The organism is Ammoniphilus sp. YIM 78166 (assembly GCF_004522215.1).
In the GTDB taxonomy this organism is placed as follows: domain Bacteria; phylum Bacillota; class Bacilli; order Aneurinibacillales; family RAOX-1; genus YIM-78166.
Genome location: NZ_SDLR01000004.1, coordinates 115,344 through 576,716, shown reverse-complemented (window position 1 = coordinate 576,716; position 461,373 = coordinate 115,344). Strand labels below are relative to the sequence as shown.

462 protein-coding genes, 9 tRNA genes, 1 other RNA gene, 2 pseudogenes, 1 riboswitch and 2 other annotated features (2 of these 477 running past the window's edge) are annotated in these 461,373 nt (G+C 44.3%); of the genes and pseudogenes, 241 read left to right on the top strand and 233 right to left on the bottom strand.

What is annotated here, in order from left to right:
- Nucleotides 1–1,478 carry the 3' portion of an ABC transporter ATP-binding protein gene (locus EIZ58_RS19480; protein ID WP_167577800.1) on the top strand. 289 nt of this gene lie to the left of the window's left edge, so only the last 1,478 of its 1,767 coding nucleotides appear in the window; the start codon falls outside the window, past its left edge; the stop codon is at nucleotides 1,476–1,478.
- 680 nt (nucleotides 1,479–2,158) lie between these two features.
- Here EIZ58_RS19480 and EIZ58_RS19475 read toward each other — a convergent pair.
- The 12 genes from EIZ58_RS19475 to EIZ58_RS19420 all read right to left on the bottom strand — a co-directional run bounded on the left by EIZ58_RS19475 (nucleotide 2,159) and on the right by EIZ58_RS19420 (nucleotide 13,692).
- A complete protein-coding gene (locus EIZ58_RS19475) occupies nucleotides 2,159–2,959 on the bottom strand; it encodes a class I SAM-dependent methyltransferase (protein WP_134702532.1) in 801 nt (266 codons plus the stop codon).
- 323 nt (nucleotides 2,960–3,282) lie between these two features.
- Complete coding sequence (nuoN, locus tag EIZ58_RS19470; RefSeq protein WP_134702531.1) at nucleotides 3,283–4,803, bottom strand: NADH-quinone oxidoreductase subunit NuoN; 1,521 nt, start codon at nucleotides 4,801–4,803, stop codon at nucleotides 3,283–3,285.
- 4 nt (nucleotides 4,804–4,807) lie between these two features.
- Nucleotides 4,808–6,331, bottom strand: a complete 1,524-nt coding sequence (locus EIZ58_RS19465; RefSeq protein WP_134702530.1) for a complex I subunit 4 family protein — start codon at nucleotides 6,329–6,331, stop codon at nucleotides 4,808–4,810.
- On the bottom strand, nucleotides 6,332–8,203 hold the full coding sequence (gene nuoL, locus EIZ58_RS19460; protein ID WP_134702529.1) for an NADH-quinone oxidoreductase subunit L: 1,872 nt from the start codon (nucleotides 8,201–8,203) through the stop codon (nucleotides 6,332–6,334).
- Between the two features lie 13 nt (nucleotides 8,204–8,216).
- Nucleotides 8,217–8,528, bottom strand: a complete 312-nt coding sequence (nuoK, locus tag EIZ58_RS19455; RefSeq protein WP_134702528.1) for an NADH-quinone oxidoreductase subunit NuoK — start codon at nucleotides 8,526–8,528, stop codon at nucleotides 8,217–8,219.
- Nucleotides 8,525–9,028 (bottom strand): NADH-quinone oxidoreductase subunit J, encoded by a 504-nt coding sequence (locus EIZ58_RS19450; protein ID WP_134702527.1) that lies wholly within the window; start codon nucleotides 9,026–9,028, stop codon nucleotides 8,525–8,527. The genes nuoK and EIZ58_RS19450 overlap by 4 nt, the downstream gene beginning before the upstream one ends.
- Nucleotides 9,029–9,030: 2 nt before the next feature.
- Complete coding sequence (nuoI, locus tag EIZ58_RS19445; RefSeq protein ID WP_134702526.1) at nucleotides 9,031–9,450, bottom strand: NADH-quinone oxidoreductase subunit NuoI; 420 nt, start codon at nucleotides 9,448–9,450, stop codon at nucleotides 9,031–9,033.
- A 10-nt stretch (nucleotides 9,451–9,460) separates the two neighbouring features.
- A complete protein-coding gene (gene nuoH / locus EIZ58_RS19440; protein ID WP_134702525.1) occupies nucleotides 9,461–10,465 on the bottom strand; it encodes an NADH-quinone oxidoreductase subunit NuoH in 1,005 nt (334 codons plus the stop codon).
- A complete protein-coding gene (locus EIZ58_RS19435) occupies nucleotides 10,465–11,568 on the bottom strand; it encodes an NADH-quinone oxidoreductase subunit D (RefSeq protein WP_134702524.1) in 1,104 nt (367 codons plus the stop codon). Before EIZ58_RS19435 ends, nuoH begins: the two co-directional genes overlap by 1 nt.
- A gap of 5 nt (nucleotides 11,569–11,573) precedes the next feature.
- Nucleotides 11,574–12,812, bottom strand: a complete 1,239-nt coding sequence (locus EIZ58_RS35060) for an NADH-quinone oxidoreductase subunit C (protein WP_305034122.1) — start codon at nucleotides 12,810–12,812, stop codon at nucleotides 11,574–11,576.
- On the bottom strand, nucleotides 12,809–13,333 hold the full coding sequence (locus tag EIZ58_RS19425; protein WP_134702523.1) for a NuoB/complex I 20 kDa subunit family protein: 525 nt from the start codon (nucleotides 13,331–13,333) through the stop codon (nucleotides 12,809–12,811). Before EIZ58_RS19425 ends, EIZ58_RS35060 begins: the two co-directional genes overlap by 4 nt.
- The gene (locus EIZ58_RS19420) at nucleotides 13,324–13,692 is read right to left on the bottom strand and encodes an NADH-quinone oxidoreductase subunit A (protein WP_134702522.1); all 369 of its coding nucleotides are present in this window, start codon (nucleotides 13,690–13,692) and stop codon (nucleotides 13,324–13,326) included. The genes EIZ58_RS19425 and EIZ58_RS19420 overlap by 10 nt, the downstream gene beginning before the upstream one ends.
- 186 nt (nucleotides 13,693–13,878) lie before the next feature.
- Here EIZ58_RS19420 and EIZ58_RS19415 point away from each other — a divergent pair, with 186 nt between their 5' ends.
- Nucleotides 13,879–14,358, top strand: coding sequence for a low molecular weight protein-tyrosine-phosphatase (locus EIZ58_RS19415; protein ID WP_134702521.1), 480 nt, complete (start codon nucleotides 13,879–13,881; stop codon nucleotides 14,356–14,358).
- Nucleotides 14,359–14,501: 143 nt separating this feature from the next.
- On the top strand, nucleotides 14,502–15,179 hold the full coding sequence (locus tag EIZ58_RS19410) for an IS1/IS1595 family N-terminal zinc-binding domain-containing protein (protein ID WP_167577799.1): 678 nt from the start codon (nucleotides 14,502–14,504) through the stop codon (nucleotides 15,177–15,179).
- A 177-nt stretch (nucleotides 15,180–15,356) separates the two neighbouring features.
- On the opposite strand, the gene EIZ58_RS19405 is transcribed toward EIZ58_RS19410, so the two are convergent.
- The 21 genes from EIZ58_RS19405 to upp all read right to left on the bottom strand — a co-directional run bounded on the left by EIZ58_RS19405 (nucleotide 15,357) and on the right by upp (nucleotide 35,878).
- Nucleotides 15,357–15,695, bottom strand: a complete 339-nt coding sequence (locus EIZ58_RS19405) for a helix-turn-helix domain-containing protein (protein ID WP_134702519.1) — start codon at nucleotides 15,693–15,695, stop codon at nucleotides 15,357–15,359.
- 312 nt (nucleotides 15,696–16,007) lie between these two features.
- Nucleotides 16,008–16,457 carry a type II toxin-antitoxin system VapC family toxin gene (locus EIZ58_RS19400; protein ID WP_134702518.1) on the bottom strand — a complete coding sequence of 150 codons (450 nt, stop codon included), beginning with the start codon at nucleotides 16,455–16,457 and terminating at the stop codon, nucleotides 16,008–16,010.
- A complete protein-coding gene (locus EIZ58_RS19395) occupies nucleotides 16,448–16,705 on the bottom strand; it encodes an AbrB/MazE/SpoVT family DNA-binding domain-containing protein (protein ID WP_134702517.1) in 258 nt (85 codons plus the stop codon). The genes EIZ58_RS19400 and EIZ58_RS19395 overlap by 10 nt, the downstream gene beginning before the upstream one ends.
- 137 nt (nucleotides 16,706–16,842) lie before the next feature.
- Complete coding sequence (locus EIZ58_RS19390; RefSeq protein WP_134702516.1) at nucleotides 16,843–17,253, bottom strand: F0F1 ATP synthase subunit epsilon; 411 nt, start codon at nucleotides 17,251–17,253, stop codon at nucleotides 16,843–16,845.
- 35 nt (nucleotides 17,254–17,288) lie between these two features.
- Nucleotides 17,289–18,689 carry a F0F1 ATP synthase subunit beta gene (gene atpD / locus EIZ58_RS19385; protein WP_134702515.1) on the bottom strand — a complete coding sequence of 467 codons (1,401 nt, stop codon included), beginning with the start codon at nucleotides 18,687–18,689 and terminating at the stop codon, nucleotides 17,289–17,291.
- Between the two features lie 39 nt (nucleotides 18,690–18,728).
- Nucleotides 18,729–19,586: an ATP synthase F1 subunit gamma gene (gene atpG / locus EIZ58_RS19380; RefSeq protein ID WP_134702514.1), complete on the bottom strand. Its 858-nt coding sequence runs from the start codon at nucleotides 19,584–19,586 to the stop codon at nucleotides 18,729–18,731.
- Between the two features lie 52 nt (nucleotides 19,587–19,638).
- Nucleotides 19,639–21,150 carry a F0F1 ATP synthase subunit alpha gene (gene atpA / locus EIZ58_RS19375; protein WP_134702513.1) on the bottom strand — a complete coding sequence of 504 codons (1,512 nt, stop codon included), beginning with the start codon at nucleotides 21,148–21,150 and terminating at the stop codon, nucleotides 19,639–19,641.
- Nucleotides 21,151–21,166: 16 nt separating this feature from the next.
- Nucleotides 21,167–21,715, bottom strand: a complete 549-nt coding sequence (locus tag EIZ58_RS19370) for a F0F1 ATP synthase subunit delta (RefSeq protein ID WP_134702512.1) — start codon at nucleotides 21,713–21,715, stop codon at nucleotides 21,167–21,169.
- Nucleotides 21,712–22,200 (bottom strand): F0F1 ATP synthase subunit B, encoded by a 489-nt coding sequence (gene atpF / locus EIZ58_RS19365; protein WP_240689198.1) that lies wholly within the window; start codon nucleotides 22,198–22,200, stop codon nucleotides 21,712–21,714. The genes EIZ58_RS19370 and atpF overlap by 4 nt, the downstream gene beginning before the upstream one ends.
- 105 nt (nucleotides 22,201–22,305) lie before the next feature.
- Entirely contained in the window at nucleotides 22,306–22,521 is a 216-nt protein-coding gene (atpE, locus tag EIZ58_RS19360) for a F0F1 ATP synthase subunit C (protein WP_100523472.1), read from the bottom strand.
- Between the two features lie 91 nt (nucleotides 22,522–22,612).
- A complete protein-coding gene (atpB, locus tag EIZ58_RS19355; protein WP_134702510.1) occupies nucleotides 22,613–23,344 on the bottom strand; it encodes a F0F1 ATP synthase subunit A in 732 nt (243 codons plus the stop codon).
- Nucleotides 23,345–23,362: 18 nt separating this feature from the next.
- Nucleotides 23,363–23,755, bottom strand: a complete 393-nt coding sequence (locus EIZ58_RS19350) for an ATP synthase subunit I (protein ID WP_134702509.1) — start codon at nucleotides 23,753–23,755, stop codon at nucleotides 23,363–23,365.
- Between the two features lie 4 nt (nucleotides 23,756–23,759).
- Nucleotides 23,760–23,975 carry an AtpZ/AtpI family protein gene (locus tag EIZ58_RS19345; RefSeq protein WP_134702508.1) on the bottom strand — a complete coding sequence of 72 codons (216 nt, stop codon included), beginning with the start codon at nucleotides 23,973–23,975 and terminating at the stop codon, nucleotides 23,760–23,762.
- Between the two features lie 275 nt (nucleotides 23,976–24,250).
- Nucleotides 24,251–24,442 carry a hypothetical protein gene (locus tag EIZ58_RS19340; protein ID WP_167577798.1) on the bottom strand — a complete coding sequence of 64 codons (192 nt, stop codon included), beginning with the start codon at nucleotides 24,440–24,442 and terminating at the stop codon, nucleotides 24,251–24,253.
- Nucleotides 24,443–24,554: 112 nt separating this feature from the next.
- On the bottom strand, nucleotides 24,555–25,745 hold the full coding sequence (locus EIZ58_RS19335; protein WP_134702506.1) for an acetyl-CoA C-acetyltransferase: 1,191 nt from the start codon (nucleotides 25,743–25,745) through the stop codon (nucleotides 24,555–24,557).
- A gap of 105 nt (nucleotides 25,746–25,850) precedes the next feature.
- Entirely contained in the window at nucleotides 25,851–28,952 is a 3,102-nt protein-coding gene (locus tag EIZ58_RS19330) for an efflux RND transporter permease subunit (RefSeq protein WP_134702505.1), read from the bottom strand.
- Nucleotides 28,949–30,187, bottom strand: coding sequence for an efflux RND transporter periplasmic adaptor subunit (locus tag EIZ58_RS19325; protein ID WP_134702504.1), 1,239 nt, complete (start codon nucleotides 30,185–30,187; stop codon nucleotides 28,949–28,951). Before EIZ58_RS19325 ends, EIZ58_RS19330 begins: the two co-directional genes overlap by 4 nt.
- Nucleotides 30,184–30,774: a TetR family transcriptional regulator gene (locus tag EIZ58_RS19320; RefSeq protein WP_134702503.1), complete on the bottom strand. Its 591-nt coding sequence runs from the start codon at nucleotides 30,772–30,774 to the stop codon at nucleotides 30,184–30,186. Before EIZ58_RS19320 ends, EIZ58_RS19325 begins: the two co-directional genes overlap by 4 nt.
- Nucleotides 30,775–30,900: 126 nt before the next feature.
- Nucleotides 30,901–33,960 (bottom strand): phosphodiester glycosidase family protein, encoded by a 3,060-nt coding sequence (locus tag EIZ58_RS19315; protein ID WP_134702502.1) that lies wholly within the window; start codon nucleotides 33,958–33,960, stop codon nucleotides 30,901–30,903.
- A 139-nt stretch (nucleotides 33,961–34,099) separates the two neighbouring features.
- Complete coding sequence (wecB, locus tag EIZ58_RS19310; RefSeq protein ID WP_134702501.1) at nucleotides 34,100–35,230, bottom strand: non-hydrolyzing UDP-N-acetylglucosamine 2-epimerase; 1,131 nt, start codon at nucleotides 35,228–35,230, stop codon at nucleotides 34,100–34,102.
- An 18-nt stretch (nucleotides 35,231–35,248) separates the two neighbouring features.
- Nucleotides 35,249–35,878, bottom strand: coding sequence for a uracil phosphoribosyltransferase (gene upp / locus EIZ58_RS19305; protein WP_134702500.1), 630 nt, complete (start codon nucleotides 35,876–35,878; stop codon nucleotides 35,249–35,251).
- A 230-nt stretch (nucleotides 35,879–36,108) separates the two neighbouring features.
- Between upp and EIZ58_RS19300 the strand changes: the two genes are divergently transcribed.
- Complete coding sequence (locus tag EIZ58_RS19300; RefSeq protein ID WP_370297730.1) at nucleotides 36,109–37,731, top strand: Na/Pi cotransporter family protein; 1,623 nt, start codon at nucleotides 36,109–36,111, stop codon at nucleotides 37,729–37,731.
- Between the two features lie 210 nt (nucleotides 37,732–37,941).
- Here EIZ58_RS19300 and EIZ58_RS19295 read toward each other — a convergent pair whose 3' ends face one another.
- The 28 genes from EIZ58_RS19295 to rpoE form a co-directional block, all read right to left on the bottom strand.
- On the bottom strand, nucleotides 37,942–39,195 hold the full coding sequence (locus EIZ58_RS19295) for a serine hydroxymethyltransferase (protein ID WP_134702499.1): 1,254 nt from the start codon (nucleotides 39,193–39,195) through the stop codon (nucleotides 37,942–37,944).
- A gap of 29 nt (nucleotides 39,196–39,224) precedes the next feature.
- Nucleotides 39,225–39,797, bottom strand: coding sequence for a TIGR01440 family protein (locus EIZ58_RS19290; RefSeq protein WP_134702498.1), 573 nt, complete (start codon nucleotides 39,795–39,797; stop codon nucleotides 39,225–39,227).
- Nucleotides 39,790–40,236, bottom strand: coding sequence for a ribose 5-phosphate isomerase B (gene rpiB / locus EIZ58_RS19285; protein ID WP_134702497.1), 447 nt, complete (start codon nucleotides 40,234–40,236; stop codon nucleotides 39,790–39,792). Before rpiB ends, EIZ58_RS19290 begins: the two co-directional genes overlap by 8 nt.
- Nucleotides 40,237–40,359: 123 nt before the next feature.
- The gene (locus EIZ58_RS19280; RefSeq protein WP_134702496.1) at nucleotides 40,360–41,643 is read right to left on the bottom strand and encodes a methyl-accepting chemotaxis protein; all 1,284 of its coding nucleotides are present in this window, start codon (nucleotides 41,641–41,643) and stop codon (nucleotides 40,360–40,362) included.
- Nucleotides 41,644–41,708: 65 nt separating this feature from the next.
- Nucleotides 41,709–42,158 (bottom strand): low molecular weight protein arginine phosphatase, encoded by a 450-nt coding sequence (locus EIZ58_RS19275; protein WP_134702495.1) that lies wholly within the window; start codon nucleotides 42,156–42,158, stop codon nucleotides 41,709–41,711.
- 7 nt (nucleotides 42,159–42,165) lie between these two features.
- Nucleotides 42,166–42,894 carry a ZIP family metal transporter gene (locus EIZ58_RS19270; RefSeq protein ID WP_134702494.1) on the bottom strand — a complete coding sequence of 243 codons (729 nt, stop codon included), beginning with the start codon at nucleotides 42,892–42,894 and terminating at the stop codon, nucleotides 42,166–42,168.
- 12 nt (nucleotides 42,895–42,906) lie between these two features.
- Nucleotides 42,907–43,467: a manganese efflux pump MntP gene (locus EIZ58_RS19265; RefSeq protein ID WP_134702493.1), complete on the bottom strand. Its 561-nt coding sequence runs from the start codon at nucleotides 43,465–43,467 to the stop codon at nucleotides 42,907–42,909.
- A 77-nt stretch (nucleotides 43,468–43,544) separates the two neighbouring features.
- Nucleotides 43,545–44,612: an L-threonylcarbamoyladenylate synthase gene (locus EIZ58_RS19260; RefSeq protein WP_134702492.1), complete on the bottom strand. Its 1,068-nt coding sequence runs from the start codon at nucleotides 44,610–44,612 to the stop codon at nucleotides 43,545–43,547.
- A gap of 104 nt (nucleotides 44,613–44,716) precedes the next feature.
- Nucleotides 44,717–45,181 carry a GNAT family N-acetyltransferase gene (locus EIZ58_RS19255; RefSeq protein ID WP_167577797.1) on the bottom strand — a complete coding sequence of 155 codons (465 nt, stop codon included), beginning with the start codon at nucleotides 45,179–45,181 and terminating at the stop codon, nucleotides 44,717–44,719.
- Nucleotides 45,182–45,253: 72 nt separating this feature from the next.
- Complete coding sequence (locus EIZ58_RS19250; RefSeq protein ID WP_134702490.1) at nucleotides 45,254–47,086, bottom strand: bifunctional homocysteine S-methyltransferase/methylenetetrahydrofolate reductase; 1,833 nt, start codon at nucleotides 47,084–47,086, stop codon at nucleotides 45,254–45,256.
- A 103-nt stretch (nucleotides 47,087–47,189) separates the two neighbouring features.
- Nucleotides 47,190–47,312: riboswitch (SAM riboswitch) on the bottom strand.
- A gap of 81 nt (nucleotides 47,313–47,393) precedes the next feature.
- The gene (spoIIR, locus tag EIZ58_RS19245) at nucleotides 47,394–47,987 is read right to left on the bottom strand and encodes a stage II sporulation protein R (protein WP_240689196.1); all 594 of its coding nucleotides are present in this window, start codon (nucleotides 47,985–47,987) and stop codon (nucleotides 47,394–47,396) included.
- A gap of 98 nt (nucleotides 47,988–48,085) precedes the next feature.
- On the bottom strand, nucleotides 48,086–48,937 hold the full coding sequence (gene prmC, locus EIZ58_RS19240; RefSeq protein WP_134702488.1) for a peptide chain release factor N(5)-glutamine methyltransferase: 852 nt from the start codon (nucleotides 48,935–48,937) through the stop codon (nucleotides 48,086–48,088).
- 2 nt (nucleotides 48,938–48,939) lie between these two features.
- Nucleotides 48,940–50,013: a peptide chain release factor 1 gene (gene prfA / locus EIZ58_RS19235; RefSeq protein ID WP_134702487.1), complete on the bottom strand. Its 1,074-nt coding sequence runs from the start codon at nucleotides 50,011–50,013 to the stop codon at nucleotides 48,940–48,942.
- Between the two features lie 128 nt (nucleotides 50,014–50,141).
- Entirely contained in the window at nucleotides 50,142–50,585 is a 444-nt protein-coding gene (locus tag EIZ58_RS19230) for a hypothetical protein (protein ID WP_134702486.1), read from the bottom strand.
- Between the two features lie 68 nt (nucleotides 50,586–50,653).
- The gene (locus tag EIZ58_RS19225) at nucleotides 50,654–50,983 is read right to left on the bottom strand and encodes an AzlD domain-containing protein (RefSeq protein ID WP_134702485.1); all 330 of its coding nucleotides are present in this window, start codon (nucleotides 50,981–50,983) and stop codon (nucleotides 50,654–50,656) included.
- Nucleotides 50,980–51,687, bottom strand: a complete 708-nt coding sequence (locus EIZ58_RS19220; protein ID WP_240689194.1) for an AzlC family ABC transporter permease — start codon at nucleotides 51,685–51,687, stop codon at nucleotides 50,980–50,982. The genes EIZ58_RS19225 and EIZ58_RS19220 overlap by 4 nt, the downstream gene beginning before the upstream one ends.
- The gene (pdxR, locus tag EIZ58_RS19215) at nucleotides 51,684–53,288 is read right to left on the bottom strand and encodes a MocR-like pyridoxine biosynthesis transcription factor PdxR (RefSeq protein ID WP_240689193.1); all 1,605 of its coding nucleotides are present in this window, start codon (nucleotides 53,286–53,288) and stop codon (nucleotides 51,684–51,686) included. The genes EIZ58_RS19220 and pdxR overlap by 4 nt, the downstream gene beginning before the upstream one ends.
- Nucleotides 53,245–53,820, bottom strand: coding sequence for a thymidine kinase (locus EIZ58_RS19210; protein WP_134702484.1), 576 nt, complete (start codon nucleotides 53,818–53,820; stop codon nucleotides 53,245–53,247). Before EIZ58_RS19210 ends, pdxR begins: the two co-directional genes overlap by 44 nt.
- A gap of 63 nt (nucleotides 53,821–53,883) precedes the next feature.
- A complete protein-coding gene (gene rpmE, locus EIZ58_RS19205) occupies nucleotides 53,884–54,081 on the bottom strand; it encodes a 50S ribosomal protein L31 (RefSeq protein ID WP_134702483.1) in 198 nt (65 codons plus the stop codon).
- A 100-nt stretch (nucleotides 54,082–54,181) separates the two neighbouring features.
- Nucleotides 54,182–55,420: a radical SAM protein gene (locus tag EIZ58_RS19200; RefSeq protein WP_134702482.1), complete on the bottom strand. Its 1,239-nt coding sequence runs from the start codon at nucleotides 55,418–55,420 to the stop codon at nucleotides 54,182–54,184.
- A 192-nt stretch (nucleotides 55,421–55,612) separates the two neighbouring features.
- Nucleotides 55,613–56,893, bottom strand: a complete 1,281-nt coding sequence (rho, locus tag EIZ58_RS19195; protein ID WP_134702888.1) for a transcription termination factor Rho — start codon at nucleotides 56,891–56,893, stop codon at nucleotides 55,613–55,615.
- Between the two features lie 121 nt (nucleotides 56,894–57,014).
- The gene (glpX, locus tag EIZ58_RS19190) at nucleotides 57,015–57,986 is read right to left on the bottom strand and encodes a class II fructose-bisphosphatase (protein WP_134702481.1); all 972 of its coding nucleotides are present in this window, start codon (nucleotides 57,984–57,986) and stop codon (nucleotides 57,015–57,017) included.
- Between the two features lie 82 nt (nucleotides 57,987–58,068).
- A complete protein-coding gene (locus EIZ58_RS19185; protein ID WP_134702480.1) occupies nucleotides 58,069–59,334 on the bottom strand; it encodes a UDP-N-acetylglucosamine 1-carboxyvinyltransferase in 1,266 nt (421 codons plus the stop codon).
- Between the two features lie 99 nt (nucleotides 59,335–59,433).
- Nucleotides 59,434–60,081, bottom strand: coding sequence for a fructose-6-phosphate aldolase (gene fsa, locus EIZ58_RS19180; RefSeq protein WP_134702479.1), 648 nt, complete (start codon nucleotides 60,079–60,081; stop codon nucleotides 59,434–59,436).
- Between the two features lie 20 nt (nucleotides 60,082–60,101).
- Nucleotides 60,102–60,965, bottom strand: a complete 864-nt coding sequence (gene fba, locus EIZ58_RS19175) for a class II fructose-1,6-bisphosphate aldolase (protein WP_134702478.1) — start codon at nucleotides 60,963–60,965, stop codon at nucleotides 60,102–60,104.
- A 26-nt stretch (nucleotides 60,966–60,991) separates the two neighbouring features.
- Nucleotides 60,992–61,357, bottom strand: coding sequence for a response regulator (locus EIZ58_RS19170; protein ID WP_134702477.1), 366 nt, complete (start codon nucleotides 61,355–61,357; stop codon nucleotides 60,992–60,994).
- Nucleotides 61,358–61,494: 137 nt separating this feature from the next.
- Nucleotides 61,495–63,096, bottom strand: a complete 1,602-nt coding sequence (locus tag EIZ58_RS19165; RefSeq protein ID WP_134702476.1) for a CTP synthase — start codon at nucleotides 63,094–63,096, stop codon at nucleotides 61,495–61,497.
- 194 nt (nucleotides 63,097–63,290) lie between these two features.
- Complete coding sequence (gene rpoE / locus EIZ58_RS19160; protein ID WP_134702475.1) at nucleotides 63,291–63,824, bottom strand: DNA-directed RNA polymerase subunit delta; 534 nt, start codon at nucleotides 63,822–63,824, stop codon at nucleotides 63,291–63,293.
- Nucleotides 63,825–63,981: 157 nt separating this feature from the next.
- Between rpoE and EIZ58_RS19155 the strand changes: the two genes are divergently transcribed.
- Nucleotides 63,982–64,830: a hypothetical protein gene (locus EIZ58_RS19155; protein WP_134702474.1), complete on the top strand. Its 849-nt coding sequence runs from the start codon at nucleotides 63,982–63,984 to the stop codon at nucleotides 64,828–64,830.
- Nucleotides 64,831–64,924: 94 nt separating this feature from the next.
- On the opposite strand, the gene icmF is transcribed toward EIZ58_RS19155, so the two are convergent.
- The 7 genes from icmF to EIZ58_RS19120 form a co-directional block, all read right to left on the bottom strand.
- A complete protein-coding gene (icmF, locus tag EIZ58_RS19150; RefSeq protein ID WP_134702473.1) occupies nucleotides 64,925–68,170 on the bottom strand; it encodes a fused isobutyryl-CoA mutase/GTPase IcmF in 3,246 nt (1,081 codons plus the stop codon).
- Between the two features lie 27 nt (nucleotides 68,171–68,197).
- The gene (locus EIZ58_RS19145; RefSeq protein WP_134702472.1) at nucleotides 68,198–68,833 is read right to left on the bottom strand and encodes a TetR/AcrR family transcriptional regulator; all 636 of its coding nucleotides are present in this window, start codon (nucleotides 68,831–68,833) and stop codon (nucleotides 68,198–68,200) included.
- A gap of 155 nt (nucleotides 68,834–68,988) precedes the next feature.
- Nucleotides 68,989–70,131, bottom strand: coding sequence for an acyl-CoA dehydrogenase (locus EIZ58_RS19140; protein ID WP_134702471.1), 1,143 nt, complete (start codon nucleotides 70,129–70,131; stop codon nucleotides 68,989–68,991).
- 26 nt (nucleotides 70,132–70,157) lie between these two features.
- Complete coding sequence (locus EIZ58_RS19135; RefSeq protein WP_134702470.1) at nucleotides 70,158–71,300, bottom strand: acyl-CoA dehydrogenase; 1,143 nt, start codon at nucleotides 71,298–71,300, stop codon at nucleotides 70,158–70,160.
- A gap of 23 nt (nucleotides 71,301–71,323) precedes the next feature.
- Nucleotides 71,324–72,175, bottom strand: a complete 852-nt coding sequence (locus EIZ58_RS19130) for a 3-hydroxybutyryl-CoA dehydrogenase (RefSeq protein ID WP_134702469.1) — start codon at nucleotides 72,173–72,175, stop codon at nucleotides 71,324–71,326.
- 29 nt (nucleotides 72,176–72,204) lie between these two features.
- Nucleotides 72,205–73,386 carry an acetyl-CoA C-acetyltransferase gene (locus EIZ58_RS19125; protein WP_134702468.1) on the bottom strand — a complete coding sequence of 394 codons (1,182 nt, stop codon included), beginning with the start codon at nucleotides 73,384–73,386 and terminating at the stop codon, nucleotides 72,205–72,207.
- A 170-nt stretch (nucleotides 73,387–73,556) separates the two neighbouring features.
- Nucleotides 73,557–75,635, bottom strand: a complete 2,079-nt coding sequence (locus EIZ58_RS19120) for a heterodisulfide reductase-related iron-sulfur binding cluster (RefSeq protein WP_134702467.1) — start codon at nucleotides 75,633–75,635, stop codon at nucleotides 73,557–73,559.
- 188 nt (nucleotides 75,636–75,823) lie between these two features.
- Here EIZ58_RS19120 and EIZ58_RS19115 point away from each other — a divergent pair, with 188 nt between their 5' ends.
- Nucleotides 75,824–77,509: a methyl-accepting chemotaxis protein gene (locus tag EIZ58_RS19115; protein WP_134702466.1), complete on the top strand. Its 1,686-nt coding sequence runs from the start codon at nucleotides 75,824–75,826 to the stop codon at nucleotides 77,507–77,509.
- 58 nt (nucleotides 77,510–77,567) lie between these two features.
- On the opposite strand, the gene kamA is transcribed toward EIZ58_RS19115, so the two are convergent.
- The 3 genes from kamA to gltC form a co-directional block, all read right to left on the bottom strand.
- Entirely contained in the window at nucleotides 77,568–78,953 is a 1,386-nt protein-coding gene (gene kamA, locus EIZ58_RS19110; protein ID WP_134702465.1) for a lysine 2,3-aminomutase, read from the bottom strand.
- Nucleotides 78,954–79,154: 201 nt separating this feature from the next.
- Entirely contained in the window at nucleotides 79,155–80,585 is a 1,431-nt protein-coding gene (locus tag EIZ58_RS19105; protein WP_240689191.1) for a sigma-54 interaction domain-containing protein, read from the bottom strand.
- A 123-nt stretch (nucleotides 80,586–80,708) separates the two neighbouring features.
- Nucleotides 80,709–81,623 carry a glutamate biosynthesis transcriptional regulator GltC gene (gltC, locus tag EIZ58_RS19100; protein ID WP_134702464.1) on the bottom strand — a complete coding sequence of 305 codons (915 nt, stop codon included), beginning with the start codon at nucleotides 81,621–81,623 and terminating at the stop codon, nucleotides 80,709–80,711.
- Between the two features lie 150 nt (nucleotides 81,624–81,773).
- Between gltC and gdhA the strand changes: the two genes are divergently transcribed.
- Nucleotides 81,774–83,156 (top strand): NADP-specific glutamate dehydrogenase, encoded by a 1,383-nt coding sequence (gene gdhA, locus EIZ58_RS19095; RefSeq protein ID WP_134702463.1) that lies wholly within the window; start codon nucleotides 81,774–81,776, stop codon nucleotides 83,154–83,156.
- Nucleotides 83,157–83,570: 414 nt separating this feature from the next.
- On the opposite strand, the gene EIZ58_RS19090 is transcribed toward gdhA, so the two are convergent.
- From EIZ58_RS19090 to speE, 22 genes are all read right to left on the bottom strand, one after another.
- Nucleotides 83,571–84,356 (bottom strand): SDR family NAD(P)-dependent oxidoreductase, encoded by a 786-nt coding sequence (locus tag EIZ58_RS19090; protein WP_134702462.1) that lies wholly within the window; start codon nucleotides 84,354–84,356, stop codon nucleotides 83,571–83,573.
- Between the two features lie 24 nt (nucleotides 84,357–84,380).
- On the bottom strand, nucleotides 84,381–84,890 hold the full coding sequence (locus EIZ58_RS19085; protein WP_134702461.1) for an aromatic-ring-hydroxylating dioxygenase subunit beta: 510 nt from the start codon (nucleotides 84,888–84,890) through the stop codon (nucleotides 84,381–84,383).
- 22 nt (nucleotides 84,891–84,912) lie between these two features.
- Complete coding sequence (locus EIZ58_RS19080) at nucleotides 84,913–86,217, bottom strand: aromatic ring-hydroxylating oxygenase subunit alpha (protein ID WP_134702460.1); 1,305 nt, start codon at nucleotides 86,215–86,217, stop codon at nucleotides 84,913–84,915.
- A 21-nt stretch (nucleotides 86,218–86,238) separates the two neighbouring features.
- A complete protein-coding gene (locus EIZ58_RS19075; protein ID WP_134702459.1) occupies nucleotides 86,239–87,528 on the bottom strand; it encodes an MFS transporter in 1,290 nt (429 codons plus the stop codon).
- A 95-nt stretch (nucleotides 87,529–87,623) separates the two neighbouring features.
- Nucleotides 87,624–88,406, bottom strand: coding sequence for an aspartate dehydrogenase (locus EIZ58_RS19070; RefSeq protein WP_134702458.1), 783 nt, complete (start codon nucleotides 88,404–88,406; stop codon nucleotides 87,624–87,626).
- Between the two features lie 16 nt (nucleotides 88,407–88,422).
- Entirely contained in the window at nucleotides 88,423–89,868 is a 1,446-nt protein-coding gene (locus EIZ58_RS19065) for an aldehyde dehydrogenase family protein (RefSeq protein WP_134702457.1), read from the bottom strand.
- Nucleotides 89,869–89,882: 14 nt separating this feature from the next.
- Nucleotides 89,883–91,577, bottom strand: a complete 1,695-nt coding sequence (locus EIZ58_RS19060) for a thiamine pyrophosphate-binding protein (RefSeq protein WP_134702456.1) — start codon at nucleotides 91,575–91,577, stop codon at nucleotides 89,883–89,885.
- A gap of 34 nt (nucleotides 91,578–91,611) precedes the next feature.
- Nucleotides 91,612–92,403 (bottom strand): SDR family oxidoreductase, encoded by a 792-nt coding sequence (locus tag EIZ58_RS19055; protein WP_134702455.1) that lies wholly within the window; start codon nucleotides 92,401–92,403, stop codon nucleotides 91,612–91,614.
- 27 nt (nucleotides 92,404–92,430) lie between these two features.
- Nucleotides 92,431–93,348 carry a VOC family protein gene (locus EIZ58_RS19050; protein WP_134702454.1) on the bottom strand — a complete coding sequence of 306 codons (918 nt, stop codon included), beginning with the start codon at nucleotides 93,346–93,348 and terminating at the stop codon, nucleotides 92,431–92,433.
- Between the two features lie 74 nt (nucleotides 93,349–93,422).
- On the bottom strand, nucleotides 93,423–93,956 hold the full coding sequence (locus EIZ58_RS19045; protein WP_134702453.1) for a cupin domain-containing protein: 534 nt from the start codon (nucleotides 93,954–93,956) through the stop codon (nucleotides 93,423–93,425).
- 232 nt (nucleotides 93,957–94,188) lie between these two features.
- Nucleotides 94,189–94,980: an IclR family transcriptional regulator gene (locus EIZ58_RS19040; protein ID WP_134702452.1), complete on the bottom strand. Its 792-nt coding sequence runs from the start codon at nucleotides 94,978–94,980 to the stop codon at nucleotides 94,189–94,191.
- Between the two features lie 90 nt (nucleotides 94,981–95,070).
- Complete coding sequence (locus EIZ58_RS19035) at nucleotides 95,071–95,868, bottom strand: IclR family transcriptional regulator (RefSeq protein ID WP_134702451.1); 798 nt, start codon at nucleotides 95,866–95,868, stop codon at nucleotides 95,071–95,073.
- A complete protein-coding gene (locus EIZ58_RS19030) occupies nucleotides 95,858–96,685 on the bottom strand; it encodes an alpha/beta fold hydrolase (protein WP_134702450.1) in 828 nt (275 codons plus the stop codon). Before EIZ58_RS19030 ends, EIZ58_RS19035 begins: the two co-directional genes overlap by 11 nt.
- Before the next feature lie 26 nt (nucleotides 96,686–96,711).
- Nucleotides 96,712–97,464 carry an ABC transporter permease gene (locus EIZ58_RS19025; protein ID WP_167577796.1) on the bottom strand — a complete coding sequence of 251 codons (753 nt, stop codon included), beginning with the start codon at nucleotides 97,462–97,464 and terminating at the stop codon, nucleotides 96,712–96,714.
- Nucleotides 97,465–97,473: 9 nt separating this feature from the next.
- Nucleotides 97,474–98,229 (bottom strand): ABC transporter permease, encoded by a 756-nt coding sequence (locus tag EIZ58_RS19020; RefSeq protein WP_134702448.1) that lies wholly within the window; start codon nucleotides 98,227–98,229, stop codon nucleotides 97,474–97,476.
- Nucleotides 98,222–99,037 (bottom strand): ABC transporter ATP-binding protein, encoded by an 816-nt coding sequence (locus tag EIZ58_RS19015; protein ID WP_134702447.1) that lies wholly within the window; start codon nucleotides 99,035–99,037, stop codon nucleotides 98,222–98,224. The genes EIZ58_RS19020 and EIZ58_RS19015 overlap by 8 nt, the downstream gene beginning before the upstream one ends.
- A gap of 69 nt (nucleotides 99,038–99,106) precedes the next feature.
- Nucleotides 99,107–100,156 carry an ABC transporter substrate-binding protein gene (locus EIZ58_RS19010; protein WP_134702446.1) on the bottom strand — a complete coding sequence of 350 codons (1,050 nt, stop codon included), beginning with the start codon at nucleotides 100,154–100,156 and terminating at the stop codon, nucleotides 99,107–99,109.
- Nucleotides 100,157–100,449: 293 nt separating this feature from the next.
- Entirely contained in the window at nucleotides 100,450–102,120 is a 1,671-nt protein-coding gene (gene argS, locus EIZ58_RS19005; RefSeq protein ID WP_134702445.1) for an arginine--tRNA ligase, read from the bottom strand.
- Nucleotides 102,117–102,515 carry a YwiB family protein gene (locus EIZ58_RS19000; RefSeq protein WP_134702444.1) on the bottom strand — a complete coding sequence of 133 codons (399 nt, stop codon included), beginning with the start codon at nucleotides 102,513–102,515 and terminating at the stop codon, nucleotides 102,117–102,119. Before EIZ58_RS19000 ends, argS begins: the two co-directional genes overlap by 4 nt.
- A 110-nt stretch (nucleotides 102,516–102,625) precedes the next feature.
- Entirely contained in the window at nucleotides 102,626–103,831 is a 1,206-nt protein-coding gene (locus tag EIZ58_RS18995; protein ID WP_134702443.1) for an MFS transporter, read from the bottom strand.
- A gap of 160 nt (nucleotides 103,832–103,991) precedes the next feature.
- Nucleotides 103,992–104,861, bottom strand: coding sequence for an agmatinase (speB, locus tag EIZ58_RS18990; RefSeq protein ID WP_134702442.1), 870 nt, complete (start codon nucleotides 104,859–104,861; stop codon nucleotides 103,992–103,994).
- Between the two features lie 12 nt (nucleotides 104,862–104,873).
- Nucleotides 104,874–105,704 carry a polyamine aminopropyltransferase gene (gene speE, locus EIZ58_RS18985; protein ID WP_134702441.1) on the bottom strand — a complete coding sequence of 277 codons (831 nt, stop codon included), beginning with the start codon at nucleotides 105,702–105,704 and terminating at the stop codon, nucleotides 104,874–104,876.
- 200 nt (nucleotides 105,705–105,904) lie between these two features.
- Here speE and EIZ58_RS18980 point away from each other — a divergent pair, with 200 nt between their 5' ends.
- Nucleotides 105,905–107,950: a transglycosylase domain-containing protein gene (locus tag EIZ58_RS18980; protein ID WP_134702440.1), complete on the top strand. Its 2,046-nt coding sequence runs from the start codon at nucleotides 105,905–105,907 to the stop codon at nucleotides 107,948–107,950.
- A 128-nt stretch (nucleotides 107,951–108,078) separates the two neighbouring features.
- Here EIZ58_RS18980 and EIZ58_RS18975 read toward each other — a convergent pair whose 3' ends face one another.
- The 6 genes from EIZ58_RS18975 to EIZ58_RS18950 all read right to left on the bottom strand — a co-directional run bounded on the left by EIZ58_RS18975 (nucleotide 108,079) and on the right by EIZ58_RS18950 (nucleotide 112,446).
- Nucleotides 108,079–108,333: a hypothetical protein gene (locus EIZ58_RS18975; protein ID WP_240689183.1), complete on the bottom strand. Its 255-nt coding sequence runs from the start codon at nucleotides 108,331–108,333 to the stop codon at nucleotides 108,079–108,081.
- A 33-nt stretch (nucleotides 108,334–108,366) separates the two neighbouring features.
- A complete protein-coding gene (locus tag EIZ58_RS18970) occupies nucleotides 108,367–109,011 on the bottom strand; it encodes a GntR family transcriptional regulator (RefSeq protein ID WP_134702439.1) in 645 nt (214 codons plus the stop codon).
- A gap of 186 nt (nucleotides 109,012–109,197) precedes the next feature.
- Nucleotides 109,198–109,698 (bottom strand): YwhD family protein, encoded by a 501-nt coding sequence (locus EIZ58_RS18965; protein WP_134702438.1) that lies wholly within the window; start codon nucleotides 109,696–109,698, stop codon nucleotides 109,198–109,200.
- 17 nt (nucleotides 109,699–109,715) lie between these two features.
- The gene (locus EIZ58_RS18960; protein ID WP_134702437.1) at nucleotides 109,716–110,216 is read right to left on the bottom strand and encodes a YwgA family protein; all 501 of its coding nucleotides are present in this window, start codon (nucleotides 110,214–110,216) and stop codon (nucleotides 109,716–109,718) included.
- Between the two features lies 1 nt (nucleotide 110,217).
- On the bottom strand, nucleotides 110,218–111,474 hold the full coding sequence (locus tag EIZ58_RS18955) for an HD domain-containing protein (protein ID WP_134702436.1): 1,257 nt from the start codon (nucleotides 111,472–111,474) through the stop codon (nucleotides 110,218–110,220).
- Nucleotides 111,475–111,516: 42 nt separating this feature from the next.
- The gene (locus tag EIZ58_RS18950) at nucleotides 111,517–112,446 is read right to left on the bottom strand and encodes an RluA family pseudouridine synthase (RefSeq protein ID WP_134702435.1); all 930 of its coding nucleotides are present in this window, start codon (nucleotides 112,444–112,446) and stop codon (nucleotides 111,517–111,519) included.
- 161 nt (nucleotides 112,447–112,607) lie between these two features.
- Between EIZ58_RS18950 and EIZ58_RS33530 the strand changes: the two genes are divergently transcribed.
- Genes EIZ58_RS33530 through EIZ58_RS18940 form a run of 3 tightly spaced genes read left to right on the top strand, consistent with a single transcriptional unit; the run spans nucleotide 112,608 to nucleotide 114,209 of the window.
- A complete protein-coding gene (locus EIZ58_RS33530; RefSeq protein WP_167577795.1) occupies nucleotides 112,608–112,784 on the top strand; it encodes a hypothetical protein in 177 nt (58 codons plus the stop codon).
- Nucleotides 112,781–113,902 carry a phosphodiester glycosidase family protein gene (locus EIZ58_RS18945; protein WP_134702434.1) on the top strand — a complete coding sequence of 374 codons (1,122 nt, stop codon included), beginning with the start codon at nucleotides 112,781–112,783 and terminating at the stop codon, nucleotides 113,900–113,902. The genes EIZ58_RS33530 and EIZ58_RS18945 overlap by 4 nt, the downstream gene beginning before the upstream one ends.
- A complete protein-coding gene (locus EIZ58_RS18940) occupies nucleotides 113,874–114,209 on the top strand; it encodes a copper amine oxidase N-terminal domain-containing protein (RefSeq protein ID WP_134702433.1) in 336 nt (111 codons plus the stop codon). The genes EIZ58_RS18945 and EIZ58_RS18940 overlap by 29 nt, the downstream gene beginning before the upstream one ends.
- Nucleotides 114,210–114,453: 244 nt before the next feature.
- Here the strand turns inward: EIZ58_RS18940 and hutH are convergent, their stop codons facing one another.
- The 4 genes from hutH to EIZ58_RS18920 all read right to left on the bottom strand — a co-directional run bounded on the left by hutH (nucleotide 114,454) and on the right by EIZ58_RS18920 (nucleotide 118,680).
- Nucleotides 114,454–115,932 (bottom strand): histidine ammonia-lyase, encoded by a 1,479-nt coding sequence (hutH, locus tag EIZ58_RS18935; protein WP_134702432.1) that lies wholly within the window; start codon nucleotides 115,930–115,932, stop codon nucleotides 114,454–114,456.
- Between the two features lie 91 nt (nucleotides 115,933–116,023).
- Nucleotides 116,024–116,278 carry a YuzB family protein gene (locus tag EIZ58_RS18930; RefSeq protein ID WP_134702431.1) on the bottom strand — a complete coding sequence of 85 codons (255 nt, stop codon included), beginning with the start codon at nucleotides 116,276–116,278 and terminating at the stop codon, nucleotides 116,024–116,026.
- A 16-nt stretch (nucleotides 116,279–116,294) separates the two neighbouring features.
- A complete protein-coding gene (locus EIZ58_RS18925; RefSeq protein WP_134702430.1) occupies nucleotides 116,295–117,488 on the bottom strand; it encodes a M20 metallopeptidase family protein in 1,194 nt (397 codons plus the stop codon).
- A gap of 19 nt (nucleotides 117,489–117,507) precedes the next feature.
- Entirely contained in the window at nucleotides 117,508–118,680 is a 1,173-nt protein-coding gene (locus tag EIZ58_RS18920) for a M20 metallopeptidase family protein (protein WP_134702429.1), read from the bottom strand.
- A gap of 297 nt (nucleotides 118,681–118,977) precedes the next feature.
- On the opposite strand from EIZ58_RS18920, the gene pyrR reads away from it, so the two are divergent.
- Nucleotides 118,978–119,541 (top strand): bifunctional pyr operon transcriptional regulator/uracil phosphoribosyltransferase PyrR, encoded by a 564-nt coding sequence (pyrR, locus tag EIZ58_RS18915; protein WP_134702428.1) that lies wholly within the window; start codon nucleotides 118,978–118,980, stop codon nucleotides 119,539–119,541.
- 8 nt (nucleotides 119,542–119,549) lie between these two features.
- Nucleotides 119,550–120,902 carry a uracil-xanthine permease family protein gene (locus tag EIZ58_RS18910; protein WP_134702427.1) on the top strand — a complete coding sequence of 451 codons (1,353 nt, stop codon included), beginning with the start codon at nucleotides 119,550–119,552 and terminating at the stop codon, nucleotides 120,900–120,902.
- Between the two features lie 51 nt (nucleotides 120,903–120,953).
- On the opposite strand, the gene mnhG is transcribed toward EIZ58_RS18910, so the two are convergent.
- The 7 genes from mnhG to EIZ58_RS18875 are packed head-to-tail and all read right to left on the bottom strand — an operon-like array spanning nucleotide 120,954 to nucleotide 126,717.
- Nucleotides 120,954–121,334: a monovalent cation/H(+) antiporter subunit G gene (gene mnhG, locus EIZ58_RS18905; RefSeq protein WP_240689181.1), complete on the bottom strand. Its 381-nt coding sequence runs from the start codon at nucleotides 121,332–121,334 to the stop codon at nucleotides 120,954–120,956.
- Nucleotides 121,312–121,596, bottom strand: coding sequence for a Na(+)/H(+) antiporter subunit F1 (locus tag EIZ58_RS18900; RefSeq protein ID WP_134702882.1), 285 nt, complete (start codon nucleotides 121,594–121,596; stop codon nucleotides 121,312–121,314). Before EIZ58_RS18900 ends, mnhG begins: the two co-directional genes overlap by 23 nt.
- Nucleotides 121,596–122,072 carry a Na+/H+ antiporter subunit E gene (locus EIZ58_RS18895; protein WP_134702426.1) on the bottom strand — a complete coding sequence of 159 codons (477 nt, stop codon included), beginning with the start codon at nucleotides 122,070–122,072 and terminating at the stop codon, nucleotides 121,596–121,598. The genes EIZ58_RS18900 and EIZ58_RS18895 overlap by 1 nt, the downstream gene beginning before the upstream one ends.
- Nucleotides 122,073–122,078: 6 nt before the next feature.
- On the bottom strand, nucleotides 122,079–123,557 hold the full coding sequence (locus EIZ58_RS18890; RefSeq protein WP_134702425.1) for a Na+/H+ antiporter subunit D: 1,479 nt from the start codon (nucleotides 123,555–123,557) through the stop codon (nucleotides 122,079–122,081).
- Entirely contained in the window at nucleotides 123,550–123,888 is a 339-nt protein-coding gene (locus EIZ58_RS18885) for a Na(+)/H(+) antiporter subunit C (protein WP_134702424.1), read from the bottom strand. Before EIZ58_RS18885 ends, EIZ58_RS18890 begins: the two co-directional genes overlap by 8 nt.
- Nucleotides 123,888–124,313 carry a Na(+)/H(+) antiporter subunit B gene (locus EIZ58_RS18880; protein WP_134702423.1) on the bottom strand — a complete coding sequence of 142 codons (426 nt, stop codon included), beginning with the start codon at nucleotides 124,311–124,313 and terminating at the stop codon, nucleotides 123,888–123,890. The genes EIZ58_RS18885 and EIZ58_RS18880 overlap by 1 nt, the downstream gene beginning before the upstream one ends.
- Entirely contained in the window at nucleotides 124,300–126,717 is a 2,418-nt protein-coding gene (locus EIZ58_RS18875; RefSeq protein ID WP_134702422.1) for a Na+/H+ antiporter subunit A, read from the bottom strand. Before EIZ58_RS18875 ends, EIZ58_RS18880 begins: the two co-directional genes overlap by 14 nt.
- 225 nt (nucleotides 126,718–126,942) lie before the next feature.
- Between EIZ58_RS18875 and EIZ58_RS18870 the strand changes: the two genes are divergently transcribed.
- Nucleotides 126,943–127,155, top strand: a complete 213-nt coding sequence (locus tag EIZ58_RS18870) for a hypothetical protein (protein ID WP_134702421.1) — start codon at nucleotides 126,943–126,945, stop codon at nucleotides 127,153–127,155.
- Nucleotides 127,156–127,191: 36 nt separating this feature from the next.
- On the opposite strand, the gene tatC is transcribed toward EIZ58_RS18870, so the two are convergent.
- The 5 genes from tatC to EIZ58_RS18845 form a co-directional block, all read right to left on the bottom strand.
- Entirely contained in the window at nucleotides 127,192–127,911 is a 720-nt protein-coding gene (gene tatC, locus EIZ58_RS18865) for a twin-arginine translocase subunit TatC (RefSeq protein WP_134702420.1), read from the bottom strand.
- A 60-nt stretch (nucleotides 127,912–127,971) separates the two neighbouring features.
- On the bottom strand, nucleotides 127,972–128,199 hold the full coding sequence (gene tatA / locus EIZ58_RS18860; protein WP_134702419.1) for a twin-arginine translocase TatA/TatE family subunit: 228 nt from the start codon (nucleotides 128,197–128,199) through the stop codon (nucleotides 127,972–127,974).
- Between the two features lie 14 nt (nucleotides 128,200–128,213).
- A complete protein-coding gene (locus EIZ58_RS18855) occupies nucleotides 128,214–129,872 on the bottom strand; it encodes a PhoX family protein (RefSeq protein ID WP_134702418.1) in 1,659 nt (552 codons plus the stop codon).
- Between the two features lie 205 nt (nucleotides 129,873–130,077).
- Nucleotides 130,078–130,431, bottom strand: coding sequence for a toprim domain-containing protein (locus EIZ58_RS18850; protein WP_134702878.1), 354 nt, complete (start codon nucleotides 130,429–130,431; stop codon nucleotides 130,078–130,080).
- A gap of 55 nt (nucleotides 130,432–130,486) precedes the next feature.
- On the bottom strand, nucleotides 130,487–131,314 hold the full coding sequence (locus tag EIZ58_RS18845) for a sulfurtransferase (protein ID WP_134702417.1): 828 nt from the start codon (nucleotides 131,312–131,314) through the stop codon (nucleotides 130,487–130,489).
- 188 nt (nucleotides 131,315–131,502) lie between these two features.
- Here EIZ58_RS18845 and EIZ58_RS18840 point away from each other — a divergent pair, with 188 nt between their 5' ends.
- The gene (locus tag EIZ58_RS18840) at nucleotides 131,503–131,691 is read left to right on the top strand and encodes a hypothetical protein (protein WP_134702416.1); all 189 of its coding nucleotides are present in this window, start codon (nucleotides 131,503–131,505) and stop codon (nucleotides 131,689–131,691) included.
- A 183-nt stretch (nucleotides 131,692–131,874) separates the two neighbouring features.
- Here the strand turns inward: EIZ58_RS18840 and EIZ58_RS18835 are convergent, their stop codons facing one another.
- Genes EIZ58_RS18835 through EIZ58_RS18825 form a run of 3 tightly spaced genes read right to left on the bottom strand, consistent with a single transcriptional unit; the run spans nucleotide 131,875 to nucleotide 134,578 of the window.
- Complete coding sequence (locus EIZ58_RS18835; RefSeq protein ID WP_134702415.1) at nucleotides 131,875–132,405, bottom strand: chromate transporter; 531 nt, start codon at nucleotides 132,403–132,405, stop codon at nucleotides 131,875–131,877.
- Nucleotides 132,402–132,977, bottom strand: a complete 576-nt coding sequence (locus EIZ58_RS18830) for a chromate transporter (protein WP_134702414.1) — start codon at nucleotides 132,975–132,977, stop codon at nucleotides 132,402–132,404. Before EIZ58_RS18830 ends, EIZ58_RS18835 begins: the two co-directional genes overlap by 4 nt.
- Nucleotides 132,971–134,578, bottom strand: coding sequence for a gamma-glutamyltransferase family protein (locus EIZ58_RS18825; protein WP_134702413.1), 1,608 nt, complete (start codon nucleotides 134,576–134,578; stop codon nucleotides 132,971–132,973). Before EIZ58_RS18825 ends, EIZ58_RS18830 begins: the two co-directional genes overlap by 7 nt.
- 148 nt (nucleotides 134,579–134,726) lie before the next feature.
- On the opposite strand from EIZ58_RS18825, the gene EIZ58_RS18820 reads away from it, so the two are divergent.
- A complete protein-coding gene (locus tag EIZ58_RS18820; protein ID WP_134702412.1) occupies nucleotides 134,727–135,107 on the top strand; it encodes a 2Fe-2S iron-sulfur cluster-binding protein in 381 nt (126 codons plus the stop codon).
- Between the two features lie 429 nt (nucleotides 135,108–135,536).
- Here EIZ58_RS18820 and EIZ58_RS18815 read toward each other — a convergent pair whose 3' ends face one another.
- From EIZ58_RS18815 to EIZ58_RS18790, 6 genes are all read right to left on the bottom strand, one after another.
- Entirely contained in the window at nucleotides 135,537–137,060 is a 1,524-nt protein-coding gene (locus EIZ58_RS18815; RefSeq protein ID WP_134702411.1) for a solute symporter family protein, read from the bottom strand.
- A gap of 43 nt (nucleotides 137,061–137,103) precedes the next feature.
- Nucleotides 137,104–137,433 carry a DUF485 domain-containing protein gene (locus tag EIZ58_RS18810; RefSeq protein WP_370297725.1) on the bottom strand — a complete coding sequence of 110 codons (330 nt, stop codon included), beginning with the start codon at nucleotides 137,431–137,433 and terminating at the stop codon, nucleotides 137,104–137,106.
- Nucleotides 137,434–137,559: 126 nt separating this feature from the next.
- Nucleotides 137,560–138,312 carry a LytR/AlgR family response regulator transcription factor gene (locus EIZ58_RS18805; protein ID WP_134702409.1) on the bottom strand — a complete coding sequence of 251 codons (753 nt, stop codon included), beginning with the start codon at nucleotides 138,310–138,312 and terminating at the stop codon, nucleotides 137,560–137,562.
- 18 nt (nucleotides 138,313–138,330) lie between these two features.
- The gene (locus EIZ58_RS18800) at nucleotides 138,331–140,073 is read right to left on the bottom strand and encodes a LytS/YhcK type 5TM receptor domain-containing protein (protein ID WP_134702408.1); all 1,743 of its coding nucleotides are present in this window, start codon (nucleotides 140,071–140,073) and stop codon (nucleotides 138,331–138,333) included.
- Nucleotides 140,074–140,165: 92 nt separating this feature from the next.
- Nucleotides 140,166–141,734, bottom strand: coding sequence for an L-glutamate gamma-semialdehyde dehydrogenase (pruA, locus tag EIZ58_RS18795; protein ID WP_134702407.1), 1,569 nt, complete (start codon nucleotides 141,732–141,734; stop codon nucleotides 140,166–140,168).
- A gap of 43 nt (nucleotides 141,735–141,777) precedes the next feature.
- A complete protein-coding gene (locus EIZ58_RS18790; RefSeq protein WP_134702406.1) occupies nucleotides 141,778–142,968 on the bottom strand; it encodes an ornithine--oxo-acid transaminase in 1,191 nt (396 codons plus the stop codon).
- Between the two features lie 224 nt (nucleotides 142,969–143,192).
- Here EIZ58_RS18790 and EIZ58_RS18785 point away from each other — a divergent pair, with 224 nt between their 5' ends.
- Nucleotides 143,193–144,560, top strand: coding sequence for a sigma-54 interaction domain-containing protein (locus EIZ58_RS18785; RefSeq protein ID WP_134702405.1), 1,368 nt, complete (start codon nucleotides 143,193–143,195; stop codon nucleotides 144,558–144,560).
- Between the two features lie 17 nt (nucleotides 144,561–144,577).
- Here EIZ58_RS18785 and EIZ58_RS18780 read toward each other — a convergent pair whose 3' ends face one another.
- The 7 genes from EIZ58_RS18780 to EIZ58_RS18750 all read right to left on the bottom strand — a co-directional run bounded on the left by EIZ58_RS18780 (nucleotide 144,578) and on the right by EIZ58_RS18750 (nucleotide 152,725).
- On the bottom strand, nucleotides 144,578–145,672 hold the full coding sequence (locus tag EIZ58_RS18780) for a GerAB/ArcD/ProY family transporter (protein ID WP_167577794.1): 1,095 nt from the start codon (nucleotides 145,670–145,672) through the stop codon (nucleotides 144,578–144,580).
- Entirely contained in the window at nucleotides 145,659–146,828 is a 1,170-nt protein-coding gene (locus EIZ58_RS18775) for a GerAB/ArcD/ProY family transporter (RefSeq protein ID WP_134702403.1), read from the bottom strand. The genes EIZ58_RS18780 and EIZ58_RS18775 overlap by 14 nt, the downstream gene beginning before the upstream one ends.
- Nucleotides 146,803–147,912, bottom strand: a complete 1,110-nt coding sequence (locus tag EIZ58_RS18770; RefSeq protein WP_167577793.1) for a GerAB/ArcD/ProY family transporter — start codon at nucleotides 147,910–147,912, stop codon at nucleotides 146,803–146,805. Before EIZ58_RS18770 ends, EIZ58_RS18775 begins: the two co-directional genes overlap by 26 nt.
- Nucleotides 147,913–147,923: 11 nt before the next feature.
- Nucleotides 147,924–148,151: a hypothetical protein gene (locus EIZ58_RS18765; protein WP_134702401.1), complete on the bottom strand. Its 228-nt coding sequence runs from the start codon at nucleotides 148,149–148,151 to the stop codon at nucleotides 147,924–147,926.
- Between the two features lie 7 nt (nucleotides 148,152–148,158).
- Entirely contained in the window at nucleotides 148,159–149,379 is a 1,221-nt protein-coding gene (locus EIZ58_RS18760; RefSeq protein WP_134702400.1) for a Ger(x)C family spore germination protein, read from the bottom strand.
- A complete protein-coding gene (locus tag EIZ58_RS18755) occupies nucleotides 149,376–150,995 on the bottom strand; it encodes a spore germination protein (RefSeq protein ID WP_134702399.1) in 1,620 nt (539 codons plus the stop codon). Before EIZ58_RS18755 ends, EIZ58_RS18760 begins: the two co-directional genes overlap by 4 nt.
- Nucleotides 150,996–151,105: 110 nt before the next feature.
- Nucleotides 151,106–152,725: a M20/M25/M40 family metallo-hydrolase gene (locus tag EIZ58_RS18750; RefSeq protein ID WP_134702398.1), complete on the bottom strand. Its 1,620-nt coding sequence runs from the start codon at nucleotides 152,723–152,725 to the stop codon at nucleotides 151,106–151,108.
- Between the two features lie 149 nt (nucleotides 152,726–152,874).
- Between EIZ58_RS18750 and EIZ58_RS18745 the strand changes: the two genes are divergently transcribed.
- Complete coding sequence (locus EIZ58_RS18745; RefSeq protein WP_134702397.1) at nucleotides 152,875–153,921, top strand: YheC/YheD family endospore coat-associated protein; 1,047 nt, start codon at nucleotides 152,875–152,877, stop codon at nucleotides 153,919–153,921.
- 26 nt (nucleotides 153,922–153,947) lie between these two features.
- On the opposite strand, the gene EIZ58_RS18740 is transcribed toward EIZ58_RS18745, so the two are convergent.
- Nucleotides 153,948–154,646 (bottom strand): glycerophosphodiester phosphodiesterase, encoded by a 699-nt coding sequence (locus tag EIZ58_RS18740; RefSeq protein ID WP_134702396.1) that lies wholly within the window; start codon nucleotides 154,644–154,646, stop codon nucleotides 153,948–153,950.
- Between the two features lie 61 nt (nucleotides 154,647–154,707).
- On the opposite strand from EIZ58_RS18740, the gene EIZ58_RS18735 reads away from it, so the two are divergent.
- Nucleotides 154,708–156,576, top strand: coding sequence for a transglycosylase domain-containing protein (locus tag EIZ58_RS18735; RefSeq protein WP_134702395.1), 1,869 nt, complete (start codon nucleotides 154,708–154,710; stop codon nucleotides 156,574–156,576).
- On the opposite strand, the gene EIZ58_RS18730 is transcribed toward EIZ58_RS18735, so the two are convergent.
- Together EIZ58_RS18730 and EIZ58_RS18725 are read right to left on the bottom strand one after the other, a co-directional pair.
- Entirely contained in the window at nucleotides 156,565–157,146 is a 582-nt protein-coding gene (locus EIZ58_RS18730) for a DUF5366 family protein (RefSeq protein WP_134702394.1), read from the bottom strand. The two genes, EIZ58_RS18735 and EIZ58_RS18730, sit on opposite strands and share 12 nt — an antisense overlap.
- A gap of 99 nt (nucleotides 157,147–157,245) precedes the next feature.
- Nucleotides 157,246–157,533, bottom strand: a complete 288-nt coding sequence (locus tag EIZ58_RS18725; RefSeq protein ID WP_134702393.1) for a 2Fe-2S iron-sulfur cluster-binding protein — start codon at nucleotides 157,531–157,533, stop codon at nucleotides 157,246–157,248.
- 195 nt (nucleotides 157,534–157,728) lie between these two features.
- On the opposite strand from EIZ58_RS18725, the gene EIZ58_RS18720 reads away from it, so the two are divergent.
- Complete coding sequence (locus EIZ58_RS18720) at nucleotides 157,729–158,412, top strand: TerC family protein (protein ID WP_134702392.1); 684 nt, start codon at nucleotides 157,729–157,731, stop codon at nucleotides 158,410–158,412.
- A gap of 8 nt (nucleotides 158,413–158,420) precedes the next feature.
- Here EIZ58_RS18720 and EIZ58_RS18715 read toward each other — a convergent pair whose 3' ends face one another.
- Nucleotides 158,421–158,906 carry a hypothetical protein gene (locus EIZ58_RS18715; RefSeq protein ID WP_167577792.1) on the bottom strand — a complete coding sequence of 162 codons (486 nt, stop codon included), beginning with the start codon at nucleotides 158,904–158,906 and terminating at the stop codon, nucleotides 158,421–158,423.
- Between EIZ58_RS18715 and EIZ58_RS18710 the strand changes: the two genes are divergently transcribed.
- Nucleotides 158,884–159,399 carry a CBO0543 family protein gene (locus tag EIZ58_RS18710; RefSeq protein WP_370297722.1) on the top strand — a complete coding sequence of 172 codons (516 nt, stop codon included), beginning with the start codon at nucleotides 158,884–158,886 and terminating at the stop codon, nucleotides 159,397–159,399. The genes EIZ58_RS18715 and EIZ58_RS18710 overlap by 23 nt on opposite strands.
- Before the next feature lie 26 nt (nucleotides 159,400–159,425).
- Nucleotides 159,426–159,719 (top strand): 2Fe-2S iron-sulfur cluster binding domain-containing protein, encoded by a 294-nt coding sequence (locus tag EIZ58_RS18705; RefSeq protein ID WP_134702389.1) that lies wholly within the window; start codon nucleotides 159,426–159,428, stop codon nucleotides 159,717–159,719.
- A 31-nt stretch (nucleotides 159,720–159,750) separates the two neighbouring features.
- Here the strand turns inward: EIZ58_RS18705 and EIZ58_RS18700 are convergent, their stop codons facing one another.
- Nucleotides 159,751–161,520 carry a M3 family oligoendopeptidase gene (locus EIZ58_RS18700; RefSeq protein ID WP_134702388.1) on the bottom strand — a complete coding sequence of 590 codons (1,770 nt, stop codon included), beginning with the start codon at nucleotides 161,518–161,520 and terminating at the stop codon, nucleotides 159,751–159,753.
- A gap of 117 nt (nucleotides 161,521–161,637) precedes the next feature.
- Between EIZ58_RS18700 and fabF the strand changes: the two genes are divergently transcribed.
- Nucleotides 161,638–162,879: a beta-ketoacyl-ACP synthase II gene (gene fabF / locus EIZ58_RS18695; protein WP_134702387.1), complete on the top strand. Its 1,242-nt coding sequence runs from the start codon at nucleotides 161,638–161,640 to the stop codon at nucleotides 162,877–162,879.
- An 878-nt stretch (nucleotides 162,880–163,757) separates the two neighbouring features.
- Here the strand turns inward: fabF and EIZ58_RS18690 are convergent.
- Nucleotides 163,758–164,474 (bottom strand): iron-containing redox enzyme family protein, encoded by a 717-nt coding sequence (locus EIZ58_RS18690; RefSeq protein ID WP_240689180.1) that lies wholly within the window; start codon nucleotides 164,472–164,474, stop codon nucleotides 163,758–163,760.
- An 88-nt stretch (nucleotides 164,475–164,562) separates the two neighbouring features.
- Here EIZ58_RS18690 and EIZ58_RS18685 point away from each other — a divergent pair, with 88 nt between their 5' ends.
- Complete coding sequence (locus tag EIZ58_RS18685; protein ID WP_134702386.1) at nucleotides 164,563–165,207, top strand: thiamine diphosphokinase; 645 nt, start codon at nucleotides 164,563–164,565, stop codon at nucleotides 165,205–165,207.
- A gap of 18 nt (nucleotides 165,208–165,225) precedes the next feature.
- Here the strand turns inward: EIZ58_RS18685 and glgP are convergent, their stop codons facing one another.
- The 6 genes from glgP to EIZ58_RS18655 all read right to left on the bottom strand — a co-directional run bounded on the left by glgP (nucleotide 165,226) and on the right by EIZ58_RS18655 (nucleotide 171,068).
- The gene (glgP, locus tag EIZ58_RS18680; RefSeq protein ID WP_134702385.1) at nucleotides 165,226–167,352 is read right to left on the bottom strand and encodes an alpha-glucan family phosphorylase; all 2,127 of its coding nucleotides are present in this window, start codon (nucleotides 167,350–167,352) and stop codon (nucleotides 165,226–165,228) included.
- Nucleotides 167,353–167,868: 516 nt separating this feature from the next.
- A complete protein-coding gene (locus EIZ58_RS18675) occupies nucleotides 167,869–168,489 on the bottom strand; it encodes a hypothetical protein (protein ID WP_134702384.1) in 621 nt (206 codons plus the stop codon).
- A 256-nt stretch (nucleotides 168,490–168,745) separates the two neighbouring features.
- Nucleotides 168,746–169,162 (bottom strand): gamma-glutamylcyclotransferase family protein, encoded by a 417-nt coding sequence (locus tag EIZ58_RS18670; RefSeq protein ID WP_134702383.1) that lies wholly within the window; start codon nucleotides 169,160–169,162, stop codon nucleotides 168,746–168,748.
- A gap of 116 nt (nucleotides 169,163–169,278) precedes the next feature.
- A complete protein-coding gene (locus EIZ58_RS18665; RefSeq protein ID WP_134702382.1) occupies nucleotides 169,279–169,602 on the bottom strand; it encodes a hypothetical protein in 324 nt (107 codons plus the stop codon).
- A gap of 30 nt (nucleotides 169,603–169,632) precedes the next feature.
- The gene (gene ytvI, locus EIZ58_RS18660) at nucleotides 169,633–170,667 is read right to left on the bottom strand and encodes a sporulation integral membrane protein YtvI (protein WP_134702381.1); all 1,035 of its coding nucleotides are present in this window, start codon (nucleotides 170,665–170,667) and stop codon (nucleotides 169,633–169,635) included.
- Between the two features lie 110 nt (nucleotides 170,668–170,777).
- On the bottom strand, nucleotides 170,778–171,068 hold the full coding sequence (locus tag EIZ58_RS18655; protein WP_134702380.1) for a DUF2325 domain-containing protein: 291 nt from the start codon (nucleotides 171,066–171,068) through the stop codon (nucleotides 170,778–170,780).
- 226 nt (nucleotides 171,069–171,294) lie between these two features.
- Between EIZ58_RS18655 and EIZ58_RS18650 the strand changes: the two genes are divergently transcribed.
- The 4 genes from EIZ58_RS18650 (at nucleotide 171,295) to pstA (ending at nucleotide 175,138) form a co-directional block, all read left to right on the top strand.
- Nucleotides 171,295–172,332 (top strand): TolB-like translocation protein, encoded by a 1,038-nt coding sequence (locus EIZ58_RS18650; RefSeq protein ID WP_134702379.1) that lies wholly within the window; start codon nucleotides 171,295–171,297, stop codon nucleotides 172,330–172,332.
- Nucleotides 172,333–172,344: 12 nt separating this feature from the next.
- Entirely contained in the window at nucleotides 172,345–173,232 is an 888-nt protein-coding gene (locus EIZ58_RS18645; protein WP_134702378.1) for a phosphate ABC transporter substrate-binding protein, read from the top strand.
- A 71-nt stretch (nucleotides 173,233–173,303) separates the two neighbouring features.
- Nucleotides 173,304–174,257 carry a phosphate ABC transporter permease subunit PstC gene (gene pstC / locus EIZ58_RS18640; RefSeq protein WP_134702377.1) on the top strand — a complete coding sequence of 318 codons (954 nt, stop codon included), beginning with the start codon at nucleotides 173,304–173,306 and terminating at the stop codon, nucleotides 174,255–174,257.
- Nucleotides 174,257–175,138 carry a phosphate ABC transporter permease PstA gene (pstA, locus tag EIZ58_RS18635; protein ID WP_134702875.1) on the top strand — a complete coding sequence of 294 codons (882 nt, stop codon included), beginning with the start codon at nucleotides 174,257–174,259 and terminating at the stop codon, nucleotides 175,136–175,138. The genes pstC and pstA overlap by 1 nt, the downstream gene beginning before the upstream one ends.
- A gap of 40 nt (nucleotides 175,139–175,178) precedes the next feature.
- Here the strand turns inward: pstA and EIZ58_RS18630 are convergent, their stop codons facing one another.
- The 5 genes from EIZ58_RS18630 to EIZ58_RS18610 form a co-directional block, all read right to left on the bottom strand.
- Nucleotides 175,179–176,363, bottom strand: coding sequence for a class I SAM-dependent methyltransferase (locus EIZ58_RS18630; protein WP_134702376.1), 1,185 nt, complete (start codon nucleotides 176,361–176,363; stop codon nucleotides 175,179–175,181).
- Between the two features lie 7 nt (nucleotides 176,364–176,370).
- Nucleotides 176,371–176,631, bottom strand: coding sequence for an HPr family phosphocarrier protein (locus EIZ58_RS18625; protein ID WP_134702375.1), 261 nt, complete (start codon nucleotides 176,629–176,631; stop codon nucleotides 176,371–176,373).
- Between the two features lie 16 nt (nucleotides 176,632–176,647).
- Nucleotides 176,648–177,925: a TRAP transporter large permease gene (locus EIZ58_RS18620; protein WP_134702374.1), complete on the bottom strand. Its 1,278-nt coding sequence runs from the start codon at nucleotides 177,923–177,925 to the stop codon at nucleotides 176,648–176,650.
- Between the two features lie 2 nt (nucleotides 177,926–177,927).
- Entirely contained in the window at nucleotides 177,928–178,446 is a 519-nt protein-coding gene (locus tag EIZ58_RS18615; protein ID WP_134702373.1) for a TRAP transporter small permease, read from the bottom strand.
- Between the two features lie 76 nt (nucleotides 178,447–178,522).
- Nucleotides 178,523–179,572: a TRAP transporter substrate-binding protein gene (locus EIZ58_RS18610; RefSeq protein ID WP_134702372.1), complete on the bottom strand. Its 1,050-nt coding sequence runs from the start codon at nucleotides 179,570–179,572 to the stop codon at nucleotides 178,523–178,525.
- Between the two features lie 142 nt (nucleotides 179,573–179,714).
- Between EIZ58_RS18610 and EIZ58_RS18605 the strand changes: the two genes are divergently transcribed.
- Together EIZ58_RS18605 and EIZ58_RS18600 are read left to right on the top strand one after the other, a co-directional pair.
- Entirely contained in the window at nucleotides 179,715–180,557 is an 843-nt protein-coding gene (locus EIZ58_RS18605) for a MurR/RpiR family transcriptional regulator (RefSeq protein WP_134702371.1), read from the top strand.
- Between the two features lie 11 nt (nucleotides 180,558–180,568).
- A complete protein-coding gene (locus tag EIZ58_RS18600; RefSeq protein WP_134702370.1) occupies nucleotides 180,569–182,056 on the top strand; it encodes a gluconokinase in 1,488 nt (495 codons plus the stop codon).
- A 28-nt stretch (nucleotides 182,057–182,084) separates the two neighbouring features.
- Here EIZ58_RS18600 and gndA read toward each other — a convergent pair whose 3' ends face one another.
- The 12 genes and pseudogenes from gndA to EIZ58_RS18540 form a co-directional block, all read right to left on the bottom strand.
- Complete coding sequence (gene gndA / locus EIZ58_RS18595; protein ID WP_134702369.1) at nucleotides 182,085–183,491, bottom strand: NADP-dependent phosphogluconate dehydrogenase; 1,407 nt, start codon at nucleotides 183,489–183,491, stop codon at nucleotides 182,085–182,087.
- Nucleotides 183,492–183,649: 158 nt separating this feature from the next.
- Nucleotides 183,650–184,750 (bottom strand): M24 family metallopeptidase, encoded by a 1,101-nt coding sequence (locus EIZ58_RS18590; protein WP_134702368.1) that lies wholly within the window; start codon nucleotides 184,748–184,750, stop codon nucleotides 183,650–183,652.
- A gap of 15 nt (nucleotides 184,751–184,765) precedes the next feature.
- On the bottom strand, nucleotides 184,766–188,785 hold the full coding sequence (locus tag EIZ58_RS18585; RefSeq protein WP_134702367.1) for a 5'-nucleotidase C-terminal domain-containing protein: 4,020 nt from the start codon (nucleotides 188,783–188,785) through the stop codon (nucleotides 184,766–184,768).
- A gap of 150 nt (nucleotides 188,786–188,935) precedes the next feature.
- Nucleotides 188,936–190,588 (bottom strand): glutamine--tRNA ligase/YqeY domain fusion protein, encoded by a 1,653-nt coding sequence (locus tag EIZ58_RS18580; RefSeq protein WP_134702366.1) that lies wholly within the window; start codon nucleotides 190,586–190,588, stop codon nucleotides 188,936–188,938.
- A 172-nt stretch (nucleotides 190,589–190,760) separates the two neighbouring features.
- Entirely contained in the window at nucleotides 190,761–191,387 is a 627-nt protein-coding gene (locus EIZ58_RS18575; protein WP_134702365.1) for a hypothetical protein, read from the bottom strand.
- A gap of 5 nt (nucleotides 191,388–191,392) precedes the next feature.
- On the bottom strand, nucleotides 191,393–191,590 hold the full coding sequence (locus EIZ58_RS18570; protein ID WP_134702364.1) for a YwbE family protein: 198 nt from the start codon (nucleotides 191,588–191,590) through the stop codon (nucleotides 191,393–191,395).
- Nucleotides 191,571–192,782: pseudogene (locus tag EIZ58_RS18565) on the bottom strand (DEAD/DEAH box helicase); the annotation flags it as partial. The gene EIZ58_RS18570 and the pseudogene EIZ58_RS18565, both read right to left, overlap by 20 nt.
- Nucleotides 192,783–192,799: 17 nt before the next feature.
- Nucleotides 192,800–193,411, bottom strand: coding sequence for a class I SAM-dependent methyltransferase (locus EIZ58_RS18560; protein ID WP_134702362.1), 612 nt, complete (start codon nucleotides 193,409–193,411; stop codon nucleotides 192,800–192,802).
- A gap of 227 nt (nucleotides 193,412–193,638) precedes the next feature.
- The gene (locus EIZ58_RS35185) at nucleotides 193,639–194,412 is read right to left on the bottom strand and encodes an IS1/IS1595 family N-terminal zinc-binding domain-containing protein (RefSeq protein ID WP_134702361.1); all 774 of its coding nucleotides are present in this window, start codon (nucleotides 194,410–194,412) and stop codon (nucleotides 193,639–193,641) included.
- A gap of 134 nt (nucleotides 194,413–194,546) precedes the next feature.
- Entirely contained in the window at nucleotides 194,547–195,560 is a 1,014-nt protein-coding gene (locus tag EIZ58_RS18550; RefSeq protein ID WP_134702360.1) for a zinc-binding alcohol dehydrogenase family protein, read from the bottom strand.
- 31 nt (nucleotides 195,561–195,591) lie between these two features.
- Complete coding sequence (locus EIZ58_RS18545; protein ID WP_134702359.1) at nucleotides 195,592–197,085, bottom strand: UxaA family hydrolase; 1,494 nt, start codon at nucleotides 197,083–197,085, stop codon at nucleotides 195,592–195,594.
- Nucleotides 197,082–198,578: a tagaturonate reductase gene (locus EIZ58_RS18540; protein WP_134702358.1), complete on the bottom strand. Its 1,497-nt coding sequence runs from the start codon at nucleotides 198,576–198,578 to the stop codon at nucleotides 197,082–197,084. Before EIZ58_RS18540 ends, EIZ58_RS18545 begins: the two co-directional genes overlap by 4 nt.
- Nucleotides 198,579–198,695: 117 nt before the next feature.
- Here EIZ58_RS18540 and EIZ58_RS18535 point away from each other — a divergent pair, with 117 nt between their 5' ends.
- The gene (locus EIZ58_RS18535; protein WP_167577790.1) at nucleotides 198,696–199,571 is read left to right on the top strand and encodes an AraC family transcriptional regulator; all 876 of its coding nucleotides are present in this window, start codon (nucleotides 198,696–198,698) and stop codon (nucleotides 199,569–199,571) included.
- A gap of 39 nt (nucleotides 199,572–199,610) precedes the next feature.
- Here EIZ58_RS18535 and EIZ58_RS18530 read toward each other — a convergent pair whose 3' ends face one another.
- The 9 genes from EIZ58_RS18530 to EIZ58_RS18490 form a co-directional block, all read right to left on the bottom strand.
- Complete coding sequence (locus EIZ58_RS18530; protein WP_134702356.1) at nucleotides 199,611–200,894, bottom strand: TRAP transporter large permease; 1,284 nt, start codon at nucleotides 200,892–200,894, stop codon at nucleotides 199,611–199,613.
- Nucleotides 200,891–201,409, bottom strand: coding sequence for a TRAP transporter small permease (locus tag EIZ58_RS18525; protein WP_134702355.1), 519 nt, complete (start codon nucleotides 201,407–201,409; stop codon nucleotides 200,891–200,893). The genes EIZ58_RS18530 and EIZ58_RS18525 overlap by 4 nt, the downstream gene beginning before the upstream one ends.
- A 71-nt stretch (nucleotides 201,410–201,480) precedes the next feature.
- Nucleotides 201,481–202,512: a C4-dicarboxylate TRAP transporter substrate-binding protein gene (locus tag EIZ58_RS18520; RefSeq protein ID WP_134702354.1), complete on the bottom strand. Its 1,032-nt coding sequence runs from the start codon at nucleotides 202,510–202,512 to the stop codon at nucleotides 201,481–201,483.
- A gap of 256 nt (nucleotides 202,513–202,768) precedes the next feature.
- Entirely contained in the window at nucleotides 202,769–203,350 is a 582-nt protein-coding gene (locus tag EIZ58_RS18515) for a hypothetical protein (RefSeq protein WP_134702353.1), read from the bottom strand.
- A 9-nt stretch (nucleotides 203,351–203,359) separates the two neighbouring features.
- Nucleotides 203,360–204,541: a ParM/StbA family protein gene (locus EIZ58_RS18510; RefSeq protein ID WP_134702873.1), complete on the bottom strand. Its 1,182-nt coding sequence runs from the start codon at nucleotides 204,539–204,541 to the stop codon at nucleotides 203,360–203,362.
- 253 nt (nucleotides 204,542–204,794) lie between these two features.
- Nucleotides 204,795–205,358 (bottom strand): CBO0543 family protein, encoded by a 564-nt coding sequence (locus tag EIZ58_RS18505; protein WP_134702352.1) that lies wholly within the window; start codon nucleotides 205,356–205,358, stop codon nucleotides 204,795–204,797.
- Between the two features lie 338 nt (nucleotides 205,359–205,696).
- A complete protein-coding gene (locus EIZ58_RS18500; RefSeq protein ID WP_134702351.1) occupies nucleotides 205,697–207,130 on the bottom strand; it encodes a PAS domain-containing sensor histidine kinase in 1,434 nt (477 codons plus the stop codon).
- Nucleotides 207,127–207,948 carry an alpha/beta fold hydrolase gene (locus EIZ58_RS18495; RefSeq protein ID WP_134702350.1) on the bottom strand — a complete coding sequence of 274 codons (822 nt, stop codon included), beginning with the start codon at nucleotides 207,946–207,948 and terminating at the stop codon, nucleotides 207,127–207,129. The genes EIZ58_RS18500 and EIZ58_RS18495 overlap by 4 nt, the downstream gene beginning before the upstream one ends.
- A 628-nt stretch (nucleotides 207,949–208,576) precedes the next feature.
- The gene (locus EIZ58_RS18490; RefSeq protein ID WP_134702349.1) at nucleotides 208,577–208,918 is read right to left on the bottom strand and encodes a DoxX family protein; all 342 of its coding nucleotides are present in this window, start codon (nucleotides 208,916–208,918) and stop codon (nucleotides 208,577–208,579) included.
- A gap of 115 nt (nucleotides 208,919–209,033) precedes the next feature.
- Between EIZ58_RS18490 and EIZ58_RS18485 the strand changes: the two genes are divergently transcribed.
- Entirely contained in the window at nucleotides 209,034–209,747 is a 714-nt protein-coding gene (locus EIZ58_RS18485) for a Crp/Fnr family transcriptional regulator (RefSeq protein ID WP_134702348.1), read from the top strand.
- A gap of 350 nt (nucleotides 209,748–210,097) precedes the next feature.
- Here EIZ58_RS18485 and EIZ58_RS18480 read toward each other — a convergent pair whose 3' ends face one another.
- The 5 genes from EIZ58_RS18480 to EIZ58_RS18460 form a co-directional block, all read right to left on the bottom strand.
- Complete coding sequence (locus tag EIZ58_RS18480) at nucleotides 210,098–210,487, bottom strand: pepsin/retropepsin-like aspartic protease family protein (protein ID WP_134702347.1); 390 nt, start codon at nucleotides 210,485–210,487, stop codon at nucleotides 210,098–210,100.
- Nucleotides 210,484–210,747, bottom strand: a complete 264-nt coding sequence (locus EIZ58_RS18475) for a hypothetical protein (RefSeq protein ID WP_134702346.1) — start codon at nucleotides 210,745–210,747, stop codon at nucleotides 210,484–210,486. Before EIZ58_RS18475 ends, EIZ58_RS18480 begins: the two co-directional genes overlap by 4 nt.
- Nucleotides 210,748–210,822: 75 nt before the next feature.
- The gene (gene rlmH, locus EIZ58_RS18470; RefSeq protein WP_134702345.1) at nucleotides 210,823–211,302 is read right to left on the bottom strand and encodes a 23S rRNA (pseudouridine(1915)-N(3))-methyltransferase RlmH; all 480 of its coding nucleotides are present in this window, start codon (nucleotides 211,300–211,302) and stop codon (nucleotides 210,823–210,825) included.
- Between the two features lie 115 nt (nucleotides 211,303–211,417).
- Nucleotides 211,418–211,585 (bottom strand): CxxH/CxxC protein, encoded by a 168-nt coding sequence (locus EIZ58_RS18465; RefSeq protein WP_134702344.1) that lies wholly within the window; start codon nucleotides 211,583–211,585, stop codon nucleotides 211,418–211,420.
- A gap of 98 nt (nucleotides 211,586–211,683) precedes the next feature.
- A complete protein-coding gene (locus EIZ58_RS18460) occupies nucleotides 211,684–212,892 on the bottom strand; it encodes a S1C family serine protease (RefSeq protein ID WP_134702871.1) in 1,209 nt (402 codons plus the stop codon).
- 95 nt (nucleotides 212,893–212,987) lie between these two features.
- Here EIZ58_RS18460 and EIZ58_RS18455 point away from each other — a divergent pair, with 95 nt between their 5' ends.
- Nucleotides 212,988–213,200, top strand: coding sequence for a hypothetical protein (locus tag EIZ58_RS18455; RefSeq protein WP_134702343.1), 213 nt, complete (start codon nucleotides 212,988–212,990; stop codon nucleotides 213,198–213,200).
- Here EIZ58_RS18455 and EIZ58_RS18450 read toward each other — a convergent pair.
- The 6 genes from EIZ58_RS18450 to EIZ58_RS18425 all read right to left on the bottom strand — a co-directional run bounded on the left by EIZ58_RS18450 (nucleotide 213,197) and on the right by EIZ58_RS18425 (nucleotide 220,232).
- Nucleotides 213,197–213,985 carry an MBL fold metallo-hydrolase gene (locus EIZ58_RS18450; protein WP_134702342.1) on the bottom strand — a complete coding sequence of 263 codons (789 nt, stop codon included), beginning with the start codon at nucleotides 213,983–213,985 and terminating at the stop codon, nucleotides 213,197–213,199. The genes EIZ58_RS18455 and EIZ58_RS18450 overlap by 4 nt on opposite strands.
- Nucleotides 213,986–213,999: 14 nt before the next feature.
- A complete protein-coding gene (yycI, locus tag EIZ58_RS18445) occupies nucleotides 214,000–214,788 on the bottom strand; it encodes a two-component system regulatory protein YycI (protein ID WP_134702341.1) in 789 nt (262 codons plus the stop codon).
- Nucleotides 214,733–216,112, bottom strand: a complete 1,380-nt coding sequence (locus EIZ58_RS18440; protein ID WP_167577789.1) for a YycH family regulatory protein — start codon at nucleotides 216,110–216,112, stop codon at nucleotides 214,733–214,735. The genes yycI and EIZ58_RS18440 overlap by 56 nt, the downstream gene beginning before the upstream one ends.
- Nucleotides 216,102–217,967: a cell wall metabolism sensor histidine kinase WalK gene (gene walK, locus EIZ58_RS18435; protein ID WP_134702339.1), complete on the bottom strand. Its 1,866-nt coding sequence runs from the start codon at nucleotides 217,965–217,967 to the stop codon at nucleotides 216,102–216,104. The genes EIZ58_RS18440 and walK overlap by 11 nt, the downstream gene beginning before the upstream one ends.
- Nucleotides 217,968–217,970: 3 nt before the next feature.
- Nucleotides 217,971–218,678, bottom strand: coding sequence for a response regulator YycF (yycF, locus tag EIZ58_RS18430; protein ID WP_134702338.1), 708 nt, complete (start codon nucleotides 218,676–218,678; stop codon nucleotides 217,971–217,973).
- A gap of 99 nt (nucleotides 218,679–218,777) precedes the next feature.
- Nucleotides 218,778–220,232, bottom strand: coding sequence for a peptidoglycan DD-metalloendopeptidase family protein (locus tag EIZ58_RS18425; RefSeq protein WP_134702337.1), 1,455 nt, complete (start codon nucleotides 220,230–220,232; stop codon nucleotides 218,778–218,780).
- Nucleotides 220,233–220,417: 185 nt separating this feature from the next.
- On the opposite strand from EIZ58_RS18425, the gene EIZ58_RS18420 reads away from it, so the two are divergent.
- Complete coding sequence (locus EIZ58_RS18420; RefSeq protein WP_134702336.1) at nucleotides 220,418–220,792, top strand: hypothetical protein; 375 nt, start codon at nucleotides 220,418–220,420, stop codon at nucleotides 220,790–220,792.
- A gap of 54 nt (nucleotides 220,793–220,846) precedes the next feature.
- On the opposite strand, the gene EIZ58_RS18415 is transcribed toward EIZ58_RS18420, so the two are convergent.
- Nucleotides 220,847–222,136: an adenylosuccinate synthase gene (locus EIZ58_RS18415; protein ID WP_134702335.1), complete on the bottom strand. Its 1,290-nt coding sequence runs from the start codon at nucleotides 222,134–222,136 to the stop codon at nucleotides 220,847–220,849.
- Nucleotides 222,137–222,362: 226 nt separating this feature from the next.
- Here EIZ58_RS18415 and EIZ58_RS18410 point away from each other — a divergent pair, with 226 nt between their 5' ends.
- Nucleotides 222,363–223,505, top strand: coding sequence for a winged helix-turn-helix domain-containing protein (locus EIZ58_RS18410; protein WP_167577788.1), 1,143 nt, complete (start codon nucleotides 222,363–222,365; stop codon nucleotides 223,503–223,505).
- 27 nt (nucleotides 223,506–223,532) lie between these two features.
- On the opposite strand, the gene dnaB is transcribed toward EIZ58_RS18410, so the two are convergent.
- From dnaB to EIZ58_RS18350, 12 genes are all read right to left on the bottom strand, one after another.
- A complete protein-coding gene (dnaB, locus tag EIZ58_RS18405) occupies nucleotides 223,533–224,885 on the bottom strand; it encodes a replicative DNA helicase (protein ID WP_134702333.1) in 1,353 nt (450 codons plus the stop codon).
- 225 nt (nucleotides 224,886–225,110) lie between these two features.
- The gene (gene rplI / locus EIZ58_RS18400) at nucleotides 225,111–225,557 is read right to left on the bottom strand and encodes a 50S ribosomal protein L9 (RefSeq protein ID WP_134702332.1); all 447 of its coding nucleotides are present in this window, start codon (nucleotides 225,555–225,557) and stop codon (nucleotides 225,111–225,113) included.
- Nucleotides 225,557–227,518 (bottom strand): DHH family phosphoesterase, encoded by a 1,962-nt coding sequence (locus tag EIZ58_RS18395; RefSeq protein ID WP_134702331.1) that lies wholly within the window; start codon nucleotides 227,516–227,518, stop codon nucleotides 225,557–225,559. The genes rplI and EIZ58_RS18395 overlap by 1 nt, the downstream gene beginning before the upstream one ends.
- Before the next feature lie 12 nt (nucleotides 227,519–227,530).
- Nucleotides 227,531–228,466 (bottom strand): YybS family protein, encoded by a 936-nt coding sequence (locus EIZ58_RS18390; RefSeq protein WP_167577787.1) that lies wholly within the window; start codon nucleotides 228,464–228,466, stop codon nucleotides 227,531–227,533.
- Nucleotides 228,467–228,528: 62 nt separating this feature from the next.
- A complete protein-coding gene (rpsR, locus tag EIZ58_RS18385) occupies nucleotides 228,529–228,765 on the bottom strand; it encodes a 30S ribosomal protein S18 (protein WP_129199561.1) in 237 nt (78 codons plus the stop codon).
- Nucleotides 228,766–228,799: 34 nt separating this feature from the next.
- Entirely contained in the window at nucleotides 228,800–229,261 is a 462-nt protein-coding gene (gene ssb, locus EIZ58_RS18380) for a single-stranded DNA-binding protein (protein WP_134702329.1), read from the bottom strand.
- Between the two features lie 27 nt (nucleotides 229,262–229,288).
- The gene (gene rpsF / locus EIZ58_RS18375) at nucleotides 229,289–229,576 is read right to left on the bottom strand and encodes a 30S ribosomal protein S6 (protein ID WP_134702328.1); all 288 of its coding nucleotides are present in this window, start codon (nucleotides 229,574–229,576) and stop codon (nucleotides 229,289–229,291) included.
- A 132-nt stretch (nucleotides 229,577–229,708) separates the two neighbouring features.
- The gene (gene ychF / locus EIZ58_RS18370; protein WP_134702327.1) at nucleotides 229,709–230,809 is read right to left on the bottom strand and encodes a redox-regulated ATPase YchF; all 1,101 of its coding nucleotides are present in this window, start codon (nucleotides 230,807–230,809) and stop codon (nucleotides 229,709–229,711) included.
- Nucleotides 230,810–230,909: 100 nt separating this feature from the next.
- Complete coding sequence (locus EIZ58_RS18365) at nucleotides 230,910–231,104, bottom strand: DUF951 domain-containing protein (RefSeq protein WP_134702326.1); 195 nt, start codon at nucleotides 231,102–231,104, stop codon at nucleotides 230,910–230,912.
- Between the two features lie 12 nt (nucleotides 231,105–231,116).
- Entirely contained in the window at nucleotides 231,117–231,998 is an 882-nt protein-coding gene (locus EIZ58_RS18360; protein ID WP_134702869.1) for a mechanosensitive ion channel family protein, read from the bottom strand.
- Between the two features lie 18 nt (nucleotides 231,999–232,016).
- The gene (locus tag EIZ58_RS18355) at nucleotides 232,017–232,277 is read right to left on the bottom strand and encodes a putative Se/S carrier protein (RefSeq protein ID WP_134702325.1); all 261 of its coding nucleotides are present in this window, start codon (nucleotides 232,275–232,277) and stop codon (nucleotides 232,017–232,019) included.
- Between the two features lie 8 nt (nucleotides 232,278–232,285).
- On the bottom strand, nucleotides 232,286–233,326 hold the full coding sequence (locus tag EIZ58_RS18350) for a YkvI family membrane protein (protein ID WP_134702324.1): 1,041 nt from the start codon (nucleotides 233,324–233,326) through the stop codon (nucleotides 232,286–232,288).
- A gap of 114 nt (nucleotides 233,327–233,440) precedes the next feature.
- Here EIZ58_RS18350 and yyaC point away from each other — a divergent pair, with 114 nt between their 5' ends.
- The gene (yyaC, locus tag EIZ58_RS18345) at nucleotides 233,441–234,043 is read left to right on the top strand and encodes a spore protease YyaC (protein ID WP_134702323.1); all 603 of its coding nucleotides are present in this window, start codon (nucleotides 233,441–233,443) and stop codon (nucleotides 234,041–234,043) included.
- Between the two features lie 20 nt (nucleotides 234,044–234,063).
- Here the strand turns inward: yyaC and EIZ58_RS18340 are convergent, their stop codons facing one another.
- The 13 genes from EIZ58_RS18340 to rpmH form a co-directional block, all read right to left on the bottom strand.
- Nucleotides 234,064–234,786, bottom strand: coding sequence for a DUF554 domain-containing protein (locus EIZ58_RS18340; RefSeq protein ID WP_134702322.1), 723 nt, complete (start codon nucleotides 234,784–234,786; stop codon nucleotides 234,064–234,066).
- 30 nt (nucleotides 234,787–234,816) lie between these two features.
- Nucleotides 234,817–235,974, bottom strand: coding sequence for an aminotransferase class V-fold PLP-dependent enzyme (locus EIZ58_RS18335; protein WP_134702321.1), 1,158 nt, complete (start codon nucleotides 235,972–235,974; stop codon nucleotides 234,817–234,819).
- Nucleotides 235,975–236,043: 69 nt separating this feature from the next.
- Nucleotides 236,044–236,886, bottom strand: coding sequence for a ParB/RepB/Spo0J family partition protein (locus EIZ58_RS18330; protein WP_134702320.1), 843 nt, complete (start codon nucleotides 236,884–236,886; stop codon nucleotides 236,044–236,046).
- On the bottom strand, nucleotides 236,879–237,640 hold the full coding sequence (locus EIZ58_RS18325; RefSeq protein WP_134702319.1) for a ParA family protein: 762 nt from the start codon (nucleotides 237,638–237,640) through the stop codon (nucleotides 236,879–236,881). Before EIZ58_RS18325 ends, EIZ58_RS18330 begins: the two co-directional genes overlap by 8 nt.
- 100 nt (nucleotides 237,641–237,740) lie before the next feature.
- Complete coding sequence (gene noc, locus EIZ58_RS18320; protein ID WP_240689176.1) at nucleotides 237,741–238,562, bottom strand: nucleoid occlusion protein; 822 nt, start codon at nucleotides 238,560–238,562, stop codon at nucleotides 237,741–237,743.
- Between the two features lie 212 nt (nucleotides 238,563–238,774).
- The gene (gene rsmG, locus EIZ58_RS18315) at nucleotides 238,775–239,491 is read right to left on the bottom strand and encodes a 16S rRNA (guanine(527)-N(7))-methyltransferase RsmG (protein ID WP_134702317.1); all 717 of its coding nucleotides are present in this window, start codon (nucleotides 239,489–239,491) and stop codon (nucleotides 238,775–238,777) included.
- A gap of 10 nt (nucleotides 239,492–239,501) precedes the next feature.
- The gene (gene mnmG / locus EIZ58_RS18310; protein ID WP_134702316.1) at nucleotides 239,502–241,388 is read right to left on the bottom strand and encodes a tRNA uridine-5-carboxymethylaminomethyl(34) synthesis enzyme MnmG; all 1,887 of its coding nucleotides are present in this window, start codon (nucleotides 241,386–241,388) and stop codon (nucleotides 239,502–239,504) included.
- 13 nt (nucleotides 241,389–241,401) lie between these two features.
- Nucleotides 241,402–242,778: a tRNA uridine-5-carboxymethylaminomethyl(34) synthesis GTPase MnmE gene (gene mnmE, locus EIZ58_RS18305; protein ID WP_134702315.1), complete on the bottom strand. Its 1,377-nt coding sequence runs from the start codon at nucleotides 242,776–242,778 to the stop codon at nucleotides 241,402–241,404.
- Nucleotides 242,779–242,937: 159 nt separating this feature from the next.
- Nucleotides 242,938–243,558: an RNA-binding cell elongation regulator Jag/EloR gene (gene jag, locus EIZ58_RS18300; RefSeq protein ID WP_134702314.1), complete on the bottom strand. Its 621-nt coding sequence runs from the start codon at nucleotides 243,556–243,558 to the stop codon at nucleotides 242,938–242,940.
- Nucleotides 243,555–244,277, bottom strand: a complete 723-nt coding sequence (yidC, locus tag EIZ58_RS18295; RefSeq protein WP_205672282.1) for a membrane protein insertase YidC — start codon at nucleotides 244,275–244,277, stop codon at nucleotides 243,555–243,557. The genes jag and yidC overlap by 4 nt, the downstream gene beginning before the upstream one ends.
- A gap of 81 nt (nucleotides 244,278–244,358) precedes the next feature.
- A complete protein-coding gene (yidD, locus tag EIZ58_RS18290) occupies nucleotides 244,359–244,568 on the bottom strand; it encodes a membrane protein insertion efficiency factor YidD (protein ID WP_134702312.1) in 210 nt (69 codons plus the stop codon).
- Between the two features lie 22 nt (nucleotides 244,569–244,590).
- On the bottom strand, nucleotides 244,591–244,932 hold the full coding sequence (rnpA, locus tag EIZ58_RS18285; RefSeq protein ID WP_134702311.1) for a ribonuclease P protein component: 342 nt from the start codon (nucleotides 244,930–244,932) through the stop codon (nucleotides 244,591–244,593).
- 128 nt (nucleotides 244,933–245,060) lie between these two features.
- The gene (gene rpmH / locus EIZ58_RS18280; RefSeq protein WP_205668534.1) at nucleotides 245,061–245,198 is read right to left on the bottom strand and encodes a 50S ribosomal protein L34; all 138 of its coding nucleotides are present in this window, start codon (nucleotides 245,196–245,198) and stop codon (nucleotides 245,061–245,063) included.
- Nucleotides 245,199–245,789: 591 nt separating this feature from the next.
- On the opposite strand from rpmH, the gene dnaA reads away from it, so the two are divergent.
- From dnaA to EIZ58_RS18215, 13 genes are all read left to right on the top strand, one after another.
- Nucleotides 245,790–247,142: a chromosomal replication initiator protein DnaA gene (dnaA, locus tag EIZ58_RS18275; protein WP_134702310.1), complete on the top strand. Its 1,353-nt coding sequence runs from the start codon at nucleotides 245,790–245,792 to the stop codon at nucleotides 247,140–247,142.
- Nucleotides 247,143–247,387: 245 nt separating this feature from the next.
- Nucleotides 247,388–248,527 carry a DNA polymerase III subunit beta gene (gene dnaN, locus EIZ58_RS18270; RefSeq protein ID WP_134702309.1) on the top strand — a complete coding sequence of 380 codons (1,140 nt, stop codon included), beginning with the start codon at nucleotides 247,388–247,390 and terminating at the stop codon, nucleotides 248,525–248,527.
- 21 nt (nucleotides 248,528–248,548) lie between these two features.
- Nucleotides 248,549–248,773, top strand: coding sequence for a S4 domain-containing protein YaaA (yaaA, locus tag EIZ58_RS18265; RefSeq protein ID WP_134702308.1), 225 nt, complete (start codon nucleotides 248,549–248,551; stop codon nucleotides 248,771–248,773).
- A 24-nt stretch (nucleotides 248,774–248,797) separates the two neighbouring features.
- On the top strand, nucleotides 248,798–249,892 hold the full coding sequence (gene recF / locus EIZ58_RS18260) for a DNA replication/repair protein RecF (protein WP_134702307.1): 1,095 nt from the start codon (nucleotides 248,798–248,800) through the stop codon (nucleotides 249,890–249,892).
- Between the two features lie 10 nt (nucleotides 249,893–249,902).
- A complete protein-coding gene (remB, locus tag EIZ58_RS18255) occupies nucleotides 249,903–250,157 on the top strand; it encodes an extracellular matrix regulator RemB (protein ID WP_134702868.1) in 255 nt (84 codons plus the stop codon).
- A complete protein-coding gene (gene gyrB, locus EIZ58_RS18250) occupies nucleotides 250,157–252,076 on the top strand; it encodes a DNA topoisomerase (ATP-hydrolyzing) subunit B (protein WP_134702867.1) in 1,920 nt (639 codons plus the stop codon). Before remB ends, gyrB begins: the two co-directional genes overlap by 1 nt.
- 23 nt (nucleotides 252,077–252,099) lie before the next feature.
- Complete coding sequence (gyrA, locus tag EIZ58_RS18245) at nucleotides 252,100–254,580, top strand: DNA gyrase subunit A (protein ID WP_134702306.1); 2,481 nt, start codon at nucleotides 252,100–252,102, stop codon at nucleotides 254,578–254,580.
- Nucleotides 254,581–254,602: 22 nt separating this feature from the next.
- Complete coding sequence (locus EIZ58_RS18240; protein WP_134702305.1) at nucleotides 254,603–255,715, top strand: HD-GYP domain-containing protein; 1,113 nt, start codon at nucleotides 254,603–254,605, stop codon at nucleotides 255,713–255,715.
- Nucleotides 255,716–255,898: 183 nt separating this feature from the next.
- Nucleotides 255,899–257,059 (top strand): ABC transporter substrate-binding protein, encoded by a 1,161-nt coding sequence (locus EIZ58_RS18235; protein ID WP_134702866.1) that lies wholly within the window; start codon nucleotides 255,899–255,901, stop codon nucleotides 257,057–257,059.
- Between the two features lie 18 nt (nucleotides 257,060–257,077).
- Nucleotides 257,078–257,959: a branched-chain amino acid ABC transporter permease gene (locus EIZ58_RS18230; RefSeq protein WP_134702304.1), complete on the top strand. Its 882-nt coding sequence runs from the start codon at nucleotides 257,078–257,080 to the stop codon at nucleotides 257,957–257,959.
- A gap of 3 nt (nucleotides 257,960–257,962) precedes the next feature.
- Nucleotides 257,963–258,931 (top strand): branched-chain amino acid ABC transporter permease, encoded by a 969-nt coding sequence (locus tag EIZ58_RS18225; RefSeq protein WP_134702303.1) that lies wholly within the window; start codon nucleotides 257,963–257,965, stop codon nucleotides 258,929–258,931.
- A complete protein-coding gene (locus EIZ58_RS18220) occupies nucleotides 258,928–259,701 on the top strand; it encodes an ABC transporter ATP-binding protein (protein ID WP_134702302.1) in 774 nt (257 codons plus the stop codon). Before EIZ58_RS18225 ends, EIZ58_RS18220 begins: the two co-directional genes overlap by 4 nt.
- Nucleotides 259,695–260,402, top strand: a complete 708-nt coding sequence (locus tag EIZ58_RS18215) for an ABC transporter ATP-binding protein (RefSeq protein ID WP_134702301.1) — start codon at nucleotides 259,695–259,697, stop codon at nucleotides 260,400–260,402. The genes EIZ58_RS18220 and EIZ58_RS18215 overlap by 7 nt, the downstream gene beginning before the upstream one ends.
- A gap of 37 nt (nucleotides 260,403–260,439) precedes the next feature.
- Here the strand turns inward: EIZ58_RS18215 and EIZ58_RS18210 are convergent, their stop codons facing one another.
- Nucleotides 260,440–261,438, bottom strand: coding sequence for a YaaC family protein (locus tag EIZ58_RS18210; protein ID WP_167577786.1), 999 nt, complete (start codon nucleotides 261,436–261,438; stop codon nucleotides 260,440–260,442).
- 264 nt (nucleotides 261,439–261,702) lie between these two features.
- On the opposite strand from EIZ58_RS18210, the gene guaB reads away from it, so the two are divergent.
- The 34 genes from guaB to EIZ58_RS18060 all read left to right on the top strand — a co-directional run bounded on the left by guaB (nucleotide 261,703) and on the right by EIZ58_RS18060 (nucleotide 290,184).
- A complete protein-coding gene (gene guaB / locus EIZ58_RS18205) occupies nucleotides 261,703–263,160 on the top strand; it encodes an IMP dehydrogenase (protein ID WP_134702299.1) in 1,458 nt (485 codons plus the stop codon).
- Nucleotides 263,161–263,265: 105 nt separating this feature from the next.
- Nucleotides 263,266–264,564 carry a D-alanyl-D-alanine carboxypeptidase family protein gene (locus tag EIZ58_RS18200; RefSeq protein ID WP_240689172.1) on the top strand — a complete coding sequence of 433 codons (1,299 nt, stop codon included), beginning with the start codon at nucleotides 263,266–263,268 and terminating at the stop codon, nucleotides 264,562–264,564.
- 99 nt (nucleotides 264,565–264,663) lie between these two features.
- Nucleotides 264,664–265,548 carry a pyridoxal 5'-phosphate synthase lyase subunit PdxS gene (pdxS, locus tag EIZ58_RS18195; protein WP_134702298.1) on the top strand — a complete coding sequence of 295 codons (885 nt, stop codon included), beginning with the start codon at nucleotides 264,664–264,666 and terminating at the stop codon, nucleotides 265,546–265,548.
- Nucleotide 265,549: 1 nt separating this feature from the next.
- Nucleotides 265,550–266,143: a pyridoxal 5'-phosphate synthase glutaminase subunit PdxT gene (gene pdxT / locus EIZ58_RS18190; protein ID WP_134702297.1), complete on the top strand. Its 594-nt coding sequence runs from the start codon at nucleotides 265,550–265,552 to the stop codon at nucleotides 266,141–266,143.
- Nucleotides 266,144–266,204: 61 nt separating this feature from the next.
- The gene (locus EIZ58_RS33525; RefSeq protein ID WP_167577785.1) at nucleotides 266,205–266,411 is read left to right on the top strand and encodes a hypothetical protein; all 207 of its coding nucleotides are present in this window, start codon (nucleotides 266,205–266,207) and stop codon (nucleotides 266,409–266,411) included.
- A 13-nt stretch (nucleotides 266,412–266,424) separates the two neighbouring features.
- Nucleotides 266,425–267,699 (top strand): serine--tRNA ligase, encoded by a 1,275-nt coding sequence (serS, locus tag EIZ58_RS18185; RefSeq protein ID WP_134702296.1) that lies wholly within the window; start codon nucleotides 266,425–266,427, stop codon nucleotides 267,697–267,699.
- Nucleotides 267,700–267,870: 171 nt separating this feature from the next.
- The gene (locus tag EIZ58_RS18180) at nucleotides 267,871–268,917 is read left to right on the top strand and encodes a sulfite oxidase (RefSeq protein ID WP_240689170.1); all 1,047 of its coding nucleotides are present in this window, start codon (nucleotides 267,871–267,873) and stop codon (nucleotides 268,915–268,917) included.
- Between the two features lie 696 nt (nucleotides 268,918–269,613).
- Nucleotides 269,614–269,940, top strand: coding sequence for a cupin domain-containing protein (locus EIZ58_RS18175; protein WP_134702294.1), 327 nt, complete (start codon nucleotides 269,614–269,616; stop codon nucleotides 269,938–269,940).
- Between the two features lie 22 nt (nucleotides 269,941–269,962).
- Nucleotides 269,963–270,934: a Gfo/Idh/MocA family protein gene (locus EIZ58_RS18170; RefSeq protein WP_134702293.1), complete on the top strand. Its 972-nt coding sequence runs from the start codon at nucleotides 269,963–269,965 to the stop codon at nucleotides 270,932–270,934.
- 99 nt (nucleotides 270,935–271,033) lie between these two features.
- Entirely contained in the window at nucleotides 271,034–271,540 is a 507-nt protein-coding gene (locus EIZ58_RS18165; RefSeq protein WP_134702292.1) for a TRAP transporter small permease, read from the top strand.
- Nucleotides 271,537–272,832, top strand: a complete 1,296-nt coding sequence (locus EIZ58_RS18160; RefSeq protein WP_134702291.1) for a TRAP transporter large permease — start codon at nucleotides 271,537–271,539, stop codon at nucleotides 272,830–272,832. Before EIZ58_RS18165 ends, EIZ58_RS18160 begins: the two co-directional genes overlap by 4 nt.
- 112 nt (nucleotides 272,833–272,944) lie before the next feature.
- Nucleotides 272,945–273,973 carry a TRAP transporter substrate-binding protein gene (locus EIZ58_RS18155; protein WP_134702290.1) on the top strand — a complete coding sequence of 343 codons (1,029 nt, stop codon included), beginning with the start codon at nucleotides 272,945–272,947 and terminating at the stop codon, nucleotides 273,971–273,973.
- Between the two features lie 101 nt (nucleotides 273,974–274,074).
- The gene (locus EIZ58_RS18150) at nucleotides 274,075–275,895 is read left to right on the top strand and encodes a sensor histidine kinase (protein WP_134702289.1); all 1,821 of its coding nucleotides are present in this window, start codon (nucleotides 274,075–274,077) and stop codon (nucleotides 275,893–275,895) included.
- Between the two features lie 25 nt (nucleotides 275,896–275,920).
- Complete coding sequence (locus tag EIZ58_RS18145; protein WP_134702288.1) at nucleotides 275,921–276,670, top strand: response regulator transcription factor; 750 nt, start codon at nucleotides 275,921–275,923, stop codon at nucleotides 276,668–276,670.
- A 194-nt stretch (nucleotides 276,671–276,864) separates the two neighbouring features.
- Entirely contained in the window at nucleotides 276,865–277,539 is a 675-nt protein-coding gene (locus tag EIZ58_RS18140; protein WP_134702287.1) for a GntR family transcriptional regulator, read from the top strand.
- Between the two features lie 32 nt (nucleotides 277,540–277,571).
- Nucleotides 277,572–277,766, top strand: coding sequence for a hypothetical protein (locus tag EIZ58_RS18135; protein ID WP_134702286.1), 195 nt, complete (start codon nucleotides 277,572–277,574; stop codon nucleotides 277,764–277,766).
- Nucleotides 277,767–277,869: 103 nt separating this feature from the next.
- Nucleotides 277,870–277,946: transfer RNA gene (locus EIZ58_RS18130), tRNA-Arg, on the top strand.
- A 317-nt stretch (nucleotides 277,947–278,263) separates the two neighbouring features.
- On the top strand, nucleotides 278,264–278,818 hold the full coding sequence (locus EIZ58_RS18125) for a CBO0543 family protein (protein WP_134702285.1): 555 nt from the start codon (nucleotides 278,264–278,266) through the stop codon (nucleotides 278,816–278,818).
- Between the two features lie 195 nt (nucleotides 278,819–279,013).
- Complete coding sequence (locus EIZ58_RS33520) at nucleotides 279,014–279,172, top strand: hypothetical protein (protein ID WP_167577784.1); 159 nt, start codon at nucleotides 279,014–279,016, stop codon at nucleotides 279,170–279,172.
- The gene (locus EIZ58_RS18120) at nucleotides 279,169–279,747 is read left to right on the top strand and encodes a hypothetical protein (RefSeq protein WP_134702284.1); all 579 of its coding nucleotides are present in this window, start codon (nucleotides 279,169–279,171) and stop codon (nucleotides 279,745–279,747) included. The genes EIZ58_RS33520 and EIZ58_RS18120 overlap by 4 nt, the downstream gene beginning before the upstream one ends.
- Nucleotides 279,748–279,764: 17 nt before the next feature.
- The gene (locus tag EIZ58_RS33515; RefSeq protein WP_167577783.1) at nucleotides 279,765–279,926 is read left to right on the top strand and encodes a hypothetical protein; all 162 of its coding nucleotides are present in this window, start codon (nucleotides 279,765–279,767) and stop codon (nucleotides 279,924–279,926) included.
- 95 nt (nucleotides 279,927–280,021) lie between these two features.
- The gene (locus EIZ58_RS18115; RefSeq protein WP_134702283.1) at nucleotides 280,022–280,492 is read left to right on the top strand and encodes a hypothetical protein; all 471 of its coding nucleotides are present in this window, start codon (nucleotides 280,022–280,024) and stop codon (nucleotides 280,490–280,492) included.
- Nucleotides 280,493–280,713: 221 nt separating this feature from the next.
- Complete coding sequence (locus tag EIZ58_RS18110) at nucleotides 280,714–281,151, top strand: SRPBCC family protein (protein WP_134702282.1); 438 nt, start codon at nucleotides 280,714–280,716, stop codon at nucleotides 281,149–281,151.
- Nucleotides 281,152–281,338: 187 nt separating this feature from the next.
- On the top strand, nucleotides 281,339–281,806 hold the full coding sequence (locus tag EIZ58_RS18105) for an SRPBCC family protein (RefSeq protein ID WP_134702281.1): 468 nt from the start codon (nucleotides 281,339–281,341) through the stop codon (nucleotides 281,804–281,806).
- A gap of 325 nt (nucleotides 281,807–282,131) precedes the next feature.
- Nucleotides 282,132–282,410 carry a group II intron maturase-specific domain-containing protein gene (locus EIZ58_RS35180; RefSeq protein ID WP_370297720.1) on the top strand — a complete coding sequence of 93 codons (279 nt, stop codon included), beginning with the start codon at nucleotides 282,132–282,134 and terminating at the stop codon, nucleotides 282,408–282,410.
- Between the two features lie 377 nt (nucleotides 282,411–282,787).
- A complete protein-coding gene (locus EIZ58_RS35175; protein WP_134702863.1) occupies nucleotides 282,788–282,907 on the top strand; it encodes a hypothetical protein in 120 nt (39 codons plus the stop codon).
- Nucleotides 282,908–282,989: 82 nt separating this feature from the next.
- Nucleotides 282,990–283,124, top strand: a complete 135-nt coding sequence (locus EIZ58_RS34885) for a hypothetical protein (RefSeq protein WP_255438319.1) — start codon at nucleotides 282,990–282,992, stop codon at nucleotides 283,122–283,124.
- Nucleotides 283,125–283,614: 490 nt separating this feature from the next.
- Entirely contained in the window at nucleotides 283,615–284,334 is a 720-nt protein-coding gene (locus tag EIZ58_RS18090) for a GntR family transcriptional regulator (RefSeq protein ID WP_134702280.1), read from the top strand.
- An 86-nt stretch (nucleotides 284,335–284,420) separates the two neighbouring features.
- Nucleotides 284,421–285,602 carry a saccharopine dehydrogenase family protein gene (locus tag EIZ58_RS18085; protein ID WP_134702279.1) on the top strand — a complete coding sequence of 394 codons (1,182 nt, stop codon included), beginning with the start codon at nucleotides 284,421–284,423 and terminating at the stop codon, nucleotides 285,600–285,602.
- Between the two features lie 75 nt (nucleotides 285,603–285,677).
- Nucleotides 285,678–287,141, top strand: coding sequence for a CoA-acylating methylmalonate-semialdehyde dehydrogenase (locus EIZ58_RS18080; protein ID WP_205672259.1), 1,464 nt, complete (start codon nucleotides 285,678–285,680; stop codon nucleotides 287,139–287,141).
- A 29-nt stretch (nucleotides 287,142–287,170) separates the two neighbouring features.
- Nucleotides 287,171–287,998 carry a substrate-binding periplasmic protein gene (locus EIZ58_RS18075; RefSeq protein ID WP_167577782.1) on the top strand — a complete coding sequence of 276 codons (828 nt, stop codon included), beginning with the start codon at nucleotides 287,171–287,173 and terminating at the stop codon, nucleotides 287,996–287,998.
- A 67-nt stretch (nucleotides 287,999–288,065) separates the two neighbouring features.
- Nucleotides 288,066–288,722, top strand: coding sequence for an amino acid ABC transporter permease (locus EIZ58_RS18070; protein ID WP_205672257.1), 657 nt, complete (start codon nucleotides 288,066–288,068; stop codon nucleotides 288,720–288,722).
- Nucleotides 288,700–289,452 carry an amino acid ABC transporter ATP-binding protein gene (locus EIZ58_RS18065; RefSeq protein WP_134702277.1) on the top strand — a complete coding sequence of 251 codons (753 nt, stop codon included), beginning with the start codon at nucleotides 288,700–288,702 and terminating at the stop codon, nucleotides 289,450–289,452. The genes EIZ58_RS18070 and EIZ58_RS18065 overlap by 23 nt, the downstream gene beginning before the upstream one ends.
- A 36-nt stretch (nucleotides 289,453–289,488) precedes the next feature.
- Nucleotides 289,489–290,184 (top strand): SDR family NAD(P)-dependent oxidoreductase, encoded by a 696-nt coding sequence (locus EIZ58_RS18060; RefSeq protein ID WP_134702858.1) that lies wholly within the window; start codon nucleotides 289,489–289,491, stop codon nucleotides 290,182–290,184.
- Nucleotides 290,185–291,217: 1,033 nt separating this feature from the next.
- Here EIZ58_RS18060 and hprK read toward each other — a convergent pair.
- Nucleotides 291,218–292,150, bottom strand: a complete 933-nt coding sequence (gene hprK, locus EIZ58_RS18055; RefSeq protein WP_134702276.1) for an HPr(Ser) kinase/phosphatase — start codon at nucleotides 292,148–292,150, stop codon at nucleotides 291,218–291,220.
- Between the two features lie 175 nt (nucleotides 292,151–292,325).
- Between hprK and dcuS the strand changes: the two genes are divergently transcribed.
- The 4 genes from dcuS to EIZ58_RS18035 all read left to right on the top strand — a co-directional run bounded on the left by dcuS (nucleotide 292,326) and on the right by EIZ58_RS18035 (nucleotide 297,064).
- Nucleotides 292,326–293,924 (top strand): DcuS/MalK family sensor histidine kinase, encoded by a 1,599-nt coding sequence (dcuS, locus tag EIZ58_RS18050; protein ID WP_134702275.1) that lies wholly within the window; start codon nucleotides 292,326–292,328, stop codon nucleotides 293,922–293,924.
- Nucleotides 293,921–294,637, top strand: a complete 717-nt coding sequence (locus EIZ58_RS18045; protein WP_134702274.1) for a response regulator — start codon at nucleotides 293,921–293,923, stop codon at nucleotides 294,635–294,637. Before dcuS ends, EIZ58_RS18045 begins: the two co-directional genes overlap by 4 nt.
- 227 nt (nucleotides 294,638–294,864) lie before the next feature.
- Nucleotides 294,865–296,124, top strand: a complete 1,260-nt coding sequence (locus tag EIZ58_RS18040) for a dicarboxylate/amino acid:cation symporter (RefSeq protein WP_134702273.1) — start codon at nucleotides 294,865–294,867, stop codon at nucleotides 296,122–296,124.
- 142 nt (nucleotides 296,125–296,266) lie between these two features.
- Nucleotides 296,267–297,064, top strand: a complete 798-nt coding sequence (locus EIZ58_RS18035) for a fumarylacetoacetate hydrolase family protein (RefSeq protein ID WP_134702272.1) — start codon at nucleotides 296,267–296,269, stop codon at nucleotides 297,062–297,064.
- A gap of 62 nt (nucleotides 297,065–297,126) precedes the next feature.
- Here EIZ58_RS18035 and EIZ58_RS18030 read toward each other — a convergent pair whose 3' ends face one another.
- On the bottom strand, nucleotides 297,127–297,414 hold the full coding sequence (locus EIZ58_RS18030; protein WP_134702271.1) for a transposase: 288 nt from the start codon (nucleotides 297,412–297,414) through the stop codon (nucleotides 297,127–297,129).
- Nucleotides 297,415–297,597: 183 nt separating this feature from the next.
- Between EIZ58_RS18030 and EIZ58_RS18025 the strand changes: the two genes are divergently transcribed.
- The 6 genes from EIZ58_RS18025 to EIZ58_RS18000 all read left to right on the top strand — a co-directional run bounded on the left by EIZ58_RS18025 (nucleotide 297,598) and on the right by EIZ58_RS18000 (nucleotide 303,718).
- The gene (locus EIZ58_RS18025; protein ID WP_134702270.1) at nucleotides 297,598–298,440 is read left to right on the top strand and encodes an ABC transporter substrate-binding protein; all 843 of its coding nucleotides are present in this window, start codon (nucleotides 297,598–297,600) and stop codon (nucleotides 298,438–298,440) included.
- 104 nt (nucleotides 298,441–298,544) lie between these two features.
- Entirely contained in the window at nucleotides 298,545–299,525 is a 981-nt protein-coding gene (locus EIZ58_RS18020) for a quinone oxidoreductase family protein (RefSeq protein ID WP_134702269.1), read from the top strand.
- 217 nt (nucleotides 299,526–299,742) lie between these two features.
- The gene (locus EIZ58_RS18015) at nucleotides 299,743–300,972 is read left to right on the top strand and encodes a CaiB/BaiF CoA transferase family protein (protein ID WP_134702268.1); all 1,230 of its coding nucleotides are present in this window, start codon (nucleotides 299,743–299,745) and stop codon (nucleotides 300,970–300,972) included.
- A 67-nt stretch (nucleotides 300,973–301,039) separates the two neighbouring features.
- Nucleotides 301,040–302,314, top strand: a complete 1,275-nt coding sequence (locus tag EIZ58_RS18010; RefSeq protein WP_134702267.1) for a 3-isopropylmalate dehydratase large subunit — start codon at nucleotides 301,040–301,042, stop codon at nucleotides 302,312–302,314.
- Nucleotides 302,314–302,811 carry a LeuD/DmdB family oxidoreductase small subunit gene (locus EIZ58_RS18005; protein ID WP_134702266.1) on the top strand — a complete coding sequence of 166 codons (498 nt, stop codon included), beginning with the start codon at nucleotides 302,314–302,316 and terminating at the stop codon, nucleotides 302,809–302,811. The genes EIZ58_RS18010 and EIZ58_RS18005 overlap by 1 nt, the downstream gene beginning before the upstream one ends.
- 13 nt (nucleotides 302,812–302,824) lie before the next feature.
- Complete coding sequence (locus EIZ58_RS18000; protein WP_134702265.1) at nucleotides 302,825–303,718, top strand: hydroxymethylglutaryl-CoA lyase; 894 nt, start codon at nucleotides 302,825–302,827, stop codon at nucleotides 303,716–303,718.
- A gap of 15 nt (nucleotides 303,719–303,733) precedes the next feature.
- Here the strand turns inward: EIZ58_RS18000 and EIZ58_RS17995 are convergent, their stop codons facing one another.
- Nucleotides 303,734–304,384 carry a GntR family transcriptional regulator gene (locus EIZ58_RS17995; protein WP_167577781.1) on the bottom strand — a complete coding sequence of 217 codons (651 nt, stop codon included), beginning with the start codon at nucleotides 304,382–304,384 and terminating at the stop codon, nucleotides 303,734–303,736.
- Nucleotides 304,385–304,587: 203 nt separating this feature from the next.
- On the opposite strand from EIZ58_RS17995, the gene EIZ58_RS17990 reads away from it, so the two are divergent.
- The 6 genes from EIZ58_RS17990 to EIZ58_RS17965 all read left to right on the top strand — a co-directional run bounded on the left by EIZ58_RS17990 (nucleotide 304,588) and on the right by EIZ58_RS17965 (nucleotide 311,546).
- On the top strand, nucleotides 304,588–305,247 hold the full coding sequence (locus tag EIZ58_RS17990; protein WP_167577780.1) for a GntR family transcriptional regulator: 660 nt from the start codon (nucleotides 304,588–304,590) through the stop codon (nucleotides 305,245–305,247).
- A 60-nt stretch (nucleotides 305,248–305,307) separates the two neighbouring features.
- Nucleotides 305,308–306,336: a TAXI family TRAP transporter solute-binding subunit gene (locus tag EIZ58_RS17985; protein WP_134702262.1), complete on the top strand. Its 1,029-nt coding sequence runs from the start codon at nucleotides 305,308–305,310 to the stop codon at nucleotides 306,334–306,336.
- A gap of 57 nt (nucleotides 306,337–306,393) precedes the next feature.
- Nucleotides 306,394–308,394, top strand: a complete 2,001-nt coding sequence (locus tag EIZ58_RS17980; protein WP_167577779.1) for a TRAP transporter permease — start codon at nucleotides 306,394–306,396, stop codon at nucleotides 308,392–308,394.
- 67 nt (nucleotides 308,395–308,461) lie between these two features.
- A complete protein-coding gene (locus EIZ58_RS17975) occupies nucleotides 308,462–309,226 on the top strand; it encodes a maleate cis-trans isomerase family protein (RefSeq protein WP_134702260.1) in 765 nt (254 codons plus the stop codon).
- Between the two features lie 136 nt (nucleotides 309,227–309,362).
- Nucleotides 309,363–310,025: a GntR family transcriptional regulator gene (locus EIZ58_RS17970; protein WP_134702259.1), complete on the top strand. Its 663-nt coding sequence runs from the start codon at nucleotides 309,363–309,365 to the stop codon at nucleotides 310,023–310,025.
- Nucleotides 310,026–310,151: 126 nt separating this feature from the next.
- Nucleotides 310,152–311,546 carry an MFS transporter gene (locus EIZ58_RS17965; RefSeq protein WP_134702258.1) on the top strand — a complete coding sequence of 465 codons (1,395 nt, stop codon included), beginning with the start codon at nucleotides 310,152–310,154 and terminating at the stop codon, nucleotides 311,544–311,546.
- A gap of 37 nt (nucleotides 311,547–311,583) precedes the next feature.
- On the opposite strand, the gene EIZ58_RS17960 is transcribed toward EIZ58_RS17965, so the two are convergent.
- Nucleotides 311,584–311,799 carry a hypothetical protein gene (locus EIZ58_RS17960; protein ID WP_134702257.1) on the bottom strand — a complete coding sequence of 72 codons (216 nt, stop codon included), beginning with the start codon at nucleotides 311,797–311,799 and terminating at the stop codon, nucleotides 311,584–311,586.
- A 32-nt stretch (nucleotides 311,800–311,831) separates the two neighbouring features.
- Nucleotides 311,832–312,197, bottom strand: a complete 366-nt coding sequence (locus tag EIZ58_RS17955) for a PilZ domain-containing protein (RefSeq protein ID WP_134702256.1) — start codon at nucleotides 312,195–312,197, stop codon at nucleotides 311,832–311,834.
- A 170-nt stretch (nucleotides 312,198–312,367) separates the two neighbouring features.
- Here EIZ58_RS17955 and EIZ58_RS17950 point away from each other — a divergent pair, with 170 nt between their 5' ends.
- Nucleotides 312,368–313,096, top strand: a complete 729-nt coding sequence (locus EIZ58_RS17950; RefSeq protein ID WP_134702255.1) for a C40 family peptidase — start codon at nucleotides 312,368–312,370, stop codon at nucleotides 313,094–313,096.
- 43 nt (nucleotides 313,097–313,139) lie between these two features.
- On the opposite strand, the gene rluF is transcribed toward EIZ58_RS17950, so the two are convergent.
- Nucleotides 313,140–313,844 (bottom strand): 23S rRNA pseudouridine(2604) synthase RluF, encoded by a 705-nt coding sequence (gene rluF, locus EIZ58_RS17945; protein WP_134702254.1) that lies wholly within the window; start codon nucleotides 313,842–313,844, stop codon nucleotides 313,140–313,142.
- Nucleotides 313,845–314,101: 257 nt separating this feature from the next.
- On the opposite strand from rluF, the gene EIZ58_RS35345 reads away from it, so the two are divergent.
- The 8 genes from EIZ58_RS35345 (at nucleotide 314,102) to EIZ58_RS17905 (ending at nucleotide 315,284) form a co-directional block, all read left to right on the top strand.
- Nucleotides 314,102–314,371, top strand: a complete 270-nt coding sequence (locus tag EIZ58_RS35345; RefSeq protein ID WP_134702253.1) for an adhesin — start codon at nucleotides 314,102–314,104, stop codon at nucleotides 314,369–314,371.
- Between the two features lie 198 nt (nucleotides 314,372–314,569).
- A tRNA-Glu gene (locus EIZ58_RS17935) sits at nucleotides 314,570–314,646 on the top strand.
- A 7-nt stretch (nucleotides 314,647–314,653) separates the two neighbouring features.
- A tRNA-Gly gene (locus tag EIZ58_RS17930) sits at nucleotides 314,654–314,729 on the top strand.
- Nucleotides 314,730–314,737: 8 nt separating this feature from the next.
- Nucleotides 314,738–314,811, top strand: a tRNA-Gly gene (locus EIZ58_RS17925).
- 49 nt (nucleotides 314,812–314,860) lie between these two features.
- A tRNA-Ile gene (locus tag EIZ58_RS17920) sits at nucleotides 314,861–314,937 on the top strand.
- Between the two features lie 11 nt (nucleotides 314,938–314,948).
- Nucleotides 314,949–315,025 (top strand) — tRNA-Val (locus EIZ58_RS17915).
- A 4-nt stretch (nucleotides 315,026–315,029) separates the two neighbouring features.
- A tRNA-Thr gene (locus tag EIZ58_RS17910) sits at nucleotides 315,030–315,105 on the top strand.
- A gap of 103 nt (nucleotides 315,106–315,208) precedes the next feature.
- Nucleotides 315,209–315,284, top strand: a tRNA-Ala gene (locus tag EIZ58_RS17905).
- A 731-nt stretch (nucleotides 315,285–316,015) separates the two neighbouring features.
- Here the strand turns inward: EIZ58_RS17905 and ytvI (EIZ58_RS17900) are convergent.
- On the bottom strand, nucleotides 316,016–317,077 hold the full coding sequence (ytvI, locus tag EIZ58_RS17900) for a sporulation integral membrane protein YtvI (RefSeq protein WP_240689167.1): 1,062 nt from the start codon (nucleotides 317,075–317,077) through the stop codon (nucleotides 316,016–316,018).
- Between the two features lie 374 nt (nucleotides 317,078–317,451).
- Here ytvI (EIZ58_RS17900) and EIZ58_RS17895 point away from each other — a divergent pair, with 374 nt between their 5' ends.
- The 14 genes from EIZ58_RS17895 to EIZ58_RS17830 all read left to right on the top strand — a co-directional run bounded on the left by EIZ58_RS17895 (nucleotide 317,452) and on the right by EIZ58_RS17830 (nucleotide 331,668).
- The gene (locus EIZ58_RS17895; RefSeq protein ID WP_134702251.1) at nucleotides 317,452–318,867 is read left to right on the top strand and encodes a SpoIIE family protein phosphatase; all 1,416 of its coding nucleotides are present in this window, start codon (nucleotides 317,452–317,454) and stop codon (nucleotides 318,865–318,867) included.
- A gap of 36 nt (nucleotides 318,868–318,903) precedes the next feature.
- The gene (locus EIZ58_RS17890; RefSeq protein WP_134702250.1) at nucleotides 318,904–319,344 is read left to right on the top strand and encodes an ATP-binding protein; all 441 of its coding nucleotides are present in this window, start codon (nucleotides 318,904–318,906) and stop codon (nucleotides 319,342–319,344) included.
- Nucleotides 319,341–319,643, top strand: a complete 303-nt coding sequence (locus EIZ58_RS17885) for an STAS domain-containing protein (protein WP_134702249.1) — start codon at nucleotides 319,341–319,343, stop codon at nucleotides 319,641–319,643. Before EIZ58_RS17890 ends, EIZ58_RS17885 begins: the two co-directional genes overlap by 4 nt.
- 32 nt (nucleotides 319,644–319,675) lie before the next feature.
- The gene (locus EIZ58_RS17880; protein WP_134702248.1) at nucleotides 319,676–321,715 is read left to right on the top strand and encodes a sensor domain-containing protein; all 2,040 of its coding nucleotides are present in this window, start codon (nucleotides 319,676–319,678) and stop codon (nucleotides 321,713–321,715) included.
- A gap of 135 nt (nucleotides 321,716–321,850) precedes the next feature.
- Complete coding sequence (locus EIZ58_RS17875; RefSeq protein WP_134702247.1) at nucleotides 321,851–322,579, top strand: GntR family transcriptional regulator; 729 nt, start codon at nucleotides 321,851–321,853, stop codon at nucleotides 322,577–322,579.
- 13 nt (nucleotides 322,580–322,592) lie between these two features.
- Nucleotides 322,593–323,660, top strand: coding sequence for a BMP family lipoprotein (locus tag EIZ58_RS17870; RefSeq protein WP_134702246.1), 1,068 nt, complete (start codon nucleotides 322,593–322,595; stop codon nucleotides 323,658–323,660).
- Between the two features lie 174 nt (nucleotides 323,661–323,834).
- Entirely contained in the window at nucleotides 323,835–325,376 is a 1,542-nt protein-coding gene (locus EIZ58_RS17865) for an ABC transporter ATP-binding protein (RefSeq protein ID WP_134702245.1), read from the top strand.
- A complete protein-coding gene (locus tag EIZ58_RS17860) occupies nucleotides 325,357–326,442 on the top strand; it encodes an ABC transporter permease (RefSeq protein ID WP_370297718.1) in 1,086 nt (361 codons plus the stop codon). The genes EIZ58_RS17865 and EIZ58_RS17860 overlap by 20 nt, the downstream gene beginning before the upstream one ends.
- Nucleotides 326,429–327,394, top strand: a complete 966-nt coding sequence (locus tag EIZ58_RS17855; RefSeq protein ID WP_134702244.1) for an ABC transporter permease — start codon at nucleotides 326,429–326,431, stop codon at nucleotides 327,392–327,394. The genes EIZ58_RS17860 and EIZ58_RS17855 overlap by 14 nt, the downstream gene beginning before the upstream one ends.
- A gap of 148 nt (nucleotides 327,395–327,542) precedes the next feature.
- A complete protein-coding gene (locus EIZ58_RS17850) occupies nucleotides 327,543–329,813 on the top strand; it encodes a bifunctional 2',3'-cyclic-nucleotide 2'-phosphodiesterase/3'-nucleotidase (RefSeq protein ID WP_134702243.1) in 2,271 nt (756 codons plus the stop codon).
- A gap of 95 nt (nucleotides 329,814–329,908) precedes the next feature.
- Nucleotides 329,909–330,160, top strand: coding sequence for a hypothetical protein (locus EIZ58_RS17845; protein ID WP_167577778.1), 252 nt, complete (start codon nucleotides 329,909–329,911; stop codon nucleotides 330,158–330,160).
- Between the two features lie 18 nt (nucleotides 330,161–330,178).
- Nucleotides 330,179–330,643 (top strand): tRNA adenosine(34) deaminase TadA, encoded by a 465-nt coding sequence (gene tadA / locus EIZ58_RS17840; protein ID WP_134702856.1) that lies wholly within the window; start codon nucleotides 330,179–330,181, stop codon nucleotides 330,641–330,643.
- A 91-nt stretch (nucleotides 330,644–330,734) separates the two neighbouring features.
- Nucleotides 330,735–331,094, top strand: coding sequence for a protein YmzB (ymzB, locus tag EIZ58_RS17835; RefSeq protein ID WP_134702241.1), 360 nt, complete (start codon nucleotides 330,735–330,737; stop codon nucleotides 331,092–331,094).
- Nucleotides 331,095–331,577: 483 nt separating this feature from the next.
- Nucleotides 331,578–331,668 (top strand) — tRNA-Ser (locus EIZ58_RS17830).
- Between the two features lie 68 nt (nucleotides 331,669–331,736).
- Here the strand turns inward: EIZ58_RS17830 and EIZ58_RS17825 are convergent.
- Nucleotides 331,737–332,366: an HD-GYP domain-containing protein gene (locus EIZ58_RS17825; protein WP_134702240.1), complete on the bottom strand. Its 630-nt coding sequence runs from the start codon at nucleotides 332,364–332,366 to the stop codon at nucleotides 331,737–331,739.
- Between the two features lie 288 nt (nucleotides 332,367–332,654).
- On the opposite strand from EIZ58_RS17825, the gene EIZ58_RS17820 reads away from it, so the two are divergent.
- The 20 genes from EIZ58_RS17820 to rsmI all read left to right on the top strand — a co-directional run bounded on the left by EIZ58_RS17820 (nucleotide 332,655) and on the right by rsmI (nucleotide 350,021).
- Nucleotides 332,655–333,740 (top strand): HD-GYP domain-containing protein, encoded by a 1,086-nt coding sequence (locus EIZ58_RS17820; protein WP_240689164.1) that lies wholly within the window; start codon nucleotides 332,655–332,657, stop codon nucleotides 333,738–333,740.
- A 229-nt stretch (nucleotides 333,741–333,969) separates the two neighbouring features.
- Nucleotides 333,970–334,235, top strand: an RNA gene (ffs, locus tag EIZ58_RS17815) — signal recognition particle sRNA large type.
- Nucleotides 334,236–334,360: 125 nt separating this feature from the next.
- Nucleotides 334,361–336,058 (top strand): DNA polymerase III subunit gamma/tau, encoded by a 1,698-nt coding sequence (gene dnaX / locus EIZ58_RS17810; RefSeq protein WP_134702239.1) that lies wholly within the window; start codon nucleotides 334,361–334,363, stop codon nucleotides 336,056–336,058.
- A 15-nt stretch (nucleotides 336,059–336,073) separates the two neighbouring features.
- Nucleotides 336,074–336,397 (top strand): YbaB/EbfC family nucleoid-associated protein, encoded by a 324-nt coding sequence (locus tag EIZ58_RS17805; RefSeq protein WP_134702238.1) that lies wholly within the window; start codon nucleotides 336,074–336,076, stop codon nucleotides 336,395–336,397.
- Between the two features lie 9 nt (nucleotides 336,398–336,406).
- Nucleotides 336,407–337,003, top strand: coding sequence for a recombination mediator RecR (gene recR / locus EIZ58_RS17800; protein ID WP_134702237.1), 597 nt, complete (start codon nucleotides 336,407–336,409; stop codon nucleotides 337,001–337,003).
- A 70-nt stretch (nucleotides 337,004–337,073) separates the two neighbouring features.
- Entirely contained in the window at nucleotides 337,074–337,295 is a 222-nt protein-coding gene (locus EIZ58_RS17795) for a hypothetical protein (protein ID WP_134702236.1), read from the top strand.
- Between the two features lie 12 nt (nucleotides 337,296–337,307).
- Nucleotides 337,308–337,577: a pro-sigmaK processing inhibitor BofA family protein gene (locus tag EIZ58_RS17790; RefSeq protein ID WP_240689163.1), complete on the top strand. Its 270-nt coding sequence runs from the start codon at nucleotides 337,308–337,310 to the stop codon at nucleotides 337,575–337,577.
- A gap of 115 nt (nucleotides 337,578–337,692) precedes the next feature.
- Nucleotides 337,693–339,174 (top strand): hypothetical protein, encoded by a 1,482-nt coding sequence (locus tag EIZ58_RS17785; RefSeq protein WP_134702235.1) that lies wholly within the window; start codon nucleotides 337,693–337,695, stop codon nucleotides 339,172–339,174.
- Nucleotides 339,174–340,064 (top strand): lysylphosphatidylglycerol synthase transmembrane domain-containing protein, encoded by an 891-nt coding sequence (locus tag EIZ58_RS17780; RefSeq protein WP_134702234.1) that lies wholly within the window; start codon nucleotides 339,174–339,176, stop codon nucleotides 340,062–340,064. The genes EIZ58_RS17785 and EIZ58_RS17780 overlap by 1 nt, the downstream gene beginning before the upstream one ends.
- Nucleotides 340,061–341,554 (top strand): alkaline phosphatase family protein, encoded by a 1,494-nt coding sequence (locus EIZ58_RS17775; RefSeq protein ID WP_134702233.1) that lies wholly within the window; start codon nucleotides 340,061–340,063, stop codon nucleotides 341,552–341,554. The genes EIZ58_RS17780 and EIZ58_RS17775 overlap by 4 nt, the downstream gene beginning before the upstream one ends.
- Nucleotides 341,514–342,260: a glycosyltransferase family 2 protein gene (locus tag EIZ58_RS17770; RefSeq protein ID WP_134702232.1), complete on the top strand. Its 747-nt coding sequence runs from the start codon at nucleotides 341,514–341,516 to the stop codon at nucleotides 342,258–342,260. Before EIZ58_RS17775 ends, EIZ58_RS17770 begins: the two co-directional genes overlap by 41 nt.
- Nucleotides 342,257–343,579 (top strand): UDP-glucose dehydrogenase family protein, encoded by a 1,323-nt coding sequence (locus tag EIZ58_RS17765; RefSeq protein ID WP_134702231.1) that lies wholly within the window; start codon nucleotides 342,257–342,259, stop codon nucleotides 343,577–343,579. The genes EIZ58_RS17770 and EIZ58_RS17765 overlap by 4 nt, the downstream gene beginning before the upstream one ends.
- Nucleotides 343,580–343,643: 64 nt before the next feature.
- Complete coding sequence (locus EIZ58_RS17760) at nucleotides 343,644–343,826, top strand: sigma factor G inhibitor Gin (RefSeq protein ID WP_134702230.1); 183 nt, start codon at nucleotides 343,644–343,646, stop codon at nucleotides 343,824–343,826.
- Between the two features lie 167 nt (nucleotides 343,827–343,993).
- Nucleotides 343,994–345,421 (top strand): aminotransferase class I/II-fold pyridoxal phosphate-dependent enzyme, encoded by a 1,428-nt coding sequence (locus EIZ58_RS17755; protein WP_240689161.1) that lies wholly within the window; start codon nucleotides 343,994–343,996, stop codon nucleotides 345,419–345,421.
- 12 nt (nucleotides 345,422–345,433) lie between these two features.
- A complete protein-coding gene (tmk, locus tag EIZ58_RS17750) occupies nucleotides 345,434–346,063 on the top strand; it encodes a dTMP kinase (RefSeq protein WP_134702229.1) in 630 nt (209 codons plus the stop codon).
- Nucleotides 346,064–346,116: 53 nt separating this feature from the next.
- Nucleotides 346,117–347,097, top strand: a complete 981-nt coding sequence (gene holB, locus EIZ58_RS17745) for a DNA polymerase III subunit delta' (RefSeq protein WP_134702228.1) — start codon at nucleotides 346,117–346,119, stop codon at nucleotides 347,095–347,097.
- A gap of 3 nt (nucleotides 347,098–347,100) precedes the next feature.
- On the top strand, nucleotides 347,101–347,913 hold the full coding sequence (locus tag EIZ58_RS17740) for a PSP1 domain-containing protein (protein WP_134702227.1): 813 nt from the start codon (nucleotides 347,101–347,103) through the stop codon (nucleotides 347,911–347,913).
- Between the two features lie 21 nt (nucleotides 347,914–347,934).
- Entirely contained in the window at nucleotides 347,935–348,294 is a 360-nt protein-coding gene (gene yabA, locus EIZ58_RS17735; protein ID WP_134702226.1) for a DNA replication initiation control protein YabA, read from the top strand.
- A gap of 103 nt (nucleotides 348,295–348,397) precedes the next feature.
- On the top strand, nucleotides 348,398–349,144 hold the full coding sequence (locus EIZ58_RS17730; protein WP_205672278.1) for a tRNA1(Val) (adenine(37)-N6)-methyltransferase: 747 nt from the start codon (nucleotides 348,398–348,400) through the stop codon (nucleotides 349,142–349,144).
- A gap of 1 nt (nucleotide 349,145) precedes the next feature.
- Nucleotides 349,146–350,021, top strand: a complete 876-nt coding sequence (rsmI, locus tag EIZ58_RS17725; RefSeq protein WP_134702224.1) for a 16S rRNA (cytidine(1402)-2'-O)-methyltransferase — start codon at nucleotides 349,146–349,148, stop codon at nucleotides 350,019–350,021.
- Between the two features lie 55 nt (nucleotides 350,022–350,076).
- On the opposite strand, the gene EIZ58_RS17720 is transcribed toward rsmI, so the two are convergent.
- Nucleotides 350,077–350,343 (bottom strand): AbrB/MazE/SpoVT family DNA-binding domain-containing protein, encoded by a 267-nt coding sequence (locus EIZ58_RS17720; RefSeq protein ID WP_134702223.1) that lies wholly within the window; start codon nucleotides 350,341–350,343, stop codon nucleotides 350,077–350,079.
- A gap of 368 nt (nucleotides 350,344–350,711) precedes the next feature.
- On the opposite strand from EIZ58_RS17720, the pseudogene metG reads away from it, so the two are divergent.
- The 27 genes and pseudogenes from metG to EIZ58_RS17585 form a co-directional block, all read left to right on the top strand.
- Nucleotides 350,712–352,718: pseudogene (gene metG / locus EIZ58_RS17715) on the top strand (methionine--tRNA ligase); the annotation flags it as partial.
- 982 nt (nucleotides 352,719–353,700) lie between these two features.
- Nucleotides 353,701–354,468 carry a TatD family hydrolase gene (locus EIZ58_RS17710; RefSeq protein ID WP_134702852.1) on the top strand — a complete coding sequence of 256 codons (768 nt, stop codon included), beginning with the start codon at nucleotides 353,701–353,703 and terminating at the stop codon, nucleotides 354,466–354,468.
- Nucleotides 354,469–354,597: 129 nt separating this feature from the next.
- A complete protein-coding gene (locus EIZ58_RS17705; protein WP_134702221.1) occupies nucleotides 354,598–355,644 on the top strand; it encodes a resuscitation-promoting factor in 1,047 nt (348 codons plus the stop codon).
- A gap of 68 nt (nucleotides 355,645–355,712) precedes the next feature.
- Nucleotides 355,713–356,264 (top strand): ribonuclease M5, encoded by a 552-nt coding sequence (gene rnmV / locus EIZ58_RS17700; protein ID WP_134702220.1) that lies wholly within the window; start codon nucleotides 355,713–355,715, stop codon nucleotides 356,262–356,264.
- Nucleotides 356,257–357,132 carry a 16S rRNA (adenine(1518)-N(6)/adenine(1519)-N(6))-dimethyltransferase RsmA gene (gene rsmA, locus EIZ58_RS17695; protein ID WP_205672255.1) on the top strand — a complete coding sequence of 292 codons (876 nt, stop codon included), beginning with the start codon at nucleotides 356,257–356,259 and terminating at the stop codon, nucleotides 357,130–357,132. Before rnmV ends, rsmA begins: the two co-directional genes overlap by 8 nt.
- Before the next feature lie 39 nt (nucleotides 357,133–357,171).
- Complete coding sequence (locus tag EIZ58_RS17690; protein ID WP_134702218.1) at nucleotides 357,172–357,651, top strand: ribonuclease H-like YkuK family protein; 480 nt, start codon at nucleotides 357,172–357,174, stop codon at nucleotides 357,649–357,651.
- Nucleotides 357,652–357,707: 56 nt separating this feature from the next.
- Nucleotides 357,708–358,598 carry a sporulation peptidase YabG gene (gene yabG / locus EIZ58_RS17685; RefSeq protein ID WP_134702217.1) on the top strand — a complete coding sequence of 297 codons (891 nt, stop codon included), beginning with the start codon at nucleotides 357,708–357,710 and terminating at the stop codon, nucleotides 358,596–358,598.
- A gap of 203 nt (nucleotides 358,599–358,801) precedes the next feature.
- Nucleotides 358,802–359,077 (top strand): biofilm formation stimulator Veg, encoded by a 276-nt coding sequence (gene veg, locus EIZ58_RS17680; protein ID WP_134702216.1) that lies wholly within the window; start codon nucleotides 358,802–358,804, stop codon nucleotides 359,075–359,077.
- Nucleotides 359,078–359,188: 111 nt separating this feature from the next.
- On the top strand, nucleotides 359,189–359,371 hold the full coding sequence (locus tag EIZ58_RS17675; protein WP_134702215.1) for a small, acid-soluble spore protein, alpha/beta type: 183 nt from the start codon (nucleotides 359,189–359,191) through the stop codon (nucleotides 359,369–359,371).
- A 135-nt stretch (nucleotides 359,372–359,506) separates the two neighbouring features.
- Entirely contained in the window at nucleotides 359,507–360,403 is an 897-nt protein-coding gene (gene ispE / locus EIZ58_RS17670) for a 4-(cytidine 5'-diphospho)-2-C-methyl-D-erythritol kinase (RefSeq protein ID WP_134702214.1), read from the top strand.
- Between the two features lie 39 nt (nucleotides 360,404–360,442).
- Complete coding sequence (gene purR / locus EIZ58_RS17665; protein WP_134702213.1) at nucleotides 360,443–361,282, top strand: pur operon repressor; 840 nt, start codon at nucleotides 360,443–360,445, stop codon at nucleotides 361,280–361,282.
- Nucleotides 361,283–361,301: 19 nt separating this feature from the next.
- Complete coding sequence (locus EIZ58_RS17660) at nucleotides 361,302–361,673, top strand: RidA family protein (protein WP_134702212.1); 372 nt, start codon at nucleotides 361,302–361,304, stop codon at nucleotides 361,671–361,673.
- Nucleotides 361,674–361,799: 126 nt separating this feature from the next.
- Nucleotides 361,800–362,093, top strand: a complete 294-nt coding sequence (gene spoVG, locus EIZ58_RS17655) for a septation regulator SpoVG (protein ID WP_134702211.1) — start codon at nucleotides 361,800–361,802, stop codon at nucleotides 362,091–362,093.
- Nucleotides 362,094–362,261: 168 nt separating this feature from the next.
- Nucleotides 362,262–363,641, top strand: a complete 1,380-nt coding sequence (glmU, locus tag EIZ58_RS17650; RefSeq protein ID WP_134702210.1) for a bifunctional UDP-N-acetylglucosamine diphosphorylase/glucosamine-1-phosphate N-acetyltransferase GlmU — start codon at nucleotides 362,262–362,264, stop codon at nucleotides 363,639–363,641.
- 20 nt (nucleotides 363,642–363,661) lie between these two features.
- Complete coding sequence (locus EIZ58_RS17645) at nucleotides 363,662–364,612, top strand: ribose-phosphate diphosphokinase (protein ID WP_134702209.1); 951 nt, start codon at nucleotides 363,662–363,664, stop codon at nucleotides 364,610–364,612.
- A gap of 62 nt (nucleotides 364,613–364,674) precedes the next feature.
- Nucleotides 364,675–365,316 carry a 50S ribosomal protein L25/general stress protein Ctc gene (locus EIZ58_RS17640; RefSeq protein ID WP_134702208.1) on the top strand — a complete coding sequence of 214 codons (642 nt, stop codon included), beginning with the start codon at nucleotides 364,675–364,677 and terminating at the stop codon, nucleotides 365,314–365,316.
- 87 nt (nucleotides 365,317–365,403) lie between these two features.
- Nucleotides 365,404–365,961, top strand: coding sequence for an aminoacyl-tRNA hydrolase (gene pth / locus EIZ58_RS17635; protein ID WP_134702207.1), 558 nt, complete (start codon nucleotides 365,404–365,406; stop codon nucleotides 365,959–365,961).
- Nucleotides 365,962–366,034: 73 nt separating this feature from the next.
- On the top strand, nucleotides 366,035–366,253 hold the full coding sequence (locus EIZ58_RS17630; RefSeq protein ID WP_134702206.1) for an anti-sigma-F factor Fin: 219 nt from the start codon (nucleotides 366,035–366,037) through the stop codon (nucleotides 366,251–366,253).
- Nucleotides 366,254–366,348: 95 nt separating this feature from the next.
- Nucleotides 366,349–369,894, top strand: a complete 3,546-nt coding sequence (gene mfd, locus EIZ58_RS17625; protein ID WP_134702205.1) for a transcription-repair coupling factor — start codon at nucleotides 366,349–366,351, stop codon at nucleotides 369,892–369,894.
- The gene (locus EIZ58_RS17620; protein ID WP_134702204.1) at nucleotides 369,881–370,963 is read left to right on the top strand and encodes a peptidylprolyl isomerase; all 1,083 of its coding nucleotides are present in this window, start codon (nucleotides 369,881–369,883) and stop codon (nucleotides 370,961–370,963) included. Before mfd ends, EIZ58_RS17620 begins: the two co-directional genes overlap by 14 nt.
- A gap of 232 nt (nucleotides 370,964–371,195) precedes the next feature.
- Nucleotides 371,196–371,735, top strand: coding sequence for a stage V sporulation protein T (gene spoVT, locus EIZ58_RS17615; protein ID WP_134702203.1), 540 nt, complete (start codon nucleotides 371,196–371,198; stop codon nucleotides 371,733–371,735).
- Nucleotides 371,736–371,918: 183 nt separating this feature from the next.
- The gene (locus tag EIZ58_RS17610) at nucleotides 371,919–373,550 is read left to right on the top strand and encodes a putative polysaccharide biosynthesis protein (protein ID WP_134702202.1); all 1,632 of its coding nucleotides are present in this window, start codon (nucleotides 371,919–371,921) and stop codon (nucleotides 373,548–373,550) included.
- A gap of 13 nt (nucleotides 373,551–373,563) precedes the next feature.
- Nucleotides 373,564–375,027 carry a bifunctional methyltransferase/pyrophosphohydrolase YabN gene (gene yabN / locus EIZ58_RS17605; protein WP_134702201.1) on the top strand — a complete coding sequence of 488 codons (1,464 nt, stop codon included), beginning with the start codon at nucleotides 373,564–373,566 and terminating at the stop codon, nucleotides 375,025–375,027.
- 17 nt (nucleotides 375,028–375,044) lie between these two features.
- Nucleotides 375,045–375,338, top strand: a complete 294-nt coding sequence (locus EIZ58_RS17600) for an RNA-binding S4 domain-containing protein (protein WP_134702200.1) — start codon at nucleotides 375,045–375,047, stop codon at nucleotides 375,336–375,338.
- A gap of 73 nt (nucleotides 375,339–375,411) precedes the next feature.
- On the top strand, nucleotides 375,412–375,696 hold the full coding sequence (gene yabP / locus EIZ58_RS17595) for a sporulation protein YabP (RefSeq protein ID WP_134702199.1): 285 nt from the start codon (nucleotides 375,412–375,414) through the stop codon (nucleotides 375,694–375,696).
- Nucleotides 375,693–376,313 carry a spore cortex biosynthesis protein YabQ gene (yabQ, locus tag EIZ58_RS17590; RefSeq protein WP_134702198.1) on the top strand — a complete coding sequence of 207 codons (621 nt, stop codon included), beginning with the start codon at nucleotides 375,693–375,695 and terminating at the stop codon, nucleotides 376,311–376,313. The genes yabP and yabQ overlap by 4 nt, the downstream gene beginning before the upstream one ends.
- Before the next feature lie 12 nt (nucleotides 376,314–376,325).
- Nucleotides 376,326–376,634 (top strand): FtsB family cell division protein, encoded by a 309-nt coding sequence (locus tag EIZ58_RS17585; protein ID WP_134702197.1) that lies wholly within the window; start codon nucleotides 376,326–376,328, stop codon nucleotides 376,632–376,634.
- 441 nt (nucleotides 376,635–377,075) lie between these two features.
- On the opposite strand, the gene EIZ58_RS17580 is transcribed toward EIZ58_RS17585, so the two are convergent.
- Nucleotides 377,076–377,387 (bottom strand): hypothetical protein, encoded by a 312-nt coding sequence (locus tag EIZ58_RS17580; protein WP_134702196.1) that lies wholly within the window; start codon nucleotides 377,385–377,387, stop codon nucleotides 377,076–377,078.
- 343 nt (nucleotides 377,388–377,730) lie between these two features.
- Between EIZ58_RS17580 and spoIIE the strand changes: the two genes are divergently transcribed.
- The 26 genes from spoIIE to EIZ58_RS17450 all read left to right on the top strand — a co-directional run bounded on the left by spoIIE (nucleotide 377,731) and on the right by EIZ58_RS17450 (nucleotide 405,542).
- A complete protein-coding gene (gene spoIIE, locus EIZ58_RS17575; RefSeq protein WP_240689158.1) occupies nucleotides 377,731–380,217 on the top strand; it encodes a stage II sporulation protein E in 2,487 nt (828 codons plus the stop codon).
- 162 nt (nucleotides 380,218–380,379) lie between these two features.
- The gene (gene tilS, locus EIZ58_RS17570; RefSeq protein ID WP_134702195.1) at nucleotides 380,380–381,792 is read left to right on the top strand and encodes a tRNA lysidine(34) synthetase TilS; all 1,413 of its coding nucleotides are present in this window, start codon (nucleotides 380,380–380,382) and stop codon (nucleotides 381,790–381,792) included.
- A gap of 14 nt (nucleotides 381,793–381,806) precedes the next feature.
- Complete coding sequence (gene hpt / locus EIZ58_RS17565) at nucleotides 381,807–382,346, top strand: hypoxanthine phosphoribosyltransferase (RefSeq protein ID WP_134702194.1); 540 nt, start codon at nucleotides 381,807–381,809, stop codon at nucleotides 382,344–382,346.
- 70 nt (nucleotides 382,347–382,416) lie between these two features.
- On the top strand, nucleotides 382,417–384,291 hold the full coding sequence (gene ftsH / locus EIZ58_RS17560) for an ATP-dependent zinc metalloprotease FtsH (protein ID WP_134702193.1): 1,875 nt from the start codon (nucleotides 382,417–382,419) through the stop codon (nucleotides 384,289–384,291).
- Nucleotides 384,292–384,426: 135 nt separating this feature from the next.
- The gene (nadA, locus tag EIZ58_RS17555) at nucleotides 384,427–385,383 is read left to right on the top strand and encodes a quinolinate synthase NadA (RefSeq protein ID WP_134702192.1); all 957 of its coding nucleotides are present in this window, start codon (nucleotides 384,427–384,429) and stop codon (nucleotides 385,381–385,383) included.
- Nucleotides 385,384–385,477: 94 nt separating this feature from the next.
- On the top strand, nucleotides 385,478–387,097 hold the full coding sequence (gene nadB, locus EIZ58_RS17550) for an L-aspartate oxidase (RefSeq protein WP_134702191.1): 1,620 nt from the start codon (nucleotides 385,478–385,480) through the stop codon (nucleotides 387,095–387,097).
- The gene (gene nadC, locus EIZ58_RS17545) at nucleotides 387,087–387,941 is read left to right on the top strand and encodes a carboxylating nicotinate-nucleotide diphosphorylase (protein WP_134702190.1); all 855 of its coding nucleotides are present in this window, start codon (nucleotides 387,087–387,089) and stop codon (nucleotides 387,939–387,941) included. Before nadB ends, nadC begins: the two co-directional genes overlap by 11 nt.
- 25 nt (nucleotides 387,942–387,966) lie before the next feature.
- Nucleotides 387,967–388,740 (top strand): type III pantothenate kinase, encoded by a 774-nt coding sequence (locus EIZ58_RS17540; protein ID WP_134702850.1) that lies wholly within the window; start codon nucleotides 387,967–387,969, stop codon nucleotides 388,738–388,740.
- Nucleotides 388,741–388,750: 10 nt separating this feature from the next.
- Nucleotides 388,751–389,632, top strand: coding sequence for an Hsp33 family molecular chaperone HslO (gene hslO / locus EIZ58_RS17535; protein ID WP_134702189.1), 882 nt, complete (start codon nucleotides 388,751–388,753; stop codon nucleotides 389,630–389,632).
- A gap of 13 nt (nucleotides 389,633–389,645) precedes the next feature.
- Nucleotides 389,646–390,533 (top strand): peptidyl-prolyl cis-trans isomerase, encoded by an 888-nt coding sequence (locus tag EIZ58_RS17530; protein ID WP_134702188.1) that lies wholly within the window; start codon nucleotides 389,646–389,648, stop codon nucleotides 390,531–390,533.
- A gap of 80 nt (nucleotides 390,534–390,613) precedes the next feature.
- Nucleotides 390,614–391,543: a cysteine synthase A gene (cysK, locus tag EIZ58_RS17525; RefSeq protein ID WP_134702187.1), complete on the top strand. Its 930-nt coding sequence runs from the start codon at nucleotides 390,614–390,616 to the stop codon at nucleotides 391,541–391,543.
- 94 nt (nucleotides 391,544–391,637) lie between these two features.
- Nucleotides 391,638–393,116, top strand: a complete 1,479-nt coding sequence (locus EIZ58_RS17520) for an anthranilate synthase component I family protein (protein WP_134702186.1) — start codon at nucleotides 391,638–391,640, stop codon at nucleotides 393,114–393,116.
- Between the two features lie 16 nt (nucleotides 393,117–393,132).
- Complete coding sequence (gene pabA / locus EIZ58_RS17515; protein ID WP_134702185.1) at nucleotides 393,133–393,711, top strand: aminodeoxychorismate/anthranilate synthase component II; 579 nt, start codon at nucleotides 393,133–393,135, stop codon at nucleotides 393,709–393,711.
- A 2-nt stretch (nucleotides 393,712–393,713) separates the two neighbouring features.
- A complete protein-coding gene (locus tag EIZ58_RS17510) occupies nucleotides 393,714–394,574 on the top strand; it encodes an aminotransferase class IV (protein WP_134702184.1) in 861 nt (286 codons plus the stop codon).
- Nucleotides 394,575–394,596: 22 nt separating this feature from the next.
- Nucleotides 394,597–395,382: a dihydropteroate synthase gene (gene folP / locus EIZ58_RS17505; protein ID WP_134702849.1), complete on the top strand. Its 786-nt coding sequence runs from the start codon at nucleotides 394,597–394,599 to the stop codon at nucleotides 395,380–395,382.
- Nucleotides 395,363–395,722, top strand: a complete 360-nt coding sequence (gene folB, locus EIZ58_RS17500; RefSeq protein WP_134702183.1) for a dihydroneopterin aldolase — start codon at nucleotides 395,363–395,365, stop codon at nucleotides 395,720–395,722. Before folP ends, folB begins: the two co-directional genes overlap by 20 nt.
- A 4-nt stretch (nucleotides 395,723–395,726) precedes the next feature.
- The gene (gene folK, locus EIZ58_RS17495; RefSeq protein WP_134702182.1) at nucleotides 395,727–396,260 is read left to right on the top strand and encodes a 2-amino-4-hydroxy-6-hydroxymethyldihydropteridine diphosphokinase; all 534 of its coding nucleotides are present in this window, start codon (nucleotides 395,727–395,729) and stop codon (nucleotides 396,258–396,260) included.
- Complete coding sequence (locus EIZ58_RS17490; protein WP_134702181.1) at nucleotides 396,212–396,424, top strand: helix-turn-helix domain-containing protein; 213 nt, start codon at nucleotides 396,212–396,214, stop codon at nucleotides 396,422–396,424. The genes folK and EIZ58_RS17490 overlap by 49 nt, the downstream gene beginning before the upstream one ends.
- Nucleotides 396,425–396,445: 21 nt before the next feature.
- Nucleotides 396,446–397,453 (top strand): tRNA dihydrouridine synthase DusB, encoded by a 1,008-nt coding sequence (dusB, locus tag EIZ58_RS17485; RefSeq protein ID WP_134702180.1) that lies wholly within the window; start codon nucleotides 396,446–396,448, stop codon nucleotides 397,451–397,453.
- Nucleotides 397,454–397,605: 152 nt separating this feature from the next.
- Nucleotides 397,606–398,085: a transcription elongation factor GreA gene (greA, locus tag EIZ58_RS17480; protein WP_134702179.1), complete on the top strand. Its 480-nt coding sequence runs from the start codon at nucleotides 397,606–397,608 to the stop codon at nucleotides 398,083–398,085.
- 35 nt (nucleotides 398,086–398,120) lie between these two features.
- Nucleotides 398,121–399,632, top strand: coding sequence for a lysine--tRNA ligase (lysS, locus tag EIZ58_RS17475; protein ID WP_134702178.1), 1,512 nt, complete (start codon nucleotides 398,121–398,123; stop codon nucleotides 399,630–399,632).
- A 921-nt stretch (nucleotides 399,633–400,553) separates the two neighbouring features.
- Nucleotides 400,554–401,381: a transporter substrate-binding domain-containing protein gene (locus EIZ58_RS17470; protein WP_134702177.1), complete on the top strand. Its 828-nt coding sequence runs from the start codon at nucleotides 400,554–400,556 to the stop codon at nucleotides 401,379–401,381.
- 159 nt (nucleotides 401,382–401,540) lie between these two features.
- Nucleotides 401,541–402,629: a DctP family TRAP transporter solute-binding subunit gene (locus tag EIZ58_RS17465; RefSeq protein ID WP_167577777.1), complete on the top strand. Its 1,089-nt coding sequence runs from the start codon at nucleotides 401,541–401,543 to the stop codon at nucleotides 402,627–402,629.
- Between the two features lie 29 nt (nucleotides 402,630–402,658).
- Nucleotides 402,659–403,717 carry a DctP family TRAP transporter solute-binding subunit gene (locus EIZ58_RS17460; RefSeq protein WP_134702175.1) on the top strand — a complete coding sequence of 353 codons (1,059 nt, stop codon included), beginning with the start codon at nucleotides 402,659–402,661 and terminating at the stop codon, nucleotides 403,715–403,717.
- Between the two features lie 72 nt (nucleotides 403,718–403,789).
- Nucleotides 403,790–404,287 carry a TRAP transporter small permease gene (locus EIZ58_RS17455; protein ID WP_134702174.1) on the top strand — a complete coding sequence of 166 codons (498 nt, stop codon included), beginning with the start codon at nucleotides 403,790–403,792 and terminating at the stop codon, nucleotides 404,285–404,287.
- Complete coding sequence (locus EIZ58_RS17450) at nucleotides 404,268–405,542, top strand: TRAP transporter large permease (protein ID WP_134702173.1); 1,275 nt, start codon at nucleotides 404,268–404,270, stop codon at nucleotides 405,540–405,542. Before EIZ58_RS17455 ends, EIZ58_RS17450 begins: the two co-directional genes overlap by 20 nt.
- A 31-nt stretch (nucleotides 405,543–405,573) precedes the next feature.
- Here the strand turns inward: EIZ58_RS17450 and EIZ58_RS17445 are convergent, their stop codons facing one another.
- Together EIZ58_RS17445 and EIZ58_RS17440 are read right to left on the bottom strand one after the other, a co-directional pair.
- The gene (locus EIZ58_RS17445; RefSeq protein WP_134702172.1) at nucleotides 405,574–406,281 is read right to left on the bottom strand and encodes a response regulator; all 708 of its coding nucleotides are present in this window, start codon (nucleotides 406,279–406,281) and stop codon (nucleotides 405,574–405,576) included.
- Entirely contained in the window at nucleotides 406,274–407,890 is a 1,617-nt protein-coding gene (locus EIZ58_RS17440; protein ID WP_205672251.1) for an ATP-binding protein, read from the bottom strand. The genes EIZ58_RS17445 and EIZ58_RS17440 overlap by 8 nt, the downstream gene beginning before the upstream one ends.
- A gap of 117 nt (nucleotides 407,891–408,007) precedes the next feature.
- On the opposite strand from EIZ58_RS17440, the gene EIZ58_RS17435 reads away from it, so the two are divergent.
- From EIZ58_RS17435 to tuf, 33 genes are all read left to right on the top strand, one after another.
- A complete protein-coding gene (locus tag EIZ58_RS17435) occupies nucleotides 408,008–408,694 on the top strand; it encodes an HAD family hydrolase (protein WP_134702170.1) in 687 nt (228 codons plus the stop codon).
- Between the two features lie 101 nt (nucleotides 408,695–408,795).
- Nucleotides 408,796–409,272: a CtsR family transcriptional regulator gene (locus tag EIZ58_RS17430; RefSeq protein ID WP_134702169.1), complete on the top strand. Its 477-nt coding sequence runs from the start codon at nucleotides 408,796–408,798 to the stop codon at nucleotides 409,270–409,272.
- Nucleotides 409,269–409,790 carry a protein-arginine kinase activator protein McsA gene (gene mcsA, locus EIZ58_RS17425; RefSeq protein WP_134702168.1) on the top strand — a complete coding sequence of 174 codons (522 nt, stop codon included), beginning with the start codon at nucleotides 409,269–409,271 and terminating at the stop codon, nucleotides 409,788–409,790. The genes EIZ58_RS17430 and mcsA overlap by 4 nt, the downstream gene beginning before the upstream one ends.
- Nucleotides 409,791–409,810: 20 nt before the next feature.
- Nucleotides 409,811–410,887 carry a protein-arginine kinase McsB gene (mcsB, locus tag EIZ58_RS17420; protein WP_134702167.1) on the top strand — a complete coding sequence of 359 codons (1,077 nt, stop codon included), beginning with the start codon at nucleotides 409,811–409,813 and terminating at the stop codon, nucleotides 410,885–410,887.
- A 30-nt stretch (nucleotides 410,888–410,917) separates the two neighbouring features.
- The gene (gene clpC / locus EIZ58_RS17415; RefSeq protein WP_134702166.1) at nucleotides 410,918–413,362 is read left to right on the top strand and encodes an ATP-dependent protease ATP-binding subunit ClpC; all 2,445 of its coding nucleotides are present in this window, start codon (nucleotides 410,918–410,920) and stop codon (nucleotides 413,360–413,362) included.
- A 162-nt stretch (nucleotides 413,363–413,524) separates the two neighbouring features.
- Nucleotides 413,525–414,889, top strand: coding sequence for a DNA repair protein RadA (gene radA / locus EIZ58_RS17410; RefSeq protein WP_134702165.1), 1,365 nt, complete (start codon nucleotides 413,525–413,527; stop codon nucleotides 414,887–414,889).
- A gap of 3 nt (nucleotides 414,890–414,892) precedes the next feature.
- Nucleotides 414,893–415,972: a DNA integrity scanning diadenylate cyclase DisA gene (gene disA / locus EIZ58_RS17405; RefSeq protein WP_134702164.1), complete on the top strand. Its 1,080-nt coding sequence runs from the start codon at nucleotides 414,893–414,895 to the stop codon at nucleotides 415,970–415,972.
- A 68-nt stretch (nucleotides 415,973–416,040) separates the two neighbouring features.
- Nucleotides 416,041–416,781, top strand: a complete 741-nt coding sequence (pssA, locus tag EIZ58_RS17400) for a CDP-diacylglycerol--serine O-phosphatidyltransferase (RefSeq protein ID WP_134702163.1) — start codon at nucleotides 416,041–416,043, stop codon at nucleotides 416,779–416,781.
- A gap of 127 nt (nucleotides 416,782–416,908) precedes the next feature.
- Nucleotides 416,909–417,997 (top strand): PIN/TRAM domain-containing protein, encoded by a 1,089-nt coding sequence (locus EIZ58_RS17395; RefSeq protein WP_134702162.1) that lies wholly within the window; start codon nucleotides 416,909–416,911, stop codon nucleotides 417,995–417,997.
- 10 nt (nucleotides 417,998–418,007) lie between these two features.
- Nucleotides 418,008–418,688: a 2-C-methyl-D-erythritol 4-phosphate cytidylyltransferase gene (ispD, locus tag EIZ58_RS17390; RefSeq protein WP_134702161.1), complete on the top strand. Its 681-nt coding sequence runs from the start codon at nucleotides 418,008–418,010 to the stop codon at nucleotides 418,686–418,688.
- Nucleotides 418,689–418,690: 2 nt separating this feature from the next.
- On the top strand, nucleotides 418,691–419,167 hold the full coding sequence (gene ispF, locus EIZ58_RS17385; RefSeq protein WP_134702160.1) for a 2-C-methyl-D-erythritol 2,4-cyclodiphosphate synthase: 477 nt from the start codon (nucleotides 418,691–418,693) through the stop codon (nucleotides 419,165–419,167).
- Between the two features lie 67 nt (nucleotides 419,168–419,234).
- Entirely contained in the window at nucleotides 419,235–420,692 is a 1,458-nt protein-coding gene (gltX, locus tag EIZ58_RS17380; protein WP_134702159.1) for a glutamate--tRNA ligase, read from the top strand.
- A 4-nt stretch (nucleotides 420,693–420,696) separates the two neighbouring features.
- Nucleotides 420,697–420,926, top strand: a binding site (T-box leader).
- A 70-nt stretch (nucleotides 420,927–420,996) separates the two neighbouring features.
- Nucleotides 420,997–421,662 carry a serine O-acetyltransferase gene (gene cysE / locus EIZ58_RS17375; protein ID WP_134702158.1) on the top strand — a complete coding sequence of 222 codons (666 nt, stop codon included), beginning with the start codon at nucleotides 420,997–420,999 and terminating at the stop codon, nucleotides 421,660–421,662.
- On the top strand, nucleotides 421,643–423,037 hold the full coding sequence (gene cysS, locus EIZ58_RS17370) for a cysteine--tRNA ligase (protein ID WP_134702157.1): 1,395 nt from the start codon (nucleotides 421,643–421,645) through the stop codon (nucleotides 423,035–423,037). The genes cysE and cysS overlap by 20 nt, the downstream gene beginning before the upstream one ends.
- Before the next feature lies 1 nt (nucleotide 423,038).
- The gene (locus tag EIZ58_RS17365) at nucleotides 423,039–423,458 is read left to right on the top strand and encodes a Mini-ribonuclease 3 (RefSeq protein ID WP_134702156.1); all 420 of its coding nucleotides are present in this window, start codon (nucleotides 423,039–423,041) and stop codon (nucleotides 423,456–423,458) included.
- Nucleotides 423,451–424,203 carry a 23S rRNA (guanosine(2251)-2'-O)-methyltransferase RlmB gene (rlmB, locus tag EIZ58_RS17360; RefSeq protein ID WP_134702155.1) on the top strand — a complete coding sequence of 251 codons (753 nt, stop codon included), beginning with the start codon at nucleotides 423,451–423,453 and terminating at the stop codon, nucleotides 424,201–424,203. The genes EIZ58_RS17365 and rlmB overlap by 8 nt, the downstream gene beginning before the upstream one ends.
- 15 nt (nucleotides 424,204–424,218) lie before the next feature.
- Entirely contained in the window at nucleotides 424,219–424,725 is a 507-nt protein-coding gene (locus EIZ58_RS17355; RefSeq protein ID WP_134702154.1) for an NYN domain-containing protein, read from the top strand.
- A gap of 128 nt (nucleotides 424,726–424,853) precedes the next feature.
- A complete protein-coding gene (sigH, locus tag EIZ58_RS17350; RefSeq protein WP_134702153.1) occupies nucleotides 424,854–425,513 on the top strand; it encodes an RNA polymerase sporulation sigma factor SigH in 660 nt (219 codons plus the stop codon).
- A gap of 306 nt (nucleotides 425,514–425,819) precedes the next feature.
- Nucleotides 425,820–425,969, top strand: coding sequence for a 50S ribosomal protein L33 (gene rpmG / locus EIZ58_RS17345; protein ID WP_129199766.1), 150 nt, complete (start codon nucleotides 425,820–425,822; stop codon nucleotides 425,967–425,969).
- Nucleotides 425,970–425,999: 30 nt separating this feature from the next.
- Nucleotides 426,000–426,215, top strand: a complete 216-nt coding sequence (gene secE / locus EIZ58_RS17340) for a preprotein translocase subunit SecE (RefSeq protein ID WP_134702152.1) — start codon at nucleotides 426,000–426,002, stop codon at nucleotides 426,213–426,215.
- Nucleotides 426,216–426,251: 36 nt separating this feature from the next.
- Nucleotides 426,252–426,785, top strand: a complete 534-nt coding sequence (nusG, locus tag EIZ58_RS17335) for a transcription termination/antitermination protein NusG (protein ID WP_134702151.1) — start codon at nucleotides 426,252–426,254, stop codon at nucleotides 426,783–426,785.
- Between the two features lie 149 nt (nucleotides 426,786–426,934).
- The gene (rplK, locus tag EIZ58_RS17330) at nucleotides 426,935–427,360 is read left to right on the top strand and encodes a 50S ribosomal protein L11 (RefSeq protein WP_134702150.1); all 426 of its coding nucleotides are present in this window, start codon (nucleotides 426,935–426,937) and stop codon (nucleotides 427,358–427,360) included.
- Nucleotides 427,361–427,502: 142 nt separating this feature from the next.
- Nucleotides 427,503–428,204 (top strand): 50S ribosomal protein L1, encoded by a 702-nt coding sequence (gene rplA / locus EIZ58_RS17325; RefSeq protein ID WP_134702149.1) that lies wholly within the window; start codon nucleotides 427,503–427,505, stop codon nucleotides 428,202–428,204.
- 55 nt (nucleotides 428,205–428,259) lie between these two features.
- Nucleotides 428,260–428,386: a sequence feature (ribosomal protein L10 leader region), on the top strand.
- 28 nt (nucleotides 428,387–428,414) lie between these two features.
- Nucleotides 428,415–428,909: a 50S ribosomal protein L10 gene (gene rplJ, locus EIZ58_RS17320; protein ID WP_134702148.1), complete on the top strand. Its 495-nt coding sequence runs from the start codon at nucleotides 428,415–428,417 to the stop codon at nucleotides 428,907–428,909.
- A 57-nt stretch (nucleotides 428,910–428,966) separates the two neighbouring features.
- Nucleotides 428,967–429,329 carry a 50S ribosomal protein L7/L12 gene (gene rplL / locus EIZ58_RS17315; protein WP_134702147.1) on the top strand — a complete coding sequence of 121 codons (363 nt, stop codon included), beginning with the start codon at nucleotides 428,967–428,969 and terminating at the stop codon, nucleotides 429,327–429,329.
- A gap of 122 nt (nucleotides 429,330–429,451) precedes the next feature.
- Nucleotides 429,452–430,051 (top strand): class I SAM-dependent methyltransferase, encoded by a 600-nt coding sequence (locus EIZ58_RS17310; RefSeq protein ID WP_134702146.1) that lies wholly within the window; start codon nucleotides 429,452–429,454, stop codon nucleotides 430,049–430,051.
- Nucleotides 430,052–430,473: 422 nt separating this feature from the next.
- On the top strand, nucleotides 430,474–434,103 hold the full coding sequence (gene rpoB, locus EIZ58_RS17305; protein WP_134702145.1) for a DNA-directed RNA polymerase subunit beta: 3,630 nt from the start codon (nucleotides 430,474–430,476) through the stop codon (nucleotides 434,101–434,103).
- Nucleotides 434,104–434,135: 32 nt separating this feature from the next.
- A complete protein-coding gene (rpoC, locus tag EIZ58_RS17300) occupies nucleotides 434,136–437,774 on the top strand; it encodes a DNA-directed RNA polymerase subunit beta' (protein WP_134702144.1) in 3,639 nt (1,212 codons plus the stop codon).
- 77 nt (nucleotides 437,775–437,851) lie between these two features.
- Nucleotides 437,852–438,106, top strand: coding sequence for a 50S ribosomal protein L7ae-like protein (locus EIZ58_RS17295; protein WP_134702143.1), 255 nt, complete (start codon nucleotides 437,852–437,854; stop codon nucleotides 438,104–438,106).
- Nucleotides 438,107–438,256: 150 nt separating this feature from the next.
- Nucleotides 438,257–438,679 carry a 30S ribosomal protein S12 gene (gene rpsL / locus EIZ58_RS17290; protein ID WP_134702142.1) on the top strand — a complete coding sequence of 141 codons (423 nt, stop codon included), beginning with the start codon at nucleotides 438,257–438,259 and terminating at the stop codon, nucleotides 438,677–438,679.
- Nucleotides 438,680–438,742: 63 nt separating this feature from the next.
- On the top strand, nucleotides 438,743–439,213 hold the full coding sequence (rpsG, locus tag EIZ58_RS17285; RefSeq protein ID WP_134702141.1) for a 30S ribosomal protein S7: 471 nt from the start codon (nucleotides 438,743–438,745) through the stop codon (nucleotides 439,211–439,213).
- Nucleotides 439,214–439,483: 270 nt separating this feature from the next.
- A complete protein-coding gene (gene fusA / locus EIZ58_RS17280) occupies nucleotides 439,484–441,559 on the top strand; it encodes an elongation factor G (protein ID WP_134702140.1) in 2,076 nt (691 codons plus the stop codon).
- Between the two features lie 164 nt (nucleotides 441,560–441,723).
- Nucleotides 441,724–442,914: an elongation factor Tu gene (gene tuf, locus EIZ58_RS17275; RefSeq protein ID WP_134702139.1), complete on the top strand. Its 1,191-nt coding sequence runs from the start codon at nucleotides 441,724–441,726 to the stop codon at nucleotides 442,912–442,914.
- 58 nt (nucleotides 442,915–442,972) lie between these two features.
- Here the strand turns inward: tuf and mnmH are convergent, their stop codons facing one another.
- Nucleotides 442,973–444,043 (bottom strand): tRNA 2-selenouridine(34) synthase MnmH, encoded by a 1,071-nt coding sequence (gene mnmH, locus EIZ58_RS17270; protein WP_134702138.1) that lies wholly within the window; start codon nucleotides 444,041–444,043, stop codon nucleotides 442,973–442,975.
- Nucleotides 444,044–444,130: 87 nt separating this feature from the next.
- Here mnmH and selD point away from each other — a divergent pair, with 87 nt between their 5' ends.
- Nucleotides 444,131–445,186, top strand: coding sequence for a selenide, water dikinase SelD (selD, locus tag EIZ58_RS17265; protein WP_134702137.1), 1,056 nt, complete (start codon nucleotides 444,131–444,133; stop codon nucleotides 445,184–445,186).
- A gap of 42 nt (nucleotides 445,187–445,228) precedes the next feature.
- Here selD and EIZ58_RS17260 read toward each other — a convergent pair whose 3' ends face one another.
- Nucleotides 445,229–446,212, bottom strand: a complete 984-nt coding sequence (locus EIZ58_RS17260) for a glycosyltransferase (RefSeq protein ID WP_167577776.1) — start codon at nucleotides 446,210–446,212, stop codon at nucleotides 445,229–445,231.
- A 32-nt stretch (nucleotides 446,213–446,244) separates the two neighbouring features.
- On the opposite strand from EIZ58_RS17260, the gene selA reads away from it, so the two are divergent.
- Complete coding sequence (gene selA, locus EIZ58_RS17255) at nucleotides 446,245–447,639, top strand: L-seryl-tRNA(Sec) selenium transferase (protein ID WP_134702135.1); 1,395 nt, start codon at nucleotides 446,245–446,247, stop codon at nucleotides 447,637–447,639.
- 126 nt (nucleotides 447,640–447,765) lie between these two features.
- On the top strand, nucleotides 447,766–447,966 hold the full coding sequence (locus tag EIZ58_RS17250; RefSeq protein ID WP_134702134.1) for a hypothetical protein: 201 nt from the start codon (nucleotides 447,766–447,768) through the stop codon (nucleotides 447,964–447,966).
- Between the two features lie 50 nt (nucleotides 447,967–448,016).
- Here EIZ58_RS17250 and phoU read toward each other — a convergent pair whose 3' ends face one another.
- Nucleotides 448,017–448,676 (bottom strand): phosphate signaling complex protein PhoU, encoded by a 660-nt coding sequence (phoU, locus tag EIZ58_RS17245; RefSeq protein ID WP_134702133.1) that lies wholly within the window; start codon nucleotides 448,674–448,676, stop codon nucleotides 448,017–448,019.
- Nucleotides 448,677–448,840: 164 nt separating this feature from the next.
- On the opposite strand from phoU, the gene EIZ58_RS33510 reads away from it, so the two are divergent.
- Nucleotides 448,841–448,990, top strand: coding sequence for a hypothetical protein (locus tag EIZ58_RS33510; protein WP_167577775.1), 150 nt, complete (start codon nucleotides 448,841–448,843; stop codon nucleotides 448,988–448,990).
- A 53-nt stretch (nucleotides 448,991–449,043) separates the two neighbouring features.
- Here EIZ58_RS33510 and EIZ58_RS17240 read toward each other — a convergent pair whose 3' ends face one another.
- Nucleotides 449,044–449,541, bottom strand: coding sequence for a YhcN/YlaJ family sporulation lipoprotein (locus tag EIZ58_RS17240; protein WP_167577774.1), 498 nt, complete (start codon nucleotides 449,539–449,541; stop codon nucleotides 449,044–449,046).
- A 176-nt stretch (nucleotides 449,542–449,717) separates the two neighbouring features.
- Here EIZ58_RS17240 and EIZ58_RS34880 point away from each other — a divergent pair, with 176 nt between their 5' ends.
- From EIZ58_RS34880 to EIZ58_RS17215, 6 genes are all read left to right on the top strand, one after another.
- Entirely contained in the window at nucleotides 449,718–449,843 is a 126-nt protein-coding gene (locus EIZ58_RS34880; RefSeq protein ID WP_255438315.1) for a hypothetical protein, read from the top strand.
- A gap of 319 nt (nucleotides 449,844–450,162) precedes the next feature.
- Nucleotides 450,163–450,642: a stage V sporulation protein AC gene (gene spoVAC, locus EIZ58_RS17235; protein WP_134702131.1), complete on the top strand. Its 480-nt coding sequence runs from the start codon at nucleotides 450,163–450,165 to the stop codon at nucleotides 450,640–450,642.
- A 1-nt stretch (nucleotide 450,643) separates the two neighbouring features.
- Entirely contained in the window at nucleotides 450,644–451,651 is a 1,008-nt protein-coding gene (gene spoVAD, locus EIZ58_RS17230; protein WP_134702130.1) for a stage V sporulation protein AD, read from the top strand.
- A gap of 9 nt (nucleotides 451,652–451,660) precedes the next feature.
- The gene (gene spoVAE / locus EIZ58_RS17225) at nucleotides 451,661–452,014 is read left to right on the top strand and encodes a stage V sporulation protein AE (protein WP_134702129.1); all 354 of its coding nucleotides are present in this window, start codon (nucleotides 451,661–451,663) and stop codon (nucleotides 452,012–452,014) included.
- Between the two features lie 83 nt (nucleotides 452,015–452,097).
- The gene (locus EIZ58_RS17220) at nucleotides 452,098–452,298 is read left to right on the top strand and encodes an aspartyl-phosphate phosphatase Spo0E family protein (RefSeq protein WP_134702128.1); all 201 of its coding nucleotides are present in this window, start codon (nucleotides 452,098–452,100) and stop codon (nucleotides 452,296–452,298) included.
- A 117-nt stretch (nucleotides 452,299–452,415) separates the two neighbouring features.
- The gene (locus EIZ58_RS17215; RefSeq protein ID WP_240689157.1) at nucleotides 452,416–452,598 is read left to right on the top strand and encodes an aspartyl-phosphate phosphatase Spo0E family protein; all 183 of its coding nucleotides are present in this window, start codon (nucleotides 452,416–452,418) and stop codon (nucleotides 452,596–452,598) included.
- A 69-nt stretch (nucleotides 452,599–452,667) separates the two neighbouring features.
- On the opposite strand, the gene EIZ58_RS33505 is transcribed toward EIZ58_RS17215, so the two are convergent.
- From EIZ58_RS33505 to EIZ58_RS17200, 5 genes are all read right to left on the bottom strand, one after another.
- Complete coding sequence (locus tag EIZ58_RS33505; RefSeq protein ID WP_167577773.1) at nucleotides 452,668–452,817, bottom strand: hypothetical protein; 150 nt, start codon at nucleotides 452,815–452,817, stop codon at nucleotides 452,668–452,670.
- 121 nt (nucleotides 452,818–452,938) lie between these two features.
- Nucleotides 452,939–453,070 carry a hypothetical protein gene (locus tag EIZ58_RS34875; RefSeq protein ID WP_255438314.1) on the bottom strand — a complete coding sequence of 44 codons (132 nt, stop codon included), beginning with the start codon at nucleotides 453,068–453,070 and terminating at the stop codon, nucleotides 452,939–452,941.
- Between the two features lie 269 nt (nucleotides 453,071–453,339).
- The gene (locus EIZ58_RS17210; RefSeq protein ID WP_134702127.1) at nucleotides 453,340–453,918 is read right to left on the bottom strand and encodes a DUF421 domain-containing protein; all 579 of its coding nucleotides are present in this window, start codon (nucleotides 453,916–453,918) and stop codon (nucleotides 453,340–453,342) included.
- Between the two features lie 233 nt (nucleotides 453,919–454,151).
- Nucleotides 454,152–454,598 carry a hypothetical protein gene (locus EIZ58_RS17205; RefSeq protein WP_134702126.1) on the bottom strand — a complete coding sequence of 149 codons (447 nt, stop codon included), beginning with the start codon at nucleotides 454,596–454,598 and terminating at the stop codon, nucleotides 454,152–454,154.
- 204 nt (nucleotides 454,599–454,802) lie between these two features.
- Nucleotides 454,803–455,600 (bottom strand): DUF169 domain-containing protein, encoded by a 798-nt coding sequence (locus EIZ58_RS17200; RefSeq protein WP_240689155.1) that lies wholly within the window; start codon nucleotides 455,598–455,600, stop codon nucleotides 454,803–454,805.
- 181 nt (nucleotides 455,601–455,781) lie between these two features.
- Between EIZ58_RS17200 and EIZ58_RS33500 the strand changes: the two genes are divergently transcribed.
- Nucleotides 455,782–455,955: a hypothetical protein gene (locus EIZ58_RS33500; protein WP_167577772.1), complete on the top strand. Its 174-nt coding sequence runs from the start codon at nucleotides 455,782–455,784 to the stop codon at nucleotides 455,953–455,955.
- 31 nt (nucleotides 455,956–455,986) lie between these two features.
- Here the strand turns inward: EIZ58_RS33500 and EIZ58_RS17195 are convergent, their stop codons facing one another.
- A complete protein-coding gene (locus EIZ58_RS17195) occupies nucleotides 455,987–456,184 on the bottom strand; it encodes a hypothetical protein (protein WP_134702125.1) in 198 nt (65 codons plus the stop codon).
- A gap of 211 nt (nucleotides 456,185–456,395) precedes the next feature.
- Between EIZ58_RS17195 and EIZ58_RS17190 the strand changes: the two genes are divergently transcribed.
- Nucleotides 456,396–457,553 (top strand): citrate synthase, encoded by a 1,158-nt coding sequence (locus EIZ58_RS17190; protein WP_134702124.1) that lies wholly within the window; start codon nucleotides 456,396–456,398, stop codon nucleotides 457,551–457,553.
- A 205-nt stretch (nucleotides 457,554–457,758) separates the two neighbouring features.
- On the opposite strand, the gene EIZ58_RS17185 is transcribed toward EIZ58_RS17190, so the two are convergent.
- Nucleotides 457,759–457,950: a hypothetical protein gene (locus tag EIZ58_RS17185; RefSeq protein WP_134702123.1), complete on the bottom strand. Its 192-nt coding sequence runs from the start codon at nucleotides 457,948–457,950 to the stop codon at nucleotides 457,759–457,761.
- 701 nt (nucleotides 457,951–458,651) lie between these two features.
- Between EIZ58_RS17185 and EIZ58_RS17180 the strand changes: the two genes are divergently transcribed.
- Complete coding sequence (locus tag EIZ58_RS17180; RefSeq protein ID WP_134702122.1) at nucleotides 458,652–460,034, top strand: glycine--tRNA ligase; 1,383 nt, start codon at nucleotides 458,652–458,654, stop codon at nucleotides 460,032–460,034.
- A 34-nt stretch (nucleotides 460,035–460,068) separates the two neighbouring features.
- Here EIZ58_RS17180 and EIZ58_RS33495 read toward each other — a convergent pair whose 3' ends face one another.
- The 3 genes from EIZ58_RS33495 to EIZ58_RS17170 all read right to left on the bottom strand — a co-directional run.
- Entirely contained in the window at nucleotides 460,069–460,245 is a 177-nt protein-coding gene (locus tag EIZ58_RS33495) for a hypothetical protein (RefSeq protein ID WP_167577771.1), read from the bottom strand.
- Between the two features lie 97 nt (nucleotides 460,246–460,342).
- Nucleotides 460,343–461,029, bottom strand: coding sequence for a Na-translocating system protein MpsC family protein (locus tag EIZ58_RS17175; RefSeq protein ID WP_167577770.1), 687 nt, complete (start codon nucleotides 461,027–461,029; stop codon nucleotides 460,343–460,345).
- A 245-nt stretch (nucleotides 461,030–461,274) separates the two neighbouring features.
- On the bottom strand, nucleotides 461,275–461,373 hold the 3' portion of the coding sequence (locus tag EIZ58_RS17170; protein WP_167577769.1) for a C40 family peptidase. Its footprint extends 876 nt past the window's final position; the window shows 99 of its 975 coding nt (coding positions 877–975); the start codon falls outside the window, past its right edge; it ends in the stop codon at nucleotides 461,275–461,277.

The window sequence follows — 461,373 nt, the reverse complement described above, 5'->3', positions numbered from 1 at the left end:
GGGTGCGAAAAGATCTAAAGATAGCGTTATTTGACAGGACCCTTCGTACTCCCTCCAGTCAAATCATGAAATACCACTCGGGGGAGCTATTATCTCGTTTAACCAACGATATTAATAGTACCGCTGGACTCATTGGCGTCAATCTCATGGATCTGATTCGCTTTCCCTTCATGACAATGGCAGTCTTTGTTTATCTTGCCTCGATGAATTGGAAGCTAACTCTAGCCACGCTTTGTGTTGCTCCAATCCTGCTTGTCTCAGGGGCAGCGTTTGGCCTAATAATGAAGAAAAACAATAAGCTCATGCACGAAAATTATGCAAAGGTCAATAGCTTCCTCAATGATGTTTTTGGAGGATATACTGTTATCCGTTCCTTTGCTCTTGAACGCTTGATGCACAAAAAATATTCAAACTATAGTAATGAACTATTAAGTCTCGAGATGAAGGATACAAAGCTTTTTGGAATCATGCAAGCTGGAACAGCTGCTGTTGGCATGATCGCCTACTTTATTAATCTTGGCTTTGGAAGCTATCTTGTCGCTACAGGCGCATTATCCATTGGGTCTCTACTAGCGTTTCTTACGCTTATGCAATATCTTGTCTATCCCTTTACAGGAATGGCGAGCAGCTGGAGTCAATTCCAACGTTCAGTAGCCGCATTCGAAAGAGTTTGGGAGATCATGTGCTCTCCTCCTGAGTGGAAAAACATGCCGATACCCTCGCGCTCGATTCTTCCTTCATTATCCGTGGAGACGAAGAATCTCTCCTTCACCTATGAAGGAACGTTTCATGCCATTGAGAAATTAAATCTTTTCATACCAGCGGGCAAAGTGATCGCTATCGTAGGCCCTAGCGGAGCAGGCAAGAGCACGCTGCTAAAATTGCTTCTTGGCCTATATCGTTCCAGTGAAGGAACCATCTTGTATAATAATCAACCTATTGATCAGTTGGATCCAACCGAACTGAGGAGCCTCATTTCCTATGTTCCGCAAGAAACCTATCTGTTCGATGGAACGATACGTGAAAACTTGTTGCACGGATATCCAGAAGCTACGGAGTTTGAACTCATTAAGGCTGCAAAGGAAGCACAAATTCATGATTTCATTATGTCATTGCCGGATCAATATGCTGCTGAGATTGGTGAGAGAGGAGTAAACCTCTCTGGAGGGCAGAAGCAGCGGATCTCCATCGCTCGGGCTATCCTTAAAAAATCACCCTTGCTTCTCCTCGATGAAGCGACATCATCCTTGGACAACGAAAATGAGTATGCTGTCCAAGAATCTCTTAAATCTCTTATGAAAGGACGTACCACCATAGTCATTGCCCACCGATTGTCCACAATTCAAGAAGCCGACTGGATCTTAGTCATGGATAAAGGAAAACTTGTTGCTCAAGGCACTCATCAATCTTTGGTCATGGAGGACAATCCGTACTCTAGGATGTATCGTCTTCAATTCCGAAGTATTTCTCAGGTTTAACTAATCTCTTTTTAAAAATAAACACTTTTAAATGATTCGTTAAGACGGAACAGTATTAGTTCTTATAGTAGGAACAAAATGAGATCTTTTTAAAGAGGGATGTTATGAAAGATAAATACGAGAAGCCTACGATCCTAAATCATCAAAGGATTACATTTGAAACTTATATAAGTAGCAAAAAAGAGTGTGTTGAGTGGGTACATGGTGAAAAACAAGGAATATGCACACGATGGTTAGTACTCCATTGATATTTCAGCGTCCTTTATGGGCGCTTTTTTCTTGCCAAAAATTAAAGGAGGAGGGATCATAATGGCATTAAAGATTTTCAAGAACGCAGTGTTACTGCATTCAAAAATAGTGGGGTATCAACTTGGTCTAATACTGTATCTATACAGATCTTGCCAATGACATCAAATCTCATGTAGTAGCTATTATTTATTATGGTGCAACATTGACTGTAAATGGATCAAAAATAGAGGAAGCAATCGCGGCGAATATAACAATTACAAACCACGGCACACGTTGGTTTAGAGGTCACATTTACTGTACACGTATATGTGGTATGGGGGGAATGCATTTATCCATTGATGAGCTTTGTATTAAGATCGGACGCAATACCAAACGAATAAATTATAGGATAGATATATACCTACGTATAATCTATCCTGTTCTTGTTAGGATCAGTTATTTACTTTTATAAAAATTGAGCTCTGAGGCGGTGGACTAATGATTATCTCGCTATTTTTGTCAAATACAGGTGATAAGTAATCATTCTGATTATAATCACCTAAGGCTTCATATTTTGAGCACACCATGGTGTCTCTAAGCGAGTATTGTGTAAAGTGCACGACCAGTAATCCTTTCAGCTTAGTGTACTCATCAAGCTTCATTATTTGCTGTTCGAACTTTTCAAACGGATAGATATCCTTGAGACTTGAAATTCCTTTTTGTTCGATGTAATGCGGCTTTCGTTGCAAAACGGCCATGCAGAAAATAGCATCATAAGGTCCATACTTACTGATTTCATGATCTTTTGAGTATATAAATGTAATTTTATCATCTACTGGAAGTTGTCTACACTTTGCAAGGCTCGTTTTATTAATTTCAGCACCTACGATATGTGCATGAGGAAAGTACTTACGAAGGGTTATCACTTCCTCACCTGTGGAGCAACCATAAGAAAGTATCTTTAAATCTTGTTTGTCCTTGAAGTATTCACGACATGCCGAAAAAATGTCAGGATATCGATCCATATAAGTAAGCGATGTAGTCTGATGAACGTTTTTGGAGTTTAATAACTGCATTCGGAATATAGAACGAAAATTCTCATCAATACATATACGTTTTACAAATGTGATCGACTTCCATAAAAAATCCAAAACAGGAATTATAATTTTAATAATAGGATTTTGGGACGAGCGTTGCTTCCTATATCTTTTCTTAGCAACTCCGATTAATTGGAGACCAATTTTAACATTCATATTTAGCCATTCCTTCTTCCTCTACCATTTAAAAATCTGCCTCCTAGGCCTATTCCAAACCTTAATAAACCAAGACTTTGTTCCCACCTCCTTAAATACTCGAATGCCAATTATGGCTAAATCCATACTGGCTTAAAATGAAAATATGGCTTCTTTCTACCCCTTTTCGTCATTTTAAAGAACTATTATGTTCATTATAACGCACATTAAAGGATATTTATATTAAAACTTATCAATTAACACAAAACCCCCTCCCAAGCACTTCGCTTGAAAGGGGGTTTCTCTTTCCTCTCTTCTTCTACACACCTATCCTATCTTACCTCTTACTGAATCATCTCAATGAACGGGAAGTTCACATGGATAAAGTTCATTAGTGTATCAGGTACCAAACCTACTCCCACTGTACCCACAAACGCCACCACGATGATAATCGCTAGCGGAGCTGGAATACGCAGTGACGTTTCCGTTGCGCCTGGACGCATATACATCTGTCTGATGATCCCGAAATAGTAGTAGTAAGAAATGACGCTGGTTGCTACCATAATGCCTGCTAACCAGTACTTACCCACTACGAGGGCGCTCATAAAGATATAGAACTTACCGAAGAAGCCGGCGGTGATTGGAATTCCTGCAAGTGAAAGCAGGAAGATCGTCATAGCAAGTGCCGTCCATGGACTGCGATGATAGAGTCCAGCAAAGCTGACGATATCGTCGCTTTCACGGTCACGCGTTACGATCTGGATGATGGCGAAGGCTCCCATGGTCATCAGTAGATAAGCGAATAAGTAGAACACGGTTTGTTCAAATACTAACGATGTAATCGTAGCAAACGGTACGAAGATATACCCCGCTTGTGCGATGGATGAGTAAGCCATCATGCGCTTAACGTTGGTTTGACGTAAGGCTAAGGTATTTCCAACGATCATGGAGATCGCGGCTAGCACTCCGATTACAAACGTGATTTCATCGATGAGTACGGACTTCGGTCCTAAGGCATTATCGTAATCTACTACGTTGCGGAACACGGTGATCAATACGCGAATGATTAACGCAACACCAGCTGCTTTCGAAACGACGGATAAGAAAGCTGTAATCGGTGTCGGTGCTCCTTGATACACATCCGGTGCCCACATATGGTAAGGAACCGTGGCGACCTTGAAGCTTAAACCAACGACCAACAAGAAGAACGCCAAGTAGATAATAAACTGGTTGCCTGCTGCGTAAGCTTCACCTAGGTATTCCCCCATCAAGAAGATGTTGGTGGTACCGGTTAAGCCGTACAGGAAGCTGATTCCATACATCGTTGTGGCAAAGGCAATACTACCGCTTACCACGTATTTAAAGGCAGATTCGTTGGTTTGAAGGTTTTTCTTTCGGGTTCCTACTAGAATATAAGAAGAAATCGAGAGAAGCTCTAAACCTACAATTAACGTGATCAAATCTGCGGAAGACGACATGATCATCGCACCCAGTAATCCTGCGAGGATCAAGTAATAGAATTCGCCATGATAGGCGACTTCATCTTTTCGATCTAAGTACGAGATCGACATTAACAGAGTCAGAATGGTACCGCCGAGGAAAATGAGTTTAAAGACATTTCCGTAGGCGTCCACTCGGTAGGAACCGCCTAAGATTTCGACGACGCCGATCCCTACGTTTTGGAAAACAAACCATCCAGCGATGACGCTACCAAGGATTCCGAACCAAGCGAGGTAACGGCGATCCATGGTCTTCGGTGCAAAAAGATCTATGATCGAGATCAAGGTGAGCACTCCAAGGATGGTGAATTCGGGTGCCATGACCGACCAATCATATTGGGCTAAAGGACCCCATCTGCTTTCCATCGGCTCACCCTCCTATCCTAGGAACAATGTTGTGTAAGGTTGCTTGCATCGGATCACTCAGTACGGACGGATAGACACCGATCAGCAAGATAAATCCTAAAATGATCACCATCGGAAGAACTTCCAATGGACGAGCATCACTTAAGCTAGCCCAGCGCTCAGGCGTTGGTCCGTAAGTGGTACCTAGAACGGCACGAAGCAAGTAAACAGCCGTCAAGATAATTCCTAGCGTTCCGATGGCCGCATGAATCGGCATTTCACGGAATAACCCAAGGAAGGCCATAAATTCACTGATAAAGCCGGACATTCCTGGTAGTCCTGCAGAAGCCATCGCTGCCGCTAAAAACATGCCCGCTACGAACGGCATGGATTTGGCCAAGCCACCTAGGTCCTCCAGTTCCGCTGTGGAGGTACGCTCGAAAATCATACTCACGATAAAGAACATCAGCGCGGCGACTAAACCGTGGGATACCATTTGGAAGATTGCTCCCTGGAATCCAACCGCGTTCATCGAAGCCAAACCTAGTAACACAATCCCCATATGGCTTAAGCTAGAGTAAGCCAAGACCATCTTGAGGCTTTTTTGTACCAGAGCGAGCAACGCTCCATAAATAATGTTGATCAAACCAAGCACAGCCAACACTTGTGCCATATCCATGGCCACTTCCGGGAAGAACCCGATGTTAAAGCGGATCAATCCGTAAGCCCCAATCTTGATTAACACCCCTGAGGATACAAGCACTGCAGGAGCAGGAGACTCTTGGTACGCTTTAACCATCCACGTATGAAGCGGAGCAATCGGCATTTTGATGGCAAAAGCTATCAACAACGCCAAGAACAAGCCATAGCGTAAGGTTTCGTCGATGTAACCCGGGGCCTCCTGGATGTTGTAGGGAGACATAGGATTCGTCAACGCATCGGCAATTTCTTTAAAGCTTAAGGTCCATACATTCATGAACAAAGCTACGAACACGATCAGCATGATCGCCGATCCAACCCCGTTGTAAAGCAAGAACTTGAAGGCTGCTTTTTCTCTTTCCACGTAGCCCCAGATCCCCATAATGAAGAACATTGGAATCAAGGTGAACTCGAAGAAGATAAAGAACAAAAACAAGTTTTGCGATGTGAACACACCGATCATTCCGATCAGCATGATCAAGAACAAGATGTAAAACTCTTTCCAGCGCTTCTTGATAAAGATCGCTCCAGCTACGGATGCGAAAAACCCGATCAGGGCCGCAAGCATAACTAATGGCATGGATAAGCCGTCTACGCCCATCTCATAATAAATGGGAAATTCCACTTGATCGGCTGGAATCGCAAACCATCTGATCTGCTCATGAAATTGCAACGCCGCGAGGTTAAAGTCAAACCCGGCATACATTACAAAGGTTAAGAGCAACGGTAGGACCGTGGACAAGATCCCAATCAATTTAATCGTACCGGCTTGCGTACGCGGGATAAAGGCCAGCAAGACTAAACCAAGCAATGGAGAAAAGGTAATCAGTGTAAGCAACATGGTATCCATCTAACCTAAATACCCCCTAACGAACGTCATACCCAGTACCAAAAGCACAATCGCTAGGAAAGCAACGGCTCCATAGGTTTGAATCTGACCGTTTTGTACGCGGGCACCGGCGTGTCCAAGCTCCTTCGTAAAGGCGCCGACCAGACGGACCAGACCATCCACAATGTACACATCAACCATCGTTAAGAACGATCCGATGATACGAAGGGGACGAACAATAACCGCGTCATATAACTCATCGATAAAATACTTTCGGTAAGACAACTGATACAACCAAGGTAGTGGATTTGCCACTACATCTTGGGAAACGGATCTCTTCATGTACATCAAGTACGCCAGTCCAATCCCAAGTAACGAAACCAGTGTGGCTACAATCGCTAACCAGCCTGGCGCATGGTGCGCTTCGCCTGCCCCTGCCATGCCTTCGGTTAACCAGTGACCTAACACGGGGTTTCCAGGGGTGTTGATCCAACCTGCGACTACCGCTAAGACCGCGAGTAAAATCATCGGGATCGTCATCACCGCAGGAGATTCGTGAGCATGGTTGTTTTGGGCTTTTCCCGTAAAGGTCACAAAGAACAAGCGGAACATATAGAAAGCCGTAAAGAAGGCCGCCGTTAACGCGATGGCAAACAATCCATAATGTCCTTCATTGTATACCGCACCCAAAATCTCTTCTTTCGACCAGTATCCTGCGAACGGGAAGATCCCGGCAATTGCCAAGCAACCAATCAAGAAGACCGTTCCGGTTACTTTCATTTTGCTGAACAAGCCACCCATTTCAAAGATGTCTTGCGTATGAACCGCATGGATCACACTTCCTGCAGCCAAGAACAGCAGCGCTTTAAAAAATGCATGTGTCATTAAGTGGAACGTACCGGCTACATAACCGGCTACAGAAGCCATTCCAAGACCTAACATCATAAAGCCCAGCTGACTAACGGTAGAGTAAGCTAGTACGCGCTTGATGTCTCGTTGTGTCAAACCAATGGAAGCCGCGAAAATCGCGGTGAATCCACCAATATAAGCCACGACTAGACTTGCATCGGCTGAAGCTAAGTAGAGTGGGAACATCGTAGCGACTAAGTAAACCCCAGCTGCAACCATCGTAGCGGCGTGGATTAAAGCCGATACCGGTGTCGGACCTTCCATCGCATCCGGTAACCAGGTGTGAAGCGGGAACTGACCGGATTTACCCACAGCTCCAATAAAGATCAAGATCCCGATCAGGGTCAGTTGCCAAGATTCCATCGCTCCATTGGCGATCGCGGTAAAGATTTCTCCGAAGTTAAAGCTTCCGGTATACCAGAAGATGAGCGCAATCCCGATAAACAAACCCACGTCCCCGATACGGGTCACGATAAAGGCTTTTTTTGCGGCTGCGCGAGCTTCCGGCTTGAAGAAGTAGAAACCCACTAACAAGAACGAACATACCCCTACTAATTCCCAGAAAATATACACTTGCAACAAGTTCGGGGATATGACCAGCCCCAACATAGAAAAGGTAAACAAGGCCAAATAGGAATAGAAAACAGGGAAGCGCTCATCCCCATGCATATATCCTTTAGAATAAATATGAACCAGTAGACTGACAAAGGTCACGATGACGAGCATCATGGCATTGAGCGGGTTCACGACGAATCCCATATCAATCGCCTTGTCACCCAGTGTTAACCACTGGAACGCAAAATTATAATCCTCTGCTCCCGTCGCAAAACGCTCCAAGAACGCTCCCACGGAGATTACGAACGCAGCCAGCGTCGCCACAATACCGACATAGGCTGAACCTTCCTTTAACTGACGACCGAAAGCCAACAGGACAAGAAAGGACAGGAGGGGAAAGAGAGGAATCAGCCATGCGTTAGACATCATTTGATTTCACCCTCTATCTTTTTAATAAGTCCATTTCGTCAACATTCACTGTACTGCGGTTGCGGTATAAGGAAATGAGGATCGCAACTCCGATGGCCGCTTCTGCCGCCGCTAAGGTAATGCTGAACAGGGTAAAGATCTGCCCCGTCATATTTGGCATCACACCGTATTTAGAGAATGCAACCAGATTGATATTTACCGCATTTAACATCAATTCGATGGATAGGAGCACCACGACCGCATTGCGTTTCGTTAAAGCTCCGAATAGACCGATACAAAACAAAATCAACGCCACTAACAGATACGAAGCTAAAGGCACACTCATTCGTCTCCGGTCTCCTTTCTAGCCAAGATGATGGCTCCGACTAGAGCAACCAGCAGCAAGACTGATACCGTCTCAAAAGGAATGACATACTGGGAAAACATCAGCACGCCGATTTCCTTCACATTATTAGTCTCAGAATAGTTCGCTACATCCCCAGGGATGTTCATCGTCTGGATTCCCGTAAACATGAGAGCGAAAAATCCAGCCACGATCAGGAACACAAAAAACTTGAACTTCCCGCGTTTTTCTTGCTCTTGGGCGTTATGCTTCGTCAGCATGATTCCAAACAGCATTAACACGGAAATCGCACCGGAGTAAACCAAGATTTGCGTTACAGCTACAAATTCAGCTTCAAGCAAAACATACAGCCCTGCGATGCTTAAAAACGTAAAGGCCAATGCCACAACCTGATGAACCACTTTGGTAAAGCTGATCATGAACACGGCGCCGCCAATGGTCAGAAGGGACAGGATAAAGAAAGCAATAAATTCACCGCTCATATTTACGTTCCCTGATCCTTTCTGACGTTGGTGTTATTCTCATGAAGCCATTTCAAATCTTTAAATAAGTCATCACGGCTGAACGTAGCCAATTCGAAGTTATTGGTCATGACGATCGCTTCCGTCGGGCAAACCTCGGTACAGAGGTCGCAAAGAATGCAAATTTCAAAGTTGATATCGTACGTATCGATGACTTTTCCTTTTTTGTTCGGGTCGGTAGAAGCCTTCCCCGTTAAGTTGATGCAATTCGTCGGACAAATCCTTGCACATTGATTGCAGACGATGCATTTTTCCGGATCGAAATGCTGAATGCCACGGAACCGGTCCGGCATGATCACTTGCTCATCGGGATAACGGGAGGTTACCTTTTTCTGGGTTAACTGCTTCAACGTATAGGTCAACCCTTTGGCAAAACCTAGCATGTTTTCACCCCTATCTTAAGAACTCTTTCATCAAAGCGGTCAAGAAGATATTCAACAGCGCTAACGGCAGAAGCACCTTCCAGCCAAATTGCATCAACTGATCCACACGCAGACGCGGCATGGTGGCGCGCAACCAGAAGAGGAAGAATACAATGGTAGCAAATTTCAAAGCAAACCAGACGATGCCTGGAATAAAGCCTAAGAACGCAAACGGAGGCAACCATCCGCCCAAGAAGACGACGGTCGTCAAGCTCGCCATTCCAAATACATACACGTACTCTGCCAGCATGAAGAAGGCATAACGGAACCCGGAGTACTCCGTCATATAACCGGAAACCAACTCCGACTCAGCTTCAGATAAGTCAAACGGCGTACGGTTCAACTCTGCTAAGGAAGCGATGATGAAGATCACGAAGCCAATAAACTGTGGGATGATAAACCAAACGCCCATCTCCGCTTGCTTATTGACGATATCAATGAGGTTCAAGCTTCCCGTCCATAGGATGACCCCAACCAAAGACATGATCAATGGAATTTCATAACTGATCATCTGAGCAGCTGAACGCATACTTCCCATCAATGAGTATTTATTATTGGACGCCCATCCCCCTGTAATGACCCCAAGGGTGGTGATCCCAGCTACGGCAATGTAGTAAAGCAAACCGATGCCAAGGTCCGCGAAATGCAGCGTTTCGGTAAACGGAATGACCGCCAACACGGCAAAAGCCGGAACAAACGCAATCAGTGGAGCCAACAGGAACAACGGACGATCTGCCAGCTTAGGAATAATGTCTTCTTTTAACAAGAGCTTCAATACGTCGGCTACGGTCTGTAAAAGTCCAAGTGGACCAACGCGGTTCGGTCCAATACGCAATTGGATCCAACCAATGACTTTACGCTCGAAGTAAATCGCATAGGTTACGAATCCTAGTACAATCCCCAATAACGCTACAGCAGATAGGACAAAGACGGATCCGTTTACCCAGTTCAAAGGTTGTTGCAGAAACTCCAACATTACGCGTCAACCTCCCCTAGAACAATGTCTATGCTACCTAGGATGGCGATCATGTTTGCCATGTTCTCTCCTACTAAAATTTCCGGGAGAATCGAGAGGTTTACGAACGACGGGCGTCGGAATTTCAAACGGTACGGTTTATCCTTACCTTCACTTAAGATATAGGTACCAAGTTCTCCACGAGGAGCTTCAATGCGTGTATAGCACTCGCCTGCTGGCGGACGGATGACACGCGGTACTTTTGCCATAATCTCTCCTTCGTTCGGGAATTGCGCAAGTGCTTGTTCGACGATCCGTAAGGATTGCTTCATCTCTTCCATGCGAAGAAGATAACGAGCATAGCAATCTCCATCGGTTAGGACCGGTACGTCAAAGTCAAATCGATCATAGATCGAATACGGCTCATCTTTACGAATGTCCCACTTCACGCCGGTGCAACGTAGGTTTACCCCGCTCATGCCATAATTAATGGCCTGCTCGGCGTTATACGTTCCAACTCCGATAACCCGCTTAAGGAAAATCTCGTTACCGGAAACTAAGTTATGATAGCCTTCTAGCTCTTTTCTAAAGTAAGGGACAAACTCTCTGACTTTATCCAGCCAGCCTGGAGGGGTGTCCCACTTCAAGCCCCCTACACGCATATAGTTGTAGGTAAGTCTAGCACCACAGAGCTCGTTAAACATGCCTAGAATGGCTTCCCGATCACGGAAGGCATAAAGGAAAGGGCTCATCGCTCCGATGTCCAAAAGGTAGGTTCCGAACCACACCAAGTGACTGGCAATGCGGTTCATTTCCATTACGATGATGCGCAGGTATTCTGCTTTTTCCGGAATCTCTAAACCGAGTGCTGTTTCCACACAGTGTACGAGATTATAATTGTTCGTCATGGCAGCCAAATAGTCCATCCGATCCGTATAAGGGATAATCTGCGTGTAGTTGAGGTCTTCCGCTAGCTTTTCGGTCCCTCTATGCAAATATCCAACCACCGGATCGACATGCTTAATGGTTTCCCCATCGAGTGTAACTACCAATCGCAATACCCCGTGGGTACTCGGATGCTGAGGCCCGACGTTCAAGGTCATTTCTTCTGTTCTTAAGGTCATGACGATTACACCTCCTCGTCATATTGCTCGTAGTCTTTGCGAAGAGGATGCCCGACCCAATCGTCTGTCAGCATGATCCGGCGCAAGTCTGGATGGCCTTCATAAACGATTCCTAGCAAATCATAGCTTTCGCGTTCGTGCCAATTGGCTCCTGCCCAAAGGCTAGCCACGGAAGCTAGTTTGGTATCCTCTCGGTCTTTCGTTTTCACTCGGACAGCGAGTGAATGCTTGTTCGGATAAGAATATAGGTAGGTTACACTCTCTAAATGAGTTTTGTAATCCACACCAAGTAAATTGGAGACATAATCAAAGGATAAATCCGAATGATTTTTAAGAAGAGTGGCTGTTTCTAGCCATTTTTCCCGTTTCACAACGATCGTAGGCATGTGCTTGCTGTTTTCTTTGATGTAGGACTCTTCCACCACATCACTGCCTAACTCTTGCGTGAGGATGCTGACGATTCGATCCAGCACAGGCTGCTTCGGTGATGGCTCTTTCGGTGCGGCCGGGGCTTCTTCAGCTGCGGCTTTCGTTTTGGCAGCTGCTGCTGCAGCGGCCTTGGCTTTTGCTGCTGCAATCGCTTTCGCCTTCTCATCATCTGCTGATGCTGGAGCTCCGCCTTCCTTTTCCTTCATCGCGGCTGCAGCTTTGGCTTTGGCGGCAGCAACAGCAGCGGCTTTGGCGGCTTTTTTCTCTTCATCGGTCATTTCGCTTAGAGGTTTATCAGGAACGGCCGGCGGGGCGGCTTCCCCTTGCAACTTCGCTGCTGCCTTGGCCTTCGCTTCGGCGATCGCTTTGGCTTTGGCCGCTTTCTTCTCTTCATCCGTCATTTCGGAGAAAGGTTTCTCTGCTGCAGGGGCTGGGGCTTCCTCACCCTTCAGCTTGGCTTGGGCCTTGGCTTTGGCTTCTGCAATCGCCTTCGCTTTCGCCGCTTTCTTTTCTTCGTCCGTCATTTCGGAGAAAGGTTTTTCTGCGGTTGGAGCTGGCGCTGCGACTTCCTCACCCTTCAGCTTGGCTTGGGCCTTTGCCTTGGCTTCGGCAATTGCTTTAGCTTTGGCTGCCTTCTTCTCTTCTTCTGTCATTTCGGAGAAAGGCTTCTCCGCAGCTGGGGCTGGCGCTTCAGCTGCAGGCGGTTCTTCCCCTCTGAGCTTGGCCTGAGCTTTCGCTTTGGCTTCAGCAATTGCTTTGGCTTTCGCCGCTTTCTTCTCTTCTTCTGTCATTTCGTTGAATGGCTTGTCGCTCACTGACTGGTCACCTTCTTCCCAGTCTTCGCTTCCCAGCGAATCTTCTCCTGCAGCTTATTCACCCCGTAAATAAGCGCAGCAGGGTTCGGTGGACAGCCAGGGATATATACGTCAACAGGGACGATCTGGTCCACTCCCTTGACTACGGAATACGAATTTACATACGGACCCCCAGCGGTAGCACAGACTCCCATTGCAATTACATACTTCGGCTCAGGCATCTGGTCATACAAACGTCGTAGCGCAGGCGCCATTTTTTTCGTAACCGTACCCGCCACGATCATTAAGTCGGAATGACGCGGGGAGGCACGGAAAATAACCCCGAATCGGTCAAAGTCATAGTGAGCACCGCCAGTCGCCATCATTTCGATCGCACAGCAGGCCAGACCAAAACCGAGGGGCCATAGCGAGTTACTCCGAGACCATGCTTTCACTTGCTCAAGGGAAGTAACGAATACGTTACGATTGAGCTCTTCTTGTTCCTCAGGAGAGATGCCTTCTAAATTAAATTTTAGTTCCATTCTAGCACCTTCTTTTTCCAGGCATAGATTAAACCAATGAGCAACAGCACAACGAAGATAAGCATCTCAACAAGTGCAAAAAGTCCTAGTTCTTCGTAGGCAACGGCCCAAGGATATAAAAAGATCGTCTCAACATCAAATACTACAAACAAAAGAGCATACATGTAGTATTTTACGTTGAACTGTACCCAACTGCCTCCAATGGGATCTATCCCGCTCTCATACGTGGTCCGCTTGGCATCATGCGGGTTATGTGGACGCAAAAAACGCCCCGCAGTCAACGCTCCAACCGGAAGGGCTAACCCCAGGAATAAAAATATGGCGACAATCAGGTAATTATTGGAGTACAATTCAGCCATTTGCTTTTCCCTCCATTACCTCAAAAAAATTAATACATCACATTCCATAGAACAGTATAACAAATAGTTTACCGCCGTGTCTAACTTTCAACTTAAATGTTTTTCCTTTCCTTCCCCCTCCTCTTTAGATTGTATACTTATATTCCCGCATCTTTGATATAGTAACAAAAAAGGAGGTTACAAGTTGTGATAAAAGTCATATTCGTCTGCCTAGGCAACATCTGCCGATCGCCCTTAGGTGAAGGGATTTTCCGTGAGTTAGTCCGGGAAAAAGGTTGGGAGGATTGTTTTTACATTGACTCTGCCGGAACGGCAGCCTACCACGTAGGCAAACAGCCTGACCCGGGATCTCGACGAGTTGCCCTTCGCCATGGAATTTCTATTGACACTCAGCGGGCTCGTCAATTCACGGGGCAGGATCTTGATCAGTGGGATTACGTCATAGCCATGGATTCATCCAATCGGCGCAACATTACCAAACTCGGGGCATTAAAAGGAAAGCTATTCTTGATGCGTGACTTTGACGAGTTGGGGCTGGGTGAAGATGTCCCGGATCCATGGAGCTTAGGGGATGAAGCCTTTTTAGAAACCTATCATATTGTGCGGCGCTCCTGTGAGATGTTTTTAGATGAAATAGCAAAAGAGCATGGTCTAGGGGGGAAATAGGTCTTAGTGCCTTTCAGTTAAAGAACATTGTGGGTGGACGGCAAGAGAGGGATTGATTTATAATAAGAACATACGTTCCGAAAGGAGAGATGTCTGTGATAAAGTTCCCTCTTTCTTATAAGAGAGTTACTAATCGTAGCCTTATGCGTACGATACTTTCTACTAAGTATAATAAGCGACCTTCTCTTCGCCAGTCCTACATACGCTATACCGATGCAGAATCGATCAAAACTCTTTTTCAAAAACTTCTCGCCTCCAAACAAGCATCCACCATTGCCTGCCCCCATTGTTCAAGTTCCCATATCATTGGCCACGGCCGATATCGAGATCGCCAACGTTACAAATGCAAGTCTTGCTCACGTACCTTTAATGACTATACCAATACCCCTGTCCACCGCACTCATTACCCTGATAAATGGATCCCTTTCTTAAAATGCATGGTACAAGGAGAATCTCTTCGAGTTTCTGCCATTTGTGTGGGCATTTCCTATGTGACCCTTTTCTACTGGCGGCATAAACTCAGTCGCGCTATCCAACTCTTCCTAGACTACCAAATTCATACCCATACAGATGGATACCTTCCAGTTGGAATCCATCCTCCTAGATATGTCGTATCGGAAATGGAAAGCTCCCATTTTATCTTTTGGATTCGCCATTTTAATTGGATCAAAGAGAAGTACCTTGGACGCTATGTCAGTTGGTTCCGTTTTGTTTTCAGCAGGAGTAAAAATGTTCTAGTGGAGACCATGACCGATTTTCTTTTAATATCAAGCTCGATTTCAATTGATCAGACCTATAGGACTATTAAGTCCGTCTCGTAAACTTTTGTTTCTTCATTCCACATTCCATCTGCATACCATCTGCATACCATCTACATAACATCCACACATCACCCACAATGTTCTATAACTGAAAGCGATAAACACACTATCCCCTACACCCACATATAAAACAAAAAAAAAACAAAAAAGCGATGACCTCTTTCGCCATCGCCCTCGTTAACTGCTTTGTTTATGATCATCTGCCATAACATTACCTAGATGATTACCCATTTTATATACTTCTTCTTCCGCCCGTCGGTTTAGTTCCGTCCATATCCGCAATTCTTCTTCCGTTAATTCTTTTGCCGATTCTGCAATAAACTTTCTCAAGTAATCCATAGGGACATCGTAAATCTCTGAAATTCGATTCATAATGTCAAAGGAGGCCGACTTTCTTTGTCCTTTTTCAAGCATACTTAAATATTGTCTTGTAATTTCTACTCGATTCGATGCTTCTTCTAATGTTAATCCTCGTAATTCTCGTAACCGCTTTAACTCACGACCTAATGAAGACATCCTATTATCCCCCTTGATATCAAGTAGCTAGCTTATATATGTAATAAGAACTATCAAGTCCAACCTGATAGGTCTATCCGACTATCACTCTCCACTAACCTTAAGTTAATCCAAATTTGTCCACTTGTAAAGGTTTAACATAAAAGAAATTCTAAAGTTTTCCTAAACTTTTTAATTATGCGGTCAGCAGTTCGTTTATTTCGTTATTCATGTCCGTACACAGAGCGAAATGTGTTGGTTCTTAATATTTGTTCAAAAAAAAATCATCATTCATGATGATTTTAGGTTTACGTCATAATTGAGCCCCTTTAATTAAGACTCGATAATCTTACCAACCGAAAATACTGGAATTTCTTTTACTGCTTCCAGTCTAACATCGTTGCTTATAAATACATCTGAATTTGAAACCATTGCAGAAGCAACCTGTATGGCATCAGGAGTTTTCAGTCCATACTTACCTCTTAATAACGCTGCCTGCTCGCTTACCGCAATGTCTACATGCACTACTTCAAGATTTGGGAAATTATTTATTAAAAGTTTGTATCTTCTTTCTAACATGTTATTGCCTTCTTTGATAGGTTTAACAAGTATCTCAGTCAAAGTTAACGTTGATGTAGTACCAGTTAAATGACCTTGTTCAATCTTATCAAATATCCTTTTTACAACTTGACCATAAGTAGGATGCTGTTCGAACGCATAGATGAAAATGTTAGTGTCTAATGCCACTTTTTTATACCCTTCTAGAGCATTATCTATTCCCATCCTTTACGTTCCTTTCTAATATACTCATCAGTAGATTCGTTTTCCCACATTTCTTTGCCAAGTCCCCATATCGCATCGGAAAAACTTTTAGGTTTTCTAATGACGATAATTTCATCTCTTGTTTTGTCATACTTCCAAATTAAATTGTCACCGACATCTAATTTAGCTTGATCTCTAATTTCTTGTGGGATCGTTGTTTGATAACGCTGTCTTATTTCACTTTCAGATGCTTTTAAGGTGTTCTCCACTTTCTCACCACCTTGATAATTTTCTTACATATTTGCATTTTATCATACATATTTAGAAATTATCAAACACCATTAACAACGCCAAGCAACAAGAAAAACCCCTAACCAAAAGGTTAAGGGCTTCTCGACCTAAGCTCTTACTTCTTGCCTTTGCTTCCGACTTGAATACGGACAAGGGCGCGTTGTAGAGCCAATTGAGCACGTTTAAAATCTAAGTTATCCTGACGGCTTTCAGCCAAACGGCGTTCTGCGCGTTCTTTGGATGCTTGAGCACGGTTGACATCGATGTCCTGAGGAAGCTCAGCCGATTCAGCAAGAATCGTGATCTTATCCTTACGGACTTCCATGAAGCCGCCGCTCACCGCGATTAGATCTTCACTGCCTGCATTTTTCACCTGAACAGGTGCGATTTTTAACGGTGTAACGAAAGGAATGTGGTTCGGCAAAATACCGAGCTCCCCTTCAATACCCTTCACGACGACGATCTTGGCGTCTCCGCTATAAACTACCCGTTCAGGAGTCACTACTTCTACTTTTACAGTATCCATGTTTTCGCTCCTCCCCTTGAAAGGTCAGGGTCAGCTTATTTTGCTTCCGCCAACATCTTTTGTCCTTTTTCGCGAGCTTCTTCAATTGTACCCACGTACAAGAAGGCTACCTCTGGAAGGTCATCGTGCTTACCATCCAAGATTTCTTTAAAGCTGCGAACCGTTTCCTTAACAGGTACATACTTACCAGGGAACCCAGTAAACTGCTCTGCTACGTGGAAAGGCTGGGACAAGAAACGTTGAATCTTACGTGCACGAGCAACCAATTGCTTATCTTCATCAGACAACTCGTCCATACCAAGGATGGCGATGATGTCTTGCAATTCCTTATAACGTTGAAGAACAGCCTGAACTCCACGTGCTACTTGGTAATGCTCTTCACCCAAAGCTTCTGGCGTCAAAAGACGAGAAGTAGAAGCCAATGGATCTACCGCAGGGTAGATACCCAACTCGGAGATACCACGGTCAAGGTTCGTTGTTGCATCCAAGTGAGCAAATGTTGTTGCAGGAGCTGGATCCGTATAGTCATCCGCAGGAACGTAGATCGCTTGGATCGAAGTTACAGAACCCTTCTTCGTGGATGTGATACGCTCTTGTAATTGACCCATTTCCGTTGCAAGTGTAGGCTGGTAACCTACCGCAGATGGCATACGGCCAAGCAACGCGGATACCTCGGAACCTGCTTGCGTGAAACGGAAGATGTTATCTACGAATAATAATACGTCACGGCCTTCTGCATCACGGAAATACTCAGCCATCGTCAAGCCTGTCAAAGCAACACGCATACGTGCGCCTGGAGGCTCATTCATCTGACCGAATACCATGGTGGTTTTAGAAAGAACGCCGGAATCCTTCATTTCGTGGTAAAGGTCATTCCCCTCACGAGTACGCTCCCCTACACCAGCGAATATGGAGAATCCACCATGCTCTTGTGCGATGTTATTGATCAATTCCTGGATCAATACCGTTTTACCTACACCTGCTCCTCCGAACAACCCGATCTTACCACCCTTAGCGTAAGGAGCTAGCAAGTCGATAACCTTAATCCCTGTTTCAAGGATTTGGTCAGCTGGAGCTTGTTCATCGAAAGATGGAGCTGGACGGTGGATCGGCAACGTTTCAACGCCTTCTGGAGCGTCCATCAAGTCGATTGGCTCTCCTAATACGTTAAATACACGACCCAAAGTCTTTGTTCCTACAGGAACAGAGATTGGCTTTCCTAAGTCCGTCGCTTCCATTCCACGAACCAAACCGTCCGTAGAAGACATCGCGATGGCACGGACAAGATTATCTCCTAAGTGAATAGCAACCTCACAAGTAAGGTTGATATTTTGGCCTTCAATTCTAATAGCGTTATAGATCGCAGGCAGGTGTCCACGGTCGAACTGAACGTCAACAACCGGACCCATGACCGCAACTACGCGTCCTTTACTCATCGTATTCCCTCCTTCTCAAATTCCAATTGGGCGTACGAATTACGCATTCGCTCCAGCAACGATCTCGGAGATCTCTTGCGTAATCGCTGCCTGACGGGCACGGTTGAAGGTCAAGGTTAACTTGCCAATCATATCGCTTGCGTTATCGCTTGCGTTACCCATTGCCGTCATGCGCGCTCCTTGCTCACTCGCTTTGGAATCAAGCAGGGCGCTAAAGATTAAAGTTTCAGCATACTTTGGAAGCAAGTCGTTCAACACTTCTTCCGCAGAAGGCTCATATTCATAGCTCACTTTCGCAGCAGCATTAGCAGCTTCGACTTCACCCAATGGCAACAGACGAACTTCTGTTGGAATTTGAGTTAAAGCACTTTGGAATTTGCTGTAGACCAAGTTCAGTTCATCGATCTTCTCTTCAGCAAATAACGTAACTGCCTTGCTCGCGATTGATTTAATATCAGCAAAGTTCGGGGAGTCGGCGATTCCAGTTACTTCATCAATCAAGGAATAACCTAGCTTGTTGAAGAAATCACGACCTTTTTTCCCTACCGCAAAGATCACATATTCATCCTTGCTTGCATGACGTTCTTTAATTGTGTTAACCACCATACGCAACAAGTTACTGTTCAAACCGCCAGCTAGACCGCGATCAGATGTAATAACCAAGTATCCTGTTTTCCTAACCGGACGAGTTTGAAGCATCGGGTGCTTCACTGTCGTACCAGAAGCAATACTGGAGATGACATCCTTCATCTTCTCGGCATAGGGGCGGGAAGCCTGCGCGCGCTCTTGAGCGCGACGCAACTTCGCAGCAGCAACCATCTTCATCGCTTTGGTGATCTGTCTTGTATTTTTAACGCTCTTAATCCGGCGTTTAATCTCGCGTGTTCCTAAAGCCATTTGTTTTCACCACCTTTAACGATTCAGTTTATTCGCAGGCACTGTGGGAGGCTTACTTGGAAGGAGCAAAGCCCTTCTTGAACTCTTCAATCGCTGCTTTCAACTGATCATCAGAAGGAAGTTCCTTCGTGTTGCGGATGTGCTCAAGCAAGTCTTTCTTTTGAGCATCGAAGTACGCCAACATTTCTTTTTCGAAACGACGAACGTCTTCTACTGCGATATCATCGATGAAACCTTTAGTCAAAGCGTATAGAGAGATAACTTGCTTTTCAACAACCATCGGCTCGTTAACACCTTGCTTCAAGATTTCAACCGTACGCTCCCCGCGGTCCAAACGAGCACGAGTCGCTTTATCCAAGTCAGAACCAAACTGAGCAAACGCTTGAAGCTCACGATATTGGGCTAAGTCCAAACGAAGCGTACCCGCTACCTTCTTCATCGCCTTGATCTGAGCAGAACCCCCTACACGAGATACGGAAAGACCCGCATTGATCGCTGGACGAACCCCGGAGTAGAACAAGTCAGACTCAAGGAAGATCTGTCCATCCGTGATGGAGATAACGTTAGTAGGAATATAAGCAGATACGTCACCTGCTTGAGTTTCAATGAAAGGAAGAGCCGTTAAAGATCCTCCGCCAAGATCGTCATTCAACTTCGCTGCACGCTCTAATAAGCGGGAGTGAAGATAGAATACATCCCCTGGATAAGCTTCACGACCTGGAGGACGACGAAGCAACAAGGAAAGCTCACGGTAAGCAGCAGCTTGCTTAGACAAGTCGTCATATACGCAAAGTACATGCTTTCCGCTGTACATGAAGTACTCACCCATAGATACCCCAGCATAAGGAGCCAAGAACAACAATGGAGCTGGATCAGATGCTGTAGCGGATACTACGATGGTATATTCTAGTGCACCATGCTTGCGAAGAGTTTCCACAACACCAGAAACGGTAGATTGCTTCTGACCAATCGCCACATAGATACAAATCATGTTTTGACCTTTTTGGTTCAAGATCGTATCGATTGCCACAGTGGTTTTACCCGTTTGACGGTCACCGATGATCAACTCACGCTGTCCGCGTCCGATTGGAACCAAAGCGTCGATCGCTTTAAGACCCGTTTGCATTGGCTCATGAACGGATTTACGAGCCATAACGCCAGGAGCTGGAGACTCGATTGGACGGAAATGAGTCGTTTCGATTGGACCTAATCCATCAATCGGTTGTCCTAGAGGATTCACTACGCGGCCAAGCATCGCTTCTCCAACAGGAACCTCCATGATACGTCCTGTACGCTTTACTTGATCTCCTTCTTTAATACCAGTGAAAGGACCAAGAATTACAACCCCTACGTTGTCCTCTTCCAAGTTCAACGCCATACCCATTACGCCATTACCGAACTCTAAAAGTTCTCCAGACATGGCATTTTCCAAACCGTGTACACGCGCAATACCGTCACCCACCTGGATAACCGTACCTACGTCCACTACTTGTATATCAGCTTTATAGTTCTCTATCTGCTTCTTGATGAGAGAACTGATTTCTTCAGGTCTGATTGCACTCACGCCAGTACCCCCCAATCTAACGTACTTGAGCTTGTTTTAAGCTCTGCTGTAAACGATTCAATCTACCGGCAACGCTGCCGTCATATAAACGGTCGCCCACCTGGACTACCACTCCGCCCATAATGGCCTGATCGAGTTGGTTAGTCACACGAACTTCCTTATTTAAAAGCTTCTTAAATGAAGCTACAATCCCTTGCTTCTCTTCCTCTGTCAACGGCTTCACCGAAGTTACGATCGCATCAACCAATCCGCGAGCTTCGTTCGCTTTTTCCGTAAAGTACTTAGGAATCATAGGGAAAATATCTTCACGCTTCTTATCAATTAAAAGATTCAAGAAGTTAAAAGTTACTTCCGAAAGCTTCCCTTCGAAAATCGCCTTCACTTCTTGTTTCTTGGCGCTGTCCGCAATTTGCGGATGCTGCAAGAACTGCAAAAAGGCAGGGTTCTCATCAAAAAGCTGCTTCACTTGATCAAGCTCTTGCTCGACCGCATCAATTAGCTTTTTCTCCGAAGCGACCTCAAACAGAGCTTGGGCATAACGCTTTGCTACTACCGCGCTACTCATTTCGCTTCGCCTACCTCTTTAAGAAAGTCGGAAACCAACTTTTCTTGCTGCTGGCCATCCAGTTCTTTTTCGATAATTTTCGTTGCTAGCATAACAGATAAAGCTCCAACTTGCTCACGAAGGGCAGCCATCGCTTGCTCCTTCTCACGAGCGATGTCCGTTTGAGCGGTTTTCTTAAACTGCTCAGCTTCTTCTTTAGCTCTGGCAACAATATCTTCTGCTTGCTTCTCAGCGGATACGCGAGCAGTTTCCAATACTTTTTGTGCATCTTGACGAGCGGCTTTTAATTCAGCCTTTTGCTCTTCCATTAGTTTCAACGCTTCCTGGCGGTTCTTTTCCGCGGCAGTTATATCGTTAGCAATCTTCTCGCTGCGAGCATTCATTACTCCCATGATCGGGCCTAAAGCATACTTGCGCAACAACAGGAATAGAACGATAAATATAAAAAGCTGATAGAGGGCTGTTCCCCATTCTACATGTGGCACAGGATTCACTCCTTCCCGATTGTTATCCTTTGAGGATTCTCAATTAACATAAGGAATGGCGAGGTTCAATTTGGAACCATCGCCACTTCATAATTGTCCGGTCTCTTATTGACCAAGAGACATGAACGCGATAACAACCGCGATGATTGGAATCGCCTCAACAAGACCTACCCCGATAAACATTGTAGTTTGAAGAGTTCCTCTTAATTCTGGTTGACGCGCGATACTATTTACTGTGTTACTTACGATTAAACCGTTACCTACACCTGCTCCGATAGCTGCTAGTCCTACAGCGATAGCTGCTGCTAATGCTCCTGTCATAACAAGAGACCTCCCTTTTCATCCATTAGATTATAATTTAGTAAAATTAAATGTATTTAAATCTCAAAGATTAGGTTGAGATATTAAAACCTTAGTGATCGTGACTTACGCGGTGAGAAATGTAAACCATCGTAAGAATTAAGAATACAAACGTCTGAATAACCCCGACGAAGATACTGAACGCTTGCCATACTAACATTGGCAATGCCGCTCCAACTGCACCAAACACTCCAGCGTAAACGGCTGCGGCAAGTAAAGTCAATAGTACTTCACCCGCATAGATGTTACCGAACAAACGAAGACCTAATGTCAAGGTGTTTGCAATCTGCTCAATGATATTGAGCGGCAACATCCAAGCCTGTGGCTTAAGATAACTTCCCAAGAATCCTCCAACACCATGTTCCTTAATCCCAAAAATCTGCGTGAGAATAATAATGGCTACAGATAACGTCAATGTGACGTGCGGGTCAGCCGTTGGCGACTTCCACCACAATGTATGTTCTCCTCCAATTGCCGTATCGGCTACGATGGCAAAAGGCAGACCGAGCATATTGGAAATAAAGATATACATCACGATGGTAAATCCTAATCCGATATAGCGTTCACCTTGCTTTAAGCTCATGGTGCTAGCGATTGTATTTCGAATAAATTCAATAATATACTCCATGACGTTCTGCATACCAGACGGAGCGCCTTCAGTCACTGCCTTTGCTCCTGCTCTCGCAATAAGGAACGCAATTAGCGCAGCAATTGTAGACATCATCACTGTTGAAAGGTTAAAATCAATGCCCAAAAAAGTCACTATCGGATGGCCGTGCTCCATTATAATTCACCCCCTTCTTCAGCGTCGTTTTTGTAATCGTAGTTCTAAGTACAGGGAATCGATGAAAGCAATCAAAGACGGAATAACCAACCCTATAACCATAGCAATCACATGGAAATAGTCCGGATATCTTGTAGCGATTAAGGTCGCTAAGATGGCCAGAGCAAATCTTGTAGGCATCCCTAGAGAGGCTTTCTTTCGTTCACCTTTATATTGAATTGCAATCTCCCCAACACGATGGACCTTCCAAGCAGTGAAGACCGCACTCAATAACCCAAATGTAATTCCTAAAGCTAGACCTGCAAACCACGTCTTGTTAGCGCTAAATCCCCATCCAAGGATCGCCCCCGCCAGAACATAGACGGTCCATTGCACCAAACGGCGCATTCTGAAAATGTAGTCATCCCTCATCTGTTTAATCCCCTAAAAACCGCTTCATAACTGGTATGGTGACCAAGACCCCAACAGCCATGCCCAGCAACACACCCATCACGAGCATCCACGGAGCCGTACCCCATTGTTCGTCCAGTCTCCTACCGAGCCATACTCCTAAAAGAGTACAAATCACGAGGTTAGTTCCGATTAAACTGACCAAGGAAACCGCCTTCCAAGACGATTGCGGATTAGCCAAAATGGTTTACCCTCCAAATGTAAAGATGGGATTCATAACGGCTTCATGCTCATTATGAACAGAGGTAGAAAAGGCTACCCCTCAACAATATGCTTAGATCTCACCTTGTCCATGGCGGACAAAATTCTCAGTTGCATTCTCATTGTATAACTCCCTCACCCATAGTACTGATTTGACAAGGATTTGTCAATAATGCCGATAAAGTTTGTCATCATTTCGTCATATTTATACTATGAGGATGGTGATTAACGTATTTTTTTATTGATTTTTTCCATCTACTCACCAAATTGATCTTCGATTTGCTCTTGACGATACTCCGTAGCTGGATCGTTCATCATCTCGTCCTCACGCTCATCCATGAGCTCGGCTTGTCGCTCTTGCTGGATTCGAGTCCCTGCAGCACCGCACCCCATTGGAACCGTGAGTAAAGCACCTACTAGAATGAGTTTAATCCATTTACCTAACACCATAATCCCTCCTTTTTTTGTAAGCAGTATTATGGTGTTCCTTTTAAGAAACTTTATTCCAAATATTAAAAAGGACGCCCCCTCTCCTGGGACGTCCTCTCCATATTGCTTATTATTGCTCTCTCTCAATGATCGTAGCGACACCCATACCGCCGCCAACGCAAAGAGTAGCTAAACCGTACTTCGAATCACGCTTCGCCATCTCATGGATCAACGAAACAAGTACACGTGCCCCGCTTGCTCCGATCGGATGTCCAAGAGCGATCGCTCCGCCGTTAACATTCAACTTTTCTTTATCAAAGCTTAATTCACGATCCACGGAGATCGCTTGAGCAGCAAAAGCTTCATTGGCTTCAACCAAATCAATCTCAGGAAGAGACAATCCGGATAATTCCAATGCTTTCTTCGTAGCAGGAACAGGACCAATACCCATGATGCTTGGATCTACACCAGAAGTAGCGTTAGCCTTGATCACAGCCAATGGCTTCAATCCGAGTTCTTCCGCTTTCTCTCTGCTCATCACAAGCAACGCAGCTGCTCCGTCGTTAATACCGGAAGCATTCGCCGCAGATACGGATCCATCCTTTTTAAATGCAGGCTTCACCTTAGCAAGAGCTTCGACGGTTGCGCCTTTACGAGGGAATTCATCGACTTCGAATACGATAGGGTCTCCCTTGCGCTGTGGGATCACAACAGGAACGATCTCGTCCTTGAAACGGCCTTCTGTAATGGCCTTTTCCGCTTTTTGTTGGCTCCATGCAGCAAATTGATCTTGCTCTTCTTTCGTCACTTCATATTTTTCCGCTAGGTTCTCAGCGGTAATACCCATATGATAATTGTTCATGGCGCATGTTAATCCATCATGAATCATGCTGTCGATCACTTTTTGGTCGCCCATGCGGAAACCATTACGTGCATTCTGCAAAACGTAAGGAGCTTGAGTCATGCTCTCCATCCCACCTGCTAGAACCACGTCGGACTCTCCAACAGCAATCGCTTGTGCAGCTAGGTGAACGGCTCTTAGTCCAGATCCGCAAAGAATGTTAATCCCCATAGCTGGTACGCTTACGTCCAAGCCTGCCTTAATGGCCGCTTGACGTGTAGGGTTCTGGCCAGCACCCGCTTGAAGAACGTTCCCCATGATGACTTGATCTACTTGATCAGCACTTACTCCTGCCTTCTCTAAAGCACCCTTCAATACTACGGCACCTAGGTCAGCAGCAGACTGGCTGGCTAAGGATCCGTTAAAGCTTCCGATGGCTGTACGAACTGCGCTTACGATTACTGCATCTCTTTTACTCATTTGTCTCTCTAACCTCCGTCGAATGCACTATTTTTTTTACCACTTACTACTATTCGCTGGTTCTAGCAGAAATCCTCCCAAAAAACGAGGATCTACTATGGCGTTTTACAGACCAATTTCGACATTATTGTCGAATCGTTGTCGCTTTTTAGCCTGTTTTTTCACTTTCCGCTCCGCCATGACTACATAAAGAGACGGGACGATAATCAAGGTCAACAAGGTTGAAAAAGCTAAGCCAAAAATAATCGTAATCGCAAGCGGGCGGAATAAAACGTCCCCGATGGTAGCTAACGGAGTCAACCCGCTAATCGCGGTAGCTGAAGTCAATAGAATCGGACGGAATCTAGCTTCTCCAGCATGAATCACGGCTTCTAGCAAGGGGACACCCTCGCGTCGAGCCTCTTCAATAAACTCAACCAATACAATTCCATTCCGCACCACAATCCCTGCTAAACTAATGACACCCATCATGGTCATGAATCCTAGCGGCGTTTGCGTTACGAACAACCCAATTAAACTTCCGGCAAAAGCCAAATAGATCGTGCTCATTACCAGCAAAGGGATCGATAACGAGTAGAATTGCATAGCAATCAGAATAAGAATTAGGAATACGACAATCACCGAAAGCTTACCCATATCGATAAAGATTTCCGTCTGTTCCGAGGTTTCTCCAGCGATCTCGAAGCGATAGCCTTCCGGCCAGTCTACTTCTGCTAACTTCGGCTTAATTTCATTCATGACCTCTGTTGCTGTTCGACCTTGAACATCCGAGGTGATGGTAACGACCCTAGATAAATTGCGATGACCAATGCTCACCATGGCAAAACCAGGCTCCACCGAAGCAATTTGAGACAATTGGATTTGCTGCCCCATCGCATTCGGTACCGTAATTCGCTGGAAAACGGTGGACGGATCCTCTTCTTCTGTTTTCATCTTGAGGATCATCTCGACAAGCTCATCGCCGTCGTCGAACTCCGTAATCTTCATCCCTTCACTGACCAGTCGAATGGACTTGGACACATCGTTTGGGTTGACTATCAGCTTATCCATGACCTCTTTGTTCAATCGGAACTGAAGCGTATTCCGTTCTGCCCCGAAAGAATCTTTAATATCCTTTGTCCCCGCAACCTTGACTACTGAATCCTTGACGGTTTGGGACAGTGCTCTCAATTGTTCAATATCTTCACCGAAGATACGGATCACGACGGGTGCTCCTACAGGAGGTCCTGCCTCTAGTTCTTTGACTACAACAGACGCCCCGGGGAATATCCGTTTAAATTCTTCGTTCCATCTTATCACTAGGTCTGACGTTTGATATTGCTTGTGATCGACCTTCATAATAACCTGACCCACTCGTTCCCCTGAGCCATTGCCAGTATCTCCACCGAACATTTTCGGTGCACTGTTTCCGGCATAGGCCGCGACCAGGGTCACTTCCGGCTGTTCCTGCAACCAGTCCGAGACTTCGCGTACTAACTCATCCGTTTCGTTGATGTTACTGCCCACCGGAGCGGTAATATTTACATACATCTCCGGACGATTCGCCATGGGAAACAGCTCCACCGGAATCAGAGGAAGCAGTCCATAAGCGGAAGAACCAATCAGAATGCCGATTACTCCAGTAAGGAGTGGCTTTTTCAACAATCCCTTTAAAAGGGTATTGGCGTACCAATGGGTCAGCGACTGAATTTGTTTTCCTAATAAGCCTGCTGGCTTTCGATAGCTATCCGTTGAACTTGGCTTCCTCGATTCATGCCATTCTCGAAAAATCGGAATAATCGTTAAAGACATCACCATGGAAGCTAGCATCGATAAGGTGATAATAATCGGGATGGCCTTGATAAATTGTCCTGCATTCCCTTCTAGGAAAAAGAGTGGGCCGAACGAGGCAATCGTTGCTAGCGTAGCGGTTACTATCGAAATCGCCACTTCTTTACTTCCATTCACAGCTGCAACAAATGGTTTTTCGCCTAGTACACTCAACCGCCGTTCAATATTATCGTTCACCACGACCGCGTCATCTACTAATATCCCTAAAACGATGATTAAGCCCACTATTGAGATTTGATTTAAACTAATCCCCATATAAGGCAGAGGAATGAGTCCCACGGCAATCGAAATCGGGATCGCCAATGCCACGACAAAAGACGTAATCATGTTTAACCCAAGTGTACACACAAAAATAACGGCTGTGATGGCAATCAGCATTTCCTTCGTCAAATCCCCAAACAGATGGTTCACTCTTTCGTTTTGGGTATGAATGCTCTCTACCTTTAACCAAGTGGGCTTATCTTTGACCAAGTAAGCCATCTTCTCATCCACTCTGGCTTGGAGGGAAGGAACATCGGACCCAAACTCCGCATTTAAGCTGATCGATACGGCTGGTTTTCCGTTATGGTAGTAATACTCCTTCACCCGCTTCGTGGTCATTTCCACGGTGCCGACATCTTTCAGATAAACAGGGTAGCCTTCTCGACTGCGTGTAATCAAGGTATTGGCGAAATCATCCACCCTTTGCACTTCATCTAGTCGCAGCTCAAAGGTTCGATTTCCTACTTGATAATCCCCAAGAGGGGTTTTTTCATTTTCCTTTTGTATGGCATTCAGCACCATTCCCCAATGAATCCCGTATTGCTGCAGTTTTTGCGTATCGATTTCTACGGTGACCTGCTTATCCGGGAGACCATCAATGGTGACATCAGCCACCTTGGGAATGGTTCGGAGTTCATCCTTCCAATCCTTTATCAGCTCTCGCACGCTGTATAACTGCTCAAAGCTGTCTGCATACACGTTAAACGTTTGGATAAACGTTCGGTTCAAGTCGTCGTTGATGATCGGCTGGTGAGCATCCGCAGGAAGATTGGCTTCCGCATCTTTGACCTTTTTGCGGAGCTCTTCCCATTTGGCTTTCGGATCGATCCCATTCTCCGCTTCAATGACGATGGAGGATACACCGAGAGCGGAAGTCGAGGTAATGGACTTCAGCCCTTGAAGCTCATTGATTTTTACCTCTAGCTTTTTGGTAACGGTTTGCTCTACCTTTTCAGGTGAAGCTCCGGGAAAGATTGTCGTAACCGTGGCCATGTTAACAATAATCTCGGGCTGCTCTTGCTTAGGCAACTGGAAAAAGCTAAGGATCCCCAGTAGGGTCACCATGATAAAGAAGAGCACGGTTATTTTTCGTTTTCGGACGAGGTATTCAATCACTTCTGCTCACCTCGAACCTCGATGGCATCTCCGTCAAACAAGCGGTCTACGCCTTTCACCACAATGCTTTGACCAACTTGTAAACCAGAAATAATCTCGAGCTTGTCAATGGCTAACTGTCCGATTTCCACTTCGGTTTTCACCACACGTTCGCCCTCTACCACGAAAACATGAGGATTTTCTCCACCTGTTCGGATCACGGATGCCACGGGTACAAACAAGCCTTCTTTGCCTTTGATTTCATAGGAGCCTGTTACCACCTGTCCAACAATCCATTTGCCGTCCGCATTATCGACTAACACTTCTACGCCTACCGTACCTGTTCCCGCGTTGGTGGAAGGATAATTTTTGGATACCGTACCTTTGCGTTCTTGGTCATACAGCTTGAGCGTAACGGAAGAGCCAGGCTGCCATAGGGAAATTTCCCGGTCCGGTACAGGCAAAACCACCTTCAGCTGCTTCACGTTTCCTATCCGATAAGCTGGGGTTCCTCCTCCTACGAGCTGGCCTTGGTTGACCATTTTTCCGATGACCGTACCTCCCACCGGGGACACAAGCGTCGTTTTCTTTAATGCTAATTCGGCTTGTTGCTTCTGGATGACTTGCTGCTGAACGATCGACTCGGTTTGGGAAATATCTTCTTTCCTGGCTCCTTCTTCTGCCAAGGATAACGTAGCCCGAGCTGCTTCTACGTCTTTGATGGCTACCTGGGCACGTAAGGTGGCATTCTCCCATGTGTCTTTTGGAATCGCACCGTTAAGATAGAGTTCTTCCATCTTCACCAGATCCTCTTGCGCTTTATCGGCGTTCATCTGCGCTTTTTCTACCAAAAGTCGAGCTTGCGTCAGCTCTTGTTCCCGTGCTCCACTGCTGACTTTTTCCAAGCCCGCTTGTGCCTGAGCTACTCCCGTGGTGGCACGCTCGACTTGCAGCTTGTAATCCTGGTCTTCCAGCTTTCCTAACACCTCCCCCGCCTTCACCTGGTCTCCTTGCTCTTTATTCAAACGAATAATACGTCCCCCTAGTTCAAAAGAGATCAGGGTCTCCTCCACAGGCTCTAAGGTTCCAGAAGCCACCAATGTCCGTTGGATGGTATGTTTGGCGACAGGTAGCGCCTCTACGGTCTTGACCTCTGCTTCTGCTACTAAAGCTTCCTTCGCCCCTAAGCTGCAGCCTGTGGTTAAGCTCACCGCTAATATTGAAACCAAGATCCCTTGCATCAACCTATTTTTCATCCAACTCTCCCCACTCCCAAGCCTTGTAAAATAAAGTTTTCCGTATCCTCGATCAATTGCTCCAAGGACTGTTCCCCCTCCTGGAGCAACGGATCAATAAACGAATTGCATTGAGGATAGATCAAGGCACTCATTACAAACTGCAAGGTATTGTCCAAGGAACGAAAGTGAAACAGCCCTTGTTCTCTCCCGGTTTGGAGCACTTCTCTGAGCTTCTTCCAGACTGGAAAAACGTATCCCCCAATGCGTTCAATTCTTGGAGTCCTCATGTTGATTTCATGCTGCATAATCGCCGCAAGCTCTGGATCCTCCACCTTAAAACGGATGACTCCTTCAATCAAGATTCGTATCCCTTTCATCGGGTCTTTCATTTCTTCCTCAAACTCTGGCAACCGATTCCCAGGGAAGAGATGCTCAAAGAGGGCGTAAAACACATTCTCTTTCCCCCCAAAGTGATACGAAACAAGCGCTACATTGCCCCCAGCCTCTTCACAAATCTGACGCACCGATGTTCCTTCATACCCTTGCATTGCAAAAAGTTTTCTAGCTGCCAGTAAAATTCTCAACTTGATGTCTGCCTCGGTCAAAATCCGGCCCTCCAATTAAATGTTTGTTTAAATTAATCGTTTAATTGGATCGTAGTAGATTTCGGGATAGCTGTCAAGATGAAAAAAGGGCATATCCCCACGCATGGGATATGCCCTTCTTTGAAACTATTGATTCAATTGATAAATCAACGACGCGGCCTGCGCACGAGTTGCCGTGTCTTGAGGTTTGAACGATCCGTTCATCCCCTTAATGTATCCTTTTCCAGCCATCGTTTGAACGGCTTCAGAAGCCCATCCTGGGATGGCAGCTCGATCGACAAAAGTAACGCCTTCCCCTCCCGATAAGTCTGCTCCCTTGTCTTGTAGGGCGTTATATAGCATCACGGACATCTGAGCTCGGGTTAACGGAGCGTCTGACTTAAACAGGCCTCCTGGGAAGCCCTGCACGATTCCCTTGGATACCGCGACTTTTACCGCAGGTACGGCGTAGCCTGGTATGGAATCTTTAAAGTCTAGCTTTAGAGTAGGGTCATCTTTCCACCCCAACCAATTGCCTAGCAAGGTCACAAACTGAGCTCGAGTCAGCACCGCATTCGGTCCAAATTGATCCTTCGATAGCCCGTTGACAATCCCTTGTTGGTAAAGCTCAACTACCGCTTTTTCATACCAAGTGCCTGATTTTACATCCTTAAACGGATTCACGGCCGCTTGGCTGTAGTACGGTATATACATTCCCCAGCCTTGGAGCGGGAATAGGTTCTCACCTGATGCTAAACGTGTGCCCTTAACTTCAACCCAAGTATTCTGGCTCTCGTCTAGGTACAACAATCCCATTTGACTTCCGTTCAAAGCAGACATTGCCACCGTTTGAGGCTGCTGGACATTCCCGCTTAGACGGAAGCCTTGCAGGGATGGTTTATATCCCTTTATTTGCAATGGAATGGTGGAAACCGGCTCTATACGAGCGGCCCCATCAAGCTTAATCTCTACTTCTCCCGCCAAGCGAACTCCCTGTTGAGCAATAACGTCATTAGGTTTCGTGTCTTTCGACGGGTCATAAGGCTGGTAGAGGGTCAACTCATCAAAGTACAAGGTGCCTGACTCAGGACGCTGAGCCGTACCTTCTGGTGTATTCACGACGTACACGCTCTTAATGCTAACCGGATAGGTCACGGCAGACGGAATGGAAGCCATTAAGTATTTCCATCCGCTAAAATCAATTTCTTTGGCCCAATCCAAGTAATGCGTGGTTCCTTTCGCATCGACTAACTCCGAACGCAGCCAATGCTTGCTGTTATCTCCATATACCCATAGTCCTGCACTCAAGGGAGTTCCTGGCATGGCGAGAGGCTTGGCACCTAGGAGTCCATAGGCAAAGCGAATCTCGGTCTGTGGAGCTCCGGCAAAGTTATAAGTTAAGCGCGCCGCTTTTTTCGTACGGTAGACTTGATCTTCTACCAGGGTAAAGCTTCCTTTTGCCGCAAGGGTGTTCGGAAGGGCACTATAAGAAAGGCCTGTGAGTGCATCAAACGATTCGAACGCTTGCGGCAACGTGCCTACGTTAACTGGAATCCGCTTTTCGATGCCATCAAAGTTCACCACTAATTCTCCGCGGCCTTCCTCCTGACCCGCTGTAAAGGTAAAGCCGCTTACCGTTCCTAACGTGTCCGTCGATAGGGAAGTTGCAACCCCGCGAGGAGTGGCATCAACGATTTTGCCGTCCTTCGTTTGAACCTTTACGGTAAACGTTCTGGCTTGTCCCTTATTCACGGTAAGAACCGATGGTTCTACCAGGATTTGTGAGACTTTAGATGCTCCAATCACTTCAATCTGGCGAGTTAAACTGAATCCTCGATATTCCCCTTTGACCTCTTGTACTCCAGGAGACAAGACGTCTAATCCCGTCCACACGACCTCTTGTTGTGGAACGGCAAACGGATGATAGTGTATATCATAGCCTCTTACCCGAAACACGGCTTCATTTCCCTTCAGCACTTGTGCGGGTCCTTCGATCAGGAAGCCTTTAAAATCTCCTTTTGGAGCGGTATTAAAGATCCCGATTCCTGTCGGTACTTTTCGCTGCGTTCCACCTTGCGGCTGGTTCAGCAAACTAATCTCGGTATCGGCAAGCTTACGTGCCGCCATGGTAGTCGATCCGCCGCCGTCCAAGTTAAAGGCTCGATAGCTTCCTAACTCCTTCATGAGCTGCGCTAACTCCGCTAGCTCCATGCCCCGACTTTTCGAGGAGCTTTCGACCGCTACGAGTAACAACGTTTTTCCGTCTTGTGTAATTCCCGCAGCGGAACGTGCGACCGTTCCCCTAATCGAACTAACAGAAGGTGCTAAAGCCGTTCCGTTGTCTACAAGCAAGATGTGTCCAGCCATAGCGGAGTCTAGCACCAGACCATTGGTGGAGGTTAGGGTGCTAGAGGAAACCTGTACGGGATCTCCCACTTTGAACGCTTCTTGCAGGAACTTGCCTCCACCGCCATGCCCCCATAGCACATAGCCGTTCCGTGGTATGCTTGCCGCTGGCTGTTTGATCCGGATTTCTTTGACGATGTCATTTTCTACGACGACTTCCACATAGTCTTCATAACCCGCTAAGAGCCCCAAGCTTGTCGGGCCAAAAGCCGGCGTATACAAATTGACTTGATCCCGATGGCTCGCGTAGCCAGCGGATTGATATTCTTCTTTATTTACTCCTTGGATGACATAGGTAGACCCGTTGGGTGCTGTCACCTTTCCTTGATAGGTGAATCGCTCAATAATCGCTGTGCGGTCATTGGTGATTCCTAGACTCACCCAGTAAGGCATCCTTCCCATGGAGGAGACAAGTTCCCCTTTATCTAGGGCGATCCCAAAAGGCGTTCTATTTTTTAATGTAAAAAAGTCGGAGTTTATCGCCGCGATTGCTCCTGTTTCTTTGGCCATCTCGGTGATGGTTTGCTTCTCGGCAAAGGTTCCGCCTTTCCCGTAAATCGGCCGAACTTCAGCGTAAGGATTGTTCAAATCTACTTTCGTCACCGTAAGGATGACATCTTTGCCGCCTACTTTCTTTATGTACGTTTGTAGCACGACTCCTTCCCCTATGATCTGCTCCTCGGTCAAGCGAGCAGGAAGGGTGTCATTTGCCCTAACCCCTGAAGGCAGTACAGAACAAAACAGCATAGCCATGACTAATAGGCCTGCTGCCTGCGAGCGGTACTTTCTCCATAACCACATATGGTAAATCTCCTCTCCAAACTATCTTCTCTATCATCTTTATATTAGACGTTTTACAAGATTAAATAGTTTCAGGAAGGGATTACCAAAAGGACAAAAAAGAGGTTGTCCCAGTTGCGGGGTCAACCTCTCCTATTATTTAAAACGTATCCGGACGTTCCTGGCGCAAGCCGTAGTAAAAAAGAATCGCTTCAGCGATTCGTCGTGAAGCTTCCCCGTCTCCGTAAGGATTGGCGGCTTTGGACATGCTGGCATAGGCATCTTCGTCGGTTAAGAGCTCATGAGCGAGATCAAAAATCACTTGCTCATCGGTTCCTGCCAATTTTAGAGTGCCTGCTTCAATTCCTTCGGGGCGCTCTGTCGTATCTCGCAACACTAATACAGGTACCCCAAATGCAGGGGCTTCTTCCTGTACCCCACCGGAATCCGTAAGGATGAGATGAGATCGAGACATAAAGTTGTGGAAATCCACTACATCCAAGGGTTCGATGAGTCGAATGCGGGAATGGTCACCCAGTATCTCGGCAGCCGCCTCTTTTACCGCTGGGTTCAAGTGAACCGGATAGACGACTGCAATATCTTCATGTGTGTCCACTAGACGTCGTATGGCCCGGAACATGCCGCGCATTTTCTCCCCTAGGTTTTCTCTTCGGTGAGCGGTCATTAAGACTAAGCGCAGTCCAGACAGTTCTTCTAAAACAGGATGCTGATAATCTTCTCGTACCGTTGTTTTCTGCGCATCGATTACGGTATTTCCCGTGATAAAGATGCCTTCTTCCGGTTTGTTTTCTTTCCGGAGGTTGGCCGCAGAAACCTTGGTCGGTGCAAAATGAAGGTCTGCCATAACCCCTGTTAATTGACGGTTCATCTCCTCGGGATAGGGAGAAAACTTATTGTAGGTGCGAAGTCCAGCTTCCACATGGCCCACGGCCACTTGGTTATAGAGCGCTGCTAAACTAGCCACAAACGTGGTGGTTGTATCCCCGTGGACAAGGACCATATCTGGCTTTACTTCTTTCATGACTTCGTCTAATCCATGCAATGCCCGGGTGGTGACATCCACTAGCGTTTGGCGATCCTTCATAATGTTCAAGTCATGGTCAGGCTTGATTTCGAAAATTTCCAGAACCTGATCCAGCATTTGCCGATGCTGAGCGGTTACGCATACGATGGGTTCAAGCTCTTCATACTTTTTTAGTTCATGCACCAACGGAGCCATCTTAATGGCTTCCGGCCTCGTCCCAAAAATGGTCATGATTTTTTTCTTCATCTGTTTGTCCCCGCTTCCCTACTTGGTGCCAAATAATCGGTCACCCGCATCGCCCAGTCCTGGAACGATATACCCGTGGTCGTTGAGCATTTCATCAACCGCTGCTACAAAGATATCCACGTCAGGGTGTACTTCTTGCACCTTTTGAATTCCTTCCGGCGCTGCAATTAAGCACATGAGCTTCATGTTTCGAGCCCCGCGATTTTTTAGAGCGGTGATTGCAGCAACGGCGGAACCACCCGTGGCAAGCATAGGGTCAATGACAATGAAATCGCGTTCTTCAATATCGCTTGGCAATTTTACATAATACTCCACAGGTTCAAGTGTTTCAGGGTCGCGATATAGTCCCACATGGCCTACTTTAGCGGCGGGGATAAGCTTCAGTACCCCATCCACCATACCGATACCTGCACGAAGGATGGGAACAAGTCCTAATTTTTTTCCCGCAATCATCTTAGCTTTGCAACGTGTAACAGGTGTTTCTACTTCCACTTCCTGCAGAGGCAGGTCTCTGGTGATTTCATAAGCCATGAGCATGGCGACTTCATCTACGAGCTCACGAAATTCTTTGGTTCCTGTGCTTTTGTCTCTTATGTATGTAAGCTTATGCTGAATTAAAGGGTGGTCAAAAACGTATAAACTTCCCATGAATTCTTCCCTCCTATTGTTATTTTAGTATGTACTCCGAAAAACCTGTTCATGCCGGGGAATATTATACCACTTGTGTGGTAAAGTACCAATGTGGAATACAAAAAAGTTTTCTTTGAAATCAGTCCAAAAAAATATTATATTAAGAGATGTTTGTGTTTGTATGAATTTGTCGTTAAATTTCTGTTGATTTTTTGTTAAGTTTTTTAAAACTAAGGGGGCTCTTTTTAGTGGATGTTTCCATGCAGGATGTTTTGTTTAAATTCCTCGGAGGTCTAGGTATTTTTCTTTTTGGTATTAAGTACATGGGGGATGGCTTAGAAAAATCAGCTGGCGATAAGTTGCGCCAAATTCTTGAAAGGATGACGACTAATCCCATTAAAGGGGTCCTTGCTGGAATTATCGTTACGGTCTTGCTACAGACCAGTTCAGGAACAACGGTATTAGCTGTCGGTTTTGTTAATGCAGGTTTAATGACTTTGCGCCAAGCAATTGGAGTTATTATGGGGGCCAATATCGGGACCACCGTAACAGCCTTCATTATCGGTATAAAGATTGAAAACTATGCCCTTCCCATTATTGCAGCAGGTGCCATTTTACTTTTCTTCTTCAAGAAGAAGAAATTGCAATATCTGGGGCAAATTGTGTTTGGCTTTGGTATGCTCTTCTACGGACTAAAAACGATGGGAAGCGGACTCAAGCCATTAAAAGACTTGCAAGTCTTCCATGACTTGATGTTGAATCTAGGTCAAAACCCTATCCTAGGGGTTATCGTCGGTACTGTGTTTACCGTTATTGTTCAAAGTAGTAGTGCGACCATTGGTATTCTTCAGCAGTTGGCTAGTGAAGGCGGAATCTCGCTTAAAGCTGCCCTTCCTATTCTCTTTGGAGATAATATTGGGACGACGATAACCGCTATGCTGGCAGCGATTGGTGCCTCCATTGCCGCTAAACGTGCAGCTCTAACTCATGTCATCTTTAACCTTTTAGGTACATTTGTTGCCCTGCTTCTACTCCCGCTTTTCTATACTTTTGTGCTCTGGTTAGGGGAAGCGACTCAAGTGGACATTAGAATGCAAATTGCCTATGCCCACGGTGTTTTTAACTTTACCAACGTATTAATGCAATTGCCTTTCATTGGTGTATTGGCCTTTATTGTTACGAAGATCTACCGCGATCGTGAAGGTGAAATAGAATTCGGGGTAAAAAACCTAGACCCTCGTTTCTTGGATAATCCCTCTGTCGCAATAGGACAAGCCGAAAAAGAGCTCCTCCGTATGGCAAACTTAACGAGAGATATGCTACATGATTCGACTCAATATTTGTTTACAGGCAATGACAAGCTAGCAGAAAGCACGAAACAGCGTGAAGATCTAGTTGACCATTTAGAACAAAAGATTATCGACTATATGACAAAAGCAGCAACGGAGCATGAAATACCAGATACAGAAAAATATTCTTCTCTCATGTATGCTTTAAAGGATATTGAACGAATGGGTGACCACTCTATGAATATCGTAGAGCTGGCTGAATATCGCTATAACAACAAGCTTCATCTTTCTGATGAGGCAACGAATGAACTAAAGGAAATCATTGAGCTGACGAGCCAAACGATGGCAAAAGCGATCAAAGCTTTAGAACATAATGATCGCACTTTAGCTCTTGAAGTGGTAGAACTCGAGGAAAGAGTGGATAAGATGGAGCGTCAGCTTCGCAAAACTCACCTCAAGCGTTTGAATGAGGGAACCTGTTCTGGCGGTTCTGGCGTCGTCTTCTTGGATATTGTAAGTAACCTAGAACGTATGGCAGACCATAGCATGAATATTGCTCAGTATGTGTTAGGCGAGGTGTAAAAGGAAGGAGGATCTTCGGATCCTTTTTTTTGTTGTGTTTGGGTGGCATATAGTACTTTTTGCTTTATTTTTTAAAGAAAATTGTGGGTGATTAGCAAAGGTCATGCTACCCATACATTTTTGTAAGTTTGCCTAACGGAGGGCTTGCATATTTACAAAAAAAGAGCCAAACCCAATCAACACGGGGTTTAGCTCTTCGCATTCCAATACCTATACCAATTTCATTCCAGGATAAAGTGGGAACTTCTCGCATAGTGCCGCAACACGAGCACGAGCTTCTTCCTTTTTCGCTTCATCTTGTGGGTTTTTCAAGGTTAAAGCAATAATGGCTGCTACTTCCTTCATGGACTCAACATCAAATCCGCGAGAAGTTGCTGCTGGTGTACCAATGCGTACGCCACTTGTAACAAACGGGCTAGCTGGGTCGAATGGAATGGTATTCTTGTTCGTCGTAATTCCTACAGAGTCTAACAAATGCTCCGCCTCTTTACCCGTCAAGTTCACATTGCGAACATCAATCAACACCAAGTGATTGTCTGTTCCGTCGGAAACAACCTTTAATCCTTCTTCCTTCAAAGAAGCGGCAAGCTGAGCTGCGTTCGCAACCACATTCGCACTGTATTGCTTGAACTCAGGCTTCAAAGCTTCACCAAAAGCCACAGCTTTAGCGGCAATCACGTGCATCAAAGGACCACCTTGAACGCCAGGGAACATAGACTTGTCAATCGCTTTAGCAAATTCTTCTTTACACAAAATCATACCACCGCGTGGTCCGCGCAACGTCTTATGCGTAGTTGTAGTCACGAAGTGAGCATAAGGAACTGGGTTTGGATGATGGCCAGTTGCAACTAAACCAGCGATGTGAGCCATATCCACCATCAAGTAAGCTCCCACTTCGTCAGCGATTTCGCGTAATTTAGGGAAGTCAATCACTCGAGGGTAAGCACTAGCACCCGCAACGATAAGCTTTGGCTTGTTGGCCAACGCTTTAGCTCGTACATCTTCATAATCAATCACATTTGTATCTTCCGTTACACCGTACTCCACGAAGTTATAAAGCGTACCAGAGAAGTTTACAGGGCTTCCGTGCGTCAAGTGACCGCCATGGGACAAGTTCATGCCAAGCACCGTATCTCCTGGCTTTAAGATCGTGAAGTAAACCCCCATATTCGCTTGAGCACCGGAGTGAGGCTGAACATTAGCATGCTCCGCACCAAACAACTGCTTTGCACGGTCACGAGCCAAATCTTCCACCACATCCACGAACTCACATCCACCATAGTAACGACGACCAGGATAACCTTCCGCATATTTATTCGTCATCACCGTTCCAAGAGCTTCTAGAACCGCTTCACTTACAAAGTTTTCGGATGCAATCAATTCAATATTATTTCTTTGTCTTCCTAACTCCTGATTAATCGCCTCAGCTACTTGCGGATCGTTCTTTAATAAATGATTAAACATGTTTTTTCCTCCGATTTCTTTTTAAAATCTTACGTACAGCTTGAATTCATCTTTGTATTTTGATAAACGGCTCGAGCACCGCCAATCAGCTTGGGTCTAGTATAAGCCATCGTGACATGGGCATTGCCGACCTGTCGAATAGACGGCCGGACCGGAACAGCTACTGGGCGCAGATGCATCCCGATAAACGTATCTCCAATATCAATTCCTGCATGAGCTTGAATCGATTCCACCACAACAGGATCTGCCATATGATTAAAAGCATAAGAAGCCATCGAGCCCCCCGCCTTAGCCACAGGGACAACAGTGACTTCCTCTAGACGAAACATCTCTGCTGTCTCCCGTTCAACGACGAGGCCCCGATTTAAATGTTCACAACATTGAAAAGCAAGCTGGAACAAATGCTGAGACTGGAACTCCTTTAGCACCCGAAAAATCACCTCAGCGGCTTGCTCACTTCCCGAAGTCCCGATGCGCTCACCCAGCACTTCACTCGTACTTGTACCCAGAACCAGGATCTGCTTCGAACCCATGGGATAGGCAGCAAGCAATTCACCGAGTATCGTCCGAAGCTGTTGTTCCACCTCTTGAAGATTAAACATGCTTCGCCTCTATGTTTCCAATCTTCTCTAATCGCTGGCTATGGCGTCCACCCGTAAATTCCGTTCCCAACCAAATCTTCACGATCTCCTGAGCCACTCCCGGTCCAATAACACGTGCCCCCATGGCCAAAACATTGGAATCGTTATGTTCTCTCGTTGCCTTTGCCGAAAATAGATCATGTACAAGAGCACAACGAACACCCTTCACCTTATTCGCGGCAATCGACATTCCGATCCCCGTCCCACAAATTAAGATTCCGCGATCTAGCTCTCCACTCGCAACCTTCTCAGCAACTGGCAACGCGTAATCGGGATAATCCACCGATTGCTCACAGTCACAGCCCATATCGACCACTTCGTGGTCCATGGATTGAAGCATCGCTTTAATCTCTTCCTTGAGTTGGAAGCCGCCATGATCAGCACCTAGTGCGATTTTCAACGTGATCTCCTCCGTTTTTCACTAATAACATGCTTATTATACCCTATTATTCAAAATCCATATAGTCTTTTTTCTTAATAATAATCATAAAATATGTATATAATGTTCGTCTTTAGCTCAGACCTAGATTGTAAAACGTTGAATATGCTGCTGTAATTTTTCCGCCTGATCTCGAAGGATCTGCCCTGCTGCCGCAATCTCTTCCATTGAGGCCGTCTGATCCTGAGCAGCCACCGCCACACTTTGAGAACCCTCTGACGTCTCTTCCGCAATCTCAGCCACAGACCTCGCTTCTTCCATCGTGTGTCTCATAATTTCCGTTTGGTCACTGATTAACCTCACGATCGTATCTACCGCTCCGACAACCCCTTGAACCGAATTCGAAATATCATCTAGAGCCTGACTGGTTTCCTCTCCTCGCTTCGATTCCATAGTGGCCAAGCGAACCTGCTCATTGATTTGCTTAACAGCGAGGCCCACTTCCTGCTGGATCTCATGAATAAGCTGATCAATTGCTTGGACCGCCTTTTTACTTTCATCCGCGAGCTTACGAACTTCACCTGCAACCACAGCAAACCCTCTGCCATGCTCCCCTGCTCGTGCAGCTTCAATCGAGGCATTCAAGGCAAGCAAATTCGTTTGCTCCGCCATCGCGCCCACAAGCTTAGAAATATCCCCAATTTGCTTGGCTTGCTCATCAAGCTTGCCCACCACTTCGATGGAAGCCTCACTTTCCTTCGCTAAGTGGTGAAGCCCTTCAATTAACGTGCCAGCGACCTTCGAGCTGGTTTCTAGAGTTTGAACCATGTTGGAAGAAAGCTTCCTCGTTTGGTCCGCGGATTCATTCACATGCTCTATCATTTGATTCAGCTGCTCGAAGGAATGAACCATATGAAGCGTAGCAGCTGATTGAGACTTTGCTCCTTGGGCAATATCATCGATCGTCATCCCAATCTGCTCGGCTTGCATAGCCGCTGCATGAGAAGCATGGGTTAACTCTTGAACATGATCTCCGGTTTGACGGAAGTTTTCTTCAATATCCTTCACCATCGCCTTTAAGTTTCCTAACATCCGCTCAAAAGCCAGGGCTAGAGATTGAAGCTCGTCCTTTCCTTTTGGAATCTCAACCTGCACGCGCAGATCACCCGTTGAAACCTTTTCTGCGGTTTTCTCTAATAAAATAATAGGCTTAGTTAGCATCCGAGCGGCAATCCAGCCAAAAAACGAGGACCATCCCACCCCCATGAAAAGCACTGCCGCCTGGAATACAACAGGTGACACATACGCGCTAAAATCATCAGCTAGGAAAGCCAAAAAAACAAAGCTTGTCCCATATGTAACCATCGATAAAACCGCGATCCCCAGTACGATTTTTTTCTGAAGCCCAAAACGAATCTGATTCCCCATGTAAACTCCCCCATGACGTTACATTTCTTGCTTTATAAGATTCGTCTTTCCTCGACAAAAACCTCCTAATCCTGCTTGATTTTGTCTTTAAGCCTTTCTAATGCTTTATCCAAATCTCTTTCTGTTTCTCGATAGACCTCGAGCGAGCCACCATAAGGATCCATTACATCTAAATAACCCGTTTCCCCTATGTACTCCTTTAATGTGAACACCTTGTACTGAGCTTCAGGAAATTGCCGACAAACCACCTGCTTGTGGCTTCCTGTCATAGTCAGGATCACGTCAGCCCACTTAATGAGCTCTGGAGAAACCTGCTGCGAGGTATGCTGTAAATCCATACCTCGCTCCTGTAATATCGTCGTCGTATGAACCGAAGCCGGGGCTCCCTCGACAGCAGCAACACCGGCGGAACGCACCTCAATCGGAAGATTCTCCCGATGGGCCAGATGCTTCATTAGTCCCTCTGCCATGGGACTTCTGCAGGTATTCCCTGTACAGACAAATAACAGCCTCATGTGTACCTCACCTCAACAAATGAATTAAGTATACTAATACTAGGCTTACCCCCATGCCTAGCAAGGCAAACAAGCGATGATATCGAAAAGAGGCCGGGCCAATTTCCTTCCATACAATAAACCCCATAGCCCCTGCTGCAAACGACGTTCCCATGGCGACCAAGAAAGGAGAGCCTACAAAAAATTGTTGCCCCAGCCAAGCCCCTATCGGGATGCACAGACTTAACCCCAAACTGAGAAGCAAGATCCATCGCTTCTTCACGCCTGCCATCACCAAAGGAGCTGCCATCCCTAACCCTTCTGGTACATTATGAATGGCGATGGAGAGCGCTACTAGCACGCCGAGATGGTGATGGGTTTCAAACCCCGCTCCAATCGCAATCCCTTCAGGTATATTATGTAACCCAATCGCTAAAGCAATCAACGTCCCTACCCGGTAAGACTCTTTTTTATCCGGCGTGAGACTTACACCGTCACGAACTAAGTTTTGTAAAAAAGCGTGGATCACAATCAAGACCATCAATCCGAGTCCTAGCCCCATCCCTACCGCTTGAAAAGGTCCTTGGTTAAATGCAGCAGGCAGCAAGTCCACGAAAATAACAAGAACCATGATTCCCGCCGATAAACCTAAGTAAAACGCGAGAATGGGTTTACCAGGCGCTCCAAATAACAAAGCAAGCAGAGATCCGAATAAAGTCGTTAATCCTGTAAGCGTACTGAGGACAAGTAGTTCCATAGCTGGGACCTCCTACAGCATAAACTTAACGCCGAATGCTAGGATAATGATCCCGCCCAACGCTTCGCCGAAGCCGCCCAAACGATTTCCTACATGCTTGCCCAAAAGTAAACCACTGCCCGTCATCAACATCCCCAAGACCCCAAAGGTAACCACCGCAAGCCATACATCGGTTTTAAATAAACCAAAAGATAACCCTACCGACAAGGCATCGATGCTGACACTTAGCGCAAACAGGATAAGCCCCCAGCCTCTAGTCTGATAAGAGCGCTCCCCTTCTTCTCCGAAGATGGACCCCCAAAGCATATTGGCGCCTAAAAAACAAAGAATCACTCCACCAATGAAAGTCGCCACATCGCCTACCACAGAGGAAAGAAATTTCCCGCTGCCGATCCCCACCAGAGGCATCAAAATATGAAACAGGCCGATTATTAAGCTGATCTTAGCAATCGTGCGAAGGCGAATGCCTATCATCCCCATACCAATCCCCAGAGAAAAGGCATCCATGCCAAGCGCTAGTCCAATCATTAGGATCGTATAGAATTGCCCCCACTGGATAATGTCCCATTCCATCTCTTTCCCTCCAAACCTATCCATGTCGTCATCTCATGGATATGCGGACAGGTTAGGAAAGATGCCCAGGCTTCATTCTATGCGCGGAAAATTCGATGGCCTGCCGCCTTAACTAAGCGGTTCATCACAGCTAAGCCCACACCTTCGGTAGGAAAAGATTCTGCTAAAATGTAGTTCGCTCCTTGTTGATCAAAGGCTCGAAGACTATCATATAATTTTTGTGCGACTGTGGATAAGTCCCCCCGGCGACCGCAAGTGACCACCACATCCGCTTGTGGGTAAACCTCTTTTGACTCTTCCGTGGCAAGCACCCCTACAGTATGACCCAGTTGCTTGGCTTGTCCAACTAAACGGCGAATCGCCGCTTGTTGCTCCTCCGGTGTTGCGGCTTGGACAATCCACATCTCTCCCTTAGGAGCATAGTGCTGATATTTCATACCTGGGGATTTCGGCTGTTCCTCTAGCAGCGTGAGTCCCGGATCCACTTGGACTTCTCCAATAACCGCCTCGATCTGCTCTTTCGTCACCCCTCCAGGCCGAAGAATCATGGGAGGCTCTACCGTCACATCGAGGACCGTCGATTCCACTCCTACCCCTGTAGGACCGCCATCTACCACGCCGGCAATCCTTCCTTGCAAATCTTCTAGCACGTGAGCCGCCGTGGTTGGACTCGGACGACCCGATCGATTGGCACTTGGAGCCGCGACAGGTACGCCTGCTTGCTCAATTAAAGCCAAGGCTACAGGATGATCGGGCATCCGAATCCCTACACTCCCCAGCCCAGCCGTTACTTCCGGAGCAATCCCTTCCTTTTTGGGAAGGATTAAGGTCAATGGCCCTGGCCAAAAAGCATCCATTAACTTTTCGGCTTGAACTGGAAGCTCTGAAACCAACTTATCAAGATCCTTCCTGTTGGCAATGTGGACAATTAAAGGATTGTCACTCGGCCTGCCCTTGGCTTCAAAAATCTTGCGAACCGCTAGGGATGACAAGGCATTGGCCCCTAATCCATACACCGTCTCTGTTGGAAAAGCTACCGCCTCATTCGCGGCCAGCAGGCGAGCCGGCTCCTCAAGCTGTGGTAACCTCGCTGGTTTTTCCACAACACTATCCACATGCCAACATTTAGTTTGATAATCAATCATATAGGTTTCCATTCCTTTTTTCGTGTGTTTTTAGACGTATAGCAAAAAATAAACAAACAACTTATCAACAGTTTGTGGATAAGTTGTGGATAAATGGTTCGGTTTTAGTTCACTTCTTGGGGTTCTGTAGCGCGCTTATACACCATCGCTGTGGACAAGCCTGGAGAATACTGTTGAAAATGTGTGGATGACTTCACTTCTTTGGGGATATCCTCCCAATCCACTTCTTGAAACCCGCAAAATTGGAAAAAGGGTGCTGAACGTGTGAGCAAATAAACTTCTTGTAAGCCTTTTTGCCCCGCAGAAGAAAGAAGAATCCCCAGCAGCTCCACCCCCATTTTTTCATTGAAAAAAGCAGGTTCTACAGCTAAGGAACGAAGCAGGCCGTATTGATCCCCGAAGACCTCTAGACCTGCTGTTCCCACGATTCGTTCCCCATCTGGGTTTTCCACAACGATGAAATGCTCCAGATGAGCTTCTATTCCTTCTACATTCAGTTTACCCTTTTTTAACAAATTCACAATCGCTTCTAAGTCATTCTTCTTGGCTACCCGTACGGTAAGGTTCATTACAGGCCGCCTCCTCTCCTCTATCATTTCTACTATGTGTATGTAGAAGAATGATAGAGTATGACCGAAAGCTTAGCCTTTTCTAACAAAATGCGTTAATTCTGCCGTCATTTCATAACGCATAAACGGTGTAATTAAATAGATTCCATTAAAATGTCTTCGCGTCGTTTCAATCAGTTCCATGGCAATCTCAATGCCTTGCTTCTGCGCGTCTTTTCCTTCATAACGGGCCATCCGGGAGCGAACATCATCAGAAAGGCGAATACCCGGCACTTCATTATGAAGAAACTCGGCATTTCGCTGGCTTGTAAGGGGCATAATGCCAATAAAGATCGGAACCTTGATATGCTTCGTCGCTTCCGCTACCTGAAAAATCTGCTCATGGTCATACAGCGGCTGGCTCATGATATAATCCGCCCCGGCTTCTACCTTTTTTTCGAGACGCTCTACAGCCTTATGAAGATGGCGGGTATTCGGGTTAAAGGCAGCCGCTACCGTAAAGGAAGCTCTCTTCTTTAGAGGACGACCAGAAAAACCTACCCCTTCGTTTAACTGCTTTGTCATCCGAATCAAGTCAAAGGAAGTCATGTCATAGACGGAAGAAGCCCCCGGCAAATCACCATAACGAGTAGGGTCCCCTGTAATGGCCAATACATGGTCGATGCCCAAGGCATAGAGTCCCATCAAATGAGATTGCTGACCGATCGAGTTTCGATCACGGCAAGTTAAATGCACTAAAGGACGAATCCCCACTTGATTTTTCACCATCGCCCCTAAAGCCATATTGCTCATCCGTGTCATCGCCAGCGAGTTATCCGCTAGCGTAATGGCATCCGCTCCGGCTTCCTTCAGCACGGCTGCCCCTTCTAAAAAGGGCTGAAAGTCCAAGTCGCGTGGAGGATCCAATTCCACGATAATCGTGGGTCTATCTTTGACCAGCTCGGGCAAGGTTTTTTCTTGTTGTTCCTCTATCGAAGCAAACACCGTCGTCGGAATAGGAGACTCTTTTACCGTCAATTCTTGTTTAGCTACAGGCTTTTTATCTTTTAGCTTTTGAGCAATCGCTTGAATATGTTCTGGCATCGTTCCACAGCATCCGCCAATAATTCGAGCCCCTAGTTGATAGAGGGTTTCCGCTGATTGACCGAAGTATTCAGGAGAAGATGGATATAAAAACTGCCCGTCAACATACTCCGGAAGACCTGCATTCGGATAGACAGATAATAAAAGACCTTCTCTTGGTGGAAGAGATTCAAGAGAGCGAATAATGTTGGCAGGGCCACTGTAGCAGTTCAACCCTACCACCTGGGCTCCAGCTTCCGTGAGGAGACCAAAAGCCGACTCGAGAGAGTAGCCATCCTGCGTTCGATCAATGTCCTGAATCGTGAGCTGACAAATGACAGGGAGTGGAGCATATTGCTTGGCGACTTCTAACGCGATAAGCGCTTCGTCAACAAAGCAAAACGTTTCTAGTATCAGCCCATCAACACCCGCTTCCACAAGGCTCTGAATTTGTTCTTCAAACGCCAGCTTAAGCTCTGCGGCAGGAACATTGCGTCTTTTTCCCCCGAGAATCCCTCCCACAGCACCAACAACGAAGGCAGTGTCCCCAGCTGCTTCTCTGGCAATCTTCACAGCCGCCTGGTTGATCTCTTTAACCTGATCCTCTAAACCAAACTTGGATAGCTTCTCACGGTTCGCACCAAACGTATTCGTTTCAATCATATTTGCTCCGGCCTGAAGGTATCGAAGATGAATATCTTTTACAACATCAGGACGTGTCAGGTTAAGCTCTTCTCCGCACGTTCCTACGGGAATTCCATAACGGTGAAGGAGGGTGCCCATGGCGCCATCCCCGATTAACACCTGATCCTTTAATTTCTCTAGCAAACCTGCTTGGTTCATGCTTTTCACTCCTTTTGCATTAGTACCCCATAAAAACAAAAAAACCTTCAACGACACATCGTAGAAGGTTCTCATTATCTGCAACAAAATAGCGGTGAGTCCCTTCTTATCTCCCAGATTCTATGGAATCTGCAGGAATTAGCACCCTGACTCAAGACGTATCTGTTAGTCTTAACGGGTTGCCGGGTTTCATCGGGCCAGTCCCTCCACCTGCTCCAAATAAGAAAAGTGTAAGATTTGTTGGAACACTAAGAATTTATATTAACGTTATCATACGTGATGCCTTGGTTTCTGTCAATGGATAGCTCTATCCAAAAAGCTTTTGATAAAGCTGCTGAAACACCTCGACGAGGAAAAATTTCACCTTAATCTTGGGACCTTCCTCGTCCGTTGCCTCATCCTGCTTTACAGCATCTCCAGTATCTATATCCACAAAGCATAAAGGAGGAAACAAAACACACCACCAATTTTGCCCCTGCCCATGTCCTACAGTGATCCGAAGTGCCTCATATTCTCCAGCCGGATAAACATACGTACCGTACATTTTAGTTGGAAAAGGAACTTTGCCAATTTCTACGTGGCTATCGTACGTAAAACCAAGCTCCGCAATGGTACGATCTACAATTTGCTTTAGCTGCGGAAGCTCCTCTTGCATCTGTTCTCTAGCTTCTTCTAACGTAAGGGATTGGTCAACTCTATCATTAAGGTAGGCATTAATTTCATCACGAATTTCTTGCTTGAGCCATTGATCCTGAGGAGTATCGCTATTAGCGATAATTCGCAAGCGAATGGAATCTTGCGGAATTTGCTCTTCGTTTACGAGGGAAGCAACCGATCTCTGCCCTTCCCAGCTCATAATTAATATTATCAATGAGAATAAGACTAAGCTTACTTTTTTCATGTTTATTTCCCCTCTCTTTTCTATCTCCTTAGCCCACAGTCTAGCCAGAAAAGAGAGTCTTTAAACATGATTTGATATTTTAAGAATATTGTAGTCTATTACCCGCGACCACGCTCACCAATAACAATTCGCTCAATCCCTGCCAAATCGGCAATAACCTCGGTTTTCTCGATAACCCCACTTGCTAGCATCAATTGCTCGACGTCACGCGCTTGGCCCATGCCTACTTCAAAAGCCACTAAACCCCCTGGACGAAGAACAGCGGGCAACCCTTGACACAGGCGCCGATAAAAATCTAACCCATCCCGGCCACCATCCAATGCTCTCATCGGCTCATGATCCTTTACTTGAACATCGAGCTCCAAAATATCCTCGGAAGGAATATAAGGAGGATTGGATACTAAAATATCCACAGGTTCAGTCAAGGGAGCTAACAAATCACCTTGCAGGAACGTAATACGGTTGTCCACACCATGGATTTGACTGTTTGTTTGAGCGGTATCCAGTGATTCTTGAGCAATATCTACCGCATACATCTTCCATTGGGAATGAACGGCTAAGCTCACTACAATCGCTCCGCTTCCCGTGCCAATATCTGCACCTACCAGCGCAGCCTGTGGATTCCGACGCTTTAACACCTGTTCTACCAGAATCTCCGTTTCTGGACGAGGAATCAGCACCGAGGGATTCACTTGAAAACGAAGACCATAAAATTCTTGCTCACCAATTAAGTATTGGACAGGGATTCCCCTCAACCGGTCTTGGACCATCTGCTCAATGGCCAACCAATTCTCCTCACTTACAGGGTCATTCATTCCTAAGAAAAACTGAGTTCGATCCCATCCCAACTGATGCCGTATGATCATTTCCGCCAAAAACCTGCCATCATCTAATGACTCCATAAACGAAGAAGCCCTATTCAGGGCTTCTCTCACCGTTAAGCTATTCATGCTTACAGACCTTCTGCGTTCTGCATCAGTTCTGCTTGCTCTTGAACCACTAATGCATTAATGATTTCGTCTAATTCACCGTTCAAAATATAGTCTAGCTTGTGTAAAGTTAGACCAATGCGATGATCGGTTACACGGCTTTGCGGGAAGTTGTAGGTACGGATCCGTTCGCTGCGGTCTCCTGTTCCCACTTTACTCTTACGAATCTCTCCGTATTCAGCAGCCTTCTTCTGTTGCTCTAGATCATAAAGACGCGCTCTTAATACGCGAAGCGCCTTATCCTTATTGGAGTGCTGAGACTTCTCATCCTGGCAGCTCACCATAATGCCCGTAGGAACGTGCAATACGCGAACCGCTGATTTAGTCGTGTTAACACTCTGTCCACCCGCACCGCTGGAGCAGAAGGTATCGATCCGGATATCCTTGTCATGAATCTCCACTTCTAGCTCTTCTACTTCAGGCAGTACCGCAACGGTCGCCGTTGACGTGTGGATTCGTCCGCCGGATTCCGTAGTAGGGATCCGCTGTACCCGGTGAGCGCCACTTTCGAACTTCAGCTTGCTGTATGCTCCCTTGCCTTTTACCGCAAAGATCACTTCCTTAAATCCACCCAAATCATTGTAGCTGGCTTCCATGATCTCGGTCTTAAAGCCTGCCTTCTCCGCAAAACGGGTGTACATACGATAGAGGTCCCCAGCAAAAAGGGCCGCTTCGTCACCGCCTGCTGCACCGCGGATCTCCACAATGACGTTTTTGTCATCATTAGGATCCTTCGGCAGAAGAAGGACGTGCAAACGATCTTCGATTTCTTTTTTGCGCTCGTTCAACTCGTCAAGTTCCATCTTGACCATCTCGCGCATCTCATCGTCTAGCTTCTCATCTAGCATGGCTTTTGCATCCTTGAGCTGAGAAGTTACAGATTTATATTCACGGTAGGCTTGAACGGTTTCTTCCATATCGGACTGCTCTTTTGAATATTCCCGAAGCTTAGACGGATCGTTCATCACATCGGGATCACAGAGCAACTCGGTTAATTTCTCATATCGAACTTCTACTGCTTCCAAGCGATCAAACACAGCAGTTCACCTCAAATTTATTTTCACTCATTTGAACTTATAACAGTATAATTATAATGATTATTATATACATTGTCAAAGTAACCTGATACATCAAGAAAAGAAAATAACCCGGGATCCATACCGGGTTATTTTAAGTCAACATCAATCTGATATCGAGGCATTTTTAATTTGACTTGCTCATAGACAGCAGCCCTGACAGAGTCGACATCCACTCCGTTACGAATCCTAATGTTAACATGAGCCGTTCCGCCATTAATATTCACCCAGGCACGGTCTATGCCAGGAATTCCAGCGGCAATTTGGGCCATAATACGAGCGTCCCCATTGAGATTATATAGATCATTCACCCCTGTAACCATGTTAGGGTTGAGATCGGATGGGACAAAGTCGTTCTTAAATCCTTTATCATCATCATAAAAACCAGGTGGGTTGTGATACAAGTTATTCTTTTTCTGACCAAGCGTTCCAAATGGACGATTGGAATCCGGACCAGCGGCAGGAGAACAAGCAGCAGAAACGAGCATCACCAGGCAAAGCATGAAAGCATGAAATAGAGTTTTGCGTTGCAAAAGAGACACCTCCCTTTAATACTAGGGTATCCTTAGGTGCCTCCCTTCTTTCTGCAAACATTTTTCCATTACATCGGCCAAGGTAACCATTCTATCGTAACCAGTACGACAAACAGCAAGCTTAAACCAAAGCTGACAAACACGTTTTTCGTTAGTGCCATCAGAATTAAACAGATAATGCTTCCCGCAAAATATAAGGGTTGGATCACCATTTCTCCTTGTTGGACAAACAGCGAAGGAAAGATAAGACCTGCAAAAATGCCCAAAGGGATAAAGGTTAGCCCTTGCTTTAACCGGGGAGAAAGCCGATTATCCGGAATTCGCAGAAACGCGCGTCTTGCCAGATAGGTCACTACCGCCATACCAATCATCATTGTCAAACTAGCTGCAATACTCATGCTGCTTTTGCCCCTTTCGACTCCGACTTCCTTGCTGTGGCATAGCCTATGCCAAACGCCACACCACCAGCAAACAATAAATGTAATCCGTTTGGCAGAATGGTCGCTAAGCCCACAGCCACTACTCCGCACAGGATGAAGACTGCAGCACGTAACCAGGAGCTTAACTGATAGTAAGCAAGAGCTACAAACATCGCCGTAAAACTAAAGCCTAGCCCTAGCGCAGCTGGATCGGGAATCCAACTGCCAGCCATCACCCCTAGCCATGTTCCCAAATTCCAACTCGCATAAAGGGAAAGGGAAACAGCCAGAATATAAGATCTATGACTTGGATGATTGCGGAATCGGTTCAGCGTAATCGCATAAGACTCGTCAACTAGGAAAAAGGCAGAGGTATTAATAAATCTTTGGTCAAATTTCGCATAATGAGGCGCCATGGATAATCCCATAAGAAAATGCCTGGAATTGAGCAAGAAAGCGGCAAAAACAATCGACCAAACCTGGCTTTGCTCCATAATCATCGATAACGCTGTAAATTGAGCAGCCCCAGCATAGACCACCAAGGACATGAACATGGCTTCCCAGGACTTTAATCCGGCCTGTAAGGAGAGCATGCCAAAGATCGCCCCAAACAGGACAAAGCTGGCTACAATCGGGAGGGCATCCATCATTCCTTGTTTTAGTTCCTGCTGATTTTGATTCAATCCTGATCTCTCCTTCGCAATCGGCTAAACGCCGTCTCTAATTTCTCCATTCCTTCCCTGATCCGTTCCTCCGTTTCAAAACTAAAGGATAAACGGATATACGGCTGCTGAGTCTCCCGTGCCAAAAACATGTCCCCCGTCGCAAACAAGACCCCTTCTTTCATGGACTCTAAGAGCAGCTCCCTTACATCCAGGTTCTCCGGAAGAGAGATCCAATAGTAAAATCCCCCTCCCGCTTGATCATACGAAAGGCCAGAGGGCTTCATCCGTTGAAGGAACGACTCCATAAGAACAGCTTGTCGTTGATACACCTCGCGTGACTTTTTCAAGTGAGGCTCCATCGCCCCACTCTTCAAAAAAGAGAGAAGTGCATGCTGCCCCAATGAATTATTCGTTATGGTTAATTCCTTATAACGGGCAATTCGCTGAAGCAGCGAAGGCCTGGCGGCAATCCATCCTAACCTCAAACCGGGGAACAACATCTTGGAAAATGTATTAACATAAATGACTTGGCCCGTTTGATCCAAGGACTTAAGGGCTGGCGGGGCGGGCTCGCCAAAGTGCAAGTGTCGATACGCATCGTCCTCCACGATAGGAAAGCCTAGTCGTTCACTCAGCTGCAATAACTTCTTCCTCCTGTCTAAGGAGAGAGTCGTGCCTGTTGGATTGTGAAAGGTAGGAACCGTATATAAAAACTTCGGCTGATATCGATTCAGAACCCCCTCTAACACATCCACAACCATCCCTTGCCGATCCATAGGTATCGGGATGATGCGCATGCCTAAAGACTGAAATAGCTGCAGAGCCCCGAAATACGTAGGCATCTCCACCGCAATGGTATCACCTGGGTTTGCCAATACCGCTGTAATCAGCTGAAGCGCTTCTTGGGAGCCGCTTGTCATTAATACATCCTCGACAGATGCCACTTGATCAAACCCCATCCAATCTACCGCCCACTCCCGAAGCTCTGTATGCCCACTAATTGGTAAGAAATGATAGGAAGCAAAGTTGTCCGCAGCCTTCCGAACATACTCAGGAAATCCAGACATCGCCAGCATTTGCTTCCCCCCATGACCCAGAGAAAAGTTTATAGCCGAATCTTGGCCAAATGCAGATAGAAGATCTGCCATATAAGACGGGTAGGGCTGCAGCTGATCCTTGACCTCCAGCCACGGAGCATGAGACAAAGGGGGAAGCGGCTGAACAAACCGCCCACTGCCCATCTTACTCCAAATCAACCCTTCACTTTCGAGATCTTCATATGCTCGAACCACGGTGTTGCGACTGACCCCCCACTCCTCCGCAAGCCTTCTCTCAGATGGCAATGGGGTGCCAATTGGAGCTTCCCCGCTCAAAATTTGGTAACGCAGCCGATTATAAACCGTTTGATAAACCGTCTTACGTCCCATCTCATCACCATTTTCTCTGATTTCATCCTGTTTTTCACTATAGTAGGAAAACGGAGATAAAAAAAGAGCCAATTTTTTATTAAACGGTAGCCACCACAAAAAAGGATTATACGTACCGATTCCCCTGCGGTAGGTATAATCCTTTAATTTAAAGTTCTGCAGGCGGCTGATAATAGTGCTTTCTACAAACACTGCTATACGTTTCTTCTCCGCCAATTTCAATCGTCTCTCCGGTATAAACAGGATTGCCTTCTTTAAACTTTAAGATATGGGTTGCTTTTTTATTACAATAGACGCAAACCGTCTTAATTTCTTCGATCTTATCCGCTTCACAAAGCAGCGCTCGGGTTCCTTCGAAGAGCTGGTTTTTAAAGTCCTTTAATAGGCCATAAACAATAACTGGAATATTTAAATGATCAGCAATATGAGTTAATTGCGTCACATGATGAGCCCCTAAGAATTGTCCCTCATCCACCAGCACACAGTGGGGAGGGTACTCCTGGTTTTTGACCATGGAATACATATCCGTATCATCATGAATCGCAATCGCTTCTCGACTGATGCCTACTCGTGAGGCCACTCGACCTACACCATAGCGGTCATCAATCGCAGGAGTAAAGACCATCACTCGTTTTCCCGATTGCTCATAGTTGTGAGCTACCGTTAACAGCTGAATTGACTTGGATGCATTCATTGCACCGTAACGAAAATACAATTGGGCCATACTGCTGTCTCCTACTCCAAAATAAAAGCGGGCAGGAAATTCCTGCCCGCTTGCATCCGGTAATTAGATACCGTATTTTTTCTTGAACTTATCTACACGTCCACCTGCATCTACAAACTTCTGCTTACCTGTGTAGAAAGGATGGCATTCAGAGCAGATTTCCACTTTAAGTTCTGCTTTAACAGATCCCGTTTCGAACTGGTTTCCGCAAGCGCAAGTAACCTTTGTTGCATTATATTTTGGATGAATTGCTGGTTTCATTCTGTTCACCTCTTTCCGCCCTGATCCTATCTATAGGCCAGAGTTCTAATTCAAACACAATTGTCATTATAGCACGTGGCTATGACCTTTTCAACTGGGATTATCTCGGTGGTATGTGCGTGTAAGAACCAATGACAACATCCGGTAATTCTTCTTGGTAAATTTCAATCGCTTGCTTCATCCCGAAGATTTCCCCTTGTGGCTTAGGAATCATCGCGAGATAGCTGTCTGGGTCAATATTCAAGTTTCGAAGCTGGATTAAGCGAACACCCGAACGGCGAATAAATTCAATCATCGCTTCCATCTCTTCTTCCCGGTCAAAAACGCCAGGAAAACAAAGATAGTTAATCGACGTGTATACTCCTTTGTCCGCACAATAGCGCAGGGCTTTCTCCACATTCCGCAGATCATAGCCTCGAGGCTTATAATACGCATTATAATGCTCATCAATAGCACTAATGGTACTGACTCGAATCAAATCTAAGCCTGAATCCACAATCGCTTTAATATGGTCAGTCAAGCCGGCATTGGTGTTCATGTTGATATATCCCATCTTGTTCTGGGCGCGGACTCGACGAATCGATTCGGTGATTAGAGCCGCTTGGGTTGAAGGCTCTCCTTCGCAACCTTGCCCGAAGCTGATAATGCTCTCCGGCGTTTTCAGATGATTGTCCATCACCTGTACCAGCTCTTCGAGGGTCGGCTTGAAATTCATACGGGTTTGTGGAGCGACGAACCCGCTGTCGTCAGGTTGTTCCGAGATACATCCATAACAGCCTGCATTACAGGAGTAGGATACAGGGATACCGCCTTCCCAGCGGTTGAGGAAGGTATTCGAAGCCGTTAAGCATTCATATTCCAAGGCACAATTGGATAGATGCTTAAAAATTCGGTTGTCTGGGAATTGACCGAGTACATCGGCTACCTTCGTTTTCACCTCTTCGTAGGAACAATGAGCAGGGTTCCACTTGTAGTGCTCATCACTTTGGCGGGCGGCTACATAAAACCCGTCATCCTTCCATACCACCGCGGTGTAGCCAAACAAAGGGAATTTATAGTCTTTGTCTGTTTTCATATACCCTGGCAGAAGCAAGCGGGTAAATCCTTGGGGAAGAAGGGCACCCACTGCGCTAGAGTCCTCGAGGGCCTGCATTTCTCCCGTTTCTGGATCCATCCCAATCGGTCTGGTGTTTGGAAGACTGACCAGCGTGGCTCCCTCCGGAAGCGGGATCAACTCTTCTTCCAGTATTTCCATCAAGCTATCCCCACTGCGTGCGATAGCCACGTATTCAGGGTGATCAAATACTTGACCGTTTTTATCGGCATATACAAGATTCATTGCGTAGTACTCCTTTTACTAGAGGTGGGCGGGGGACCCAATAACCGGAATTTATCCGGTTAATATCCAAAAATGCTCCGGAACAGCCTAATTAAGCGGAGACATTCGGTTAATTTGCCGGCGAAGCCACTTTGTTGGGGTGTTTTATACATTTAGCCGGAGATTTTCCGGTTAATCCCCGCCCCCCGAAAATTAAGCTGTTGTTGATGCCGTCCTAGAGGAACGAGTAGAGGGCTGGAAGTTTTCGAGCGCTTCTAAGAACTCTTGATTCGTCTTCGTTTCGCCTATTTTCCTCAAGAACATATCGGTAAACTCAGGATGCTCTGACATGGTTTTGCGCATGCCCCAGATTTTCTCCAACTCAAACTTGGATAGAAGCAATTCTTCACGGCGAGTACCTGAACGGCGAATATCCATGGCAGGATAGATACGACGTTCAGCTAACTTGCGATCCAGGTGCAGCTCCATATTTCCTGTACCTTTAAATTCTTCATAAATGACGTCATCCATCCTGGAACCTGTCTCCACAAGCGCGGTAGCTAAGATCGTCAAGCTTCCGCCTTCCTCAATGTTTCGGGCCGAACCAAAGAAACGCTTCGGACGATGGAAGGCAGCGGGATCAATCCCTCCGGACAAGGTACGTCCGCTTGGCGGAATGACCAAATTGTACGCACGAGCTAAACGAGTAATACTGTCCATCAAAATGACGACATCTTTTTTGTGCTCGACCAGTCGCTGGGCACGCTCAAGGACAAGTTCAGCTACTTTAATATGATTTTCTGGAAGCTCATCGAAGGTGGACGCTACCACTTCCGCCTTTACTGATCTTTGCATATCGGTTACTTCCTCCGGACGTTCATCGATTAATAAAACAAACAGCTCGATATCCGGGTGGTTTTCTGCGATGCTATTGGCAATTTCCTTTAATAAAACCGTCTTCCCTGCCTTCGGAGGCGCTACGATTAATCCGCGCTGCCCTAGACCAACAGGGGCTAAAAGATCGATAACTCTTGAAGATAAACGATCAGGTGAGGTTTCTAAAACTAGCTTCTTTTGGGGATAGAGAGGTGTTAGAGCAGGGAAATGAAGTCTTTCGGATGCGATTTCCGGGTCTTCACCATTGACAGCCTCTACATGCAACAAGCCGAAGTAGCGCTCATTTTCTTTAGGTGGTCTTACTTTTCCTGAAACCTTGTCCCCGGTACGAAGATCAAAACGGCGGATTTGGGAGGCGGAGATATAGATATCCTCTGCACTAGGCAAGTAGTTAATTGGGCGAAGAAACCCGTAACCGTCTGCTAAGATCTCTAATACCCCTTCCATAAACATAAACCCGCTTTTTTCTGCTTGAGCGCGTAAGATAGCAAAGATCAATTCTTTCTTTTTCATATTCCCGTAATAAGGGATCTGAAACTGTTTGGCTAGCTTATACAGGTCCGTTAACTTTTTCTCTTCTAATTCTGCTAAATGCATGTCCATACGCTAGATATGACACCAACTTTCCTTACCAATTCTTATTTTATAGGGGATATGCTTAAAAAGCGCATAAACTATTTAACCATTATCCCCAAAAGTTTACCAAAATATTACAACCCTAGACATCTTTCATCACTAAGTTAGGCTTGAGCTCTAAACGATGCTGTCCTTCAACAAAACGTACGGTTCCTGTTTTCGCTCTCATCACAACAGAGTGAGTCGTAGCTCGGCTCCCTTGGAAACGAACACCACGTAAGAACTCTCCATCGGTCACACCTGTAGCAGCAAAGATCGCGTCGTCGCCCTTCACTAGATCATCCATTAGTAACACTTGATTCGGATCTAGTAGACCCATCTTAATGCAGCGTTCCACTTCTTCGTCATTCTGAGGAAGCAAGCGACCTTGAATTTCTCCTCCGAGGCACTTAAGGGCTACAGCAGAAATCACGCCTTCTGGCGCTCCGCCGGAGCCAAACAAAATATCCACACCCGTATCAGCAAAAGCCGTACTAATAGCGGCTGAAACGTCACCATCCGTAATTAATTTAATGCGTACGCCAGCTTCTCTGATTTCGTGGATCGTTTTTTCATGACGAGGACGATCCAAAAGAATGGCGGTTAGCTCTCTGAGATCTTTTCCTTTACATTTAGCTACCGCTTCTAAATTTTCTCGCACACTGCGATTAATATCAATAGCTCCAACACACTCTGGCCCTACGGCAATTTTATCCATATACATATCTGGTGCATGCAACAGGTTGCCTCGGTCTGCAACTGCGAGTACGCTCATGGCATTCCATTGTCCTTTGGCGACGATGTTCGTTCCCTCTAAAGGATCTACAGCGACATCAACAGACGGGCCTAAGCCAAGACCGAGCTTCTCTCCGATGTAAAGCATAGGAGCCTCGTCCATTTCACCTTCACCAATTACAACCGTTCCTACCATAGGAACACTGTTAAACTCTGCGCGCATCGCTGTTGTGGCGGCGTCATCCGCCTCATCCTTTTTCCCAAAACCCATCCAACGAGCAGAAGCCAAAGCAGCTGCTTCTGTGACCCGTACCAATTCCAATGTTAAACTTCGTTCCACTCTCCATCATTCCTTCCTAGGCTTCGTTCCATATTACTGTCCAGTTCAATATGATAGCACTTTTCTAGTTAGTATGTCATTATTAATCCGTATCAGCCGTTTGTACCCGCCAGATGTCAGCGCCTAAGCTTCTCAACTTCTCTTCTAAAATATCATAACCGCGATCAATATGCTCAACTCCCAAGATCTCTGTCACCCCTTCGGCTGTCAGAGCGGCCACAACCATGGCTGCTCCAGCTCGAAGGTCGGCAGCTTTTACCGTGGAGCCTTGGAGAGCGTTGACGCCTTTAATGATCGCAGAGCGACCTTCCACTTTAATTTGTGCTCCCATTCTAACCAATTCATCGACATGTCGAAAACGAGCCGTATAAATGTTATCGGTCACTACACTTGTCCCTTTTGCTAGTGTGAGTAAAGCCGTCATGGGCTGCTGAAGGTCGGTAGCGAACCCAGGATACGGTCCTGTTTTCACATCAACCGAGCGGTAAACCGTTTCTCCGATGACCCGAATCGATTCATCTTCTTCTATAACCCGTACACCCATTTCCTCTAGCTTGGCTGAGATCCCTTCCAGATGGCGAGGAATCACCTGATCGATAATAACATCCCCTCGAGTAGCGGCAGTAGCAATCATATACGTCCCGGCTTCTATGCGATCAGGAATAATGGAATGGCGACATCCTAGTAATTGCGGCTTCCCCGTGATGCGAATAACATCCGTGCCGGCTCCTTTAATGGACGCTCCCATTGAGGAAAGTAAAGTAGCTACATCAATAATTTCCGGCTCTTTCGCCGCGTTCTCGATAATCGTTGTACCATTCGCTCTACTAGCAGCTAGCATGATATTAATAGTGGCTCCCACGCTGATCACGTCAAGATACACTTTATTCCCTATTAGTTCCTCCGCTGCCAAAGAGAGGGCACCATCTCTCCACTCCACCTTGGTTCCAAGCGCCTCAAAGCCCTTGATATGCTGATCAATGGGACGTGGACCTAGATTACAACCTCCTGGCAGTCCGATCAACGCTTGTCCAAAGCGTCCTAGTAAAGCCCCCATTAAGTAATAGGATGCCCTGAGTTTTTTAACCTTCCCATTAGGAAGCGGCTTCGGCTGAATATGGGTAGGGTCTACATAAAGAGAATGTCCATCGAGTTCCACCTGAGCCCCTAGCTCTCTTAAGATTTCAATATATATCTGAACGTCGTTTATTTTCGGAACATTATCAATGATCGTAGGGGATTCAGCCAAGATGGTGGCAGGGATTAGCGCTACTGCACTATTCTTCGCTCCACTGATTGTAACCTTCCCCTTTAGCGGCGAACCGCCCCTAATGCAAAGTTTCTCCATAAGTGCCTCCCAAGCGAAATCTTCTCTGTTGTATTGTGGTGTGGATGTAGGTGATAGGATGGAGTGGAAAAAGCACCTTTTTAAGGTGCTTTTTTCGGATTATTTTTTCTGGGCACTCTCCCAGTCAGACAAAAACTTTTCAATTCCTGAATCCGTTAAAGGATGCTTGGTCAGTTGTTCAAACACCTTATAAGGAATTGTACCGATATGGGCTCCTAATTTAGCCGCTTCGGTTACATGAATCGGATGACGGATGCTTGCCGCAATGATCTCCGTCTCAATGCCATGAGCATTGAAGATATCTACGATATCCGAAATCAAGAGAAGCCCATCTTGACCAATGTCATCCAAGCGCCCTAAGAATGGAGAAACATAAGTAGCTCCTGCTCTTGCGGCAAGTAATGCTTGGTTGGCAGAAAACACAAGCGTAACATTGGTTTTGATTCCTTTGCTTGAAAAGTGCTTGGTAGCCTTCAAGCCTTCTGAAGTCATGGGAAGCTTGATGACAATATTCTTGGACAACGTGGCCAGCTTCTCTCCTTCCTCGATCATCCCTTCGGCTTGTGTACTAATCACTTCTGCACTGATGGGACCATCCACAATCTCAATGATTTCCTTCAGCGTCTCTACGAAGTCTCTTCCTTCCTTGGCGATGAGCGAAGGGTTCGTTGTAACCCCTGCTAGCACTCCCCAAGTGTTTATTTCACGAATTTCATTCACATTCGCTGTATCGATGAAAAATTTCATAGCGGGCCTCCTGTTTGCTCCTACGCTTGGTTGCTGCTTCCAAATTCGCGCATCTTCGCTTTCACGGTTTCCTTAATGGTTTCGCGAGCTGGACCTAAGTATTTGCGTGGGTCGTACTCATTCGGCTTCTCAGCCAGAACCTTGCGGACTGTCGCGGCAGATGTTATTTGATTTTCTGTATTCACGTTAATCTTAGCCGTACCAAGCGAGATCGCACGTTGAATATCCTTTGTAGGGATTCCTGTTCCTCCGTGAAGAACAAGAGGTACTCCCGTTAACTTCTGGATCTCTTCCATACGATCGAACCCAAGATTCGGCTCTCCTTTATACGGTCCATGTACAGAACCTAGAGCAGGCGCAAAACAATCTACCCCTGTTTCTCTCACCAATTGGTCGCATTCAGCAGGAACAGCATAAGCCGCTTCTGCATCGCTAACGATTAGATCGTCTTCTTGCCCTCCAATGCGTCCGAGCTCCGCTTCAACGGAGATTCCCAAAGCATGAGCAACTTCGACCACTTTCTTCGTCAGGGCGATGTTTTCTTCTAGAGGGTGATGCGAACCGTCAATCATAACCGAAGTAAATCCTGCATAGATGGCTTCCACACATTTTTCAAAAGAAGATCCGTGGTCAAGGTGAATCGCAACAGGAACGGTAACTTGATACTCCTCCATTAGGGCCTTAACCATAGCTACTACGGTCTTGAAGCCGCCCATATAACGAGCAGCACCCTCACTGACACCTAGAATGACAGGTGAGTTCTCTTCTTTAGCCGCTTGAAGGATGGCTTGGGTGAACTCTAGGTTGTTTAAGTTAAACTGTCCAACTGCGTATTTCCCTTCTACCGCTTTGATCAGCATTTCTCTCATGGAAACTAAAGGCATGAATGATCCTCCTATGAATTCTTTCTTTAGACGGCTAGCTGACTTCTAACCGCCAATCGCAATTCGTCAATGTCAAAGGGCTTCGTAAAGTGAGTGATGGCCCCTAATTCAGTGGCTTCCTTGATCATGTCAAGCTCACCATAAGCCGTCATCATAATGACCTTAATCTCTTTGTCGATTTTCTTAATTTCCTTTAAGATCTCGAGCCCATCCATTCCAGGAATCTTCATATCTAGAATGACCAGATCGGGCGATTGCTTCGTGACAATTTCAAGTGCTTCTTTCCCATTAGCGGCTTGGAAGGTTTCGTAGCCTTCCTTGCCAAACACTTCATAAAGTAGAACCCGGATTCCATACTGATCATCAACAATAAGCACCTTGTTCTGCGACATTGTTGCTACCCCCTCTATAACGTGAATTGGAAGCTTATCCATCATTGTTGGATTCGTTCCACGAATTTCATAACTCTTCCAAATACATTCGTCGCTGAGGAGATAAATTCCTGCTTATGGAATTGGAATTTATAGCTTTATTGCTTTAACTGCATAGAGGCTTGTACGAACTTACGGAACAATGGCTGCGGACGGTTCGGACGAGACGTGAACTCCGGATGGAACTGAGTCGCCACATACCATGGGTGATCGACTACCTCGATACATTCCACCAAACGTCCATCAGGAGATGTTCCACTGAATTTAAATCCAGCCTTCTTCATTTCCTCACGGTATTCGTTGTTAAATTCATAGCGGTGACGATGACGCTCGTAGATGAGGGTACTTTCATAAGCATGGTATACCAAACTATCTTCTTCGACCTTGCATGGAGATAGCCCCAGTCTCATGGTTCCACCTAAATTTTCAATGTCCTTTTGCTCAGGAAGCAAGTCAATGACCGGATACTTGGTTTGCGGATTAATCTCGGAACTGTTCGCTCCTTGATATCCCAGCACATGACGAGCAAATTCGATACACGCAATTTGCATTCCTAAGCAAATACCCAAGAATGGCACCTTGTTCTCTCTTGCATAACGGGAAGCTACAATCTTTCCTTCCACTCCACGATCTCCAAATCCACCAGGGACGAGAATGCCGTCCACATCTCCTAGCATGTCCCGAACATTCTCATCCGTTACCTCTTCTGCATCGACCCATTTGATATCAATATCTGTGCCATTATCGTAACCGGCATGATATAGGGCTTCGGCTACACTTAAGTAAGCATCGTGAAGAGAAACGTATTTTCCTACAATAGCAATTCGGGTAGTTTCTTTCAGGTTCTTGATTTTGTGGACTAACTGCTCCCACTCCGTCATGTCGGCTTCGCCAGCATGAAGTCCCAGGTGTTTGATCACATAATCATCTAGTCCTTGTTCCTTAAGCATCAAAGGAACTTCGTACAAGGTCTCAGCATCACTCGCTTCGATAACTCCCTTAGGGTCGATATCACAAAACAGTGCCAGCTTATCCTTCATGTCTTGAGAAAGCGGGTGCTCGGTTCGGCATACGACGACATTAGGCTGAATCCCTAAGCTTCGAAGTTCTTTCACACTGTGTTGAGTTGGCTTGGTCTTCAATTCCCCTGCAGCAGACAAATAAGGAATCAAGCTGCAGTGAATATACATCACATTTTCACGGCCGATATCACTCTTGATTTGGCGGATGGCTTCAAGGAAAGGCAAGCTCTCAATATCCCCAACCGTACCTCCAATTTCCGTTAACACCACATCCACATCGCCTGTTCGACCGGCACGAAATACTCTTTCTTTAATTTCATTCGTAATGTGTGGAATAACTTGGACGGTACCGCCTAGATAATCCCCGCGTCTTTCTTTATTTATCACTGAGGAATAAATTTTTCCAGTCGTAACGTTGCTGTTGGAGTTTAAGTTAACATCAATAAAACGCTCATAATGGCCCAAGTCCAGATCCGTTTCTGCACCATCATCGGTAACAAAAACCTCTCCATGCTGATATGGGCTCATGGTGCCTGGATCCACGTTGATATACGGATCTAACTTCTGCATCGTGACGCGGAGCCCTCGATTCTTAAGCAAGCGACCTAAAGATGCCGCCGTAATACCCTTACCTAGGGAAGAAACAACGCCTCCCGTAACGAAAATATACTTTGCCATAGCTACCCCTCTTTTCTGCCTAATCCAGTTTGTCATTAGTTTCTATCTTTTGCACATCGAACAAAAAAAAAACAAAAGCCGATCCCCTTCCTCCAATCAGGTGGGGGCACTTTTGTTTTTGGAATCCGTACTCAGCTTAAAATTAGCCCATCGAGAATTCTACAAAAGGAAGTAAGTTCTTGTCAAGACAAAATTTACAGTTCTTCCTCTTCATCCTCTAGCTCTTCGTCAGCCTCTTCTTCGTCTGTGAATTCTTCATCTACTTCTTCTTCGAATTCAGTATCTTCTTCATCAAATTCAAGCTCTTCTTCATCTTCTTCTACTTCTTCTTCTTCTTCATCTTCGTCCACGTTGTCGTAATCTTCTACATCTGTGAAGTCTTCATCGACGATCTCTTCATCCTCATAGCCATAATCATCATCATCGTCATCGATACCCTTCGCACGCGCCAGAGCTTCAATGGACTCTTCAATGGCTTCTGTCGTATACCATTTCTTCAGTCCCCACTGTCCCGGGCTGATACAAATAAAACGGCCGTCCAAATTCATCTCGGTATACACCTGTGGAAGCAGTTCCATGAGTTCTTCATCCGTTAATCCCTTAAGATTAGCAGCTTCTCTGAAAATTTCCTTATAGCTCATCTGCTTCGCAGAATTATCCAGTACTTCGTATGAAATATCAACAAGGGCAACTTCTTGCCATTTTTCTTGCTCTGCTTTGTTTGCCATAGGTCCGCACTTCCCTTCTAGAATAAATTCTATTCATCTAGTATTCCTATTTTTATATAAAATAGTACCAGTGTCAAACATTTCCTCACAAGTTTTTATCTTTTATCTATGGTAAAATAAAACCATCTATACTAATGATCATACAAAGGAGCAGCCTATGACGTACAGCATTTATTCTTCTATAGGCTCTACATTCGGAAAGCTACTAAGGGCCAAGCCCAAACCTATTATTGTCACCAAGACCCTTTCCCAGCGCAATATCCCCTTTCTCCAAGGCTTCAAGCCAGGCTCTACCTCCCTGAGGGCTCTTGAGGATGGTATCATTGACGAGATAGCGGAAGATATTTTTGAAACGATTTTTACCTTAAGCCTAGAGCATCGAGGATTGCAATATGTAGTAACGGTTGGTGAAGCCAAAGACTGCTGGATCCTTAAGGACATCCGTCCGGTGAGCCGGCCAGCTGCAGCCGCACCCCCCTCTTCTTCGAACAAAAAGAGAAAACCGCTTCTTACCCTCTCCTTTTTTGTTCTGATCCTTGTTTCTGTAGGAGGCTATATCCTTGAGTTTGGACTGAACAAGAGCTCAGAGCCTAGTTCCAACCTCTCCGTGTTTGAAGCCTATACGTCAGGTGAGCAAGAACAAAGCCCTGTGGCTGAATCTGTTGCTGACGCTGAACCAAAGGAAGAGGACAAGCGAGCCTCTCAGTGGGAAGAAGAAAAAGCCGAACTCGAAGCTAAAATTGCCTCCCTTTTACAAGAGAATGAAGAACTAAAACGCCAATTGGCTACTGCCACCCTTTTTGTAATTGAACCGGGAATGGACCTACTCCAAATCGCCCAAGCTGCTGAACAAGCGGGACTCGTAACGAGTGCCCAAGAGTTCAATGAAGCCATGATCCGCTTAGGAGCTAAGGAGCATCTAAGTCCTGGAACCTATCTGGTTGTTCCAGGTTCGACATATGAAGTTTTGATTGAAAAGTTCACCAAGGGTGTGGTGAAGAAGTAAGAGTCCACCCACCCTTACTTTCTTGCCTTTTCATCCCCATTTTATTCAAGCCACAAAGAAACAAGCCCCCCATCTGGGGAGCCCCAATACAACCCTACATATTTCTGCGGTACTGACCGCCCACTTCATAGAGCGCCTTGGTAATTTGCCCTAAGGAGGCTACTTTGACCGTCTCCATCAGCTCTTTAAACAAGTTGCCATTGTTCCGAGCGACTTCTTTCAATCGTTCTAGAGCAGCAGGTGCTTCGTCCTTATGCTCCTCCCAGAACGCACGCAGGTTGCGAATCTGAGTTTCCTTTTCTTCCTTCGTGGAACGAGCCAGTTCGATTTCATAAGCCGTCTCATCCACATTCGGATTGATGAAGGTGTTGACCCCGATAATCGGAAACTCACCCGTATGCTTCTTATGCTCATAATACAACGACTCTTCCTGGATTTTACCACGCTGATACTGCGTTTCCATTGCACCGAGAACCCCGCCCCGATGATTAATCCGCTCGAATTCAGCTAATACCGCTTCTTCTACTAGATCCGTTAACTCGTCAATAATAAAAGCACCTTGCAGTGGGTTTTCGTTTTTGGCCAAGCCTAGCTCTTTGTTAATGATCATTTGGATCGCCATCGCCCGGCGTACCGAATTCTCCGTTGGGGTCGTGATGGCTTCATCGTACGCGTTCGTATGCAAGGAGTTACAGTTATCATAAATGGCAACTAAGGCCTGCAGTGTCGTCCGAATATCATTAAAGTCCATCTCTTGTGCATGCAGGGAACGTCCCGAGGTCTGGATATGATACTTCAGCTTCTGGCTTCGATCGTTACCGCCATACTTATGCTTCATCACCGTGGACCAGATGCGCCGAGCCACCCGCCCCAAGACGGTATACTCCGGATCTAGACCGTTACTGAAGAAGAACGATAGATTCGGGGCAAAATCATCAATATGCATGCCGCGGCTCAGATAGTACTCTACGAAAGTAAATCCGTTGGCCAAGGTAAAGGCTAATTGAGAGATGGGGTTTGCTCCCGCTTCAGCAATATGGTAGCCGCTAATCGATACGGAATAGTAGTTTCGGACCTTTTTGTCAATAAAGTACTCTTGGATATCCCCCATCATCTTCAAGGCAAATTCGGTAGAGAAGATGCAAGTATTTTGCCCTTGGTCTTCCTTGAGAATGTCCGCCTGTACGGTGCCGCGAACGACACTAAGCGTATAGTCTTGAATCTTCTGATACTCAGCCGCATCCAGTTGGCGTCCGTTCTTCTCGACAAATCGCTCGACTTGCTGGGCGATAGCCGTATTCATGAACATCGCTAATATAATCGGAGCGGGACCATTAATGGTCATCGATACGCTAGTAGAAGGATGGCACAAGTCAAAGCCCGCATAAAGCTTCTTCATGTCATCTAAGGTACAGACGCTGACCCCACTGTTTCCAATCTTCCCGTAAATGTCGGGACGATAGTCTGGGTCTTGACCATATAAAGTCACACTGTCAAATGCTGTAGATAAACGTTTCGCATCTTCTCCTTCACAAAGGAAGTGAAAACGGCGATTCGTTCGATCCGGTGTTCCTTCTCCAGCGAACATGCGCTTCGGATCTTCATTGGCCCGCTTGAAAGGGAACACCCCTGCGGTGTACGGGAAGTAGCCTGGAAGATTTTCTTTCATCGCCCACTTCAACAACTCGCCTAGATCCTCGTACTTCGGCAAGCTGATCTTCGGAATCTTATTTCCAGAGAGGGTCTCCGTATAGAGTTCGGTAACCAACTCTTGATCTCGAATCTTGGTGATAAACTGATCCTTCGTGTAGGCTTCGCGTAGCTTCGGCCAGCTATCAAGGAACTGCTTGCACTCGGGGTGAAGCTTATTTTCATAGAAGGTAATCATCTCGTCTAGCTTCGTGGAGAAGTCTGTGTCTTTAGCAAACAATTCACGGGTACCTCGAAGCTGGAAAAGCTTGCGAGCATAGCTTACCTGCTCTTCCGTGAACTTCTTGTAGTTTCGAATCGTATAGACGATTTCCCCTAAGTAGTGGACACGCTCAGGAGGAATGATTAAATTTTTCTTCGTTACTTTACTAATCTTACCGTCGTAAGATGTTGTCCAGTTGCCGCCTGTTTTCTTTTCGACGGTTTTCATTAAGTTAGCAAACAGGATGTTGGTTCCCGGGTCGTTGAATTGGCTGGCAATGGTGCCGAATACGGGTAGCTCTTCATCGGCTGCATCAAATTGATTATGACTGCGCTTGTATTGCTTACGCACATCGCGAAGCGCGTCTTCTGAGCCCCTGCGCTCAAACTTATTGATAACAACAAGATCAGCATAGTCAATCATATCGATTTTTTCCAATTGAGTAGCGGCCCCGAACTCGCTCGTCATGACATACATGGAGATATCTACGAGGTTGACAATCTCTGAATCTCCTTGGCCAATCCCGCTCGTTTCCACGATCACAAAATCATAGCCTGCAGCCTTCACAATATGGACCGCTTCTTTAGTCGCCTTACTAAGCTCGCTCTTCGATCCACGGGTAGCCAGACTGCGCATATAGACACGTGGGCTGTTAATCGCATTCATGCGGATGCGGTCTCCAAGTAGAGCCCCGCCTGTCTTTTGCTTGGAAGGATCAACAGAGATAATCGCAATCGAACGATCCGGAAATTGCTCCAGATAGCGGCGTACGAGTTCATCGGTTAACGAACTTTTCCCTGCTCCGCCCGTCCCCGTAATCCCTAGCACAGGTACAGCAGGTGCTGCGGCTTGGAGCTTTTCTAAAGTGGCTGCCACAGCTTCATCTCTTGCCTCTGCCTCCGCATTTTCTTCCGCTAGCGTAATGAGCTTGGCAATCGCTCCCCAGTTTTGCTCTTTTAAGGCTTCAATCTCCTTTTCAACCTGCTTGGGTGTTGGGTGATCCGTTTCTCGCACCATATGGTTAATCATGCCTTGAAGACCTAGCTCGCGACCGTCATCAGGAGAAAAAACTTTAGCAATGCCGTAGGCATGCAAGTCTTTGATTTCCGAAGGAACAATAACCCCTCCACCGCCGGCAAAAATCTTAATATGTCCTGCTCCTTTTTCCTGGAGAAGGTCGTGCATATATTTCAAATATTCTACATGTCCTCCCTGGTAGGAGCTAATGGCAATCCCTTGAGCATCTTCTTGAATGGCTGCTGTCACAATCTCATCCACCGCGCGGTTATGTCCCAAGTGAATCACTTCTACACCTGAAGCCTGAAGGATCCGGCGCATGATATTAATCGATGCATCATGACCATCAAACAGAGCTGCAGCCGTTACGAAGCGAACATTATGTTTGGGGCGATAAACCTCTGTCTCCATGTTTTTGCCTCCTCAACCGTTACATCGTTATTTCTTTATCGGTTTAAATTCATTTAGGAGCAGGCTCGTTTGCATTTCTACGTACTGGTCAAGCGTGTAATGCTTGCGCAGTGCCCACCTGCGAAACGTCCACATTTCTCCGAAAACTACAATATTATGAGCCATAAGTTTGACGGACTCTGGATCCAGCTGCAATGAGCCGTCATCAATCCCTTTTTGCAGCATTCTCTCAAAGACCTGTGTGATATGTTCTTCCCGTCGCAGCACGTACTGCATCGGCTCACTTGGTAGAGATTTAATCTCCTGATAGATCAACAACACCTTGTCATCCACTTCATCCATCACTTTGAATAGGCCTTTAATGGCATGCCGCAAGGTTTCTGCTCCCGTACGGGATTCCACCATGGCCTCTTCCATCTTTTTCTCTACTTCCGTATGGATAGCATCACAAACCAGATACAGGACATCTTCCTTTGATTCGATATATTCATAAAGCGTACCGATACTAAAGCCCGATGCTCTAGCAATCTCACGTGTGGTTGTTTTATGAAAGCCCTTTGATATAAAAAGCTCAACAGCTGCCTCTACAATTTGTTCTCTGCGCTTTTCCACTAGTTTCTGATCCTTCACTAGGGAAGGAATGTTTTTTCTTCCGCTTGCCACTTCTTTTCCCCTCTTTCTTATTCCCCAGACTGAGCGTTAGGTCGTAGTTATACTATACTCTATTACTTAGTTGGGAATCAAAGAGGTTCTGATCGATCCCCTTGGTGAAAGGAAAACCGCATCGGCTTCACCGCAGCGATTTTCCTATCGTATCACTAATCCTTCAAAAGCAGACCCGAGATCACCAAACGTTGAATTTCGTTGGTTCCTTCATAGATTTGTGTAATCTTCGCATCTCGCATAAACCGCTCGACCGGATATTCTCGTGTATACCCATAGCCTCCGAAGACTTGCACCGCTTCTACCGTGACTTCCATGGCGATATCTCCTGCAAAAAGCTTAGACATGGCCGATTGAAGCCCATAAGAAATGTTTTGGTCCTCTCTCCAAGCGGCTTGATAAGTAAGCAAGCGGGCAGCCTCTACTTTAGTTGCCATATCCGCTATTTTGAATTGGATCGCTTGCTGTTTGGCAATCGGCTTGCCAAACTGATTGCGCTCTTTTGCATAAGCAATAGAGTGGTCTAAAGCGCCTTGCGCAATTCCCAACGCTTGAGCAGCGATTCCATTCCGCCCGCCATCTAAGGTCATCATGGCAATTTTAAATCCTTCTCCGATTTGACCTAGTAGATTTTCCTTCGGAACCCGACATTCTTCTAGAATCACTTCCGTTGTCGAGGAAGAACGGATCCCTAGCTTTTTCTCCTTCTTCCCTACACTAAATCCAGGGAAGCTTTTCTCTACGATAAAAGCCGCGATTCCTTTATGCTTGAGCTCTGGATTGGTTTGCGCAAATACGATAAAGATATCGGCATAGCTGCCGTTGGTAATAAAGATCTTGGATCCATTCAGTACCCACTCCTCGCCATCGAGAACCGCTGTGGTCTTCATTCCGGCTGCATCGGAACCTGATCCTGCCTCGGTTAAGCAGTACGCACCCATGCTGCGTCCTTCCGCCATCGCACGAAGGTATTTTTGCTTCTGCTCTTCGGTACCAAACTTATAAACCGGCCATCCCGCTAAGGAGGTATGAGCGGAAAGGGTTACACCCACCGAAGCATCGACACGAGAGAGCTCTTCTACCGCAATAACATAGCTTAAATAGTCAGCCCCCACCCCGCCATACTCCTCTGGCCATGGGATCCCACAAAGTCCAAGCTCAGCCATCTTGTTCCAAATTTCCATGTCCCAGCTTTCTTCTTCATCACGCTGTGCAGCAGTAGGTCCACACTCATTTTCCGCGAAATCACGGACCATTTTTTGCATCATCTGATGCTCTTCTGATAATAAGAAATTCATGGGTTTCCCTCTCCTTCAATAACGGTTTAGTCTTCTAATAGATATTTTGAGATGACGATGCGCTGAATCTCGTTCGTTCCTTCATAGATCTGAGTAATCTTAGCATCTCGGAATAAACGCTCTACGGGGTACTCTCGGGTATAACCATAGCCTCCGAACACTTGCACCGCTTCAATAGCTGCCTTCATCGCGGTATCGGTAGCAAACCGCTTCGCCATGGACGCTTCTTTTCCGCACTTGATACCGCGGCTTCGCAGGTCTGCTGCTCGGTAAACCAGCAGCTTCGCTGCTTCCACTTGCGTCGCCATATTAGCAATTTTAAAAGCAATCGCTTGTTGAGCCGAGATCGGCTTGCCGAACTGGACTCGTTCCTTGGCGTAGCGAACAGAGTACTCCAGCGCTGCTTCTGCAATCCCTAACCCTTGTGCCGCAATGCCAATTCTTCCGTTATCTAAATTAGCCATCGCAATCTTAAAGCCTTCCCCTTCAGCACCAAGCAGGTTTCCTACAGGCACCTCGGCGTTTTCAAAGATGAGCTCCGTTGTGTTTGAACCGTGTAAGCCCATTTTCTTTTCTTTTTTACCGACCGTAAATCCTGGAGTGTCCTTATCGACGATAAAAGCCGAAACTCCCTTGGCTCCTAAGCCAGGTTCGGTTACAGCAAACGTGATATACGTATCCGCTACACCGCCGTTGGTAATAAAAATTTTGGATCCGTTCAAAATGTATTTGTCGCCTTGCTTCACCGCCGTTGTACGTAGGTTGGAAGCGTCAGAGCCTGCTCCGGGCTCCGTTAAAGCAAAGGCACCGATAGATTCTCCTGAAGCCAGCTTGGGTATATATTTTTTCTTTTGCTCCTCTGTTCCGAAATAAAGAATGGGATTCGTTCCTACCGAAGTGTGAACAGAAAGAATCACACCTACGGTCGCACTGACTTTTGAAATTTCATGAATAGCGAGAATGTAGGAGGTGAAATCCATCCCCGCTCCACCGTATTCCTCCGGAATCGGAATGCCCATTAAACCGTATTCGCCCATCTTGCGAACAATCTTTATTGGATATTCATCCGTTTCTTCCATATGATCGACAGCCGGAGCAATCTCGTTCTGGGCAAAATCTCGAACCATCTTCCGCATCATCTCTTGTTCTTCTGTAAAGCGGAGTTCCATTGCACTCGTTCCTTTCTTAGGAATTATTCGTAGACGTAGAATCCGCGTCCGGACTTTTTGCCTAACCACCCGGCCTTCACGTACTTGCGTAGTAGTGGACAAGGACGGTATTTCGAGTCCCCTAGTCCTTCATGAAGAACTTCCATAATATATAAACAAGTATCTAAACCAATAAAGTCAGCTAAGGTTAAAGGACCCATCGGGTGATTCATTCCCAGCTTCATGACCTCATCTACGGCTTCCGGTGTAGCGACTCCCTCATACACGCAATAGATAGCTTCATTAATCATTGGTAGTAGAATACGGTTGGAAACAAAGCCAGGGAAGTCGTTGACTTCAACTGGGACTTTGCCCATTTTTTTGGACAAATCCTCTACTGCGCTGTAAGTATCGTCGGAAGTTGCCAACCCGCGAATGACTTCAATCAGCTTCATGACGGGTACGGGGTTCATAAAATGCATGCCAATAACTTTTTCAGGACGCTTCGTCACCGCCGCAATTTCCGTGATCGGAAGGGACGATGTATTACTGGCTAGAATCGTATGAGCCGGACAAATGTCGTCTAGCTTCTTAAACAGCTCGGTTTTGATCGCCATATGTTCGATTATAGCTTCCACCACAAAATCTACATCTTTGGCATCCGTTACATCCGTAGAGGCTGTCAATCTAGAAAGGATTCCATCCGCCTCTTCTTGCGTCTTTCTCCCTTTCTCCACATCACGAGCTAAGTTCTTTTTGATCCCTGCTAAACCTTTTTCCACGAATTCTGGCTTGATATCATTCAAGATGACTTGAAGACCGGCTTGAGCTGCTACTTGAGCAATTCCACTCCCCATTTGTCCTGCACCTATAACCATAAACTTTTGAATACTCATCCAAACCTCTCCCTTATTCCATTCATTAGTTAGACTACTTTTACTAGAATAGCATCTCCTTGGGCAGCTCCGCTGCAAATAGCGGCAATCCCTAGCCCACCGCCTCGGCGTTGCAACTCATAGACGAGAGTCATGATAATTCGTGCTCCACTTGCCCCAATCGGGTGGCCTAGAGCAATGGCTCCTCCATTGACATTCACCTTTTCAGGATCCCAGCCTACGATCTTACCGCTCGTGAGCGTTACCGCTGCGAAGGCCTCATTTACTTCAAATAAATCAATATCCTCTATGGAATATCCCATTTTATTTAATAGCTTCTGGATAGCCAAGCCAGGGGTTGTTGCAATATAGGGGGCATCCTGCCCCACAGCCGCATGACCTAAAATAGTCGCTAAAGGCTTCTTACCAAGCGCTTGGGCCTTTTCCTCTGACATGATGACCATGGCACCCGCCCCATCATTCACCCCAGGAGCGTTACCTGCCGTTACCGTACCGTCCTTCACAAAAATGGGGGAAAGCTTAGCCAACGATTCCAAGCTCGTATCTTTACGCGGTGCCTCATCCGTATCTACAACTCGAGGGTCCCCTTTTCGCTGGGGTATGATAACCGGGACAATTTCCTCCTTAAACCTTCCGCTCTCTATCGCTTGAACGGCTCGCTGATGGCTGCGCATCGCCCACGCATCTTGGTCCTCACGCGCAATTCCGTATTCCGCAGCTACGGTACTGCCATGGACCGCCATATGAACATTCTGAAAGGCACAAGTCAGTCCATCAAACACCATCAGGTCCTTCATGGTTGCATCCCCCATGCGAAGTCCCCAACGGCCGTGGGGCATCGCATAGGGTACATTGCTCATGCTTTCCATTCCGCCTGCAACGATAACGTCCGCATCCCCAGCACGAATAATTTGATCTGCAAGCGTCACCGCTCGAAGACCGGAAGCGCATACTTTATTGATCGTTTCGGATTGAACCTCCCATGGCAATCCTGCTTTTCGCGCGGCTTGGCGAGAGGGAATTTGTCCTGCGCCCGCTTGAACCACCATTCCCATAATCACTTCATCCACTTGATCCCCGTCTATCGCAGCACGTGACAAAGCTTCCTTCATCACAACGGCACCTAAGTCAACGGCTTGTAATTCCTTCAATGCTCCGCCGAACTTTCCGAAAGGTGTTCTAGCCGCGCTTACGATCACACTTTTCCCCATTGTCCTTGCCCCCTATCTTCTATTCATCAACATTACTGACTGACCGCTCATTCGTTGCAAGGTTGAAAAAAAAAGCTTCTAGAAGCTTAAGCGTCCAAACGGTTGGCCCGATGACGCTGCATCGGGCACCCCTTATTACCTATATTATACATCCAAATGGTTTCCATTTTCTATAGTGATTTTTCCACTATTTCTGCAATATCCAATGTTTTTACTTGTTCTTCCACTTCTTTTGCTTTGGTTCCGTCACTTAGCATGGTTAAGCAATATGGACAGTTGCTTCCAATCGTGGTTGGCTTCAAGCTAAGGGCTTGCTCTGTCCGCTCCACATTCACCCTTTTCCCTTGCGTTTCTTCCATCCACATCATCCCGCCGCCGGCTCCACAGCACATCGCATCCTCACGGTTTCGCTCCATCTCTAGCACTTGGACTCCCGGAATCGATTTTAGAATTTCACGCGGAATGTCGTAAACCTCGTTATAGCGTCCCATGTAACACGAATCATGGTAAGCGATAGCTTCTTTCACTTCTTTTGTCGGTTTGATTCGCCCTTCTTGAATCAATTGATGAATCAGTTCTGTATGATGATAGATCTCCGCTTCCAATCCGAATTCCGGATATTCATGCTTGAAGGTGTTGTAGGCATGAGGATCAATCGTCACAATTTTTTTCACTTCATAAGCCTGGAAATTAGCAATATTCTCTTGGGCAAGCTGCTGGAATAAGAATTCGTTCCCCATTCTGCGCGCTGTATCCCCTGAATTTCGCTCTTCATTACCTAGAATAGCAAATTTTACGCCCGCTACGTTTAGAATTTTCGCGAAAGATTGGGCAATTTTTTGGCTTCTCTTATCAAAGGATCCCATCGAACCGACCCAGAACAGGTAGTCAAATTCCTCTATCTCATTAACTGTAGGCACCTCAATATCTTCACGTTCCTCGCGCCACTTGATCCGTTCTTTACGGTTGATTCCCCACGGATTGCTCTGACGCTCAATGTTCTGGAAGTAACGAGTCGCTTCATGCGGCATGCTTCCTTCGGTTAACACGAGGTAACGTCTCATGTCTACAATCTTTTCTACATGCTCATTCGCTACCGGACATTGGTCCTCACAGTTGCGACAGGTCGTACAAGCCCAGAGTTCTTCTTCCGTAATGACATCCCCGATCAGATTCACATTATATTCAAGAGCTTCTATAGGAGATACTTCACTTGTGGCTGCGACTTCGGAGGCCTGCAAAGCCAGCTGGTTTCCTTTGGACCCAGGGAATACGAATCCAGGCATCCACGGTGTGCGGGAGGTCACGACAGCCCCTTTTTCCGTCAAGTGGTCTCTCATCTTTACAATTAAATCCATGGGTGAAAGCGTCTTGCCCGTACCTGAGGCCGGACACATATTCGTACAGCGACCACACTCTACGCAAGCGTATAGGTCAACGAGCTGGTTTTGGCGGAAATCTTCGATCTTTCCTACCCCGTAGGTTTCTTGCGTTTCGTCTTCAAAATCAATGGAGGTTAATTTCCCTACCGGCTTGGTATCTCGAATCGCTACATTAACGGGGGCAAAGAACAAGTGCGCATGCTTGGATTGAGGGACGTACACTAAGAACGTCAACAACGTCAATAAGTGTAACCACCAGGAAATATAAAACATGACGGCGGCTGCACCTGGGCTCATCCACGCGAACAGGCCAGCAATTGCAGAGGAAATCGGCGCATAAGCGACGAATCCAACGTATCCAACCCATAAATGTTCAAAAGCTAGCGTTAAAAACACGGAGATCATTAACGTAGTTAAAAAAATAATGACGAGTCCTGACTTTAATCCGCGTTTAAGGCGCTTTAATTTTTCAATGTAACGGCGGTAGTAAGCATAGAGGACGGCAAGGAGGACCAAGAAAGCTGTAACCTCTTGGCTGATGCTAAAAAAGGCATGGGCAGCTCCAAGCGGATATACAAAGCCTTTAAGAAAACCTTTGATAATCAGTTCAATGGCTCCAAGCTGAAGAATAATAAAACCATAGAACATAACCACGTGCATAATTCCGCTCTTGGGATCTTTCATCAGCTTTTTCTGTCCAAACACGTTCACGATGATTTCGTTTACCCTTTGCTTGGTATCTTCCTTTAGGTTGGATTTCTTGCCCAGCCTGATAAAGGTAACTCGACTGTAAACGAGATGGGCGAAAAGGTAGACAGCATAACCGGTAACAGCAAGAAAAGCAATAAAGTTCACTAGGTCCAACACGATCGCTCACTCCCTAAAATTTTCTGATTACCAATACTATACCAAATTCCGAGTAAAAAGTGAACGGTCGTTCATTCATTTTTATGTAAAATTGTTGAAAAGTTTTAACAAATAGCAGACCCTTCAATCTCTATAATGTAATCATATGGGGGATAGTTCTTTTTCATTACACAGGGGAGAGGTTACACATGGCCAAGATAACAAAGAAGTTGATCTTATCGTTTTTATTTATTGTGGCTATTATGTTGGGACTGGGAGTATATTCGATATATACCGCTTATACCATCAATAACAACGGGGAACAAATTTTTGCATACCAAATGCTTCCGATGTCCAAGCTAGGCAAGATGAGCAAGCTAGCGGAAAATACCCGCGTCCAGATGCTCCAAGCCGTTTTGAATCAAGATCATACTTTCACAGAGGCTGCTGAAAAAAACCTCGTTCAAATTCATGAACTAATTTCAGCTTATGAGCAGACCAAAATGTCGGCTAATGAACAAGCCCAATTTGAGGAATTTACAACGAGTTGGGACCAGTTTTCGGAGCGAGTGAAGTTAAACATTGGACTCATTCGCCAAGGAAATTATCCAGAAGCTCTAGAGGGGCTTAAAAAGGGACGCGAACCGTTCACTAAAGCTAGTGATGCACTGCTTGTCCTCATCGATATGAACGAAAAATACGCGATACAAGCCTTAGAAGCGAATCATCAAAAGTTCAACACTTCGGCTATTATTCTAGGTATTGTGATTTTAGTAGCCGCACTTGCAGCTGTCGTGATTGGCTGGATTGCGGGAAGAAAAATATCTATACCGATTGTCAGGCTGTCCGAAGAGGCCAATCGTATCTCCTTGGGTGATTTAACCATTGATGAGATTAAAACGAATAGTAAAGACGAAATCAGTGAACTTGCTGCTTCTTTTAACCAAATGGTTCATAATCTGCGGCACTTAGTTGGAACAACGAGAACATCAGCAGATGAACTCGCCGCAGCCTCGGAACAAATGGCTGCTTCCGCTGAACAGGTGACTTCAGCCGTGGGAGAAATCTCGCACAGTACGAGCGACGTAGCGGCTGCTGCCGAGAATGGGAACCATTCTGTACTAGATGCATCTAAGGTTTTACTAGAGTTGTCTTCTCTCATTCAAATTGCCAAACAAAAAGCAACAGACGCGCAAAAAAATTCAGAGTCTACCTTCCATACAGCAACCGAAGGGAAGAAGATTGTCGATCATACCGTCCAGAAGATGGACAGCATTCAGTCCCGAACCCTCCAAATGGAAGAACTCATTACAACCTTGAATCAATACACCAAGGAAATTCAGGCCATCACCAACATGATTACAAGCATTGCCGCGCAAACCAACCTTTTAGCGTTAAACGCTTCAATAGAGGCGGCTAGAGCGGGAGAGCATGGCCGAGGCTTTGCCGTAGTAGCCGAAGAAGTACGCAAGCTCGCGGAGCAATCTAATGATGGAGCTACTAAAGTTTCCGATCTCATTCATAAGATTTCCAAGAGTATGGTCGATGTCGTCGCCTCCATGCAAGAAAACCGCTTAGAGGTAGAAGAAGGCACCAACATCGTCGCACAGGCCGGAAACGCTTTAGAAAACATTTTAACTGCCGTAGGTCATGCACTTGAGCAGGTGAATAGCATTACGGATATTACCACCGCTGAAGTGGCCACCTCCGAGAAAATCGTAGAGTTGATTAATTCCTTAGCAAGCGTGATTGAGAATACAGCCGCAAACGCGGAAGAAGTATCGGCTGCGATCCAAGAAACTTCTGCTTCCATGCAGACCGTATCAGCAAGCGCTGAGGAAACAAGTGCCATGGCTTCTGAATTAAAGCGGGCTGTGGAGCATTTTAAAGTCTAAAAATAAAAGAGGGGCGTATGCCCCCCTTTTATTTCTCTAGCCACTCCTGGCAGCCTCTCTACGAAGACGCTTTTTCTTCATTATTATCATTAGCATTGACCAGTTTTTTTAACTTCATCTCATCTCGCTTCGCCCTGCGATCCTTCAAAGAACTGCTTCCTGCTGCTTGGTAATTTTCCCGCTTATTCATCCTTCTTAATCCCTCAGGAACGAGATTAAACTTCTCATCATTCATTAAGGCAGCAATGCCTACGGTCGATTTAGGCTGGTCGATCGCATAAATCTTATTAAAGTAAGCATCTGCTTTGCCAGGAACATAATTTTTCGGTTCGGGGTAGCTGGTAATTACCCCTTCAAAGTTACGTAGTACTACTTTATCGGGGCTTTGAGAAATTAAGTAGTTCGGCTGCAAGGTAATCTTCCCCCCGCCTCCTGGAGCATCTACGACAAAGGCCGGAACCGCATAGCCGGAAGTATGGCCGCGAAGATTCTCAATGATTTCTAACCCTTTAGAAACCGGTACACGGAAGTGACCAATGCCTTCGGATAAATCACACTGGTAGATATAGTATGGGCGTACTCGTATCTTGACCAGATCATGCATGAGCTTTTTCATAATATGAACACTATCGTTCACACCGGCTAAGATCACCGACTGGTTGCCTAGCGGAACCCCTGCGTTTGCGAGCATTTCACACGCCTTTTTTGCTTCTGGCGTGATCTCTAGCGAGGTATTGAAGTGTGTATTCAACCATACCGGATGATATTTTTTCAGCATAGTACAGAGATCTTCCGTAATTCGCTGTGGGAAAACAACTGGAGCACGCGTTCCAATCCGAATAATTTCGACATGTGGGATTTCTCGCAGGTTACGGATGACATATTCTAAAATCCGATCATTTACTAGCAGAGCATCTCCACCCGATAGCAAGACATCCCGTACTTCAGGGTTATTTCGGATATAGTCTACCGCTGCATCTAATTGTTTTTTAGGTACCCCCATTCCAACTTGGCCCGAGAATCGACGGCGCGTACAATATCGGCAGTACATCGAGCATTGATTGGTAATCAGAAATAATACGCGATCCGGGTAGCGATGAGTTAGTCCTGGAGTGGGGGAGTCTTCATCCTCATGAAGAGGATCTTCTAGATCATATCTCGTCTTCATAATCTCAGCTGAAATGGGAACGGATTGCTTGCGGATAGGGCATTCTGGATCATGAGGATCCATTAGTGAAGCGTAATAAGGGGTAATATTTAATGGAATGGTCTGGGTTGAGATACGTACCCCTTCTTCTTCCTCAGGGGTTAGATTCACGACTTTCTTTAACTGCTCTACGGTCCTTATGGTATTGGTCAATTGCCATAGCCAATCATTCCACTGCTCTTCTGTAACATCCTTCCAAAGCTCAACCTCACTCCAATGCCTTCTATTGATTAACATCTATCATCAACCTCCTCGGTCTTAGGTAAGGTAATGGACGGAACTTCAACACGATTGAAACTACACCACTAATTATTAATGCAAAAATGATGCCAATAAAAAAAACTGGATCCTCCACCTCTTTTTAGAGGTTAGAGTACCCAGGTTTCGCCGCCTTGCGAGTGACTATCCATTCAAATATTACCGTATCCTCCTAAATCCTCAAGAATCCAGCTTCGCTATCTTATACTGTAGGGTTTGTCTTGGAATCCCTAACCTTTTAGCCGCCTGCATGATATTTCCGTCTGTTTCCGCAAGCGCCTCTCGAATCATCTGTTCTTCTACTCGTTGTAAGGCTTCTGGAAGCGATACTCCCACGTATACGGGTGGGACCATTGGCTGTGCTTCTCGATGAATTCCCGATGGGACATGCTGCAAATAATACGGCAAATCGTCCACTTCAATGATATCACCTTCGACGAGATTCATAGCCGCCTCAATCGCATGCTCTAACTCACGTACATTACCTGGCCAGCTATGCTGGAACAAAACAGCCTCTGCATCAGGATGAAGACCTGTAACTAGTTTTCCGAAACGATAGTTAAACTTTTTGATAAAATGTTGGGTAAGGAGCGGAATATCTTCTATTCTTTCTCTTAGTGGAGGCAGTTCCAAAGCTACCACATTGAGACGGTAAAACAGATCCGATCGAAGCCGATTTTCCCTTACAGCTTGTTGAGGATCCTCATTTAGAGCTGCTATAATCCGCACATCTATAGGGGTTTCCTTAGATCCTCCTACACGCCGTACCTGGTTTTCCTGAATCACCCGCAAGAGCTTCGCTTGAAGCTCCAACGGCATGCTATTGATCTCATCTAAGAATAACGTTCCTTCATCTGCCAATTCAAACAACCCGGGACGATCCTCCGCTCCCGTAAAGCTTCCTTTAACCGTGCCAAAAAGAATACCTTCTAATAAAGTCGTTGGAAGGGCTGCACAATTCTGTGCAATAAATGGGGCATATCTGCGAGGAGAAGCATTATGAATCGATTGAACCAATAGTTCTTTCCCTGTCCCCGTTTCTCCCATGATCAAGATCGGGGAGGGAGTCTGGGCCGCCTTTTCCCCGGTTTTCTTTACTCGATCCATAGCACGGCTCCGAGATATAAGGTCTGTAAACGTATATTTCGCCGCCGTTTCTTCTTTTGAAGCCATTTTCTTTTTTTTAGGAAGTTGGTTTCGTTGAACAATCTGAGCTTGAAGGTCTACAAGCTTCTCTGAAAGCTCTTTTACTTTCGAGATGTCTTTCGCCACTTCCACCGCTCCTACCAATTCGCCGTCTACCCAGATGGGTAAGGACGTATTGACGGTAATCACTTGTTTTCCTTTCATATTGGTGTAGCGTTGGTGCTGGTGATAGATCGGCTCTTGACTCTCAATTACTTTTATCAATGTGCTGGTGTCATCATCCAACGACGGAAATACATCGAGAAGATGCTTGCCCATAACCTCCTCTACCGATAGTCCATCTAGCTTCGCCGCTACATGATTATAGTAGATCGTAATCCCTTGGCTATCCACCACGTGAATTCCTTCATCAATGGCTCCTAGAATGGCTTCCAACATCTCGTGCGTAACGGTTCTTTGCTTCATGTTATGACCTCCACTTGGACAAGCTGCTGAATCTCCATCCTCATGCCCATTTTCCGGCACAAATCCTTTACTCTACTATAATATGATGAGCTTGGCGTTTCAAGGTCTGTCTAAAGCAGTTCGCTACACAAAGTGATGATTTAACTTATCCACCCTTGTGAAAAAGCTTCTCAAAAAATCATAGAAAAGCTGTTCGGTCGGAGGTAGCGGACGATCCCGAGGAATGATGATTCCCACATTACGCTCAACCCTCGGTTCGCTAATCGGCAGTTTCACTGTTGAACGTGGAAGGCCATCCACTAGGGTAACCTCAGGAATCAAAGTAATCCCTAAGCCAGCAGAAACTAACCCTTTTATGGCATCAATATCTTCTCCCTCAAAGGAAATTTGAGGATGGTAACCTAGTTCTTTGAAAGCGTTTACTACCATTTCCCTTAAAACAAAACCTTCTGGAAACAAAATGAACGAATCGTCCTTCAAATCGCTTAGACGAACGGAAGAGTCACCAGCCAAAGGATGGCTTGCCGGGAGAAGGGCTACTATTCTTTCCATAAACAGAATTTCTCCCCTTATACTCCTTTCCTTTAATGGAACGGGACCGATTAAAGCCATATCAATCTCCCCTCTGGCTACCATTTCTATTAATTGATGATAGGATCCCTGTTTAAGCTGAAACTTGACTTCAGGGTGAATTTCACGAAAAGCCGATATCGCTATCGGAAGCGTATAGGCAGCTAAACTACTTGGGAAACCGATACGAATCGTCCCGCGTTCAGGATCCATATATTCTTCGACCTCTCGAAGGCCGCTTTCGATGACTTTCATCGCTTCCTTCATATGCCCTAAGAAGCTTCTCCCAATTGGGGTCAAATGGACATTCCGTCCTTCCCTTACGAATAAATCAACACCTAGCTCTTGTTCTAGTTTATATATTTGTCTGCTTACGGCAGATTGGGCTACATGAAGAGCATGAGCTGCCTCCGTTACATGCTCTCGCTTGGCAACTTCAATAAAATATTGGATTTGTCTGAGCTCCATGCTTACTTCCCCTTTCCAATTCATCTCGACTCGGCATTGATCTGATCTAATCTTTGTATTGTTTGGGGGTCTCATTCAATTATAGAATACCTATAGACGTAAAAAAAGTGGACCTTATATATATAAAGAAAAAAAGGAGCATGAGGGGAAATGGCGATCTTAACGGAAGTAAAACAAAAAGAATGGCAAGCGGCGGTAAACTATGTTACAGAAGTATATGAAACGGTGAAAAAACGCAACCCAGGAGAAAGTGAATTTCACCAAGCGGTGAAAGAAATTTTTGATTCTCTTGTACCCGTTTTTGCGAAACACCCTAAATATATGGAGCAGAGCATTCTTGAGAGAATCTCCGAGCCTGAAAGAATGATTACCTTTAGAGTTCCTTGGGTCGATGATCAAGGCAAACCACAAGTGAACCGCGGCTTCCGCGTTCAGTTTAACAGTGCTATTGGTCCATATAAAGGCGGTCTTAGATTTCATCCGTCTGTTAATGCTAGCATCATCCGATTCCTAGGATTTGAACAGATCTTTAAGAATTCTCTTACCGGCCAACCTATTGGGGGCGGAAAAGGCGGTTCCGACTTCGATCCAAAAGGTAAATCCGAAAGTGAAATCATGAAGTTTACGCAGAGCTTCATGACTGAGCTTGCCAAGCATATCGGACCGGACCTTGATGTACCTGCCGGTGATATTGGTGTAGGAGCAAGAGAGATCGGATATATGTTCGGACAATATAAGAGACTCCGCGGTGCTCATGAAGCCGGAGTATTAACTGGAAAAGGAATCGGATATGGCGGAAGCCTAGCTAGAACGGAAGCAACAGGCTTCGGTACCGTTTATTTCGTGGAAGAGATGCTAAAAGATCAAGGCCTCAGCTTTAACGGAAGCACGGTTGTCGTATCGGGCTCTGGCAATGTATCCATCTACGCGATCCAAAAAGCTACCCAGCTAGGCGCAAAAGTAGTGGCTTGCAGTGATTCTAACGGTTATATCTATGACAAAAACGGCATTAACCTTGATACCGTGAAGAGACTAAAAGAAGTAGAAAGAAAACGTATCAGCGAATATGTTACTGAACATCCAGAAGCTCGATATGTAGAAGGCTGCTCCGGCATTTGGACCATCCCATGTGATATCGCTCTTCCTTGCGCAACGCAAAACGAAATCAATGAAATCAACGCAAAAGTTCTAGTAGCTAATGGCGTAAAAGCAGTGGGAGAAGGAGCTAATATGCCATCTTCTTTGGAAGCTATCGAAGTCTTCCTAAACAACAAAGTCCTCTTCGCACCAGCTAAGGCTGCCAATGCAGGCGGAGTAGCCGTATCCGCACTTGAGATGGCCCAAAATAGCATGAGACTAGCATGGACCTTCGAAGAAGTAGACGCCAAGTTACATGAAATTATGGTTAACATCTATAAAAACAGCGTGAAAGCCGCAGAGGAATATGGATTCCCAGGAAACCTCGTAGTTGGAGCAAACATTGCCGGATTCCTCAAGGTAGCCGACAACATGATTGCTCAAGGTGTGGTTTAATATAAGAAGCTAACCCCCAAAGTTGACCTTTGGGGGTTTATTTTTGCAGCGGTCGATACCCTACCACCTATTTTGATCGGTTCGTATTTCTAGTTGCCGGTAAAGGGGCTTCAGTTGCCAGTAAGTGGACCTGAGTTGCTGATAAATAAGAAAAGTCGCCAGTATTTCTTTTCTGCTTAGTGACGGTGTGGAATAAATCTAACACGTGCTTTACTAATTTTACTTCCATCGATCAGATACCCCCTCCCTCCTCCCCTCGACCACCCTTTTTCCGTTTACTTGCCGGTATTTCTCTAAAAGTCGCCAGTAGACTGGCTAAAATTACCGGTGAACCCACCAAATTCGCCCGTAATAAATAAAACCCCAGAATGATACTCTGGGGGCACTTACTCAAAACTTTTCCAAAAGCTCTCCTTAACTCAAACCACGTACGGCCAAGCCGCCGTCGCTGGATATAATCTCTCCTGTAATGGCACGAGCACAATCCGAGGCTAACAACACGTACGCTCCTACATGATCTTCTGATTCCATGGCAATACGTAACGGGTTTCTCGTCTTAATACTTCGCGCTTTTGTCTCATTATCAACTGTTTTAACAAAAGGAGCCAACGGAGGAATCACGTGCAGCGCAGTAAGAGTACCTCCCGGAGCCACGGCATTAACACGAATGTCAGGTGCCAGTTCAAAGGCCAGCTGGCGAAGCAAACCAATTTGAGCGTGCTTGCTTGCCGTATACCACACGCCGCCCCCGTCGGGATAGAAGCCAGCTCCCGAGACTGTAAAAATGATATTTCCTTTGGTCTTCTTCAATTCTTCGACAGCAGCTTTAGCAGCTAAAAAATATCCCTTAACATTAATTGAAAACAGCATCTCATAAGCATCCGACAAGGCCTCGGGACTTACTTGATCGAATTTTGCAAAACCATCGAATACCCCGGCATTGGCCACCAGCACATCAAGCTTTCCATACGCCTCAACGGCTGTACGGACGGCCCCAACATGATCCCCATAATTGGTTACGTCACCAGCGATACATTGAATTGCATCACCATACTGATTTTTCAATTCCTCTAACCGCTCCACCGAGCGGTCGAGAACGGTAACCCCTGCACCCTCGGCGATAAAAGCTTCTGTGACGGCTCTTCCGATGCCAGAGGCACCTCCCGTCAAATACACAGATTTCCCTTTTAGCTGTGTCATACCCGATCCCTTCCTTCACTTGAACTAAACAAAGATGGCCAGATTTCGGGTGTTTAATGTCGTTTGATCAACCACGAAGAAGCGATTTGATAACTTCCATTCCCCGTTAAGATACGTGAATTCATCCTTGCGTTCTCCCGATATCAAATCATGATGAATATCATTGCTGCGGCTGCGATAGATGAACAGATAACTGCTAACTACTGCTTTTTCTTCTGCTACGAACTCATCCACCCTTACATTGCTAACCACTCGCCGGGTACGAGAAGGCGGCAATTCTGCCCAGGCATAATCGGTTTTCAGCCGATCGACTCGCATTTTCAACAGCTCATAATCATCAAGGAACGCATACATATCCGTAGAGTAGTCAGGTCTCTCAATACCTTCCTTGTTCACTCGAACAGGCATTTGATATTGAATGTCCGGATGAATGAGACCAAACCAGCCGTCAAAATCTATATCGTCAAGCAGCTTCGCCTCACGGTAAAGCCATTGCTCAAATTCATATGTGATTAACATTTTCTCGATGCTCATCAGGCGTTTCCCCCTTCAATTCTTAGGCATTAAGTAAATCTAACCAATAACGATAGAAATTTCGAGAATTTGCCTCTGAAAATTTATCGCCATAAACGATGCCAGGGCCTGCAAAATCCCTTACCTGTTCACGATGCATTCCCATCGTATAATTGTAAGTAAGCTGTTTCATGAAAGGCATGGGTCCTGTGGCAGCTGCAGTGATATCTGTAAATACTTCGGTATCATCTTGCTCAAAAATACCAGAAGGGCTAAAGGTTAAGATGAACGATTCGCGTGAACGCTTCTTCCAATCATCTGATGCATGTTTCTCGACCAGCAACCAGGTAATAACCTCCATCTTATCAACATCAATCGGCCTCCAAAGACGGACGGATGTATTAGAAATCGCCTTACCCTTGATTTTGGTGTGGGAGATGAGGAAGGATAGGTTGGGAAAAATAGTTCCTATCATGTTCTTCACCTTTGACATCAGCTCAAACTGTTCGCTTGAGAGATTCGATTGAAATTCAGGAATAAGCTCTTCAGGGAAAGCAAACTCCTGATTGGGCATACCGATATTCAACCCGTGCCCATTGGAGGTCTGAACCTGATAGCCAATCTTTGAATAAGTAGGATTAGGGACCATCCCCAGTTTCGCTATAGAACCATGGGTGACCATCGTATGGTAGGAATCACTGATAAAGTTATCCGATCCAATCTTCCAGTTGGAATGCACAACAAAGCGTTGAGGAGGTCCTATGACTTCCATTTCTGCCCGCCCCACCACAATATCCAAATACCACTTGAAATCACCCAGAAAATCTGATAAAGGTTGAGGCTGATCACTCCAAGTTCCGAAAAGGAGACCTTTATATGAATCAATGGTCACCTTATGCAACCCCATTTTAGAAGTATCAAGCTCTCCTCCATATATGTCTTGCTGCAGTGGAACTCCAATCAGATCGCCATTATTTTTAAAGGTGAATCCATGATAGGAACAAGTAAACCTGCCAGCTTTTCCTCGATCCGCTCGGCAGAGCTTCATGCCCCGGTGTGTGCACATATTGTAGAATCCGCGGATGACTCCATCTTCTCCTCTTGAAACGATGACAGAGTAGCCTGCTAGATCCCGCGTAATGTAATCTCCATTGTTGGGAACCTCTGATTCATGGCCAATGAATACCCAAGTCTTCAGGAAGATCTTTTCATGCTCCAGCTTATAAATGGTAGGATCACTTAAAATGTAAGCAGGGATCTTCCCCTCTTCAGGCTGAGTCGTTTCATTGATATGGTCCAGTACACTCTCGCGAGTTCTTTCATCTAAAGGCAGTTGTTTCTTATTCATCTTTTTACCCCTTTCCGTTATCTATGCCGTACGATCATGCGCCATCGAGACTCCAGACTTAAAGGAACGTGCTTCCTCCGCCTCTTTCTTCAGTGTGAACAGATATGCTATCAAACCTAACAAGGCAGCTACAATTAGCATCATGATTGACGGACCAAAATCGCCTTGAAAAGAATCTCTCATCCACCCCATAATATAACTGGAGAATCCGCCAAGGATATTGGTGAAGCCCATTAAACCAGCTGCTCTTCCTGCCGTCTCCCTCGTCGAATATTTGACAATAAATAGATTGCTCAGATGAAACACGCCACCTTGTGTCCCCATTGCGAGTCCCAAGCACAAACCAGCAACCAGCGGACTTCCCGCATTAATAGCCGTTGTTAACAATATGGCACATAATCCAAACAAAAGAGTTGCAAGCAATCCTGGTCGCTTCCATTTATCTGCGAAATACCCGCAAAGGATAACAAAGCCCATGGCAAACAGCCAAGATAAGGAGGTTATTCCGGTCATGGCCTCACGAGCAAACCCTTTGCCTTGCACAAGATAGGTTGGCAGCCAGATACTCAAACCAAAAAATAAAAACGAAGACATCAGCATTCCAAACCACACAATCCAGTAACGATAGTCTTGTGTGAAGCTCTGCTTCACTTGTGCAGGTGCAGAAGGATCCGTATAGCGAATCTGGGCAAGCTCGTCTTTGCTGATTCCCGGATGGTGCTCTGGCTTATCTCGAGTCAGGAATAGGAACATTGGGATAATCATGAAGAAATTAAATGCGGCAAGAATATAGAAGGCTGCCTGCCAATGTACGCTAGCAATGATAACAGAAAGCATGACAGCTCCAATGGCCGGTCCTAAATAGTTTCCTGTAAGCCAAGTAGCCTGAGCTCTGCCAAGCTCCCGCTGATGAAACCAGTTCGAAATGAATTTTCCTGAAACAGGAATCATCATTCCTTCACCGATACCTAAAATGACCCGGCTAATTAAAAACATCTCATAGGAAGATGAAAGCCCTCCCATAATCATCGTCATGGTCCATACGCAGAGCCCCATGACCGCTGTTTTGCGCGCGCCGAGCTTATCAATAATAACCCCCCAGAAGAGGTTGGAAAGAGCATAAGCCACTGTAAAAGTTAGCGTTAAAAGGCCAAGTTTGGCGTTCTTATCCTCTCCTGTGAGGCCTAAGTCTTGGAGAAATTGCGGATCTGTCTGAATGACTGAGATCCCTAGTTTATCGATTTGCCCGAAAAACCAGAAAAAGAATATAGGAACTGCAATGTAAATCCAGCGCATTTGACCTTTTAACATAATGGCCCCCTAACTTTTCTACACTTTTCGAAAATCAGATATTGTTTCTATTAAACTACGAAATGAAAGGGGTTTCAACATCTTTATATGATGCTTTATCCGACTCGAATCATCTCATCTCTATTCTTTAAAGTGGATAACACACTCAATGCCGCCAAATAACTTGTTTTCGGATTATTAGGCATCGGGTCATTTTCCACATTCAGAGTGAGCTTCCCAAATGTACCTTTCGCTTCGATAGAATGAGTATTTTTATCCACTTTAGGATCAGCAATGATCTTTACGCTAGTTCTTTCAGGTCCAAGTCCCGCTAGAGATAAAATGATAGATACATTGATGTTTTGTGGGAACAATTGAATAGCTTCCCTCGCAGAGCCTTCGAATATAATACTCTCTGCATCCATAGTGTCTTGAGAAAGAGCCTTCGGCGGCTTTCTTGTCGTAATCGATACCGACTCTAGCTGACCAATCGTCATCGCCGCTTTTAAGACATCCAATCCACCAATAGCCCCTGAAGGCAGATAAACTTTCGTACCTTTCATCCGGCACAATTCTCTTAAATCATCATGCAAAGTTCTATCAGCTAATGCTCCGACACTAATGATCAGCATATCCTTTCCGCTTTCGAGGATCGGTCTGGCGTAATCCTCAACCACCTGAATGGTAGCCGCTTCGATGATTAAATCCAAATCGGAATGCAGGAAGGCTTCGAAATCAGTATAGGAATCTATTTGGTACTCCCTGGTGATGAGGGCAGCCGTTTCTTTTTTGGAACTATAAACAGCTGTTATCCTGCCATCCGGAAGAAAATTTTCGTTATTCAAAGAATGAAGAAGGAATTTTCCAATATTGCCGCAGCCTATCAATCCTATTTTCATCAAGCGATCCCCTCTCTCAGTCAGCTAGACCGTAAGAATCCGTAAAGTACTCCAAACCGCAATGTCTAGTTTCGCGCGATAACCCACTTTCTTTTAGACCCGGGAAATCCAGGTAAATATCCTGGAATACGGTATGATTATTGTGAAAGACCGCCCCTGCTTCCAATCGGTCAGCACATCCCGCTACCTTTCCTTCATTTTCCGTCCAAATTGATGCTCGCAGTCCAAATTCCGTATCATTCGCCAACTGTATCGCTTCTTCCTCGCTTGCAAATTTCAAAATGGGAATCACCGGACCAAACTGCTCAGCCCTAACAATTTCACTGTGCTGCTCCACTCCTGTAATGATGGAGGGTTGCATGAAATAGCCCTTGTCCCAGGTTTCAGGATCCATAATTTGTCCTGCTGTTATCACCTGCGCTCCGGACTTTTGGGCACGGTCTATCAAACCGTTCACAAAGTCAAATTGCACTTGATTGTTCAAAGGACCCATCGTCGCATCCGGATGAATGCCATTTCCGACAACAACCCGATGAAACTCTTTCGTTAGCTTCTGAACTAATTCATCATATCTCGATTCATGAACATAAATCCGTTTAATAGCGGAACACACCTGCCCAGCTGCCCTCAAAATCCCAAAGCGAAGTCTTTGTATAGCATGTTCGTTTAAGCTTGCATCCTCAAAAATCAAAGCAGGGTCGTTACCCCCTAGCTCCATATACAGCTTCTTGACTGTACTCGATGCCGTCCGCATGATATGTTTTCCGGTTTCCGTACTTCCGACAAAGGCGATGGTCTTGACCCTTGGATCGCTGCAAAGTATGTCTCCTACCACTCCCCCAGACCCCGGTACGATATTAATAACGCCTGGAGGAAAGCAAGAAGCTACAACTTTCAAACAGGTCATGACGGTTAGCGGACAATAAGTAGCCGGTTTTACCACTACTGTATTTCCTGCAAGCACAGCAGGGATGACCCTCTTAAAGGTCAGTAGCATGGGAGAGTTCCAGGGGGAAATCACCGCCGTCACCCCTCGCGGTCTTTTCCTAATTTGCACGTTTTGCGTTCCGGGAAGAGATTCGGGCTGCCACCATTTCAGCAGAGCCTCTGCACAATGGTGCATTACATCTATGGAACGCAGCAAATCCTTTTTGGCTTCCACTAGCGTTTTTCCATTTTCACGGACAAAAAGCGATACATTCTCCTCAATGATCGGTTTAAGAAGGTTAGCGGCTTCTACCATTAGGTTTGCCCGCTCTTCGGGTTTTGTCCTCGACCAGCTGGAAAAAGCCAAGCTTGCTGATTCTACCGCTTGTGCTACTGCTTCTTTTGAGGATAAGCCAACCTCCCCTACGACTTCTACTATATTGGCAGGATTCTTAACACCCGTAACATGGTCAGCCTGAATCCATTCACCATTAATAAGATACTTCCCTGACACAAAAGGGTATGTCGAGATCATGCCCAAAACCTCCATTATAATTTTTTCGGCTTAAATGCGTCCGCTGCTCCCGGAGGTCCTCCGAATGGCTTCGCCATGGGGCCCACTGCTTTCATATCGACGACGATCATGTATGGCTTTCGTTTGGCAACTGCCTTTTCCAGCTCTGTTACAAATTCTTCAGGCGAACCAATTCGTGCAGCTTCAAATCCCATGGATTGACTTAACTGAACGAAGTCAGGACTTAACAAGTCGACCGCTACCTGACGACCGTAAGCTGCATCTTGGATATTCCGCAAGACCCCGTACCCTGCATCATCGAATAACACAATAATAATCGGAAGATTTTCTTGGGCCGCTGTCGCCATTTCTCCGACATTGACCATGAATCCGCCATCCCCTGCCATTAAAGCAACCACGCGGTCTTTTCGTCCCGCTTGCGCTCCGATAGCCGTCGGCAGTCCCTGTCCGATCCCGCCGCCTGAAGCATGGATCGAGGTCCTTGGCTCATAAACTTCAAACAATCGGCTACCCCAAACATTCGCTTGGACTGTAACATCCCGAACTAAAATTGCATCACGCGGCAATATTCTTCGCATACCATCCAAAAATTGCTCATATGGCCCTAATGTCTTCCTTAATTGTACTCGCAACTCATTGCGCACCGTTTGGACTTCATCAAGATAGGCCGGGTCAGGAGTCACGGGGTCATGATCGAGTTCTCGAATCATAGATTGCAAGATCAACTTCGCATCTCCTACCAGCCCATGCGAAGCTGGGTAATTCCGGTTCATTGCGTTCCATTCCGCATCAATAGAGATATGCTCCTCTGGTACCGATACCTTCCAGTTAGAGGTTTCATTTCCGCGGAAACGCACCCCGATACTAATTAACAAATCTGATTTTTGTAGTAATTGTTTGGTGAGGTCTACGGCGGCGAAGTGTCCGATGCATTGCGGATGATCCTCCGGGATAGATCCCTTTCCGGATTGGCTGGTCACTACAGCCGCTCCGATCATCTCAGCCAGCTGTCGAACTTCCTCGGAAGCGCCTGAAGAAATGACTCCGCCCCCGCTCCAGATCACAGGTCTGCGAGCGTTTGCAATCTTCTTAACCAGCTCTACTGGAAGTTTCGGTAAGGTCTGCTCAGATGATGGCTGTACGTGTCCTCGGAAATCTTCTACTACGCTCTGAGGGATAATGGCAGATTGAAAATCGATAGGAATTTCTAATGTTACTGGCCCTGCAGGTGCCGTTATTGCTTCTTGGATCGCTTGCCTAACCACCCCGACGGCTTGCTCCGGCTTCCTTAAGCGCATGGCTTTCTTTGAGCACCCTTCCATCATTGATAGTTGATCCTTGCATTCATGGATATATCCTCTGCCCGTGCCTAAATACGGGGAAGCCACTTCACCAGTCAAATGAAGGAGGGGAACTCCAGCACTCCAAGCTTCAACTAGAGATCCGGCCGCATTTCCTGCACCGGTTCCGGTGCTGGTAATCACAACGCCTAATTTCCCAGTAGCTCTGGCATACCCATCTGCCATATTTACCGCACCGCTCTCGCCGCGTGAGCATACGAGGTGAATGCTTCCTTCACGGAGGATGGCATCATAGATGGGCATGTTATGAATACTTACGATTCCAAATGCAACTTCTACCCCTGCACGAACCAGCTCTTGCACAACGGCATCAGCTGTTGTAAACTCCATTTGTTCAAGTTGTCTCATGATCATGTACCTCTCATCTAAATTATTCAAACCTTTATAAAGCCTTGCCGAGCGCCCCAGCTGTCTCAATTGTCGATCCCGAAACATAGCTTGCTTGACGAGAAGCCAGGAAAAGAATCACGCTTGCCACCTCTTCCGGTTCTCCTACTCTCCCAAGTGGAATGTTTCTTTTCTTCGCCAGATCGCCGTAATACATATCCGGTTCTACATTCGGTGCATTCTGCAATCGGCGGCGTTCCCATTGATCTGTGCGGATTAAACCTAAACTCACCGAGTTGACGAGAATGTTATCAGGCGCTAGTTCCTGGGATAAGGTCTTGCTCAAATTCAGCAGTCCTGCTCTCGTTGCGGCTGTAGCGACCATATGTCTTTCAGGTTCTTTTGCCAGTGTAGCGTTAATGTTGATAATGCGGCCCCCGCCTTGTTTCACCAAATAAGGATGGGCTGCTCGGATGGCATAAATGACGGCAAAGTACTTTAATTGAATCTGCTCCTGCCATTGTTCATCCGTGATATCGAAAAAGTATCCCATGACGCTGTGGCCAGCTGCATTGACCAGGATATCAATACCACCCAAGGCTCCTGCCGTTCCGTTCATAAACGCATCCACATCCTGCTTGTTCGTTACATTGCAGGTTCCTGCATAAATTCGATCTGCAGAACCAAATTGCAGCAGATGGTTGCATGCTTTATCCAAACGTTCCTGATTTCTTCCGCAGACAGCTACTTTTGCTCCTTCTTGGAGAAACATTTCCGCTGCTTTTAGTCCAACCCCTGATGTTCCGCCCATTATCACAGCCACTTTATCTCTCAAGCCCAAGTCCATAATGGTACTCCCTTCTTCAATTCGCGCTTATTTACTTACGGCTTCAAGGTTTACCCAACCTTCATCCGGCTCTCCAGCCATCGCAGCCCTAGTCTCCGGCTTCGGCGGTCCAGCAATCTGCCACTGATCCATGAGATGAGGCACTCTCTTCCATACTCGTGCCTTCCATTCTGCTTCATCTTCGATCGTTTCCAGGTAACACGTATACTCCATAACGAAACCTGCTGGATCTTGAAAGTAACAGAAGATGTTATTTCCTGGGCCATGACGGCCAGGTCCCCAAATTTCCTTGTAACCTGCTTTTCTTACATTGCTAATGCCTCGCATTACTTCATCTACATTGTCCACTTCGTAAGCCATATGGTTGACTGAAGCATGGACATCCTGGTTGAAGGCAATCGAGTGATGCTTCTTGTTGCAGCGAAGGAAAGCCATCTGATGCTCGCTCCAGTCGGTCACTTTAAATCCCAAGACGTTTGTATAGAATTCAACCGCCTGATCCAGATCAACCGTATTCATGACCACGTGATTCAGCCTCACCGGATCTACGTTTTTCTTGTTCCAAATTGAAGTGTGAACTTCGACCCAAGCCGATAGTTCAATGCATCGATTCTCCGGATCAAGAAAGCGAAAGCCGTAACCTTTCCCCTCTTCATCCAAGTAAGCTGGCTCTGAAACGATGCGCACTCCCTTTTTGGCCAGTGTTTCCACTGCTTGATCTACAGCATTCTTATCCACCATTCCAAAACTGAGATGGTGTAAGCCTCTTTTCTCTCCTGCATGCAGGCTTAAGATATGATGTTCAGGACCCGACCCGCGAAAATAAGCTGTCTTATCATCTTGAAATACCTTATCTAATCCCCATACTTGCTCGTAAAATTCAGCTTGTTCCTTCAAGACAGGGGTAATTAAGCTAACATGTCTCAAATGTGTGATACCTAGCATATTGGCGCACCTCCATTATCGTTATGAGAGGTTTGGAGACTTTCTGTTAAGAAGCCTCCAAACAAGTCAACCTACTAGCCTTTAATTATTGCTTCTCTCTCTGCTGCACGCTGCTTGCGCAATTCCTCTAATTCGCTTCCTTCTGGATAGCTAGGCAAATTAGGCTTCGGAGAACCTAACATCACTAGCATTAGGGCTTCTTCATCGCCATCATTTCTTATTCCCCGATACACTCCGGGAGGGCTGCTGATGCAATCCCTCTCTCCCAATGAAATCTCATGGATCTCACTATAGCTATCTTGCTGAATAAGGGCTGTAACCTTCCCCTTCAAAACGAAGAATACTTCTTCTACATCATCATGCAAGTGCAGCGGGCCCACGCAGCCCGCAGGCAAGACCATCGTGCTCAATGTGAAATTAGATGCCGCAATGACATTTGAATCATTATTGGCAGTGGCGCCGCGGCCTATATATCTCTTCTGGGCACGTCGATAAGTCGGATCAACTTCTTCTTGAAATTTTAAAACGTTCCAATCCAATTTTCTTGTTTCAAGACGAGCCACATATTTTTTTTCAAATTCCTCGATTGAAAACTTTTGCTCTGTCATCTTTCCATCAGCCTCCTAAGTTCTTCACATTACCGTTGTGTTTTATATACAAAACTATGTTTTGTTTTATAACTACATTTTAAGAATTGTTGAGGATTATGTCAATAATAAATGTTTAGAATTTTTAATTGAATAAACAATGTTTTGTATTTGAAACAAAAAAATAAAAACGCAAGGATCTTGAAGCAACTTACATGCTTCGTTTCCTTACGTTTTTTCGCTTTTATATCCCCTAATTTCGATGTCCCGTAAAACCCATAAACTGCGATAGCGTTACAGCTGTTTCGCATACTCCTGGGATGACCACCTGTTCCATCGCCTCGTTGTTTAAGACAGCTGCGGAGGCTACTACACTAACCGATGCAATAACAAGTCCCAACCTGTTGAAAATGGGTGCAGCAACAGAACGAATCCCGCTCTCAAACTCCTGATCCCCGATTGCATAGCCTCTTTCTCGTATAATCTGAAGCTCGTTTAATAAATCGGCCAGCATCGTTTTAGTTTGCTGTGTATACGGCTTTAAATCAGAACCTAGAAATATCGCTTCGATCCGTTCCCTCGGCTGGTAAGCCAACAAGCATTTACCCATGGAAATGGCATGAGCAGGAAGCCTTGTCCCTATACTTACGGTTATTGCTGCTACCCCAGGTATTGGAACTCTGCCTACATAGACCACTTCATTCCCATCAAGGATGCCCATATGACTTGATGCACCTGTTTTATCCCTCAAGGCCTCCATATAGGGTCGCGCAATCTCAGGGAGTTGAAGGGTGTTGAGATAAGAAAAACCTAATTCCAATACTTTTGGAGTTAACTCGTATCGTTTCGTATGCTCATCTTGAATTAAATACCCATCAGCCTGAAGCGTATACAATAAACGGTAAGGCACCGTTCGGCTTACCCCTAAGTTTCCGGCAATCTCAGCCAATGATAAGGTAGGCTGATCTGCATTAAACATTCTTAGAATCTGCAAGCCCCTGATTAATGAATTTGATATATAACGATCTCCGTCTCCACTTGCCATACTAATCCTCACCCTTTATGCGAACTAAAAACTGACTAATGCGATTATAGCATATCTTTTCACGCTGAAAAAAAAATCACTCCCAATAATTCAGGAGTGAACAGTCGTTAGACGGTAACCAAAATATTCAGAAATCAATAAAGCTGTCTTGCAAACTTCATTTAAAGCCACAGCTGAAATGAATTCTTCATTTAAAAAGGACTTTGGCGCAGCAATGTTAATAGCCGCAACAGCAGTGCCACTCCGATCAAAAATCGGGGCTGCAATCGAGTGGATTCCGCTTTCGAATTCCCCTTTGCTCATAGCATAACCATTTTCCAATATAGACGTAAGTTCTGTTCTCAGCTCCAATACCTTCGTCTTGGTTTGATTGGTAAACGGCTGCAATTCTGACCCATATAGAAGCTCATTCAATCTTTCATTAGGTTGATAGGCAAGTAGACACTTGCCTATGGACGTAGCGTGCGCTGGCAACCGCGAACCAATGCTTACGTTTAATGACGTAATGCCTCGAGCGGCCACCCTTAATACATAGACGATCTCTTTTCCATCCAGGACACCTAAATGGGCAGAAGCACCCGTCCTATCCCTCAATTGTTCCAAGTAGGGCTTGGATATATCCGGAATTTGCAAAGTGGTTAGATACGAAAATCCCAAATTCAGCACCTTTGGAGACAACTCGTATCGTTTTGTGTTTTCATCCTGACTGATGAATCCCATCGCTTGAAGAGTATATAGCAATCGGTAGGGAACCGTCCGTCCTACATGGAGACGGGAAGAGATTTCTGCTAACGACAGAGTAGGAGTTTCCACATCAAACATTTGCAATATCTCTAGTCCCCTAACCAACGAATGGGAAAGGTATCGATCCTTTTCTTCACTGGGCACAAACATCTTCCCTTTCTCTATCCGAATGTTTCCCGGAAAGAAAATTCAAGATGTGCCGATTAAAGGTTGCCGAATCCTCCTGATAGCAAAGATGTCCTGTTTCAGGAATAATCACGAATTCAGATTGAGGCATGCTCTCATGAAAGATCCGGGATTCACTGACCGGTGTTACCTTATCTAACTCCCCGCAAATTACAAGAGTAGGAATGGAAATAGCAGAGAGGAGATCCATTTGATTGACATGATAGAGGGAATACGCCACAGACCGGTATCCGGCGGGCCTTACCTGCGCCATGATGCGCTCCGCTTCTCTCCTCACTTCATCAGAGGCTTGCGGAGCAAGCAGTTCCTTTACCCGCCGTTTCGCAATCTCCTGGGGATCCAGTGTTTCAATGGAATTCAGACGATTCTTTAGTCTTTTCTCATTTTCTTCTTGATCCAGTGCCGCTGCTCCTCTAGTGGCATCCGATATAATCAAGGATTTAACCTGAGACGGATAGCGGTGGCAAAAATCGATCGCAATCGCTGCCCCCATAGAATGGCCTAATAGGTTAACAGACTGATAAGGAAGCTTTTCCAAGAAACCCTTTAAGATATCAGCAAATTGACAAAAGCTTCTCAATTCATATTGCGGATCAGAGCTTGCCCCATATCCCGGAGCATCCCACGCAATAATCGTAAAATGTTCTTGTAATTCGCTGATTTGCTTTCGCCAAGACTGAGAATTATTCCCCATGCCATGGAGCAAAACCAATGGTTCACCACGTCCTGCAATCTCGTAATGGATCGATAGATCCCCCACCTCAACAAATGGCATATGATTATCCTCCTAAAAAGATAAGATTATTTCCAGAAAACAAAACGACGATGGACGGCTTCAAACAAGACGGTCACCATAAATCCAAGAATGGTAATAAAAATAACCCCAGCCATTACCTTCTCTTGCATAAGGGATGCAGACATATAACTTAACAAATATCCCATTCCATCTGTTGAGCCTATCATTTCGGTTAGTATCGTAATAACCAAGGCCAAAGGAATCGCTATCCTAAAGCCTGTAAAGATCGATGGAAGCGTAGCGGGGAACAATACCTTCCAAAATAATTGCATTTGGCTTGCCCCCATGTTCTGGGCAGCCCATACATAAAGATGATTGACTCGAAGAGAACCATAATACGTATTGATAACGATCGGAAAGATGCATTCCAGGAAGACAACCAGAATCTTAGAGCCCGATCCTATACCGAATATAAATACGAAAATGGGATAAAGCGCAACGCGGGGAATCGGATAGCCAATGGAGAACATTGGCTGCATCCAATCATTGAGCAAGTTATACCGGCTCATCATCAACCCCAATGGAACACCGACGAGCGCGGCCAATCCAAAACCGGCAAATAACCTGAACAAGGTCACCGAAAGATTTTCTCCAACCATCCCGGTTACAAGCAAATCATACGAGACATAAACCACCTTAAATAAGGAAGGGAATAGACGCTCAGGCATCACTCCGGACCAGACAATGATTTCCCATATAAGAACCAGCCAAATAATGACTTGATAGCTAACAATTTTTTCCCATACTTTTTTTAACATCATATCCCCCTATCTCTCTGCCCACCACAGTAATCTTCCACGCACAGCCAGCAGGATCCGGTCAAAGACAAAACCGAGGAGAGCAATGACAATGATGGAGGCAAACATCAAATCCGTTCGACCTGCAACATCAGCACTCAGGATCAAGAATCCAAGCCCCAAGCCATTGGAAGACCCGATCATTTCCGAAGAGAACATCATAATGAACGTCAGACCCAGTGATACCCGCAAACCATCGAATATTTTGGGCAAAGCAGCAGGGAATACGACCTTCCTTAAGATCTGAAAACGACTGGCTCCCATATTTTCTCCTGCCCAGATAAATACGTGGTTTACCCCATGAACGCCATCCCTTGTTGCAATAAAGCAAGGAAAAAATGCAGTCAAGAAAATAATTAGAATTCTCGTTACATCAGAAATGCCAAACCAGACCATCAGGATGGGAAGAAGCGCAATCTTAGGAACTGGGTTAACAATGGTAATTAAGGGTTCAAAAAACGCTCCAATTTTTCTGTAATATCCAGCGACGATCCCGAATGCCACTCCCGTTATCGCAACAATGAAAAAACCTATCAGCGATCGGTAGAGACTGACCCCTGCATTCATGAAAAGATCGCCAGTAACCAGCAGTCCCCATAATTGGGAGCCAATAATAGCCGGGTTTGCCAAATAAGAAGGGATAAGCTGCGCATAGGCGAGTCCTTGCCAAACGATGATGATGACAATCAGTTCAATGAACGCAATTTTTCTGAAGCGCTTATCCATTAACTACCTCCGATACTTTCAAATGTGGTTTCGCATGCTCCTGGTGAAGCAAATCCCAAATGTAGTTGCGGTAATCAGTGAATTCTTTTGTCTTGTGAATGTCAAGATTACGCGGTCTTGGAAAATCAATCTCAATGATTTCTTTAATGACTGCAGGCCTTCCTGTAAATACAACAACAATATCACTTAGGAAAACAGCTTCATCAATATCATGGGTAACGAAGAGTACGCTCTTTTGGGATTCCTTCCATATACGTTGCAGCTCCACTTGCATATTTTCCCTCGTTTGGGCATCCAGAGCGCCAAAGGGTTCATCCATCAATAAAACATCAGGGTTAAAAGCCAATACACGTGCAAGCGAAATTCGCTGTTTCATCCCTCCGGATAATTGAGAAGGCAAATGGTTTCTAAACTCCCACAGGTGGACGAGCTTCAGATAATTCTCTACGATCCCCTGACGCTCTTGTTTTGGAACTCCTTGAATCTCTAAACCCCAAGCTACATTTTCACTCACGGTTTTCCAAGGAAACAAAGCAGATTCCTGGAACATCATGCCTCTATCTGGCCCCGGTTTATCCACTTCCTTCCCTCGGATTCGAACCGTTCCTTTCGTCTTTGGAATAAAGCCCCCAACAATATGCAGGAATGTACTTTTTCCGCACCCACTTGGTCCAACGACGCTGACGAACTTTCCTTCCGGAATACTCAGGTTCACTTCCTTAATAGCAACTACCTCTTCATTCCTATCCGAGTAAACCTTGCTTAGGCTATCGATTTCAATCGCTGGAGTTTGCTTTCCCACAGTCATTTCCTCCTTCAACTTTTTTGAGAGTATGGATACGGGCAAGCAGACAGCCTGCCCCAAGAATATTCCTGCTTATGGATTGGGCAATAAGCTCGTGTCCAGGAGTTGCTCTAGATCGACCGCCTTGTCAATCCACTTTTCCTCAATGAGAATATCCTGGATTTTCTTCCAGCCCTCTTGATTGAGCGATGCAGTCTCTGACCTGTTAAAATCCTTCACATTCAAGTAAAATTCCGGTTCACTTTTTACCTTCCCTGCGTCAATCAGCTTCTGGCGCACTTCCTTTTCGTTTTCTAGATAATATTTAGTAGCAGCCACATAATCGGCCAGGAAGTCCTTAACCGCTTGCTGGTTTTTCTCCATAAATTCAGGATTCATAAACATGACATAAAAGTCCTCATCTACATTCACTCCCGTTTTTGAAGTGAATACTTGCGTGAATTCACCACTTTGTTCGGCTTTTACAGCATACTCAGAAGGAAACATCCCTACATCAATTTTCTTTGATTTAACCGCTTCCAACATAGAAGGAATTGGGATAATGGCATATTTCACATCCGCATCCGGATTAAGCCCCACAGACCTTACAGCTGCACGAGCCCACATATCCGTCGGCGATTTAAAATCCGGAATACCTATCGTTTTTCCCTTTAGATCTGCAGCAGAACTAATCCCTGAGTCTTTCAACGCTAAAAATTGCGCATTAAATCCTTTTCCAGGGGTTTCTTTTGCAATTCCTGCTACAACTTTAATTGGAACCCCTTGCGAAGCTGAAAGAATGGCTGCACCCTGACCGATTGATCCAGCATCGATCTGCCCTGCTTGATAGGCATTAAGACGGTCTGCATTGGCTCGAAATTGAGTCATTTCTAACGTATAGGTCTTGCCTTGATTCGGAGTCAGGGATGGATCGATTTGCATTAGCCAAAGATTCTCTTCCGTAGAGAAACCACCGCCATAACGGATCGCAACTGGTGCATTGCTGGTAGATGATTCTGTCGAAGCAGCCTCCGATCCGGTTCCTTGCGCAGTACCCCCAGATGAGTTCTGGGCCGTTCCACAGCCTATTAATCCCGCAAGCAATAATCCTGATAAGCAAAGATTGAATAGTCTTTTTTTCATTTTGCTTTTCCCCCTTGGATTGGTTTGTTCATTGAAATTATCGCTGATTTATTTCGAATTTTTAAAAAATAAAGATTAACTCTTAACTTTACCTTAACAACACTCCTTTCCATTGTTTTAAATACAAAACAATGTTTTAATATTGTTTATAGTGCTATATTATTATTTTTCAAAACTGTTTGTCAATATTTTAGCCCAAAAAATATTTATATACAAAAATATGTTTCTTATATAAAACACAAAAAATAAGACACAGTGGAATACCGTGTCTTTTATTAAATGGTGATATTTAATTACATCTTCTCTGGAGCACTAACTCCAATTACTCTCAACGCATTGCGCAGCGTGGTTTGCACCGCCAACATGAGGTTCAAACGCGCAATCGTCAACGCACGATCTTCTGTTACCACGTGTTCTGCATTATAGAAGCTATGGAACAGCGTAGCCAGTTCGTGAGCATAACGCACGATGCGGTGTGGAGCATATTGATCCGCAGCCACACTAATTTCCTCAGGGAATTGTCCAACCTTCTTCAGTAGTTCAACTTCCTTCTCCGAAGTAATCAAGCTAAGGTCAGCCTTCGCACCTTTCCACTCGATGCCCTCTTCTTCCGCCTTACGGAATATGCTAGCAATCCGAGCATGCGCGTATTGGACATAGAAAACAGGGTTTTCGTTAGACTTCGAGACAGCCAAATCCATATCGAAATCCAAGTGAGCATCTGAGCTTCTCATGGTGAAGAAATAACGAACTGCGTCTGTACCTACCTCTTCCATTAAATCTCTCATGGTAACGGCTTTTCCTGTCCGCTTGGACATCTTCACTTTTTCGCCGCCTTGGTACAAGCTCACCATTTGGTTGATGATCACATGAAGCTGGTCGGCATTATAGCCTAACGCTTGCATTGCTGCCTTCATTCTTGGAATATACCCGTGATGGTCAGCTCCCCAAATATTAATCAATTTCTCAAATCCGCGCGAAAACTTATCCTGGTGATAAGCAATGTCCGGGGTTAAATACGTATAGCTTCCATCATTCTTGATCAACACGCGATTTTTATCATCGCCAAAGTCCATAGATCTTAGCCAAGTTGCTCCTTCTTCCTCGAAGATAAAGCCTCTCTCGCGAAGCTTCTCTACAATCTTGACGACAGCCCCGGATTCATAGAGAGAGGTCTCGCTAAACCAAACATCAAATTCAACTCCGAAATCTTTGAGGTCCTTCTTTAGCTTCGCCAGCTCTTTTTCCAAGCCATATTCGCGGAAAAACTGAAATCTTTCTTCCTCACTCAACCGGGCGTACTTGTCTCCCGCTTCCTTAGCCAGTTCTTGTCCAAACTCAATAATGTCTTGCCCATGATACCCATCTTCCGGCATCGGCCAGTCTTTACCGAGTGCTTGCATATAACGAGCCTCGATGGAATACGCAAGATTAGCAATCTGATTCCCTGCATCATTAATATAGTACTCACGACTCACGTTAAAGCCAGCCATGTCCAGCACGTTGCAAAGCGCATCACCTACCGCCGCTCCGCGGGCATGTCCCAAATGAAGGCTCCCTGTCGGATTAGCACTGACAAACTCGACCTGGATCTTCATCTCCTGACCAAAGTTCGTGCGGCCAAACCCTTCCCCTGCAGCAATAACTTGTGGGATCACATCGGTTAGGTAGCTATTATTCATATAAAGGTTAATAAAGCCAGGGCCTGCAATCTCTACCTTAGAGATGTTTGCTTTCGCTTGATCTAAATTTTCTAGAATGGCTTCCGCGATTTGGCGAGGCGGCTTGCGAGCGATCTTAGTTAATTGCATGGCAATATTGGTGGCATAATCACCATGGGCTTTGTCTTTAGGAACTTCCAAAACGAAAGAGGGGATCTGCTCCGCCTCTACCACTCCCGATTTAACAGCCGCTTGTTTAATTTCTTCTATAATGGACTCTTTTACTTTCTCAACGATATTCATGATATACCCTCCATCTTCATATCCACTGCATAATGTCCTAAATGATCCCCATTCAACTTCAACTGATACTTCATGGAAACTCTGTGTTCACTTACTTCGATGGATTCCGTCCTCGTTTCCATCCACATGACACCAAAAGGTCCTTCGTACTTCCCTTCCGTCCACTGCCCCACGATGTATTCCTGTCTCATACGGATCGCACCGGTGCGTATAATCGTAACCATTTCTGCGGAGAGCTTCATCGTCGTCGATACCAGCTGATTCTCTCCCAAGTCTTCTTTATATACAAGATACCAACCCTCCCCTTTAGGAAACAGCTTGCCTGAGCAATTCTGCTCGAGAATTTGATTCTGCTCCTTCATATGGGTTCGAATATGTATTTTCACTAATTCCATGGAATCACCTAGATTTTTCTCATATTCTTCTTATTTTAGGTATTTTTCATAGCAAAAACAAGAAGACAAGAAAAAAACCTTCTAAAATGGATTCAGAAGGTTTTTATCATCTAGATACGTACAGAGTTCCCCTGCAGTTTCCACGTCTTCTTCCAGGAAGATTGGGCAGAAATCAAGATTAATAAAGCTACGATTCCCACACAGGAGTATGCGAGGAATCCCGTGGCATACGTTCCTGTAAGCTGTTTAAGTGTCCCAAGCAAGTTAGGGACAAAGAATCCACCAACGCCTCCAGCTGCTCCCACAATACCGGTGATCATGCCAATTTCCTTTTGAAAACGTTGTGGAACCAACTGGAATACAGCCCCATTTCCCATTCCTAAGCAACCCATTCCGATAAAAAGCAGCACCATGACGACTGCGAAGCTTGGCAGCTGACTCACACCAAACATCATCAGCGCTAGCCCGATAAACAGGAATGTAAGGACGCGAATTCCTCCAAACTTATCTGCCAGATAGCCGCCGACTGGACGCAAGAAGCTTCCTGCTGCCACGCATAGGGTAACGAAATCCCCAGCCGTAACTTTAGACACTTGATATTGATCTACGAAGAAGATGCTAAGAAAACTAGTTAGTCCAACAAAACCGCCAAAGGTTACACTATAAAGCAAGCAGAAATACCACGTATCTTTTAATTTGAACAAACCGAAGTATTCCTTAAGAGGCTTAGGTGCCGGTTGAGATGGTGCATCCTTAGCCATGAACAAATACGCAATAAAAACAAGAACTAGAGGAATAAGTGCAAAGCCGAAAACTGCGTGCCAGCCATAGGCTGTAGCAATCCTTGGCCCAAACAAGGTCGCAAATAGCGTTCCGCTGTTCCCTGCTCCAGCGATCCCCATCGCCAACCCTTGAAGATGCGGAGGGTACCAGCGACTAGCCATAGGAAGAGCTGCAGCAAAACTAGCTCCCGCAACACCTAATAAAATACCAATCGCATAAAGCTCACCTATATTCGCACCAAACTGCCAACCCCAAATCAGCGGAACCATCGTGACCACCATCCCGCCAATAGCGGTTTTTCTAGGTCCAATACGATCGGTTAAAATTCCGAGGACAATGCGGAAGATAGAACCACCTAGAATCGGAATAGCGACAATCATCCCTTTTTCTGCAGCCGAGAGACCAAAATCCTGAGTGATAAACACCCCTAGTGCTCCGAGCAATACCCAAATCATGAAACTAACATCAAAATACAAGAACGATGCAACTAACGACGGCGTGTGACCACTTTTTCTTAGATCCCCAAGTTTCATCCTCTACACCTACCCTTTATCATTCTTTTTTTCCCTGACTTCGTTGTCTAATATAGTTATATAACATTTTGTATTTTTGCATATTATTTGTGTTAAGTAATGTAACATGGATTTTAAATACAAAAAAAGATGACCTCGCTTAAGGTCATCTCATTATCCTCTATTTAATAAACGTAAGCAGCATTTCGCGAATGATCTTCGATGCTACAATTTGGGTTTGTTCGGATGGGTCATAAACTGGAGCCACTTCAACCAGGTCGCACCCTACAATGTTGATCCCCGCGTCTCCAATCGCATGAATGGAAGCCAACAATTCCTTAGAGGTAATTCCCCCCGCTTCAAGGGTTCCCGTTCCAGGAGCCGCTGAAGGATCCAACACGTCAATATCCACCGTTAGGTAAACAGGACGATTACCGATGGTAGGAAGCACTTGCTTTAACGGCTCCAGAACATCGAATTTAAACAAATTCATGTTTTCCTTCGCCCAAGCAAACTCTTCTCTTAATCCGGAACGAATACCAAAGGAATAGACATTTTTCCCACCCATCAGGTCGCATGCTTTTTTAATGGGCGTCGCATGGGATAAAGGCTCTCCTTCATAATGATCGCGCAAGTCTGTATGCGCGTCAAAATGGAAAAGCACCAAATCTGGGTACTTCTTATACATCTCCTGAATGATCGGCCAAGAGACTAAGTGCTCTCCGCCCAGTCCAATCGGGAACTTGCCGTCGGAAAGCAGCTTCCCTACATAATCCCCAATCAATTCTAAGCTTCGACCTGGGTTTCCAAATGCCAAAGGAATATCTCCCGCGTCGAAGTAATTAACTTCTTCCAGATGGCGATCTACGTAAGGGCTGTATTCCTCCAATCCAATGGAAACCTCGCGGATGCGTCCAGGGCCAAATCGAGAGCCCGGGCGGAAGCTTACCGTAAAGTCCATAGGCATGCCGTAGATCACAGCTTGCGCTTTTTCGTAATCTTGCTGAGCTCCAATAAAAATATTGCCGGAGTAAGCTTCATCAAATCTCATCGTAAGTTCCTCCTACTCAACCAAGGCTTTTACAAACTTAGGAAGCTTAAAGCTAGCATGGTGAAGCTCAGGAGAATAGTACTTCGTTGGTAGATCCTTAATATCTGCTTCATTAACGTTTAATGGATCATGCTTCTTGGATCCTAAAGTGAACGTCCACATGCCAGATGGATATGTTGGGATATTGGCAATATACGTGCGTGTAATGGGGAAAATTTCGCGAACATCTTTGTTGACCTTTTGGATTAGATCGGCCTTAAACCAAGGATTATCGGTTTGAGCAACAAAAATTCCGTCTTCCTTTAACGCTTCGAAGATCCCTTGGTAGAAACCACGCTCAAACAAAGGAGCTGCAGGTCCAACAGGCTCTGTAGAATCCACCATGATCACGTCATAAAGATCTTTGCTCTTAATAATGTGCATAAAGCCATCATCCACTTTAACTTCTACGCGTGGGTTGTCCAGCTCTCCTGCAATTTCAGGTAGATACTTCTTGGAGTATTCGATCACTTTTCCATCGATTTCAACCAGAACGGCTTTTTCTACGCTCTCATGCTTTAGGACTTCGCGAATTACTCCGCCGTCTCCACCACCGACAACCAAGACGGTCTTCGGATTCGGATGAGTGTGCAAAGCAGGATGTGCCACCATTTCATGGTATACGAATTCGTCGACTTGGCTGGTCATCACCATACCATCAAGCAACAGCATGTTGCCGAACTCTTCGGTTTCGACCATATCTAATTTTTGAAATTCGGTTTGCTCTGTATGTAAAGTCTTATTGATCTTAATGGTAATTCCGAAATTCTCTGTTTGCTTCTCCGTGAACCAAAGTCCTGCCATGATTCATTCCTCATTTCCTTTAATTTTCCACATTTATCGGTAGTGTTTGTCTATCTTGAGAAGAATATCCATACCTTTTCAAACAACAAATTACATTATATTCGGTCGGTCCTCTGGATGCAATAGAAGTATAAGAATTAATAGAATTCCCCATACTGGTGATAGATATGTTCATTGGAATGAGAAGGGGGGAGTTCTTTTTGGAAGTCATACGCAACATCCCGTTGCTTCGGATTTTTCGCTATTTTCGCAAGCTGTTTATGCTAGCTCTTGTTGCTCTTTTTGTTTCTGCCATTCTCTTAACTTTTACTCTTCTTTACCTGAGATCTCAGCCGCTTCCACCTTCTTTCATAGAGCAGACCACGTCCATCTATGCAGAAAACGGGGAAGTGATTGATACCTTGTTTGGCGGAGAAAATCGCACGGTGGTTCCGCTCGAGAGAATCCCCAACGAATTGATCCAGGCGACGATCGCCATTGAGGATAAAAACTTTTATAGCCACGTGGGCTTTGACTTTCTTCGCTTAGCTCGAGCGATCGTTGTGGACATCCAGCATATGGCCAAGGTTCAAGGCGCTAGTACCATTACCCAGCAGCTAGCCCGAAACCTCTACTTGACCCTAGATAAAACCTGGGAGCGTAAAATCAAGGAAGCCATTCTGACCATTCAGCTTGAACTGAATTACACCAAAGATCAATTAATGGCGCTATATTTAAACCAAATTTACTACGGACATGCAGCCTATGGCGTTCAAGCCGCCTCCAAAACTTATTTCGGCAAGGATGTGAGCGAGCTGACTCTAGCCGAAGCCTCCTTGCTTGCAGGAACGCCTAAAGGGCCTGGCATTTACTCGGCTTATCTGAATTTTGACCAAGCCAAGCTGCGTCAACGTCTTGTCTTAAATGCCATGGTAGACCAAGGCTTTATTACAAAAGAACAGGCCGATCAAGCCCATGCGCAAGAGCTTCACCTTGCGGGATTAGTCCCTTCTTCTCAAAGGGTGATGGCACCCTACTTTCGAGACTATATTACCTTTCTAGTCAAAGAAAAGTATAAGCTTTCTGAAGAGCAACTGATCCACGGGGGACTCAAAATTTACACGACGCTAGATCCGGTCATGCAGGAAAAAGCAGAACAAACGGTAGAGAAGTACTTGCCGAAGGATCGTCCCCTGCAAGCCGCCTTAGTCGCTATGGATCCTCACACAGGGGCGATCAAAGCGATGGTTGGGGGCCGTGATTACAAAGAAAGCCAATATAATCGAGTGTTTGCGAAACGTCAGCCTGGTTCAAGCTTCAAGCCTTTTTTGTACCTGGCTGCACTCGAGAATGGATTTACTCCTTTGTCTGAGCTCAAAAGTGAACCCACGGTATTTACCTACGGAAACAATCAGGAATACGTACCGCGAAACTTCGGGGATTCTTATCCTAACGGGTTTATTAATCTCCATCAAGCCATCGCTCGTTCAGATAACATTTATGCCGTCAAGACGCATATGCTGCTGGGTGAAGACAAGCTGGTGGAAACCGCCCAACGACTTGGCATCCAGAGTAAGATGACGGCCATCCCTTCTCTTGCTCTAGGAACCGTTCCCGTTTCACCAATGGAAATGGCTACTGCCTACTCCACGATTGCGAATCTAGGAGAAAAGGTCGAACCGATAGCTATCGTACGCATTGAAGATCAAGAGGGAAAAGTGATCGTCGAGGAAAAAGGCTTACGGACACCGGTCGCAGACTCTGTTTCCACGTTCTTGCTGACGCACCTCATGCAGGGGGTATTCGAGGAAGGGGGAACCGCTCACCGTGTTTCCGCGCAATTGAACCGTCCGGTGGCGGGAAAAACAGGAACCACCGACTATGACTCTTGGCTGGTTGGCTTTACACCTCAGCTTACGCTAGCCGTATGGACAGGTTATGACGAAGGAACCAAGATGGATCCCGTTGATGATTCTCGGTTAGCTGTCCCGTTGTGGGCGGAGTTTATGGAAAATGCTTTGGCCGATCGTCCACCGTCCTTGTTTGAAGTTCCAGATGGCGTCCAATCCGTTTATATCAATCCGCAGAATGGGAAATTGGCAACCGCTCACTGTCCGGTTCAAGAGCTCGTTTATTTCTCTACTGGAACGGAACCTACAGAATATTGTACGGAGCATTTACCACCTGGCGTGGACCCTGAGCAACCCGCGAATGAAGCTAGGAATGAGCCAGAAAAATCGTTCTGGAAAAGGTTGTTTGATTGGTAGGTTAGTTATATCCATCAAGTTTTGAGATTTATCCATCAAACTTCTGGATATATCCCTCAATCTCAACGATATATCAATCACTTATTTCTAAGTAGAAGAAAAGAGGGCTCATCAGCCCTCTTTTTCTTTTAACACTCTTCACTTCCACCCAAATTTCCTTCTCCATCTGTAAACACATGGTCATTATGGATGGTAATAAGGCCATTTTGCTGTAGCTGCTGCAATACCTCAAATAAACTTTCTCTCTTCCCCGCTGGAAGCTGGCGGACAAAGTCGTTAATTTGTTCAGGTGCGACATTATTAGAGAAATGGACGCCTCCATGGCGCGCAAAATGATCTTGATTATTGTTCATTGTTTTCACCTCACCGATCGGAATAACCATAGTGTTCCTCCTCGCGGTGAAAATATGTCAACCCTATTTTGTTACGTACTTAGAAATCCGAGGGAAGACCGTTCGGTTATGGGCATCTAACAGGGCTTTCGCTTCTTGGATGCGGTCGTCCTGCAGCAATTGGACAATTTCCCGATGCTCAGCTAAAGATCTTCTAATGTCTTGTTCTTCAATAAAGGCCATCGTTTGAACCGATAAGAGAGGCGTGCCTAAACGGGAGTACATATTTTTAATCACTTCACTCTCACAAGCGAGAATGAGTTGATAATGGAATTCATAATTTAACTTGGTATAATCACTCCCGACTTGACCCTCCATTTGACTCATAATTTCCCTCATTCTCTCTAGATAAGATGTAATATCTTTTCCTTCGAGCTTCTCGACGGCAAGATTCTCTAGAAAAATCCGAATTTCTAACAAATCCTTTATCTCTTCCGCCGTGTACCCGCGAACGACGGTCCCTTTTCTCGGGATTTTCTGGGCAAAGCCTTCTAGCGTGAGAAGGTAAAAAGCTTCACGGATCGGAGCTCTGCTTGTACCAAACTCTTCGGCATATTTCGTTTCAATCAGCTTTTCCCCTGGCTGAATCTTGCCTAAGATAATATCTTCTGTAATGCTTTGTTTGATCAAATTCGAGAGAGCGTTATTATCTATATGCTTCTTATTCATAAGCCGGACTCCTAACAGGTAGGTAGTATTTTAATTTTTTAGATAATAATAGTTAAATAAAAGGAGCAGAAACTCTGCTCCTTTTACTCGTCCTGTTGTTTCAGTGTGTAAACAACATATCTAAGTTTACAACTTTTTAGATCAGGAGACAATTCTCTCCCAAAAAAATTCATATTTTATTTTGTTTTAGCTTAAAGCTTCTTTTAGAAGGTCGGATGAATTCTCCCACATCGCCGGGTTGTTTTCGACAAGCAGCTTTTTGAGCGAAGCTTTTTCTTTTTCATCTAAATTTTCAAGAAGAATCTTGCGCTTCATGGCGCCATCCATTCGGTTGACGTGATCAGCGAGAATCTTCCATCCTCTGCGTGCTTCACGATCAACCAACATCTCACAAGAAGCTACTCCTGCATAATAAGCTCCCTTCTCATTACGATCAGCGGCCACCCAAACGATAAAGCATTTTTTCCCGTTGGGCACGTCATTCTTATCCGTAGAGAACTTGATTCCTTTTTCCACCTTACTTTTGGCATGAAGAGCGCCTATGTCAATGTAGGCCTCGTCGCCTTCAATGATCACAGCGGAAACATTGCTAAGATTAATCATCCCAGCACCGAATCCCCCATGCGTATTGGTGTTGCTGATAATATTTAAGTCGATCCCTTTTTTCTTATTATTCAACAAGTCCATTGATCCTCATCTCCTTTTTATACTAATGCTTGAAGCTCCGTGATCCATGTATAAGCCTCGTCAATCTCTTCATCCGAGTAGTTCGACTTCGCTTTTAACGTTTGAATTTTTTCTCTTACTTCCGCTTTACTTAATTTTTCAAAGAAAAGAACGGTAGAGACCAGTTCTAAAAACCGTGCGCTGGATTGGTTCATTTTATGCAAGACAGGCGAAAGATTCCCTACATCCGCCTTCACATGATGGAGAAATTCCTTGCCCTTATCCGTAATCCTATAGCGATAGACATTGTAATTTCCTTTATCCTCTAGGATCTCCTGTAAAAACCCAAATTGACATAACTCTTCGACTTCGAGCGTTAGTTCTTCTGAATAGGGGCCGTAAAAGTGGAACTGAAACTTCTGATTAAAATCATACTGCAGCTTCTGCGTAATATAAACGATCTTTTGCAGTTTTTTGCGCCCCACAACTTCCCCTGCCTGCTCCAGCAAGTAGAGCACCTTGGCATGTTCTTGCAACAACCTACTTCCCCCCTATACGCTTGCGGATCGCATCTGTCACCAGATCTTCTGGGTAATACAACTTATGGTCAAATCTGCGTTTCCCAGAAATGGCTTGTACAATCACTGACTTTCTTGAGAGCTCTTCTAAATCTCCGTTCGGCATAAGAAGAAGAATCGGCATTCTCTCTTCCTCTTCACTCTGACGATAGAAATCATAAGGCAAATCCGATGGGGAATCAAATTCAAGATAATAGCGAGGATCAATCCCATCCTTTACAAAGAGCGCCTCCAAGTCTGACCACATTCGGTAATCGTTCGGGTCATACTCTATGTATTTAAAAAGTCTCCGGTGAAGAAAGCGCTCGCACAAGTCGGACAATATCCTGTCTTTTTCCCTGCACCATTCATGAATATAGTATAATACCGTTGATTCATCAAAGTCCAAATACTGTTTCAGGGAAATCTTCCCTTCCTTAAAGAAGGGAAGCATAGGCTCGGGGAAAATGCGAAACGTATAATCTCCTTGGTAAAGCTCTTTGGCCCGTTGAAAAATTTTTCGCAAGATGACTTCCGCACTTCTTGTTACGGGGTGAAAGTAAACTTGCCAATACATCTGATAGCGTGACAGTATATAGTCCTCAACGGCATGCATCCCGCTGTACTTAATGACGACCTGATCGTCTACGATGCGCAACAAACGCAGAATCCGCTCAATATCAAAATTTCCGTAGTTAACCCCGGTATAATAAGCATCTCGAAGCAGGTAATCCATACGATCAGCGTCAATTTGACTCGTCACTAAGCTGACGACCAGCTTATTAGGATAGGTCTTGCCAATGACTTCGGACACCTTCTTGGGAAAATCATCGGAGAATCGTTTAAGAACCTGATTGATTTGAGTATTGCCTTCTACAATTTTTTGTGTCCACTCTTCGTGATCCGTCTTAAATACCTTCTCGAAGGAATGAGAAAAAGGACCATGTCCTACGTCGTGGAGTAAAGCCGAGCAAAGGCAAAGCAAGACCTCATCCTCGGATAAATGAAACTTAGAGATCATTCGCCTCATGATCTCATACACGCCTAATGAATGGTTAAACCGACTGTGCTCTGCTCCGTGAAACGTGTACAAGGATGTGCCCAATTGTCGGATGCGGCGAAGCCGCTGGAACTCTGGTGTATTGATAAGATCCCAAATAATCTGGTAGCGGACATGTACATATTTATGTACAGGGTCTTTAAACACTTTTTCTTCGTCTAAAAGAATGGGAGCTGTCATGGTCATCCTCCGTCCAGCTTGTCTTCCTATTCTTTAGTTTTTCTACACGCTGGGTATGGATTCCTTTAGCTTTTCCAGCAATTTCTTCATATCCTCAGGCACAGGCTGTTCAAAGCTTAGCTTCTCTTCCCGGAAAGGATGAAGAAACTCTAGTCGGTGGGCGTGAAGGGCCTGCCTTTGGATCCAAGGATGCTTTTTCCCATAGAGCGAATCTCCCAGCACCGGATGACCTAGATAATCAAAGTGAACGCGTATTTGATGCGTACGACCCGTTTCCAATTCCACGCTTACCAAGCTAGCCTCCTGAAACTCTTCTACCACTTCATAATGAGTAATGGCTTCTTCCCCTTTTGGCGTCACTTTTCTTTTCACGGGATGCTGTGGATCTTGTCCAATCGGCTCACGGATGGTTCCCTTCTTTTCCGCCAGGCGACCATGAACGATCGTTAAATAGGTCCGTTTGATGGTTTGCTCTCTCAATTGACGATCTAATAATTGATGAATGTAACTATTATTGGCCATCAACAGGAGACCTGAGGTGTCCTTATCTAGACGATGAACAGGCCGAACTTTACCTGTTACTCCCTTACTTAGCCAATAAAACGCAATTCCGTGTGCCAACGTTCCTGTTTGTCCAGGCTTAATCGGATGCACGATCAATCCAGCTTGTTTATTGACAACCAGGACCTCTTCATCCTCATACACCACATCGATAGGGATATTCTCCGGCACCAGGCTTCCTTCTTCCTTGTCTCCCACAAGCACCCGCAAGAAGTCACCTGTTTTTACTTTCTTCTTTAAAAATGGAACCTTACGATTTAAAAATAGCCCCTTCTGACGCGTTAACCGCTGAATCATCCGGCCGGAAATAAACAAGTCTTGTTTAAGTATATCTTCTAAAGTCTTTCCTTCTAATGGAGCTTCAATGGTAAGCTCCAGCCAATTCCCCTTGATCTTGGGCTTAATAGTCATGGCTTCCTCCTCTAGCAATAATGTAGCTATGTCTATTATCACCTGTTCGGCCAAGGATTACAAACTAGAGAAAAAAGTCGAATTTTCGCGCATATTGTCATTGCCTAAATTCGCCAACCGGGCTACAATATAGGTCTGACAGCAAATTTTGGAGGACATCTATGGATCCCTATACAAAAAGAATCAATAATATCGACGATTTTTCTAAGTTATATGCAGAACTAAAATCTCTAAATCGCTTAATGGAAAGTCATCCTGAACAAGAGTTTGAAATCAAGCAAAAGAAACAACTAGTCGAGCAGCGCCTCCAGCAGTTGATGTATATTGTTGCCATATGAAGAAGCTCATCCTCACCTGTATTCTCAGCTTATCCTTACTAGTGGCTTCCTCCCCTGTTTCAGCCCTAGAGTCCAAAACTACGTCCGTCACCCTATCAAGCGGGAAAAAGGCCGTCACCTATGTTTTGTTTCATCCCTCCGAACCGCTCGAACTAAAACCTGTCCTAGCCCATAATAAAGTAGGATTGACAGAAGAGTTAGCCAAGATGGCCCAGCGTAACCAAGCTGTCGCAGCGATTAATGGTACTTTCTTTAATCCTTATGATACCAAGGATCTTCAGCCGTTAGGTGCTCTTGCCATAAACCAAAGAATGGAGCACTTTCGAGGGGGACCCGTTGCGTTAGGCATTACTCAACAAAACGAATTATGGTTTGACGCAACGAAAAGTATCGCCATTCGAGGCAGCATCAATGGTTCAGAGGTATGGCCTCATAATTGGTATGCCTGGTTCATTAATCATGCACCAACATCTCAAGATGAAATTGTGATTTTTACACCTTCCTATCGGAGTGCCCAGCTTGATTTTCCTCAATTTTCGTTTGTGGTCGTAAATGATGGTAAGGTGACCTCGATCTCCAAAAATAAAGCAACCATTCCCGCCAAAGGATTTGTGATTGCTTACGGATCTAATCCAACAAACCAAGATCAGCTTCAACGTTTTCAAGTGGGAGATACCGTATCTTACCAAGTGGTCTATCCGGATGGGATCGGCTCTCCCCAGCATCTTTTGAGCGCGGGACCGAAGCTAGTGACGAACGGGAAAATATCGTTAGACTCTGCTGGGTTTACGGAAGACAAAATCACTAAAAACCCCGGTCAACGGAGCTTCATTGGGATGAAGGCAGACCAAACGATTCTCTTCGGGACCGTATCCAACGTGACGATGAAGGAATTAGCCCAACTGGTGATTAAACTAGGCTTAACAGAAGCAATGAATCTGGATGGTGGGGCATCTTCTGGGTTGTACTACAACGGAAAATACCTGACAAAGCCAGGTAGACTCCTAAGTAATAGCTTGGTGTTGGTGAAGAAAGAAAAGATACAAGCTCCAGCGATCCAAGTGATGATCAACGGAGTACCTCAGCGATATGATCAACGGAGTACCTCAGCGATATGATCAACCTCCGATGATGGTTCAAAACCGGACGCTCGTGCCATTGCGGGGAATATTCGAGGCCTTGGGAGCAGAGGTTCAGTGGCAGGCAGAAACCGAGACCGTTATAGCTACTAAAGGAGAACTCATGATCACCCTGAGAAAAGGGGCTAAAGAAGCGTTGGTCAATGATCAATGGGTACCGTTAGACGTGGCAGCTCAACCCGTAAATGGTCGAATGATGGTTCCTGCTCGTTTTGTCAGCGAAGCGATGGGAGCTAGAGTTGAGTGGGATAGTAAAGCTCTCCTAGTGAAGATTACAGCAGAGTGAACTAGCCGTAAGACTGCCCTTCAACTCGCCCTCCCAACAAGCTGAGGATTATAGTCGTAGATTTACGGTTATTTCCCAAATTGGCTCCTTTCAGGCCCATTTTAACCGTAGATTTACGACTAATTCAGCTGAAACCCTGCAATTTGAGGCTTTCCCGACCGATTAGTCGGAGCTACTCCGATTATTTCTCCCCTCAACTCACCCTCCAGTCCATTTAACCGGAATTTCACGACTATTGCTTCTTCTACCCCATCATCCTCTCCGCCAACTCTTCAATCTCTTTAGACAGCGATCGATCCTCCATCGATTTAGGCACCACTTCTCGAATTTGTTCATACCACTGTCGAGTCAGCGGGGCGAGTCGTTCAATTCCCCGGAAGTCACATGCCCTCGCTGCACAAATGGCTTCAATGGCTAACACGCGACGAACATTTTGAATGATTTCATAGGCATGTCGGGAAGCGATGGTTCCCATGCTGACATGATCTTCTTGATTAGCGGACGATGGGATCGAGTCCACACTGGCAGGGTGGGCGAGTGTTTTGTTTTCCGAAACAAGGGAGGCAGCGGTGTATTGAAGGATCATGAGTCCGGATTGCAAGCCAGGATCAGAACTCAAAAAGGGGGGTAAATCATTAAGCTGAGGATTAACAAGCCGTTCAATTCGCCTCTCCGAGATATTTCCTAGTTCCGCCATCCCTATTCCCAGGAAATCCATAGCAAACGCCATCGGTTGTCCATGGAAGTTCCCTCCGGAAATGACGGTACCATTGTGAGAAAAAATGAGGGGATTATCCGTTGCAGCATTCATTTCAACTAGCAATTTTTCTTTAACATAATGGAGCACTTGCCGAGTGGCACCATGAACCTGGGGGATACACCTTAGCGAATAAGCATCTTGTACTCTCAACTCTCCCTGCTTCGTCACGAGGCGGCTTCCTTCTAACAATTCTCTCATCCTTCTAGCCACTTCCACCTGTTCCGGATAAGGTCTGACCTGGTGAACCTCCTCTTGGAAAGCGTCCATAATCCCTCTCAGGGCTTCCATGGTTAGGGCTGCTGTCCGATCTGCATTATCAGCAAGCTTGACAGCTTCCAAATACGCAAGAAGGCCCACCGCAGTCATGGCCTGAGTTCCATTGATTAATGCCAAGCCTTCCTTAGCCGTTAAGCTAATAGGTTGTAAGCCTGCCACTTGCAAGGCATCCTTTCCACACATTACTTTCCCTTGTACATAAGCTTCTCCTTCTCCTATCAAAACAAGGGCAAGATGGGATAAAGGAGCCAAATCTCCACTCGCTCCCAATGAACCCTGAGAAGGAACTACAGGGTGAATCCCCCTATTTAAACAGCTCAACAACTGCTCCATCGTCTCCTTGCGGATGCCAGAAAACCCTTTCGCCAAAGCATTCGCACGGAGAAGCAGCATGGCCCGGCTAACCCTTTCATCAAAAGGTTTACCTACTCCCACGGCATGGCTTCGTATCAAATTCAGCTGAAGCTGCTCTAAGTATTCCCGGGAAATAATAACTTCGCTAAACTTGCCAAAACCTGTAGTCACTCCGTAGATAACCTGACCTTCCTCAATACTCCGTTCCACCACTCTGCGACTCTTGCCTAGATTCATCCAGGCCTGCTCCGTTAGCTCCACTTTCTCTCTGCCCAATATTACACGTTCCGCTTGATCTAAGGTTAATTGATTGCCGTCCAGGCGTACCGTCAATGTTGTCCTCTCCTTCAAAAGGATAAGAAAAGGGGCCTACTTCATAGAAACATGCGTTTCCGGTAGTCCCCCCTTACTCCATGGTATGCAATTAGGTTGTCGTACTTGCCTGTTTTCTTGCGGCTCGCTTGACGATTTTTTCGACTTTCTCAAGGAGTTCATCTTCACTTAGTGCGGTCACATGCTTGCCATTGACAATACAAAAACTTTTCTTATATCCAATTCCACAGTAGGATTGACAGCCCAATTTAATCTCGGCATCTGCATCAAGCTTTCTTAACTTGGGAAGCAGCGTTTTTACATTTGTCATTCGACATTCATCACAGACTCGAAATTCATTTGACATGTATATAACCCTTTCTCTATTGACCATCCGTGTTTCGATTTAAATAATTTAGGGCCGTGGCAGACAATAGGGCAATGCCTATTGGAAGGGCATCTTCATCTACATCGAATAAAGGATGGTGAAGTGGATAGGTTGTATTTTTTTCGGGATTACCAACCCCTAAACGGAAAAACACCCCTGGTACTTCGTGAGTGTAGTATGAAAAGTCCTCTCCCCCCATGGAAGGCTTCACCAGCGACCATTTCCCTTGCCCTAAAACTTGGTCCGCGGTTTGCAACACGAGTTCCACCATCTGGTCATCGTTAATGATGGAGGGATAGCCCATTTCATATGTAAACTCGTAGGTTGCCCCCATTGCTTCCGTTACGCCTTTAATCACTTGTTCTATTTTTCCTGGCATCTGCTCACGCAAAGCAGGATTAAGCGTGCGAACCGTCCCTGTCAAGGAGACCTCTTGTGCAATGATATTGTTTGCCGCTCCGCCGTTAATTGTCCCAATGGTAATGACAACTGAATCTAATGGATCGACCTGTCGGCTTGCGATGTGTTGCAGAGCCGTAATCACTTGAGCCGTGACGGTAATGGAATCTACGGCTGTATGTGGGTGCGCGGCATGGCCGCCTTTTCCCATGATCTTCATTCCAATAAAATCGGCTGCTGCACAGCCTACACCTTTAACTGCCGTAATGCTTCCAGTCGGAACAGCGGGAAAAACATGAAGACCCGCAATGGCATCAACCTTCGGGTTTTGCAGAACACCATCGTCCATCATGACGCGGGCTCCTCCTCCACCTTCTTCAGCAGGTTGAAAGATAAATTTAATATTCCCTTTTTGGGGCGGCATTACTTGGGTAAGAAATTGAGCTGCCCCCATTACTATACTGGTATGAGCATCATGGCCGCACGCGTGCATTTTACCGGGTACCGTTGACTGATACGCTACATTCTTCTGATCCTGCATCGGCAGGGCATCCATATCTGCACGCAAGGCAATGGTCGGACCAGGTTCCTTCCCTCGCAAGACACCCACCACTCCCGTGCGCCCTACTCCGGTTTGAACCTCCAAGCCCAAATTTTGCAGGTGTTTCGCCACGGCCTGGGAAGTCCGAACTTCCTCAAAGCTGAGCTCTGGATGCTGATGAAAATCACGACGCCAAGCAATCACTTGCTCTTTTAACCGGTTGGCTTGTTCTAGTAGGTTGTTCCCCATCTTTTTCTTTTGTCTCCTCTTACCCTACATGATGCAATACGGTTGATAAGAAGACTTGACCTGCCACCAGCATCGCCTTCTCATCCACGTCAAATTTAGGGTGATGATGCGGATATTCCGCTCCTATTTCTGGATTCGCTCCTCCCACGAAGAAAAAGGATCCCGGTACCTTCTGCAGATAATAGGCAAAGTCCTCCCCTCCCATGATCGGCTCCATGCGGAAGACTTGATCATCTCCTAATAACTCTTTGGCTTGGGACTCGACCACTCGAGTCGGCTCCTCGTGATTCCAAACGGCTGGATAGCCCCTGTGATAGTGAATCGTAGACGTTGCCCCTACAGCCTGGCAGGTGGCTTGCGTCACTGCCTTTAATTCCTCTTCCATAAGGTCGCGCACGTCTTCGTCAAAGGTACGAACCGTGCCCATTAACTTGGCTGTGTTGGGGATGACATTATAAGCATTTCCGCTCACAAAGGAACCAACGGTTAGAACGGCTGGTTTTAAAGGGTTTACCCGACGACTGACGATTTGTTGGAGATTAAGGACAAGCTGACTACCTGTAACCAGCGAATCTACCGTTAAATGAGGGGTCGCACCGTGCCCTCCTTTTCCTGTAATCTCGATTTCAAAGTCGTCTGTGGCCGCCATCATATAGCCGTAGGTCACGCCTACTTGTCCAATGGGAATTCCGGACCAGACATGGGCTCCGTAAATCACATCTACCCCATTCAAACAACCATCTTCGATCATAGGTATAGCACCGCCAGGGGCCACCTCTTCGGCAAATTGGTGAATAAAGACGACAGTACCGGCTAAGTGCTCACGAACTTCTGCCAAGACTTTAGCCACTCCCAATAGGGTGGTGGTATGTACATCGTGTCCACACGCATGCATCACGCCAGGAATACGAGATTTATAATCTACCTGCTTCTCATCCTGAATCGGCAAAGCGTCAAAATCAGCCCGCAGCGCAATGGTGGGACCTGGCTTGCCTCCGCGCAGGGTTCCTACTACTCCTCTTCCCCCTACACCCGTTCGTACTTCTAAACCCAAAGCCGACAGGAAGTTGGCTACTTTTCGAGGGGTATTCTCCTCCTGATAAGAAAGCTCAGGGTACATATGAAAATCTCGGCGTATCTCTACGAGGTCTGGATAGATCTCTTGAAGTCTTCTAGTCAAACGATCCAGCATACGTGATCATCCTTTTCCGTTCATGATTTTATTTTCATCATAGCATATTTCAATCTATTGACAACCTTTTCCCCACATGCCATAATAAATTGGTTTAAAGAGTGCCTTTAAATTCAGTCCCGTGAGGCTGACAAGGTAAGCGGATTGTAGGATGGGTTGATGATCCTTTATTTTTGTGCGCTTTCATTCCTTGTCATGTTGATGGCAAGGAATTTTTTTTGCGTTAAATGAAGCTTTTTATTAATCTCTCCGCAAATAGAACATAATAAAACCTGAATAACCTTAGGGGTGGAAACTATGAAAACACAGAAGCTTCAAGAAAAAAGTGTCCTTCTTGACGAAGCAGCGATGCGACGAGCTTTGACCCGGATTGCCCATGAGATTATCGAACGCAATAAAGGAATTCAAAATTGTGTGCTGATTGGGATACGTACCCGCGGTGTATATTTAGCTAATCGACTAGCGGAGCGCATTCAAGACATTGAAGGACAGGCTATTCCCGTGGGAGAGCTAGATATTACTCTTTACCGTGACGACCGCACTCCGTCCGAACTGCAACCTGATAGAAAAGATATCGTTTTTACTGAAGATATAACCGATAAAAAAGTGATTCTTGTAGATGATGTTCTGTTTACTGGGCGTACGGTTCGAGCTGCTCTTGATGCCCTCATGGACAACGGCCGACCACAAATGATACAACTCGCTGTGCTGATTGACAGAGGTCACCGTGAACTGCCCATTCGGCCTGATTTTGTAGGGAAGAACGCCCCTACTTCCCGAGCGGAAATCATTGTTGTCGAGCTGAAGGAAATTGATCAACAAGAGCGTGTCACGATCCAGGAAAAAATAGAGGAGGCTTAAACCAACCCATGGCTAAAGATTTTATTGACGTTCACGAAACCCCACCGATACAAAAGCTGGTTCCCTTAAGCTTGCAACACTTGTTCGCCATGTTCGGGGCGACCGTCTTAGTTCCCCTCATTACCGGGCTGGACATTCAAGCTGCTCTTTTGTCTAGTGGCCTTGGAACCTTGCTTTTTATCTTCCTAACCAAAGGACTTGTTCCCAACTATTTAGGGTCATCCTTTGCCTTTATTGGTCCCATCGTCACCGTATCCGCTAGTGAGGGACCTGGAGCAGCCATGCTCGGCTGTTTGCTGGCTGGTATCGTCTATGTGATCGTAGCAATAATTGTTTCAAAGGTAGGCATCGCCTGGCTTAACCGACTGTTACCTCCTATGGTGATCGGTTCCGTCATTATCGTCATCGGGCTCAGCTTATCTGGAGTCGCTGTGAATTGGGCGATTTACAATCCTTTAGTCCAAACACCGGAATATTCTGTTGCAGCTGTAGAAGTCGCGTTTATCACCTTAATCACGACAGTTGTAGCGACGATCTTCTTTAAAGGCTTCCTATCCGTTATTCCCATTCTTACTGGCATGATTACCGGCTATGTTTATACCTTGATTCGTTTCCCTGAATGGATTGATCTGGCTTCCATCGCCAACGCGCAGTGGTTTATCACTCCTGGTGACATGTTCACCAACCATCTTCTGACTACGCAGCTAATTGGAGCTTTTGGCTCTTCAAGCGCGTGGTTCGCAGCCTTAGTTATTGTACCCGTCGCTTTTGTGACCTTAGCGGAACACATTGGACACTTGCTTGTGACCGGTCGCGTCATGGACCGCGATCTCATGAAAGAACCAGGACTGCATCGCACCCTCTTAGGAGACGGTCTAGCGACTTCTTTAGCCGCCTTTATCGGTGGACCCCCTAACACAACCTACGGGGAAAACATCGGGGTATTAGCCATCACTCGTGTGTTTAGCCGTAATGTGATCGGACTAGCTGCCGTGTTCGCCATCATTTTCGCCTTTGTAGGAAAGATTGGCGCAGCCTTAATGACGATCCCTAAGCCTGTTCTCGGAGGAGTTACGATTATCTTGTTTGGTATCATAGCTGCCCAGGGAGTTCGGATGTATGTCGAGCATAAAGTAGAATTTGCGGACAAACGCAATATGGTGATTGCTGCTATCATCCTAGTTACCGGAATCGGTGGCTTTAAACTTGAAATTCACGATATTACGATTCATAATATCATTGCTAACCTCACCATCGATAATATTGCGATGGCGACCTTCCTCGGTATTTTGCTACACGCCATTCTGCCAGGGAAAGAAACCGCATTTGGTGAGATTGAGAAAGAAAATAAAGCTTCTTAACAACAAAAAACGAGCAATAGCCAGCTGGCTGATTGCTCGTTTTTTATTACGTTATTTCGCCTTCTTATTCAACTTCTTCGTCCTCTTCATATCATCACGCTTGAGGTCATCTTTAATCGACATCTCCCATAGCGGTACACCTGTCCTATAGGCCGCACGGCCAACCATATGTCCAGCTACTGGAGCGGTGATGAATACAAAGAGTATCCCCAGAAGAAGCTTGGCACTTACGATCCCATCTACGGCATAGAAGAATATAAACGCACCTACAAGAATAGATACTGTACCTAGGGTCGCGGCCTTCGTAGCCGCATGGGTTCGATTATAGATATCCGGTAGACGCAACAGTCCAAACGTACTCAGCAGGCTCAGCAATGAGCCGATCAGCAGAAGAACACCAACTACAATCTTAGCGATTTCGATCGCGCTCAATGACTTCACCTCTTTCTAAGAACTTTGCGAAGGATATGGTCCCAATAAAGCCGAGAATACCGATCAACAGGATAACTTCTAAAAAGGCTTGCGTATTTAACATAACGGATACGATCGCGACCAACCCAATAATATTAATCCCAACGGAATCTACAGCTATGACTCGGTCCGGCATCGAAGGACCCCAGAATAATCGATACAAAGTACCCAAAATCGAAAGGGAGATGAGGACGAGAGATAGGGTAATCAACGTCTCAAACATCACCGTGTCACCTCCTTGATCGCTTTTTCAAAAGTATCCTTGATCTGATTAATTGCTTCCGTTGTATCAGGTAAATCCATCGCGTGAATATACAGCACATTACCCTCCGGAGATACCTCTAAGGATAACGTTCCCGGCGTCAACGAGATCAGACTTGCCAGCAGCGTAATTTCCCAATCGCTCTTCAGATCCGTCGGTAAGGCAAAAATGCCTGGGCGAAAATCCATTTTTGGACGGAGAATCAGCTTGATGACACTTACACTCGATAAAATCAGTTCTCGAATAAATATCAAAATTAGTTTCGTGATGGCAATCACTTTTTGAAAATAAAACGGGGTTAACAGGAACCGACGAAGAACAAAAATCAGTGCCAGTCCTACGATATACCCCATGACAAAGTCCACCGGGGTCCAGCTTTGGTTCAAAAACATCCAGATGAAGGCGAGTGTGAAGTTGAGCAAGACTTGAACAGCCATAGTTATCTACTCCTTTAATACCGCTTGAATATAGATAGAAGGATCCATCAATGTTTCTGCTGCAACTTCAATATACGGATAGAGATAATCCGCTCCTAATCCTAGAGCGAAAGAAAGAAACACGAGGACCGCGCAAGGAGCCAATAACCCTTTTTCTGAACCCTTTTCCTCTTTTGGACTTAGCTTCGTTTCGCCCCAGAATGCGTGCATAAACACCTTGATGATCGAGTAGAGAATCAACAAGCTGGTTGCTAAACTAATCCCTGTGATCCAGTAGAATTCAGCCGTAAGACCTCCTTGAACAAGCAGCAGCTTCCCGATAAATCCGCTTAATGGAGGGACTCCAGCCAATGCGAGGCCGGCAATAAAAAACATCCAGCCAAGTGAAGGATGGTACTTAATGAGACCTCCCATTTGCTTGAGGTTGCTCGTTCCGGCAATGCCAATGACGGCTCCGCCTAGTAAAAACAGAAGGGCTTTTACAAGCATGTCATGAATAAGGTAGAAAATGGCACCTTGGAATGACGCTGAAGTAAAGGCAGCAAGACCAAATATGATGAAACCAACCCCAGCTACCACATTGAAAGCTAATACCTGGCGTATATCACTAAACGCAATGGCCCCAATCACACCCAATATCATCGTCGCCGCTGCCATCCAAGCCATGATCTCATGCGTAATCCCAGGCTGATGGTAGAAGATGAGCGTAAAGGTACGGAAAATGGCGTAGATCCCCACCTTCGTTAGAAGACCTGCGAACAGAGCAGCCACCGGGGTAGGAGGCGCACTATAAGAACCTGGCAGCCAGAAGTATAAAAATAATCCGGCCTTGAGTCCAAACACAATCAAGAACAGTAAGGCTACAACGTTTAACAGTCCAGTCTGTCCCACTTCAGCGACACGAACTGATAGGTCAGCCATGTTCAAGGTACCCGTGATGGCGTACAAAAAGGCAACAGAAGCTACGAATAAAGCGGAAGAAACGATATTAACCAAGAGATATTTCAGCGTCTCTCTCAGCTGTATTTTAGTTGCTCCCAAAACAATTAAAACATAGGAAGAAATCAGCATGACCTCAAAGAAAACAAAAAGGTTAAAAATATCGCCGGTTAAAAACGATCCGGATACCCCTGCAATCAAGAAATGAAAGAAGGGATAATAGTAATGCTTTTCCCGCTCGATTCCAATGGAACGAAACGAGAACCACAGACAGCTTAGCGCTACGATGGCCGTGGTCAAGACCAGTAAGCTAGCGAACATATCCGCTACCAAGACGATCCCGAAGGGAGGGAGCCAGCCCCCTAGGTAGAGGGTTTGAATGCCATCCACATAGACCAACTGTACCATATTTGCTGCCAGACCAATGAAAAACAATAAAGAAATAAAACTAATCCATCTTTGCAATCCGATTTGGTTTCGGAAAAAGATGAGAATGATACCTGTCATGATAGGAAGAACAATAGGCAGTACTACAAGGTTATTCATGATCATTTCCCCTTAACTTATCCATATCGTCTGTCCCCAGCTCTTTATATGCCCGGTAAGCCAAGACGAAAAAGAATCCTGTTACACCAAAGCTGATAACGATGGCCGTCAATATCAAAGCCTGCGGAAGTGGATCGGTATAAAGTGCTGCATTCTCTCCTAACAGAGGGGGTGCCCCTGTCTTGAGTCCAGCCATGGTAAGCAGCAATAAATGAACCCCGTGGCTGATAATTCCTGTTCCCAAAATAATGCGCAACAAACTTTTCGTTAAGATCAAATAGGTCCCAACCATAAATAAAATTCCAACAACAACGGACATTAAGATCTCCATTATTCATTGTCCTCCCCAATCGTTAGGATAATGGTCATGGTGACCCCTACAACCGTCAGATATACTCCTAAGTCAAACAGGACCGCTGTGGCAAGCTCTGTCTTCCCTAGAAAAGGCAGATAAAAGTAGCCGAACGAATGAGACAGGAAAGGAACGTTAAATAAGAAAGATCCTAACCCAGTCGAAACTCCAATCAGTAGTCCTAATGCGGTCATGTTTTTAAAATCGATCGGGAGAACTTTCGCCATGGTCTTAATATCATAAGCGATATAGAGCAATACAAGAGCCGCCCCCGTCATGAGTCCGCCGATGAATCCTCCGCCGGGATTATGGTGTCCGGCGAAGAACAAGTAAATGGAAAACAGCAAGATAATAAAGGAAACGGTGCGTGTTACCGTTTGTAGAATGACATCATTGGTTTTCAAGATCTTCCCTCCTTGCTAAACGCAGCTTAATGAGGGAGTACACACCCAGCGCTGCAATTCCTAATACTAACCCTTCCAGCATCGTATCGAACCCACGGAAGTCAACCAGGATAACGTTAACCACGTTCCTTCCCCCCGCCTCCGTATAGCTGGCTTCAAGGAAATATTCCGAGATCGGAGTAAATAGACGATTGCCGATGGCCGAGAAGGCAACCAACATCATCACCAATCCCACTCCCAAGGAGATCATGAAATTGGTGGCTCTAAAAGGAACGGGTGATATTTCCTTCTTTAGCTTTGGCAAGTGATAGAAGCAAAGCAAGAACAAGGCTACTGAAACCGTCTCAACGATAAGCTGGGTTAAAGCCAAGTCGGGTGCTCTAAATACAACAAAGAACATAGCCAACATAAACCCTACAATACCCACCGATAAGATCGCCGTGATCCGAGATTGAGCAAAGGGAACGGCAACAGCAGCTACCACCATGATGAGGGCCAAAATTACTTCATAAATACCAATCGGTGCCGTTGTAGATGAATCAAAGGTAAAGGCGTTAAGGGTAAACAATCCTCCACCAATCACGATGATAAGAAACGCAAAGATATAAACTAAATAGTCACGAATCAAGCCCGTCATGTGGAAACGAGTAATTTTGTTGGCTACTCTCTCCATCGAAATTAGACCATGATCATAAAAATGGTTCAGCGCGAGCTTTTTCGGGAACCAATTGTAGATGCCCGACCATTTGCTTAAGCTTAAATACAAGATCGTCCCTAATGCAATAACCCCAATCGTCATATACAATTCTGTAGTCAAGCCATGCCAGTGATAGATGTTGACGTAGAATTGTTGCTCTGGACCTAACACGCTTGGGATAATCGAGGCCATCGCTGGTTCGATGAGCGAATAGGATAACAAGTTCGGAAAAATCCCGAAAATCACGACAAGGGATGCCAAGATAATGGGAGGAATGAGCATTCCGATAGGAGCTTCGTGTGGCTTTTTGTCCAATTTTTCGGGCTGGTACTTCCCTGTAAAAGTCTTAAACACCAGCACCATACTGTAGATAAAAGTAAACACACTTGCTACCCATGCTAAAACAGGGAACAGCATCCCCCACGTCTGCATTTCAAATAGATTTAACTGGCTCGCATTTAAAACACCTGTGAAAAACAACTCTTTGCTGAGAAACCCATTGAAAGGCGGCAAGCCTGCCATGGAAAACGTTCCGATAATGGCAAGGGTAAAGGTGATCGGCATAAGGGACATGAGACCGCCTAGCTTGCGGATATCTCTTGTTCCTGTTTCATGATCTACAATCCCCACGACCATAAAGAGGGCACCTTTAAAGGTGGCATGATTAATTAAATGGAATACGGCTGCCAGAACAGCTGTGGTGTACAAAGCGGTTTCTTTGTCATAGCCAAAATGCACGGCTGCGGAACCTAATCCAAGTAGACACATAATTAAACCTAACTGACTTATGGTTGAAAAGGCGAGAATGGACTTTAAGTCCGTTTGCTTCACTGCGGAGAAGGAGCCCCAGAATAACGTCACAATCCCAAACCCAGCCACGAGCCAGAACCATTCTGCCTGCCCCGCAAAAATAGGACTTAATCTGGCAACTAAATAAATCCCCGCTTTAACCATGGTTGCTGAGTGCAAATAGGCACTTACAGGGGTGGGAGCTTCCATCGCATCAGGTAACCAGATATGGAAAGGAAACTGAGCTGATTTGGTGAAAGCGCCCAGCAAAATTAACAGCATAGCCGGAATAAACAACTCATGAGTCGATATCGTTGCGACTTGGGTGATAATTTCACGAATGCTATACGTACCCGTCATCAAAAAGAGCAAAATGAATCCTGCGAACATGGCAAATCCACCGAAAACAGTGATAAGCATAGATTTCTGCGCACCGTATCGGGATTTTTCACGTTGGTACCAATAGGCGATAAGCAAGAACGAAGCTAAACTCGTTAACTCCCAGAACACATACAACACCATCAAGTTGTCTGATAAAACAACCCCGAGCATCGCACCCATGAACATCAATAGGTACACATAAAAGGAATTTAGAGCTTCTTTTTCTTTAGACAGGTAGTAAATCGAGTAGAGCACGACCAAGGACCCGATACCTGTAATCAGTAGACCGAAAAGAAGACCTAATCCATCTACATAAGCGGTGAAGTTAATACCTAGTGAGGGTATCCACTCTATCGTGTGTTGAATACTCTCCCCCCTCGAAACCGTTGGAAGGAATTGTACAAGGTATGTGAAGAGAACAAGGGGCAAGATAAGAACAAACCACCCGGTATGAATTTGCCTTACATATTTATACAGAAAGGGTACAAATATAGCCAGCAAAAATGGTGATAAAATGGCAAGCTGCAACCACGCCAAAACGAAAACCTCCCTTTTCCGATGGAACATAATGCATACAATAGCATTATATACGAAAACCTCTGCTATTTCACCTTATCGTACGCTGAATCCTCCCCTTTTACTCGGATATTATAAATAGGTAGAAACACCTAAAATCGTATAAAAAAAATTTTTTCCAATCTGAAAAAACATGTATAAAAATGGTCTCCTTGCCTCATCTTATGAAGTGAAGGAGTGATTTTTATGATACTCAGGTCCGCCATTGTAGGTGGTCTAACCTTTATGGTGCTATTTTTAGTCGCTTGGTATACCCATGAACACGTAGATCGCTATAATGGACAACCCTGGAATAAAGCGGATGTACAGATTACAAGGGCCCAGCCTCTTGACGTTCATCTATTCGACCCTTTCCAGCCTAGAGAATATATTAAAATTCGGCAACGATTTATGGAATAAAAAATAGAGGCTGGAAAGATGACCAGCCTCTATTTTTTATTGTGCTTCAACCTTTAGTCGCTTCTTATAGACCACTTTGGATAATGTGACACTAATTTCATATAAGACGATGAGGGGGATTAACACTAAAATATCCGATATAAAATCGGGAGGCGTAATCAGTACCGATACGACGATGAGGCAGAAATAAGCCAGCTTTCTAGCTTTCGCTAATCGGATCGGATTTAAGATCCCTAACCGCGTTAGAAACATCACCACAAGAGGCATCTCGAATAGGAATCCAAAAGGCAAAGTCAGGTTGAGCATAAACCGAAAATACTTATCTGCTGTAAACATCGTTTCAAATTGCCCAGCAGATAGAGCGGTTAAGAACCCAAGAACACTGGGGAACAGCAGAAAATATCCAAAAGAAAGCCCGATGACGAACAAAATAAATAGACCCGGGATAAAACTTAACGTTACTTTCCGCTCTTCCTTGGATAAGGCCGGACATACAAACCGCCACGTTTGAAAGGCCGCTACAGGAATCGTAACGGTAATTGCAAATACTCCGGCAATCATCATATAGACCCATAGAATATCGCTAGGACCTAAGATTGCTAATTTGCCATCTAAATCTCTCACTAGCCAATTATAGATGTCTTTTACATAGATAAAGGATGCTACGAGTGCTACTAGAAAAGCTAGAGCTGTCTTTATTAGGCGACCTCTTAACTCTCCCAAATGTTCTACTAGATGCATGTCCTGTTGGCTCATGTACTTTCCCCCCTATAGAAAAGGGATGCAGACAGGAATTCCCGTCTGCATCCCCGTGTATTACACTGCAGGCTTGTCTTTCTTTTCAACCGCTACGAGCTCGGCCTTCTTTTCTTCACCTTTCTCTTCTTCCTTATCTCCGCCTACCAACTCTTTTGTCGCACTCTTAAACTCTGTTAACGTACGACCAAACGCGCGGCCAATCTCAGGAAGTTTGGAAGGTCCAAAAATAATCAACGCGATAACAAGGATCAGGATTAACCCGGGAATTCCGATGTTTGAGAACATATTCGATCAGCCTCCTAAAATTTGAATCCAGTGATTGCTACCACTGCAGGACGAGGGATATCATTTCCATATCTCGGCCATCTAGATGTTGGATTCGCAACATCTTCTGTTTCTTCACCTGGATGTTGAACAGCTAAGAATAATGTTTTTTCATCTGGAGTAAACCAAGGACCTGTTAACTCAGCTTCTACTGGACCAGAAGCAAATTGGAAGGCCTCTCCAGCGTTTGATCCTGTTGTAGGAATGACAAATAACCCATTGTTTCCGAATGATTTCCATGCATCCTTACCTAACTTGCTAGAAGAAATATCCGTAACCGTCCACAAGTTTCCATTACTATCGAAGGACAAGTTATCAGGTGCAGAGAACCCACTTTGGCGTCCACCAGCAGCGAAAATCTCAAAGTCAAAATCAAGAGAACCGTGGTCACCATCTTTTTCAAAGAATCTCGTAATATGTCCGTGTATGTTTCCATGCTTATCGTTGTTTGTGTGAGCAATAAAGATCGTTCCATCAAACGGGCTGATTTCCAAATCCTCCGGACGATCTGTCGGTGTTCCTCCAACAAGAATAGCCGCTTCTGCACAGTTTACAAGAACATCTGCTTGCGTTTGGAATTTTTGGAGCAACTCATCTTTCTTAGCTTTCTTAATAGCGTCTTGTACTGTTTCAATTGTTACTGGAATCCATTTTCCTTTAGCGAAGTTAGCCACATAAAGAATTCCATCTTCCAACAATTTACTATTTCCTCTTCCTGCAGACTCCACATACTTACCATTAGAAACATACTTGTACACACAGGCATCCGTTTTATCATCACCCATGTATACCACTACGCGTCCATCTTTAGATAATCCCATCGCTGTATTTTCATGGTGGAAGCGCCCAAGTGCTGTATGCTTGCGGACAGGGAAGGTTTGGTCATCTACGTCAAATGGGTCGACTTCAATAACCCATCCATAATGTGTTGTATCTAAACCTGCATCTGCTGCAGTATTTTCCCAGTTCTCTTCACAGGATAAAACGGTATTCCATAGAGTCATTCCACCCGAACAGTTAGCAAAAGTACCTTGAACTTTCGTTGCACCCTTTACTGCTGGGGATCCGGCAGCTGCTCCTGTTAATACAAATGGAGTTAATCCTGTGATACGTCGAGCATATTCCGAATCTGTAATCATCTTCCATTTTCCGCTTTTCTTATCAAGTTGTACACGGATAATAGATCCGCCTTGGTTGTAAAGCAACTTTTCTACCTGTTCCGCTGTGTATCCTTTTTCACCTTTTTTACCTTGGACGAAGACATCCTGTGTATATTCATGGTTTACCCATAACAACCCATCTTCGCTTGAACCATTGATAGGAAAATAAAGTGTGAAATCGGCGTTAAAACCAAAGGTATCACCCTTTTTGTTGATTACATCACCATAAGCCGCGACTACATCATACTTGAATCCTTCTGGCAACACTAGATCGTCCTTCATGGTAGGTTGAATTGGTTTAAAGAATCCATGAGCCTTTTTTGTTTTCTTTTGATTAGGAAACTTGAATAAGTGATCAGCAGGAGCAGCGCCCGCTACCGGAGCTAAAGTTCCAAGTCCTGCAGATGCTGCAGCCAATGCAGCTGCTCCAGTTCCTAAGTATCCTAAAAACTTGCGGCGATTCATGTTTTCCATTTCTACTCTCTCTCCCTTTTATGTCCATTTATATTGAAAGCTTGTCCGTACCAACAGTTTCAATATTAGTGTATAAATATAAACTCAGCATAAATACAGGGTTAACATTTTGTGGATATTGTTAAGAGATTATTAAAGTAGGAATATCAACCTTTACAATTAAAAAAAGCCGCAATAAGGTCTAGAGGACCTATTGCAGCATCTTTTAGATTTCCATATCCTGAAGGAGCTGTTCGTTGACTTCAAAGTGGGCGTCATGAAGGACTTTAGCTAGATGTTCTAAGGGAGTTGTGGCCACTTCTCGATACATTTTTCTCGTGTATAAATGCCTTGCGTTCGGGAGTTCTCTTTTCAATTGCTGTCTTAATTTATTCCCTGCATAGTCTGCATCTACCAAAACATAGACATCTTCTTCTTGTAAAGGGAGTATGATCTCCTCAAGTTTTTCTTCACTTAGTGTTCCATAGGTACAAATGATATTGACCTCTTCCTGTAAAATTTGGAGGAGCCTCACCCGATCGGTTTTTCCCTCTACAAGAATGATTTTAGGTCGGTCCATCATACCTGCTCCTTTGCTCATTTGGTTTCCACCATTATTACCAAGGAAGTAGTTTTTATCCCACCGGATTCTCCGGATAAGAACACCAATCACTCCAACTGCCTGCATAGAGCTTTACATTTTTAAAACCCGCTTCTTTTAGGGCCAATATATTGGGGCAAGCTGTTACTCCAGAACCGCAATAGACAATGACTTCTTTTGTTTGATCTAAACCTTGAAAATGCTTCTGAAGCTCCTCTGTGCTTTTCCAGTTCCCCTTCTCGTCCAATACACCCTTCCAGAAAAAATTTTGAGCACCAGGAATGTGTCCAGCCACTTTATCTATAGGTTCTTCCATTCCTAAATACCTCTTTTCTTCACGGGAATCGATTACGGTCACATCTTCCTGTGCTTTCTTCAGCTTTACAGTGTCCATGTCCACTGCCATTTCTGTTTGAACATTTGCGGTAAAGGAAGTCGGAGTGTATTTTGGAATTTCAGCTGTAACTGGAAGTTCACTGTCTCTCCATGCGCTGTATCCTTCGTTTAAGATGAAGACCTGTTCATGACCAACATACTGAAGTAGCCACCATAATCGAGCCGCCATCGCTCCTCCTTGATCGTCGTAAGCGACAACTTTTGTCGTGTTTCCTATCCCTGCTTGTTGGAGTTTAGAAGTAAAATCCTCAACCTGTGGGAGCGGATGCCTTCCTCCGTGAATTGCTTTTTGACCTGACATATCTTTTTCTAAATCAAAGTAAACCGCTCCTGGAACATGATCCTTCGCATAGGCCTCTTGACCGGCTGTTGGATTTCCTAGTATAAATCTACAATCTATAATCCTCACTTCGGGGTGGTGCAAATGCTGGTTTAACCACTCTTTTGTAATCAAGTATTTATGCATAAGTGCTCACTTCCTTATTTAAATATATCTCTATTCTATCCTCTCTAAATTGGAAAGTATAGGATGAGCCCATGGTTGTCGATAAAAATCGAAGATTATAACTTTAATTGAATGGAAGTTCATATTATAGTGTAACTTGGGAGTAGTTTATTTTGGTATACCACATAGAGAGGACTGGTGAAGAAAGCATGTCTGTTACTTATACGAGAGAAGAGATTTGTGAATCCTACAGCATCTCAGAACTAGATTCAAAGAGAAGAGATTTAATGGAGGCGCTAAGCCTAGCCGGTCTATCAGACTATGAAACGATGGAAGTCAACAACTTAATAAGCTTAATAAATCAGCGTATTCAGATCATGAATGAGATACTGGGATAAAATAAAGGCTAACTAGCAGGGGATTTATTGCTAGTTAGCCTTTTTGGAGCTGATCGAGGGCGGGCGGACGGGCTTGGGAGCTCGGATGAGGGCATCATTGAAGCTCAATGATTCACTCAAACCCGCCTCAAACCAAATTCAGTGAATCATATTAGGGCTGTACCCCCTCATGCCCTCAGCCTCCTACCCTAACACCACTCCCCCATACACTAATGTTCCCGCGATGACTATTGCCGGGTGGACCTTCCACTTTTCCATGAGCAGAAAGCTAATCACAATCAGGAAAATCGTATGCCAAATACCAGCTTTCATATAGCCTGCCTGGACAAATTGGAACGCAATGGTTCCCAACAATACCGCAATGGTGGGACGGATGAGTGCGGTCATTTTCTTCACGCGAGATGAATCTTTGAACTTGTACAATATTCCCATCATCAAAAGCATCGCTACCAGTGTTGGAGCGACTGTCGCGAACAAAGCAATGCTCGCTCCAGCTACACCACCCAGTTGATATCCAACAAACCCTGCCATTTTTGTAGTTATGGGACCTGGTAACGCGTTTCCGAGCGCCAACACTTTTCCGAATTCCTCTATTGAAAACCACCCGTAACGATCAACGACTTCATACTGAATCAGAGGGATAAAGGCGGGTCCTCCACCATAACCTACAATGCCTGGGATAAAGAAGGCCAGAAATAACTCCCAATAGATCATAGGGTGGACTCCTCCTCCTTTTTCTCATCCTCTGGCTTCTTTCCTCCCCCTATCAAGCCATATAGTAGAAGGGCACCTATTAAGATAGCCGGGTGCCAACCAAAAATCTGCAAAACTACCAGACTTACAGCCACTAGCAAAAGGGTTAGCAACCGTCCTTGGCTTTTCCATGAATCTTTGAAAAATGAGTAAGCCAAAACAAACATCATGACTCCGATAACGGGTTGAATCGCCGTTGTCATTCCTTTTACCCAAGAAGCATCTTGGATTTGATAGAGATACCCAAGCAATAAAACCATCAACAGAACGGTTGGGATGACGGTCGCAGCCACCGCAGCCAAACATCCAAGTAGGCCCGCTACCCGATAACCGATATAACCCGCTGTTTTGGTGACGATCGGCCCTGGCAAGGTATTGCCTAATGCTACAATATCCCCAAACTCTTCGTGGCTTACCCACTTGTAACGCTCTACCGCTTCTTTATAAAAGAGGGGAATAGAGGCAGGTCCTCCACCATAGCCGAGAATACCTGCCCGGGTAAAGCCTAAAAGCAACTCCCAATAAATCACCATACAGCAATAGCCCCATCCGTTCTTGGTTCAGTACCTCCAGCCAATACCCCTTGCTCTGAACGAATAATGATCTGCCCTCTTCCAAAGCCGCTTGATCCTAGTGCCCACTGAATTTGGTGCCCTTTTTCAGCCAGAGCCAAAGCAAGGTGCTCGGGAACGCTAGATTCAAGCTCAACTATTTTATCTTTAATCCATCGCCAGCGCGGGGCATCCAAGGCAGCTTGAGGATTCAGATGAAAGTCGATCATGTTCATCAACACTTGAACATGCCCTTGAGGCTGCATAAATGCACCCATCACGCCAAAAGGACCCACAGCTTTTCCATCCTTCGTTAAAAAGCCAGGAATAATGGTATGGTAGGTTTTCTTTCCAGGCTCTAACCGATTTACATGGTTTTCATCCAAGGTAAAGTTATGCCCTCGGTTATGTAGTGCGATCCCTGTTCCTGGGACAACGAGACCCGAACCAAATCCCATATAATTGCTTTGAATAAACGAAACCATGTTACCCTCCTGGTCCGCTGTAGCTAAATAAACCGTCCCTCCTTTTGGAGGCTCTCCGGCGACGGGCGTTAAAGCACGTTCATGAATGAGAGAACGACGTTCATCGGCATAGGCTGCAGAGAGTAGTCCATCAATAGGAATCTGCATTTTATCTGCCTGTGTAATCGCATGTAATCCATCTGCAAAAGCTAATTTAATAGCTTCCATCTGTTTGTGAAGAGTATCGACTGTATATCGAGAAGAGAATTCAAACCCTTGCAAAATATTCAAGGCCATCAACGCCACTAAGCCCTGTCCATTGGGTGGAATCTCCCAGACATCATATCCGCGATAATTCACCGATATGGGTGTAACCCATTCTGGCAAGAATCCTGCCAAGTCCTCTTTTCTTAGATAGCCTCCGCAGCTTCGAGAGAACTGATCGATCTTCTCCGCCAGCTCGCCTTGGTAAAACGACTTGCCATTGGACTCCGCAATTGATTTTAAGGTATTAGCATGATCAGCGGAGCGCCACAGCTCTCCTGCTTTAGGTGCTCTCCCCTCTGGGGCAAACGTGTCAAACCAAGCTTGGAAGTGCTCCTCTTTTAATTCCTTCTTATAGGTATCAAAAGCTACCTTCCAATGATGGGCCAAGGTTGGAGATACCGGGTACCCCTGTTCCGCATACTCAATCGCAGGCTGGAGCGTTTCGCTTAAAGGAAGATTCCCAAAACGCTCAGCTAAGGCCCCCCAAGCAGCAGGTGCACCTGGAACCGTGACAGGAATCCATCCATAGGCCTGGATTTGTTCATATCCGGCTTGCTTTACCTTGTCGATCGAAATGCCTTGTGGAGCGGGACCGCTGGCATTTAGACCATATAGCTTTTCCTTAACCCAAACGAGTGCAAACGCATCTCCGCCGATACCGTTAGAGGTGGGTTCTACGACTGTTAAACAGGCTGCAACAGCGATAGCTGCATCCACAGCGTTTCCCCCTTTTTTTAATATATCGATACCTGCTTGTGCGGCTAGCGGCTGTGATGTGGCAACCATTCCTTTCTGGGCATAAACGACATTTCGCTTGGATGCATAAGGATAAACATGGGGATCAAAATTCATAGGAACCTTCCTTCCGTAATTAAGATGACGAATCCAATCATGACGTGGTTATCGTACTCCAGATAGGTAATATTTTCAATCTGTTTGTGAGTTTTGATCCCTGCTCCAAACATGATATGATGGATGAAAAACGACCGGAGGTCCATACATGAAGAAACGGCCGTTTACCGTTGGTTCCTTGAAGCCGAATACCGTAAGCTCTGCTCCATTGAACCCAAGCCCAAGTCCAATCCCTAAAGCTCACCCTATTCCTAAGCTCCCCAATCCAAGTAAACCTAAAATACTGTTTAGCCAAAGCAAATCAAGCTTTTCTGTAGACCCCCAAAGGAACCGAACCCTTTTGGATGCTGCCCTCGAACAAGGCCAAAACGTGGAGTATAAATGTACAAAAGGGAGCTGTGGACGTTGTACGGTCCGTATATCAAATGGACAAGCCCTTTTATCCCGTCCAAATGAAAAAGAAAAAGAGAAACTGAAACAAGCCGTTGGGGAAGGCTATCGTTTAGCCTGCCAAGCCATCATTCTATAAGGGAAATTTGGAATCATTACTGATATGGGAGCAAGATAGTTAGTTTCGTGATCAAATGGCGTGTACTATTTGGAATCCTACCAGGTACGTGAGCAAACGGCATCTTTTCATGAGCATCCACCACTTTTCTGTGAGCATATCCAAAATTTTGTGAGCATCCAGACCTGAACAAGGGTAACGAGGCCCAGGGGCGGGGCCATGATGAAAATGAAAGACTAATTACTTAAAAAGTCAGCTTTAATGGGGAGCTCTAAACCTTAGTTTAGATTGCACCCGTAAAAAATCAGTCTAAAATTACACAAATCCTCAAAAAAAGGTAGCGAGGTGCGGGGCCCTGTCCGAACCCATCAAAAACAGGCTGTCTCTAAAAAGTCGGTATACGAACTTTTCCGAAGACAGCCTTCATTTTTGAAAACAACGGATACAGCCTTACTTCTCCTCCAACACCGCTCCCGTATGCGCCCGGAATAAAAGCTCGTCATACTTATCCTTGTGCTGCCATTTCCTCGATAGAATCGTTCCAAGATAAGCTCCTAGGAACCCAAGTGGGATGGTTACGACTCCGGGGTTTTTTAAAGGGAATAGGGCCTCCATCCGGATAAGTCCTGAAACTGGATCCATGACATTCGGGCTCAAAATGACGAGGATGATCGAAGACAGGAGTCCTGTCATAATGCCTGATATGGCGCCTATAGGGTTGAATTGGCGCCAGAATAAAGTCAATAGAATCAGAGGAAGATTAGCCGAGGCGGCAACGGCAAAAGCTAGAGATACAAGAAAAGCCACATTCCACTTTTGAACGGTAAGGGCAAGGAAGATTGAAACGAGCCCTACGGCTGCTGCGGATCCTTTGGCTACGACCATCTGCTCTTCGTCAGAGGCCTGGCCTTTGCGAATGAGCGTACTGTAAAAATCGTGGGCAAAGGCGGAAGATGCCGATAACGCGAGCCCTGTTACCACCGCAAGGATTGTCGTAAAGGCAACAGCGGATACGAAGGCCATCAGGAACTCCCCACCGAGGGCATTCGCTAATAGTGGAACCGCTAGATTTCCCCCTTCGATCTTCTCTGATCTCACAAAGGCTGCCGCACCAAAGCCAAGAAAAATAGTCATCAAGTAAAAGATTCCGACTACCCCGGTTGCCGTAACGACCGACCTGCGAATGGAAATCGCATCTTTTACGGTAAATAGACGGGTGATGATATGCGGCAAGCCCGCCGCACCCAGGACTAGGGCCAGATGAAAGGAAAAGGTCTCAATGGGGCTTGTCAGCTCGTTGCCCGGAAGCAGGAACCGCTCTCCTAGATGCGTTGCCGTGGTCACATGGGTAAACATCTCGAACACATTCCAGTGGAAGCGAGAAAGAACAATCATGCTAATAATAACCGTTGTAGACAAAAGAAGAATCGTCTTTATGATCTGTACCCATGAGGTAGCGATCATCCCGCCAAAAACCACGTAGATCACCATCAGTAATCCAGCAATAAATATGGAGAAGGAAACATCCAAATTGAGCAGCAAATGAATAACAGCTCCCGCCCCTACTAGCTGGGCGATCATGTAAAAGATCGAAATCACAATGGTATTAAAGGCAACGGTTCCACGAAGCCAGCGGTGATCGAATCGGACGGCAATCGTGTCCGCCAACGTAAACTTGCCTAGGTTATGCAAGGGTTCAGCCACAATTAACAATAAGACTAAATAAGAAACTAAGAATCCGACCGAATACAAAAAGCCATCAAACCCATAGAGGGCAATCGTACCGCTAATCCCTAAGAATGAGGCCGCACTCATATAGTCCCCAGCAATGGCTAGTCCATTTTGCGTTCCAGTCAATCGGTTGCCCGCTACGTAATATTCATTCGTGTTCGTCGTTCTTTTTACCGCAGAGTACGTAATCGCTAGTGTTCCTACCAAGATGGCAAGAAAAAAGATGACGCCTGATATATTCATGGAAATCCCATCTCCTAAAGCGAGCTATTTCCATTATACCATTTTATGGCCTCTCTTCATGTATACTAGACAAGATTTTCCTTGCTTTTTCGTCAAACTTATTGGCTCGTTTGGAATATAAGAAGCATAGCGTCCATGTCATGATAAATTGAGCAAAGGCGAATACCCAAGCCCATGTCACCGGTCCGAAGGCAGGCTGGTTAAGCACCGTCGTATAAGAAGTCATCAAGGGTAAACTAAAATAAAATAGGAAAAAGAATATCGTCAGCGGTATGATAAATGCTTTTTTGCTCCTCAACAGCTTCTTGAACTCGGAAGACTGCACAACATCCGTGTAACTCGTATCCAGTTTTTTCTCTTCGGATTGACTCATCTCATTTCCTCCCATCCACGTCCTTTAATCTTTATTATATATCCAAAAATTTCGGATTTTATCGTTATTGGTGTAAACGGTAACATCAGGCTTGCGAAAAGCAAAAAGCCAGCCTTGTCCGGCTAGCTAGCTTTGTAATCGTTGAAGCAATTCTTTGGCGGAAGAGCGTGAAACTGGAATCTGCGTCCGCTTCCCATCCTTGAGGATCAAGTTATAGGTTCCATTGAACCATGGAATCAACTCCAGCACGACGTTCATGTTGACTAAGAAACTACGGTGAGTACGATAAAAAGAATACGGGTTTAGCTTTTCCTCTAGCTGCTGTAAGGTCATTTTTGAAGTATAGATATGGTCCTTCGTATGAATCTGGATCACCCGCTCTTCTCGAACGGCATACAAAATCGTTTCAGGATCGACGACAATTAGACGCTCTCCATCATCCACCAGCAGCTTCGCCACTTTACTTGTAGACGTCCCCGCGCTTTGGACAGATTCGGCGGCTGCGCCCCCTTCGCGAATACGATTGCGTATCCGTTGCAAGGTTTGCTTTAAGCGGTGATGGTCGTACGGCTTTAATAAATAATCTACGGCATCTAGGTCAAAAGCTTCTACAGCATAGTCTTCATGCGCAGTGGAAAACACAATGAAAGGGGAATTTTTACGTGAGGAAAGCATCCTCGCTGCCTGTAACCCTTGCATTTCAGGCATATGAATATCTAAGAAAACAACGTCGGGTTCATGCTCTTCAACTAGCTGAAGAAGCTCTAAACCGTTGGAAGCGCTCGGCAATACTTCGATATCCTCTTCCTGCTCTAGTAAATATTTAAGTTCCTCTCTTGCCAATCGTTCATCTTCTGCAATGATAATACGAATCTTCACCTAAGTTACCTTCCCTTCTCACGATCCAGCATAAGGAATCGAAAATGAAATGCGACTTCCCCCATCTGTCTTGTTTTCAAAATGCAGTTTGGCTTCAGGACCAAATAAGCTGATGAGCCGTTGATTTACATTGTGAACGCCAATGCCATTTCCTTCTTGGCTCTGAACAGGGATATGACCAAGCTGGTCTATCATCTCCTCTGAAAAACCAGATCCATTATCTTCAATGACGATCTGAACCAGATCGTTTAAGCGCTTGAGTTGGATGAGGATCTCACCGCCGCTGGCCTTTCCCTTCAAGCCATGGTGAATGCTGTTTTCAACCAAAGGTTGAAGGATAACAGGCGGAATCAGCACTTCTTCTATTCCAGACTCAACTTGACATTGAATGGAAAACTGATCGGCAAAACGAATCTTAATAATCTCTAGATAGGCCTGCAGATGGCTTAGTTCCTGCTTAATTGGAACCAGCTTAGAGGAAACCATTTTCAAATTTAAGCGCATAAAGGTTCCTAGTTGAACCGTCACGTGGCGGGCCAATTGAGGATCCAGCCGAATCAGGGTATTAATTGAGTTTAAGGTGTTGAACAAGAAGTGTGGATTGATTTGGGCTTGCAGGATGCGGAGCTCCGCATCCTTCATCAGGCTGGCCATATTTTCTGCTAGAGCTAAATTAAGCTGATTAGAAATCAACGTACCTAACCCTCTAGCTAAGGCTTCCTCTACTTTCGTAATCTGTTGCGGTCGTTTAAAATAAAGGGCGATCAGCCCGGTTACTCTTCCTGCTTGTACAATCGGAACCTTAATGGACGCACCTAGCGGACACTTTGGATCGCGGCACTGAATTTGGTTCCGGTGGTAGGCAATCTGGACCTCTCCAGAGCGGATGGCCGTCCGAGCCATTTCCGTTTGAATGTTTTCCCCTGGTAAATGGTGATTGGAGGCGATTCCAACATGAGCCAGAATATGCTCGGTATCGGTTACGGCAACCGCTTCAGCTTTCAGTTCTTTCTTTAATAAGTGAGCGGTTGGCAGAGCGGTATCAGGGGTTAGCCCTTTTTTCAGATACGGTAGAATCAATTCAGCAATCTTAAGAGCTCGCTGCGTTTCAAAGGCAGCCGCCCGCTCCTCTTCATTCAAGGCTACACGAATCATGGTTGTAAAAATGGCAATCGACACACTATTCGTTAAGACCATGGGAATCCCTATGGTATTCACTAATTCAATCGCTTCTCTTGGCGGAGTAGAAAAAATAAGAATAATACCCATCAACAAAATAGGGGCAAACATCCCAATAAACAGAGCTTTGGACGGGGTAATGACTCGCTCATGGGAGAAAAATCGGGCAATCCAGCCTGCACATAATCCCGTAATCGGTGCAGAGAGACCGTTGGCTAATGCGGTAAATCCGCCCAGGCTGTAGAGGTGAATGCCGGTGATCATTCCAGCCCCAACACCCACAACGGGTCCTCCTAACAATCCTCCAATAACCACCCCAACCAAGGCGGAATGAGCTAGTCCTTCATGGGCTTCCAGCGAAGTAAGCCAAAACGAAGAGTTAAACTGTCCCTCTCCCACGACCACGCCAGCGTAAATACCGGCACTTCCAAATGTTCCAAAAATAATCGAGAAATAAAGCGAAGTCTGAAAGCTGACCTCTCGATCGAGCAGTTGTCTAAACAGGGGAATGCGCGTCAAAATAAACGTTAATATTAAGAGGATGCCTACCCTCTCAAACAAAAGCAAGGTTAACTGCTCCATATTCAGTCCCCCTTACATTACACTACCGTTATTATATCAATTTCCCCTACAAAGAAAAGACCAGAGAGTTTTGCTCCCTGGCCTTCCACCTTTTACTTTACTTTTCTTGAAGTTAGCTTCGCTTGCGTGAACAAAAGCAAATAATCATGTCCGCCTGCCTTTGAATCCGTACCAGACATATTAAAACCGCCAAATGGATGGACTCCCACTAGTGCTCCTGTACACTTACGGTTAATGTATAAATTCCCGCAATGCATGGTCTCTAGTGCGTAAGCAATACGCTCTTCGTCCTTGGAATAGAAAGATCCAGTTAATCCGAACTCGGTATCGTTATACATGTCGATTGCTTCTTTCCAATCCTTTGCTTTAGCTAAAGCCAGAACCGGTCCAAAGATCTCTTCTTGCATAATTTGAGCTTTACCCGCTACGTCAGCGATCACGGTAGGCTGTATATAGTAGCCGTTCCCCTCGGCTTTTCCTCCACCGGCGAGCAAACGACCTTCACCTTTACCCATTTCGATATACTCCAAGATTTTTTCATACGCGCTTTTATCCACTACAGGTCCCGCAGGATAGTTTTCTTCCGGCAAACCAATGGCTAGCTTTTTCGTGCGCTCCGCTACCTTCTCCACCACTTGATCGTACACGGATTCGACGATGATGGCGCGAGAGCCTGCTGAGCACTTTTGACCTTGGAATCCAAACGCTGAAGCTACGATGGCATCTGCTGCTTCATCCAGATCCACCGTCTCATCGACGACCACCCCGTCTTTTCCGCCCATCTCAGCAATAACTCGTTTAATCCAAATTTGCCCTTCAGCCGTTTCAGCAGCCAACCGGTTGATACGAAGACCCACTTCCTTCGAACCGGTAAAGCTAATAAAACGAGTCTTAGGATGAGTGGTTAGATAATCTCCCACTTCAGCTCCACTTCCAGGGATAAAGTTAATCACCCCAGCAGGCAGACCCACCTCTTCCATCAAGGCCACAAACTTATGAGCAATAACAGGAGTCGTGGAAGCAGGCTTAAGTAGAACAGTGTTACCGGAAACGACAGCGGCCGTTGTCATCCCTACGCAGATAGCCAACGGGAAATTCCAAGGCGGAATTACAACCCCTACTCCCAGTGGAATATAGCTGAGCTGATTGTCTTCCCCGGGGATCTTGACCAACGGCTGATGCGTATTCGTTTCACTTAAGCGAATCATTTCTCGTGCGTAATATTCCATGAAATCAATGGCTTCTGCCGTATCCGCATCTGCTTCAGCCCAGTTCTTCCCCGCCTCAAAGATCATCATTGCAGAGAATTCATGTTTACGCTGGCGCATGAGCTCCGCAGCTTTAAACAAATACTCCGCTCTTTCTCGAGCCGGAGCCTTCTTCCAGGTCTCAAAGGTATGCAACGCCACCTGCATTGCTCTTTCCGCTAGTTCCTGGCTCGCTTTGCTTACACGACCAATCACCTGATCCACGTTTCCAGGATTGATTGAAACAATTTTATCGTCTGTCATCACTTTATCACTGCCAATATGAAGCGCGATATCTTTCCCCAATTCTGCCTTTACTTTAGCTAAAGCAGCCTGCATGGCTTGCTTGTTTTCTTCTAAACCAAAGTTAGTAAAAGGCTCATTTACAAAAGCGGGTATGGTTCTTGTCGTCATTTTTTTCATTTCTCCTCTCAGCCTTGCATTTTTTATATCTTATTTAAGCTTGAAGTACTTCATTTATGCGCCCGATAGCCCAATCCAGATCTTCCTTGGATATATTAAGCGGCGGAGCAAAACGAATCGTAGTTTCATGCGTTTCTTTACATAATAGTCCTTTTTCTTTTAACTGCTCACAGTAAGGTCTTGCCTTCTCGTGAAGCTCTACTCCAATAAACAAGCCCCGACCGCGAATATCTTTAATCATCGGATTTTTAATTTCTTTTAATTTCCCCATAAAATACTGGCCCATCTCGAGAGAACGTGCCACGAGGTTTTCTTCTTCTAGCACTTCCATCGATGCGATCGCTACAGCACAGCCCAGCGGATTCCCCCCGAAAGTAGAACCATGAGAACCCGGCTCAAATACGCCTAGAATATCCGCATTAGCGGCTACAGCTGAGATAGGGAATACCCCTCCGCCAAGGGCTTTACCCATGATGTACATATCCGGCTTGAAGCCCTCCCAGTCGGAAGCAAACAGTTTTCCCGTTCGGCCAAATCCCGTTTGAATCTCATCCGCAATGAAAACCACCTGATTTTCTTTACACAGCTCATATGCCGCCTTGAGGAAGCCTTCTTCTGGAATCACAATGCCGGCTTCTCCTTGAATGGGCTCAATTAAGAAAGCAGCCGTGTTCGGAGTAATCGCGGCTTTAAGAGCTTCAATATCCCCGTAAGGAATAATTTTAAATCCTGGCGTAAACGGTCCGAACCCACGCTTGTAGGCTTCCTCTGAAGAGAAGGAGGTCACGGTAATCGTTCTTCCATGGAAGTTGCCCTCGGATACGATAATCTCGGCCTGATTCTCAGGTACCTTCTTTACTTCATACGCCCAACGACGCACCGCTTTAATGGCCGTTTCTACCGCTTCAGCTCCCGTATTCATCGGAAGAATCATATCCTTGCCGGTGAGAGCCGATAGCTTTTCGTAAAACTCTCCTAAGCGATCGTTATGAAATGCACGTGAGGTTAATGTTACGCGATCCGCTTGATCCTTTAACGCTTGGATAACCTTGGGATGACGGTGACCTTGGTTTAAGGCAGAATAAGCGCTAAGCATATCCATATAACGATTGCCTTCTGGATCCTCTACCCATACTCCCTCTGCTTTGGATATAACGATAGGCAGAGGATGATAATTTCTCGCGCCGAACTTCTCTGTTTTTTCTATGATATACCTTGTATCCATGTAAAAAGCCTCCTTTAATAAGAGCTTCGCCCAACCTTATTCTTCTCTCTTTTTATTTATGCAATTTATATGCCAACCCAAACTTTCGTTCTAAACACGATTTTTCAACCTCCAAACGCAAAATCATTTGGCTATGCCACATTTTTTTGCGCAATAGAAGCAAACATCTTTTGCACTTAAAGGATTCATGGTAAAATCCATTATAGAAGAAAGGTGGGATCAGCTTGGATAGGGAACTGATATTAGAAGAGATCCTCGATGAAATCAGTGAAGGAGTCCATGTCGTAGACGAACAGGGAAACTCCATTTTTTATAATAGAAAAATGGCCGAGATCGAAGCCATGAAAAAAGAAGATGTCATCAATAAAAACATCCTCGATGTGTTCCAATTTCCTAGCGAACAAGACAGCACACTACTACAAGCCTTGCGTAAAGGACTTTCCGTAAAGAATGTCCGGCAAACCTACCTCAATGCCAAGGGAAAAGAAATTACAACCATCAATCATACTTTTCCGATCATGCGGGAAGGGAAAATTTATGGTGCCATCGAGATTGCTAATGATGTGACCAAGGTAGAGCGAATGATTCGTGAAAACCTGTTTGATAAAGGAACCATTAAGTATACCTTTGACAGCATCATCGGTAAAAGCCCAGCCATTCAGGAAGTGATTCAAAATGCCAAAAGAGCCGCCCGAACCTCCTCTTCCGTTCTCATCGTAGGAGAAACGGGCACAGGAAAAGAGCTGTTTGCCCAGAGCATTCACTATGCAAGTATCCGTTCGGCCTCTCCTTTTCTATCGCAAAACTGTGCGGCTCTACCAGATACCCTTATTGAAGGTCTTCTGTTTGGCACGATGAAAGGAGCGTTCACCGGTGCCATTGAACGACCGGGCTTATTTGAACAAGCCGAGTCTGGAACCTTGTTTCTCGATGAAATGAACTCTCTTAGTCTCCCTCTTCAAGCGAAGCTGTTGCATGCCTTACAAGAAAAAGTAATACGAAGAATAGGGGATACTCGCGATCGAAAAATTGATGTTCGAATACTAGCTGCCGTTAACGAAGATCCGATCGAAGCGATTTCTAATCAGCGCATGCGCAAGGACTTGTTTTATCGCTTAGGTGTGGTGACGTTATTCATTCCGCCGTTACGTGATCGAAGGGAAGATATCTTCCTGCTTGTTGATCATTTTATTGAGAAATACAATCGTCTATTCCAATTGGAGGTACAGGGCATTAGCCGAGAGGTCTATCAGTTTTTTATGGAACACGATTGGCCCGGAAATGTGCGAGAACTACAGCATATGATTGAAGGGGCGATGAACCTCATTGGAGAGAGCACTCACATTGAATATGAGCATCTGCCTATCCACCATCTTCGTCGAAAAGCGAAGAGCATCGAACCCGTGGCTGCCGCTCTTTCATGGGAACCCACTAGCTATCAGCGGGACTTAAGAAGCCAAGTGGAGGAATTTGAGAAGTTTTATATCCAGAAAGTACTGCAGGAGTGCGGGGGGAACATTTCCAAAGCCGCCATTCAATTAGGCATGAGCCGCCAAAGCTTGCAGTATCGGTTGAGGAAATTTAAAGCGTAAGGGGCTCAGTTGTCCCCTTACGCTTGTTGTTTTTTCCTTTTTTTTAGAACCATGTGGACGACCAACAAACCCATTGGGATGTAGGCGCCAAATATGGGGTAGACATATCTAAGTATAAATTTACTTTGAGCCCAATGACCCACGATACTCCCTGTAAACAAAATGGATGTGGTCAATACAATAACTCCCATAGCTAGGATTAATTTATTTCTACTTAAAGGAAATAACTCTACAGCGACAATGGCTGCTGCAGACATATAAATACTGATTTTAAAAAAGACATTGATAATCAGGGTAACCATGACGAAGGCGTCTAAGCGTTGAATTACATCCCCCACATTGATTTTTTGGGACATTTCCATAAAAGGAAACACGGAGCGCCCGGTTAGATCCACACCTAGAACAGCTATCTCAAGAGCGTGCACCATAGCCAGATAAAGACCCGTTGCCACTATACCTAAGACACTTACTTTTAAGGCAGCCTTAGCAGAGTTAAGGTAAGGCAAGATCATCGCAAAGCAAATCATTTCCCCAAAGGGCCACATCCAGGTTTCCGATCTTGCGGTATGGAGAATGGCTCTCCAATCTGGATCCAAGACAGGAAGCAGATGATTTTCATTTATGACATCAGAGCCAGCCAAAGCAATAATGGCAAGGATCGTGATAACTACAAAGAGTATAAAATAGATTTCTCCAACCCTTGCAATCACTTCAATCCCTTTGGTTAGCCCATACATCACCACAGTAATCAGAATAATTCCCAAGGCTATATCCGGCGTTTCTGTATAGGACAGAGACACCAATTCGATCCCATCTCTTACATTCCGCGACGCGCCATATAGAAAAAAGGTAAAATAGGCAAATCCAAGGAGCAAACCCAAAGGATTACCTAGAATTCGTTTGCTATACTCTGTCAGGGGCAAATCAGGATACTGTCGATATAAAGAATAATAAATACCAAAAACCACCAGTCCACCAAGCATACCAATCAGAATGGCCAGCCAGGAAGCCTGTTTGGCCTCCCCTCCTAACGTAAACATCATAGCCGTCCCAATCCCAAAAAGAACCTTCAAGGTGAAGAATTGAAAAGCATTTAACTTAACTTTCTCCAAGTCGCTCACCCCTATCACGCTTGAACTTTTTGATCCATATTCCGATTAATATCAGGAAGGGAATCCCGATCTGGAGAGGGAGGTGAATCCAATATGTAACAAACTCTAATCCAGTCTCTATATGCTCAACAAAGCTGGATGTCATGAAGATCGAAGTCACAATCACGGTAAGACCTATTGGAACAATCATAACTCTCCCCTTCTTTACTCCAAACAACCCGGTTCCAGCGGCAACCGCAGCATAAAAAAACACAGTAATTTTAAAATAACCACAGATAATGAGCATGGACAGGGCAAAGGCATCCATCCCTTCTAAGAAATCTCCTACCTTTAATTTCTCAGCGGTTAGCAACAAGGGAAACGTTGCATTCGATGCTCGATAAAGTCCCAGCACGGCAATATCAATAGCCGTGGTGATGGCAATCAGCGTCCCAGCAATCAGCATACCTAAGATCCCTGTTTTCACCCGGAGTCCCGGGTTCGTTAGGAGAGGCATCATCATAAGAAAAACGACCATCTCGCCAAAAGGAAAGGTAAGCGCCGTTGGAAAAACGGTCTTTATTAAAGGCTGCAAACCATGTTCCAAAAAAGGTAAAAGGTTCTGGGGCTCTAAGACATCTGAAAAGAAAACCAGGCTGATTCCGCCACCTAGATAAATGGCAATCACCACAATTAAGATTTCCGCTGACTTGGCAATCGATTGAATTCCTAAGTAGGTCGCATACATAACCACCAAGAGCATAAATCCGATAACAACACTCAATGGCGTTTGGTCAAGAAAAGCCGTTAATAATAACTCTCCAAAATCCCTTAGAACCCGTGATGCCAAGTAGGCAAAATACCATACATAGGCCGCAACGAGCAGCTTGCCTAGGTATTTCCCAAAGACCTTTTCCAAGATGGCCGTAAGCGGGATATCCGGATACACCTTAAAGATGGGGCGATAGACAAAATAAAACAAACCGATTCCTACTCCCATAGCTATCAAGGCGGCTAGCCAGGCATCCTGCTTTGCCTCCATTCCGTATCCAATCACAATTGCACTGCCTAATTCAAATAAGATAATTAAATATAAGAGCTGGTTAGGACTAATTCTCACCTTCTCCATCTGCGAATCCTTTCCTACATCACTAGGCTTGATTTTTTCTGGCTTCATACCTTTTTTGCAATGACCCTACCGCCAAAAGCAACACAGGAATCCCCAATCCTACCGTAAGGGCATAGGGAACGAAAAAATGGCTATCCCAGTAATTCATATATACAGTATTCGGGTAAATGATTAACGAAAGGGTAATGAGGATCATGCCCATCGGATACGTTAAGGTCCTGTAACTCTGTAGCTTAAGGAGCTGTGCTACCGCTTTGATGCTGGCAAAGAAATAAAAAGTAGTCTTAAAATATAGAGTCAGAACCCACATGGCCGCAACCAGCGCTTCCACCCTCTGAAGAAAATCTCCGATCGAGATTTTCTTCGCTAGGGTATAGGTAGGGTATATTTGTCTTCCAGCCTGGTCAGGCCCCAGTATCAAAAGGGTGACTATAGTAATCGCGATGGTAAATAAACCGCCGACCCAAGCTGCATGAAGCAAAAATTTGGATTTTTTTCCTTCTCTATTGATATTGGCAGGGTAAAACATGAGCAAGACGACGACGGCAAACCCCGATATCGAAATATAAGAGAATGAAGCAAATACAATAGGTTTCATTCCATTCTCAAAAACGGGCTGAAAAAGATGGAGATCAACCTCAGGAAGTACACTCAAGACCGTAATCAGATACATCAACAGAAACCAAGGAACTAAGATTTCCGCTGCCCGTCCGATTGTCTCCAGCCCCAGGCGAATCCCCATTAGAACAATCAAGACAAACGATGCATTGATAAACTGAATCGGGGTCTCTTGCATGATTTGAGTTACCATAAAATTGCCGACATAGTACACTAAGGCAGATGCCATCAACAAACTAAAAAGAATAAACCATAGAGAAACCAATCCCCCAAACCATTTTCCCAGCACTTTTTGGCTATATTCTACAAGCGTATGCTCCTTCATTTGCTTAGCTAAGAAGATATACAGCCTCATTACCAGAAAGCTGACAATAACCCCCAGAATGACAGCCATCCAGGCATCCTGCTTCGCAATCGGTGCTGTCCAGGAAGGAACCGTCAAGATGGCGGTTCCAATGATAAAAAAGACGGACAGCAGAAAAAAATGCCTAGCATTAATCTTCCCGTTTTCCATCGTGATCCACCTCATTCCATCATAAACCAGCCGCTAATAGGAGAAAAAATGGCCGCTAACCCTTCCATCGGGTTAGGAATGGGAAGAGCCAATACCTCCGCAGCCATCATGCCTGTGGCAAGCAGCATGAAAAAGCAAAATGCCCATAAGTCCCTTTTCATGTTTTGCTTCCTTAAGATTTGTATCTCTCGGAAAGAGATGATGGCAGATACAGCAAGAATACCTAGCACACCAAACATGGCCTGTTCACTTCTCCTTTTTCATCTCATTAAGAAAAGAATCCCCAACCGTACCGGTACGCCTGAGCTTGATATCCACTTTGACTTCTGTTTCCATGCCGACAAAGACTTCATCCCAATGATCTTCGACTTTCTTCCAATACTTTGGGCTTTCCCGATGCACCACATCACCGAAACCAAATATATCTACTTTGTGTTTCTCTTGGGCTACTTGTATTGCTTGATTGATACGCTTTTCCACATTCTCGTTCGTCTTTTTTTCCAGTACCGTGATCGTCCCCGTCTTCGATAAATCCAGCTCGGAGCATTCAACCTCCGCCACATTGCCTTCCCCTTCGATTTCCACCCGAATTTTGGGCTTGCCGTTCTCCATGCGCGCTTTGAGTTTTTCCTTTACTCGGATGAGCTCCACAGCAACTGAATTTTGTTCCCCATTTTTTCCGCATGGCAAGGCTATGATCGTGCTGGTAACCCGTCCCGTTACATAGTTATGACCTTTTGACTCGTCTTCCGAAAGCCAACCGATCAGCTTATCTCCTTTAAAAACGGCCAAGTTGCCAACTGTAATCCGTGTGGGGACATCTATGGCCTCTAGGTTCGATGTCTCATTTCCATCCGGTTTATTTCCCATAATCTGAATCCCTGTCAGGAAAGGCTGTCTTCCTTTACTAACCAAGTCGTTAATTAACTCATCCAGCTGGATCGTACCCGCTGACGACCAAGCCCTTTCCGAGGTTTCTAGGGTATCAAATATTTCATTAGCTGGGATGGTCTCTAAGGGGGTCAAAACTCTCAAAGCATCTGCTGCCTTCCCGTCTCTAACAAGAAGGATATGGAAGTCCGTGCGAAACTCCTGCCCCCTAGATACGAAATCCAATGCCTTGGCCATGCCTTCCTTAGCAAATGCTTCCCCAATAACGAGAACCCGAATATGGGCAGCATAAATTTTCCGGGGGGCTTCTTTCGTGATCTTACGGCTCGCTTGAAAAACAGTTTTTCCTTTTCCTTGATATAAAGTTACAGGGGCACCGCCTGCTCCCCCCCCTTGGCTGCCGGCGACCTCACTGGGATTGACGACCTGATGGGTAACGACAAACTCATCTCCTTCCTTATCGATCCCCATCGCCAACGAGATCGATAACTCGTTTAATTCCCTGCGGTTCCAGCATCCCGACAAAAGGAGGGTACAAATCGCGACCAGAATGAGAAGCTGAACGATTTTCCTCATGATTGCTGTTCTCCTTCACTTTGGCGATTCTTGGGATTCGGCTTCTTGGTGGGTGGAGTTCCCTCACGCACAACATTCTTTTGGCTGATCAGCCGGGGACGCGAAAACATTCCCCACCAGGGTACTCTTAAGATCATATCCTTCTGATCCTCAGCGATCAGCGGGGCGAACGGAGACATATACGGAACGCCAAAGGAACGGAGGCTGCACAAATGCAAAACGAGGGCAATCAAACCAATCGTTATGCCGTATAACCCGAAGGATGCAGCCAACACCATCAGGCCAAATCGCAGAATCCGCACGGAAATGGCCATATTGAATGCCGGCATAACAAAGCTGGCAATGGCGGTAATCGAAACGACGATGACCATGGCAGCAGAGACAATGCCGGCTTCTACCGCAGCTTGTCCGATAACCAGCGCCCCCACGATTGAAACCGCCTGCCCCACGGCTCTTGGCATCCGCACGCCCGCTTCGCGCAGAATCTCAAACGTAACCTCCATCATGACAGCTTCCACGAAGGCAGGAAATGGAACTCCTTCGCGCTGGGCCGCTAGGTTGATCAGAAGCGGCGTTGGCAGCATCTCCTGATGAAAGGTCGTGACCGCGATGTAAAGAGAGGGACCCAATAGAGCAATAAAAAAGCATAGATAACGCAAGAGCCGCAGCAAGGTTCCGATATCCGCTCGCTGGTAATAGTCTTCGGATGCCTGGTAGAACTGCCCAAATAAAGCTGGAACAACCAATACAAAAGGGGTTCCGTCCACAATGATAGCGATTCGCCCCTCCAGAAGACACGCCGCTACTGTATCCGGACGTTCTGTATTATAAATGGTGGGAAATGGAGTGTATGTTTCATCCTGAATCAGCTCTTCGATATATCCGCTCTCGAAAATACCATCAATATCGATCCGGTCTATTCGGGTTCTGACTTCTTCAACGATCTTTTCATTGGCAATACCTTTAATATACATAAGGGCTACGTCCGTTTTTGTGATCCGTCCAATCTCCCTATTTTCCACCCAGAGGTTTGGGTCTTTGATTTTCCTCCGTATTAAAGCCGTGTTAGTCCGCAAGGTCTCGGTAAAGCCTTGCTTGGGCCCACGTATCACGGTCTGAGCCGTAGGCTCTTGAACTCCTCGATCTTCCCATCCCCTTAAGGAAACCACTAACGCTTCTTCATAGCCATCGACTAATACAAGGGTATCGCCGGAGAATATAGCGTTCAGGAGCCTTTCGAATTCCCGCTCTCTCTTCACCGAACCTACCGATACGGAATAATCCTGCAAGATCGTAAGGACATCCTTGCCTGCTGTCCCATTATGGCTGATATTGCTATGCCGAATGTCAATCATTAAGCTTTTAATTAATGATTCATTAACAGATTTAGAATCCGCCAATCCTTCCGTATAGACAACGGCTAGTTCGATATCACCCTCTCTTCCTAGCGGAAATTCACGTATCGAAATATCACTGCTATTTCCTGTTAGATCCCTTATTTTCTGTATGTTTTGCTTCAAGCTCGACTGTATGGGTTTGCTAGATTCCTTTTTCACCTGCGGTGTATGGGTTGAATCTTTTCGAAAGACCTTCTTCAAAGCATTGCGGAATCCCATCAATCATCACATCTCCTTAAAGATTATCCTTCTCTGGATGGAATGGGATTATGTACCAACAGCAGACAAAGAAAATGAAAAAAAGACCGCAAGGAAGCGGTCATTCATATTTATGTTAAAATTTTTCTAATCGCCACCTCCAATAAGCCGGGAAGCGTTTCAAACGCATATCGTTCATCTAATCGCTCTGTCCATTTATGCGCATCTCGCCCAACAGGACCAATATTGAGGACCGGTACGTCAAATAACGCGAGGGCATCGAGAGGCAAAGAATACCCTTTATCCCACAATGGCATGTTATCGACCAAGGGACTCATTTGATCGACAGGAAACTGAAGCCCTACATAACTAAGATCAGAGATCCCTCCAAAGTAATTTTGCTTTACCCAGTTCAAGCCTTCCTGTTCTTTCACGAAGTCAATCATCTCCTCGACCACACGGTGAATCAACGGATGGTTTCTCGAGCTGACTGCAGGGTAAAAAGGAGGGGCGAAAAAAACAATAATCATCGGAGACAAGTCCTTGCATAGGATAGCTAATTCATCAACTAAAGCAATGGTAGCGTCCCGATCGTCTTTGCTTCCTCGATTGGCCGCCACACGGGAAACGATCTCATCAACTTTGGCTTGTCCAAACGTGTTGATCGCGTACTCCATCAGTTCTCCAAACGTTTTGACCTTAACTTGTATGGTTCCTGGCGTAGACTTTTCCAATTGGGCAAAATACTCAGCCTGCTGGGCATAAGCCTGTTCGATTTTCTGAGCTGCACTTTGAGCTGCTGTCTTCAAACGCGCCAACAATTCATCCATCGAACGTTCATATAAGAATAAATTAAACAACGTTACAGCTCGATGGGGAATTTGAACCGAGTACTCCTCCTTCAGGTCGGTTTGAATCAAATTCGTAGGAGGAGGGGTGACATCGCCTTCCACGACTTCACAAAAATCAGTATTCAGCTCTATTTCACACGTTACTTGGGAAGCCATCCAATTGGCGTTTAATCCAGATAAAGGCTCGCCGACATGTGTTTCTTTTCCATAGCATAAGAAGCCAGGCAGTACCTTTCCAATGGAGCCCGAATAAATATATTGGGTTCTATCACCAGGAAAGCGCGCAAACATCGGTTCCGAATTCAACACCACTTGATACTCCAACCCATGCTTCTCGGCCAACTCTAGGAGAACAGGGACAGCCGCTCTCATCCCCACAGAATTCACTTCTTCATCAGGAACGGAGAGAAGCAAAAGGTTGCCATCAAACTCTCCATCTGCAGCTTGTTCGAGTAAAGACATATGAAGAGCTAGACCGCATTTCATATCCATGGTCCCTCTTCCGAACAGCCACTGCCCTTCCTTCATATCCTCCTGAACTTCTTTGGGCATATCTAATTGGTGCTGATAAAAGGTCTTTGTTATTTGATTGGCGTCAAACGCAAGATCTCTCCATTGCCCATAGTCTTGAATATCGACCACGTCAAAATGACTGACTAAAATCACCGTTTTCTTCCCAGAGGATTTACCCCGAACTAAAGCGGTTACGAAATAGCGATCATCACCTGTAGGGTTTAATTGAACATCATTCTCGTTTTCTCTGAAGTACGGGAGTTGTTTCAATTGTTGAACCACATACTCAGCAACCTCTACTTCTGCCTTACTCCCGGTTACACTGGGATGTTTAACAAGATTAAGTAACAACTGCCTTTTCTGTTCTTTTGTGCGCCATAAGCTCATGTAAGCATCTCCTTCATTTATCCTGCAAACCGAATATATCAACTATTCCTCTCTACCACAAGAACATCTGCTCATTTTCTAGCAATGGTCTTCCCGTTTCCGAAGTCCTAGAATATTGTATTGTAACCACTAATAGATAGGTGATCCCGATGAATAAACGAGTGTTTGGCATCATGACAGACACCAGGATGGACTTCTCACGCTTTCAGAAGTTCGTCCCTATCGCTCTAAACGAAGGCTTTTCAGAGGTCGTGCTATTTACGCCAAACGATGTAGACTTAAAAAAACAACGGGTGTTAGGCTACGTCAACCGCGGCCAGAGCTGGAAAAAAGAGTCGTGCCCCTTCCCTTCAATCTCTCATGATGTTGGCTATTATACTAGTCAAGCTGCCTTACAGAGAGTAAAAAGAGTCAAAGCTCATCCTAAGCTTCCTTTTCTCGGCTATGGTTTAGGTAATAAATGGACCATCCAACAACAACTATCCAAGTTCCCCTCATTACTTCCCCATTTACTCCCCACTATACTCCTTTCCTCCTCCAGTAGTGTCTTAGACATGTTAAAGAAGCATCGTTCTGTTATGCTCAAGCCCGTAAATGGAAAAGGGGGGCGCGGCATTATCCGCCTTACTTTACAAGGAGATGGATCGATCGTGGAGGAAACGGGCAACCAAGCAAAGAATTATCGTTCTTCTAACTGGAAACTTCCATCCCAGGTGAAAAAAGGGCGATACCTTGTGCAGAAGTGGATCGATATTCGCGATCGAAAAGGCACCGTCTATGATATTCGTGTGCTGATGCAAAAAGACGGGTCGGGTAAGTGGACGTTAACAGGCATGGGAGTTAGGCAAGGAAGCCAAGGAAAGATTACCTCTAACCTGAGCGGAGGAGGCCACGCCTTTCCAGTTTACCCCTTTCTTAAAGAGCAGTTTTCAGCCCAGGCCGCTAATCAATTAGAACGTAAAATTCGCGAGATTTCCTATGCTATACCAGACTATCTGGAGAAAGCCTATAATAAGAGACTAGTGGACCTCGGATTAGATATTGCTGTCGACCGGGATATGAAGGTGTGGATTATTGAAGTAAATATCAAGCCTGGCAAAACCCTCTACAAAAAAATCTCGGATTTTGAAGCCGATCGAATGAGTTTGGTCAACCCGATCAAATATGCTCGTTACCTTTTAGATCAGAAAAAGTAAAAACCGGATCTCTCCGGTTTCTTTTTTTACATAAATGGAAACATCCGATCTGGGTAATTCGTACAGATCTCAATCTGAGGGTGAATCTTCATCACCCGTTCAATCTCTTCTTGCTTATTCACCGTCCAAGCCACAATCTGGTACCCTTTTCCGATCATTTCCTCAGCGAATGGCTTCGTAATAAAGGGATATTCCATGGAAAGAATGGTGGCTCCCGTATACTTCAATTGGTCTTCTAGTAACGTCGGCATTCCGCTTAGAATGAGACCTGTTTGAATGTTGGTGGAATGATCCCTTACCTCTCGTATCACCTGATGATCAAAGGAGGTAAGACACACTTCCTGCTCCATTTGATATTTTTGAACGAGCTCCACTACTTTTTTCTCTATTCCTTGATATAAGCCTCCTGCGGTCTTTAATTCCAGGTTTAAACGACACTTCCCTCTCGCAGCCTGCAGAACCTCTTCTAAGGTCGGTATTCTTTCTGTATTCTCCACTTTTAACTGAGTGAGTTCTAAATAGGGAGTTTGATAGACAAATCCAGTTCCATTCGTAGTACGATCTAGGGTAAAATCATGTATGATGATAGGTACGCCATCCTTAGAGACCTGCACATCCATTTCAATCGAATGAATTCGAGGCTCTTGAAAGGCTAATTGAAAAGCAGCCATCGTATTTTCTGGGGCTCTTGAAGACCAGCCGCGATGAGCCATACATCTATTCATGCTTTTTGTCCTCCTTTTAATGATTGTGACCTAAGGCCAGCGAAATGAGGGAAGGTCTAACATGAGAAAAAGTCTAGGTTTTCTTGTGATGATTTTCTGTCTGCTGCTTTATACCACTCTGTTAAAGAATATAGCTGATGAGCTCAGGTTATCCCGAGAATTTTCACAGCAGCTCCAAGAGTGGGTCAAGCCAGAAGGAATCACCTTAATCACGAATAGCTTTATCTATGATCAGAATGGATCCCTGTTCGAGGAAATCATTGGTGAGCAAAATCGACGATATCTCCCGTGGCAGGAGATTCCTTTTAACGTGATTCATGCTTTTATCGCTACAGAGGATCAGCACTTTTTTGACCATAAAGGTTTTGATGTTTCCGGGATTACTCGGTCTTTTATCGTGAACTTGCAAAAGGATGGGATGGAACAAGGCGGGAGCACGATCACCCAGCAGCTGATTCGCCATCTGTATTTAAGCCATGAAAAAACCGTAGACCGCAAACTTAAGGAGATTATCCTTGCCTACCAATTGGAAAACAAACTGACCAAGCAAGAAATTCTAGAACTCTATATTAATGCTGTGTTTTTTCATAACGGAGTTTATGGGATCGAGGCCGCTAGTCAATTTTATTTTGGGCGCCCTTCCCATCAGCTTACGGTGGGTGAAGCTGCGTTTTTATGCGCGATTCCTAACAACCCGTCCTATTATAACCCCCTACAGCATTATGAGAATACAATTCAGCGTCAAAAGTGGATCCTCAAAAAAATGCTGGAGATGCAGTTTATCACCTCTGAGCAATATGAAGCCGCCGTCGGGCAACCGATTCAACTTCAAGTCCGAAAGCCGATCCACGCCTATCATGATTACACTTCCTATGTGTATCATGAGTTTACAGAGCTCATCTCTATACAGGAAGGGTATAAAGCAAGGCTCCTTCAGCTAGCTGGACCTGAGAAAGAACAGCTGCAAAAAGAGCTTGAGCAGCGAGTTCAACAGCTTCTCCATGAAGATGGAGTCATGATTCATACCGCCTTACAGCCTTCTATTCAGGAGAGAGCCAAACAGGTGTTAATCAAGCATGTTCCCCAAGCCCAGATTGAAGGGGCCATTGCTGTCATCGACCATCAGAACCATCAAATTGTGGCACTCGTAGGGGGAAAGGAAGTCGAGCGATTCGGCTTTAACCGGGCTTTCCAAAGCTATCGCCAACCGGGCTCCACCATTAAGCCGTTGCTTGTTTATGCCCCCTATCTAGAAAAGAACCAGGTACCGATTTCTTCCTTGATCCGTGCAGACCCTCTATGTATCGGCAATTACTGCCCACAGAATTACGGAGGACGTCAGTACGGGAAGGTCTCAATTGAGATGGCGTTAAAATACTCCTTGAACACCGCGGCTGTACGCGTTTTTAGGGAGATGGGACCTGAAACTGGATTTTCTTTTTTACAATCGTTTAACTTTGCCAAAGTAACCTCCAAAGACCATCGATTGCCGGCTGCTCTTGGCGGGTTTACCCATGGAATGTCGCCGCTTGAGCTGACCAATGCCTATACTACCTTTGCCCATCAAGGGCAGTATCTCCCTGCTCGTGCCATTACGAAGGTAACGGATCGCATGGGAAACCTCCTTTATGAATGGAAACAACAGCCCGTGACCGTTTGGAGCCCTTCCACCAATGAAAAAATGCGCGACATGCTGTCCAAAATAGTAAAAGAAGGCACCGCAAGGACGGTCGACTTCCCTAGCTCTTACCTTGGTGGAAAAACAGGCACAACGGATCAGGTGAAAGATCTCTGGTTCATTGGATTAACCCCTCGGTATACGGCCGGAATCTGGTTAGGAAGTGACCGTCCCACCAGCCTAGCCCGGGTAGAAAGAAACCAACCGCATCTTCGTGCTTGGAAGGAGCTTATGCAATCCCTAGACCCCTAGGCTACGCATAAATCCGTTATAGAGCTTAAGTCCGGCATAAAAGACGGTCGTGAAGAAAACCAACCAAAAGAAACCATGCATGAATAGGAGCCCTGCTTTTCCCATCCAGGTGAACTGGTCTTTGAGATGATATAAAATAAAGGAAAACACAATGAGATTTCCCAACAGATAAAGAAAGACCAGAATGGCAAACGATTGAACAAAGAAAACGGCTAGCACACTATGAATGAGGAAATAAAGTCCACCCGAATGGCGTGGAACGACAGGATGCCGATCCCCCTTAGAGAAAAAATAGAGGGAGAGCTCCAGCATCATATCAGAGATCAGCTTCATCGCCGAGAAGACCATAAAGTACAACAAAAATAAAACAAACCAGAGGGTTAATTTAATATGGCTCTCTGAGAAAACATCCATAAAGCTCTGATAGATGCCAAATTGATTTAATTTCTGCAGGATATATAATTCCGTATGAATAGAAAAGGCTGTACTAAATAGTAGAATAGAAAAAAAGGAAAGATAATGGGTAAAATAATAGATTCGTTTCACTTGTGGTTCGTCACGACCTAACATTGAAGGGTTATTCTTTTCTACTATACAAAGAAGCATCGCTTGTGTTCAAGGTGCAAACAAAAAACCGGGCCTCTATCTAGAAGAGATCCGGTTTTTCTATTACTCCTGTTTCATTTCAATATCGTCTTGGATATATAATTGGCAGCAGAGACGGTAGCCTTCTTGCAGCTTATCATTCAACATTTTTTCTTCCTTCCAATTCGGAGGGGCTAAATGCTCGGCTCCATCCAGAATTTGAACCTTACACTTGGTGCACTTCCCCATTCCACAGCCGTATTTTAAATGAGGAAATTTACGGATTCCTGCCAGAACCACCAAGTTGCTGTTTTCTTTTACTTCTTGCTCGTAGACCTCGCCATTTCCATAATGTAACTTCACCTGTGGCATACCTTCATCCTCCCTTTTCACTCTATATTGTAAACCTTTTTTCTATGTTTTAACTGTGTAAATACTAAAAATATTCTTGGTATACAATATACAATATCCAACAAGATAAATCAACACCGTTTTTTGGTAGCGTCTATTTGCCTTTTTTGGAGAACACTATCTCTACAAAGAGATCACACAGGGAGTGAAAGCCTTATGGATTTTTTTTCAACTCAATTCTTATCTGCTCTCGTCGCCATCATCATTATTGACTTGGTGTTAGCAGGCGACAACGCCATCGTAATTGGTATGGCTGCTCGAAATTTGCCTAAAGAAAATCAGAGGAAGGTCATTATCTGGGGAACAGCTGGTGCTATTGTGATCCGAGCTTTGGCCACCTTGGCCGTCGTATGGCTGCTGCGCATACCAGGCCTTCTGTTTGCCGGGGGACTTCTCCTCATATGGATCGCTTACAAGCTTCTTACCGAGGAAAAGGATCATGGAGAAGTTAAAGCCACCGCTAGCATAGGAGCCGCCATTCGAACCATTATCATCGCGGATACTGTGATGGGACTAGATAATGTCCTAGCTGTTGCAGGTGCTGCTCATGGAAGCTTCCTGCTCGTTGTATTAGGTTTAATTATCAGCGTACCTATCATGGTTTGGGGAAGTACCATGATTTTGAAATTGATTGATCGTTACCCCGCTATTATCTATATTGGAGCGGGTGTTCTTGCCTTGACCGCCGCCAAGATGATCGTTAAAGAACCCTTTGTCGCCGAAACGTTCTTAGGCACAAACCCCTTTTTCAAATGGGGCTTCACCCTTTTGGTTATCTTAGGAGTACTAGGCGTAGCTCGGATGAAAAAACGACAAAACGCTATGAAGCCTGCCGCATAAAAAAGAGACTAGCTTCGGCTAGTCTTTTTTATGGTGTAAGGCTTACGGAGCCATTTCCAGAATAAAAAGAGAAGACTAAAATAACTAAGCATAAAGAATGCAGAATAGATCGGAAGCCATCCTTTTTTAGCTGAGTATAAGTCAATCCAAAAAAGGACTCGAACGTAAACATACATAAGTACAGACCAAGACAATATATAGATCCACACCTTTATTTTGGGGAGGTATTGAATAAATAGATACGTCACCACAGGCCATATAGTAAGATCCGCACTCATGGGCAACCATAAAACGGAGTTCAATGTTCCATGGATATGCCACAACTCCAACCAATCAATTAGGATGTAATGATCTAGAAACCGAAGATAAACTCCTGTAAAGACGATAGGTAAGAGCTCTCTAAAGCGTTTAAGATCCGCTAATTTAAAGAAAATAAGAAGAGCCATCAGCTCAAAGAAAAATAACACCACCATGATATCCCGCCAAATAGTCATTTTATATTTAGTAATATACCCAAATATAAGGAGATTTCTCATGTACTTTATCCTGATATTTTTTCTTTCTTGGATATGGTTTTACAAAAAAGCGGATAAATCAAGGATACAGGAGCTTTACGGTGTGGTAGTATATACGTGTCTGCTTGCCATTTGGACTGATTTGATTATGGTTCACTACCAGCTGTGGTCGTATCATGGACTGCCTCAATCGGATTATTCCATTCCCTTACTTCTGGGATTTGGCATTTACCCTGTTGTCGCTTATCTTTTCATTCAAGGTGCTCCTCTACATTGGCTAGGGGTGATGAAACGAACCTTGGTTTGGACTTTTTTCTCTGTTATCTTTGAATGGGTTACCCTCATTACTGGGCATATCGAGCACCATAAATGGTGGAATTTGGGGCTCTCTTTAGGGGCGGATATCTTGATCTTCCTCTCGATTTGGGCTGTTTATCTGTATTATCGTCCAGCCTATGTCGCTAAAGCCTGAAATAAACACAAGGAGCGTTCTATTCTATGTTCATATCCATTACGGCTTATAACAATGACCAAAAGGCATTCCAGGTTCCTTGTGAACCGGATCGTTTAATTCTTGATGTTGTCAACGAGCACTACTCAGATCCTAAACGAGAAGGAATTCCATTTATCTGTAAAAAGGGAGTGTGCCGAAGCTGCGTGGTTCACGTGCTCGAAGGTGCTGAACAGTTGGTTCCACCTTCTCCATTAGAGCAACGCGCCCTCCAAGTGGGGAAAACGACCATCGCTCTTGGCTATCGACTGGCATGTATGACAAGGTTTAAAAAGGAATAGGCTGCCTACATTCACAGGCAGCCTCTCAACTTTATTTTAAGCTTACAAAGGTTTCTATATCTTTTTCGATGAGCTTCAGAGAGTTTCTCCAAAATTCCACAGAGCCCACATCCACACCCATAATCGACGCTACGCTGCGAATATCCATTTTCCCTGTGACGGATAATAAGTGGTCATATTCTGGAACGAACGCTTCTCCTCTCTTCAAGTACTCTGCGTACAGCCCTTTAGCAAACAGTAATCCAAAGGCATACGGGAAGTTGTAAAAATTATAATTGGCATAGTAGTAATGCGGCTTGCACACCCACATATAAGGATGTAAGAACTCCGGATCCAATCCTTCGCCATACGCTTCTTTTTGGCTTTGAAGCATGATGTCTTTCAATTCCTTTACCGATAACGAACTAGTTTCCCTTCTTCTAAAGAGCTCACTCTCGAACAAATATCGGCTATAGATATCTACGATCACTTGCCCTGCGTCGGTTAGTTCATTTTCTAAAATGACAAAAGCCTCTTCTTTGGTCGCCTTCTTTAATGCAGCATTCTTAATAATCGTTTCGCAGAAGATTGAAGCGGTCTCGGCAATGGGCATCGGATAATCGCTGTTTAAGTAGCTTTCTTCATTCAAGCAAGCCCCATGATAACCATGGCCGAGCTCATGGGCTAAGGTCGTTACATCGCTAAAGCTGCCTGTAAAATTAGTTAAGACCCTGCTTTCTTTGATAGCGTGAAGATTGGAACAAAAGGCTCCCCCACGTTTCCCTTCTCTCGGCTCGGCATCGATCCATTGCGCCTCAAACGCGTGATTCGCATAGTCCCCTAGCTTATCACTGAAAGTCCGGAAATGCCCTACAATAAAATCTCTTGCCTGCTCATAGGTAAACGTCATGTCCACCTCACCCATGGGAGCAAACAGATCATAAAAGGGAAGGCCGTGAGGATGGCCTAATAGCTCAGCTTTCTTGCGGAAAAAACGATGAAAAGCAGGCAAGCTTTCTCTCATGGCGGTGAGCATGGCATCCAGTGTTTCCTGATTCATTCGGGAGTCCATCAAGGTTTTCTCCAATGGAGAAGTATAACCGCGCAGCTTGGACTCCATGATCACTTCGCCCTTTACTCCATTCAAGGAAGCCGCTGAAGAATCCTGGATTTTCTCGTAGGCGCCCAATTCAGCTTCATAAGCTTTCCTTCGGATTTGAGGATCGGCTTCATAAGCCATATTCCGGACCACGGACAAAGGAAGCTGCTTCTTCTCTCCATCGACCACGATATCGACTAGTAACGTTGAAGTGAGAAGTTCTTGAAGCTTCGACCAAGCATTTGAGCCCGTATTTTTCATCTTAGCCATTAAGACTTCTTCTTTTTCGCTTAGAAGATACTGATTTTGCTTGACGGCTTCTTCAAGATAGAATTGATGTTCCGCGAGCTTCGGGCTTTGGTCAAAATAAGGCGACAGATCTCCTTGTGTCCCCAGCCATTTTTGAAACATGACCGTAGGTTCGACTAGTTCTGTCACTTTTTCTTCCAGTCTCTCCGACATCTGCATGGCTTTTTCATTCTTAGCGTTTACACTGAGATTTAATTCGGAGAAGCTGTGCAGCCGACTGTAAAGTGTATAGCAAGCATTTATTTTGGATAGGTAGGCCTCAATTACTTTTATAGGATCGTTCTTATCATGTAACTCATGCTGAGCCCAGCTCTTCAACTCCTCCATTTGCAAAAAGCAGGCTTCTAAATCATGATTGAACTGTTCGGATTCAAAGGAAGGGTATAAAGCATCAAGAGACCAATGCAAATTCATGGACTTCCCTACTTTCAGCGAATTTTAACTTATTCCTATATATTACCATAAATATAGCTGCTAGTCCCTTCGGATGGTATGATATAAAAAGAACATTGAACTATGGGAGAGTGAAACATGTTAAAGAAACGAGTGGTGATCACAGGTGTTGGCTGTATAACCCCTCTTGGGTTAGATGTCGAGACGACCTGGAATCAACTCTTAGCTGGAAAGAGTGGAATTGGCCGTCTAACGAGAAGAGACGCCTCTAAATTTCCTGTTAAAGTAGCAGGGGAAGTGAAGAACTTTGACATTAGCTTATTTATTGATGCCAAAGAAGGAAGAAGAATGGATCGCTTCACGCAATTCGCCGTCGCCTCATCCCTTATGGCGGTACAAGATGCCCAGTTGACGATCAACGAAAACAATGCCAATCGTGTAGGCGTATGGATTGGTTCGGGTAATGGTGGAATGGAAAGCTATGAAGAGCAGTTTCGAAACTTCGAAGCGAAAGGATATAAGAGGGTCAGTCCTTTTTTTGTCCCAATGATGATCCCGGATATGGCCGCGGGTCATGTCTCTATTGTTCTGGGCGCTAAAGGTATCAATGCTTGTACTGTAACGGCTTGCGCCTCCGGGGCAAACTCAATTGGGGATGCGTTCAAGGTCATCCAAAGAGGAGACGCGGATGTGATGATTACCGGGGGAAGTGAAGCGCCTATTACCGATATGGCCTTAGCCGGGTTTAGCTCCATGAAGGCCCTCTCGTTTAACGAAGATCCCCAAACGGCCAGCCGACCGTTTGATAAGGATCGAGATGGGTTTGTGATGGGCGAGGGCTGCGGTATCCTGATCTTAGAGGAATTAGAGCATGCCCTTTCTCGTGGAGCTCGCATCTATGCAGAAATCGTGGGATACGGCGCTACAGGGGATGCCCATCACATGACCACGCCGGCTCCTGATGGAGAAGGTGGAGCTCGGGCGATGCAGCTAGCCTTGCAAGACGGCTCACTTCGTCCTGAGGAAGTCGATTATATCAACGCACATGGGACAAGCACTCCCTATAATGACAAATATGAGACCGCTGCAATTAAAACCGTCTTCGGCCCTCATGCTTCTAAGCTGGCTATAAGCTCTACGAAATCCATGACGGGCCATCTGCTGGGAGCAGCAGGCGCGATTGAAGCCATTTTCTCAGTTAAGGCGATCACAGAAGGCGCCCTGCCTCCAACGATCAACTACCAAACGCCAGATGAAGAATGTGATCTGGATTATATCCCGAATCAATCCCGTACCGCTGCTGTTGACGTGGTGTTAAGCAATTCTCTTGGCTTTGGCGGTCATAATGTGACGCTAGCGTTTAAGAGATATCAGAAGTAGCGAGATCTCGGGTTTGAGCAGCTCTTCTACAAAGTAGACTTAAATCCTAAAAAACTTGAGCCAGGCGGTACCTCATCTGAGCAATCCGCCAGGTTCAGGGCACGATTCGCAGGCTTGCGGTACCTCATCCAGGCAATCCGCCAGGTTCAGGGCACGATTCGCGGGCTTGCGGTACCTCATCCAGGCAATCCGCCAGGTTCAGGGCACGATTCGCGGGCTTGCGGTACCTCATCCAGGCAATTCACTTGGTTCAGGGCACGAACCGCGAGCTTGCGGTACCTCATCCAGGCAATTCACTAGGTTCAGGGCACGATTTGCGGGCTTGCGGTACCTCATCTGAGCAATCCGCCAGGTTCAGGGCACGATTCGCGGGCTTGCGGTACCTCATCCGAGCAATCCACTAGGTTCAGGGCACGATTCGCAGGCTTGCGGTACCTCATCCAGGCAATTCACTAGGTTCAGGGCATGAATCGTGCGCTTGCGTTACCTCAGGTGTTTCACCTATTTAGAACCATTACCGCTTTGGAAGCAACTTACTGGGTTTCGTGATCAAAAGGCCTGTTTTATTTGGAATTGTACCAAGCACGTGAGCAAACGCACATTAATCGTGAGCATTCACCACTTTTCCGTGAGTATATTGGAATTTTTGTGAGCATCCGGAACCGAACTCTAACCATGCGGTCCCGACCCAGGCCATGATATAAAATAAAAGCCTAATTACCTCAAAAAGCAGCTGAAAATGGGTGGCTCTAAACCAAAGTTTAGATTGCTCTTCTAAAAGTAGACTTAAATTACTCAAGTCCTCAAAAAAATCCAACGAGGGAGCTCCACCAACTTGCCTACATAGAAAAAAGAAGAGGGACGCCCCTCTTCTTTCGCTATGCAAAACTCTTCATTCTATCATACAACCCTTGATAAAAACGGGCTTCAGATCTTGTGATGTAGGCCCCCGCTCGGTAGATCGCCTGTAACTCCTCTTCGGAAGGGAAGCGGACTAGCACGTCTTTACATAGTTGATAATGGCGAGGTTCATGATGGTCGGCATGAGCCTTCCAAAATGTCACGTTGATCTTTTCTTTTTGACTATAATTTGGATGACTTAATCCCTCACCGATCATTCCCATGACCTTCCCGGCAAACAGCTCTGAACCTAACCCCACCGCGGCCATGGCCTCCAATGGAGTAGCTGTGCGCAGATAAGAAATAAAGGTATCGACAGCCGTAACAGTCACCGGAGAAACCGGATAATCCGGAACGTATTTCTCATTTGTGGGAATATGAGGGGCTGCGGTCACGAGGAAGGAATGATACAGTTTGGAATGGTAGCCTTTTGGGTTTCCTCTTCCCCCCTCATCCCACAAGTTATCTACCAAGGGTACCCACCAATCATCTTCAGGCATAACAGCTGCAATGGCAGCCCCTAATACCCTAGGGAAATTGCGGCTATAGTAACTGTATTGTAAGGCAAACTCGCTTACTTGTGCGGGGTTCCACTCTCCAGCGAGTAAGGTCTGCATAAAATCGCCTTGGATTATTTCTTCATCGACAATTTTCCAGATCGCCTGCTCCACTTGCTCATAATGACTAAATGACAATTCATCTCACCCTATCTTCGATTTTTCACATAGTATCATATCACAGTTTATTGCTTTATAATAAGCAAAATGAATCCTGGAGGAGCTTATGGAGAAAGGAACTCGTATTTTAATTTTTACTGGGGGTACCCTAGACAGCTGGGCAACTCGCCATATTCGCAAGGGAGATGTATTGGTTGGTGTTGATCGGGGAGCTCTTTTTCTCGTCGAACACGGCTATAAGCCTGACTACGCTTTAGGCGACTTTGATTCGGTATCCGAAGAAGAAAAGAACAACATTATGAAGTATGCACAGACCTTCTCTGACTGTGATCCCGTTATGAAAGACCAAACGGATACGGAGATGGCTTTTGAATGGGCGCTTGAGCAACATCCGGGCGAAGTCCTCCTTCTCGGAGCGCTGGGAACCCGATTTGATCATTCGTTAGCCAATGTGCATTTATTGCGAAGAGGTCTGGATAAAGGCATCTCTTGCCGCATCATCGATCCCTATAATGAACTGCGGCTTACTAATCAGCAACTGCTAGTCCAAAAAGGGGCTTATCATCATGTTTCTTTACTTCCCCTTAGCCTCAAGGTTACAGGGATTACGCTGGATGGCTTTCAGTACCCGCTGCAAGATGCAACGCTGAATCTAGGAGATTCTCTAGGTATTAGCAATGTGTTGTTGGGAGAGTCTGGGAAGATTACCATTAGCGATGGATTGTTATTAGTTATTCAAAGTAAAGACTAAGGGTGCCCCTGGGCACCCTTATTTCCATTTCACTAGCTCCATTTCAAGATCATGGCTGAAGTCTTCGCTGATAGGTACAACTCTAATATTGGCGCCCGACCCCTGCCAATCTTCTATAGAACCGGGAAAGGTTCCCGCATATAAGTACAAGCCGCAATCCAGTTCTTTCACCCATTGCAATTCTTTACGATAAAGTCCTTGTTCTCCATTACCTCTAACCACTTCTACTTTTACATCCTTATGCCAAATCTCGCCTAATCTAACTTTGCATTGGATTGTGGCTACATCAGGGAACGCAGACAGAAATTCCATATCTTCAACCCCTACATAAGGCCAGTGATTGCGAATGAAAGACTTGTATTGAGCCACTCTCTCGGCAACCTCTAAGCCATTTTCGATGAACCTGCGTCCACGAATGGCCGTCGGGATGTACAATTTCCCCCAATATTCAGCCACCATACAGCTGGTGCTAAACACTGGCGTTAAGGATTCGATGGACTCCTTCATCTTCTCTACCCATGAGGTGTTCGACTGATAGTATAAAGGGACAATCTCTTCCTCTAGTAACTGATAGAGAGCCTGAGCGTCTAGACGGTCTTGCTCCTGCCATGTACCTCCCGTCCCCCCATCAATAGCCCAACCATTGTATCCGTTATACCCTTCTGCCCACCAGCCATCCAGGATACTACAATTGATCACCCCATTCACTGCTGCCTTTTGTCCAGAAGTTCCACTGGCCTCCATCGGCTTCATCGGTGTATTTAACCAAACATCTACTCCGGAAACTAGCTGCTTTGCTTTATCCATATCATAATTCTCAAGTAAAATAATTCGATTCTTAAATCTTTCTTGTTGAGACAGCTCCCAGATCTGGCGGATCAACTGCTGACCTGGGCCGTCAGCCGGGTGAGCTTTTCCAGCAAAAAGAATGGCTACAGGACGATCGACTTGGTTCAATATTCGCTCTAACCGCTCTACATCATGAAACAGAAGCAACGCCCTCTTATAAGTGGCGAAGCGTCGAGCAAACCCTATCGTTAGGACATTCGTTAGATCTGGTAAACCAAGCTTTTGTACCATTTCTCTTTTCGCCTGTTGATGCGCAGACCAAATTTCTTCGTTTGGTATGACCTTTACTTTCTCCCACACTTTCCGTTCTGCAATTCTATCCTTCCATTGAGGCTCTAAATAGCGATCGTAGACTTGTTCCATAGACGGAGAAAGCCATGTTTGGGTGTGAATGCCATTGGTAATGGATTCGACTTGAATATGCTCCTTAGGAATCTCGGGTGTCCAGCGATGAAATAATTCTTTGGTTACTTGCGCATGAAGTTTACTCACCCCGTTTACCTTGCTTGCCGTACTTACAGCTAATCGCGTCATATTGAAAAGCCCTTCATTTTTACCTAGCTCCAGGATGTTTTCCCTCGTTGTACCCAGTTGCCAGTAATAGTCTCCTAAGTAACGATCCATCTGTTCAAAGGAAAATTGATCATGGCCAGCCGGTACAGGGGTATGTGTCGTGAAAACGGTCGATGCCTTTACAGCCTCCAACGCCGTTTCAAAAGAGAAGCCCTGGGCTGAATATTCACGAATTCGTTCAAGTGCCATAAACGCGGAATGACCTTCATTCATGTGCCAGACATCCGGCTCTTCCCTTACTGCTCGAAGAACACGAACGCCCCCGATGCCTAGAATCATTTCCTGGGCTAATCTCGTGTCTGTATTTCCTCCATACAGATGATCCGTTAAACATCGGTCGGCTTCTGTATTCTGATCATGATGAGCGTCCATAAGATAGATGGGAACTGTCCCTACCTCAGCCTTCCAAATCTTTAAATGAACGAGTCTGCCTTCCAGTGGTACCGTTATCGTTTGGGGATGGCCCCTGTGATCCAGTACAGGCTGAACAGGCAAGTCTTCTGGACATATCTGGGGATATAAGGCTTTCTGGTTTCCCCACGCATCTACTTCTTGTTGAAAGTACCCTCTACGATACAATATACCTACAGCAACCAACGGAACACCCAGATCGTTTGCGGCCTTCACATGATCTCCCGCTAATACTCCCAGTCCACCTGAATAGATGGGTAATGCAGAATCGATTCCAAACTCAGCCGAAAAATAGGCGATCTTAGCCTCCATGTTTCCACCTCATCACGCCATGATATTTACCTACAGGATATGCATACAACCTAAGGGGGTTCCGAGTCTTATATTCTCTTAAACAAAAAAAGAAGGAGCACTAGGCTCCTTTAAAGGGAAAACTTATAAATAAGTGGGGGATATTTATAGTATGGACCATAAAACAAAATTTTATTCCTTAGCGGCAACTACTAAGTGAGGAGAATAATGGGATGGCCGGACTCGAAAGACTAGACTTTTGCTCTAGTATTCTTTTGGTTCACAATGATGATGCTTTTCACTTTAGAACTTCCACACCCCGGACACTTGGTTTGAACATGAAAAATTTTACAACAGCTCTCACACGTATATTTCATCATTTAAGACCTCCATCCATATTTTAACTATATTAACTATATCAGACCCTAGGCCAAAACGATTCAGAAATCCTTCAACAAACTTTGCTGTTGGTCGACATCATATGACAGGAAAAACAAAAAAAAAAAAAGACATAGCGACTCCCTATGTCTTCTAACATTATCCGTCCGCGATAAACGAGTTCCCGTGGGCACACTGATCCCTTGAATGGTAGTTCCGTGGTGATCCTCTCCCGTACATCGAGCCTTTTTTCAGAATATGAAATTCATGTCCCGTAATGGTGGGCGCAGCTAGTTGTCGTTTGAAAGCAAACTTTCCTCGTAATGCTGTCTCATGCTCGATGGTTGGATATTCTACTGCAGAAGCGCAATCTTGACGATAGAGCGAGAAAATCATACCTTCCATATAAAACGTAGATCCCAGATCTTCTTTTTCCACTAATTCTGCATATCCTCGTTCCATGTTTTCTCCTCCTTTAGTATCATCATTTTGTACTCCATTACGAATAGAAATGGGGCATCCTTCTTCCATATAGTAGTCTAACTCATCTCTTAAAGAATTTAGCACACGCATATAGTTTACTTCTTTAAACTCAAACTCAATATGAAGTGACTCGATCACATCATCTACACTCTGCTTCACCATCTCTAATACTTCCTGAATGCTTACCCATGGCTTGTCCAAGTCCGTCATTGCGCGGTGAAATTGAAGCTTCCCTTGTCCATCACAAAACATTGCTTGAGTGAATACCAAACCTACTTGTACGTTTAGCTTTTCCATTTAATACACTCTCCCTTTTAATGTTTGTTGGATGACTGACTGTGGGCCTTCCCGGGTGGCCTCGCCGTACGTTTGCTTTGTTACCTTTATTTTACATAGAATGGACAAGCCTGCAAAGAGGTGTAAATTGTAAGAATATGGCTATTTTTAATAAAAGGTTCGACAGGCTGCGAGCCTCCTCCCCCTGTTTCTAGGGAAAAGTGAAGAGGCTGCCTGTCGGCAGCCTCTCTTCTCGTCGAGATTTGGACTTTGGTACTTAGAATCCGTTCCCATTCGACGATTTCCACAGAACCCAATCTCCATGGGAGACGAAAATTCCTTTTTCTTTGATTAACGCTTCCTTACTCGCTGAATAGACATACATCTGGCAAGGTACATGTTGGCCTGTATCCAAGGTTGCCAAGGTTTCAATCCGTTCATATTCATTGTCTTTTCCTGGCCCATGATAGTCTTCAAGCTCGTCGAGGATGCACAGAGCTTGCTGGTGATTCTCAAACGTAAATAGCTCTCCGACAACCCTCCCGGTTCCTTCAATCACTGCGGGATAACCATAGGGCAGATCAAAAAGCAGCCCCTCAACGGTTGCTTTTTGGATCGACTGGATCTGCTTTTCGATGAGATGATGATAATACTGTCCGCTTCTGAGCGTACCATAAACGAATATATAGGCCATGGCGCTACCTAGATTTGCCTTTCCATCCATACTAAATAGGAAAATAAAGCAATCAAAACACTAAAAATAACGGTAAGTATAAGTATAACCCTCTGACGCTCCATAACGTACCTTCCTTATTGATCCTCTGCACGATGAAGTGCCTGAATGAAGCCTTCATCAAAATGCCCGCTCTCGATGATTTCTTCTCGGGTGAAGAAATCATAAAGAAAGTCAGCTTGAGCCATTTGCTTGGAGTATTGTTGAAATGCTTTACACAACTTGCGAAGATTCTCTTCTTTTTCCTCTTCTATCCCATAAACAAAGGATTCAAGCCGATCGCTGTGAAGTAGGATCCGACATCCTTCCCCAATTAATTTCTCATGAAAGCCAGATGCTTGCTGAGCGTATTCCTGGCGATCCAAATCGCTTACGTCAAACTGGGTGATTAAATATAACATGAGGAATCTCCTTCTCTTGCAGAGTTTGAATTAGAAATCAATCTTGATCCTTAGGAATCCCGCCTTGATTAAAGCATCAATGATAATAACGATAGCCGGACCTAAGATCATGCCAAAGAAACCGATTAGCTGAAAACCTATATACAAGCTCGCCAATGCCGCAAGGGCACTAATGCCTAAGCTCTCACCCAGAATCTTCGGTTCCACAATACGCCTTACGATGGTAATCACAAGAAATAAGATCATAAGCCCAATTCCCAGATGTGAATCTCCATGGATGAAAAATTGATAGGCTGCCCAAGGAACAATAAAGCTACCCGTGCCTAAAATAGGCAAGATATCCACCAGTACGATGATAAACGCAATGATAAAGGCATACTTGACATCCAAGAGCAGTAATCCAATGACAGCAAGAGTATAGGTCATCAAGCTTAAGATGATCTGCGCTCCTAAAAATCCGACTAATGCTCGAGAGAGCTTTTGCAAAACCAGATCCACCTTTTCTTTCGCCGATATCGTAAACAAATTCATGAAGCCATCCCTCAGGCCCGGCAAATCGAAGCTGATCAGAAACAAGCTGATGAGATACACAATGGAAATCAACAAGAGCTGAGGTAGTGCAGCGACAATGCTAAATACCCACTTCGTTAGGGTAGAAGCTGCTACCATAGCGGAATTTCTTAATGATTCCAATACTTGCTGGATCGTTGAGATGGTTTCGATCGGCAATAACGCATAATAGCCTTCCCAAACGATAATATACTTTTCAAGCGTCTCAAACAACTCACTCGATAGAACAGGCAGTTTTTCAGCGAGCTCTATACTTTGAACAATAAGTAAGGTAGAAATCCAGTAAGAGCCTAGGCCAAAAGAAGCTAAGAAAAGTAAAAACGTAACCGTCACCGCAGGTATCCGTTTCATTCCGAACCATCTTGTAAAAAGCTGAACAAGCGGCTCCAATAAGATGGCTGTAAGAAGTGCAAGTACCAAAGGAATGCCATGAAGGACAAGCACAACAGCCACTATTACAAACAATAAGGGTACAATCCATTTTCGTATCGCCATAAATTCCTCAGTTCCATCTAAATTATACTCCTATTCTACCCAAAATGAAGGCTAGTGGATATATGGCAGGTCACAAAAAGAAAAAAGTAATGCACTTTTTTGCATTACTCTTAGCTTAGATAAGTTTTATGTTCATTTAGTACTTGATGAATGCTGCTCCAGGAACGTTTGGCATAACAAATGGGCAGGGATTGATCTTTTGCTTTTTGTTTAATGACCTTCGACAAGTTGTGATTCACATAGTCCGTTAACACCAGAATTAAGTTAATCTTTTCTGGGATGTCTTTTTTCACTTCTTGCGGCTTTCTCCCGGTAATATGTAGGATATCATGAAAACCAAGCTGGGTAAGCTTATCTTCTATGTTGCCTAAGTGGTCCGCTCCAACGATCATTAATGACATATTATTTTCTTCCCTCCATCCTCTAATTGAGAACGATTTTTATTATCTTTATATTAACAGGTAATGATAATCGTTGTCAATTAAAAACATAGAGATAGGACAAATTTACTAATTGTTATCCATTGCTTAACCATTTGTTAATATTAGCAACATTTTCTGTTAACATTGCCAGCTTATACTTTGATTTGTACAAATTACCACACGAATTTTCCTAGGGGGAAAAAATATGAAGCGATCGATCAAAGGAATCATTCTAGCCTCTACTATTATCTCAGCTATCCCTTCCTTTCACTTGGCAAGCGCCGCAAGTTTAGAAGGTGTAAGCATCCATCCTCGCTGGGTAGATGCCGACCATTTACTGGTTACCAACGAAGGAGAGGAAAAAGCTGCGGAATACATTGTTAACATTCGAAATAAAGAAGCCAAAGCCATTCCTGGCGGTATAGCGATGGACATGAAGATGTCCCCTGTTGGATCAAAAGCGGTTTATCTAGATGAGCAAAACCATATTTGGCTGGCAACTGCTCCTTTATATCTCGCTACTAAAATCAGCCGTAACGACATCCCTAAATACGATCTTCAATGGTCTGCAGCTGGTGATAAGATCTACTTTATCCAAGGCGATAAATCGGAGCTGATCTCTGAAATGAGCATCAACAGTTCATACATTAGTAATCTTGTAAACGATAAGGTAGAGAACAAAGCCGATTTAAAGATCTCTCAAGACGGAAGATATGCTGTATATACTGCAATTAAAGCAGCCAAGGCATCTGGCGAAATTGATAAAGATACATTCAAGATTGATACGGCAGGAACAGAGCCTCAAATCTTTGTCGTGGATCTTACTAAAAAGGGAGATAAGCCTGTTCAAGTAACCAAGTCTACGGATAATAAGTCCTTTATCAACTTCCTTGCTGATGGCCGAGTTTTGTATGTTAGCTCAAACGTAGATAAGCCAGAAGAGCCTTCTTCTCTAAAGGTCATTAACCGTGATGGCAAAGGTGAAGTGACTCTAGTAAATGATATGGAAGTTTTACAAGCTACCGTAACCAATGACGGCAAGGTTTATATTCTTGGAATGCTTGCAGAAGGCAGCAAAGCTATTTATGAAGTAGACTCTACTTCCGGCAAGAAAACGAAATGGGTAGATGTTGAGGAAGATGTAACCGAAATGCAGCTTTCTGCTGATGGCAAGAATTTAGCCGTTATAGCTGGAGAAACCATTTCTGTATTAAAAGATGGCTCATTTATCAACTTAAACTAAGGAGACAAGAACATGAAACTACTAAAAAAACTATCGGTTATCGCGGTTGCCACTACACTAGCCTTTGGAGCATGCTTCGGAGCAGGATCGATGACTCAAACGGCGGATGCCAGTGCAGCAAAAGCCCCTGTATCAGGTAAGGTTGTTATCAACGGCTCTTCCGCCATGCTCCCTCTGCTTCTTCAAGCTTCTAAAGAGTTTAAGCAAAAAAATCCTAAAGTCACGATTTCCGTTTCCGGTTCTTCTTCCATCGTAGGACCTCAATCTGTGGCTAAAGGGGTTGCTACGATCGGTTCTGTCGATTGGGATGCTTCCAAGAAGGTTCCTGGATTCGATGCTTTCGCTGGCCAAGTCGGTCATAAAATTGCGATCATTCCTTTCGCTACAATTGTAAACAAAAGCGTCCAAGTGGATAACCTAACCACTCAACAGCTTCAAGATATCTTTTCTGGAAAAGTGACGAACTGGAAGCAAGTTGGCGGTCAAGATGCTGAAATTATCGTCATCAACCGGGCACACGGATCTGGTTCTCGCGTTAACTACCAAATGAACGCTCTTAAAAGCTCTGAGTTCATGAAGCCTGGAACGAGCAAAAACTACAAAGAAGTGAGCTCTAACGGAGTGATGGTAACTTCCGTACAAACTACGCCTAATTCCATTGGTTACACGGATCTTGTCTATGTAAAAGGCGATATTAAAGCTCTTAAATACAACGGTGTGGAAGCATCCGTAGAAAATGTAGTTAAAGGTACTTACCCTGTTATCGGTTATGGCTACCTGATGACAAAAGGAGCTGCATCAGGAGCTGACAAGGCGTTTATTGACTACGTATTAAGCAAAGAATTCCAACAAGGTTCTTTAAAGAAAATGAAATTCGTCCCTGCAGCGGCAGTAAAATAAGAAATGGTATTTAAAACAATCAGCCCACTTTGCGTATTTTACGGGCTGGTTGTTTTATGTAGGAGGATATTATGGCGAAATTAGCCGAAAAGATCTCAATAGAAGTCAACCCGCCTGTACTTTCACAAGGCAAAAAAGTAAGGCTGGATCGTGCGTTTCGAGTCCAGCTCGCGAACAAAGCATTTAAATGGTTCTGTTTAATTAGTGCATTTATCGTATGTATTGTATTATTTTCGATTATCTTCTTTATTGGGCAAACAGGCGTCCTTACCTTTAACGAAGTTAGTTTAATGGAATATTTCTTCTCTACGGACTGGTATCCAGAAGAAGGCTTCTATGGTGCAGCTACCTTAATTATTGGGACACTTGCTCTTACAGCTCTTACCCTTGTGATGGCTGCTCCGATATCCATTTGTATGGCGGTATTTTTATCCGAAGTCGCTCCTTCCTGGGTTCAACGTTTCATGCGTCCCGTATTAGACTTGCTTGTTGGTATTCCTTCTATTGTTTACGGATATCTCGGATTAACCATCCTTCTTCCATTCCTGCGAGAAGTGACGGGAAGCAATATGGGAGACGGCTTATTGGCCGCTGCCATAGTCTTAACAATTATGGTTCTTCCTACCATTACGAGAATTGCAGATGATGCGATCACTTTTGTCCCTAATTATTTACGTGAAGCTGCTTACGCTCTAGGATCTACCCGTCTGCAGGTGATTGGGAGAATCCTCATTCCTAGTGCTAAAAAAGGGATTCTAACGGCCATCATCCTTGGTATGGCACGAGCTATTGGGGAAACCATGGCCGTCGTTATGGTTATTGGAAACACGGTTCAGCTTCCAACAGATCTGGTTACTCCTACTGCTGTTTTAACGAGTAATATCGTCATGCAAATTACGAATGTACCCTTTGACTCCACTTGGAATTATGGCCTATATATGATGGCCTTCCTTTTACTGCTTATTTCTCTTTTCCTTATCGCCATTATCCGCATCATTAGTGCAAAAGGAGAAACGTCTGCATGATGAAAGAAAACCTTGAACGAAGCCTAAAGAAGAATCGGTTATTCAATCAAACCGCCAATGTCTTTTTCTGGGGCGTATCCGCGGGTGTCCTGCTTCTCATTGCCTCTATGCTGTTTGTTATTTTAAGTAAAGGGCTATCCGGGATTACCTTAGACTTTTTACTAGGGTTGCCAGACGAGCTGGAGGCGGGCGGCGGAATTGGCCCCGTATTATTCAACTCCTTCTATGTGTTGATCCTTTCCCTGATCTTTTCTTTGCCTATTGGGATTGGCGCTGGAATTTATCTCGCGGAGTTTGCTCCCCATAACAAGCTTACTTCTTTTATTCGCATGTGCGTAGAAGGTTTAGCTTCCGTACCTTCCATTGTCTTTGGTTTATTTGGTTTAGCCATATTTGTTTACTATTTTCAAATTGGCTTAACCATTTTAGGCGGAGCCGTTACTCTTTCATTCTTAAACCTTCCGGTTCTCGTCCGCGTCACGGAAGAAGCCGTTCGTGCGGTGCCTAAGGAGCTTCGAGAAGCCGCTTATGCTCTAGGCGCCACGAAATTCCAATGTGTCAGCAGAGTTGTGCTTCCCGCAGCCTTCAGCGGAATTGTAACGGGCATTAGCTTGGTCGTCGGGAGAGCGTATGGAGAATCTGCGGTCATCATTTTAACTGCTGGTACGAGTACATCTGGGGCAATGTGGGACTTTAATCTTTTCAGCCAAGGATCTACCTTAGCGGTTCACTTATGGTATGTTCAATCCGAAGCTATCGTGGAAGATGCCAAACATATTGCCGATCGATCGGCTGCTGTCCTCGTATTTGTGGTGTTAATGCTCAACTTTGTCATGCGCATCCCGGTTTGGCTTAATGAACGGAAATTTAAAATGAGATAATAAGAAAAGAAGAGACCAAGTAGTAGGTCTCTTCTTCTTATTATTTGTGGCTAAACAACGGCTGTAAACGATCTTCTAAAGCTTTTTCTAAGTACGGCTGAGCATGCAAGAAGCTCTTGAATTCCAGATAACTTTGTATAAGGCGATCTCTTTCCATCTCCGTAAATTTACCCTTCACCGCTCGAATTAAAAGATTCTTTGGGGTATGCTCCAGATCAATAAACTCTAAAATCTGTGTCTTATACCCCATGAGCTCCAATAACGTCGCTCGGACTGAATCCGTAGCCAGGGCAGCAAACCGTTCCTTGATGATCCCGTGCTTCAACATCGGGTGCAAGATCTCACTTTCCACTTGGTCATACATTTCATGCTGACAGCACGGGACGGATAAAATCACATCGGCTCCCCAACGGACAGCTTTCTCCAACGCTGCGTCTGTAGCGGTATCGCAAGCATGTAACGTCACGACCATATCTACGTGCTCGACCTCACTGTACTCCGCAATATCTCCAACAAGGAACTTCAAGTTTTCATAGTTCAATTTCTGAACCAGTTCGTTGCAATGGCAGATCACATCTTCCTTCAGGTCGAGACCGACCACCTGCAGATCAAGTCCTTCCACTTCACGAAGATAATGATACATCGCAAAGGTTAAGTAGGATTTTCCACAGCCAAAGTCCAAAATGGTCAGTTTACGATCTTTCTTCAGATGAGGCACAATATCCCGGATCATCTCTAGGAAGCGATTGATTTGCCTGAACTTATCATATTTCTTCGCTAGAACTTTACCTTCCGGGTTCATGACACCCAACTCAATCAAAAAAGGGACCGGAACCCCTTCTTCTAATAAGTAGTTTTTCTTCCGGTTATGCGTGAGTTCGACCTTCTTCATGGAAGCCGTTTTTTTCAAGATGGTGACCTTAAATTTTTTACTGATCAAGACTTGATAATCTGCTTCAGGGGTATAGAGAAGTCCCTGCTTAAAGGTCTCGGAAAACAAACCCTGCATCTTTTCCTCCGCTTCCTGGGGAGGAAGATTCTCATGCAACACCTTTTTTTCATAATGATAGCTAAATTGATACATCAACTCGCCTTTGATCTCTAACGGTTTCACAACCACCTTCTGAAAAGAGTCCGGCTCATTTTTTCGCACGTTGCTTAAAATTGCCTGATAAAGCAACTGATCTTTCATCAAGCTCGCTAGTAATGACTGCAACTTTTCCATTTCGCTCTTATGCTCCTCCACTTAAAAACGTGGCCACCGCTTGAACTGCCTGCTCTTCATCCTCTCCTGTTCCTTCAATGGTAATCTGGTCGCCGTTCTTTAACCGCAAGCTGATCAATCCTAGTATGCTTTTTAAATTGGCTTCCTTATAGAATGCACCCTCATACTTCTTAACGATGACCACAGAGCTAAATTGAGCAAGGATCTGACTCAATTCTAAGATCGTTCTATCTTCCGAAAGATTGATGATCGCCTTCGTAACCTTCATCTTAACCTCCCATGGATCAAAAGATATCCGGAATAACTAAAGTAAGCCAAGGAATAAACATCAGAATTAACATCCCTAAAATTAACGTAAGGACAAACGGCAAAATAGCCTTCGCGACACGCTCCATCGATAAGCCTGATATACCAGAGGCTACGAACAAGTTGACACCCAGAGGCGGCGTCATCATCCCAATCTCCGCCCCTACCACGAGCAGAATGCCAAAGTGAATCGGGTGAATGCCCATCTGAACAAGAACCGGCAAGAACAAGGGGGCAAAAATAATGATAATGGATAACGTCTCCATAAAGGTCCCGACAAATAAAATGATCAAGCTAATCAATAAGAGAATAACATACTTATTATCAGAAATCCCCATGATGGAATTAGCCAGCATATTTGGAATTTGGTACATGGTCACGAGCTTACCGAAAGCAGTGGCGGTACCCATAATCACCATGACCGTCCCCGTAATGATGGCAGATGTAATGAGGGTCTTCGGAATTTGCCGCCAGGAAAGCTCCCTGTATACAAACAACCCCACAACTAGACCATAAACCACTGCTATAACGGCGGATTCTGTAGGAGTAAATATTCCTGAATAAATCCCCCCAAGAATGATAACCGGGGCAAGCAAGGCCCATTTGGCATCCCAAACCGCACGCATGACTCGGCCAAAATTAAACTTCTCCCCTGTACCCTTATAGCCGCGTGTTTTCGCAGTCCAGTAGATGTAAAACATCATCATGGAGGCTAATAGCGCCCCTGGAACGAATCCCGCTAGAAACATATCGCCGATGGATACTCCGGCTACAATCCCGTAAATGATCATCGGAATGGAGGGAGGAATAATAATCCCCAGCCCTCCGCCTGATCCTGCTACAGCCGCGGCAAAATCCTTGCTATACCCTCTCTGTACCATAGCCGGGATCATAATCGAACCAATGGCCGCTACCGTTGCCGGGCTCGACCCAGAAATGGCGGCAAACAACAAACAGGCCAGAATCGTGACAATACCAAAGCCGCCTGTTATGTTCCCCATCAGTTCCTGTGCCACATTAATGATTCTTTTGGACAGTCCTCCCGTTTCCATTAAGGCCCCTGCAAGGATAAAATAAGGGACCGCCATCAAGGGAAAGGAATCTAGTGCTGTAAAAGATTGTTGTGCGATAAATGCCATCGGTATTCCGCCAACCCACAACGTCACGAGGGTTGCTATACCGATGGAAAAGGCAATGGGAACACCAATGAGCAAGCTTCCTATGAGCGTCAAACCCAGAACTAATGGTGGTGACATTTTTATCCCTCCTCAATAGCCTTTCGAAGTTTTTCTTCCTCCGTAAGCTCATCTTCTCCACGAAAACGAGCAACAATCCCCTGCGCTACCCGGAATGCTATGAGCACATAGCCAAAAGGAATGATCATGTAGATCCAACCCATGGGAAGCTGTACCGCAGGCGATAACTGACCATGTCCCATGATCATCATCGCGACGTTCCACCCAAAAAAGGATACAAACAGCGCATACGTGATCCACAAGAGATCTGACACCAATCCAGCCCACTTCGAAAACCTTCGAGGCAAGAATTGATCAATAAGCTCGACCCGAATATGTCTCCGATGCTTAGCTGCCATTGCGGCCGAAAGATAGACAAGCCAGACAAACATGAATCGGGAGATTTCTTCCGACCATCCCAGAGAAATATTAAACACAAACCGGGAAAGGACTTGGATAAAGGTGAGAATGACCATAATGGAGAATAAAACAACACAGAGAACTTCCTCAAAATTTCGGTCTATCCTTTTTAATAGGGACATTGATTTTCCTCCCTTCACGTTAGAAGGGAACAGACGGTAAGTCCGCACTGTTCCCTTCTTTAGAGACTCCTGTCTACTAACTTGCTGCCTCAATAGCTGCTCTTACTTTATCAATGGTCTCTTTTCCAATCTTGTCTGCAAACTGATCCAGGACCGTATCCGTTACCGCCTTCATTTCTGCACGAGCTTCTTCGGTTACTTCCGTCACGGTCATGCCAGCGGTCCTTAACTCCTCTAGATACTGGGAATTGGCTTCACGGTTAAGCTGGCGTTGCACTTGACCTGCTTCCACTGCGGCACGCTTCAGTATTTCTTGCTGCTCAGGAGTGGAAGCATCCCAAAATGCTTTGCTCAATAGAACAACAAATGGACTGTAGATATGCTTCGTGGTGGACACATGCTTCTGAACCTCAAAGTACTTTTGCAAATAAATAGTGGCTATCGGGTTTTCCTGTCCATCCACCGTCCCCTGCTGCATGGCCGTAAACAATTCACTGAAGGCCATCGGAGTAGGATTGGCACCCAATGCACGGAAGGCAGCCAAGTGCAGCTGATTTTCCATCGTTCTAATCTTTAAATCTTTAAAATCAGCTGCTGTCGCTACAGCCCGCTTATTATTGGTTAGGTTACGGAATCCATTCTCCCAGTAGGCTAATCCGATGAGGTTTTGTGCTGGGAGCTTGTCTAATAGCTGCTGGGAAATCTCACTTTCAAGCAGTACCTTATCTGCCACTTCTTCACTCGGCATTAAGAAAGGAATATCAAACACAGAGAAATCAGGAACAAAGTTTGCAATCGGAGCCGTGGAAGGGATTGTCATCTCTTGGGTTCCGAGCTGCAGAGCTTCCATCATCGTGCGGTCGTCGCCTAACTGTCCACTATGATAGGTTTCAACGACAATGGCTCCATTGGTTTCTGCCTCCACGATTTCTTTAAACTTCAAGAGACCCTTATATTGAGGGTGCTGATCGTTTAGCCCAATTCCTGCACGAATCGTCCGGACATCCGCAGGTGCCGCTTGCCCCGGTTGGCCAGCTGGCGGCTCGGCTTGTTGACCGCCACCGCAGCCTACTAGACCCGCAGATAGCATGGACGTGATCAGTAAGCCTGTAAATAATTTTTTCATAAGAAAACCTCCCTTATCTAGGTGCAAACTAGTTTTGATAGAAATTAGGATACCCAGCCCTTTATTTTCCATACTTTTCTTTATCAAGTCATTTTCTGATAAAATAGGGTAATGGATATACTTACGAGGAGATACTTTACTTATGCAGAATTGTTTAGCTTATATTCGTGCTTCTTTTCCTTCTCTGAGTGATAAAGAAAGGATCATTGCCAATTACATCATCGATCATCCTGAAAAAATCATCCATTTATCCATCAATGAATTGGCAGAAGAAACAGCCTGTGCCGAAGCCACGATCTTTCGTTTATGTAAACGCTTAGGGTTCAAGGGCTACCAAGCTCTTAAGATTTCGTTGGCCAAAGAGGTGGTTCATCCCATTCAGGACCTACATGAAGCCATTCAGGAAGGGGATAGCCTCCCCGTCATTGCCCATAAGGTATTTACCACGAATATTGAAGCCCTTCGTGATACCTTAGACATATTAGACGAAGCGACGCTGAGCGAAGCCATTACCCTTCTTGTTCAGGCTCGCCGGATTGATCTATTTGGAGTGGGAGGGTCTTCCTCTCTTATCTTGGACGCCTATCATAAATTTGTTCGTACAGGGATTCCGACCTTCTATCATTCGGATTCACACCTTCAAGCTATCCAAGCCTCGCTTCTGCAAAAAGGCGATGTCGTTCTAGGTGTATCTCACTCTGGGGTGAACAAAGATATCCTCGAGAACCTCAAGATCGCCAAAGAGGCAGGGGCCCATATTATTACGATTACCCGATATGGGAAAACGCCGATCAGCCAACTCGCGGATGTCAGCTTATTTACTGCCTCCCGAGAAACCATCTTTCGTTCAGAGGCCCTCTCCTCCAGGTTAGCTCAGTTATGCATTATTGATGCACTGTATGTCGGGATGGCCATGACCCGTTTTGATGAAACGATGTCAAACACAGAAAAAATCCGTGAAGCCATCTCTCAAAAAAGACTCTAGGAGATTAGATTATGCATGTAATTGGATTAGATATTGGCACGACGAGTACAAAAGCCGTCGTATTTACTTTGCAAGGGAAAGTCATCAGTGAACATGCCGTGGAATACCCTATTTTTACTCCTTCCCCCGCTTGGGCTGAGCAAGATCCAGAGCAAATTTTGCGTGCTGCGGAAGAAGCCATTCGGGTAGCCGTGGAGAAGTCAGCAACTACCGCATTTCTTGGGGTGGGCATCAGCTCAGCCATGCACTCTCTTCTGCTGATGGACGAACAAGGAAGCCCATTGACCCGCACCATCATTTGGGCGGATAACCGAAGCATTCATCAATCGGAAAAGCTTCTGTTAAGTCAAGGAAGAGAGATTTATCTTCGGACAGGGACTCCCATTCATCCTATGTCTCCCCTCAGCAAGATTTTATGGTTTAAGGAGGAACAACCAGAGCTCTTTACTCAGGTGCACAAGTTTATTTCCATTAAGGATTACTTGCTCTACCGCTGGTTCGGACGCTATGTAATTGATTATTCTTTAGCCTCAGCTACCGGTTTATTCAACTTGGAGCAACTAGACTATGATACGGAAGTACTGCAGCTTCTGGGTATCCATAAAGATCAGCTGCCTGATCCTGTGCCTACCACCCATGTGCTTCAAGGAATGAATCCTGAGCATGCGAGGGCCATGGGAATTGGAGAGGATATGCCTTTTGTTATTGGCGGAAGTGATGGGTGCTTAGCCAATCTCGGCATTGGGGCCATGGAAAAAGGGGATGTGGCGATTACGATTGGGACAAGTGGGGCCATTCGAACGGTAGTACCAGAACCTCTAACCGATACTCAGATGCGTACGTTTTGCTACGCTTTGGCTGACAAGCAATGGGTGATTGGAGGGCCTACGAATAACGGTGGGATCTTGCTGCGGTGGTTCCGAGATCAGTTCGCTCCAGGTGCTTCCTACGATGAATTGGCTGCAGAAGCGGCCATTGCGGGAATTGGAAGCGGAGGGCTGTTATGCCTTCCTTATCTGTCCGGCGAGCGAGCGCCGATTTGGAATGCGGATGCCAGGGGATGCTTTTTTGGAATGGCCTTGCATCATCAGCGAGGACACTTTGTACGTGCCGCTATGGAAGGCGTGATCTACAGTGTATATAGCGTGGGGAAAGCCCTACAGGATCTATCGGGAGACTTCCGATCAGTGCGTGCTTCCGGCGGTTTTGTCCAATCTCCGCTTTGGTGCCAGATCTTATCCGATATTTTTGGCGCGCCAGTTGAAATCCCAGAAAGCCATCAGAGCTCCAGCTGGGGTGCGGCTCTGCTGGTCCTATACGCATTAGGGGAAATGGATCGGTTAGATGCCTATAAGGATCAGGTCCCCATTAGACAAACTTATCTCCCCAATCCTCTGCATCATCAGCAGTACCAGAGTTTGTACGAAATCTATCAGGAAGTCTACACGTCATTAGAGGGCTCTTTTGGTAAGATCGCAACCTATCAAAGAAGGCTATGAGCATGGAAGCTCATAGCCTGTTTTTTGTTTAAAACCATTGGGTGTGGAAGGTTCCTTCTTTATCAATGCGCTGGTACGTATGGGCACCGAAGTAATCCCGCTGCGCCTGCAGAAGATTCGCTGGAAGCCTCTCGGAACGGTAGCTGTCAAAGTAAGCCAATGCACTGGAAAAAGCAGGTACTGGTACACCGATGGTAATCGCCGTGGAAACCACTCGTCTCCAGGCATCCTGATAGGTCTGTACGATATCTTGGAAGTAAGAATCGAGCAGTAAGTTCTTAAGCCCTGGATCACGATCGTATGCATCCTTAATGTTTTGCAGGAATTGCGCTCGAATAATACAACCGCCTCTAAAGATCATCGCGATCTCACCATAGTTTAAGTTCCAGTTGTATTCTTCCGATGCCGCTCTCATCTGAGCAAAACCTTGAGCATAAGAGCAGATCTTGCTTGCATACAACGCCTTGCGAACCGCTTCAATAAACTCTGCACGGTCAACCGAAGCTTGGGTTGTTTCCGGTCCTTTTAGGATCTGGCTGGCCTTGACCCGCTCATCCTTCATCGCGGAGAGGAATCGGGCAAATACGGACTCCGTAATAATGGACAGAGGTACTCCTAAATCGAGAGAGCTCTGGCTGGTCCATTTTCCTGTGCCCTTCTGGCCTGCCGTATCGAGAATCAAGTCCACCATCGGCTTGCCGGTTTCCTCATCTACCTTCGTGAAGATATCGGCAGTAATTTCGATCAGATAGCTGTCTAGTTCACCTTTATTCCACTCGGCAAACACCTCATGGAACTCCTGTGCACTCAGATTCAGGGTATGCTTCAGAAGATGGTAGGCTTCACAGATTAGTTGCATATCTCCGTACTCAATCCCATTGTGCACCATTTTCACATAGTGACCTGCACCATCTGGACCGATATAGGTACAGCAAGGATCGTCTCCTACTTTCGCGGAGATCGCGGTTAGAATGGGTTCCACCAGTCTGTAAGCATCTTCTTGTCCACCTGGCATGATCGCAGGGCCTTTCAATGCGCCTTCCTCACCACCTGAGACACCGGCTCCAATAAAGCGAATGCCTACGGATTCTAATTCCTTATTCCGGCGAAGAGTATCAGGGAAATAAGCATTACCGCCATCGATGAGAATGTCGCCCTTGGCTAGAAGCGGCTTTAACTGCTCGATGGTATCGTCCGTTGGCTTACCCGCTTTTACCATAATCATAATCTTTCTAGGGGTTTCAAGAGACTCTACAAACTCTTCCATAGAGTAAGTTCCCACGAGGTTTTTTCCTTTTGCTTCTTGAAGCAGCTCCTCCGTTTTTTCCGCGGAACGGTTATAAACCGATACGGTAAATCCTCGACTTTCAATATTAAGGGCCAAGTTCTTGCCCATGACAGCAAGCCCAATAACGCCGATTTGTTGTTTAGACATCGTGAGTGGTCCGCCTTCCATTGTATGGTTTAGATTTATTATACGAAATTTTTTTTCACATTACAAAGGGGGTGTGAAAATAATTTCAGTATGTGCCCAAGCTTCTCCATGAACATTTTCCCCTAAACCTGGAAAGGTTATCCGAAAATAAGCGACGACTATAGCTCCTTCAATTCTTTTGGATAGCTGGTCAGGACCTCTGCTTTCCCATCTTCACCAATGTAAACATCATCCTCAATACGTACGCCTCCCACACCTGGAATATAAACGCCCGGCTCAATGGTAAATAAAAATCCAGGCTGCATGAGCATCTCGTTCTGAGAATGAATGGAAGGTGCCTCGTGCACATCCAAACCAAGACCATGACCTACGCGGTGAATAAAGTACTGACCTAACCCTTCGGCTTCAATATGGGCCCGAGCGGCTTGGTCCAGCAATCCAATGGGCTTCCCATCCGCAACAGCTTGGATTGCCTTTTCATTTCCCACTCTGACCGCCTCATACATTTTTCGTTGTTCAGCCGTAGCTTCTCCTACCACAAAAGTACGCGTAATATCGGAGCAATAGCCATCAACGAATACTCCTAAATCAAACAGCAGCAGCTCCCCAGACTCGATCTTCTTGGTTCCCGGACGACCATGCGGGAGGGCGGACTGGGCTCCGGACAAAACAATGGTAGAAAAAGCAGGACGATCCGCTCCCAACACCTTCATTTGATACTCGAGCTCCGCGGTGATTTCCAGCTCCGTTACACCGGGAGCTACTTTAGAAACGCCATGCTGCAGCACGTTCTCTACCACCTCGATCGCTCGACGAACAATCTGGATGTCTTCTTTCGACTTAATCAATCGCATCGAGGTGATATACGCCTCGACATCGCTAAACTTAACACCAGGATAAACCTCTTGCAGACTCTCTGCTTGAAATAAGCTTAACCCCTTTTTCTCTACGCCAAGCTGGTTAAAACCACCTGCTATCTGTTCTCTTACAACCTGATATGGATTGTCAGTATCTGATACCGGAATGATCTGATCTACGCCTTGGGCCTTCGCCTCTGCACTTTCCAGATCTAAGCTAGGAACAAATAATTGCACATGTCCTTGGCTTGCGTTCAAAAATAGGGCCATAAATCGCTCATGTGGGTCCGCGTAAAAACCCGTTAGAAAATAAATATTGGTCGGTGAGGTAATCATCGCTGCTTGTAGCTTTTCTTTTTCTAAATAAGCAAGGAGTTGCTTCAGTCGCTCGTTGTAAATCATTGAACATCACCTTTTCTAATTTTTTACTATTATGATACAACGAAAAGAAGAGGATGTCTTGGTAGACATCCTCTGTTGAGCTTCTTGTATATCTTTTATTAGTTGGTTAGCAAGTTCCTTTTCGATGGATTTGCCGGATTGGGCTTTGATTTGGTTTTGTAAAGCTTCTAAAATGTTAGCTTTCGCTTTCTCATTTTCTGCTGACTGTGCCGCTTCCACCTTTTCAAGCAAACTCTTGCTAATATCATGGGTAATGGCGGTCTGAACTAATTCATCTAAATGCTGAACATCCATGATTACTTCTAGCGTAAATTCTTTCGTCACTTGATGGCCTGCATGATCCGTCGCCGTGACCGTGATCGTATGCTGGCCAACGCTGAGTTCCAGTGGTCCTATTTCCACCGAATTTGCTGCCGTCTTTACGCCATTCACGCGAATCACGACTTCTTTTACGCCACTTTCCTGGTCCGTCACCTCTGGAGTAAATGTAAAAGCCTCGTGGCGATAGATGGACCATTGATCTGGAGCTTCGATCACAGGGGCTGTTTTATCTAGTAGAATGACCAAGCTCTTGACCGCCTCTTGATTCCCTACACGATCAACAGAACGGTATTCGATCAGGTTTCTGCCTTCTTCGTTAACCGTCATACCTTCTTTCGCGAGCTTCCATTCTCCGTTATTTACACGGTACTCCATTCTCGCCACACCCACCCCGGCATCGGTTGCACTGAACGTGATTTGAACTTCCTTTTGATTGTAGCTTTCTTCACCGGATTGACCTTCCACTACCACTTCCGTTACAGGAGCAGTTAAATCTGTGCTAATTCGACCTTCAGCTTCGTGACGTACAGGTTCTCCTAAACTCATCACATAGTCTACGGAAGCCACAATATCTTCCGGCCCTTGCTCCACGTTCTTACCGTACAATCCAAGCAACCTGTATTTCGCAGAGGTCTGATAGTACATATAGTTATTTACAACCAAAGAATAGGTGGCAGCAAGGTCAAGGCTCTGACCATTTTCTAAAACCACTCGAACGACTTTATTCGTGACTGGGTCAAACGTATAGCTTGCACCAGAAATAAATGAATCCGGTCCATAAGCAGGATTGATCATCGCATTCAGGATCTCGATAAACTGCTGGCCTGTTACTTCAATCTTAACCAAGGTATTCCCAAACGGCTGAACATTGAATAACTCGCCCCAGGTAATCGGACCTACATCAATGTTATCACGCACACCTCCACCATTCATGAGGGCAAAATCGGCTTGCATCGACCATCTCATGCCATCTGCAATAAAATTGCCCAATGCCATATCACCAAATATCCCCTTCGTAGGATACCCCTTCAGCAACTCCACTTCCGAAGTCCCGACAATCTGATTGACCTTAGGTGCAATCTGTTCCAGGTATTTATTTAAAATAGCCCCTACCACCGGATCAGGCTGAATGTTTTGTTGAACCACATCCACGATTTCCGCGGACTTCTTAACGATATCTTTGCTTACAGGATCAATCTCGATGTCAATATCTGCAAACGCATTTCCATACTCCCAAGCCTGTACAATAAGCTTATTTCCAACCATAGCATTGACTTTTACATGATTATGGGCGGCCAAGATAATATCGACAGCATCATTAACCTTCTTGGCCATCTCAGCTACTTCACCTTTAGCTGTGGTCCCGTCTTGTTCTCCAGGAACATGGGCGAGCACCACAATGGCTTCGACCCCTCTGGCTTGAAGCTCAGGAACGAACTTATTGATGGCCGTCGCTTCATCTGTAAATCGGATGGTGGTAATCCCGGTTGGCATCACCATGCTTGGCGTTGCTTTCGTGGCTACTCCAATGAACCCAATCGGAACGCCACCAACTTCCTTAATTACATATGGATCTAATACGAGTTTTCCGGTGTCCTTATATTCCACATTGGCTGCTACAAGCGGAAAATTCATCCCTTGATAGTTCTCCGTTCCATTCGGGTGATCTCCACCGTGAATCAGTCGCAGCATTTCTTCTACACCTGCATCAAACTCATGATTCCCTACCGTACCTACGTCAAATCCCATCGCGTTCATTATTTGTACTGTAGGCTCTTCTTGCAGTAGCTTCGAAACGGGGGAGCTTCCCCCTACCATGTCCCCAGAATGAATGAGTAGTGTATTCGGGTTAGCCTCTTTTCTTTGACGTAAGTATGCAGCCAGATAATCCGCACGACCATACTGAATGCCTGAAATCGTGGACGTTACATCAATTTTCCCATGCCAATCATTCACACCCAGTAGCTTCACTTTCACAGCTTCCTGTGGAACAGGCTCTGGATTAGAATTAGCCGGAACATATCCATTGGCTTCAGCCTCTTGATTTGAATCAAAGAATACACGAGCTTCCACCGGAACAGAGGTCCACGCTTCTGGCGCAACATATTTTTTCGTAAAATAGTTCCCTACCGGACGCAATATCTCTCTTCCTTGCTCGCGAGCTCGAAAAACAAACGGCAATTCCATCAGAGGCTCCGTTTCATTCCAGATCCCCAATTTCGCATCAGAAGCACGTTTAACAGCTTGAGAATAGACTTCATAATCCTCGCCAATTGGCCAGATAAAGTATGTTACGGCATGTCCCTTTTCTACCATCTCTAGATTCGTATTTAATCCATCGGACTTCCTAATTACTTCAGCTAATAGGCGGCCATAGCTGTCCGTTGGCTCCGAACCTACCTTTAAGACAACCTGATCCCCTGCCTTCAGCAGCGTGTTTAGATATTGCTTGGCTTTTTCGCCTAGATCCTTTTGATTTTGATCCGCTTCATTTTTAGGCGTGTGATAGGTTTCTGCTGTATCAATATTCAAGAAACGAACGTTGCTAGCCCCGAGCACCGGAGCCGTTAGCCTAATGGTATCTCCATCCGTCACACTAGCAACGATAGCCTCGTACTCTCCCGCTGCGGATGGTTCCGGAAGCTGATGGTCCAATAAGACGAGATCAGAGGCTTTTCTAGGAATCAGCTGATAGCTATTATACTGACTTAAAATACCCGTAATCTCATACCATTTTCCCTTCTCAAGCAGCTCGATATCTAGGGAATTCACCATCACACGCAAGGTCGTAGATTGGAACTTGTCATCTACTAGTGTGACATTATAGCCTCCGCCAGCCGGAGAAGAAGGGATATTCTGTACGTAACCGGTAAGCTTAACAAGCTTACCTTCTAAAGGCTCAGCTTCACTAGATTGATTAAGTAGACTAATACTCGTTGCCTTCGCTTCCGGCAGTTCTTTTCCTTGTTCGAGTACTTCTACATCACCTGCTGCAGGAACAACCTCGGTTAACCCGTTGTAAACTTCTATTCTTCCTTTTACTTTAACGAGATCTCCTTCCTTCAAGTCAGGAAATCCAGCTAAGGAATGTGCAAAGAGGTTGATACCTGCCATTTCATCCTGGATATAAGTCGAAAGCCTACCGCCTCCAATCGCGGCATTGTCCGCTGTCACAACCCCTTGTATGATCACCGTCTGGCCCACTCGTCCTCTTGCCTCAGCAAGGGAGATGACGGAAGGCTCCTCAGGCGTTGGATCGGGATTGGTAGAGGATTCTATGAACTCGATGGAACTGGGTGATTGTAATCCAGGAACTGTAAAATAGGCTTTTAAATCCCCAGCTACGCGCACTTTTTTTCCAATATTCGTTGGGTTTGTTTGTAAAGCAAAAGTCGTTCTAAAGTTTGCTGGTATTTGGACAGGTAAAAGCTTCGCTTTGTCTCTTTCTGTTGGGGAATCCGCTAGGGCAAAATTAAAATCATTAGCAAAAGGAGCTTCAAATTTATACGAAGCAATCCCTCCACTACCGCTTGTGGTATGAGCAACAATATACCCTTCTACGGTTCCTTTTCCCGTATTGTTGGCAATCGCTTGTCCTACCGTCAAGACACTGTTGGCTTGTACCACTTGAAAAGGCAGACCCAGCATGACGGAAAACAGTAAAGCAAAGACCGTCAACACGTTGATCCATTTTCTTTTCCTTCGATCGAACACAAAAGTTCCTCCTTAGAGTATGAATAATTTCATACTCTATCTTAAAGGCACTGTGTTAAAGAAATATTAATTTGGTGAAAAATAAACATTTAGTCTTACTACACAAAGAAAAAGGATGTCTAAAGTCATAGACATCCTTTCATTCAATCTTTATATTTTAAACGAACTCTTCAACGAAACAATCCGATTAAAGACAAGCTTGTCCTTCGTTGTATACTTAGGATCGACATTGAAGTAGCCATGGCGGAAAAATTGATACTTATCTTGCGGTTTCGCTTCCGTCATATTCGCTTCCACATAGCCTTGCACGATTTCTAAGGAGTTTGGATTAATATGATCTAAGAAGGTTTCTCCTTCTTCTTGATCTTCATTCAAAATTAGAGGCTCGTACAATCTGAACTCAGCAGGTACAGCATTCGTTGCCTCTACCCAGTGAATGGTTCCTTTTACTTTTCGCCCGGTGAAGCCTGTACCGCTTTTGGTTTCAGGGTCATAGGTGCAATGAATCTCTGTGACTTCACCTTGGTCATTTTTAATGACTTCATTACATTTAATGAAGTAAGCATGCTTCAGACGCACTTCATTTCCCGGGAATAGTCGGTGATAGCCTTTAGGTGGCTCTTCCATAAAATCATCTTGCTCAATATAGATCTCACGGGAGAAAGGAATTTGACGATGTCCCATCTCGAGGTTCTCTGGATTATTTTCGGCTTCCAGCATTTCAACCTGGTCTTCAGGGTAATTCGTAATAATGACCTTTAATGGTCGTAAGATTCCCATGGTTCTTAAAGCCTTCAATTTAAGATCTTCACGAATAAAGTGCTCTAGCATCTGGGCATCTACCACACTGTAGCTTCTCGCCACCCCGATTTCTTTACAGAAATTACGGATAGCATCTGGTGTATAACCCTTTCGACGAAGTCCAGAAATGGTCGGCATGCGGGGATCATCCCAGCCGTCTACCACGGCTTCATCCACCAACTGCTTCAGCTTTCTCTTGCTCATGACCGTATTGGTCAGGTTAAGACGAGCAAATTCAATTTGCTTCGGCTTGCTCTCCATCTCACACTCTTCAATCACCCAGTTGTAGAGAGGACGATGATCCTCAAATTCTAAGGTACAAATCGAATGCGTCACATCTTCTACAGCATCCTCTAATGGATGGGCGAAGTCATACATCGGATAAATGCACCACTTATCGCCTGTATTATGATGGGTGGCATGAGCAATACGATACAAGACGGGGTCCCTCATGGTAATATTCGGAGAGGACATATCAATTTTCGCACGAAGAACCTTTTCTCCATCCTTGAATTCTCCGTTTCTCATGCGTTCGAATAAATCCAAGTTTTCTTCCACGCTGCGGTTACGATAAGGACTTTCTTTTCCCTTTTCCGTCAACGTTCCGCGATACGAACGAATCTCTTCTGCTGAAAGGTCATCCACATATGCTTTTCCCTTTTTAATCAGTAAAACGGCTCGATTATACATCTCTTCGAAATAGTCTGAAGCAAAGAAAAGCCCATCCCACTCATAGCCTAACCAGGCTACATCTTCCTTGATCGAATCCACAAATTCTTGATCTTCCTTCACCGGGTTCGTGTCATCAAAACGAAGATTGGTCTTCCCCTTAAATTCATCCGCTAGTTCGAAATTAAGCACGATAGATTTGGCATGTCCAATGTGTAAATATCCATTCGGCTCTGGCGGAAACCGTGTAATGACTTTTTCATACTTGCCGGATTCCAAGTCATCTATCACGATATTCTTAATAAAATTAGATGAGCTCTGTTTGTTCTCCATGTTTACCAACCTTTCTATATCTAGTCCACTCCGAATACGCATAATTACTAACATTTATATCATAAATGACGGAATATAGCTACGTCTCCATCATTGACCATATAAAGGAGGGTTTATTCAGCTTATACGGAAGAAGACACCTCTACTCTCAGGTAAACGTGTCTAGAACGAACTATCCAATTAACTTCAGTAAGGCTTTCGCTGCTTTTTTCACAACGCCTCGAGAATCTTCCAAATAATCTTGTGCAATCATTCGAATATCAATTGCGAATCCAGGATGAGCGTTCAGTATGAAAACAAGCCCCTGCAACACTCTTCCGCGATGCTTCCCTTCCCACACTGTTAGAGCTTCTCTTAGTATAGGAAAAGCCTCTTGAGCTTCTTTTTCTCCGGCCCTAGCATACTGACTTAGCGTATCAATGGTATAGTCTCGTACAATGGTGCTCGAGTCTTGATGAAGGATTTTTTCGAGAGCTAGCAGTATGGGATGAATCAGATGTGGAATCTGATAGGCAATTAAAGATATGGCATGCATCGCTTCCCAACGTACCTTGGTCGTCTTATGATCCAATAATGAAATCAGCTGCTCAGCAAAAGGAACGATGAGTTGAGGCTGGACTTCTGCCACTTTCGTCATCACCTCTGCGCAATCGGCTGCGAGGGCTGCTTTTTTCGCTTGTAGTCCTTCCGCTATCTCGGCAATGAACTCAGGATGTTGAATGCACTCCGCTGCAACTTGTCTATTCGCTTCTTCGGTTTTATCTCCGACTTCGGAGGATAGCTTCATTAATATACTCAAATCAATCACGTCCTCATAATCTCTTTCACCCTGCCTACCTGCCCGTCCTGTAAACGCACTTTAATACCATGGGGGTGATTCGGTGATTTGGTTAAGATATCTTTTACGATTCCCCTGGTCAATTTTCCTGTAGCTTGGTCTTTTTTTAAGACGATGTCCACTTCGATACCTGGACGAATATTACTTCGATTTTGTCCTTGCACGGTGTCTTCCCCTTCCCTTTCCACCGGAAAAACGGTGGCTTTGTTTTTCAGTAGGTTGTTCCTCCCAAGGCTTCTTCGGCTCATCTAATACTTTCCTTTTAATGGGTTGTTTGATGCCTTTTTCAATGCTCTCTAAATAGCCTCGGTCCTTCGGTGCCACTAAGGTAATCGCTAACCCTTTACCCCCCGCACGGCCCGTGCGGCCAATCCGGTGGATATAGCTTTCTGCATCATGGGGAATATCGTAATTGAATACGTGCGTGACCCCTTCCACATCTAATCCGCGAGCCGCCACGTCCGTAGCAACAAGAAGCTGGATCTTCGCTTCTCGAAATCGGGCCATGACCTCCTCGCGCTTGGCTTGGGACAAGTCGCCATGAAGCTCATCCGAGTCATAGCCCAGCGATTTCAAAGCCTCATTTAACTTGCTTGCTCTCCGCTTCGTACGACAAAAAATAATGGCCAGATAAGGACGATAGATATCAATTAACTTTCTCAAATTTTCCTGTTTGGCACGATCCGTCGTTTCCATTACGTATTGCTTAATGCCTTCGAGTGTGATCTGCTGCTTGCGAATTCGTATGTCTTCCGGTCGATTCATATACTGCGCAGCAAGGGAACGAATGGGCTCAGCCATGGTGGCTGAAAACAGCATGGTCTGCCGACTAACGGGGGTTTGCCGAATAATCTCTTCTACTTCATTGAGGAAGCCCATATGAAGCATTTGATCGGCTTCATCTAGCACAAGCATCGTAACTCCCGTAAGCTCGATGGTGCCTCTTCTTAAATGGTCCAGTAAACGTCCAGGCGTTGCAATGACAACGTGATTGGCTCCGTTTAATTTCCTTAGTTGCTGCTCTACATCTTGACCTCCATATACGGCAAGCACTTGAGCTCCTTCCACACCAGAGATGATCTTGTTGACTTCAGCCGTAATTTGCAAAGCCAGCTCTCGTGTAGGAGTCACGATCAAGGCTTGTACCTGCGCCTTTGCCGGATCGATCCTTTCTAATATAGGCAAGATGAAGGATAAAGTTTTCCCTGTCCCCGTCTGAGCTTGAGCGATCACATCCCTACCCGCGAGCAGAAGAGGGATGGTTCTTTCTTGAACCGGAGTCGGCTCATAGATTCCGTTGTTTCTGAGTGTTTCAATCAGGCTAGAGCGTATGCCCAATGTTAAGAAATCCGTCAATATAAACACCTATCCTTTTATTTTTTACATACTGCGATTCCAATAAAGTAGCGAACTCCTTCTCTCGGTTTTTCGAAGATGACACCCCGCTGATAATAGGTATCCACTTCTGAAAATGGCGTAAAAAGTTGCTCAAATTCTTCAGGCGTAAATTGATGATAATGAAAAGGTTCGCTTGTCGGCATCCCTCTCCCCCTTCCAAAAGGACTGGATAACACCAGAGTTCCACCTGGTTTTAGCATGCGATATAAATGGTTCATAAATAATTGATCATCCGGAACATGCTCAATCGTTTCAAAGCTAAGGATGGTATCAAACAGTCCTAGGCGATCAGGCAGCTGCGGGTCTAGGGCGTCCCCTTGTACATATCTAACCTTCTGATGATTGTATTCTCGATTCGCATAGAAAAGGGATTCCTCATCAATATCAACGCCAATGACCTCATGCACCTCACGTTTGCGGTCCTTCGCCACCATATGGCAGCCATAGCCGGTTCCGCAAGCGATATCTAACACTCTCCCTTGAATAAAGGGAAAAGCGAAATAGTATCGGGCAATATGCTCTAGCAGCATGCCATTGGTTGGCTTTAATAGTTTGGGAATAATCCTTTCCCCTGTCCACTCCAACATTTCATCACCGTTTCTCCAAGATCTTACTCTTATCTTACACTAAGTACACAGCAGATCAAAAACATCCTGCTTCTGGTTGCTGTGACTTAGCCTTTTTAGACAGGCGAGGTGTGGAGTGTTGAGGATCTTTGGGATTCTTCTTTTTTTACATTTTGCAAGGTGCAGAGAGAGGCCTATAGTACTTTTTGCTGGATTTTTTAAAGAAGTTTGTGGTTAAGTATCAAAGGTCAAGCTACCCCTATACTGTTGTACGTTTGTCTAATAGAGGGGTTACATACCTTTAATAATAGATCTTGCATAGCGTCTATCCCTTTTTCCTTTCTGGCTTCAGCTCGACTTACAAATCTAAACCAAGCCAGGTATCGATATAGATACTTTTTCCCAATAGAAAAGAACCCTGAAATCCAAAAGGCGAATTCCCTAGATTTATTGAAATCAACAGCTATTATGGGCGGATAAAAAATTACCCAAATATACTTTAAGTCCTCTGGATATTTTTCTCTTATATCATCGATGGGTGTATCTCCTAGCATATTAAGGACATGAATAATTTTGTGACGCCAGTAAAAAAGGGTTACATAGCTAACCCCAAGTATCATCGCACTATGTTGCAGGGAACGGCCTTCCATCATGCATTCTAAAAATTTTATCCACTTTTCCGGATAATGGGTAGCATGCAAAGGGGTATTCGTAAAATCGTTAAACGTTCTAAGGCAATCCTTACACTTATATCGTTGACGGTCACGATACATTCCATATCGCACAATAGAGGGGCTTTTACAGTGGGGACAATGTAACGCGGTGGTTTGTTTTTGTTCCTTTACTAGACCAAGGAGCCGTTCACACGAGTCCTTGTCCATAAATCGATTAAAAAAATTCTTAAGGCGAGATAAATTATACATGTTAGCCCTCCTTAAAACAAGAACGTTTGTTCTTATTTTAACACCTTGGTTTACTCCTGTCCATCCACAATCCTCTTTAAAAAATAAAGCCATAACCATTACCACCCCCTATATACCGATACTTTCCCGATACTCGAAGAAAGAAATCCTAATCCCAATAAGGGTATACATCCGGATCAAAACAAAAAACAACCTGGGCTAATTGACAACTCAGGTTGTTTTGAATAAATCAACTAAAGCTCCACAATCGCCTTAATCACTTTAGATTCAGGCTTCAGCCATCCTTCGAAGTGCTGGATCATGTCATCAAAGCGGCAGCGGTGGGAGATGTACGAATCAATGTCTACCCCTCCGCCTTTAACCGCGTGGATTACGTAATCAAAATCCTCTCGGGTAGCGTTACGGCTTCCCATAAGCGTGAGCTCTTTTTTATGGAAATCAGGATCAGAGAACGTAATATCCGATTTCACTAATCCTACATAGATTAATTTTCCTCCATGAGCCACATAGTTAAACGAATTGGACATGGATCTTACATTTCCCGTAGCGTCAAAAACAACGGTAGGAAAATCTCCTTGGGTAATGTCAGACAAAGCGTTCATTGGGTCTTCAAGAGCATTGACAGTATAGTCTACATCCGCCCAATTTCGGCAATAAGTAAGACGTTCTTCATTCACATCCATCGCAATAACCTTCGCGCCTTCCTTTTTGGCAAAGGCCATCACGCCCAAACCAATCGGCCCAGCCCCAATAACAAGGACAAATTCTCCTTGAAGAGACCCTGCGCGTCGAACGGCGTGAGCACCAATGCTCAGAGGCTCTAGGATAGCTGATTGATCTAGGGTAAGTCCTTCGGTTGGGATCAAATGACTGACAGGAACATTAAGATATTCCCTCATCCCTCCGTCCGTATGCACACCTAGCACCTTGATATCCGTACAGCAGTTCGTCTTCCCTTTGCGGCAAGCAATGCATTGGCCACATTCTAGATAAGGTATAACCGCTACTTGATCTCCTGCCTTTAACCCGGTTGCATTTTCGCCAATCGACTCCACCACGCCGGATAGCTCATGTCCAAGGATTCTTGGATAGCTGAAGAACGGCTGATTCCCTTTATAGGCATGAAGATCCGTTCCGCATATTCCAATTCTACGGATCCGCACAAGAGCCTCGCCGGGCTGAACCGTTGGGTGGTCTACCTCAACAAGGTTGAATTGATCAGGTTGTTCACAAACGATAGCTTTCATAATAATAATCTCCTTCTCCCTATAGGAACGATTAAAGGATAACTCCCTCTTTAAAAATGCTAATCTCTCTAAATCCATAGAATTCATTTTTCGTTTGTCGCTCTCCTGAGGCCAATTGAAGAATAAAGTCAAAGAAGTCCTGGCCAGTCTCTTCCATGGTTTTGCCCTCGATGAGCTGACCGGCATTATAGTCGATCCAATTCTTCTTGCGCTGGGCTAGCTCCGAATTGGTTGCTACTTTCACCGTCGGTACAGGACCGCCAAAGGGGGTTCCTCTACCCGTAGTAAATAACACGATATGAGCTCCCGCTGCCGCTAGAGCGGTCACAGAGACTAAGTCATTACCTGGGGCCTGAACCAGGTTCAACCCATTCTTCGTTACCCTTTCACCGTACGCACGAACATCGACTACTGTGGCATGACCGCCTTTTTGCGTGCATCCCAACGATTTTTCCTCAAGGGTACTAATTCCCCCCGCCTTATTGCCTGGGGATGGATTTTCATAGATCTCCTGATCATGACGGATAAAATACTGCTTAAAGTCATTCACCAGATCAACAATCTTTTCATAAACCTGTTGATCCGTAGCTCGGCTCATCAAAATTGTTTCGGCACCGAACATTTCCGGCACTTCTGTCAGGATGGTGGTTCCTCCCTCCGATACGATCCGATCGGAAACAGCACCTACGAGTGGATTGGCGGTAATGCCCGAGAACCCATCAGATCCCCCGCATTTTAACCCAATCTTTAACTTCGATACAGGAATCGGTTGGCGTTGAAACTGCTCCGCATACTCTACTAACTCGCTCATGAGCTCCAATCCGGTCTCTAGCTCATCCTCCACCTCTTGGGATTTCATGAAGCGAATTCGTCCTGGCGGATAGTCGCCCAACACTTCTTTAAAGGAATCGATTTGATTATTTTCACATCCCAACCCGACAATAAGAACACTCGCTGCGTTCGGATGAAGGGCTAGAGAAGCCAATAGCTTCTGGGTATTCGTTAGATCATCTCCCAGCTGAGAGCAACCGTATGGGTGGGGGAAATGGTAGACTCCATCAATCCCCCGGTTCTTGAATTTATCCGTAGCCAGTTTAGCTAAGGCTTCACATGTTTTATTAATGCATCCCACCGTATTGATCACCCAAATCTCATTACGGATACCTGCCTCACCATTCTCCCGAAGATAACCTTGGAATGTCCGACCCGACTCGGTTACCGAAACCAGAGGGTGAACCGGCTGATAGGTATAATCCAAGATTCCTTTTAATCCCGACTCCAAGTTATGGGTATGTACCCATTCCCCTGCGCTAAGATCCACTCTGGCTTTCCCAATGGAATAGCCGAATTTCAGTACATCGGCTCCTTTTTCTACCGGATAAACGAGAATCTTATGCCCCTTTTGAACGTCTTCCTTTAGCTCGACTCGGGTGTTCTCATTGATTTGAAGCACTTCTCCCTTCAGGATGGGCTCCAGAGCAATCGCTACATGATCTTTCTCATTGAGCTGTATAAAGCGACTCATTGGACATCCTCCATCTCTCTCAATTCCATGCATAACCTCTGCACAAGACCAGGGCAATGGGAAAGGTCCTCTCCCCATAACGCACTATTGCTTAACAAGTTTTCTACTAGCTCTTCTAATGAGACTTTGTTCGCTTCTAAACTTCCCCATTGTTCTGAGAAAAAAGCTAAGCTCTCTGCGTCATCCTTTACCTGATAGGCTTCGCCAGTAAAGCGATGCCCTACATACTCACTTTCAACCCTTCTTACACGGTAAAAACGAAGCAAATAAGCAAAGGATTTGACGATACGGTCTGGCAGCTGTCCTTGCTTGCTAACGTATTCTAATAGTGTAGGAAGCAAGCGAACTTTAAACTTAGAAAGGCTATTTAATGAAATATCCGCTAAGCGGTGGCAAATAAACGGGTTTTTAAAGCGTTCGATGACCGTCCCGGCATATTCCATCGTCGTTTTCACATCGTAATTCAAGGAAGGAACGATTTCATGTTCCATCGCTTCTTGTATAAAGGATCCCAAGTCAGGGTGTTCTACCGTTTCTCTAACTTCCTTCAAGCCATGGAGCATGGCCATGGGAGTCATCAACGTATGCAAGCCATTCAAGATCCGTACCTTACGAACCTGATACGGGGTTAGATCCTCCACCCAATGCACGTTCAATCCGGCTTTTTGTAAAGGAAGTCGTTCATCCAATGCTAAGTCTCCCTCAATCACCCACAAGTGATAAGGCTCTGTCACATTGAGCATGGCATCTTGATAGCCCCATTCCGAAAACCAGGTTTCAGCCTCCGCTGCGGGGTAGCCTGGTACAATCCGGTCGACAAGGGAATTTAAGAATAGGTTATGCTCATTCAACCACTCCACAAACGGGTCAGGCAGCTGCCAATCTTGGCTATGCTGAAGAACACATGCTTTTAAAGTATCGCCGTTTCGTGCTAGCAGTTCGCAAGGAAGCAGAACAAGCCCTTTCTTTGTATCCCCGTGAAAATGCTGATATCGTCGGTATAAGAAAGCGGTAAGCTTGCCCGGAAACGATTCAATGGGAACGCCTTCAACCAAGTCGCTCTTCTGGTAGGTAAGACCCGCCTCCGTCGTATTGGACACGACAAACTCCAGTGTAGGATTCTCCGCTAAAGCCATGAATTGCGACCACTCACTATACGGATCGATGGTCTCGGTGAATACCGAAATGATTTCGTTGGTATCCACTTTCTTTCCGTTCTGTAAACCTCGGGTCATAAGCGTATATAAACCATCTTGGTGTCTTAATTCGTCTAATTTCTTTTTACCTGAAGGCCGCGGTTGAGTGACGACAATTCCACCATCGAAAACCTCTTTTTTATAGCATTCATGAATCATCCAATCAAAAAATCCGCGTAAAAAGTTGCCCTCGCCGATCTGCAGCACCTTAATCTCTCTGGCGCTAGCTAGAGGCACATCTTTTGCAACAATATGTTCTAAACCTAAACGGTTCATTCGACTTGTTTGCGCTTCCACGTCACTCTCTCCCTCCGTAATCCTACCTTTATTCTACCAACAATAATGGGAATAAAAATGGTTGTTTTTGATGTTTTTATACCCTTTTTTGATATATAATAAAGAGGGGTGATGAACATGCAATCTATTACAAAAATTGACTACCGTTCCCTCTTTCCTTTTTCCTTCGTCTTCAAGGATCAAAAAAGTCCTCAGCGAGAGCTTCCAGATCATGTCCATGACTACTATGAGCTGGTTTTTGTTTATAGCGGCAAAGGAACTTTCTTCATCGATGATGTGTTTTATGACATGAACCCAGGGGATGTCTTTATCCTCCCTAACAATACCATTCACCGGGCGATGCCCGAAGGAACGGATCCGGTTACTTCATCTGTCATTTTCTTTAGTCCTACCTTGCTCTATGACGTCACCATTGATGAAACGTTCTCCTACATGAGTTTATTTGATAATGTAAAAAAGCAAAGAAACTATCAGATATCAATAGATTCCCAGCATTGGCCCCTGATTGAAGCCTACTTGCTGACCATTCAGCAGGAGGTGACCGAACCGCAGAAGGGCTCCAAGCACGCTACCCTCTTAGCCGTTCATCAGATTCTGCTTCAATTATCTCGAATAAGACAGCAAGATCAGGCGCCCGTTCAACCCTATCATTATGGCCCTAGCTGGATTAAGGAGATTCTGTCTTATATCGAAACCCATCTCGCTCAAGAGCTAAACCTGACCGACTTAGCCAAGGAAGCCTTGGTTAGCCCAGCTCACTTTAGTCGAGTTTTTAAGCAGACCACCGGAATGGGACTGACCGTCTATCTTAATACGAAGCGTATGGTGAAAGCAAAAGAGCTATTGATGGGGACTGATATGACGATCGCTCATATCGCGGAACAAACAGGGTATGACAGTTTAACTCACTTCCATCGGATATTTAAAAAATTCGTGGGAACCACTCCAGCGGACTTCCGCAAACAGTCCAAAATCTATCCTCAATGGAGATAGAAAAAAGCACAGGCTTTCCTGTGCTTTTTTTGTTTTTCGCTACATAAAGGTATTGGGCATCCACATAGAGATAAAAGGAACGAAGGTAATCAGCATTAAAGCGATGAAGAGCACCACGTAAAACGGAATCACCTCTTTGACGAATTCCTCAACCTTGACATTGGTTATCGAGCATACCGTAAAAATCGCTGTACCTAGTGGAGGTGATATGGTCCCAATTCCAAGATTAAAGAGAAGGATCATCCCAAAGTGGACAGGATCCACACCGTAGGCTTGAGCCATCGGAATTAATAGTGGCGTAAGAATGATAATGGCCACATTTCCTTCAATAAACATCCCAAGAATAATCAAAAAGAGATTTAGGACAAGGAGGAACGTGATCGGGCTATCCACTAATCCTGTCACAAATTCGGTTGCCATATGCGGAATCCGTTCATAGGTCAGGATCCAACCAAAACAAGCTCCCGCAGCAATAATCAACATAATAGAGGAAGTCGTTACGACCGTTTCGCCGATCGCCTCTTTTAAATGAGAAAGTTTCATTTCTCTATAGAAGACAATCCCTAGAATGAGGGCATACACAATGGCAATCGCACCGGCTTCCGTTGGCGTAAACACCCCGATGCGGATACCTCCAATAATGATGATAGGAAGCAATAGAGCCAGGAAGGCATCCTTGGAGGCCACCACGACTTCCTTTGGACTAGCCATTTTCTCTCTAATGGGTTTGTATCCTCTTTTCTTGGATACAAAATGGACAGCCAGCATCATAAGCAAACACGTCATAATCCCTGGAATGATCCCAGCCAAAAACAGTTTACCAATTGAAACGTTACCGATATAACCGTATAAAATCATGCCGATACCCGGAGGGATCAACGGAGTAATCAGGGAAGATGCTCCAATAACGGATGTTGAAAATCCCGGAGAATATCCTCGTTTTTGCATCTCTGGATACATCACCTTTGATTGCATCGCAGCGTCAGCCAAACCTGACCCTGATATTCCACCCATCATCGTACTCAATACGATACTCACTTGCGCTAAACCCCCAGGCAAATGCCCCGTAAGGGATTCTGCAAAAGTGGTCATTCTTCTCGTGATCCCCGTATAGTTCATTAACGTACCAGCCGCAATGAAAAAAGGGATCGCGAGTAAGGGAATGGATTCCGTTCCCGCAATCATTCGCTGAACTAAGACCATAGTCGGCATGTTTTGGGCAACTAGGAAGTAAAGTAATGAACTGGCAATAATGGCATAAGCAACAGGGATATTAGCAAGAAAAAGCCCAAATAAAGTCGCACTAGCTATGGCTATACTCATGATTCACACTCCTTTGCCGATGACTGTTCATAGTTGATTTCTCCCCATTTAGCTGCGAGCTTCTTCTTCAAGCGAATCAAAACATGAAGAACGGAAAAAATCCCGGATAAAACAACGGCTAAATCAATAAACACATAACTTATTCCTAAAACCGGTGTAATTTTATCTCCCGCTTGCATCGTCAACAGGCTTCCATAATAAATGAATACCGTTCCGAGGATGGCTAGAACCACCAGTTCTCTAAATAATAAAGCTACCACTTGTAGTTTGACAGGAAGCTTTAACACAAAATAATCAATACCTACGTGACCATCCTGCCGATTAACGCTACTTGCTCCCCAAAACGTTAACCACACAAACAAGGCTAAGCTCATTTCTTCCGTCCATTTCAGCGGCTCTCCTATGACAAATCTCATAAAAACACCTACCACGGTCACTAAAACAATCAATACCAACGCTAAGGAAGAAAAGAAATGATCTAGGTTTAAAAACCACTTTTTAACGGACTCACCCATGTGACCGCTCACCGCCTTATCTTAAGATTAATCAGATTCAGGCCTCCTAAGAGGAGACCTGAGAAATCCTATTATTGGTTAATAATTTCCTGAACTTTATCGTATAGACCTGGGGTCCATTCTTTCACATTGTTATACATAGGCTTCACGGCTTCTCTAAACAATGCTTTATCGACTTCTGTAACTGTTACTCCTGCTGCCTTCATTTCTTCCAAGGACTGCGCAGCCGCTTCTTCTACTTTTTGAGCACCAAATTCCCCAGCTTCGTCGCCCGCTTCCTTCAAGGCTTTAAGGATATCTTCAGGCAAGGTTTCAATGAAGCTTTGACCTGCTACCCATTGAGATACGTTTTGGATATGACCGGTCAGAGCAATATGCTTCGCACTCTCATACGCTTTTGAACCAACGATAACGGGCAGTGGGTTTTCCATACCATCAATAACCCCTTGAGCCAAAGCCGGATATACTTCCCCTAGAGGCATTGGAGTTGGCGTAGCTCCCATCGTTTCCATAGCTTGAATCATGAGTGGAATATTCGGTACACGTACCTTTAGACCCTTGAGATCCGCTGGCGTGGTTACAGGCTTCTTCGTAATCAAATGACGATCACCATACACCCATTTAGCTGTTACAATATGAAGTCCTTTTCCTTGCAACTCAGTTTCAAGGCCCTTAAAGAAATCGCTATCGATCAACTTAAACATCTGATCATAGCTATCCGTTAAGTAAGGAGCATAAAGAATTCCGAAGTCCGGAACATAATCCATGAAGAAAGCTCCATCCGCAATCGTGATCACGTTAGCCCCCATCTTCATTTGCTCGATCACGTCCGCTTTAGATCCTAACTGAGAGCTTGGATAAAGCTCAACCTTCAGCTTTCCGTTACTTTTTTCCTCAGCCAATCTCTTCCATTCTTGAACCGCTAAATCAATGGGCTCACCTGGCTGATTCTCATAGGCAATCTTAACCGTATATTCTTTCCCCTCAGCTGCCGGTTCAGCGGCGCCTGTTGGAGATTCAGAGTTCCCTCCGCCACAGGCTGTAAGCGTTACGGCCAAGGCCATCGTTGTGATCATGGATAAGAGCCAAGATTTTTTCTTCATCTTTATTTCCCCCTGATTTGTTTTTTTTGCAATCGTTATCAAGTTTACTTGTTGAATGGATTTATTAGATAAGCTTATTTTAAATAATAAATCTTGTAATAAGAATGACATTTTTAGCTGTATTTATACTCTTTTTTGATATTTTAGACAGTGTTAAATAAAAAAAAAGAGAAGGGTCGCTTCCCTTTCTCTTTAGGTATTATATAAAATCCCCTCATTTTTTCAATAGACCTAAATTCTCCAGCTTTATTTGGCTTTATTTATTCATTTGCGCCAGGAAATCACCTAGAAGGTCGTCTAGCTCTTCCACCTCTTCTACCTGTTCCTCTACTTCGATAACTGGTGTTTCCTCTCTCTTTGCTGTTTCCCAATCAAAATCATTTAAATCATCATCTTCTACTTCTTCCTTAACACTTGGGGGTAGAGAATCGATGACATCCCACGCTAATTCTTGACTAACCGCTGCTTCCTCCTGCAGATAAAGGGCCTCATCAATTTCCAACGCATTACTATTTAAGGAGGCAAATAGCGAAGCTGTTCGAACCGGGTTAGCTAGCAGTTGATAGACAATACTCCCTAATAGCGCTTCGGAGTGTTCATGCTTGAGCCAATCTCGTTGGGCTTTCGTGAGTCCTTGGGGCATGGGAATCGTTAGCGTTTCTCGTTGTCTGGATAGGGAACCACTTACCCCGCTCATCACAAATTCGGCAATTTTACTGGAAAAGTTTCTTCTTTCGGTTTTCTTCAGCTGTTGCAAAACCTTTAATACATGTTCAGGTGTATCCGAGGGAATTCGAAACGTAATAGGCTGCCCTCTCTTCATTTCCGTTTCCTTCATCACATCACCCTAGTTGGACTTTACCGTTTTTTGTTCTTCACTTTGCTTCGCTTTTGCCGTTCTTCTTTCAAAATCAGCAATCAGTTTATAGTAAGCATTCGCCATCATCCAGATGCTTTCTTTCTCATCCTCAAAGAAATCAATGTTATATCCATCTAAGTTATTATTTAACGTCTTCAAGTACTCTTTTAGGACAATAGCTCCCCCTCCAACAAAGTACCCGATTTCGGTTTGAGAGTTTTTTTGCCAGACATTTCGTAGATGACGATATTGTTTCTTTGCTAATTCAAGAAGAATGCGATCCACAATGTCATGGACGCTCGTCCGGCTACCTTTCACCATAATATGATTTCGATCATTTTTCTTCGTAATAATCTCCACCACATCTCTACGGCTATCCAGCTCAACGCCGTGTTTAGAACGAATCTCTTCACGAATCGCTTCAAGAGACTCTGAGACCCCTATATTAAAACCCTGAGCTTTATCATCATCTACCTTGCGATTTCTTATGACGGCAATATCGGTAGATAAACCTCCAATATCTTGAATGATAATTTTTTTGTCTATCAGATCTTTGTTAATGATATTTAACTGATTATCCATCACTAGATTAATATAAGCAGCAAAACCTTCTGGATAAACCTTAACCTCTTCAAACTTAATATTTACCTTGATCCCTTGATATTTAGGCGTCACTAAAAACTCAACCTGGTGAACGGAGCTAACTAGACTAGAACGATAGGCCACATCCTTGCCTTCTTTTACTTCTCTAAGCGGAAGGCCCGTCCCTAAAACGTAGGTCGCATCTACTACGTTATTTGTCCGTTTAAAAATTTCTTTATTCTCATCCCGAACGGCATCTAAAGCTAAGGCAGAGAGTAGCATAACAATGGTTTGATCTTCTTCAGACTTACTGCTTCCCGGATCCAATTCGGTCGAATTCGTCGTTTTAGTTGCTAAATGCCCCACACGATAAATCACATTATTGCTCTTTAAAGTAGGAGAGTGCAGACGGACATGAATCCCTTCGATCGGATCCTGGTTATCTAATTCCTCTATTCCAATAACAGGACGATCTGCTACATCTCTAGCGATCACATTGGGAATGTTGAGTTCAGACTCCATCTTCCCAAAAATAGCTTTTAACGAATCATTTCCAACATCTACAGCTGCAATTCGAGTTCTCGTCAACGAAACCATTCCTTTCACCTTGGCAATTTAAGTAAAAGCTTAACTTAAGTTTCGTGGTTTCGTCTATCCAACTTTCGTATTCATTTATTAGTAGATTTGCATACAAAATAGTACACATGTCACGGACAAAGGATGCAAACCACTTTGTGTACATGTATACTTTTCTGTGTACAAACGCAGACATTTTGTAAACTTGTATACGTTAATGTAAACACTCTTAAAGGGGCATAAATTTACTAGCTATCTTCTGCTATTAACCCCTTATTGGTGAAAAACTTTTGCTTGTTGTTAACCGGTTTGCAACAAGATAAATAACGACGTAGAAAGGAAAAGATGCAAGATAGTGCCAGTTTTTATAATCAAAGAAATCAAGCCAATTAAAAAATGGTTCCCCAACAAAAGCGGTAAAAGTTGAAAATAATAATGCTTTCACTATGGGTTTAACATTGGGTCTTATTTGTATTAAGAACATAATCGTTACAGGCAAGATGGAGAAATCCCAAGCAATAAAATCAGGGATAACGGGTACTAGCTTAACTTTATACTGCCACAGTCCTAATGTAACCCCTATATAATTCAAAAAATTAGCGATTAACGCTACCCATATTCCTGCAAGTAATAAGCGTGCTGTACTCTCTTTTTTGCGGTATTTAATCCAAATTATCCACGGAGCAAGAGCTAATAAAAGAACAACCCACCATCCGGGTGAAAAAAGAATATGCTCAATCCAAATATCAACAATTTCACTATTTGCCCCATCCACTTTTTCATATTGCCTTACTATTAGCCTATCTACCTCTTTAGATATCCACATCATATTCCTCTCCCCAGAAAGTCTATATTTATTTATCGCCTCATTTCTTTTAGAAAATACTCCAAACGTATCGCTCTAAGTTTAGAAAATAATTCGCATGCTCGTCATTATTGACGAGCTAATTACTATATCTTAGTCTCATTGGTCTGGTGAATTAGGGTCTTCACGGCTTCTTCAATGACCAATGATAAACGTAGCGTCAAGGACATTGAGTTCATTTTGCCGCTTCTCTAAAAGATAACTATGTGCTTACATATGCTACGGTTCACCGTAACAGGATTAACAACAAATTTTAAGGCCCCCGATTTGGATGGCCTCGTATTTATAACGGCATTAAAAAATCATTGCACAGCTTTCTCCCCTATTGGCAAAGTCACCTCCACCGTGGTTCCCTCATTCAATCTACTTGTGATGTTTAACGATCCTTGATGATCTTCAATGATGATTTTACGACAGACCATGAACCCTAACCCTGTTCCCTTTTCTTTTGTGGTATAGAAAGGTTCCCCAATTCTCTTCAGTTTGTCTTCGGGAATGCCCTCACCCTGGTCAATAATGCTTAAGAGAATGCTATCATCATCGTTATTGTTAACCGATAACATAATATGCCCGCCATTAGGCATCGCTTCTATCGCGTTTTTAAGAAAATTGATTAAAACTTGCTTTATTTGATTTTCATTACATTGTATAAAAGTCGGCACATTTTGTTCGTACTTTAGTTCCACTTCAATATTATGCAAATGCATCTGAGAATCCATAAGTGTGCAAACCTGCACAAGCAAGGCTCTTAAATCAACTTGCTTAAATTGTATAGCTTGCGGTTTTGCGAGGAGCAACAACTCATTTAAAATGAGTTCAATTCGATTCATTTCATCTGTTAAAATATCAAAATAGTAAGGCTTTCCATTACCCTCTGATTTCATCAATTGATGAAATCCCTTGATCGCCGTTAAAGGATTGCGAATTTCATGGGCGATGCTCGCAGCAAGCTGACCCGCTAGGCTCAGTTTCTCCGAATTCAAAAGCAGTTCCTGGGCCTTTTTCCTTTCCGTGATATCGCGTATAATGGCGCTCCAGTAATCTTCGCCATTCGTTTGCCAACAGTTAAGAGAAATCTCCGAAGGGAACTCCGTGCCGTCTTTTCGAAGTCCGCTCAATTCCACCATTCGTCCAATTGCCATGGATTGTCCTGTGGCACGTAGGCCCTCCACACCTTGGCGATATTTTTTTTTGAGACGCTCAGGGACAATGATCTCCATATCTTGTCCGATGGCTTCCTGTTCGTTATAGCCAAAGAGCGCTTCGGCCGCTTTGTTCCATGCTATAATCTTCATCCATTGATTTGCCAAAATAATGGCATCGCTAGCCGATTCAACGATCGATTGCTTGGCCTGCTGTGCTGCTTTCTTCGCAAGAAGGAGCTCATTTTCAAGTTTGTGTCTATTCACTGTTCTGATAAGGATACAATCAAAGACCATTGCTCCGTTACGTTCGCAGAATATTCCGTTAAAAAGGACGGGTACTTCAGACCCGTCGCCGGACTTCAAAGAGAAGTACATTTCCTCCACCTTGCCATGCAACTTCAACATAGGAAAAATGTAAATTTGGTAGAAGAGCTTGCTTGACTCCGTTAAAATGGCATCGACTTGACTACCCTCAGTACTGCTACGTTCTGCAATGATCCACTCCAAGAGCTTATCATTAATCGAAAGAATGACTCCATCTAGGGACAGTGATAAAAATCCGCATGGCAACTGATTTGCATGTATGTTCATATGTCTTGCGACTTTGAGAGGTAGTCTTTGATCAGTGCAATCGTTTCCTCAGGATGACTCAAATGAGGACAGTGCCCCGTTGCTTTCATAAATAGAATTTCGCTGCCAGGCATGCGGCGATGAATATATTCTCCTACTTGTCTCGGAGCGATCGCGTCATCAGCGCATTGTAAAACAAGCGATGGAACGGTCGCTTTTAGAAGATCCCCTCGGTTATCGGAGAAGAAGGTCGCCCTAGCAAAGTTGCCGGCAATAATCGGATCGGTCGAACAAAAACTCTCTTCCAATTCCTTGGACAAACTCTGGCGATCCGCATTTCCCATGATAATAGGGGCGAGATAGTTTGCCCACTGGATATAATTTTTCTCCATCAATTCAATGAGACCTTCGAGATCTCTTTTTTCAAAACCGCCCGCGTAGTCAGGAGGATCATTGATATAACAAGGGGAAGGTCCGATCATAATTAGACGTTCAAAAAATTGGGGGTCCTGTATAGAAGCAATCAGTCCGATCATGCTGCTGACGGAGTGTCCTACGAAAATAGCCTTTTGTAATTGGAGAGCAGCAAGAACATCTAATACGTCTTGGGCATAACCAGAGAGTTGACTGTATCTTGTAGGGTCATAGAATCGAAGATCGGTCTTTCCTGCACCTACGTAATCAAAGGTAATAATGCGATAATCTTTTTCAAAAGATGGAGCGACATACCTCCACATCCTCTGGTCACAGCCGAAGCCTGGAGCGAAAATGATGGGCTTATCACCAAATCCTGTTATCTTCACGTCGTTTCGCTTTAGAATATCGAAATTGTGACCCACACAAGGCACCTCCTTATAAATAAATGAGTAACACAACACTAAAAAATATTACTCTGAATTGTTGATTCTTTCAATTCTGTCAAGGATTTTGTGTAACACAAAGCTTACAAGTATTTTTTCAATAAGTCCAAGGCTGGTTTGTATTCCCCTGATGCCTTCTAATATTCTTCATCAAAACTCGATTTACTAAGAGCTCCCTTCTTATTTTCCGCCAATTCCGTGATGATGCAAGATTCTTCAGTGACTCTTTGCATCACATAAATAGGCTTTAAGTACTTTTGCACGCACGAGTAATTTCATCAAATTTACTGATATTCAAGCGAACAACCCCCATAACATAAAATATGCTCGTATATTGCGGCTATTCTCCTATATAAAATTCTAGAGGAACTATTCATTTCCTCTTCAAATGTTACATTACTCTTTCAATTGACCTCTCTGAAACGGCTAACGGGCTTCCTTCACGACAGCAGGATGCAAGGAATGTGGGGCAAAAATGAGTTTTTCTAAAATAGAGGGTGTCCTAGAACCCAATTTATAAGTTCCTTTTAGTTGCTAACAATTCTTCAAAATTAATAATTAACCCCGATTTCATCATAAAGCTACACCAAGAAACCCATTAATTAACTCAGATAATAATAAGAGTAATAGATAAAAGAAGCATTATCACAGCATTAATGGCCATCAGCGGGCTATGTTTTGCACGGAATAGGTGGGCATGTATTGCGCCAATCATCAAAATAATAAAAAGGATAGCTGCAAATATCACCATTCTTTGAAACCAAAATGCTGCTAATAAGCCTAATACACCTGTCAATTCTAATGTAGCAATGACAAACATAAACCACATAGGATACCTATACTCATTCCAATGATGCACCATCATTGGTTTACGTAAAAATTTGATGGACGCAGAAAATGTAAACATACATACTAAAATAACCTGAGTAATAATTAAAAGTATCTCCAATTAATAAACACTCCTTTTAAAAAAATTGAAAACTTCCACTTAAAATTACTATATTTGATAATGTAATAATAATCTGTAGTCTAACCTACCAATTATCGTATTAGGGGGGAATTGGGTGGACAAAATTAAATACTTATCGAGAATCAATTTATTCCAAGATTTGGACATAAGGGAATTACAGCAAATGGAATCCATTGCTCCAATCACTGTAACTAAGAAAGGTACTTTAATTACGGCTCCTAACAAGAGTCAAAAACGAGTGTATTTAATAAAATCGGGGAAAGTGCGTATGTACACCATATCTAACAACGGAAAAGAACTTACGATTGATGTATTGGGAGTGGGACATATATTTGGGGAAATTAGCCTGTTTGCCCCTGGGTCCCACCTTATATACGCAAAAGCTATAGAGGATTCTGTTATTTGTTCAATAGATAGGGTACAGTTTGAACAAATTATAATGGAAAAACCAGATATCGCACTAAAGATAATAAAAATCCTATCCACTCGTTTAAAGGAAATGGAAGAGATGATGGAGCAAATGGCATATGGAAGCGTACGAAACAAGCTGCTTTTTTTATTAAACAGATTATCAGAAAAATTTGGGCAACCTTTAAGCGAGCATGCTGGTGTGGAACCTGAGTGGATTCAATTAGGAGTGAAGGTTACACACCAAGAGTTAGCTAGCATGATGGGAAGCATTCGTGAAACTGTAACAGAATTATTCAATGAGTTAATTTCTGAAGGAGTGGTAAACAGAACAAGTACTCGTGGTTTTTTTATCATTCATCGTCAACGATTAAAGGAAACCATAGAAAGTACTATGTAAGAGAGAGATACAACTTTTGTTCTAATAATCATCAACCACTGGAGTTGAACAAATCAGTAAATGATTCAATTATTTACCTTATTAAATTTGTTAAAAAGACTCTAAGGATTGATACAAATAGTTGAACTGTCCCTAATTGTTAGGTGTGTCTAACTTTTAAGGTGCAGTTCATTCTTGTATCATAAAAATACTAAGTAAAAAATCACATGTTTCATGTATAATAAAACCTCATTTACTTATGGTACGGCTCACCGTAATAACACTATGCACAAACTTCAGTTTGATTATATAATCTTTATTAATATATAACTAAGGCACACTTATAAAAGTGTGCCCCAGGACCCAATTCATTATTTCCTTTTAGTTGCTAACAATTCTTCAAAATCAATAATTAACCCCGATTTCATCATAAAGTCTACACCAAGAATCCCATTAAATCCATATGTTTCTTTTGTGATACCGAGCTGTAATGGGAAACAATCTAGCAAATAATCATCGATTACTAGATCTGATACTATTTGTTCATAACACAGCTCACTTTCTCCACCAACACCATACATTCTTTTAGCTCTTCCATTGGCTCGGTCAATTACAAGCCCAATAGACTCGACTTCATCCGTATCGAAAATCGTAGTTGCACAACCGGTATCCAATAATATATTGTCTAAACAGATCTTATTCCCCAGATATGTCAGAGAAATAGTGACTATCGGCAACCCATCCTGCATAATGATCTTCATTGAAGTCGTCTCCTGACCCCAACAAATTTTTGTTCCTCAACTTCAATCGTTTTATGATCAGTATGAAAAATATAGTATTCACGCGAACGATCCGTTAAATGTAGTTTCTTGTATTCCTTCCAGGCATGGGTTGAGTCTGTAAAACTAGAAATCACGGCTACCTCTTCAATATGCCGAATAGAATCTTTTGAATAAGCAGAGATGGCTTCAACCAGTACCCACTGCTCTGGATATTGTTCCCGAACTTGCTCCCATTTCATAATGAACACCACCGTTCATACTTTTATATCCATTATATCACAGAAACAGTGTGCACCTCGCTCCCACTATTACCATTATTTATGATACGGTTCCCCCCTATTAATCTTAAACCCTCGATAAATCTGCTCTAATAGAATCAACCGAACCACCTGGTGAGGAAATGTCATTTTCGAGAGGGAGATCTGCTGATTGGATCTCTGGAGAACGGATGAAGACAGGCCAAGGGATCCGCCAATGATAAAGGCGATCGAGCTTTTTCCGTATGTAGCTAGTTGGTCTAACTGATTGGCTAGCTTTTCCGAAGACCACATCTCGCCCTCAATGGCTAGGGCAATGACATGGGTATCCGGCTTGATTTGCGCTAGGATCTTTTCTCCTTCTTTCTCCTTGACCTGGACCATCTCCGCCTCACTAAGGTTCTCTGGTGCTTTTTCATCGGGAACTTCAATCAGTTGAAGCTTGGCATATGGGGTTAATCGCTTGGCGTATTCATCGATTCCCATTTTCAGATATTTTTCTTTCAGCTTACCTACCGATAGGATTGAAATGTGCATAACTAACTCCTTTATCCTCACAGAGTACTCATTTATCCACAGAACTTATCCACATATACACAGAAATATGTAAATATCGATCAATTCTGGCATTTTACCCACAGGTGGATAACTTTTAGACCACTAAAAAGATGGGTTCTTTCTCGCAAAAGTCGCAGCGAGCCGGTACTGTCCAAGCTGTAAAATTCGTTTCTTTCAGTTTATAGATATCCGGTGCATCCTCATATTCATCGACAAAATCATCAATGGCGATTTCTACGTGTTCCATGCAGCAAACAAACATATCCTTAATCTCCTTTTATACTTTTTCCTAGTATAGACTCCAATGTTTAAACTTACGCTTCATCCGATAGAAAAAAGCAGAGCGCCTGCTCTGCTCCTCTATTCATAATAAAGCGTAATCGTCACGGTGGTCCGCTTGCCACCCCGATAGAGACCTACTTCTACACGGTCTCCGTCCTTTTTCCTGTTGAATAAGAATTTCCTCATGTCGGCTGAATCGGCAACTGGCTGACCATCTAAGGTAACGATCACATCATAGGTCTGAAGCTGCGATGCTCCCTTCACAACGTCCATCACGACCACACCGCTAGTTACATTCTTCGGCAGCTTTAACGTGTTTTCTCGGTGATGGCTTGGGATTTCCCGTAAATCTCGAGGTACAATGCCTAAATACGGTCTCTTTACTTTACCATATTGGATGAGATCATCAATGATCGGTTTCGCATCATCAATCGGAATGGCGAAGCCTAAGCCTTCGATCCCGGCTTGGGATATCTTTAAGCTGTTAATCCCGATGACTTTTCCCGTCATATTAATGAGGGCCCCACCGCTATTCCCCGGATTAATGGCGGCATCCGTTTGGATGACGTCCAGCTGCCAATCGGGCTGTCCATCTTCATTGACGTCCACTGGCATACTTCGTTCTAACGAGCTAATAATCCCCTGGGTCACGGTCCGAGAGAAATGCAATCCTAAAGGATTCCCAATGGCGATGGCCGGTTCTCCAACTTGGAGATTAGCGGACGTTCCAAACTCGGCCACGGATTCTACTTGATCGGCTGGGATCTCCAACACCGCGAGATCCGTGAGGGGATCGACTCCTACCACATGGCCTTTCACTCTTGCCCCATTAGCCAAAGACACCTCGACATCTACCGCTCCACGAATCACATGGTAATTAGTTACGACTAAGCCTTTTCCATTCTGCTTCGAGAAAATCACACCCGAACCCGTTCCCCGTTCAACCGCTTGTGTGCTGCGCGACCAAAAATCTCGCATTTCTTGAATATTGACGATGCCAACGACCGCTTTCTCCACTTGGCTTACGGCTCTCACGGTGTCCGTCTCTACCTTCACTTGAACGACTTGTTCAACGGCAGGCTTCGGTGGTTCAGGAGCTGGGGCGTAGGCCGGAGCACTTGCCGCAGGAAGGTCCAGCTCAACATAACCCGACTGCAGAAGATAGGGCAAGAGAGTTAAAACGACGAAGCCCCCTATCATGGATGACACCAACGATAAGGCAATCATTGAAAAAGCACCGAAACGCTTCTTACGTGGACTTCGTTTATAATACTCATCGATATCCATCTTTTCCAATCGAATCCCTCCTTCCTCATAGGGTATATAAATCTAGCAAAAGGGCTACTCTGGAACTATAACGTTCTAGAGAGGGGATCAAATACATGGGTCGTTTTAATCCGTTTAATGAAGTGGAAGTCATCGCCCAAATTGCTGATTTAAAAGAAGTAGATTACAAGAATACCTTAGTCATTACCGCCTTAGTTGAATTACTTGTGGAAAAAGGAGTCCTCTCCCGGCAAGAAATCCTAAGCAAGGCTCAACAGCTCGAAGTCGACTTGACCTTGGATTTACTTACTCCTGACCGCCTAAACTAAATTTCATCCATCGGGGTAGGCTTGATCGGTGACGTGTCCAAAAGCCTCACTTCCTCCATCGTGTCAAAGCCGTTCTCTTCCAGAATATTTTTCACCGTTAGCCGCGCTAGCTCCGTCATGTTATTATCTTGGCTTAGATGGGAGAGATACACTCTTTCTCCTGTTCCCTGCAGGATATCCGACAGGGCAAGCGCTGCATCTTCATTGGATAAATGACCGACATCGCTTAGAATCCGCCGCTTAATGTTCCATGGGTAATGACCCATCCTCAACATTTCTACATCATGATTGGATTCAAAGATGTACGCTTGTGAGCCTTGAATTTTATCTTTAATCCGCTGACTAACATAACCGAGATCGGTGGCAAGAGTCAGCTTTTTTTCTCCTTCATAAAAACAAAATCCCATCGGAAAGGCTGCATCATGGGAGATCCCGAAGCTCTCAATGGTTAGATCTCCGAAATGCTTGACCTCCCCTTCATCAAAAAGACATTTTTGTTCGAGAGGAACTTCTCCAATCAGCTTATCTAATTGCTCCCATGTTTTCTCATGGCTATGAACGGGAAGCTTATAGCGCCGTGCGAGTACGCCTACCCCTTTAATATGATCGGCGTGTTCATGGGTAACTAAAATGGCATCTAAGCTCTGCGGCTCTACCCCTACTTCCCGCAGTTGCGCTTCAACTTGTTTCCCGCTTAAACCTGCATCAATCAGAATCTTCGTTTGATCGGTTTCTACTAGAATGGAATTGCCGGTACTCCCACTTGCCAGTATACTAAATCTCATTTCTTTTCCTCCATTTAACTATCTTTCTTCGGAAGAGAAGGCGCCTTCTCCATCACTCCCGTAATGGCATTGACATAGTGCACCTGATTCGATCCATGGATGATGCGCCAGACGGGTACAATTACCTGAATATCAGCATCATACGTATGGCCGAAATACCCTAAGTCAATCGCATGAACCCTTTCCCCGTTCTCAATCAAGCCGTTTTCCACTAACGTTCGCAAGGCTGTGTGAGAAGAGATGACTTTTTTTCCGGAACCCTTGTTGACCACTTGGAAATGGACCTGGCGGTACCCCACAACCTTTTGATCCAAGATCGTAAGTTCCAACGTCGCCCCAAAGAAAGGATAGGATTCCCACTGCTGATGATACGACAGCTTACCTGGTTGTTGAACATAGGGGTCCATCTTGTACTCATCAAAATAAAGAATATACTCGGAGAACGTCTTGTTCACTTCGGCCCGGGCCATCGACCGAGGCGAGGGCAAGGACCGGATAAATCTCGATTCGAGTACATGCCCTTCCCACCGGATGTTTTGATTCGACAGACGACTAATCAAGCGGAACTCAAAATTATCGTGGCGAACGTTCAAATAATGCATCTCCGGCGCTTCACTGGGCAACTCCATAGCGAGGCTGATATTCCTCACCGTTAAAATATCTTGGAGACTTGAGGATGTCCCCATATTCTGCTGGGCTACTTCCACATCATGCCCACGGCTGGTCCAAAGTTGATACAGCAAGAAGCTATCTAGAAGCAGGAATGCTAGGATCAGTAATGTTTTCGCCCTTCTCCAGTCCATCGGCTTCCTCCTTTTTCACCGACCTGGCATCTATCATGACAAGAGGCTTTCCTTCCATTTTCACCATCCACTTGGCTGTCAGCATCAGATGATGATCGTTGGTACGTGCTTCATATCCAAGATAGATGTCTTCAATTTCCTCCAGGGAATATCCCAGTTCGGCAATTCGTTCCAATACCTCTTTCCCCGACATCACCGCTACATCCTGATGGTCGAAATACGTATCTAAGTTTAATAAGGAACGGTGATACTCAACAATATAAGATTGATTGGAGATCACCTCAATTTCTCCAAATGATTCCTTATTTCCCGAGTAAACGGGGTATGCCCCCACATATTGACGAAACAGATACGTTTTTTCCTGTTGATGGGGAAGATTCTTAAGGTCTTCCAATAGATACGTTCCGTTCCACCCTCCGTGCTCATTGATAAAATTAATCACACTATGATAATGGCCTTCTTTAGAAGGAGAGCTGACCATCTCGGTTAGAGGATCGTAGAAATGGATCAAAGAGTTGCCGGGTGGAATTTGCACTGCTTTGCTTCCGTCCGTATAGATCGTAGTGCCGTTACGTTCGGTGACTTGTCTTGTAATCGAAGGATCGACAAACAGGGTCTGTAGCATCTGGGCTATGGGGATCGGCTGATAAAAATAGCGAAATTCTTTCAGGGTCAATTCAGATGTAGGCAAATAAATATGCCCTCGCTGCCCCTTATTGCTAGCCGGGACGATCATCAGCTCCGTCAGCGAATTGCCCAAGGAAAGATAGAACTGATCCAGGTCTCTTGGGGTGATCGCGGTTCTAGCTTGGAGGATTCGCTTCCCCTCTGTATCCGTCAATAAGGCATACGCTTCTTTTTCCGAGTCATCGACGTAAATCATAATCCGCTTGGCAGAAGGAAGCATCGTGTTTACCTTACCGCGGAAGGTAAAAATTTCGGCCATCATCTCCATCGAGATGTCCGTTGGATAGATGATCTCAATGGCCTTCTTGTTCCTCACCACTTCATCCCAAGACGCATCAGGCATCTCGATCAGATTAAAATTATAGAAGTACCATTTCTCCATTTCTTTTAAGATCAATCGGTAGTGAATCGAATCCATGACCACCCCCGTATAACGATCGTTGCCATAATGGAGCACCATAGATTGTGGCTTGACTAATTGTCTGAGCTCTTTCTTTTCCCCTACAGGCAAGGGCTCTACATATTCAGCGGGGTGGAGATACTCATATTTAGGCTGGCTGTTGACTAACAGCCAAGTAAGAATCAAACTGGTTAAGACAAGGAAATTCAGCAGAATGGTTTTCCCTTTATCCCACATGATGATCCTCCCTAGATGTGACCTGTTGTCCATCCTTCATCGCAGCTAGTGGAAGGGTAAAGGTCACTTTAGTCCCTTGATTAACCTCGCTTTCAATGTAGATATCCCCTTGGTGAGCGAGCATAATTTCTCGGGCAATAGACAATCCCAGTCCTGTTCCTCCCATTTCTCGAGAGCGTGCCTTATCTACGCGATAAAATCGTTCAAAAATTTGAGAAAGGTCCCGTTTGGGGATCCCCATCCCCTCATCAATCATCTCGACAGCTAACGTTTTTTCGTCTTTCATCACGTATACTTTAATTGCCAAGCTGGTATCCGGATACGAATATTTCACCGCATTCGAAAGAAGATTATCTAATACTTGAGTGAGGCTATCCGGATCGCCATAGGCGGGAGGAAGAGAATCCGCGATCGAACGCTTCACCTGCAGCCCTTTCTGTTGAAATTGAACGGAAAATCGCTCGATGCCTTGAATGATGAACTCCTTCATTTCAATCGGCCTTTTTCTCATGACGGCCTTTCTGGAGTCCAAACGAGATAACTGCAGCAGATCGTTCACTAACCGAATCATTCTTTCCGTTTCGTTTAACGTAACATGGACAAACCTCGGTGCCACCTCTGGATCCTGAATCGCGCCATCCTCTAACGCTTCTAAGTAGCTCTTCAATGTCGTAAGAGGGGTTCTTAATTCATGGGATACGTTAGCCACGAAATCTTTTCTTTGCTTTTCGAGAAGCTCTTGCTCTGTTACGTCCTGTAAAACTGCGATAATCCCCTTGCTTGCTTGTTCCTCTTTCTTTAACTGCCGACAGGTGACTCTTACCACTCTGTCTGCTCCATTTCTCGTCGGTTGAATAAGAATCGACCCCACTCCTTGAAAAAGAGGAAGAATACGGTCTTCTTCTTGAGAGAGCTCAAGGACATCATAGATGGTCGTACCTAGGACGACTTCTTCCTCCACCTCCAGCATCTCACTCGCTCGAGAGTTGATAAGAATAACACGTCCTTCCCTGTCCGTGGCAATGACCCCATCACTCATGTTGGATAGAATGGAAGAGAGCTTTTGTTTTTCTTCTTCATTTTGAGATAAGGCCTCGCGTAGTCGTTTTGTCAGGTAATTGAAGGCTTCCGCCAACTGTCCGATCTCATCATTACTATACACTTTGACTCGCCGGTCAAAGTCTCCTTCCGCCATGGCGGCCGCTTGCTTGGTGATTTCCTTGACTGGTATGGTAATCGTTCGCGCAAGTAAGATGCCTAAGCTTCCCGTCATCAAGAGGGATATGACCGTGGCTGTAAACAAGATGCCATTAATCCTTCGCATCGTCTCGTACATGTCTTCCATGGAAGAAACCATGTAAAGCGCTCCGATGGTACGTACCCCACTCTTAATCGGAATAGCTAATACCCGAACGCGGTGTCCTGTCTGAGGCTGAATCTGTGTCACTTCAAAGCGGGTCCCGAGAAGCGCTAGATTCACTTCTTCCCGTGTGTTTTTCTGTCCAATGATGCCTTTTTCCTCTTCCGTGGTCGTTAAGACGACACCGTTTCGATCAATTACCTGTACGTCGGTTTCCCGCAGCGCTAATAAATTATTCACCAAATAATTAATATCCCCGGTCCGGCTTTCTTCTAGATCTTCTTGAGGGTTTTCCATATCCACATCCAAGTAGCGTTGTAAATTCACCGCTAGTAGGTTGGACTGGGTATTTAACGTTTCTGTAAAGTTGTTAATATAATAGTTTTCTACTTCCCGAATAAAGTAGGCACCAATCACTTGCATCGCCACCAAAATGAGCAAGAGATAAATAACAACGACTTTCCATTGAACGGACTTAAAGAATTTAAGCGTCATGTTTTACGCCTCAGACAAGGGATGTTTAAATACATACCCTAAACCTCGACGTGTAAGAATATACTGCGGGTTACTCGGATCATCTTCAATTTTTTCACGCAAACGGCGGATGGTCACATCCACGGTCCGCGCATCCCCGTAGTAGTCATATCCCCATACAGACTGCAGAAGATGATCTCGAGTAAGGACCTGCTCCGAATGAACCGCTAGAAAATGCAAAAGGGTAAATTCCCTTTGGGTAAGCTCAACTAGCTGCCCTTCTTTCTTCACGAGATAGGATACCGGGTCTACTTCGAGAGCCCCCACTTGCAGAATATGCTCAGTCCCTTTCTCTTTCTGGCTATTTCCCTCTGACCGGCGTAGATGGGCTTTTACCCTGGCTAACAGCTCCCGGGTCCCGAAGGGCTTGGTGACATAGTCATCTGCTCCTAGTTCTAACCCTAACACCTTGTCGATCTCCGAATCCTTGGCTGTAAGCATAATAATAGGCATATCTTGTTGTTTTCGAATCGCTTTGCATACTTCCATTCCATCCAGCTTAGGAAGCATAATATCTAATAAAAGCAAATCTGGATTGTGTTCCTCTGCCATACGTACAGCTTCTTCACCGTCGTAGGCACAGATTACCTGATAGCCTTCTTTCTCTAATGTAAACTTGAGAATATCGGCAATGGGTCGTTCATCATCTACAACTAGAATTAATTTAGCCACTACGCCTATACCTCCTCTTGTCCTTCCTTCTATGATACCATGTATCCCTTCTTTTTTTGGCAGAAAAAAACGGCAGCAGAAGATCTGCTACCGTTACGGCTACCCTCGGAAATACCTCATGGGATTGGTATTCGAACCATTTTTTATAATTTCAAAGTGTAAGTGGACGCCTGTAGATTCACCCGTCGAACCCATTACGCCAATCTTCTCTCCTTTTTGCACGACATCACCCACGGACACATCCACTGTACTTAGATGTCCATACAATGTCCGGTATCCGTTCCCGTGATCGATGATGACGCTTTTTCCATAATTCCCATTCCAACCAGCCTGTACGACTTTTCCGTTGTCCGAGGCCTTAATATTGCGGTTGCTTACCCCTGCAATATCCAGTCCTTGATGCATCTTCCCCCATCGTGGACCATAGCCGCTTGTAATCCTACCACCATTCGCTGGCCACGTAAAGGCACCGTCTCCACGGTCTGGCTTGACCTTGGTTCCTTTTTGAATGATACGGTTCACAGGTTCAGCCAAAATCTCTTCTTCAATAGCTTTCTTTTCCGTTTGCACGCCATTTTCTGTGATATATTGGTAAACCACTCGCTTGCGTCCTTCTTTACCTTCTTGAAGCACTCGTTGTTCTCCACGGAACAAGGCGTCTGACGCTTGAACTTCAATCTTGTAATGCAGCGTCTCTTCTACTTCTTTACGTTCAATCACCTGTACCGTCAGCTTGGGTCGCGCTGCGGTAACGGTAAGCTCTTGTCCTAATTGAAGCAAGGTATTTTCTGTAATCCCAGGGTTATTACGATAAATGTCTTCGGACGTAATGCCGTATTGCTTGGCAATACATCCGATACAATCACCCGCTTGAACCACATGCGTCATCTGTTCGAGGGTCCCTTTGACCAATAGTTCTTTTAGGTCTTCCTTATTGAGCAATTGTTTCGGATGGATCTTCTGCTCTTCAATCGAAACCGATTCCTTAAATCGCACTTCTTTTTCTGGGGCTGTTGCCGCCGCAGAAACAGTTTGCTCCTTATCTTGAGCTACAGGTAACGGTCCATATTCTCCCTTGATCTCTTCTAGGAGTTGGTCAACCGTGCCTCGGTTGGTCGTGTATCCAGCCGCTTTCCCATCAATGATTACGGCCTGGGCCGTTACCTTTAGCTCGATTTTGTCGTCTACCGCTTGGATGGATTCTTCGTTTGTCGCGTTGGCATTTCTTATCGTTTCTTCTTCAAATTCAATCTCATTCTCCACCTCAATGGCTAATGAGCCATGAAGAGATTGGTATTGCCTGATTTGCTTATCAATATGTCTCTGTATCACATCGGGATGATCGACCGTACCTACTTCTTGACCATCTATGTATACATGGTATAACGTCTTCGAGTTTGCATTATAATAATGGTTAGCTAAACCAGATCCTGTAATAAACAAGGAAGCCGTAACTAACCCAATGGCTGTTTTCCGTTTATTCTTCTTTGCTAAAGCGATCCCTTGGTTCCACTTCTCTGTGATCCAGTTTTTCGCTTTATGTAGTCGTTCCATTCTAACCTCCTGTGACCAACTGCGACATTTTCATGTATATGGAAAAGGATATATGGGAATGCTAAAATTTTGGGCATTTTTCCACATAATTATAAGTTAACACAAGCCTATACAGGGGTTCAAGCTATTTTTCTCTTTTTTTATCTGTTTTTCTACAAAATACGACACTTATAGGAGGCTTTTTTATGAAAGAACGTAATTTACTGGCTGGATTCGTATCCATCGATGATGCCCAACAAGCAGAGCAAGCCTTGCGCCAAGCTGGTTTTCAAGAAGTGCAGGTAGACACCATTAGCCCCTATCCTGGGGAAGGAACACAACAGCTCACCAACCCGATTACAGGAGATATCCCGGGACTTGGTCATATGACGTTAGATGCGGATTTTACAAGCAAGTCCGCAGGTATCCTAGCTGCTGCCGATGTCAGTGCCAGCGGCATGTCTGATGGGGATGGCATGATGCCGGAGGTTAACCAAGGCGTTTTACTCACGGCTGTCGTGCCAGAAAACCAGGCGGATCAAGCGGAGCAGATCATCAAACAGTACGGTGGTAACATTTAACAACAAACTAAAAAGAAGGATGCCTCCCGTGGCATCCTTCTTTCTTCGTTCATCTTAAAGTCCGTAAACGCTTTTTACCACGTTAGTTTGTTCGCGTCCAGGTCCAACAGAGAAGATCGCAATAGGAATTCCTGTTAGAGAACTGATTCGCTCAATATAATGACGTGCATTCTCAGGAAGTTCTTCAAGCGTCTTGCACGCTGTGATATCTTCTGTCCAGCCCGGAAGCTCTTCATAAACCGGTTCACAGTCTGCCAAGACATTGAGATTCGCTGGATAAGAATCAATGGTTTGTCCTTTGTAAGTGTAAGCCGTACAAATTTTCAAGGTAGGAATACCGGTCAAGACATCGATGGAGTTCAGGGACAAACCTGTAATTCCGCTTACACGGCGAGCATGACGTACCACTACACTGTCAAACCACCCTACACGGCGCGGACGTCCAGTGGTCGTACCGTATTCTTTCCCTACTTCACGGATACGATTACCGATTTCATCATTCAGCTCGGTTGGGAATGGGCCATCTCCCACCCGGCTGGTGTAAGCCTTTGCTACGCCAACCACTTGATTGATCTTCGTCGGGCCGACACCGGAACCAATCGTTACTCCACCTGCAACCGGGTTGGAAGAAGTAACAAAAGGATAGGTTCCTTGGTCGATATCTAGCATGACGCCTTGTGCCCCTTCAAAGAGAACTCGCTTGCCTGAATCAATCGCGTCGTTTAATACAACGGATGTATCTACTACGTAAGGTCGAATTTTTTCTGCGACAGCAAGATATTCTTCCATAATGGCTTCGGCTTCAAAGCCTTCCGTTTCATACATTTTTTCCAAGACGCGGTTCTTATCCACTAGGTTTCTTCTTAGCTTTTTCTCGAATTCTTTGGCATCCATCAAGTCCGCCATGCGAATTCCTACGCGAGCCGCCTTGTCCATGTAAGCGGGACCGATTCCTTTTCCTGTGGTTCCAATCTTATTATCACCCTTGCTTGCTTCTTCCACTAAGTCAAGCTTCAAATGATAAGGAAGGATCACGTGAGCGCGGTCACTAATGCGCAGATTGTCTGTTGATACATTGTGGCTATGTAAATACTCTAATTCTTGGACTAATGCTCTAGGATCAACAACCATTCCGTTCCCGATCACGCAAATTTTCTCTTTATAAAAGATCCCGGATGGGATTAAGTGCAGCTTATATTTCTGACCGTTAAATACAATGGTATGGCCGGCGTTATTTCCGCCTTGGTAACGAGCCACGACTTCTGCTTTTTCCGCTAAATAGTCAGTGATCTTACCTTTCCCTTCATCTCCCCATTGGGTACCTACGACTACTACAGATGACATCCATGACACCTCCAACTCAATTAACAAACATACCTAGTTTACATCCGAAACCACCTTGTGTCAACCAAAACACGAACAATTAAATCACATGAAAATCGTTTGTTCGTATAATCTTCACCTAAATATAGGTTTTACTTCTTATCCTTTTTCTACACATCCCTCAACTTATTCCTCTAAAAAATGTATCATAAAGATAAACATAATGAAGAAAAAGAGGGTTGGACTTATGACCGGTATTCAGTGGAATCCAAGTCAACTATGTATTGCCTATGCAGGGGAAAGCTTAGAGTTACTTCCAAAAGAGTATGCCTTATTGGAATTTCTCTACCTTCATCCCGGTCAGGTGTTTTCTCGGGATGCTCTATTGGACGCGGTTTGGCCACTCGAGTCCCCAAGTGATCGAACGGTGGATGACCATATTTATCGATTACGTAAAAAGTTAACCCCTTTTCGCTCCCTCCTCGTCATCGACACGGTGCGAGGAAAAGGGTATGTCCTTCATCTAAAGTCCAATTCCGTCATTAACCCTTTATCGGCGAATCCAAGATTCCGCGAAGAAATTTCACATCTATTTTATACCTACTTGCGCTACGGCCAAGGAGAAGCGATAAAAATGTTAGCCACTCACCGGGATCTCCTAGGTCTCGAGCTAGACCATCATCTACACGATTATCTGTTGTTCATGAATGGTGAGTTCAAAGAGCTAGTTCATAACCCAGCCATCCCTTTCTGGAACAAGGCCTTCTATCTTTTGCACTTATACCAATTTCTTGACCCGCATCGTGCCTTAGAGTTTGCTCAACGAGCACTAAGGTCTCAGCAGATGCCTGAGGCCTGGCAAAAGGAGTTAGGAACCTATAACCTGGTTTCGTGGTATTGGGATGTGGGCCTCCCTATCGACGCCAAACAACAACTAGAAAGGTCTGAACAGTGGATACTCGGCGATAAAGTGGAAGCGCTTTACCCCGTCCTTCATAACCTTAAGCTACTAGGCCTTCTTTTCTATGACCACCCCACTTATGAACAAGGCTTAGCAGCCATTGCCGAGGTGGAAACCCTTCTGCAGAAATACCCCTACTTGCGAGAAAAGGGAACCTTCCTCATGATCAAAGGAATGTGGCTCGTCCAACAAGCTCAACCTCTTGAGGGGGTAGCAGCGATAGATCAAGGAATTGAGTTGCTCCAGCATTCCCGTTTCGTTCCTCATTTGCTTACCTCTCTCTCGAGAGTGGTACGGCAATTCGAACGTGTTGGTGTCCATCCTTTGTACGCAGCCAAATATAAAAAGCTTTGGGAAGAACAGCAAACGAAGTATGACTTGCTCCATTTAAGGGAACCGATTTTAAAGCAGTTATCTCAGCAGCTTTAAAAAAAAGCCATGTAATATAGTTTTATATTACATGGCTTGATCATGATGCGATTGGGCTAAGCTCACAAATTTATTAAATTCCTTCAGGAAAGCTAATTTCACTGTACCCGTAGGCCCCGCTCTATGCTTCCCGATAATCACTTCAATGACATTTTTCTCTTCGGTTTCGTTATCATAATAGTCTTCTCGATACAAGAAGGCCACAATGTCCGCATCCTGCTCAATCGCTCCTGATTCACGAATATCCGAGAGCATCGGTCGTTTATCTTGTCGTTGCTCCACGGCACGGCTCAACTGAGACAAAGCAATCACTGGGCAATTGAGCTCACGAGCCATTAATTTTAGCGTACGCGAAATTTCGGATACTTCTTGTTGTCGATTGTCCCCTCCTGCTTTACCCGAGATCAACTGCAAATAGTCGATCAAAACCAGCCCTAGGGTCCCTTGTTCTTGCAGTAAACGACGGCATTTGGAACGGATATCTGCTGCCGTTACGCCGGGTGTATCATCAATAAAGATCGGGGCCTTCGATAAGGTTCCTATGGACATGGTGAGCTTGCGCCAATCATCTTCATCCAGATAGCCTGTCCGTATTTTACCGGCGTCGATATTGCCCTCGGCACAGATCATACGCATGACCAACTGGGCTGCTCCCATCTCTAAGCTAAAGATCGCTACAGGCTCCCCTGCACGTGTGGCTACATTCTGAGCTACATTCAAGGCAAAGGCGGTTTTCCCTACAGCCGGACGCGCAGCAAGGATAATGAGATCGCTTCGATGCAATCCTGCTGTCATCTTATCCAAATCGGGGTAGCCTGTAGGGATCCCGGTAATTTCTCCTTTTTTCGTAGATAGCATTTCAATCCGCTCATAAGCTTCCATTAAGACATTGCGGATATGTTGGAATCCACCTTTGGCCCGCTTCTGAGAGATTTGCATGATATTTTTTTCCGCATCGGAAAGCAGATCTCCGAGATCCTCCGATTGATTATAGCCATCGGTTACGATTTTGGTTGCTGTACGGATCAGCTGACGCAGGACGGCTTTTTGCTCGATGATTCGACAGTAGTACTCGATATTGGCTGCCGTCGGTACAGAGTTGGCTAAGTCCGTTAGATACGTAACCCCCCCGACATCTTCAAGCTGCTTTTTATTTTCCAGCGCAGCCGTAACGGTAACTAAATCTACCGGCTCTCCTCGTTCCCCTAGTTCTATCATGACTTGATAGACTCGCTGATGTGCAGGACGATAAAAGTCTGAAGGAGCCAAAATTTCACTAGCTGATACGAGAGCTTCATGCTCTAAAAAAATAGCCCCTAATACAGCTTGTTCAGCTTCCATATTATGGGGCGGGGTTCGATCAGCAAGGATATCGCTCATGATATTCACCTCGCTCATGCTTTTTTTAAATTCTTGCGGACATAGGGTTCGCTAACCGGGTAAAAAACGCTGGAATGTCGGGTGAGCGGACAAAGGATCCGTTATTTGCATCAACTTCAGCTCAAGTGGACCGTTTTGGGGCAAATAAAGAACACCCTGTCCGTATGGAACACTAATCCAGCGTTTTTCCAAGTAATAGCGAATCGTATGTCCGCTCCCTGTTTATTACTTTTCTTCTACCACATGCACATTAAGGGTCCCTGTTACTTCAGGATGCAAGCGAACAGGTACCTTCGTAAACCCTAGGGTTTTTATAGGTTCATCTAAAACGAGCTTACGCTTATCAATATCTAATTTTGCTTTTTTCAAGGCATCTGCAATTTGTTTCGTGGATACAGCTCCGAACAAGCGACCACCTTCTCCTGTCTTCGCCGGAATAGTAATCGTAACATGTTCTAACTCTTTTGCAAAGACTTCAGCTTGTGCCTTTTCTTCCTCTTTTTTCTTTTCTTCGCTTTTTTGCTTTTGCTCGAACGTTTTCACATTTCCTCCTGTGGCTTCTACCGCAAGCCCTCTTGGAAATAAGAAGTTACGAGCATAACCTTCAGAGACCTCTACCATTTGACCTTTTTTCCCTTGCCCTTTAACATCCTTTTGCAAAATAACCTTCATTATTTAGCACTCCCCTCTTCGTGATATTTCTTGATCAGGCCTCGTAATTTTTTTACGGCTTCATCAATGGACATTTCTTTCACCTGGGTGGCTGCATTGGTCAAGTGGCCACCTCCACCCATCTGCTCCATAATCATTTGAACATTAATATCCCCTAAGGAGCGCGCACTGATTGCAATCATATTGTCAGGTCTGCGGCATACGACAAACGAAGCTTGGATCCCTGACATCGTAAGCAGCGTGTCTGCCGCTTGCGCGATCAGTACTTGGCTGTACGTTTCGTCAGGCTTCCCTACCGAGACAGCAAAGATATCGTAAAGAACCTCTGTGTTCTGGACAATCTCCGAACGTTTAATATATTGGTGCAAGTCTTCTTTTAGCAATCGCTGAACAATGGCAGGTTCAGCTCCGTTACGCCGTAGAAAAGAGGCAGCTTCAAACGTTCTGGCCCCTGTACGAAAAGCAAAGCTCTTCGTATCCACGACCATCCCGGATAACAAGGCCGTCGCCTCTAAACTATCCATATTTAATTTTTCACTCTGATACTGCAAGAGCTCGGTCACCAGCTCACAAGTAGAAGAAGCATAGGGCTCAATATAAACCAACACCGGGTCCTCCACAAACTCTTCCGAGCGCCGATGATGGTCAATGACCATGACTCGATTGGAGATTTGTAAGAGCTTCGGCTCGATCGCCATCGATGGGCGATGGGTATCCACTAGTACGACAAGCGTACGACTCGTGGCCATCCCTATGGCTTGATCCGGTGTGATAAAGTAATCCCCTAAATACTCATGCTCCTCCACAGCTGCCATCAGTCGATCGATAGACGGATTGACCTTATCCAAGACGATATGCCCTTTCTTGTCATTGGCAAGGACCGCTTTTAGGACCCCAATAGAAGCTCCTATCGCATCCATATCAGGGAACTTATGCCCCATAACGAGGACCTTATCACTTTCTAGAATCAGATCTCGAAGCGCATGGGAAATCACTCGTGCACGAACCCTCGTACGTTTCTCTACGGCATTCGACTTCCCTCCATAGAAGGTCATCTTATCCCCTTGCTTCACAGCCGCTTGATCACCGCCGCGGCCAAGCGCAATATCCAAACTAGACTGAGCCATCTCCCCTAGCTTCGGATAATCTACATCTCCAGCCCCGATTCCAATACTTAAGGTGATGGGAATTTTATTTTTCGCTGTCATCTCTCGAACCACATCTAAGATATCAAAGCGAGAATCCAACAGCTGCTGTAGGGTCGCTTCATCCAAAATGCCGAGGAACTTATCCGATGCATAGCGTCGGATATAAATTTTATACTTAGAAGCCCATTCGGTAATGGCTCCCGTTACATTCGCCATCATGAGACTTCGACTTTGGTCATCCATCCCTTGAGATACCTCGTCGAGGTTATCGAGGTGAACAATAGCGAGAACGATCTTCTCTTCATTATAACGCAGATCTAGCTCTCGGAAGTCCGTTATATCCGTGAAATAAAGTAAACGCTCCTCGGGACGGACTAGCACCTCATATACTCGCTGGTTAAAGGTAATCTCAAATTGCTTTTTCCCGGGAGGAAGTTCCGCAATCTGAGGAATGACATCTAGAAGCGGGTGACCGGACAAACTTTCTTTTCCCGTGATTTTAACCATGTAAGGATTGAACCATTCAATTTTCTTGTCCTCGCTGTATAACAGGATTCCAATCGGCATCTCCGTTAAGACTTCGTCTCCTGCCTTTTTGACCCGATGGCTTAACGTTTCGATGTAGTTCTGTAGGTCCTGTCTAAAGGCTTGCTCTGCTTTGTAAATAAAGAAAGCTAGCCCTACGAGAGACAACAATCCTAAAGTGGCGAAAACCCAATTATAAAAAGATAATACCCCCACTAAGATGATGCTTAGAATAAAGGCGATTATCATATGTAATCCATGCCAACGCTTCAGGAGGAACTTCTGCATAGATTCAGCTCCTTATTTTTTGCTCACTTTGCTCCTCAAATCAATTCCTAGGTCAAGTATACCCAATAGTACTAGTATAAAAGGGAATGGCGGAAAAATAAATACTAATACAATCGCGGTGATGGGAATGGCTTTTCCCCAGCCCTTGCTATGAGAAAAAAAGAAGAGAAAGCTTAACCCCTGGATCATCATCATGATATCTAGGATAGGCTTAATATTAAGAAGTAGTGTTTCCCACATGTCCCCGCCTTGTGCGCCCACGATGATGGATCCTAGCAGGACAACAAGGTAGTAATACATGATAGATCTCGGCCATCTCCACTCTCGGAACGGAGGGAAGGAAGGAACAGGAGTACCCAACCTTTGAAGCACTTTCCGGGAGAACCAGTGGTTAATCAGCGCAAACTGCGTCGAACCTAGAATGAGAAGCATCGGTACCATTTTCCCAATCATCCCTACCATATCAGTAAGCATTGCCGTTTGTTTCTCGTCTGCAGGACCAATCTGCTCCATAATCGAACGACTCATCTCGATGGATTGGTTCATCATTTCCTGTATGGTCGTCACAGGATTAATATTCAGTACATAATAGCTAATCACAAGGCTTCCTAAGAGGAACGCTAAACTCGCTAACGAGCCTCCAACAAAAACATGAAACGCGCTTTTCCCTTGGCGATACAACACCCCCATGACCACGCCTAGCAATCCTGCAAATAAGGCACTGAAGATAGAGGGCAAGGCCCCAATGAAAATCGTTAACAGTCCACTAGCTGCAACTACGAGCATTGATTTCTTCAGATCGTTCCTTGCCGCATAAATAGTAAAAGGAACGGGCAGAGCCATCGCCGTAATTATTCCTAAAGGCGTATAGATCGTGGTAAACATCAAAACAAGAAAGATGCCGCTGATCAAAGCCCCTTCCAACATTGAACGAACATTGTTTTGCAAAGACATCCGCTCCTTGAATAAATGTATATGAAAAAAGGGGCACAAAGTGCCCCCTCTTTTTTTTAAGATTCAGTTGTGTATGGTAACAAAGCGATTTGACGAGCACGCTTGATCGCTCTAGTTAACTGACGCTGATACTTCGCAGAAGTTCCAGTCACACGGCGAGGAAGGATCTTCCCACGCTCGCTAACGAATTTCTTTAGCGTATCAATATCCTTATAGTCGATCTTCGCGATCTTATTTACAGTGAAGTAACACACCTTACGGCGCTTACCACGCTTTCCTCTTGGGGCTGCCATGCTATTCCCTCCTTCTCTAGGCTTTTTTCACAGATTAAAACGGCAAATCATCATCAGAGATATCTACAGTCTTACTCTCATTAGCGAAGGGGTCATCTGTGCGATCAAATCCGTAACCTCTGTTTGGGTTAGCTGCCGGTGGTGCTTGGAAACCACTACCACCTTCTCTTCTCTCTCCTGCTGGAGATAAGAATTGGATGTTCTCTGCCACTACCTCCGTTACGTACACTCGCTTCCCTTCCTTATTATCATAAGAACGGGTCTGCAAGCGGCCATCAACACCAGTTTGAGATCCCTTCTTGAGGTACTGGGCGCATAGTTCTGCTGTCTGCCTCCAGGCCACAACATTGATGAAGTCTGCTTCCTTTTCTCCCTGAGCATTCTTAAACTGTCGATCGACAGCTAACGAAAATGTAGTAACAGCAACTCCAGATGGCGTGTATCTTAACTCAGGGTCTCTGGTTAATCTACCCACAAGGATTACTCGATTAATCACTAATACCCCTCCCCCTGGGACAATAGACTATTCTTCTTCTCTAACGATCAAGTAACGGATAACATCGTCAGAAATCTTCATGATCCGCTCTAATTCATTTACCGCATCCGGTGTTGCCTGGAAGTTGGTTAACGTATAGTAACCGTCACGGTTTCTATCGATTTCATAAGCAAGACGGCGCTTACCCATCTCATTTACCTTGGTAAGTTCTCCACCGCGATCTGTGATGATGGAATGAAAGCGATCAACGTTTGCTTTTCTCTTTTCTTCCTCAACATCAGGGCGTTGAATGAACATTAGTTCGTAGTTACGCATCTGATTCACCTCCTTTTGGACTAAGCGGCCCTATTGCTAGGGCAAGGAGCGAGTAAAAAAATTGGATCTTTAAACTCGCATTTTTGTATTATATCAGAACCATATTGAGAATACAAGCCTTATCGGGATGGTTTATACATTAAATCTAAAGTGCATGACATCCCCATCTTGCACCACATATTCTTTCCCTTCTAAGCGAACCAATCCTTTTTCCTTCGCAGCGTTCATCGATCCACTGTTCACGAGATCCTGATAAGCCACCACTTCCGCACGAATAAATCCGCGTTCGAAATCGGTGTGGATGACAGCTGCTGCCTGAGGTGCTTTGGTGTGGCGACGAATGGTCCACGCTCGAACTTCTTGAACCCCGGCTGTAAAATAGGTGATTAGCCCAAGGAGGCTATAGGCTGCACGGATCAGACGATCCAGCCCTGATTCCTCTAACCCAAGCTCTTCTAAGAACATTTTCTTATCTTCGCCTTCTAGCTCTGCGATTTCCGATTCTACCTTCGCGCTGATAACCACGACTTCGGCCCCTTCTTCGGAAGCAAAACCGCGAACCTTTTGAACCAATGGGTTCGAATCAGCTTCATGCAACCCATCTTCACTCACATTCGCCACATAAAGAATCGGCTTCATGGTCAGTAAATGAAGGTCTCTTACAATTAATTTCTCTTCATCGGATAGCTCCACGCTGCGGGCAGGCTTGTCCGCTTCAAACGCGTCCTTGAGCTTCGTCAGCACTTCTACTTCCGCTTTGGCTTCTTTATCTCCCGATCTTGCTTTTTTACCCATGCGATCGATCTTTTTCTCCACCGAATCCAAGTCCGCAAGAATGAGTTCTAAATTGATGACTTGAATATCGCTGATAGGGTCTACCTTCCCAGCCACATGCGTGATGTTCTCATCTTCGAAGCAACGAACTACATGAGCGATCGCATCCACTTCACGGATATGGGACAGAAACTTGTTTCCTAGCCCTTCCCCACGACTGGCTCCTTCTACAAGACCTGCTATATCAACAAACTGAAACGCAGTAGGGACGGTTTTCTTAGGGACAACGAGTTCGGTTAATTTATCCAAACGCTCATCTGGAACTTCTACGACTCCTACATTAGGATCTATAGTACAGAAAGGGTAATTGGCCGATTCCGCGCCAGCCTGCGTTATGGCATTAAATAACGTCGACTTCCCTACATTGGGTAACCCGACGATTCCAACTGATCTAGACATATTCTTAGCACTCCTCTATTCCACCATGATTTATATACCTGTTATTCGCCACGCTTAGACACGCTTCCTATTATATCTTATCTAAGACCCATTCGGAAAGCTAATTGGCTACACCCAGGACCTTCTTCATCTTTTTCTCAAACTCGAGACGCGGAATAAGAACACTATGCTCACACCCCGTGCATTTAATGCGGATATCCGCTCCCATCCGAATGACTTTCCAAGCGTTGACTCCACATGGATGGGGCTTTTTCATTTCTACAATATCCCCTAGTGCAAACTGTTTCCTCTCCATCTACTCTCCTCCTTATGCCTCTTGTCCTTTTTCTTTCGGATTAGGAATCGTGACTAATCTCGGATAAGGAATCTCGATTCCTCTTTCATCAAAGATTCGTTTAATCATCGCTCTCAGCTTTCGATTCGCTGCAAAGTGCCCCATCGGTTTACAATCTGCATTCATCCTAATAACGACTTCGGATGCCCCGAAATTTTGTACTCCTAGGACTTGAGGAACGGAGAGCAGTTCTTCAATTTCTTCTGGTGCGTTTTTCATTTCTTCTTTTAGCACCTCGATTACTCTTTCTATATTTTCCTCGTAGGCGACACTAATATCAAGTACCGCTACACTGTTCTGCGTGGAGAAGTTGGTGACTTGTGTAATGCTCCCGTTGGGGATGATATGAACCTCACCCGTTACACTTTTTATTTTGGTAATGCGCAAGCCGATTTCCTGAACGGTTCCTGTGAAGTTACCTGTGGCGATATAATCGCCTACCGCAAACTGATCCTCAAAAATGATAAAGAATCCCGTGATGACGTCCCGCACCAAGTTTTGTGCGCCGAATCCAACAGCCAAGCCTACCACCCCTGCACTAGCCAGAACCGGGGCAAGGTTAAACCCTAACTGAGTTAAAATAGATAGAATGGCGACGAAGTAGATAACATAGGTAAATACATTAATGACCAAACTGCGCATCGTCTCCATGCGCCTCTCATCTACTTGAAACTTGCCGCGCTGTTTAAAGATACGATTCACACTTCCCGTTAAGACACTGACTAGTATACGGGCGGCAATGTAAATAAAAAGAATCTTCACGGCGGCCTTTCCTATCGTCACCCACATCACCGTATCCGTTATGTAATTATAAATTTCCAAATAGACGGTCTCAAACCACCGAACGGGTTCCATCAACTGATTGTCCAAAAGCTAAACCTCCGTTGTCATATCTATTTCTCTATAACCATTCTCCACTTTACGAAATAACCCTCTAATTTCCACTTTTTCTTGTTTGATGATCGTAGCTGCCGTAGATAAGTCCTGTTCGGGGAATTCAATCGATAAGGCACATCCTGCTGTTATCTCTTTGGGAGTCGGCCTTGTATCAATTTCAATATCAGCAAACTCCAGCAGCATTTCTGTACGTATCGCTTGTTGTGTTGAATCAAAAGCAATCAATATACTTGTCATACCCCTTCCTACTTCCTCTCCAGAATATCAAAGCTCCTACTTATAGGATATAAAATTAACAGGCCTAATACAAATAAATTCAACACTCCGTAGATCGGATACAACACACTCACTAGCGTAGAAAACCCAAATTGGCTTAAGGGAATCATCAAAATAATCAACAACAAGGAAAGAAGCCATGCTGGACACCTGATCAAGCTAGATACTCTTGACACAATGCCATGCACACCACTTAAGGCTGTCGTATAAATGGCTAACCAAAGAATGATGGATACCACAGCAATCATTCCAGTCGGGTATTCCTGCAATAATGAAAAGAGTGGAATTTCATATGTAGCAATTTCATCCGACATTTTAATCAGTGAATAATTCATGACCATCGAGATGGAAGCCAGTCCAACCGTACTTACAAGACCCGCCACCCACATTTCTTTGCTTGATTTCAACTCTCCCCCCAGTGTGGACAATACCGCAATAAGAGGAACGATATTCAGAGCCGCATAAGTGATTCCAGAGGGCCAAGTCATCGCTTCGGTCTCTGCTCCTTGAACGGGCCCCTCGAAGTTCACGATAAAACGAATGCAAACAAATAATAAGACCCCGACTAAAACAGGGATAATAAATGTTTGGATCGAAACCAATCCTTCCACATCGAACAAGAGGACAATAAACACCATGATGGCTATAAACAAAACACCCAGCATATAAGAATAATTCCACTGGGCAAAAGTGGCCCCACTCCCTGCAAACATTACTACAGACATTGAAAGCAAGTACAACATTGTAAACACATCAAAGACATTCGCCAGCTTCTTCCCCATTAGTGATTCTAAAATTCCATAATAATTTTTGGTACGTTGAATCCTACTGATGTTGAGAACAACCATGACCGTAACCAGGAATAAAACATTAGCTAGAAACAAACTGTATTGGCTGCCCAATCCATAGGAACCAAAGAACTCCCACACTTCTCTTCCTGACGCAAACCCTGCTCCAATTGTGGTTCCAATGATCGTTAACCCTATCTTTATTGCTTTCCACGTTTCCACTTGGACACACCCCCTATAAAATTTTATGTAGTAAGGGTTTTAAGAATGTCCAAATGTATATTATTTTTCTATTTTCCGTATACTATTAGTACTTATTTTTTCCAGGAGGTACCTATGAAGCGAAAACCGTTTTTTCAAGCGTACCCACAATCTCCGTTTAAAATAGAATACACCAGTGAACATGCCATAACGGAATTAAGTACTCACCTCTATCAGCGAATGATCTCCTATCGTCCTTTTAACGAGGTCGTTGCCTTATGTATTGGGACAGATCGTTCTACCGGGGATGCTTTAGGTCCTCTCGTTGGAAGCCGTTTAGAAAATCTATACCCTACTGGCTTACAGATATACGGAACCATTGATGAACCGGTTCATGCAGTGAATTTAAAAGATACCATTGAAAGAATTGAAAAAAACCATCCTCAAGCTCTCGTTATCGCTATCGATGCCTGTTTAGGTCAATTTAGTAGCGTCGGCAACATTACCATTGCACATGGCCCCTTAAAACCTGGAGCAGGTGTGAAAAAGGAACTGCCTGAAGTAGGGAATTTTCATATCACAGGTATTGTCAATATCGGTGGATTTATGGAGTACTTTGTCCTTCAAAATACACGTCTAAGCATTGTGATGAAGATGGCAGAAACCATTGCTTATTCCCTTTCTAAGTCCGCTCATCAACTATTTAACAATGAAACAAAAAGCTCAACAGCCTTCTAGGCTATTGAGCTTCTTTTGGTTTAATTCAGATAAACGGATAGTCTTGCAACAACTGGAACCATTAAGGCAGCAATGATAATCGCAGGGAGCAAGTTCGCTACATTAATTTTTTTCAATTCTAAAATATTAATCCCGATCCCTAAGATTAACACCCCACCAACAGCTGTAATTTCAGCAATCATGGCATTCAACGTTTCTTGACTTACGAGTAAAGTGATAAAGGTTGAAGCTAAGGCAATGACCCCTTGGTATAAGAAAACAGGGATTGCGGAAAACATCACACCAATACCGAGTGTGGAAGTAAAAATAATGGCTGAGAAACCGTCTAGCATTGATTTCGTATATAGAATGTCGTGATTTTGTCTTAATCCACTATCCATTGCACCAAGAATAGCCATGGCTCCTACACAATAAACCAGGGTCGCTGTAACAAATCCCGTTGCAATATTTCCTTTCCCGTTGCCTTTTCTCCCCACCTTACTTTCCAACCATTGTCCCAGTTGATTCAACCAATAGTCAATTCGGATCAATTCACCAATCACTCCACCAAGAACTAAACTAAAGATGAGCACTAGAAAATTCTCCGTTTTCAAAGCCATCGTTAAACCTAATATCCCTACCGCGATGCCTATCCCCTGCATTACCGTCGTTCTGATTCCTTCACTTATTCGGTTAAACACACTTCCTAACAATGCCCCACAAATGATCGCTACTGCATTAATAATCGTTCCCCACAACACCATAAACGTTCACCTCACTTAGCACCACTGTGCTTAAGAGCTTATTTTTTGACATATATCCACAATGGCATGCACTAACACATCCACATCTTCTTCGGTATTAAAGTATCCAAAACCAACTCGGACAGACCCTTGATTGATCGTCCCTACAGTTTCATGCCCAAGCGGAGTGCAATGATAACCAGATCGGACCGCAATTCCATATTCCTGATCTAAAATGTAAGCTACTTCAGAAGCATCCAGCCCTTCAATTGAAAACGAAATCACTGCAGCTCGTTCTACTTCCTTATTCGGACCGTAGAGTGTAACACCTTTCACTTCCTCAAGACGGCGGATTAAATCATAAGTTAAACGAGCCTCTTTAGTTCGAATTTGCTCTATCCCTGTTTTTAGAACAAAATCAACACCAGCTCCTAAACCTACAATACCCACTGTGTTTAACGTCCCACTTTCATATCGATCTGGTCGAGTAAGAGGTTGTTCTATTGCCTCAGAGTGACTCCCCGTCCCCCCCACCATCATAGGTTCTAGATCAAGTTGGGGATGGATGTATAACCCACCTGTACCTTGAGGACCATACAAGCCTTTATGGCCAGGAAAAGCCAACAGCTGAATATTCATCCTTTCCACGTCAATAGGAAATACGCCAGCGGTTTGCGAAGCATCCACCATAAACACCACCTGGTGTTTTTTACACAAGGCTCCTATTTGTTCAATAGGCGCCAGGGAACCCACTAGATTGGAAGCATGACTGACCACAACCAATCTAGTCGTCCTCCTGAATTCTCGCTCAAAATCCTCTAGATTAAACTGAAGTTGCTCCCTAGGTCTTACATAACTAATCTCTATCCCTTGTGTTTTTTTCAAATACTCCAGCGGTCTCCTTACCGAATTATGTTCCATTGTCGTGGTGATCACATGGTCCCCACTTTTCACCAAGCCTCTAATCCCCAAATTAATAGCAGAAGTTGCATTCGATGTAAATGCGATATCATTCGGATTAGAGATCTGAAACAGCTTCGCTAATTTGACCCGAGTATGAAAGATGGCTTTACTAGCCCGTAAACCCAACCGATGCCCCCCACGACCAGGATTCGCTGCATACTCATCCAAACATTCTACCATCGCTTCTTTTACACCTGGAGGCTTCGGCCAAGTAGAGGCTGCATTATCTAAATATGTAATTTTCATTTTGATTCTCCTTTCACCAAAAAGAAAAGGCTATGCGGATATCCATCCAACATAACCACCATTCTTACTTTACCCTCTTTGGATAATTTCCATAATTCGTTCCAGATCTTCATCTGTGTAAAACTCAATCTCAATTTTCCCTCTATTCTTCCCTTTCTTGATTTGAACAGAGGTAGCGAAGGTGTCTCTCAGCCTTTCTTCAAACTGACTAATAAAAACTTCCTTCTTTGGTTTTTCTTTTGTTTCACGTGGAACACGTTGAGATAGATTTTTAATCATCTCTTCTACTTGCCGAACACTCAAATCTTTTTTAATGACTTCTTGAGCAATCTTTAGTTTAGTCTCATCATCGTCCACACTAAGTAACGCCCTAGCATGTCCCATCGATAATGTTCCACGTGAAACATAATTCTGGATTTCTTGAGGAAGTTGCATGAGTCGTAAGAAATTGGCCACATGCGGCCTACTCTTCCCTACCTTTTTAGCTAACTCCTCTTGAGTAAGAGAAAGATGTTTCATTAACTTATCGTAAGCGATAGCCATCTCTATCGCATTTAAGTTTTCACGTTGAAGGTTCTCAATGAGGGCAATCTCCATGATTTGTTCATTGGAAAATTCACGGATAACCACAGGGATCTTCGGTAATCCTGCTTTTTCCGAAGCTCGAAGTCTTCGTTCACCAGCAACTAATTCATACCCCTTGATACTCTTGCGAACGATAATAGGTTGAATGATTCCATGTTCTTTTATCGATTCAGCTAGTTCATCCAAGGCTTTCTCATCAAAGTCTTTTCTTGGTTGATAGGGGTTTGGGCGGATCTCCGATAGGTGCACTTCGATAATTTGGTCGTTTTCCTCAACATGAAGCGAAGGTATTAAAGCATCTAAACCTTTTCCTAATCTCTTAACCAACTCCCAGCACCTCCCTAGCTAAATCCATATAGACTTCTGCACCACGAGACCGAGGGTCATAAGATATAATGGCTTGACCATGACTGGGCGCCTCACTTAAACGGACATTGCGCGGAATAATCGCCTGATAGACCTTTTCCCGAAAATACTTCTTCACTTCTTCAATCACTTGAATCCCTAAGTTTGTTCGGGCATCTAACATCGTTAACAAGATTCCTTCAATCTGAAGAGAAGTGTTCAGATGCTTCTGGACGAGCCTAATCGTATTCAGTAATTGACTTACTCCTTCTAATGCGTAAAACTCACATTGTATAGGAATTAAGACAGAATCCGAAGCAGTTAAAGAATTCACCGTTAAAATTCCGAGAGATGGAGGACAATCAATGACAATATAGTCATACTTGTCTCTAATCGAATCAATGGATTTTTTTAAACGCACCTCACGTGAGATGGTCGGAACTAACTCGATTTCCGCTCCAGCCAATTGAATCGAAGCTGGTAGTGTAAATAGATTTTCTACTTCTGTTGGGATGATGGCATCCAATGGATCTATGTCATTGATCAGCACATCATAAATGCAATAACGTATATCTGCTTTATTGATCCCTACTCCACTTGTTGCATTTCCCTGAGGATCAATATCAACCAATAGAACTTTCTTACCTAATGTAGCAAGACAGGCACTCAGGTTAACCGAGGTTGTGGTCTTCCCGACTCCTCCTTTTTGGTTAGCCACCGCAATGACCTTCCCCATTCTATTCACCTCTTACTGTCCAGGCATTCACAACCACCCATGATACCATGAGCCACATTCTATTGTATCTTATTTCACATGTAGTGAATAGACGAACGAGTTACTTGTTTTTAGGTATCTTAATGGTTATTTGGTAAAACTCTTCGTAATCTTCTTCTTCCGATTGAATAGAGAGCCCATTCTTCATGACCATATCAATAGACTGCCTAACCGTATTAATGGCTAGTCTCGTATCTTTAGAAAAAGAAACCCTTTTAGGCGGCTTTTGCTCAGTTTTCACTTCTAAGATTTGCTTAATGCGATTTTCTGTTTGTTTCACATTTAAATCTTTTTCTATAATTTCTTCTAGCATTTTCAATTGCAAGCTTTCCTCTTTTAAAACAAGTAAGGCCCTTGCATGTCTCTCGGTTACTTTACGCTGAAGAAGAAACTCTTGCACCGTAGCAGGGAGATTTAACAGTCTTAATTTATTAGCGATAGTAGACTGGCCTTTCCCTAGTTTCTGAGCCAAGCTCTCTTGAGTAAGTTGATGTAGATCAATAAGCTTCTGATAAGCTATAGCTTCCTCAATGGCGGTAAGTCCTTCACGCTGTAAATTTTCTATGAGAGCAATGGACGCTGCTTGGGAGTCACTTAGATCTTTAACAATCGCAGGAATCGTTTCTAAGCCTAACTTCTTTGTTGCTCTCCAACGTCTTTCTCCTGCAATCAGCTCATACCTTCCTTCTCTCACTCGAACAACAATGGGTTGAATGATACCATGTTCCTTAATGGTTATACATAGCTCTTCAATTCTCTCATCGTCAAATACCGTCCGAGGTTGATACGGATTAGGGATAATTTCTCCTACAGGAATATGTTTGATTTCATCTTGTTCGTTTCTTTCTGACAGACCGAATAAACGGGCAAATTGATCCCTCAATTTCGTACACCACCCTATGGCATATATGAATCTTTGTAAAAAAGATAGTTTGGTTGGCGACAACTCTTGGATAATACGTATCCTTTTATTAATTCGCCACCCTTGTCCTATTTCCTCCCAGTAACAAGTATTAATCATGTTCCACGTGGAACAAAAAACAAAAGATCCAATCCATACGCTATGGATTAGATCTTTTAATAAGAGCTGTACAACTATATAATGGGCTTTTTTGAAGGGGTACCCGCTTTTCTAGGATAGCCTTTTGGTGTTGCCGCCAACTTATTAATCAGAATAATAGACCGTTCTGCTTGTTCGATAGGAAGAAAGAAAGTTTCAAGCTTCTCTGTTTTACCACCAAGGGTTTTGATCGCTTTTTTAGCTTCATCTAACTCATTGGAGGCCTCTGCCCCTTTTAGAACGACAAAGTTCCCCCCAACCTTGGCAAAAGGCATACAGTATTCAGCCAATACATTTAATCGGGCTACCGCTCTTGCAGTCACGACATCAAAGCGATCTCGGTATTTGGGATCTACTCCGAACTCTTCTGCTCGTCCATGAATACAGGAGACATGCTCCAGCTTCAATTGCTTACTAAGATGCTCCAGAAAACTAATTCGTTTATTTAGAGAATCAAGAATCGTAACCTTGAGATGAGGATAAATAATTTTTATAGGAAGCGAGGGGAAACCTGCCCCTGCTCCTATATCTATCAATGTTTCAACTTTCGTGAAGTCAAAGAAAAAGGATGCGGAAATGGAATCGTAAAAATGCTTTTCATAAACTTCATTCTTTTCCGTAATAGCCGTTAAATTTATCTTCTCATTCCATTCCACCAATAAAGAATAATATTCTTCATATTGAGTTCGTTGCTGTTCAGAAAGAGTGACTCCCCTCTCTCCTAACATTTCTTCAAAAAGCTTGGGTTCCATGACACTGCTCCTAATTCGTAACCTTATTTTTATGCTCCATGTAGATTAACAAAACAGAGATATCAGAAGGCGTAACGCCTGAAATTCTTGCAGCCTGCCCAATATTGAGGGGTTGAATTTTTGCCAGTTTATCTCTTGCTTCCTTAGCTAGACCCTGGAGTTGATGATAGTCGATATGGGCCGGTATTTTTTTACTCTCCATCTTCTTCATCCGCTCTACATCTTGAAGCTGTTTTCGTATATAGCCTTCATACTTAATTTGAATTTCCACCTGCTCCATTACATCCTCTGGCAACAGTTCATCCAAAGGAGCTAACTCCATCAATTCCTTATACTTGACTTCAGGTCTGCGTAGAAGCGCTCCTAACTCGATGGCATTATCAATCGCAGCGGAGCCCACTCTTTTCAAGAACGCTTGAACCCGTTCATCCGGCTTTACCTTCGTTGTCATGAGCCTCTCTTTTTCTTGCTCAATTAATCGCTTCTTCTCTACGAAAGATTGATATCTTTCTTCAGGAATTAAGCCAATCCCATATCCCTTTTCCGTTAAACGAAGATCCGCATTATCATGGCGAAGCAATAAGCGATATTCTGCTCGAGATGTTAGTAATCGATACGGCTCTAAGGTTCCTTTCGTCACTAAATCATCAATCATAACGCCAATATAGGCCTCTGAACGATCCAAGATTAAAGGCTCCTTTCCTTGAACCTTTAACGCAGCATTGATTCCGGCCATGATCCCCTGTCCTGCAGCTTCTTCGTACCCTGACGTTCCATTTAATTGCCCAGCTGTGTAGAGATTCTCCACTCGCTTGGTTTCAAGCGTTGGCCATAGCTGGGAAGGCACCACCGCATCGTACTCGATGGCATAACCGGTACGCATCATTTTTACACTTTCCATTCCCGGTATGCTTCTTAACATCTTGATCTGGACATCTTCAGGCAAGCTGGTTGAAAAACCTTGCACATACATTTCTAATGTATTTCTACCCTCTGGTTCCAAGAAAATTTGATGGCGAGGCTTATCGTTAAATCGCACCACTTTATCTTCTATTGAAGGGCAATAACGCGGTCCAGTTCCTTCAATGACCCCTGAAAACATCGGAGCTCGGTGAAGATTCGCATTAATAATCTCATGAGTTTCCGAACTTGTATACGTAAGCCAGCACGGAATCTGATCCGGGATCCCTTCTTTGGTTTCATAAGAAAAGAATTGTGGCTCATCATCCCCTGGCTGGATTTCCATTTTGCTAAAATCAACGGTTTCCTGATTGACTCGTGGCGGTGTCCCTGTCTTGAAACGAACCAACTCAAACCCGAGTTCCTTTAAATTATGGGATAAATTTACCGATGGCGCCATATTGTTCGGACCGCTCTCATATTGCAATTCCCCAATGATAATCTTTCCTCTAAGGTAGGTCCCTGTTGTCAACACTACCGCCTTTGCCTTGTAGCGGGCTCCTGTTTTTGTAATGACACCTTCGCACACGCCATTATTCACAATGAGCTCTTCTACAAGTCCTTGGCGAAGCAAAAGATTGGGTGTATTTTCAATGGTCTCTTTCATTCGATGCTGGTACAAAAATTTATCCGCCTGTGCACGTAACGCATGCACCGCGGGACCTTTGCCTGTATTCAGCATCCGCATTTGGATATAGGTTTTATCAATATTTCTCCCCATCTCGCCACCCAGTGCATCAATTTCACGCACGACATGACCTTTAGCCGGGCCTCCAATCGATGGATTACAAGGCATATAGGCTACTGCGTCCAAATTAATCGTTAAGAGCAATGTTTGACATCCCATACGCGCGGCTGCCAATGCTGCCTCAGCCCCTGCGTGACCTGCTCCTACAACAATGACATCAAATGATCCTGCTTCATATTGTGTTACCAAAGGACTCCCCTCCTTATTTCCCTAAACAGAATTGTGAAAAAATCTGGTCTAATAGGCTGTCACTTGCTGTATCCCCAACAATCTCGCCTAACAGCTCCCAAGTTCTTTTTAAATCAAATGCTGATATATCAACAGGCATACCGGAGTCAATACTCTCAGCGAATTCCTCCATTGCTGTTATCGATTCCTTCAGCAACGCAATATGTCGTGCGTTGCTTACATAGGTCTGATCTTCTTGCATCACCTGACCTTGGAAAAATAAATTAGCAATGGCTTGTTCTAAATCTTCTATTCCCTCTTCCTCTTTTACTGACGTAGTAATAAAAGTTACGTGCGGAATGAGTTTTTTTACCTCATCTACGTTCAGAACTTGAGGTAAATCGACCTTATTTATAATCACTATTGTATTTAGTTCTTTAACAATTTCTAATAAGGTCCGATCTTCATCCGAGAGCGGTTCATTATAGTTTAGTACAAGTAAGATAAGATCTGCTTCACGAAGCATTTGTCGGGATTTTTCTACTCCAATTTTCTCCACAATATCCTCGGTTTCGCGAATTCCTGCGGTATCCACTAACCGTAAGGGTACTCCTCTTACATTAACATATTCTTCAATTACATCTCGCGTGGTCCCAGGAATATCGGTTACAATGGCGCGGTTCTCGTGAATAAGACTATTAAGCAACGAAGACTTCCCCACATTCGGTCTCCCCACGATAACGGTAGAAAGTCCTTCCCGCAAGATTTTTCCTTGTTCCGAAGTGCGGACAAGCCTCATAATTTCTTCTTTAATCCCTCTACTCTTGTCTAACAATAAGTTCCTTGTTACAGACTCCACATCATGTTCTGGATAATCAATATTGACTTCAATATGAGCTAACAGCTCTAAGATCCCCTGCCTCAATTGATGGATCAGTCTCGATAGCTTCCCTTCCACTTGATGAAGCGCCACCTTCATGGCTCGATCCGTTTTGGCACGAATCAGATCAATGACCGCTTCCGCCTGTGATAAATCAATTCTTCCGTTTAGAAATGCCCGTTTTGTAAATTCTCCTGGTTCTGCTAATCGAGCGCCGTTCTCCAATGCAAGCTGTAAGGTCCTGTTGACAGACACGATTCCACCATGACAGTTAATCTCTACAACATCCTCTTTTGTAAAGGTTCTAGGCGCCCTCATAACGGAAACCATGACCTCTTCCTGGATCGTTCCTTCACCTGGATCAATTAAATACCCATAATGCAATGTATGGGTATCCACAGTGGATAACTTGTGCTTCCCTTTAAAAATTTTATCCACAACCTCGACGGAATCCGGCCCACTGACACGAATGATTCCGATCCCTCCCTCTCCCATCGGGGTCGCTATGGCTGCAATTGTATCAAATTCCATAACACGTACTCCTTATAAAAAAATCCTTAGTATATAGATTTCCCTAAATTACTAGAATATCATACCAGTACACATTAAAAAAGCCTCCCGCAACACATTTTGTATATTTATTCATACAAAAAAGACCCACGTACAAGTTTTGTACATGGGCCTTTAGGCTTATCTCTTAGCTTGGATCACAATATAACGGTTAGGTTCTTGTCCTTCACTATACGTGTTAATATTTTTTCGCTCTTGAAGAAACGTGTGAATCACTTTTCTCTCATGAGATGGCATGGGTTCGAGCTTGACAATTTGTCCTGATTTTATCGCTTTATGAGCCAAACGATCGGCCAGTTGCTCTAAGGTTTGTCTGCGTTTGAGTCGATAGCTTTCGGCATCTAGCACAATCCGGAGATAGGAATCGGAATGCTTATTTCCAACAGTATTAACTAGAAATTGCAACGAATCCAGCGTTTGTCCTCTTCTGCCGATAATAATCCCTAGATCTTCTCCCATGATCTCAAACAAGGTATGATCTTTTTCTTTTTTCACTTCAATGGAAGCTTGGACATCCATAGCAGCTAAGATTTCCTGCAGGAACTGCTTCGCTTCCTCGATGGGATTAATATTGAGCTCAACCTCTAATTTAGCAAGTCTTGCACCTATTAAACCAAAAAAACCTTTACTGGGCTCTTCTAAGATGGTTACGGTTACTTGGTTTTTTTCAGCATTCAACTGTTTAAGGGCCATGGCAATGGCTTCATCAACCGTTTTGGCGGTAACCGTTACTTTCTTCACTTTTTCTTAACCTCCTGAGCGGGAACATTAGGGGTGTTGCCCTTAATGAAAAAGGTTTGAACGATGGTGAAGATGTTACCGAATACCCAATATAAGGAAAGAGCTGCAGGTAACGTCACGGCAATCACGAGGATCATTATGGGCATGATAACAAGCATCATCTGCATTTGTGGATTTGGGGGCATCCCCATCCCCATCATCTTACTCTGGAAATAAGTTGTAATGGCAGCAAGAATCGGTAATATGTAGTATGGATCTGGTTGTCCTAGGGCCATCCAAAGAAAACTATGCTCTCTAACGTGCTCATTTCGCATGATGGCTTGATAAAAGGCGATAAGGATCGGCATTTGAACCAATAAAGGCAAGCACCCTGCTAATGGGTTGACGTTATGCTTTTGAAATAACTTTAGGGTTTCTTCCTGAATCTTTTGTTGATTATCTTTATATTTATCCCTAATTTTTGTTAATTCAGGCTGAAGAGCCTGCATTGCTTTGGAGCTTTTTAACTGCTTAATCATTAAAGGTAATATCGCCAAACGAATAATAACCGTCGTTGCTAGAATTCCTAGCCCATAGCTTCCCCATAGTATAAGAGAGGATTCATCAATTAACCAAGACAACGGGTATACAAAATAACGATCCCAGAAACCACCAGTATTCGGGTCGATTGGTGGCGGATTGGTCATATAATCCATACCACAACCTGTTAGAAGTAGCATGAAGAAAGCTAAAGGTAAATAGGTAATGCTTTTGAAACGCAAGAAAACTCCTCCTTGCAACCATAAAGTTATGTATGGCTATTAAGGAACGGGATCATAACCACCAGGATGAAACGGGTGGCACTTTCCGATTCGAACGATGGTTAGCCACGTCCCTTTCATAGCTCCGAATTTCTCAATAGCTTCAAATCCATAGGCAGAACATGTAGGATAAAAACGACAGCTGGGCGGCTTTAAAGGAGAGATGCCTCTCTGATAAAAGCGAATACTTCCTAATAATAGTCGCTTCATATCCCTTCCTCCTTAGCGTACCTTATGATAAGAGCTTTCCTTTTTTTAAGCAGTGGTTCAGGCTAGCCGAAACCTCCTGGAACTCCATCTCTGTCACAGGGGCCCGAGCAATGATCACCAGATCACCCTTCCACTGCAGATTAGGTACAACCATTCTAGCTGCTTCTCGAATCAACCTCTTCGTCCGGTTCCTAACCACTGCGTTACCGATCTTTTTTCCTACTGAAATTCCGATCCGTATCTGCTCTTGTTCCTCTTTTGCTAGCATGTAAACGACAAATTGTCGATTCGCTACCGATTTCCCCTGATCAAACACTTTTTGAAAGTCATTCTGACTTCGAATTCGATGTTGACTTTGTAACATAAATAAACAAACCCCTATCCCATAGTAAGTTGGTTCCTCTTTAAATTATGGGAATGCAGAGATAGGAATAAACCCTAGCAAACATAAAAAAACCCTTTAATTACAGAAAGGCCACTTGCATAAGTGGCCTAGGCAGATAATACTTTTCTTCCTTTTCTGCGACGCGCAGCAAGAACTTTACGACCGTTCTTTGTGCTCATTCTCTTACGGAATCCGTGAACTTTCTTACGCTTGCGGTTATTCGGACTAAACGTTGGTTTCATTATATCCACCTCCCTTGAGGACTCACACTATTCTAACACCAAACATAATTCTTATGCCCAGTGCTGCCTCTCATTCTGCATGTATGCACAGAAAGAAAAACATACTCGATTATTATAGTCCTTCCCTTTGTTCCTGTCAAGGATGCACCTTGTCCAACTTCTGGGCAGATCCATCTCTGTACTATCTCCCAACTAACACAGCGCGAAATTATTTCCCAAACTTGATGTGGACAACTGTGAAACAATTTTCGAGACATATCGACAAGGTTATCTAGAGAATATCCACATAATATAGTGTTGTGAATAAAAACAGACCACAACTTGTTGTGGTTGTGGATAAATACGAAAAATCCATTGATAATAACGTTTTTATTTGCTATCATAGTTGTGTTTTCACTCGTGGATAAGACCAAAGTCGGATATGAGTTTTCCACAATCTGTGGATAGAAATGTGGACAATTATCCACTATTGTGATTATTAACAGATATGAATATGTGGATGATGGGCGAATGGTGTCGAAGTAGCGATTAAATAAAGAAAACGAGGCTTCTTACATTCACATCCATTGTGTATAAGTATTTAGGGGGAATGGTATGAAAGGGATTCAAAAAATGTGGGACAAGGCCCTCGCCATGATAGAGACAAAATTAAGTAAACCGAGCTTCGAAACATGGTTAAAATCAACGAAGGCCATTGCCCTTGATGATGATACCTTATTCATTTCAGCTCCCAATGAGTTTTCGAGAGATTGGCTCGAGTCTAGATATGCCCAATTAATCGTTGAAACATTATATGAGATCACCGGGGAAAATATGAAAATAAAAATTGTGACTTCCGACACGGATGTCAACGCGAAGTCCAATACACCCAAAAAAGCGGATGAGAAAAGAGTGTATGCAACTGATGAGAATGGACCAGTACATATGCTCAATCCCAAGTATGTATTCGACACGTTTGTCATCGGAACCGGAAACCGATTTGCCCATGCTGCATCGCTTGCTGTAGCAGAAGCTCCTGCTAAAGCTTATAACCCCTTGTTTATCTATGGGGGTGTCGGTTTAGGAAAAACTCACTTGATGCACGCAATCGGCCACTATGTCTTGGAACATAACCCATCAGCCAAAGTCGTCTATCTCTCCTCCGAAAAATTTACCAATGAGTTCATTAATAGCATCCGGGATAATAAAGCAGTTGATTTTCGTAATAAATACCGGAATGTAGATGTTCTACTCATTGATGATATTCAGTTTCTGGCAGGGAAAGAACAAACCCAAGAGGAATTTTTCCATACGTTTAACGCTCTTCATGACGAAAGCAAGCAAATAGTCATTTCTAGTGATCGGCCGCCGAAGGAAATTCCCACTCTCGAAGATCGTCTCCGCTCCCGTTTTGAATGGGGATTGATTACCGATATTCAACCACCAGATCTCGAGACAAGGATTGCCATCTTACGGAAAAAAGCGAAGGCAGAAAATCTAGATATTGTCAACGAAGTAATGGTCTACATCGCTAATCAAATAGATACAAATATTCGTGAGCTTGAAGGGGCACTCATTCGTGTAGTGGCTTATTCCTCGTTAATTAATCGAGATATTGATGTCGATCTGGCCGCAGAAGCCCTGAAAGACATTATCCCTTCCAGTAAACCTAAAATGATTACGATTCTAGATATCCAGCGAGTGGTTGGAGAGCATTTTGGGGTGAAATTAGAGGATTTTAAAGCAAAGAAGCGCAATAAATCGATCGCCTTTCCCCGACAGATTGCGATGTACCTATCCAGGGAGCTAACGGACTTTTCTCTTCCTAAGATTGGCGATGAATTTGGAGGTCGCGACCATACCACGGTTATTCATGCCAATGAAAAAATCATCAATACATTGCAGTCCGATCCTTCTTTTCAGGAAACGATTAAAGAACTCATTGATAAAATAAAAAATGCGAAATAACATCCCACTAGCCTGTGAATAGAAGGGACAGTCTAACCACAATTTATCCACATGTGGATGGACTGCCCCTTTCCTTGTTCCTGCCGTTTATCCACAAACTCACAGCCCCTACTACTATTACTGTTAAAAAAAGATATAGATAAGTTATAATAGTATGGATGCCGATATGAAATATTTAATGGTTTCCCGAAAGGGAGCTTTGATGACGATACCGACCAAAAATACAAAAAGGGGGTAGAATTAGCATGCACTTAATGATCAATCGAGAAATTATGACAGCAGCTATTAATGACGTTAGTAAAGCCGTATCATCCAGAACCACGATTCCCATTTTGACAGGGATTAAAATAAGCAGCCACTCAGAGGGAATAACCCTAACGGCAAGCGATTCTGACATATCGATTGAGTACTCTATCCCTATGGAAGAGAATGGAGATCTATACGTCGATATTAAACAGCATGGGAGCATTGTCTTGCCTGCACGCTATCTGAATGATATTGTTCGGAGATTACCAGGGGAATTTGTAGAACTAGAGGTCGGAGACCGATTCCAAACCATCCTTCGCTCAGGGAAATCAGAATTTAGTTTAAATGGGCTCGATCCAGATGATTTTCCACGACTTCCTCAAATCGAAGAGGAGAAAGTGTTTAGCTTAACAAGCGATATGCTGAAGACGATGGTAAAACAAACCGCTTTTGCTGCGGCAACCACAGAACTCCGCCCGATTCTGACGGGCATTATGTGGGCACTAGAGGGTGACCAGCTTCGTTTTGTAGCCACAGACAGCCATCGTCTGGCTAGCAGACGTTCTTTTGTCGAAGCAGCAACGGATCTTTCCCTTGAGAATATTGTTACACCAGGGAAGAGTATGCAGGAGTTGAATAAAATATTACCTGACAATGATTCTTTAGTAGACATCGTGGTTACCGACAACCAAATCCTGTTCAAAACCGACAGAATCTTATTTTATTCGCGTTTATTGAACGGAACTTATCCAGATGTGAATAGAATTATTCCTCAACAAAGCAAAACCGATATAATTTTAAAAACGAAAGAGTTTTTACATGCCATAGAAAGGGCATCCTTATTAGCAAAGGATGGGAAAAATAATGTTGTCAAGTTTTCTGTTACTCCCCATTCCAGTGTAGAGCTTTCTTCCATCTCTCCTGAGGTAGGAAAAGTAACAGAGGAACTCCAGGCTTCTTCGGTTGAAGGAGAAGAATTGAAAATCTCGTTTAATGCGAAGTACATGCTAGATACGCTTCGAGTGATTGATAGCGAGGAAGTAAAAATTCGCTTTACGGGTGCCATGAGTCCTTTTATTATTCATCCGACGGATCATGAGCAAAGCTTATACCTAATCCTTCCAGTAAGAACTTACTAATCAAACGAGGGGTGCTAATAGTTGGATTCACAAATCATTCATATTCGAGACGAGTACATCACACTTGGTCAGTTTATTAAATTGGTGGGACTCGTGGACACGGGTGGACAAGCCAAAGTATTCCTGGAGGAAGCAGCCATTATCGTCAATGGGGAGTCAGAGAACCGCCGAGGGAAGAAGCTGTATCCTGATGATCGCATTGAGATTGAGGGAACCCATTCTTTTGTGATTGCTCGTTCTTCCTAATTATCTTAAGGGAGGAACCTTGCTTTGTTTCTCAAGGAGCTTGAAATTAAGCATTACCGGAATTATCAACAGCAAAAGCTAACCTTTCATCAAAATATCACCCTTTTTATGGGTCAAAACGCTCAAGGAAAAACCAATTTGATGGAGTCCATTTATGTGTTGGCCCTGACCAAGTCCCATCGCTCGAATAAAGATAAAGAGTGGATTAATTGGGACGAAGAGTTTAGCTGGATTAAAGGAGCGGTCCAACGAAAAAGAGGTCCGCTTCATTTGGAAATTCAGTTGACTGGAAAGGGAAAAAAAGCGAAAATAAATGGGTTAGAGCAAAAAAAGCTGAGCGACTACATTGGGGCGATGAATGTCGTGATGTTTGCACCTGAAGATTTAAATATCGTGAAAGGTTCCCCTCAGCAAAGAAGGAAGTTCCTGGATATGGAGATCGGACAGGTATCACCGATGTATATTCACTTACTAACCCAGTATCAAAAAGTTCTTTCCCAACGGAATCAATGCTTAAAGGATGCATTTAAAAACCGAAAATATATAGATTTTTTAGAGGTGCTCAACGAACAATTAGCAGAGCTTGCGGTCAAGATCATACAACGCCGAACCGAATTTCTAGCTAAAATGGAAGCTTGGGCTAATCAGGTTCACCAAGATATCACACAGCAAAAAGAAACATTAAAAGTAGAATACATGCCCTCGTTCCAACTGGGTTCAATTGAATCTTTTGTTCAGCAGCTTAAGCAGTTGCAAGACAAAGAACTCATGCGCGGAACCTCCTTGCTAGGTCCACATCGAGACGACCTTCACTTTTATATTAACGGAACGAGTGTTCAGCAATATGGGTCGCAAGGGCAGCAACGGACCACGGCTCTTTCTTTAAAGTTAGCTGAAATTCAACTCATCTATGAGGAAATTGGGGAATATCCCATTCTTTTGCTTGATGACGTCTTATCTGAGTTGGATTCTTCTAGGCAATCTCACTTATTAGATGCCATCAAAGATAAGGTACAAACATTCGTAACGACGACGGGAGTTGAGGGGCTACACCATCAAACTTTAGAGAACGCGTCGGTTTTTCGAATCCAAGCCGGAAAGGCTATCATGGAGAAATGAGGTGGGACGCATGTTTATTCACTTAGGCGGAGATACAGTGGTTCGATCAACGGATGTGGTTGCAATTATCGATAATCATATGGATTCTTCTAAAATCACAAAGGAATTTCTTGATCAAAAAGGTTCAGAACAGCTGTTGATTCGCATTAGCAAGGAAGAAACAAAGTCTTATGTCATAATGCCTGATCGAGTATATTGTTCTCCAATATCTTCTTTGACGTTGAAGAGAAGAGCCAATTTTGTTAGCAGTTTAGAGAGTAGGTGATTTCATTGACGACTGAGAATCATAATTCATATGATGCGAGTCAGATTCAGGTGCTAGAAGGTCTGGAAGCGGTCCGAAAGCGACCGGGAATGTATATTGGATCCACCAGCAGCAGGGGGCTTCACCATTTAGTTTGGGAAGCAGTGGACAACAGTATCGATGAAGCGTTGGCAGGTTACTGTACAGACGTCATCGTCACCATTCATGAAGATAATAGTATTTCGGTTATTGATAATGGACGCGGTATTCCTACAGGGATTCATGAGAAAACAGGAAAGTCAACCGTTGAAACCGTGTTAACGGTCCTTCATGCTGGCGGGAAGTTCGGCGGTGAAGGCTACAAGGTTTCAGGTGGACTTCACGGTGTGGGGATTTCCGTTGTAAATGCATTGTCTGAATGGGTCGAGGTACAAGTTAAACGAAACGGCCAAATTCATGTGCAGCGCTTTGCCTACGGTGCCCCTGAAGCGGATCTTCACGTGGTGGGCACAACGGAGGAAACCGGTACGAAGGTAACCTTTAAGCCCGATCCTCAAATTTTTACGGAAACTACGGTGTTTGAATATGATATCTTGCAAAAAAGACTAAGAGAACTCGCTTTCTTAAACCGCGGCATTCGAATCTCCCTCGTGGATGAGCGCCATGACCGCAAGGATACGTATAAGTATGACGGCGGGATTGTTTCCTTTGTTCAACACTTGGATAAAAACAAAGAAAGCTTATTGGAAGAGCCTATTTATATTTCGACGGATAAGGATGGTTTATTCGTAGAAGTGGCTCTGCAATATAACGACAGCTTTGTTAGCAACCTCTATTCTTATGCCAACAATATTCATACCCACGAGGGAGGCACTCACGAATCCGGATTTAAGAGTGCCCTCACGCGCGTGATCAATGATTACGCACGGAAACACAATATCTTGAAAGAAAAAGATGATAATCTGACCGGGGATGATGTTCGGGAAGGTCTGACGGCGATTATTAGTGTAAAAATTCCTGATCCACAATTTGAAGGACAAACCAAAACCAAATTGGGTAACAGTGAAGCCAGAGGGATCACCGAATCGGTGTTTGGTGAACATTTTTCCGATTACTTGAATGAGCATCCAGGTGAAGCTCGAAAAATTTTAGATAAAGCGATGATGGCTTCACGGGCAAGGGAAGCGGCGAAGAAGGCACGCGAATTGACGAGAAGGAAGAATGCCCTAGAAGTCAGTGCCCTCCCAGGGAAGCTAGCGGACTGCTCCTCGAAGGATCCGAGTATTAGTGAGATTTATGTGGTTGAGGGAGATTCTGCAGGAGGATCGGCTAAACAAGGCCGTGATCGCCATAATCAAGCGATCTTGCCTTTGCGTGGTAAGGTCATCAATGTGGAGAAGGCTCGCTTGGATAAGATCTTGTCCAATAACGAAATTCGTACGATTATCACAGCTCTGGGCACGGGAATCGGAGAAGATTTTGATATCGCTAAGGCTCGCTACCATAAGGTCATTATTATGACGGACGCGGATGTGGATGGAGCCCATATTCGTACGCTACTGTTAACGTTCTTATATCGTTACATGAGGCCGCTGGTGGAGGAGGGTTACATCTTTATTGCCCAACCACCTTTATATAAGATTTCTCAAGGAAAGAACATCCAATACGCTTATAACGACGAACAATTAAAAGAAGCCTTAAAACACCTAAGTGAAAAACCTGAACCTAATATCCAGCGCTATAAAGGTCTTGGTGAGATGAATCCCGATCAGCTCTGGGAAACCACGATGAATCCGGAAACTCGTACGCTCCTTCGCGTAAGCCTAGAGGATGCGATGGAAGCCGACGAAATCTTTGATACGCTGATGGGGGATCGGGTGGAACCGCGCCGTGACTTTATTCAAGAGAATGCACAGTACGCGGTTAATCTGGACATTTAGGATCATAACGGAGGTACATTGGAATGGCTGAAGAGCAACGTTCTAACATAGTAGATAGAAATATCGCGCAGGAAATGCGGGAGTCCTTCTTGGGATATGCCATGAGCGTAATCGTAAGCCGAGCCCTGCCTGATGTCCGAGACGGACTGAAGCCGGTACACCGTCGCATTCTGTTCGCCATGAATGAGATGGGCATGACACCGGATAAACCGTATAAAAAATCAGCGAGAATCGTCGGGGATGTAATTGGTAAATATCATCCTCACGGTGATTCTGCTGTTTATGAAACCATGGTTCGTATGGCACAAAACTTCTCATACCGCTACCCTCTTGTCGATGGTCATGGAAACTTCGGATCCATCGATGGAGACTCCGCAGCGGCCATGAGATATACCGAGGCTCGCTTATCGAAGATTGCGACGGAGCTTCTTCGCGACATTAACAAAGATACCATTGATTATGGTCCGAACTATGATGGGAATGAGAAAGAGCCGATTGTTCTACCTGCCCGCTTTCCTAACTTGTTGGTCAATGGAGCGGCAGGGATTGCGGTCGGAATGGCTACCAATATTCCCCCTCATAACCTAGGAGAAGTGATCGATGGCGTGTTAATGCTGATTGATCATGAAGAAGTCACGATTCGCGACTTAATGGAAGTCATTAAGGGACCAGATTTCCCTACAGCCGCCCAAATTATGGGGCGGGGTGGAATCTATCGCGCCTATGAAACGGGGCGCGGAACGATTACCGTGAGAGCGAAAGCGAACATCGAAGAGGTCAAAGGAAAGTTTCGAATCGTGGTCGACGAAATTCCTTACCAGGTGAATAAAGCGAAGCTTATTGAACGGATTGCAGAGCTCGTGCGGGAAAAGAAAATTGAAGGGATTACAGACCTCAGGGATGAGTCCGACCGCAACGGGATGAGTATTGTTATTGAATTAAGAAGAGATGTGAATCCTCAAGTTCTGCTCAATAATTTGTATAAGCAAACCGCCTTGCAAACCACCTTTGGGATTAATATGCTTGCTCTAGTGAATGGGCAACCGAAAGTTTTAAATCTAAAGGAAATGCTGACGCATTATCTCGATCACCAACGAGTCGTCATTCGCCGACGGACGGAGTTTGAGCTGCGCAAAGCCGAAGCAAGAGCCCATATCTTAGAGGGCTTACGAATTGCCCTAGATCATATTGATGAGATCATCAGCTTGATTCGTGCATCCAGAACGACAGACGAAGCTCGCAACGGCTTAATGGAGCGATTCGCGTTAAGCTATGAGCAGTCCCAAGCCATCTTAGACATGAGATTGCAGCGTTTAACGGGTCTAGAGCGCGACAAAATTGAAGAAGAGTATCAAGAGCTAGTGAAGCGTATCGCTGAATTAAAAGCGATTCTCGCAGATGAGAAGAAGATCCTTGCGATTATTAAAGAAGAGCTTCTTGATGTGAGAGAAAGGTTTGCCGATCCAAGACGTACTGAAATCGCGGAATCGGAAGACCTAATTGAGATTGAAGATTTAATTCCTGAAGATGAGGTATGTATCACGCTCACGCATAATGGTTATATCAAACGTCTTTCCTTATCCACGTATAAGAGTCAGCGAAGAGGGGGAAGGGGAATTCAAGGGGCAGAAGCGAAAGATAATGACTTCGTTCAAAACCTGTATGTGACCCATTCTCATAACTATCTATTGATTTTCACCAACCGTGGGAAGGTTTACCGAATTAAAGCCTATGAAGTGCCTGAGCTGAGCCGTACCGCACGTGGAACCCCGATCATCAACCTGATCCAGATTGAGCAAGGAGAGTTCGTTAAAGCGGTTATCCCGGTAAAGGATTTCACCGAGGATCATTATCTATTCTTTGCTACCCAACAAGGAGTCGTGAAGCGGACCGATCTGAAAGCCTTCGAAAATATTCGAAAAGGCGGCTTGTTTGCCATCAATATCAAAGAGGATGACGAGCTTGTTGGTGTTATGCTCACAGACGGGACGAAAGATCTGATTATGGGTACGAGAAACGGGATGTCCATTCGCTTTAATGAAAATGATGTCCGCGCCATGGGTCGAACGGCAACAGGGGTTCGAGGAATCAGTTTGGACGAGGATGATCAGGTCATTGACATGGATATGATTGAAGAAGGGGCAGATGTTCTGATTGTGACTTCCAAGGGATATGGAAAACGTACCCCTGAGGAGGAATACCGTATTCAATCACGTGGGGGTAAAGGGATTAAAACCCTCAATGTTACGGAGCGAAACGGATACATCGTGGCACTGAAGGTTGTCAATGAAGAAAATGATCTGATGATTGTTACAGAAGCGGGTGTCATTATTCGCTTGGAGATCAGTGGAATTTCAACCATGGGCAGAAATACGCAAGGCGTTAAACTGATCCGGATCGAGAATGAGCAAGAAGTGGCCTCCGTTGCTAAGGTGGAGAGCACTGGAGACAGTGAAGAAAACCTTACAGAGGAAGAGTTAGGAGAAGAAGAAGGGTCTGAATAGGCCTTTCTTTTTTTCTTTACAGATGAACGAGAGGGAAAGGAGAAAAGCCATGGCGCTCGTGCCTGTGTCACAGCTTAAGCCAGGATCCACACTTCGAGCGGATGTGGTGACTCCGCTCGGTGGACTGCTGTTTGAAAAAGGAAGCAAGATTTTTGAACGAGAGATTGAGATTTTACTGGCATTTTTCATAGAAGAAGTGATGGTGGAGGAGCCACACCCTCAAGCTAAGATGTTTAAAACGTCAATAACGCCTAGTCCTGAGCCTCTAGTCCTTTCTCAGCCTCAGGAAGAGCCTATTACCTTTGAACAGCAATTTCAACGTACAGTGAAGTTCTATAAAGAGATGTTTAAGTCCGTTCAAGGTGGTCTTCCCATTGCCTTACGAGAGCTCACAGAGCATCTAACAGAGCTTGTGAAGTTTCCAAGTGAGGTTTCTTATATTTTTAATACCATAACCCAGAGCTATCCAATCGAAGATTATACGTATTTTCATAGCATCTCCGTTAGCTATCTAAGCGTATGCCTGGCTAGGTGGAGTAGAATCGAGGAGTCGGAGATGTTATCCATTGCTCTAGCAGGTGCTCTACATGATATTGGAAAAAGTAAAATTTCACCAGAAATCCTAAACAAGACAGAGCAACTATCTCTATCAGAAAAAACAGAACTGAGGAAGTACCCCGTCTATGGCTATCATCTCGTGAAAGCGGTAAACCCCTCTAGTGATAGCATTCTGCTTGGCGTCCTACAGCATCAAGAACGGGAGGATGGTTCCGGCTATCCATTAGGCCTTCCATCGTCGTCCATCCACCCCTATGCAAAGCTAGTCGCGATTTCGGATATTTTCCATGCGATGTGTTCATCTAAAAGCTATAAAGCTGGCTCCTCCCCCTATGTCGTTTTGGAGCAATTGCTGAGTGATAGCTTTGGGAAGCTTGATCCTCATTTCGTCCGTCTCTTTGTCGATGGAATGACTCAGTTTTCCTTAGGCATGGAGGTGGAGTTGAGTGATGGTACGCAAGGGAAGATCATCTATGTGGATCGAAGCCAACCGACAAGACCGATGGTTGAGGTTCAAGGAAATATTATCAACCTTATGATTAATCGCCATGTATATATTAAGCGAGCGATCATTTAGTTGCCTTTCCTCTAAAAAGCCCTTTATGTATAAGGGTTTTATTCTTTTTTCTGAAAACATATTCCAACTTGAAATTTTATTTGTAAATGAAATAAGAATGATATATAATTTTTAAAGATCTTAATTAGACAAAATTATTAGAAAAAATGGGGGATCACAGTGAACATCTTTTCGAAGAAATCTATGTCCATCTTTGCTTCATCCATCCTTGCTTTAAGTATGCTTGCAGGATGCGGTGGAGGACAATCTGCCAAGCCATCTGAAGGGCAGCCAGCAACTTCTGGAGAACAACCGGCTGGAGAATTATCTGCCAAGATTGGGGTTGTCTCGTTCTTAACTGGAAGTGGATCAGCGTACGGTGAAGCCATCACCAACGGACTTAAGCTAGCTCAAGAAGAAATTAACGAAGCCAACCAAGGCAAGTTAAAAGTAGATCTTGTGATTGAAGACTCAGCAGGTAAGAAAGACCAAGCGATTAGTGCCGTTAATAAGTTGATCAATAGCGACAAGGTGGTAGGGATTATTGGTCCTACACTGAGCGGGGAAATGTTTGCTGCGGGTCCTGTAGCCAACCAGAATGGGGTACCTATCATGGGAACTTCCACGACAGCGGAAGGCATCACCGATTTAGGGGAATATGTATTCCGTAATGCTCTTCCTGAGTCCATTGCCATTCCTGAGGCGATTAAGACTGCAGTAGAAAAACACGGGGTAAAGAAAGTAGCCTTAATGTATGCAAGTAATAACGACTTCGCTGTTTCTGGATATAAGACCATGGACCAAGCAGTTAAGGATATGGGTCTTGAGATTGTCGATACGCAAACCTTTGCGGATGGAGATACGGACTATAGTGCACAGTTAACTTCTGTTGCCGCGAAAAAGCCGGATGCAATCCTCGTATCCGCTTTGTATAAAGAAGCAGGGCTTGTCCTAGCGAAGGCAAGAGAAATGGGCATTGATGTTCCTTTCGTTGGCGGTAATGGTTTCAACTCTCCTCAATTGGTTAAGCAAGCTGGAGCAGCAGCAGACAATAGCTATGTGGCTACACCTTGGTATCCTACAGGATCTGATAAGGTAGATACATTCGTGAAGAAGTATACGGACAAGTATGGCAAGGGACCAGACCAATTTGCTGCTCAAGCCTATGACGCGCTTTACATCATGTCAGCGGCATTGTTAGATGCAGGAGTTGCAGATGATCGTGATGCCCTTAAGGAAGCGTTGATGGGATTAAAAGACTTTGAAGGTGTAACCGGTAAGTTTGCCTTTAACGAAAATCGTGACCCAGTGATGGATGTAAAGGTTCTTCATATTGAAGGCGGAGAATTCAAACTGGTTCAATAATAAGAAGGAGATATTCATATGTTGACGCAACAGCTCATCAATGGATTGACCCTCGGAAGTACGTATGCCCTAGTTGCACTAGGGTATACGTTAATTTTCGGGGTATTAGAGATCATTAACATGGCACATGGGGCCATTTTCATGTTTGGAGCGTTTGTTGGCTTAATGACGGTCGTTTACTATAACGGCTCTATTATTACAGCTATTATTGCGGCTATTGCTGTTACGATGGTCCTGGGATTGCTATTGGAGCTTTTGGCCTTGCGTCCGTTAAGGGGAAAGAAGGGGGTTTCGCATCTTGCCTCCCTCATTAGTACCATCGGTGTTGCTATTATTCTAGAAAATTTAGCTCATAAGGTATTCGGAGCAGAAACGCAGCCGTTCCCTATTCCTTTTAACAACGTAATCTATCAAATTGGAGACACTCGTATTTCTCTCGTTCAGATTCTCATCTTTGCGATTGCCGTCACGGTGATGGTCCTGCTGCAGATGTGGCTTGGGAAAACCAAGTACGGTAAGGCCTTGCGAGCCACAGCAGAAAACATGGAAACCGCTAGCTTACTTGGCGTCAATACCAAGCGAATTGTGGTAATGACGGTATTGCTGGCTTCGGGACTGGGCGGTTTAGCTGGGGTGTTGGTCGGAATGGGCTTTAATGCGGTGGCACCCACCATGGGAATTTCCATGGGCTTGAAGGGACTTGCGATTATTATTCTTGGCGGTATGGGAAATGTTCCAGGAGCGATGGCCGGTGGTTTGATCCTGGGCGTGACGGAAGTATTTGCTGTGGCTTATGGTGATTCCGCTTATCGGGATGCTGTAGCCTTCGGTATGATTATTGTAATCCTATTGCTACGTCCGCAAGGACTATTTGGCTCTGGGCAAGCAGTGAGGCGGTGATAAATGATGGATACAATCTTAAATCCATATTACATGCAGATTTTTATTTTTATATTAATTAATTGCGTATTAGCGCTCAGTATGTATCTTCCTCTATCTACAGGTCAGCTCTCTTTAGGAGCAGCCGGCTTTATGAGCATTGGAGCTTATACTTCAGCACTACTCACCCTTAAGTTGGGCATACCGATGCCTATAGGAGTGGTGTTGGGTGGAATCATGGCCGGTTTGGTTGGGGTTTGTATAGGTATTCCTGCTTTGCGGCTGAGCGGCGTATATTTAGCGATTTGTACCTTAGGGTTTGGGGAAATGGTTCGTGTCATCTTCAACAACTTAGAAGTTACAAACGGGGCGTTAGGCTTAAGTGGGATCCCACAATTGGGACAAAACATGAGCAAAATGCTAAAGGAGATGGGGATCCAAGCCAAGATGCTAGGGTTATCCTCGCCACAGTTCTCTTCTCTCTTGACCATTCTGGTCCTTAGTGTGTTTTTGCTTTTAGTATTCTTGTTCGTCTATCGTCAAGGCCGTTCTCGAGTGGGTCGAGCCTTCGAAGCGATCCGTGCAGATGAAAGTGCTGCGCAAGCCATGGGAATCAACATTACGTATTATAAGGTTTTAGCTTTTGCCCAAGGGGCCGTATTAGCGGGAATGGCGGGTGCCCTATTTGCCCATGTCACCTTCTTTATCAGCCCTGTCGACTTTGATTACCACAAGACCGTTGAGATTCTAATCTTCGCTGTATTGGGTGGAAGTGAAGTGATCTGGGGTCCATTATTGGGAGCGACTCTTTTAACCCTTCTTCCAGAAGCCCTTCGTTTTGCTAGTGATTATCGTATGATGATCTATGGGACAATTTTGGTTCTCATGATGATCTTCCGCCCGCAAGGCTTCTTGGATGCCAATATGATGAGAAGCTTGGTAAGCCTAAGAAAACCGAAAAAAGGAAGTGCAGCAAAGGAGGTATCCTCATGAGCTTGAAACTAGAGAACGTCAGTAAGATGTTTGGCGGTCTTGCTGCATTAACCGATGTCAGCTTTGAAGTGAAAAAGGGAGAGATCTTCGGTTTAATCGGTCCGAATGGCGCAGGAAAAACCACTCTCTTTAATGTGATTACCGCTATTTTTCCTCCAACCACAGGTACCATTACCTTTGAAGGAAAAGCTATTAGCGGGTTAAAGGCCCACCAGATTGCCGAATTAGGAATTACGCGTACGTTTCAAAATATAAAATTGTTTGGTCATTTATCTGCTCTCGACAACGTCATGGTTGGCGCTCATTGCCGCACCAAGACTGGAGTATGGGGAAGCATCCTGAAAACCAAGGCCCAGCGTGAAGAAGAAAAACGAACCAAAGAGCGAGCCATGGAGTTACTAGAAGTGGTTGGGTTAAAGGGCTATGAAGAAACCATCGCCGAAAACCTAGCCTATGGCCAACAACGCCGCCTAGAAATTGCCCGTGCCCTTGCGACAGAGCCGAAGTTAATTTTGCTGGATGAACCAGCAGCGGGAATGAATGAAAGTGAAACGGATGATCTTTTCCATTTGATCAAGCGAATTCAAAGTATGGATATTACGGTTGTCCTAATCGAGCATGATATGAAGCTGGTCATGAACATTTGCGATCGTCTGACCGTCATCAACTTTGGGAAGAAGATTGCAGGAGGATTGCCCGAGGAAGTTCAAAATAACCCTGAGGTTATTGAAGCCTACCTTGGAAAAGAAGAGGATGAAGAAGCATGCTAAAAATTTCAGGGATAGAAACCTATTACGGAAATATCCAAGCGCTGAAGGGAATCGATATCGAGGTTTCTGCAGGTGAGGTCGTTACCATCATCGGAGCAAACGGAGCAGGAAAAACCACGACGATGAAGACGATAGCCGGGCTAATCAAGCCTAAGAAAGGCAAAATTGAATTCTTAGGTGAAGACATTACACAACTGCGCCCCGATCAGCTCGTGAGTAAAGGAATCGCGCTCGTTCCAGAAGGACGTGCTGTCCTAGCGAAGATGACGGTATTAGAAAACCTCGAGATGGGAGCGTTCCAGCGTAATGATAGTGAAGTGAAGGATGACTTGGAGAAGGTCATGAATCGTTTTCCTATCCTTCGAGAGCGCAAAAACCAGCTAGGAGGAACCTTATCCGGGGGGCAGCAGCAGATGCTCGCGATTGCTCGAGCCTTAATGTCTCGTCCGAAGCTTCTTTTGCTAGATGAGCCTTCCATGGGATTAGCTCCCCTGATTGTAGCCGATATCTTTAAGATTATTCGTGAGATTAATCAAGAAGGAACCACCGTGTTGCTTGTCGAGCAAAATGTTCGCCAAGCGCTGAAAGTCGCTCATAAAGGCTATGTACTAGAAACCGGAAAAATAGTCACGTCAGGCTCCTCTACCGACTTGCTCAACGATGCGAAGGTAAAGGAAGCTTATTTAGGCCATTCAGGATAACCCAGAGGGTAGCTCTTTCCATAGAGTTACCCTTTTTTTACATGGTTTCAAAAATAAACCGTTCGTTAAACAGGAGGTTCAAGATCATGTTAGGAAACTTTCGTTGGCTAATGTTTAAGAACTCATTGATGATGAACATTTCTCCAGATGTAAAGGAAAACAAAATTTCCCCCCATAATTCGGTCTCATATCGACAAAGCATACCCAAAATATACATCACCATGTAGTGAGATAACATCTCTGGCAGAAAGAAAGAAGGTTGATCCTTAAGGAGGAAGAAGTGATTTCCTTTATAATCTTGTATAAATAAGTTGTTTTCAAAGCCTTTGGGTGAGTCTGTGATGTGAAGTTGATCCGGATGTTCCCAATTCATTCGGATGATCCCTTTAGGCGCTTCTAGGGTATGGGCGGTAAAGTGAGCTTTTCCCCGGTTGTGTCGATTTAAAAAATGGATAAAACTTTCATAAGAAAGATGATAATTATCCAAAATATGTTCAGGTAAATAAAACGTCGTGATAGGAGACGAAAAATCAACATGCTTAGAAAGATGGAGAGGAATCAAGGTGGTCTCCTCATAGGTTTTTTCGTAGCTTTCTCGCAGCTCTGCGATGGTGGAGAGAAGGTGTTTGACTTTAAATTTCTCACCAACGATGTGGCCAGCATTTAGATGGTCAGCCACCATTGGAAAAAGGCCTTCTTTTTGCACCTTCACCTCATCTTCGGAAAAGTGATAATCCAATTTCTTCAGTTTACGACTGGTAATTCCATGCTGTAATACCCTGGTGTGGGCAGGATAAGCCGGATCGGAGGACAGAATGACCGCTTTCAGCAAGCTTACCATGCCATAATAAAGGAGCAGCGGTTTCACTAAAATATTGCTGTTGGAGGCAGCCTGGTAGTATTCTCGTCCTTGCTTGATGTAATAAATAAACTTCTGTGTATTTTGAAAGGCAAACCGAGAGGCTTCATTCGGGTATAACCGTTGATAGTCTTTTTCCAGAAACCGCTTCACATGAGGCTCGCTTTCGAAATACACGAACATACTCCACATTTTTTCGTTGGGGTTTTCACAGGCAACTCGATGAATACAGTCCACTTACATCACCATTTCTCTAGAATATTCGGTAATGGTTCTATAATCCATATGATTCTGGTCTGTTATCCTATAGTTTACTTCAGAATACGAACATTATAAGGGGATCCTTGACAGTAAAATATGGGTTTTGTTACACTACGTCTAATATCTTTTTGCAGAAGTTCAAATACCTAAAAAACATATGGCGAAGGGAAGGGAAAAAAAGTGTGGGAAAACAAGTTTGCTAAAGAAGGGCTAACGTTTGATGACGTCTTATTGGTACCTGCCAAATCAGAAATCCTACCCCGTGATGTAGTAGTGGGAACACAGCTCAGCGAGTCCGTGAAGCTGAACGTGCCGATCATTAGTGCCGGAATGGACACTGTAACGGAATCCGCAATGGCTGTAGCCATTGCCAGACAAGGCGGCTTAGGCATTATTCACAAGAACATGACAATTGCTCAGCAAGCCGAAGAAGTGGATCGTGTGAAGCGTTCGGAGAGTGGGGTCATCTCCAATCCGTTCTCTTTAAGACCGGACGAGCCCGTTTACCGTGCGGAAGAAATTATGGCGAAGTATCGGATCTCTGGGGTTCCCATTGTGGACGAAGGAAATCATTTGGTGGGCATTATTACGAATCGGGATATGCGCTTTGTCCATGATTACTCCATGCCGATTTCCGATGTGATGACCCGGGAAAATCTCGTAACAGCTTCTGTGGGGACCACCCTAAAGGAAGCGGAGAGCATCCTGCAAAAGCATAAAATTGAAAAGCTTCCTCTTGTCGATGAGAACAATGTGTTAAAGGGTCTTATCACGATCAAAGATATTGAAAAGGCGATTCAGTTCCCGAATGCAGCCAAGGATAAGCTAGGAAGATTGCTCGTCGGAGCAGCGGTGGGAGTATCGAAGGATTTATTTGAGCGTGCCGAAGCGCTTATTGCGGCTGGAGCCGATTGCTTAGTCGTCGATACAGCACACGGACATTCGCAGGGCGTATTAAATACCGTCCGAGAACTTCGCAACAAGTATGCTGATTTAACAATAGTAGCTGGGAATGTCGCAACAGGTGAAGCTACCCGTGATTTGATCGAAGCTGGGGCTTCCGTCATTAAGGTCGGAATCGGACCAGGTTCGATTTGTACGACTCGAGTAGTAGCTGGTATCGGTGTACCGCAAATTACCGCTATTTACGATTGTGCTAGCGTAGCCAGACAGTACGGGGTTCCGATCATTGCAGACGGTGGAATTAAATATTCGGGAGATATCACCAAGGCGATTGGGGCAGGAGCAAGTGCCGTCATGCTTGGAAGCTTATTTGCCGGCTGTGAAGAGAGCCCAGGAGAATCGGAGATTTATCAAGGAAGAAGATTTAAGGTATACCGTGGTATGGGGTCTTTAGGAGCAATGAAGGAAGGCAGTAAGGACCGCTATTTCCAAGAAAATGAGAAGAAGCTCGTACCAGAGGGTATTGAAGGACGCGTGGCTTACAAAGGTCCTGTTGCTGATATCATCTTCCAGCTCGTAGGTGGACTACGTGCGGGAATGGGCTATTGCGGAACGAAAAATTTAGAAGAGCTTCACCAAAAAGGTCAATTTATCCGCATTACGGGAGCCGGCTTGATCGAGAGTCATCCCCACGATGTGCAAATTACCAAAGAAGCGCCTAACTACTCGAAATAAGAGATAAGGCTGAGGTATTCCCTCAGCTTTATTTTTTGCTTAATTTCTTGACTTCTCCTGTGGTACAATGATAGATGGCTTATTACATAAGGAGGGGAGATAAGGTTGAAATATAACAACAAGAAACCTTTAGCAGCATTATTGACTTTGGCCTTGATGTTCTTATTTGTTTTTCCTATGGGCAATCCAGCACAGGCAGCTCCAGCGGATATTAATCTAGAGGTGAAATCCGCCATTATGGTGGAAGCCAAAACCGGACGTGTGCTCTACAAAATGAATGAGGACGAAGCTCTACCGCCTGCAAGTATGACGAAAATGATGACAGAGCTCTTGGTTCTTGAGGCGGTCAAGAGTGGGAAGATTACATGGGAAGATCCGGTGAAAACCTCAGAATACGGACACTGGATGGGCCGCTACGGCGGGTCTCGTGTCTACCTTGGACTTGGAGAAGTTCGAACGGTTAAAGAATTGTATGAAGCGATGGCTATTTATTCCGCGAACGATGCAACGGTGATGCTAGCGGAGCACATTTCAGGGACAGAAGAAAACTTCGCAAAGCTGATGAATCAAAAGGCCGCGGATCTGGGTATGGTGAATTCCTATTACGTAACTAGCACGGGTTACCCTGCATCAGGACTGAAGCAGTTCCTCCCGAATGCAGAAGGCGATAACCTCATGACAGCAAAGGATTCTGCGATTCTTGCTCGGGAAATTATCACCAAGTATCCGGAAGCCTTAGAGATCTCTTCCATCCCAAGAAAATTCTTTAGAGGTGAAGATTCCCCCCAGAAGGTTCGGATGGATAACTGGAACTTTATGCTTCCGAGCTTAGTGTATGGGTTTGAGGGAGTCGATGGATTAAAAACAGGTCATACGGATGCAGCTAAATATTGTTTTACAGGTACAGCTGAACGCAATGGCATGAGAATCATTACGGTTGTCATGGGGGCGCAGACGGAAGCGAAGCGATTTGCTGAGACAAGAAAGCTCATGACCCATGGCTTTAATAATTTTAAGATGCAGACAGTTGCAACCAAAGGCCAAGCAATTGAAGGCTTCGAAACCGTAGATGTAAAAAAAGGGAAGGAACTATTAGCTTCAGCGGTATCTGAAGTGGATATGGCTGTCCCTGTACGCATAGGCGAAGAAGATAAGTATAAGCCAGTGGTTGTTACAGAAGAAGTAATAGCGCCGATCGAAAAAGGGCAATCTATAGGAAAAATCACCGTGGAATACACGGGAGAAGATCCTTATGAATTTCTTCGTCCTGTTGATCAAGAACAAGCCACCGTCAATCTCGTAGCTCAAGAGGAGATTGAAGAGGCCGGATGGATTCGCTTGTTCTTCCGAGCGATTAAGAACTTTATTGGCGGGATCTTCGACAGTATTACAGGGATGTTCTAAAACCTTTAATAGGTTATGTTGTCATTTATGGTACCATTATGTAAAATAAGAGAATAATTTTAAACTATTCCTAACGGACACATATGTAGGGGGATTAACATGATAGAAACAGGTACATCTTTAGTTAAACGCGGTATGGCCGAAATGCAAAAGGGCGGCGTCATCATGGACGTCATTAATGCAGAACAAGCAAAAATCGCAGAAGCCGCTGGTGCGGTAGCGGTTATGGCACTTGAGCGAGTTCCAGCTGACATTCGTGCAGCCGGTGGCGTAGCTCGTATGGCTGATCCAACCATTGTAGAAGAAGTAATGAAGGCTGTATCTATTCCAGTCATGGCCAAGGCTCGTATCGGTCACATTGTAGAAGCGAAAGTATTGGAAGCTATGGGTGTAGACTACATCGACGAAAGTGAAGTTTTAACCCCAGCGGATGAAGTATTCCACTTAAATAAGAAAGAATTTACCGTTCCTTTTGTTTGTGGTGCTCGTGACTTGGGCGAAGCGCTTCGCCGTATTGGTGAAGGAGCTTCCATGATCCGTACAAAAGGCGAACCTGGAACAGGAAATATTGTTGAGGCGGTACGTCATCAACGCACCATGCAAAGCCAAATTCGCAAGGTTCAAAGCATGTCTTACGATGAGCTTATGACTGAAGCGAAAAATTTAGGCGCTCCTTATGAATGGTTAGAGTACATCCATAAGAATGGCAAGCTTCCGGTTGTAAACTTTGCAGCAGGTGGAGTAGCTACCCCAGCTGATGCTGCTTTAATGATGCACTTAGGATCTGATGGAGTCTTCGTGGGATCCGGGATCTTCAAGTCCGACAATCCTGAGCGTTTTGCGAAGGCGATCGTTGAAGCTACCACCCATTATGAAGACTATGCACTTATTGCTGAGCTATCCAAGAACCTTGGAACGGCAATGAAGGGGATCGAGATCTCTACGTTGTTAAAGAACGAGCGTATGGCGGAGCGTGGATGGTAATATGAGGAAGGTTGGCGTATTAGCTCTTCAAGGAGCTGTAGCGGAACACATGCGTCTATTAGAAAAGGCCGGTGCTGAAGCTGTAGCCATCAAGAAGGTTTCCCAACTAGACGATATTGATGGCTTAGTTATTCCTGGAGGAGAAAGTACCGCCATCGGGAAGTTAATTAAGCAATATGGTTTTGATATCGCTCTGAAGGAATTTCACGAACAAAAGAAACCAATGTTCGGAACCTGCGCGGGGATGATCATCCTTGCTGGGAAAATTGAAGGTCAGGATTGGAACCACTTGGGCTACATGGATATTACGGTTCAACGTAATGCCTTTGGCCGTCAACGTGAAAGCTTCGAAGTGGACCTGCAAGTCAAAGAGGTTGCGGAAGACTTTCGTGCGGTATTCATTCGAGCTCCCTTGATTCTTGAAGTCGGAACAGACGTGGACGTTCTGTCCATCCATAAGGATCAGGTCGTGGCAGCAAGACAAGGACATTTGATGGTGGCGTCTTTTCATCCAGAATTGACGGATGATGAGCGTATGCACCGTTATTTCTTAGAGCTGATTGAGGCTTACCAAACACAAACAGCTACCGTCTAGTTGATTTGCATGAAATGTAAAAATATAGTACATTATACGTACAAGAACATTATAGTCAGCAATGACGGGAATAGTAATCGAACAGACTTGGCTTAGAGAGTCGGTGGATGGTGTAAACCGAACCAGTCGAATGATGAATCCACCCCTGAGCGATCAATTGGAAAAGAGTGGGCTGCCTTTCTTTTTGGATGGTAGTCAACTAGGGTGGCAACGCGGGTTAATCTCGTCCCTAAGTACAGGGACGAGATTTTTTGTATTTAATTTTTGAGGAGGGATAAACAATGTTAGATGTCAAACGCCTTCGTAATGACCTAGAAGGAGTTAAGCAAGCATTAGGCAAAAGAGGCGGAGAACTGCCTGGTTTAAACCAATTTACGGAGCTGGATGAAAAGAGAAGAGCCTTGCTGGTGGAGAGTGAAGCTTTAAAGAATAAAAGAAACACCGTATCAGAGCAAATTGCCCTTAAAAAGCGCAATAAAGAAAATGCCGATGACCTTATTGCTGAAATGAAGGGGGTAGGTGATCAAATTAAGGAGTTTGATGAGCAAATTCGCCAAGTGGAAGAAGAACTCGATCAGATTCTTTTGACCATACCCAATATTCCTCACGAGAGCGTACCTGTAGGAGCCTCTGAAGAGGATAATGTTCCCGTTCGTCAGTGGGGGGAGCCGAAGTCCTTTGCTTATGAACCGAAAGCTCATTGGGAGATTGCAGGGAATCTAGGGATCTTGGATTTTGAAGCCGCGGCTAAGGTTACCGGTAGTCGTTTCGTCTTTTATAAGGGGCTGGGCGCTCGATTGGAAAGAGCCCTGATCCAGTTTATGCTGGATCTACACGTCGACCAACATGGCTATGTTGAGGTCATGCCTCCGCAAATGGTCAATCGGGCCAGCATGTTTGGGACAGGACAACTTCCTAAATTTGAAGAAGATGCCTTCAAAGTAGAAGGAACCGAGTATTTCTTGATCCCGACAGCGGAAGTTCCAGTGACCAATTATCACCGAGATGAAATTCTAGGAAATGACCAGCTTCCAGTCTATTACACAGCCTATAGCGCTTGCTTCCGTTCTGAAGCGGGATCGGCTGGACGCGATACGCGCGGTCTAATTCGTCAGCATCAATTTAATAAAGTGGAGCTCATTAAATTTGCTAGACCTGAAGAGTCGTATGAAGAATTGGAAAAGATGACCGCGAATGCAGAAAAGGTCTTGCAGCTGTTAGGCCTGCCTTATCGCGTTCTAAGCCTGTGTACAGGAGATATGGGCTTCTCTTCCGCTAAAACTTATGATATTGAGGTATGGCTGCCGAGCTATAATACCTATCGTGAAATCTCCTCTTGCAGTAACTGTGAAGACTTCCAAGCTCGCCGCGCGAACATTCGATTCCGCCGAGAAGCAAAAGGAAAGCCGGAATTTGTCCATACCTTGAATGGATCGGGGCTTGCTGTTGGAAGAACGGTGGCCGCGTTGCTTGAAAATTATCAGCAAGAAGACGGAAGCGTGTTGATTCCAGAGGTTCTACGTCCGTATATGGGCGGTAAAGAAGTGATTCGTTAAGTAAAACGGGGTGTCCAATGTGGGGCACCCTTTTTGCTACTGAACCATCTCAAAATGATTCCAACCCCCGAAAATGAAAGAATGGATGGGGTTTTCCAACTAAATTATCATCAACCCCACTAGACCTTCCATATAATTTAGAGATGATCTAGAAAAAGGGGGTTGGCAACGGTGAAACCTTATTTAACAACGCGCAGTTTGCTCCCGGAAAATCAAGAATCGCCGATTGAGCTCTTACAAGAATGGCAAACCGAAGACTCACTTTTTTATCTACGCAACCATTTTCCTTATCCTCAGCTTTCACAACATTCCTTTGATCTTCCCATTTTTGGTCATATCCCACAGCCGAAGGTTTTTACTTATAAAGAAATCCAAGCCATGCCGTCCAAAACCTTAACCGTCCTGTTAGAGTGTGCAGGCAACAAAAGATCGTATTTTGAGCCCAAAGTGTACGGTGAACAATGGGAGCAAGGAGCGATTAGTCAAGGGACGTGGAAGGGTGTTCCATTGGCTTATTTATTATCTATCACAGGATTACTTTCTTCAGCCAAAGAAGTGGTCTTCGAAGGCTCTGATTATGGAACACGTACTGATATGGAAGGTGTATTTTATTATGGAAGAAGTCTTCCTTTAGATAAAGCATTGCATCCTGATACAATCATCGCTTATGAATTCAACGGAAAGCCGATCCCCTATAAGCATGGCTATCCCTATCGCTTAATCGTTCCGCAGTGGTATGCGATGGCTTCCGTGAAGTGGTTAAAACGGATTATGATTATCGATCATGCCTACCGTGGACCGTTTCAATCCATTGATTATCAGTATTATCCGGATCCTGAAGGTGATGAAGGAAAACAGCCTGTGACCACCATGAATGTAAACTCCATTATTCAAAAACCACTTCCTTACGAAGTATTAAACCAAGGAGTCCATGAAATCACAGGTATCGCTTGGAGCGGGAAAGGAAGGGTCGTAGAAGTGGATGTCAGCGTCGATGGGGGAAAGAGCTGGAATCGTGCCAAGCCCGTATTTAGTTCTGCTCAATCCTACACCTGGACCCTCTGGTCTTACACATGGGAGGTTCATGATGCAGGAGAGTATGTCATTTGGTCTCGGGCAAGAGATACGGAGGGCCGAATCCAACCTCAACAGCCGTTCTGGAATCGCAAAGGATATGGTTATCATGCGATTCCGAAGGTGAATGTGAAGGTGGAGTAGTTAAGAAACCTTAGGTAGGAAGCAAACAGGCGGAGTTTGCTAACTATTTAAGGTTCTTTTTGTTATCTGTCTGGCCACCGTCTCCAATGAACCCCTTTGTCCGCGGTATGGTCCACTATTTTTTCAAGAAATGAAGTGATTTGGGTCTACTTTTTAGAAGTGCAATCTAAACTTCGGTTTATAACCTTTCATTTCAAGCTGATTTTTTAAGTAATTCGCCTTTTATTTTTCGTCTGTATCCTTTTTTGGCTCCGAACACTCTCGCTCGTGGGCGGATGCTCGCAAAATTTTTGATTTGCTCACGGAAAAGTGACGGATGCTCACGAGTAGGTACCGTTTGCTCACGTACCTGGAAGCATTCCAGCTAATCTCGAAGGTTTGGTCACAAAACTCAATGAATTTCTCTCGAACCCGTAATGGTTACAATTAAGATGGGCTAACTCACCTTATTTTCTCTCGGGTAGTGATCAAGTACCAGCGTTAATGTCAGGGAATTTCATATAAACCCCTTTGGTGACCTGATTCGGGTTTCAGCGGGCTTACAGGGCATCAATCCGTGGCTTTGGTGACCTGATTCGAGTTTCAGCGGGCTATATTATTAATTTCTTTAGGTTTTACATAAAAAATTCAAACGTTTTCATTGTCCTATATTTAATATAATGTTCTTAAAATAACAAAAGTGAGGAGTACATTACGATGTTTGTTGACGGAAACTTGGTACAGCCTGTAGAAGCAGAGAGTGGAGTAAAGAGAAAGCTGATGAGCCGAGGCGGAACGCTTATGATGACGGAGGTTACGTTTGAGAAAGGGGCGGTAGGGGCTCTTCATGCTCATCCTCATGAACAAATCAGCTACATCGTTCAAGGAAGCTTCGAATTTCATCTCGAGGGTCAAGTGCAGATTGTAAAAAAGGGAGACAGCATTTATGTTCCTTCCAATCAGACACACGGGGTTACGGCGCTTGAAGAGCAATCGATCATCTTAGATGTATTTACCCCACAAAGAGAAGAGTTTACGTACTAATAAACAATGGGGGGCCTAGAAGATGGAAGGTAAAATAAACTGGGGAATACTCGGCTATGCCAGAATTGCCAAATTGTCCGTGATCCCCGCTATTCTGGAAACGGAAAACTCCCACTTGTACGCTTTAGTTTCTAGCAACGAAGAGAAGCGAAGGGAATGCCAGGACAGCTTTCCCTTTGCTAAGATATATGATCAGTATGAACAGCTACTAGATGATCCGCAGGTGCATGCCGTCTACATTCCCTTACCGAACTCGATGCATAAGGAATGGGCAATCAAAGCGATGAGGAAGGGAAAGCATGTCCTCTGTGAAAAGCCGATTGCTCTTTCTGCAGAGGAATGCCTGGAGATGATGCAAGTTGCTCAGGAGGAGAAGGTTCTTCTCATGGAAGCTTTCATGTATCGTTATACCGATCAGATTAAAAAAGTGCAAGAAATTTTGGAAACGGGAGAGATCGGGGAGATCAAGTTTATTAACTCGGTTTTTCGATTTTTCCTGAATCGCACGAATACCATTAAGGAAAAGCCAGAGCTAGGCGGAGGCTCTTTGTATGATGTCGGTTGCTATCCGGTGAATTTTATCGGTATGATCACCAAGGAACTCCCGGAATCTTGCGTTGCTGAAGCGGTCATGGATCATGGTGTGGATATGATGTTCTCCGCGGTGTTGAAATATCCGAGCGGCTTACTGGCTACGATTCACAGTGGATTCAATGCCTTTAATCAGATGAATTCAGAGATTGTAGGAACGAAGGGCCGCATCGAAGTGACGGATACTTTCCTGGGGAATGAAGGAGTCATTAAAGTGGTAACCGATTCTGGTAGCCGTTTTATACCGGTGGAGCCTTCTAACCGTTACGCCTTAGAGATCGCCGATTTTACTGATGCCATTCTGAACCAGGGGCAACCCTTGCTGGATTTAGAAGAATCTTACCGAAATATGCAAGTCATCGATATGTTAATTAGAAGCTTAAATGACAGGCAAACAACCTAAAAAAACTACAAATTAATCTAAAAACGATAGCGTTACCTTCCCTCTTGAAACCACTTACAATATAACTATAACAACAGCTTAGGAGAAGGGGGAGGTACATTGAAAACGATAAAAAAATGGGCATTGCGAGTTGATTCGTTTTTTGAGAATTTTGCCTTATTGGCATTATCCTCGATGACATTGATTGTTATCATTCAAGTATTTACACGAAAAGCGTTAAACTTCGTTTTTGTTTGGTCTGAAGAAGTCACTTTGCTATTGATGGTATGGTGCTCCTTTATGGGAATTGCCGTAGGGTTTAGGGAGAAATTGCATATAGCCATGGACTCTTTTACTAATTTGTTTGGGCATCGATTTAATCGAATTTGGGACAAGGTGATTGCCCTTTGTATTCTGGGGTTCGGCCTATTCTTGGTGATCAATGGATGGAGCTTTTCGATAGACCAATATCCTAACCGACTGCCTGCAACCGGCTGGACAAATGCTCTTTATTATATCGTAATGCCGATTACAGGCCTCATGATCTGTGTCTACAGTATTCTTTCTCTTTTAGGAATTGATACGAGACGCCATGGCCAAGAGTTAGAGGAGGAACTTCCGAGATGACAGTTACCGCGATTGCAACCACGATTCTAGTTGTAAGCTTTGTCCTGATGATGCTGCTTCGGTTTCCTATCGCCCTGACGATAGCGGGATCGACCTTATTAACGGTTATTTATTTAGACATCCCATGGGTTGTAGTAGGTCAACGAATGATCAAAGGTTTGGATTCCTACAGTCTGTTGGCTATTCCTTTCTTTATTTTAGCAGGACAAATCATGAGTGAAGGCGGTCTGGCTACCCGATTAATCAATCTCGCTCAACTCTTTGTTGGGGCGGTTCGAGGCGGTTTGTCCCTAGTCACCTGTGTAGCTTGTATGTTCTTTGGCAGTATCTCAGGTTCAGCTGCTGCTGATGCTTCATCGGTAGGCTCGGTGTTAATTCCCGCCATGAAAAAACGAGGATATGATCCGGAGTTTTCAGTAGGCCTCACCTCTGCTGCAGCGATTCAAGGAGTCGTCATGCCTCCAAGTCATAACATGATCCTTTATTCATTGGCAGCAGGAGGAGTCTCCATCTCCGCCCTGTTTATGGCAGGCGTAATTCCATGCATCATTCTTCTTGTCTCTCTGATGACGGTGGCCTATCTTATCTCGAAAAAGAAAAACTACCCCAAGGGAGATCCCATTCCATTGAAGGAAGTTCCTCGAATGGTGAAGGAAGGGCTCCTGTCCATGATGACAGGCGTGATCATTCTAGGGGGAATCTTTAGCGGATGGTTCACCGCAACGGAAGCAGGAGCCATTGCTTGCTTGTATGCGTATATTCTCACGTTCTTCGTCTATAAAGATGTACCGCTTTCTCATACCTTTGTGATCTTAAAGAAAACCTTCCGGACTATTGCGATGGTGTTATTCTTGATTGCCGCTTCCGATGCTTTCGGATGGGTATTGGCTTACCTTAAGATTCCTGCCATGGTAACCGATCTTTTCTTAAGTATTACAGATAGCCCCTATGCCATTTTGTTCATGATCAATATTTTACTGCTATTGTTGGGTGCGCCAATGGATATGGCCCCTTTAATCCTAATTATGACGCCGATTCTCTATCCCGTGGTTACTTCATTAGGAATGGATCCTGTTCACTTTGGAATTGTTATGATCTTAAACCTGGGAATCGGGTTGCTGACCCCTCCTGTGGGTACCGTTCTGTTTGTAGGGTGTGCAATAGGGAAGGTTCCAATAGGGAAAGCCAGCCGAGCGATGATGCCGTTCTTCTTTGCAAAGGTGGCGGTGCTGTTTTTAATCACCTATGTTCCAGCGATCTCTTTATGGTTACCGGGCTTAATGGGCGGATAATTTTAGAAATATAAATAAAACACAAATAAATCAAAAATTATCTCATTAAAAATAAAAGCGGTTTCATCTATACTGTTCACAGAACATAAAAAAGAAAAGGGGAGTCTAGTCTATGAAAAGTTATTTAAAAGTTCTTTCTACTTTCTTCCTTGCGGGAGCATTGGTTGCCTGTGGAGGTAATCAAGAGACCAATCAGGCACCAGCGAATAATGCAGGCTCAGCGGATGCCAATAAGCCGACGTATTCCTTCCGTTTAGCTGAAACCCATCCGGCGGATTATCCTACAACATTAGGGGATAAGAAGTTTGCTGAATTAGTGAGTGAGAAGTCTGGTGGAAGGATTAAAATTGATGTTTTTCCCTCCGCGCAGTTAGGTGAGGAAAAAGCGGCGATTGAACAAGTTCAATTAGGAGCCATCGAATTTGTACGGGTGAGCTCCGGAGCACTAGCTGGCTTTAATAAAGATTATGGCGTATTTAGTCTTCCTTATATTTTTGACAGCCAAGACCATATGTGGAGCTTCCTCAACGGAGCGGATGGCCAGAAGCTGTTGGAGAGCTTAGAATCCTCCAAAATGAAGGGGCTTTCCTACTTTGACCCAGGCTCCAGAAGCTTCTATACGAAGGATCCTGTTACCAGCTTAGAAGACCTAAAAGGTAAAAAGATCCGTGTTATTCAGAACGAGGTTAATGTCGATATCATGAATGCCTTAGGTGTCAGTGCCACTCCAATGGCTTATGGAGAAGTATTCAGTGCCCTTCAAACCGGTGTAATCGATGGCGCTGAAAATAACTATCCGAGTTATTTTTCCTCCCGACACTATGAAGTAGCCAAACACTACTTAGTGGACCAGCATCAGCGTGTTCCTGAAGTCTTATTGATTAGCTCAGCTACATGGAATAAGCTGTCTCCTGAGGATCAGCAGATTATAAAGGATGCCGCCATGGAAGCCGTTCCATACCAAATTGAAGAATGGAACAAGTATGAGAAGGAATCGGAGGAAAAGGTCGTAGCAGCGGGTTCCGTGGTTACTAAGGTTGAAGATTTAAAGCCATGGCAGGAAGCGGTAAAGCCGGTTATTGATAAATATCGCCCTGATTATGGACATATTCTAGATGCTATTGATAAAGCAAGAAAATAGAGGAAGAAAGGGCTTAAGCCCCTTCAAGCTTCCAATATGATATGATGAGAGGAGGCTCCTAGAGAGCCTCTTCTTCAGCATATGATAAGTGGGTGTAAACTTTGCAAAGATGGTTAAAAGGAGCCCATCTCCTATTGCGATTTCTTCTTTTACGGGATTCTTCCCTCACACTAAGAATGCTCGTCTATTCAGGGCTCCTTGTTGTGGTTCCCATGCTTTTCGTTGCGTACGTATCGTATGAGCAGTCTGCTAAGGTACTAGAAGACGATGCGAAGCGTTCGAGCTGGCAGATTATCGAGCAAGTGAAGACGCATTTAGAGTATTATGTTTTAGATTTTGAAATTTCCGCTTTGAAGATTGTCAATCATCCCGCTATGCAGCGGCTGATGATCATGAAGAACGTGGAGGAAATTGAACAAAGCGGCATTCGAGCGGAAATTAAAGAAATTCTATATGATGCAGCTTATTCCAGGCGGGATATCTCAGGCATTACGGTCATATTAGATGATCTGCAGATTATAGATACCTTTGGACTGAAGTCCTATAGCTCAGCAGCCGAATTAACGGGAGAATATTGGTATAAAGACGTCCCGCAGAACGGACAATCCATGCTAATTACCCGTCATATCAAGTTTCAAGATCGATCGGAACCCGTGATTTCTATTGCTAGACGTTTAGTGAGCCCAAGAACGCTCAAGCCTGTCGGCATGATTGTAACCGATGTCAATTTTAAGAAGATAAGAGAAATTGCTGATATGGTGACGGTCGGACGAACGGGTTACATGACGATCCTAGATTCCAAAGGGCATTATGTTTATCATCCCAACTTTTATTACTTGGGGGCAAGGTCGCCTTTTCACTCCTTTCCTACCATCTGGTCTCAGCGCAGCGGCTCGCTGATTGTCGAAGAAAATCAAAAAGAACTCTTAACCTTTAGCCGCTCCGATAGTCTAGGGTGGACGATGCTAACCCTAGTTCCCTATAAGGAGGTTACTCAAGGGAGCCATACGATCCGGAACTATATTTTATGGGTGACGGTCGTAACGCTCAGTGTAGCCTACTTACTTGGCATTACCTTTGCTTCGAGTATCATTCGCCCCATCAAACGGCTTCAGCAGTTTATTAAAAAGGTCGAAAAGGGAGATTTCACCGATAAGGTCATCGTCGAATCGAAGGATGAAATCGGTGAGCTTTCTCAAGGCTTTAATAAAATGGTGGATCGTCTCACGCAGCTACTCGATGAAATCTATTATTCCAAATTGAAAGAAACAGAGACCAGCTTGCGTCAGAAAGAGATGGAGCTGAGGGTCCTTCAATCCCAGATTAACCCGCATTTCTTATATAATGCGCTAGAAACGATGCGCGGGATGGCCTTAGAAAAGGACATGGACGACATTGCAGAGATCAGTTCATCCCTGTCGCGCTTATTGCGCTACAATCTAAAAGAATCCTCTCCCACTCTTCTTGTAAAAGATGAATTGGAGGTCTGCAGGCTTTATTTGCAAATCCAAAAATACCGGTTTGAAGAACGACTGGAATTTGAAATTAACATGCCGGATTGGGTATGGACTCAAAAGATCCCTAAGTTTTCGCTTCAGCCTATCATTGAAAATTGCATTCATCATGGTGTAGATCCCAGCTTTGGAAAGACCTTCATTCGGATAAGCGCCTATGAGGAATCTGATAAGGCCTTTGTTATCAAGATTGAAGATAATGGACCAGGAATGGAATCCGATCTCTTATATTCTATCCATCATGATCTGCAGCATCGAGATATCACGATGGGGGGATCGCAAATTGGAGTGGTGAATGTTCATCGGAGAATCGATTATTTATTTGGTGCGGGCTACGGTCTATGGATTGATAGTGAGAAAAACAAGGGAACTCAGGTTTCTATAAGACTTCCCATAGAACATTCATGAGGGAATCAAGGAAGGGGGTGTTAGGATGTATAGCATATTGATCGTTGATGATGAAAGATGGGTTAGGACTTCATTAAAAAAAGTCATAGAGCGCTCCGAGCTTCCTTTTCAAGTGATTCACGAAGCTTCACATGGATTAGAGGCCCTCGATTGGCTTAAAGGGCATGCTGTTGACGTCATCATCACAGATGTAAGAATGCCGATCATGGATGGCTTGCAGCTTGTTCAATCGATTCAAGAAGGATCGATTCAATCCGAGATTATTATTGTTAGCGGTCATGATGAATTCCAGTATGCCCAACAGGCGCTGCGCTTGGGGGTGCGAGACTATTTATTAAAGCCCGTCATGATTGAGGATATGACCCAAACACTCGGTAAGATCAAGGGGGATCTGGAGAAGAGAATAACAACAGAAGAAGCGTCACGTGAAAAGAACGGGCTCCCCCATCCCAATGAATTGTCAACCATAGATCAAGTTATTGCCTATATTAAAAGAAACATGCCGGGTGAAGTCACACTCCAAGATACCGCTGCCGCTGTTCATCTAAATCCTAGCTATCTAAGTCATTTATTTAAGCAGCAAACCAAAACGAACTTTATCGACTTTGTCCTCAATCTTCGAATGGAAGAAGCTCAAAAGTTGCTTTCTACGACTTCGCTGCGAATCTCCGAAATTGCTGAACGTCTTGGTTATAATGATACCTCTTACTTCAGTCATTCCTTCAAAAGAATGGTGGGTCAGACGCCCTCTGATTTTCGAAAGGAGCTGCGTTAAGGGGATAGAGAAAATGGCTTGCTGCTCTTGGAGTGGTAGGCCTTTTGTACATGATTCGAAAGAGCTTAAAAAAGAATGTAAAAATAGATTGAAAATTATTGGTAATTATCTTATAATCTTTTTGAGAATGTTTAAGGTTTAACTGGCATGCCAGGTGCCACATGCCAATACATACTAGTATAAGGAGAGATGCGATGAGCTTGGACAAAGTCGAAGTTCCTGTTTCCTTAAAAAAGCAAGCCTATGAAGCCATTAAAAATGCCATCATCACCCATACCTTTTTGCCAGGCGAAGCCTTATACGAACGAAATTTAAGTGAGAGCCTTGGCATCAGCCGGACACCGATTCGAGAATCGATTCCATTGCTCGAGTTGAATGGGTGGGTGACTTCGATTCCTCGCAAAGGAACCTTTGTTTGCGAGATTTCCAAGCAGGATGTAGAGGAAGTCGTACAGCTTCGTCGGGCTTTAGAAGTCTTAGTTATAGAACTTTTAGTTCCTGTCATAACAGATACCGATATTGAAAGAATCGAACAGCTTTACGGCAGGCAATGTGAACAATTAGATGCTCGAGATTTTTTATCCACGGATAGACAATTCCACATTTATCTCGCTGAACTCAGTGGAAATCGTGAACTAGTAAGAACCTTACAGAACATTAGTGATAAGATCCGTTGGTTTGGGTTAAGTGGCTTAAACACCCCGAATAGAAAAGATAGAGCGCTTCAAGAACACTTAGAGATTATTGAGGCGTTGAAGACACGGGATATAGAAGCAACCAAAAAAGCGGTACTTAATCATATTGAAAATAACTATAAAGCTGTCCTTTCAAGCCTAGATCTTAAGAACAAAAGCGAAGTTATGGATTAGATCTCTTAATATTAAACTGGAGGTATGTAAAAATGACTGGAACAGCTGTACTTTATAAGGAAAATCAACAGACCGTAATTCTGCGGAACATCGATAAATCCGTAGTGGAACAGATCAAGAAGCAATGCGGCTGGGATCACTGCATTTGTAACGTGGATAATAAAGAGGTTGATTATGGCCATGTATCGCATGTGATCTGGATGGACAGAGCGGATATTGGTGACTAAATAAAGAAGGAAGGAATAGGGTGAAGTTCCCTATTCCTTTACTATTATTGAACTTGAATACAGCGGTCATATATGATAACCTAAATTATGTAAGTTATTTGTTGGCCCCGTAGCTCAGCAGGATAGAGCTGCAGTTTCCTAAACTGTGAGTCGGAGGTTCGAGTCCTCTCGGGGCCGCCATACAAATCCAGTAGTATCAAGGGTTTAGCTGTAATGGTCTGTTACATGTAGAGGTCAGCGGTTCGATCCCGCTATGCTCCACCATACATAACGAGTTGAATATTTTAGTCAAAAGGGCCAGATTTTACAGGCTCTTTTTTGTTTTTTTACCATGCATTAACTAGTAGTTACTTAACTAACAGGCAGTAATCCAATAATAAGTTGGGTAAATTAATCCATTATAAGGATGTTAGAGTGAATGTCATACGCCTCTTATTAAACTTTAATGGAATAGTATCATTTGTGGAAAGAACACAATTAAAAAGGAAGTGTATATTTTGGAAAATAATAGCTCTCTCCAAGAACAGATTGAGAATACTTATAATATTATCACTGAAGCTAATAGTAAAATGTTTTATATTTGGAAAGAGAGTATTCTATTCACATGGCAGTGGTGGCTAAGTGTAGTACTAACCATTATTCCATGGCTTTTTTGGGTTAAATTTAGAAAAAAGGATAGTACCATTAGGTTGCTGAGTGCTGGATTTTTAGTTATTCTTATTTCCTCATGGTTAGATTTTCTTGGAATCGCTTTTGGCTTTTGGTATTACATGTATGATGTTACCTCATTGATACCAAATTATTTTCCCTGGGATTTCACTTTACTTCCAGTCATGTATATGTTTTTCATCCAAATTAAACCTAACGTTAATCCCATAATAAAAGGAGTCATATTATCAGTCATATTATCTTTTATTGCAGAACCTTTATTTATATGGATTGGCTTGTACCACCCCATAACTTGGAAACATATTTATTCATTTCCGATATATATCGTTATTTATTTAATTGCAGATTTTATTAGTAAAAGAAATAGTTGGGTTAAAATTTGATTTGAATTTTTATTGGAGTAACGGGATTCGATAGCAGGGGAACAGGATCGGCTTCCCTCCCCTGCTTTTTTGCTGCGGTAACGGGAGGATAGCACAATAACAACCCAATCGAAGCGAGATTTGATCTGAATTAAATTTCCATAATTAGAACATAACAAACATAACAAACATTATACACTCGGAGGATTGTTCGATTTGAAAGTTCATTCTCGAATGGTTATTGATGCTGACCCCGAAGTGAAAAAAATGGCTCATGAGATTAAATACATTACTGGGCGGTCAACAAAAGAAATCATGGAAACCTTAATTCGTGAAAAGTATGGAAGAGTAACAAAGGGTGCTTATTCTACATGAATCAACATTATTGGAGCGAAGTGATTAAACGGTTAGGATTTAACGAACAAGGAGCGTGGCTTGTTTATCTTGCAGGGGCTATTTTGCTACCTCTTGCTATTTTTTTAAAAAAGCGAATTTCATGGAAGGAATGGTATGTAACATTTGGGGTAGTCGGATTTCTCGCATGGATGGCAAATATTGTTCTTTTTTTTCAGTTAGATTTACTGGATGCTGGTAAACCCGCGATAGGGAGCTTTCCAGATCTCATCATGTTTTCAATTGCCCCCTCTTGTATAGCTGTATTGTACTTGAATTACTACACCGATAAGAAAAGATGGATTATTGGATTGATATTTACATTTTGTTCTCTGATTATAGAGTACCTTTTAGTCAAAGTTGGTTTTCTTACACAAAAGGGATGGCGCACTTGGTACTCGATACCCTTTTATAGCTTTATGTATTTTATTTTTCTTCCTTGGCACTTGAGATTAATCCGTGCAGAAAAGCAAATTGACACCGAAGAAATCACACGTAAACCCAATCACATCATATTTTTTCTAAACTTCTTATCTAAGAAAAAAAGGGCGAGATAAAACCGAAAAAGAGAAGTTTGGTAAGGATTCGTGACTTCGGTAATAGTATCGAAGGTTTGGGCTATACGGATGTTATTGAATTAACCGGATTCGATAGCGGGGGAACCGATCACGGTATCCATCCCCTGCTTTTTGCTTCGTTAAAGGGCAGTTATGCAGAACAATGTTCAAATGAATAAAAATGGTTAAATTATCCTCAATATACATAATGAAAGAAATACATAACAATCTGAAAATAATGGTTGTGATGTAAGGAGGGAAAGGGAGGGTTACAATGCAATGGGACAATTTGAATTTAGATGTTAAAGGATTTTGGTATATATTTGCCGGTGCTGTTTTAACTCTTGGTTATATGCTATTTATGCCTAAAAAATTAAGGTGGAGAGAAATATACTTAACATTTGGAGTAGTCTCTACGTTAGCGTTTGTCTCTCATACGATTGTCGGGGTATGGTTTGATGCATTTGACCTTGGGAAAAAAGGTGGATACGGTGTTGCAGATATATTTGTTATGGTAATTATCTCGCCAATAATGGCTATTATTTTTCTAAATTATTTCAAACCAGATAAAAAATGGATATATGCCATTATTTTTTCTATTGTATCTTTCTTTTACGAATGGGGTGCAGTCCAAGCAGGTTTTATGCGACTGAAATGGTGGCACACTTGGTGGTCTATTCCTGTTTATTTATTTATATTTGGGATTTTTTTACCTTGGCATTTAAGATATTTGAGAACAGAATGAACAATATCTCACAGTATAGATCTTCAAATGAATTGAATGTGAAGAAGTTATTTCGTATTAAAGGAAAAGCTAAATAATCTTTATTTATGTAACGGGATTCGTTACTTCCAGAGGGCTGCTTCGGCGGTCCTTGTTTGTTATTCCGCTATTGGGAGTTTAGCTCAAAAAGAGGATATTTGCTATTATAAATTTAGTACATATTTAATTAGGAGGTAGATATAATGACCAACAAACTGATTGTAAAAGATGAGGTACTCATTGAAGCAACTCCTTCAAGAATATGGGAGGTTCTCATTAAACCAAAATATGTAGCGCAATGGGATGAACTTCCAGAAAATTATCCTAGTGAAGATATGACTAAGGGAAGTAAAGTAGTTTGGGAAAATCCTAACGGTGGACAGACTGTTACAACAATCATAAAAGCTGAAGAAATGAAGGAATTAAAAATTTCCTTATATGTATCAAGTTGGGAAGTAAAACCGAATGAAGGTGATGTAGCATATCTGTTTCAGTTAGAAGACCGCAACGGTAGTACATTATTAAAAGTTGAAATTGGTGATTTCTCTCTTATCAAAAATGGTCAAATGTACTATGATGCCTCAGTTGAATTTGCATCTAAAGCTAAAAAAGTTATTAAAGAATTAGCGGAAAATATATAAGAATATTTTTATAAAAGCTATACCTTTTCTTAAGCTAAGGGATTCGATAGCAGGGGAACGGGATCGCGGCATCCATCCCCTGATTTTTGCTGAGATTGGGCTGTGATGCTTCTTTGGTAGTTTGGACATCCAATATAAGATAATATTATACTAAAAGGAACTTAAGATAGCGAAAGGAGTAATCAAGATGACTACCCTGAATCATATACCAGTTGTTACAACAGAAATGCTTATTAGAAAACCAGTCGACGAGGTGTTTGAGGCTTTTATCGATCCGTCAATTACAACAAAATTTTGGTTCACTAAAAGTAGTGGAAGATTAGAAGCAGGAAGGCATGTCCGGTGGGATTGGGAGATGTACGGCGTTGGGGATGACGTTCATGTAAAAGAAATTGAGCAAAACAAACGGATTCGAATCCAGTGGTCGGACAACACTCAGGTTGAGTGGATTTTTACTTCCCGATCAGATAACGATACCTTCGTTACGATTACGAGTTCAGGGTTTACAGGAAGTGGAGATGATATCGTAAATCGAGCCATTGACGAAATGGGAGGATACACGATTGTACTCAGCGGGCTAAAGGCGCTTCTTGAGCATAACATCGTCTTGAATCTTGTAGCGGACAAGGCTCCTGACGCTCAAGTTAAACGTTAAGAATCGACTTCCTCAGTCACAATGTTGATTTTCTTACTATTCTCTGAGGCTTATTCACTTTGCACTGAAGTATAGGAAGGAAATAGAGACAATCATTACGCTAAACGGGGATCGAGAGCTTCACAATGCCACTCGGTTCCTGTTTTCTTTTTGCTCATGTAATGGGCAGGATGGTTGAGATAGAGCATATTGTTTTTACAAGTAACATAATTGGCCAAAATTATTAAAGACTCTATTTGCCATTAGGAGGTTTTCTAAATGAAAGAAGATTCAGTTATTTGCACTAACAGGAACGCCTGCAGTAAGCAGCAAGGCATGCAAGGCGATGAGACAGACGATTAGAGGTTGGCGTATGGATCTGAAACCAGACATCACCATCCATGATCTTTCACGGATGTTCAATGCGTCCATAAGAGGATGGCTGAATTATTATGGACACTTTTACAAGTCCCAACTATACTCGGTCTTTCGTTATATGAATAAAGCCCTTGTCCAGTGGGTTAGAAGGAAATACGTGAAACTGGAGAGGCACAAGACACGGGCAATAAAGTGGCATGGACAACTGGCCAAGAACCTCCATGGACTTTTTGCACATTGCAGTTAGGAATACTGCCTGCGGCTGGATAATGGGAGCCGGATGAGCTGAGAGGTTCACGTCCGGTTCTGAGAGGGCCTGAGGGTGCGATTCCCTCGGGCTACTTACCTCCTCATTTTATGAGAAAGGAAAACCCACGCTATTGAAGCCATCCAAGTGCTCAAGGCAGTCTATGAGAAACTGGAATTGACGATGAATACGAACAAGTCCAAGTTAGCCAATCTATGACTAGATAAAGAAGGCTTTGACTTTCTCGGATTTCATCACCGCCGTATATCGAAACTATTTAAATTGGGGGAAATTGTATGATTTACGCAGCTATCTATCTAAAAAGGCAATGAAGAAGATGCGGACCAAGATGAAGGAAGTAACAGTAGCTCAATCCCATCATACAAGGATGGAAGAACTACTACGGCAGTGTGGATCCTGGAATCTCCAATAAATTTCTAGCGAAGATAGATTGGTATATTGTCGGTAGACTGGCATTGTACTGGAACAAGAAGTAAAAGCGTAATCACCTGCACCCTAAGAGGTATCAGAAGAATTTGCACGTATGGGGCTGAAGCGAGTCAGCGCGAATGAGGGTACATGGTGGTAGCTATAATTCACAAGGTGAAGAGTATCGGAAAGCCGTATGCGGGAAAACCACTCGTACGGTTTGATAAGGGAGGACTGGGAAACCAGTCCCCCACTCTACAAGTCACAGCGATTACCCTTGCCTAGTGCAAGGTTTTTTTGAGTTTTAAGATGCGTACCGGGAGATACTTGAGGAAAGGAATAGAGGATGTTATGTCTATACTTGGAAGTAGAATCCTGAAGTGAAATCAAGTTAGTATAAGACCTAATGTACAAATACACCTTTGTGCTTTATTAAAAAAACTTTGTAAGAAAACTTAACAAGAGAAGCCCAATTATTAAAATTTGGTTGTATTCTAATAATACCTTAGATATGTATACAATACAAATATACAATTTAAAATAATTTATTGATTTAACGGTCGTTATATTAGATTATTTAAATTCTCAATCTCTAATGAAACCGCTAAGAAGACAGAAAATAAAAAAAGTATTGAATGTAAGATATTCTCATGGTAGTATATAAACAACAGATGAATACAATAAATGAATACAATAAAAATTTTGATACAACCTAAATAATTGTACTTCTTTAGCAAGTGCATTTCCTTCTATCTAATTAAGTGGAGTGTTGAAAATGAAATTAAACAGAAGAGAATCATTAGAAGAGTATGTTTATGAAGAGATTAAATCGGCCATCTTTAATAGAAAAATTCCTGTCAAAATGCAATTGAGCGAAGAGCAGCTAGCTGAGGCATTTTCAGTGAGTCGAACTCCTATTCGCTCCGTCTTAAAGAGATTACAATATGAAAAAATTATTCAAATCATCCCCAATAAAGGAGCGTTCATTAATCTTCCTTCGCAAAAAGAAATCGAAGAAGTGTTTCATTTAAGGAGCATTATCGAGGTAGAAGCAGTTAAAATGGCTTGTCGTTCAGCAACGGAAAAGCAATTAAGCGATCTGGAAGAGTTAACCAATCAGGAAGATCAATTTTATAAACAAGGGGATTATCATAAGGCGATTCAGATGACAACAGAGTTTCATCTGGGGCTGGTCATGTTGTCTGGTAATGAGCTCATGGTAAACTATAGCCGAGAACTGATCAATATGACGAATATTTACTTGGTCTATCATGATAATGCCGACCAGGAAAGTCCACTTTGTCCAAGTGAACACAGAAGCATTCTGCAAGCTATCCGAGAAAGGGATGAAGAAGAAGCAGTACGTGTCTTCCTTGATCATGTTAGCTCTGTTATCAACCATTTAGATTCCGAGAAAGCAAATGAAGAAGTTCAGTTTAGTGAGATTTTTAAACCTTATCTTAAATATGAGGATGAAAAAGTAGCAGGTAAGTAGATCCATAACTCTATCAAGGATGTGAAAATAAACTCTATCGTTTGGATTCATAATTATTTTAAAAATTTTATAGGGGGCAAGATAGTATGAAAATAGCAGTAGTAGGCGGAGCTGGAAAAGTCGTATGGGGAGCGATACGAGATTTTGTGGAGAATGATTCGGTGGAGCAGCTGTTGCTAGCCGATTTAAATTTGGATGTGCTCGAAGAAAGGAAGCGGATTTTGTGTTCAGATAAAGTGATAACGGGCCGCGTGGACCTGAATGATCATAATGACTTAGTAAAATTATTGGATTCCTATGATGTCTGCTTAAATGCTACATCGCATCATTTTAACTTAAAGGTCATGGCAGCTTGTGTGGAATCGAGAACTCATTATACGGACTTTGGAGGACTATTCCATTGGGCGCGTCAGCAGCTTGAAATGCACGAGTCATTCAAAGACGCGGGCATTACGGGGATCGTTGGATCAGGAAGTGCACCGGGAATTGTGAACGTAATGGCTAGATATGGATACGATCATCTAGATGAGGTGTATTCCGTAAAAATTTTGGATGGGATTGTGAATTTTAATTTGGATCCTTACAAGCTCATTCCTCCTTATGCGATCGATACATTATTAGATGAGTTCGAAATGAATCCCTATGAATTCAAAAACGGTGAATTTGTGGAGATGTGGCCTTTCTCAGGAGAGGAAGTGGTTGATTTTCCGGTGCCTGTAGGAAGACAAAAAGTGATTAACACCATACACTCAGAAGTAGCTACGATTCCTCTAACATTTAAGGATAAGGGAATTCGAGATGTTGCTTTTAAATTATCTCTTCCAACTATTTTTGAAGAACAATTAAAGTTCTTAGTTGGAGTGGGCCTTGGAAGCAGCAAGCCTGTAAACGTGAAGGGACAGGATGTAGTGCCTAGGGACTTATTGGCAGCCGTGTTAAGAGAGGCCAAACCAACACCTGTTAAACAAGAGAAAAAGCATGATGACCATAAAGCTTTGCGCGTTGAAATTGTGGGCAAGAAGGACGGACAAGACGGTAAGTATGTTCTTGATACCGTGATCTCTCCTTATGAAAAATGGAGTGATATGTCGCAAGGAGTATTTTCTGTAGGATTTCCAGCAGCTGTGACTACTAGGCTATTAGGTAGCGGGCAAATTACAAAAAAAGGGTTTTTCCCGTCTGAGGCAGCGATTGATCCTAAAACTTACTTTAAAGAACTAGAGAAAAGAGGAATTAAAGTACATGCTAGTTTCATCCAGCAAGTTTAAGGTGTTACATAGATTATAAATTAAGAATATTCAAATTATTTAAACGAAAACTAATTACAATAAAGGCGTGATTTGATGATTAAGACAGTAAACCAAACCCAAGATTTGAAAAACTTTATTAGCGGCCATTGGGTTGAATCTACTTCAGGTAAAAAAGAGGCGGTTCCGAACCCTGCAACAGGAGAGATCTTGGCCTATATCCCCATTTCTAGCCGAGAAGATTTGGATAAGGCTGTAGAGGTGGCTTCGGAGGCATTTAAAACATGGAGTAAAACACCTGTTCCTCGCCGTTCTCGGATTTTGTTCAAGTACCAGCAGCTTTTGGTTGAGCATTGGGCTGAATTAGCTAAACTAATCACTCTGGAAAATGGAAAAAGCTATGATGAAGCTTATGGAGAAGTGCAGCGAGGAATTGAATGCGTTGAGTTTGCTGCAGGCGCTCCCACTCTCATGATGGGAAGCCAGCTTCCGGATATAGCCACTGATGTGGAATCAGGCATGTATCGTTATCCTATTGGTGTTGTCGGCGGGATTACTCCTTTTAATTTTCCAATGATGGTTCCTTGCTGGATGTTTCCTTTAGCCATTGCATGCGGCAATACGTTTGTATTGAAGCCGTCTGAACGGACTCCTTTATTGGCTAATCGTTTAGCTGAATTGTTTATGGAGGCAGGTCTGCCTGAGGGTGTACTGAATATTGTACATGGTGCACACGATGTGGTAAACGGGATTCTTACTCATCCAGATGTAAAAGCGGTATCCTTTGTAGGTTCTCAGCCTGTTGCCGAGTATGTTTATAAAACCGGAGCTGCTCATGGCAAACGCGTACAGGCTCTAGCAGGAGCTAAAAACCATTCGATTGTTTTGCCTGATGCCGATTTGAATCTTGCTGTTTCCAACATTATCAATGCTGCGTTTGGTTCTGCAGGAGAACGTTGTATGGCATGTGCGGTCGTTGTCGCTGTAGGAGATATTGCGGATGAATTAGTGGAACGGTTGGTACAGGCAGCAGAAGAAATTACCATTGGTAACGGAATGGATAAGGGAGTCTTCCTAGGACCGGTTATTCGTGATACACATAAGGATCGAACGATCCAATACATTGAATTAGGTGAGCAAGAAGGAGCCAAACTCGTTCGAGATGGAAGAAAGGATGAGGCAGTTCATGGGGAAGGTTACTTTGTTGGTCCGACCATTTTTGATCAAGTAAAACCAGGCATGAAGATTTGGACTGATGAAATTTTTGCTCCTGTCCTGTCTATTGTCCGGGCTAAAGATTTAGATGAAGCCATTAATATAGCCAATGAGTCTGATTTTGCAAACGGTGCGTGCCTCTATACAGACAGTGCGAAAGCTATCCGTCAATTCCGTGATGAGATCGATGCGGGGATGCTTGGCGTTAATTTAGGAGTACCTGCTCCGATGGCATTCTTCCCTTTCTCAGGTTATAAGAAATCCTTCTATGGCGATCTCCATGCAAACGGAAAAGATGGTGTGGAATTTTATACTCGCAAAAAAATGTTAACCGCAAGGTACTAAAAAATTCATTTTTAGAGAGGGGTTAAATGATGAAAAAGACTAAATTATTTATTTTTACGCTTCTAATAGGATTGGCTTCGCTCCTTTCGGCTTGTTCCTCTGCTTCAACGAATTCTGGACAAGAAACACCGAAACAAAGTCCAGAGAAAACTGCTTCATCAAAACTGGATGAAATCAAGAGCAAAGGCGTTATTCGAGTAGGGGCGACGACAACCGGAACTCCCTTTACATTCCTCGATACGAAAACGAGTCAAATCCAGGGTGTCATGGTTGATGTGGCCCATAAACTTTCAGAACATTTGGGTGTAAAGGTTGAAATTCAAGAAACAAAGTTTTCAGCGCTGGTTCCTTCCATTGAATCAGATAAAATTGATGTGATTTCTGCAGGGATGCTAATGACTCCTGAGAGAGCGGAGGTTATTGATTTCTCCAATCCAGTCTATCGATATGGAGAAGGTTTAGTGGTTGCTATGGATAATGATAGCATTAAGAAGTTTGAAGATTTAAAGGGCAAAAAAGTAGGGGCTCAAGAAGGAACGATATTCTTGAAGAATCTGAAAGAACACACTGATATTAGTGTCCAAAGCTACAAAGCCATGTCGGATATGATTGTAGAATTGAAAAATGGACGTATTGATGCTTTCTTAGCGGATTATCCCGTTATGGTTCATATGATTAACGAAAATAAAGATTTAAATGTTAAGTTAGTTAAAGGATATGAAACGCAATGGGCTGGCGATGTAGGAATTGGAATGTCTAAAGGACAAGCGGATCTCCAAAAGGCTATTAATGATGCGATAGAGACGATGAAGAAAAACGGTGAATTAGACGAGATCCTGAAGAAGTGGGGATTATAAATTTCACAACATGCATCCATGACTTTTCAGAAGTCATGGATGTATAAAGATTAAAGGGGGTTATTCGTTGTCTAACATAATGGAGTTTTTACCAATTTTATTAAAAGGGGCATGGGTGACCATTGAGGTTACTGTTTTATCCTTATTGATAGCCTTAGTGATCGGTATTGTCGTTGCTCTCATGCGTATATCAGATAATTTCATCCTAAGCAAAATTGCTAGTTTCTATATAAGCGCTATTCGCGGTACGCCTTTATTGGTTCAACTTATGTATGTGTACTTCGTTTTACCTGGGTTGGGCATCAAGCTTTCTCCTTTTATCTCTGCTTTGGTAGCGTTATCGCTTAACGAAGGTGCCTATCTGGCGGAAATTTTCCGTGCTGGTATTCGTTCGATAGGGAAAGGGCAATTGGAAGCGGCTTATGCGATCGGTATGAACTATTCAACGGCCATGCGAAGAATTATTCTTCCACAAGCAATCCGTAATGTACTTCCGCCTATAGGAAATTCCGCAATCATTCTACTGAAAAACTCCTCTCTTGCTGCCGTTATCACAGTAAATGAGTTGATGCACATGGGAGATGAATTAGCCGCTTCTACATTTCGCAGTCTGGAAGTCTATACGCTCGTAGCCATTCTTTATTGGATCTTGCATTATCCATTGGCCTATTATATAGACTCCCTTGAAAGGAAGATGAATTATGATTCGGGTAGAAGGCATTAAGAAAAGCTTTCATAATAATGAAATATTAAAGGGCATCTCGATGGATATAAAGAAAGGGGAGAAAGTGGTTATTATCGGGCCTAGCGGAAGCGGAAAAAGTACTCTTCTAAGAACCATCAACCTTCTGGAAATCCCGGATGAAGGGGATATTTTCATCGATGGAAAAAGAACTCACTTTGATGCGAAGAGCAAAAGGCGGAAAACGGATGCGGAAATATGTCAGGTTCGTGCCGAAACGGGCATGGTTTTTCAGAACTTTAATTTATTTGAACATATGACTGTACTTCAAAATATCATAGAAGGTCCGGTTACTGTAAAAAAAGTTAATAAGGAAGAAGCTATTAGCTTAGCAAGGGACCTATTAAAAAAGGTTGGTCTTGAACAGAAAGAGGAAAGTTATCCTAGTCAACTCTCTGGAGGACAAAAACAGAGGATTGCCATCGCTCGGGCATTGGCGATGCAACCCAAAGCCATTCTTTTCGATGAACCTACTTCAGCGCTGGATCCGGAATTAGTCGGCGAAGTACTAAAAGTAATTAAAGATTTAGCTGAAGAAGGAATGACGATGGTCATTGTAACTCATGAAATGGACTTTGCGAAAAGTGTAGGGGACAAAATCATTTTCATGGACGGAGGGTTTATCGTAGAAGAGGGATCTCCAGAGGAAGTATTTAATCATCCCAAATCGCCAAGATTACAGCAGTTTCTATCTCGACTAACTGAAAGATAACCGTTTTTCAAGGGGAGATGTGATTTGTTAAAAGTAATGATTACCGGAGCAAGTCGAGGGCTTGGGTACCAGTTGGTTAAATTATTTCATGAAGGTGGGAATCTAGTTTTCCCGTTAGTAAGAACGCAACTGTTTGCAGATTTATTAACTTCAGAGTTTAAGAATCGAATAGTTCCAATAATTGCAGACGTCGGCTTAGATGAATGCGAAACGGTTATACGGACAACACTAGACCATTCTACTGATTGTTTGGATATTCTAATAAATAATGCAGGTATTTCTGGCCGTGAGTTTGAAATGGATAAAGTAACAACAAAAGAGGTAAACGACCTGTTTAATGTGCATTGCCTAGGGGCTATAAGAACAGTTAGAGCCACCTTACAGTTTCTATATAATTCAAACCATCCAAGGATTGTAAATGTATCTTCACGGTTAGGATCTTTAAGTATGATGTCATCTGGTGAATTTCAACACCTTAAAACCTCTTACTCATATCGTATAGCAAAGGCAGCACAAAATATGTTCACCATTTGCTTGGAAAAGGAACTTAACGAAAAAGGTATCTCTGTAAATAGCATTCACCCTGGAAAATTAAAAACTCAGAGTGCTTCAACTGATGCGGACATGGATGTAGCAACAGGAGCAAAACATATATTCCAATGGCTTGTAGACATGGATAGAGAATATTCTGGGAAATATATACAACCGGGATATCGTGAATTTAATTGGTGATGTGGTTCAGACCTAATATCATCAAACATGTAATCCAATATATATAAAGTATTCATTCATAAATGAAATGGAATATGTCATAAAGCCGTTAACAATTAAAAGAACACAACTAACTTATTCAATTCCCACCACGAAGCCATTGATAGGCGTATCTACACCAATAGTAGTAATTTTCTTTTATATAGGTAATCTTTTCAAAAAAACTGCTATCCTTCATACGGAAAAACAGCTTGCTTGAAATTTGTATGGTGGAGTTGAACGCGATCGAACCGATGACTTCCTCCTTGCAAGGTAGGCGCTCTCCTAACTGAGCTAAACCGGAGAAATATGGCGAAGTAAGTTGGATTCAAACCCACGTTTGCTTGCACTCTAACGGTTTTCAAGACCGCCCCGTTATGACTACTTCGGTAGTATTCCCCAAATAATATGGCGCCTCTTGACGAACTCGAACCTCCAGCCTACCAGTTAATAGCCGGTTGCTGCACCATTGAGAACCGAGGTATGCCTTATCGACGGAAATGATTATATTACAGTCTTGAAATGTAATTTACTGGTATTAAAACTAAAGAAAAGACTCCTTTTAATAAATTGTTAATCTAACGGGGATCTATAGTGAATTAAGAAAAGTAAAAAAGCTGTTTTCCTACAATTGAAGGAAAACAGCTTTTTGATACATGTATGGTGGAGCAGAACGGGATCGAACCTCCAGCCTACCGGTTAACAGCCGGTTGCTCCATTATTGAGCTACTGAGGAATGTCTCACTGACAAAATAGATTATATTATGGACTTGAAAGTAGATCAAAGGCAAATTAATGGTATGAAAGCCAAATAAAAATAAGGTTTTTCAAGTAAACCTAATTATACAAAACATAAATGTAGACATTCATAAACTGTGAGTCGGAGGTTCGAGTCCCCTTGGGGCCGCCATGAAATACAAAGGTGCCAGCAGGTTCAATATGAAAAATAGAACAAAACAGGCGATTCAGGCCTGTTTTTTATATAAATTTTTTAAAAAGAATAGCCTGTACTATTTTATTCCATACTAGCTTTCGAAAAAGCCTCAATCCGATTCATAAATTCCTCTGCTGCGCTGTAGCCTTCCTGTCGCAGAAACCAGTTATTTGCAGCCACTTCAATTAATCCTGCTACGTCCCTTCCAGGCTGGAGCTGGATTTCAATTGAGGGGATTTGGACACCCATATACTCTATGAATTGAGGTTCTTTTTCTAGTTCGTTATTTAAGGCATCTTTTTGCCATTTTATTAACTTAATATCAAGAGCAATCCGTGTTTCGTCTTGAAATGCCCTTCTCCCATATAAGCGGACCACATTTAACAACCCGATACTGCGAAGAGCTAAGAATTCTTTAGTCTTTTCATCATGAGTACCCAATAGAGTTTGCGGACTAAGCTTCTTTAGGACAACGATATCATCTGCTACGAGCCGATGTCCCCTACGAATTAAAGTATGAGCTGTCTCACTTTTTCCCACTCCTGAGCTACCACGAAGTAAAATCCCTATCCCGGATACATTGACACAAACGCCATGCAATGCCATTTCAGGTGCTAATTCTTTAACCAAGTAGGCATCCAATTTGGTAATAAATTCAGAAGTCGTTTCCACTTTGTTTGTAACTAACAAAGGGATCCCCTCTTCAATACAATGATGGGTTAAATAGGTCAGTCCTTCTTCGCCGGCAGTAACGATAAAACATGGGGGATGATATTTTACTACATTCCCAATCCGTATTTTGCGTTCCTCTTTACTTAATTTGTGCAAATAGTTGACTTCTTTTCTTCCTAGGACCTGAATGCGTTCCTCTGGAAAAAAATCAAAATGACCGACAAATTCAAGGCCAGGTCGATGCACCCGTGATTGCGTTATGGTTTTACTTAATTGATTTTCCCCTGCTAATACTTTCATGGAAAACTTCCGTACCAATTTTTCAACTGTAATACTTTTCACTCTTGAGTCACCGTCCTAAATAGCCATTTATGTTTGAATTATACTTAATTTAACTCCGAAAGTCATGACAGGCGGGATACGGGGGATGTGTAGTATAAATACAGTCCACTTTTTTTTACGAGCCTTAAGTTTTAAAATAAGGAATGATATAGAGCTTATCTAAAGAAGGTGTGCCATGAGGTTATATGTTTCCATCTCCCTTTTAGTTTGTGGGATTGTTTTGTTTTCACTGGTTGTAACAGATATTTTGATTTCAAATCGAGTGGCTGAGAGAGCGGAACAAACGATGTCAGAGAAAGCCATGATTGTGGCCCGTATGATCGCAAACACCCCTCTAATCATTCAGGAACTGGAGAGAAGCGATGATCAGGGAGAAATTCAAAGAGTATCTACAAATATGGTCCAAGCCTCCGGGGTGGATTTTATTGTGGTCATGGATATGGATGGAACCAGACGATCTCATCCGGATCCAGAGAGGATTGGAGAGCACTTTGCAGGCGGAGATGAAGGACCTGTTTTGAATGGACAGGAATATGTTTCCGTTGCTAAAGGAACGTTGGGTATGTCTTTACGTTCGTTTGCCCCTATCTTTAACTTAGAGGGAAAGCAAATTGGAGCAGTTGCTGTTGGGATATTTATTCAAGATGTGGAACAGGCGATCTCAGAGGAAAGGAAATCCTTACTCCTGGGGATTCTTATGGGGGGCGTGATTGGGGTCCTGGGTGCCTTGTATCTGGCAAGAAGAATTAAAAAGGTTCTTATCGGTTTAGAGCCCAAAGAAATTGCAAAGCTGCTGAAGGAACGAAGTGCTATCTTGAATTCGACGAAAGAGGGGATTGTGGCTGTTGATGAGAACTTGCAAATCACACTTGCCAATGATGAGGCGAAAAGGATTTTCAAAAAGTCACAAAAACTGCTTGATGAACACGAGTTGATCGGAAAACCTATTGGGACCGTCATTGAGGATTCTCAATTAGATCGGGTACTCGAGTCGGGAACAGCAGATGTTGATGCTCAGTTGCAATTTCATGGATTATCCTTACTTGTAAATCGAGTACCTGTGGTGGTAGAAGGAAAGGCCCATGGGGCGATTTTGACGTTTCGGGATAAAACGGAAATGAGGCAAATTACGGAACAGTTGACCGGGATTACGATTTATGCAGAAGCCTTACGTGCTCAGACGCATGAATTTATGAATAAGCTTCACGTGATATTAGGCATGGTTCAGTTCGAATTTTATGATGATCTTCAGAATTATATCCAAAAAGTAACCGAGCAGTACCAAGAGGAAATGGGGTTTATTATCCGTAGGATTCAGGAGCCTGTTTTAGCTGGTTTTCTATTGGGAAAGATGAGCTATGCCAGAGAGTCTGGAGCTATATTGATTTTAGAGGAGTCATCCTGGATCCCAGATACTTTATCTGAAAATATGATCCACGAGATCATCACCATCATGGGAAACTTGATTGACAACGCGCTGGATGCGGTCAAAGAAACCTCTGTTCGTGAAGTAACGGTCAAAGTGGAGTGGGTAGATGAAAAAGTCGTATTGTTGGTACAGGATACTGGTAAGGGGATGAATGAGGAGACTCTTCAGTACATTTTTAATAAGGGATACTCCACGCATGGGTTTGGACGTGGCTTGGGTTTGCACCTTGTGCAGGAACGCATCCAACAATTAAAAGGCAAACTGGAGGTTACATCTACGCAAGGAAAAGGAACGAAATTTACATTAAGCTGGCCTGCTGTTGGCAGAGAGGAGGGGCGATCATGAAACCGGAAATCCAAGTATTAATCGTTGAGGATGATCCGATGGTGGCGGAATTTAATCGGCGCTATGTTGGAAAAATCCCGGGGTTTTCAATAAAAGGAACTTGTGGCACGGTTCAGCAAGCAATGGCTCATATTCAGGATCATGAAGTGGATCTAGTGTTATTAGATCTGTATATGCCTGGGGATCATGGCTTAGAATTTCTTACCCATATTAGAAAACTTGAGCGTGATATTGACGTCATCGTGATTTCAGCGGCTTCGGATATGAAGACCGTACAAAAGGCCTTACGGTTAGGGGCCGTCGATTATATGATCAAGCCGTTTGAGTTCGAGCGCTTGAAGAAATCATTAACTAAATATCGGGATGATCGGCTATTCATTAAACGGCAGGAGGCTATAAATCAAGAGGATCTAGATAAAGGATTGCTCTATCGAGACAGCACGGCAGATTCGCTTCCCATGCCTAAAGGTTTAACCAAGACAACGCTGAAGGTGATATGGGATCATGTACTGCAAAATACGAATATAGAATTCACATCTGAGGAGTTTGCTCAACAGATTGGCATCTCAAGAGTTTCGATTCGAAAGTATCTTCATTTTCTAAAAGACGTAGGCATTTTAGAACATGAATTACATTACGGAACGATTGGCAGACCGTATAGTGTTTTTAGGCTTGATGAGACTAGAAAAGAACGGATTCACAACTATTTGTAAGTGATCGACGGATCACTTACTTTTTTTTACAGAATAAGAACGTATAAACTTCTTTGTATTATCCTCCTTATTCTGCATAAAAAACTTCCTCTAAAGGCGGTCTGGCTTCATTGAATTTACTCCGATGAAGTTTTTTTTATTTCCAAAAGTCTTTTCATAGTTTCAAAAAAATACAGCGGAGCCAAAAGGCTGTATGATAAGAAAAAACATAAGGATGGTGAGGTAAGTTGAAATTTAATCCTAAGAGTCTGACTACTCAAGTTATTCTTGCTATCATATTCGGCATCCTGTTCGGTGCGGCATTTCCTGCGTATGGGGCTGAGCTAAAAGTTCTGGCCGATATCTTTATTAAAATGGTAAAGATGATTATTGCACCGATCGTATTTCTCACGATTGTAATTGGAATCGCGGGTATGGGTGATCTGAAAAAGGTAGGTAAAATTGGAGGAAAAGCGTTACTCTACTTTGAAATCGTATCCACCATTGCTCTTGCCATAGGGATCTTTATTGCAAACGTGTTTAAAGCAGGAGAAGGCTTTGATGCCTCAAATGTTGCTAAGGGAGATGTTTCTAAGTACACAGAGCAAGCGGCCCAAACCAGTCACGGCATGATGGACTTTATCCTATCGATCATTCCGGACAGCTTTGTCGGGGCTTTTGCCAAGGGTGAACTCCTTCCCGTATTATTTATTGCCGTCTTGTTTGGGTGTGCTTTAGCGGCCATGGGCAAAGGCGGAAAGCCGGTTATTGAATTCTTTGAGAAGATTACCGAGGTCTTGTTCGGTATTGTTAATATGATCATGAAGGTTTCTCCCATCGCGGCCTTCGGGGCCATGGCTTATACTATTGGAAAATTTGGATTTGGTTCATTGGTTTACCTGGGGCAGTTGATGGCTTCCGTCTATACAACGATGGCTCTGTTTATCATCTTTGTGCTCGGAGCGATCTGTAAGATTTATGGTTTTAATATCTTTAGCTTTATTCGTTACCTTAAAGAAGAGATTCTTTTGGTAATCGGTACGTCCTCATCTGAGGCGGCACTTCCGAAGATGATGGATAAGCTTGAGAAGTACGGATGCTCGAAATCAGTAGTAGGTCTTGTTCTACCCACAGGTTACTCCTTTAACCTAGATGGGACCTCCATCTACTTGTCTATGGCTGCCTTGTTCATCGCCCAGGCTTATGGAGTGGACCTTACTTTAATGGAACAACTAACCTTGTTGGGCGTACTGATGCTTACCTCTAAAGGTGCAGCGGGGGTTACGGGTTCCGGCTTTGTTACCTTAGCAGCTACTTTGGCTGTATTCCCATCGATTCCAGTTGAAGGAATGGCATTGATATTAGGAGTAGATCGTTTCATGTCCGAAGCTCGTGCCATCACGAACTTAATTGGTAACGGTGTAGCCACTGTTGTTGTGTCTAAAATGGAAGGTGAGTTTACACCGAATGTCGTAGAAATGAAAGATAACAAGTCCTATATCGCTTAGTTGTTCTAGGGGAATCTGCTCTTATAAAAAAGCAGATTCTTCCTTTTATTGTTGGAAGAGTTTGGAATATTACAAGAATGGATACTGAGCCTTTCTTGTGTTAATATGACTTTTAGAGATAGAAAAGAGGGAGTGGAAATTAATGCAGGTACTGCAAAAAACACAGAAAATTGTTCGTTATCAGAATCAACAGAACCAAGTCTTTTATGGAATTGTCGAGGATGACGTCATACTCCAGTTATCTAGTAATTTTAACGAGATTATCAACAAAGAATTAAAATATGACGGTGTAAAAGTAAAGTATAGTGACGTGAAAATCCTTGAGCCGGTTAAACCTTCTAAAATTATCAATTTTGGATGGACGTATGCAGAACATGCGAAGGAAACAGGGGGCAAGCCCAATCTCAAAGAGCCTTTTTTATTTCTAAAGCCTGCTTCTTCTCTTATTCCTAACGAAGGGAACATTACATTGCCTCCGAGCCATTTATCCAATCAGGTTGAATTGGAGGGGGAAGTAGCCCTTGTAATTGGGAAGCGTGGAAAAAATATTAAAGAAGAAGATGCCCTAGACTATGTTTTCGGCTGCACGATATTTAATGATGTAACAGCGAGAGACCTTACGAAAAGGGATCCTCAGTTTACACGGGCTAAAGGGTTCGATACATTTGGGCCACTAGGTCCATGGATTGTGACGGGTATTGATCCAACCAATTTACGAATTGTTACGACTTTGAATGGAGAAGTCGTACAAGATGGGAATACGAATCAAATGTCTCTTTCCATTCCTTTTCTTATTAGTTGGATTTCTCAAGTCATGACACTAGAACCAGGGGATGTTTTGGCTACGGGTTCACCATCTGGAAGTTGCCCGATGAAATCGGGAGATGTTGTAGTTGTTGAAGTAGAGGAAATTGGTAAGCTTCGCAACTATGTAATATAGAAAATACCCAAGTTTGAGGAGCAGCGGACAATGGCTGCTCCTTTTTGATTTTTATCCTTCCATCATACGTCCTCACTCATCCTTCGAATCAACTGGTATAGGGTGTATACCAGTAAGTAATATCCTGCTAATAAAAAAAATGGATTTAAGAAAATGCCATGAATATGGGTCATAAAAACAGTGTTGTCTCTAATAATTCTGTACACTGCGAGAGCTGCTAGATTACCAAAGACAATCGCTGATAGAACGGAAAGTCCATTAAAGATCAGACGTGCTTTACTTTTGTTTTTTTGAGCAAGAAACATAATCAAAGGGATAACGAGATTACCTAGAATAATCATAACGTTCATAATGATCACCTCACATTCATTATGAACATAAACAAATCGCTCCAACCACATAACAACTAAAACTAACTTAAACTAATAAAACACAACAAAAACTATTGATTAATTGGTAAAATAAGCATATTATTTTTATTGGGGATAGGTAAATATCCATCGGGGACAAAACAAAGGTTGGGGGAGAAAAAGATGAAAAGAAAAGCATCGTTTGCTTTAGTGTTTAGCCTGTTGTTCGCCCTTCTCATTACAAGTATGGGAGCGGCACAAACAAGCAATCCCGTCTATCAGAAGGTTGCTGCCGAAAAAGAATTGATCCTAGCTACAACAACAAGCACGCAAGATTCAGGCTTGCTGGATTACATGCTACCTGTTTTTGAGAAGAAGTTTAATGTGAAGGTTAAAGTTATTGCTGTTGGTACTGGACAAGCCATCCAATTGGGTAAAGATAAAAATGCAGATGTAATCCTCGTGCATTCCCGAAGTGCAGAAGATGAGTTTGTTAAAGGCGGTTTTGGTCATAAGGCCCATGATGTGATGTATAACCAGTTCCTTATCGTAGGCCCTAAGAATGATCCAGCTAAGATTAAAGAGGCGAAAACTGCTGTGGAAGCGTTCAAAAGAATGGCGGATTCGAACAGCAAGTTTATTTCTCGCGGGGATGATTCGGGTACACATAAGAAAGAATTAGCAATCTGGAAGAAAGTTGGCCTCCAACCAACTGGAAAATGGTATATCTCAGCCGGCCAGGGAATGGGAGAAACTCTTCGTATGGGAGAAGAGATGGGAGCTTATGTATTAACGGATGAAGCAACCTTCTTGACCAACAAGACAGGGCTAGTCAATGTAAGCTCTGGGGATAAAGAATTATTTAACCCATATGGAATTATTCAGGTTACCGGGACCAAGAAGCCGGCTGCGGCTAATGAGCTGATTTGGTTTTTTGTAAGCCCGCAAGGACAGAAGATGATCAGTGAATTTGGGAAGGAAAAGTATGGGAAGGGGCTTTTCGTTCCAAGTCCTAAAGCTAGGTAAGATAAGTGGAGGCAGTCCTCTGTTGAGGGCTGTTTTTTTATTCTGGAGAAAGGAAGTATTCTCCGTAACGAGAATTACTAAAGATAAAAAGGAGGAGATAAGCAATGAAGGCCATGATGGTTACTCGATTTGGAGGACCCGAAGTATTAGAAGCGAGAACGCTAGAGGTGCCGAAACCAAATTCGAAGCAAGTCTTGATCCGGGTAGAAGCGACTAGTGTTAATTTTGCAGATATTAAAGCAAGATATGGGAAATACCATGGAGCAAGTCAACCGCCGTTTATCCCAGGACTAGATGCAGCAGGGGTCATTGAGGCAGTGGGAGAAGAGGTTGAAGAGCTAAAGGTGGGACAACGTGTCATAGCCTTCCCCAAATCGGGAAGCTATGCCGAGTATATCGTAGTAGATGAAGCGCTTACGTTTGTGTTGCCTGAAGGTATTGGTTTTGATATAGCTGCGGCATGTCCTATCGTTTCCTTTACCTCGTATAGGCTTTTGGCGAATGTAGCTAGGATAGAACCGGGTGAGACTGTTCTAATCCATGCTGCAGCGGGCGGGATCGGAACCACAGCAATTCAGCTAGCTAAGCTATTAGGGGCTGCTAGAGTAATCGGTACAGTGGGAAGCGAAAATAAGGTCCACATGGCGTTAGAGGCGGGGGCTGATCATGTAATCCATTACGGGAAAGAAGGCTTCGCTGATCAAGTCAAGGAGCTTACCAACGGTGAAGGAGCGGATGTTATCCTTGATTCGATTGCGGGGTGGGTGACAGAGGAGAGTTTACGTTGCTTAGCGTATTACGGACGACTCGTGAACTTTGGAAATGCAAGTGGAGAAGCAGGGCAAATTAAAACATCTGATCTTCATTCAAGCTGTCGTTCCCTTCTAGGATTTAGTCTAGGGACAACAAGAAATAAGCGTCCACATCTTCTTCGGGAAACAGCGGATCGAGTTCTCCCTTATCTGGCCAATGGCCAGTTGCAGATCAAGATTGGTCAAGAGTTCTCGTTGGAGGAGGCCTCCGCTGCGCATGATTGGGTGGAAAGTAGAAAGAGTACGGGTAAAGTGGTCCTGCGTGTACGGTAATTTATAAATTATTTAAACAGAAGGCTGTTCCTTAAAGCTCGGTAATAACCTGCTTTAAGGAATGGCCTTTTTATTTTTCTAATGAAAGCGGATTTAATATTTGTGTTTTTAAAAAATTTGATCTTGACCTAGATGGGATAATTGATTTAATATTTCAATATAGATAACAGTCGACAGTAAACAGTAAACATATATTGATTAAAGAGGAGTGTTTAGGATGAAAGAAAAAGCGTTAAAAGGGTTGAAGGTCCTTGAGATGGGACAATTAATTGCAGGGCCCTCAGCAGGACGCTTATTTGCAGAGTTTGGGGCAGAAGTAATTAAAATAGAGAGCCCAGATACAGGAGATGCCATCCGTTCATGGCGTGTAGTGGAAAACGGCACAAGCTTATGGTGGTACGTTCAGTCAAGAAATAAAAAATCAGTGGCGTTGGATTTGCGACAAGAGGAAGGTCAAGAAATCATTCGCAAGCTAGCACAGGAAGTCGATATTATCATTGAGAACTTCCGACCAGGAACGATGGAAAAATGGGGAATTGGTTACGAACAATTGAAAGCGCTGAACCCAGGCATCATCATGATTCGCATTAGCGGTTATGGTCAAGATGGCCCTTATCGGGATAAACCGGGATTTGGTTCGATCGGTGAGGCAATGGGTGGGCTTCGCTACCTCACTGGATATCCGGATCGTCCTCCAACCAGAGTGGGTGTGAGTATCGGGGATTCCATTTCCTCTCTTTACGCGGTAATCGGAGCGATGATGGCTGTTTATCATCGGGATGTAAAAGGGACGGGTCAAGGGCAGTTTGTCGATGTGGCATTATACGAGTCCATATTCAGCATCATGGAAAGTATGTTGCCAGAGTATGATCGAAAAGGGATTATCCGTGAAAGAACAGGAAGCACCTTGCCAGGGATTACGCCATCGAACACGTATATTTGTAAAGACGGGAAGTATGTGGTTATCGGTGCGAACGGTGACGGGATCTTTAAACGATTGATGATCATGATTGGACACCCGGAATTAGCAGAGGACCCTCGCTTTGAGAGCAACGCCTTGAGAAGTGAGCATGCCGAATACTTGGATTCTATCATTGAAGAGTGGACCAAAAGTCTCGATTTAGCCGATGCAATTCAAGCACTAGATGAGGCGAAAGTACCGGCAGGCTCGATCTACTCCATTGAAGACATTGTTGCCGATCCTCATTATCAAGCTCGCGGGATGATAAGAGAAGTGGAAGTCGACGGAATAGGCAAGATGAAAGTTCCAGGTATTGTTCCAAAACTAAGTGAAACCCCTGGTGACATTGATTGGGTGGGGCCAAAGCTAGGCGAACATACCGAGGATGTCCTGAGAGATTTCTTGAAGTTGGATGAAGGCTACATTAACGAATTAAAGGACAAGGGAATCTTCGGAAAAGAAAAGGAAGAGGGAGTTAAGAACTAATTTTTTTAAGCAATTGTTGTTGACAGTATACAGTAAACAATAAATTGGAGAATAAAGGAGGATTCCTATGGGAATGACGATGGCTGAAAAGATCTTGGCTAGAGCATCTGGAAAAAGCGAGGTCAAAGGCGGAGAGATTGTTTGGGTAAAGGTCGACATTGCCATGATGCATGATCTATTGGGACCAAGATTAATTAATAATGGCTTTCGCAAGTTAGGCGGGAAGCTATTTGATAAAGAAAAAGTAGTCGTTGTTTCCGATCATTGTACTCCTCCGGCAACCGTACAACAGGCTGATATTCTGAAATACACGAGAGATTGGGCTAAGGAGTTTGAGTTGCCTTATTACTATGAATTTGAAGGGCCTTGTCACCAAGTGATTGTCGAGCATGGTCATGTTCAGCCAGGGCGCTTAATCTTGGGAACGGATTCCCACACGTGTATGGCCGGTGGGATGGGGGCTTTTGCAACCGGTATTGGGTCCACTGAAATGATTGGTGTGCTTCTGACAGGAGAAACTTGGCTTAAAGTACCCGAGACGATCCAAGTAAATTGGGAAGGGAGCATTCCAGCTGGAGTGTATTCAAAAGATTTGATTTTAAAGACAATCAAAGATCTTGGACACGCCGGAGCGACATATCAAGCCTTAGAATTTACGGGTAGCGCGATACGGAAAATGACACTAGATGAAAGATTGGTAATGTCCAATATGGCGGTTGAGGCTGGGGCTAAAACTGGATTAATTGAACCAGATGAAACGGTTGTAAACTTCCTTAAGGCAAGAGGCGTACATGAAATTGATTTTATCAAAAGCGATAGCGATGCACACTATCATCGCGTACTAACTTATAATGCTTCAGAATTGGAACCACAGGTGGCCTGCCCTCATGAAATAGATAATGTCCATCCTGTTCGTGTCGTGGAAGGTACCCATGTAGATCAGGTGTATCTGGGATCATGCACCAACGGACGGATAAGTGACCTTCGCATTGCCGCTAAAATCTTGAAAGGCAAAAAGATCGCCAAGCATATTCGATGCCTGGTGGTACCTGCCTCACAGGCGATCTGGATGCAAGCGAGTAAAGAAGGGATCTTAGATATATTGACGGAAGCTGGATGTATCGTGAATATGCCATCTTGCGGAGCTTGTGGAGGATTTACAAGCGGCGTCATCGGTGCAGGGGAAGTGGTGATGTCCTCCTCCAACCGTAACTTTAGAGGAAGAATGGGAAGTGCCCAAGGGGAAATCTATATTGGTTCGCCGGCTACGGTTGCAGCCACTGCTATTGAAGGGAAGATTGCGGATCCAAGAAAGTATCTTTCAAAGGAGATGATGGTGTAATGTCAGAGATCATTCGTGGCCGAGTATGGAAGTACGGAAATAATGTGAATACGGATATCATCTCTCCTGGACAATATATGAGTCTGTCCATTGAGAAGCAGGCAGAGCATGCCATGGAAGCCATTGACCCTGACTTTGCAAAGAAAATCAAACCGGGAGATATCTTGGTTGCCGGCGATAATTTTGGCTCTGGATCGAGTAGAGAAACGGCACCCTTAGTCTTAAAGCATTTGCAGGTTGGGGCAATTGTGAGCCACTTTTTTGCAAGAATCTTCTATCGCAATGCGATTAATATTGGGCTTCCCGTTGTGGAGATGGTGGATACCTCTTTTTTCCAAGAAGGAGACGAAATCGAAATTGATCTACTGGAGGGAAAGGTTCGAAACTTAACCCAAGGTACGGAATTTGAAAGTACCAAACTACCAGAGCATTTAATAGAAATGGTTTCCGTTGGTGGGCTAGAAGCTTATTTAGCTAAGCGAATGGGGATTGTATAGGGGGCTGTCTGTCATGAATTTACCGAAAAAAGTGGAGATTATCGAAGTAGGCCCGCGTGATGGGCTCCAGAATGAAGCAAACTTTATCCCAACTGAAAAAAAAATAGAGCTCATTCATACTTTGTCCCAAACTGGGATTAAAAGAATTGAGGCAACCTCTTTTGTTCATCCTGTTCATGTTCCGCAAATGAAAGATGCAAAGGAAGTATTAGAGGGAGTTCAACGCAAGGAAGACATTCAGTATATAGCGCTGATACCCAATGAAAAAGGATATGAGCGAGCTCGTCAGTCTCATATTGATGCCGTTGCCCTTGTGGTCGGAGCAAGCGATTCTTTTAACCAAAAGAATGTCCGAATGTCCCGAAGAGAGTCGATGGATCGTCTAAACCAGGTGATTGAACAAGCAAAAGGCGAAGGGGTTTTCGTCCGGTATGACATTGCCACGTCATTTTGGTGTCCGTATGAAGGGGAAGTGGATCCTTCCGTTGTATTGGAAATGGTCAACCAAGTTGAAGCGCTTCAAGTAAACGAAATCGTCATCTGTGACACCATTGGAAGAGCTAATCCGAAACAGGTGTATGATTTATTCTCGAAGGTGATGGACCAGTCACCGCGAGCGCAGATCACGGCTCATTTTCATGACACCTATGGGTTAGCCCAAGCCAATGTAATAGCTGCTTTACAGGCAGGTGTAACAGCGTTTGACAGCTCGATCGGCGGATTAGGCGGATGTCCGTTTGCGCCTGGAGCAGCAGGAAACGGCTCTACGGAGGATCTCGTGATGATGCTTCATGAGATGGGAATTGAAACGGGGATTAATCTAGAAAAACTGATGGAGTGTGTAGAACTCATCCGTCCCTTAACGGAACGACCGCTTACCGGTCATCTTCATAAGGTAAAAAAATAAGGGGCAAATTGCCCCTTATTGAATGAGTGTATAGGAAACGCTTAGATTTTTTTCGATATGGGATCTCATTTCCATTTCAGCCTTGTTCTCGTCTCGTTCCAGTAAAGCCTGGTAGATTCTTTGATGTTCGTCCGCAAAGGTAAGGAAGTTTTGATAGAAGTTGCGGATAATGGAGTTTCTTATATAGGAGATCTTGGCTTGAATAATAGACATAAGCGAGATTAGCTGTTGGTTTCCTGAGGCCTCTATAATTAAGTCATGAAACTGTTGATCGAGTCGCCCGATTTCCTTACTATCGTTTTGTTGTATAGCTCTCTGAGTTTCTTGGATGTTTTGCGCAAGCTGCTGGAGCTGACTATCGGAAATGTTCTTGGCAGCAAGCCTTGCAGAAAGAGATTCGAGGCTTTGACGGCATTGAAAAACTTCAACGATCGTTTGCGTTGTAGGATTAATTAAATAGACTAGTCCCTCTTTTTGTTCTAGTAATCCGTCTTGGATAAGCATTCGGATCGCTTCGCGAACCGGAGCTCTGCTTACACCAAGACTTTCAGCTAATTTCACCTCAACAAGGCGATCTCCAGGCTGATATTCGCCTTCTATAAGCATTCTCTTCACAATGTGGTAGACCTGATTATGAAGAGGTTCAGATTTTTTAATTTTGGACATCTGTAGACCCTCCTGCCATAGTGTCTTTAGAGTAACACAAACGATGATGGATTTCCTAGCTGATGAACTGGCTAAAAGAAAAACAATTCCTAACATTTTAATGGGTTAAAAAAGTGAGTGTTTTCTGTTGACAGTAAACCGTGAACCGTGATAATCTAGTTTCAAGAAAGGGATTACAAAAGGATAACGCGATGAGACAAATTATGAAATCAGAACCCCTTCACAGTCAGGTTTATCAGACGATGATGCAAATGCTTTTTGAAGGACACTTTGAGCCGGGGGAAAGAATTATTGAGCTGAAATTAGCGGAGAGGTTAGGAGTCAGCCGGGGCCCCGTTCGAGAAGCAATACGGATGCTAACTAAAGATGGGTTATTGGTAGATCATGATGGAAGCGTTTGTGTATATAACCCCATCCTGAAAGATATTATCGAAGTGTACCAATGTAGGGAATACCTCGAATCTTTAGCTGCAAGGCTTGCTGCAGAAACAGCAACGAAGCAACAGATTCAACAATTAGAGGCGGTGCTAGAGAAAACTGGGCAGGCGATAGCCCTGGAGGACAAGAGGCAGATCGTGAAGTTGAATACGGCATTTCACGAACTCATCGTTATAGCGTCCGGCAATCATCAGCTAATTGAACTTATGACCATGTTGAAAAATAAAGTGCAGTATATGAGAAACACCCTGTTTAATCTGTATTATAGGAAAGATAATTACCTCGAAGAACACTACGCCATATATAATCAAATCGCCCAAGGAAATGCGGTTCAAGCTGAAGCCGAAATGAAAAAGCATATCCAAAATGATTTGAGAGCGTTTTACTCCTTGTATAACAGAACATTAGTTAAAAAGGTCAATTAACTATAGGTTCTACTATAGTTGGGCTTAAACTATAAAAAATGTAGGGGGATTAATAGACAGATGAAGAAATTTTGGAAGATTACCAGTTCACTCGTTTTAGCCATGTCTTTAGCAGCTTGCGGTTCTAGTTCCACTTCTACTCAACCAGGACCAGCTGGCGATGCAAAGCCGGCAGATGCAGCAACATCCGGTCAAAAGCTACTGTTAAACATTGATGCAGCCCCAACGTCTACACCGTTCTATGCTTATTATGCTGCTGTCTCTCAGGCGATCAATAAGCACGCTGGCGATGTAGTAGAAACGACAGTCGTTGAATCTGGTGGAACGAAGGTAAATGCAACGAACCTACAACAGAACAAAGCGGACATTGCATTCATGGCTAATGATGTGGGATATGAGTCGTATGCTGGTGAAGGTGAATTCGAAGGAAAGAAGAATGAGAACATTCGTATATTATGGAACTTACCTGCTAGCCAAATGCACTGGGCGGTAACGGTTGATTCCGGTATCAATTCCTTCGAAGAGCTCAACGGAAAACCATTTAACCCAAGTACCATCGGTGGTGGTGGGGAGTTTATCACCTTCAAGGTCTTTGAAGAGCTTGGTTTTAAACCGGACTTCAAGCGCATGAAGCTAGATCAAGCAGGAGAACAAGTGATCAACGGCACACTAGTGGGATTCAGCTACAATGGTCAAGCCCCAATATCGAAGTTTACAGAAGTTCATGCACAAAAACCACTTAAGATTCTTTCCTTAACGGATGCACAGATTGATCAAGTGCTACAGAAATATCCATACTTCATCAAGTCTACGATTTCTGGAGATGCCTATAAGGATATTGCCGAAGCTCAAACAATTGGTGTATATATGAGCACAGTTGCTAACAAAGATGTATCGGATAATGTGGTTTATGCAATGACAAAAGCTTATTGGGATAATATTGGTGAAGTGGAAACCGCATTCCCTGCATTAAAAGGAATTACAATTGAAGAAACGATTAATAACGCTCCATTCCCTCTTCACAAGGGAGCAATTAAATACTACGAAGAAAAAGGATTTACCGTTCCTGCTGAATTAAAAGTAGATTAATGACAAAGGAGGAGTGGCTTGGCCACTCCTATCCTTCTTAAAAAAGAGGTGAATAACATGAATAACGCTGCTCCAGAGGTTGACTTAGAAAGCTATCGCGAACAAGAACGGCAGTCGTTCAAAAATCCCAAGAACTTAAATCAGATTGGGTACCAAATTTTAAAAGTTCTTTCAGTCATCATGGTGGTGTTCCACGTTTATACCGCATACGCTGGAAACTTTGTTACTCAATCGGCCATTCACTTTTTATTTGCTTTAACGTTAGTATTTTTTGTTTATCCATTTAGGAAGAAGGAGAATCCCACTCGCGTAGATGCCGTGATGGATAAGCTGGATATAGTATTTGCGGTATTAGCCATCATTCTTAACGCTTACTTCATCTATCATGCTGAAAGAATCATCGTGGAGCTAGGCTACTTAACGCCAACCTCTATGGACATCCTAATGTCCTTTATCACGCTTATCCTCTTGTATGAGGGAGGACGACGAGCGACGGGAGGGCTGTTATTCCCCAATTTAGCTCTAATAGCTACGCTTTATACGGTTTTCGGCAACATGCTAGTCAATGTCCCGTTTCTAGCGCAATTTGCCCACCGGGGTATAGGATTTGAAGATTTTGCAATTGAGATGTATATGGGGCAAAAAGGGATATTCCAAGCTGACTTATTAGCGACGGGTGCTCAAACGATAGCGATCTTCTTAATTTTTGGTTCGGTTCTACTGTTAACAGGTGGTGGAGAGGTATTCATTCTTTTGTCGACTGCGATTGCTGGGCGTCTAGTCGGTGGTCCTGCTAAAGTAGCGACACTTTCTAGTGGTTTGTTTGGAACGATTAGCGGAAGTACAGCAGCCAATGTGGCTACAACCGGAGTATTTAGTATTCCTTTAATGAAGCGTTATGGGTATAAGCCTAAATTTGCCGGTGCGGTTGAGGCCGCGGCTTCCTGTGGTGGTCAAATTTTGCCTCCTATTATGGGTGCTGCCGCGTTTGTTCTCGCTGAGGTAGCCCAGGTTGATTATTTTAAAGTGGCTGCGGCTGCGGTCATCCCGGCTCTACTCTATTATTTTGGTGTATGGATGTCGGTCCACTTTGAAGCGAAGCGCCTAGGACTTAAGCCGATTGAAAAATCGGAAATGCCAAAAGTACGCGACGTCATATTTAGTGCAAATGCTCCTGCTTTGTTTATACCTTTATTTGTTCTAATTACTACCCTGTTTATGGGGATGACGCCGGTCCGCTGTGCGTTCTGGGCTGTTATTGCGGCCGTTGTTGTTTTCTTGATTCAATCCACTATTCAAGGAAAAGTGAAAGAAGCCCTCTTTAAGCTGGTTGATGCTTGTGTGGATGGGGCTCGAACTATGGTCATGATAGCCTTGATACTTGCTGTGGCTCAAGTGGTTGCTTCTGTTATTGGAATTACGGGAGTTGGGGCGAAGATCTCGGCGATGCTCGCATCATTCGGACAAGAATCTCTATTGTTAACAGTTTTCTTCGGAATGGTATTAACCATTTTGCTTGGAATGGGTGTTCCTACCGTTGCTGCTTATATGCTTTCTGCATCTGTTATTTACCCAGCTTTTGCAGCTGTCGGGTTACCATTGTTAGCTTCTCACTTGTTCATTCTTTACTTTGCCATCCTTTCTGGGATTACGCCACCGGTTGCTTTAGCCGCGATGGTTGGTGGAGGAATTGCCGGTTCAAAGGCTTTAGAGACGGCCATTACTGCGTGTAAGATTGGACTTGCCGGATTCCTTATCCCTTACATGTTCTTATTTAACCCTGCGTTGCTAGGGGAAGGAGAATGGCTTACCATTCTATGGTCCGTGGGAACAGCCATTGTAGGGGTTACGGCCCTAGCAGGCTCAACAATTGGATTTGTTGCAGCACCGCTCCATTGGGTTACACGCCTGATCTTATTAGCTACAGCGATTATGCTTATTCACCCAGGCTGGATGACGGACATTGCTGGCTTTGTTATTTTGGGAGTCGTTTACTTTGGACAGATGGCAAGTGTGAAAAAGAATAAAGTGGAAACGAATGAAAAAATTGCGGTGTAAAAGATAAAGAAATCCGGTTCGTAAGAAAAGAAAAAATAATATAAATAGGGTTAGGAGAGATAAAGTGATGAGCAAAAACTATAGAGTAGGATTAATTGTACCTAGTTCCAATACAACGATGGAGACGGAAATTCCGATGATGCTTCGCTGGAGAGAAGAAGTAGAGGCGGAACGCTTTACTTTCCATTCCAGCCGTATGCGTATGATGCATGTTACGAAGGAAGAGCTAACCAAAATGGATGTAGAAAGCGATCGTTGTGCGGTGGAATTATCCGATGCCCGTTGCGATGTGTTGGCCTATGCATGTTTAGTGGCGATTATGTGCCAAGGTCCTGGCTATCATGAAATTTCAGAAGAGCGATTAGGAAAAATTGCGGAACAAACAGCGGCAAAGGTACCTATCGTAAGCAGTGCGGGTGCGCTTATTGAAGGAATTCGTGCCATTGGGGCGAAAAAAGTATCGATTATTACTCCGTATATGAAGCCATTAACCAACATGGTCATTGAATATCTGAATGCCAGCGGAATTGAAGTCATCGATTCCATCAGCTTAGAAGTAGCTGATAACCTTGAGGTAGGAAGATTGGATCCGATGAACTTGGTTAATATTGCTGATCAATTAAACATTACAGGTGCAGATGCTGTTGTTCTATCTGCATGTGTCCAAATGCCATCCTTGCCAGCCATCCAACAGGTTGAGGATAAGCTTGGTTTGCCTGTTTTGTCTGCTGCAAGCTCGACAGTATACAAAATTTTAAATGAGCTAAACCTTAAGCCTGTGGTTCCAAATGCAGGAAGCTTATTGTCTGGAAAAATTCAAGCAAAAGTCTAAATGAAGAAGACAGCGCAGGCTGTCTTTTTTCATTTTTCAGTATTTATTCATTAGATCTCATTGCAAAAGCCCACTTAGGATGATATCTTAAAAAAGAATTAAAATCTAATGAGGCTTTAGAGAATGAGGGATATTCATGGAAATACAAAAGGCACAACCCCTTCATGAGCAAGTCTATCATATCCTTCTCAACATGCTTTTGGACGGGGAGTTTGAACCGGGGGAACGATTGGTTGAGACGAGGCTTGCTGATCAGCTCAATGTAAGTAGAGGACCTATTCGTGAGGCCATTCGCATGCTAATTAAAGATGGACTTCTTGTTCAACAGGGGAATACCGTTATAGCCTATCGAGCAACGTTAGAAGATATTATTGGTGTTTACCAATGCAGAAGCAGTTTAGAATCTCTTGCTGCACGCCTATCCGTTCATCACATGACAGAGGAAAAAATCACATATTTAACCACCAATATATCGAACACAAGGATAGCCGTGTTAGACCAAAAGGTCCAAGATATTGTTAGATTGAATACAGAGTTCCATGATTGTATTATTGAATGCTCTCATAATGATTCATTGATCCAGCTAATGAAAGGCATCCGCATGAAAATATATTACATGCGTAATAATATGTTCCGTAACTTTTACCGGGATGATGAATATCTGGCTGAACACCAATCTATTCTCGATGCTATCCAAGAGCGCTCAGAGGTAAAAGCGGAGGAAATGATGAAAGTGCATATTAATAATGATTTACAAGCTATGACTGAACTATTTAATCAAAAATTAAATAAGGAATAGATCAAAAGAACCGATTTTCTGAGGGACGACCGAGGGAGCGGTTTTTTCTATTTTTTTATTGACTAAATTGTACATCTATTTTATGATGTTTACAGTCGACAGGAGACAGTTTACAGAAAGGAAGGGATGGCTACGCATAATATATCACTTCTCGTTGATAATCAACCCGGGGTGCTTGCGCAATTATCCGAATTGTTTGGACGGCAAGGGCATAATATTGAAAAGATAAAAGCGGAGTATCAAAAGAATCGAAAACTAACGAAGATTAATATTTCTGCTACGATTAAGGAAGAACAGTTTGAAGCATTATTACTTGAATTAAAAGCGTTAGCTCATGTCCAGTATGTTGATGCTAGCATGCATCGTCGGGTTTCATTTTGGCTCATTGCTTTTTGCTTATTTATTACCTTATTAGGAACGAACCTTCCTGCCCCTTTATACACGTTATATCGACAGGAATGGAATTTATCATCTGCACAAATTACGTTTGTGTATGCTCTCTATGCTCTAATTGTAATACCAACTATTGTACTAGTTAATCCCTTATCCGAGCGTTACGGTATAAAAAAGGTGCTTATTCTAGGCGTATCTTTCTCTATTTTAGGTTCCTTAGGATTTGCTTTATCACAAGGCGTTTGGGGATTAATAGGATCTAGAATTTTTCAAGGTCTTTCAGTAGGTATGCTGAATGGATTAGCCGTAGTAGCTATGACCCGTTTTCATGAAAAGCATGATAAAATTAAAAGCGCTTTTATTGGAGCTATTTCAGGTACATTAGGCAATGCTTTGGCTCCATTAGTCTCAGGAATCGCCGGAGTATTGAGCTCACATCCTTTACAATTTCCATATATGGTTCATGTCTCTCTGGCTATCTTAGGGTTAATAGGACTAATCCTAGTGTTGGAAAATAGAACGTTAGCGAAAAGTTCTCTGCATTTTCAAATACCTGAAGTTCCTCGAGCACAATGGAAATCCTTTAAATTATCATCCTCCACCTCTTTTTTATCATGGGGCGTGATGAGCTTAATGTTATCCATTTTGCCAACGTACCTGCATTTATTTATTGGACAATCCAGTTTGATTACCTCAGGTATTATGGTGGCTTTAGTCTTGGGTCTATCGACAATCAACCAGATTCTTCTAAAGAGGCAACCTATCAAGAGGTTGATTGTACTGGGATATATTTTACTGATCTTAGGTCTCTCAGGAATTGTGTTAACACTCATCACTCACTCCATACTCTTATTAGTATTTTCCGTGGTTTTAATAGGACTGGGAAATGGACCGAGCTACGCAGGAAGTTTAGCTTATCTCAATCAGGTATCCATGGATGAATCAAGGCCGCAAGTAATTTCTTGCTTTTTTGTTATTACGTATCTAGGGATTAGCCTTCCTATACTTACCCTTGGTTTAATAGGTCAATGGGTAGATTTAACGATAACGATTCAATGCTTTGCCTTTATCATGATCATCATGATGATGATTAGTATGTATGATTGGTTAAAAACAAAAGAAAGCTGAGCCAAGAAAAAAATGCAGGCTTGATCTTAAACCTAGATCAAGCCTGCATTTTGGCTTTTTGCTCTTTTTCTTTCTTGATCGCTCTTAGTTGGCTAAGGTAAAGGAAGATTTTTTCTTTCCCGTTTACTTTCATGTTGTGGAGAATGTAGTTGACATCCCCTTCCGTCTTAATTACTTCTTGAGCCATTTTTCTTATGAATTCTGGCTTGTCGGAGAGCTCAAGCACATCAATGACATATTTCTTAAATAACATCGGTAGACCTCCTCGTTTATCAATCGTCTAATCTAACTTGCACTGTGTCCCAGTATCTTTTCGGATAATTTTTTTATGATATGGGTAAGGAATTTATGCTCCTCTAAAAACTGAACCCCATAATCAAATGTAGAATCTTGAAGTTGTTCAACTCTTACAATCTTCCCGTGAAAGGAGAGGTCGTGACCGGTGAGCAATAAAGCGAACTTATATAAGATTACCTCTGTTAAAGGAAGTCTAAGGTCTGTTGAGAAACGTAAGCCATTGCCACTAATATCTTTAATTAGAATGGGGGCTTTTTTCGTTGCTACTTTGCGGTTTCGAATCTCAGTGATCTCAATAGTTCCTTTAGCAGGCTCTTTGAAATAATATCGATAATGTTTTCGACGTCCCAGCACTGCTGTTGCAAGCCTCCTTTAAGGGATTCTATTGTTCTATATATTGAATTATACTACAGAATATATTCGGTGGAAAGAACAAAAATGGTATAAACTAGAATATTATTGTTAGAAATCCTTTCTCTAAAGGTGGGAATAATTTAAGTATTAAACGAAAAGGTGGATACAGCATGAGGAAGTTGATCACCGTGAGTCTTCTATTGTTTATTACCGGTTGTGGACAGGGCCAAAATTACGGAACGACGGCTACTTTTGAGACGCCAACAGATGCGAAAGCTTTTAATGCGGAGTTGCTACAAAACGATCCACTATTCCAAATGGGGGATATGGGAATCGAACGTATTCTCTATAACGAACAAGTGTCATCGAAAGGTTCCTCGATTCAACACCATCAAGCTCATGATTATCGACTTCATCGAGTCAACCCTAATCCATCTGTCTCTCCCCTGAATGGGAGCTATAGAGAAAATGTAATTGCCAAAGGGTTAAGCTTTCTTGGAACCCCATACCAGTATGGATCTGACAGGTCTAATCCTCGTGTTTTCGATTGTTCTGACTTTGTGAGGTGGATCCACTTATCTGCACTAGGGATGGACTTGCCTAAGGATTCAAGGAGCCAAGCTCGGTATGTCGATCAGTTTTCCTCCAGGAGAATCTGGAACATCCATCATGCGAGAAGAGGAGACTTATTATTTTTTATGCCTTATAAAGGTCCAACTAGAGATAGTTATAAAGGGGTTAATAAAGCGAACGAGACGATTACCCATGTGGGTGTCTATTTAGGCGATGGGAGAATGCTCCATACAGCTAGCCAAAGAACGGGTGGAGTACGAATAGATAATGTCTTTAACAATCATTATGAGTTTCGTTTCATGAGGGGAGGCAGCGTTCTTCCTTAAGCATATAGGACTCCTTAAAAGGAGTCCTAAGAAGGGGGCTCAGCTACGATTTTGGGGTATAATGAAGACTTTCAAAAAGCTCCTGGAGCTCTTTTTTTGTCAGGTCACGCCATTGTCCGATTTTCAAATCACCTAAATGGATGTTCATAATACGAACACGCTGCAAACGTCGGACTTGGTATCCAAAGGCCATGCACATACGGCGAATTTGTCGGTTAAGTCCTTGTGTTAGGATAATGCGAAATACCCGATCCGACATCTTCATAACTTTACAGGGGAGGGTTTTGGTTCCCAGTATCCGAACTCCCCCAGCCATACCATGTAAAAATGCCGGAGTAATAGGCTTGTCTACGGTAACAATATATTCTTTTTCATGTTTGTTTTCGGAACGAAGAACTTTATTGACGATATCTCCATCATTGGTTAGTAAAATCAAACCATCTGAATCTTTATCTAGTCTTCCAATAGGAAACACCCGCATCGGATGATTAACGAAATCGATGATATTTCCGCGGATATGACGTTCCGTGGTGGAAGTAATGCCCACCGGTTTATTTAGGGCAATATAGACTTGCTGTGGTTTGAGTTGCAAAGGGCGGTTATCGACTCGCACGTCATCTCCCGGCTGAACTTGACTTCCCAGTTCGGCTACAACACCATTAATGGTTACACGGCGATCTGCAATCCATTTATCTACTTCACGCCGAGAGGTAATGCCTGTTTCACTTATGTACTTATTGATTCTCAAGGATAGCCCACCTTTAGAGGATAGTTTCATTGATAAGATAACACAAACAGCTTATGCTATGCACATCCAACAAACGACTAAGATCTGTTAGACTTAAACGGTTGATAATTGGTGACAACAAATAGGTGGACATCTTAAATAGTGTCCATTGTTCTGATCTGCCTGCGGGTAAATCAAGAACACATCGCCCTCTTTAGAAGTCCAGGTTTATGTGGTATGGTTGTCTAATATCGCCAGTCCAAGGGGGTTAGATTCGTATGAAAATTACAGATGAAGCAAAAACGATGATTGAAACGGTTATGAAGGATAATGGTGCCAGTAATATTCGGATTTTCTTTGCAGGCTTTAGCTGAGGTGCTCCCAAGCTAGGGTTGGCTCTGGATGAGCCACAAGGTGATGATATTGTAGAAACAGTAAACGGTATTCAAGTCGCTATAGACAAGCGTGTCGAAGAGCATGTTAAGACTTTAGCACTGGATATCCAAGGTTCTAATTTAGTGATGACAGGTATCGATAGCTGCTGTTAAGGTCAAAAGAAAGTCAGAAGATATCCTTCTTCTGACTTTTTTGTACAGGCCAACTTTTTCCTAGTGACGACTTGAGGTTTTTATGCTAAATTTATTTATGTGCAAAGCGATGTTAAAGCAATGATTCAAGAGAAAAATAAATGCTTGACATTATTATTAAAATGGTTTAATATTAATTTCGCTATCACATTTACTACTGGCCCGTTGGAGAAGCGGCTTAACTCACATGCCTTTCACGCATGCATTCAGGGGTTCGAATCCCCTACGGGTCACCATCTTATTGCGGACGTAGCTCAGTTGGTAGAGCACAACCTTGCCAAGGTTGGGGTCGCGAGTTCGAGTCTCGTCGTCCGCTCCATAACAAGCGCGGGTGTAGTTCAATGGTAGAACTCCAGCCTTCCAAGCTGGTCGCGTGGGTTCGATTCCCATCACCCGCTCCATAACTTGAATCTATATTTACCGTTGGTGTTATTATAGATAGCAGCAAGAGGGCCCATAGCTCAGCTGGTTAGAGCGCACGCCTGATAAGCGTGAGGTCGGTGGTTCGAGTCCACTTGGGCCCACCATAACTTAATCTGGACGATTAGCTCAGTTGGTTAGAGCGCTACGTTGACATCGTAGAGGTCGGCGGTTCGAATCCGTCATCGTCCACCAATAAGCCGGCTTAGCTCAATTGGTAGAGCACCTGACTTGTAATCAGGGGGTTGAGGGTTCAAGTCCTTTAGCCGGCACCATTTATTGAATTCCTACTACGTCGAGTAAGCTTCTTGTTGGAATTCGATTGTAGTCCCCGAAGGGGGCACCAGTTTTGAATTTCCCTGAAGGCGACACACGTATGGGGCATTAGCTCAGCTGGGAGAGCGCTACACTGGCAGTGTAGAGGTCAGCGGTTCGATCCCGCTATGCTCCACCATACATAATACAATCTTACCCTGTTCCTCTAATGAGGGGCAGGGTTTTTAGTTTAGTTCATAAATAATGGAATTGACACATAAACTCTTTAGTGGAATGAAATCATTCTGGACTTTTCATCTAATAATCCTTATAATGTTGCCTTGTCGAATGTTTTTATTTTTTTACATCCTCTTTTGGCCTTCCTTATTTAAGGAAGGTCTTTTTTAGTCGCGATGATCACGAAACCAAGCAACTTGCTCCCACACCGGTAATGATTCCAAGTGGGCGAGCAGGTTTTTTCGAGGTTTAGTGTGATTTTAGCCTGGTTTTTAAAAGTGCAATCTAAACTTCGGTTTAGAGCCTTTCATTCCAAGCTGATTTTTTAAGTAATTCCGCTTTTATTTTTCGTCTATACCCTTTTTTAGCCCCGAACACTCTCGCTCGTGGGTGGATGCTCACAAAATTTTTGATTTGATCACGGAAAAGTGACGTTTGATCACGAGTTGGTATCGTTTGTTTACGTACCTGTAACCATTCCAGCTAATCTTGGAGGTTTGGTCACGATACTCGGTGAGTTGCTCCCGAACCCGTAATGGATACAATTAAGATTTCTCGGGAAGCGATCGGGCATCCCGGATCACCCTGATTTTCATATAAACCGGTAATGGTTTCAGTTCTCTGGAGCACCTTGTTATGTTCATACCCCCACAAAAAAAAGACAGTGCTCTCAATGAACACTGTCTTATGCGATTAAATCTTAAAATCCGTCCTGATTATCCCAACCTCGGAGGCTGAACGAATGGCAATGAGGACTAAGGGTCCAATGATCATGCCTAGGAAGCCAAAGAAGTAAAAACCGAAGTATAGGGATAGAAGGGTAGGTAATGCTGATAATCCAATTTGGTCACCCATGATCTTAGGTTCTAATGTTCTTCTTAGAATGAGCAGGATAATGGTAAGGATGAGTAGCTGCAATCCCATGGTGGTATTTCCAGAGATTAAGGTATAGAGAGACCAGGGCAACAGGATAACGATGGATCCGATCAAGGGGATCACGTCGATAATCCAGATAATGATGGCCATGATCAGGGCGTTCTTAGGTGTGATGTAAAGCAAACCGACATAAGCGACAATAAAAATAACAATGCTGATTAAAACTTGGGCCTTCAGGAAGCCGGTAAAAACTCTGCTTAACTTTGTAAAAATATAATGAAGTTTGTTTCTTGTATTCTCTTGGAAGTGACTATAGAAATTGTGGATAATCCCCGGCATATCTAAACTCACTAAGAATAAGGTGATGAGATAGATCAGCGTGACAATGAGCATGTTCGGTATACTTTGAATCCATTCGGCGATCGTAGGAATGGCATTTTGGGAGAGCATTTGAGTTTTGGCTAGGGTTAATTGGCTCTGTTGCTCAAGTTCTCGAATGATCAGGTCCTTTTGTGGAAGATCAGCAATCGCCCGGTTAAAATCTCGAATAAGTTCTTCTAGGAAGCGAGTGATTTCGACCACGTAGTGCGGGAGTCGATAAATAAATTTAATCGCTTCTCGAACTAAATAAGTAATTGTAAAGTGCATCACGATTCCAATGGCCAGTACAAATAAAGTAAAGGTAATGGATACGGGAACGAGGCGCTTGTCGGTCTTAAGTCCTTTTTGGAACCATTGGACTAGAGGTTCTAGGGCTAAAGCGGTAATAAACGCGAGCAAAATCGGAATGAAGACGGAGAATTGAAAGTAAATAAATACAAGCAGACCAAGTATAATTAGCCATTTTAATGTTCTTCCTAGTAAAATCTTTCTGTCCAACTTCATTCTCCTTTTTCTGGTGTAAGATTCAAGGTGTAAGACGTTTATTCTTTATTATTCAAATTCCACATCAGAGGTTGGAAGTCCTGCTCATCAAAACAAAAAAAGGGGGCTTCTCTAATTGCATTAGAAAAGCCCCAAGATAACTCTCATCCTAAACTATCCGTTATAGTTTAGTTATTATATTATACGAGAGAAGATCGTAATAGTTGCGCGAAATCTATTTTCTATCATTTGTTAATTTTTTATGTCCCTAATTGACTATTCAGTTTAGGCAATGTATGGTTAGGGTATAGGATTGTGAATAAAATCACAAGTGACTTATTCACAGTGGTAATAGTGCTAAAGTACCATATATATGAGGGGGAGCCAAGGTGGCTTTGTTTCTGGAAAACGAAGAACAAGTTCAAGCTTTGTTCAAGGCCATTCCAGATATCATTATTGTCAAGGATAGTAATGGAGGATGGGCCTGGGCGAATCAGGTGGCAATATGTATGTTTCAATTGCAGGATGTAGATTATCGAGGAAAGTCCAATTTTGAATTAGCACAATATACTTGGATTAAAGAGTTGCTGATTTCTAGTGATGTTACGGACGAACAAGCTTGGCAAGAGAAAAAGTCTTTTCGATTTGAGAAGAACTTTAGAGCTCCGGATGGAACCACTCAAATTTTTGATATTCTTAAGGTACCTACTTTTTACGAGGATGGAAGTAAAAAGGCACTCATTGTCATTGGAAGAGATATTACGGAACGGAAAAAGGTCGAGGAAAAGCTGCATCTAAATGCAAAGATCCTAGAGGCTTCTAACGACGGCATCATGATTACGGATGCTCATAATACAATTATTTATGTTAATCCGGCCTTTACCCGCTTGACGGGTTATGGCTTAGAGGAAGTCTTGGGATTGAATCCTTCCATCATAAGCTCTGGAATACAAGATGATCGGTTTTATCATCAGATGTGGGAAGAGATCTTTTCTAAAGGAATGTGGCAGGGCGAGATTTGGAATAAAAGGAAGTCGGGAGAGCTTTTTTTAGAATCCTTAAGCATTAATGTCATCCGAAATGATCAAGGAAAAATCAGTCATTATGTCGCCGTGTTCCGAGATATCACGATTCGTGAGAAGCTAAAAAAAGATGTGGTCTTAACCGGTGAAATTCAGAGAAAATTCCTCCCTTTGGATTACGAGAGTGACTGGTTGGAGATGAAGTCTATCTATAAGCCGCTCCATTACGTTAGCGGTGATTTTTTTGATTACGTTTTCGACAAACGAAATAATCGATTGATCCTCAGTTTATTCGACTTAATGGGGCATGGACTAGCAACGGCCCTACAGATCTCTTGTTTGAAGGTGCTTTTTCGCCAAATCGCCACTCGAGAGTTAAGCCTAGAAGAGAAAATGGCTTGGATGAATAAAGAGGCTATTCAGTATTTTACCGATGAGACTTTTGCTGCGGCTATTTTAGTTGAAGTCAATCCGGTAGAACGTCAGTTAACATACTGCTCAGGTGGTATTAATCATTTCATTATGGCCACAAAGAAGAAAACCGTGGTTACTGCACCTGGGTCCTTTATTGGCTTAATGGAGGATGAATCCTATGAGCAGTACATGATTGATTATCAACCGGGGACACAGTTTTATTTTCTTACGGATGGCTTATATGAAAACCTAATAGAGGAAATAGATGATCATCGGAATTTTGATGAGACATTCTTATATCTAAGGGAGATTTCGAATGGACCGATGAATCGAGATGATGCTTCAGCGATTTGTATGAACTTTAAATGATAGAGAAGCCCTACTTGAAAGAGAGTGGATGGGGACATGACGGATATAGAATTAAAGTTTAAAGGATACGAAGGGTACAGGCTGGTTCGAAAATGGATAGGGGATACCATCAAGCAGATGCTCCCGACAGATTATGCAGGTATTGAAATAGCTTTGAATGAGGCGATTAATAATGCCATTAAGCACGGGAATGAAGGTCGCCCGGATAAACGGGTCGCCTTTCGTTTGAAATGCATAGACAATAAAAGAATCATTATCAGAGTTAAAGATGAAGGGAAAGGGTTTAGGCAGGTTCACGGAAGTGATGGAGTTCCTTGCATGAGTAAAGATTCCGGCCGAGGTATCTTTATTATGAGACATTTTGCCGATCGGATCTATTATAATAAGCAAGGAAATGAAGTGATGCTAGTTAAAAATAATAGCTTAGACCCTGTTAGCTCAAAGAAACAGCTCATTACACAAGGAGGAACCCTATGATTAAAGATATTCAAGCTTCCCATGGCCAAGTTCGTGTATGTCTTTCTGGCAGGATCTATGTAGATGTAGCTACTACGATTAGGGAAAAACTGTTTCCATACGTAGACCAAGGCTATAAAAATTTTATAATCCAACTTTCTGAAGTGGATTATATCGATAGCTCCGGACTGGGGGTATTAGTAGCCCTGCAGAAGAAAGCCGTACAAAACGGTGGAGGGGTATCCATTCAGGGACTACGTGGTCATGTAAAAGAACTATTTGAGCTTACGAGATTAACTAGAGTGTTTGATATTCAATAGATTTCGGCTTGATTCGGCCAAGGGGTGAGAGAATGGATGCGATGATCTTGAATCGGGCAGATCTATACTTAACAGTATTTCAGAATGTACAAGAGGGAATTGTGATTACAGATAAGCAGGGTTCCATTCTCTCCGTGAATCGGGCGTTCACTTTGACGACAGGATATCAAGAAGAAGAGGTAAGAGGAAAGTCCCCTAGTATACTGCAGTCTGGTAAGCAAGAGCCGAGCTTTTATGTGGAGATGTGGGCATCCGTCTATGAAAAAGGAACATGGCAAGGAGAGATATGGAATCGCCGGAAGAATGGTGAGATCTACTTAGAGTGGCTTATGATTGATACGGTTCGAAATGAGCGTGGTGAAATTACACATTATGTGGGGATTTTTTCAGACATTACGGATCGTAAGCGAACCGAAGAAAAGCTGCATTTGTATAGCAGGATATTTGAAAATACCAGTGAGGGTATCATTATTACAGACACAAAAGGTACTATTCTTTGGGTTAATCCTGCTTTTACCTTAACAACGGGCTACCTCCCGGAGGAAGCCATCGGACGTAAGCCTAGTATGCTTTCTTCCACTCAGCATGGGACTGAATTTTATATTGAAATGTGGACCACCATTTATGAAAAAGGAAGCTGGCAAGGGGAGATATGGAACCGGAGGAAGAGTGGGGAGGTTTACCCTGAATGGTTGAGTATTAACACCGTTAGGGATGAGAATGGCAACATTACGAACTATGTAGGAATGTTCTCTGATATTACAGAGCGGAAAAAGTCAGAAGAACATTTGAAATTCCTTGCTCATTATGACGTGTTAACCGAGCTTCCTAACCGCTTCTTATTTCACGATCGACTCAGCCAGGCGTTGCTGCAAGCGCAACGAGTGGGCAGGCAAGTGGCTGTTATGTTTCTGGATCTAGATCGTTTTAAATGGATCAATGACACCTATGGCCATGGGGTAGGGGATCAATTATTACAGAGCGTGGCGGCACGATTGAAAAAGTGTGTGAGAAAAAGCGATACAGTAGCTAGACTTGGAGGAGATGAATTTACCGTTCTTCTATCCAATATCCTGGAGGCGAAAGATGCCGCAAAGGTGGCAGAAAAAATCTTTCACGCTTTCTCGACTCCTTTTCAGTTGGATGAGCAAGAATTTTTTATTACGACAAGTATTGGGATTAGTGTTTATCCTGAGGATGGAGTGGATCTTGAAACGCTAATCAAGAATGCGGATGCCGCTATGTACTGTGCTAAGGAGATTGGTAATACCTATCAATTTTTCGAACCCGAGATGAAAAAGGCCACTACGGAAAAGATCTTGTTGGAAAACAGTTTGCATAAGGCGCTAGAACGCGGGGAGTTTATGGTTTACTATCAACCTCAAATTGATGTTCATTCTCGGAAGATCATGAGTATGGAGGCTCTGCTGCGTTGGAATCACCCTGAGCTGGGGATTGTCTCCCCCACTCAATTTATTCCTCTCGCCGAGGAAACCGGACTGATTGTTCCCATAGGGGAGTGGATTATCGAGACGGTTTGCAGGCAAAATAAAGCATGGCAAAGTCAAGGTTTTCAGCCTTTAAAAATCGCGGTTAATTTATCTCCTAGGCAGTTAATAGATAAGTTTCTGCCTAGCACAATCGCTCGTATCCTTCGCCATAGTGGGCTGGATCCTGCTTATTTAGAGCTTGAAATAACAGAAGGGATTAGTCTTAATCATATAGACAGCAATATCAAAACGATTAATGAGATTCGTAAATTAGGAGTAACGGTATCGATTGACGATTTTGGTACAGGCTATTCTTCACTAAGCTATTTAAAAAAATATCCTGTTGATCGATTAAAGATTGACCGTTCGTTTGTCAAAGACATTATCCATGATCCTCGTAATGCTGCCATTGCCCGCGCGATTATCGAGATGGCGCATGGACTGAATCTTAAAGTCATAGCGGAAGGCGTAGAAACGGAGGAAGAGCTTAAATTCTTTGTTGACAATCAGTGTGACGCCGTTCAGGGATACTTCTTTTGTAAGCCGATGCCCGTTTATGAAGTAGAGAAAAAATTGTCTTAAGATATGTGTAAACCCGCGGACAGACCATCCATGGGTTTACGTATCGTCAACACGCACATTATGGAAAAATTCACTTGATATTTGTCAGACATCAGACTAGAATAAGTGTGGGACATCTAGGAGGAGGATATCAAGATGATCATTAACCCTGATCCTCGCCCTCTATACATGAAAGTGGTCGATAAACTTAAAGAAGAGATCCAGCTAGAGCGTTTCCAGCCCGGACAACAGCTTCCTCCGGAGCCTAAGTTGGCGAAGTCATTAGGAGTGAGTCGAGCTACTTTACGTGAAGCCTTAAGGGTACTCGAAGAGGAAAATGTAGTAGAACGGATGCATGGTGTAGGAACCTTTATCAAGATCAATCCTGTCATTGCTGGTGGTATTGAGGAACTACTTAGCATCACGGAGATGATTGAGAGAAATGGCCAGAAGCCAGGGGCTGTGATGTTGAGCATCGAGCTGGTAGAAGTAGAAGAAAAGGATCAAGCTAGACTTCAGCTTCAGCCCAGAGAAAAAGTTTTACTTTTAAAAAGGATACGTACGGCAAATAATGAGAATGTAATATTTTGTATTGATAAGATTCCCGCCAAGTTTTTACCAGAGGATTTTTCGTACAAGCATCAATCTCTATTTGAGGATCTAAAGGAATCAACGAATCTAGAGATCCAGTACGCAAGGTCAGACATCTCGGCCATTGGCTACGATGCTCAGATCTCTAACCTATTACACTGCGAACCGGGGGAAAGTCTGCTTGTCCTCAATCAACTGCACTATGATCGATTGGACAGGCCGATCATATATTCCAACAATTATTTTCGTGCGAACAAGTTTAAGTTCTCCGTTGTTCGTCGAAGAAAAAATTAAGGGGGTAACACATATGTTAAAGAAAGGTTTATCTGTTTTCATGGCTACTTTGCTTGTTACAGCTGGCGTTTTAGCAGGATGCGGCGGGGGTAACCAAGCTCAACAACCAGCACCACAACAAGGTACAGAAGCTCCGCAACCGGATGCAGCAGAGAAATTAAAGATAGGCATGGTTACGGACGTAGGTGGAGTAAATGACAATTCCTTTAATGAATCGGCATGGGAAGGATTGCAAAAAGCCCAGAGTGATCTTGGAGTGGAAGCTCAATACGCGGAATCTAAGTCAGATGCTGACTATGAGCCGAACTTAAACCGCTTTGCACGCGGCGGTACAAACCTAACATGGGGGATTGGCTTCTTAATGGAAGATGCCATCTCTAATGTATCGAAGAGTATTCCAGACGCTAATTTTGGGATTATCGATTCCAATTTAGGTGGAGAAATTCCTCCCAATGTAGCAGCGGTTACGTTTAAAGAACATGAAGGATCTTTCTTGATGGGAGTTATCGCCGGTAAGATGACCCAATCGAATAAGGTTGGATTTGTTGGCGGGATGAAGTTCGCTCTTATTGAGAAGTTTGAATATGGATTCAGAGCAGGGGTTAAGGCTGTTAATCCTGATGCTCAAGTTATTGTAAACTATGTGGGTGCATTCGATAAGCCGGACCAAGGTAAAACCTTTGCTGCAACGATGTATGACAGTGGGGTTGATATCATCTTCCATGCTTCTGGTGCAACTGGTGATGGCGTATTTGCCGAAGCGAAGGAACGCGGGAATGTTTGGGTTATTGGTGTAGATAAAGACCAATCCTTCTTAGCCCCAGAAAGAACGTTAAGCTCCATGGTTAAGCGAGTAGATGTAGCGGTTTTCACGGTATCTGAGCAATTGAAGAATGGTCAGTTCCCTGGTGGAAAAGAAACAGTTCTCGGTTTAGCTGAAGAAGGGGTAGCTATTGCTCCTACTTCCGATAAGAATGTTCCAGCGGACGTCCTGGACATTGTGAAGGAATACGAAGGAAAAATTAAAGCTGGAGAAATCAAGGTTCCTCAAACAGAAGCTGAATTTAATGAGTTTAAGTAATACATGTAAAATGTTGCCATAGTGAATACTACACAGGACTAGGTTGTTAAACAATCTAGTCCTGTGTTTTACCTAGGCAGATAAGAATGGATAAACTGCCGCCTAACGCCTTTTAAGGCTTAGCGCCAGCCAAGTTTTTCTTTAGTTTAGTTGGAATGTAAGGGGTGGTGAAACATGTCGGATATAGTTGTAGAAATGAGGGGAATTACTAAACGATTTCCTGGTATCATCGCCAACAATAATGTTTCCTTTGCAGTAAAAAAAGGGGAAATTCATGCGCTGCTAGGGGAAAATGGAGCTGGAAAATCCACGCTGATGAATATCCTGTTCGGCTTGTATGAACAGGATGAAGGGGACGTTCTGATTCGCGGAGAGAAAGTAAGAATCCAAAGCCCGAACGATGCCAATCGATTGGGAATCGGTATGGTTCATCAGCATTTTATGCTTGTGGAGCCATTTACCGTTACGGAAAACATCATCCTGGGAAGTGAACCTACTCAGAATGGATCCATTGATCGCAAATTAGCCAGAAAAAAGGTCGTGGAGATCTCCGAGCGATATGGTTTGTCGGTGAATGCGGATGCTCGAATTTCTGAGATCTCGGTGGGGATGCAACAACGGGTGGAAATATTAAAGACATTGTATCGAGGAGCCGAGATTCTAATTTTTGATGAGCCTACGGCTGTCCTTACGCCCCAGGAAATCGAAGAGCTCATGGTCATCATGAAAAATCTGGTCCAAGAAGGAAAATCCATTATACTCATCACCCATAAGCTAAAAGAAATTATGGCGGTATCCGATATGGTGACCGTGATAAGAAGGGGAAAGGTCGTGGGTTCGGTAGCGACAAATGAGACGAACCCGAATAAGCTTGCGGCCATGATGGTTGGAAAAGAAGTTTCGTTTGAAGTGAAGAAGCAAGAGGCTGTGCCTGGCCCTGTGGTCTTAAGTATGCAAGATGTAAAATCATCCAATGAAAAAGGGATCCATGTACTAGATGGCATTCACTTAGAGGTAAGAGCCGGTGAGATTGTCGGTATTGCTGGAGTGGACGGGAACGGCCAATCCGAATTGATCGAAGCGATTACGGGCCTACGGAAGGTATCCTCTGGGACTATCACCTTAAACAATCAAAACCTGACGAATCGGTCCCCTAGAACGATAATTGAAGCAGGTGTTTCTCATATTCCGGAGGATCGTCATAAGAGAGGATTAGTCCTTGATTTTAGCATCGGGGAAAACATGGTGTTAGAAACGTATTATAAGGAACCTTTTTCTAAGAGTGGATTGGTTGATTATCATGCGGTGTTTAGCTATGCCAAAAAATTAATTGAAGAGTATGATGTCCGAACGCCAAGTGAACAGACATTGGCACGTTCTTTGTCTGGAGGAAATCAACAGAAGGCGATTATCGCCAGGGAAATCGATAGAGATCCGAAGCTGCTCATCGCGGCTCAGCCGACTCGCGGAGTAGATGTAGGAGCCATTGAGTTTATACATAAACGTTTGATTGAACAAAGAGATCAGGGAAAAGCCATTCTTTTGGTTTCTTTTGAACTGGAAGAGGTTATGCAGCTTTCCGATCGAATCGCCGTCATCTATGAAGGGAAATTGGTTGCTATCGTGAATCCGAAAGAAACGACAGAACAGGAATTAGGTTTCCTTATGGCTGGAGGAAGAAAAGACAAGCAAGAAGGTGAAATTGTTGGCAGCTGATAAGAAGGAACAAGCATTTTTCATACCATTAATTGCCGTCCTTTTGGGTTTGCTTGTAGGGGCCGTTTTAATGCTCATTAGTGGCTATAACCCTATTGTTGGCTATGGAGCGTTATTTACAGGAATCTTTGGCTCACTCTACGACCTCGGGGAGACGATTCGGGAAGTGACCCCCTTAATCTTTACGGGGTTAGCTGTGGCTTTCGCTTTTCGTACGGGACTATTCAATATCGGCGTGGAAGGACAGTTTATTGTTGGTTCTTTAGCTGCGGTAGCCGTAGGGGTCCTATTTGATTTACCATGGTATATTCATGCGCCATTTGCTTTCTTGGCGGGATGTGTGGCTGGTGGATTATGGGCTGCCATTCCGGGTTTCTTAAAAGCGAAGCTCCATGTACATGAAGTCATTACCAGCATTATGCTTAACTATGTTGCCCTAATCAGTGTGAATTATATTATCCGCACCTATCTGAAGTCCGCTTCGGAAAGAACAGAGAAAATTAAGAGCTCTGCTTCTCTTAGTTTCGAACCGCTATCCGCTTTATTTGATTACTCTCGTATCCACTTAGGGATTATCATTGCTCTCGTATTCGCCTTCTTATTTTATATCGTTCTTTGGCGGACTATTTGGGGCTATGAACTGCGGGCGGTAGGTTATAATCCTTTTGCCTCAGAATATGCAGGAATGAACGTGCCTAGAAACTTGGTTACTTCCATGATGATCAGCGGTTTGTTTGCTGGGGCCGGTGGAGCTGCCGAGAGCTTGGGTGTTTATGGCTATATGGCCATTAATGCCGCTTCTCCTGGATATGGATTTGATGGAATTGCCGTCGCTCTTTTAGGCTCTAATAATCCAATCGGCATTGTTCTCGCTGCGATTTTATTTGGTTCGTTACAATATGGCTCCAACAATATGCAACATCAAGCCCATATCCCCACCGAAATTATTACGATTGTCATTGCAGTTACCATTCTATTCGTGGCCGCTAATGGTGCTGTAAAATGGCTGGTTAAATGGGCACGCCGGAAGCCGAAAGGAGAGGCTAAGGAATATGACCGTACTTGATATACTTACAACGATTATCCACAATACAATCGTTTACTCAACACCTTTGATCTTTGCTGCATTAGGTGGAGCCTTTTCGGAACGGTCCGGTGTGGTCAACATAGGTTTAGAAGGATTGATGATTTCCGGTGGGTTTGCCGCTGCCGTTACGACAATCTTTTTTGGGGAAGCATTAGGACTTGGACCGCTTGCTCCCTACTTGGGACTAGCGATTGCCATTTTGTTTGGGGTTTTGTTTGCTCTGCCTCATGCCGTGGCGTCCATCTCCTTTCGTGCAGACCAAGTGGTAAGCGGGGTCGCGATCAACTTTTTGGCGATTGGTTTCGCTGTCTTCATGCTGAAAAAGCTGTTTAATGGAGCAGCTCAAACCACGACGATTCAAAATCCCTTTAAAAAGATCGCGATACCCTTTCTCTCGGATATACCCTATCTGGGCAAAATGTTCTTTATTGCTTATCCAACGTCTTACCTAGCCGTAATTTTAGCGTTTGTAACCTATTATATATTTTTTAAGACGCCTTTCGGATTGAGATTAAGAGCAGTGGGAGAGCATCCTAAAGCCGCCGACACACTCGGTGTAAACGTTATAAAGATGAGGTACACCGCTGTATTGTTAAGCGGAGCTTTCGCCGCAGCGGGTGGAGCAACGATTGCTTTAGCTATTACCAACAACTTTACGCATAGTACGGTTTCAGGGCAAGGGTTTATGTCTTTGGCTGCCTTGATCTTTGGGAAGTGGCATCCGATTGGGGCGCTAGGAGCCTCCCTCTTTTTCGGTATGGCACAAGCACTCGCTGCTGTAGGACAAGTTTTAGGGTTGACGAAATACATACCGGCAGACTTTCTAACCATGCTGCCGTATATTCTTACGATCCTGGCACTTGCAGGACTTGTCGGTAAAGCCAATGCGCCAGCGGCTGTCGGAAAGCCGTATGAAAAAGGACAACGATAATCAATGGGAAAAGAGACTGCCAATCGCAGTCTCTTTTTTACAATAAATTTACATATGTAAAAAAGGATTTTGATGAACCCTGTCGAATTTAATTATTGTCAGATGTCAGACAATACATGATAATTTAATCCATTGAGGGGGTAGCACGTTGAAGAAGAAGTCAACATTGTTAAAGAAGAAAGCAATGGTAAGCGCAACTCTTGTTTTAGGACTAGTCGCTCCATTTGCTGGCCCGAACTTTACCTATGCAGCAAATCAGGATATTGTGAACTTCCGAATCATTGGAACGACCGATATCCATGCCAACATTGTAAACTATGATTACTACAGCAATGGAGTAACCAACGCTTTTGGGTTATCTAAGGCTGCTACTTTGATTAACCACGCTCGTTCTGAGAACCCCAATAATCTACTTCTAGACAATGGAGATACGATTCAAGGAAGTCCGTTAGGCGACTATGTAGAGAACAAAGGTTTAGTGAAGTCAGGGTATGTTCATCCTGTGATGAGAGCCATGAATTTATTAAAGTACGATGCCGGAACTCCAGGAAACCATGAGTTTAATTACGGTTTAGAGTTCATGGACCTTACACTAGCTGGGGCGCAATTCCCCTATGTCAACGCGAATGTCATCGACAAGGCAACCGGTAAGAATTACTTTACCCCTTTCACGATTCTTGAGCGTAAGGTTGTAGACACCGTTGGAGAAACCCATACGATAAAGATTGGGGTAACTGGATTTGTACCTCCACAAATCTTAAGCTGGGATAAGAAGTATCTTGAAGGAAAACTAGATGTGAAAGATATTGTTAAATCAGCTCGGGAAGTTGTCCCACAAATGAAAGCAGCTGGTGCTGACCTCGTGGTTGTCCTTGCTCACTCCGGTATAGCCGAGTTCGACCAGAACCAAAATCTTAAGCCTTATACTGAGGGAATGGAGAATGCGGGCTATTATTTGAGCCAAGTGGAAGGCATTGATGCCATCGTTACGGGACACCAACATCAAAAGTTCCCAGCTGTAGGAAACAAAGTGTTCCCAGATGGCAATGGCATTGACAACACCAATGGAACCATAAATGGTGTACCAACCTTAATGCCAGGTTCATGGGGAGATAACTTAGGGTTGATCGACTTGCAAATCGAGAAAGTAGATGGCAAGTGGAAGGTAAACGAAGGTAAAGCCCTTCTGCGTCCGATTGTCGTGAATAAAGAATCGGCTGCGGATTCCGACAAAAACATTGAAGAGGCAGTAAAGGTTGAACACCAAGCGACTATTGAGTACATGGCGAGCCCAGTAGGAGAACTTAAGGGTGACTTGAACACGTTCTTTGCTCTTGTTCTAGACAATGCCTCCATGGAAATCGTGAATCGCGCTCAAACATGGTATGTACAGAATGCGATTAAAGGAACCGAGCACGAGGGGCTACCGGTCCTATCTGCAGCAGCTCCATTTAAAGCGGGACGTGGCGGAGTAGACAACTACACAAACGTAGCTTCCGGAACCCTTTCGATCAAGAATATCGCGGACCTGTATTTGTACGATAACAATGTGGTAACAGCCATTAAAGTTAAAGGATCGGACATTAAAGAATGGTTAGAATGGTCTGCTGGACAGTTTAACCAAATTGACCCTAACAAGACGGAAGAGCAAAACCTAATCAATTCTACGTTCCCCACTTATAACTTTGATATTATTGATGGAGTGACTTTTGAGATTGATGTGACTCAACCAGCGAAGTATGACGGCGGACAAAATGTCATTAACCCTGATGCTAACCGAATCAAGAACCTGCAATATAATGGAAAGGCGATTGATCTTAACCAAGAATTTATTGTAGCAACCAATGACTATCGTGCCAGCACAGGAAAGCTGATGAACCCAGGTGGAGTAAACACCATTCTGAGCGCTCCAGATTCTAACCGCCAGGCCGTATTAGAATATGTTCGAACGCATAAAGTCGTCGATGCTTCTGTCAATCATAACTGGAAATTCGCACCTGTTGAAAATGTGAACGCCGTATTCCCTTCCAATCCTAAGGGAGAAGAGTTAGCGAAAACAACGAAGCAAATCACGTATACAGGTGTAGTAGATGACAAAGGATTTGGCCTGTTTAAAATTGATTTAAGCGCTGCTGCACTGGGAGAAAGCAAGCCAGCACCAGCACCTGTCGTTACACCGGCTCCTACGCCAGCTCCTATTAAAGTGGTAACACCTGAAAAATCGCCAGTACAAGAACAAGTTCCTGCGGCTACACCTGCTGCAAAAACTCACATCGTGCAAAAAGGTGAAAACCTTTGGGCGATTGCGAAAAAGCACTACGGAAAAGGAACAGCTTTTACCAAGATCATGAAAGCAAACCAGGGTAAAATTAAAGCAGGCTTCTTAATCCAACCAGGACAAACGTTGTTGATCCCATAGAACTAATAACAAAAGCATGATCCGAATCGGATCATGCTTTTTTTCATCTCCTTGTGAAACACTAGCAAAGACAGATGAAAAGGGAGGGATGGTTTTTGGAGTTCTATGGGAACCGATTATCACAAGATCAAGTGAAAACCATTGTATCGGAGTTTATGAAAATTCGTTATGGGAATGAAGAAAAAGAAGCAAGTCCAGAAGAGATTCGTTTTGCGCTTCAGCATTATCTTAGACAAATGACGGAAGAGCCGAATATTTATATCCACCAGAATGATCATGGGGAATGGACATGGGATATAATAGTGGAAGATCTTGAGGATGAAGCTTATTATGATCATATGAATTAATGAAGGATGTTGCTGGTGATGATCCCTGATGATGAAAAATATATGTTATTAGCGTTAGAAGAAGCAGAAAAAGCGGAAGCCATTGGCGAAGTCCCCATCGGCGCAGTTATCGTGAGGGATGGGGAAGTGATTGGAAGGGGATATAATCTTCGAGAAAGTACCAAAGACCCCACCGCTCATGCAGAGCTTATCGCGATAAAACGAGCAAGCGAACGTTTGGGGGGCTGGCGGTTATTGAATAGTACTCTCTATGTCACGTTAGAGCCTTGTCCCATGTGTGCAGGGGCTATTGTGCAATCTCGATTAGATAGGGTCGTATATGGGGTATCGGATCCCAAGGCTGGTTGCGCCGGCACCCTTATGAATTTGTTGCAAGAAGAACGGTTTAACCATCAAGTCCAAGTCAGTTCTGGCGTGCTAGCGGAAAAATGTTCTGGTATCTTAAAGTCTTTCTTTCAAGAGTTGAGAAGAAAAAAGAAGTAACTTGGACTAGTTGCTAACAACTTACTTCCTGTCTACGTTTATAAAAAATTTGGAATGATAATACCTATAACTAAGCAGGAGGTCGTTGATCATGATTCCGAGCGTAGATGAAGTTAAAGAATGGTTAGAAACGCACAAAGGGAGCACCCTCACGATTCACAAAGGAGAATTATCCATCGGGAAAAATGAAGTCGCAGACATGGACAAGGTCGATATCAGGCTAGATAAAGTTACATTGAACACACATGAACAGGCGGACCCCGATGGCTATTTAGCTCAACAAGAGTTCATTCTTCACGGACAAGGGAAGATTCAAAGTGCTAACGGCGAAGAAGAACTTCCACAAAACGTTTATGAAATACCTTTATACGGGAAGGTTTCCACAAGAAAAGAAGAGAATGGATTTACAATTGAAACGGAGAGGGCCTTCTATTCGATCCATTTACATTAAGACTTGATAACAGTGGAGACGAGATTCTCTCCACTGCTTTCTCAAGCTGGTCCTTGCTAAACTTTTTAGAGGTTTTGAGTGATTTTATCCTGGTTTTTTTGAAGTGCAGTCTAAAATTCGATTTAGAGCCGCTCATTTCAAGCTGATTTCTTAAGTAATTAAGTTTTTTTCTCAAGATGGGCAGGTTGGGGACCGCATGTCAACTGCTTTGGTCCGGATGCTCACAAAGAAGTGCCGTTTGCTCACATACCTGGTAGTATTCCAAATAAATCAGGTCATTTGATCACAAAATCAAGCAACTTGCTCCCGAACCGGTAATAATTCAAAGGTGGTGGGACCCAATTTAACGCCTTTCATTATCATCATGGCCTGCTCCCGAACCTCGTGGCTTATTTATTCCTCCCGTGTTTTGGTTATACAACCATAAATAAAACTTGTACCCACGTACTATCTTTGTTAAAATGGATGGTGTTAATGAAACATGGAGGCGTACCCAAGAGGCTGAAGGGGGCTGACTCGAAATCAGCTAGGGCGTTCACGCGTCGCGGGGGTTCAAATCCTCTCGCCTCCGCCATACATAAAATGATCAAGAGGGTGACCCAGTTAAATTTAGGGCACCCTCTTTTTTATCATTTCTTTCACTCACGAGGCGAAATACATATTGCTAGGTACAGGCGTATGGTCATGCAACACATCAAGAAGTACCTCCACGATCATCGGATCAAATTGGGTACCGCTATGTTTTCGTAACTCTTGCTGAGCACAGCTTTTCTCTCTAGCCGTCTTATAACTTCTTGCAGAAGTCATGGCATCATAGGCATCTGCGACGGAAACGATGCGAGCTGCTAATGGAATCTCAGAACCCTTCAGCTGAAGAGGATAACCAGAGGTTGCCCCGTCATAGCGTTCATGATGGAAACGGATGATATCTAGGATGATGGGGTCGGTACAATGAAATTTATCTTTGATCAGATGATAACCCAGTTGGGGATGTTTCTTCATTATCTCAAATTCCTCAGTGGTTAGCCGTATTGGTTTAAGCAGGATATCCCGAGGTACCATTAACTTTCCTATATCATGGAGCAGTGCACCTAGCTCAATAGAGCGACGTATAGGTTCCGAAAGGCCTAGCTCATTGGCTGCCAAAGAAGAATACATCATCACGTTATAAGAATGCTGATAGGTTAGCGGATCATAGAAGTATAGTTCGTTGATGGGATTTATGTAAGGATGTAATGTGTCAAAACGGTAATTGCAAGTCAAGGTGTTCAAGGGGCTTCCCCTCCTGTTTTGTTCTATTTATAGAACATTATAACATGTTTGTTCGTTTTGTCGAGCGTGTTGTGGAAATAACATACAAAAAAAGGAGCCCTTGGTGGACTCCAAAACTCTCAACGCTAAACAACCGTTAGTTTAGCTATTAGTATTATAAGTGATCTGACGGCAATGGTCATCATAATTTTTTTCCTTTGTCATTTTTTATCGAAAAAACACCTATCAGCCATAATAAAAATCAATTAGTATTAGGATGAGGTGGGAGATCATGAAAAGGGGATTATTATGAGATTAGTATCTATAATCAACTGTGAATCGGGGATGGTATTAGCTAAGACCGTTTTTCATGAGAGTGGCAGGAAACTTTTGGGGGAAGGTTTCGAGCTGACAAACAAAATTATTGAGCGTTTAGCCGATCAGGGAGTGACTCATTTATATATACAGGACAAGGCTACGGAAGATCTATTGGTGGAAGACTCCATTCCCTTGGAGGTTCGCAGAGAGGCTACTAAGACGATTCATCACCATTTCCAGATCATCCAAAGTGGCCAGAAGGCTTCTATGTTCGAATCGCGAATGATGAAGGACTTTAAACGGATACTCGACATGCTGATTAGTGAAGTAAAGGCGACCAAGTCCCTTATGAACTTATTATCCCATATTCAAGTTCATGATCATTATGTCTTTTCACATTCTTTAAATGTTACGTTATACAGTATAGCCTTAGGAGTTAAGAGAGGATTCAGCGAGAAACAATTGTATGAGATGGGGCTGGGCGGGCTTCTCCATGATATTGGAAAAATGCTGATTCCCCCGGAAATACTACATAAGCCTGCAAAACTGACAGCAGAGGAGTTTGAATTTATTAAGAAGCATACAGAAGATGGCTTTGATCTATTGCGAAAACAAGCTGATGTTCCTCTCCTGTCGGCCCATTGTGCATTTCAGCATCATGAGAAATGGAATGGGAAGGGGTACCCTAGAGGCTTAAAAGGGGAGGAAATTCACTTATACGCAAGAACGATGGCGGTGGGAGATGTGTTTGATGCATTGACGACTAATCGCTGTTATCGTGGAGCTATGCTTCCACACGAAGCAATGGAAATCATTTATGCGGATACGAATACCCACTTTGAACAAACAGCTGTAGAAAGGTTCCGTGAAACGATAGCCATATACCCTATAGGCGTTACTGTAAAGTTAAATACGGGAGAGACAGCTGTCGTCATTGGGTATAATGAGCATTCGCCTAGTCGCCCGTTAGTGAGAGTAATCAAAGATCCGAGCGGTCATGAGCTACCATCCTATTATGAGGTTGATCTTATGAAGCATTTATCTATTATGATTACGGAGTGCGATGCCATTCTTTAGGGGATGAAGTGAAATAGATGAATAGAGAACCAACCCGTGTCATATACTAAGGGTCAAGATAAGATGAGGTTCAGCCACGATCTCTCTATATCCTAACGGTGTAGAGGGATTTCTCATTTCAAGCTTTACCATAAATTTGTTGCTTCTTAGACCTTGAAACTTTGTTTATCTTTATGTTATGCTATGGAAACAGCCACAACAGGTTGTACTAACTAAGTGTATAATTTTGTCGTGCTAGATGGGGAGATGGCGGTGCCCTGTAACCCGCAATCCGCCTTAGCGGGGTTGAATTCCTATTGAAGGTGCGATTCATGTAAGGTCTGCCTTGTGCAAGTAGTGTTGACAATCGGGTCCTGCGCAACAGGAACCCATGAACTTGGTCAGGTCCGGAAGGAAGCAGCCATAAGTGGATCATCCTGTGTGCCGCAGGGTAGCCTGGTTCGAGCTAACTACACAAGTAACGCTTGGTTGGTCGTATCGACAATAGGTGCACGGCATAAATTTTCATAAGGGACTGTCCTTTTTTAGGACAGTCCTTTTATTATGCATAGGATGATTTGTTAAAACAAAATGAGGTATAGTATACTATTACTATTGATAATAGATTTGGAGTGTCCAATATGGCATACCGAGCGTTATACCGGGTATTCCGTCCACAGACGTTTCACGATGTGGTGGGTCAAGAACATATAACAAGAACGTTACAGAATGCGCTAAAAGAGCAACGCTTTTCGCATGCCTATTTATTTAGTGGCCCTAGAGGGACAGGGAAGACGAGTGCGGCGAAGATTCTAGCGAAGGCTGTGAATTGTCAGAATGGCCCTGCACCAGAGCCTTGTAACGAATGCCCTGCATGCAGAGGGATCACTGAGGGCTCAGTCGTTGATGTAATCGAAATTGATGCGGCTTCAAACCGTGGGGTAGAAGAGATACGGGATGTAAGAGATAAAGTTAAATATGCCCCGACTGAAGTGAGATTTAAGGTTTATATTATTGATGAAGTCCATATGTTAACAACAGAAGCTTTTAATGCTCTGTTGAAAACATTAGAAGAGCCGCCAGGACATGTGCTATTTATTCTAGCGACAACGGAGCCGCATAAGTTACCAGCGACCATTATCTCTCGCTGCCAACGCTTTGATTTCCGAAGTATATCTGCTAAGGCGATGATGGATCGTTTGCGGTTTATTGCTGCAGAGGAAAATGTGAGCATTAGCGATCAAGCACTGGCTCTTATGGCGAGAGTATCCGAGGGCGGGATGCGGGATGTTTTAAGTTTATTTGACCAGGTTCTTTCTTATTCTGGCACGACCGTCGAAGTGGAAGATGTCGTGTTAGTTACAGGGGTGGTTTCTCAGACTATCCTGGGGGAGGTAGCGGAGCTTGTTAGTCGCAACGACGCTGCTAAATTAATGGAGCTTCTGCACCAGGTGATCGCAGAGGGAAAGAATCCAGAGCAATTCTTACACGACCTTCTCCTGTATTTCCGAGATCTATTGCTATTTAAGACCGCCCCCACACTAGATGAACTACAGCATCGGGTGACTGGCGATGAGCGGTTCCAAACTTTATCTTCAACCTTTTCTCCGGTATTTTTATATTCTATAATTGAAAAGCTGAATAAAGTTAGTCAAGACATGAAATGGGCCAGTCATCCTAAGATCGTGTTAGAGATGGGGCTTATTCGATTAGTAAGTGAAGAATCTCCCGTTTCTCAAGATGATCAATCAGGAAATGTTGCGGTTGTACAAGAGCTTCTACAGCGTATACAGCGACTCGAGCAAAAGTTAAGCCAAGTTGGTACCGTCCAAGCCAACCAGACGGAAGCGCAGCCTGAAGCACGTAAAGAAGCTCCGAAGCGAATGGCGATGCCTTCCACAGTCAAAATTTCGGAGCACCGGATTAAGGAAGCTGCTTCACAATCCAACCCGGAATCTTTGCAAAAGATTATGCAGGCTTGGTCAGATATCTTAAATAAGATTAAGAAAAAGAAGATCCAAGTGCATGCTTGGCTCCTGGATGGAGTGCCGGTTGCGGTGGGGGCGGGAGGACTGGTTGTCAGCTTCAAAAGTGCCATCCATCGAGAAACCACAGAAAAGCCGCAGCACCGCCAGATTATTGAGGAAGTGTTGCAGTCGGTATGGGGACAGCCGCTTGATTTGTTAACCTTAATGGAGAACCAATGGCAAGAAATTCAAGCATATGTTTCCCCAGAGCCCGTACAGCAACAAGCACAGCCTAAGCAAGTTGAATCTGACCCTTTTCTTGAAGAAGCGATTAAACTCGTAGGGGAAGATCTTATTCACATTAAAGATTAAAAGGAGGCAATAAACATGCGTGGTGGAATGGGTAATATGAACAATATGATGAAGCAAGTAAAGAAAATGCAAGAGCAGATGATGAAGGCTCAAGAGGAGCTAAAAGAAAAAACACTAGAAGGAACGGCCAGTGGCGGAGTAGTTACCGTTATCGTCAATGGACATAAAGAAGTGAAGGAAATTAAGATCAAGCCAGAAGTCGTCGATCCTGAGGATGTTGAAATGCTTCAAGACTTGTTGTTAGTTGCGATTAATGATGCTATGAAGAAGGTAGATGAAATTAACAGTAAAGAAATGGGCAAGCTGACCGGCGGAATGAATATTCCTGGCTTGTTCTAGGGTGTTAGAGTGTACTATCCAGAACCCATAGCCAAGCTTATTGAAGGTTTTAGCAAACTCCCAGGAATAGGCCCTAAGACGGCCACTCGATTAGCTTTTTTTGTCCTTACGATGAAGGAAGATGATTGCATGGATTTAGCCAAGGCATTGGTAAATGCCAAGCGAAATTTATTATATTGCTCTCATTGCCAAAATATCACGGATGTGGACCCATGTTATATCTGTAGTGATAAATCCAGGGAAGCCTCTTGTATTTGTGTCGTTCAAGATCCTAAAGATGTGATCGCTATGGAGAAGACCAAGGAATTCCGTGGGAAATACCATGTACTCCATGGGGCGATTTCTCCGATGGAGGGGATTGGTCCTGAGGATATTCGACTGCCTGAATTGCTGAATCGATTGAAGGATGATCAAGTCCAGGAATTGATCCTGGCTACCAATCCCAATATTGAAGGGGAAGCGACGGCGATGTATATCTCTCGTCTTATTAAACCTTTCGGTATTAAGGTAACGAGGATTGCTCATGGTCTACCTGTTGGAGGGGACCTGGAATACGCAGATGAAGTCACGCTAACGAAGGCGTTAGAGGGCCGAAGAGAGCTGTAAGAACTAGTCTATGACTAGTTCTTTTTTTTGTAGACAAGCATACCTTGTAGTATGGAGGAGGGACGGATCTATGCTTAAGAAAGTAAAGCAAAACCTACAAGTTAAAAGAATCATACAGGAAGAGCGCAGACGATTATTGTATGGGGTAGAATTAGCCAAGTGTCAGTGGCTATTTGGCCAGATTGATCAAGATGAAAACGGAAATAAGATGGAGCATGTAGACATTTTGGAAAGAAGGTATATGTTCCTTTATCAAATCGCAAAAAAGAAAAAACTTCATGCATTGGAATAGGAGGCTGTGGACGTGAGTGCTTCAATGGTTTGGTTGATTGCCGTGTTAGGCATTCTTTTTATTGCAGTTATGGTGAGTCAATCGGTGTGGAGTCCAGTACGATGGATAGGCTATGGCTTATTTAAGGTAGCCATTGGAGGTGTATTGTTATTTGTTTTTAACTCTATCGCTGGTAATTACGATTTCTCTATTCCGATAAACCCTATTACAGCAGCGATGTCCGGTTTTCTTGGGCTTCCCGGCTTGGTTTCTTTAGTTTTAATCAAAGCATTTATCGTCTAAGTCAACCCTTATTATGGGGTTGGCTTTTTTTCCTTAATTCACTCATTGACACATGGGATATATACCCCTATAATAACAATGAAAATCATTATCATAATATATTGAGGCGTAATAGATGAACCGCTCGGTCATAGCTCTTTTCTTTTTGGTCATCATCGGATTTGGAATTCGATTTCCTTTTATCGCACGGTTTGCTGACAGCTTTGATGCAGTTGACTTCGCCCTAGGTGTGGTTGATTTTAATGTATTGGCTATGCAGCCCCATTTTCCAGGCTATCCCGTGCTGATCTTAGGTGCCTATGTTATCCATTTGTGGACTCAAGATCCTGTTCTAAGCTTATCTCTTCTCAGCGCGGTTAGTGGAGCTCTCCTTCCTGTTCCTGTATACATCCTGGCAAGTCGTATCGCCAATGTTCTGACCGGGTGGATGGTTGCTTGGCTAGTATCCTTGAATCCCCTGTTATGGCTGTATTCTCTACAGCCCATGTCGGATATGCCGGGTATCTTGCTGGTTTATGTTGCGCTCGCATTCTTGGCCCTTACGGTTTACGAGGAAAGAGGGAGGGTTCAGCAATGGACGATGGGTACGATCGCCGTCATTGCTTTTGGGTTGGCCATGGGGGTTCGTTTGTCCTATTTTCCGTTTGCTGCTGCTTTTTTATTGCTTCTCTTTTTATTGCCTCGTTCATGGAAAGGCTATGCGGTCTTCCTAGTGGCCGGAATTTTTTCCGTTTCCGTTTGGTTGCTTCCAACGGCTTATCATGAAGGGGGGATGATTCCCTATTTGCAAATGGGCCTATCGTTTACCCAAGGACATTTTTCCGAGTGGGGAGGAACGGTGGTTGACTCTGACCTAGCTTTCCATGAACGTGTGGGACAAGTAGTGGGTCAGTATCTCCTTATGATGGGGGCGGTAGGGAGATTAAAACAAGACTTCGAAGGGGCTTCTTGGTTATTAGGTGGGTTGTTTTTTGCTGGTCTTCTTCTTGTTTACAGGAGCGTGCAACAGAAGGTTTCTCTTTTGTTCTTTGCCCTTCTGTTTGTACCTTACCTGTCTTGGTCCATACTCGCACAAAATGCGGATAAACCTAGACATATCTTGATTCTTGTTCCGCTGGTTCTTCTTGTGGCTGTTTGGCTCTGCAAGAGGAAGATCGTCCTTCCTTTTATCCTCTTGTTATCCTTGGTTTATGGATGGAATGGATGGCATTGGGCAGAGCGTTACCGGCAGACGATTCCCCCGACCATTCAACTCGTTGATTATATCCAGGATCATTATGATCCCGATGATGTGGTGATCTATACGTGGGAGGAGCAGCGAATTCTCCACTATTATGCACCTAGTTATTATGCAGAGCGTTTGAAGTCACCAGCTTATTTTAGGCAGATGGTTTTAATGCATGCGAATCGCGAGGTCAAGGTGTTGTTAACGAGTCAAGTACTAGAGGGCTTTGGGCTCTACAAGGAAGAACTGCTTCCACATCTAAAACGGGTGACTTCCTTCCAGGAGAGCCAGGTTTTGTACCCAACCTACCACGACATCACACTGTATGAGGGGCTGCCGAGTCTGCTGCCATACCTGAAATCGAGGGATTAATGAAAAAAGCCATTAGTGTTTTGTTATTTGTTTGGTTTGTTTATATCAGTCTTACATATCTAAGCGATAGCGGAATCAAGGACGCTGTCCAGCTGTTAGTCTCTCAATGGTGGTATATTGTATTATTTGTTTTAACTTATAGCTTCGCTTTCTATCTGCGTAGTATCGGTTGGGCCATCTTGATAGGCAAAAGCAAGAAGGAAGCCTTAACCTTGTTTCATTTTCACATGGTCGGGCTCCTAGTTAATCATCTTCTGCCTATTAAAGCAGGGGATGGAGCACGAATTTATTTACTAAACCGGTCCTTTAGCCTGAACTGGAGAGATGCTACACAGTCGGTGATCTATAGCCGTTGGCTTGATTTGGCTTCCTTATTGATGTTAGCCTACCTAGCAGCCTGGGGATTGAAAATCCCTGTTCTATCCTCACCCGGCATCCTTATTCCTCTCGTCTGTATGATGATACTTAGCTGGATTCTATGGAATCGTTGGGGAGGGAAACAACATTCACTTGGCAAGCTCCTCTATGCGGGGATTTGGATTTTTCCGGGATGGGTTCTTGAAGGCTTTGTGCTCTGGTGCGTGGTTCAAGCTCTTCACTTGCAGCTTCCGTTCTCTTTAGCCGTAGGAATCAATGCCGTCACTATAGCCGGTCAAATTTTCCATGTGACTCCTGGAGGGATTGGAACCTATGAAAGTGTCATGTCTTGGCTACTCCAGGAAGTCGGATTAACCATGACCACTGCGCTAGAAATTGCCATCATGAGCCATGGGCTTAAATTTATCTATTCTTATACGCTGGGTGCTTACTCTCTCTTTACTTTGAAGCTGAAGTGGAAAGAGGTCTTAGCTGGTGTTAGACAAAAAGAAAGAGAGGCCAGAAAACGATGAAGAAAGCTTCTAAATTTGAAAAAGTAGCAGCAAGATGCTGGAACGTGTTAAACGAAGGCAAGCCTTTTACCCCCGTCTATGTGATCGGGATTTTCTTGCTTTTTCACTTTGCCGACTGGCAAGAAGGAGACTTTTGGAGCTCATTTGGGATCGGGTTGTTGTCGATTGCCCCGCTTTTAGCTATTTATTTTATATTCGACTTCCCAATCACGTTAAGAAAATATTTATGGATACCTTTTATAGGGGCCTTTCTTCTGTACGGGGGACCTTCCATCGAGCTCACTTTGTTTGCTTTAGGCATGTATTTCTTTTTTACCGTCATTTTTTGGGGGACCATCTATTATCATTTGCGGATTGGAACAACGCTGTGGAACTTTACGAGGTTTTGGAAGCTTGTCCTAAAAAACAGTGATTCCACCAGCGGAAACTCTCAAGAGCAAATTCCCAAGTTTCTTACCCTATTGGCTGTTCTTCAGGGAAATACGTATGGCTACCAGCTTGAGGGCTCGATTCCTTGGCTTGCAACGCTTGCTTTCTCTATAGCCGTGCTGGTGTTTAGTATCGTTCTTCACAGACTCTTGTTTAACTGGAAGCCGGAAGAAATCCCGACCTATACTCAAAATGTGGAACCTGAATCTGCAAAAACGGATCGCATTGTCATGGTTGTCATCGATGGGTGTCGTAAAGATCGGTTGGCTGAAGCGAAAACTCCATTCCTTGATTGGTTAGCGAAGAACGGAACACAATTCGATCAGATGGAAACGGTTTATCCTGCAAGAACCGTGGTTTGTTTTTCCTCCATGTTTACCGGTACTTATCCAAGAGAGCATGGGATTACAAGCAATATGGTGTATAAGCTAGGGATCACCTGTGAAAGCATTTTTGATAGCTTGAGAAAAGTAGGGAAAAAAGGCCGATTATTAGGCGTCGCTCATCTCGTGGATTCAATGGGTGATGATGTAGATACCTATACAGCAGTGGCAAAGAATGATCAAGTGGATGGCATGATAATCAACCGAGCCAAAGAAATTATGGAAGAGAAAAATCCAGATCTGATGATTGTTCAATTAATCAGTACGGATCAAACAGGGCACAGCCGAGGTGCTCTATACGAAGAATACCGTGAAAAGATTGAAGAAGCGGATGCCCATGTCGCAGGCTTTTACCAATGGTTAACAGAAAAGGGCTACATGGGAAATACGACGTTCATGGTTTGCGCTGATCATGGACAATCCGATGGAATCGGAGGTCATGGACACTTAGATGAAGGAGAGCGGTTTGTTCCATTCATTATGCATGGACCCGCCATTAGACAAGGGGTTAAAGTGGATGCCAAGCATTCCCTAGTATCGGTTGCACCAACATTAGCTTATTTGTTAGGTGCTCCATATCCGAATAAGTCAAGGGGGCCTGTATTAACAGAAGCCTTAAGAGAAGAGGGGATCCAAGATGAAAAAGAAAAAGTGCATCGTCATCATACCAGCGCATAATGAAGAAGAAGCGATCCATCATGTGATCGCGAAGGTTCCTCGTCATTTTAGACCGGATGTTGAAGTTTCTGTTATTGTGATTAATGATGGATCGACCGATCGAACCGTAGAAGTGGCTAAGCTTGCCGGAGCGGACGAAGTGGTGGATATGCCTGGAAATTGTGGGTTAGGTGCCACGGTGCGTAAGGGGTTAAAGCATGCCTATGATCGAGGGGCTGATGTGGCGGTCATGATCGATGGAGATAATGAGTATCCAGCCGAGCAGATCCCAGAGTTAGTGGAGCCCGTCCTCTGGAATCAGGCGGATTATGTTATGGGATCACGGTTTATGGGAACAATCAAAGGTATGAAGATCCATCGACGTCTTGGAAACTATTTTTTCACCTGCATCCAGATGATTCTGCTCCGCCGTTGGATCTATGATGGGCAATCTGGCTTTCGAGTGTTCAGTCGCCCGGTTTTGAGAGATATGGAGATTGTTCATGATTATAATTATGCTCAAGTCATGACGCTCAACATTGTTCGCCAAGGCTATCGTATGGTGGAGGTTCCTATCCGTTACCAAGTACGGACAACGGGTCAATCCTTTATTAAATTCTGGGCCTATATGACGAAAGTCTTCCCAGCCATCTATAAAGAAATGTCAAGACCGGTTTCGCCCAAGTCTGATCAACCAAGGTATCAGGAGGTCAAGAAGCTGTCATGAAACAAAGGTTAGGAGTTCTTGGAGGAGGTTACGTGGGCTTAGCAGTTGCCGTAGGGTTCGCTGAACGGGGTTTTCCTGTCGTTCTGGTTGAGTCCTCAGAAGCTAGGTTCCAGGCCTTGACTGAGGGCTCTTTTTTTTCATCGGAAGAGGACTTAGTCAAGGCATTTGAAAAAGTGAAAGAGGATGGGATAATTCATATCACGAATCGGGTCGAAGACATTCAAGAAGTAGTTTACCTGTTTGTATGTGTCGGAACACCGGAAGGAAAAGAGGGGAAGACGGATCTAAGGCCTTTGTGGGCAGCTGTAGAGCAATCCTCTCCTTATTTAAGGGAAGACGCCTGCTTTATCATAAAAAGCACCGTTCCAGTGGGAACAGGGGATCAGGTTCAAGCCTGGTTTAATGAGAAAGGGAAGGCCGTTCAAGTGCTTTCTTATCCTGAGTTTTTGCGTGAGGGAAAGACGCTAGAAGACTTTCGGCAGCCGTCGCGAATCGTAATGGGGGGAGACCCCCATCATCCGCGAGTCAAGGAGTTGCGTCATCTGCTCGCAGAGTTCAGTTTGCCCCTTTTGCTCACCAGCAGAAGGGATGCAGAGATGATTAAGTATGCGGCTAATGCTTTTCTCGCTACGAAGATTTCCTTTATTAATCAAATGGCCCAGCTGTGTGAGGTGTTAGGGTCAGACATCCAAACGGTGGCCAAAGGCATTGGCATGGATCCTCGAATTGGTCAAGCCTTCTTAGCGGCTGGAATTGGCTATGGGGGTCCATGTTTGCCTAAGGATATGGCATCGCTCATGGAACAAGGGAGAATGCAAGATTTGGAGATGCCTTTGTTAGCGGCGGTGACCCGGATTAATGACGATCAGCGACAGTGGGTGCGAAGTCAGTTAAGAAAACAATGGGGAGAGCTAAAAGGACGTTTCCTGGCTGTCTGGGGAGTGACGTTTAAAGGGGGAAGCGAGGATGTCCGTGAATCACAGGCGGTCTCCGTGCTGGAGGATTTACTGGGGGAAGGCGTACACATCCAGCTCTATGATCCTTTCGGGCTAGAACCTTTAAAGCGGCAGTGGGAATCGAGAGGAGTCCTTGAGTCTTACGCGGGTCAAGTACAATGGGCAAAGAACTGTTGGGAGTCGCTAGAGCGTACAGAAGGGCTCGTCATCTTAACGGACTGGCAAGAATTCAAGGAAGTAGATCTACAACGGCTAAAAACGGAGCTCCCATCTGCGTTTATCGTCGACGGTCGAAATCTTTTTTACCCTTCCATGATGGATCAGCTAGGTTTTAAATATGTCTCAGTTGGTCGAAAAGTCTGAACATAACGTATAAAAGACACTATACTAGATAATAATGGTTGAAAAACAGGTTAGGATGATGTAAATGGAAACCAATCAATCAAAGTGTTGTGTCGTATGCGGTGAAACAGAAAGAGAAGGAATCTCCATCTGGAACTCATTCATTTGCCAGCCCTGTGAGCAGGAAATGGTTCAAACGGATGCATTAGATGCCAAATATCCATTTTTCATTGAAAAGATGAAAAGCATCTGGAGATTAGAGGCTTAAGTGACGGGTTGTCTTGCTGACGTGAGACAGCTCTTTTTTTTCGCAGATAAGAATTTATATATGATATTGAATTCTTAAGCATAGTGCAATTAAGGCTGCCGCCAGCCAAGTTTTCTTTATGATATAGTAAAGAAATAAAGCTAAGTAAGAAGGAGTACCCGTAGTGCATGAATCAAAACCGAATGCCTTTAGTAGAAGCGATTACGCAATATCAAAAAAGAAATCCCATTAGGTATCATGTACCGGGACATAAAGGAAGGGGAGAAGGCTTACTCGCTTCTCTTTATCCATTTGATCTCACCGAGGTACCCGGGTTGGATGATCTCCATCACCCGGAAGAAGCCATACGAGAAGCCCAGCAGTTAGCGGCAGAAGCGTTTGGTGCGGAGGAGACCTTTTTCTTAATTGGGGGCAGCACGGTAGGGAATCTAGCGATGTTACTCGCGGCTTGCCATCCAGGAGATGAAGTGCTAGTCCAGCGAAATGCTCATAAATCGGTCATGAACGGCTTAATTTTAGCCCAAGCCAAGCCGATTTATCTCCAACCGGAAGTGGACCCCATAACCGGCTTGCCTGTGACTGTCTCTCTGCAGGAGTTAAAGATCCAATTACAAAAGCATCCAGAAGCAAAAGCGGTGTTTCTTACGAACCCTAATTATTATGGGATGGGAATGAATCTAAGGCCCTACGCTGAGCTCTGTGAGGAATACGGGATCCCTTTACTAGTGGATGAAGCCCACGGTGCTCACCTCGGTTTGATCCAGGGTCTGCCTGGCTCCGCCATGCAGGCTGGAGCGTCGGCGGCTGTCCAATCCACGCACAAGATGCTTCCTTCTCTTACAATGTCCTCCATGCTGCATGTGAAGGGTCCACGACTCAATCGAGAACGACTGCGCAAAGCTCTAACAATGGTTCAGTCCAGCAGTCCATCGTATCCTCTCATGGCTTCTTTGGATCATGCGAGACATTATGTTTTACACGTTGGACAACAAGAGCTGCGGCAGTCCCTTCGTTTGAGTGCACAATTAAAGGATGGGCTGGCCCATATGGCTTTTTCTTGGCTTGAGGTGGTGGAAGGAAAAGAACATTACGATTACTTGGATCCGCTGAAAGTTACACTAAGAACGCATTCGCATGAGCTTCACGGATTTGCCTTACGAGAGTGGTTGGAACAACAGGGAGTATTTCCTGAGCTTGCGGATGAACACCACGTATTATTAACCTTATCACCGAAGACAACCGATGATGAGTTAAAAAGAACCCTAAGCATAATCAACCAATTGGAGCGGACCCAATTAGCCGGAAGCAATCAAGCCGTCCACTACCGTCCTCTGTCTAGCCCATTGATTTTAAGCCCTTATGAAGTGTTTCAGCGAGCTTCAAGTTCCGTCCCTCTTCAGGCAGCGGTCGGGGAGATTAGTGCCGAGATGATCACTCCTTACCCTCCAGGCATCCCTTTGGTGGCTCCTGGAGAGCGATTAGAACTAGAAATGCTAGAGTATATCCAAGAGCTGCAACGCATGGGCTGCCGATTTCATGGGGTGGAAGATACAACACTGAAAACATTAAAGATTATCAAAAACGATGAGGATTAAGGAGCATGGGGTATGAAATCGGGAATATTTATTAGTCTGGAAGGCGGGGAAGGGGCCGGTAAATCGACCCTGATTCCATTTCTTCAGCATTATTTAGAGGAGCAGGGGCATGAGGTGCTCGTGACTCGAGAGCCTGGAGGAATCGATATTGCGGAGCAAATTCGCCAAGTCATTCTTGATCCTAAAAATACGAGGATGGATGCTCGAACGGAAGCTCTTCTATATGCAGCGGCGAGAAGACAGCATTATGTGGAACGGGTCATCCCGGCTCTTTCGCAAGGGAAAGTCGTTTTATGTGATCGATTTATCGACAGCAGCTTGGCGTATCAAGGGTATGCACGTGGATTGGGAGTGGATGCGGTGTATTCGATTAATCGATTTGCAGTGGAGGAAGGTCTCCCCGATGCTACCCTTTATTTTGATATCCAGCCTGAGCTTGGACTTTCGAGAATTGAAGCGGATAAACAAAGAGAAGTCAATCGCCTAGACCTAGAAAATCTAGCATTTCATCATAAAGTAAGAGAAGGATACCTTGAGTTGCTCCAGCGATTCCCAGAGCGTATTCATTTGATTGATGCCAGTCCATCCATTGAGCGAGTATTAGAACAGGCAATAAAGATTATTCAGGGGATAGTCCGCTAGGAACGTAGCGGGCTATTTGTCATTCGATGTATAATAGAGGTGGTGATGTGAATATGAGCTGGGAAAGTCAAGTAGGGCAAGCAAGAGTAGCGTCCATTTTGCACAATAGTGTGAAGAACAACCGAGTCGCTCACGCTTATCTTTTTGCCGGTAATCAAGGAGTAGGTAAGCTGAAGATGGCGATACAATTGGCAAAAACCTTGTTATGTGTGGATAGCGACGGGGAAGCTTGCGGGAAATGTCATCATTGTCTTCGCATTGATTCGGGCAACCATCCGGATCTTCGTATCGTCACGCCAGAAGGTACAAGTATTAAGATTGACCAGATTCGAGAGTTGCAAAAAGGATTTTCGTTTAAAGCCGTAGAATCCTCTTTAAGTGTCTATATTATTCAGCATGTCGATCGCATGACCGTTCAAGCGGCAAACAGCCTGTTGAAGTTTCTAGAAGAGCCTTCTTACCCGGTCACCGCAATTTTGCTTACGGAGCATGTACACCAGATCCTTCCCACGATCCTTTCGCGTTGTCAGGTCGTCCATTTTGACGAACTTCCTTTTGAGAGCAGAGTAGAAAGGTTAAAGTCAGAAGGCTATTACGAGCCAATCGCGCGCATTGCCTGCCAAATAACGGCGGATTTGGGTCAGGCCAGGGAATGGTGCCAATCAGAATGGTTTGCACAGTATCGAAACCTAGTGTTACAATTAACAGAAGATATACTTGACAAAGGATCTTATGCTCTAGTTACAATACAAGAGAAGATCTTAAAAAATGAACAAGGCAATCAGGGCTTGCCTTTCATCTTAGACTTACTTGTCTATTGGTATAGAGACTTATTATATTTTCAGATAGATCGTAAACAAGAGCTTGTGAATACTGATCAATTGGATGCCATCCAGAGACAAGCTCTACGCTGCAGTAGGCCTTGGATATTAAAGGGAATAGATGTGGTGATGGAAACGAAAAGCCGAATTGGCCGCCACACTAATCCTCAGCTGTCCCTCGAAAGGATGGTTATTCAGCTACAGGAGGGATGATGTTTGGTTGAAGTAGTGGGTATCCGCTTTAAGAAGGCGGGTAAGATATATTATTTTGATCCGGGTGAGTGGCCTGTTGAGAAGAACGGATATGCCATTGTGGAAACGGCACGTGGCGTGGAGTACGGGCAAGTAGTTATTGGAAGAAAACAAGTCACCGAGAATGACGTCGTCTTCCCCCTGAAGAAAGTCATCCGACTGGCTACTACAGAAGACTCGGAACAAGTTTCTGCGAATAAAAAAATGGCAGCAGAAGCTATGCAAGTATGCCAAGAGAAAATTGTCCAGCATCAATTAGAAATGAAGCTGATCGATGTGGAGTATACCTTTGACCGGAACAAGATTATTTTTTACTTTACGGCAGAAGGTCGCGTAGACTTTCGCGAGCTAGTCAAGGATCTTGCTTTCGTCTTCCGTACTCGCATTGAACTCCGGCAAATTGGCGTTCGTGATGAAGCAAAGATGCTGGGCGGAATCGGTCCTTGCGGAAGAATACTATGCTGTTCTACTTTTTTAGGTGATTTTGAACCGGTTTCCATCAAGATGGCAAAAGATCAAAATCTATCGCTGAACCCCGTAAAGATATCCGGTCTGTGCGGTAGATTGATGTGCTGCTTGAAATATGAGAATGACAACTACGAGAGTGCAAAAGAATCTTTGCCGGATATGGGTCAGCTTGTGGTAACGCCATTAGGAAACGGGCGTGTAGTGGGACTCAATATCTTGGAGCGGTTAGTTCAAGTGGACGTTCCCGACCAAGGGAAAGCCCTAGAATTTACGCTTGAGGAGATCACGGAGATGGAGAAGGTGAACTAGGTATCTGTTGGGGTGAGGGTAATGAATAAACAGAAAATGTTTCAGCAGGCAACCAATATTGAAGAGCAAATCGGCAAACTGCTAAAGGAAGTCGGTAGTTTGAGAGAAAGCATTGTGGAATTGCTGGAGGAGAACAAGAACCTCACCATAGAAAACCAGCACCTGCGCTTACAGTTAGAGCGGCTTAACCAAGCTACTTCTCTGCTGGAGGAAAATGAGAAAGAGGCCAAGCACGAAGAAAAACAAAAAGTAGCAGTCGGAGAAGGCTATGATAACCTAGCTAGACTCTACCAGGAAGGTTTCCACATTTGCAACCTGCATTTCGGAAGCCTTCGCAAAGAAGGAGATTGCTTGTTTTGTCTTTCGTTCTTAAATAAGTAAAGTAGAGGTCTCCTTTGAGGGAGGCCTCTTTTTTCTTTCTAATGGATAGAATAAGGTGTATAGTGGAAAAAGTTGATTTTTGTACTGAGGTGTTGGAATGGATATACATTTGCACCCTTCCGAAAGGGTGGACGATTTAATTACGAACCAACGAAAGATTATTCAAAGTCATGAAGTGTTTTCTTTCTCCATGGACGCCGTCCTGTTAGGCCATTTTGCCAGCTTACCGATCCAGAAAGGTCGAATTATGGACTTATGCACAGGAAATGGGGTAATTCCTTTGCTCCTGTCCACGAGAAGCAAAGCTGTGATTGATGCTCTTGAAATCCAAGAGCGTTTATACGATATGGCGGTAAGAAACGTCAAGCTTAATCATCTGCAAGAACAAATACATATCCATTTGGGGGACTTAAAAGAGGCGCCTAAACAGTTCGGTCATGGTGCCTATGATGTGGTCACCTGCAATCCACCCTATATGCTTCCTCAAACAGGAGAAGTCAACCAAAATGAGCACTTTGCCATCGCTCGCCATGAGATTTACTGTACTCTTGAGGATGTCATTCGCGTGAGTGCTTACTTAACAAAATCCGGCGGAAAGGTGGCTATGGTTCATCGTCCCTCTCGCTTCGTCGATTTGATTGATTTGATGCGTAAGCACCGAATTGAGCCCAAGCGCATCCGCTTTGTTCACTCCAAGGCAGGAGCAGAAGCGAATATGGTCCTAATCGAAGGGATTCGAGATGGGAAGCCTGATGTCAAGCTGCTGCCACCCTTGATTGTCTATGATGAAAAGGGCTCTTATACACCGGAACTATTAAAGATTTATTTTGGAACGGAGGAGAGGGTCTAATATGTTTGTACAATCAAGCTTTACCGGCGATAGGTCGGAGCGTGGGGAGTTATATTTGGTGGCTACTCCGATTGGGAACTTACAGGATATTACCGTTCGCGCCTTAGAAACCCTAAAGATGGTTGACGTCATCGCTGCAGAGGATACCCGGCAAACCAAAAAGCTGCTCACCCACTTTGAAATTGACACCAAGCTCATCAGTCACCATGAACACAATAAGGAAGCTAGTATGAAGGGCATTTTACAGTGGCTGCAAGAAGGGAAGAAAATCGCGTTAGTCAGTGACGCCGGTATGCCGGCCATCTCCGATCCGGGCTATGAGTTGGTTCGTGAAGCGGTTCAATGGAGTATTCCCGTTATTCCTATTCCCGGAGCTAATGCTGCGTTAAGTGGTTTAATTGCTTCCGGTCTTCCCACCGATCGATTTATTTTTCTTGGTTTTTTGCCTAGGGATAAAAAGCCGTTGCGGGAAGAGATTCAGCGGTTGAAGGGCTATAAGGAAACTTTAATCTTCTATGAAGCCCCACACCGGATTACGAAGATGCTGGGGGAGCTGCTTGAGGTACTAGGTAACCGACAAGTAACCCTAGCCCGGGAGCTTACCAAAAAGTACGAAGAGTTTATTCGCGGGAGTCTAGAAGAAGTGATCGATCACCTCAAACAGCTAGATCAAATTCGGGGTGAGTTTACCGTTGTGCTGGAGGGAAATACCCAAGGGGAAGAAGAGCCTTCTATAAGCTGGTGGGAGCCGTTAGAGCCTGTGGCTCATGTAGAGGCGTACATCAGCCAAGGCTTGACTTCTAAGGACGCTATCAAAAAGGTGGCCGAAGACAGGCAGGTACCCAAAAGAGAGATCTACAATTTATATCATGGATAAAGGTAAAACGAAAAAAAACCGGGAGTCGGCTCCTGGTTTTTTTATGTATACTTATTTATTTTGCAACAGGCTGCTCTACAAGATCTAATAGCTCTTGGATGCATTCCTTGCTGATCATTTTGCCTTTATAGTGTACAAGGTTTTCCGCATTTCCAGTGAAGATGCAAGATGGTTCATACTTCTTAAGGATGATGCGCTCGCCATCAACGAAAATTTCTAGGGCATCCTTCTCACCGATACCTAGTGTTCTGCGAAGCTCGATAGGAATAACGACACGACCTAGCTCGTCTACCTTACGTACAATTCCTGTGGATTTAAGCATGATAATTTCTCCTCTCAGTTAACCCTCTTTATTTTTTTAGCACCAACTCGCCAAAATTCGACAAAATCAACTTACATTTATAATACCAGCACTTCCAGAAGTAGTCAACAATTAATTTCAATTTACTGGAATAATAAAGATAAATTTAGAAAAAAGAAAAGCTTATAGTTGGTATAATGCGTGATATATTAGGATATTGCTTGTATTTTAAACTAAGAAGTCCTAATTCCAGCAATCACATTGCTGGAAAAATTACTGGAAATTATTTAGTTAAACAACTGTATAATTCGACAAGTATTCGACACTTGACCAATAGAGTAATGTTTTGTATATTTTGGGCAAAGATGAGATAATGGAAAAAGGACTTTTTTCGGATTTGGGAGGAAATGAACGTGTCAACTAATAAAACGTATTATATTACCACGCCTATTTATTACCCTAGCAACAAGCTCCACATTGGGAATGCTTATACCACCATAGCTGCAGATGCTATGGCTCGTTACAAGCGACTGAAAGGGTACGACGTTTACTACTTAACGGGTACCGATGAACATGGACAGAAGTTGCAGCGTCGCGCTGCGGAAGAGGGTTTGCAGCCTTTGGAGTTTATTGATCCTGTTGTGGATTGGATCAAAGATCTTTGGACCAAACTCGATATCTCCTATGATGATTTTATCCGGACAACCCAAGACAGGCACAAGCTTGCAGTAGAAAAGATTTTTCAAAAGCTTGTTGATCAAGGAGATGTCTACCTAGGGGAATATGAAGGCTACTACTGCGTTCCCTGTGAGGCCTTCTGGACGGAGCGTCAGGCGAAGAAAGGGGACAAGTTCCACTGTCCTGATTGTGAACGCGAAATCTCCGTTGTAAAAGAAAAAAGTTACTTTTTCCGCATGTCTAACTATCAAGATCGTTTGCTTGCCTATATTGAACAGCATCCAGAGTTTATTCAACCCGAATCTCGCAGAAACGAAATGGTAAACAACTTCTTGAAGCCCGGCTTAGAGGATTTGTGTGTATCCCGCACCACGTTTGATTGGGGGATTAAGGTTCCCAATGACCCTGAGCATGTGATCTACGTTTGGATCGATGCCTTAGCTAACTATATTACGGCACTCGGCTTTATGTCTGACCAAGATGAGCTTTACAAGAAGTACTGGCCAGCTGATGTTCACTTAATAGGAAAGGATATCCTTCGTTTCCATACGATCTATTGGCCGATTATCTTAATGGCGCTAGATGTTCCCCTTCCGAAAAAGGTGTTTGGCCATGGTTGGCTGCTTATGCCAGACGGTAAAATGTCAAAATCCAAAGGGAATGTTATCGATCCGAAGTTCTTGATCGACCGTTATGGATCTGATGCTATCCGCTACTTCTTGCTCCGAGAGATCGCCTTCGGACAAGATGGCGTATTTACACCTGAAGCGTTCATCCAGCGCTTAAACTTTGACTTGGCCAACGATTTAGGGAACTTAGTCAGTCGAACCGTCGCCATGGTGGATAAGTATTTTGACGGTGTGATCCCGGCTCCTACACAGCCAGGTGAGTACGATGAGCCACTTCAGCAATTGGCAATGAAAACCGTGGAGCTGGTAGAGCAGCATTTAGACGAAATGCGCTTCAGCAATGCACTCACCCACTTATGGGAATTGGTAGGGAAGACAAACAAGTATATTGATGAGACATTGCCTTGGAACCTCGCTAAAGATGAAGCGAACCGTGAGCGTCTCGGTACTGTTCTCTACAACTTGGCAGAGAGCATCCGGATAACCTCTGTTCTTTTGCAACCGTTCGTGACGCAAACGCCAACCAAAATTTGGACTCAACTAGGCTTGCCAACTGATGCAAAGGAGCTTCAATGGGAAAGCGCCAAACAATGGGGCTCATTGCCTGCCGGAGTCAAGGTGAACCGCACGGAGATGTTGTTCCCACGCCTAGAGCTCGAGGTAGAGATTGCGGCAATTGATGAAAATACAGCCGCTGCCCGTAAGCAAGCGGAAGAAAATAAAAAGCAGAACGAAGCTGCTAAAGTCATAGAGAAACCAGAAACGGAAGAAATTTTGATCGACGACTTCATGAAAGTAGATCTGCGCGTCGCCCAGGTTTTATCTGCTGAGCCGGTACCTAAAGCAGACAAATTGCTTAAGCTTCAACTTGACCTCGGCTATGAGCAGCGCCAAGTTGTCTCTGGAATTGCGAAATTCTATAAGCCGGAAGAACTAGTAGGCAAGAAAGTCATTTGCGTCACCAACTTAAAGCCTGTGAAGCTGCGTGGAGAGATCTCCAATGGAATGATTTTAGCGGCATCCGAGGGGGATCAACTTACCCTGGCTAGTGTACCGGCTGATATGCCGAATGGAGCGAAGGTGAAGTAGGAGCTCGCCGAGCGCAATTGATGAGAGGAATAACCGGAGTAAGTCCGGTTAAATGGATCACGTGAACGAATTTCTCTGAAATAGTCGGACTAGCTCCGGTTAAACAGAGCGGGAGCCGCCCAAAACCGGTTCTAGCCACCAATTAACCGGAGATTCTCCGACTATTCCGGCTTGGACCGAGACGTTTCCAAGAAACAGGCGGAAAATCTACGCTTATATTGGTCCTCCGCCCTAGAAACTAACCGAAGAAATCGTGTGAATGAGCGATTTCTTCGGTTATATTTTTGACCTAGTAGGAAGGTTATCTTGTTGGGCAGGGGACGCGTTCCTCTAAGTTGGCCGAATGTCACAAAACTAAATAGTTTGATCCCATACCCGTAATGATTCCAAGTAAGCTGGAGTTTTTTCGAGGTTTTGTGTGATTTTAGTCTGGTTTTTAGAACGGCAATCTAAACTTTGATTTAGAGCCGCCCATTTCAAGCTGTTTTTTAGGTAATCAGGCTTTTCTTTTTCATCCTGGCCTGGTCGGGGAGCGGATGGCTACCGTTCAGGTTCGGATGCTCACGAAAATTCAGATATGCTCACGGAAATGTGGTGGATGCTCACGAAGAAAGGTCGTTTGCTCACGTACCAGGTAACATTCCAAATAATTCACGTCTTTTGATCACAAAACTAAGTAGTTTGGTTCCATACCGGTAATGATTGCAAGTAGGTGGAGCACCTGAGTACCGCAAACCCGCGGTTCGTGCCCTGAACGTGGCTGATCACTCGCGTTCGGATCCGGGTGCTCACGTACCAGGTACCATTTTCAAATCATTCACGTCTTTTGATCACAAAACCAAGTCGTTTGGTCCCAAACCGATAATGTTTCCAAGTAAGCTGGATCACCTTGCTTGCTAAAACATTGTTTTTTCCTATCGAACCATGTCAACTTTTAAACAAATAATGATGGATTTCGACAATGAAGAAAGGCGGTGTTTCGATGCTTTTCGACACCCATGCACATCTAAATGCAGAACAATTTAACGAGGATCAAGAAGAAGTGATTCGACGAGCAAAGGAAAATGGGGTGACTCGGATTGTAAATATTGGGTTTAACCGAGAGACGATTCCGACTTCTGTGGCTCTAGCTGAAAAATATGATTTTATCTATACGGCTGTTGGCTGGCATCCACAAGATGCGAAGGATATGCTTGAAGAGGACTATGATTGGCTTCGAGAGCTGAGCAAGCATGAGAAGGTAGTGGCGATTGGGGAGATTGGGCTAGATTACTATTGGGATACCTCCCCTCGGGATATTCAGCAGGTTGTGTTCCGTCGGCAGATCCAATTGGCCAAGGAACTTAAGCTGCCTATTGTCATACATAATCGTGACGCTCATCAGGATGTTGTAGATATCTTGAGGGAGGAGAATGCAGCAGAGGTTGGCGGCATCATGCACTGCTTCTCTGGAAGTTTGGAAATGGCCAAACAATGCTTGGATATGAATTTCTATATTTCCTTCGGTGGGCCGGTTACGTTTAAGAATGCGAAAAAACCAAAGGAAATTGCTCAGGAAATTCCACTCGATAGACTTCTAATTGAAACCGACTGTCCCTATTTGACACCGGAGCCGTATAGAGGGAAACGGAACGAAACGGGCTATGTTCGGTATGTGGCAGAAGCGATTGCACAACTGAGAGGGATGAGTACGGAAGAATTGGCCTATCATACCATGGAGAATGCCAAAAGATTGTTTAAGGTTCAATAAAAGTTGGTCCTCCTCATTCGACAAGCGGGAGCCTCGGCTTTGTCGAACTCAGCTGTAAAGTTTTGGTTTGACAAAAAGAAAGGTGTCAACTAAAATGAACTCAACTTGAAGAGGAGGACAAATAGGAATATGGAACCAGGAAAAACTTTCCCGCTTCAGCGGAACGTTTCTTTCACGGTTAGCATCCTTGCCGCACTTTTCATCACGGCTGCTTGCATCTGGGTATACCTAGCTAACCAACCGAAGCAAGTGGAATTTGTACATAACCAAGAGTCCCGGCTCGTCGAGACGAAGGCTCAGACGGTTGAAGAGTTTTTAATCGAACAGCACGTACTTATTGATGAATATGATGTAATTGAACCAAGTAAGACTGAACCAGTAAAGCAAGGTCTGAAGATCTCTTATACGGATAAATGGCCTGTGACCATCCAAGAAGGGGAACAGGAAAAGGAGATCGTTACGAATCAGCTAACGGTTGCCGATGTACTAGAAGAACAACAGATTTCATTAGGAGAATGGGATCGTACGGAGCCTGTTGCCACGTCACAGGTTAAGCCGGAAGGGATCATAGCGATCACCAGAGTAGTGAAAGAAATCGTAGAAGAAGAGCAGAAGGTTCCTTTTAACGAGGTCAAGCGGAAAGACTATTTGTTAGGGCAGGGTGAACAAAAGGTCATTCAGGAAGGTCGAGAAGGAAAGGCTGTTCAGCGATATGAAGTGGTTTATGAAAATGGAAAAGAAGCATCAAGGACCTTAGTGGAGACCAAAGTGATCCAGACCAAGCAGGATCGGGTAGTCGCCATTGGAACACTCACCACTGTTTCTCGTGGAGGGGTTAATTTTGCTGCTCGGAAGGTCCTAAACAACGTGGTATTAACCGCTTATAGTTCAGGGGTATCCCACACGGGAAAAGGACCTGATCACCCCCAATACGGCATTACGGCTACAGGCAAGCGAGCTCAAGAAGGGAGAACGATTGCTGTAGATCCTAGTGTTATACCAATGGGAACATGGGTCTACATTGAAGGTGTAGGATTCCGTAGAGCTGAGGATAAAGGCGGGGCGGTAAAAGGCAATAAGATTGATATCTTTTTTGAAAATGATCTGGCTGCTCATCGATTTGGAAAAAGGAAATCAAAAGCTGTGTATGTGATTGGCAAAACCAAACCAGAATAAATAGTAAAGATTGGCTGTGTTCCATTGCGACACAGCCTTTTTAGCCGTAAAAGGAGCGTTATGGACAAATGATTAAAGAAGTCATCGTTGTGGAAGGTAAATCAGATACCAATGTGATTCGCCGAGCGGTTGGTGCTGATACGATAGAGACGGGGGGATCGGCCATTCCTGAATCCGTCATTAAAAGAATTAAGATCGCTCAGGAAAAAAGAGGCGTTATTATTTTTACGGATCCTGACTATCCGGGTGAAAGGATTCGAAAAATCATTAGTCAGGCAGTGCCTGGCTGTAAGCATGCTTTTATTACCCGGGATCAGGGGAAGGGAAAGCGAAATTTAGGTGTGGAAAACGCGACTGATGAAGTCATTAGAAATGCTTTAGCGGAAGTAAGGACGGAGGTACAGGGACTTTATCAGGAGGAAATTACACTCCAGGACCTCGTGAATGCCGGGTTGATAGGAACGGATGAAGCGAGTGAGAGGAGAAGGCTGTTGGGTGAGTATTTAGGGATTGGTTATGCCAACGGAAAGCAAATACATAAGCGTTTGAACCAATTTCAAATCTCCAAAAGAGAGTTTGAGGCCGCATTAGAAACCTTGAGAGGTGACCTGGATGAATAAAGATATTGCAACGCCAACGAGAACAAAAGAGATCTTGAAAAAATATGGCTTCTCTTTCAAGAAAAGCTTAGGACAAAATTTTCTCATTGATACAAATATCCTGCATAATATTGTAAAGACAGCCTCCCTTGATGAGACGAAGGCTGCCTTGGAAATTGGACCTGGTATTGGTGCGTTAACAGAGCATTTGGCAAGAGCAGCAGGCAAGGTTGTAGCGATTGAACTTGATCAACGTCTACTTCCTATTCTTTCGGATACGCTGGAGCCTTATCCCAATACAGAGGTTGTTCATGGCGACGTGTTGAAGGTCGACCTTAGAAAGCTGTTTCGAGAGAAGTTTGCGGCTTATCCGAAGGTAAATGTGGTAGCGAATCTGCCTTATTATGTGACAAGTCCGATCTTGATGAGGCTACTAGAAGAGGAGCTTCCTCTAGAGAATATTGTAGTGATGATGCAGAAGGAAGTTGCTGAACGTATCGCTGCAGCCCCTGGAGGCAAGGAGTATGGAGCCTTAAGTATTATGGCGCAGTATTACGCCGAGCCGGAGATTGCCATGATTGTGCCGCACAGCGTCTTTATTCCCCAGCCGAACGTTGATTCTGCCGTATTGAAACTCGCCGTCAGAGAGAAGCCTCCGGTAGAAGTCGTGAGTCGAAAAATGTTGTTTAAAGTGATCAAGGCAAGCTTTGCCCAACGAAGAAAAACCATCTATAACAACCTGATGGGCTCGATTTTTGGTAAGGACCAGCGGGAGCTGTTGCTTGACGTGCTGCAACGGGCTGAGGTTGATCCATCAAGAAGGGGGGAGACGCTAAGCATAGCGGAATTTGCAAGGCTTAGTAACCTAATAGCAGAAGCTGGAGTATAATGGTATACGACTGACTCTTAAATCCAAGGAGGTAGCGAATTGGATTTTATAAGCCCGACCATGGGAATGCTTGGGGAGCAGCAGGTATTGAACTATATAAAAAGCTACGTTCGTGAGGACCCAAAAGCTGATTATAAGATCGTCATAGGAACCGACTCTCAGACCAGTTCAGAAAAAACCTTGTATGTCACTGCAGTCATTATCCACCGGGTGGGAAAAGGGGCGAGGTTCTTCTTTTGTAAGTGGAAGGCCAAGCCAATGTATGATCTAAGAACAAGAATATATAAAGAAACCGAACTGAGCCTTAGGGTAATGGATCGGTTGAAAGAAAATGGGATAACGGAAATAGTAGCCCAATGGCCAGTCGAAATTCACCTCGATGTTGGCCATCAAGGAGAAACCAGGATGCTGATTCAAGAAGTTGTCGGCTGGGTTTCCTCCGTAGGGTACAAGGCTATTATCAAGCCGTATTCCTACGGGGCAAGTTCTGTGGCCGACCGATTTACAAAATCAGGGTAGAACCAGAAACCTAAACACCCTTCTCCACATATATTGGCATGGAGGAGGGTGTTTCTATGTCTATTCGCGTTGGTGACATTGTTACAAGAAATTCCTATGGTAACGATATTTTCTTCACGGTCATTAGCCTTCAGGACGACGGGAAGGTTGCGATATTGCAAGGGCTGGAGTTTAGGCTTGTAGCTGACGCTCCGATGGACGACTTGAAAAAGATCGACCCTCAGACCCTGCAGAAAGAGCTAGAGAAAAGCATGGTCAAAAGCCAAGAGTCACTTCGGCTGATCCAGCAAGAAAGAAGGCTGATGAGAGAGAAAAATACCTATCAGCAGATGGGCTATACGGGAAGATCGGAAGAGAATAATGTGACCTTTGAGATCCCTGGTTCTGTCCTTCATTTGGATGGAGATGGGCGATATCTAGAGAAGTGCTTAATCATGTACCGGGAACTAGGGATTAAGGTACATGGCTTTCATCTCATGGAAAAGGATATGCCCACATATACAGCAAGGCTGTTACAGAAGTATCAGCCCAATATTCTAATATTAACCGGTCACGATTCATATAGAAGACATCATGGCGACCTCGCCTCTTTAGATAGTTATCGGAACTCTCGTTACTTCGTTCAAGCCGTCCAAGAAGCTAGACGGTATGAACGGAACCATGATCGACTTGTAATCTTTGCAGGTGCATGTCAATCAAATTTTGAAAGCATCTTAGATGCGGGAGCGAATTTTGCTAGCTCTCCACGCCGAATCAACATTCATACGCTAGACCCCGTCTATATCGCAGAGCGAGTCGCATTTACTTCGGTCAGAGAAACGGTGAACGTTTTTGAAGTTGCAAAAAACACGATTACGGGAATTGATGGATTAGGTGGGATTGAAACTTTCGGCACATTTCGACTTGGATTGCCGATTACAGAAACGATGAAAAAAGAAAAATGGTAACACAAAGAGCCTACGGAACGGGATAAAATCGGATTCCCGTTCCGTAGGTTTTTTTATGTGTAAACTATTCATACGACAGAGTGTAGAATCCTGTAAAACAATATTCATTGACAATTTGTTCGTCCGATTGCTATAATTATCAATTTATTTGACATACTAACCTTATGTTGTTATAATCATTAACAAGTGAGGTGGTCATGCACATGGCAAATAATGCGTTAATGGATATTAAGCGCAGTTTAGACAATCATCTGGGTGAGCGTATTGTACTTCGAGCTAATGGAGGTCGTCGTAAGACGGTGGAACGTACAGGCATCTTGGAATCCACCTATCCATCCGTTTTTATTGTCCGATTGGACGAAGACCGGCACACCTTTGAGCGTGTTTCTTATAGCTATGCAGATATTTTGACCGAGACTGTTATGCTAACAGTTTGTCCATCTGAGCAAGAACAGATTCCGATAAGTGGCTTACAGTAGCAGTAGAACATTTACCGTTCTACTGTTTTTTGCACTTGTTGATATTTTTATACATACAAGTCCATACTAACGAATATGGGGAGGTCATACCTTAATCTAAGGAGGGCTACTATGAGTCGCAGACGCGGAATTATGTCCGACCAGTTTAAGATGGAATTAGCTAAGGATCTTGGCATCTACGACACTGTTCAAAAAGAAGGTTGGGGTGGAATCACCACTCGGGATGCAGGAAACTTGGTGAAACGGGCCATCCAAATTGCCGAACAGACTCTAGCCAACCAAACGCAGAAGTAAGTAAGATTTCCCGTAGAAACTGAAGGCCTATGTCTTCAGTTTCTTTTCTATATAAAGGTTGCAGCGTAACTGGAATCCCAAACCTACAAATGCTAAAATGAAAGGTATTATTGACATAGTGAGCGGGTGAAACTTGTGAGGATATCAATGAAAGCCCCAGCAAAAATTAATCTAACGCTGGATGTTTTGGGGAAACGTGAGGATGGGTATCATGAAGTTGAAATGGTGATGACGACCATCGACTTGGCAGACCGAATCGATATTTACCCCCGAGAGGATAATCGCATTACGATTGATTGCTCTGCGTGCTTTGTTCCATTGGGTGAGAAGAACCATGTCTATCAGATTGCCCAATTGCTACGAACCAAGCTAGGAATCACGAAGGGAGTCCATTTTTACATACATAAGCGAATCCCTGTTGCTGCTGGCTTGGCGGGAGGAAGCAGCGATGCGGCAGCAGCGATAAAGGGATTGAATAAATTATGGGGCTTAGGCTTGAGTGTTGAGGAAATGGCGGAGATTGGCTCTGAGGTAGGATCTGACGTTGCTTTTTGCGTGCATGGAGGTACGGCGTTAGCAAAAGGAAGAGGAGAGAAGATTACCCCTCTTGCTTCCCCTCCTCCATCTTGGGTGATTTTGGCCAAGCCTCCAATTGGGGTTTCTACAGCGGAAATTTACGGGAAATTATCGATGAATGAAGTGAATAAGTACCCTGCCAGATCTCATGAAATGGTCCAAGCCATCCAAAATCGTGACTATCAAGCGGTTTACCAAACACTAGGGAATCATTTAGAGACGGTTACGCTGTCTCTTTATCCAGAGGTTCGGAGGTTAAAGGAACAGATGTCCCGATTTGGGGCGGATGCTTCTCTCATGTCGGGTAGCGGGCCTACTGTGTTCAGTTTGGTAGATAAGGAATCAAGGGTTAGTCGGATCTACAACGGTCTTCGTGGCTTCTGTAAAGATGTGTTTGCTGTTAGGATCTTGGGTGATAAATATCCAGCAAGCTTGCAAAAAACCGTACATAAATGATATATTTGCATCATAATATTCGGTTATTGGAGGCGTGTTATGGAGAAAAAACTAAGAAGGAGCGCTCGGTTGGTCGATATGACTCAACATCTGCTCGCCAATCCCTATCGCTTAATTCCTTTAACATTGTTTGCAGAAGAATTTGGATCTGCCAAGTCATCCATTAGTGAGGACCTTTCGATTATTAAAGAGCTATTTGAATATAAAGGTATCGGAGTATTAAAGACAGTAGCTGGAGCAGCGGGCGGAGTAAAGTATATTCCGATGATTAATAGGGGGCTGGCTGTACAGGTAGTGGAAGAGATTTGCCAGCGTCTAGAACATCCGGATCGCTTGCTTCCAGGCGGATACCTTTATATGTCAGATATCCTTGGAGACCCCGAGAAATTAAACAAAATCGGAAAGATTATGGCAACGGTGTTCGCCGAAAAGGAAATTGATGTTGTCATGACGGTCGAAACAAAGGGGATTCCCTTAGCGTATGCGACAGCGAACTATCTGAATGTACCTGTGGTGATTGTTCGTCGGGACAGCAAGGTTACGGAAGGGTCTGTCGTCAGCATAAACTACGTTTCCGGATCTAGTAAGCGGATCCAAACCATGTCACTAGCAAGAAGAGTGCTGCAGGAGAATTCTAGAGTGTTAATTATTGATGATTACATGAAGGCAGGCGGAACCGTTCGTGGGATGGTGGATCTCATGAAGGAGTTTAACGCGGCGGTAGTGGGCATTGGTGTGTTTGTAGAAGCAGCGGAAGTAGAAGAACGCTTAGTAGAGGACGAAGAGTATATTTCTTTAGCTCGGGTTTCTCAATTGGACATGAGGGATAAAGAAATTAAAGTGGTCCCAGGCAATTTTGTAAATCAAATCGATTTTTAGCCTATAGGAGGAGAAACAAATGGAAACCATTCAGACAGACAAAGCACCACAAGCGATCGGCCCTTATTCGCAAGCAGTTAAAGTAGGGAACGTCGTGTATACCTCTGGAAATATCCCTTTAAGAGCAGATGGAACCCTGGAGGATGGCTCGGTCGAAGCCCAAACTCACCAAGTTTTTAAAAACCTGCAAGCTGTACTAGAAGCAGCTGGTAGCAGCTTGGATAAGGTAGTAAAAACCACCGTTTTTATTAAAAATATGGATGATTTTGGTAGAATTAACGAGGTGTATGCCGGTTATTTCACCGCTAATAAGCCTGCACGATCCACGGTGGAAGTCGCTCGTTTACCGAAGGATGTTGCAATTGAAATCGAAGCTATTGCCCTCATTTAAGCTATTAGTTGTCTAATTTGGTCGAAAAATTAATCATTAATTTACAAAAAATCAGAAGGAATTTATTTTGCCTTTGACGAATTAAGTGTAACATGCACATATATTGGTAAAAGGTGGTGTTACTTGATGGAAGTGACAGATGTTAGACTCCGCCGCGTAAATACGGATGGGCGTATGAAGGCAATTTGTTCCATTACCATTGATAACGAATTCGTAGTTCATGATATTCGAGTTATCGACGGTAATAACGGCATGTTCGTCGCGATGCCTAGTAAGCGTACTCCGGATGGAGAGTTTAGAGATATTGCTCATCCTATTTCTTCTACCACACGTGAGAAGATTCAGGCGGCTGTGTTGTCTGAGTACGAGCGCGTAGGCATTGAAGAAGAGCACGAAGAGCAACTGGTAGAAGGAGCATAGCAACAATGGAGAGGACCTCAAGATTTGAGGTCTTTTTTTCTGTACATAAGTTTAATCCTTGCTCTTGAAAACAAATATTGATTGAGATATAGTCAGTATGGGGTTCCTTCGTTTTTTTGAGGTACCCTATTAGAATGTATAAAAATCCTTTCATATATGGAGGCTACCATGCAGCATCATAAATATGCGGTGGTTTTGGCAGCAGGCCAGGGCACTCGGATGAAATCGAAGCTCTATAAAGTGTTACACCCTGTTTGTGGGAAGCCTATGGTTCAACATATTGTCCATCGATTAGAAGCTCTTGCTATGGATCAAATTGTGGTCGTGGTAGGGCATGGAGCCGAACAGGTAAAGAACCAACTAGGTTCATCTGTTGATTACGCGTTTCAGGAAAAGCAATTAGGTACCGCTCATGCGGTTAAGATGTGCAGCGAGCAGCTTCGCGGTAAGCAGGGTACAACAATTGTAGTTACGGGAGATACACCCTTAATTCGAGAGGAAACTCTCCATCGTTTAATGACCCATCACGCCGAGACACAGGCTGCGGCTACGGTGTTGACCACGGTTCTAGCCGATCCTACAGGATATGGAAGAATCGTAAGAAACGAGCAAGGTCATGTGGAACGCATTGTTGAGCATAAAGACACCAATGAGCAGGAAAGAGCCATTGGAGAAATTAGCACGGGGATTTTTTGCTTTGACAATCAACTCCTATTCGCTGCCCTTGACCAAGTAAACAATAATAACGCCCAGGGAGAGTATTATCTACCGGATGTTATAGGGATACTAAAGGGACAAAATCAAATTATATCGGCTTATTTGACAGAAGATGTAGAAGACGGGATGGGTGTAAATGATCGTGTACAGCTCGCTTACGCCGAACAAATTCTTCGCAGAAGAATTAATGAGGGACACATGCGTAATGGAGTCACGATTATCGATCCTCATTCTACTTACATTGAATCCGATGTCGTGATCGGGCCGGATACGGTCATTCAACCGAATACGTTCCTCCGTGGAAAAACGGTCATTGGCTCTGATTGTACGATCGGACCTAATGCAGACTTGACCGATGTTCAAGTAGAAAATGGGGTAAGCATTCAATATTCTGTCATCGTGAAAAGTACCGTTCGACAAGTTGCCTCGGTTGGGCCTTTTGCTTACATAAGACCTGGTTCAGATGTGGGAGAACACGTAAAGGTCGGAGACTTCGTAGAATTAAAAAACACACGTATCGGTAACCACTCCAAAGTATCCCACCTATCTTATTTAGGTGACGCTGAAGTAGGGGAACATGTGAATGTAGGATGTGGTACGATAACCGTGAACTATGACGGTGTGAAGAAGCATAAGACGGAAATTGGCGATCATTCCTTTATTGGTTGTAATTCGAATTTAATCGCACCTGTCATTATTGGCGAAGGCTCTTATGTTGCAGCGGGCTCAACCATTAATCGCAATGTACCCGATGACGCGTTGGCGATCGCTCGTGTGCGTCAGGATAATAAAGAAGGCTATGCTAAGAAGTTACTACGCAAGGAAAAATAGGTTGGAGGTTATAAGAAACAATGGCTAATTATCGCGATCCGAAGCTGAAGGTGTTCACCTGCAATGCCAATCCTCAATTGGCAAAAGAAATTGCTGACCATATTGGTATCCCATTAGGAAATGCAGAAGTGGTTCGCTTTAGTGATGGTGAAATACAGATCAAATTAAATGAAAGTGTACGTGGAGCGGATGTTTTCGTTATTCAATCCACAAGCGCACCAGTTAACCAGAATCTAATGGAACTTCTCATCATGCTTGACGCCTTGAAGAGAGCTTCTGCCAAGAGCATTAATGTGGTTATTCCTTATTACGGATATGCAAGACAGGATCGTAAGGCTCGCGCCCGTGATCCGATTACAGCCAAGCTTGTTGCCAACTTGATTGAAACGGCAGGGGCCCATCGCGTAATCGCCATGGATTTACACGCAACTCAGATTCAAGGTTTCTTCGATATTCCTGTTGATCATCTGCTAGGAGTTCCAATCCTTGCGAAGTATTTCCTGGAAAAAGAACTATCGGATATCGTCGTGGTTTCACCTGACCATGGCGGGGTAACCAGAGCAAGAAAGCTAGCTGAAAGGTTAGAAGCGCCAATAGCGATTATTGATAAGCGTAGACCAGAACCTAATGTGGCAGAAGTAATGAACATTGTCGGAAACATTGACGGCAAAACAGCCATTCTTATCGACGATATGATCGATACGGCAGGTACAATCACATTGGCTGCGAATGCTTTAGTGGAGAGCGGAGCAAAAGGAGTATATGCCTGCTGCTCGCATCCTGTACTATCTGGTCCTGCCATTGACCGTATTGCCAACTCGAAAATTGAAGAACTCGTGGTAACCAATACCATTGTTCTAACCGAAGAAAAGCTTATTCCAAAGATTAAAATGCTGTCTATCGCGCCGATCATTGGAGAGGCGATCATTCGCGTTCACGAGGAACTATCCGTAAGTAAACTTTTCGACTAGGTTTGAACCTTCCTAAAAGGGGTTAATATAGAAGATGTACCACTTTTAGGAGGGTGATAAGGATGTCGACTAGTTTGAATGCTGCACTTCGTGATAGTCAAACCTATTCGGGACTCAATGAGCTGAGAGCAAAAGGACGCATACCGGCTGTCTTATATGGATTGAACCAGCAGAATCAGAATATCCATGTGGATTACTCGGATCTCACGCAATTGCTTCGCCACCATGGCAAAAATAGTATTGTGGAGCTCCATGTTCAGAACGGCCGTTCCGAAAAAGTTATCATTAACGAGATTCAAAAAGATAACATCAAGAATCAAATCCTTCACCTAGACTTCAAGCGTGTGAATATGAATAAGCCTATGCTTGCTTCCGTTCCTATCGTATTACTAGGCGAAGCAACTGGGGCGAAACAAGGGGGCGTAACTCAATTCCAGACAAGGGAATTAGAGGTTCGCTGCCTTCCATCCGATCTTCCAGAATCGATTCCCGTGTATGTTTCGGATCTGGAAATTGGACAAAGTTTAACCGTAGCTGATCTTGACTTGCCTACAGGGTTAGAAGTTCAGCATGAGTTAGATGAGGTTATTGTGTCGATTGTAGCACCACGTCTACAGCCTGTAGAAGAAGAACCGGCTGATACGATTCAAGAACCAGAAGTGGTCGGAGCTCGTGATAGTCACGGCATGGATGAAGCAAAATAATACAACAAAGAGAGAACTGTGCGTTTGCCAAGAGAGGATGACACAGTTCTCTTTTGGTATTTATATAGATATTAGGAGGAACGGGCTTTGAAACTGTTTGTCGGTTTGGGGAATCCCGGGAAGCAATACGAGAAAACGAGACACAACGCCGGGTTTATGGTTATTGATGAATGTGCAAAAGCAATGGGGATTGAGCTTAGTCAAATCAAGTTCAAAGGGATCATGGGAGAAGGGCATGCCCAAGGACAAAAGGTGATCTTGCTAAAACCCCTAACGTATATGAACTTATCTGGAGAATCTTTAATCCAGGTTATTCAATTTTACAAGCTAGACCCTCAACAGATCGTTGTGATTTACGACGATTTGGATACGCCTGTGGGGCAGGTTCGCTTACGGATGAAGGGAAGTGCTGGAGGACATAACGGAATCAAGTCGATTATTCAGCATTTGGGTACGGAGGAATTCAATCGCATTCGCGTGGGGATTGGTCGTCCACCGGCTGGAAAAAAGGTCGTGGATTATGTATTAGAGCCTTTTCGTAAAGAAGAAGACATGGAGATCCAAAGCGCAGTGAAAAAGGCTTCCGAAGCGGCAGCGCATTGGCTGCAAGACACCTTTGTTCAGGTGATGAATCGGTACAACTAAACCTGAAGTATGTTTTCCCAACCTAAGGGAAAGAATATCTAGGAGGAATATACTCCCCCTAGGAGGCATAGTCATGTCTATAAAATATGTATGTCCACATTGTAAATCCACACTTGGCAACATTGAGTCGGAGCTGGTCACGGAGACGGAATTGGGTTGGCATTTCTTGACCCCTGAGGAACGACAACATATAATTAGCTATGATAATGGCAATATGATTGTAAACGTAACCTGTGAATATTGCAGCGAGGCTATTCAGCGTAATCCTGAGTTAGCCTATCCCTTGCAGTAATCGTATAGCCTCGGCTTATGTCGGCTGAGGCTATTTTTGACTTGAATGTGTTCATTTAATAGATTGATTTCACCCAACGGAGAGGGGGGCTAGTGGTGAAGGGAATTATTCAAAGGTTTCTAGATAATGTAGATTTCCAAACGATTATGAAAGGCTTTGATCAGGGGTTAAAGGAGCAGCTCGTAGCTGGACTCAGTGGATCGGCCAGACAGTTATTTATTAGTTCTATCTTTCAAGCGCTAGATAAGCCATTATTAGTGGTTACTCATAATCTTTTTCAAGCTCAGAAAATATACGAGGACCTTCTAGAACTGGTCGGAGACGACCAGGTATTGCTGTTTCCAGCCAATGAGCTGATTGTCTCGGAAATGGCAATTGCCAGTCCAGAAACACAAGCGAACCGAATTGAGGTTCTTACGAAACTAGGTGAAAAGAAAAAGAGAATCCTTGTCGCTCCTTTCGCTGGTCTGCGCAGAATCATGGTTTCACAAGAGGTATGGGAAAAGTCACAGGTTCGTGTTCAAGTAGGGCAAGAGATTGACTTAAGCTCCATGCTTCAGAGCCTCATTTCCTTAGGCTACGAGCGCGTGGAAATGGTAGAGGGGAAAGGACAGCTGAGCCTTCGAGGGGGAATACTCGACATTTTCCCTGTGTATTTAGAAAATCCCGTTCGCATTGAATTGTTTGATGTCGAGGTAGACTCGATCCGAACTTTCGATTTAGCCAATCAACGATCTATTGATAAATTAGAATCCATCACTCTTCCACCTACGAGTGAAATCTTTGGGGACCAAGAGGTACTTAGATCTGCAGCGAATTTACTAGAACAGAAGCTAACTGAAACCTTGCTAACGATTAAGGACCCATCGGTGAAGGAAAAGCTAACCACGAAGATTGGTTGGGAAATTGAGCAATTGCGGCAAGGAAATCGCTTCCAAGCAATCTATAAATATATCTCTTTGCTGTATCCTCGTTACCAGAGTTTGATAGATTACATGCCTCAAGATACCATTATGGTATTAGATGAACCATCCAGGATATTAGAGACGATTGACCAGCTGGAAAAAGAAGAAGCCGAGTGGAAAACGACCCTTGTCGCCGAAGGTGAATTTACCCATAACATCCCTCTCGCCTTCAATTACGAAGATGTAGTCAATAACAAGAAGAATAAAGTCATTCATTTATCCCTATTCCTTCGTCAGATTCCGAAAACTGCGCCTCAGAACATGGTCAATTTCAACTGTAAGCCGATGCAGGATTTTCATGGCCAGTTGAATGTGCTGAAGGGTGAATTAGAACGCTGGACGAAGTCCCATCATCAAGTTGTTTTCCTGGCTGCTGACGAAGACCGCGCCAAACGATTGGAGCGGGTGTTCCAGGATTACGAGATCGAGGCCGATCTCATTCTTGGGCCAGTGGAAAACATCAGCCAGCGACCGATCATTACCGTTGGGAATTTGCAAACCGGCTTTGAACTGCCGATGCATCATGTTGTTGTGGTAACGGAGTCAGAGGTCTTTACCCAGAAGCAGCGAAAGGCACGAAAAACGAAAACTAATATTAGCAATGCGGAACGAATTAAAAATTACAATGAACTGAAGGTTGGAGACTTTGTTGTCCATGTGAATCACGGGATCGGAAAGTATCTAGGCATCGAGACCCTAGAGATTAATGGAATCCACAAGGATTATCTCCACTTGAAGTATGCGGGCAACGATAAGCTTTACGTGCCGATTGATCAGATTGATCAAGTCCAACGTTATGTCGCAGATGAAGATAAAGAACCGAAGGTTTACAAGCTCGGAGGAACCGAGTGGAAAAAGGTAACGAGCAAGGTTCGCGCCTCCATTCAGGATATTGCGGCAGACTTAATTAAGCTGTACGCAAAACGAGAGGCTAGCCAAGGGTATGCCTTCAGTAAAGATACACCAGAGATGCGTGAGTTTGAAGCCATGTTTCCGTATGATGAGACAACGGACCAGCTTCGAGCCATTGAAGAAATTAAAAAGGATATGGAAAAATCCCGTCCAATGGATCGATTATTGTGCGGAGATGTAGGATATGGAAAAACCGAGGTGGCTATACGCTCTGCCTTTAAAGCGATTATGGACGGCAAGCAAGTAGCTGTATTGGTTCCTACCACCATCTTGGCTCAGCAGCATTATGAAACCTTTAAAGAGCGTTTTTCTGGATATCCCGTTAATCTGGCCGTTATTAGTCGCTTCCGTTCTCGTAAAGAACAGAATGAAGCCATGAAAATGCTAAAAGACGGAAGGTTGGATATCATCATCGGGACCCATCGCCTCCTGTCTAAGGATGTGGTCTTTAAGGATTTAGGGCTGCTGATCGTCGATGAAGAGCAACGCTTCGGGGTAACGCACAAAGAGAAGCTCAAGCAGTTTAAAGCCAATGTCGATGTCTTGACTTTAACGGCTACGCCGATCCCTCGAACCTTGCACATGTCCATGCTCGGCGTAAGGGATTTGTCCGTCATTGAGACTCCGCCTGAGAACCGTTTTCCTGTACAAACGTATGTCATGGAGTATAGCGCAGCTCTTGTAAGAGAAGCGATCGAGAGAGAGCTTGGACGCGGCGGGCAGGTGTACTTCTTATATAACCAGGTTCAAGGGATTGAGCAAATGGCGGAACAAATTAGTTTCCTTGTGCCCGATTCCAAGGTAGCTGTCGCTCATGGACAGATGAAAGAAACCGAGCTAGAGCAAGTGATGCTAGATTTTCTTGAAGGACATACCGATGTGTTGGTCAGTACGACGATTATTGAAACCGGTGTAGATATTCCTAATGTAAATACCCTGATTGTTTACAATGCGGATCGCATGGGATTATCTCAGCTCTACCAGCTAAGAGGGAGAGTAGGGCGTTCGAATCGAATGGCGTATGCCTACTTCACCTATCAGCGAGATAAGGTTCTGACGGAAGTAGCAGAGAAACGACTTCAGGCCATTAAAGAATTTACGGAGCTGGGCTCAGGCTTTAAAATTGCGATGCGAGATCTGGCCATCCGTGGAGCAGGTAATCTATTGGGGGCCGAACAGCATGGATTCATCGCTTCCGTAGGATTTGATTTGTATAGCCAAATGCTCAAGGAAGCCATTGACGAGCTCAAGGGTGGACCGAAAGAAGAAGAAGCGATCCATCCGGAAATTGATATTCAGCTAGATGCGTTTATCCCGTCCGACTATATAAAAGACAGCAAACAGAAAATCGAAATGTATAAGAAGTTTGCAGCTGTTTATGAAATGGAAGATGTGGTGGATCTAGAAGAAGAGCTGGTAGACCGTTTTGGAGATATTCCACTGCCAGTGGAGAACCTCTTGAGCGTAGCGCGATTGCGTGTATACTCGTATCTGCATCGCATTACAAGCATTGTTCAAAAGGGTACCAACCTAGTGATCAACCTTCACGCAGATCAGAATCTCCAGATTGATGGCACCAAATTGTTTACTTTAGCCAATCAATATGACCGACGTATGAGCTTGGCAACTGGACAACACCTGTCGGTTACTGTTAAAGTAAATGGGTTGACTCCTGAAGAGGGCATCAAGCTCGTCGAGAAGTTCCTGTCGGAGTTTGAACAAGTGAAAAAAGTGAAGGGAGAATTAAATAATGTGGCCACTTAGAAAATGGGGAGCCCTTATGCTTTCCTTTACGCTTGCCTTGTCTCTACTAACCGCTTGTGGGAAGGCGGAAGACAAGGAAGCGAAAGGAAAAGAAGAGCAAACCCAAGCGGATCAAGATCAACAGCCAACAGGGGAAGAAAGCCCGGTTCCAGTGGTAGACGTTAGTTTAGGCATGGAGCCCAATACGGTGGTAGCGGAATATGAGGGTGGAACCATTACAGTAGAGCAATTCGAAAACTATTTGGCAATCCAATCCTTTATTAACCCTCAAGCAGGGTTTGCCATCCATGAGAAACTCCCGGAATCACTTCAACTTTTCATAGATAGCTATGTTTCTGAGATTGTCATGGCTGAACGCGCACCAGAAGTGGCAAACGCAGAAAGTGAAGCCAAACAGCTAGTTGACCGGATTAAAAGTCAGTACCTGATGGTATTCGGCAACGATGAGAAGAAATTAGAAAAGCAAATGCAGGATCAAAAAGTAACAGACGAAGATCTGACTGCGTTTTTTGTTCGATATAAGAAGGTAGAAGCCTACCTGCGTACACAAGTTCAAGAAGATGAAATGAAAAAGCGTTATGAAGAAGGAAAGACGCAAGGAGAGTTTACCATTGCTTCTGTGCGCCATATCTTGGTCTCTGTAGGAGATCAAGCAGCCCCTCCTGCCGAAGGAGAAAAGAAAGCTTTAACGGATGAAGAAGCGAAGAAGCTGGCAGATGATTTAGCCAGTCGTTTAAGAAAAGGGGAAGATTTTGCTGCGTTAGCCAAAGAGTTTTCGGATGACCCAGGCAGTAAAGAAACCGGCGGATTGTATGAAGATGTAGAAGTAGCCATGTGGGTACCTGAGTTTAAGCAGGCAGCTCTGGAGCTTCCGTTGAATGAAATCAGCGATCCGGTCAAAACGGACTATGGTTATCACGTCATGAAGGTCGAAAAACGTTCGGAAAAAGGCTATGACGATGTAAAGGATCAAATTCGTTCTCAGTTCGTGAACGAAAAATATGATGCATTTATGGATAAGGAGCTTCCTTCCCTTATGAAGAAAGTCAACCTTCCAGAGAAAAAATAAGTTGAAGGTCCCAAGGCTGGAATTACCAGCTCGAGGGACCTTCTTCTTTTTCCAAAATAAGGTGTCAGAGAAGCTTGGTGAATATTATCCAATAAGGAGATATATACTATCCCTACACCAGGAAACAAGCAGTTCCCCAACAGGTAGGCATAAGGCAAAATAGGGTATCAACGATTGTGATAAGTAGTTCCAGTCAAGTGAAAACTTCAAGTGAAAGTGAGGCATCTAGATAATGAAAGCAACTGGAATCGTACGTCGGATTGATGATCTTGGCCGTGTGGTAATTCCAAAGGAAATTCGCCGGACGCTAAGAATTCGTGAAGGTGACCCTCTTGAGATCTTTGTTGACAGGGACGGCGAAGTGATTTTAAAGAAGTACTCCCCAATTGGAGAACTTGGCGATTTTGCTAAAGAGTATGCAGATTCTTTGTATGAAAGCATTGGGCACATCACCCTGATCTCTGACCGCGATACCATCATCGCAGTTTCTGGGGCTAGTAAGAAAGAATTTATGGACAAGTCTATAGGATCAATGGTCGAAACCTGTATGGAAGAACGAAAAACTCTGATTCAAGGTCCTGGTGAATACGAAGTTTGCCGCGATGTCAAGGAACACTACTCCTCGATTGTAGTCGCTCCTATTGTGGCAGGAGGAGACCCTATCGGAGCGGTTATCCTCTCCAGTAAAGAGGAAGCAGTAAAGATGGGTGACTTGGAAACGAAGATGGCTGAGACTGCAGCTGGTTTCCTAGCGAAGCAAATGGAACAATAATGAATAAAGTTAACTTGGCAAAGACCAGGTTACCCTCATGAACAAAGGGAAAGTGGTAATACATAAACCTTTCCGAGGGGATAAGAGCTTTTCCGGACTTAATTTGAGTCTGGGAGAGCTCTTTGTGTTTAAATGGGCATATGATATAATAGCTTAGATTTTGAATCCTGGGGGAGGAAATTTATGTCAAAGAAGTTAGATGGAGCAACCTTCATCAAAGGAGCAGCCATATTGGGACTGGCTTCATTATTCTCCAAAATGCTGGGGTTGATCTACAGGATTCCTTATCAAAACATAACAGGTGACCTGGGTTATTATGTCTACACGCAAGTTTATCCCCTTTATGGTACCTTATTAATCCTGGCAACGGCTGGCTTTCCTATCGCGATCTCCAAGATGGTTTCGGAAAAGCTTGCAGTTGGAGACCTATACGGAGTAAGAAGAGTTTTTAAGGTTTCCATTATCACCTTGTTTTTCACTGGAATTATTTCTTTCTTATCCTTATATTATGGAGCGGAATCGATCGCTAGGTGGATGGGTAATGATAAATTAACTCTTCCCATTCAGAGCGTTTCTTATGCACTATTAATTGTTCCTCCTATGGCAGCCATGCGAGGATATTTCCAAGGTCATCAAAATATGATCCCAACCGCCATTTCCCAAATTGCGGAGCAGTTTGTCCGTGTCGCCACGATCATTGTGTTAGCGTACTGGTTTATGAGCACGACAGGAAATGAGTATTTGGCGGGTGCGGGAGCCGTGTTCGGCGCAGTCACAGGGGCGTTAACGGGTCTTTTGGTGCTCTTATTATTCTGGAAGAAAAATAGAAAGCTACATACACAAATTCCTCCGAGTGAAGCTAAGAAGCATCCTCAGGAGTCATCTTGGAAGTTAATTAAGCAAATACTATATTATGCCATTCCGATCTGTTTTGGTGCCTTAGTCTTGCCTTTGCTTCAATTGTCTGATTCCTTTACCGTGGCCAATTTATTGGTGAAAGCAGGGTATCCTGCTGAAGAAGCCAATATACTCAAAGGAATTTTCGACCGGGGACAGCCCTTAGTGGCCTTTGGCGCTTTTTTCGCAACAGCTTTATCCCTTTCCCTTGTTCCTGCCATTTCTGAGGCGAATGCCAGGCAGGCAAGGCAGATTATCAAGAGTCGGACGGAACTGGCACTTCGCTTGACCTTGATGATCGGCTTACCGACTTCCATTGGATTGGCTGTGGTGGCTCAACCTGTCAATATCATGCTTTATCAAAACGACAAAGGAACGATGACTCTCATCGTCTTGTCCTTTACCACCATTTTCTCCACCCTGGGAATTACCTCGGCGGGGATCTTACAAGGACTGGGGAAGGTACTGCTGCCCGCGCAGAACTTATTAGTTGGGGTCGTGATAAAAGTTGGATTGAACCTGTTGCTCATTCCTATCATGGGGATTTCTGGCGCAGCGTTAGCCACAGTTTTGGCTTACGCCGTAGCCACGATGTTGAATCTGAGGGCAGTAGCCAAATATACAGATGTCACCTTTCAATTTAAATCGTTTTTCCTTAAGCCTATTTTTGCGGTATCCATGATGGCCGTTTTTGTATTCTTGATTGAACAATTGAGCATGAATATGCTTTTTGGTGTGATCGAGTCGTACCGACTTTATTATTCCGTTGTTGCCGTCATTTCTGTAGCTTGTGGAGCCATCGTTTACGGAATCGCCTTATTGGTTTCAGGCTCCATTACAAAAACCGATCTACAATACATCCCCAAAGCAGGGAAGGTTATACCCATCTTAAGTAGACTTCACTTATTACGGGATTAGAAAGAGGTTTTGTATGAGTAAAATTTCTATTATTGGTCTAGGAGCAGGCGATATTAACCAAATGTCACTAGGGGTTTATGAGCGTATTACGCAAGCCAAAGCGTTGTTTTTGCGCACGGCAAAGCATCCCGTGGTACAAGAGCTTAGCCATCGGGGAATCCCATTTCAATCTTTTGATGCCTATTATGAGCAATCCGACCAATTTTCGGATGTGTATTCATTGATCTACAAGGAGCTCATTGCACAGGCCAAGGAGAAAGGCGAGGTGTTATTCGCCGTTCCTGGTCATCCGATGGTGGCAGAGCAAACGACACAGCTTCTTTTACAGGGCGCTCCTGAGCACGGGGTAGAGGTCGAGGTGGTGGGCGGCCAAAGCTTCTTGGATGCGGTGTTTTCAGCATTGCAATTCGATCCCGTGGAAGGATTCGTCTTGCTCGATGCCCTTATGCTGGAGGCGAAGAATGTAAATCCTCATGTCCATACTCTTATTACGCAGGTCTATGATGATCTTACGGCATCGGAAGTGAAGCTGACGCTGATGGAGGTCTTCCCTGATGAGTATCCCGTCACGCTTGTGCTGTCCGCAGGGATTAAGGGAGAAGAGCAAATTCTTCGCATGCCGCTTTATGAACTGGATCGTATAAAAGGCACGCATAATCTCGCTGCTGTTTATGTACCTCCTACGAAGGAGGAGAAAACACTAAATCGACGATTCTCTACCCTTCGAGAGATTATCGCCATTCTAAGAAGCCCTGAGGGGTGTCCTTGGGATCGAGAGCAGACGCATCAATCGATTCGTAAGCATCTGATTGAAGAGACCTACGAAGTGCTAGAGACGATCGATGATGATGATCCTGAGGCGATGTGTGAGGAAATGGGTGACTTATTGATGCAAGTCATGCTCCATTCTCAAATTGCCGAGGATGAAGGGGACTTTACCATTGAAGATGTGATTGAGGTCCTGAATGAAAAGCTCATCCGTCGTCACCCTCATGTATTCGGTGAACGAGAAGCGGATACGAGTGAGCAAGTCGTCAAGAACTGGGATCAGATTAAAGCAGAGGAAAAGAAGGCTAAAGGTCTTGAAACCGTAAAGGCCTCTCTTCTTGATGGAATTCCGCGTGATCTGCCCGCACTCATGACCGCATTTGCCATCTCCAAGAAAGCCTCTAAAGTCGGCTTCGATTGGGAACGCGTGGAGGACGTGTACGCGAAGATTGAAGAGGAGCTAGAAGAAATTAAGCAAGCTAAGAATGACGAGGAGATCAAGGCTGAGCTAGGAGACCTATTGTTTGCTGTGGCGAATCTCGCCCGGTTTATTAAGGTGGACCCCGAGGAAGCTTTAGCGCTTACCAACCGCAAGTTTAAATCGAGGTTCCAATATATTGAGCAGCGCCTGAAAGAACGGAATAAAAGCGTAGAAGACTCTTCCCTTGATGAGATGGAAGCCCTATGGCAGGAAGCGAAGAAGAACTAGTAGTAAGGAGATCAATCATGAGATTAGATAAATTTTTGAAGGTATCACGGTTAGTGAAGCGCAGAACCATGGCTAAGGAGGTCTGTGACCAGGGTCGTGTGGAATTGAACGGTCGGCCAGCGAAGTCCAGCAGTACAGTGAAATTAGGGGACAATCTCGCCATTCGCTATGGCAATCGACTCGTGACGGTTCAGATCGAGAGAATTGTCGATACAACGAAAAAAGAGGAAGCTGCAACGATGTATACCTTGGTATCAGAGGAACGGTTAAAGCAAGAAGAGCCAACCATCGATCCCGATTATCCGTGGTAAGCTTTTAAGGTTCTAATTCTTGTATCCAAGCCATAACATGTACAAAAAAGCGAATCACGGAGGTGTACAGGTTATGGCGGATGCGAAGAAAACCCCTAGACATGAAATTATGATGTTTAATCGAAAAAAACTTGAGATATCTGGCGTACTGAATGTGGAGAGCTTTGACAGTGAAGAGTTCTTACTCGAAACGGAATGCGGGTTTCTTTGCATTAAGGGACAGAATCTACACATGAAAAACTTGAGTCTTGAAACAGGCCAGGTTTCGATTGAAGGCTATGTTCATGACTTGGGGTATATTGACGAGCATAGCGGAGGGGCGAAAGGAAAAGGCTTCTTAGGGAAGTTATTCAAGTGAGTATAAAGATACAAGCACTCACTATGCTGCTTATGGTAGGATGCGGGATGACCATGGGCCTGCTCTATGACACATATCGAGTGATGAAAGGGCAGACGGGACTTCGCGGATGGCTTGTGATCATCTGCGATCTTTTGTTTTGGGCAAGCTGCATCTTCCTCGTCTTTGGCACCTTGTTAAGAGTAAATGATGGCATCGTCCGAGTTTACTTATTTTTAGGAATGGGAATTGGCGCCTGGTTCTATTTTGCTCTCCTTCATTCTTTTTATATTAAATGGTTTTTACGATTGATTAATTTGGTTAAGGCCATTTACCGATTTATTGTAAGGCTGATTCAAGTTATTGTGATCAAACCGATTATCTTTATCTATAAGACAATCATAGCCCTCGTTGTTGCAGTGGTGTTGTTCTTATGGAAGGTAGCTACCTTTGCCTATAGTCTAATCTTGAAGCTGGTTACCCCTATAGGAAAACAGTCCGCTAAGCTCAGTAAGCAAATATATTCGGGATCAAAGAAAAAGGGAGCAGGAATTTTATCTCGTCTGGCGAAACTATTTAAACGAAAGCGCCATAAGAAGAAAGATGATGACGACGAAGACGAAGATAAAATTGAATGAGGTGAGTGAGCGATGCCTGATCTTGATCCGATCGAGAACAGAGTGAAGGGTCAGAGAAGAAGGAAGAGATTACTCGCGATGGTGATGTTCCCTTTTTGTATATGGGCCGGATTTACGTGGTATGAGCAGCAAACGATTCTATTAGGGAAGAAAGAGGACCTAAGAAAAGCCCAGCAAACTTTCGACCAAGTGAAACTAGAGAACGAAGAGCTCACCTACCGAGTAAACAAGCTAAACGATAAAGAATATATAGCAGAGATCGCGAGACGCGATTACCATCTGTCCAAGCCTGGGGAAGTGATTTTTATTACTCCGGAGTAGGGTGGGAGTGAATAACCGGAGAGAACTCCGGTTATTTTTGTTTTGCCTGCCTGGCAGGCGGGGGACGGGATGATCACGAAACCCCACAGCTTGGTTCCAAACCGGTAATGATTCCAACTCTCACCAGGGTTTTTTCGGGTTTTGAGAGATTTTCGGTCTACTTTTTCTAAGAGCAATCTAAACTTGGGTTTAGAGCGACTGAAATGAAGCTGATTTTTTAAGTAATTCCGCTTTTTTTTATCAACTGTGCCTGTGCTGAGACTCCGCGGCTGGCGTCTCGGGGGTGGATGCTCACAAAATTTTGGATATGCTCACGGAAAAGTGGCCGATGCTCACGACTAGGTACCGTTTACTCACATCCCTGGTACAATTCCAGATAAACAAGGTGGTTTGGTCACGAGACTCCACAACTTGGTTTCAAACCGGTAATGACTTCAAATATCAGGGGATGGGACCAGGTCTGTCAATCGCCCAATGGTGTTCGGCCCGCCCAATTCCGGTAGGCAATCGCCCAAATCGAGGGCCGGAGCGCCCAAAAAGTGTGATGGATCGCCCGATTGGGCTCGGCCCGCCCAATTCCGGTAGGCAATCGCCCAAATCGAGGGCCGGAGCGCCCAAAAAGTGTGATGGATCGCCCGATTGGGCTCGGCCCGCCCAATTCCGGTAGGCAATCGCCCAAATCGAGGGCCGGAGCGCCCAAAAAGTGTGATGAATCGCCCAATGGTGTTCGGCTCGCCCAATTCCGGTAGGCAATCGCCCAAATTGAGGGCCAGAGCGCCCGAAAGTTGCGACGGATCGCCCAATGGTGTTCCTCCCGCCCCCACGGTCAGGCCACCGCCCTCACCTCGCAGCCCTCCTATCCAAACTTCCCCCATTTTATTCCCCCTTTTTATCGACAGTGAATTACAATATGACAGCAAAAACCAATGCAAAAAGCGCAAAAACCACAAATGGAAATGAATGTAAGTTTGTTTTGTGTAGACAACTCCCAATATTTGTCGCAAAGTTCTTTGAAATGAATTCTTTCTTTTGACAAATTTTACAAATGGACAAGTCTATAATCAACTTATAAATCATAAACCGGGTGGTGTTGATTATGTCACGTATGCAGGCGTTTGCTACTAATTTGGGACACCGGATGATGCTCCCAGCACAGCGCCTTCTATCCAGGGTAACCATGGGCATAGAAAGTGGAATTGAAAGGTTTGGAATTTTTTACATCCTTATGGGATATTTGTTAGGGCGTGCTATGATCCTGCAGGATCTGGCTCCCTTTGCAACAGCTTACTTTATCGTGGTCTATTTCCTTAGAAAAGATAAAGTTCTCCTCACGGCAATGGCTCTGATGATGGGGGCGGCTTCACATTCGACCTCTCATGCCGTGATGATCTTTATCAGTTTGGCCTTATCCTTTACGATTCTGAGGATACAAGAAAGGCGGTTCAAGCGAGAGTTAAATCAGGCCCCCTTTATTGTGTTGGCATCGCTTCTCATCAGCCGAATGGCGTATACCTATCTAGCAAATGAAATGACGTTGTATTCGGCTATTATGAATGTTGTAGAAGCGATCTTAGCGATGGTGCTTACCTTGATATTTGTTCAGTCCCTCCCCTTCCTCACGAGTCGAAAATATCATCACGAGCTGAAGACAGATGAGATCGTTTGTCTCGTCATTCTACTCGCATCCGTTATGACGGGAACCATCGGGTGGACGATTGAAGGCGTATCCGTTCAAAGCACACTTGCTAAATATCTCGTACTCACCCTGGCCTTCGTAGGAGGCGGAATGATTGGGGCAACGGTGGGAGTGATTACAGGAGTCATTATTAGTTTAGCCGATGTAAGAATGGTAGAACAAATAAGCTTGTTGGCTTTTGCCGGCTTATTATCAGGGTTGTTGAAAGAGGGAAAAAGAGGCGGAGCTGCCTTAGGAATGATTCTTGGGTCATCGATATTTATCCTGTATGTAGGGGACAAGCAGTCGATCATTACGTCCAGTATTGAAACGTTAGTAGCCGTTGGAATGTTTCTACTAACCCCATCCTTCTTTTTGGCTAATATCTCTCGATTCATTCCCGGTACGGAAGAAAATGCGAAATCACAATATGAATATATGAAGAAAGTAAGAGATGTAACGGTAGGGAAAATTATGAAGTTTTCTGCTATATTCCAAGAGCTGTCCGATGCCTTTACACAGGTCTCGACACAGACCAAAAAAGAAGAGGAGCAGGAAGCCATAGACATGAATGAATTCATGGCTCGGGTAACCGAACGGTCCTGCCAGACCTGCTGGAAAAAAGATAAGTGCTGGTCAGAGTACCAAGCGGAAGATACCGTTCATACCCTAGGTGAGCTGGTCTACCAACTGGATGCCTACGGAGAAATTGACATTAGTCGAATCGAAGACTCTGACTACCACAGTATGTGTGTCAATAAGGATAAACTTGAAAAAGTCATTTACGAGGAGTATGGTGCCATTCAAGAAACACTGTTTATGCAGAAGCAGGTGAAGGATAGTCGAAGGCTTGTGGCTGACCAGCTTTCTGGTGTTTCTAAGGTCATGCGCAACTTTGCTAATGAGCTACAACGGGAGGGTATTGATCTCTCTCTTCAAGAGCAGCAAATTCTCGGTGCACTAGAAAATATCGGGCTATCGGTCCAAAAGGTAAATATATTGAGTTTAGAGGAAGGGAAGGTAGATATCGAGATTACTCAGCCCGTCTGTGACGGTCATATGCAGTGTGAAAGCATTGTTGCCCCCATGCTAACGTCGATTGTCGGCGAGAATATAACGGTAAAAAGCAAGGAGTGTGATATTAGCGGAGATGGTACTTGTACGGTCATATTAGGGTCAGAGAAAAATTTTGCGGTCGCTTCCTATGGAACAGGAGTGGCCAAGGATGGGAGGTTAGTGTCAGGAGATTGCTTTATGACGATGGAGCTAGGCAGTGGGAAATACATCATGGCTATTAGTGACGGAATGGGCAACGGAGATCGAGCTCATATGGAAAGCACGTCGACCCTTCAACTGTTAAAGGAGCTGTTAGAAGCCGGTTTAGACGAATCCCTAGCGATTAAGTCCGTGAATACCGTTCTATCTCTGAGATCGCCAGATGAAATTTTTGCTACCGTGGATTTAGCTATCGTGGACCAGTATTCCGGTCATACCAAATTCATTAAGACAGGATCGAATCCTAGCTTTATTAAAAGAGGGAGGGAAGTTTTCACCGTTACCGCGAATAATTTGCCCATTGGAATTATAGAAGATATTGAAGTCGATGTCGTAACGGAGCAGATGAAGCCGGGTGATATCCTCATAATGGTGAGTGACGGCCTATTAGAAGCCCCTGCGCAAATTGAGAATAAGGAGATGTGGTTTAAACGAATTATTTCTGAGTTGAAGACGGAAGATCCAGAGGAAATATCCGATATCTTATTAGAAAGGGTGATTCGCAGCAAGTTTGGAGAAATTGATGATGATATGACGATTTTGGTTGCACGAATGGATCAATTTGTCCCCCGCTGGGGAACCTTCCCGATTCCTGGTATGGAACCGATTCAACGTCCGAAGCGTGTAAGTTAATGTCTATTTCTAGTTACAATGGAAATAATGGTACATGAGATGGACTCAAGGGTGCAACCTTGGGTTTTTCTTTTCTATAAATTCGTACAAACGCATGACGATATGATATAATTACCAATTACCAGCACTACTTCAATGTAGACGATTGATGAGGGATTAGGGATGTTTTTAACCAAGCTTGCAGCCGTCATTCAGGAAAAAAGCTTATTTAAGTCAGGGGATCGGATTCTAGTCGGGGTATCAGGCGGGGTGGATTCTCTAGCGCTGCTTGATGCCTTATTTCGCCTTTCTCAGAAGCATCATTGGCAAGTGTTTGCTGCTCACTTGAATCATCAGTTTCGAGGAGAGGAAGCAGAAGAAGATGCCCATTATGTTCAGGAGTTTTGCCAGGAGCGTGGGATCCCCTGTGAGATCGGTTCATGCAACGTCCCCGAGCTTATTGAACGGACGCAGGCCAATCCCCAAGAAGCGGCGCGTACAGCTCGCTTTTCATTTTTTCATGATGTGGCAGACAAGTGGCAGAATAATAAATTAGCTCTCGCCCACCATGCCAATGATCAAGCGGAGACGGTCCTCATGAGGATCTTGAGGGGAACAAGCGTGGAAGGTCTCGCGGGGATTCCGTATCAACGAGACGAAGCAGGATTAAGCATTGTCCGTCCTTTTCTTTCTTTTTATAAGCAGGAGCTAGAATCCTACTGTTCCCTTCAAGGGATTACCCCACGCTTAGATAGCAGCAATCTCATGCCCAAGTATCATCGCAATTTTATCCGTTTAGAAGTGATTCCTTGGCTAGAGGAGCAAGTTAATCCTTCTCTTCAAGAAGCTTTGGTGCAATTGGGATCCATTGCAAGAGAAGAAAGCCAATACTTAGATGATCTCTCAAGGAATACGCTCGAAGGAATCATGAAATCTAAAGAGGAAAATAAAATTAAAATCAAGGGTACACTATTTTTGAATTTTCATCTTGCTTTACAAAGGAGGATGATTAAACTAATATTTAGTTATCTGAGTAGAGAGTATGGGAATGTTTCATTTATACACATCGAATCCATTCTGGATTGGATGAAGCAAGGAAGAACCGCTAGCCAGATTGAACTTCCTCATAAGCTCTATGTAAGAAAAGATTACGATGACATTACTTTCTTTAGAGATCTGTCCACTCCAGAAGATCTTAAGAAAAGTTATTGTTATATTATAGGGATACCCGGACGTACATATATTAAAGAAATTAAAGCTTGGCTTACAGCAGAAATTAGACATGGAGACATGATCTTGAATCAGTTGGAGTCGAAGCAAGAAGCCCTGTTTGATTTGGATCAACTCATGGGGCCCGTTGTGATTCGCAGCCGACATCCTGGAGATCGCATGAAGATCCTCGGCATGGAGGGCACGAAAAAAGTAAAGGATATTCTTATTGATGAGAAGATTCCAAGGCAAGAACGAGAAGCGCTTCCGTTGTTGGCTGATGATCAGAGCGTGCTCTGGATTCCAGGCATTCGACGATCAGGACGTGCATTAGTTACAGCTCATACGAGCCGGCAGTTGGTTTTACGATTGACTAAAGATAAGTAGTTTAGGAGGACACCATGCAAAACGACATACTCGAGATACTTCTACATGAAGAAGAAATTCAAGCCAAGATTGCAGAGCTAGGGCGAGTCATCACGGATGAATATGAGGATAAGAACCCTCTTATTATCTGTGTCCTAAAGGGAGCTGCGCCTTTTATGTCCGATTTAATCAAGCGGATTAATACGCATATTGAAATGGATTTTATGGCTGTCTCCAGCTATGGGGCATCCACCGTTTCTTCAGGTGAAGTCCGTATTATCAAGGATCTGGATGCAAGTGTAGAAGGTCGACATGTGCTGATTGTAGAAGATATTATAGACAGCGGATTAACCTTAAGCTATTTGTTGGATCTGCTGCGCCGACGCAAAGCGGACAGTGTAAAGATTGTAACCTTATTAGATAAGCCGCATCGCAGGAAGGTGAACCTATCCCCGGATTATTGCGGGTTTGTAGTACCTGATGAATTCGTTGTAGGTTATGGTCTAGATTACGCTGAGCGCTATCGGAACCTGCCCTATATAGGGATTTTGAAGCCGGAAGTGTACGGTGGGTAGTGTAAGTTGTGGACAAAGAGTTAAATATGGTAAAATAATTTGAGTGTTTTGTCGTGAGAGGAGGTCAGGGATGAATCGATTTTTTAGAAATACAGGGTTTTATCTACTCATCTTCCTAGTTACCGTAGGAATTGTGAACTTTATTGCCAATCAAGGAACTGAGACTTCAAAGATGCCGTATAATCAGTTCAGGCAGCACTTGGATAACGGGCAAGTGGCTGAGATCTTGATCCGCCCTGAGAGTGGGACTTACTATATCGAGGGTAGGTTGAAGAGCGGTGAGACATTCTTTACGAATGGACCGTTGTACAATAACACATCCTTGCTAGAAAAGATTGAGACAGCCAACTTAGAGAGGGAAACGTATGCTGAGCAGAAAGGTGACTCGGTATGGTTAACCTTCTTAACGTCCATTATCCCATTTGTTATCATCTTTATTCTATTCTTTTTCCTTTTGAATCAAGCCCAGGGCGGCGGCAGCCGGGTTATGAATTTTGGAAAAAGCAAAGCCAAGCTTTATAACGATGATAAGAAGAAGGTTACCTTTAATGATGTAGCTGGTGCAGATGAAGAGAAGGCAGAGCTTGAAGAGGTCGTTCACTTCCTGAAGGACCCGCGCAAGTTCAGTCAGCTCGGTGCAAGAATACCAAAAGGGGTTTTGCTAGTTGGACCTCCGGGTACTGGTAAAACATTATTAGCAAGAGCCGTAGCTGGAGAAGCAGGTGTTCCTTTCTTTAGTATTTCCGGTTCTGACTTTGTAGAGATGTTCGTCGGGGTTGGTGCTTCCCGCGTTCGTGACTTGTTTGAAAATGCAAAGAAAAATGCGCCATGTATTATCTTCATCGATGAGATTGATGCTGTCGGTCGTCAGCGTGGAGCTGGGCTAGGCGGCGGTCATGATGAAAGAGAGCAGACGCTCAACCAATTGCTAGTAGAAATGGATGGATTCGGTGCCAACGAAGGAATTATCATCGTTGCTGCAACCAACCGCCCAGATATTCTAGATCCTGCACTACTTCGTCCTGGACGATTTGACCGTCAAATTACCGTAGATCGACCAGATGTTAAGGGACGTATGGCTGTGCTTCGCGTACATGCCCGCAACAAGCCTTTATCTGACGAGATTGATCTCGATGTGATTGCTAGAAGATCACCAGGATTCACAGGTGCCGATCTAGAGAATCTTCTGAATGAAGCAGCCCTTCTTGCTGCTCGTAAGAACAAGAAGAAAATTGAAATGATTGAAATTGATGAAGCGATTGACCGTGTGATTGCTGGACCAGCGAAGAAGTCTCGCGTCATCAGTGATTACGAGAAGAAGCTCGTGGCTTACCATGAAGCGGGTCACGTTATTGTAGGATATCACCTAGAACATGCGGATGCTGTTCATAAGGTAACTATCATCCCTCGCGGAAGCGCGGGTGGCTACACCGTTATGCTTCCTAAGGAAGATCGTTATTTCGCCAGTCGCTCTGAGCTTCTAGATAAGATCTCTGGTTTGCTTGGCGGACGTGTAGCGGAAGAGATTGTTCTCAAGGAAATCAGTACAGGAGCCCATAATGACTTTGAGAGAGCGACAGGCATTGCCCGCCGCATGGTTACCGAGTTTGGTATGAGTGATAAACTGGGGCCTATGCAGTTCGGACGATCTCAAGGCCAAGTGTTTTTGGGACGTGATTTCGGTCACGAGAGAGATTACAGTGAGTCCACAGCTCAAGCGATTGATGAAGAAGTACAACGCATTATTCGTGAACAATATAAGTCTACAACGGATCTTTTAATTAAGCATAGGGATGAACTAGAGCTGATCGCCCAGACCTTGCTTGATGTAGAAACGTTAGATGCAGACCAGATTAAGCAGTTAATCGAAAAAGGCCGCATCGAGCCTAAGGTGACAGCTGAAGGCGACGTAAAGGTTCAAATTCAGACAAAGAAAGAAGAATAATTCATTGCCATAGAAAGCACCCTAATTATAGGGTGCTTTTTCTCCTGTGGCTGCGTATTGACGCATTGACAAATTTAGGACATCGGTCTACAATTCAGTAAAATAAAGGCCTACGTGTTAGGAGGGCATACCCATATGGAAGCGTTAGCGCTTGCGAAAAAAGCAGAGCGAAATGAAGAATTAAAGGAAAAAATCCTTCGCCTAAAAAAAGAGCGGAATGCTATTATTTTGGCACACTATTACCAAAGACCTGAAATTCAAGAGATTGCCGACTTTTTAGGGGATTCCTTTGGGCTGGCACAGAAGGCGAAGCAAACCGATGCGGATGTTATCGTATTCTGTGGCGTGCATTTTATGGGTGAGAGCGCGAAGATATTGGCTCCTAATAAGACGGTTTTAATCCCGGACGAACGAGCAGGCTGTCCGATGGCAGACATGGTCAATGTGGATGGATTGCGCAAGCTAAAAGCTCAGCATCCCAATGCCAAGGTTGTAGCATATATCAATACATCTGCGGATGTGAAGGCAGAAACCTATGTATGCTGTACTTCCTCTAATGCCAAGAATGTGATTGAAAACATCGATGCAGAAGAAATTATTTGGGTTCCAGATAAGAACTTAGGACACTATGTTTCCCAATTCACCGATAAGAAGATGATTATCTGGGAAGGTTACTGTAATACTCATGATCAACTTACAGTAGAGGATGTCTATCGGTTGCGCAAGGAGCATCCGAACGCTCAATTTGTTGTGCATCCAGAGTGCCGACCAGAGGTCGTGGAATTAGCCGATTTTGTAGGCAGTACCACGGGGATCCTCAAGTATTGCCGTGAATCTGCTCATGATGAATTTATCGTAGGGACAGAAGATGGTGTACTTTATCGCTTATCTCAAGACAGCCCGAACAAAAAGTTTATCTTTGCCTCGAAGTATTTGGTTTGTCCCAATATGAAGGTAAACAATTTGAAGAAGCTGGCTCAATGCTTAGAAACCATGCAACCTCAAATTTATGTGCCGCCGCAAGTCGCTGATGCAGCGCGTGCTTCTTTAGAGCGTATGCTGGAGTTTGAAGCAGAAACATACAAGGTTTAAGAATAAAACTGGTTACTTTTAGGTAAGAAGTATAAAATAGTGATACAATCACCGTTTTATACTTTTTTTCATTTCATGCGAAAGGATTAAAGAAATGGTTCCTCGATATCTAATTGACTTTTCGTTGGGAGATATGGACAAGCTTGAAACTGCAGTATGTATTGTAGGTTCTGGCATTGCGGGTTTATATACAGCTTTACAGATTGCGGAGGAAAAAGAGGTTATCTTAATCTGTAAAGAAGGATTATCGGAGAGCAACACGAACTATGCGCAAGGGGGCATTGCCGCCGTTATCAATAAAAAGGATTCCCCGGCCCTACATCGGCAGGATACTCTAATTGCTGGGGCTGGGCTTTGTTCCCATGAAGCGGTAGAAGTCCTGGTGAATGAGGGTCCTGAAGGGGTGTATGAGCTTATCCGCTATGGCACCCAGTTTGATAAAGAAGGGGATAAATATGCCCTCACCCAGGAGGGCGCCCATAGCCGCAGGCGAATTTTACATGCTCGCGGAGATTCAACTGGAGCCGAAATTGTAAGAGCCTTATCCGAACAGGCCAAAACGCATGAAAGAATACATATCCTGGAGTACCATTTTGCCATTGATCTAGTCACAGATGAAGGAGAATGTGTGGGCATTATCGTAGAAAATTCATATGGAGACAAGACGTTTATCCAGGCTGATGCTACGATCTTGGCAACGGGAGGAGCAGGCCAATTATATCGCTACACGACAAATCCTCCTGTCGCTACAGGGGATGGGATTGCGATGGCGTACCGAGCTGGAGCGCAAATCAAAGACGTTGAATTTATTCAGTTTCATCCAACTTCTTTGTGTTATCCGGGGGCTCCGCGCTTCTTAATTTCGGAGGCTGTTCGAGGAGAGGGAGCCGTATTAAGAAATATAAATGGTGAGCGGTTCATGGAAAAGTACCATCCCCAATTGGAATTGGCTCCTCGGGATATTGTGGCACGAGCGATCGTATCCGAAATTGAAGCGACAGAATCCACCTTTGTCTATCTCGATATCACCCATGAGTCGGAGGAGCTGATTAAGCATCGCTTTCCGACGATCTATCAAGTTTGTTTAAAGTATGGCTTAAACATGATTACGGATTGGATTCCCGTTGCGCCAGCTGCCCATTATATGATGGGTGGAGTCAAAACGGGCTTATGGGGTGAAACGACCGTTCCTCGTCTTTTTGCTTGTGGGGAAGTTTCCTGTACCGGTGTCCATGGAGCCAACCGTTTAGCGAGTAATTCGCTTTCGGAGGCGGTGGTGTTTGGCGCTAGAATTTCCAAAAAGGTAAAGGAGCTCGAGCCATTAAATAAAGACTTTTCCCACCTTTCCTTTTCCATTATGAGGAGCGGTAAGCCGGATGAGCATATTTTGGAAAAGAGATTGAAGCTGCAAAAAATGATGGTGCGGCAAGTAGGCTTGAAGCGTGATGAGAAGCGGCTTCAGAAGGCGAGGAAAGAAATGGAGCGCCAGGTTAAGCAGTTTAGCTTGCAGCCGAGTCATCCAGCCGAATATGAGTTTCTGAATTTGCTCACTTGTGCTATGCTCACGACGAACGCAGCTTTGCTTCGCGAGGAAAGCCGAGGAGGCCATTATCGAGAAGACTTCCCTAATCGGGATGATGTCATATGGAGAAAACATATCTTACAATCTATCCATGAAGGTGTCTTAGAGGAGAGAGGTACATATGATGATTAATGTAGAAAAGCTAAAACGCCAAATCCAGGATTGGCTAGAAGAAGACATTGGGTTTGGTGATATTTCCGTTCAGGCAACTGTGCCTGCTGAGGAGCAAGCCAAGGGCATCCTCTATGCCAAAGAATCAGGTGTAGTAGCAGGGTTAGAGGTGGCCAAGCTGGTATTTGAATCTGTGAATCCGCATCTTCAGTTCAGAGCGCTTGTGCAAGAAGGACAAGCCATTGAGAAAGGGGATGAACTGGCGGAAGTAGTAGGGAAAGCGCAAGCCATTCTGACGGGTGAACGTCTGGCTTTGAACTTGTTGCAGCGATTATCCGGGATTGCTACCATGACCAGTCGCTATGTCGCCCAAGCGCGAGAAGGCAGCGCTACGGTTCGTGTGGTCGACACCCGAAAGACGACTCCTGGATTAAGAATGTTAGAGAAATATGCCGTCCGTGTTGGTGGAGGTCATAACCATCGTTATGGGCTATTTGATGCCGTCATGATTAAAGACAACCATATTAAGGCATCTGGAGGCATTCAAGCAGCAGTAGAAGCATCTCGACAGTTTATTCCTCATACGATGAAGGTCGAAGTAGAAGTGGAGTCGCTAGCCCAAGTAGAAGAAGCGCTTCAAGCAAAAGCAGACATCATCATGCTGGATAACATGTCTACGGATGAGATGACGAAGGCTGTTGGCTTAATCGCTGGTAGAGCGGTTGTTGAGGCCTCAGGTGGAGTGACACTAGATACGATCGCAAATATTGCTAGGACGGGTGTAGATGTGATCTCGGTGGGTGCATTGACCCATTCCGTAAAAGCCCTCGATATCAGCTTAGATTTGAATCAAAGAAAACGCTAGGGCAGGGAGGGGTTCTATGGGTTCAATGATTCTAACGATGGATGTGGGTAACACCAACATTGCGCTCGGTGTATTCGATGGGGAGAAGCTTCAACATCACTGGCGAATTTCCACCGAGCGAAACAAGACGGATGATGAATATGGTTTGTTAGTGAAAAGCTTGTTTCGTGATGTAGGGCTAGAAGTTCAAGCGATTGAAGGGATTATTATCTCTTCTGTTGTCCCTCCTATTATGTACGCCTTAGAAACGATGTGCAGTAAATACTTTAACCGTAAGCCCCTTATCATCGGTCCAGGCGTAAAGACAGGAATGAATATTAAAGCTGAGAATCCTCGGGAAGTAGGGGCAGACCGGATTGTGAATGCCGTAGCAGCGATCCACTATTATGGTGCTCCCTTAATTGTTGTGGATTTTGGAACGGCAACGACCTTTTGCTACATTGACAAGAACGGTCAGTGGGCAGGAGGGGCTATTGCCCCGGGAATGAAAATTTCTACAGAGGCCCTATACAGTCGAGCCGCGAAATTGCCCCGTGTGGAGATTACCCATCCAGCCAGCGTGTTGGGGCGAAATACGATTGCAGCCATGCAAGCGGGAATCTATTATGGGATCGTGGGACAAGTCAACGAAATCGTAGGCAGGATGAAAGAAGAAGTGGGAGTGAATCCTAAGGTTGTTGCAACAGGAGGATTAGCCGAGCTGATTCGGGACGAGGCCCTTTCGATTGATATCGTGGATCCTTTCCTTACTTTAAAAGGACTCATGCTCATCTATGAACGAAACAAGAAAGAAAGGTAGGAGAACAAGCTTGAAGGATTATTTAGTTCGGGCCATCTCGAAGAATGGCAAGATCAGAGCTTTTGCTATTAAATCAACAGATACCGTAGAGGAAAGCCGAAAAAGGTTAGATACCTGGCCGGTTGCGAGTGCAGCTCTAGGAAGGTCGATTTCAGCTGGGGCCATGATGGGGGCCATGCTTAAAGGAAATGAGCGACTAACCGTCATTATCAAGGGCGGGGGACCAATCGGACAGATTGTGGTGGATGCCAACGCCAAAGGGGAAGTGAGAGGGTATGTAACGAATCCCCATATCCATTTCCCGCTTAATGCAAAAGGTAAGCTTGATGTAACGGCTGCGGTTGGTACAGATGGCCAGCTGATCGTAACCAAGGATCTAGGCTTAAAAGATCCGTACCATGGCAGTGTGGAGTTAATCTCGGGCGAGTTGGGCGAGGATTTTACCTACTACTTTGCCAAGTCCGAGCAAACGCCTTCGGCAGTAAGTGTGGGGGTACTTGTTAATCCGGATAATTCAATCAAGGCAGCGGGTGGCTTTATTATTCAATTGCTTCCTGGCCTAAGTGAAAAGGATATTGCTGAACTTGAAAAAAGATTAGGAGAAATCTCTCCGGTCTCCAAAATGATTGACGAAGGCTTATCGCCGGAAGAAATTCTTTATGAGGTGTTAGGGAAGGAAGACGTCGAAATCCTAGGTGATTTAGATATTGTTTTCTCTTGTCATTGCTCTACAGAAAGAATGGAAAATGCTTTAATCAGCTTAGGCCAAGAGGAACTGCAAAGTATGATTGAAGAGCAAGGGGAAGCAGAGCTTACTTGTCATTTTTGCAATGAGGTATACCATGTTGATAAGCCCAATCTAGAGAGATTGCTGCACATGGCGAAGAGATAGAGGGGTACCGGGGATGAAAAACGTAAGGCTTCTGTGGGGATTGGTTGGTTGTCTGTTGCTATTGCTTGCTGTCGTCGGTTGGAATTACAAAATCCTTCTCGGTACAAGACAAGTTGCTCAGGTGGGCAGTGTCATCATTACCGAAACGGACTGGACACAGGAGTTAAAAAGGCATTATGGACGAATGGTTCTTGAGAAGATGATCGATCGTGAGGTTGTCATTATGCAAGCCAAGCAAAATGGGATAACCGTAACAGATCAAGAGCTAGAGGTAGAACTGAACAAGCTATCCGAACGCTATGCTACCATTGATCAATTTTTTGGAGCGATCGGAAAAGGAACGGGTTTGGCTCCTGAAGATATAAAAGAAGAACTGCGCCATTACCTGCTCTTAGAAAAACTCGCTACACTGGATATCGAAATTAGTGAGCAAGAGCTTTATCGCCATTACCAGGAGAATCGAGCGCATTATAATCAGCCTCCCTTGGCTCGGATCTCTGCCATCTATTTGAAGGATAAAAAGGAAGCAGAGCAAGTGATTGAAGAGCTAAAGCAGGGCGCCGATTTTCAAACCTTAGCTAAAGAGAGATCAGTTGAGATCTATTCTTCTTCAAGTGGGGGGGACTTGGGTTGGGTGTCTTTACTTGGAGGAGATATGGAGCCACAGATTGCTGACGCTGCTCTGTCCCTTAAACCCGATGAAACGAGTGCCCCGATAGCTCTAGAAAAGGGCTATGCGGTGATTAAGCTTCATAAGAAGAAGGAAGCCGTTATACGCAACTTTGAAGATGTAAAAACTGAGATTAAGCGTGAACTGGCTCTTAATCAAGCAGGATCTCTAGAAAAGGTTCTCGAGCGATTAAGAAAAGGAATGGGCGTCCAGCAGTTCCAGAATAACTAAAAAGATTGACAAAAAAGTGGTATAGCTATTATAATTTCCTTAAAACCAACTAACTTACTCGGTATTGGAGGAAAAAACGGATGAGAGTAGCAAACTCGATTGTTGAGCTAATTGGAAACACCCCTTTAGTAAAGTTAAACCGTGTTGGAAATCCGGATCATGCTGATATTTATCTAAAACTAGAATTCTTCAACCCTGGAAGCAGCGTTAAGGATCGTATTGGTCTTGCGATGATCGAAGCAGCTGAACAAGAAGGAAAGCTAAAGGAAGGCGATACCATCATTGAGCCTACCAGCGGAAACACAGGGATCGGTCTTGCCATGGTAGCTGCGGCAAAAGGATACAAGGCGATTCTAGTTATGCCTGAAACCATGAGCTTAGAGCGCCGCAATCTTCTTCGCGCGTATGGAGCAGAGCTAGTATTAACTCCAGGACCTGAAGGAATGGGCGGAGCTATTCGCAAGGCAACTGAGCTTGCAAGCGAGCATGGCTACTTTATGCCACAACAGTTCGAAAACCCAGCCAATCCAAAGATTCACCGTGAAACGACTGGACAAGAGCTATTGGCTCAAGCAGCAGAGCTAGGCGGAATCGATGCATTCATATCTGGAATCGGAACAGGCGGAACGATTACAGGAGCGGGTCAAGTATTAAAGGAAAAATACCCGAACGTCCAAATCGTTGCGGTTGAACCTGCCGCATCTCCAGTCCTTTCTGGTGGAAAACCAGGACCACATAAGATTCAGGGTATCGGTGCGGGATTTGTTCCAAAAATCTTGAATACCGAGATCTACGATCAAATCATCACAGTCGAAAATGAAGCAGCATTCGAAACTTCTCGCCGTGTTGCAAGAGAAGAAGGAATCCTAGGCGGTATTTCTTCCGGGGCAGCTATATATGCCGCATTACAAGTAGCTGAGAAGCTAGGAAAAGGCAAAAAAGTAGTAGCGGTCATCCCGAGCAACGGAGAAAGATACCTCAGCACCCCGCTATATCAATTTGAAGAGTAGTAGCTTCAGAGCTGTCCCCCAGTGGGCAGCTCTTTTTGCATAAGCCTGTTATTATGCTAAAATAAACCTATCTAGTAAGTTTGGGAGTGACTTCATGATCGGGTTAACCAAAGAGCAGTATGATGGATTCTTACAGAAGGGTTACAATGCGATTCCTCTTATCGCTAGATGGGATCAAGTAACCGATCTTGCCAGTATATATGAGGCATTCTGTTCCAATCCCCTGGATGGAGGATTGCTCGAGAGCGGAAGAGCCGGAAAATATTCTTATGTTTCGTTTTATCCCCTTATGACGGTCAGCATCAAGCAGAGTCAGGTATCGGTTCAGTCTTCCGTTCTATCCTTGGAGCAGGAACCTCAGGGTGATCCATTAGCGATTATGAAGGAGATCATGGATCAATGGAAGGCGCCGCGTATGGAACAGGGACCAGATTGGAAAGGCGGAGCGCTCGGATTTATCTCGTATGATTTTGTTCAGCATCTTGAAGACATACCGAATCATGCGGAGGATGATCTGCAGCTTCCAGACCTTCATTTTACGCTTTATCGCGATGTGATTGTGATTGATCATGTGGACAAGGCTACCTACCTCATTACGAACGTTCTTCCTCGCTTGGATGATCATTATGAACAAGGATTGGAACGCCTGAAAGAGATGGAGGAGCGGCTTGAGAAGATCATGCCGGCATCGCCTGCTCCTTTTCCTCAAGGTAAGTTGCCGTCGTTGGAGATCCAACCCTCCTTAGCTAAAGAGCAGTTCGAGCAAGCGGTACGGCAAGTCCAGGAGTATATTCGCTCAGGGGATGTGTTCCAAGTGAACTTGTCCGTCAGGCAAGACTTCCCTCTTCAGACGTCTCCTTGGGAGATTTACAAGACATTAAGAAGAGTGAATCCTTCCCCTTATATGGGGTATTTGCATTATGCTGATTATCAAGTGGTATCCGGTTCACCAGAACTTCTCATTAAAGTTCAAGGCGATAAGCTGAGTACAAGGCCGATTGCCGGTACGCGGCCGCGGGGACATGACCGTGAAGAAGATCTTCGTTTAGCCCAAGAATTGATCGAAAATGAGAAAGAGCGAGCAGAGCATATTATGCTCGTTGATCTAGAACGCAATGATATGGGACGAGTTTGCCGTTTCGGCACGGTTCACGTAACGGATCTCATGGTGATTGAAGAATATTCTCATGTGATGCATATTGTCTCTCACGTGGAAGGGCAGTTGGCGGAAGGAAAGACAGCTTATGATGCCATCCGTGCTTGTTTTCCAGGAGGTACAATCACGGGAGCACCGAAGATTCGAACGATGGAGATTATCGAGGAACTAGAACCAGTGAAGCGTGGGATCTATACCGGTTCCATAGGGTGGATTGGCTTTGATGGTGATTTGGAGTTAAACATTGTCATTCGAACGTTACTTGCGAAGGATGGCATAGGACACGTTCAGGCAGGAGCAGGAATTGTTATTGACTCGAAGCCAGAAGCAGAGTATTATGAATCATTAAAGAAGGCTGAAGCCCTTCTGAAAGCCGTGCAGATCAGTCAAGAGAAGTATAAGTTGAGCCGAGTTTAGAGAGGAGAGGAAAAGCATGATTTTAATGATTGATAACTATGATTCATTTACCTACAATCTTGTTCAGTTTCTAGGGGAGTTAGGAGAGGAATTGAAGATCTACCGAAACGATAAGATTACCCTTGAGGAAATCGAAGCGTTAAACCCAGATCATATTGTGGTTTCTCCAGGACCATGTTCCCCCAACGAAGCAGGGATCAGCTTGCAAGTCATCGAGAAGTTTGCAGGCGTCATACCGATATTAGGTGTTTGTCTAGGCCATCAATCGATTGCACAAGCTTTTGGAGGGAAGGTCATTCGCGCCGAGCGGTTAATGCATGGGAAGACATCCTCTGTCTTCCATGATGGAAAAACGATATTTGAAGGAATCCCATCGCCCTACAAGGTGAATCGTTATCATTCCTTGATTGTAGAGAAGTCCTCCCTGCCGGATTGCTTAGAGATCTCAGCTTGGACGGAAGAAGGAGAGATTATGGCTCTTCGCCATAAGACCTTATTAGTCGAAGGGGTGCAATTCCATCCGGAATCCATCATTACGGATTATGGGAAGGAATTATTGAGGAACTTTATTCAATTAAAACGAGTAGGGATCTAATCATGAAGGTTTTTTTGAATGGGATCATTCAAACTGAAGAGGAAGCCGTGATATCAGTTTTTGATCACGGTTTTCTTTATGGTTTTGGTATGTTTGAAACCTTAAGAGCGTATCAAGGCAAGCTATTCTTATATGAACAGCATTATGAGCGATTATGGAGATCAGCAGAAAAGTATCAGATCACAATGAATAAATCTCAGTCTGAGCTGCAAAATGATATATACCATACAATGGAAGCCAATGGATTACAGGATGCTTATATCCGAGTGACGTTGAGCGGAGGAGCAGAAGGGTTAGGTCTGTATGGAGAGACCCATGCCAAGCCTACCTGGCTCATCATGGCCAAGCCTCTTGGCCCCATGTCCTCGGTGAAAAGTATGGTGACCCTCCAACTTCCTAGGTCCACACCAGAAGGATTAACAAGAGCGAAGTCCCTTTCCTATGCCAATGGCATCTTAGCGAAAAAAGAGCTGGTGCAGCGGAACCTGCCAACAGCAGAAGGGCTCTTTTTGAACACGGAGGGCTATATGGTAGAGGGAACGGTAAGTAACCTGTTTTTTGTGAAGAAGGGGCAGCTCTATACTCCACACAAGGATACAGGGCTATTGTCAGGTGTAACAAGGGATTGGATTATTCAATTATGTAAATATAAAGGGATCCCTATTCATGAAGGGTTCTATACCCTCGATGACCTGATGGAAGCTAAAGAAGTATTTATTACGAATTCGATACAGGAAATTGTAGCGATTGACCAGGTAGATGGAAGGGAAGTCCCCTCTGTTAAAGGTCCATTAACTTCCTATTTTATAGAACAATATCAACTCACTGTACAAAGATTAGGTGGTGATTCTATTGGCAATTGAGCTTGGGAAAAGAACACTAGTGATGGGAATTTTGAATGTAACACCGGATTCTTTCTCCGATGGAGGGAAATATCAGACGTTAGAGCAAGCGGTTCAACAAGCTCGTGTGATGGTTCAGGAAGGCGCAGATATCATCGATATTGGTGGCGAGTCAACCCGACCAGGTGCTCCGCAGGTTAGCGCAGAAGAAGAGCTTCGACGCGTAGTTCCCATTATTCAAGCCTTAAAACAAGAATTATCCGTTCCCATCTCCATCGATACATACAAAGCGGAAGTAGCAGATCGTGCGATTGTGGCAGGAGCTGACATGATTAATGATGTCTGGAGAGCACTCGACCCCGGCATGGCGGAAGTCGCATCCAAGCATCAAGTTCCGATAATTCTCATGCATAATAGAAACAATAATACATATACCGATATCATCCAAGACATGATGGACGATCTTCATGAAAGTATTCAAATGGTGAAAGCAGCCGGGCTGAGGGACGATTATATCTGGATTGATCCCGGCATTGGGTTCGCTAAGACGTATGAAGACAATCTCTACGTGATGGCTCATTTAGAGAAGCTCGTGGCGATGGGTTACCCCGTTTTATTGGCCACATCTAGAAAGTCCATGATTGGGGCCACGTTAGACTTGCCCGTGGAGGAGCGCTTAGAAGGCTCATTAGCTACGGTATGTTACGGCATACAAAAAGGATGTCAGATCGTCCGAGTCCATGATGTAAAAGAAACGGTTAGAGTATGTCGGATGATGGACAGGATGGTACAAAGGGAGGGGATAGCTTATGGACAAAATTTACTTTAATGGGATGGAGTTTTATGGCTATCACGGCGTCTACCCTGAAGAAAACAAGCTTGGACAACGCTATATAGTAGATATTGAGCTTTATTTAGACCTAAGTCGAGCAGGACAAACGGATAATCTTGATCATACCATTAATTATTCTCAGGTCTACGAGCTCTGTAAAGATACTGTGGAGAACGAAACCTATCAGCTGGTAGAAAAGGTGGCTCAGCAAATTGCCGAGAAATCGCTGCAGAAGTTCTCCCTATTAGATGAGCTCCTCGTTCGCGTAGTGAAACCAGATCCGCCAATTCCTGGACATTATGATTCTGTTGCCGTTGAAATTCGCAGAGGACGTTAAGAGTATGGTTGATTTTTATGTATCATTAGGATCAAACATGGGTGACCGTTTGGATTATCTTTCTAGAGCGATCAAGGCTCTGCGTCATCATTCCGGTATTCAGCTCGAAGCGGTCTCAAGCATCTACGAAACAGATCCCGTCGGATTCACCGATCAGCCTGCTTTTCTAAACATGGCTGCAGGCGGCAAAACGGATCTATCCCCCGATCAACTGTTAGAGGCCGTCATGGAAATCGAAAAAGGCTTAGGCAGGAAACGTGAGATTCACTGGGGACCGCGAACGATTGATATTGATATTCTGACCTATGGGCGGGTCACGGTAGAGGAAGAGAAGCTGCAAGTTCCTCATCCTCGTATGGCTGAAAGAGCTTTTGTATTGATTCCGCTAGCGGAGATAGCCTCTGTACTTCCTATATCCGTGGCTCCGAACGAATATAAAACGCCGACCCAACTGCTAGAGAAGGTTAAAGATAAGAGTGGTGTGAGATTATGGAAGTCCATCGATTGGGAAATAGAATTCGCGCTTACCGAAAGCTAAAAGGATACACCCAGCAAGAGTTTGCGGAAAAGATGGGGGTTTCTGTGGCCTTGTTAGGTTCAGTTGAACGCGGCATTAAAGAGCCAACCGAGGGCTTGCTGCAACGGATAGGCGATCTTCTGGGAATAGACGTAAAAGAGCTGCTAACGAGCCAAGAAAACTAATGATCGAGAGGATATAAAGGCATGAGTAAGTTAAAAATAGGGAACGTTGAATTGAAAAACAATGTAGTATTGGCTCCTATGGCTGGTGTGTGTAATCCCGCCTTTCGTTTAATTGCCAAGGAGTTCGGAACGGGTTTGGTCTGCGCCGAAATGGTTAGCGATAAAGCCGTGGTTCATAAGAACAAGAAAACGATGGAGATGCTTTTTGTAGATGACCGTGAAAAACCATTAAGCCTACAGATCTTTGGCGGGGAAAAAGAAAGCCTCGTGGCCGCTGCCCAATATGTCGATAAGCACACCAATGCCGATATCATCGATATCAATATGGGTTGTCCTGTGCCTAAAGTGGTGAGCTGCGAAGCCGGGGCCAAGTGGCTTCTTGACCCGAACAAAATTGAAGAAATGGTTTCAGCCGTGGTTGAGGCAGTCGATAAGCCTGTAACCGTCAAAATGAGGATCGGATGGGATGATGAACATATCTTCGCTGTCCAAAATGCGCAAGCGGTGGAGAGAGCAGGAGGACAGGCTGTAGCCGTCCACGGCCGTACACGCGTGCAGATGTACGAAGGGAAAGCAAACTGGGATATCATCGGTGAAGTAAAGAAAAATGTGAAGATCCCCGTGATTGGGAACGGAGATGTGGTGACCCCAGAGGATGCCAAGCGAATCCTAGATTTGACTGGATGTGATGGGGTGATGATCGGAAGAGGAGCATTAGGGAATCCATGGATGCTTTATCGCACCATTCATTATCTCGAGACCGGCGAATTACTATCAGAGCCTAACGCAAAGGAAAAAATCGACATATGCTTACTGCATGCGGATCGGCTTGTAGCTCTTAAAGGAGAGAAAATCGCCATTCAAGAAATGCGTAAGCATGCCGCTTGGTACCTAAAGGGATTAAAAAATTCCGCATGGGTTCGCCAAAAAATTAACGAGCAAGAAACAAGAGAAGGACTCGGCAAGCTTTTGTTCCAATACGTAGAGCAGCTCCAGGAATTAGAGGGAAAAGCAGAAGCGGTCCATTAATATTTGACAAGGGATAGCGATTCCCATATAATACCTATGATAAACAACCCTTAATAGGTAAGTTAGAGATTTACCACATATTTTTACCGTTTTTGCATATAATTCAGCATATTTCAGTTTGCATACAAATAAGCATCGGGGGGAATAAATCAATGTCTGAAAAAGAGGTTTTCCTGACACCGGAAGGACTAAAGAACTTAGAGGAAGAGCTAGAACATCTGAAATCTGTAAAGCGCCGTGAAGTTGCTGAAAGAATTAAGGAAGCAATTAGTTTTGGAGATTTAAGCGAGAACTCCGAGTACGAAGAATCTAAGAACGAACAGGCGTTTATTGAAGGGCGTATCATCACCCTTGAGAAGATGTTAAGAAATGCCCGCGTGATCAGCCAGGAAGACCTGGACCAAGGGGTTGTGAATGTAGGGACTACGGTTAAATTGAAGGATTTGGAATACGGGGATGTAGTGGACTACACGATCGTAGGATCCGCCGAATCTGATCCTGCCAATAACAAGATTTCTAACGAATCTCCTGTCGGACAGGCGCTTTTAGGAAAGTCTAAGGGAGCTGTAGTGGATGTTTCTGTACCAGCAGGTGTAATCCGCTATGAGATTATGGATATTAAGTTCAAGTAAATTTTAGTATAGGGTGTTAAGGGAGTTGATTTGCTATGTCCCAAGAAGAATTAAATGAATTGCTGCAGATCCGCCGAGATAAGTTAACTCAGCTGCGTGAGATGGGAATCGATCCATTTGGTAAGCGGTTTGATCGTACCCACTCAGCGGAAGAGATTCTCAAGACCTTCGGAGATCTGAGCAAAGAAGAATTAGAGAGCAACCCAGTGGAAGTAACGATCGCAGGAAGAATTATGGCTAAGAGGGGACAAGGAAAAGCAAGCTTCTCCCACATCCAAGATCGCACCGGAAAAGTTCAGATTTATGTTCGAGAGGATCAAGTAGGGGAAGAGTCCTATAAGATCTTTGATATGTGCAGTATCGGAGACCTGATCGGCCTGAAGGGCACCATCTTCAAGACCAATAAAGGTGAAACCACAGTCAAGGCGAAGGAATGCGTGTTGCTCACGAAGTCCCTTCGCCCACTGCCTGAGAAGTTCCATGGTCTTCGCGATATCGAAACCAGATACCGCAAGAGATACCTGGATCTGATCATGAATCCGGAATCGCTGAATACGTTTGTTACACGCAGTAAGATCCTTCAGTCAATGAGAAGATACCTCGACTCACGCGGCTACTTGGAGGTTGAAACTCCAACCATGCACTCCATTCCAGGGGGCGCATCGGCTCGCCCGTTTATCACGCATCATAATGCGTTAGATATGACGCTCTATATGCGTATTGCAACAGAGCTTCACTTGAAGCGTTTGATCGTCGGCGGATTGGAAAAGGTGTATGAGATCGGCCGCATCTTCCGAAACGAAGGGATCTCTACTCGTCATAATCCAGAGTTCACTTCCATCGAGCTTTATGAAGCCTATGCGGATTATCAAGACATTATGAAGTTGACCGAAGAAATGACGGCCCATATTGCCCAGGAAGTACTCGGTACCATGGTCGTGACATATCAAGGACAAGCTATCGACTTGACACCATCTTGGAGAAGGGTTCATATCGTCGAAGCTGTCAAGGAAGTAACGGGCGTTGACTTGTGGCCACAGATGAGCGACGAGGAAGCTCGCGCACTAGCGGCCCAACATGGAGTTCATGTATCGGCTGGCGCGAAGTACGGTCATGTCGTCAATGAATTCTTCGAGCAAAAAGTGGAAGAAACGTTGATCCAACCAACGTTTATCTATGGCCATCCGGTAGAGGTTTCTCCTCTAGCGAAGAAGAATGATGAGGATCCACGTTTCACGGATCGTTTTGAGTTGTTTATCGTAGCTCGTGAGCATGCCAATGCCTTCACCGAGCTCAACGACCCCATCGACCAGCGTGAACGCTTCGAAGCCCAGCTCCAAGAGCGTGCAGCAGGAAACGACGAGGCTCATATGATGGATGAAGACTTCATCGAATCTCTCGAATACGGAATGCCTCCTACAGGAGGACTCGGAATCGGGATCGACCGTCTCGTCATGTTATTGACCGATTCGCCATCTATCCGAGATGTGCTATTGTTCCCATTGATGCGTCATCAGCATCATGCGGATCATCAAGATGAATCGTAAGTTAGGAAGGTCCGGCCCGATGGGGTCGGGCTTTTTTGGTATGTGGAGCAGGCGGATCGCGATGAGGTACCGCAAGAGCGCGGTTCGTGCCCTGAACTGGGGAGATCTCTGGAATGAGGTATAGCCTGGCTCAAGTTTTTTAAGGGTTTTGGGTAATTTTAGTCTATTATTTTATGAGTGGTATCTAAACTTTCGTTTAGAGCCCTTCAATCTTAAGCTGCTTTTTAAGTAATTCGGCTTTTTTTTATGATCCTTGTCCGTTCCCGGACCTCATAACTGGCGTCCGGGTCCGTTTGGTCACAAAAATCTGGTTTTGCTCACGGAAAGGTGGTCGATACACACGAAAGGATACCGTATGCTCACATACCTGATACAATTCCAAATAACCAGTCTACTTTGATCACGAAACGGATTATTTTGCTCCCAATCCGGTAATGATTCCAAGAACTCGGCCAGCTTTTTCGAGATTGGGAGTGATTTTGGTCTACTTTTTTTAAGAGCAATCTAACTTTGGTTTAGAGCCTTCAATTTCAGGCTGCTTTTTTAAGTGTTTTCTATCATCCCATGCCCATCCCGGGTTCGGATGCTCACCATATTTCTGATTTGCTCACATACCTGGTACAATTCCAAATAACGGTTCCACTTTAATCACGAAACCGAGGATTTTGCTCCCAATCCGGTAATGATTCCAAGACCTCGCTCAGCTTTTTTAAGATTGGGAGTGATTTTGGTCTACTTTTTTCTAAGAGCAATCTAACTTTGGTTTAGAGCCTTTAATTTTAAGCTGCTTTTTAAGTGTGTTCTTCCATCCCATGCTCACCCCGGAGGGCTAGTAAGCCCCCCACCCAAAACTTTCAGGTATAAATCCCCTAGCTTGTCACTACATATCTAGAGAGCGAACTTTATGGGGGTATTGTTCATATGAAAAATCCTTTTGTCCTGCTAGTGATAATGATGACACTGCTCATGGGATGCAATGCGAAAGAGACCACGACTGTACCTTCGAATTCGTCGGAAACGCCGACTCAGCCAGCCATGCCTACGCCTGCAACGGGGGGCCCTGCCCAAGCACCTAATGAACAAAAACTCTTTACGTTTGCAATTGCAGCTCAGTTTAAGCCGTTTAACTTTGAACAGGATGGCAAGCCTACTGGCTTTGATGTGGAGGTGGGGGAAGAGATCGCAAGGAGATTGGGCATGGAGCCACAGGCGATAAGGGAACCCTATGAAACACTACTTGAAGGGGTTAAAGGGCAGAAGTATAATGCCGTAATCAGTAGCTTATCGGCTACGCCTCAGAGAGCAGAAGAGGTAGCTTTCACCGTTCCTTATTATCGGACGGGAGCTCAGCTTTTCGTAAAAGCAGATAATGAAAATATCAACCCAACCGAACTGAAAGAGAAGTCTATAGGTGCCGTAGATGGATCTGTTTATCACTGGCTGGCTAAGCAGCACAGCAAAAAGGTAAAAGGCTATCCGAATTATAATGAGCTGTTTCAGGCATTAAGTGAGGGTAAAGTAGAGGGGATCGTGATGGACCGCATGATGGGGCTCATCGCTATAAAAGATCAGAATCAGCCTATTAAGCCAGCTGGTGATCTTCTTCACGAAGATCAAGTGGCGATCGCGGTGCATAAGGATCATACCGAACTGGTCAACCAAATCAACCAAGCGATAACCGAGATGATGGCAGATGGAACCTATGAAAAAATAAGTGTAAAATGGCTAGGTGTGGATATTTCTAAATAATTCTCTGGAACATAAAAGGGGTCTGGCTCACACAAACGGTGAGTCGGATCCCTTTACCTTTGGTTTCTTTGATTACCAAACGAGACCAAAAAGAACTAAAAAACCAATATGGCCATAAGATTGTGTTACAAGCCTGGGGAAAATAAAATAAGATCAGAAATGAAAACGGTTTACATCGAGCCGAACATTTCAACTGGAGGTACGTTGGTTTTGAAGAGCATGACGGTGTGGTTATCATTAATCGTTTTACTACTGGGGTGCAGTCCTAGAGCAATTGATTATGATCAAGTAGGGGCGCATGATAAGCTCATTATCCGTTTCTCCCATGTGACGGGAGAAGAAACCCCAAAAGGTCTAGCCGCCAAACGATTCAAGGAGATTGTTGAAACTCGTAGTGATGGAAAGATAGAAGTTCAAGTTTTTCCTAACTCGACGCTGTTCTCTGACAAAGAGGAGTTAAAAGCGTTGAAGAGAGGGGAAATTCAACTGATTGCTCCGGCGACTTCGAAGGTATCTCCTTTAGTTCCAGAAGCCTTATTATTTGATCTTCCTTACCTTTTTCATAACCAAGATGATGTGTGGAAGATTGCAGATGGACCTATAGGTGAGGAATTGAACCAGTTGCTAGAGAAACAAGGGTACAAGATGCTTGCGGTCTGGGATAACGGATTTAAGCAGCTGACGAATAACCGTCATCCGATAGAACGCCCAGAGGATTTTAAGGATTTAAGTTTTCGCATCATGCCAAGTAAGGTTCTCGCGAAGCAGTTTGAATCCGTAGGCAGTACTAGTATGGTTCTAGCTTTTGATGAGCTTTATACGGCGTTAGAGCAAGGACATGTCGATGGTGAAGAAAATACGGTGTCCAATATTTATAGCAAGAAGCTGTATCTGACGCAGAAATACATGACCAAAAGCGATCATGGATACCTTGGCTATTTTGTTTTGACTCAAAAAGAGTTTTGGGAAGCGATCCCACCAGAGCAAAGAGAGCTGCTAGAGCAAGCTTTAGTGGAAGTGACAGAGTGGGAGAGGAACCTGGCCTTAGATATTGATATAAAGGAATACGAAGCTCTAAAAGCCATACAGGGCTTAGAAATTTACGAGCTGAGTGAAGAAGAAAAGCAGCAATGGCGAGAGGCTTTTTATCTGACCTATGAATGGTTTGCCTCGCAGACCCAGGATGAAATTATTAAAGGATTTATTACCGAGATCTTTGAAGAGGGCACCTCCTCTAAAGATAAATAAAAAAATAAGGAAAATGGGGGAATTTCAAAATGAAAAAATTAGCATCCGCTTTCTTAGCAAGCGCAATGGCCGTATCTCTTGTAGGTTGTGGCGGCGGTGGACAAGCTCCAGTAGCTGAGCAGCCGAAAGGTCAAGAACAGAAGCCGGCAGCAGAAGCTCCAAAGGAGCAGATCGTAATCAAGTTTTCTCACGTAACAGCCCCTGAGAGTGTAAAAGGGAAAGCAGCACAAAAATTTGCTGATCTGGTAGCTGAGAAAACAGGCGGACAAGTGAAGGTGGAAGTGTATCCTTCCTCTCAGTTATATGGTGATAAAGATGAATTAGATGCTCTTGTAGCTGGAAACGTTCACATGATTGCCCCATCCGTAACGAAGATGGTGAAGCTTGACCCTCGTTGGCAGTATGTAGATATGCCGTTCTTGTTCCAAGACCGCGCTCATGCGATTAAATTCTTCGAGAGCGATGTAGCGAAGTCACTTCTTCAAGGGGATGCGCTTGTATCCAATGACATCTTAGGTCTTGTTTTCTGGGAAAACGGATTCAAGAACTTTACGAATAACAAAAAGCCTTTAGTTACTCCAGCTGACTTTAACGGACTAAAATTCCGTTCCCAAGCAGGTAAAGTGCTAGAAGCTCAGTTTAAAGCGGTAGGTGCAGGTTCTGCAACCATTCCATTCGGCGAAACGTATGCAGCCCTTCAACAAGGAACCGTAGATGGACAAGAAAATACCTTTGATAACATGCATACGCAAAAGTATCAAGAAGTTCAAAAATACATGACGGTAAGTAACCATGGACGTTTGGATTATGCGGTATTCGTAAACAAGCCGTTCTGGGAAGGCATGCCTGAAGATGTACGTGCAAAAGTAGAGGAAGCTTTGAAAGAATCTACTACCTATGAGCTTGAATTAGCGGAAGGCCAGAACCAGAAGGCTTATGAAGAGTTGAAGGCGTCTGGAAAACTTGAAGTAACGGAATTAACAGATGAGCAGCGTGCAGAGCTAGAGAAAGCTTTTGCGAAGGTATACGAAGAATTTACGCAAACCATTACTCCTGAGTTGATCGACGGAATCAAAGCTTTGAAATAAGTAAGAGCAGGTCATAGGGCACTTATAAACGTTAAGTGCCCTTCCTATAGATAGATTGAAGGAGGAAATGAAATGCCGAGTTGGAGAAAGGCTTGGGATTTGTTTGAAGATGTGACCGCGGGAACGTTTTTTTCTGTGGGGATTGCCCTTATTTTTTATGGTGTTCTCATGCGCTACGCGTTTAATGAACCCAAAGCTTGGGTAGAGGAAATTGCAAACTATACGATTGTCTGGGGCGCCTTGTTAGGGGTACCGATCGCTTTAAGAAATAACCATCATATTCAAGTCGATATGGTATACGAAAAAATGTCAAAGCCGGTTCGCAAGTTTATGGACCTATTCGCGAATAGCATGGGCATTCTATTCTGTCTTTTTTATACGTATTACGGTTACTTGTTAGTAGCCAAACGATTTGGTTCCGGCATGGTTTCGATGGACGTAGGTGTACCTATGTGGATTGTTTACTTAATATTGCCAATTTCCGGAATACTGTTCCTGTTCCGGTTTATCGATAGACTCGTTGGTGTCCTTCAAGGAAAGGAGGATAAAAATGACCCTCATCTTGTTTAGTATTTTCATCGTAATGATGCTGTTGCGTGTGCCGATCGCCATCAGTTTGGCGCTTGCTACGATCTTTGTATTAATGCAAGAAAACTTTAATATGAACATGGTGCCTCAACGGATGTTTTCAGCTTTGGATTCCTTTCCGCTGATGGCGATACCTGGATTCGTTTTAGCAGGGGTTTTATTGGCTCGTGGGGGAATTTCCAAGTATCTAATCGAAGCGTTGCGTACGTGGGTTGGACATTTGCCAGGAGGCTTGTCTGTAGTAACGATTTTAGCTTGTATGATTTTTGCTGCTATCTCCGGATCAAGTCCAGCAACCGCTGCTGCCATTGGATCGATCATGATCCCAGCAATGGTGAGTGCCGGTTATGATAAGAAGTATGCCATGGGTCTTGTAGCAGCAGCCGGAACGTTAGGAATCCTGATCCCGCCCAGTATCCCGCTGATTATCTACGGGATTACAGCAGAAGAATCCATCGGAAAGCTGTTTATGGCTGGCGTCATCCCAGGCGTATTACTAGGGGGCGTGTTGATCGTTTCGGCGATTTTCTATGCGAAGAAGAATGGCTATGGAATACAGGCGAAAGAATCCAATGAAGTGCGGATTAAAGCTTCGATTAAAGCTCTATGGGGAGCATTCTTACCGATTCTCATCCTTGGTAGCATCTACACAGGGGTGGCCACACCGACGGAGTCCGCGGTGATCGCCGTTGCCTATGCCATTATCGTATCTACGATTATTTATCGTGAAATGAGCTTTAAGGATGTACGTCCGATCCTGGTTGAATCCATAAACATTACCTCGATGATCTTCTTAATCATCGCAGCAGCAAGTTTATTTGGGCTTTACCTCACCAATGCGCAGGTTCCGCATCATGTAGGAGAATGGATCGCGCAAAGCAATATGAATAAGTGGATTTTCTTCATTATCATTAATATCTTGTTCTTTATCATGGGTACCTTCTTAGAGGCTGTATCGATTATCTTGATCACGTTACCGATCATCCTACCGATTATCAAGCACCTAGGCATCGATCCGATCCATTTTGCTATCATCATGACCGTAAACATGGAGCTAGCCATGATCACTCCGCCTGTAGGGCTCAACCTCTTTGTTGTAGCAGGGATTGCAAAAGAAAAACTGGGTGCAGTTGTAAAAGGCGTGGTCCCTTTCATCATCCTGTTTGTGGTGGTATTGGCGTTACTGATCATTTTCCCTGAGTTGTCCCTCTGGCTGCCGGATAAAATGATGAAATAAAATGAAGAGGAGTAGTCCGCAGAAACAGCGGCTACTCCTTTTTGGCTAGATATCGATTGATCGGTCTGCCTACAGAACCGTATTGAATTTCAATTTGGACTTTCCCGACCTTCTCCAAGAAGTCGAGGTATCTTCTAGCCGTCACTCGGGCTAAGCCCACCCCTTCTGCTACTTCCTCAGCTGAAAGGGCTTGGGTTTGCTTAAGCAGGAAGAGAAGTACCTGCTTAAGCGTAAGCTCATTTAATCCTTTCGGGATATCGGTCTGAATAGGATCTGTTGCTTCTTTTTCTGGTGGTGCCAGCTGTTTGGCGGCTAAATGGCGGTCGATTTCTTCTTGATCCAAAAGGTCCTTGGTTAATGCCTGCCGTAGGGTTCTATAAGATTCGAGAGCGCCCTTGAACCGGTCAAATCGGAAAGGCTTCATAATGTAATCGATGGCACCGTAGCGAAATACCTTCTGAACCGTTTCTGAATCACGGGCGGCTGTCACTAAGATGACATCGACGGGATCGTTGCGCTTGCGTATCTCGGCGAGTGTTTGGAGGCCGTCTAGATCAGGCAGGAAGATGTCTAGGATGATCAGATGCGGCTCCACTTTGATCATGAGATCCAAGGCCTCTATACCAGAGCGGGCCAGTCCAACAATTTCGAACCCTCCTGTAGCTTCAACGAACCCCTTATTGACCTCCATGACCATGGGATCATCTTCTACGATCATGATTTTTATTTTCTCATCCATGGCTTTCTCCTCCTCCCGTTTCGGGATGCTTGGGGATTAGGATATCAAAACGGGTGCCTGTAGAGGGATCCGATTCTAATTCAATCGTTCCTCCAGCATTGACCACGTATTGATGGATTAAAGCTAAGCCAATCCCCCGATTTTTATTTTTATTTACTTTTGTGGAAAAGCCTTGAACATAGATCCAGTCCCGGATGTCTTCAGGGATGCCAGGGCCGTTATCTTCAACGACGATGTGCAGCTCATCCTCATTATCCCGGATCATGCAATAGATCTTGCGTTTTTCATCTCGTCCCTGAAGCGCTTCCATTGCATTCTCGATTAAATTACCGATGATCGCCACCATTACACTGGCATCCCATTGTTTGGGAATCTCTCGAAGCCGGCTGTTGCGGTCAATATGAAGCTCGATGCCAAGCTCTTTCGCTCGGCTAATTTTACCTAACAGCAGACCTGATAGACTATAGTCACAAATTTGATTGGTCAGGAAGGCAGCGAGTTCTTCTTGCTGTTCGGTTGTGTCAAAAATATAGTTGATAGCCTGCTCGCTCTTCCCCAGCTGAATTAATCCGGCGATCGTATGCAGCTTGTTCATATATTCATGATTTTGCACACGTAAGGCTTCTATAAACTGCTTGACCCCTGTGAGCTCCTCAGCAAGATTAAAGATGGTGGTCTTATCTTGAAAGTTAGCCACAGCTCCAACAATGGTCCCCTTAATCTTGATCGGAAGGGCGCTTACTAGAATTCGAGTATTGCCAATCATGCGATCTTGATTATATTGGGGAATACCCGTTTTTAAAACATGAGTGAGCTGGGTATCGGGTATGACGTCATCCACCTTCTGCCCGATGACAGGGGGATTGAGCTGAAGGATTTGACAGGCCTTTGGATTCGCAATGGTAATCCGTTGATTGGCATCGATTGCAATAATTCCTTCGCCTATCGAGTGGAACACGGCACTTCGCTCTTCTAATAACTTGGCGATTTCATTCGGCTCCAAATTAAACATTTGCTTCTTAATATTATAAGCAAGGGCGAATGCGCCAAACAAGCCAAAAAACAAGGCCAAGAACAAAGAGAAATAAAGATCATTGCGATATTCTTCAAGCAATTTTAGATAGGTGGGGGTAACCATCCCGACAACCACGACTCCTACTTGCTTAGAGCCTCTCATCAGAGGCACGAACGCCCGGATGGAAGGACCATTAATTCCGACAGCTCTCGAGATATAGGCATGCTCAGCAAAAGCAGGCCCTTCATCTCCACCTTCAAAAAGAGTGCCCACCATCTCTGACAGGGGGTGTGAATAACGCGTTTTATTCATATCCAATACCACAATGTATTCGACATTGGTGGCTAAACGAATCTTGTTGGCAATCGGCTGGATGATCTGATAGCCAACGGGATTGCCCACATAATCGACTACTTCATCCACTTGGGCTACCGTTCGAGCAATGGATAAAGCTCGTTGGCCCAGTTCCTTTTCAATAGCCCGATAGACTTGTTCGATGAGAATAGCCCCACTGATGCCAGAAGATAAAAGAACCAGACAAAAAACCAGGATACCGATTTTGGTCCGGAGGCTAAAAGGCACTTTACGTCTCATGGTGTCTCCCATACAAAAAATAGACATGCTAATTTGCTTATAAGTATAGCATATTTATATTATATTTAGGATGAGTCCAGTTAGGTAAAGCTAAAAACGATAAAGGAGGATGATGAAATGAAAAACATTCCTTTTGCCGTGCTCTTTGATATGGATGGAACCTTATTAAAGACCGAAGAGGTGGCCGTCCCGGCTTTCACCCAGACATTCCAGAAGTTGAAGGACGAAGGCGTATTTCAGGATCCCATTCCAACCGAAAAGGAAATCACCGATGTATTTGGGATGACGCTAGAAGAAATATGGAACAAGCTGCTCCCAGGACAGGATGAGGAAACCAAAAAAAGGGCAGATCGTATGATGCTCGATTATGAGCTCGAGATTTTAAAGCAGGGGAACGTCCACTTGTATCCAAGCGTAAAAGAGACCTTGCAACAGCTTAGAAGTAAAGGGATCCCGTTCTTTGTAGCCAGCAATGGGTTAGACGAATACATAAAAGGAGTCTGCGAGTGCTTCGGTCTGACGGACTGGTTTGAGGACTTGTACAGTGCAGGAAGATTCCAAACAGAAACCAAGGATGATCTGGTCGCCAAGTTGCTTCATGATTATGGGGTTAAAGAAGCCATTATGGTGGGCGATCGGAAGTCTGATGTTCAAGCCGGTAAAGCGAACAAGCTGTACACTGTTGGGTGTGCCTTTGGATTCTCGAACCAAGGAGAACTAGAAGGAGCCGATGTGATTATCAAAGATTTCAAAGATGTATTGCCTATTGTAGAGGAACGATTAAACGAGGTAAAGATGGGCTAGAATAATAGTGTGAAGAGTTGCGAAATTGGATAAATAATACTATAATTATAGTCAAAGAAAGTCAAAGTCAAAGGATGCGATGTATGTGAGGGGGTGGATATGTGCGAAATATCTCTGACATCATTGAGCAGCACCTCAAATCCATCTTACAGCAAAGTCGGAGCGGTACCATTGAAATTCAGCGCAGTGAACTCGCCGATCGTTTTCAGTGCGTCCCCTCCCAGATCAACTATGTCATCAGTACAAGGTTTTCTGCAGAGAAGGGGTATGTGGTTGAGAGCAAGCGCGGAGGCGGAGGGTATATCCGTATCCGGAAGATTGAAATTTCAGGAAGCAAGAACTTGTATCATCTTCTTATGGAGATGATTGGCGAAACCATCAGCCAATCCACCGCAGAAAACATCCTAGCGCGTTTGGAGGAAGATGGGTTTATATCCCTGAGGGAGGCACTCATCATGAAAGCCGCCATTTCTCGAGATGTACTATCCTTTGAGTTTCATATTCGGGACCAGATTCGAGCGGCGATCATGCGGGCGATGATTACTCAGATTTTTATGCATGGAGGAGATTCGTCATGATTTGTCAAGAATGCAAGCAGCGTCCAGCGACACTACACTTTACGAAGATCCTGAACGGAGAAAAAACCGAGTTCCATCTCTGTGAGGTTTGCGCCTCGGAGAAAGGGGAAATGTTCCCTGGTTCGCCAGGCAATTTTTCACTCCATCACCTTCTTTCCGGTTTAATTAATTTTGAGCCAGGGAATGGGGGAGTGGGCGGAGTGGCACAGGAGAAGCCGCTGCGATGCGAGACCTGTGGCCTAAGCTATTCCCAATTCAGTAAAAGTGGAAGATTTGGCTGTGAAGATTGCTATACGCATTTTGCCAGCCGATTAGACCCTATTTTTCGACGAATTCATGGCAGTATGGAACATAGCGGAAAAGTTCCTCATCGATCAGGAGGAAAAATCAAGATCAATAAGGAAATTAATGAGTTAAAGGTACTGCTTCAGCAAAAGATCGCAGCAGAAGAATTTGAGCAGGCAGCGGCTATTCGGGACCAGATCAAGCAACTCGAAAAGCAGCTTGCTAATTCCTAAGGGTAAGGGGGTATGCATCTATGTCTTTGCAGCGATTCCTTGAAAAAGCCGTAAGTGAATGGATGAGTGGAGAAGGTCCAGACTCTGACATTGTGATTAGCAGCCGGGTTCGCCTCGCAAGAAATTTGCGTGACCATCCCTTTCCGATGCTAGCTACCGAAAGCCAAGCCAAGGAAGTGATTGAACAAGTTTCTGCCGTGATGAATCAGGAGGACTTTCAGGCCATCGACCAGTTCGAGAAGCTGAATTTAGATGAAGTCTCGGGCCTCGAAAAAAGAGTCCTGGTAGAAAAGCATCTGATCAGTCCTCACCTTGCCAATGAATCAAGGCATGGTGCCGTTATCTTAAGCAACAATGAAGCCGTCAGCATTATGGTCAATGAAGAGGATCATCTTCGCATCCAATGTTTATTCCCGGGATTTCAGCTGAAGCAAGCATGGGGAATAGCGAACCAGATTGATGATGTGTTTGAAAACTATCTGGATTTTGCCTTTGACGAGCGGAGAGGATACCTCACCAGTTGTCCAACGAATGTCGGAACGGGAATAAGAGCGTCGGTGATGATGCACCTACCCGCTCTTGTGTTGACCCAACAGATCAACCGAATCCTGAATGCCATCGGCCAGATCGGGCTTGTTGTAAGAGGCATTTATGGTGAAGGCAGTGAAGCTGCAGGAAATCTGTTTCAGATTTCTAACCAGATCACCCTCGGACATTCCGAGGAAGAGATTATTGATAATCTTTATAACGTTGCCAAGCAGATCATTGATCATGAACGCTCAGCAAGAAGAACCTTAATTGAACACAACAAGATTGGGATGGAGGATAAGCTCTGCCGATCCTATGGCATATTATCCAACGCCCGCATCATAGAGTCCAAGGAAGCGGCAACGCGGCTGTCTGATCTGCGTCTAGCGATTGACACGGGGCTAATTGAGGGGATCTCGGCTCATGTCATTAATGAGCTAATGGTACTCATCCAACCCGGCTTTCTCCAGATGTATTCTGGCAAGGATCTTACGCCTGAACAGCGGGATGTAAGAAGAGCCAATCTCATTAGAGAAAGACTATCGTCTGTATTAGAAGAGGGGAAATAAGCAACATTCAGAAGAGGGAGGGTATATACCATGATGTTCGGACGATTTACGGAGAGGGCACAAAAAGTTTTAGCTTTAGCACAAGAGGAAGCAGTACGTTTAGGTCATAAGAACATTGGAACAGAGCATATCCTATTAGGCTTAATTCGTGAAGGAGAAGGCATTGCGGCTAAGGCGCTGCAGGCTCTAGGCTTAGGCTTGGATAAGATCCAAGGGGAAGTAGAGACGCTTATCGGCCGTGGGGGAGAACACCCAAGCAACATCAATTATACCCCTCGAGCCAAGAAAGTCATCGAGCTCTCCATGGACGAAGCAAGAAAGCTCGGTCATACCTATGTGGGCACTGAACATATTCTGTTAGGCCTGATCCGTGAAGGAGAAGGTGTGGCGGCAAGAGTCTTGAACAACCTTGGAGTCAGTTTAAATAAAGCAAGACAACAGGTTCTTCAATTATTGGGCAGCAATGAGGCGTTATCCTCTAGCAATCAAGGAACAGGCAATGCCGCAGTCAATACGCCGACATTGGATAGTTTAGCCCGCGATCTTACCGCACAAGCCCGTGATGGAGGATTAGATCCTGTTATTGGAAGAGAAAAGGAAATTGAACGGGTGATTCAGGTATTGAGCCGACGCACCAAGAATAACCCTGTCCTCATTGGAGAGCCGGGTGTAGGGAAGACCGCCATTGCGGAAGGATTAGCGCAAAAAATTGTACACAATGAGATCCCGGAGACGCTTCGCAACAAGCGAGTGATGACGCTGGATATGGGAACTGTAGTTGCGGGAACCAAGTATCGAGGCGAATTTGAAGATCGTCTAAAGAAGATTATGGACGAAATTCGCCAAGCCGGAAACATCATTCTCTTCATTGACGAGCTTCATACCCTTATTGGAGCGGGCGGTGCGGAAGGTGCCATTGATGCCTCCAATATTTTAAAGCCATCTTTGGCCCGTGGAGAGCTGCAATGTATTGGCGCTACTACGCTAGATGAATACCGTAAATACATTGAGAAGGATGCTGCACTTGAGCGCCGTTTCCAGCCGATTCAAGTCAATGAGCCAAGCGCAGACGAAGCGATCTTAATTCTAAAGGGCTTAAGAGATCGTTATGAAGCGCATCACCGTGTGAAAATCACAGATGAGTCTATCGAAGCAGCTGTAAGATTGTCTGATCGGTATATCTCGGATCGTTTCCTGCCGGATAAGGCGATTGACCTTATCGACGAAGCTGCATCTAAGGTGCGCTTACAGTCCTTTACTGTTCCGCCAAACCTAAAAGAATTGGAACAGCGCTTAGAAGAAGTGCGTAAAGAAAAGGATTCGGCCGTACAGAGCCAAGAGTTCGAAAAAGCAGCTTCTCTTCGGGATAAGGAGCAAAAGCTTCGCGAAGAGCTTGATCAAACGAAGGCACAGTGGCAAGAAAAGCAAGGACAGTCCGATTATGAGGTGACGCCGGAAGATATTGCTCAGGTAGTCGCTGGGTGGACTGGAATTCCGGTGATCAAGCTGAAGGAAGAAGAAACCGAAAGACTCCTGAATATGGAGAAAATCCTTCATAAGCGTGTTATCGGGCAAGCGGATGCCGTTCAATCCATCTCTCGCGCTATTCGCCGCGCTCGCGCAGGACTCAAAGATCCTAAGCGTCCGATCGGATCCTTTATTTTCCTAGGGCCAACAGGGGTCGGTAAAACGGAGCTTGCCCGCGCTTTAGCGGAAGTCATGTTCGGGGATGAGGATGCAATTATCCGTATCGATATGTCCGAGTACATGGAGAAGCACTCTACTTCCCGCCTGGTTGGGGCCCCTCCGGGATATGTAGGCTTCGAAGAGGGTGGCCAGCTCACGGAAAAAGTAAGACGCAAGCCTTACTCTGTCGTCCTTCTTGACGAAATCGAAAAAGCTCACCCCGATGTTTTCAATATCCTTCTTCAAGTGCTGGAAGATGGAAGACTAACGGATTCGAAGGGAAGAACAGTGGATTTCCGCAATACGGTCATTATTATGACCTCTAACGTCGGGGCGGAGACGATCAAGAAAGGAAAGAGCCTTGGCTTTACTCCGGCAAACAATGATCGCGAGTATACGGATATGAAAGACCGCGTAATGGATGAGTTGAAGCGTACATTCCGTCCGGAATTCTTAAACCGTATCGACGAACTGATTGTGTTCCATTCCCTAGAGCAAGAGCATATTTCGCAAATTGCTACGCTCATGGCGGGACAGCTTCGTAAGAGACTTAAGGAGCAAGATATTGATTTCGTCTTAACTGATGACGCTAAGGCGTATCTGGCGAAGGAAGGCTTTGATCCTACCTTTGGAGCTCGACCTCTTCGCCGAGCGATTCAGCGTCATATCGAAGACCGTTTATCTGAGGAATTGCTATTAGGAAATATCCAAAAAGGCGATACGGTGATTATCGACTTTAAGGAAGGCAAATTGACGGTCGATCGGGATGAAACAACAGTAGTAAGTTAATATTTGTCACACAGGTGACCCAGAAGGCTTCCAAGGCTTTCTGGGCACCTTTTTTGTTTCACTACATGCATAAACGGCCTGCGGTGGAAGGATTTTCAACACGTAATATCGAAAAGGTATAAGTTATACTGAAAAGAAATAAAGTTTTGGAGCGTATAGGAAATGGCCAAATATAAGACGAAGTTTGTTTGTCAGCAATGCGCTTACGAAACCCCGAAGTGGTTGGGAAAGTGCCCAGGGTGCGAGAGCTGGAACACGCTAGTAGAGGAAATAGAAGAACAAAAGAAAAATGCCACGCATCGGACAGGAACCCTAAGAGATAATGCAGCCCTGTCTATCAAAGCAATCCGTAGTGAACAAGAGCCCCGTCTGCATGCGGGTATGGCTGAATTAAACCGTGTGTTGGGAGGCGGGATTGTTCCTGGCTCGTTAATTTTGGTAGGAGGAGACCCCGGGATCGGGAAATCCACAATACTTTTACAAATGTCTCATTTTCTAGCACAGGCTCAGCATAAAGTTCTATATATATCCGGTGAAGAATCAACGAAGCAAACGAAGCTCAGAGCCGAGCGTCTGGGAGCGGACAGTGACTTGCTTTTTGTGCTTTCTGAAACCGACCTGGAACGAATCGAGCTTCAAGTGGATGAAGTTGGGCCCAGAGTGGTGGTCATTGACTCCATCCAAACCATCTATCATCCAGGCATTACATCGGCTCCGGGCAGTGTATCCCAAGTGCGGGAGTGTACCTCCCATCTGATGCGCCTAGCGAAGTCAAAAGAGATTGCGATCGTCATTGTTGGGCATGTAACCAAGCAGGGAGATCTTGCCGGGCCTAGAATGCTAGAGCATATGGTGGATTCCGTGTTGTATTTTGAAGGAGAGAGACATAACACGTATCGTATCCTACGCTCTGTCAAAAACCGGTTTGGCTCTACTCATGAGATCGGCATCTTTGAAATGGTGGAATCGGGCTTAAAGGAGGTCTCGAATCCCTCGGAGCTTTTCTTGTCTGAACGAAGCCATGCAGCAGGCTCCGCGGTAGTAGCAAGCATGGAAGGGACTCGCCCTGTTCTCGTTGAACTGCAGGCGCTTGTCACGCCCACAAGCTTTCCTTCGCCGCGAAGAATGGCCACAGGAGTGGACTACAATCGGGTCGCACTCATCATGGCTGTCTTAGAGAAAAGGGTGGGGATGCTGCTTCAAAATCAAGATGCTTATGTCAATGTAGCCGGGGGAATCCGTTTGGATGAACCAGCAATTGACCTAGCGATTGCCGTAAGCTTGGCTTCTTCGTTTCGCGATCTGCCGACCCAGCCCGATGCGTGTATCATTGGAGAGGTGGGCTTAACCGGAGAAGTTCGAGGAGTCTCCCGTATGGAACAACGAGTAAAGGAAGCAGCTAAGCTAGGTTTTAAAAAAGTGATTATCCCAGAAAAAAATACAGCTGGCTGGCAACCTCCAGCAGGGATCGAAATTATTCCTGTACGCACCGTTGAAGAAACATTGAGGGAAGCTATAGGGAGGTAACACATGGGAGGAGAAACCAAAAGTGAGCAATTCATGAGTCAGGTGCTGCGTTTTGTAGCACCGGGCACAAAATTCCGGGAAGGACTCGAGAACGTGCTTCGTGCGAAGACGGGGGCGCTGATCGTGGTGGGGTATGGCCAAAGTGTGACGAATCTGGTGGATGGAGGATTCTCGATTAATTGCGAGTTTACTCCTGCCCATTTATACGAACTGGCCAAAATGGATGGTGCGATTATCCTCAGCGAGGATGGAAAAAAGATCTTATACGCAAATACCCAACTCATTCCCGATTCATCCATCTCTTCTGGAGAAACCGGCATTCGCCATCGCACGGCAGAGCGGGTAGCCAAGCAGACCGGCCACCTCGTGATCTCCATATCACAAAGAAGGAATGTCATTACACTTTATCAGGGCAACTTCCGATATGCCTTAAAGGATATGGGGGTCATTTTGACCAAAGCTAATCAAGCCATGCAAACCTTAGAAAAGTACAAATCCGTTCTGGATCAATCCATGACGAATCTAGGCGCCCTTGAGTTTGAAGAGCTGGTGACCTTGCAGGAAGTCGTGATGGTCATTCAACGAATTGAGATGGTATTACGGATTAAATCTGAGATCTTAAAATATATTAATGAGCTGGGAGTGGAAGGAAGGCTCATTAGCATGCAGTTAGAGGAATTGGTTGGCAATATCGAAGAAGAAGCGGGTTTGCTGATTAAGGATTATACCAAGTCGGTGGAGAAAAACATATCGGATGTAATATTACTAGAATTGAAGAAGCTTTCATCAGATGAGCTGCTTGAATCCCAGCATATTGTTCGTTTGATGGGATATGCCACGAATATTAATATTCAAGAAGAGCCAGTCTCACCTAGAGGGTACCGTATTCTAAGCAAGATTCCTCGACTCCCTGCCGCCATTGTCCAGAATCTCATTGAAAAATTCATGAACCTACCGGAGATCATGATGGCTACTATAGAAGAGCTTGATGAGGTCGAAGGGATCGGAGAAGTTAGGGCGAGAGCCATCCGGGAAGGGTTAAAGAGAATTCAAGAGCAAGTGTTTATTGATCGTCATATCTAAAAAAGTGAAACCCTTTACCCTATTTTTTCGTATAACAGCAGTAGGGAGAGAGACTGGAGGCTGGACTTATGATTAAATCAATACCTAATATATTAACGGTCGGAAACTTGTTTCTTGGCATTGTTGCTATTCTTTTGGCCTTCCAACCTGATTACAAATATGTAGACTATGCCGCCATTATGGTGATTATAGGGATGCTATTAGACGGTTTGGATGGAAGAATGGCAAGATTATTGAACGCTCAAAGCGAATTTGGAAAAGAGCTGGATTCCTTATCCGATGTGATCACCTTTGGGGTCGCACCCGCCTTTATCATGTATGTTGCGGCTTTTCAGGAGATGGGTATGATGGCGGTATTTATCGTAGCTATTTTCCCCATCTGTGGAGCGCTGCGGCTAGCCCGCTTTAACGTCCAAACGGGAGGAAGTCCTGGGTATTTTGTAGGATTACCCATTACAGCCGCAGGTGGAGTCCTGGCGACACTTGCCCTTTATAACAACTTATTCTCCCCTGTTTATTTATCAGTTGCCATGCTCTTGCTATCCTATCTAATGATTAGTAAGATTAAATACCCGAATTTTAAAAAGGTAGGGATACCGAAGTCAGCGTATTGGATCGCACCTATACTCATCATTGTAGTGGCCGTACTAGGGTTTATGTATCCTAAGGAATTCCCAAAGATCGTATCCATCCCTCTATTCTTATATGCTCTATATGGAATGAAAAAAGGGATCGATCATCTCAGAAAAAAATGGCGAAAGACGAAAACGGATGAAGACGACAAAGTCTATCATGATTCCTCCTTATAGTTCATTGACAGGAATATCCAGGTCATAGTATCCTGGTAAGACTCAAAAATAGAAAATCAATGTTTTCGTAAGAAAGTTTGGTTTTTATTCTAAATAATTGTCAATAATGTAGAAAGGAGGTGAAAAGATGGTAAGAAGGTTAATCCAATTAGTTTTGACGCTCATAGGAGGCGGGCTTGGCTTTCGCTTTGGCGCTAATTTATTTGAACTCCTCGATCCATTTTTGAATGTGGGTGGGGTAGCAGGACCCTATATTGGGGCTGTAGTAGGAGCGCTATTGTTCTTTCTTCTTTCTGCATGGTGGGCTGATTATATCTTGCGGTCCATTCGCTGGGGAGAAGAGGCCTTGATGAAGTTGCCGATTACGGATGTTCTATTCGGTGCAATGGGTCTTATTATTGGTCTTATCGTAGCATTCTTATTCTTTATTCCACTTAGTTATATTCCTCTTCCGATTATCGGGGACTTTTTGCCTTTAATCATTTCTTGTTTGCTTGGGTATATGGGTTTCCAAGTAGGGTTTCGTAAAAGAGATGAATTAATGAACGTTTTTTCGATTGGGCGCTTCTCTAAGAATAAGAAAGAAGAACAGGCAAAGGCGAAGAATGACGATCTCAAAATATTGGATACGAGTGTTATTATCGATGGTCGTATTGCCGATATTTGCAAGACGGGGTTTATTGAAGGGACTCTGGTCATTCCACAGTTTGTTTTGGAAGAGCTGCAGCATATTGCAGACTCCTCTGATGTTCTTAAGCGCAACAGAGGCAGACGAGGATTGGATATCTTAAACCGAATTCAAAAAGAGCTCAAGGTAAATGTGGCCATTGATGAGCGAGATTTTGATGATATACACGAGGTAGACAGCAAGCTGGTTCGATTAGCTAAGATTACGCTAGGGAAAGTTGTGACCAATGACTTTAACTTAAATAAAGTCTGTGAGCTTCAGGGCGTAACGGTTTTGAATATTAATGATCTGGCCAATGCGGTCAAGCCAGTGGTTTTGCCAGGTGAAGAAATGAATGTGCAGTTAATTAAGGATGGTAAAGAACATGGGCAAGGCGTGGCGTATCTGGATGATGGCACGATGATTGTTGTAGAAGGTGGTCGTGATTACATCGGGATGCATATTGATGTCTTAGTTACCAGCGTGTTGCAGACTTCAGCTGGACGGATGATCTTTGCCAAGCCAAAGATGCTCGAAAAAGCGCTATAAGGGAGAAGTCATGGATCGTTTTGGAGTAGTGATAGCAGCAGCAGGTCAAGGGAAAAGAATGGGTACCGATGAAAAAAAGCAGTTTATCGAATTAGAAGGTAAGCCGGTCTTATATCATACCGTTCATTTATTCTCCCAGATGCAAGCGATGGAAGAGATTGTGATCGTAACCAATCAGGATGATATTCGTCGTACGGAAACCCTCCTTAAGGAATTTCCAAACGTAAAAGTCGTGGCTGGTGGTGCCGAGAGGCAAAATAGCGTATTTTTCGGGTTGCAGGCGCTGCAGAACGTAGAATATGCGATGATCCATGATGCTGCAAGACCCTTTGCTACGCCAGAGATGGTTCGAAGAGTTATGATAAAGACGATAGAAACAGGAGCTGCGATTCCAGCCGTTCCTGTTAAAGATACAATCAAAGTAGTGGATGAGAACAGGAATGTGATCAATACTCCGTCTCGCCAAAGCTTGTGGGCTGTGCAAACCCCACAAGCTTTTCGTCTTTCTGATATTCTCTACGTACATCGGTTGGCAGAGGAGCAAGGTTTCTTAGGAACAGACGATGCCATGCTGTTTGAGTGGCAAGGGAAAACCGTAGCTATTGTGGATGGGGACTATACCAATATTAAGCTTACGACGCCTGAGGATTTAAAGATGGCGGAAACGATAATGGGGAAGAAAAGGAGATAATCATGTTTCGTATTGGACAAGGATTTGATGTACATCAGTTTGCAGAAAACCGGGAATTAATTATTGGTGGAATCACCATTCCTTATGAGAAAGGATTGTTAGGACATTCGGACGCGGATGTCCTGCTACATGCCATTAGTGATGCTGTATTAGGTGCCCTCGGGGAAGGGGACATAGGCAAGCATTTTCCCGATACGGATCAAGCCTATAAAGATGCAGACAGTAAAGTGCTCCTGCAGCAAGTTGTCCGCCTCATGAAGGAAAAGAACTATCAAGTGATGAATATCGATTGCACCATTATTGCCCAAAAGCCGAAAATGGCACCCTACATACCAGAAATGAATCAACTTATTGCTGGATTGCTTGAAGTGGAAGTCGGTCAAGTGAACGTAAAAGCAACCACCACAGAGAAGCTTGGCTTTACGGGACGTGGGGAAGGAATTGCGGCTCAGGCCGTGGTGCTGTTAAACACAAAGTAAGAGGCAGACATAAAAAGATATGCTATAATGCTATCCAAGTAGGTTTTATAGGAGGGTTTTAAGAACTATGACAAAGGAAATTCGCGTACGGTTTGCCCCAAGTCCAACTGGGCATTTACATATTGGAGGCGCTAGATCGGCTCTTTTTAATTATCTATTTGCCCGCAATCAGGGAGGCAAGTTCATTATCCGAATTGAGGATACGGATCAGCAGCGCAATGTAGAAAGCGCGGAAGAAAAGCTCATGGCCAGCATGCGTTGGCTGGGAGTAGAGTGGGATGAAAGCGTTGATGTGGGAGGTCCGCACGCGCCTTATCGTTCGATGGATCGACTAGATATCTATACGAAGTATATTGCTCAGCTTCTTGAAGAAGGCAAGGCTTATTACTGTTACTGTACGCCAGAGGAATTAGAGAAAGAGCGAGAAGAGATGAAAGCTCGCGGGGACATGCCGATGTATTCTGGGCGATGCCGCAATCTGACTCCCGAACAGAGAGAACAATTTGAAAAAGAAGGTAGAAAGCCGTCCGTTCGCTTCCGTGTTCAGGAAAACAAAGAATATACCGTGAAGGATCATGTGCGCGGAGATGTCACCTTTGAATCCAACGGCATCGGTGATTTTGTTATTGCTCGTCCAGATGGAATTCCAACTTATAACTTTGCAGTAACCGTGGATGATTACCTCATGGAGATCACACAGGTGATTCGAGGGGAAGAGCATTTATCGAATACCCCACGTCAGCTGATGATCTACGAAGCGTTAGGGGTAGAACCGCCGGAATTTGCTCACGTAGCCTTGATTCTGAATCAAGATAGACAGAAGATGAGCAAGCGGGACGAAACCGTGGTGCAGTTTGTTGAACAATACCGTGATCTTGGTTACCTTCCGGAAGCTCTGATGAATTTCCTTGTTCTGTTAGGTTGGTCTCCAGAAGGGGAGGAAGAGATCTTTACCAAAGAGCAGCTGATCGAAAAGTTCTCTTTAACCCGTGTGTCTAAATCGCCATCTGTTTTTGATCCAGAAAAGCTGAAGTGGATGAACAACCATTATATTAAGCAACAGCCGCTAGAAAGAGTAGTGGGGCTATGCTTGCCGCACTTGCAAGCAGCGGGGTTAATCGCCCAGGAGCCAACGCCGGAGCAGCTGGATTGGACAAGCCGGCTAGTTGCCCTTTACCAAGAACAATTGGCGTATGGGGCCGAAATTGTAGAACTGACTTCTATTTTTTATAAAAATGAGATAGAATACGGAGAAGAGGCTCGTGCGGTGTTAGCTGAAGAGCAAGTGCCTGTCGTATTGCAAGCCTTCTACAATGAGATCGAAGTGCTAGATCACTTTAACGCTGAAGGGATCAAGCAGGCTCTGAAGACGGTGCAGAAGTCTACGGGTCACAAGGGTAAGGCCTTATTCATGCCTGTTCGTGTAGCTGCAACAGGAGAGCTTCATGGCCGAGACTTGAATGACACATTAGCGCTGTTAGGAAAAGATAAGGTAACCCAACGCTTACGGGCTCACATACAATAGAACATCATAGACGTGGAACAGGAAGAGTACATGGATTCTTGCGTGCTACAGAGAGAGTTGCCTAGGCTGAGAGCAACTTTGCATCGGGATCTATGGAAGTGCGCCTGGGAGTCGTTAGCTGAAATCTGAGGAGAGTAGGCTATGCCGGTATCACCTACCGTTATCAAGGTTCAAGGCGAGATCCTACTTAGAGGGGTCTAAGCAGAGTGGAACCGCGGATATACCGTCTCTGAAGCGTAAGCTTTAGGGGCGGTTTTTTTATGTTTTATGCAAAGAAAATGGAAATGAAGGGAGTGTCATGCTCATGTTCAACAGATTAAAAGAAGATATTGAAACCGTATTTCAACAAGATCCTGCGGCTCGAAGCGCGTTGGAAGTTGTTTTAACCTATTCCGGACTACACGCTATTTGGTTTCACCGCATGAGTCATTCCCTGTGGAAGAAAAAATGGTTTACCCTTGCTCGTACGGTATCCCAGATCGCTCGCTTCTTTACGGGGATTGAGATTCACCCGGGAGCTGTGATCGGCAGAAGATTATTTATTGATCACGGCATGGGAGTTGTAATTGGGGAAACCTGTGAGATCGGAGATAATGTAACGATTTATCAAGGAGTGACCCTAGGGGGGACGGGGAAGGAAAAAGGCAAGCGACATCCAACCATCGGAAACAATGTGATTATTGCCTCAGGGGCTAAGGTATTAGGGTCCATGAGGATTGGCGATTATTCTAAGATCGGGGCAGGTTCTGTTGTACTCCAAGAGGTCCCGCCCAATTCTACGGTGGTAGGTATTCCGGGGAGAATTGTAGTACAGAATGGAATTCGAGTAACGGAGGACTTAGATCAAGTGAACCTTCCCGATCCAGTGGCGGATATGCTGCGGTCGATGCAAAGAGAAATTGACGATCTAAAGAAGGAGCTCGAGCGAGTCAAAGGAGGTTTAAAATCCAATGAGCATACAATTATATAATTCATTATCGAAGAAAAAAGAAATGTTTGAACCAATGGAGCCGGGAAAGGTGAAAATGTATGTTTGCGGACCCACGGTTTATAACTATATCCACATCGGGAATGCCCGGCCTGCTATTGTATTTGATGTGATTCGCAATTACTTAACTTATCGTGGATATGAAGTTACCTTTATTCAGAATTTCACGGATGTGGATGATAAGTTGATACGTAAAGCGGAAGAAACGGGGCAGACGGTTCTTGAGGTGGCAGACCAATTTATTGCTGCTTTTCAAGAGGATGTCCAGGCGTTGGGGGTCAAGAAAGCGCATATTCACCCACGTGTGTCGGATCATATCGAAGAAATTATCGAATTTGTGCAACAGCTGATTGCTAAGGGATATGCCTATGAATCAGGCGGAGATGTTTATTTCCGTACGGAAAAGTTTAAGCAATACGGCAAACTATCTCATCAGAATATCGAAGAACTTCAATCAGGAGCTCGCATTGCCATTAATGAACAAAAGGATAATCCATTGGATTTTGCTCTATGGAAAAGTGCGAAGCCTGGAGAGATATCTTGGCCTAGTCCATGGGGAGAAGGAAGGCCGGGTTGGCATATCGAATGCTCGGCCATGAGCATGAAGTACCTAGGTGAGAGCTTCGATATCCATGGAGGCGGTCATGATCTGATCTTCCCTCATCATGAGAATGAGATTGCTCAGACGGAATGCTTGACTGGAAAGCCGATGGCGAAATATTGGATGCATAACGGGTATATTAATATAGACAATGAAAAGATGTCTAAGTCTTTAGGGAACTTTGTGTTAGTTAAAGATCTTCGACAGCAGGTCGCTCCGCATATCATTCGATTCTTTATGCTTAGCGCTCATTACCGGAATCCGATTAATTTCAACGAGGAACTGCTCGATCAAGCGAAAAACGGTTGGGACCGTATTGTTACGGCAGTAAGCAATCTCCAGCACCGTAAGCAAGCAGCAACAGCGGAAGGTCATGAAGAAGCGGCCAAACAAGAACAATATCGAAAAAAGTTCCAAGAAGCAATGGATCATGACTTTAATACGGCTGATGCCATTGCCATTGTGTTCGAATGGGTCCGGGAGTCGAATCAGTATCTCCGACAGGGAAAAGTATCACCGGAAGGCATTCAGGTATACTTAGATTTACTGCACGAGTTTGGCGAGGTGTTAGGCCTGCCGTTTGTGGAGGATAGCCAGGACTTATTGGATGAGCAAGTAGATGCCTTGATTGTGGAACGAACAGAAGCAAGGAAGAACCGCAATTTTGCCAGAGCAGATGAGATACGCGATCTTCTACTGGAGCAAGGCATTATTTTAGAAGATACGCCACAGGGCATAAGGTGGAGAAGGAAGTAACATGATGTTATTGCCCGGGAGTTTAAAATCAGACCCGAAACTGTTAAATCCATTGACCTTAGCTTATATGGGGGATGCGGTATTAGAGGTGTACGTCCGTCAGCACTTAATTGCGAAGAAGGCGGCGAAGCCGCATCTTCTTCACAAGCTAGCTACTCGCTATGTATCCGCTAAAGCACAATCTGGCGCCCTCATGCGGCTGCAAGAGGAGTTAACGGAAGATGAACAATGGATGGTCAAAAGAGGAAGAAATACAAAATCAGGAACCATCCCTAAAAATGCGGACATTATGGAATATCGAAACAGCTCGGGCTTTGAATGTTTACTTGGTTATCTTTACTTGATTGGCAATCAAGAAAGATTAGAGAGCATCATTGCCATGATGTTTACAATAATCGAAGAAGGTGATAGGCGTGAGTGAAGAATATATTGTAGGAAGGAATCCAGTGCTTGAGGTTCTGCGCTCTGGCCGCTCAGTCAATAAGATATGGATTGCAGAAGGCTCGATGAAGGGGCCGATTACACAGGTCATGGGAATGGCTAAGGAAGCGAAAATCCAAGTGCAGACTGTACCCAAAAAAAAGCTGGATCAAGTAGCGGAAGGGGAAGCTCACCAAGGAGTAGTCGCTTTTGTTGCTGCTTATGATTATGCGGAAGTAGATGATATTCTCAGGCACGCAGAGGAGAAAGGGGAGCCGCCCTTTGTCTTAATTTTGGACGAAATTGAAGATCCGCATAATTTAGGCTCCATCCTTCGAACGGCGGATGCTATAGGGGCTCATGGCGTGATTATTCCCAAACGCAGAGCAGTCGGTCTGACTTCAACTGTTGCCAAGTCAGCAGCAGGGGCCATGGAGTATGTTCCTGTAGCTAGAGTGACTAACTTGGTTCGGACGATGGAGGAGTTAAAGGAAAAAGGAGTCTGGATGGTAGGGACGGATGCTTCCGCAGAGCAGGATTTTAGGCAAGGGCGCTATGATATGCCAATAGGACTGGTCATTGGCAGTGAAGGAAAAGGGATGAGTCGACTGGTGAAAGAAACCTGTGACTTTACCGTGAAACTGCCCATGGTCGGGCATGTGACCTCGTTGAATGCCTCGGTTGCAGCAGCGCTGCTGATGTTTGAAGTACATAGACAACGACAACCAATTGGCGTGTCAAAGTGATGGGATTGTGAGGGAATGGAAGAGCTCCTAATTGTCGACGGGTACAATATGATCGGTGCCTGGCCGAAGCTTGCGGCAATGAAAAAGAACGAGCTGGGCCGTGCAAGGGATGAGCTGCTTACCATCCTTTCCGAGTATCAGGCCTATGCGGGCTACAAAATTGTTGTCGTGTTCGATGCTCACCAGGTTCCGGGAATGGGGAAAAAGATCAACCAGTATAAGATAGATATATACTACACCAAGGAAAATGAGACAGCGGATGAAGTGGTGGAACGCTTGGTGAAGAAGGAAGCTTCTAGAAAACGCCGAGTGACAGTCGCCACTTCGGACTATACGGAGCAAAGAATGTCTTTTGGTTATGGGGCGCTTCGTAAGTCCGCGCGCGAGTTGTTAGAGGATATTGAAAAAGCCAAAAAATCCATTAGTAAGAAAGTAGATCAGATTAAGTATGAGCCACTTCGGACAGGTCTTCCCTTAAAAGGGGAAATCGCGGATCTTTTTGAAAAGTGGAGAAGACAATAAGCTGCCATCATTTCCCGATGATTGACGTTCCAAGGTTACATAATGTATAATAATTTCAACTGTTCCTCTCCGATTTTATCATAGATCTGACGTAGGAGGGGCATGTCGGGAGCCCAGGGGGAATAGTAGTGAACCTAGATCTTAAAGAAATAGATATACCTGCTGAATACGATTACATATCGGATGAAGATCTGGTCGAGATGGTAAGAGAGGGTAATTCTAATGCGCTTGAATACCTTATTCATAAGTATAAGAATTTTGTCCGTGCCAAGGCAAGATCTTATTTCTTGATCGGGGCTGATCGAGAGGATATCGTACAAGAGGGAATGATAGGGTTATTTAAGGCTATTCGCGATTATCGCGGGGACAAGCTCACTTCTTTTAAGGCTTTTGCCGAGTTGTGCATCACCAGGCAGATTATTACAGCCATCAAGACGGCCACTAGGCAGAAGCATATCCCACTTAACTCCTATGTTTCGCTAGATAAGCCTATTTACGATGAGGATTCGGACCGAACGCTTCTCGATGTCATATGCGGTACACGAGTAACCGACCCGGAAGAACTGATTATTAACCAGGAAAAGTTCGACGATATTGAAGATAAGATGGCTCAGATTCTTAGTGATCTGGAGCGCCAGGTGCTAGCTCTTTACCTAGATGGCCGATCATATCAGGAGATTGCGGTGGATCTTGACCGCCATGTGAAGTCGATTGATAATGCATTGCAAAGAGTCAAGCGGAAGCTTGAAAAATATCTGGAAATTAGGGAAATTTCGCTTCTTAAATAAAGTCTCACTAGCTTATCGGTCGAGTCTGACCTAAGTTTAGTAGAGGCTTTTTGTATTTGTGAGCAGGAAACATTGATTATTGTACCAAAATCGGTTAATAATGGAGGGTATGATCGTGATTTCCCCAAAATCCATGGAAAACCTTGTGTCAAGATATAAAATGTATTTTTCTTGACATGAATATTCCGAGTGTGCTAAAGTTTTTAGGGTAGCTGTGCAAGTAGCTGGTTTTACCTGTTAGGATATATCGTTTAACCGTTTAATACCCTTAACGGGTAAGATTTATAATGTGGGAGGTGTAACAACATGCGAGTTATCGTAACTTTAGCGTGCACCGAGTGTAAGCAACGTAACTACACCACAGGCAAAAACAAGCGTAAACATCCTGATCGTATTGAGATGAAGAAGTTCTGCAAGTTTTGCAATGGGCACACCGCACATCGTGAAACACGCTAACTATAGGCTCGATGCATTGGGGGTGTAGCCGTGGGATTCTTAGCTAGACTAGGTGCCGGTATCAAGAAGGGCCCCTCCTTTTTTCGCGATGTAGTTGAAGAGCTAAAGAAGGTACGCTGGCCCAGTCGTAAAGAACTTGTCTCTTATACAGGCATAGTTCTTGTGACAGTCACACTGATTGCCGTATTCTTTGCGGTTATCGATTTAGGGATTTCACAGATCATTGAATTGATTTTAGGTCAATAAATCGATAGGGGGGAAAGGACGTTACTGTCCTAAGGAATGGAAAAATCGTGGTATGTTGTTCATACCTATTCCGGGTATGAGAACAAGGTAAGGACCAATCTAGAGAAACGTGTCGAATCCATGGATATGAAGGATAAGATCTTCCGCGTGCTGATTCCGACTGAAGATGAAGTCGAGATGAAGGATGGTAAGAAAAAGACCGTCACGAAGAAGGTTTTTCCTGGATATGTTATCGTTGAGATGATCATGACGGACGATTCATGGTACGTTGTGCGCAATACTCCAGGCGTAACAGGATTCGTTGGATCGGCAGGTTCTGGATCGAAGCCCACTCCCCTTAAGCCGGGTGAAGTCGATGCTATCCTCAAGCAAATGGGTGTTGAGGAAGTGAAGCCTAAGATCGACTTCAACATCAAAGAAACGGTAAAAGTGAAAGAAGGGCCATTCTCTGATTTTGTCGGCACTATAGAAGAGATTCAGCCGGACAAGCGGAAGATCAAGGTTCATGTGAACATGTTCGGACGCGAAACACCGGTTGAGTTGGATTACACTCAAGTGGAAAAAATATAAAGTCCGTAAAGGCTTGAAATATACTGCTTCATGTGGTATTTTCAATTTTGTTTCATTCATTTCCTGTGATATAATATCACGGTGAAATGTGTTAAGAGTGGGAGGGTTTTAACCCGTTCACCACATTTCGGAATAAGGAGGTGTGTCACATGGCTAAAAAGGTTATTAAAATGGTTAAGCTACAAATTCCTGCAGGTAAAGCGAATCCAGCTCCTCCAGTAGGTCCTGCGCTTGGTCAAGCTGGGGTTAACATCATGGGATTCTGCAAGGAGTTCAATGCTCGTACTCAAGATCAAGCAGGTTTGATCATTCCTGTTGAAATAACTGTATTCGAAGACCGTTCTTTTACCTTCATCACAAAGACCCCTCCAGCTGCTGTTCTTTTGAAGAAAGCTGCTGGTATTGAGTCTGGTTCTGGCGTTCCTAACCGCACGAAAGTGGCAACGGTGAAGCGCGATAAAGTTCGCGAAATCGCAGAACAGAAGATGCCTGACCTAAACGCAGCTAGCGTTGAAGCTGCTATGCGTATGGTTGAAGGTACGGCTCGAAGCATGGGTATCGTGATCGAAGACTAGTTTTCTAGTATTGAAAGAACGTCGGCTAGGGTTACGGACAAGTTCTGTTTTCAGCCGGCGTTTTCCTTTAGGCTGTTCATCAGCCGGTGGGAGGTAAAACAGCTAAACCGCTACTACCACACAATTTAAGGAGGAAACAAAAGTGGCAAAAGTAGGAAAGAAATTTCAAGAAGCTACTAAGCTTATTGATCGTACGCAACAGTACGAAGTAACTGAAGCTATTGATCTAGTAAAAAAGGCTGCATCTGCTAAGTTCGACGAAACCGTTGAAGTAGCTGTGAAGCTTGGTGTTGACGTAAGGAAGGCTGACCAACAGCTTCGTGGAGCTGTGGTATTGCCACATGGAACTGGTAAGACTCAACGTGTTCTTGTATTCGCAAAAGGCGAAAAGGCTAAAGAAGCTGAAGTTGCAGGAGCAGATTTTGTAGGAGACGAAGACATGATCAACAAGATCCAACAAGGTTGGTTCGAGTTTGATGTAGTTGTAGCGACTCCTGATATGATGGGTCAAGTAGGTAAGCTTGGACGTGTTCTTGGTCCTAAAGGCTTAATGCCAAACCCTAAAACAGGTACTGTAACTTTCGATATCGAAAAAGCTGTGAAAGAAATCAAAGCTGGTAAAATCGAATACCGTACGGATAAAGCGGGTAACATCCACGCTCCGATCGGTAAGGTTTCTTTCGATAACGAGAAGCTAGCTGAAAACTTGGCTACTGTCATTGATACCCTTCAAAAGGCGAAGCCAGCAGCAGCAAAAGGAGTTTACATGAAGAATATCACTGTAAGCTCTACTATGGGACCTGGAGTTAAGGTAAACTTGGGAACAATTGGTGCAACGAAGTAACTTGACTTCTTACAGCACTATTGATAATATATAACTTGTGCTTAAGCGCACAACACAATTTAAACTTTAATTACCGTAGACAGAAGGTGCTCCATTAAGAGCTTAATTTCCTTCCGAGGTGCATAATAGATAGATTATCTATGCCCTTCGTACGTACTGCGAAGGGTGTTTCTTTTATCTTGCACCAGAAAATCTAATAGGAGGTGTAACATGGCAGTAGTACGTGAAGAGAAAGTACAATCGGTACAAGAGATCGCTGGTAAACTTCGTGAATCTAAGAGTGCTGTTTTGTCTGACTACCGTGGCTTGACTGTTAAGCAAGCAACTGAACTTCGTAAGCTTTGTCGTGAAGCTGGTGTTGAGTTCAAAGTTTACAAAAACAAATTGGCTCAACGTGCAACAGCAGAAGTAGGAGTTTCTGGTTTGGATCAATACCTAACTGGACCAACTGCGATTGCTTTCGCACAAGACGAAGTAACAGCTGCGAAAGTACTAGCTGATTTCGCAAAGAAAAACGATAAGCTTGAAATTAAGGGTGGTATCGTTGATGGAACGGTAATGTCTGATGAGCAAATCAAGGCATTAGCAGCTCTTCCATCCCGCGAAGGCTTACTTTCTATGTTGCTTAGCGTTCTTCAAGCGCCAATGCGCAACTTTGCTCTTGCTGTTAAGGCAGTTGGAGAAAAGAAAGAACAAGAAGCTTAAGTTATTAAACGATTCGTGTTTGACCATATACTAATAAAATCTTAGGAGGATTTTCACATGTCTAAAGAGCAAATCTTAGAAGCAATTAAAGGTATGTCTGTTCTTGAATTAAACGATCTAGTAAAAGCTATCGAAGAAGAATTCGGAGTAACTGCTGCTGCACCAGTTGCAATGGTAGGTGGCGGAGCTGCTGCTGAAGTAGCTGAGCAAACTGAGTTCACTGTAGTACTTGCTAGCCCAGGTGCTGGTAAGATCAACGTAATCAAGGTTGTTCGTGAGTTGACTGGTCTTGGATTGAAAGAAGCTAAGGCTATGGTTGACGGAGCTCCTGCAACTGTTAAAGAAGGCGTTTCTAAAGACGAAGCAGAAAGCATCAAAGCTAAGCTTGAAGAAGCTGGCGCAACTGTAGAAGTTAAGTAATTCAACAAAGACCCACTGTATTATGTGCAGTGGGTCTTACTTTTTCGAAACTCATTGTATAATTTTCCCTCTATTAGTACAGACAATAGATAAATAGAATCCGAAATTGTAGGGGTGAAATCTTGAGTGAACATTATTATTCTAATCGGCCTACGGTAGAACATGATGAAAGAGAGTTTGAATTCCAATTAAGAGGACAGACCCTCAAGTTTACAACCGATGCCGGCGTGTTCTCGAAAGACCGAATTGATTACGGCAGTGTCGTATTAATTGAAGAGATGCAAATTGCCGAAACGGATCTCGTGCTTGATATGGGTTGTGGTTACGGTCCTATCGGATTAGTGGCTGCGAAACTTGCGTCTAGAGGACGGGTAACCATGGCGGACGTTAATGAACGTGCGGTTGCCTTGGCGAGGTCGAATGCCACTCGAAATGGTATCCAAAACGTAGAGGTTGTGCAAAGCTTTCTTTTCGATAATTTGGGTGATCGGGAATTCGATGTGATTTTAACGAATCCGCCCATTCGCGCTGGGAAGCAGACGGTTCACCAAATTTTCGAAGAAGCATACCCACGGTTGAGACCGAATGGCTCGTTATGGGTAGTTATTCAAAAGAAGCAGGGTGCGCCGTCAGCGATGAGTAAGCTGGAGGAATTATTTCCAACGGTAGAGAAAGTCACTCAGGATAAAGGATACTGGATTCTACAGGCAACTAAGGGATAACTGAATAAAGTGTTGACATCAAAACAGGTTTATGGTATCGTTATAAAATGCTAAAACAGGCAGTTTTTTTCTAGATGTCAAGAGTTGACTTTTTTCGACGAATAACTTTTTGTCTTTATGAATGGATTAGTTTATTTATGGAAATACTAACATAATAGAACTGTCCATTTTTATTTTTATTACACTCTAGTACATCTATGTGTTTGCCGACTTTGCTTTAGTTCAAAGTTTAATAAGTGCCCTCACATGGACTAAAACTATCCCACAAGGGTGATGTCAAGGTAGGGTAAGGCTCGCGTAACCCGATTGAGATCATGTTATTCAATCGGGATTTCTACGCCACGAGCCTTGGCACCATGTTAAGAGGGCTTTTCAAGGTTCAATTTTCTTTTCTAAAACTCGGGTTTGAGGGGTGAATGGATTTGGCAGGTCATCTGATTCAAAGTGGACGTTATCGTCAACGTAGGAGTTATGCCAGAATTGAAGAAGTAATGGAGTTACCTAATCTAATTGAGATCCAGCAAAAATCCTATGAGTGGTTCTTAGATGAAGGTTTAAGAGAGATGTTCCAGGACATTTCCCCGATTCAGGACTTCACAGGAAATCTTGTGCTGGAATTTATAGATTATAGCCTAGGTGATCCTAAATATTCTGTCGATGAAACCAAGGAACGGGATGTTACCTACGCAGCACCCCTTCGCGTAAAAGTACGTTTAATTAATAAAGAAACCGGTGAAGTCAAGGAACAAGAAGTCTTTATGGGAGACTTCCCACTAATGACGGATACAGGTACGTTTGTTATCAATGGAGCAGAACGTGTAATCGTCAGCCAGTTGGTTCGTTCACCGAGCGTTTATTACAATACAAAAGTGGATAAGAACGGAAAACGAGCTTATACGGCAACAGTCATTCCTAATCGCGGGGCATGGTTGGAACTTGAGACAGATGCCAAGGACATTATTTATGTTCGTATCGACCGTACAAGGAAGATTCCCGTTACGGTTCTTTTGCGTGCATTAGGCTTTGGGACAGATGCCGAGATCCTAAGTATCTTAGGTGAAGATGAATATATCAAGAACACCTTAGAGAAGGACAATACCGATTCTACGGAAAAGGCCTTGATTGAGATTTATGAGCGTCTTCGTCCAGGTGAGCCGCCAACGGTAGACAATGCCAAGAGTTTGTTAGTTTCTCGTTTCTTTGATCCGAAGAGATATGATCTAGCTAACGTCGGACGTTATAAAATCAACAAGAAGCTACATATTCGTAACCGCATTTACAATCAGAAGCTAGCCGAAACTCTTGTCGATAACTCAACAGGTGAGATCGTAGCAGAAGCAGGTCAAACTGTGGATCGTCGATTGATGGAGAAGCTAGAAAAATACCTGCTTGGTGGATTAAATGTTTCTAAGCTGAAGCCTCGCGGCGGAGTGGTAGAGGAAGATATTGAAGTACAAAGCATTAATATTTTCTCACCTACAGACGACGGGGAAATTATCAAGGTCATGTCTAATGGCTTAATTGATAAAACAGTAAAGCACATTACCCCAGCGGATATTATTGCGTCCATTAACTACTTTATTAACTTGCTGCATGGCATCGGCAATACCGATGATATCGACCATCTTGGTAACCGTCGTTTGCGTTCGGTTGGGGAATTGCTTCAAAACCAGTTCCGCATTGGTCTTTCTCGTATGGAAAGAGTGGTACGTGAGCGGATGTCCATCCAGGATGCTAATGCCATTACACCGCAAGCTTTAATTAACATAAGACCGGTTATTGCGGCGATCAAGGAGTTCTTTGGAAGCTCCCAGTTGTCTCAGTTTATGGATCAAACGAACCCATTGGCTGAGTTGACGCATAAGCGCCGTTTGAGCGCCTTGGGACCTGGTGGATTGACACGTGAGCGTGCGGGCTTCGAGGTTCGTGACGTGCATCACTCTCACTATGGTCGGATGTGTCCGATTGAGACTCCGGAAGGTCCAAACATCGGTTTGATTAACTCACTATCCAGTTATGCGCGAATCAATGAGTATGGCTTTATTGAGACACCGCGCAGACGTGTGGACCCCGAAACGGGCCTTGTTACGGAAGAGATCATGTATCTCACGGCCGATGAAGAGGATGTTTACAATGTAGCTCAGGCCAATGCGCCAATCGATGAAGAAGGTCGCTTCTTGAATGAAACCGTTATTTGTCGTCGTAAAGGGGAAATCTTAACCATTCCTCGCGATAAGGTTGACTTCATGGACGTTTCGCCTAAGCAGGTTGTATCCGTTGCGACTGCGATGATTCCATTCTTAGAAAACGATGACGCCAACCGTGCCCTCATGGGAGCGAACATGCAGCGTCAGGCGGTTCCACTTCTTGTACCGGAAGCTCCATTTATCGGAACGGGTATGGAATATAAGGCAGCTAAAGACTCGGGTGTTGCAGCAGTAGCGAAGTATCCTGGGGTAGTTGAACGAGTCACGGCTCGTGAGGTCTGGATCAGACGCGTTCAATTCTTTGATCAAAACAATAATCCTGTTCCTGTTCCTAAAGATTGGGGATTATCCGGATTAGAAGCCCGCTTAAAGCAAGTGGAAAACTATCAGTTGCCTGAAGGCATCAAGATGGTGAAGGGTGACCTCGACCGCTATCGCCTACAGAAGTTTATCCGCTCAAACCAAGGAACGTGCGTGAATCAACGTCCGTTGATTCGCAAGAACGAAATGGTGAAGGCTGGCGATATTATCGCTGATGGTCCTTCTACGGAAAAAGGAGAACTTGCGCTGGGACGTAATGCGCTTGTTGCCTTTATGACCTGGGAAGGATACAACTACGAGGATGCCATCCTCATGAGCGAGAAGCTGGTGAAGGAAGATGTGTACACATCTATTCATATTGAAGAATATGAATCTGAAGCCCGCGACACGAAGCTAGGTCCTGAAGAGATTACGCGTGATATCCCGAATGTCGGGGAAGATGCGCTTAAGAATCTAGATGAGCGTGGAATTATCCGCGTAGGGGCAGAGATTGAAGATGGTGACATTCTTGTAGGGAAGGTAACGCCTAAAGGGGTAACAGAGCTTACTGCAGAAGAGCGCTTGCTTCATGCGATCTTCGGTGAAAAGGCAAGAGAAGTTCGTGATACGTCTTTACGTGTTCCGCACGGTGGTTCTGGAATCATTGTGGATGTAAAAGTCTTTACCCGCGAGAATGGAGATGAACTGCCTCCTGGTGTAAACCAGTTAGTTAGAGTTTATATCGCTCAAAAGAGAAAGATCTCCGTTGGAGATAAGATGGCCGGTCGTCACGGTAACAAAGGGGTTATCGCGAGAATTCTGCCAGAAGAAGATATGCCATTCTTACCGGACGGAACGCCAGTGCAGGTCGTCTTGAACCCACTTGGGGTACCATCTCGTATGAATATCGGGCAGGTACTAGAGACGCACTTAGGTATGGCTGCTAGAGCATTGGGTATTCACGTTGCAACGCCTGTATTTGACGGAGCGCGCGAAACGGATGTATTCGAAACGCTTGAAGAAGCTGGATTGTCCAAGGATGGTAAGACCGTTCTGTTTGATGGACGTACAGGGGAACCATTCGATAACCGTGTTACGGTCGGCGTCATGTACATGATCAAGCTGGCGCACATGGTTGACGATAAGATCCATGCGCGTTCAACTGGACCATACTCTCTTGTTACGCAACAGCCGTTGGGTGGTAAAGCTCAGTTTGGTGGACAGCGTTTCGGGGAGATGGAGGTTTGGGCGTTGGAGGCCTATGGTGCAGCTTACACCCTACAAGAGATTCTTACGGTTAAATCAGATGACGTGGTGGGTCGTGTGAAGACCTATGAATCGATCGTGAAGGGTGAGAATGTGCCTGAGCCAGGCGTTCCTGAATCGTTTAAGGTATTAATTAAAGAGCTGCAAAGTTTGGGTATGGATGTGAAAATCCTGGCCGAAGACGAGCAGGAAATCGAGATGCGCGAAATCGATGAAGAAGACGATAATACAGGTGACAAGTTAAACCTGAACCTTCAAGGTGTAGGCGCTGAAGATTAAGGGTTGAAAACCGGTCATGGGAGGTATGCCCCTTGTTAGATGTGAACAATTTTGAGTTTATGAAAATTGGTTTGGCTTCGCCTGAAAAAATCAGATCCTGGTCTTTTGGAGAGGTGAAGAAGCCAGAAACCATTAACTATAGAACGTTAAAGCCGGAAAAAGAAGGTCTTTTCTGTGAGAAGATTTTCGGGCCGACAAAAGATTGGGAATGTCACTGCGGGAAGTATAAGCGCGTCCGCTATAAGGGCGTTGTTTGTGATCGTTGTGGCGTAGAAGTAACTCGTGCAAAAGTACGCCGCGAGCGGATGGCTCATATTGAGCTGGCCGCTCCGGTCTCTCATATCTGGTACTTCAAAGGAATCCCTAGCCGGATGGGTCTTGTCTTAGACATGTCGCCTCGTTCGCTTGAGGAAGTCATTTATTTTGCGTCTTATGTCGTGATCGATCCAGGTGATACTCCACTAGACCGCAAGCAACTTCTTTCTGAGAAGGAACTGCGAAACTATCGGGAGAAGTATGGCAATTCTTTCGTTGCCGGAATGGGTGCGGAGTCCATTAAGAGACTATTGGCACAGATCGACTTAGATAAAGACGTAGAGCAATTAAAAGAAGAGCTGAACTCAGCTCAAGGCCAGCGTAGATCCAGAATCATTAAGAGATTAGAAGTTCTTGAGTCTTTCCGCGCTTCTGGCAATAAGCCAGAGTGGATGGTACTTGACGTTCTTCCGGTCATTCCTCCTGAGCTTCGTCCGATGGTTCAGTTGGATGGTGGTCGCTTTGCGACTTCCGACTTGAACGACTTATATCGTCGCGTTATTAACCGTAACAATCGTCTCAAGCGTCTTCTTGACCTAGGAGCACCGGATATCATTGTTCAGAATGAAAAGCGGATGCTGCAAGAAGCCGTTGATGCATTGATTGATAACGGTCGCCGAGGAAGACCCGTTACAGGACCAGGAAACCGTCCGTTAAAGTCTTTAAGCCATATGCTTAAAGGAAAGCAAGGGCGTTTCCGTCAAAACCTATTAGGGAAGCGTGTTGACTATTCCGGTCGTTCCGTTATCGTAGTAGGGCCGAACCTAAGAATGTATCAGTGCGGATTGCCGAAGGAAATGGCGCTCGAGCTATTTAAGCCTTTTGTGATGAAAGAATTAGTAAGCAAAGGTCTTGCTCATAACATCAAGAGTGCGAAGCGTAAGGTTGAGCGGGTTCACCCAGAGATTTGGGACGTTCTCGAAGAGGTCATTAAGGAACATCCGGTTCTACTGAACCGTGCCCCGACCTTGCACAGACTGGGGATCCAGGCGTTTGAGCCGATCTTGGTAGAAGGACGTGCGATTCGTCTTCACCCACTCGTTTGTACGGCCTATAACGCTGACTTTGACGGAGACCAAATGGCGGTTCACGTACCGCTTTCTGCCGAAGCGCAAGCGGAAGCTCGTCTTCTCATGTTAGCTGCTCATAACATTTTGAACCCGAAGGATGGTAAGCCTGTCGTAACTCCTTCTCAGGATATGGTTTTGGGAAGTTATTATTTAACGACGGAAAGAGTAGGGGCAAGGGGAGAATCGCAGATTTACCATTCTCCGAATGCTGCAATTCATGCTTACCAAAACGGATTGATTTCTTTGCATGCTCGTATAGCTATTCCAGCACGAACGCTAGGGAAAACGTCCTTTACGCCACAACAGGAGCAAGCGCTGATTGTTACCACAACAGGTAAAATCATCTTTAACGAGATTTTCCCTCCTGATATGCCGTTTATCAATGAACCGACAAAAGGGAACCTGAAAGTAGGTACTCCAGATCGCTACTTTATCTTTGACAAAGGCGTTAGTGTCAGAGAATTCATCGATAATAACTTGGCTAAAGAGCAGGATGCTGTTAAAAAAGGTTTCTTAGGAACTATCATCGGAGAAGTGTTCAGCCGTTTTGGAACCACACAAACAACGGTCATGCTTGACCGCGTGAAGGATCTTGGATTTACCTATTCTACGAAGGCTGGACTAACGGTTGCAGTAGCAGACATTAAGACACCTGAAGAAAAGAAGCGGATTATTGGGGCAGCAGAAGAAAGAGTCCAAACCATTCTTCATCAATACCGTCGTGGTTTAATTACCGAAGAAGAAAGATATGACCGTGTCATTAGCGTATGGAGTAAAGCGAAGGATGAGGTAACCGAAGTGCTAATGGGTTCATTGGATAAGTTTAACTCCATCTACATGATGGCGAACTCCGGTGCCCGTGGTAACGTTTCTCAGATCACTCAGCTTGCTGGGATGCGTGGATTGATGGCGAACCCGTCTGGTCGAATTATCGAGTTGCCAATCAAGTCCAATTTCCGTGAAGGTCTGACGGTATTGGAGTACTTTATCTCGACTCACGGTGCACGTAAAGGTTTGGCGGATACCGCGCTTCGTACGGCCGACTCCGGTTACTTAACTCGTCGTTTGGTTGACGTTGCCCAAGACGTTATCGTCCGCGAGATTGATTGTGGAACGGATAAAGGTCTAAAAGTATCTCCAATCGTGGATGGTAAGAACAAGATCGAAGATCTTTACGATCGTATTAATGGACGTATTTCTTTTGCTACGGTGCGTCATCCGGAAACGGGTGAAGTCATTATTCGCAAAAATGAATTGATTACCGAGGATATCGCTGACATGTTAGCGAATCAGCTAGGCTTGGAGTCTGTGCATATCCGTACAGTATTGACTTGCCGTACCCAACATGGGGTATGTAAACGATGCTACGGCCGTAACTTGGCGACGGGGCAAGACGTAGAAATCGGGGAAGCAGTAGGTATTATTGCCGCTCAGTCTATCGGGGAGCCAGGTACACAGTTAACGATGCGTACGTTCCACACCGGAGGGGTTGCTGGAGACGATATTACGCAAGGTTTGCCGCGTATTCAGGAATTGTTCGAGGCCCGTAATCCGAAAGGTCAAGCGACCATTACGGAGTTTGACGGAGAAATAATTGATATTCGTGATACTAAAGACCGCCGTGAAATCGAAGTGAAGGGTCATGCGGAGTCCAAGACCTATCAGATCCCATTCGGATCTCGTCTAAAGGTGGCTCCAGGCGCCAAGCTTCAAGCGGGGGATGAATTAACCGAGGGTTCTATCGATCCGAAGGAAATGCTTCGTATCAAAGGTCTTCGCGGTGTGCAGTACTATATCTTGCAAGAGGTACAGAAGGTATACCGTATGCAAGGGGTAGAAATTAACGATAAGCACGTAGAGGTCATGATTCGCCAGATGCTTCGCAAAATCCGAATCATTGATAGCGGAACGACGGATCTGCTTCCTGGTTCCTATGTGGATATCCATGAGTATGAGGATGCGAACCGCAAGGTATTCGCGCATGGTGGGGAACCGGCTGTTGCTAGACCGGTATTGCTTGGTATTACCAAGGCCTCTCTTGAGACCGAATCCTTCCTATCTGCGGCGTCGTTCCAGGAAACCACTCGCGTGTTAACGGATGCTGCCATAAAAGGTAAAGTTGACCGCTTGCTTGGTCTGAAGGAAAATGTTATTATCGGTAAGTTGATTCCTGCTGGTACAGGGATGTCAAGATATCGCAACACACGCTTAGTGAACGATCAAGACGAAAATGAAGATGCATTGGCAGTAGACCCTGATACAAAAGAAATTGTAACAGTTGAATAATCAGTGTTGACTTCCTTTTCCGAAGATGGTATTATCTCTTAGTGTGCCAAGTAACCCTGTGCTTTGGAGGATGTAGGATGTCTTATGATAAAGTCAAACAGGCTACTCAATTGATCATTGGCATGAAACAAACGTTAAAAGCCGTTGAGCAAGGTATGGTGAAGGAAGTCTTTGTCGCCAAGGACGCGGATCCGAAGGTAACCGGTAAGATCCTACAGCTCTGCAGAGAGAAGGAAGTGCCGGTAGAAGTAGTGGATTCCATGAGGCAGCTTGGTAAAGCTTGTGGGATTGAAGTCGGAGCCGCAACAGCCGCGATTTTGATAAATGAGTAAGTACTTTTCAGTTTTTGCTACACCCTCTCACAGCACCGCCATAGGTGCTGTGAGATGTGTACAAAAACTTTTACTTTGCTCATATATGATTCACCTGGATCTGTGGACTTAAAGAAAGCCGTTTAAACTTTTTTGAAGGAGGTGCGACAAATGCCAACAATTAATCAGTTAGTACGCAAAGGTCGCGAAAGAAAAGAGGTAAAATCCAAGGCTCCTGCTCTATTGAAGAGCTACAACAGCATGAAGAAGGAGCACAACGATTTAGCTTCTCCGCAAAAGCGTGGAGTTTGCACTCGTGTAGGTACTATGACTCCAAAGAAGCCTAACTCCGCTCTTCGTAAATATGCTCGTGTGCGCTTAACCAACGGGATTGAGGTTACTGCTTACATCCCTGGTATCGGACATAACCTTCAAGAGCACAGTGTTGTTCTTGTTCGTGGAGGCCGTGTTAAGGATCTTCCGGGTGTACGTTACAAAATCATCCGTGGTGCATTGGATACTGCTGGGGTTGCTAACCGTAAGCAAGCTCGTTCTCGCTATGGCGCGAAGCGTCCTAAGCCAGCTAAGAAATAATCAATTTAGAACGTTCAAACAAGCTATTTAAGAAGAATTTACTGGATAAAGGAGGGAAATAGCATGCCACGTAAAGGTCCGGTTACTCGTAGAGACGTACTGCCAGATCCAATTTACAATAGCAAGCTAGTTACTCGTCTTGTTAACCGTATGATGGTTGACGGAAAGAAAGGAACCGCACAAGGAATTCTTTATGGTGCATTTGATGTAATCAAGGAGCGCACTGGTCGTGAGCCTCTTGAAGTATTCGAAGAAGCTATGAAGAACATCATGCCTGTACTTGAAGTTCGTGCTCGTCGTGTTGGGGGAGCTAACTACCAAGTTCCTGTGGAAGTTAGACCTGAAAGACGTACAGCTCTTGGACTTCGTTGGTTGGTTCAATATTCCCGTAACCGCGGAGAGAAGACGATGCAAGAGCGCCTAGCTGCTGAGATCTTGGATGCAGCTAACAACGCTGGTGCTTCTGTTAAGAAGCGCGAAGACACTCACAAGATGGCTGAAGCTAACAAAGCGTTTGCTCACTATCGTTGGTAAGATCTTTGCCATCATTATGATGGCAAAGGATTATACTCGGCCGATGAGTGTAAGATTACTGCCCAGCTTTGGCTGGCAGTAGATTATACCCGACCGATGGGTGTAAGATCGTTGCCTAGCGTAAGCTAGCAATGAAAAGTTAACAAAAACAACACATCCCCATAGTATGCAGCATCTGGATAAGATACTGCATTTGGGTGTACAATCGTAATGGGAAAGCTGACAAGCTTTTCCGTTACATACTCTATATACTTGAAAGGAGTCAAAATCATGGGTCGCGAATTTCCCTTGTTAAAGACTCGTAATATCGGGATCATGGCACACATCGATGCTGGTAAAACCACCACGACTGAGCGTATCCTTTTCTATACTGGCCGCGTTCATAAGATCGGGGAAGTTCACGAAGGTGGAGCTACGATGGACTGGATGGAGCAAGAGCAAGAGCGCGGAATCACCATTACATCCGCTGCTACAACAGCTCAGTGGAAAGGTCATCGAGTTAACATCATCGATACACCTGGACACGTAGACTTCACAGTTGAAGTAGAACGTTCTCTTCGTGTACTTGACGGAGCGGTAGGCGTATTCTGCGCTAAAGGTGGCGTTGAGCCTCAATCCGAAACCGTTTGGCGCCAAGCTGATAAGTATGGCGTACCACGTATCGCTTATGTAAACAAAATGGACATCATTGGAGCGGACTTCTTGTCTGCTGTTCACCAAATGCGTGATCGTTTAAAGGCTAATGCTGTTCCAATCATGCTACCAATTGGTGCTGAAGACACGTTCCTAGGTATGATTGACCTAGTAACGATGAAAGCAATCATCTATACAGACGACTTAGGAACTACTTCTGAAGCTCGTGAGATTCCTGAAGATTTGAAGGATCTAGCTGATGAGTGGCGTACTAACCTCATCGAGAGAGTTTCTGAATTAGATGAAGCGTTAATGGAGAAGTATATGGAAGGTATCGAGCCGACTGAAGAAGAGATTAAGACTGTTCTTCGTCGTGCAACTTGTAATGTTGAAATCATTCCAGTTCTTTGCGGATCTTCTTACAAGAACAAGGGTGTTCAGCCTATGCTTGATGCTGTTATCGATTACTTGCCATCTCCTTTAGATGTACCTGCAATTAAAGGTGTTCTACCTGATTCTGAAGACGAAGTAGTTCGTGAGTCTGATGACAATGGTCCTTTCTCCGCACTTGCGTTTAAGATCATGACTGACCCTTATGTAGGTAAGCTAACGTTCTTCCGTGTATATTCCGGAACTTTAAGCTCTGGTTCTTATGTATTGAATTCTACTAAAGGCAAGCGTGAGCGTGTTGGACGTATTCTTCAGATGCATGCTAATCACCGTGAAGAAATTCCTGTAGTTTACGCTGGAGATATTGCAGCTGCAGTAGGTTTAAAAGATACGACGACTGGCGACACTTTATGTGATGAGAAGAATCCTGTTATTCTTGAGTCCATGGAGTTCCCAGATCCGGTTATCTCTGTTGCGATCGAGCCTAAGACTAAGGCTGACCAAGACAAGATGGGTATCGCTCTGATGAAGCTTTCTGAAGAAGATCCTACGTTCAAGACTTTCACTGACGAGGAAACTGGCCAAACGATTATCTCTGGTATGGGTGAGCTTCACCTTGACATCATCGTTGACCGTATGAAGCGTGAGTTTAAAGTAGAAGCTAACGTAGGTGCTCCACAGGTTGCTTACAAAGAAACCTTCCGTGGATCTGCTAAGGTTGAAGGTAAGTTCGTACGTCAGTCCGGTGGACGTGGACAGTTTGGTCACGTTTGGGTGGAGTTCGAGCCGCTTGAAGCTGGTGCAGGATTCGAATTCGTTAACAAAATCGTGGGTGGGGTTGTTCCAAGAGAATACATTCCTGCTGTTCAAGCTGGTATCGAAGAATCCATGAAGAATGGTGTTCTTGCTGGATATCCACTACTTGACGTGCGTGCTACGATCGTTGACGGAAGCTATCACGATGTTGACTCTTCTGAAATGGCGTTTAAAGTAGCTGGGTCTCTAGCACTTAAAGAAGCCGGTAAGAAGTGTAAACCTGTTCTTCTTGAGCCAATGATGAAAGTTGAAGTTGTTGTTCCTGAAGAGTACATGGGAGACATCATGGGAGATATCAGCTCCCGTCGTGGACGTATCGAAGGTATGGAATCTCGTGCTGGTGCACAAGTAATCCGTGGTTTCGTTCCTCTATCCGAAATGTTCGGTTACGCAACGAACTTGCGTTCCCGTACACAAGGTCGCGGTAACTACACCATGACTTTCGATCACTACGAAGAAGTTCCTAAGTCCGTTTCTGAAGAAATCATTAAGAAGAACAAAGGATAATATCCTCGTTCATAAAATCTTAATAGATTAGGACTTCCCTTATTAAGAAGAAAGGTATAAAATAGCTTTTGGGTCTACACCCGTTTTATACCTTTCCTTATATAAATTCTATACTTACTAACAAAACACGTTGAAAGACGTTATAGTTTAAGGAGGCTAAACTCATGGGAAAAGCTAAATTCGAACGTAATAAGCCACACGTAAATATCGGTACTATCGGTCACGTTGACCACGGTAAAACGACTTTGACTGCTGCAATCACAACTGTATTGGCTCAAACTGGTGGAGCTACAGCTATGGATTATGGTAGCATTGACGCTGCTCCTGAAGAAAGAGAGCGTGGAATCACAATCTCTACAGCTCACGTTGAGTATGAGACTGCTAACCGTCACTATGCTCATGTTGACTGCCCTGGACACGCTGACTATGTTAAGAACATGATCACTGGTGCTGCACAAATGGACGGAGCGATCTTAGTAGTATCTGCTGCTGACGGTCCTATGCCACAAACTCGTGAGCACATCCTTCTTTCTCGCCAAGTAGGGGTTCCTTACATCGTAGTATTCATGAACAAGTGCGACATGGTTGACGATGAAGAGCTTCTTGAGTTGGTTGAAATGGAAATCCGTGATCTTCTTTCTGAGTATGAGTTCCCTGGTGATGACACTCCAGTTGTTAAGGGTTCTGCTAAAGAAGCTCTTGAAAATCCTACTGGTGAGTGGGCTCAAAAGATCCATGAATTAATGGAAGCTGTTGACTCTTACATCCCAACTCCTGAGCGCGACGTTGACAAGCCTTTCTTAATGCCTGTAGAGGACGTATTCTCTATCACAGGTCGTGGAACTGTTGCTACTGGTCGTGTTGAGCGTGGAATCGTTAAAGTGGGTGACGTAGTTCAAATCATCGGTTTGACTGAAGAGCCTAAGCAAACAACTGTAACTGGTGTTGAAATGTTCCGTAAGCTTCTTGACCAAGCTCAAGCTGGAGACAACATCGGAGCTCTTCTTCGTGGGGTAACTCGTGAAGATATCGAGCGTGGACAATGTTTGGCTAAGCCAGGTTCTGTTAAGCCTCACAACACGTTCACTGCTGAAGTTTACATCTTGTCTAAAGAAGAAGGTGGACGTCACACTCCATTCTTCGCTAACTATCGTCCACAGTTCTACTTCCGTACAACTGACGTAACTGGAATCATCAAGTTAGCTGAAGGCGTAGAAATGGTTATGCCTGGTGACAACGTTACTTTTGACGTTGAACTAATCAGCACAATTGCTATGGAAGAAGGAACTCGCTTCGCTATCCGTGAAGGCGGACGTACTGTAGGCGCTGGCGTTGTTGCTAAAATCCTTGCTTAGTCTATAAATATAAAAGGCTTCTCTCAACTTGGTTGGGAGAAGCCTTTTGTTTTGGGTATTAGGAGTGGATCACCGGTTTTTGCCCCTCCTGATGCTGCTGAGTAATCTTAACGATGTGGTCGACAGCTTCTTCCACTGAATCTATTCTCACATGATAAAATGGACCATCATATTCTTCTAGTTTATGTTGGTACCTTGGATCATAATAATGATCCAACAAGAGGACAATCAACTCTTTATACTGTTCTTGTTCGATGTATTCGATAAGTTCATCCTTGACCTTAGGTAAAAATCGTTTGAGGATGGGTGTGATAGCTTCCATCACCCGTGCATTAAACTGCTCGTGGGTTAGGTAAGGTTCTACATATTCTTGATAAATACGCTCAGCTCTAATTTGAACGGTCGTTTCTAATACGATATGTATGCCTCCTGCTTTAGCCTCCAGCAGGAACTCAGGCTGCACGGCTTTTCCAATACGCCGACTTTCGGCTTCCATAAAGACGAATGGAAGGCCTTTTAGGTTGACAAGCTGATGATATAAGAGGGCTTCAAAGGTTTTCTGGTTATGGACCGGTGTACCGATACCTCCAAACACGGAGCCGCGGTGTCCTGCACACTTCTCTAAGTCAAGAACGGGGAAGCCCCTATCCTTCAGCTGTTCAAGGACTAACGTTTTTCCTACGCCAGTCATGCCATGAAGGACGATGAATCGTTCGGGTAATAAGCTTTCATTCAAATGATCAAGAATCCATTGGCGGTACTGCTTGAATCCACCGGTGAGACGCTGTACGGGCAGTCCTGACATCTCAGCAAAGGTGGCAACCGACTTGCTCCTCATGCCCCCTCTCCAGCAGTAAATGATGGGATTCTGACCAGCTGTAGTGGCTTGCCGTATTTCTTTCATAAGATCCGGGATCTTAGGGGATACCAACTCCATGCCTAACCATTTAGCTGGATCCTGGCCTTTTATCTTATAGGTGGTCCCCACTTGGGCTCGTTCTTCATCGTTGAATAGTGGGATGTTGATCGCGCCTGGGATATGAGATTCTTCATATTCCCCCGGTGATCTTACATCGATAAAGACGGGGTTCTGAATATGAATGGCTTGGTTAATATCGATTTCTTTCATGTTGAGCATCTCCTGAATTGGATTAGGTTCCTGTTTTCATGTAAGATAAGATAAAGGATATCTTTTAGATAATAAGGAGGTCGTGATATGTCAGAACAAACTCAAGTTAAACTAACGTCTCTGTCTAGCAAAGCGGGCTGAGGCTGCAAAATAGGTCCTGAAGACCTGGCGCAAGTATTGCGCCATTTACCTACCTCTGCTGAAGTGGATCCCAATCTATTGGTTGGATTGGATGTTCCCGACGATGCTGGAGTATATAAATTAACGGATGAGATTGCACTCGTTCAGACTGTTGATTATTTTACCCCTATTGTAGATAATCCTCGCATGTTTGGTCAAATAGCGGCAGCGAATGCGTTGAGCGATGTGTATGCCATGGGTGGAAAGCCGCTTACCGTCTTAAATATTGTAGGCTTTCCGATAAAGAAGCTGGATCCATCCATCCTTGCTGATATTCTTAGAGGAGCCGGTGAGAAAGTTCAAGAAGCCGGTGCGCTTATTGTCGGAGGTCACTCTATTGATGACCAAGAACCGAAGTTTGGAATGGCGGTTACCGGAATCGTAAGACCGGATCGCGTCTGGACAAACCATGGTGCGAAGCCCGGAGATGCCCTTATACTGACTAAGCCAATCGGTGTAGGAATCTTAACAACAGCCATCAAGCGAGACCTGCTGAATGAAGAAGAGATTCAAAGGGTTACCGAAGTGATGGCTGAGCTGAATAAAAAGGCAGCAGAAGTCTTTATGAATTATTCTATCCATGCCTGCACGGATATAACGGGCTTTGGCTTACTCGGACATGCAAAGGAAATGGCTTCTGGAAGTGGAGTAGGCATGGTCATCGATAAGGATCAGGTTCCTGTTCTGCCAAGAGCCTATGAGCTTGCAGAGCAAGGCATCGTTCCTGGAGGAACGAAAGCGAATCATAAATGGATAAATGACTGTGTGGACTATGGAGAATTAAGCGAATCGGAACAGTTCCTGCTTTGCGATGCAGTGACTTCAGGAGGCCTTATGGTAAGTCTGCCAGAGGCAGAAGCTCAGGCTTGCCTAGAGGCGTTGCGAGCGGCTGGTATCGATGCGGCAGGTATTATTGGGAGAGTCACGGATGAGCACGTGGGCTGCCTAAAGATCGTCGGCTAACCACAAATGAGAAGAGCAGGAGACCTAATGCCTCCTGCTCCTCTATCGTTTTGCCTTCTCATATAAGTGAATATAAGCTTGAGCCTCCTTCAAAGGAGAAAACCGCTCACTCATGCTCTGCCGGGCCTGCTGAACCACTCGAGCGCGTTCCATGGGATGCTTCATGATGAAGGTTACCCTCTCGATGAAGTCTTCACAGGATTCATATAACCAGCCGGTAGCACCATGTTCAATGAGGCTTTCGTTTGCTGCATTTCTTCTGGCGATAACGGGTCTGCCCATGGCCATAGCTTCCATAATGGCTAAGGATTGCCCTTCCGAAATCGAAGTGTTGATTACAATATTGGCTTGGTTATACCAGCCTGTCATCACTTCAAACGGAACCACCCCGGCATAGCGCATCCAAGGGCGTGTTAGACATTCCGCTAGGACTTGTTGATGTACTCCTTCATCTAGATTGGCCCCAAGGATGGTATAGGTAAGCAAGGGAAACTGGCTTACGAGTACTTCCATGGCTGCGAGCACATGCAATACATCTTTTACGGGACGAAGACCTGCAGGAAGAAGGATTCGGGGAAAGTCATAGTCCACGCTTTCGTTTACTTCCCAAGAGATCCAAGCTGCTTGGGGAATAATTGAAGTCTTATGCTGCCAGTGAGGATAAAGCTGCTCTACCTTCTCCAAGGCATCTTGCGTAAACACGGTGATAAACTGGGCTTGATCCAATAGATGAAAGACGTCGTCAGCCATCGAATCTTGCAGATCATGATTGATATCCGTTCCGCCCATGGTTACGACATACGGTTTGTTAATATGGAAGTCATTTTCCTTTGCCCATGCAGCGAATCGTGTAGCATGTAAAATATGAACGACGTCGGCTTTAGGAAGATGCCAGGGATCTTTCTCGGCATATGGAAAAACGGAGGTTTGAATCGCGTTTTTCTGCAAAAAATGAACGATACGTTTCGAGGTTGTCGCATTGCCTCGTGGTTGGTTAAAATAAGGTGTAAAAAAAAGAATATGCATCATTTCACCTTCCTGAAAGGAGGTATTTACTTATGCAGGCTGAGCAAAAGCAACTCCTTCGAGAGATTCCTGCTGTACATCATTTTACACATGATCCCCTGGTAATGGAATGGATTACAGAGCATCAGATCCCAGAGGGACTCTTTAATCAAATGGTCAAGGAGACCATCGATGAATTCCGGAAACAGATACTAGGTCAGCAGATCTCCGAGGTATCCTACTCCATAGTATTAGAAAAGATTAAAAATAAAATCAAGCAAACCCAGGAACAAAATTTACAACCTGTGATCAATGGTACGGGCGTCATTCTCCACACAAATTTAGGAAGAGCGGTTCTGGCCGAAGAAGCGATACGCCAGATGACTGAAGTAGCCATTGGATATAGTAATTTAGAGTATCGAATTGAAGAGGGTAAAAGAGGATCCCGACATGATCATGTGGAGGAGTTAATCCGCAGACTCACGGGTGCTGAGGCTGCGATGGTCGTCAATAACAATGCTGCTGCCGTATTTCTTGTCCTTCGAGAGCTGGCGCGTGATAAGGAAGTGATTGTATCACGAGGTCAGCTAGTAGAGATTGGGGGCTCTTTTCGAGTTTCTGAGATCATGAAAGAAAGTGGTGCGATCCTACAAGAGGTAGGGACCACCAATAAGACGCATCTTCGTGATTATGAACAAGCGATGAATGAGCAGACCGCGCTATTGCTGAAGGTGCATACCTCTAACTTTATGATAAGCGGCTTTATCAAAAGTGTGACCTTACCTGAGTTAGTAGAGCTAGGTAAACAACACGGGGTTCCTGTCTACGAGGATTTGGGAAGTGGTGTACTGTACGATCTGCGGAAATATGGAATCGGGGATGAACCTGTAATCCAAGAAAGTATTGAGCAAGGAGCAGATCTTGTTACCTTTAGTGGGGACAAGCTCTTAGGAGGCCCGCAAGTCGGGGTTATTGCAGGGAAAAAGAAGTGGATCGATCGCTTGAAGAAAAACCAGTTGGCTCGCGTACTTCGCGTGGATAAAGTCACTCTTGCCGCTCTAGAAGCGACTCTAAGGCTATACCTCGATCCAGCTCAAGCAGCACAGAAAATCCCTGCCCTCAGGGACATGCTCATGCCTGTGGAAGAGGTCCAAAGGAAAGCAGAAGCGTTTAAAAACGCTCTTGCTCATCCATCTCTCGAGATGGAGATCCGCCCTGAACAAACCGAGGTAGGAGGAGGAAGCCTTCCTGGGGTGCTACTTCCATCGGTGGTTGCCGTCCTTCGACATGCTGACTATCCGGCTCATATCTTGGAGCGGAAGCTTCGACTCGGTAACCCAGCCATTGTCGGAAGAATCTCGAAAGAAGAGTATTTATTGGATTTCCGTACCATTCATAGGAGAGAAATCTCCCAGCTTGTACAATTAGTGAAAGAAAGATTATCGTAGAAATTGTTGATTAGTGTCGATCAATCGCTCTTTTCTGGTTTTCCATTGAACGCTATAATAATCTTACAAAAACTACTTGCAAACATCGATCTTAACGAGTACATATTATTAGGAGTGGTGTAACAAGTGATAACAGAGATGACGAGAGAGATTGAAGAGATTTACAGTATTAAGGAGCTTGAAGACAGAAGAAGGCTTCTTAGACAGCAACTGCAGCAATCGACCTTGTCTGCGGTCGAAACCTGTGAGATTGAAGATGTAATCGATACGATCAACAAGCGGATCCGTTTAATGAATGACTTGATGATAGGCTTACAGCCCACGTAAGGAACCTAAAAAAACCTTCTGCCCCATAGTTGGCGAAGGTTTTTTCTTTTTCAATCGTTAATTTCCTCAATTTTTCCGGTGACTAGATAGATAACCCATTCACCTAAGTTGGTAGCATGGTCAGCAATACGCTCTAAGCTATGGGCAACAAAAAGGAACTGCGTTGCCTGATGGACCGTATCGGGATTTTTCTTCATTAACTCCAGCAACTCATTATGGATATGCTTATACAGGGCATCGACTTCATCATCGTTGCGACCAACCTGGTAAGCTTTTTCGGTGTCTAGATTGATGTAAGCGTTAAGGGCCTCTCTGACCATCGCTTCAGCAAGGGTAGCCATCTTGGGGATGTCAATAAGTTGTTTAACATAAGTTTCTTCTTTTAAACGGATAGTAGCCTTTGCGATGGTAACGGCATTATCAGCCATTCGTTCAAGATCCGTTACGACCTTAAGAACCGTGCCGATCCGGCGAAGATCACTGGCCATCGGCTGTTGAAGAGCGATCAGTCTAAAACAATCTCTTTCAATGGATAAATTTAAGTTGTCAATCTCATCATCATCGCGGATGACTTGCTCAGCTAGGGCTAGATCGCGAGTGGCTAAGGATTTAACCGAAAGATGAATAGCCTCTTCTACAAGGGCTCCCATGTTGAGCAAATCTCGATGCAGCTTCTCTAATGCTTCACTAAAAGTATGACGTCCAGCCATTGGGATGCCTCCTACTAATTTCGTTATATCTTACATAAATAATTATTATTACATAATTTTCTATATTGAACAAGACAATTTTTCAAAATTTAGTATTCCATATAGGTGGATAAATCATGTAAGATAGACTTTTGGGATGGTTTTACTGAAGAAAGGAGTACAATATGAAGACAAGACAACAACGGAGAACAGAATGGAAAGATCGCTGGAAGAAATATAAGAAGCTATATAAGGGTTCTAGGGAAGAGCGACGTGAAAAATGGCGCTTAAAATGGGACGAGTTTATGAGAAACGGTCAACCTCACGTGGGGTAAGCGTAAGAAAAAGGCGAGCTCCATCCTGGTGGAGTCGCCTTTTATGTAAGAGACTAGCTCTTACTTAATAAGTTCAATGGAACAATGGACTTCCATACTCCATTAACCACACTTAGTAATTGTCCTTCTGTAATGGATTGTCCTCGACGGATATCGTTACGAAGATTCTTCACGCGGCTTAAGACATCCGCATCCTTCTCCGTTACAATATAAACAAGAAAATCCTTAGACTCGCCTTGCAACTCCTGGCGTACGCGATCTTCAGAAATTCGGTAGGCATTATTATGAGCTCCTCTAGCGAGATCAATCCCAACAATCAGGTTGTCCACTCCATAAAATAAGACATGGGCATTCGCGATGCCGGGAATCGCTTTGACTCGATTTTCAAGATGCTCAGCGGGATCTCGTGCGGGTGCCGTATTTTGGTGGGTTTCGATTCCAGCTGCACGATAAGATGCTTCTTCTAGTGCACTATACCGATGGTTCAGTGAGCAGCCAGAAATGAGCCCCATAATGAGAACAAGGGGTAGTGCAAAAGCCAATTTCTTCATCGAATTGCACCTCCTTTTATCCATTAGGATGTGAATAGAACAAAAATTTAGCCGTGTTAACTTCAACCAAAATATAAATGTCACAATATATTCACAATATCTGGTTACAAATGTTTGAATATTTTGTTATATTATTATAGAGAGAAAAAATAAAAGATAGGATAGGGAGGAACGGAATGAATATCCAACTTCTCGAGAAGAAATGTATCAGTTGCAGTGTCAAGCTCACGGAGTATGAATTAGAGGAAAAACAAGGTCATTGTATGGAATGCTATCAAGATAATATAGTCCAAACTAAATAAATATTTGGATAATTCGATCATATATTAGAGTAACCAGTTATGGAAGGGGTTATTTATATGGTCGAATTTTTATGTATTACGGGTGCCTTCTTATTGCTCACGTGTCTGGTTATGGATCAGCTTATATATGGAATTAAGGTGGATTCCACAGAAGGAGACTTACAGTATAGGTGGTCCTCCTTTTCTTGCAGTAGAGAAGATATGAATTTATAAGAGCCTCTCCAATGGAGAGGTTTTTTCATGTAACTTTAGTACATGAAAAAAATGGAATGAGGGAGAATATACCATATCATGTAGATGAGGTGAAAGGTGATGACCGATGTCAGATAAGAAAAAGAAAAAGTTAACGCCAACCCAGCAGGAATACCAATCCTTTGCCAAACAAAGAGAGCCAAAGCGGCCAGTAGCTCTTAACTGCATAAAGGCATTTTTCGTGGGAGGCTCGATTTGCTTACTTGGACAATTGATTTCTGATTTTTATATGACTTTTTTTGATTTTAACGAGCGGACCGCTGGAAATCCTACGGTGGCTACGCTTATCTTTATCGCTGTCCTTTTGACAGGTTTTGGCGTTTATGACCAATTTGGGCAATGGGCTGGAGCGGGTACGGCCGTTCCTGTGACTGGCTTCGCCAATTCGGTAGCGTCTGCTGCCATAGAGCATCGTTCAGAGGGATTCGTGCTAGGTGTGGGAGGAAATATGTTCAAGCTCGCGGGCTCTGTCATTGTATTTGGTACAGTTGCAGCCTTCGTTGTGGCTCTAATCAAAGCTACGGTCATGAAACTGGGGGGAGCATAAGATGCTTCATGGACATCAGACCTGGATTTTTCCCAACAAACCGGTCATTCTCTCTACAGGCGTGGTAGGAGGGCCTTTTGAGGCAGAAGGTCCGCTAGCCAAGGATTTTGACATTCTTAATAAAGATACTTGGTTAGGTGAAGACAGCTTTGAGAAGGCTGAGAAAAAAATGCTCGAACAAGCGTGTGACAAAGCCATTGAAAAAGCAGGCTTAAAAAAAGAAGATATTCAGTTTTTCCTTTCAGGAGATTTGATGAACCAAATTATTTCAAGTAGCTTTGCCGCCCGGACGTTAGGTGTCCCTTATATTGGCTTGTTTGGGGCTTGTTCGACGTCTATGGAGGGATTGGCTTTAGGTTCTTTATTCATCAATAGTGATTCAGCGCAATATGTCTTATGCGGGACGGCCAGTCATAATTCATCCGTGGAGAAGCAATTCCGATATCCTACCGAATACGGTGGACAAAAGCCCCCTACGGCTCAATGGACGGTAACGGGAGCAGGAGCTGCGATTCTGGGAAAGGACGGTATAGGGCCACAGGTTACAGCGGCTACAATTGGAAAAATTGTGGATATGGGGCTCTCAGACCCTTTTAACATGGGAGCGGCGATGGCACCGGCTGCTGTTGATACCATCCAGGCTCATTTTAGGGATATGAAAACCTCTCCGGATGACTACGATCTGATTGCGACAGGTGACCTAGGGCGGGTAGGGCATCAGATCGCAAAAGATCTATTAATGAAGCATGGAACGGATATGAAGAATCACTTTGTAGATTGTGGAATGATGATCTATGGAAAAGATCAGCCCGTTCTTGCAGGTGCCAGCGGGGCAGCTTGCTCGGCAACAGTGGCTTATGGCCATATTTTGAATAGGATGCGTCAAGGTGAATTGAATAAGGTACTGATTGTTGCCACAGGAGCCCTTCTTTCTCCCTTGTCTTATCAGCAAAAAGAAAGTATACCTTGTATTGCGCATGCCGTTGTCATTGAAAATAACCCTGCCTAGGAGGCGCTCATGGGAATTTATTTTTGGGCTTTTGTTGTTGGTGGGATCATATGTGTGATAGGGCAATTGATGCTTGATGTCGGAAGGCTAACTCCTGCCCATACGATGAGTACCTTAGTTGTCGCCGGAGCGATACTTGACGGGTTTGGATGGTACGAGCCTCTGATTGATTTTGCAGGGGCTGGCGCTACGGTACCCATTACAAGCTTCGGAAATGCCTTGGTCCATGGGGCTATGGCTGAATCAGAGAAGTATGGGCTCGTCGGTATTATAACGGGGATCTTCGAGGTTACAAGTGCCGGTATTTCCGCAGCGATCATCTTCGGTTTTATTGGGGCCTTAATCTTCAAGCCAAAAGGGTAACAAAGGTTTTGCTTGATTGGGTAACGTTTACACATTTATAATAAAATCCCAAAGGGATCTTCAGAAAAAGAGAGGTAGACGGGATGAGCGATGTAACAACTGTTTTGAGTAAAATAGAAGAGTTGCGTACAGAGATGCACCTCCTGGTTAAGCACAAAGGAATTAAGGCACCCGAAGTATTGCTCATCAGCCAGGAATTAGATAGAGTTCTTAATGAATATAAGGACCTTTGTATCCAACCGAAGACCTACAGGAAGAAAGAACGACTGACATCTTCTCTCTAATTTTGTCGGAAAACCACTAGTTTTATCGATAGAGGCTAATAGGTACTAGTTATATTTCCTTTAAATTCAATTTTATGTTAATATCGTAATATTAAAATGATGGTAGGAGAAGAACTAGTGGCATCAAAGGTAGATATCCTAGTGGAAAAAATTGAAAAGTTAAGGGAAGATATGCATTCTTTAGCAGGAAGAAAAGGAATTACCTCTCCAGAAGTCTTGACGATAAGTCAGCAGATTGATGTGGAGTTAAATCATTACTATAGGTTGACTCGTGAGAAGGCATATTGCAGTAAACAATGATCGTACTTGGAGAAGAGAGCCCAGCATACCATGCTTGGGCTCTTTTTTTAAGAAGGAGAGTTCAGGGAGCTAGCTCTTCCAAGTTTCTTTGAGGTATTCTTTGACTAAGGATGTGGCAAAGTCTTCGAGCTTCTCATCGGATTGAAGATGCTCAAGAAGCTCCTCAAAATTGGAGGGGAGGGTTGGAGTAGTTGGGATTTGCTTTTTTATTGAGTTCATATCAATTAATCTCCTTCTAGAACAAACTAACCAAAATATACCATATTCTTATTAACGGGGTATGAACAAGGTTTGAAAAATCTATTAACACCTAATGGGAGCGTTTACAACCACAGATGAATTAATGCCACTTCACAACGCGTTTATAAAAGGGGATTCCCAAGATCTTATATACTGTAATGATAAATCGGGTATCACGAACGTAATCATACTGCTTGCTCTTCTCGATTGAGAACCATTTTGTCTTGGGCACAGTTCATCATCTCCTTTATCTCATTTTAAGTAATGTTCTGAATTATAGCCTAGTATAGCATTCATCCGGTAAACTTGGAACCGCAATCATTCGACATGATTTGATGTTTTTTTCCAAAAAAAATGACCTACTCCGTAAACGGGTAAGTCCAAGTATGATTCATTAAGGGGGTAACCTCAATGTACTTTTATTTTAAAGCTAAAAAGTTTTAAATGCAACGATATCTTATGGAATTATTGAAAATATTTAGTATCGTACCTTAAGTACGTTTATTGAAACTGTTTTGGAAGCGGTTTCGCATGCTCTTCTTGACGTACCTCATCGAAGATATCAAAGCCTGCCGGATGACTAGGCTGTTGCTGTATAGCTAAGCCCATCATTTTTTTGAATTCACCTACTGTCAGGGGTCTTGCATCTGGGTAAAGCTCATAACCTAGCTGACCATTGGTTTCTAGCGTAGCTGTTTTTATATCCGAAATGTTGGTTATCCCTTGTTGGCGTAACCGCATTTCTAATTGATCAATGGTAAAGCGCATCTTGCGAAGGTTATGAGGTACAATCTTTCCATCTTCGACCAATGTCACAGCTTTGCCTATAAGTAACTTTTCCAACCAATTGGTTCGTACCATCAGAAACTCTAGAATAATAAGAACGGTAACGAAGATCATGATAACGGCAAGCGTTTTCCATATGCTTTTCTCAATTATGGGTTGAACGATAATATTACCAACGGAAAGCATGACTATGGTTGTGGATATCGTCATCTGAGAAATCGACTTGCGGCCCGCTATTCGAAGGAGAATCATGGCTCCAATAACGACAATGATTGACTCCCATACAAAATTCATCCTTAAAGGACCTCCCCCAAGCCTTGATGTAGAGACAGACTTATTTTCCCCCATCATAATTTGTTTTATTGCACATAATAGGAAAACGCAAGTAACACCCATCTTAATATTGGAGGAAGAATTGATATGCTGCCCAATATGTGCAAGCGATCAAGAAGGCTAGGAGATAAATAGGCTTACCGGCTAACGATGAAGATGATAGCCGGTTTTTTTGTAAGCTAGAACCTTGCATGCTAGTCTTCAAACCAAGCTAGGTTGATATCAAAAAAAGTTCGATGAGGTGTTGGGTTGACGACGTATAGCAATATCATTTTACCTGGTTCTATCTTAATTCTTCCTTGCAGATTGGTATTCAATTGCCCTGCTGTTCCGGTTAGGGTTCCGATAACAAGCCCTCCCATAATCGGATTGTCAGAGTGGATATAGTATTGGCAAATAAGGTTCGCAGATAGGGGATGATCTTTCAATGGCTGGGGTTCGAGAGGTTTTGCAAAGGCCAACACTAGACTTTCTGACATGAGAGTGAGCTTCAGCTGCTGGCATAGCCCGTTAGATATAATACCAATAAGGTAAGCGGTTTTCAGAGATTCTAGAGGATTCATGACTTGGAGAATGAGATAGCCACCGGGTTCAATCAGTTGATTTTCCGTTGAAATCATGTACGCATTTTTGAATTCCATAGGCGCCTCGGATTGTTTTTTTAACAAAATATTCAATTGGGTGGGATTGTGACAAAAAGAATGAGGCTGGTCCTCAAAAGGCCGGCTTACCCGGTCCCTTGGAACAGCCTCAAGGAATGAGATGGGGGATCATAAAGATCCTTAACGAATTATTTTTATCATACCGTACTTGTTTCATTTTGAAAGTGAGCTTGTTAGATTATATTACAAGGAATTCTTATTTTCGTTTTGCTCCCACATCTCGTTCAGCTTTTCGTAAGTTGCGGGAAACTTCGCTTGGTATTGGAGAAAGGCAGGAACGGGATAGCGCACACCGCCCCGATGAGTCCCGTGCAATCCCTCAATGAAGTCACCTAGATGTGAATAGGGAAAGGAGAATGCCATTTCATCGTCTTGAGTTTGACCGAACACTCGGTCACCATAGCAAGGAAGAATAACTTGAGGTTTTTCCGTTTGCTTGGTTTTGATAATGATATCTGCACAGTCGGCGCGCGCTGAGAAAGTCGAGGTAATGGCCCCACCTGTTTTATATAAGGAGGCAGCGACCATACGCATCACTTGCGCTGAATTGCCGTAAATGACAAGCAGATCAGGTTCAAAGTCGGTGCGCGATAAGGGAGAAATGATAACGGTTCCATTCTCCTCTTTTGTAAATTTGGGAACCTCTGCTTCTGTATGCACTCCAGCTTGTTGGGTTGCTGTATACATGCCACAAGCCAAGTTACCCTCTGTGTAATAGGAAAGAGGTTCTTCAAAGTGAAAGACAGCCTTGGCAATTGGACAGGAAAGATCTTCTCCTCCCATAGCTATAGACCAACCATAGGTTCTAGCCATGGTAATCCCTTGGCAAATGCTCAGTTGTACACCTAGATCGCGCAGGGGGCGCTTCGTTTTAGCTGGGATCGCTTCATCCTTGCGCAATACTCTAATGGCAAGGGGAAAGGTACGAGGGCGAATGTGTTTCTCTAGCTCAGATAACGCTTCAGGTAGACTGATAGTCAATTCGAGTTGCCTCCTTTGAAATGGATTCTCTACTTCTATTCGTGAAAAGAACGTCAATCTCCTGTAATAATAATTAAAATTTTTAGAATAAGGCAGGTGCCTGTGGGGTTTAAAAGGCCGCAATAGGGTCAAGAATGAGTGCTAAGGGAAACTAGATTTCAAGCAGGAGGAAGATAAGCTCATGCTAAATATCGAGGAACAAACCAAATATGCACTTATTGATTCATTATTGGATTCTTACAATGAAAACATGACCTTATTTCGCTTGTTCGGGGACTTCGTTTATCAGGAGCGTGCAGAGCACTTCATGGGTTTGTTAAAAAGTCATTTTAAGAGAGATACAGACGAGGAATAGGGGGCGCGCATAGAGCGCCCCCTCCTTTATGTTAGAAGAGATCAAACCGTTTTTCCAACTCCTCCATGCAGAATGTAATCGAATCAATAGCACCCAAATAAGAGGCCTTATCCTGATCATGAGGCAGATGGAGTAACTGATCATTCAGCTCCTTCTTGTAGTTCATTAGAAGGGACCAATACTCTCTTACGTCATCCTTGGAATAGCGTGGAAGTAAATAATCATTCATAGAGAACGCTCCTTGGTTATATAAGTAAAATAGGATGTATACGGCAAATATATTTAGGTAAAATAATGGAAGGCTAATCCTAGTATGTTCCTACCAAATGAATTTATTGTAAAATTTAATGGACAAAGAAGGAATTTTTAAAACAGTTATCGAAATATATATGTTGGAACGGAATTTGCAAATATTATATATAAGAAAGGGGAATGGAGACATGAGTGAGACAAAACTAAGCGATTTCAAGGCAAAATCCGATTTTACGGCTGGGTTAGAGGACGTTATTGCTGGTACATCCGAGATCTGTTTTATCGATGGTAAAGAAGGCCGATTGATTTATAGAGGTTATGATATAAATGAATTAGTCGACAAGACTACCTTTGAAGAAGTGATTTATCTTCTCTGGAAAGGCGAGCTGCCAACCAGTGCTCAGCTTCAAGAGTTAAAACAACAGATTGCTTCCTATCAGAAGATTCCTCAAGAAGTATTAGATGTAATCCGCTTGATTTCTCCCAAGGGCACCCCAATGGATACCTTACGTACGGCCGTTTCTATGCTGAAATCCTTTGATGACGAAGGCGAAGATATGGCCCCTGAGGCTAACTACCGCAAGGCGATCAAGCTTACCGCTATGATTCCTGTGATTGTAGCCGCGATTGATCGTACACGTAAGGGCTTAGACCTAGTTGAGCCTAAGAACGATCTATCTATTGCAGCTAACTTCTTATATATGCTAAAAGGACAGGAAGCAGATCCTATCGAAGTTCGCGTAATGGATGCAGGATTAATTATGCATGCGGACCATGAGTACAATGCCTCCACATTTGCTTGTCGTGTAACCGCTGGAACGCTTTCTGATATCTATTCAGCGATCACTTCTGGAATTGGAACCTTGAAGGGACCTCTTCATGGAGGAGCGAACACGGCAGTTATGCAAATGCTGCTTGAGATTGGTGAGCCTGAGAACGTAGAAGAATATGTTCATGGAAAATTAGCTCGCAAGGAAAAAATTATGGGATTCGGTCATCGTGTATACAAGACCATGGATCCTCGCGCGGTTCAGCTTCGTGAGATGTCGAAGGAGCTTGCGGAGAAGATGGGCGATGAAAAATGGTATAAGATGACAGAGAAAACCTTCGAAATCGTCAATAAGGAAAAGGGAATGTGGCCAAACGTAGACTTGTTCTCTGCTTCCGTTTATTATGTAATGGGTATTGAAATGGATCTATATACCGCTATCTTTGCGATGAGCCGTGTGTCCGGTTGGACTGCGCATGTATTAGAGCAGTACTCCAATAACCGCCTCATCCGTCCTACAGCTATTTATCAAGGACCAGAATTACGCGAAGTCGTTCCTTTAGCTGAGCGCCAATAATAAAGTTCAAGTCCTGTTCCTACTGGAACAGGACTATTTTGTTTAAAAAAAGCCATCCTTGAGGAAGGATGGAAAGAAGGATAGGAGTGTGATGACAGGAAGTTAACTAAACTATACACCTTTCTGACTTCATGGAGTGCCTCTTTGTAAGATCTCCTTCCAAAGAACTCCATAAAATGTGAGTGGGGTGATCAGTTGGGGAGATTTAAACCGCGCATTCCTGAATCGATTCCTTCTGATAATCAATGAGCATGAGTAAATGGTGAATTTCAAATCGCTCTACATTGCTTAAGTTTGTCGTGTAGAATAAGGTGTCTAATAAATATTTTCTCTTTACTTCTAACTGGTCAACGCTATAAGAAGTAAAGATGTCCTCTTTCGATAGTTTTAGATGCATAAGAATCCTTCCTTTCAGAGCTTTTGTGAAATCGCTTTCAGTTTTTGTGTAAAAAAAGTATAGCATAAAATTAAGCCTGCTGGATGGATTCGACAAAACTAGTAATAAAAAGACAATTCCATAAGGTGGATATATTACCAAAACTTACTGAACTAGTTTACGACGGATATGCTATAATATAGTTAATCTTTCCTCCGTTGGAGGTTGAGCGGTTATTTTTCCAGGGCGTTCCTAAATGGGACGCTTCTTGTTTTTTATAAAAAAAATACCCCACTATGATTAGCGAGGTTGAGTAAGAGAGTGAGTTGTAAATCAACTCAATGCAATTCCTAAACATTGTACTATCTTTTTCTCTTAATTACAATTTATTATCTGCTGTCTCTTGCGTGACATTGACTTTTTGCTTTAACTTCAGTAAGATATGTCCAATAAGATGTAATAACAAAGAAGCGTTGAAGGATAGATAGTACCTGTCTAACTTTACATTCAGCGATCTAGGGAGGGTGGAAGCCTAGAGGAAGAGTCAGGGAAAAGGCAATCTAGAGCTTCGAAAAAAACCAAAAGTGGATGCATCCTGACAACCGTTCAGATGGATCAACTAGGGTGGAACCGCGGGTGCTCAAGCTCTCGTCCCTAGGCATGCAGAATGCCTATGGGATGGGAGCTTTCTTTATTTTTAACTAAAAAGGAGAGAACAAAGAATGAGTGTGACTATGGATCAAATTGTCGCTTTAGCGAAACATCGAGGCTTTGTCTTTCAAGGCTCGGAAATCTATGGCGGACTGGCCAATACATGGGACTATGGCCCATTGGGCGTAGAGTTAAAAAATAATATTAAGCGGGCTTGGTGGAGAAAGTTTATTCAAGAGTCTCCTTATAACGTAGGTCTTGATGCAGCCATTCTCATGAACCCTCAGGCATGGGTTGCTTCCGGTCACGTAGGGAACTTTAACGATCCGATGATAGACTGTAAACAGTGTAAGGCTCGTCATCGTGCAGACAAGCTGATTGAAAATGCTCTCGATGCAAAAGGAATAGAAATGATTGTCGATGGTTTATCTTTTGATCAAATGGCTGCCCTTATGAAGGAGCATGAAATCAAGTGTCCAGACTGTGGGGCTCAGGATTGGACGGAGATCCGACAGTTTAACTTGATGTTCAAGACGTTCCAGGGGGTAACAGAAAGCACAGCCAATGAGATCTACCTACGACCTGAAACGGCTCAAGGGATTTTCGTGAACTTCAAGAACGTTCAGCGAACCATGAGAAAAAAATTGCCGTTTGGTATTGGCCAAATCGGAAAAAGCTTCCGCAACGAGATTACTCCAGGAAACTTTACGTTTAGAACACGGGAATTTGAACAAATGGAATTGGAGTTCTTCTGTAAGCCAGGAGAAGACCTACAGTGGTTCGAATACTGGAGAAATTACTGCCACCAATGGCTTCTCGCACTAGGATTAACAGAGGATAAAATCAGGCTGCGTGATCACTCCGACGATGAGCTGTCTCACTACAGCAACGCCACTACGGATATTGAGTATAAGTTCCCATTTGGCTGGGGGGAGCTATGGGGGATTGCGGACCGCACGGATTATGACTTGAAGCAGCATATGGAGCATTCAGGCGAGGACTTTAAATATATTGATCAAGAAACGAACGAAAGATATGTCCCTTACTGTATCGAACCTTCTCTTGGAGCGGATCGCGTCACGTTGGCTTTCTTACTTGATGCTTTTGAGGAACAGCAACTTGAAGGTGGGGACAGCCGTACTGTTCTGCATTTCCACCCGGCACTAGCGCCGTTTAAAGCCGCTATCTTCCCGCTTTCCAAGAAGCTGTCCGAGGGAGCAGGAAACGTATACGCAGAGCTCTCCAAGTACTTCATGGTGGATTTCGATGAAGCGGGTTCCATAGGTAAACGTTATCGCCGTCACGATGAGATTGGAACCCCGTTCTGCATTACCTATGACTTTGACTCCGAGCAGGATGGCCAAGTAACGGTAAGAGATCGGGACACGATGGAACAGCAACGGATGCCGATTAGTGAACTTAGAGCCTTCATTGAAGGAAAAATGAATTATTAATGCATGTAAAGGCGTCAGGGCTCATCTCTGACGCCTATTTCTTTTTTAAGTGTTCAAGGCGAAGATTAATCCATTTAATTTTCTCATATAGATCCATTCGTGACTGCCAAGACAAGGAAGGATCAACGACTTGGTCTTTAAGTTGCTCCTTCAAATCGGTAAGTGAGTCTCGGTCATAGATGCGTTGAATTTCTTCTACAAACAATTTCATGTCTTCTCCTTTCTAAAATAAAAAAGGCCGAACTTCTCCCGCATGAGAAGTTCGGCCACGGCAAGACTTCAAGAAGATTCCGCCATTTGCCAATCTGTTATTTTGTAAAAAATATGGTTAATGCCTTATCTAAAGAAAAATCTTCGTCACAGAAGATATCTGTTACTTTATTTCCAAAAATTTGCTCGAAACGCCCATCACTGTGGAGAAGCTTTTTCTCGTATTCATTTTTTGTGATCTTGAGAACCTTGCCATAGCCTTTATGAATGAGAGCCTTCTCGATGTAGACTAGTGTTTCATATCGGATGACAATATAAATCTTGGGACTAATCTTAAAGGATTCTATAGTGCCTGGAAGCTTCTGTAACTGAAAGCTTAGCCTCGATACTTCCTGTTCTAAGGCAGTCTTCTCGGGGAAGTCTGACTCTTCAGGAGCGAAATCAGCTTGTCCATCTTGAACATAGGCAACGATGATCCCGTTATTGTTCTCGTAGCTCCAATCATGGTAGAACTCTAGAACCTCTACATCCATGGTGACTTGAATAACGCCCTTGAGTTCAACCAAAATGGTCTCAATGATGGTGTGTCTGGAATGAGTCACCGTTTCATATTGGTTCTGTGCGAGCAGAACTTCTTCCATTGGACAGATGAACTTGCGTAGGTACAGAACGATGTAGCGGCTACCGTAGGAGGCGTGACAAGACTCAGGTCCTTTACCAAATTTCTGTCGGAGCAGCTTACTTGTATAACTGCTAATATGTTTTAATTGTTCGGTTTTTCCCACAGTCTCACGTTTCTTTCCACATAGAATATAGTGGGAAAAGGGAACGAAAGAAGGGAAAGTAAGCGGATAACTTCCGTGTTATCTGCCACTTTAAATGTTAACATATCTACCCTTTTCCTATCAATATTTTCACCCAAAAACCTTTGATATATGGCTAGTTTTGTCGGTTTCGTTCGACTTTTATCGACAAGAATAAAAAAATCCCAATACCCTGAGGGTATTAGGATGGTTTTGTTTCATGCGGACTATCCTACTCTCCTAGCGCCTAAATATACTCGCTTCCAGTATGAGGAATTAGCAACATTGGTAATTTGCACCTTAGGGGGAACTGCGTGAATCATGCG

Excerpts from the sequence above, each read along its gene's own strand:
- EIZ58_RS19475 (WP_134702532.1), bottom strand. The coding sequence starts at position 2,959 with ATGAATGTTAAAATTGGTCTCCAATTAATCGGAGTTGCTAAGAAAAGA.
- nuoN (WP_134702531.1), bottom strand. The coding sequence starts at position 4,803 with ATGGAAAGCAGATGGGGTCCTTTAGCCCAATATGATTGGTCGGTCATG.
- EIZ58_RS19465 (WP_134702530.1), bottom strand. The coding sequence starts at position 6,331 with ATGGATACCATGTTGCTTACACTGATTACCTTTTCTCCATTGCTTGGT.
- nuoL (WP_134702529.1), bottom strand. The coding sequence starts at position 8,203 with ATGATGTCTAACGCATGGCTGATTCCTCTCTTTCCCCTCCTGTCCTTT.
- nuoK (WP_134702528.1), bottom strand. The coding sequence starts at position 8,528 with ATGAGTGTGCCTTTAGCTTCGTATCTGTTAGTGGCGTTGATTTTGTTT.
- EIZ58_RS19450 (WP_134702527.1), bottom strand. The coding sequence starts at position 9,028 with ATGAGCGGTGAATTTATTGCTTTCTTTATCCTGTCCCTTCTGACCATT.
- nuoI (WP_134702526.1), bottom strand. The coding sequence starts at position 9,450 with ATGCTAGGTTTTGCCAAAGGGTTGACCTATACGTTGAAGCAGTTAACC.
- nuoH (WP_134702525.1), bottom strand. The coding sequence starts at position 10,465 with ATGTTGGAGTTTCTGCAACAACCTTTGAACTGGGTAAACGGATCCGTC.
- EIZ58_RS19435 (WP_134702524.1), bottom strand. The coding sequence starts at position 11,568 with ATGACCTTAAGAACAGAAGAAATGACCTTGAACGTCGGGCCTCAGCAT.
- EIZ58_RS19425 (WP_134702523.1), bottom strand. The coding sequence starts at position 13,333 with ATGGAACTAAAATTTAATTTAGAAGGCATCTCTCCTGAGGAACAAGAA.
- EIZ58_RS19420 (WP_134702522.1), bottom strand. The coding sequence starts at position 13,692 with ATGGCTGAATTGTACTCCAATAATTACCTGATTGTCGCCATATTTTTA.
- EIZ58_RS19410 (WP_167577799.1), top strand. The coding sequence starts at position 14,502 with ATGCGTACGATACTTTCTACTAAGTATAATAAGCGACCTTCTCTTCGC.
- EIZ58_RS19405 (WP_134702519.1), bottom strand. The coding sequence starts at position 15,695 with ATGTCTTCATTAGGTCGTGAGTTAAAGCGGTTACGAGAATTACGAGGA.
- EIZ58_RS19400 (WP_134702518.1), bottom strand. The coding sequence starts at position 16,457 with ATGGGAATAGATAATGCTCTAGAAGGGTATAAAAAAGTGGCATTAGAC.
- EIZ58_RS19390 (WP_134702516.1), bottom strand. The coding sequence starts at position 17,253 with ATGGATACTGTAAAAGTAGAAGTAGTGACTCCTGAACGGGTAGTTTAT.
- atpD (WP_134702515.1), bottom strand. The coding sequence starts at position 18,689 with ATGAGTAAAGGACGCGTAGTTGCGGTCATGGGTCCGGTTGTTGACGTT.
- atpG (WP_134702514.1), bottom strand. The coding sequence starts at position 19,586 with ATGGCTTTAGGAACACGCGAGATTAAACGCCGGATTAAGAGCGTTAAA.
- EIZ58_RS19370 (WP_134702512.1), bottom strand. The coding sequence starts at position 21,715 with ATGAGTAGCGCGGTAGTAGCAAAGCGTTATGCCCAAGCTCTGTTTGAG.
- atpE (WP_100523472.1), bottom strand. The coding sequence starts at position 22,521 with ATGACAGGAGCATTAGCAGCAGCTATCGCTGTAGGACTAGCAGCTATC.
- atpB (WP_134702510.1), bottom strand. The coding sequence starts at position 23,344 with ATGGAGCACGGCCATCCGATAGTGACTTTTTTGGGCATTGATTTTAAC.
- EIZ58_RS19350 (WP_134702509.1), bottom strand. The coding sequence starts at position 23,755 with ATGAGGGATGACTACATTTTCAGAATGCGCCGTTTGGTGCAATGGACC.
- EIZ58_RS19335 (WP_134702506.1), bottom strand. The coding sequence starts at position 25,745 with ATGAGTAAAAGAGATGCAGTAATCGTAAGCGCAGTTCGTACAGCCATC.
- EIZ58_RS19325 (WP_134702504.1), bottom strand. The coding sequence starts at position 30,187 with ATGAAAAATAGGTTGATGCAAGGGATCTTGGTTTCAATATTAGCGGTG.
- EIZ58_RS19315 (WP_134702502.1), bottom strand. The coding sequence starts at position 33,960 with ATGTGGTTATGGAGAAAGTACCGCTCGCAGGCAGCAGGCCTATTAGTC.
- wecB (WP_134702501.1), bottom strand. The coding sequence starts at position 35,230 with ATGAAGAAAAAAATCATGACCATTTTTGGGACGAGGCCGGAAGCCATT.
- upp (WP_134702500.1), bottom strand. The coding sequence starts at position 35,878 with ATGGGAAGTTTATACGTTTTTGACCACCCTTTAATTCAGCATAAGCTT.
- EIZ58_RS19295 (WP_134702499.1), bottom strand. The coding sequence starts at position 39,195 with ATGTTTAATCATTTATTAAAGAACGATCCGCAAGTAGCTGAGGCGATT.
- EIZ58_RS19290 (WP_134702498.1), bottom strand. The coding sequence starts at position 39,797 with ATGTTTAATCTTCAAGAGGTGGAACAACAGCTTCGGACGATACTCGGT.
- EIZ58_RS19280 (WP_134702496.1), bottom strand. The coding sequence starts at position 41,643 with ATGGGGAATCAGATTCGTTTTGGGCTTCAGAAAAAAATCGTACTGGGG.
- EIZ58_RS19275 (WP_134702495.1), bottom strand. The coding sequence starts at position 42,158 with ATGAGGCTGTTATTTGTCTGTACAGGGAATACCTGCAGAAGTCCCATG.
- EIZ58_RS19270 (WP_134702494.1), bottom strand. The coding sequence starts at position 42,894 with ATGGAACTACTTGTCCTCAGTACGCTTACAGGATTAACGACTTTATTC.
- EIZ58_RS19265 (WP_134702493.1), bottom strand. The coding sequence starts at position 43,467 with ATGGAATGGGACATTATCCAGTGGGGGCAATTCTATACGATCCTAATG.
- EIZ58_RS19260 (WP_134702492.1), bottom strand. The coding sequence starts at position 44,612 with ATGATTGATTATCAAACTAAATGTTGGCATGTGGATAGTGTTGTGGAA.
- EIZ58_RS19255 (WP_167577797.1), bottom strand. The coding sequence starts at position 45,181 with ATGAACCTTACCGTACGGGTAGCCAAGAAGAATGACTTAGAAGCGATT.
- EIZ58_RS19250 (WP_134702490.1), bottom strand. The coding sequence starts at position 47,086 with ATGAACCAAGCAGGTTTGCTAGAGAAATTAAAGGATCAGGTGTTAATC.
- spoIIR (WP_240689196.1), bottom strand. The coding sequence starts at position 47,987 with ATGAAAAAAGTAAGCTTAGTCTTATTCTCATTGATAATATTAATTATG.
- prmC (WP_134702488.1), bottom strand. The coding sequence starts at position 48,937 with ATGAATAGCTTAACGGTGAGAGAAGCCCTGAATAGGGCTTCTTCGTTT.
- EIZ58_RS19225 (WP_134702485.1), bottom strand. The coding sequence starts at position 50,983 with ATGAGTATTGCAGCTAGTTTGACAATGATGATTGGTATGGCGGTAGTG.
- EIZ58_RS19210 (WP_134702484.1), bottom strand. The coding sequence starts at position 53,820 with ATGGCCCAATTGTATTTTCGTTACGGTGCAATGAATGCATCCAAGTCA.
- rpmE (WP_134702483.1), bottom strand. The coding sequence starts at position 54,081 with ATGAAACCAGCAATTCATCCAAAATATAATGCAACAAAGGTTACTTGC.
- EIZ58_RS19200 (WP_134702482.1), bottom strand. The coding sequence starts at position 55,420 with ATGAATCTTGTATATGCCGATAAAAACGGTCAAGTATTTGATCACCCT.
- rho (WP_134702888.1), bottom strand. The coding sequence starts at position 56,893 with ATGCATTTAGCAGAATTAGAAGAGAAAAAGTTAACGGACCTGTATAAG.
- EIZ58_RS19185 (WP_134702480.1), bottom strand. The coding sequence starts at position 59,334 with ATGGAGAAACTTTGCATTAGGGGCGGTTCGCCGCTAAAGGGGAAGGTT.
- fsa (WP_134702479.1), bottom strand. The coding sequence starts at position 60,081 with ATGAAATTTTTCATCGATACAGCGAATGTGAATGAAATTCGTGAAATA.
- fba (WP_134702478.1), bottom strand. The coding sequence starts at position 60,965 with ATGCCTTTAGTTTCCATGAGAGAAATGCTGATCAAAGCGGTAGAAGGG.
- EIZ58_RS19170 (WP_134702477.1), bottom strand. The coding sequence starts at position 61,357 with ATGTCGCAGAACAAGGTGCTTATTGTTGATGATCAGTATGGAATCCGG.
- EIZ58_RS19165 (WP_134702476.1), bottom strand. The coding sequence starts at position 63,096 with ATGGCAAAGTATATTTTCGTTACGGGAGGCGTTGTTTCTTCCCTAGGT.
- rpoE (WP_134702475.1), bottom strand. The coding sequence starts at position 63,824 with ATGGCAAACAAAGCAGAGCAAGAAAAATGGCAAGAAGTTGCCCTTGTT.
- EIZ58_RS19155 (WP_134702474.1), top strand. The coding sequence starts at position 63,982 with ATGACGTACAGCATTTATTCTTCTATAGGCTCTACATTCGGAAAGCTA.
- icmF (WP_134702473.1), bottom strand. The coding sequence starts at position 68,170 with ATGGAGACAGAGGTTTATCGCCCCAAACATAATGTTCGCTTCGTAACG.
- EIZ58_RS19140 (WP_134702471.1), bottom strand. The coding sequence starts at position 70,131 with ATGAATTTCTTATTATCAGAAGAGCATCAGATGATGCAAAAAATGGTC.
- EIZ58_RS19135 (WP_134702470.1), bottom strand. The coding sequence starts at position 71,300 with ATGGAACTCCGCTTTACAGAAGAACAAGAGATGATGCGGAAGATGGTT.
- EIZ58_RS19130 (WP_134702469.1), bottom strand. The coding sequence starts at position 72,175 with ATGAGTATTCAAAAGTTTATGGTTATAGGTGCAGGACAAATGGGGAGT.
- EIZ58_RS19125 (WP_134702468.1), bottom strand. The coding sequence starts at position 73,386 with ATGGGGAAAAGTGTGATCGTAAGCGCGGCTAGAACACCTTTCGGAAAG.
- EIZ58_RS19115 (WP_134702466.1), top strand. The coding sequence starts at position 75,824 with ATGGCCAAGATAACAAAGAAGTTGATCTTATCGTTTTTATTTATTGTG.
- kamA (WP_134702465.1), bottom strand. The coding sequence starts at position 78,953 with ATGTTAATCAATAGAAGGCATTGGAGTGAGGTTGAGCTTTGGAAGGAT.
- EIZ58_RS19105 (WP_240689191.1), bottom strand. The coding sequence starts at position 80,585 with ATGAAGCAAAGAACCGTTACGCACGAGATGTTGGAAGCCATTCTAGGA.
- gltC (WP_134702464.1), bottom strand. The coding sequence starts at position 81,623 with ATGGAGCTCAGACAAATCCAATATTTTATTGAAGTTGCCAAGCGAGAG.
- gdhA (WP_134702463.1), top strand. The coding sequence starts at position 81,774 with ATGGCGATCTTAACGGAAGTAAAACAAAAAGAATGGCAAGCGGCGGTA.
- EIZ58_RS19090 (WP_134702462.1), bottom strand. The coding sequence starts at position 84,356 with ATGACACAGCTAAAAGGGAAATCTGTGTATTTGACGGGAGGTGCCTCT.
- EIZ58_RS19085 (WP_134702461.1), bottom strand. The coding sequence starts at position 84,890 with ATGAGCATCGAGAAAATGTTAATCACATATGAATTTGAGCAATGGCTT.
- EIZ58_RS19080 (WP_134702460.1), bottom strand. The coding sequence starts at position 86,217 with ATGAATAAGAAACAACTGCCTTTAGATGAAAGAACTCGCGAGAGTGTA.
- EIZ58_RS19075 (WP_134702459.1), bottom strand. The coding sequence starts at position 87,528 with ATGTTAAAAGGTCAAATGCGCTGGATTTACATTGCAGTTCCTATATTC.
- EIZ58_RS19070 (WP_134702458.1), bottom strand. The coding sequence starts at position 88,406 with ATGAAAATAGGATTGATAGGCTGCGGCAATATTGGAAAATTCCTTCTT.
- EIZ58_RS19065 (WP_134702457.1), bottom strand. The coding sequence starts at position 89,868 with ATGATCTCGACATACCCTTTTGTGTCAGGGAAGTATCTTATTAATGGT.
- EIZ58_RS19060 (WP_134702456.1), bottom strand. The coding sequence starts at position 91,577 with ATGAGACAACTTGAACAAATGGAGTTTACAACAGCTGATGCCGTTGTG.
- EIZ58_RS19055 (WP_134702455.1), bottom strand. The coding sequence starts at position 92,403 with ATGGACTTGGGCTTGAGAGATAAAGTGGCTGTGATAATGGGCGGAACA.
- EIZ58_RS19050 (WP_134702454.1), bottom strand. The coding sequence starts at position 93,348 with ATGCTAGGTATCACACATTTGAGACATGTTAGCTTAATTACCCCTGTC.
- EIZ58_RS19045 (WP_134702453.1), bottom strand. The coding sequence starts at position 93,956 with ATGACAGAGCAAAAGTTTTCAATCGAGGAATTTGAAAAAAAATATGTG.
- EIZ58_RS19040 (WP_134702452.1), bottom strand. The coding sequence starts at position 94,980 with ATGGCAAGTGGAGACGGAGATCGTTATATATCAAATTCATTAATCAGG.
- EIZ58_RS19030 (WP_134702450.1), bottom strand. The coding sequence starts at position 96,685 with ATGCCATTTGTTGAGGTGGGGGATCTATCGATCCATTACGAGATTGCA.
- EIZ58_RS19025 (WP_167577796.1), bottom strand. The coding sequence starts at position 97,464 with ATGTTAAAAAAAGTATGGGAAAAAATTGTTAGCTATCAAGTCATTATT.
- EIZ58_RS19020 (WP_134702448.1), bottom strand. The coding sequence starts at position 98,229 with ATGGATAAGCGCTTCAGAAAAATTGCGTTCATTGAACTGATTGTCATC.
- EIZ58_RS19015 (WP_134702447.1), bottom strand. The coding sequence starts at position 99,037 with ATGACTGTGGGAAAGCAAACTCCAGCGATTGAAATCGATAGCCTAAGC.
- EIZ58_RS19010 (WP_134702446.1), bottom strand. The coding sequence starts at position 100,156 with ATGAAAAAAAGACTATTCAATCTTTGCTTATCAGGATTATTGCTTGCG.
- argS (WP_134702445.1), bottom strand. The coding sequence starts at position 102,120 with ATGAATATCGTTGAGAAAGTAAAAGAGTCCATTATAGAAGAAATTAAA.
- EIZ58_RS19000 (WP_134702444.1), bottom strand. The coding sequence starts at position 102,515 with ATGGAATTAGTGAAAATACATATTCGAACCCATATGAAGGAGCAGAAT.
- EIZ58_RS18995 (WP_134702443.1), bottom strand. The coding sequence starts at position 103,831 with ATGAAACTTGGGGATCTAAGAAAAAGTGGTCACACGCCGTCGTTAGTT.
- speB (WP_134702442.1), bottom strand. The coding sequence starts at position 104,861 with ATGAGATTTGATGAAGCTTACTCCGGCAATATTTTTATTGGAGCTCAG.
- speE (WP_134702441.1), bottom strand. The coding sequence starts at position 105,704 with ATGGCAGGACTTTGGTTCACGGAGAAGCAAACAGAGAATTTCGGAATT.
- EIZ58_RS18975 (WP_240689183.1), bottom strand. The coding sequence starts at position 108,333 with ATGGTTATTCCGATCGGTGAGGTGAAAACAATGAACAATAATCAAGAT.
- EIZ58_RS18970 (WP_134702439.1), bottom strand. The coding sequence starts at position 109,011 with ATGAATAAGAAGCATATAGATAATAACGCTCTCTCGAATTTGATCAAA.
- EIZ58_RS18965 (WP_134702438.1), bottom strand. The coding sequence starts at position 109,698 with ATGGACTTGTTGAATAATAAGAAAAAAGGGATCGACTTAAATATTATC.
- EIZ58_RS18955 (WP_134702436.1), bottom strand. The coding sequence starts at position 111,474 with ATGACAGCTCCCATTCTTTTAGACGAAGAAAAAGTGTTTAAAGACCCT.
- EIZ58_RS18950 (WP_134702435.1), bottom strand. The coding sequence starts at position 112,446 with ATGACTATTAAGCCCAAGATCAAGGGGAATTGGCTGGAGCTTACCATT.
- EIZ58_RS33530 (WP_167577795.1), top strand. The coding sequence starts at position 112,608 with ATGGATCCCTATACAAAAAGAATCAATAATATCGACGATTTTTCTAAG.
- EIZ58_RS18945 (WP_134702434.1), top strand. The coding sequence starts at position 112,781 with ATGAAGAAGCTCATCCTCACCTGTATTCTCAGCTTATCCTTACTAGTG.
- EIZ58_RS18940 (WP_134702433.1), top strand. The coding sequence starts at position 113,874 with ATGATCAACGGAGTACCTCAGCGATATGATCAACCTCCGATGATGGTT.
- EIZ58_RS18930 (WP_134702431.1), bottom strand. The coding sequence starts at position 116,278 with ATGTCAAATGAATTTCGAGTCTGTGATGAATGTCGAATGACAAATGTA.
- EIZ58_RS18925 (WP_134702430.1), bottom strand. The coding sequence starts at position 117,488 with ATGGGGAACAACCTACTAGAACAAGCCAACCGGTTAAAAGAGCAAGTG.
- EIZ58_RS18920 (WP_134702429.1), bottom strand. The coding sequence starts at position 118,680 with ATGCTGGATCGTTTGACTAGAAGACTTCAAGAGATCTATCCAGACCTC.
- pyrR (WP_134702428.1), top strand. The coding sequence starts at position 118,978 with ATGAAAACACAGAAGCTTCAAGAAAAAAGTGTCCTTCTTGACGAAGCA.
- EIZ58_RS18910 (WP_134702427.1), top strand. The coding sequence starts at position 119,550 with ATGGCTAAAGATTTTATTGACGTTCACGAAACCCCACCGATACAAAAG.
- EIZ58_RS18900 (WP_134702882.1), bottom strand. The coding sequence starts at position 121,596 with ATGTTTGAGACGTTGATTACCCTATCTCTCGTCCTCATCTCCCTTTCG.
- EIZ58_RS18895 (WP_134702426.1), bottom strand. The coding sequence starts at position 122,072 with ATGGCTGTTCAAGTCTTGCTCAACTTCACACTCGCCTTCATCTGGATG.
- EIZ58_RS18890 (WP_134702425.1), bottom strand. The coding sequence starts at position 123,557 with ATGAATAACCTTGTAGTACTGCCTATTGTTCTTCCTATCATGACAGGT.
- EIZ58_RS18885 (WP_134702424.1), bottom strand. The coding sequence starts at position 123,888 with ATGGAGATCTTAATGTCCGTTGTTGTTGGAATTTTATTTATGGTTGGG.
- EIZ58_RS18870 (WP_134702421.1), top strand. The coding sequence starts at position 126,943 with ATGATACTCAGGTCCGCCATTGTAGGTGGTCTAACCTTTATGGTGCTA.
- tatC (WP_134702420.1), bottom strand. The coding sequence starts at position 127,911 with ATGAGCCAACAGGACATGCATCTAGTAGAACATTTGGGAGAGTTAAGA.
- tatA (WP_134702419.1), bottom strand. The coding sequence starts at position 128,199 with ATGTTCTCAAACATCGGAATTCCCGGGTTAATCCTGATCCTTGTTATC.
- EIZ58_RS18855 (WP_134702418.1), bottom strand. The coding sequence starts at position 129,872 with ATGGAAAACATGAATCGCCGCAAGTTTTTAGGATACTTAGGAACTGGA.
- EIZ58_RS18850 (WP_134702878.1), bottom strand. The coding sequence starts at position 130,431 with ATGGACCGACCTAAAATCATTCTTGTAGAGGGAAAAACCGATCGGGTG.
- EIZ58_RS18845 (WP_134702417.1), bottom strand. The coding sequence starts at position 131,314 with ATGCATAAATACTTGATTACAAAAGAGTGGTTAAACCAGCATTTGCAC.
- EIZ58_RS18840 (WP_134702416.1), top strand. The coding sequence starts at position 131,503 with ATGTCTGTTACTTATACGAGAGAAGAGATTTGTGAATCCTACAGCATC.
- EIZ58_RS18835 (WP_134702415.1), bottom strand. The coding sequence starts at position 132,405 with ATGATCTATTGGGAGTTATTTCTGGCCTTCTTTATCCCAGGCATTGTA.
- EIZ58_RS18830 (WP_134702414.1), bottom strand. The coding sequence starts at position 132,977 with ATGGTGATTTATTGGGAGTTGCTTTTAGGCTTTACCCGGGCAGGTATT.
- EIZ58_RS18825 (WP_134702413.1), bottom strand. The coding sequence starts at position 134,578 with ATGAATTTTGATCCCCATGTTTATCCTTATGCATCCAAGCGAAATGTC.
- EIZ58_RS18820 (WP_134702412.1), top strand. The coding sequence starts at position 134,727 with ATGAAGAAACGGCCGTTTACCGTTGGTTCCTTGAAGCCGAATACCGTA.
- EIZ58_RS18815 (WP_134702411.1), bottom strand. The coding sequence starts at position 137,060 with ATGAATATATCAGGCGTCATCTTTTTTCTTGCCATCTTGGTAGGAACA.
- EIZ58_RS18810 (WP_370297725.1), bottom strand. The coding sequence starts at position 137,433 with ATGAGTCAATCCGAAGAGAAAAAACTGGATACGAGTTACACGGATGTT.
- EIZ58_RS18800 (WP_134702408.1), bottom strand. The coding sequence starts at position 140,073 with ATGGAGCAGTTAACCTTGCTTTTGTTTGAGAGGGTAGGCATCCTCTTA.
- pruA (WP_134702407.1), bottom strand. The coding sequence starts at position 141,734 with ATGACGACAAGAACCATACCCGCTTTTGTAAATGAGCCTTTTACTAAC.
- EIZ58_RS18790 (WP_134702406.1), bottom strand. The coding sequence starts at position 142,968 with ATGGATACAAGGTATATCATAGAAAAAACAGAGAAGTTCGGCGCGAGA.
- EIZ58_RS18775 (WP_134702403.1), bottom strand. The coding sequence starts at position 146,828 with ATGAAGCCAGAAAAAATCAAGCCTAGTGATGTAGGAAAGGATTCGCAG.
- EIZ58_RS18770 (WP_167577793.1), bottom strand. The coding sequence starts at position 147,912 with ATGGAAAACGGGAAGATTAATGCTAGGCATTTTTTTCTGCTGTCCGTC.
- EIZ58_RS18765 (WP_134702401.1), bottom strand. The coding sequence starts at position 148,151 with ATGTTTGGTGTGCTAGGTATTCTTGCTGTATCTGCCATCATCTCTTTC.
- EIZ58_RS18760 (WP_134702400.1), bottom strand. The coding sequence starts at position 149,379 with ATGAGGAAAATCGTTCAGCTTCTCATTCTGGTCGCGATTTGTACCCTC.
- EIZ58_RS18755 (WP_134702399.1), bottom strand. The coding sequence starts at position 150,995 with ATGGGATTCCGCAATGCTTTGAAGAAGGTCTTTCGAAAAGATTCAACC.
- EIZ58_RS18750 (WP_134702398.1), bottom strand. The coding sequence starts at position 152,725 with ATGAGCTTATGGCGCACAAAAGAACAGAAAAGGCAGTTGTTACTTAAT.
- EIZ58_RS18745 (WP_134702397.1), top strand. The coding sequence starts at position 152,875 with ATGAATAAACGAGTGTTTGGCATCATGACAGACACCAGGATGGACTTC.
- EIZ58_RS18740 (WP_134702396.1), bottom strand. The coding sequence starts at position 154,646 with ATGAATAGATGTATGGCTCATCGCGGCTGGTCTTCAAGAGCCCCAGAA.
- EIZ58_RS18735 (WP_134702395.1), top strand. The coding sequence starts at position 154,708 with ATGAGAAAAAGTCTAGGTTTTCTTGTGATGATTTTCTGTCTGCTGCTT.
- EIZ58_RS18730 (WP_134702394.1), bottom strand. The coding sequence starts at position 157,146 with ATGTTAGGTCGTGACGAACCACAAGTGAAACGAATCTATTATTTTACC.
- EIZ58_RS18725 (WP_134702393.1), bottom strand. The coding sequence starts at position 157,533 with ATGCCACAGGTGAAGTTACATTATGGAAATGGCGAGGTCTACGAGCAA.
- EIZ58_RS18720 (WP_134702392.1), top strand. The coding sequence starts at position 157,729 with ATGGATTTTTTTTCAACTCAATTCTTATCTGCTCTCGTCGCCATCATC.
- EIZ58_RS18710 (WP_370297722.1), top strand. The coding sequence starts at position 158,884 with ATGATATCCCGCCAAATAGTCATTTTATATTTAGTAATATACCCAAAT.
- EIZ58_RS18715 (WP_167577792.1), bottom strand. The coding sequence starts at position 158,906 with ATGACTATTTGGCGGGATATCATGGTGGTGTTATTTTTCTTTGAGCTG.
- EIZ58_RS18705 (WP_134702389.1), top strand. The coding sequence starts at position 159,426 with ATGTTCATATCCATTACGGCTTATAACAATGACCAAAAGGCATTCCAG.
- EIZ58_RS18700 (WP_134702388.1), bottom strand. The coding sequence starts at position 161,520 with ATGAATTTGCATTGGTCTCTTGATGCTTTATACCCTTCCTTTGAATCC.
- fabF (WP_134702387.1), top strand. The coding sequence starts at position 161,638 with ATGTTAAAGAAACGAGTGGTGATCACAGGTGTTGGCTGTATAACCCCT.
- EIZ58_RS18685 (WP_134702386.1), top strand. The coding sequence starts at position 164,563 with ATGGAGAAAGGAACTCGTATTTTAATTTTTACTGGGGGTACCCTAGAC.
- glgP (WP_134702385.1), bottom strand. The coding sequence starts at position 167,352 with ATGGAGGCTAAGATCGCCTATTTTTCGGCTGAGTTTGGAATCGATTCT.
- EIZ58_RS18675 (WP_134702384.1), bottom strand. The coding sequence starts at position 168,489 with ATGGAAAAGCTAAACGTACAAGTAGGTTTGGTATTCACTCAAGCAATG.
- EIZ58_RS18670 (WP_134702383.1), bottom strand. The coding sequence starts at position 169,162 with ATGGCCTATATATTCGTTTATGGTACGCTCAGAAGCGGACAGTATTAT.
- EIZ58_RS18665 (WP_134702382.1), bottom strand. The coding sequence starts at position 169,602 with ATGTTATATTTAATCACCCAGTTTGACGTAAGCGATTTGGATCGCCAG.
- ytvI (WP_134702381.1), bottom strand. The coding sequence starts at position 170,667 with ATGGCGATACGAAAATGGATTGTACCCTTATTGTTTGTAATAGTGGCT.
- EIZ58_RS18655 (WP_134702380.1), bottom strand. The coding sequence starts at position 171,068 with ATGTCATTAATGATCGTTGGAGCGGACCACTTAGGCAACATAGAAGAT.
- EIZ58_RS18650 (WP_134702379.1), top strand. The coding sequence starts at position 171,295 with ATGAAGCGATCGATCAAAGGAATCATTCTAGCCTCTACTATTATCTCA.
- EIZ58_RS18645 (WP_134702378.1), top strand. The coding sequence starts at position 172,345 with ATGAAACTACTAAAAAAACTATCGGTTATCGCGGTTGCCACTACACTA.
- pstC (WP_134702377.1), top strand. The coding sequence starts at position 173,304 with ATGGCGAAATTAGCCGAAAAGATCTCAATAGAAGTCAACCCGCCTGTA.
- pstA (WP_134702875.1), top strand. The coding sequence starts at position 174,257 with ATGAAAGAAAACCTTGAACGAAGCCTAAAGAAGAATCGGTTATTCAAT.
- EIZ58_RS18630 (WP_134702376.1), bottom strand. The coding sequence starts at position 176,363 with ATGGAAAAGTTGCAGTCATTACTAGCGAGCTTGATGAAAGATCAGTTG.
- EIZ58_RS18625 (WP_134702375.1), bottom strand. The coding sequence starts at position 176,631 with ATGAAGGTTACGAAGGCGATCATCAATCTTTCGGAAGATAGAACGATC.
- EIZ58_RS18620 (WP_134702374.1), bottom strand. The coding sequence starts at position 177,925 with ATGTCACCACCATTAGTTCTGGGTTTGACGCTCATAGGAAGCTTGCTC.
- EIZ58_RS18615 (WP_134702373.1), bottom strand. The coding sequence starts at position 178,446 with ATGTCCCTATTAAAAAGGATAGACCGAAATTTTGAGGAAGTTCTCTGT.
- EIZ58_RS18610 (WP_134702372.1), bottom strand. The coding sequence starts at position 179,572 with ATGAAAAAATTATTTACAGGCTTACTGATCACGTCCATGCTATCTGCG.
- EIZ58_RS18605 (WP_134702371.1), top strand. The coding sequence starts at position 179,715 with ATGCAGAATTGTTTAGCTTATATTCGTGCTTCTTTTCCTTCTCTGAGT.
- EIZ58_RS18600 (WP_134702370.1), top strand. The coding sequence starts at position 180,569 with ATGCATGTAATTGGATTAGATATTGGCACGACGAGTACAAAAGCCGTC.
- gndA (WP_134702369.1), bottom strand. The coding sequence starts at position 183,491 with ATGTCTAAACAACAAATCGGCGTTATTGGGCTTGCTGTCATGGGCAAG.
- EIZ58_RS18590 (WP_134702368.1), bottom strand. The coding sequence starts at position 184,750 with ATGATTTACAACGAGCGACTGAAGCAACTCCTTGCTTATTTAGAAAAA.
- EIZ58_RS18580 (WP_134702366.1), bottom strand. The coding sequence starts at position 190,588 with ATGGAGAACAAACAGAGCTCATCTAATTTTATTAAGAATATCGTGATA.
- EIZ58_RS18560 (WP_134702362.1), bottom strand. The coding sequence starts at position 193,411 with ATGTTGGAGTGGACAGGGGAAAGGATTATTCCCAAACTATTAAAGCCA.
- EIZ58_RS35185 (WP_134702361.1), bottom strand. The coding sequence starts at position 194,412 with ATGGTTATGGCTTTATTTTTTAAAGAGGATTGTGGATGGACAGGAGTA.
- EIZ58_RS18550 (WP_134702360.1), bottom strand. The coding sequence starts at position 195,560 with ATGAAAGCTATCGTTTGTGAACAACCTGATCAATTCAACCTTGTTGAG.
- EIZ58_RS18545 (WP_134702359.1), bottom strand. The coding sequence starts at position 197,085 with ATGAGTCGCTTTATACAGCTCAATGAGAAAGATCATGTAGCGATTGCT.
- EIZ58_RS18535 (WP_167577790.1), top strand. The coding sequence starts at position 198,696 with ATGCAATCTATTACAAAAATTGACTACCGTTCCCTCTTTCCTTTTTCC.
- EIZ58_RS18530 (WP_134702356.1), bottom strand. The coding sequence starts at position 200,894 with ATGAGTATAGCCATAGCTAGTGCGACTTTATTTGGGCTTTTTCTTGCT.
- EIZ58_RS18525 (WP_134702355.1), bottom strand. The coding sequence starts at position 201,409 with ATGGGTGAGTCCGTTAAAAAGTGGTTTTTAAACCTAGATCATTTCTTT.
- EIZ58_RS18520 (WP_134702354.1), bottom strand. The coding sequence starts at position 202,512 with ATGAAGAAAAAATCTTGGCTCTTATCCATGATCACAACGATGGCCTTG.
- EIZ58_RS18515 (WP_134702353.1), bottom strand. The coding sequence starts at position 203,350 with ATGAAGGAAACGGAAATGAAGAGAGGGCAGCCTATTACGTTTCGAATT.
- EIZ58_RS18505 (WP_134702352.1), bottom strand. The coding sequence starts at position 205,358 with ATGATGTGGATATCTAAAGAGGTAGATAGGCTAATAGTAAGGCAATAT.
- EIZ58_RS18500 (WP_134702351.1), bottom strand. The coding sequence starts at position 207,130 with ATGAACATACATGCAAATCAGTTGCCATGCGGATTTTTATCACTGTCC.
- EIZ58_RS18480 (WP_134702347.1), bottom strand. The coding sequence starts at position 210,487 with ATGAAGATCATTATGCAGGATGGGTTGCCGATAGTCACTATTTCTCTG.
- EIZ58_RS18475 (WP_134702346.1), bottom strand. The coding sequence starts at position 210,747 with ATGAAATGGGAGCAAGTTCGGGAACAATATCCAGAGCAGTGGGTACTG.
- rlmH (WP_134702345.1), bottom strand. The coding sequence starts at position 211,302 with ATGCACATTTCAATCCTATCGGTAGGTAAGCTGAAAGAAAAATATCTG.
- EIZ58_RS18465 (WP_134702344.1), bottom strand. The coding sequence starts at position 211,585 with ATGTTTGTTTGCTGCATGGAACACGTAGAAATCGCCATTGATGATTTT.
- EIZ58_RS18460 (WP_134702871.1), bottom strand. The coding sequence starts at position 212,892 with ATGGATATCGATGAGTATTATAAACGAAGTCCACGTAAGAAGCGTTTC.
- EIZ58_RS18455 (WP_134702343.1), top strand. The coding sequence starts at position 212,988 with ATGGGTCGTTTTAATCCGTTTAATGAAGTGGAAGTCATCGCCCAAATT.
- EIZ58_RS18450 (WP_134702342.1), bottom strand. The coding sequence starts at position 213,985 with ATGAGATTTAGTATACTGGCAAGTGGGAGTACCGGCAATTCCATTCTA.
- yycI (WP_134702341.1), bottom strand. The coding sequence starts at position 214,788 with ATGGACTGGAGAAGGGCGAAAACATTACTGATCCTAGCATTCCTGCTT.
- EIZ58_RS18440 (WP_167577789.1), bottom strand. The coding sequence starts at position 216,112 with ATGTGGGATAAAGGGAAAACCATTCTGCTGAATTTCCTTGTCTTAACC.
- walK (WP_134702339.1), bottom strand. The coding sequence starts at position 217,967 with ATGACGCTTAAATTCTTTAAGTCCGTTCAATGGAAAGTCGTTGTTATT.
- EIZ58_RS18425 (WP_134702337.1), bottom strand. The coding sequence starts at position 220,232 with ATGGAACGACTACATAAAGCGAAAAACTGGATCACAGAGAAGTGGAAC.
- EIZ58_RS18420 (WP_134702336.1), top strand. The coding sequence starts at position 220,418 with ATGAAAGAACGTAATTTACTGGCTGGATTCGTATCCATCGATGATGCC.
- EIZ58_RS18415 (WP_134702335.1), bottom strand. The coding sequence starts at position 222,136 with ATGTCATCTGTAGTAGTCGTAGGTACCCAATGGGGAGATGAAGGGAAA.
- EIZ58_RS18410 (WP_167577788.1), top strand. The coding sequence starts at position 222,363 with ATGACCGGTATTCAGTGGAATCCAAGTCAACTATGTATTGCCTATGCA.
- dnaB (WP_134702333.1), bottom strand. The coding sequence starts at position 224,885 with ATGAGCGATATCCTTGCTGATCGAACCCCGCCCCATAATATGGAAGCT.
- rplI (WP_134702332.1), bottom strand. The coding sequence starts at position 225,557 with ATGAAGGTTATTTTGCAAAAGGATGTTAAAGGGCAAGGGAAAAAAGGT.
- EIZ58_RS18395 (WP_134702331.1), bottom strand. The coding sequence starts at position 227,518 with ATGCAGAAGTTCCTCCTGAAGCGTTGGCATGGATTACATATGATAATC.
- rpsR (WP_129199561.1), bottom strand. The coding sequence starts at position 228,765 with ATGGCAGCCCCAAGAGGAAAGCGTGGTAAGCGCCGTAAGGTGTGTTAC.
- rpsF (WP_134702328.1), bottom strand. The coding sequence starts at position 229,576 with ATGCGTAACTACGAACTAATGTTCATTCAACGCCCTGATGTTGAGGAA.
- ychF (WP_134702327.1), bottom strand. The coding sequence starts at position 230,809 with ATGTCTAGATCAGTTGGAATCGTCGGGTTACCCAATGTAGGGAAGTCG.
- EIZ58_RS18365 (WP_134702326.1), bottom strand. The coding sequence starts at position 231,104 with ATGGAGAGGAAACAGTTTGCACTAGGGGATATTGTAGAAATGAAAAAG.
- EIZ58_RS18360 (WP_134702869.1), bottom strand. The coding sequence starts at position 231,998 with ATGGAACCCGTTCGGTGGTTTGAGACCGTCTATTTGGAAATTTATAAT.
- EIZ58_RS18355 (WP_134702325.1), bottom strand. The coding sequence starts at position 232,277 with ATGACAAGTATATTGATTGCTTTTGATTCAACACAACAAGCGATACGT.
- yyaC (WP_134702323.1), top strand. The coding sequence starts at position 233,441 with ATGAAGCGAAAACCGTTTTTTCAAGCGTACCCACAATCTCCGTTTAAA.
- EIZ58_RS18340 (WP_134702322.1), bottom strand. The coding sequence starts at position 234,786 with ATGGTGTTGTGGGGAACGATTATTAATGCAGTAGCGATCATTTGTGGG.
- EIZ58_RS18335 (WP_134702321.1), bottom strand. The coding sequence starts at position 235,974 with ATGAAAATTACATATTTAGATAATGCAGCCTCTACTTGGCCGAAGCCT.
- EIZ58_RS18325 (WP_134702319.1), bottom strand. The coding sequence starts at position 237,640 with ATGGGGAAGGTCATTGCGGTGGCTAACCAAAAAGGAGGAGTCGGGAAG.
- rsmG (WP_134702317.1), bottom strand. The coding sequence starts at position 239,491 with ATGGAACCCAAGCTTTTTGAAGAAATGTTAGGAGAGAGGGGAGTCACT.
- mnmE (WP_134702315.1), bottom strand. The coding sequence starts at position 242,778 with ATGGAATTTGATACAATTGCAGCCATAGCGACCCCGATGGGAGAGGGA.
- yidC (WP_205672282.1), bottom strand. The coding sequence starts at position 244,277 with ATGCTACTTCTAACAGGTTGTGGTATGGATTATATGACCAATCCGCCA.
- yidD (WP_134702312.1), bottom strand. The coding sequence starts at position 244,568 with ATGAAGCGACTATTATTAGGAAGTATTCGCTTTTATCAGAGAGGCATC.
- rnpA (WP_134702311.1), bottom strand. The coding sequence starts at position 244,932 with ATGTTACAAAGTCAACATCGAATTCGAAGTCAGAATGACTTTCAAAAA.
- dnaA (WP_134702310.1), top strand. The coding sequence starts at position 245,790 with ATGAAAGGGATTCAAAAAATGTGGGACAAGGCCCTCGCCATGATAGAG.
- dnaN (WP_134702309.1), top strand. The coding sequence starts at position 247,388 with ATGCACTTAATGATCAATCGAGAAATTATGACAGCAGCTATTAATGAC.
- remB (WP_134702868.1), top strand. The coding sequence starts at position 249,903 with ATGTTTATTCACTTAGGCGGAGATACAGTGGTTCGATCAACGGATGTG.
- gyrA (WP_134702306.1), top strand. The coding sequence starts at position 252,100 with ATGGCTGAAGAGCAACGTTCTAACATAGTAGATAGAAATATCGCGCAG.
- EIZ58_RS18240 (WP_134702305.1), top strand. The coding sequence starts at position 254,603 with ATGAACGAGAGGGAAAGGAGAAAAGCCATGGCGCTCGTGCCTGTGTCA.
- EIZ58_RS18235 (WP_134702866.1), top strand. The coding sequence starts at position 255,899 with ATGTCCATCTTTGCTTCATCCATCCTTGCTTTAAGTATGCTTGCAGGA.
- EIZ58_RS18230 (WP_134702304.1), top strand. The coding sequence starts at position 257,078 with ATGTTGACGCAACAGCTCATCAATGGATTGACCCTCGGAAGTACGTAT.
- EIZ58_RS18225 (WP_134702303.1), top strand. The coding sequence starts at position 257,963 with ATGATGGATACAATCTTAAATCCATATTACATGCAGATTTTTATTTTT.
- EIZ58_RS18220 (WP_134702302.1), top strand. The coding sequence starts at position 258,928 with ATGAGCTTGAAACTAGAGAACGTCAGTAAGATGTTTGGCGGTCTTGCT.
- EIZ58_RS18215 (WP_134702301.1), top strand. The coding sequence starts at position 259,695 with ATGCTAAAAATTTCAGGGATAGAAACCTATTACGGAAATATCCAAGCG.
- pdxS (WP_134702298.1), top strand. The coding sequence starts at position 264,664 with ATGATAGAAACAGGTACATCTTTAGTTAAACGCGGTATGGCCGAAATG.
- pdxT (WP_134702297.1), top strand. The coding sequence starts at position 265,550 with ATGAGGAAGGTTGGCGTATTAGCTCTTCAAGGAGCTGTAGCGGAACAC.
- EIZ58_RS33525 (WP_167577785.1), top strand. The coding sequence starts at position 266,205 with ATGACGGGAATAGTAATCGAACAGACTTGGCTTAGAGAGTCGGTGGAT.
- serS (WP_134702296.1), top strand. The coding sequence starts at position 266,425 with ATGTTAGATGTCAAACGCCTTCGTAATGACCTAGAAGGAGTTAAGCAA.
- EIZ58_RS18175 (WP_134702294.1), top strand. The coding sequence starts at position 269,614 with ATGTTTGTTGACGGAAACTTGGTACAGCCTGTAGAAGCAGAGAGTGGA.
- EIZ58_RS18170 (WP_134702293.1), top strand. The coding sequence starts at position 269,963 with ATGGAAGGTAAAATAAACTGGGGAATACTCGGCTATGCCAGAATTGCC.
- EIZ58_RS18160 (WP_134702291.1), top strand. The coding sequence starts at position 271,537 with ATGACAGTTACCGCGATTGCAACCACGATTCTAGTTGTAAGCTTTGTC.
- EIZ58_RS18155 (WP_134702290.1), top strand. The coding sequence starts at position 272,945 with ATGAAAAGTTATTTAAAAGTTCTTTCTACTTTCTTCCTTGCGGGAGCA.
- EIZ58_RS18145 (WP_134702288.1), top strand. The coding sequence starts at position 275,921 with ATGTATAGCATATTGATCGTTGATGATGAAAGATGGGTTAGGACTTCA.
- EIZ58_RS18140 (WP_134702287.1), top strand. The coding sequence starts at position 276,865 with ATGAGCTTGGACAAAGTCGAAGTTCCTGTTTCCTTAAAAAAGCAAGCC.
- EIZ58_RS18135 (WP_134702286.1), top strand. The coding sequence starts at position 277,572 with ATGACTGGAACAGCTGTACTTTATAAGGAAAATCAACAGACCGTAATT.
- EIZ58_RS18120 (WP_134702284.1), top strand. The coding sequence starts at position 279,169 with ATGAATCAACATTATTGGAGCGAAGTGATTAAACGGTTAGGATTTAAC.
- EIZ58_RS18115 (WP_134702283.1), top strand. The coding sequence starts at position 280,022 with ATGCAATGGGACAATTTGAATTTAGATGTTAAAGGATTTTGGTATATA.
- EIZ58_RS18110 (WP_134702282.1), top strand. The coding sequence starts at position 280,714 with ATGACCAACAAACTGATTGTAAAAGATGAGGTACTCATTGAAGCAACT.
- EIZ58_RS18105 (WP_134702281.1), top strand. The coding sequence starts at position 281,339 with ATGACTACCCTGAATCATATACCAGTTGTTACAACAGAAATGCTTATT.
- EIZ58_RS35180 (WP_370297720.1), top strand. The coding sequence starts at position 282,132 with ATGAGACAGACGATTAGAGGTTGGCGTATGGATCTGAAACCAGACATC.
- EIZ58_RS34885 (WP_255438319.1), top strand. The coding sequence starts at position 282,990 with ATGGTGGTAGCTATAATTCACAAGGTGAAGAGTATCGGAAAGCCGTAT.
- EIZ58_RS18090 (WP_134702280.1), top strand. The coding sequence starts at position 283,615 with ATGAAATTAAACAGAAGAGAATCATTAGAAGAGTATGTTTATGAAGAG.
- EIZ58_RS18085 (WP_134702279.1), top strand. The coding sequence starts at position 284,421 with ATGAAAATAGCAGTAGTAGGCGGAGCTGGAAAAGTCGTATGGGGAGCG.
- EIZ58_RS18080 (WP_205672259.1), top strand. The coding sequence starts at position 285,678 with ATGATTAAGACAGTAAACCAAACCCAAGATTTGAAAAACTTTATTAGC.
- EIZ58_RS18075 (WP_167577782.1), top strand. The coding sequence starts at position 287,171 with ATGAAAAAGACTAAATTATTTATTTTTACGCTTCTAATAGGATTGGCT.
- EIZ58_RS18065 (WP_134702277.1), top strand. The coding sequence starts at position 288,700 with ATGATTCGGGTAGAAGGCATTAAGAAAAGCTTTCATAATAATGAAATA.
- EIZ58_RS18060 (WP_134702858.1), top strand. The coding sequence starts at position 289,489 with ATGATTACCGGAGCAAGTCGAGGGCTTGGGTACCAGTTGGTTAAATTA.
- dcuS (WP_134702275.1), top strand. The coding sequence starts at position 292,326 with ATGAGGTTATATGTTTCCATCTCCCTTTTAGTTTGTGGGATTGTTTTG.
- EIZ58_RS18045 (WP_134702274.1), top strand. The coding sequence starts at position 293,921 with ATGAAACCGGAAATCCAAGTATTAATCGTTGAGGATGATCCGATGGTG.
- EIZ58_RS18035 (WP_134702272.1), top strand. The coding sequence starts at position 296,267 with ATGCAGGTACTGCAAAAAACACAGAAAATTGTTCGTTATCAGAATCAA.
- EIZ58_RS18030 (WP_134702271.1), bottom strand. The coding sequence starts at position 297,414 with ATGAACGTTATGATTATTCTAGGTAATCTCGTTATCCCTTTGATTATG.
- EIZ58_RS18025 (WP_134702270.1), top strand. The coding sequence starts at position 297,598 with ATGAAAAGAAAAGCATCGTTTGCTTTAGTGTTTAGCCTGTTGTTCGCC.
- EIZ58_RS18020 (WP_134702269.1), top strand. The coding sequence starts at position 298,545 with ATGAAGGCCATGATGGTTACTCGATTTGGAGGACCCGAAGTATTAGAA.
- EIZ58_RS18015 (WP_134702268.1), top strand. The coding sequence starts at position 299,743 with ATGAAAGAAAAAGCGTTAAAAGGGTTGAAGGTCCTTGAGATGGGACAA.
- EIZ58_RS18010 (WP_134702267.1), top strand. The coding sequence starts at position 301,040 with ATGGGAATGACGATGGCTGAAAAGATCTTGGCTAGAGCATCTGGAAAA.
- EIZ58_RS18005 (WP_134702266.1), top strand. The coding sequence starts at position 302,314 with ATGTCAGAGATCATTCGTGGCCGAGTATGGAAGTACGGAAATAATGTG.
- EIZ58_RS18000 (WP_134702265.1), top strand. The coding sequence starts at position 302,825 with ATGAATTTACCGAAAAAAGTGGAGATTATCGAAGTAGGCCCGCGTGAT.
- EIZ58_RS17995 (WP_167577781.1), bottom strand. The coding sequence starts at position 304,384 with ATGTCCAAAATTAAAAAATCTGAACCTCTTCATAATCAGGTCTACCAC.
- EIZ58_RS17990 (WP_167577780.1), top strand. The coding sequence starts at position 304,588 with ATGAAATCAGAACCCCTTCACAGTCAGGTTTATCAGACGATGATGCAA.
- EIZ58_RS17985 (WP_134702262.1), top strand. The coding sequence starts at position 305,308 with ATGAAGAAATTTTGGAAGATTACCAGTTCACTCGTTTTAGCCATGTCT.
- EIZ58_RS17980 (WP_167577779.1), top strand. The coding sequence starts at position 306,394 with ATGAATAACGCTGCTCCAGAGGTTGACTTAGAAAGCTATCGCGAACAA.
- EIZ58_RS17975 (WP_134702260.1), top strand. The coding sequence starts at position 308,462 with ATGAGCAAAAACTATAGAGTAGGATTAATTGTACCTAGTTCCAATACA.
- EIZ58_RS17970 (WP_134702259.1), top strand. The coding sequence starts at position 309,363 with ATGGAAATACAAAAGGCACAACCCCTTCATGAGCAAGTCTATCATATC.
- EIZ58_RS17965 (WP_134702258.1), top strand. The coding sequence starts at position 310,152 with ATGGCTACGCATAATATATCACTTCTCGTTGATAATCAACCCGGGGTG.
- EIZ58_RS17960 (WP_134702257.1), bottom strand. The coding sequence starts at position 311,799 with ATGTTATTTAAGAAATATGTCATTGATGTGCTTGAGCTCTCCGACAAG.
- EIZ58_RS17950 (WP_134702255.1), top strand. The coding sequence starts at position 312,368 with ATGAGGAAGTTGATCACCGTGAGTCTTCTATTGTTTATTACCGGTTGT.
- EIZ58_RS17890 (WP_134702250.1), top strand. The coding sequence starts at position 318,904 with ATGACGGATATAGAATTAAAGTTTAAAGGATACGAAGGGTACAGGCTG.
- EIZ58_RS17885 (WP_134702249.1), top strand. The coding sequence starts at position 319,341 with ATGATTAAAGATATTCAAGCTTCCCATGGCCAAGTTCGTGTATGTCTT.
- EIZ58_RS17880 (WP_134702248.1), top strand. The coding sequence starts at position 319,676 with ATGGATGCGATGATCTTGAATCGGGCAGATCTATACTTAACAGTATTT.
- EIZ58_RS17875 (WP_134702247.1), top strand. The coding sequence starts at position 321,851 with ATGATCATTAACCCTGATCCTCGCCCTCTATACATGAAAGTGGTCGAT.
- EIZ58_RS17870 (WP_134702246.1), top strand. The coding sequence starts at position 322,593 with ATGTTAAAGAAAGGTTTATCTGTTTTCATGGCTACTTTGCTTGTTACA.
- EIZ58_RS17865 (WP_134702245.1), top strand. The coding sequence starts at position 323,835 with ATGTCGGATATAGTTGTAGAAATGAGGGGAATTACTAAACGATTTCCT.
- EIZ58_RS17855 (WP_134702244.1), top strand. The coding sequence starts at position 326,429 with ATGACCGTACTTGATATACTTACAACGATTATCCACAATACAATCGTT.
- tadA (WP_134702856.1), top strand. The coding sequence starts at position 330,179 with ATGATCCCTGATGATGAAAAATATATGTTATTAGCGTTAGAAGAAGCA.
- ymzB (WP_134702241.1), top strand. The coding sequence starts at position 330,735 with ATGATTCCGAGCGTAGATGAAGTTAAAGAATGGTTAGAAACGCACAAA.
- EIZ58_RS17820 (WP_240689164.1), top strand. The coding sequence starts at position 332,655 with ATGAGATTAGTATCTATAATCAACTGTGAATCGGGGATGGTATTAGCT.
- dnaX (WP_134702239.1), top strand. The coding sequence starts at position 334,361 with ATGGCATACCGAGCGTTATACCGGGTATTCCGTCCACAGACGTTTCAC.
- EIZ58_RS17805 (WP_134702238.1), top strand. The coding sequence starts at position 336,074 with ATGCGTGGTGGAATGGGTAATATGAACAATATGATGAAGCAAGTAAAG.
- EIZ58_RS17795 (WP_134702236.1), top strand. The coding sequence starts at position 337,074 with ATGCTTAAGAAAGTAAAGCAAAACCTACAAGTTAAAAGAATCATACAG.
- EIZ58_RS17785 (WP_134702235.1), top strand. The coding sequence starts at position 337,693 with ATGAACCGCTCGGTCATAGCTCTTTTCTTTTTGGTCATCATCGGATTT.
- EIZ58_RS17780 (WP_134702234.1), top strand. The coding sequence starts at position 339,174 with ATGAAAAAAGCCATTAGTGTTTTGTTATTTGTTTGGTTTGTTTATATC.
- EIZ58_RS17775 (WP_134702233.1), top strand. The coding sequence starts at position 340,061 with ATGAAGAAAGCTTCTAAATTTGAAAAAGTAGCAGCAAGATGCTGGAAC.
- EIZ58_RS17770 (WP_134702232.1), top strand. The coding sequence starts at position 341,514 with ATGAAAAAGAAAAAGTGCATCGTCATCATACCAGCGCATAATGAAGAA.
- EIZ58_RS17765 (WP_134702231.1), top strand. The coding sequence starts at position 342,257 with ATGAAACAAAGGTTAGGAGTTCTTGGAGGAGGTTACGTGGGCTTAGCA.
- EIZ58_RS17760 (WP_134702230.1), top strand. The coding sequence starts at position 343,644 with ATGGAAACCAATCAATCAAAGTGTTGTGTCGTATGCGGTGAAACAGAA.
- EIZ58_RS17755 (WP_240689161.1), top strand. The coding sequence starts at position 343,994 with ATGAATCAAAACCGAATGCCTTTAGTAGAAGCGATTACGCAATATCAA.
- tmk (WP_134702229.1), top strand. The coding sequence starts at position 345,434 with ATGAAATCGGGAATATTTATTAGTCTGGAAGGCGGGGAAGGGGCCGGT.
- holB (WP_134702228.1), top strand. The coding sequence starts at position 346,117 with ATGAGCTGGGAAAGTCAAGTAGGGCAAGCAAGAGTAGCGTCCATTTTG.
- yabA (WP_134702226.1), top strand. The coding sequence starts at position 347,935 with ATGAATAAACAGAAAATGTTTCAGCAGGCAACCAATATTGAAGAGCAA.
- rsmI (WP_134702224.1), top strand. The coding sequence starts at position 349,146 with ATGTTTGTACAATCAAGCTTTACCGGCGATAGGTCGGAGCGTGGGGAG.
- EIZ58_RS17720 (WP_134702223.1), bottom strand. The coding sequence starts at position 350,343 with ATGCTTAAATCCACAGGAATTGTACGTAAGGTAGACGAGCTAGGTCGT.
- EIZ58_RS17710 (WP_134702852.1), top strand. The coding sequence starts at position 353,701 with ATGCTTTTCGACACCCATGCACATCTAAATGCAGAACAATTTAACGAG.
- EIZ58_RS17705 (WP_134702221.1), top strand. The coding sequence starts at position 354,598 with ATGGAACCAGGAAAAACTTTCCCGCTTCAGCGGAACGTTTCTTTCACG.
- rnmV (WP_134702220.1), top strand. The coding sequence starts at position 355,713 with ATGATTAAAGAAGTCATCGTTGTGGAAGGTAAATCAGATACCAATGTG.
- rsmA (WP_205672255.1), top strand. The coding sequence starts at position 356,257 with ATGAATAAAGATATTGCAACGCCAACGAGAACAAAAGAGATCTTGAAA.
- yabG (WP_134702217.1), top strand. The coding sequence starts at position 357,708 with ATGTCTATTCGCGTTGGTGACATTGTTACAAGAAATTCCTATGGTAAC.
- veg (WP_134702216.1), top strand. The coding sequence starts at position 358,802 with ATGGCAAATAATGCGTTAATGGATATTAAGCGCAGTTTAGACAATCAT.
- EIZ58_RS17675 (WP_134702215.1), top strand. The coding sequence starts at position 359,189 with ATGAGTCGCAGACGCGGAATTATGTCCGACCAGTTTAAGATGGAATTA.
- purR (WP_134702213.1), top strand. The coding sequence starts at position 360,443 with ATGGAGAAAAAACTAAGAAGGAGCGCTCGGTTGGTCGATATGACTCAA.
- EIZ58_RS17660 (WP_134702212.1), top strand. The coding sequence starts at position 361,302 with ATGGAAACCATTCAGACAGACAAAGCACCACAAGCGATCGGCCCTTAT.
- spoVG (WP_134702211.1), top strand. The coding sequence starts at position 361,800 with ATGGAAGTGACAGATGTTAGACTCCGCCGCGTAAATACGGATGGGCGT.
- glmU (WP_134702210.1), top strand. The coding sequence starts at position 362,262 with ATGCAGCATCATAAATATGCGGTGGTTTTGGCAGCAGGCCAGGGCACT.
- EIZ58_RS17645 (WP_134702209.1), top strand. The coding sequence starts at position 363,662 with ATGGCTAATTATCGCGATCCGAAGCTGAAGGTGTTCACCTGCAATGCC.
- EIZ58_RS17640 (WP_134702208.1), top strand. The coding sequence starts at position 364,675 with ATGTCGACTAGTTTGAATGCTGCACTTCGTGATAGTCAAACCTATTCG.
- EIZ58_RS17630 (WP_134702206.1), top strand. The coding sequence starts at position 366,035 with ATGTCTATAAAATATGTATGTCCACATTGTAAATCCACACTTGGCAAC.
- EIZ58_RS17620 (WP_134702204.1), top strand. The coding sequence starts at position 369,881 with ATGTGGCCACTTAGAAAATGGGGAGCCCTTATGCTTTCCTTTACGCTT.
- spoVT (WP_134702203.1), top strand. The coding sequence starts at position 371,196 with ATGAAAGCAACTGGAATCGTACGTCGGATTGATGATCTTGGCCGTGTG.
- EIZ58_RS17610 (WP_134702202.1), top strand. The coding sequence starts at position 371,919 with ATGTCAAAGAAGTTAGATGGAGCAACCTTCATCAAAGGAGCAGCCATA.
- yabN (WP_134702201.1), top strand. The coding sequence starts at position 373,564 with ATGAGTAAAATTTCTATTATTGGTCTAGGAGCAGGCGATATTAACCAA.
- EIZ58_RS17600 (WP_134702200.1), top strand. The coding sequence starts at position 375,045 with ATGAGATTAGATAAATTTTTGAAGGTATCACGGTTAGTGAAGCGCAGA.
- yabP (WP_134702199.1), top strand. The coding sequence starts at position 375,412 with ATGGCGGATGCGAAGAAAACCCCTAGACATGAAATTATGATGTTTAAT.
- EIZ58_RS17585 (WP_134702197.1), top strand. The coding sequence starts at position 376,326 with ATGCCTGATCTTGATCCGATCGAGAACAGAGTGAAGGGTCAGAGAAGA.
- spoIIE (WP_240689158.1), top strand. The coding sequence starts at position 377,731 with ATGTCACGTATGCAGGCGTTTGCTACTAATTTGGGACACCGGATGATG.
- tilS (WP_134702195.1), top strand. The coding sequence starts at position 380,380 with ATGTTTTTAACCAAGCTTGCAGCCGTCATTCAGGAAAAAAGCTTATTT.
- hpt (WP_134702194.1), top strand. The coding sequence starts at position 381,807 with ATGCAAAACGACATACTCGAGATACTTCTACATGAAGAAGAAATTCAA.
- ftsH (WP_134702193.1), top strand. The coding sequence starts at position 382,417 with ATGAATCGATTTTTTAGAAATACAGGGTTTTATCTACTCATCTTCCTA.
- nadA (WP_134702192.1), top strand. The coding sequence starts at position 384,427 with ATGGAAGCGTTAGCGCTTGCGAAAAAAGCAGAGCGAAATGAAGAATTA.
- nadB (WP_134702191.1), top strand. The coding sequence starts at position 385,478 with ATGGTTCCTCGATATCTAATTGACTTTTCGTTGGGAGATATGGACAAG.
- nadC (WP_134702190.1), top strand. The coding sequence starts at position 387,087 with ATGATGATTAATGTAGAAAAGCTAAAACGCCAAATCCAGGATTGGCTA.
- EIZ58_RS17540 (WP_134702850.1), top strand. The coding sequence starts at position 387,967 with ATGATTCTAACGATGGATGTGGGTAACACCAACATTGCGCTCGGTGTA.
- EIZ58_RS17530 (WP_134702188.1), top strand. The coding sequence starts at position 389,646 with ATGAAAAACGTAAGGCTTCTGTGGGGATTGGTTGGTTGTCTGTTGCTA.
- cysK (WP_134702187.1), top strand. The coding sequence starts at position 390,614 with ATGAGAGTAGCAAACTCGATTGTTGAGCTAATTGGAAACACCCCTTTA.
- EIZ58_RS17520 (WP_134702186.1), top strand. The coding sequence starts at position 391,638 with ATGATCGGGTTAACCAAAGAGCAGTATGATGGATTCTTACAGAAGGGT.
- pabA (WP_134702185.1), top strand. The coding sequence starts at position 393,133 with ATGATTTTAATGATTGATAACTATGATTCATTTACCTACAATCTTGTT.
- EIZ58_RS17510 (WP_134702184.1), top strand. The coding sequence starts at position 393,714 with ATGAAGGTTTTTTTGAATGGGATCATTCAAACTGAAGAGGAAGCCGTG.
- folP (WP_134702849.1), top strand. The coding sequence starts at position 394,597 with ATGGGAATTTTGAATGTAACACCGGATTCTTTCTCCGATGGAGGGAAA.
- folB (WP_134702183.1), top strand. The coding sequence starts at position 395,363 with ATGGACAAAATTTACTTTAATGGGATGGAGTTTTATGGCTATCACGGC.
- folK (WP_134702182.1), top strand. The coding sequence starts at position 395,727 with ATGGTTGATTTTTATGTATCATTAGGATCAAACATGGGTGACCGTTTG.
- EIZ58_RS17490 (WP_134702181.1), top strand. The coding sequence starts at position 396,212 with ATGGAAGTCCATCGATTGGGAAATAGAATTCGCGCTTACCGAAAGCTA.
- dusB (WP_134702180.1), top strand. The coding sequence starts at position 396,446 with ATGAGTAAGTTAAAAATAGGGAACGTTGAATTGAAAAACAATGTAGTA.
- greA (WP_134702179.1), top strand. The coding sequence starts at position 397,606 with ATGTCTGAAAAAGAGGTTTTCCTGACACCGGAAGGACTAAAGAACTTA.
- lysS (WP_134702178.1), top strand. The coding sequence starts at position 398,121 with ATGTCCCAAGAAGAATTAAATGAATTGCTGCAGATCCGCCGAGATAAG.
- EIZ58_RS17470 (WP_134702177.1), top strand. The coding sequence starts at position 400,554 with ATGAAAAATCCTTTTGTCCTGCTAGTGATAATGATGACACTGCTCATG.
- EIZ58_RS17465 (WP_167577777.1), top strand. The coding sequence starts at position 401,541 with ATGAAAACGGTTTACATCGAGCCGAACATTTCAACTGGAGGTACGTTG.
- EIZ58_RS17460 (WP_134702175.1), top strand. The coding sequence starts at position 402,659 with ATGAAAAAATTAGCATCCGCTTTCTTAGCAAGCGCAATGGCCGTATCT.
- EIZ58_RS17455 (WP_134702174.1), top strand. The coding sequence starts at position 403,790 with ATGCCGAGTTGGAGAAAGGCTTGGGATTTGTTTGAAGATGTGACCGCG.
- EIZ58_RS17450 (WP_134702173.1), top strand. The coding sequence starts at position 404,268 with ATGACCCTCATCTTGTTTAGTATTTTCATCGTAATGATGCTGTTGCGT.
- EIZ58_RS17445 (WP_134702172.1), bottom strand. The coding sequence starts at position 406,281 with ATGGATGAGAAAATAAAAATCATGATCGTAGAAGATGATCCCATGGTC.
- EIZ58_RS17440 (WP_205672251.1), bottom strand. The coding sequence starts at position 407,890 with ATGAGACGTAAAGTGCCTTTTAGCCTCCGGACCAAAATCGGTATCCTG.
- EIZ58_RS17435 (WP_134702170.1), top strand. The coding sequence starts at position 408,008 with ATGAAAAACATTCCTTTTGCCGTGCTCTTTGATATGGATGGAACCTTA.
- mcsA (WP_134702168.1), top strand. The coding sequence starts at position 409,269 with ATGATTTGTCAAGAATGCAAGCAGCGTCCAGCGACACTACACTTTACG.
- mcsB (WP_134702167.1), top strand. The coding sequence starts at position 409,811 with ATGTCTTTGCAGCGATTCCTTGAAAAAGCCGTAAGTGAATGGATGAGT.
- clpC (WP_134702166.1), top strand. The coding sequence starts at position 410,918 with ATGATGTTCGGACGATTTACGGAGAGGGCACAAAAAGTTTTAGCTTTA.
- radA (WP_134702165.1), top strand. The coding sequence starts at position 413,525 with ATGGCCAAATATAAGACGAAGTTTGTTTGTCAGCAATGCGCTTACGAA.
- disA (WP_134702164.1), top strand. The coding sequence starts at position 414,893 with ATGGGAGGAGAAACCAAAAGTGAGCAATTCATGAGTCAGGTGCTGCGT.
- pssA (WP_134702163.1), top strand. The coding sequence starts at position 416,041 with ATGATTAAATCAATACCTAATATATTAACGGTCGGAAACTTGTTTCTT.
- EIZ58_RS17395 (WP_134702162.1), top strand. The coding sequence starts at position 416,909 with ATGGTAAGAAGGTTAATCCAATTAGTTTTGACGCTCATAGGAGGCGGG.
- ispD (WP_134702161.1), top strand. The coding sequence starts at position 418,008 with ATGGATCGTTTTGGAGTAGTGATAGCAGCAGCAGGTCAAGGGAAAAGA.
- ispF (WP_134702160.1), top strand. The coding sequence starts at position 418,691 with ATGTTTCGTATTGGACAAGGATTTGATGTACATCAGTTTGCAGAAAAC.
- gltX (WP_134702159.1), top strand. The coding sequence starts at position 419,235 with ATGACAAAGGAAATTCGCGTACGGTTTGCCCCAAGTCCAACTGGGCAT.
- cysE (WP_134702158.1), top strand. The coding sequence starts at position 420,997 with ATGTTCAACAGATTAAAAGAAGATATTGAAACCGTATTTCAACAAGAT.
- cysS (WP_134702157.1), top strand. The coding sequence starts at position 421,643 with ATGAGCATACAATTATATAATTCATTATCGAAGAAAAAAGAAATGTTT.
- EIZ58_RS17365 (WP_134702156.1), top strand. The coding sequence starts at position 423,039 with ATGATGTTATTGCCCGGGAGTTTAAAATCAGACCCGAAACTGTTAAAT.
- EIZ58_RS17355 (WP_134702154.1), top strand. The coding sequence starts at position 424,219 with ATGGAAGAGCTCCTAATTGTCGACGGGTACAATATGATCGGTGCCTGG.
- rpmG (WP_129199766.1), top strand. The coding sequence starts at position 425,820 with ATGCGAGTTATCGTAACTTTAGCGTGCACCGAGTGTAAGCAACGTAAC.
- nusG (WP_134702151.1), top strand. The coding sequence starts at position 426,252 with ATGGAAAAATCGTGGTATGTTGTTCATACCTATTCCGGGTATGAGAAC.
- rplK (WP_134702150.1), top strand. The coding sequence starts at position 426,935 with ATGGCTAAAAAGGTTATTAAAATGGTTAAGCTACAAATTCCTGCAGGT.
- rplJ (WP_134702148.1), top strand. The coding sequence starts at position 428,415 with ATGGCAGTAGTACGTGAAGAGAAAGTACAATCGGTACAAGAGATCGCT.
- rplL (WP_134702147.1), top strand. The coding sequence starts at position 428,967 with ATGTCTAAAGAGCAAATCTTAGAAGCAATTAAAGGTATGTCTGTTCTT.
- EIZ58_RS17295 (WP_134702143.1), top strand. The coding sequence starts at position 437,852 with ATGTCTTATGATAAAGTCAAACAGGCTACTCAATTGATCATTGGCATG.
- rpsL (WP_134702142.1), top strand. The coding sequence starts at position 438,257 with ATGCCAACAATTAATCAGTTAGTACGCAAAGGTCGCGAAAGAAAAGAG.
- rpsG (WP_134702141.1), top strand. The coding sequence starts at position 438,743 with ATGCCACGTAAAGGTCCGGTTACTCGTAGAGACGTACTGCCAGATCCA.
- fusA (WP_134702140.1), top strand. The coding sequence starts at position 439,484 with ATGGGTCGCGAATTTCCCTTGTTAAAGACTCGTAATATCGGGATCATG.
- tuf (WP_134702139.1), top strand. The coding sequence starts at position 441,724 with ATGGGAAAAGCTAAATTCGAACGTAATAAGCCACACGTAAATATCGGT.
- mnmH (WP_134702138.1), bottom strand. The coding sequence starts at position 444,043 with ATGAAAGAAATCGATATTAACCAAGCCATTCATATTCAGAACCCCGTC.
- EIZ58_RS17260 (WP_167577776.1), bottom strand. The coding sequence starts at position 446,212 with ATGCATATTCTTTTTTTTACACCTTATTTTAACCAACCACGAGGCAAT.
- selA (WP_134702135.1), top strand. The coding sequence starts at position 446,245 with ATGCAGGCTGAGCAAAAGCAACTCCTTCGAGAGATTCCTGCTGTACAT.
- phoU (WP_134702133.1), bottom strand. The coding sequence starts at position 448,676 with ATGGCTGGACGTCATACTTTTAGTGAAGCATTAGAGAAGCTGCATCGA.
- EIZ58_RS33510 (WP_167577775.1), top strand. The coding sequence starts at position 448,841 with ATGAAGACAAGACAACAACGGAGAACAGAATGGAAAGATCGCTGGAAG.
- EIZ58_RS17240 (WP_167577774.1), bottom strand. The coding sequence starts at position 449,541 with ATGAAGAAATTGGCTTTTGCACTACCCCTTGTTCTCATTATGGGGCTC.
- EIZ58_RS34880 (WP_255438315.1), top strand. The coding sequence starts at position 449,718 with ATGAATATCCAACTTCTCGAGAAGAAATGTATCAGTTGCAGTGTCAAG.
- spoVAC (WP_134702131.1), top strand. The coding sequence starts at position 450,163 with ATGTCAGATAAGAAAAAGAAAAAGTTAACGCCAACCCAGCAGGAATAC.
- spoVAD (WP_134702130.1), top strand. The coding sequence starts at position 450,644 with ATGCTTCATGGACATCAGACCTGGATTTTTCCCAACAAACCGGTCATT.
- spoVAE (WP_134702129.1), top strand. The coding sequence starts at position 451,661 with ATGGGAATTTATTTTTGGGCTTTTGTTGTTGGTGGGATCATATGTGTG.
- EIZ58_RS17220 (WP_134702128.1), top strand. The coding sequence starts at position 452,098 with ATGAGCGATGTAACAACTGTTTTGAGTAAAATAGAAGAGTTGCGTACA.
- EIZ58_RS33505 (WP_167577773.1), bottom strand. The coding sequence starts at position 452,817 with ATGAACTCAATAAAAAAGCAAATCCCAACTACTCCAACCCTCCCCTCC.
- EIZ58_RS17210 (WP_134702127.1), bottom strand. The coding sequence starts at position 453,918 with ATGAATTTTGTATGGGAGTCAATCATTGTCGTTATTGGAGCCATGATT.
- EIZ58_RS17205 (WP_134702126.1), bottom strand. The coding sequence starts at position 454,598 with ATGGAATTCAAAAATGCGTACATGATTTCAACGGAAAATCAACTGATT.
- EIZ58_RS33500 (WP_167577772.1), top strand. The coding sequence starts at position 455,782 with ATGCTAAATATCGAGGAACAAACCAAATATGCACTTATTGATTCATTA.
- EIZ58_RS17195 (WP_134702125.1), bottom strand. The coding sequence starts at position 456,184 with ATGAATGATTATTTACTTCCACGCTATTCCAAGGATGACGTAAGAGAG.
- EIZ58_RS17190 (WP_134702124.1), top strand. The coding sequence starts at position 456,396 with ATGAGTGAGACAAAACTAAGCGATTTCAAGGCAAAATCCGATTTTACG.
- EIZ58_RS17185 (WP_134702123.1), bottom strand. The coding sequence starts at position 457,950 with ATGCATCTAAAACTATCGAAAGAGGACATCTTTACTTCTTATAGCGTT.
- EIZ58_RS17180 (WP_134702122.1), top strand. The coding sequence starts at position 458,652 with ATGAGTGTGACTATGGATCAAATTGTCGCTTTAGCGAAACATCGAGGC.
- EIZ58_RS33495 (WP_167577771.1), bottom strand. The coding sequence starts at position 460,245 with ATGAAATTGTTTGTAGAAGAAATTCAACGCATCTATGACCGAGACTCA.